The organism is Pseudomonas sp. BSw22131 (genome assembly GCF_026810445.1).
Lineage (GTDB): Bacteria > Pseudomonadota > Gammaproteobacteria > Pseudomonadales > Pseudomonadaceae > Aquipseudomonas > Aquipseudomonas huanghezhanensis.
Genome location: NZ_CP113949.1, coordinates 1,260,882 through 1,722,254, shown reverse-complemented (window position 1 = coordinate 1,722,254; position 461,373 = coordinate 1,260,882). Strand labels below are relative to the sequence as shown.

General features: G+C 58.0%; 397 protein-coding genes, 7 tRNA genes and 11 pseudogenes (2 of these 415 running past the window's edge). 158 read left to right on the top strand and 257 right to left on the bottom strand.

The window, feature by feature from the left end; all coding sequences use genetic code 11:
* Positions 1 to 1,921, top strand: the 3' portion of a protein-coding gene (locus OYW20_RS07660; RefSeq protein WP_268800100.1) for a mechanosensitive ion channel family protein. 269 nt of this gene lie to the left of the window's left edge; 1,921 of the gene's 2,190 nt are visible here — the last part of the coding sequence; the start codon falls outside the window, past its left edge; the stop codon is at positions 1,919 to 1,921.
* A gap of 116 nt (positions 1,922 to 2,037) precedes the next feature.
* On the opposite strand, the gene OYW20_RS07655 is transcribed toward OYW20_RS07660, so the two are convergent.
* Entirely contained in the window at positions 2,038 to 2,757 is a 720-nt protein-coding gene (locus OYW20_RS07655; protein ID WP_268800099.1) for a UTRA domain-containing protein, read from the bottom strand.
* 360 nt (positions 2,758 to 3,117) lie between these two features.
* Between OYW20_RS07655 and OYW20_RS07650 the strand changes: the two genes are divergently transcribed.
* The 8 genes from OYW20_RS07650 to OYW20_RS07615 all read left to right on the top strand — a co-directional run bounded on the left by OYW20_RS07650 (position 3,118) and on the right by OYW20_RS07615 (position 17,998).
* Positions 3,118 to 4,185 carry an ABC transporter substrate-binding protein gene (locus tag OYW20_RS07650; protein ID WP_268800098.1) on the top strand — a complete coding sequence of 356 codons (1,068 nt, stop codon included), beginning with the start codon at positions 3,118 to 3,120 and terminating at the stop codon, positions 4,183 to 4,185.
* 281 nt (positions 4,186 to 4,466) lie between these two features.
* Positions 4,467 to 5,273, top strand: coding sequence for an alkaline phosphatase family protein (locus OYW20_RS07645; RefSeq protein ID WP_268800097.1), 807 nt, complete (start codon positions 4,467 to 4,469; stop codon positions 5,271 to 5,273).
* A complete protein-coding gene (locus tag OYW20_RS07640; protein WP_268800096.1) occupies positions 5,270 to 6,112 on the top strand; it encodes an ABC transporter permease in 843 nt (280 codons plus the stop codon). Before OYW20_RS07645 ends, OYW20_RS07640 begins: the two co-directional genes overlap by 4 nt.
* Positions 6,099 to 6,896 (top strand): ABC transporter permease, encoded by a 798-nt coding sequence (locus OYW20_RS07635; protein WP_268800095.1) that lies wholly within the window; start codon positions 6,099 to 6,101, stop codon positions 6,894 to 6,896. Before OYW20_RS07640 ends, OYW20_RS07635 begins: the two co-directional genes overlap by 14 nt.
* Position 6,897: 1 nt before the next feature.
* Positions 6,898 to 7,887 (top strand): ABC transporter ATP-binding protein, encoded by a 990-nt coding sequence (locus tag OYW20_RS07630; protein WP_268800094.1) that lies wholly within the window; start codon positions 6,898 to 6,900, stop codon positions 7,885 to 7,887.
* A gap of 140 nt (positions 7,888 to 8,027) precedes the next feature.
* Entirely contained in the window at positions 8,028 to 8,681 is a 654-nt protein-coding gene (locus tag OYW20_RS07625) for an HAD family hydrolase (protein WP_268800093.1), read from the top strand.
* A 180-nt stretch (positions 8,682 to 8,861) separates the two neighbouring features.
* On the top strand, positions 8,862 to 12,869 hold the full coding sequence (locus OYW20_RS07620; protein ID WP_268800092.1) for an RCC1 domain-containing protein: 4,008 nt from the start codon (positions 8,862 to 8,864) through the stop codon (positions 12,867 to 12,869).
* A 626-nt stretch (positions 12,870 to 13,495) separates the two neighbouring features.
* Entirely contained in the window at positions 13,496 to 17,998 is a 4,503-nt protein-coding gene (locus tag OYW20_RS07615) for a hypothetical protein (protein WP_268800091.1), read from the top strand.
* A gap of 44 nt (positions 17,999 to 18,042) precedes the next feature.
* On the opposite strand, the gene OYW20_RS07610 is transcribed toward OYW20_RS07615, so the two are convergent.
* The 4 genes from OYW20_RS07610 to OYW20_RS07595 form a co-directional block, all read right to left on the bottom strand.
* Positions 18,043 to 20,604: an autotransporter outer membrane beta-barrel domain-containing protein gene (locus OYW20_RS07610; RefSeq protein WP_268800090.1), complete on the bottom strand. Its 2,562-nt coding sequence runs from the start codon at positions 20,602 to 20,604 to the stop codon at positions 18,043 to 18,045.
* A 395-nt stretch (positions 20,605 to 20,999) separates the two neighbouring features.
* The gene (locus tag OYW20_RS07605; protein ID WP_268800089.1) at positions 21,000 to 22,973 is read right to left on the bottom strand and encodes a hypothetical protein; all 1,974 of its coding nucleotides are present in this window, start codon (positions 22,971 to 22,973) and stop codon (positions 21,000 to 21,002) included.
* 87 nt (positions 22,974 to 23,060) lie between these two features.
* Positions 23,061 to 25,100, bottom strand: a complete 2,040-nt coding sequence (locus tag OYW20_RS07600) for a hypothetical protein (RefSeq protein WP_268800088.1) — start codon at positions 25,098 to 25,100, stop codon at positions 23,061 to 23,063.
* Between the two features lie 245 nt (positions 25,101 to 25,345).
* Entirely contained in the window at positions 25,346 to 26,308 is a 963-nt protein-coding gene (locus OYW20_RS07595) for an NAD(P)H-quinone oxidoreductase (RefSeq protein WP_268800087.1), read from the bottom strand.
* A 148-nt stretch (positions 26,309 to 26,456) separates the two neighbouring features.
* Between OYW20_RS07595 and OYW20_RS07590 the strand changes: the two genes are divergently transcribed.
* Entirely contained in the window at positions 26,457 to 28,535 is a 2,079-nt protein-coding gene (locus OYW20_RS07590) for a carboxy terminal-processing peptidase (protein WP_268800086.1), read from the top strand.
* A gap of 145 nt (positions 28,536 to 28,680) precedes the next feature.
* A complete protein-coding gene (locus tag OYW20_RS07585) occupies positions 28,681 to 30,465 on the top strand; it encodes a bifunctional diguanylate cyclase/phosphodiesterase (RefSeq protein ID WP_268800085.1) in 1,785 nt (594 codons plus the stop codon).
* 112 nt (positions 30,466 to 30,577) lie between these two features.
* Here the strand turns inward: OYW20_RS07585 and OYW20_RS07580 are convergent, their stop codons facing one another.
* From OYW20_RS07580 to OYW20_RS07560, 5 genes are all read right to left on the bottom strand, one after another.
* Complete coding sequence (locus tag OYW20_RS07580) at positions 30,578 to 30,943, bottom strand: hypothetical protein (RefSeq protein ID WP_268800084.1); 366 nt, start codon at positions 30,941 to 30,943, stop codon at positions 30,578 to 30,580.
* The gene (locus OYW20_RS07575; protein ID WP_268800083.1) at positions 30,940 to 31,290 is read right to left on the bottom strand and encodes a helix-turn-helix domain-containing protein; all 351 of its coding nucleotides are present in this window, start codon (positions 31,288 to 31,290) and stop codon (positions 30,940 to 30,942) included. The genes OYW20_RS07580 and OYW20_RS07575 overlap by 4 nt, the downstream gene beginning before the upstream one ends.
* A gap of 133 nt (positions 31,291 to 31,423) precedes the next feature.
* Positions 31,424 to 31,876 carry a YkvA family protein gene (locus tag OYW20_RS07570; protein ID WP_268800082.1) on the bottom strand — a complete coding sequence of 151 codons (453 nt, stop codon included), beginning with the start codon at positions 31,874 to 31,876 and terminating at the stop codon, positions 31,424 to 31,426.
* 411 nt (positions 31,877 to 32,287) lie between these two features.
* Entirely contained in the window at positions 32,288 to 33,073 is a 786-nt protein-coding gene (locus tag OYW20_RS07565; protein ID WP_268800081.1) for an FKBP-type peptidyl-prolyl cis-trans isomerase, read from the bottom strand.
* Between the two features lie 291 nt (positions 33,074 to 33,364).
* Positions 33,365 to 37,168 carry a bifunctional nitrate reductase/sulfite reductase flavoprotein subunit alpha gene (locus OYW20_RS07560; RefSeq protein WP_268800080.1) on the bottom strand — a complete coding sequence of 1,268 codons (3,804 nt, stop codon included), beginning with the start codon at positions 37,166 to 37,168 and terminating at the stop codon, positions 33,365 to 33,367.
* A 643-nt stretch (positions 37,169 to 37,811) separates the two neighbouring features.
* Between OYW20_RS07560 and nirB the strand changes: the two genes are divergently transcribed.
* Positions 37,812 to 40,373 carry a nitrite reductase large subunit NirB gene (gene nirB, locus OYW20_RS07555; RefSeq protein WP_268800079.1) on the top strand — a complete coding sequence of 854 codons (2,562 nt, stop codon included), beginning with the start codon at positions 37,812 to 37,814 and terminating at the stop codon, positions 40,371 to 40,373.
* Complete coding sequence (gene nirD / locus OYW20_RS07550; RefSeq protein ID WP_268800078.1) at positions 40,370 to 40,747, top strand: nitrite reductase small subunit NirD; 378 nt, start codon at positions 40,370 to 40,372, stop codon at positions 40,745 to 40,747. Before nirB ends, nirD begins: the two co-directional genes overlap by 4 nt.
* Before the next feature lie 106 nt (positions 40,748 to 40,853).
* Here the strand turns inward: nirD and OYW20_RS07545 are convergent, their stop codons facing one another.
* The 4 genes from OYW20_RS07545 to OYW20_RS07530 form a co-directional block, all read right to left on the bottom strand.
* Positions 40,854 to 41,900, bottom strand: coding sequence for an L-idonate 5-dehydrogenase (locus tag OYW20_RS07545; protein WP_268800077.1), 1,047 nt, complete (start codon positions 41,898 to 41,900; stop codon positions 40,854 to 40,856).
* 14 nt (positions 41,901 to 41,914) lie between these two features.
* Positions 41,915 to 42,688: an SDR family oxidoreductase gene (locus OYW20_RS07540; protein WP_268800076.1), complete on the bottom strand. Its 774-nt coding sequence runs from the start codon at positions 42,686 to 42,688 to the stop codon at positions 41,915 to 41,917.
* A gap of 231 nt (positions 42,689 to 42,919) precedes the next feature.
* A tRNA-Asp gene (locus tag OYW20_RS07535) sits at positions 42,920 to 42,996 on the bottom strand.
* 19 nt (positions 42,997 to 43,015) lie between these two features.
* A tRNA-Val gene (locus tag OYW20_RS07530) sits at positions 43,016 to 43,091 on the bottom strand.
* Between the two features lie 160 nt (positions 43,092 to 43,251).
* Between OYW20_RS07530 and rdgC the strand changes: the two genes are divergently transcribed.
* On the top strand, positions 43,252 to 44,172 hold the full coding sequence (gene rdgC, locus OYW20_RS07525) for a recombination-associated protein RdgC (RefSeq protein ID WP_268800075.1): 921 nt from the start codon (positions 43,252 to 43,254) through the stop codon (positions 44,170 to 44,172).
* 145 nt (positions 44,173 to 44,317) lie between these two features.
* The gene (locus tag OYW20_RS07520) at positions 44,318 to 45,280 is read left to right on the top strand and encodes a bile acid:sodium symporter family protein (protein WP_268800074.1); all 963 of its coding nucleotides are present in this window, start codon (positions 44,318 to 44,320) and stop codon (positions 45,278 to 45,280) included.
* A 104-nt stretch (positions 45,281 to 45,384) separates the two neighbouring features.
* On the opposite strand, the gene OYW20_RS07515 is transcribed toward OYW20_RS07520, so the two are convergent.
* Together OYW20_RS07515 and OYW20_RS07510 are read right to left on the bottom strand one after the other, a co-directional pair.
* Entirely contained in the window at positions 45,385 to 47,259 is a 1,875-nt protein-coding gene (locus tag OYW20_RS07515; protein WP_268800073.1) for an MFS transporter, read from the bottom strand.
* 158 nt (positions 47,260 to 47,417) lie between these two features.
* A complete protein-coding gene (locus OYW20_RS07510) occupies positions 47,418 to 48,572 on the bottom strand; it encodes a TDT family transporter (protein ID WP_268800072.1) in 1,155 nt (384 codons plus the stop codon).
* A 550-nt stretch (positions 48,573 to 49,122) separates the two neighbouring features.
* Between OYW20_RS07510 and OYW20_RS07505 the strand changes: the two genes are divergently transcribed.
* A complete protein-coding gene (locus OYW20_RS07505) occupies positions 49,123 to 52,602 on the top strand; it encodes a hybrid sensor histidine kinase/response regulator (RefSeq protein ID WP_268800071.1) in 3,480 nt (1,159 codons plus the stop codon).
* Between the two features lie 10 nt (positions 52,603 to 52,612).
* Positions 52,613 to 52,714 (top strand): annotated as a pseudogene (locus OYW20_RS26125) (hypothetical protein); the annotation flags it as partial.
* Between the two features lie 19 nt (positions 52,715 to 52,733).
* Here the strand turns inward: OYW20_RS26125 and OYW20_RS07500 are convergent.
* Together OYW20_RS07500 and cysK are read right to left on the bottom strand one after the other, a co-directional pair.
* Complete coding sequence (locus OYW20_RS07500) at positions 52,734 to 53,672, bottom strand: aspartyl/asparaginyl beta-hydroxylase domain-containing protein (RefSeq protein ID WP_268800070.1); 939 nt, start codon at positions 53,670 to 53,672, stop codon at positions 52,734 to 52,736.
* Between the two features lie 205 nt (positions 53,673 to 53,877).
* Entirely contained in the window at positions 53,878 to 54,852 is a 975-nt protein-coding gene (gene cysK, locus OYW20_RS07495) for a cysteine synthase A (protein ID WP_268800069.1), read from the bottom strand.
* A gap of 124 nt (positions 54,853 to 54,976) precedes the next feature.
* On the opposite strand from cysK, the gene OYW20_RS07490 reads away from it, so the two are divergent.
* The 3 genes from OYW20_RS07490 (at position 54,977) to OYW20_RS07480 (ending at position 58,489) form a co-directional block, all read left to right on the top strand.
* Positions 54,977 to 56,047, top strand: a complete 1,071-nt coding sequence (locus OYW20_RS07490) for a DUF748 domain-containing protein (protein ID WP_268800068.1) — start codon at positions 54,977 to 54,979, stop codon at positions 56,045 to 56,047.
* Between the two features lie 384 nt (positions 56,048 to 56,431).
* Positions 56,432 to 57,277, top strand: a complete 846-nt coding sequence (locus OYW20_RS07485; protein ID WP_268800067.1) for an AAA family ATPase — start codon at positions 56,432 to 56,434, stop codon at positions 57,275 to 57,277.
* 33 nt (positions 57,278 to 57,310) lie between these two features.
* On the top strand, positions 57,311 to 58,489 hold the full coding sequence (locus OYW20_RS07480; RefSeq protein ID WP_268800066.1) for a vWA domain-containing protein: 1,179 nt from the start codon (positions 57,311 to 57,313) through the stop codon (positions 58,487 to 58,489).
* Positions 58,490 to 58,612: 123 nt separating this feature from the next.
* Here the strand turns inward: OYW20_RS07480 and OYW20_RS07475 are convergent, their stop codons facing one another.
* The 4 genes from OYW20_RS07475 to OYW20_RS07460 form a co-directional block, all read right to left on the bottom strand.
* The gene (locus tag OYW20_RS07475; protein ID WP_268800065.1) at positions 58,613 to 59,350 is read right to left on the bottom strand and encodes a 5-oxoprolinase subunit PxpA; all 738 of its coding nucleotides are present in this window, start codon (positions 59,348 to 59,350) and stop codon (positions 58,613 to 58,615) included.
* Positions 59,351 to 59,479: 129 nt separating this feature from the next.
* Positions 59,480 to 60,004 carry a DUF2937 family protein gene (locus OYW20_RS07470; RefSeq protein ID WP_268800064.1) on the bottom strand — a complete coding sequence of 175 codons (525 nt, stop codon included), beginning with the start codon at positions 60,002 to 60,004 and terminating at the stop codon, positions 59,480 to 59,482.
* Positions 60,005 to 60,017: 13 nt separating this feature from the next.
* A complete protein-coding gene (locus OYW20_RS07465; protein WP_268800063.1) occupies positions 60,018 to 60,791 on the bottom strand; it encodes a class II glutamine amidotransferase in 774 nt (257 codons plus the stop codon).
* 36 nt (positions 60,792 to 60,827) lie between these two features.
* Complete coding sequence (locus tag OYW20_RS07460) at positions 60,828 to 61,355, bottom strand: MFS transporter (RefSeq protein ID WP_268800062.1); 528 nt, start codon at positions 61,353 to 61,355, stop codon at positions 60,828 to 60,830.
* Between the two features lie 139 nt (positions 61,356 to 61,494).
* Between OYW20_RS07460 and OYW20_RS07455 the strand changes: the two genes are divergently transcribed.
* Complete coding sequence (locus OYW20_RS07455; RefSeq protein ID WP_268800061.1) at positions 61,495 to 63,552, top strand: S9 family peptidase; 2,058 nt, start codon at positions 61,495 to 61,497, stop codon at positions 63,550 to 63,552.
* A 107-nt stretch (positions 63,553 to 63,659) separates the two neighbouring features.
* Entirely contained in the window at positions 63,660 to 64,133 is a 474-nt protein-coding gene (locus tag OYW20_RS07450; RefSeq protein ID WP_268800060.1) for a cyclic nucleotide-binding domain-containing protein, read from the top strand.
* Positions 64,134 to 64,237: 104 nt separating this feature from the next.
* On the opposite strand, the gene OYW20_RS07445 is transcribed toward OYW20_RS07450, so the two are convergent.
* The gene (locus OYW20_RS07445; protein ID WP_268800059.1) at positions 64,238 to 64,528 is read right to left on the bottom strand and encodes a hypothetical protein; all 291 of its coding nucleotides are present in this window, start codon (positions 64,526 to 64,528) and stop codon (positions 64,238 to 64,240) included.
* 105 nt (positions 64,529 to 64,633) lie between these two features.
* Between OYW20_RS07445 and OYW20_RS07440 the strand changes: the two genes are divergently transcribed.
* The 4 genes from OYW20_RS07440 to OYW20_RS07425 all read left to right on the top strand — a co-directional run bounded on the left by OYW20_RS07440 (position 64,634) and on the right by OYW20_RS07425 (position 66,865).
* Positions 64,634 to 65,320: a spermidine synthase gene (locus tag OYW20_RS07440; protein ID WP_268800057.1), complete on the top strand. Its 687-nt coding sequence runs from the start codon at positions 64,634 to 64,636 to the stop codon at positions 65,318 to 65,320.
* Between the two features lie 63 nt (positions 65,321 to 65,383).
* Positions 65,384 to 65,755 (top strand): YajD family HNH nuclease, encoded by a 372-nt coding sequence (locus OYW20_RS07435; protein ID WP_268800056.1) that lies wholly within the window; start codon positions 65,384 to 65,386, stop codon positions 65,753 to 65,755.
* A 162-nt stretch (positions 65,756 to 65,917) separates the two neighbouring features.
* A complete protein-coding gene (locus OYW20_RS07430; RefSeq protein WP_268800055.1) occupies positions 65,918 to 66,406 on the top strand; it encodes an RNA methyltransferase in 489 nt (162 codons plus the stop codon).
* Between the two features lie 84 nt (positions 66,407 to 66,490).
* Positions 66,491 to 66,865: a YgaP family membrane protein gene (locus OYW20_RS07425; RefSeq protein WP_268800054.1), complete on the top strand. Its 375-nt coding sequence runs from the start codon at positions 66,491 to 66,493 to the stop codon at positions 66,863 to 66,865.
* 87 nt (positions 66,866 to 66,952) lie between these two features.
* Here the strand turns inward: OYW20_RS07425 and OYW20_RS07420 are convergent, their stop codons facing one another.
* The 8 genes from OYW20_RS07420 to OYW20_RS07385 all read right to left on the bottom strand — a co-directional run bounded on the left by OYW20_RS07420 (position 66,953) and on the right by OYW20_RS07385 (position 76,187).
* Complete coding sequence (locus tag OYW20_RS07420; RefSeq protein ID WP_268800053.1) at positions 66,953 to 67,402, bottom strand: YcgN family cysteine cluster protein; 450 nt, start codon at positions 67,400 to 67,402, stop codon at positions 66,953 to 66,955.
* Between the two features lie 93 nt (positions 67,403 to 67,495).
* Positions 67,496 to 68,428, bottom strand: a complete 933-nt coding sequence (locus OYW20_RS07415; protein ID WP_268800052.1) for a D-2-hydroxyacid dehydrogenase — start codon at positions 68,426 to 68,428, stop codon at positions 67,496 to 67,498.
* A 130-nt stretch (positions 68,429 to 68,558) separates the two neighbouring features.
* Entirely contained in the window at positions 68,559 to 68,852 is a 294-nt protein-coding gene (locus OYW20_RS07410; RefSeq protein ID WP_268800051.1) for a YcgL domain-containing protein, read from the bottom strand.
* Positions 68,849 to 69,982 carry a ribonuclease D gene (gene rnd, locus OYW20_RS07405; protein WP_268800049.1) on the bottom strand — a complete coding sequence of 378 codons (1,134 nt, stop codon included), beginning with the start codon at positions 69,980 to 69,982 and terminating at the stop codon, positions 68,849 to 68,851. The genes OYW20_RS07410 and rnd overlap by 4 nt, the downstream gene beginning before the upstream one ends.
* Positions 69,983 to 70,114: 132 nt before the next feature.
* Positions 70,115 to 70,780, bottom strand: coding sequence for a class I SAM-dependent methyltransferase (locus tag OYW20_RS07400; RefSeq protein WP_268800048.1), 666 nt, complete (start codon positions 70,778 to 70,780; stop codon positions 70,115 to 70,117).
* The gene (locus tag OYW20_RS07395; RefSeq protein WP_268800047.1) at positions 70,773 to 72,422 is read right to left on the bottom strand and encodes a phosphoethanolamine transferase; all 1,650 of its coding nucleotides are present in this window, start codon (positions 72,420 to 72,422) and stop codon (positions 70,773 to 70,775) included. Before OYW20_RS07395 ends, OYW20_RS07400 begins: the two co-directional genes overlap by 8 nt.
* Positions 72,423 to 72,618: 196 nt before the next feature.
* Positions 72,619 to 74,280, bottom strand: coding sequence for a GMC family oxidoreductase (locus tag OYW20_RS07390; protein ID WP_408005478.1), 1,662 nt, complete (start codon positions 74,278 to 74,280; stop codon positions 72,619 to 72,621).
* A 218-nt stretch (positions 74,281 to 74,498) separates the two neighbouring features.
* Entirely contained in the window at positions 74,499 to 76,187 is a 1,689-nt protein-coding gene (locus OYW20_RS07385; protein ID WP_268800046.1) for an NAD-dependent malic enzyme, read from the bottom strand.
* 318 nt (positions 76,188 to 76,505) lie between these two features.
* Between OYW20_RS07385 and OYW20_RS07380 the strand changes: the two genes are divergently transcribed.
* Positions 76,506 to 76,736 (top strand): DUF6555 family protein, encoded by a 231-nt coding sequence (locus OYW20_RS07380; protein WP_268800045.1) that lies wholly within the window; start codon positions 76,506 to 76,508, stop codon positions 76,734 to 76,736.
* 516 nt (positions 76,737 to 77,252) lie between these two features.
* Entirely contained in the window at positions 77,253 to 80,081 is a 2,829-nt protein-coding gene (locus OYW20_RS07375; protein WP_268800044.1) for an ATP-binding protein, read from the top strand.
* Positions 80,082 to 80,312: 231 nt separating this feature from the next.
* On the opposite strand, the gene OYW20_RS07370 is transcribed toward OYW20_RS07375, so the two are convergent.
* The 13 genes from OYW20_RS07370 to OYW20_RS07310 form a co-directional block, all read right to left on the bottom strand.
* Positions 80,313 to 81,359, bottom strand: a complete 1,047-nt coding sequence (locus OYW20_RS07370) for an EscU/YscU/HrcU family type III secretion system export apparatus switch protein (protein ID WP_268800043.1) — start codon at positions 81,357 to 81,359, stop codon at positions 80,313 to 80,315.
* Positions 81,360 to 81,383: 24 nt separating this feature from the next.
* Positions 81,384 to 82,196 (bottom strand): type III secretion system export apparatus subunit SctT, encoded by an 813-nt coding sequence (gene sctT, locus OYW20_RS07365; protein ID WP_268800042.1) that lies wholly within the window; start codon positions 82,194 to 82,196, stop codon positions 81,384 to 81,386.
* Positions 82,197 to 82,202: 6 nt separating this feature from the next.
* Positions 82,203 to 82,472, bottom strand: coding sequence for an EscS/YscS/HrcS family type III secretion system export apparatus protein (locus OYW20_RS07360; RefSeq protein WP_037010118.1), 270 nt, complete (start codon positions 82,470 to 82,472; stop codon positions 82,203 to 82,205).
* Positions 82,473 to 82,476: 4 nt separating this feature from the next.
* Positions 82,477 to 83,130: a type III secretion system export apparatus subunit SctR gene (gene sctR, locus OYW20_RS07355; protein WP_268800041.1), complete on the bottom strand. Its 654-nt coding sequence runs from the start codon at positions 83,128 to 83,130 to the stop codon at positions 82,477 to 82,479.
* Entirely contained in the window at positions 83,127 to 84,158 is a 1,032-nt protein-coding gene (sctQ, locus tag OYW20_RS07350; RefSeq protein WP_268800040.1) for a type III secretion system cytoplasmic ring protein SctQ, read from the bottom strand. Before sctQ ends, sctR begins: the two co-directional genes overlap by 4 nt.
* Positions 84,155 to 84,628, bottom strand: a complete 474-nt coding sequence (locus OYW20_RS07345; protein WP_268800039.1) for a hypothetical protein — start codon at positions 84,626 to 84,628, stop codon at positions 84,155 to 84,157. Before OYW20_RS07345 ends, sctQ begins: the two co-directional genes overlap by 4 nt.
* Positions 84,629 to 84,644: 16 nt before the next feature.
* Positions 84,645 to 85,904 (bottom strand): FliI/YscN family ATPase, encoded by a 1,260-nt coding sequence (locus OYW20_RS07340; RefSeq protein ID WP_268801075.1) that lies wholly within the window; start codon positions 85,902 to 85,904, stop codon positions 84,645 to 84,647.
* A 65-nt stretch (positions 85,905 to 85,969) separates the two neighbouring features.
* Positions 85,970 to 86,563, bottom strand: a complete 594-nt coding sequence (sctL, locus tag OYW20_RS07335; RefSeq protein ID WP_268800038.1) for a type III secretion system stator protein SctL — start codon at positions 86,561 to 86,563, stop codon at positions 85,970 to 85,972.
* Positions 86,560 to 87,210 (bottom strand): type III secretion protein, encoded by a 651-nt coding sequence (locus OYW20_RS07330; protein ID WP_268800037.1) that lies wholly within the window; start codon positions 87,208 to 87,210, stop codon positions 86,560 to 86,562. Before OYW20_RS07330 ends, sctL begins: the two co-directional genes overlap by 4 nt.
* Positions 87,207 to 87,989, bottom strand: coding sequence for a type III secretion system inner membrane ring lipoprotein SctJ (gene sctJ, locus OYW20_RS07325; RefSeq protein WP_268800036.1), 783 nt, complete (start codon positions 87,987 to 87,989; stop codon positions 87,207 to 87,209). The genes OYW20_RS07330 and sctJ overlap by 4 nt, the downstream gene beginning before the upstream one ends.
* Positions 87,990 to 87,992: 3 nt before the next feature.
* Positions 87,993 to 88,463 carry a hypothetical protein gene (locus OYW20_RS07320; protein ID WP_268800035.1) on the bottom strand — a complete coding sequence of 157 codons (471 nt, stop codon included), beginning with the start codon at positions 88,461 to 88,463 and terminating at the stop codon, positions 87,993 to 87,995.
* Positions 88,464 to 88,472: 9 nt separating this feature from the next.
* Complete coding sequence (locus OYW20_RS07315; RefSeq protein ID WP_268800034.1) at positions 88,473 to 88,691, bottom strand: hypothetical protein; 219 nt, start codon at positions 88,689 to 88,691, stop codon at positions 88,473 to 88,475.
* A gap of 51 nt (positions 88,692 to 88,742) precedes the next feature.
* Positions 88,743 to 89,330 carry a type III secretion protein gene (locus tag OYW20_RS07310; RefSeq protein ID WP_268800033.1) on the bottom strand — a complete coding sequence of 196 codons (588 nt, stop codon included), beginning with the start codon at positions 89,328 to 89,330 and terminating at the stop codon, positions 88,743 to 88,745.
* Between the two features lie 211 nt (positions 89,331 to 89,541).
* On the opposite strand from OYW20_RS07310, the gene OYW20_RS07305 reads away from it, so the two are divergent.
* Complete coding sequence (locus tag OYW20_RS07305; protein ID WP_268800032.1) at positions 89,542 to 90,324, top strand: tetratricopeptide repeat protein; 783 nt, start codon at positions 89,542 to 89,544, stop codon at positions 90,322 to 90,324.
* Positions 90,325 to 90,335: 11 nt separating this feature from the next.
* Here the strand turns inward: OYW20_RS07305 and OYW20_RS07300 are convergent, their stop codons facing one another.
* The 7 genes from OYW20_RS07300 to OYW20_RS07270 form a co-directional block, all read right to left on the bottom strand.
* Positions 90,336 to 90,752 (bottom strand): hypothetical protein, encoded by a 417-nt coding sequence (locus OYW20_RS07300; protein ID WP_268800031.1) that lies wholly within the window; start codon positions 90,750 to 90,752, stop codon positions 90,336 to 90,338.
* A gap of 14 nt (positions 90,753 to 90,766) precedes the next feature.
* A complete protein-coding gene (locus tag OYW20_RS07295; protein WP_268801074.1) occupies positions 90,767 to 92,053 on the bottom strand; it encodes a type II and III secretion system protein family protein in 1,287 nt (428 codons plus the stop codon).
* A gap of 44 nt (positions 92,054 to 92,097) precedes the next feature.
* A complete protein-coding gene (gene sctV / locus OYW20_RS07290) occupies positions 92,098 to 94,239 on the bottom strand; it encodes a type III secretion system export apparatus subunit SctV (RefSeq protein ID WP_268801073.1) in 2,142 nt (713 codons plus the stop codon).
* The gene (gene sctY / locus OYW20_RS07285; protein ID WP_268800030.1) at positions 94,239 to 94,589 is read right to left on the bottom strand and encodes a type III secretion apparatus assembly chaperone SctY; all 351 of its coding nucleotides are present in this window, start codon (positions 94,587 to 94,589) and stop codon (positions 94,239 to 94,241) included. Before sctY ends, sctV begins: the two co-directional genes overlap by 1 nt.
* Positions 94,589 to 94,948, bottom strand: coding sequence for a hypothetical protein (locus OYW20_RS07280; RefSeq protein WP_268800029.1), 360 nt, complete (start codon positions 94,946 to 94,948; stop codon positions 94,589 to 94,591). The genes sctY and OYW20_RS07280 overlap by 1 nt, the downstream gene beginning before the upstream one ends.
* Positions 94,945 to 95,889 carry a SctD/MshK family protein gene (locus OYW20_RS07275; protein ID WP_268800028.1) on the bottom strand — a complete coding sequence of 315 codons (945 nt, stop codon included), beginning with the start codon at positions 95,887 to 95,889 and terminating at the stop codon, positions 94,945 to 94,947. Before OYW20_RS07275 ends, OYW20_RS07280 begins: the two co-directional genes overlap by 4 nt.
* Before the next feature lie 120 nt (positions 95,890 to 96,009).
* Positions 96,010 to 96,174 carry a hypothetical protein gene (locus OYW20_RS07270; RefSeq protein ID WP_268800027.1) on the bottom strand — a complete coding sequence of 55 codons (165 nt, stop codon included), beginning with the start codon at positions 96,172 to 96,174 and terminating at the stop codon, positions 96,010 to 96,012.
* Positions 96,175 to 96,982: 808 nt separating this feature from the next.
* On the opposite strand from OYW20_RS07270, the gene OYW20_RS07265 reads away from it, so the two are divergent.
* The 4 genes from OYW20_RS07265 (at position 96,983) to OYW20_RS07250 (ending at position 106,230) form a co-directional block, all read left to right on the top strand.
* Positions 96,983 to 100,405, top strand: coding sequence for a hypothetical protein (locus OYW20_RS07265; RefSeq protein WP_268800026.1), 3,423 nt, complete (start codon positions 96,983 to 96,985; stop codon positions 100,403 to 100,405).
* 182 nt (positions 100,406 to 100,587) lie between these two features.
* The gene (locus tag OYW20_RS07260) at positions 100,588 to 103,596 is read left to right on the top strand and encodes a type III effector HrpK domain-containing protein (RefSeq protein ID WP_268800025.1); all 3,009 of its coding nucleotides are present in this window, start codon (positions 100,588 to 100,590) and stop codon (positions 103,594 to 103,596) included.
* 274 nt (positions 103,597 to 103,870) lie between these two features.
* Entirely contained in the window at positions 103,871 to 104,968 is a 1,098-nt protein-coding gene (locus OYW20_RS07255; protein ID WP_268800024.1) for a carboxynorspermidine decarboxylase, read from the top strand.
* Positions 104,969 to 104,994: 26 nt separating this feature from the next.
* Positions 104,995 to 106,230: a saccharopine dehydrogenase family protein gene (locus OYW20_RS07250; RefSeq protein WP_268800023.1), complete on the top strand. Its 1,236-nt coding sequence runs from the start codon at positions 104,995 to 104,997 to the stop codon at positions 106,228 to 106,230.
* A 175-nt stretch (positions 106,231 to 106,405) separates the two neighbouring features.
* Here the strand turns inward: OYW20_RS07250 and hepT are convergent, their stop codons facing one another.
* Positions 106,406 to 106,834, bottom strand: coding sequence for a type VII toxin-antitoxin system HepT family RNase toxin (gene hepT / locus OYW20_RS07245; RefSeq protein ID WP_268800022.1), 429 nt, complete (start codon positions 106,832 to 106,834; stop codon positions 106,406 to 106,408).
* Between the two features lie 294 nt (positions 106,835 to 107,128).
* Between hepT and OYW20_RS07240 the strand changes: the two are divergent.
* Positions 107,129 to 107,409: pseudogene (locus OYW20_RS07240) on the top strand (IS630 family transposase); the annotation flags it as partial.
* Positions 107,410 to 107,537: 128 nt separating this feature from the next.
* On the opposite strand, the gene OYW20_RS07235 reads toward OYW20_RS07240, so the two are convergent.
* The 3 genes from OYW20_RS07235 to OYW20_RS07225 are packed head-to-tail and all read right to left on the bottom strand — an operon-like array spanning position 107,538 to position 109,010.
* On the bottom strand, positions 107,538 to 107,966 hold the full coding sequence (locus OYW20_RS07235) for a type VI secretion system amidase immunity protein Tai4 (protein ID WP_268800021.1): 429 nt from the start codon (positions 107,964 to 107,966) through the stop codon (positions 107,538 to 107,540).
* A complete protein-coding gene (locus OYW20_RS07230) occupies positions 107,966 to 108,466 on the bottom strand; it encodes a type VI secretion system amidase effector protein Tae4 (protein ID WP_268800020.1) in 501 nt (166 codons plus the stop codon). The genes OYW20_RS07235 and OYW20_RS07230 overlap by 1 nt, the downstream gene beginning before the upstream one ends.
* A gap of 55 nt (positions 108,467 to 108,521) precedes the next feature.
* Positions 108,522 to 109,010: an Hcp family type VI secretion system effector gene (locus tag OYW20_RS07225; protein ID WP_268800019.1), complete on the bottom strand. Its 489-nt coding sequence runs from the start codon at positions 109,008 to 109,010 to the stop codon at positions 108,522 to 108,524.
* A gap of 162 nt (positions 109,011 to 109,172) precedes the next feature.
* Here OYW20_RS07225 and OYW20_RS07220 point away from each other — a divergent pair.
* Together OYW20_RS07220 and OYW20_RS07215 are read left to right on the top strand one after the other, a co-directional pair.
* A pseudogene (locus OYW20_RS07220) lies at positions 109,173 to 109,383 on the top strand (DDE-type integrase/transposase/recombinase); the annotation flags it as partial.
* A gap of 173 nt (positions 109,384 to 109,556) precedes the next feature.
* Positions 109,557 to 109,837, top strand: a pseudogene (locus OYW20_RS07215) (hypothetical protein); the annotation flags it as partial.
* 10 nt (positions 109,838 to 109,847) lie between these two features.
* Here the strand turns inward: OYW20_RS07215 and OYW20_RS07210 are convergent.
* The 11 genes from OYW20_RS07210 to dapA form a co-directional block, all read right to left on the bottom strand.
* Positions 109,848 to 110,366 carry a hypothetical protein gene (locus OYW20_RS07210; RefSeq protein ID WP_268800018.1) on the bottom strand — a complete coding sequence of 173 codons (519 nt, stop codon included), beginning with the start codon at positions 110,364 to 110,366 and terminating at the stop codon, positions 109,848 to 109,850.
* A gap of 319 nt (positions 110,367 to 110,685) precedes the next feature.
* Positions 110,686 to 112,692 (bottom strand): DUF3732 domain-containing protein, encoded by a 2,007-nt coding sequence (locus tag OYW20_RS07205; RefSeq protein ID WP_268800017.1) that lies wholly within the window; start codon positions 112,690 to 112,692, stop codon positions 110,686 to 110,688.
* Positions 112,689 to 113,150, bottom strand: coding sequence for a three component ABC system middle component (locus OYW20_RS07200; RefSeq protein ID WP_268800016.1), 462 nt, complete (start codon positions 113,148 to 113,150; stop codon positions 112,689 to 112,691). Before OYW20_RS07200 ends, OYW20_RS07205 begins: the two co-directional genes overlap by 4 nt.
* Positions 113,143 to 114,369 carry a hypothetical protein gene (locus tag OYW20_RS07195; RefSeq protein WP_268800015.1) on the bottom strand — a complete coding sequence of 409 codons (1,227 nt, stop codon included), beginning with the start codon at positions 114,367 to 114,369 and terminating at the stop codon, positions 113,143 to 113,145. The genes OYW20_RS07200 and OYW20_RS07195 overlap by 8 nt, the downstream gene beginning before the upstream one ends.
* Before the next feature lie 272 nt (positions 114,370 to 114,641).
* Positions 114,642 to 115,436 carry a retron system putative HNH endonuclease gene (locus OYW20_RS07190; protein WP_268801072.1) on the bottom strand — a complete coding sequence of 265 codons (795 nt, stop codon included), beginning with the start codon at positions 115,434 to 115,436 and terminating at the stop codon, positions 114,642 to 114,644.
* Between the two features lie 5 nt (positions 115,437 to 115,441).
* Positions 115,442 to 116,809 (bottom strand): AAA family ATPase, encoded by a 1,368-nt coding sequence (locus OYW20_RS07185; protein ID WP_268800014.1) that lies wholly within the window; start codon positions 116,807 to 116,809, stop codon positions 115,442 to 115,444.
* Between the two features lie 270 nt (positions 116,810 to 117,079).
* A tRNA-Ser gene (locus OYW20_RS07180) sits at positions 117,080 to 117,169 on the bottom strand.
* Positions 117,170 to 117,261: 92 nt separating this feature from the next.
* The gene (gene purC, locus OYW20_RS07175; RefSeq protein WP_268800013.1) at positions 117,262 to 117,972 is read right to left on the bottom strand and encodes a phosphoribosylaminoimidazolesuccinocarboxamide synthase; all 711 of its coding nucleotides are present in this window, start codon (positions 117,970 to 117,972) and stop codon (positions 117,262 to 117,264) included.
* A 49-nt stretch (positions 117,973 to 118,021) separates the two neighbouring features.
* Entirely contained in the window at positions 118,022 to 118,780 is a 759-nt protein-coding gene (locus OYW20_RS07170) for an MBL fold metallo-hydrolase (RefSeq protein WP_268800012.1), read from the bottom strand.
* Positions 118,781 to 119,899 (bottom strand): outer membrane protein assembly factor BamC, encoded by a 1,119-nt coding sequence (bamC, locus tag OYW20_RS07165; RefSeq protein ID WP_268800011.1) that lies wholly within the window; start codon positions 119,897 to 119,899, stop codon positions 118,781 to 118,783.
* Positions 119,900 to 119,916: 17 nt separating this feature from the next.
* Positions 119,917 to 120,795, bottom strand: a complete 879-nt coding sequence (gene dapA, locus OYW20_RS07160; protein WP_268800010.1) for a 4-hydroxy-tetrahydrodipicolinate synthase — start codon at positions 120,793 to 120,795, stop codon at positions 119,917 to 119,919.
* A 326-nt stretch (positions 120,796 to 121,121) separates the two neighbouring features.
* Here dapA and OYW20_RS07155 point away from each other — a divergent pair, with 326 nt between their 5' ends.
* Both OYW20_RS07155 and OYW20_RS07150 read left to right on the top strand, forming a co-directional pair.
* Entirely contained in the window at positions 121,122 to 121,685 is a 564-nt protein-coding gene (locus OYW20_RS07155; RefSeq protein ID WP_268800009.1) for a glycine cleavage system protein R, read from the top strand.
* 9 nt (positions 121,686 to 121,694) lie between these two features.
* Positions 121,695 to 122,168, top strand: coding sequence for a peroxiredoxin (locus OYW20_RS07150; protein WP_268800008.1), 474 nt, complete (start codon positions 121,695 to 121,697; stop codon positions 122,166 to 122,168).
* Between the two features lie 103 nt (positions 122,169 to 122,271).
* On the opposite strand, the gene OYW20_RS07145 is transcribed toward OYW20_RS07150, so the two are convergent.
* Together OYW20_RS07145 and OYW20_RS07140 are read right to left on the bottom strand one after the other, a co-directional pair.
* On the bottom strand, positions 122,272 to 123,342 hold the full coding sequence (locus tag OYW20_RS07145) for an AI-2E family transporter (protein WP_268800007.1): 1,071 nt from the start codon (positions 123,340 to 123,342) through the stop codon (positions 122,272 to 122,274).
* Positions 123,343 to 123,372: 30 nt separating this feature from the next.
* Complete coding sequence (locus tag OYW20_RS07140; protein WP_268800006.1) at positions 123,373 to 123,624, bottom strand: sulfurtransferase TusA family protein; 252 nt, start codon at positions 123,622 to 123,624, stop codon at positions 123,373 to 123,375.
* A 150-nt stretch (positions 123,625 to 123,774) separates the two neighbouring features.
* On the opposite strand from OYW20_RS07140, the gene OYW20_RS07135 reads away from it, so the two are divergent.
* A complete protein-coding gene (locus OYW20_RS07135) occupies positions 123,775 to 125,208 on the top strand; it encodes a M48 family metalloprotease (protein WP_268800005.1) in 1,434 nt (477 codons plus the stop codon).
* 114 nt (positions 125,209 to 125,322) lie between these two features.
* Here OYW20_RS07135 and nadA read toward each other — a convergent pair whose 3' ends face one another.
* On the bottom strand, positions 125,323 to 126,381 hold the full coding sequence (gene nadA, locus OYW20_RS07130) for a quinolinate synthase NadA (protein WP_268800004.1): 1,059 nt from the start codon (positions 126,379 to 126,381) through the stop codon (positions 125,323 to 125,325).
* 280 nt (positions 126,382 to 126,661) lie between these two features.
* Between nadA and OYW20_RS07125 the strand changes: the two genes are divergently transcribed.
* The 4 genes from OYW20_RS07125 (at position 126,662) to OYW20_RS07110 (ending at position 128,766) form a co-directional block, all read left to right on the top strand.
* Positions 126,662 to 127,090 (top strand): DUF2628 domain-containing protein, encoded by a 429-nt coding sequence (locus tag OYW20_RS07125; protein WP_268800003.1) that lies wholly within the window; start codon positions 126,662 to 126,664, stop codon positions 127,088 to 127,090.
* Positions 127,091 to 127,124: 34 nt separating this feature from the next.
* Positions 127,125 to 127,826, top strand: coding sequence for a hypothetical protein (locus OYW20_RS07120; protein WP_268800002.1), 702 nt, complete (start codon positions 127,125 to 127,127; stop codon positions 127,824 to 127,826).
* Between the two features lie 73 nt (positions 127,827 to 127,899).
* Positions 127,900 to 128,169, top strand: a complete 270-nt coding sequence (locus OYW20_RS07115; RefSeq protein WP_268800001.1) for a hypothetical protein — start codon at positions 127,900 to 127,902, stop codon at positions 128,167 to 128,169.
* 99 nt (positions 128,170 to 128,268) lie between these two features.
* A complete protein-coding gene (locus OYW20_RS07110; protein ID WP_268800000.1) occupies positions 128,269 to 128,766 on the top strand; it encodes an NADAR family protein in 498 nt (165 codons plus the stop codon).
* Between the two features lie 106 nt (positions 128,767 to 128,872).
* Here OYW20_RS07110 and OYW20_RS07105 read toward each other — a convergent pair whose 3' ends face one another.
* Positions 128,873 to 131,413: an HWE histidine kinase domain-containing protein gene (locus tag OYW20_RS07105; RefSeq protein WP_268799999.1), complete on the bottom strand. Its 2,541-nt coding sequence runs from the start codon at positions 131,411 to 131,413 to the stop codon at positions 128,873 to 128,875.
* A 387-nt stretch (positions 131,414 to 131,800) separates the two neighbouring features.
* On the opposite strand from OYW20_RS07105, the pseudogene OYW20_RS07100 reads away from it, so the two are divergent.
* From OYW20_RS07100 to OYW20_RS07085, 4 genes and pseudogenes are all read left to right on the top strand, one after another.
* Positions 131,801 to 132,133 (top strand): annotated as a pseudogene (locus tag OYW20_RS07100) (aminotransferase class III-fold pyridoxal phosphate-dependent enzyme); the annotation flags it as partial.
* Positions 132,123 to 132,698, top strand: a complete 576-nt coding sequence (locus OYW20_RS07095) for an aminotransferase class III-fold pyridoxal phosphate-dependent enzyme (RefSeq protein ID WP_268799998.1) — start codon at positions 132,123 to 132,125, stop codon at positions 132,696 to 132,698. The pseudogene OYW20_RS07100 and the gene OYW20_RS07095, both read left to right, overlap by 11 nt.
* Before the next feature lie 28 nt (positions 132,699 to 132,726).
* Positions 132,727 to 132,996, top strand: coding sequence for a hypothetical protein (locus OYW20_RS07090; RefSeq protein ID WP_268799997.1), 270 nt, complete (start codon positions 132,727 to 132,729; stop codon positions 132,994 to 132,996).
* Positions 132,997 to 133,220: 224 nt separating this feature from the next.
* Positions 133,221 to 133,662, top strand: a pseudogene (locus OYW20_RS07085) (adenylate kinase); the annotation flags it as partial.
* A 174-nt stretch (positions 133,663 to 133,836) separates the two neighbouring features.
* Here the strand turns inward: OYW20_RS07085 and OYW20_RS07080 are convergent.
* Positions 133,837 to 134,727, bottom strand: a complete 891-nt coding sequence (locus OYW20_RS07080) for a LysR family transcriptional regulator (protein WP_268799996.1) — start codon at positions 134,725 to 134,727, stop codon at positions 133,837 to 133,839.
* Between the two features lie 250 nt (positions 134,728 to 134,977).
* Between OYW20_RS07080 and OYW20_RS07075 the strand changes: the two genes are divergently transcribed.
* Both OYW20_RS07075 and OYW20_RS07070 read left to right on the top strand, forming a co-directional pair.
* The gene (locus OYW20_RS07075) at positions 134,978 to 136,276 is read left to right on the top strand and encodes a CitMHS family transporter (RefSeq protein WP_268799995.1); all 1,299 of its coding nucleotides are present in this window, start codon (positions 134,978 to 134,980) and stop codon (positions 136,274 to 136,276) included.
* A 176-nt stretch (positions 136,277 to 136,452) separates the two neighbouring features.
* Positions 136,453 to 137,754, top strand: a complete 1,302-nt coding sequence (locus OYW20_RS07070; protein ID WP_268799994.1) for an MmgE/PrpD family protein — start codon at positions 136,453 to 136,455, stop codon at positions 137,752 to 137,754.
* Positions 137,755 to 137,889: 135 nt separating this feature from the next.
* Here the strand turns inward: OYW20_RS07070 and OYW20_RS07065 are convergent.
* Positions 137,890 to 138,507 (bottom strand): annotated as a pseudogene (locus tag OYW20_RS07065) (tyrosine-type recombinase/integrase).
* 456 nt (positions 138,508 to 138,963) lie between these two features.
* Here OYW20_RS07065 and OYW20_RS07060 point away from each other — a divergent pair.
* The 3 genes and pseudogenes from OYW20_RS07060 to OYW20_RS26435 form a co-directional block, all read left to right on the top strand.
* Positions 138,964 to 141,090, top strand: coding sequence for a TonB-dependent siderophore receptor (locus OYW20_RS07060; protein WP_268799993.1), 2,127 nt, complete (start codon positions 138,964 to 138,966; stop codon positions 141,088 to 141,090).
* 146 nt (positions 141,091 to 141,236) lie between these two features.
* Complete coding sequence (locus OYW20_RS26440; protein WP_456239192.1) at positions 141,237 to 141,560, top strand: hypothetical protein; 324 nt, start codon at positions 141,237 to 141,239, stop codon at positions 141,558 to 141,560.
* Positions 141,535 to 141,816 (top strand): annotated as a pseudogene (locus OYW20_RS26435) (transposase); the annotation flags it as partial. The gene OYW20_RS26440 and the pseudogene OYW20_RS26435, both read left to right, overlap by 26 nt.
* 660 nt (positions 141,817 to 142,476) lie before the next feature.
* On the opposite strand, the gene OYW20_RS07050 reads toward OYW20_RS26435, so the two are convergent.
* From OYW20_RS07050 to OYW20_RS07035, 4 genes are all read right to left on the bottom strand, one after another.
* Positions 142,477 to 143,838 (bottom strand): MFS transporter, encoded by a 1,362-nt coding sequence (locus tag OYW20_RS07050; RefSeq protein ID WP_268799992.1) that lies wholly within the window; start codon positions 143,836 to 143,838, stop codon positions 142,477 to 142,479.
* A 102-nt stretch (positions 143,839 to 143,940) separates the two neighbouring features.
* Positions 143,941 to 144,909 (bottom strand): D-erythronate dehydrogenase, encoded by a 969-nt coding sequence (gene denD / locus OYW20_RS07045; protein WP_268799991.1) that lies wholly within the window; start codon positions 144,907 to 144,909, stop codon positions 143,941 to 143,943.
* 25 nt (positions 144,910 to 144,934) lie between these two features.
* Positions 144,935 to 145,768, bottom strand: a complete 834-nt coding sequence (locus OYW20_RS07040; protein WP_268799990.1) for a shikimate dehydrogenase family protein — start codon at positions 145,766 to 145,768, stop codon at positions 144,935 to 144,937.
* Positions 145,765 to 147,381 (bottom strand): acyl CoA:acetate/3-ketoacid CoA transferase, encoded by a 1,617-nt coding sequence (locus tag OYW20_RS07035; RefSeq protein WP_268799989.1) that lies wholly within the window; start codon positions 147,379 to 147,381, stop codon positions 145,765 to 145,767. The genes OYW20_RS07040 and OYW20_RS07035 overlap by 4 nt, the downstream gene beginning before the upstream one ends.
* Positions 147,382 to 147,635: 254 nt before the next feature.
* On the opposite strand from OYW20_RS07035, the gene OYW20_RS07030 reads away from it, so the two are divergent.
* From OYW20_RS07030 to OYW20_RS07010, 5 genes are all read left to right on the top strand, one after another.
* Positions 147,636 to 148,094, top strand: coding sequence for a MaoC family dehydratase (locus tag OYW20_RS07030; RefSeq protein ID WP_268799988.1), 459 nt, complete (start codon positions 147,636 to 147,638; stop codon positions 148,092 to 148,094).
* Positions 148,095 to 148,218: 124 nt separating this feature from the next.
* Positions 148,219 to 149,286, top strand: a complete 1,068-nt coding sequence (locus OYW20_RS07025) for a LacI family DNA-binding transcriptional regulator (RefSeq protein WP_268799987.1) — start codon at positions 148,219 to 148,221, stop codon at positions 149,284 to 149,286.
* A 151-nt stretch (positions 149,287 to 149,437) separates the two neighbouring features.
* Complete coding sequence (locus tag OYW20_RS07020) at positions 149,438 to 150,376, top strand: dihydrodipicolinate synthase family protein (protein ID WP_268799986.1); 939 nt, start codon at positions 149,438 to 149,440, stop codon at positions 150,374 to 150,376.
* Between the two features lie 344 nt (positions 150,377 to 150,720).
* Positions 150,721 to 151,083 (top strand): hypothetical protein, encoded by a 363-nt coding sequence (locus tag OYW20_RS26120; RefSeq protein ID WP_408005477.1) that lies wholly within the window; start codon positions 150,721 to 150,723, stop codon positions 151,081 to 151,083.
* 638 nt (positions 151,084 to 151,721) lie between these two features.
* Positions 151,722 to 152,663: a cupin domain-containing protein gene (locus OYW20_RS07010; RefSeq protein ID WP_268799985.1), complete on the top strand. Its 942-nt coding sequence runs from the start codon at positions 151,722 to 151,724 to the stop codon at positions 152,661 to 152,663.
* Positions 152,664 to 152,697: 34 nt separating this feature from the next.
* Here the strand turns inward: OYW20_RS07010 and OYW20_RS07005 are convergent, their stop codons facing one another.
* On the bottom strand, positions 152,698 to 153,606 hold the full coding sequence (locus OYW20_RS07005) for a LysR family transcriptional regulator (RefSeq protein WP_268799984.1): 909 nt from the start codon (positions 153,604 to 153,606) through the stop codon (positions 152,698 to 152,700).
* Positions 153,607 to 153,837: 231 nt separating this feature from the next.
* Between OYW20_RS07005 and OYW20_RS07000 the strand changes: the two genes are divergently transcribed.
* Complete coding sequence (locus OYW20_RS07000; protein WP_268799983.1) at positions 153,838 to 154,353, top strand: DUF3158 family protein; 516 nt, start codon at positions 153,838 to 153,840, stop codon at positions 154,351 to 154,353.
* 331 nt (positions 154,354 to 154,684) lie between these two features.
* On the opposite strand, the gene OYW20_RS06995 is transcribed toward OYW20_RS07000, so the two are convergent.
* The 17 genes from OYW20_RS06995 to OYW20_RS06915 form a co-directional block, all read right to left on the bottom strand.
* Positions 154,685 to 154,760, bottom strand: a tRNA-Lys gene (locus OYW20_RS06995).
* Positions 154,761 to 154,823: 63 nt separating this feature from the next.
* Positions 154,824 to 155,498, bottom strand: a complete 675-nt coding sequence (gene queC, locus OYW20_RS06990) for a 7-cyano-7-deazaguanine synthase QueC (RefSeq protein ID WP_268799982.1) — start codon at positions 155,496 to 155,498, stop codon at positions 154,824 to 154,826.
* Positions 155,499 to 155,519: 21 nt separating this feature from the next.
* Positions 155,520 to 156,167 (bottom strand): 7-carboxy-7-deazaguanine synthase QueE, encoded by a 648-nt coding sequence (queE, locus tag OYW20_RS06985; RefSeq protein WP_268799981.1) that lies wholly within the window; start codon positions 156,165 to 156,167, stop codon positions 155,520 to 155,522.
* Between the two features lie 175 nt (positions 156,168 to 156,342).
* On the bottom strand, positions 156,343 to 157,167 hold the full coding sequence (gene ybgF / locus OYW20_RS06980) for a tol-pal system protein YbgF (RefSeq protein WP_268799980.1): 825 nt from the start codon (positions 157,165 to 157,167) through the stop codon (positions 156,343 to 156,345).
* 6 nt (positions 157,168 to 157,173) lie between these two features.
* On the bottom strand, positions 157,174 to 157,674 hold the full coding sequence (gene pal / locus OYW20_RS06975) for a peptidoglycan-associated lipoprotein Pal (protein ID WP_268799979.1): 501 nt from the start codon (positions 157,672 to 157,674) through the stop codon (positions 157,174 to 157,176).
* Between the two features lie 52 nt (positions 157,675 to 157,726).
* A complete protein-coding gene (gene tolB / locus OYW20_RS06970) occupies positions 157,727 to 158,977 on the bottom strand; it encodes a Tol-Pal system beta propeller repeat protein TolB (protein WP_268799978.1) in 1,251 nt (416 codons plus the stop codon).
* 47 nt (positions 158,978 to 159,024) lie between these two features.
* Positions 159,025 to 160,104 (bottom strand): cell envelope integrity protein TolA, encoded by a 1,080-nt coding sequence (gene tolA / locus OYW20_RS06965; protein WP_268799977.1) that lies wholly within the window; start codon positions 160,102 to 160,104, stop codon positions 159,025 to 159,027.
* Positions 160,104 to 160,568 carry a protein TolR gene (gene tolR / locus OYW20_RS06960; protein ID WP_408005476.1) on the bottom strand — a complete coding sequence of 155 codons (465 nt, stop codon included), beginning with the start codon at positions 160,566 to 160,568 and terminating at the stop codon, positions 160,104 to 160,106. Before tolR ends, tolA begins: the two co-directional genes overlap by 1 nt.
* A 14-nt stretch (positions 160,569 to 160,582) precedes the next feature.
* Positions 160,583 to 161,278 carry a protein TolQ gene (gene tolQ, locus OYW20_RS06955; RefSeq protein WP_268799976.1) on the bottom strand — a complete coding sequence of 232 codons (696 nt, stop codon included), beginning with the start codon at positions 161,276 to 161,278 and terminating at the stop codon, positions 160,583 to 160,585.
* Positions 161,268 to 161,735, bottom strand: a complete 468-nt coding sequence (ybgC, locus tag OYW20_RS06950; RefSeq protein WP_268799975.1) for a tol-pal system-associated acyl-CoA thioesterase — start codon at positions 161,733 to 161,735, stop codon at positions 161,268 to 161,270. The genes tolQ and ybgC overlap by 11 nt, the downstream gene beginning before the upstream one ends.
* A 138-nt stretch (positions 161,736 to 161,873) precedes the next feature.
* Entirely contained in the window at positions 161,874 to 162,932 is a 1,059-nt protein-coding gene (ruvB, locus tag OYW20_RS06945; RefSeq protein ID WP_268799974.1) for a Holliday junction branch migration DNA helicase RuvB, read from the bottom strand.
* A complete protein-coding gene (ruvA, locus tag OYW20_RS06940) occupies positions 162,933 to 163,541 on the bottom strand; it encodes a Holliday junction branch migration protein RuvA (RefSeq protein WP_268799972.1) in 609 nt (202 codons plus the stop codon). It lies immediately after the preceding gene.
* Between the two features lie 111 nt (positions 163,542 to 163,652).
* Positions 163,653 to 164,177 carry a crossover junction endodeoxyribonuclease RuvC gene (ruvC, locus tag OYW20_RS06935; RefSeq protein WP_268799971.1) on the bottom strand — a complete coding sequence of 175 codons (525 nt, stop codon included), beginning with the start codon at positions 164,175 to 164,177 and terminating at the stop codon, positions 163,653 to 163,655.
* A 124-nt stretch (positions 164,178 to 164,301) separates the two neighbouring features.
* Positions 164,302 to 165,048 (bottom strand): YebC/PmpR family DNA-binding transcriptional regulator, encoded by a 747-nt coding sequence (locus OYW20_RS06930; RefSeq protein ID WP_268799970.1) that lies wholly within the window; start codon positions 165,046 to 165,048, stop codon positions 164,302 to 164,304.
* A gap of 128 nt (positions 165,049 to 165,176) precedes the next feature.
* On the bottom strand, positions 165,177 to 166,952 hold the full coding sequence (aspS, locus tag OYW20_RS06925) for an aspartate--tRNA ligase (protein WP_268799969.1): 1,776 nt from the start codon (positions 166,950 to 166,952) through the stop codon (positions 165,177 to 165,179).
* 282 nt (positions 166,953 to 167,234) lie between these two features.
* On the bottom strand, positions 167,235 to 167,576 hold the full coding sequence (locus OYW20_RS06920) for a ribbon-helix-helix domain-containing protein (protein ID WP_268799968.1): 342 nt from the start codon (positions 167,574 to 167,576) through the stop codon (positions 167,235 to 167,237).
* Positions 167,577 to 167,941: 365 nt separating this feature from the next.
* Positions 167,942 to 168,415 carry a Dps family protein gene (locus OYW20_RS06915; protein WP_268799967.1) on the bottom strand — a complete coding sequence of 158 codons (474 nt, stop codon included), beginning with the start codon at positions 168,413 to 168,415 and terminating at the stop codon, positions 167,942 to 167,944.
* 454 nt (positions 168,416 to 168,869) lie between these two features.
* Here OYW20_RS06915 and OYW20_RS26115 point away from each other — a divergent pair.
* Together OYW20_RS26115 and OYW20_RS26110 are read left to right on the top strand one after the other, a co-directional pair.
* Positions 168,870 to 169,145, top strand: a pseudogene (locus tag OYW20_RS26115) (cold shock domain-containing protein membrane protein); the annotation flags it as partial.
* A gap of 108 nt (positions 169,146 to 169,253) precedes the next feature.
* Positions 169,254 to 169,475, top strand: coding sequence for a cold shock domain-containing protein (locus OYW20_RS26110; protein WP_004667445.1), 222 nt, complete (start codon positions 169,254 to 169,256; stop codon positions 169,473 to 169,475).
* A 104-nt stretch (positions 169,476 to 169,579) separates the two neighbouring features.
* Here OYW20_RS26110 and OYW20_RS06905 read toward each other — a convergent pair whose 3' ends face one another.
* The 3 genes from OYW20_RS06905 to OYW20_RS06895 are packed head-to-tail and all read right to left on the bottom strand — an operon-like array spanning position 169,580 to position 170,442.
* A complete protein-coding gene (locus tag OYW20_RS06905; protein ID WP_268799966.1) occupies positions 169,580 to 169,786 on the bottom strand; it encodes a SlyX family protein in 207 nt (68 codons plus the stop codon).
* Positions 169,783 to 170,214, bottom strand: a complete 432-nt coding sequence (locus tag OYW20_RS06900; RefSeq protein WP_268801070.1) for an HIT domain-containing protein — start codon at positions 170,212 to 170,214, stop codon at positions 169,783 to 169,785. The genes OYW20_RS06905 and OYW20_RS06900 overlap by 4 nt, the downstream gene beginning before the upstream one ends.
* A gap of 21 nt (positions 170,215 to 170,235) precedes the next feature.
* The gene (locus tag OYW20_RS06895) at positions 170,236 to 170,442 is read right to left on the bottom strand and encodes a hypothetical protein (RefSeq protein ID WP_268799965.1); all 207 of its coding nucleotides are present in this window, start codon (positions 170,440 to 170,442) and stop codon (positions 170,236 to 170,238) included.
* 788 nt (positions 170,443 to 171,230) lie between these two features.
* Between OYW20_RS06895 and OYW20_RS06890 the strand changes: the two genes are divergently transcribed.
* From OYW20_RS06890 to OYW20_RS06880, 3 genes are all read left to right on the top strand, one after another.
* On the top strand, positions 171,231 to 172,568 hold the full coding sequence (locus OYW20_RS06890; protein WP_268799964.1) for an OprD family porin: 1,338 nt from the start codon (positions 171,231 to 171,233) through the stop codon (positions 172,566 to 172,568).
* A gap of 171 nt (positions 172,569 to 172,739) precedes the next feature.
* Entirely contained in the window at positions 172,740 to 174,455 is a 1,716-nt protein-coding gene (locus OYW20_RS06885) for a proline--tRNA ligase (RefSeq protein ID WP_268799963.1), read from the top strand.
* A gap of 90 nt (positions 174,456 to 174,545) precedes the next feature.
* Entirely contained in the window at positions 174,546 to 175,502 is a 957-nt protein-coding gene (locus OYW20_RS06880; RefSeq protein WP_268799962.1) for a hypothetical protein, read from the top strand.
* 50 nt (positions 175,503 to 175,552) lie between these two features.
* Here OYW20_RS06880 and dinB read toward each other — a convergent pair whose 3' ends face one another.
* The gene (dinB, locus tag OYW20_RS06875; RefSeq protein WP_268799961.1) at positions 175,553 to 176,614 is read right to left on the bottom strand and encodes a DNA polymerase IV; all 1,062 of its coding nucleotides are present in this window, start codon (positions 176,612 to 176,614) and stop codon (positions 175,553 to 175,555) included.
* Positions 176,615 to 176,884: 270 nt separating this feature from the next.
* Here dinB and OYW20_RS06870 point away from each other — a divergent pair.
* The 4 genes from OYW20_RS06870 (at position 176,885) to OYW20_RS06855 (ending at position 181,558) form a co-directional block, all read left to right on the top strand.
* Positions 176,885 to 176,961: transfer RNA gene (locus OYW20_RS06870), tRNA-Met, on the top strand.
* Positions 176,962 to 177,221: 260 nt separating this feature from the next.
* Positions 177,222 to 177,298 (top strand) — tRNA-Met (locus OYW20_RS06865).
* A gap of 328 nt (positions 177,299 to 177,626) precedes the next feature.
* Positions 177,627 to 180,272, top strand: a complete 2,646-nt coding sequence (gene mprF / locus OYW20_RS06860; protein ID WP_268799959.1) for a bifunctional lysylphosphatidylglycerol flippase/synthetase MprF — start codon at positions 177,627 to 177,629, stop codon at positions 180,270 to 180,272.
* A complete protein-coding gene (locus OYW20_RS06855; protein WP_268799958.1) occupies positions 180,272 to 181,558 on the top strand; it encodes a virulence factor family protein in 1,287 nt (428 codons plus the stop codon). The genes mprF and OYW20_RS06855 overlap by 1 nt, the downstream gene beginning before the upstream one ends.
* A 107-nt stretch (positions 181,559 to 181,665) precedes the next feature.
* Here OYW20_RS06855 and OYW20_RS06850 read toward each other — a convergent pair whose 3' ends face one another.
* Positions 181,666 to 183,564, bottom strand: coding sequence for a potassium transporter Kup (locus OYW20_RS06850; RefSeq protein ID WP_268799957.1), 1,899 nt, complete (start codon positions 183,562 to 183,564; stop codon positions 181,666 to 181,668).
* A 268-nt stretch (positions 183,565 to 183,832) separates the two neighbouring features.
* On the opposite strand from OYW20_RS06850, the gene rimO reads away from it, so the two are divergent.
* Both rimO and OYW20_RS06840 read left to right on the top strand, forming a co-directional pair.
* Complete coding sequence (gene rimO / locus OYW20_RS06845; RefSeq protein ID WP_268799956.1) at positions 183,833 to 185,170, top strand: 30S ribosomal protein S12 methylthiotransferase RimO; 1,338 nt, start codon at positions 183,833 to 183,835, stop codon at positions 185,168 to 185,170.
* A gap of 124 nt (positions 185,171 to 185,294) precedes the next feature.
* Positions 185,295 to 185,756: a GNAT family N-acetyltransferase gene (locus OYW20_RS06840; RefSeq protein WP_268799955.1), complete on the top strand. Its 462-nt coding sequence runs from the start codon at positions 185,295 to 185,297 to the stop codon at positions 185,754 to 185,756.
* Between the two features lie 25 nt (positions 185,757 to 185,781).
* On the opposite strand, the gene OYW20_RS06835 is transcribed toward OYW20_RS06840, so the two are convergent.
* Positions 185,782 to 186,777, bottom strand: coding sequence for an alpha/beta fold hydrolase (locus tag OYW20_RS06835; RefSeq protein WP_268799954.1), 996 nt, complete (start codon positions 186,775 to 186,777; stop codon positions 185,782 to 185,784).
* A 179-nt stretch (positions 186,778 to 186,956) separates the two neighbouring features.
* Between OYW20_RS06835 and OYW20_RS06830 the strand changes: the two genes are divergently transcribed.
* The 3 genes from OYW20_RS06830 (at position 186,957) to tsaA (ending at position 188,922) form a co-directional block, all read left to right on the top strand.
* On the top strand, positions 186,957 to 187,667 hold the full coding sequence (locus OYW20_RS06830; RefSeq protein WP_268799953.1) for an rRNA pseudouridine synthase: 711 nt from the start codon (positions 186,957 to 186,959) through the stop codon (positions 187,665 to 187,667).
* Positions 187,668 to 187,739: 72 nt separating this feature from the next.
* Entirely contained in the window at positions 187,740 to 188,201 is a 462-nt protein-coding gene (locus OYW20_RS06825) for a YehS family protein (protein WP_268799952.1), read from the top strand.
* A 16-nt stretch (positions 188,202 to 188,217) separates the two neighbouring features.
* Complete coding sequence (tsaA, locus tag OYW20_RS06820; RefSeq protein ID WP_268799951.1) at positions 188,218 to 188,922, top strand: tRNA (N6-threonylcarbamoyladenosine(37)-N6)-methyltransferase TrmO; 705 nt, start codon at positions 188,218 to 188,220, stop codon at positions 188,920 to 188,922.
* 208 nt (positions 188,923 to 189,130) lie between these two features.
* Here the strand turns inward: tsaA and fpr are convergent, their stop codons facing one another.
* Positions 189,131 to 189,910, bottom strand: a complete 780-nt coding sequence (gene fpr / locus OYW20_RS06815) for a ferredoxin-NADP reductase (RefSeq protein ID WP_268799950.1) — start codon at positions 189,908 to 189,910, stop codon at positions 189,131 to 189,133.
* 122 nt (positions 189,911 to 190,032) lie between these two features.
* On the opposite strand from fpr, the gene OYW20_RS06810 reads away from it, so the two are divergent.
* The gene (locus OYW20_RS06810) at positions 190,033 to 190,959 is read left to right on the top strand and encodes a LysR family transcriptional regulator (RefSeq protein WP_268799949.1); all 927 of its coding nucleotides are present in this window, start codon (positions 190,033 to 190,035) and stop codon (positions 190,957 to 190,959) included.
* Here the strand turns inward: OYW20_RS06810 and OYW20_RS06805 are convergent, their stop codons facing one another.
* The gene (locus OYW20_RS06805) at positions 190,960 to 191,328 is read right to left on the bottom strand and encodes a diacylglycerol kinase (protein ID WP_268799948.1); all 369 of its coding nucleotides are present in this window, start codon (positions 191,326 to 191,328) and stop codon (positions 190,960 to 190,962) included.
* A gap of 106 nt (positions 191,329 to 191,434) precedes the next feature.
* Complete coding sequence (gene erdR, locus OYW20_RS06800) at positions 191,435 to 192,082, bottom strand: response regulator transcription factor ErdR (RefSeq protein ID WP_268799947.1); 648 nt, start codon at positions 192,080 to 192,082, stop codon at positions 191,435 to 191,437.
* Between the two features lie 228 nt (positions 192,083 to 192,310).
* Here erdR and OYW20_RS06795 point away from each other — a divergent pair, with 228 nt between their 5' ends.
* Entirely contained in the window at positions 192,311 to 193,231 is a 921-nt protein-coding gene (locus tag OYW20_RS06795; RefSeq protein ID WP_268799946.1) for a DMT family transporter, read from the top strand.
* Here the strand turns inward: OYW20_RS06795 and OYW20_RS06790 are convergent.
* Positions 193,215 to 193,925: a tRNA-uridine aminocarboxypropyltransferase gene (locus tag OYW20_RS06790; protein ID WP_268799945.1), complete on the bottom strand. Its 711-nt coding sequence runs from the start codon at positions 193,923 to 193,925 to the stop codon at positions 193,215 to 193,217. The genes OYW20_RS06795 and OYW20_RS06790 overlap by 17 nt on opposite strands.
* Before the next feature lie 219 nt (positions 193,926 to 194,144).
* On the opposite strand from OYW20_RS06790, the gene OYW20_RS06785 reads away from it, so the two are divergent.
* Together OYW20_RS06785 and OYW20_RS06780 are read left to right on the top strand one after the other, a co-directional pair.
* Positions 194,145 to 194,564 carry a quorum-sensing-regulated virulence factor family protein gene (locus tag OYW20_RS06785; protein ID WP_268799944.1) on the top strand — a complete coding sequence of 140 codons (420 nt, stop codon included), beginning with the start codon at positions 194,145 to 194,147 and terminating at the stop codon, positions 194,562 to 194,564.
* A gap of 390 nt (positions 194,565 to 194,954) precedes the next feature.
* A complete protein-coding gene (locus OYW20_RS06780; protein WP_268799943.1) occupies positions 194,955 to 196,073 on the top strand; it encodes an LOG family protein in 1,119 nt (372 codons plus the stop codon).
* Positions 196,074 to 196,106: 33 nt separating this feature from the next.
* On the opposite strand, the gene recX is transcribed toward OYW20_RS06780, so the two are convergent.
* The 3 genes from recX to OYW20_RS06765 form a co-directional block, all read right to left on the bottom strand.
* The gene (gene recX, locus OYW20_RS06775) at positions 196,107 to 196,574 is read right to left on the bottom strand and encodes a recombination regulator RecX (RefSeq protein WP_268799942.1); all 468 of its coding nucleotides are present in this window, start codon (positions 196,572 to 196,574) and stop codon (positions 196,107 to 196,109) included.
* Between the two features lie 7 nt (positions 196,575 to 196,581).
* Positions 196,582 to 197,643 carry a recombinase RecA gene (recA, locus tag OYW20_RS06770; protein ID WP_268799941.1) on the bottom strand — a complete coding sequence of 354 codons (1,062 nt, stop codon included), beginning with the start codon at positions 197,641 to 197,643 and terminating at the stop codon, positions 196,582 to 196,584.
* An 86-nt stretch (positions 197,644 to 197,729) separates the two neighbouring features.
* Positions 197,730 to 198,230, bottom strand: coding sequence for a CinA family protein (locus OYW20_RS06765; protein ID WP_268799940.1), 501 nt, complete (start codon positions 198,228 to 198,230; stop codon positions 197,730 to 197,732).
* A 522-nt stretch (positions 198,231 to 198,752) separates the two neighbouring features.
* Between OYW20_RS06765 and mutS the strand changes: the two genes are divergently transcribed.
* The 3 genes from mutS to OYW20_RS06750 all read left to right on the top strand — a co-directional run bounded on the left by mutS (position 198,753) and on the right by OYW20_RS06750 (position 202,459).
* Positions 198,753 to 201,320 carry a DNA mismatch repair protein MutS gene (mutS, locus tag OYW20_RS06760; RefSeq protein ID WP_268801069.1) on the top strand — a complete coding sequence of 856 codons (2,568 nt, stop codon included), beginning with the start codon at positions 198,753 to 198,755 and terminating at the stop codon, positions 201,318 to 201,320.
* A gap of 241 nt (positions 201,321 to 201,561) precedes the next feature.
* Positions 201,562 to 201,885 carry a ferredoxin FdxA gene (gene fdxA / locus OYW20_RS06755; protein WP_268799939.1) on the top strand — a complete coding sequence of 108 codons (324 nt, stop codon included), beginning with the start codon at positions 201,562 to 201,564 and terminating at the stop codon, positions 201,883 to 201,885.
* Positions 201,886 to 202,270: 385 nt separating this feature from the next.
* Positions 202,271 to 202,459 (top strand): hypothetical protein, encoded by a 189-nt coding sequence (locus OYW20_RS06750; protein WP_268799938.1) that lies wholly within the window; start codon positions 202,271 to 202,273, stop codon positions 202,457 to 202,459.
* On the opposite strand, the gene rpoS is transcribed toward OYW20_RS06750, so the two are convergent.
* From rpoS to OYW20_RS06710, 8 genes are all read right to left on the bottom strand, one after another.
* Entirely contained in the window at positions 202,445 to 203,449 is a 1,005-nt protein-coding gene (gene rpoS, locus OYW20_RS06745) for an RNA polymerase sigma factor RpoS (protein WP_268799937.1), read from the bottom strand. The two genes, OYW20_RS06750 and rpoS, sit on opposite strands and share 15 nt — an antisense overlap.
* Positions 203,450 to 203,553: 104 nt before the next feature.
* Positions 203,554 to 204,432, bottom strand: a complete 879-nt coding sequence (locus OYW20_RS06740; protein WP_268799936.1) for a peptidoglycan DD-metalloendopeptidase family protein — start codon at positions 204,430 to 204,432, stop codon at positions 203,554 to 203,556.
* Positions 204,433 to 204,622: 190 nt separating this feature from the next.
* Complete coding sequence (locus OYW20_RS06735; protein ID WP_268801068.1) at positions 204,623 to 205,258, bottom strand: protein-L-isoaspartate(D-aspartate) O-methyltransferase; 636 nt, start codon at positions 205,256 to 205,258, stop codon at positions 204,623 to 204,625.
* Between the two features lie 41 nt (positions 205,259 to 205,299).
* Positions 205,300 to 206,049 carry a 5'/3'-nucleotidase SurE gene (surE, locus tag OYW20_RS06730; RefSeq protein WP_268799935.1) on the bottom strand — a complete coding sequence of 250 codons (750 nt, stop codon included), beginning with the start codon at positions 206,047 to 206,049 and terminating at the stop codon, positions 205,300 to 205,302.
* The gene (gene truD, locus OYW20_RS06725) at positions 206,037 to 207,095 is read right to left on the bottom strand and encodes a tRNA pseudouridine(13) synthase TruD (protein WP_268799934.1); all 1,059 of its coding nucleotides are present in this window, start codon (positions 207,093 to 207,095) and stop codon (positions 206,037 to 206,039) included. The genes surE and truD overlap by 13 nt, the downstream gene beginning before the upstream one ends.
* A complete protein-coding gene (gene ispF, locus OYW20_RS06720) occupies positions 207,092 to 207,565 on the bottom strand; it encodes a 2-C-methyl-D-erythritol 2,4-cyclodiphosphate synthase (RefSeq protein WP_268799933.1) in 474 nt (157 codons plus the stop codon). The genes truD and ispF overlap by 4 nt, the downstream gene beginning before the upstream one ends.
* Before the next feature lie 52 nt (positions 207,566 to 207,617).
* Complete coding sequence (fghA, locus tag OYW20_RS06715; protein WP_268799932.1) at positions 207,618 to 208,463, bottom strand: S-formylglutathione hydrolase; 846 nt, start codon at positions 208,461 to 208,463, stop codon at positions 207,618 to 207,620.
* 119 nt (positions 208,464 to 208,582) lie between these two features.
* A complete protein-coding gene (locus tag OYW20_RS06710; RefSeq protein WP_268799931.1) occupies positions 208,583 to 209,695 on the bottom strand; it encodes an S-(hydroxymethyl)glutathione dehydrogenase/class III alcohol dehydrogenase in 1,113 nt (370 codons plus the stop codon).
* A 105-nt stretch (positions 209,696 to 209,800) separates the two neighbouring features.
* Between OYW20_RS06710 and OYW20_RS06705 the strand changes: the two genes are divergently transcribed.
* A complete protein-coding gene (locus tag OYW20_RS06705; protein ID WP_268799930.1) occupies positions 209,801 to 210,700 on the top strand; it encodes a LysR substrate-binding domain-containing protein in 900 nt (299 codons plus the stop codon).
* Between the two features lie 122 nt (positions 210,701 to 210,822).
* Here the strand turns inward: OYW20_RS06705 and ispD are convergent, their stop codons facing one another.
* From ispD to rpsB, 23 genes are all read right to left on the bottom strand, one after another.
* Positions 210,823 to 211,533, bottom strand: coding sequence for a 2-C-methyl-D-erythritol 4-phosphate cytidylyltransferase (gene ispD / locus OYW20_RS06700; protein ID WP_268799929.1), 711 nt, complete (start codon positions 211,531 to 211,533; stop codon positions 210,823 to 210,825).
* 10 nt (positions 211,534 to 211,543) lie between these two features.
* Positions 211,544 to 211,822, bottom strand: coding sequence for a cell division protein FtsB (gene ftsB / locus OYW20_RS06695; RefSeq protein WP_219061254.1), 279 nt, complete (start codon positions 211,820 to 211,822; stop codon positions 211,544 to 211,546).
* Positions 211,823 to 211,983: 161 nt separating this feature from the next.
* Positions 211,984 to 213,270, bottom strand: coding sequence for a phosphopyruvate hydratase (gene eno, locus OYW20_RS06690; RefSeq protein ID WP_268799928.1), 1,287 nt, complete (start codon positions 213,268 to 213,270; stop codon positions 211,984 to 211,986).
* 168 nt (positions 213,271 to 213,438) lie between these two features.
* A complete protein-coding gene (gene kdsA, locus OYW20_RS06685) occupies positions 213,439 to 214,284 on the bottom strand; it encodes a 3-deoxy-8-phosphooctulonate synthase (protein WP_268799927.1) in 846 nt (281 codons plus the stop codon).
* A 15-nt stretch (positions 214,285 to 214,299) separates the two neighbouring features.
* Complete coding sequence (locus OYW20_RS06680) at positions 214,300 to 215,931, bottom strand: CTP synthase (protein ID WP_268799926.1); 1,632 nt, start codon at positions 215,929 to 215,931, stop codon at positions 214,300 to 214,302.
* 267 nt (positions 215,932 to 216,198) lie between these two features.
* The gene (tilS, locus tag OYW20_RS06675; RefSeq protein ID WP_268799925.1) at positions 216,199 to 217,536 is read right to left on the bottom strand and encodes a tRNA lysidine(34) synthetase TilS; all 1,338 of its coding nucleotides are present in this window, start codon (positions 217,534 to 217,536) and stop codon (positions 216,199 to 216,201) included.
* Positions 217,537 to 217,589: 53 nt separating this feature from the next.
* Positions 217,590 to 218,537 (bottom strand): acetyl-CoA carboxylase carboxyltransferase subunit alpha, encoded by a 948-nt coding sequence (locus OYW20_RS06670; protein ID WP_268799924.1) that lies wholly within the window; start codon positions 218,535 to 218,537, stop codon positions 217,590 to 217,592.
* Between the two features lie 165 nt (positions 218,538 to 218,702).
* Positions 218,703 to 222,224 (bottom strand): DNA polymerase III subunit alpha, encoded by a 3,522-nt coding sequence (gene dnaE, locus OYW20_RS06665; RefSeq protein WP_268799923.1) that lies wholly within the window; start codon positions 222,222 to 222,224, stop codon positions 218,703 to 218,705.
* A 69-nt stretch (positions 222,225 to 222,293) separates the two neighbouring features.
* Complete coding sequence (gene rnhB, locus OYW20_RS06660) at positions 222,294 to 222,935, bottom strand: ribonuclease HII (protein WP_268799922.1); 642 nt, start codon at positions 222,933 to 222,935, stop codon at positions 222,294 to 222,296.
* Between the two features lie 11 nt (positions 222,936 to 222,946).
* A complete protein-coding gene (lpxB, locus tag OYW20_RS06655) occupies positions 222,947 to 224,083 on the bottom strand; it encodes a lipid-A-disaccharide synthase (protein ID WP_408005475.1) in 1,137 nt (378 codons plus the stop codon).
* Between the two features lie 2 nt (positions 224,084 to 224,085).
* On the bottom strand, positions 224,086 to 224,862 hold the full coding sequence (lpxA, locus tag OYW20_RS06650; protein ID WP_268799921.1) for an acyl-ACP--UDP-N-acetylglucosamine O-acyltransferase: 777 nt from the start codon (positions 224,860 to 224,862) through the stop codon (positions 224,086 to 224,088).
* Positions 224,859 to 225,299, bottom strand: a complete 441-nt coding sequence (gene fabZ / locus OYW20_RS06645) for a 3-hydroxyacyl-ACP dehydratase FabZ (protein WP_268799920.1) — start codon at positions 225,297 to 225,299, stop codon at positions 224,859 to 224,861. The genes lpxA and fabZ overlap by 4 nt, the downstream gene beginning before the upstream one ends.
* A gap of 112 nt (positions 225,300 to 225,411) precedes the next feature.
* On the bottom strand, positions 225,412 to 226,467 hold the full coding sequence (gene lpxD / locus OYW20_RS06640) for a UDP-3-O-(3-hydroxymyristoyl)glucosamine N-acyltransferase (protein ID WP_268799919.1): 1,056 nt from the start codon (positions 226,465 to 226,467) through the stop codon (positions 225,412 to 225,414).
* Between the two features lie 4 nt (positions 226,468 to 226,471).
* Positions 226,472 to 226,975, bottom strand: coding sequence for an OmpH family outer membrane protein (locus tag OYW20_RS06635; RefSeq protein ID WP_268799918.1), 504 nt, complete (start codon positions 226,973 to 226,975; stop codon positions 226,472 to 226,474).
* Between the two features lie 45 nt (positions 226,976 to 227,020).
* Entirely contained in the window at positions 227,021 to 229,408 is a 2,388-nt protein-coding gene (bamA, locus tag OYW20_RS06630; protein ID WP_268799917.1) for an outer membrane protein assembly factor BamA, read from the bottom strand.
* 76 nt (positions 229,409 to 229,484) lie between these two features.
* Complete coding sequence (gene rseP, locus OYW20_RS06625; RefSeq protein ID WP_268799916.1) at positions 229,485 to 230,837, bottom strand: sigma E protease regulator RseP; 1,353 nt, start codon at positions 230,835 to 230,837, stop codon at positions 229,485 to 229,487.
* A 108-nt stretch (positions 230,838 to 230,945) separates the two neighbouring features.
* The gene (gene ispC / locus OYW20_RS06620) at positions 230,946 to 232,136 is read right to left on the bottom strand and encodes a 1-deoxy-D-xylulose-5-phosphate reductoisomerase (RefSeq protein ID WP_268799915.1); all 1,191 of its coding nucleotides are present in this window, start codon (positions 232,134 to 232,136) and stop codon (positions 230,946 to 230,948) included.
* On the bottom strand, positions 232,133 to 232,948 hold the full coding sequence (locus tag OYW20_RS06615; RefSeq protein WP_268799914.1) for a phosphatidate cytidylyltransferase: 816 nt from the start codon (positions 232,946 to 232,948) through the stop codon (positions 232,133 to 232,135). The genes ispC and OYW20_RS06615 overlap by 4 nt, the downstream gene beginning before the upstream one ends.
* Positions 232,948 to 233,703, bottom strand: a complete 756-nt coding sequence (uppS, locus tag OYW20_RS06610) for a polyprenyl diphosphate synthase (protein WP_268799913.1) — start codon at positions 233,701 to 233,703, stop codon at positions 232,948 to 232,950. The genes OYW20_RS06615 and uppS overlap by 1 nt, the downstream gene beginning before the upstream one ends.
* A 16-nt stretch (positions 233,704 to 233,719) precedes the next feature.
* Positions 233,720 to 234,277 carry a ribosome recycling factor gene (gene frr, locus OYW20_RS06605; protein ID WP_268799912.1) on the bottom strand — a complete coding sequence of 186 codons (558 nt, stop codon included), beginning with the start codon at positions 234,275 to 234,277 and terminating at the stop codon, positions 233,720 to 233,722.
* On the bottom strand, positions 234,274 to 235,017 hold the full coding sequence (pyrH, locus tag OYW20_RS06600; protein WP_003172271.1) for a UMP kinase: 744 nt from the start codon (positions 235,015 to 235,017) through the stop codon (positions 234,274 to 234,276). Before pyrH ends, frr begins: the two co-directional genes overlap by 4 nt.
* A 198-nt stretch (positions 235,018 to 235,215) precedes the next feature.
* Positions 235,216 to 236,085 (bottom strand): translation elongation factor Ts, encoded by an 870-nt coding sequence (gene tsf / locus OYW20_RS06595; RefSeq protein ID WP_268799911.1) that lies wholly within the window; start codon positions 236,083 to 236,085, stop codon positions 235,216 to 235,218.
* 189 nt (positions 236,086 to 236,274) lie between these two features.
* Entirely contained in the window at positions 236,275 to 237,015 is a 741-nt protein-coding gene (rpsB, locus tag OYW20_RS06590; RefSeq protein ID WP_268799910.1) for a 30S ribosomal protein S2, read from the bottom strand.
* Positions 237,016 to 237,353: 338 nt separating this feature from the next.
* Here rpsB and map point away from each other — a divergent pair, with 338 nt between their 5' ends.
* The 3 genes from map to dapC all read left to right on the top strand — a co-directional run bounded on the left by map (position 237,354) and on the right by dapC (position 242,186).
* Entirely contained in the window at positions 237,354 to 238,136 is a 783-nt protein-coding gene (map, locus tag OYW20_RS06585; RefSeq protein WP_268799909.1) for a type I methionyl aminopeptidase, read from the top strand.
* Between the two features lie 69 nt (positions 238,137 to 238,205).
* The gene (locus tag OYW20_RS06580; protein ID WP_268799908.1) at positions 238,206 to 240,905 is read left to right on the top strand and encodes a [protein-PII] uridylyltransferase; all 2,700 of its coding nucleotides are present in this window, start codon (positions 238,206 to 238,208) and stop codon (positions 240,903 to 240,905) included.
* Between the two features lie 84 nt (positions 240,906 to 240,989).
* Positions 240,990 to 242,186, top strand: coding sequence for a succinyldiaminopimelate transaminase (gene dapC, locus OYW20_RS06575; RefSeq protein WP_268799907.1), 1,197 nt, complete (start codon positions 240,990 to 240,992; stop codon positions 242,184 to 242,186).
* A 152-nt stretch (positions 242,187 to 242,338) separates the two neighbouring features.
* Here dapC and OYW20_RS06570 read toward each other — a convergent pair whose 3' ends face one another.
* Entirely contained in the window at positions 242,339 to 243,985 is a 1,647-nt protein-coding gene (locus tag OYW20_RS06570) for a Na+/H+ antiporter (RefSeq protein WP_268799906.1), read from the bottom strand.
* 242 nt (positions 243,986 to 244,227) lie between these two features.
* Here OYW20_RS06570 and OYW20_RS06565 point away from each other — a divergent pair, with 242 nt between their 5' ends.
* From OYW20_RS06565 to OYW20_RS06550, 4 genes are all read left to right on the top strand, one after another.
* Positions 244,228 to 244,590 (top strand): ArsC family reductase, encoded by a 363-nt coding sequence (locus OYW20_RS06565; RefSeq protein ID WP_268801066.1) that lies wholly within the window; start codon positions 244,228 to 244,230, stop codon positions 244,588 to 244,590.
* A 34-nt stretch (positions 244,591 to 244,624) separates the two neighbouring features.
* The gene (dapD, locus tag OYW20_RS06560; protein ID WP_268799905.1) at positions 244,625 to 245,659 is read left to right on the top strand and encodes a 2,3,4,5-tetrahydropyridine-2,6-dicarboxylate N-succinyltransferase; all 1,035 of its coding nucleotides are present in this window, start codon (positions 244,625 to 244,627) and stop codon (positions 245,657 to 245,659) included.
* Between the two features lie 63 nt (positions 245,660 to 245,722).
* Positions 245,723 to 246,928, top strand: coding sequence for an aminotransferase class V-fold PLP-dependent enzyme (locus OYW20_RS06555; RefSeq protein ID WP_268799904.1), 1,206 nt, complete (start codon positions 245,723 to 245,725; stop codon positions 246,926 to 246,928).
* Entirely contained in the window at positions 246,925 to 247,329 is a 405-nt protein-coding gene (locus tag OYW20_RS06550) for a SufE family protein (RefSeq protein ID WP_268799903.1), read from the top strand. Before OYW20_RS06555 ends, OYW20_RS06550 begins: the two co-directional genes overlap by 4 nt.
* On the opposite strand, the gene tcdA is transcribed toward OYW20_RS06550, so the two are convergent.
* Entirely contained in the window at positions 247,314 to 248,147 is an 834-nt protein-coding gene (gene tcdA / locus OYW20_RS06545; protein WP_408005474.1) for a tRNA cyclic N6-threonylcarbamoyladenosine(37) synthase TcdA, read from the bottom strand. The genes OYW20_RS06550 and tcdA overlap by 16 nt on opposite strands.
* Before the next feature lie 268 nt (positions 248,148 to 248,415).
* On the opposite strand from tcdA, the gene OYW20_RS06540 reads away from it, so the two are divergent.
* The 8 genes from OYW20_RS06540 (at position 248,416) to OYW20_RS06505 (ending at position 260,160) form a co-directional block, all read left to right on the top strand.
* On the top strand, positions 248,416 to 251,004 hold the full coding sequence (locus OYW20_RS06540; RefSeq protein ID WP_268799901.1) for a glycosyltransferase family 2 protein: 2,589 nt from the start codon (positions 248,416 to 248,418) through the stop codon (positions 251,002 to 251,004).
* A gap of 215 nt (positions 251,005 to 251,219) precedes the next feature.
* The gene (locus OYW20_RS06535) at positions 251,220 to 253,766 is read left to right on the top strand and encodes a glycosyltransferase (RefSeq protein ID WP_268799900.1); all 2,547 of its coding nucleotides are present in this window, start codon (positions 251,220 to 251,222) and stop codon (positions 253,764 to 253,766) included.
* A gap of 103 nt (positions 253,767 to 253,869) precedes the next feature.
* Positions 253,870 to 255,021 carry a succinyl-diaminopimelate desuccinylase gene (dapE, locus tag OYW20_RS06530; protein ID WP_268799899.1) on the top strand — a complete coding sequence of 384 codons (1,152 nt, stop codon included), beginning with the start codon at positions 253,870 to 253,872 and terminating at the stop codon, positions 255,019 to 255,021.
* Entirely contained in the window at positions 255,021 to 255,830 is an 810-nt protein-coding gene (locus OYW20_RS06525) for a putative RNA methyltransferase (RefSeq protein WP_268801065.1), read from the top strand. The genes dapE and OYW20_RS06525 overlap by 1 nt, the downstream gene beginning before the upstream one ends.
* A 78-nt stretch (positions 255,831 to 255,908) precedes the next feature.
* Positions 255,909 to 256,286 carry a hypothetical protein gene (locus OYW20_RS06520; RefSeq protein WP_268799898.1) on the top strand — a complete coding sequence of 126 codons (378 nt, stop codon included), beginning with the start codon at positions 255,909 to 255,911 and terminating at the stop codon, positions 256,284 to 256,286.
* Positions 256,287 to 256,470: 184 nt separating this feature from the next.
* Complete coding sequence (gene plsB / locus OYW20_RS06515) at positions 256,471 to 258,963, top strand: glycerol-3-phosphate 1-O-acyltransferase PlsB (RefSeq protein WP_268799897.1); 2,493 nt, start codon at positions 256,471 to 256,473, stop codon at positions 258,961 to 258,963.
* A gap of 64 nt (positions 258,964 to 259,027) precedes the next feature.
* Complete coding sequence (locus tag OYW20_RS06510) at positions 259,028 to 259,426, top strand: YbaY family lipoprotein (RefSeq protein WP_268799896.1); 399 nt, start codon at positions 259,028 to 259,030, stop codon at positions 259,424 to 259,426.
* 44 nt (positions 259,427 to 259,470) lie between these two features.
* Positions 259,471 to 260,160: a DUF4197 domain-containing protein gene (locus OYW20_RS06505; protein ID WP_268799895.1), complete on the top strand. Its 690-nt coding sequence runs from the start codon at positions 259,471 to 259,473 to the stop codon at positions 260,158 to 260,160.
* Between the two features lie 104 nt (positions 260,161 to 260,264).
* On the opposite strand, the gene OYW20_RS06500 is transcribed toward OYW20_RS06505, so the two are convergent.
* Together OYW20_RS06500 and OYW20_RS06495 are read right to left on the bottom strand one after the other, a co-directional pair.
* On the bottom strand, positions 260,265 to 263,330 hold the full coding sequence (locus tag OYW20_RS06500; RefSeq protein WP_268799894.1) for an efflux RND transporter permease subunit: 3,066 nt from the start codon (positions 263,328 to 263,330) through the stop codon (positions 260,265 to 260,267).
* A gap of 6 nt (positions 263,331 to 263,336) precedes the next feature.
* Complete coding sequence (locus tag OYW20_RS06495) at positions 263,337 to 264,437, bottom strand: efflux RND transporter periplasmic adaptor subunit (protein WP_268799893.1); 1,101 nt, start codon at positions 264,435 to 264,437, stop codon at positions 263,337 to 263,339.
* A gap of 93 nt (positions 264,438 to 264,530) precedes the next feature.
* Between OYW20_RS06495 and OYW20_RS06490 the strand changes: the two genes are divergently transcribed.
* The gene (locus OYW20_RS06490; protein WP_268799892.1) at positions 264,531 to 265,181 is read left to right on the top strand and encodes a TetR/AcrR family transcriptional regulator; all 651 of its coding nucleotides are present in this window, start codon (positions 264,531 to 264,533) and stop codon (positions 265,179 to 265,181) included.
* A gap of 102 nt (positions 265,182 to 265,283) precedes the next feature.
* Here the strand turns inward: OYW20_RS06490 and OYW20_RS06485 are convergent, their stop codons facing one another.
* Positions 265,284 to 266,066 (bottom strand): class I SAM-dependent methyltransferase, encoded by a 783-nt coding sequence (locus OYW20_RS06485; RefSeq protein WP_268799891.1) that lies wholly within the window; start codon positions 266,064 to 266,066, stop codon positions 265,284 to 265,286.
* A gap of 98 nt (positions 266,067 to 266,164) precedes the next feature.
* Between OYW20_RS06485 and OYW20_RS06480 the strand changes: the two genes are divergently transcribed.
* Entirely contained in the window at positions 266,165 to 266,794 is a 630-nt protein-coding gene (locus OYW20_RS06480; RefSeq protein WP_268799890.1) for an energy transducer TonB, read from the top strand.
* A gap of 39 nt (positions 266,795 to 266,833) precedes the next feature.
* Here the strand turns inward: OYW20_RS06480 and OYW20_RS06475 are convergent, their stop codons facing one another.
* From OYW20_RS06475 to ppc, 7 genes are all read right to left on the bottom strand, one after another.
* A complete protein-coding gene (locus OYW20_RS06475; RefSeq protein ID WP_268799889.1) occupies positions 266,834 to 267,532 on the bottom strand; it encodes an extensin-like domain-containing protein in 699 nt (232 codons plus the stop codon).
* A 2-nt stretch (positions 267,533 to 267,534) separates the two neighbouring features.
* Positions 267,535 to 268,368 (bottom strand): isocitrate lyase/PEP mutase family protein, encoded by an 834-nt coding sequence (locus tag OYW20_RS06470; protein ID WP_268799888.1) that lies wholly within the window; start codon positions 268,366 to 268,368, stop codon positions 267,535 to 267,537.
* Positions 268,369 to 268,465: 97 nt separating this feature from the next.
* Positions 268,466 to 269,329, bottom strand: coding sequence for a DUF72 domain-containing protein (locus OYW20_RS06465; protein WP_268801064.1), 864 nt, complete (start codon positions 269,327 to 269,329; stop codon positions 268,466 to 268,468).
* A 2-nt stretch (positions 269,330 to 269,331) separates the two neighbouring features.
* Positions 269,332 to 269,622, bottom strand: coding sequence for a hypothetical protein (locus tag OYW20_RS06460; RefSeq protein WP_268799887.1), 291 nt, complete (start codon positions 269,620 to 269,622; stop codon positions 269,332 to 269,334).
* A gap of 287 nt (positions 269,623 to 269,909) precedes the next feature.
* Positions 269,910 to 270,584: a tRNA (adenosine(37)-N6)-threonylcarbamoyltransferase complex dimerization subunit type 1 TsaB gene (gene tsaB / locus OYW20_RS06455; RefSeq protein WP_268799886.1), complete on the bottom strand. Its 675-nt coding sequence runs from the start codon at positions 270,582 to 270,584 to the stop codon at positions 269,910 to 269,912.
* A gap of 92 nt (positions 270,585 to 270,676) precedes the next feature.
* Complete coding sequence (adk, locus tag OYW20_RS06450; protein ID WP_268799885.1) at positions 270,677 to 271,324, bottom strand: adenylate kinase; 648 nt, start codon at positions 271,322 to 271,324, stop codon at positions 270,677 to 270,679.
* A gap of 284 nt (positions 271,325 to 271,608) precedes the next feature.
* Entirely contained in the window at positions 271,609 to 274,245 is a 2,637-nt protein-coding gene (ppc, locus tag OYW20_RS06445) for a phosphoenolpyruvate carboxylase (protein ID WP_268799884.1), read from the bottom strand.
* A gap of 232 nt (positions 274,246 to 274,477) precedes the next feature.
* Here ppc and OYW20_RS06440 point away from each other — a divergent pair, with 232 nt between their 5' ends.
* From OYW20_RS06440 to OYW20_RS06430, 3 genes are all read left to right on the top strand, one after another.
* Complete coding sequence (locus OYW20_RS06440; RefSeq protein WP_268799883.1) at positions 274,478 to 274,822, top strand: pilin assembly protein; 345 nt, start codon at positions 274,478 to 274,480, stop codon at positions 274,820 to 274,822.
* Between the two features lie 283 nt (positions 274,823 to 275,105).
* On the top strand, positions 275,106 to 275,531 hold the full coding sequence (locus tag OYW20_RS06435; protein ID WP_268799882.1) for a DUF4398 domain-containing protein: 426 nt from the start codon (positions 275,106 to 275,108) through the stop codon (positions 275,529 to 275,531).
* 48 nt (positions 275,532 to 275,579) lie between these two features.
* Positions 275,580 to 276,362: an OmpA family protein gene (locus tag OYW20_RS06430; protein ID WP_268799881.1), complete on the top strand. Its 783-nt coding sequence runs from the start codon at positions 275,580 to 275,582 to the stop codon at positions 276,360 to 276,362.
* Positions 276,363 to 276,938: 576 nt separating this feature from the next.
* On the opposite strand, the gene OYW20_RS06425 is transcribed toward OYW20_RS06430, so the two are convergent.
* The 7 genes from OYW20_RS06425 to prfB form a co-directional block, all read right to left on the bottom strand.
* A complete protein-coding gene (locus OYW20_RS06425) occupies positions 276,939 to 277,268 on the bottom strand; it encodes a hypothetical protein (RefSeq protein ID WP_268799880.1) in 330 nt (109 codons plus the stop codon).
* Complete coding sequence (locus OYW20_RS06420) at positions 277,265 to 278,182, bottom strand: alpha/beta hydrolase (protein ID WP_268799879.1); 918 nt, start codon at positions 278,180 to 278,182, stop codon at positions 277,265 to 277,267. The genes OYW20_RS06425 and OYW20_RS06420 overlap by 4 nt, the downstream gene beginning before the upstream one ends.
* A gap of 149 nt (positions 278,183 to 278,331) precedes the next feature.
* A complete protein-coding gene (locus OYW20_RS06415; RefSeq protein WP_268799878.1) occupies positions 278,332 to 279,609 on the bottom strand; it encodes a flavohemoglobin expression-modulating QEGLA motif protein in 1,278 nt (425 codons plus the stop codon).
* 25 nt (positions 279,610 to 279,634) lie between these two features.
* Positions 279,635 to 280,195 (bottom strand): hypothetical protein, encoded by a 561-nt coding sequence (locus tag OYW20_RS06410; protein WP_268799877.1) that lies wholly within the window; start codon positions 280,193 to 280,195, stop codon positions 279,635 to 279,637.
* A gap of 25 nt (positions 280,196 to 280,220) precedes the next feature.
* Positions 280,221 to 280,961, bottom strand: coding sequence for a TetR/AcrR family transcriptional regulator (locus tag OYW20_RS06405; RefSeq protein ID WP_268799876.1), 741 nt, complete (start codon positions 280,959 to 280,961; stop codon positions 280,221 to 280,223).
* Positions 280,962 to 281,292: 331 nt separating this feature from the next.
* The gene (lysS, locus tag OYW20_RS06400) at positions 281,293 to 282,795 is read right to left on the bottom strand and encodes a lysine--tRNA ligase (RefSeq protein ID WP_268799875.1); all 1,503 of its coding nucleotides are present in this window, start codon (positions 282,793 to 282,795) and stop codon (positions 281,293 to 281,295) included.
* A 107-nt stretch (positions 282,796 to 282,902) separates the two neighbouring features.
* A protein-coding gene (gene prfB, locus OYW20_RS06395) for a peptide chain release factor 2 (protein WP_268799874.1) occupies positions 282,903 to 283,998 on the bottom strand; the annotation gives its coding sequence in 2 pieces (ribosomal slippage) (positions 282,903 to 283,925 and positions 283,927 to 283,998; 1,095 coding nt in all).
* Positions 283,999 to 284,328: 330 nt separating this feature from the next.
* Here prfB and OYW20_RS06390 point away from each other — a divergent pair.
* Both OYW20_RS06390 and OYW20_RS06385 read left to right on the top strand, forming a co-directional pair.
* Complete coding sequence (locus tag OYW20_RS06390) at positions 284,329 to 285,957, top strand: hypothetical protein (RefSeq protein ID WP_268799873.1); 1,629 nt, start codon at positions 284,329 to 284,331, stop codon at positions 285,955 to 285,957.
* A 125-nt stretch (positions 285,958 to 286,082) separates the two neighbouring features.
* Positions 286,083 to 286,574 carry a hypothetical protein gene (locus OYW20_RS06385; RefSeq protein ID WP_268799872.1) on the top strand — a complete coding sequence of 164 codons (492 nt, stop codon included), beginning with the start codon at positions 286,083 to 286,085 and terminating at the stop codon, positions 286,572 to 286,574.
* Positions 286,575 to 286,640: 66 nt separating this feature from the next.
* Here the strand turns inward: OYW20_RS06385 and OYW20_RS06380 are convergent, their stop codons facing one another.
* From OYW20_RS06380 to OYW20_RS06345, 8 genes are all read right to left on the bottom strand, one after another.
* Positions 286,641 to 287,645: a response regulator gene (locus OYW20_RS06380; RefSeq protein ID WP_268799871.1), complete on the bottom strand. Its 1,005-nt coding sequence runs from the start codon at positions 287,643 to 287,645 to the stop codon at positions 286,641 to 286,643.
* 45 nt (positions 287,646 to 287,690) lie between these two features.
* On the bottom strand, positions 287,691 to 288,701 hold the full coding sequence (cheB, locus tag OYW20_RS06375) for a chemotaxis response regulator protein-glutamate methylesterase (protein ID WP_268799870.1): 1,011 nt from the start codon (positions 288,699 to 288,701) through the stop codon (positions 287,691 to 287,693).
* The gene (locus OYW20_RS06370; RefSeq protein WP_268799869.1) at positions 288,698 to 291,094 is read right to left on the bottom strand and encodes a hybrid sensor histidine kinase/response regulator; all 2,397 of its coding nucleotides are present in this window, start codon (positions 291,092 to 291,094) and stop codon (positions 288,698 to 288,700) included. The genes cheB and OYW20_RS06370 overlap by 4 nt, the downstream gene beginning before the upstream one ends.
* Positions 291,091 to 291,774 (bottom strand): chemotaxis protein CheW, encoded by a 684-nt coding sequence (locus OYW20_RS06365; protein WP_268799868.1) that lies wholly within the window; start codon positions 291,772 to 291,774, stop codon positions 291,091 to 291,093. The genes OYW20_RS06370 and OYW20_RS06365 overlap by 4 nt, the downstream gene beginning before the upstream one ends.
* Entirely contained in the window at positions 291,771 to 293,066 is a 1,296-nt protein-coding gene (locus OYW20_RS06360; RefSeq protein WP_268799867.1) for a CheR family methyltransferase, read from the bottom strand. The genes OYW20_RS06365 and OYW20_RS06360 overlap by 4 nt, the downstream gene beginning before the upstream one ends.
* Positions 293,063 to 293,599 carry a chemotaxis protein CheW gene (locus OYW20_RS06355; protein WP_268799866.1) on the bottom strand — a complete coding sequence of 179 codons (537 nt, stop codon included), beginning with the start codon at positions 293,597 to 293,599 and terminating at the stop codon, positions 293,063 to 293,065. Before OYW20_RS06355 ends, OYW20_RS06360 begins: the two co-directional genes overlap by 4 nt.
* A 9-nt stretch (positions 293,600 to 293,608) precedes the next feature.
* Entirely contained in the window at positions 293,609 to 295,231 is a 1,623-nt protein-coding gene (locus tag OYW20_RS06350; protein WP_268799865.1) for a methyl-accepting chemotaxis protein, read from the bottom strand.
* Positions 295,232 to 295,653: 422 nt separating this feature from the next.
* Positions 295,654 to 296,382, bottom strand: coding sequence for a tellurite resistance TerB family protein (locus OYW20_RS06345; RefSeq protein WP_268799864.1), 729 nt, complete (start codon positions 296,380 to 296,382; stop codon positions 295,654 to 295,656).
* 377 nt (positions 296,383 to 296,759) lie between these two features.
* On the opposite strand from OYW20_RS06345, the gene ydcS reads away from it, so the two are divergent.
* A complete protein-coding gene (gene ydcS, locus OYW20_RS06340; RefSeq protein ID WP_268799863.1) occupies positions 296,760 to 297,911 on the top strand; it encodes a putative ABC transporter substrate-binding protein YdcS in 1,152 nt (383 codons plus the stop codon).
* Between the two features lie 53 nt (positions 297,912 to 297,964).
* Here the strand turns inward: ydcS and OYW20_RS06335 are convergent, their stop codons facing one another.
* From OYW20_RS06335 to OYW20_RS06325, 3 genes are all read right to left on the bottom strand, one after another.
* Positions 297,965 to 299,071 carry an NADH:flavin oxidoreductase/NADH oxidase gene (locus OYW20_RS06335; protein ID WP_268799862.1) on the bottom strand — a complete coding sequence of 369 codons (1,107 nt, stop codon included), beginning with the start codon at positions 299,069 to 299,071 and terminating at the stop codon, positions 297,965 to 297,967.
* Positions 299,072 to 299,184: 113 nt separating this feature from the next.
* Complete coding sequence (gene recJ / locus OYW20_RS06330) at positions 299,185 to 300,900, bottom strand: single-stranded-DNA-specific exonuclease RecJ (RefSeq protein WP_268799861.1); 1,716 nt, start codon at positions 300,898 to 300,900, stop codon at positions 299,185 to 299,187.
* Positions 300,901 to 300,963: 63 nt separating this feature from the next.
* Positions 300,964 to 301,506, bottom strand: a complete 543-nt coding sequence (locus OYW20_RS06325) for a YaeQ family protein (protein ID WP_268799860.1) — start codon at positions 301,504 to 301,506, stop codon at positions 300,964 to 300,966.
* Between the two features lie 304 nt (positions 301,507 to 301,810).
* Here OYW20_RS06325 and OYW20_RS06320 point away from each other — a divergent pair, with 304 nt between their 5' ends.
* Entirely contained in the window at positions 301,811 to 302,698 is an 888-nt protein-coding gene (locus tag OYW20_RS06320) for a TIGR02285 family protein (RefSeq protein ID WP_268799859.1), read from the top strand.
* 192 nt (positions 302,699 to 302,890) lie between these two features.
* Here OYW20_RS06320 and OYW20_RS06315 read toward each other — a convergent pair whose 3' ends face one another.
* Positions 302,891 to 303,187 carry a DUF3509 domain-containing protein gene (locus tag OYW20_RS06315; RefSeq protein WP_268799858.1) on the bottom strand — a complete coding sequence of 99 codons (297 nt, stop codon included), beginning with the start codon at positions 303,185 to 303,187 and terminating at the stop codon, positions 302,891 to 302,893.
* Between the two features lie 168 nt (positions 303,188 to 303,355).
* On the opposite strand from OYW20_RS06315, the gene OYW20_RS06310 reads away from it, so the two are divergent.
* Positions 303,356 to 304,015 carry a response regulator transcription factor gene (locus OYW20_RS06310; RefSeq protein WP_268799857.1) on the top strand — a complete coding sequence of 220 codons (660 nt, stop codon included), beginning with the start codon at positions 303,356 to 303,358 and terminating at the stop codon, positions 304,013 to 304,015.
* On the opposite strand, the gene OYW20_RS06305 is transcribed toward OYW20_RS06310, so the two are convergent.
* The 11 genes from OYW20_RS06305 to ffh all read right to left on the bottom strand — a co-directional run bounded on the left by OYW20_RS06305 (position 304,008) and on the right by ffh (position 317,557).
* Positions 304,008 to 305,261 (bottom strand): EAL domain-containing response regulator, encoded by a 1,254-nt coding sequence (locus OYW20_RS06305; RefSeq protein WP_268799856.1) that lies wholly within the window; start codon positions 305,259 to 305,261, stop codon positions 304,008 to 304,010. The genes OYW20_RS06310 and OYW20_RS06305 overlap by 8 nt on opposite strands.
* A gap of 84 nt (positions 305,262 to 305,345) precedes the next feature.
* Positions 305,346 to 308,900: a transporter substrate-binding domain-containing protein gene (locus OYW20_RS06300; RefSeq protein WP_268799855.1), complete on the bottom strand. Its 3,555-nt coding sequence runs from the start codon at positions 308,898 to 308,900 to the stop codon at positions 305,346 to 305,348.
* 187 nt (positions 308,901 to 309,087) lie between these two features.
* Positions 309,088 to 310,512 (bottom strand): threonine synthase, encoded by a 1,425-nt coding sequence (gene thrC, locus OYW20_RS06295; RefSeq protein WP_268799854.1) that lies wholly within the window; start codon positions 310,510 to 310,512, stop codon positions 309,088 to 309,090.
* 105 nt (positions 310,513 to 310,617) lie between these two features.
* Positions 310,618 to 311,922 (bottom strand): homoserine dehydrogenase, encoded by a 1,305-nt coding sequence (locus OYW20_RS06290; protein WP_268799853.1) that lies wholly within the window; start codon positions 311,920 to 311,922, stop codon positions 310,618 to 310,620.
* A 135-nt stretch (positions 311,923 to 312,057) separates the two neighbouring features.
* Positions 312,058 to 312,798: a thioredoxin fold domain-containing protein gene (locus OYW20_RS06285; protein WP_268799852.1), complete on the bottom strand. Its 741-nt coding sequence runs from the start codon at positions 312,796 to 312,798 to the stop codon at positions 312,058 to 312,060.
* A 167-nt stretch (positions 312,799 to 312,965) separates the two neighbouring features.
* Entirely contained in the window at positions 312,966 to 313,862 is an 897-nt protein-coding gene (xerD, locus tag OYW20_RS06280; protein ID WP_268799851.1) for a site-specific tyrosine recombinase XerD, read from the bottom strand.
* 125 nt (positions 313,863 to 313,987) lie between these two features.
* Positions 313,988 to 314,338, bottom strand: a complete 351-nt coding sequence (gene rplS, locus OYW20_RS06275; protein ID WP_268799850.1) for a 50S ribosomal protein L19 — start codon at positions 314,336 to 314,338, stop codon at positions 313,988 to 313,990.
* Between the two features lie 43 nt (positions 314,339 to 314,381).
* Entirely contained in the window at positions 314,382 to 315,134 is a 753-nt protein-coding gene (trmD, locus tag OYW20_RS06270) for a tRNA (guanosine(37)-N1)-methyltransferase TrmD (protein WP_268799849.1), read from the bottom strand.
* 3 nt (positions 315,135 to 315,137) lie between these two features.
* Positions 315,138 to 315,674 carry a ribosome maturation factor RimM gene (gene rimM, locus OYW20_RS06265; protein ID WP_268799848.1) on the bottom strand — a complete coding sequence of 179 codons (537 nt, stop codon included), beginning with the start codon at positions 315,672 to 315,674 and terminating at the stop codon, positions 315,138 to 315,140.
* 5 nt (positions 315,675 to 315,679) lie between these two features.
* Entirely contained in the window at positions 315,680 to 315,931 is a 252-nt protein-coding gene (gene rpsP / locus OYW20_RS06260) for a 30S ribosomal protein S16 (protein ID WP_268799847.1), read from the bottom strand.
* Between the two features lie 249 nt (positions 315,932 to 316,180).
* On the bottom strand, positions 316,181 to 317,557 hold the full coding sequence (ffh, locus tag OYW20_RS06255; protein ID WP_268799846.1) for a signal recognition particle protein: 1,377 nt from the start codon (positions 317,555 to 317,557) through the stop codon (positions 316,181 to 316,183).
* A gap of 262 nt (positions 317,558 to 317,819) precedes the next feature.
* Here ffh and OYW20_RS06250 point away from each other — a divergent pair, with 262 nt between their 5' ends.
* The 3 genes from OYW20_RS06250 to OYW20_RS06240 all read left to right on the top strand — a co-directional run bounded on the left by OYW20_RS06250 (position 317,820) and on the right by OYW20_RS06240 (position 321,686).
* A complete protein-coding gene (locus tag OYW20_RS06250; RefSeq protein WP_268799845.1) occupies positions 317,820 to 318,632 on the top strand; it encodes a cytochrome C assembly family protein in 813 nt (270 codons plus the stop codon).
* Between the two features lie 12 nt (positions 318,633 to 318,644).
* A complete protein-coding gene (locus tag OYW20_RS06245; protein WP_268799844.1) occupies positions 318,645 to 319,889 on the top strand; it encodes a transporter associated domain-containing protein in 1,245 nt (414 codons plus the stop codon).
* A gap of 474 nt (positions 319,890 to 320,363) precedes the next feature.
* Positions 320,364 to 321,686 (top strand): MFS transporter, encoded by a 1,323-nt coding sequence (locus OYW20_RS06240; protein WP_268799843.1) that lies wholly within the window; start codon positions 320,364 to 320,366, stop codon positions 321,684 to 321,686.
* Positions 321,687 to 321,861: 175 nt separating this feature from the next.
* On the opposite strand, the gene purT is transcribed toward OYW20_RS06240, so the two are convergent.
* From purT to OYW20_RS06220, 4 genes are all read right to left on the bottom strand, one after another.
* Positions 321,862 to 323,043 carry a formate-dependent phosphoribosylglycinamide formyltransferase gene (purT, locus tag OYW20_RS06235; protein ID WP_268799842.1) on the bottom strand — a complete coding sequence of 394 codons (1,182 nt, stop codon included), beginning with the start codon at positions 323,041 to 323,043 and terminating at the stop codon, positions 321,862 to 321,864.
* A 232-nt stretch (positions 323,044 to 323,275) separates the two neighbouring features.
* Positions 323,276 to 323,494, bottom strand: coding sequence for a DUF1289 domain-containing protein (locus OYW20_RS06230; protein WP_408005473.1), 219 nt, complete (start codon positions 323,492 to 323,494; stop codon positions 323,276 to 323,278).
* Positions 323,494 to 324,018 carry a gamma carbonic anhydrase family protein gene (locus tag OYW20_RS06225; protein ID WP_268799841.1) on the bottom strand — a complete coding sequence of 175 codons (525 nt, stop codon included), beginning with the start codon at positions 324,016 to 324,018 and terminating at the stop codon, positions 323,494 to 323,496. Before OYW20_RS06225 ends, OYW20_RS06230 begins: the two co-directional genes overlap by 1 nt.
* A gap of 88 nt (positions 324,019 to 324,106) precedes the next feature.
* A complete protein-coding gene (locus OYW20_RS06220; RefSeq protein WP_268799840.1) occupies positions 324,107 to 324,718 on the bottom strand; it encodes a CoA pyrophosphatase in 612 nt (203 codons plus the stop codon).
* 158 nt (positions 324,719 to 324,876) lie between these two features.
* On the opposite strand from OYW20_RS06220, the gene OYW20_RS06215 reads away from it, so the two are divergent.
* Both OYW20_RS06215 and OYW20_RS06210 read left to right on the top strand, forming a co-directional pair.
* Positions 324,877 to 325,428 carry an NUDIX hydrolase gene (locus OYW20_RS06215; protein ID WP_268799838.1) on the top strand — a complete coding sequence of 184 codons (552 nt, stop codon included), beginning with the start codon at positions 324,877 to 324,879 and terminating at the stop codon, positions 325,426 to 325,428.
* 190 nt (positions 325,429 to 325,618) lie between these two features.
* A pseudogene (locus OYW20_RS06210) lies at positions 325,619 to 326,041 on the top strand (L,D-transpeptidase family protein); the annotation flags it as partial.
* Between the two features lie 122 nt (positions 326,042 to 326,163).
* On the opposite strand, the gene OYW20_RS06205 reads toward OYW20_RS06210, so the two are convergent.
* Together OYW20_RS06205 and purL are read right to left on the bottom strand one after the other, a co-directional pair.
* Positions 326,164 to 326,475 carry a Nif3-like dinuclear metal center hexameric protein gene (locus tag OYW20_RS06205; RefSeq protein WP_268799836.1) on the bottom strand — a complete coding sequence of 104 codons (312 nt, stop codon included), beginning with the start codon at positions 326,473 to 326,475 and terminating at the stop codon, positions 326,164 to 326,166.
* 6 nt (positions 326,476 to 326,481) lie between these two features.
* Positions 326,482 to 330,381, bottom strand: coding sequence for a phosphoribosylformylglycinamidine synthase (purL, locus tag OYW20_RS06200; protein ID WP_268801062.1), 3,900 nt, complete (start codon positions 330,379 to 330,381; stop codon positions 326,482 to 326,484).
* Positions 330,382 to 330,594: 213 nt separating this feature from the next.
* Here purL and mltF point away from each other — a divergent pair, with 213 nt between their 5' ends.
* Positions 330,595 to 332,055 (top strand): membrane-bound lytic murein transglycosylase MltF, encoded by a 1,461-nt coding sequence (mltF, locus tag OYW20_RS06195; protein WP_268799835.1) that lies wholly within the window; start codon positions 330,595 to 330,597, stop codon positions 332,053 to 332,055.
* A gap of 8 nt (positions 332,056 to 332,063) precedes the next feature.
* On the opposite strand, the gene tadA is transcribed toward mltF, so the two are convergent.
* Both tadA and OYW20_RS06185 read right to left on the bottom strand, forming a co-directional pair.
* Positions 332,064 to 332,567 (bottom strand): tRNA adenosine(34) deaminase TadA, encoded by a 504-nt coding sequence (gene tadA / locus OYW20_RS06190; RefSeq protein WP_268799834.1) that lies wholly within the window; start codon positions 332,565 to 332,567, stop codon positions 332,064 to 332,066.
* The gene (locus tag OYW20_RS06185) at positions 332,567 to 333,940 is read right to left on the bottom strand and encodes a multicopper oxidase family protein (RefSeq protein WP_268799833.1); all 1,374 of its coding nucleotides are present in this window, start codon (positions 333,938 to 333,940) and stop codon (positions 332,567 to 332,569) included. The genes tadA and OYW20_RS06185 overlap by 1 nt, the downstream gene beginning before the upstream one ends.
* A 577-nt stretch (positions 333,941 to 334,517) precedes the next feature.
* Between OYW20_RS06185 and OYW20_RS06180 the strand changes: the two genes are divergently transcribed.
* From OYW20_RS06180 to OYW20_RS06165, 4 genes and pseudogenes are all read left to right on the top strand, one after another.
* Positions 334,518 to 337,079, top strand: a complete 2,562-nt coding sequence (locus OYW20_RS06180; RefSeq protein ID WP_268799832.1) for a type VI secretion system Vgr family protein — start codon at positions 334,518 to 334,520, stop codon at positions 337,077 to 337,079.
* Positions 337,076 to 339,094 carry a T6SS effector phospholipase Tle3 domain-containing protein gene (locus OYW20_RS06175; RefSeq protein ID WP_268799831.1) on the top strand — a complete coding sequence of 673 codons (2,019 nt, stop codon included), beginning with the start codon at positions 337,076 to 337,078 and terminating at the stop codon, positions 339,092 to 339,094. The genes OYW20_RS06180 and OYW20_RS06175 overlap by 4 nt, the downstream gene beginning before the upstream one ends.
* Positions 339,091 to 340,764, top strand: coding sequence for a type VI lipase adapter Tla3 domain-containing protein (locus OYW20_RS06170; RefSeq protein WP_268799830.1), 1,674 nt, complete (start codon positions 339,091 to 339,093; stop codon positions 340,762 to 340,764). Before OYW20_RS06175 ends, OYW20_RS06170 begins: the two co-directional genes overlap by 4 nt.
* A gap of 45 nt (positions 340,765 to 340,809) precedes the next feature.
* Positions 340,810 to 340,983, top strand: a pseudogene (locus tag OYW20_RS06165) (PAAR domain-containing protein); the annotation flags it as partial.
* A 286-nt stretch (positions 340,984 to 341,269) separates the two neighbouring features.
* Here OYW20_RS06165 and guaA read toward each other — a convergent pair.
* From guaA to OYW20_RS06150, 3 genes are all read right to left on the bottom strand, one after another.
* The gene (guaA, locus tag OYW20_RS06160; protein ID WP_268799829.1) at positions 341,270 to 342,847 is read right to left on the bottom strand and encodes a glutamine-hydrolyzing GMP synthase; all 1,578 of its coding nucleotides are present in this window, start codon (positions 342,845 to 342,847) and stop codon (positions 341,270 to 341,272) included.
* 147 nt (positions 342,848 to 342,994) lie between these two features.
* Positions 342,995 to 344,464: an IMP dehydrogenase gene (gene guaB, locus OYW20_RS06155; protein WP_268799828.1), complete on the bottom strand. Its 1,470-nt coding sequence runs from the start codon at positions 344,462 to 344,464 to the stop codon at positions 342,995 to 342,997.
* A gap of 137 nt (positions 344,465 to 344,601) precedes the next feature.
* Positions 344,602 to 345,150, bottom strand: a complete 549-nt coding sequence (locus tag OYW20_RS06150) for a sugar ABC transporter ATPase (protein WP_268799827.1) — start codon at positions 345,148 to 345,150, stop codon at positions 344,602 to 344,604.
* Between the two features lie 308 nt (positions 345,151 to 345,458).
* On the opposite strand from OYW20_RS06150, the gene xseA reads away from it, so the two are divergent.
* The 3 genes from xseA (at position 345,459) to leuA (ending at position 349,703) form a co-directional block, all read left to right on the top strand.
* Positions 345,459 to 346,838: an exodeoxyribonuclease VII large subunit gene (xseA, locus tag OYW20_RS06145; RefSeq protein WP_268801061.1), complete on the top strand. Its 1,380-nt coding sequence runs from the start codon at positions 345,459 to 345,461 to the stop codon at positions 346,836 to 346,838.
* 58 nt (positions 346,839 to 346,896) lie between these two features.
* Complete coding sequence (locus tag OYW20_RS06140) at positions 346,897 to 347,709, top strand: peptidoglycan DD-metalloendopeptidase family protein (RefSeq protein ID WP_268801060.1); 813 nt, start codon at positions 346,897 to 346,899, stop codon at positions 347,707 to 347,709.
* Between the two features lie 314 nt (positions 347,710 to 348,023).
* Positions 348,024 to 349,703: a 2-isopropylmalate synthase gene (gene leuA / locus OYW20_RS06135; protein ID WP_268799826.1), complete on the top strand. Its 1,680-nt coding sequence runs from the start codon at positions 348,024 to 348,026 to the stop codon at positions 349,701 to 349,703.
* A gap of 67 nt (positions 349,704 to 349,770) precedes the next feature.
* Here the strand turns inward: leuA and OYW20_RS06130 are convergent, their stop codons facing one another.
* The 22 genes from OYW20_RS06130 to trmJ all read right to left on the bottom strand — a co-directional run bounded on the left by OYW20_RS06130 (position 349,771) and on the right by trmJ (position 369,268).
* Positions 349,771 to 350,157, bottom strand: coding sequence for a hypothetical protein (locus tag OYW20_RS06130; protein WP_268799825.1), 387 nt, complete (start codon positions 350,155 to 350,157; stop codon positions 349,771 to 349,773).
* Between the two features lie 367 nt (positions 350,158 to 350,524).
* Positions 350,525 to 351,316, bottom strand: coding sequence for an amidohydrolase (locus OYW20_RS06125; RefSeq protein WP_268799824.1), 792 nt, complete (start codon positions 351,314 to 351,316; stop codon positions 350,525 to 350,527).
* Positions 351,304 to 352,452, bottom strand: a complete 1,149-nt coding sequence (locus OYW20_RS06120; RefSeq protein WP_268799823.1) for a pyridoxal phosphate-dependent aminotransferase — start codon at positions 352,450 to 352,452, stop codon at positions 351,304 to 351,306. Before OYW20_RS06120 ends, OYW20_RS06125 begins: the two co-directional genes overlap by 13 nt.
* 117 nt (positions 352,453 to 352,569) lie before the next feature.
* Positions 352,570 to 354,036, bottom strand: a complete 1,467-nt coding sequence (gene der, locus OYW20_RS06115; RefSeq protein WP_268799822.1) for a ribosome biogenesis GTPase Der — start codon at positions 354,034 to 354,036, stop codon at positions 352,570 to 352,572.
* 150 nt (positions 354,037 to 354,186) lie between these two features.
* Positions 354,187 to 355,338: an outer membrane protein assembly factor BamB gene (bamB, locus tag OYW20_RS06110; RefSeq protein ID WP_268799821.1), complete on the bottom strand. Its 1,152-nt coding sequence runs from the start codon at positions 355,336 to 355,338 to the stop codon at positions 354,187 to 354,189.
* The gene (locus OYW20_RS06105) at positions 355,331 to 355,972 is read right to left on the bottom strand and encodes a YfgM family protein (protein ID WP_268799820.1); all 642 of its coding nucleotides are present in this window, start codon (positions 355,970 to 355,972) and stop codon (positions 355,331 to 355,333) included. The genes bamB and OYW20_RS06105 overlap by 8 nt, the downstream gene beginning before the upstream one ends.
* A gap of 39 nt (positions 355,973 to 356,011) precedes the next feature.
* On the bottom strand, positions 356,012 to 357,301 hold the full coding sequence (hisS, locus tag OYW20_RS06100; RefSeq protein WP_268799819.1) for a histidine--tRNA ligase: 1,290 nt from the start codon (positions 357,299 to 357,301) through the stop codon (positions 356,012 to 356,014).
* A gap of 33 nt (positions 357,302 to 357,334) precedes the next feature.
* Positions 357,335 to 358,444, bottom strand: a complete 1,110-nt coding sequence (ispG, locus tag OYW20_RS06095; RefSeq protein WP_268799818.1) for a flavodoxin-dependent (E)-4-hydroxy-3-methylbut-2-enyl-diphosphate synthase — start codon at positions 358,442 to 358,444, stop codon at positions 357,335 to 357,337.
* Positions 358,445 to 358,447: 3 nt separating this feature from the next.
* The gene (locus tag OYW20_RS06090; RefSeq protein ID WP_268799817.1) at positions 358,448 to 359,464 is read right to left on the bottom strand and encodes a RodZ domain-containing protein; all 1,017 of its coding nucleotides are present in this window, start codon (positions 359,462 to 359,464) and stop codon (positions 358,448 to 358,450) included.
* A complete protein-coding gene (gene pilW, locus OYW20_RS06085; protein ID WP_268799816.1) occupies positions 359,464 to 360,222 on the bottom strand; it encodes a type IV pilus biogenesis/stability protein PilW in 759 nt (252 codons plus the stop codon). Before pilW ends, OYW20_RS06090 begins: the two co-directional genes overlap by 1 nt.
* 27 nt (positions 360,223 to 360,249) lie before the next feature.
* Positions 360,250 to 361,398 (bottom strand): 23S rRNA (adenine(2503)-C(2))-methyltransferase RlmN, encoded by a 1,149-nt coding sequence (gene rlmN / locus OYW20_RS06080; RefSeq protein WP_268799814.1) that lies wholly within the window; start codon positions 361,396 to 361,398, stop codon positions 360,250 to 360,252.
* Positions 361,399 to 361,428: 30 nt separating this feature from the next.
* The gene (gene ndk, locus OYW20_RS06075) at positions 361,429 to 361,854 is read right to left on the bottom strand and encodes a nucleoside-diphosphate kinase (RefSeq protein WP_002552482.1); all 426 of its coding nucleotides are present in this window, start codon (positions 361,852 to 361,854) and stop codon (positions 361,429 to 361,431) included.
* A 90-nt stretch (positions 361,855 to 361,944) separates the two neighbouring features.
* Positions 361,945 to 362,145: a Fe-S cluster assembly protein IscX gene (gene iscX / locus OYW20_RS06070; RefSeq protein ID WP_268799813.1), complete on the bottom strand. Its 201-nt coding sequence runs from the start codon at positions 362,143 to 362,145 to the stop codon at positions 361,945 to 361,947.
* A 15-nt stretch (positions 362,146 to 362,160) separates the two neighbouring features.
* Entirely contained in the window at positions 362,161 to 362,502 is a 342-nt protein-coding gene (gene fdx / locus OYW20_RS06065; RefSeq protein ID WP_268799812.1) for an ISC system 2Fe-2S type ferredoxin, read from the bottom strand.
* 3 nt (positions 362,503 to 362,505) lie between these two features.
* Complete coding sequence (gene hscA, locus OYW20_RS06060) at positions 362,506 to 364,368, bottom strand: Fe-S protein assembly chaperone HscA (protein WP_268799811.1); 1,863 nt, start codon at positions 364,366 to 364,368, stop codon at positions 362,506 to 362,508.
* Positions 364,369 to 364,412: 44 nt separating this feature from the next.
* Positions 364,413 to 364,934, bottom strand: a complete 522-nt coding sequence (hscB, locus tag OYW20_RS06055; protein ID WP_268799810.1) for a co-chaperone HscB — start codon at positions 364,932 to 364,934, stop codon at positions 364,413 to 364,415.
* A gap of 8 nt (positions 364,935 to 364,942) precedes the next feature.
* Positions 364,943 to 365,266 (bottom strand): iron-sulfur cluster assembly protein IscA, encoded by a 324-nt coding sequence (gene iscA, locus OYW20_RS06050; RefSeq protein WP_268799809.1) that lies wholly within the window; start codon positions 365,264 to 365,266, stop codon positions 364,943 to 364,945.
* 51 nt (positions 365,267 to 365,317) lie between these two features.
* The gene (gene iscU / locus OYW20_RS06045) at positions 365,318 to 365,704 is read right to left on the bottom strand and encodes a Fe-S cluster assembly scaffold IscU (RefSeq protein ID WP_062383507.1); all 387 of its coding nucleotides are present in this window, start codon (positions 365,702 to 365,704) and stop codon (positions 365,318 to 365,320) included.
* Between the two features lie 86 nt (positions 365,705 to 365,790).
* Positions 365,791 to 367,005 (bottom strand): IscS subfamily cysteine desulfurase, encoded by a 1,215-nt coding sequence (locus tag OYW20_RS06040; protein WP_268799808.1) that lies wholly within the window; start codon positions 367,003 to 367,005, stop codon positions 365,791 to 365,793.
* Positions 367,006 to 367,049: 44 nt separating this feature from the next.
* A complete protein-coding gene (iscR, locus tag OYW20_RS06035) occupies positions 367,050 to 367,541 on the bottom strand; it encodes a Fe-S cluster assembly transcriptional regulator IscR (RefSeq protein WP_268799807.1) in 492 nt (163 codons plus the stop codon).
* Between the two features lie 177 nt (positions 367,542 to 367,718).
* Complete coding sequence (cysE, locus tag OYW20_RS06030) at positions 367,719 to 368,495, bottom strand: serine O-acetyltransferase (RefSeq protein WP_268799806.1); 777 nt, start codon at positions 368,493 to 368,495, stop codon at positions 367,719 to 367,721.
* On the bottom strand, positions 368,495 to 369,268 hold the full coding sequence (gene trmJ, locus OYW20_RS06025) for a tRNA (cytosine(32)/uridine(32)-2'-O)-methyltransferase TrmJ (protein WP_268799805.1): 774 nt from the start codon (positions 369,266 to 369,268) through the stop codon (positions 368,495 to 368,497). Before trmJ ends, cysE begins: the two co-directional genes overlap by 1 nt.
* Before the next feature lie 236 nt (positions 369,269 to 369,504).
* Here trmJ and suhB point away from each other — a divergent pair, with 236 nt between their 5' ends.
* Positions 369,505 to 370,320, top strand: a complete 816-nt coding sequence (gene suhB, locus OYW20_RS06020) for a type III secretion system regulator SuhB (RefSeq protein ID WP_268799804.1) — start codon at positions 369,505 to 369,507, stop codon at positions 370,318 to 370,320.
* 121 nt (positions 370,321 to 370,441) lie between these two features.
* Here suhB and OYW20_RS06015 read toward each other — a convergent pair whose 3' ends face one another.
* The 6 genes from OYW20_RS06015 to queA all read right to left on the bottom strand — a co-directional run bounded on the left by OYW20_RS06015 (position 370,442) and on the right by queA (position 376,554).
* A complete protein-coding gene (locus OYW20_RS06015; RefSeq protein WP_268799803.1) occupies positions 370,442 to 370,987 on the bottom strand; it encodes a glycine zipper 2TM domain-containing protein in 546 nt (181 codons plus the stop codon).
* A gap of 117 nt (positions 370,988 to 371,104) precedes the next feature.
* The gene (gene secF, locus OYW20_RS06010; RefSeq protein ID WP_268799802.1) at positions 371,105 to 372,016 is read right to left on the bottom strand and encodes a protein translocase subunit SecF; all 912 of its coding nucleotides are present in this window, start codon (positions 372,014 to 372,016) and stop codon (positions 371,105 to 371,107) included.
* Positions 372,017 to 372,025: 9 nt separating this feature from the next.
* Positions 372,026 to 373,894, bottom strand: a complete 1,869-nt coding sequence (gene secD, locus OYW20_RS06005; protein ID WP_268799801.1) for a protein translocase subunit SecD — start codon at positions 373,892 to 373,894, stop codon at positions 372,026 to 372,028.
* A gap of 62 nt (positions 373,895 to 373,956) precedes the next feature.
* Positions 373,957 to 374,292, bottom strand: a complete 336-nt coding sequence (gene yajC, locus OYW20_RS06000; RefSeq protein WP_020292183.1) for a preprotein translocase subunit YajC — start codon at positions 374,290 to 374,292, stop codon at positions 373,957 to 373,959.
* 52 nt (positions 374,293 to 374,344) lie between these two features.
* Positions 374,345 to 375,460, bottom strand: coding sequence for a tRNA guanosine(34) transglycosylase Tgt (gene tgt, locus OYW20_RS05995; protein WP_268801059.1), 1,116 nt, complete (start codon positions 375,458 to 375,460; stop codon positions 374,345 to 374,347).
* Positions 375,461 to 375,474: 14 nt separating this feature from the next.
* Positions 375,475 to 376,554 (bottom strand): tRNA preQ1(34) S-adenosylmethionine ribosyltransferase-isomerase QueA, encoded by a 1,080-nt coding sequence (queA, locus tag OYW20_RS05990; protein ID WP_268799800.1) that lies wholly within the window; start codon positions 376,552 to 376,554, stop codon positions 375,475 to 375,477.
* A 108-nt stretch (positions 376,555 to 376,662) separates the two neighbouring features.
* Between queA and OYW20_RS05985 the strand changes: the two genes are divergently transcribed.
* Positions 376,663 to 376,747 (top strand) — tRNA-Leu (locus OYW20_RS05985).
* 665 nt (positions 376,748 to 377,412) lie between these two features.
* On the opposite strand, the gene OYW20_RS05980 is transcribed toward OYW20_RS05985, so the two are convergent.
* Positions 377,413 to 377,784: a hypothetical protein gene (locus OYW20_RS05980; RefSeq protein ID WP_268799799.1), complete on the bottom strand. Its 372-nt coding sequence runs from the start codon at positions 377,782 to 377,784 to the stop codon at positions 377,413 to 377,415.
* 9 nt (positions 377,785 to 377,793) lie between these two features.
* A complete protein-coding gene (locus OYW20_RS05975) occupies positions 377,794 to 378,639 on the bottom strand; it encodes an RNase A-like domain-containing protein (RefSeq protein ID WP_268799798.1) in 846 nt (281 codons plus the stop codon).
* A 489-nt stretch (positions 378,640 to 379,128) separates the two neighbouring features.
* Here OYW20_RS05975 and OYW20_RS05970 point away from each other — a divergent pair, with 489 nt between their 5' ends.
* The 3 genes from OYW20_RS05970 to OYW20_RS05960 all read left to right on the top strand — a co-directional run bounded on the left by OYW20_RS05970 (position 379,129) and on the right by OYW20_RS05960 (position 381,664).
* A complete protein-coding gene (locus tag OYW20_RS05970) occupies positions 379,129 to 379,740 on the top strand; it encodes a DedA family protein (RefSeq protein ID WP_268799797.1) in 612 nt (203 codons plus the stop codon).
* Positions 379,741 to 379,804: 64 nt separating this feature from the next.
* Entirely contained in the window at positions 379,805 to 380,587 is a 783-nt protein-coding gene (locus OYW20_RS05965; RefSeq protein WP_268799796.1) for a transporter substrate-binding domain-containing protein, read from the top strand.
* Positions 380,588 to 380,671: 84 nt separating this feature from the next.
* Positions 380,672 to 381,664 (top strand): ATPase, encoded by a 993-nt coding sequence (locus OYW20_RS05960; RefSeq protein ID WP_268799795.1) that lies wholly within the window; start codon positions 380,672 to 380,674, stop codon positions 381,662 to 381,664.
* Positions 381,665 to 381,680: 16 nt separating this feature from the next.
* Here OYW20_RS05960 and OYW20_RS05955 read toward each other — a convergent pair whose 3' ends face one another.
* The 9 genes from OYW20_RS05955 to hmpA form a co-directional block, all read right to left on the bottom strand.
* Positions 381,681 to 382,340, bottom strand: coding sequence for a CatB-related O-acetyltransferase (locus tag OYW20_RS05955; protein WP_268799794.1), 660 nt, complete (start codon positions 382,338 to 382,340; stop codon positions 381,681 to 381,683).
* 42 nt (positions 382,341 to 382,382) lie between these two features.
* Positions 382,383 to 383,285 carry a glycosyltransferase family 2 protein gene (locus tag OYW20_RS05950; protein ID WP_268799793.1) on the bottom strand — a complete coding sequence of 301 codons (903 nt, stop codon included), beginning with the start codon at positions 383,283 to 383,285 and terminating at the stop codon, positions 382,383 to 382,385.
* A 222-nt stretch (positions 383,286 to 383,507) separates the two neighbouring features.
* Complete coding sequence (gene cyoE / locus OYW20_RS05945; RefSeq protein ID WP_268799792.1) at positions 383,508 to 384,398, bottom strand: heme o synthase; 891 nt, start codon at positions 384,396 to 384,398, stop codon at positions 383,508 to 383,510.
* Positions 384,399 to 384,409: 11 nt separating this feature from the next.
* Positions 384,410 to 384,748 carry a cytochrome o ubiquinol oxidase subunit IV gene (gene cyoD / locus OYW20_RS05940; protein WP_268799791.1) on the bottom strand — a complete coding sequence of 113 codons (339 nt, stop codon included), beginning with the start codon at positions 384,746 to 384,748 and terminating at the stop codon, positions 384,410 to 384,412.
* Complete coding sequence (locus OYW20_RS05935; RefSeq protein ID WP_268799790.1) at positions 384,749 to 385,375, bottom strand: cytochrome o ubiquinol oxidase subunit III; 627 nt, start codon at positions 385,373 to 385,375, stop codon at positions 384,749 to 384,751.
* A 3-nt stretch (positions 385,376 to 385,378) separates the two neighbouring features.
* Positions 385,379 to 387,397 (bottom strand): cytochrome o ubiquinol oxidase subunit I, encoded by a 2,019-nt coding sequence (gene cyoB / locus OYW20_RS05930; RefSeq protein WP_268799789.1) that lies wholly within the window; start codon positions 387,395 to 387,397, stop codon positions 385,379 to 385,381.
* A 3-nt stretch (positions 387,398 to 387,400) separates the two neighbouring features.
* Positions 387,401 to 388,336, bottom strand: a complete 936-nt coding sequence (gene cyoA, locus OYW20_RS05925; protein ID WP_268799788.1) for a ubiquinol oxidase subunit II — start codon at positions 388,334 to 388,336, stop codon at positions 387,401 to 387,403.
* 468 nt (positions 388,337 to 388,804) lie between these two features.
* Positions 388,805 to 389,314 (bottom strand): disulfide bond formation protein B, encoded by a 510-nt coding sequence (locus OYW20_RS05920; RefSeq protein WP_268799787.1) that lies wholly within the window; start codon positions 389,312 to 389,314, stop codon positions 388,805 to 388,807.
* A 348-nt stretch (positions 389,315 to 389,662) separates the two neighbouring features.
* Positions 389,663 to 390,838: an NO-inducible flavohemoprotein gene (gene hmpA / locus OYW20_RS05915; RefSeq protein WP_268799786.1), complete on the bottom strand. Its 1,176-nt coding sequence runs from the start codon at positions 390,836 to 390,838 to the stop codon at positions 389,663 to 389,665.
* Between the two features lie 292 nt (positions 390,839 to 391,130).
* Between hmpA and OYW20_RS05910 the strand changes: the two genes are divergently transcribed.
* The 4 genes from OYW20_RS05910 to OYW20_RS05895 all read left to right on the top strand — a co-directional run bounded on the left by OYW20_RS05910 (position 391,131) and on the right by OYW20_RS05895 (position 393,814).
* Positions 391,131 to 392,027, top strand: coding sequence for a chemotaxis protein (locus OYW20_RS05910; RefSeq protein WP_268799785.1), 897 nt, complete (start codon positions 391,131 to 391,133; stop codon positions 392,025 to 392,027).
* Between the two features lie 41 nt (positions 392,028 to 392,068).
* Positions 392,069 to 392,530: a GNAT family N-acetyltransferase gene (locus tag OYW20_RS05905; protein WP_268799784.1), complete on the top strand. Its 462-nt coding sequence runs from the start codon at positions 392,069 to 392,071 to the stop codon at positions 392,528 to 392,530.
* Positions 392,531 to 392,584: 54 nt separating this feature from the next.
* The gene (locus OYW20_RS05900; RefSeq protein ID WP_268799783.1) at positions 392,585 to 392,908 is read left to right on the top strand and encodes a hypothetical protein; all 324 of its coding nucleotides are present in this window, start codon (positions 392,585 to 392,587) and stop codon (positions 392,906 to 392,908) included.
* A 159-nt stretch (positions 392,909 to 393,067) separates the two neighbouring features.
* The gene (locus OYW20_RS05895; RefSeq protein WP_268799782.1) at positions 393,068 to 393,814 is read left to right on the top strand and encodes a YkgJ family cysteine cluster protein; all 747 of its coding nucleotides are present in this window, start codon (positions 393,068 to 393,070) and stop codon (positions 393,812 to 393,814) included.
* Between the two features lie 136 nt (positions 393,815 to 393,950).
* On the opposite strand, the gene OYW20_RS05885 is transcribed toward OYW20_RS05895, so the two are convergent.
* From OYW20_RS05885 to OYW20_RS05855, 7 genes are all read right to left on the bottom strand, one after another.
* Positions 393,951 to 394,175: a hypothetical protein gene (locus OYW20_RS05885; protein ID WP_268799781.1), complete on the bottom strand. Its 225-nt coding sequence runs from the start codon at positions 394,173 to 394,175 to the stop codon at positions 393,951 to 393,953.
* 126 nt (positions 394,176 to 394,301) lie between these two features.
* Positions 394,302 to 395,297: a fimbrial protein gene (locus OYW20_RS05880; RefSeq protein ID WP_268799780.1), complete on the bottom strand. Its 996-nt coding sequence runs from the start codon at positions 395,295 to 395,297 to the stop codon at positions 394,302 to 394,304.
* Between the two features lie 13 nt (positions 395,298 to 395,310).
* Positions 395,311 to 396,066, bottom strand: coding sequence for a fimbrial biogenesis chaperone (locus OYW20_RS05875; protein WP_408005472.1), 756 nt, complete (start codon positions 396,064 to 396,066; stop codon positions 395,311 to 395,313).
* On the bottom strand, positions 396,057 to 398,540 hold the full coding sequence (locus tag OYW20_RS05870) for a fimbria/pilus outer membrane usher protein (protein WP_408005471.1): 2,484 nt from the start codon (positions 398,538 to 398,540) through the stop codon (positions 396,057 to 396,059). The genes OYW20_RS05875 and OYW20_RS05870 overlap by 10 nt, the downstream gene beginning before the upstream one ends.
* Positions 398,541 to 398,793: 253 nt before the next feature.
* On the bottom strand, positions 398,794 to 399,540 hold the full coding sequence (locus OYW20_RS05865; RefSeq protein WP_268799778.1) for a fimbrial biogenesis chaperone: 747 nt from the start codon (positions 399,538 to 399,540) through the stop codon (positions 398,794 to 398,796).
* A 63-nt stretch (positions 399,541 to 399,603) separates the two neighbouring features.
* Positions 399,604 to 400,194, bottom strand: a complete 591-nt coding sequence (locus OYW20_RS05860) for a fimbrial protein (RefSeq protein WP_268799777.1) — start codon at positions 400,192 to 400,194, stop codon at positions 399,604 to 399,606.
* Between the two features lie 564 nt (positions 400,195 to 400,758).
* Positions 400,759 to 401,082, bottom strand: coding sequence for a hypothetical protein (locus OYW20_RS05855; RefSeq protein WP_268799776.1), 324 nt, complete (start codon positions 401,080 to 401,082; stop codon positions 400,759 to 400,761).
* A 228-nt stretch (positions 401,083 to 401,310) separates the two neighbouring features.
* On the opposite strand from OYW20_RS05855, the gene OYW20_RS05850 reads away from it, so the two are divergent.
* From OYW20_RS05850 to OYW20_RS05830, 5 genes are all read left to right on the top strand, one after another.
* Positions 401,311 to 402,471: an efflux RND transporter periplasmic adaptor subunit gene (locus tag OYW20_RS05850; RefSeq protein WP_268799775.1), complete on the top strand. Its 1,161-nt coding sequence runs from the start codon at positions 401,311 to 401,313 to the stop codon at positions 402,469 to 402,471.
* On the top strand, positions 402,468 to 405,599 hold the full coding sequence (locus OYW20_RS05845) for a multidrug efflux RND transporter permease subunit (RefSeq protein WP_268799774.1): 3,132 nt from the start codon (positions 402,468 to 402,470) through the stop codon (positions 405,597 to 405,599). Before OYW20_RS05850 ends, OYW20_RS05845 begins: the two co-directional genes overlap by 4 nt.
* Before the next feature lie 10 nt (positions 405,600 to 405,609).
* The gene (locus OYW20_RS05840) at positions 405,610 to 406,287 is read left to right on the top strand and encodes a heavy metal response regulator transcription factor (RefSeq protein WP_268799773.1); all 678 of its coding nucleotides are present in this window, start codon (positions 405,610 to 405,612) and stop codon (positions 406,285 to 406,287) included.
* Entirely contained in the window at positions 406,277 to 407,641 is a 1,365-nt protein-coding gene (locus OYW20_RS05835; protein ID WP_268799772.1) for a heavy metal sensor histidine kinase, read from the top strand. Before OYW20_RS05840 ends, OYW20_RS05835 begins: the two co-directional genes overlap by 11 nt.
* Before the next feature lie 264 nt (positions 407,642 to 407,905).
* Positions 407,906 to 409,354, top strand: coding sequence for a sensor domain-containing diguanylate cyclase (locus OYW20_RS05830; RefSeq protein ID WP_268799771.1), 1,449 nt, complete (start codon positions 407,906 to 407,908; stop codon positions 409,352 to 409,354).
* Positions 409,355 to 409,465: 111 nt separating this feature from the next.
* On the opposite strand, the gene OYW20_RS05825 is transcribed toward OYW20_RS05830, so the two are convergent.
* Positions 409,466 to 409,942 (bottom strand): PA2169 family four-helix-bundle protein, encoded by a 477-nt coding sequence (locus OYW20_RS05825; protein WP_268799770.1) that lies wholly within the window; start codon positions 409,940 to 409,942, stop codon positions 409,466 to 409,468.
* A gap of 278 nt (positions 409,943 to 410,220) precedes the next feature.
* Here OYW20_RS05825 and OYW20_RS05820 point away from each other — a divergent pair, with 278 nt between their 5' ends.
* Together OYW20_RS05820 and OYW20_RS05815 are read left to right on the top strand one after the other, a co-directional pair.
* Positions 410,221 to 410,496 (top strand): DUF3820 family protein, encoded by a 276-nt coding sequence (locus OYW20_RS05820; RefSeq protein WP_268799769.1) that lies wholly within the window; start codon positions 410,221 to 410,223, stop codon positions 410,494 to 410,496.
* A gap of 3 nt (positions 410,497 to 410,499) precedes the next feature.
* On the top strand, positions 410,500 to 411,708 hold the full coding sequence (locus tag OYW20_RS05815) for an aminotransferase class V-fold PLP-dependent enzyme (RefSeq protein WP_268799768.1): 1,209 nt from the start codon (positions 410,500 to 410,502) through the stop codon (positions 411,706 to 411,708).
* 125 nt (positions 411,709 to 411,833) lie between these two features.
* Here the strand turns inward: OYW20_RS05815 and OYW20_RS05810 are convergent, their stop codons facing one another.
* Genes OYW20_RS05810 through zwf form a run of 3 tightly spaced genes read right to left on the bottom strand, consistent with a single transcriptional unit; the run spans position 411,834 to position 414,704 of the window.
* On the bottom strand, positions 411,834 to 412,508 hold the full coding sequence (locus OYW20_RS05810) for a bifunctional 4-hydroxy-2-oxoglutarate aldolase/2-dehydro-3-deoxy-phosphogluconate aldolase (protein WP_268799767.1): 675 nt from the start codon (positions 412,506 to 412,508) through the stop codon (positions 411,834 to 411,836).
* Between the two features lie 17 nt (positions 412,509 to 412,525).
* On the bottom strand, positions 412,526 to 413,248 hold the full coding sequence (gene pgl, locus OYW20_RS05805) for a 6-phosphogluconolactonase (RefSeq protein WP_268799766.1): 723 nt from the start codon (positions 413,246 to 413,248) through the stop codon (positions 412,526 to 412,528).
* On the bottom strand, positions 413,235 to 414,704 hold the full coding sequence (zwf, locus tag OYW20_RS05800; protein ID WP_268799765.1) for a glucose-6-phosphate dehydrogenase: 1,470 nt from the start codon (positions 414,702 to 414,704) through the stop codon (positions 413,235 to 413,237). Before zwf ends, pgl begins: the two co-directional genes overlap by 14 nt.
* A gap of 220 nt (positions 414,705 to 414,924) precedes the next feature.
* Between zwf and OYW20_RS05795 the strand changes: the two genes are divergently transcribed.
* Entirely contained in the window at positions 414,925 to 415,794 is an 870-nt protein-coding gene (locus OYW20_RS05795) for a MurR/RpiR family transcriptional regulator (protein ID WP_268799764.1), read from the top strand.
* A gap of 182 nt (positions 415,795 to 415,976) precedes the next feature.
* Here the strand turns inward: OYW20_RS05795 and OYW20_RS05790 are convergent, their stop codons facing one another.
* The 10 genes from OYW20_RS05790 to edd form a co-directional block, all read right to left on the bottom strand.
* Positions 415,977 to 416,852 (bottom strand): D-hexose-6-phosphate mutarotase, encoded by an 876-nt coding sequence (locus OYW20_RS05790; RefSeq protein WP_268799763.1) that lies wholly within the window; start codon positions 416,850 to 416,852, stop codon positions 415,977 to 415,979.
* Positions 416,853 to 416,988: 136 nt separating this feature from the next.
* Positions 416,989 to 418,344 carry a carbohydrate porin gene (locus OYW20_RS05785; RefSeq protein WP_268799762.1) on the bottom strand — a complete coding sequence of 452 codons (1,356 nt, stop codon included), beginning with the start codon at positions 418,342 to 418,344 and terminating at the stop codon, positions 416,989 to 416,991.
* A 126-nt stretch (positions 418,345 to 418,470) separates the two neighbouring features.
* Entirely contained in the window at positions 418,471 to 419,631 is a 1,161-nt protein-coding gene (locus tag OYW20_RS05780; RefSeq protein WP_268799761.1) for an ABC transporter ATP-binding protein, read from the bottom strand.
* Positions 419,632 to 419,633: 2 nt separating this feature from the next.
* Entirely contained in the window at positions 419,634 to 420,479 is an 846-nt protein-coding gene (locus tag OYW20_RS05775) for a carbohydrate ABC transporter permease (RefSeq protein WP_268799760.1), read from the bottom strand.
* Entirely contained in the window at positions 420,472 to 421,380 is a 909-nt protein-coding gene (locus tag OYW20_RS05770; protein ID WP_268799759.1) for a carbohydrate ABC transporter permease, read from the bottom strand. The genes OYW20_RS05775 and OYW20_RS05770 overlap by 8 nt, the downstream gene beginning before the upstream one ends.
* Before the next feature lie 128 nt (positions 421,381 to 421,508).
* On the bottom strand, positions 421,509 to 422,795 hold the full coding sequence (locus OYW20_RS05765; RefSeq protein ID WP_268799758.1) for an ABC transporter substrate-binding protein: 1,287 nt from the start codon (positions 422,793 to 422,795) through the stop codon (positions 421,509 to 421,511).
* 274 nt (positions 422,796 to 423,069) lie between these two features.
* The gene (locus OYW20_RS05760; protein WP_328284808.1) at positions 423,070 to 424,515 is read right to left on the bottom strand and encodes an ATP-binding protein; all 1,446 of its coding nucleotides are present in this window, start codon (positions 424,513 to 424,515) and stop codon (positions 423,070 to 423,072) included.
* 21 nt (positions 424,516 to 424,536) lie between these two features.
* A complete protein-coding gene (locus OYW20_RS05755; protein WP_408005470.1) occupies positions 424,537 to 425,283 on the bottom strand; it encodes a response regulator in 747 nt (248 codons plus the stop codon).
* Positions 425,284 to 425,343: 60 nt separating this feature from the next.
* Positions 425,344 to 426,306 (bottom strand): glucokinase, encoded by a 963-nt coding sequence (locus OYW20_RS05750; RefSeq protein ID WP_268799756.1) that lies wholly within the window; start codon positions 426,304 to 426,306, stop codon positions 425,344 to 425,346.
* Positions 426,303 to 428,129 (bottom strand): phosphogluconate dehydratase, encoded by a 1,827-nt coding sequence (gene edd, locus OYW20_RS05745; protein ID WP_268799755.1) that lies wholly within the window; start codon positions 428,127 to 428,129, stop codon positions 426,303 to 426,305. Before edd ends, OYW20_RS05750 begins: the two co-directional genes overlap by 4 nt.
* A 224-nt stretch (positions 428,130 to 428,353) precedes the next feature.
* On the opposite strand from edd, the gene gap reads away from it, so the two are divergent.
* The 14 genes from gap (at position 428,354) to OYW20_RS05675 (ending at position 443,861) form a co-directional block, all read left to right on the top strand.
* Positions 428,354 to 429,355 (top strand): type I glyceraldehyde-3-phosphate dehydrogenase, encoded by a 1,002-nt coding sequence (gap, locus tag OYW20_RS05740; protein ID WP_268799754.1) that lies wholly within the window; start codon positions 428,354 to 428,356, stop codon positions 429,353 to 429,355.
* A 214-nt stretch (positions 429,356 to 429,569) separates the two neighbouring features.
* Entirely contained in the window at positions 429,570 to 430,085 is a 516-nt protein-coding gene (locus tag OYW20_RS05735) for an RNA polymerase sigma factor (RefSeq protein WP_268801056.1), read from the top strand.
* A 103-nt stretch (positions 430,086 to 430,188) separates the two neighbouring features.
* Entirely contained in the window at positions 430,189 to 430,443 is a 255-nt protein-coding gene (locus tag OYW20_RS05730) for a FecR/PupR family sigma factor regulator (RefSeq protein WP_268799753.1), read from the top strand.
* 133 nt (positions 430,444 to 430,576) lie between these two features.
* Positions 430,577 to 433,177, top strand: a complete 2,601-nt coding sequence (locus OYW20_RS05725) for a TonB-dependent hemoglobin/transferrin/lactoferrin family receptor (protein WP_328284807.1) — start codon at positions 430,577 to 430,579, stop codon at positions 433,175 to 433,177.
* Between the two features lie 116 nt (positions 433,178 to 433,293).
* Positions 433,294 to 433,902, top strand: coding sequence for a biliverdin-producing heme oxygenase (locus OYW20_RS05720; protein ID WP_268799752.1), 609 nt, complete (start codon positions 433,294 to 433,296; stop codon positions 433,900 to 433,902).
* Positions 433,850 to 434,419: a YbaN family protein gene (locus OYW20_RS05715; protein WP_268799751.1), complete on the top strand. Its 570-nt coding sequence runs from the start codon at positions 433,850 to 433,852 to the stop codon at positions 434,417 to 434,419. The genes OYW20_RS05720 and OYW20_RS05715 overlap by 53 nt, the downstream gene beginning before the upstream one ends.
* Positions 434,420 to 434,481: 62 nt before the next feature.
* Positions 434,482 to 434,835 carry a DUF5064 family protein gene (locus OYW20_RS05710; RefSeq protein WP_268799750.1) on the top strand — a complete coding sequence of 118 codons (354 nt, stop codon included), beginning with the start codon at positions 434,482 to 434,484 and terminating at the stop codon, positions 434,833 to 434,835.
* 93 nt (positions 434,836 to 434,928) lie between these two features.
* Positions 434,929 to 436,437 (top strand): sigma-54-dependent transcriptional regulator, encoded by a 1,509-nt coding sequence (locus OYW20_RS05705; RefSeq protein WP_268799749.1) that lies wholly within the window; start codon positions 434,929 to 434,931, stop codon positions 436,435 to 436,437.
* Positions 436,438 to 436,704: 267 nt separating this feature from the next.
* Positions 436,705 to 437,088: a glycine cleavage system protein GcvH gene (gene gcvH / locus OYW20_RS05700; protein WP_268799748.1), complete on the top strand. Its 384-nt coding sequence runs from the start codon at positions 436,705 to 436,707 to the stop codon at positions 437,086 to 437,088.
* Between the two features lie 10 nt (positions 437,089 to 437,098).
* Positions 437,099 to 439,954, top strand: coding sequence for an aminomethyl-transferring glycine dehydrogenase (gene gcvP, locus OYW20_RS05695; RefSeq protein ID WP_268799747.1), 2,856 nt, complete (start codon positions 437,099 to 437,101; stop codon positions 439,952 to 439,954).
* Positions 439,955 to 440,097: 143 nt separating this feature from the next.
* Entirely contained in the window at positions 440,098 to 441,474 is a 1,377-nt protein-coding gene (locus tag OYW20_RS05690; protein WP_268799746.1) for an L-serine ammonia-lyase, read from the top strand.
* Positions 441,475 to 441,551: 77 nt separating this feature from the next.
* Positions 441,552 to 442,673, top strand: coding sequence for a glycine cleavage system aminomethyltransferase GcvT (gcvT, locus tag OYW20_RS05685; protein ID WP_268801054.1), 1,122 nt, complete (start codon positions 441,552 to 441,554; stop codon positions 442,671 to 442,673).
* Between the two features lie 392 nt (positions 442,674 to 443,065).
* Positions 443,066 to 443,278, top strand: coding sequence for a cold-shock protein (locus OYW20_RS05680; RefSeq protein ID WP_003227496.1), 213 nt, complete (start codon positions 443,066 to 443,068; stop codon positions 443,276 to 443,278).
* Between the two features lie 94 nt (positions 443,279 to 443,372).
* Positions 443,373 to 443,861 (top strand): RDD family protein, encoded by a 489-nt coding sequence (locus OYW20_RS05675; RefSeq protein WP_268799745.1) that lies wholly within the window; start codon positions 443,373 to 443,375, stop codon positions 443,859 to 443,861.
* Between the two features lie 154 nt (positions 443,862 to 444,015).
* Here OYW20_RS05675 and lptG read toward each other — a convergent pair whose 3' ends face one another.
* Positions 444,016 to 445,077 (bottom strand): LPS export ABC transporter permease LptG, encoded by a 1,062-nt coding sequence (gene lptG / locus OYW20_RS05670; RefSeq protein ID WP_268799744.1) that lies wholly within the window; start codon positions 445,075 to 445,077, stop codon positions 444,016 to 444,018.
* Entirely contained in the window at positions 445,070 to 446,194 is a 1,125-nt protein-coding gene (gene lptF, locus OYW20_RS05665) for an LPS export ABC transporter permease LptF (RefSeq protein ID WP_268799743.1), read from the bottom strand. Before lptF ends, lptG begins: the two co-directional genes overlap by 8 nt.
* A 306-nt stretch (positions 446,195 to 446,500) precedes the next feature.
* On the opposite strand from lptF, the gene OYW20_RS05660 reads away from it, so the two are divergent.
* The 5 genes from OYW20_RS05660 to rlmF all read left to right on the top strand — a co-directional run bounded on the left by OYW20_RS05660 (position 446,501) and on the right by rlmF (position 453,157).
* The gene (locus OYW20_RS05660; protein ID WP_268799742.1) at positions 446,501 to 447,991 is read left to right on the top strand and encodes a leucyl aminopeptidase; all 1,491 of its coding nucleotides are present in this window, start codon (positions 446,501 to 446,503) and stop codon (positions 447,989 to 447,991) included.
* 56 nt (positions 447,992 to 448,047) lie between these two features.
* Positions 448,048 to 448,476, top strand: a complete 429-nt coding sequence (locus tag OYW20_RS05655; RefSeq protein WP_268799741.1) for a DNA polymerase III subunit chi — start codon at positions 448,048 to 448,050, stop codon at positions 448,474 to 448,476.
* A 7-nt stretch (positions 448,477 to 448,483) separates the two neighbouring features.
* The gene (locus OYW20_RS05650) at positions 448,484 to 448,900 is read left to right on the top strand and encodes a DNA polymerase III subunit chi (protein WP_268799740.1); all 417 of its coding nucleotides are present in this window, start codon (positions 448,484 to 448,486) and stop codon (positions 448,898 to 448,900) included.
* Between the two features lie 224 nt (positions 448,901 to 449,124).
* Positions 449,125 to 451,971 carry a valine--tRNA ligase gene (locus tag OYW20_RS05645; protein ID WP_268799739.1) on the top strand — a complete coding sequence of 949 codons (2,847 nt, stop codon included), beginning with the start codon at positions 449,125 to 449,127 and terminating at the stop codon, positions 451,969 to 451,971.
* 175 nt (positions 451,972 to 452,146) lie between these two features.
* Positions 452,147 to 453,157 (top strand): 23S rRNA (adenine(1618)-N(6))-methyltransferase RlmF, encoded by a 1,011-nt coding sequence (gene rlmF, locus OYW20_RS05640; protein ID WP_268799738.1) that lies wholly within the window; start codon positions 452,147 to 452,149, stop codon positions 453,155 to 453,157.
* Positions 453,158 to 453,398: 241 nt separating this feature from the next.
* Here rlmF and OYW20_RS05635 read toward each other — a convergent pair whose 3' ends face one another.
* Positions 453,399 to 453,680, bottom strand: coding sequence for an HU family DNA-binding protein (locus OYW20_RS05635; protein ID WP_226503026.1), 282 nt, complete (start codon positions 453,678 to 453,680; stop codon positions 453,399 to 453,401).
* A gap of 353 nt (positions 453,681 to 454,033) precedes the next feature.
* Here OYW20_RS05635 and yejK point away from each other — a divergent pair, with 353 nt between their 5' ends.
* From yejK to OYW20_RS05615, 4 genes are all read left to right on the top strand, one after another.
* Positions 454,034 to 455,035 carry a nucleoid-associated protein YejK gene (yejK, locus tag OYW20_RS05630; RefSeq protein WP_268799737.1) on the top strand — a complete coding sequence of 334 codons (1,002 nt, stop codon included), beginning with the start codon at positions 454,034 to 454,036 and terminating at the stop codon, positions 455,033 to 455,035.
* A gap of 38 nt (positions 455,036 to 455,073) precedes the next feature.
* A complete protein-coding gene (locus tag OYW20_RS05625; protein ID WP_268799736.1) occupies positions 455,074 to 455,424 on the top strand; it encodes a glutaredoxin family protein in 351 nt (116 codons plus the stop codon).
* Positions 455,425 to 456,433: 1,009 nt separating this feature from the next.
* Positions 456,434 to 457,075, top strand: coding sequence for a hypothetical protein (locus tag OYW20_RS05620; protein WP_268799735.1), 642 nt, complete (start codon positions 456,434 to 456,436; stop codon positions 457,073 to 457,075).
* 50 nt (positions 457,076 to 457,125) lie between these two features.
* Positions 457,126 to 457,338, top strand: coding sequence for a hypothetical protein (locus OYW20_RS05615; protein ID WP_268799734.1), 213 nt, complete (start codon positions 457,126 to 457,128; stop codon positions 457,336 to 457,338).
* A gap of 265 nt (positions 457,339 to 457,603) precedes the next feature.
* Here the strand turns inward: OYW20_RS05615 and OYW20_RS05610 are convergent, their stop codons facing one another.
* From OYW20_RS05610 to OYW20_RS05600, 3 genes are all read right to left on the bottom strand, one after another.
* Positions 457,604 to 458,536 carry a glutathione S-transferase family protein gene (locus OYW20_RS05610; protein ID WP_268799733.1) on the bottom strand — a complete coding sequence of 311 codons (933 nt, stop codon included), beginning with the start codon at positions 458,534 to 458,536 and terminating at the stop codon, positions 457,604 to 457,606.
* Between the two features lie 65 nt (positions 458,537 to 458,601).
* Positions 458,602 to 458,946: a GIY-YIG nuclease family protein gene (locus OYW20_RS05605; protein ID WP_268799732.1), complete on the bottom strand. Its 345-nt coding sequence runs from the start codon at positions 458,944 to 458,946 to the stop codon at positions 458,602 to 458,604.
* A 129-nt stretch (positions 458,947 to 459,075) separates the two neighbouring features.
* A protein-coding gene (locus tag OYW20_RS05600) for an NEL-type E3 ubiquitin ligase domain-containing protein (protein WP_408005469.1) crosses the window boundary here: on the bottom strand, positions 459,076 to 461,373 show its end. The gene runs 3,264 nt beyond the window's last position; 2,298 of the gene's 5,562 nt are visible here — the last part of the coding sequence; the start codon falls outside the window, past its right edge; it ends in the stop codon at positions 459,076 to 459,078.

Sequence of the window (461,373 nt, the reverse complement as noted above, 5' to 3'; positions counted from 1 at the left end):
AGGCGTGCTGGGCTTGATCGGGAGTTCGTTCGCCGAGCTGGAAAGCCAATTCACCGGCGAAGACAGCCCGCTCAGTCGTTGGTCGTATGAGGTCGGTATGGCGCAGGACGAGCTGATGGCTCTGATGCTGCCTGCCAATCAATGGTGGCCCATCATCTTCAGCTTTGCCGTGGTATTGGCGCTCTGGAGCCTGTCGGCCGCCGCGTTGATCTGGCTCGGGCATAAAGTGCGATTGCGCTTCGGGCTGTCCGAAGAGCTTCCCCAACACCCGCGCCCCTGGGACATGCTGCGTTTTGCACTGCGTAAATTGGGCCCATGGCTCGTGGCGCTTATCTTCACCATTTACCTGAGTTACTCGCTGCCACCGTCGCTGGGCCGGGACCTGGCCATGGTGCTGGCCTATGCGCTGGTGGTCGGCACACTGTTTTCAGCCATCTGCGTGATTGCGTTCTCATTGCTCGATGGCCCGCATCGGCATCAGGCGCTGTACATCCTGCGCCATCAGGCCTTTCGACCGCTGTGGTGGATTGGCAGTTTTGCAGCGTTCGGTGAAGCGCTCAGCGATCCGCGGCTGGTGGCCAGCCTCGGCGTCCATCTGGCGCACACCGCGGCGACCCTGGCCAACGTCATGGCCGCCGCATCTAGCGGGTTGTTCGTCATCCGCTTCCGCCGCCCCATCGCCCACCTCATCCGCAATCAGCCGCTGTCCCGCCGCCTGAAGCGCCATGCGCTGAGTGACAGCATCGACGTTATCGGCAACTTCTGGTACTTGCCTGCTCTGGTGCTGGTGGCGGTGTCGTTGTTCGCGACATTCTTCTCTGCCGGCGACACCAGCACCGCGTTGCGCCAGGCTCTGATCTGCACCGTGCTGCTGATTTTGTGCATGGTGATCAACGGGCTGGTGCGGCGGCATTCGCAAAAACCTGCCCACGGTCACAAACGTCACGCTCTGTATTCGGACCGTTTGAAGCACTTTTTCTACACCGTGGCGCACCTCTTGGTATGGCTGGTGTTCATCGAGCTGGGGCTGCGGGTCTGGGGATTGTCGTTGATCCGCTTTGCCGATGGCGAAGGCCACGACATCAGCATCCGGCTGATCGGTCTGGCCGCCACGCTGATGTTTGCCTGGCTGATCTGGATCATCAGCGACACCGCCATCCATCACGCCCTCACCCGCTCGCGCAAAGGTTTAGCCAACGCCCGTGCGCAGACGATGATGCCGTTGATTCGCAACGTGCTGTTCGTGACGATTTTCATCATTGCGCTGATCGTCGCGCTGGCCAACATGGGCATGAACGTGACGCCGCTGCTGGCGGGCGCCGGCGTGATCGGTCTGGCGATTGGCTTTGGTGCGCAATCGCTGGTGGCGGACCTGATCACCGGGCTGTTCATCATCATCGAAGACTCGCTGGCCATCGACGATTACGTGGACGTTGGCGGGCATCTGGGTACCGTCGAAGGGCTGACGATTCGCACAGTCCGGCTACGCGACATCGACGGCATCGTGCACACCATTCCGTTCAGCGAGATCAAGAGCATTCAGAATTATTCACGGGAGTTCGGCTACGCTATTTTCCGTATCGCCATCCCATCGAGCATGACCATCGATGATGCGCTGAAGATGATTCGCGATGTCGGTCAAAAGATGCGTGCCGACCCGCTACAGCGCCGCAATATCTGGTCGCCGCTGGAGATTCAAGGGGTGGAAAGCTTCGAGTCAGGCAACGCCATTTTGCGTGCCCGCTTCAAGACGGCGCCGATCAAGCAGTGGGAAGTGTCACGGGCGTTCAATATGTCCCTAAAACGCTATCTGGATGAATCGGGCATGGACCTGGCAACGCCACGACTGAACGTGCAGGTCAGCACCAGTGGCGGAAGCGTGACCGGGGTTCGCTCAAACAAGAACGATTCGGCGGGCTGAACACACTCTCATTGTAGGAGCGCGCTTGCCCGCGATGGCGGTGGGTCAGTATCGAATGCGTAAACTGACACACAGCGATCGCGGGCAAGCGCGCTCCTATAGCGATGTCAGCGACTTTAAATCTCCCCCACCACCGCACTTACATGAATCGCATCATGCCGCCAATACTCCAGATCGCAATCGATCAAACGGCCCTGCTGGTCGTGATTGACCCGGGCGATGCGCAAACCGGGGCTACCAATCGACACCTTCAGCGCAGCAGCTGCATCAATGGGTAACGACGTCGGCACCATCTCGAAACGCACCTGACCGTAACGAATGCCATAACGGCCTGCATAAAGCTCTGTCAGTGACTGGTTGAGGTCGAATTCGAGGATCTGCGGGAAGTATTCGGGGTTGAGGTAGTGCTCCACATACAGCACCAGACGCTGATCAATGCGTCGCGCGCGGCAAATCTGGATCACGCTGGACAGCGCCGACAGTTGCAGCAGCCCGCAGATGACCGCCGAGGCCGGTTGCAGCCGCGCGGAAATCACCTGGGTCGCGGGCACTCGGCCTTGAGCCTGAACCATCGCGTGAAAGTGGCTGCGGCGCATCAGGTCATAGGCCAGTCGCGGCGGCGAGATGAACCAGCCACGGCGCTCCTCGCGGTAGATCAGGCCCTGAGCCTCGAGCTGCACCAGCGCCTCGCGCAAAGTAATGCGTGTCGTATCGAAGACCTCGCTCAACTTGCGCTCAGCCGGCAACTTGCTGCCCGGCGGCAACAGGCCGTGTTCGATCTGCTCTTGCAGCGCGTTGCAGATGGTCGTCACCGCTCGGGGCATTTCTTCGCGCATTGCGTTACCTATCTGGACTAGACCAGCGCTATTTAAGGGCAGTGTCGCTTGCTGAATGGCCCGTTTCAGTGCTCCAGAGCCTAGGCAGCGTAGATGACCGTTGCGTGACATTCCACGCCGAGGCCGCTGCTGCGCCGGCGCTAAGCAAATCGTCAGACCCTTGCAGATCAAGCGGTTGAGCATGGTCTACGCTCATTTCACAGCGATCTGCGGAGCTATGGCTTGCTCCAGCAAGAGTCGGTCCAGACACGAAAATGTCATCCAACAGGCCTAACTTGGCTCAGGTATTGCTGACCTAGACCAACCTACCCGCAACGATCACTTCTAAGAATTCGTCGAGAAGTGCACAAGGAGCTTCGAATGAAACACCTTTTGCTGGCATCACTCCTGGGTTCGGCCATTGCGCTGAGCACATCGGCCATGGCCGCGGACGCTGACCTGAAAACTCTGGAAGCCGCAGCCAAGACCGAAGGCGCGGTCAACAGTGTCGGGATGCCCGATGACTGGGCCAACTGGAAAGGCACCTGGTCTGACCTGACCGCCAAATACGGCATCAAGCACATGGACACCGACATGAGCTCGGCCCAGGAAGTGGCCAAGTTCGATGCGGAAAAAGACAACGCCAGCGCCGATATTGGTGACGTCGGTGCAGCGTTTGGCCCGATTGCCACTGCAAAAGGCGTGACTCAACCGTACAAGCCAAGCACTTGGGACCAGGTCCCGGATTGGGCGAAGGACAAAGACGGTCACTGGGCACTGGCCTATACCGGCACCATCGCGTTTATCGTCAACAAGAAGCTGCTGCACGGCTCTGAAGTCCCAACCAAATGGGCCGACCTCAAGTCTGGCAAATACAAAGTCACCATCGGTGACGTGAGCACCGCAGCCCAGGCAGCCAACGGCGTCCTGGCCGCTGCGATTGCCATGAAAGGCGACGAAACCAATATCGCGCCCGGCCTGCAGCTGTTCACGGAACTGGCTAAACAGAAACGCCTGGGCATCAACAACCCGACCATCCAGACCATGGAAAAAGGTGAAGTGGAAGTCGGGATCGTCTGGGACTTCAACGGCCTGAGCTACAAGGCCAAGATGGCCAACCCCGATGATTACGTGGTGCTGATCCCGTCCGACGGCTCCGTGATCTCCGGTTACACCACCATCATCAACAAATACGCCAAGCACCCGAACGCGGCCAAGCTGACGCGCGAATACATCTTCAGTGATGCCGGCCAGACCAATCTGGCGCGTGGCAACGCTCGTCCGATTCGTGCCGAGCACTTGAAGCTGCCGGAAGACGTTCAAAAACAACTGCTGCCTAACGAGCAGTACAAAGGCGTGACCCCGATCAAAGACCCGGCCGCATGGGAAAAGACCTCCAAAGCCCTGCCTCAGCAATGGAACGAGCAAGTCATCGTCGAAATGCAGTGATGCCCGGCTGGCGCTTCAAGGATGAAGCGCCAACTCTTGCGAAACACCGAAGTTCCGCTTCTGCCCGGAGGGCGCAGGAGTTCAGCTTGCTGACGATCTGCCGGGAACCGGCAGCCTAACCTGAACATGCAAAACACCTGACACTGCCAGGGTGTCTGGCTTACTAACGCTTCGCGGCAGATCGTCAGCAAGCTGGACTCCCACGGCCTGCGGCCAGAATCAAAAGCAGATCACTGCCAGGCCTCGCTTGCACATCGAATTCAAGTACCCCGGAGCGGCACATGAAACACAACGTCATCCTGATCCTGCTGGACGGCTTGAGCTACAGCGTTGCCCAGCATGCGATGGGGCATCTGCTGGCCTACAGCAATGCTGGCCGCGCTGCGCTGTACAGAATCGAGTGCGAGCTGCCTTCGTTGTCCCGCCCACTGTACGAATGCATTCTGACCGGCGTTGCGCCCATCGACAGCGGCATCGTGCACAACCAGGTGTCACGCCTGTCCACCCAGCGCAGCGTGTTTCACTACGCCAAAGACGCAGGCCTGACCACCGCCGCTGCGGCCTATCACTGGGTCAGCGAGTTGTATAACCGTTCGCCGTTCATCGCAGCGCGAGATCGCCACACCGACGCCCCGGAACTGCCGATTCAGCACGGGCACTTCTATTACGTCGATCACTACCCCGACTCCCACCTGTTCGATGACGCCGAGCATCTGCGCGTGCGCCATGAACCAAACTTTCTGTTCGTTCACCCCATGAACATCGACGACGCCGGGCACAAGCACGGCCTCGACACCCCGCAATACCGCAACAGTGCGCGCACGGCCGACATCATCCTGGCCCAATACCTGCAACGCTGGCTCGACGCCGGTTATCAAGTGCTGGTGACCGCCGATCACGGCATGAACAACGACCGCTCCCACAACGGCATCCTGCCGGAAGAACGCGAGGTGCCGCTGTTCGTGATGGGCGACGCGTTCACCCTCAATCCCGACGCTCAACCCAAACAAACCGATCTGTGCGGCACCGTCTGCGAACTGCTCGGTGTGCCCCACGACAAGCCCGTCTGCAGGGAGATGCTCAAGTGAACTCACAAAGTCGGGGCAAGTGGCTGGGGCTGCTGTGCCTGCTGCCGTTCGCCATATTCTTCATTATTTTCCAGATCGCACCGCTGGCCTGGGTCGCGATCAACAGCCTGCATTCCGACGCCGGCTGGGGCCTGGAAAACTTCATCAAAGCGTTCGACTCGCGCTTCTATCGTCAGGCGATCCAGTACAGCCTGGAGATCAGTTTCTGGTCGAGCGTGATCGGTATCTTCATCGCTATTCTGGGCAGCTACTCGCTGCGCAAAGTGCCTTCGCGGCTGCGCGACTTCGTCAGCGCGTTCGCCAACATGACCAGTAACTTCTCCGGCGTGCCGCTGGCCTTTGCTTTCATCATTCTGCTGGGCTTCAACGGCACGCTGACGCTGATTCTCAAACAGGCCGGGATCATCGATGACTTCAACCTGTACTCCAAGACCGGCCTGATCATTCTCTACACCTATTTCCAGATCCCGCTCGGCGTGCTGCTGCTGTACCCGGCGTTTGACGCACTGCGTGAAGACTGGCGCGAATCGGCGTCGCTGCTGGGCGCCAGCACCTGGGATTTCTGGCGTCACATCGGCCTGCCGGTGCTGACACCTGCCCTGCTCGGCACGTTCGTGATCCTGCTGGCCAACGCCCTTGGCGCCTACGCCACGGTCTACGCGCTGACCACCGGCAACTTCAACGTGTTGCCCATCCGGATCGCGGCAATGGTGGCCGGCGACATCACGCTGGACCCGAACATGGCCAGTGCACTGGCGATGATTCTGGTTGGCCTGATGACGCTGGTGACTGTCGTCCATCAATGGCTGTTGAAGAGGAGCTACCATGTCTCGCGCTGAACAAGGCCCGGCCGGGCTCTACCACCGCATCGTGGTGTACATCCTGTTTCTGATTCTGCTGGCGCCGCTGCTCGGGACGTTCGTCTATTCCCTCGCCACCAGTTGGTCGGCGACGATCCTGCCCAGCGGTCTCACGTTCAAATGGTACGTGGCTCTGTGGAGTGATCCGCGTTTTCTCATCGCTTTTGGTCAATCACTGCTGGTCTGCGTGGGCGCACTGATTCTGTCGGTGGTGCTGGTACTGCCGCTGCTGTTCGTTGTGCATTACCACTTTCCGAAACTCGACAGCGTGATGAACATCCTGATCCTGCTGCCCTTCGCCGTGCCGCCCGTGGTGTCTTCGGTCGGGCTGTTGCAGCTCTATGGCTCGGGGCCGATGGCGATGGTCGGGACGCCGTGGATTCTGATCGGCTGTTACTTCACCGTCGCGTTGCCGTTCATGTACCGGGCGATCACCAACAACCTGCAGGCGATCAATTTGGTGGACCTGATGGACGCGGCTCAATTGCTTGGCGCCAATACCTTTCAGGCCGCGTTTCTGGTGGTGCTGCCGAACCTGCGCAAGGGCCTGATGATCGCCCTGCTGCTGTCGTTCTCGTTCCTGTTCGGCGAGTTCGTGTTCGCCAATCTGCTGGTCGGCACCCGTTACGAGACCTTGCAGGTTTACCTGAACAACATGCGCAACAGCAGCGGCCACTTCAACAGCGCGCTGGTGATCTCCTATTTCCTCTTCGTGCTGCTGCTGACCTGGGCCGCCAACCGACTGAACAAGGACAACGACTGATATGAGCTTCGTCAGTGTTGAAAACCTGCAAAAGAACTACGCCAGCACAGCCGTCTTCAGCGATATCAACTGCGTGATCCACAAAGGCGAATTCGTCACCCTGCTCGGCCCGTCCGGCTGCGGCAAATCCACCCTGCTGCGCTGCATCGCCGGCCTGACATCGGTCACCAGCGGACGCATCTTTCTGGATGGCAAGGACCTGGTTCCCGTGTCGCCACAGAAGCGCGGCATCGGCATGGTGTTCCAGAGTTACGCGCTGTTCCCGAACATGAACGTGGAGCAGAACGTTGCCTTCGGCCTGCGCATGCAGAAGGTCAACGCCGATGAAAGCCAGCAACGCGTGGCCGAGGTCTTGAAGCTGGTGGAACTGGGCGACTACGCCAAGCGCTATCCGCATCAGTTGTCCGGCGGCCAGTGCCAGCGTGTGGCACTGGCGCGCTCGCTGGTGACGCGCCCTCGCCTGTTGTTGCTCGACGAGCCGCTGTCGGCACTCGATGCGCGCATCCGCAAGCACCTGCGCGAGCAGATCCGCGCGATTCAGCAGGAGCTGGGTCTGACGACGATTTTCGTGACCCACGATCAGGAAGAAGCGCTGACCATGTCTGACCGGATTTTCCTGATGAATCAGGGCCGGATCGTGCAAAGCGGCGACGCTGAAACCCTCTACACCGCGCCGGTCGATGCGTTCGCCGCCGGCTTCATCGGCAACTACAACCTGCTGGAGGCGGACGCCGCCAGCCGCCTGATGCAGCGCCCGATCAACAGCCGCGTGGCGATTCGCCCGGAAGCCATTCAACTGAGCCTGACCGGCTCGCTGGAAGGTGAAGTGCGCAGCCACAGCCTGCTGGGCAACGTGATCCGCTATCGCGTCGAAGCCCGAGGCGTGGAACTGGTGGTGGACGTGCTCAACCGCTCGGCCAGCGACTTGCACCCGAAGGGCCAGCGCGTCACCCTGCACATTGAAGCGTCGGCGTTGTGTGAAGTGGCATGAACTCGACGCCAACCCTGTAGGAGCGCGCTTGCCCGCGAATGGGGTGGGTCAGCGCCTTAGATGCCGCTTGATCCAACGCATTCGCGGGCAAGCGCTCCTACAAGGGCACTGCGTAAGTATCAAAAAAGAGGACAGCTTTAATGGCTTTAGCAATTTTCGATCTGGACGAAACCCTGATACACGGCGACTGTTCCAGTCTGTGGAGCGAGCAGATGGGGCGGCTGGGCTGGGTCGATCCCGAGTGGTTCATGAAGAAGGACCACGACCTGATGGACGCCTACGGCAAGGGCGAGCTGGCCATGGAAGATTACATGGCGTTCAGCCTAGACCCGATGGTCGGGCGCACGCCGGAGGAAGTGGATTTTCTGGTGGGGCCCTGGGTTGAGGATTACATCGAGCCGATCATTTTCAGTGACGCCACCAAGGCCATCGCCGAGCACCGCGCGGCCGGTGATCGCATTCTGATCATCTCCGCATCGGGCGTGCACCTGGTCAAGCCGATTGCCGAGCGCATCGGCGTTGATGAAGTGCTGGCCATCGACCTGGAAGTCGCCCACGGCGTTTACACCGGCAAGACCACCGGCGTGCTCACCTACCGCGAAGGCAAGATCACCCGCTTGATGGCATGGCTGGATCAGGAAGGCGAGAACCTGGAGGGTGCGAGTTTCTATTCGGACTCACGCAATGATCTGCCGCTGCTGCAGAAGGTGGATTTCCCCCACGCGGTGAACCCTGACCCCATGCTGCGCGAGGCGGCACAAGCAGCTGGCTGGCCCATTCACAGCTGGAAATAGCCCCCTGCTGAGCGGCGAAACAGACGGCTATTTAAAGCCGACTTTGTCGGCGCGCGAGGCCATGCTCCACCTCAGTTTAAAGCCGACCAAAGGCAGCAAAACCTGTCATTTGTGACAGTAGTCAATTCTCCCGATCCGGCGCTCAATGACTCCTGGAACCCATCGACAGGAGTCACCGCCATGACCTCATCCCCGCAAGACTCGTCTCACCGCTCCATTGGCCCCAACTCACTCCTCGACCTGGAAATACCCGGTGCCGTGGGCCCTCTCCCCGAGCCACCGGCTGAGCCAGGCAAGACGTTATGGGGCATCAACCACGGCGCCGCACTGGACAACTTTCCGCAGAATGGCTTGCAGCTGTACATTCCGGCATGGTCAGCCATGGGCCAGGGCGACAGTGTAGTGGTGTTGCTCGATAACAAGGTGGTCACGACAGAGTTCATCGAGGCGGCGGAGGTCGGACTGCGGGTGACCGCCTTTATCGAGTCCGAGCGCCTCACCTCCGGCAATCACACCCTGCAGTACCGCGTGACGCGTTTGAGCCAGAGCGCCGAAATCTCCGCTGGAACCGATGTACTGGTCAAACTCGATCGCCCCGGCGGGCAGGATCAGAACGGTGAAGCCCCTGGTCATTCAGCGCTGAAACTGACGCTGCCTCAGCAGATTATCAACGATGGTGTAGATGACACGGACGCCGAGGCAGGCGTGCCGGTCACCATTGAGCCTTATCCTTACATGGCCGCAGGGGACGATATCAAGCTCTCCTGGGGCGGGGAGTTTGTGCACCACAAAGTGACCGCTGGGGAAGTGGACCAATCGGTCGAGATCACGGTCGATAAAGCGGTGATTCTTGCGGGAGGAGACTCAGGCGCAAACGGCCTGGCCGTGACGTTTGAGGTCTACGACATGGTGGATAACCGGTCCGAAGACTGGGCCGCCGAGATCCGTATTGTGGTTGACACCGGCAACTCGCGGCTGGGCTCTCCGTTCGTCAAGGAAGCACTCAGCAACGTCCTGGACCTGGACACGCTGGCGGGCGGCCCAGTGACGGTACAGATCGTAGCGGCCACGACTCGCGCGATGCTGGAGCAACTCAGTCAGTCGTTGACGCCGGAACAGGCTGCACGATTGCAAGCGTCGATGGGCAAAGAGACGTTCTCGCGCCTTGGGGCGCTCAGGGCCGACTTTGTCATGGGCGACAAGATCCTGGTGAAGTTGACGGGCACTACAGCCGAAGGCGATCCGGTCAGCTATGAAGCGGCGGAGATTACGATCGACCGCCTGCCGCATGTCTTCGAGGCGGAAATACCTAACGCCGTCGTCCGGCAACTGGCTCAAACCCAGGCGGTGTTCTCCTATCGCTTGATCCATCTGGACAGCACCGAGTCGAAGTCCAGAGGGGCCTTCATCAGTGTGGTCGGTGAGGCCGTGCGTATGGCCGCGCCAGTTGCGCTTGATGCCGCGCAAGGCGCGATCGATCCAGCCCTCCCAAGCACCGTTGTGCAGATCCCGTGGGATGACAGCATGGCGGCGGGGGACCAACTGATTCTGAAATGGGTCGGCACCCGGCCTGACCTCACCATCTACGACCCGGAATTGAACCCGCATAACATCACCAGCCGGGAGGCCACCGCCAAGGCTCCGATCAATTTCACCGTACCGGGTACGCACCTCAAAGCCATCGAGGGCGGCACACTCGGGTTGTATTTCATATTGGCCAAAGACGTAGACGGCACGATCGTCAACCGCGAATCCGCCCGCGCCACGCTGCTGAAAGTGGGCGAGGCCCGTGCCGAGCTGCCAGCCCCAGTAGTTGCAGGCGTGGTGAATGAGGCGATAGATCCCGCCTACGGCGCAACAACCCTTACCGTGCGGATTTATCCTGACATGGCCATAGGCGATGACGTGCATTACCTGTGGCGTGGCAGCGTCAACGGCGATGTGGAGGACTCGCTGAAAATCACCTCGTTTACCCTGAACAAACCCGTCGTGTTCGACCTGTATCCAGATGACATTTCGGCCAACGACGGCGGCACCGTTGAGGCCTCGTACTGGGTGATTCGTGCGAGCGGACGCCGCAGCGACTCCGAGGTGATGGGGTTCACGGTGGGTGCCGGGCAACAGCCTCTGCTGGTCGCTCCCTCTGTGCCAGGCAGTGAGGACGGCATCCTTGAGATTGAGGAAGTCCCCTCCGGAGCGCAGATCGTCGTCCCGCACTGGGAGGGCATGGAATCGGGTGACGTCGTCACGATTAACTGGAAAGACGATAAGGGCACACCGGCCTATACAGCCAACAAGAACATCACGGGCGCTGCGGTCGGGAAAGATGTGAGCTTTTCTGTGACGCTCGCAGAGGTTCGCAAAAGCGTGGATGGCAACGTCACGGTGAGTTACACCGTGATCCCAATGCAAGGCGACGAAAAACCTTCACTGCTCCTGACGTTCAGCGTGCAGGGCTCCACCGCTCTGCCGTTGTCTGCGCCGAGCATCGTGGAAGCGGTCGGCTCGAAGCTGGACCCCAATAACGTGCTCAACGGCGCTCATGTGACCATCGGCATTGGCGCGCAGCTTGCCGTGAGGGATGAAGTCACCCTCACCTGGATGGGCCAATCGGGTAACAGCAGCGTATCGTTTGTCCAGCAGGCCACCGCTGCCGGCGTGATGACATTCGACGTCGCCTATGCAACGGTTGCGGCCAACGCTGGATACAGCGTGACCTTGAATTACACGGTGAAGCGGGCAAGCGGGGCCACTGAAGGCCCATCACCCGACGCTGTCTATGACGTCAAGATTGATATCGGCGCAGGCAAGCTGAACATCATGGGCGCGCGATTCAATCGCGCCAGTTACCGGGCCTCGGCGACACCGCGGCGTATCAGTGCCTTCAACGCCACGACCGGCGCTGCGCTCTCGCCACAATGGCAATACGAAGGCGATGGCGCGAGCTGGACTCAGGGCACCAGCTTCCGTGACAAACACCCGGACCGGGTCTTGCGTATTCGCACCAGCGATGACATGGCAGCCCTTAACCCGAACAATGTTGTCGGAAGCGGTGATAGCGTCACCAATCAAGGGGCCCTGGTTGCCCATCTAGACACCGGTGACGTGATCGGCTGGGGCAACGCTGCATATGGAGCACAGATTCCTTCATCGATCATCGCCATGGACGACATCGTCGAAGTCAGCTGCACCCGCAGCGCTTACGCCGCTCGACGCCTGAACGGTTATGTCGTGGTCTGGGGCAATGCCGCTGAGGGCGGCAGCCTCGCTGTACCTAAGCCCGGCACTTCTGCTGCGGACTTCATTCATATTGCCAGCAACAGTGTGGCATTTGCCGGGATAAAAACGGCCGGAAATCTGGTCGCGTGGGGCCTTGCTGGTGCGGGCGGGACCGTACCTGCGGAGATATCCGCGCTGACCGACATCTCCCAAATTGTCGGGGGTCGTCTCGCATTTGCCGCGATCCGAAACAACGGTCAGGTCGTAGCGTGGGGAGTCGCTACAGAGGGCGGCACTGTGCCTGATGATATTGCGAGCCTGACCGACATCATCGAGGTTTCCGGTAATTCCGCAGCCTTCGCTGCCATGCGCAGCAACGGCCGCGTCGTTGCCTGGGGCACCGCTGCAAACGGTGGGACAGTGCCTCCCGTCATCGCCGCGTTGACCAATATTGCCGAACTGGGATGCAGCACCACATTTGCGTTTTCCTTGATCACGAAAAACGGGCAAGTGAGGGCGTGGGGTGACGCGACGTATGGCGGCGTTGTGCCTGAAGACATCAAGTCGCTGACCGATATCATCGAGGTCAGTTCCACCTGGCTAGCATTCGCGGCCCGTCGCGGTAATGGTCACGTAGTTGCGTGGGGGCTGGCCACTCATGGCGGGATCATCCCTCAGGACATCGCCTCGCTTGACGATATCGTTCAGGTTGTCGGCAGCGGCATGGCTTTCGCCGCGCTGCGTCGCAACGGGACTGTGGTTGCCTGGGGCGATGCGAAACTCGGCGGCGATACCAGCACCGTGGTTACCGAGCTGCGCGATGTGCAGGCGGTCTATGCCAATAGCCAATGCTTTGTGGCACTCACGTCCGACGGCAGGGTGGTGACGTGGCCCAGTACCTCGGGCGGTGGCGATAGCAGCGCCATACAAAGCCTTGTACGCGGGAAGCTCTCCTACCAGGCCACATAGGCTTCGAGAGGCCGCGCGCTGAGTGCCAGCCGCACCATCGAAAAAAAACAACGCAGCCGAGCGATAGCTAGCTGGGGCAAACCCGAGGTCGAGGAGGCGCAGGACGGCTTCCTCGACCCCGGCACCGACCCGAACGTCCCGTCATCATTTCCACAGACAGCTCGTGGGCCACCCGCCGTTACTCGCTGACGGTGAGCGGCATCAGAGTGGTTCACCTTCTCACTGCCAATACCGGCTTCGCAGCCCTCACACTGGCGCAATTCAAAGCGTCGTGGACGCGCTACGCCGGCGACGTTCCGGTGATCAACAGCCCTACGAGCATCCGATAAGCGGTGACCCAAACCGATCGCTTTTTGACCAGACCTGTCATTTCTGACAGTAGCCAGAATCCCCGATACAGCGCCCAATAACGCTGGCATTCATCGACAGCAGTCAACCCACCAGGGCCACGTCGCCGAACTATCCTTCTCCAAACGACAGGGCGCCCAAAGCCCTTGGTAACCCGGAATACCCTGCAGCATGGTGGTTGCGTCGGTTCAAGTAGCCCACTCCGCAGCCATGACCTCCGACATGCAGCAGCGCAGCTGGCAGTTGACTCAGGACACAACCCGACAAGGAAGCTCACCATGAAACGCTACTCACGCACGCTCTTCCCCCCACTGAATCGCGACTACTCAACGCTCGCGTTGCGTCCTGTGTTGATCGCCGGCCTGGTCACCCCCGTCGTAGACGGCGACGGTGGGGTCAACATCAGCATGGTCGAAGACAACCTGAGCGGTTTGCTCACTGTCCTCGACCCCTGGCTGCGCATGCAGGTGGGCGACCGTGTCGACATCTATTGGGACGGCCTGTCCGTGGGCGGGCGCGACGTCACTGACGTCGACATCGACAAACGCATGTTTTTCTATCTGCCAACTGATTCGATCCACCCCGACTGGGCTGAAAAAGTCTTCTACAGCCTGACCCACGCCAGCTCGGGCAAGACAGACGAATCCGTACCGTTGCGCCTGCGGGTCAAACTCGACCGGCCGGCAGGCAAGGACAAAGATCCGCACCTGCCTGGCCACTCGGAACTCGCGGCGCCGCAACTGCCCCAGGACGTTATTGACAACGGCGTTGATGCCCAGTGGGCCAAGGATGGCATCCCAGTGACCATCGCCACCTACCCGGGGCGCGCCGCGCGCGACACCGTCGAGTTGCGCTGGGGCGTGGTGTCGATCAGTCGGCCGATCACTGAACAGGAGGCAGCAGGCAATGATCCTGTAGTTATCACGGTTGACCAGGCCGCCATACTCGCGGCAGGCGATGCCGACGACCTGCTCGTTCATTATCAGGTGTACGACGAGGTCTGGAATTTCTCCGAAGAATGGTCGCTGCAGACCTTCGTGCCGGTAGACGCCGGCGGCTGGAAGCTGCCGGCACCGATCATTCAGGAGGCTATCAACGGCGAGATCGACCTGGGCAATCTGGGCAGCGCGAACGTCACGGTGAAAATCTCTGTCGCCGCAGACCCGTTCGAGCTCGGCGACACGGTTACCATGACCTGGCTCGGCACCACGGCGGCAGACGCCCCGCTGGAGCACCGCCAATCGGTCACCATAACGAATATCCCGGCAATCTATGACACTACCGTGCCAAATGCACTCGTGCGTCAGATGATCAACGGAACCGCTCAGGCCTCTTATGTCCTGACCAAAGCCAACGGTGCCCCGCCACAGTCGTCGAAACGGGCAGCCGTGCGGATTACCGGAGTGGCACCGCTGGAGATTCCGCGCATTCTGGAACTGATCGGCGATGTACTCGACCCGCTTGAAGAACGCGCCCATGTAGAGATCCCGGTTTACGCCGGCATGGCCAACGGCGATCTGATTAATCTGGACTGGCTGGGCACCCGAGTTGATGGCGCGCCCTATCTGTATGAAACCCAGCACATCGTGACGGCGAACGAAGTAGACAACGTCGTGTATATCCCTGTGATGGGCGAACACATCGCGTTGCTTGAAAACGGCACACTCGACGTCAGCTATCGGGTCTCCAATGACGCCTGGCAGGTGTTTGATGTGCGGGTATCGGAGCACTTGCTCGTCAGAGTCGGCCAGCACGTGGCGGAACTGCCCGCGCCGATCATCGTTGAAGCAGTGAACGGCGTGCTCGACCCCGAGGTGAACCGCGGTGATGTCACGCTACGGGTCAATTACCCCGGTACGGTTGCCGGCGATACGCTGACCTGGTATTGGCTCGGCCATCCGCTGGAGGGCAGCGGCAGCGACTGGATCCCCATCACCACTGCCATTGCCGGCAAACCGCTCGACTTCACCATTCCCCGGTCGTTGGTCGAGCCCAACATCAATGATGAAGTAAGGGTGCTGTACACCCTTGAGCGCGGCGCCACCGGCACGTTTCAGTACTCGGCAACGCTGGATCTGGTAATCGGCAAACTCATCGGCGAACTGCCCGCCCCTACCGTGGTGCAGGCCAGCGCCGGGGTACTTGACCCCATGAATGCGCTGGCGGGCGCGACCGTACGGGTGAGCTACGCCAGCATGGAGGCACAAGATCTCGTCACGTTGGTCTGGCTGGGCAGCACGGGCATCGGCACGCCCGCTGATCAGGAAAAACCCGGCAGCGCCAACGGGCAAGTCGAGTTCACGGTGCCCGCCACCGTGATCGGCGCCAACATCGGGCGCGAGGTGAGCGTGTACTATCGCGTCAAACGCTACACCGCAGGAAAGCAGTCCGAGATGTTGCGCCTGCCAGTGCTGCCGTTCGGTGACCCCGACAAGGACCTGCCGCACCCCGTCATCACCCAGGCCAACAGCCAGACGATGACCCTTAACCTGGCAACCTTCACCGGCAACGGCACGGCAACCGTTGCCAAATGGCCCTTCATCCTCGAGGGCCAGCGTGTATGGCTGCGGCTTGAGGGGGAAACCAGTGGCGGCGGCGTCTACTCGATTACGCTGCTGGACGGTGCTCCGCTGACCAGCGGCCAGGCGAGTGCCGGCCTGTCTGAAAGCGCTTTGCGCACTGAACTGGAGAAGCTCGGGCAGGACACTCGCCTTGTGGTGATCTGCAACGTCGCCTTCGACGGCACTGCCAGCGAAAGCGCCGCCGTCCAGTTTCCGCGTACGGTGTACACCTTCAAGCTGCATCAAGACTGGGTCAATCCGCAAATCGTCAGTATCAAGGACAGCAAGGGTGAGGTGGCTGACGGCGGCACCACGTTCGATACCGCTTTGAGCATCAGCGGCACCTCCACCGTTGAAGCCGAGCTGGAAATCCTTGATGGCAGCACGCGCCTGGCGACGGTGATAGCCAACAGCAGCGGCACCTGGAGCGGTTCCCTGACGGGATTGACCGTTAAAAACTATAGTCTGAAGGCCAACGCCCTTGATGGAAGCGGAATGGTTTCACCGCCCCGTGGCTTTGAGGTGGTCGCCAACCTGACGCCGACCATCACTCAGGTGCTGGGCTCCAACGGGCCGATCAGCAACGGCGGATCGACCGTCGAGACCAGCGTCACGGTGTCCGGCCAAGGCAGTCCCGATCAGCAGATCGAACTGTTCGACGACAAGACCTCCAAAGGTACGGCGCGGACAAACAGCGCGGGCACCTGGTCGTTGACCCTTTCCGGCCTCGCGGTGGCCTCGCATCCACTCAAAGCTAAAGCGTTGTATGGAACGCTGCCTGAATCAGCGATCTGGACAGTGATCGTCGCGGCTGCCGTTACCCCAAAAATCACCAGCATCAAAGACTCGAAAAACGTCGAGATTCCGCCCGACGGATTTACCGTGGCCACCGATGTAGTGCTGACGGGAAGTGCCAGTGCGAACCTGCAGGTCGAGATCTTCGACGGTATGGCGAGCCTCGGCAAAGTCAGCGCCAATGCGGCCGGACAATGGACATTGCCCCTGACCGGCCTGAACGTCGCCGCCCATAAGATGAAAGCCAAAGCCGACTACGCAAACTACCCGGAATCACCGGTGCGTAACTTCACCATCACAGCCTTGGTGACCCCGACCATCACTAAGGTTGCAGAACCCGATGGAACGCCGGTGATCAATGGCGGTTCAACCTACGCCAATACGGTCACCGCGTCGGGCATGGCCTCGATCGGTCAATCCGTGGAGGTGTTCGACGGTGCCTCGTCCAGAGGTACTGCCAGCGTGAGCAACAGCGGCAACTGGTCACGGTCTGTCAGCGGCCTGTCGGTCGGCGCCCATCGCCTGACCGCAAAAGCGTTGTACGCGAGCAATCCAGTGTCGTCGGCATGGACATTCAATGTTCAGGCTGCAACGGCGCCAACATTAAGCGTGCGGGATTCCAAGGGAGAGATCGCTCAGGGAGGCACCACCGCCGAAACCACAGTGACGGCGTCGGGTACGGCAGCGGCGAACGCGCAGGTTGAGGTCTTCGACTACTTCGCTTCCAGGGGGACGACGGTGGTAGGGGGTACGGGAAGCTGGAGCTTGTCGGTGAGCGTGGCACTGGGTATCCACGGCATCAATGCCGTGGGTAGATATGCCGACAATCCTTCGTCGGATACTCGCAACTTCACCGTGGTATCACCGGTACCGGATTTTGTGCTGGATTCGACGCCCGTGTCGCTGAATGGCGCGCTTTGGGGTATGGCAGGTTATCCAGGCCATGAACCTTTGAGGTGGCCGGCAGGCACTACTCTGGTCAGGATTCCCAGCAGCGGTGTGCCACCTTACACTTACTCATCCAGCAATGACACAAAGGTACAAGTTAATAAAGATGGCCGTATCAATTCGGTATCGAACGGCGTCGCAACTATCACTGTGCAGGATGGGCAAGGTCGCACAGGCAGCTACAACGTGACAGTTTCAAATGTAACCATGGTTTATGGCTTGGGGAACGACACCTTCAAAGGGGGGCAGAAAACCGCTGCATCACGGGGACTCGGAATACCTCCCCTTGATGTGCTGAACAGTATTTGGAGCCAGTATGGAAATAGGTTTCCCATGGGCAACGGATCCTATTGGTCGAGTACCAGCGCCCCCGGGTTCTATATGAACTACACCAAAAACCTGGTAACAGGGGCACAAGGTACCGGGTCGATAAAGTATGAAAACGTGGGCAGTTTCTGTAACATCGTAGCGATCTAGAGCCTCTACTCGCCCCGTCAACAAGACGGGGCGAGCCCTTTTCATTACCAGCTATACCGCAACCCCACATTCGCCCCGAATGGCTGTTCAATCTGCTCGCCATTGGCGTAATCGAAGTCAGCATGCAGCTGCAGGCTGTCGGAAAACGCCACGGCAATCCCCGCACCCAACTCACCCCGCGAGCCGGACAAGTCGTTGTTGAACACGTTGTTGTTGACCTGAACTTCGTTGTTCTTCGCGAACTCATGCACGCCCGCCACCCGCACATACGGTTGCAACACTTTGCCGTCGCTCATTACGAAGTTGCGGCCTGCCGTCATCCCCACCTTGCCCAGCAGCGAGCGGGTGCGATCGCCTTCGGCACGCATGTCGTTGTTCAGCTCGTAATCCTTGCCTTGAATCACCACCGCAGACAACTGGCTGTACGGTTCGATGAAATAGCCGTCGTTCAGCTTGATGTGTCGACCAAACTCCACCGAGCCACCTGCGCCTGAGTTGTCGTAATCGCCCTTGGCACGGGTGCCATCGCTGATGCTGACCTTCGAGTCGTTGCGGAAGCGGTTGAACTTCAAGACACCGTCGAAATAGTAACCGCTGGCCTGATCCATCCAGGTGGTGTAAATCCCGGCGTAATAACTGTTGACCGTGCCCGAGGTACCGCGGCTGAGGTCAAGGTCGGATTTACTGTGCCCGGCCAGCACACCCACCAGCCACTGCCCGTCGCCCACCGGCAACGGGGCATCGGCACCCAGCGACACGCCCTGCTGCGTCTGCTGATAACCGACACCCGAGGCTTCATCGACGTTGTATTTATTGCCATAGGTGCGCACCCAGCCGCCCGCCTTGCCGCCGTTGAATCGCAACTCGCCCATGCGACTGCGCAGCGACGTCAGCTCGCCGTACCAGACCGTCGGCGCGGTATTGAACAGCGCCAGTACAGAGCGCGTGCCAGGGCTGATCGTCGCCGTGCCCGGGTCGAGAAACCAGTCGGTTCCACCCGCGCCGTTGCTGGCCGACGCCAACTGATAGGAATAGGTCCCCACGTCCACCGCACCATCGCCCGCCAGCGAGAACGTCGCGTTACCGCCCCCGGTCTGCACGACGGTCAAGGGCTGCGGTGAAGTCGGATCGACGCCCGAACCTGCGATCAGCAAGGTATGGCTGCCCGTTGCAGAACCGGTAACGTTGAGCAGGTCGTGCTCGTTGGTGAGGTAATCGGCATCCATGATGAAGGTGCCGTTACCCGACAGCGTGCCAACGTTGAGCTGATAGAACGCGTTGGTCGCGCCAAACCGCACCGTACTGTCATTCACTGCAAGTGAGTTGAGGGTATTAGAACCCACCATATCCCAGGTGGAAGACCCTGCGAGGGTGGTGCTGTCGACGTTGATCAAGTTGCCGGTGAACACCGAGTTGTTGGTCAGCGAAACAACGCCGGCACTGGAGGTGATATCGCCGGACATCGAACTGGCATCAAGGCTGACGTTATCGCTGCTGATATTACCTTCAAGCGCCGAACTGCCGACGAGCGACACGACGCCTGCACTGCCGATCGAAGTGATGTCGCCCTTCATCTGACTGGCATTCAGGCTGACGTTGTCACTGGTTACGTTACCTTCAAGCAGTGAGCCGTTAGCCAGCGAAACCACACCGGCGTTGCTGGCCGAGGTCACGCTCCCGGTAATGGAACTCGCATTCAGATTGACCGTATCAATTCCAGTGACATCACCCGTGAGCGCCGAGCCATTGTTCAGCACCAAGTTACCGCTGCTGGTGGCGTCCGCCGTAACGTTACCGATCAGCCGGCCATTATCAAAGGTCAGGTTGGCAATGCTGCCGTTGGAGATAGCGAAGTTACCGGTCACTTCACTGTTCTGCAGCAGCACGTTCGCCGTCGCCGTGTTCGCAATTTCCAGGGCGTTGCCGTTGCCACCCGTGAGGGTTGTGCCATTAAGCAGACTCAGGTTGGCGACCAGACCGCTGCCCAGGCCATCGACCAGAATGGCGGCACCATTGGTGCCCTCGGCAGAAGCGTTATCGAGTACCAGAACGCTATCACCCACCCCTTGAGCGTCGCTTATCATGTACACGCCGTGCTCGGCGCCCTTGATGGTCGTACCATTGTTCGCCACTACGTCGCCACCGAAGATGTTCAGCCCGACACTGCCTGAGTTTGTACCTGTTACCTGAACCCCGCTCAGCTGCAAGCGGCTGGCTCCCGTGACTTGCGCCCCCACCTCGCCGCCCTGCAGCGCGCCGCCGGTCACTTGCACTTGCGACCCGACCGTTGTGCCAATCGGTCTGTTCACCGACAAGCCCACATAATCGCCAACGATCGTACTGTTGGTGATGGTTGCAGTGCTTGCGGTAACCACGACACCGTCATCCGGCGATTGCACGCTGCTGTTGACAAAGTTGAGCGTCGCGCCGTCGCTCAGTGAAATCGAACGGGCCAACGCGTTCGAAGCATTCAAGGTACTGCCGGCATCTCTCACTGCGTAATCATCGACAGGCGTGGATGCATTAATGTTCAGCACTGCGCCATTCTCCACCAGCGCTGCAAATGAGACAGGTGCGAACAGCAAGGCCGGAAACGCACTCAGCATGGCGGCCCAAGATGTACGCCCGGCGGGGGAACCGTTAAAAAAAGGAGGGTTGAAGAACTTTGACTTACGGAGTTGCTTTTTAGCGTTCATGAGCTCGCGTCCACTGAATGGAGATGCAAAGACTGGCGTATTCGCCGGGAGCGGGACTGTATAGAGCATGTTCGGAATACTATGCAGGACGCATCCGACCAACGTGTAGGGCGATTCCTACGGCGACTTAAGGTGTACAACTTTGATAGTGAGCTGACAGTTAGAAGTACTGTCAATCAAACCTGCCAAGTTGGATTGATTCGAAATAACGGCGCGCAGAATAGGCCCCTTGGACTATGAGAATGCTGGAACCAGACCCTCGATAAAGGAGAGGCGTCTGAGACGCCCCCCTTTAAGTTATGCCCTCAGCGACGGACGGTTCTGGCTGACAACTCGCACGTCGGAGCACCCGCCCCGGCCGTCGCCATGAACACAATCACGCTGTGGGGATCTGAGGTGACAGGAAACCCGTCGACATTCGCGGTGTACGTAATACTGCCCGGCCCGTCGCGGGTTTCGATCAGGGGTGGATCGTAAGGCAAGTACACCAGGAAGCCGTTGGTGGCCTGTTCAATGGTTGGGGTAAACGTGAACGCGAACGTTACGTTGGCCTGCGTTGCATCGTTGAGCCCGGCGTAGTTGAACGTCAGTTGCTGATCCGCCAGACGTGGCTCCCCTCCCGCGACACTTATCTCCACAACCCAGCCTTGAGGGCTGACACTTCTCAATGAACCGCAGTTGAGGTAACCGAAGTCCTGGTCGAGGTTTAGAAACAATACGGCGGGCAGTTTCACTGTCTGCACGGACACTTCAACCGGCTGATCTTCAGAGTAGACAACGGCATCGTTGACGGCCGGGTGTGCGATCGAATAGCGCACCGGCAGCGCACTGCCATTGCCTTGTGCCTCGATGGTCGCCCATGGAATGGCAAACTCCATGATGAAACCCACAGCCTCCTGCCCAGTCACCACGTATGTCCCGCCAGGAATGGTAGAGTCTCCGGAATCAGGCACTGCCACGTTATTCCAGTACAGCTGCACCACGTCATCCGCCTTAGAGTTTTCATAAATCACCACGGAAGCTGTCGCCGGCTGCCCCGCGTCTGCGGGCTTCACCGTATTGGCCTCAGCAGTGACGGCCGCCTGCACCGTAATCAGCGCCAGATCGGGATTCACCGGGTCAGGTTCGTCCGGGTTCGTCGGCCCGGGTGTGCGCAGATCCACGTCGACATCAACAGAAGAAGGCTCGGGATATTCTTTCTGCCCCCGTTTAATCAGGTAAGTCACAGCGACCGTTTTCGGCCCCCGGTTGCCGTCCAGCAATACTGCAAAAGGGACGGTTACGAATGTCGGCCCCGACTGCGTGACGGGCACCGCGCCCAGTAATTTGCCGCCCCAGGTGACAACCGCTTGATCGCCAGCGACAAAGTTGGTGTACGCCTCAATCTGCACCTGTACCCCCACGTTGGCGTCAGCGATGTCGACGTCGCCGTCAGCGGCCAAAGGCACCGTCAGCGGTTTGAGCCCTATCGGCGCGGCACTCAATGTGACGAGGACGGGCTTGTATGACGATTCAGGGCCAAGGTTGCCGACTCTGTCCCGCAGACGGTAGAACAGCAATTTGTCGCCTTCCGACGTTCCGATCTGCGCGGTGGTCAAATCCACTGTCACCGGCGTCGTGGTGTCGGGCCTTGTGAAGGTGCCTACCAACAATGCGGTCTGAGGGTTGCTTCCGTAATACACGGATATCTCGTCGCCGATTTTTTTGTCGTTGTACTCGGGCACCGTCACGGTGACCTTACCATTGGCATCAAGGTATTCCTTGGTAATGCCGTCGGCTTCGACCTCTGGGGGCAATGTGACCCGTGCAGCCTCTTGTCCGAAGTTGGGTGCGACCTGATCGATATAGATCGGCAGTGGCGTCGATCCCACTGGATTTCCGCCAATACTGACTTCATAAGTAAGCGTGTGGCGTCCAGCCGAAAGTGTGGCCTCTGCGGGCAAGGTGAGCTGAATAGGGAACACACGCGTGTCCAGCGGCGTCGTGAACGGGTACTGGCTGAGGCGCTGCCGTATGCCATCCCACTTGAGATAAACCATGCCTGGTCGGTTCGGATCAGATACCACGTCAAACGCCGGGATTTCGACTTTCAGCACCGTACCTTGAAACTGGTGCGGCAACTGGTTCTCGGTATCGTCAGCAGTGGGCGGCAGCAACGGGTTATCCGCATGAAGCGTCGGCCCAGGTACCGCCAGTTGTAGACTTCTGCGAAACAACTGAAAGTCGTCGCGTGCCTGCTGGCCCTTTTTGACTTTCGGGAGCGTGTTCGGGGTATTCATGCTACTTCCTCCTTGAGTGGCCTTCAGTCCATTGGCTACGTACTGCACCAGCCGACGTTCATCTGCCACGTGTCGTTGACATCGGGGTTACTTGCGAAAACGGCGCACTGCCGCGTTGATCATCCTTGCCCAAATCGTTTCCACAACGGGCCCTTCAGCTTGAGACTGCGACGTCTCTGCACACAGATCGTTGCCGGGACCGCATAACTTCCCATCCGGCATCAGTCGCGTGATCTTGACAAAATCCATGTATGAGCGCCCCACCGTCCCGCTGGCTTTATGAAGCGTGTACTGGGCCGTGGCAGATCCGTTGTCTTCCATTGGCGCGATGAGTGTCTCGAACGGCAGCACGATCTGGTCATATCCGTTGCTCGCATCAACAGCGCTCAATGTTCTGGAAAACGTCGCGGTAACACCCGTGATCGGATCGGTGCCGTTGAGGTTCTTGCATCCTTGCCAGCTGAGCTCGATACGGTCGCCCGCTGCAAACCGGGCATCGCCGGGAACCCTCACCGTCACGCCCTCCCACAACCTGGGTACGGCACAGCAATTGAGATAGCCGTAAATATCGGCATGGGGGAAAGAAGGCTCCAGCAGATCCTCGATGACCTCAATGTTCACGTTGACGTCAGTTGTCCTGGACAACTGTTGGTTGACGCCGTTATCGGTCACATAGAAGAGTCCCAGCGCGGGGTTGATCAGCTCCGGTTCTATGGCTGACCAAGGAATGACGAAGGCTATCGATTGACCGACCAGGTCCCCGGCTTTAACGGTGTACTCGGCGACCGGTGCGGCCGCACTCCCCCAAAACAGCGCCAGTCGCTCGCCGGGATGGGGGTTTTGATAAAGGGCCAAAGTCGCCGTGGCATCCAGACCGACGTCCGCCCCCGTTAGCGTGTTGGACGTATCGGAGTTTTGGCCACGCACCTCGGGTTTCTCCAGGGTGACGTTCAATAATGCCGGAGCATTGGCGTGATCCTGCCCGGCCAGGGTGAAGTCAACCGGCACAGAGACAGGTCCCGGAGAAGGCGTGACCAAGGTTCCACGACGCACCTCATAATCGACCTGGACGCTCAGTGGGCCAAGCCCTCTGGCGGTCAATACGGTCCACGGCACGAACGCGCGCAGCGGGAATCCGGACGGATCGACAGGCACTTCGGCAAGCTCGGTGCCGTCCCAGTTGATAATTACCCGGTGCTCTGGGGCCGCATTGTCGTATTGATCGATCTCTACCGTGACGCCGCCTTCGTTGGTCGCACCTTCGCGTGCATGCTGGCGATCGATCAGACAGCGGGTCGACAGTGGTACTCGCACCGGCTGGAGGTTTTCCGGCGGCGGCGTCAGGTCCACCGTGATGGGTGAAAGCTCCGAGCGCGCGCTGATGTTTCCCGCCAGATCCCGCAAGAGGTAGTACACGTACCGGGAGCCCTGACCTGACGCCCTGATCACCTGCTCGGGAACGGATATGAACAACAGGCCGTCGTCAATCTCATCCTGACTGAAAATCACCTCACCCTGGTCGATTTCCCCGTCCGGCGGTGGATTGGTGTCGCTCCAGAACCAGATCGCCACGTCTTTGGCCTTGGCGCCGAAGTAAGAGGGTACCGAACACTCGACCGCGCCTTCGCTGGTCAAGTACTCGTCGGAGATCACACCGGCCAGCTCACTCGGAAAGACCACCGGCAGCGGTTTCTGACCGGCACCGGGCGGCGATAGATCCACCGTGACGACTTTCTTCAGTGACTCCGGCGACGGGTTATTCACCACCGAAATCTTGTAGGAGAGCTCGTAGGTACCTTCCATCAGCAACGCCTGACGTACCTGGACGGTTTTATCCCCGGGAGCGATCGGGGGCTGGAAGGTGAAGCGGTCTACTTCAACAAATGGAGCACCGGCGACCCGCCACGACAGCACCACGACGTTGGGAAAATTGGGTGTGAATGGCCAGGCGGGAATAGTCACCTGCAGGTCTCGTTCCAGCGCAGTTCGAGGCAGCAACCCGCCGACCTCTTCCTGTCCCAGCTCATCCTCGAGGATGGCCGGCACGACGGGCAGCGGAAACTCATCATCAATGCGCCAACTGCCACCGTTGAGGGCGCCGCTGTCTGCTCTGAATGTGCTATTCATCGACATCATCCTTGAGTCTGAAATCAGGCCGGCGGAACCCGCTCGAAGCCACTCTTCAAGTGCACAGCGCAATGGCTGTTCGGTGCGTATCTGCGATTGATTAAGCGCCTGTTTGTGAGCGCTGGATACTGTCACTTATGACAGGTTCTTCGACCGTTCGTCGGTAATGCCGACGAAGGTTATTGGATAGGACAGGCAAGGCCGGGGGGTCGCTCAGAGGCAGCGATACCCGGCCTGTGGGCAGATCAGTGCAGCGCGGGGTCAATGACTAGGATGACTTTGCCCGACACCTGATTGGTCGCCAGCTCCGCGTACGCAGCTTCCGCTTCCCTGATCGGAAAGCTGCGCGCCAGCTGCGGCTTCAGGCGGCCTTCGGTGAACAGCGGCATGACGTGCTGCCCCAGATCGCTGAGCAGGTCGGCCTTGAACTGGTCGTCGCGGCTGCGCAGGGTCGAACCCAGAATATGGATGCGCTTGCCCAGCACCTTTGCGAAATCCAGCTCGGACTTGCTTCCGCCCATCAGCCCGATCAGCACCAGACGACCGTCCACCCCGAGCACCTTCAGGTTCAGCGCGGCGTAGTTGGCGCCCACCGGGTCAAGGATGACGTTAAAAGGCGCGAAGTCATTCAGCGCATCGAGGTTTTCGTTGCGCAGCACACCGCCCTGGGCGCCGAGCGCTTCGCAGTACGCCAGCCGCTCCGCCGAGCCCACGGTGACCCAGACCGGGTTGCCAAATGCCTTGCACAGCTGAATGGCAGCTGAACCAACTCCACTTGCCCCGGCATGCAGCAACACTTTTTCGCCGGGCTTGAGGCCGGCCAGCTGGAACAGATTCAGCCAGGCGGTGGCGTACACCTCGGGAATGGCCGCCGCTTCGTGCAGCGAAATGCCCTCGGGCACCGGCAGCACATGCCGGGCGTCGACCACCACTTCTTCGGCCATCGCCCCGCCGGCCAGCAGCGCACAGACACGATCTCCGACCTGCCAGGCAGTGCCCGGCCCCACTTCGGCGATGATGCCGGAACACTCCAGCCCCAGGGTTTCAGTCACCCCTGGGGGCGGCGGGTACTTGCCGGCTCGCTGAAGCAAATCGGCCCGGTTGAGCCCCGCTGCCGCCACCTTGATGCGAACCTGACCGACGTCAAGCGTCGGCGATGGCTGTTCGACCCATTCCACTTGACCTTCAACGCCTTGCAATGCTTTCACGGTGCCTCCATAGTGAGTTCTCGACTGAGTCCGATGTGCTCTTTATAGGCATTCGGGCTTTTTGCATTATGCGACCGGGTTCCGCTGGAACCGGCGACTTCCAAGACGGCCTAATATGCGTTATCAATTGTCCCCGCGTCGAATCAGCATGAAGCAATTTTTGCCCAGCACACTTGCATTGCTCATTGGCCTCAGTGTTTTGCCAATGTCCGCCAACACCTTTGCTGCCAACAGCTGGGATAATCTTCAACCCGACCGCGACGAGGTGATAGCCAGCCTCAATGTGGTGGAACTGCTCAAGCGCCACCACTACAGCAAGCCGCCTCTGGACGACAAACGCTCTGAAATCATTTACCAGAGCTACCTGAAACTGCTCGACCCTGCACGAAGCTACTTCCTCGCCAGCGACATCGCCGAGTTCGACAAGTGGCGCTTCCAGTTCGACGACTTCCTCAAGAGCGGCGACCTGGCTCCGGGCTTTACCATCTACAAGCGTTATCTGGACCGCATCAAGTCGCGTCTGGATTTCGCCTTGGCGCAGCTGAGCAAGGGCGTCGACAAAATCGACCTGAACACTCAGGAAACCTTGCTGGTTGATCGCAAGGACGCACCGTGGGCCAAAAACGAAGCCGAACTCGACGACCTGTGGCGCAAGCGCGTCAAGGACGAAGTCCTGCGCTTGAAGATCGCCGGCAAAGACCCGGCGAAGATTCAGGAAACCCTGACCAAGCGCTACAAGAACCAACTCGCGCGTCTGGGCCAGACCCGCAGCGAGGACGTGTTCCAGGCTTACCTGAACACCTTCGCGATGTCCTACGATCCGCACACCAACTACCTGTCGCCTGACAGCGCGGAAAACTTCGACATCAACATGAGCCTTTCCCTTGAAGGGATCGGCGCTGTCCTGCAAAGCGACAACGATAACGTCAAGATCGTCCGTCTGGTTCCGGCCGGCCCCGCCGCCAAGACCAAGCAAGTGGCGACCGCCGACAAGATCATCGGCGTCGCCCAGGGCGACAAAGAGATGGTCGACGTGATCGGCTGGCGTCTGGATGAAGTGGTCAAACTGATTCGCGGTCCGAAGGGCTCGGTCGTGCGTCTGGAAATCGTCCCGGCCAGCAATGCGCCGAGCGACCAGACCACCAAGATCGTGTCGATCACCCGCGAAGCCGTGAAGCTTGAAGAGCAAGCGGCGAAGAAGTCGATCCTGCACCTCAAGCAGGATGGCAAAGACTACAAGCTGGGCGTCATCGAGATCCCTGCTTTCTACCTGGACTTCAAGGCCTACCGCGCCGGCGATCCCGAGTACAAGAGCACGACCCGCGACGTCAAGAAGCTGCTGACCGAATTGCAGTCCGAGAAAGTCGACGGCGTGGTCATCGACCTGCGTAACAACGGCGGTGGTTCGTTGCAGGAAGCCACCGAGCTGACCAGTCTGTTCATCGACAAAGGCCCGACCGTTCTGGTGCGTAACGCCGACGGCAAGGTCGATGTGCTGGAAGACGAAAACAGCGGTGCGTTCTACAAAGGCCCGATGGCGTTGTTGGTGAACCGTCTTTCAGCTTCGGCTTCGGAGATTTTTGCCGGCGCCATGCAGGACTACCACCGCGCGTTGATCATCGGCGGCCAGACCTTCGGCAAAGGCACCGTGCAGACCATTCAGCCGCTGAACCACGGCGAACTGAAACTGACGCTCGCCAAGTTCTACCGCGTCTCCGGCCAGAGCACTCAGCATCAGGGCGTGCTGCCTGATATCGCCTATCCGTCCATTATCGACACCAAGGAAATCGGTGAAAGCGCCCTGCCGGAAGCGATGACCTACGACACCATCAAGCCTGCGATCAAACCTGCGGCCGATCCGTTCAAACCGTTCCTGGCGCAGTTGCAGTCGCGCCACGACGTGCGATCCGCCAAAGACGCCGAGTTCGTGTTCATCGAAAACAAACTCGCCCTGGCCAAGAAGCTGATGGCCGAAAAGACCGTCAGCCTCAATGAAAGCGAACGTCGCAGCGAGCACGCTGACATCGAGAGTCAGCAGTTGAGCATGGAAAACATCCGCCGCAAGGCCAAGGGTGAAGAGCCGCTCAAAGAGTTGAAGAAAGAAGACGAAGACGCATTGCCGGCTGAAGACGATAAGACCAAACCCGAGGACGACGCTTATCTGTCAGAAACCGGGCGTATTCTCATCGACTATCTGGGCATGAGCGGCAGCGTCGCGAAGAAGTAAGACCGTGAGGCCTGTGTCGTCAGATGAAACTTGATGACACAGGTGGCCAACCACTGGCAACGGTCATCAAACAGTCATGAATCTGTCGTGAAATATGGGGCTTGGTGCCGTACGCCGAGCCCCTTTTTCTTGCCTCGAGATTGCCATGACCGTCACTGAACAGCTGAGCGCACTGAGTTCGATCCTGGCTCAAGGCGAATTGCACAGCTTGTTTCAACCGATTGTGTCGCTGTCCGAGCGCCGCATTCTGGGCTACGAAGCCCTCACGCGCGGCCCCTCCAACAGTTCGCTGCACTCGCCGGTCAGCCTGTTCGCGGTCGCACGTCAGGCCGGGAAATTGAGTGAACTGGAGCTGGCCTGTCGCGACTCGGCCTGTCGCCGTTTCAGTCAACAACAGCTCGACGGCAAGCTGTTCCTGAACATCTCGCCCGAATCACTGCTTGAGCCTTCACACCCGCCAGGCCGTACCCTTCAATTGCTGGACAGTTATGGCATCCCGCCCAGCCGCGTGGTGATCGAGCTGACCGAGCAAACCCCAACCGACGACTTTGGTCTTCTCTATAACGCGTTGCACCATTATCGCGACATGGGGTTTTCCATCGCGCTCGACGACCTTGGCGCCGGTTATTCGAGCCTGCGGTTGTGGTCTGAACTGCGCCCGGATTACGTGAAGATTGACCGGCACTTCATCGACGGCATTCATCAGGACGCCGTCAAACGCGAGTTCGTCGGCTCCATGCTGCAAATGGCGAAAGCCTCTCGGGCCAAGGTAATCGCTGAAGGCATTGAACTGGGCGAAGAGCTGGAAGTGCTGATCGACATGGGTGTCGACCTGGTGCAGGGCTATCTGTTGTGTCGCCCGCAGGAGCACCCGCCGCGTGACGCCCGCGCCATGCTGCCCAAGTCCGATGCCAGTAGCGCAAGCCTCACTGACGAAGGCTCCGACCTGAGCGCTCTGCTCAATGAACAATGCTCTGTGCTGCAAAGCACCCCCACGGCCAGCGTACTGGAGGCCTTTCGCAAACAGGCTAACCTGAACTCACTGGCGGTACTGGATGAGGAGCAACGTCCCATCGGCATCGTGCACCGGCATTCGCTGTCGGATGTCCTGCTACAACCGTTCGCCACCGAGATTTATGCGCGCAAACCTATAAGCCGACTGATGAGCGATGACTTTCTGGCCGTCGAACTGACCCAGTCGCTGCAGCAAGTCAGCCGCCTGATCACCAGCCGCGCGAGGCAGCGGATCGAGGAGGATTTCATCATCACGCAGAGCGGCGCCTACTTGGGTCTGGGCCGTGTGATCGATGTGCTGAAACTGATCACCGAGCTGAAGATTCAGCAGGCACGCCATGCCAACCCGTTGACCCTGCTCCCCGGCAACGTGCCGATCCAGCAATGCCTGACGCGGCTATTGCAGCAGGGTCGCGAATCGATGATTTGCTACGTTGATATCGACAGCTTCAAGCCGTTCAACGATATCTATGGCTACGGTCGCGGTGATGAAGTGTTGCTGTGTCTGGCCCAGTGTCTGAGCGACCGGATTGACCCCAGCCGTGATTTCGTCGGCCACATTGGCGGCGATGATTTTCTGATGGTGTTGGGTTCGGAGGATTGGAGAAAACGCCTGAATACGTTGCTGGAGGACTTCCAGAATCAATGCCGGCGTTTTTATCGTGCGGAGCATCTGGCGGCGGGCTGCTTCGTGGCGCTTAACCGCCAGGGACAACGGCAGGAGTTTGCGCTGTTGTCGCTGTCTATCGGGGTCGTGCACCTGCACCCACAGGCCTGCACGGTGCTCGATGCAAGTCAGTTGGCAGAATTGGCGTCACAGGCCAAGCATCACGCCAAAGACATCCTCGGCGCGAGTATTCATGTGATTGATACGCTGGAGATAGCTGCAAGCTCTAAGCTGCAAGCCTCAAGCTGAACGCATGCACCTGTAGGAGCGCGCTTGCCCGCGATTACGGTGTGTCAGAGGCGGAGTTCCTGCCACACAAACCGTGATCGCGGGCAAGCGCGCTCTTACCTGTCTGAGGCGCTCACGCCTGCGGCAAATACTCGTACTCAAACACCCGCACCACTTCCGAGGCATGCCACGAGGCTGCGGCAACACCATCGGAAGGGCCGGAAAAACGACCCAGACGCTCGGCGCACTCGAAGAAGCCGGTGCGCGGCAGACGGCTTGCCCCTTGGCTGATCACCAGCGAGCTGCGCAAGGGCTGTTCGGATTTTGCATCGATGGCAGCGAGATGTTCCAGGGCTGCGGTCAGGGTCAGCATCGCGGGGGTGGGGAGCTGGAGGCGTTCGAGCAACGCCCGGTAGGTCAACAAATGTCGCTGGCGTCGCGCCACGTCCAGTTCACCTACCAGTGCTTCCCACTGCTGACGGCTGATTCTGACACTCATGACTCACCTCGCCAGCCCGCGACACCCAGTTCCCAGGCCAGGCTGCGAAGAATGGCAGCGTCGGGCAGCCGAGTGCCGCTTTCGATCAGCTCAAGGTAAGACGGGCTGATGCCGACAGTCCTGGCCAGTTGCGCCACTTCCAGGCCTTTGCCTTGACGCAAGGGCCCCAACTGATCGAGCCCTGGCAAATCGTCAGCAACCGTCGCTGTGGCAGCGGCTGGCTGCGCCGTACGTTCAGTGTCGTGTCCTGAAGAAATACCGGCAGCGCGTATCAGCGCCTGGTATTGAGCCCACGGTAATACCGCATATTCTGGCTCTCCATCACGAGAAATGACCTGAAGATCCATGCAACCCCCTGTAAGACGGCAAATTATCGCGTGTAGGCTTTTTCTATCGCCGCATCTTAGCAGTGGATTGACGCAAGTTGGTTCACCCATCTCTGTAGGAGCGAATTCATTCGCGCCTACAGAAGGTAACGGCTCAATCCGTGGATTTTTCCTGTTCAAGCAGCTTTGGACTGGCAGGCAGACGCTCAACCACGGCCAGTTTTTCAGGGCTTTGCTTTTCTCGCCATACACGGAACGCACTGAGTTCGACTTCAAGGCTTTTCATCACCCAGGCCAGCACGGCGATGTCATCCAGCATGCCGAGCCCTGGAATCCAGTCCGGGATCGCATCCAGAGGGCTGAGGAAATACATCAGCCCCGCGACGACCGACAAGATCGCCTTCGGGCTGATCGCACGGTACTGACCGCGCCAGTACGCCAGGCACAACGCCTGCAGGAGTTTCAAGTCATCCTTGAGCTTGCCTAGCCGATTGCCTTCACCGGCGCCTTTGCGCGCCACGGCGAAGAGTAAGGCCGGTAAACGACCGGCCGCCATCAAGCGACTCGCCATTGGCAGGTAACGCAGAAAATTCCAGGGTGCTTTCATGCTTACTCCAAGCGGCTAGAAAAATAAGCCGTCAACAAACCCAAGTACATAAACATGTACCACGCACACACAGAATGTTATCCACACAAGTTGTGGATAACCTTGTGAACAGAGCCGGTATTTGGCCCTGAAACGCCCGTTCTACCGGGGCTTGGCTCAAATCGCACGTTTTTTACTCACATAAAAAAACGCAAAAAAGCGTTGACTTGGCCCCCTGCCGGAACTAGCCAAACGTCAAATCAGCGAGGCTTGTCGAATCGTCGAACAATCCAACAGAGCCGATACGGAGTCGATCACGCCCCGGACGGTATTGGGACTCTGCTCGTCTGACTCCGTTCGGTTTGATTACGGCAGACACAAAAATGCCCCGAAAAACGGGGCATTTTTTTCAAGTGCTAATCGACGTGTCGATTATTTCTTGGCGGCTGGTTTGGCCGGTGCAGTCTCTTCTTCTTCGTCGTCCGTTGCTGCAGCACCTGCTGCGGCTTCGTTGGCGGCGGCGGCAGGGTCTTTGATGCCCAGCAGCTCCAGGTCGAATACCAGCACCGAGTTGGCCGGGATCATCGGGCTTGGGCTTTGCGCGCCGTAAGCCAGATCGCTAGGAATGTAGAGTTTGACCTTCTCGCCTACGTGCATCAGTTGCAGGCCTTCGACCCAACCCGGAATCACACCGCTGACGGGCAGATCAATCGGGCTACCGCGCTCAACCGAGCTGTCGAACACTTTGCCGTCAGTCAGCTTGCCTTCGTAGTGAACGGTCACAACGTCGGTTGGCTTAGGCTGAGGGCCATCAGCTTTCTTGATGATTTCGTATTGCAGACCGGAAGCCGTGGTGGTGACTTCCTTACGCTTGCCGTTTTCTTCGAGGAACTTCTTGCCAGCAGTTGCCGACTCTTCGCTCATCTTGGCCATGCGCTCTTCAGCACGCTTTTGCAGATCGCCGAACGCTGCTACCAGTTCGTCGTCTTTGAGTTTCTGTTCTTTCTTGCCAACGGCGTCTTCGATACCCAGCGCTACCGCTTTGGAATCCAGATCGTCCATACCTTCCTGAGCCAGGCTTTTGCCCATGTTCAGACCGATACCGTAGGAGGCTTTTTGCGCCGGAGTTTTCAGCTCGACGGTGCTGGCTTGCTTGTCGCAACCTGCGAGTACCAGACCGACCAGGGCTATCGCCGCTGCCAACCGATGCTGTTTCATGCTAATTCCTTGTTCATGCGCCAATAGGGCAAACGAGTAAAGCCGCGAGCTTATCAGGCCGCCGCGATCAATGGCTACCGGCATGAGAGGGAGAAAAGGTAGATAAGTTCAGGTATCCAAAGGTTTTCTTGTTTGATCGAGAAAGTCGTTCAGTCGGGGTTCAGACAGTGGCGGTAACGGTGAAGCCCTGAAAACTCTGTGGAGCCAACTTGTTGGCGAGACGATCTGCACTCCAGACGCGAGAATTGCCTCGCGAACAAGTTCGCTCCTGGAGGTCATTACGCGCTCGCATTAATAAACATCCCGCAGATAACGCTTCTGCTCAGTCAGAAGGCGCAAATGGCCTGCCGCGGCCTCTTCGCTCAATCCGCCATGCTGCGCAATGACCTGCCGTAACGCCAGATCCACGTCCTTGGCCATGTGCACCGCGTCGCCGCAGACATACACCTGCGCGCCTTCCTGCAACCAGCGCCACAGTTCGGCGCCCTGCTGCTCGATACGATGCTGCACGTAAATCTTTTCACCCTGATCCCGTGAGAACGCCAGGCTCAGATGGGTCAACAGGCCGTCTTGCTGCATGGCCTGTAACTCATCGCGGTAATAAAAATCGGTCGCCGCATGTTGCTCGCCGAAGAACAGCCAGTTCTTGCCGCCATCGCCACGCGCCCTGCGCTCCTGAAGAAACCCGCGAAACGGCGCCACGCCGGTGCCCGGTCCGATCATGATCATCGGCACATCGCCGTCGCCGGGTACGCGAAAATGTTTGGACGGCTGAAGGAAAATCGGCACCTCGCACTGCTCGGCGCGGTCAGCGAGGAACGTCGAAGACACACCTTTGCGCTTGCCATAGCGCACCGTTGAGACGGTCAAATGAACCTCATGCGGATGCGCTTTGGAACTCGAAGCGATGGAGTACGAGCGTGGCTGCAGGGGCTTGAGTGAGGCCAGCAGATCTTCAGCGCTGCAACGCATCGGAAATGCCTGGAGCACGTCCGCCAACTGCCGCCCCCACAACCAGTCTTTCAGCTCACCTTTATAAGTGTCGCCCAACAGTATTTTCAGCTCAGGACTGCCGCCGCGTTCGGCGATGAACTGCAACGTGTCGAAATGCGGCCTGGCGATCTCGAAATGCCCAGCCAAGGCTTCGCCCAGCGGCACGTCGCCGTATTTTTCAATCGTTACCAGGTGCTCGGGGTCAAGACCTGTCAGGTCGAGCAACTCGTTGACCAGTTCCGGACAGTTACGCGGCCACACGCCAAGGGCATCGCCAGCCTCGTAGTGCAAGCCCGAATCACCCAGCGCCAGCGCGAACTGCCGGGTGTCCTTTTGCGTGCCCTCGGTGTTCAGGCGTCGATTGATCGACAAGCCAGATGAAAATGGAAGCGAACGGGTGTGCAGCCTCACCGCCGACACACCCTCAACTCCAACCACATCAGGCACATCAAGGGCCAGCGCCTGTTGCAGCGCCTTGAACCAGGCATCCGCGGGCTCCTCGAATTCCGGATCGCAATCGACACGAGGCAACAAAGCGCAAGCGCCGAGGCTTTCGAGGCGCTGATCAAGGTTTTTACCGTGCTGGCAAAAGCGGTCGTAACTCGGGTCGCCCAACGCCAACACCGCGTAGCGAAGGTTTTCGAGCGGGGCGTCGTGTTGGCTCAGCGACTGCCAAAAACTCTGCCCGTTGTCCGGCGACTCCCCATCACCGAAGGTGCTGCTGATGAGCGCCAAATTATCCACTTGCGCCAGTTGCGCAGCCGGGAAGCTGTCCATCGCGCGCACATCAATGGCAATGCCGGCGTTCCGCAAACGGCTGCCGAAACGTTCGGCCAGGGATTGGGCGTTGCCGGTTTGCGAAGCCCAGAGCAACGTCAGCCCCGGTTTACCCTCGGGCGGTAACGCTACCTCGGCAGCGGACGTGGTTTCAAAGAAGCGATGGGCTATCAGCTCGACCCGTTGCAACGCCACTGCGCAAAACTTGAACTCCGGCTGAAACGACACAGGATCCACCGCATCGCTGGTGACCGCGTTAATCGCCAGGTTGTCGCCGAACACATCGTTCCAGTGAAACGGCGCGAAGCAATTTCCGGGGCGTACCCGATCTGTCACCACAGCAGGCAACACCGCACGGCCGCGCACCGAACGTACTTCTACGGCGTCCTTGTCCTTGATGCCAAGCGCTGCCGCATCTTTGGGATGCAGCTCGATGAAAGGCCCGGGATTGAGCTTGTTGAGTGTCGGAACCTTCCCGGTCTTGGTCAGCGTATGCCACTGGTGCTGCACCCGACCGGTATTGAGCACGAACGGGAAGTCTTCGCTGGGCATTTCTGCCGGGGACAAATGCGGGCGCGGCAAGAACACCGCCTTACCGCTGGCGGTTGGAAATACTACGGCAGGACGACTTCCGTCTGACGCAACTGTCAGCGCTTGGCTGACTCCATCATTGAGGTAACGAATCGGATTGCGTTCGTCTGAATCGTCAGCGGCAATCGGCCATTGCAGCGGTCGTTCGCGAAGCCGCGCATGGCTGGCGCCGCGAATGTCATAGCCGGTCCTGGGGTTCCAGGCGCGCTTGATCTCCTCGAACACCTCGCTGGCCGACGCATACGTGAACGCGTCGGCGTAACCCATTTCGCAGGCGACCCGAGCAATCAACTGCCAGTCCGGCAGGCTTTCACCGGGCGCGTCCACCGCTTTTTGCGTGAGCGTCAGGGTGCGCTCGGAGTTGATCATCACGCCGTCGCCCTCCGCCCACAGTGCGCCGGGCAACAGAATATCGGCGTAGCGGTTGGTTTCGGTGTCGAGAAACGCATCCTGCGTGATCACCAGCTCGGCTGCCTGCAAGCCTTCGATTACGGTTTGTCGGTTGGGGACCGACGCCACCGGGTTGGTGCAGATGATCCAGCACGCTTTGATGTCGCCATCGCGCATCTGCTCGAACATCGCCACGGTGCCATTGCCGGACTCGGTTCGCAGGGTGCCCGCCGGCACGCCCCACATCGCTTCTATAAAGGATCGATCCTCGGCCACCAGCGTGGAGCGCTGTCCGGGAAGTCCTGGGCCCATGTAGCCCATTTCCCTTCCGCCCATGGCATTCGGTTGCCCGGTGAGTGAAAACGGGCCGCTGCCGGGGCGACAAATGGCGCCTGTCGCCAAATGCAGATTGCATAACGCGTTGGTGTTCCAGGTGCCGTGGGTGCTCTGGTTCAGGCCCATGGTCCAGCAGCTCATCCAGTCGCGGGCCTGACCGATCATCTTGGCGGCCTGACGAATATCGGCTTCGGCCAGCCCGGTTATCTGCGCGACTTTGTCGGGAGTGTAGTCGCCCAGAAACGCCGGCATCGCGTCCCAGCCTTCTGTAAACGAGGCTATAAATGCAGGGTCGGTATGGCCGTTCTCCATCAGCAGATAAAGCAGGCCGTTGAGCAGGGCCAGGTCTGTACCGGGTTTGATCTGCATGAACAGACTGGCCTTGTCGGCCGTGGTGTTGCGCCTTGGGTCGACGACGATCAACTGCGCGTCGGCCTTGACCCGATCCATCATGCGCAGGAAGAGAATCGGGTGACAGTCGGCCATGTTCGCGCCGATCACGAAGAACACGTCGGCCTTGTCGAAATCTTCGTAGGAGCCTGGCGGTCCGTCAGCGCCAAGCGACAGTTTGTAGCCGCTGCCAGCGCTTGCCATGCACAGTCGCGAATTGGATTCGACATGCGCCGTGCGCACGAAGCCCTTGGCAAGCTTGCTGGCGAGGTACTGCGCTTCCAGCGACATTTGCCCCGACACATAAAACGCCAAAGCATCCGGGCCGTGGGTGTCGATGATCGCGCGCAAACGGCGAGCGGTTTCGCTGATGGCGTGATCGATCCCCGCCCGCACCGGCTCCTGATGACGCGCATCGCGCACGTACGCTGACTCCATCCGCCCGGACTCGGTCAGCGGTTGGGCGCACGTGCTGCCCTTGGTGCACAGACGCCCGCGATTGGTGGGGTGCGTCTTGTCACCGCTCACTTTAATGACGCGGTTGTTTTCCACCTGCATGACAATCCCGCAGCCCACACCGCAATAAGGACACACGCTTGAAACGCTTCGACTCGCCATATCCATTTCCCGAAACCAAAAAAAAGGCGCCCTGTTCTCCTCCGTCCGAAAACGGGGAGCACACGGCGCCTTTGTCGTGAAGAGGGTAATCGGCGTTGATCACCTATGGCTGAGGTGTTGCAAGGGATGGGCCAGAGGGGCTGCGTTAGGCGGCAAGCTTCAAGCTTTAAGCTACAAGCGGAGCTGATGAACCTGTTGGAGCGAGGTTTGGTCTGGGCCGACGGCAATAGATTTGGCCTCACAATGAAGCGCCGATGACCATTCACGCACTTTTTTCGCGCCTTGCTTATCAAGGGATGGCCAGTCTCTTTAGTGGTCAATCAGAGCCGATTGGCGCCTGCCAACCCGCCTCGCACCCAGCATTTATCGAGCAGCCAACCTCGAAAAACCTCCCTCCATACGCACCCAACCACCCGCTGGCACACCCCTTGCTTTGATCCACACAAGTCCAGCCTGAATGCACGGTTGGCAGCCAAGACGGTCAACGACGATCGCCAGGCTCAGCAGGTTGCGCCGACACCTCCGCACTCCGGCGGGGTCGCAGCAACCACAAAGAACAGGCAAAGGCGCCTGGAACCGAAAGGTTCCGGGCGCCTTTTTTTTGCTTTCAAAAAACCTGAATTGGCTTTGGCCGGGACTTGCTATGAACACCACAGTCGCCCCTCTTGAAGATATGCCCACCCTGATAGTCATCGGTAACGGCATGGTCGGCCACCAATGCGTCGCGCAATTGATTGCCGACGGCGCACTGGATCGCTATCGCATTCATGTGTTCGGCGAAGAGCGCCAGCGCGCCTACGACCGGGTGCATCTGTCCGAGTATTTCGGTGGCCGCGACGCCGAGTCCCTGGCCATGTGTGACGCCGATCTCTATCAACAGAGCGGGCTGACGGTGCATTTGGGCGTCCCGGTGCTGGAGATCAACCGCGCACGACGTGAAGTGATCACTGCCAACGGCTGCTTTGCGTTCGACAAACTGGTGCTGGCGACCGGCTCTTACCCGTTCGTGCCGCCGATTGAAGGCGCATCCGGGGATTCACGCCTGGTCTATCGCACTCTCGACGACCTCGACACCATCCAGGCGGCAGCCAAAAACGCCAGGCGCGGCGTGGTCGTCGGCGGCGGCCTGCTCGGTCTGGAAGCGGCCAACGCGCTGAAGTCGCTGGGCCTGGAAGCGCATGTGGTGGAATTTGCGCCCCGCTTGATGCCGGTGCAGCTGGACGATTTCGGCGGTGCAGCCTTGAAGTCACGCATCGAAGCGCTGGGCGTGGGCGTTCATTTGTCACGCGCCACGCAGTCGATCACGCCGGGCGAGGAGTACCGCTATCGCATGAATTTTGCCGGTGACGAGTTTCTTGAAACCGACCTGGTGCTGTTCTCAGCCGGTATTCGTCCGCAAGACGCCCTCGCCCGCCAATGCGAGCTGGAACTGGGGCCTCGGGGCGGCATCGCGATTGACGAACACTGCCGCACCAGCGACTCCGATATTTTCGCTATTGGCGAATGCGCAGCCTGGAATGGCAGCGTGTTCGGTCTGGTTGCGCCCGGTTACCAAATGGCCCGTAACGTGGCCGCGCAACTGTGCGAACTGGAGGCCGAACCGTTCTTCGGCGCCGACATGTCGACCAAGCTCAAACTGCTGGGCGTTGACGTCGGGTCCATCGGCGATGCCCACGGCGCGCTGACGGGCTCTCGCAGCTACCGCTTCATTGATGAAGCCAGCGGCAGCTATCGCCGCCTGGTGGTGTCGGCCGACGGCAAGCACGTGCTCGGCGCGGTGCTGGTGGGCGACAACAGCTACTACGACACGCTGCTGCAATACGTGCAAAACGGCATCAAGCTGCCAGCCGATCCGTCGAGCCTGATCATGCCGCTCAGCGAAGGCGCGCCAACGCTGGGCGCTGACGCGTTGCCTGACACGGCAACCATTTGCTCCTGCCATAACGTCAGCAAAGGCGCGATTTGCTCGGCCATCGATGGCGGCTGCACTGACCTTGGCGGGTTGAAAGCCAAGACCAAAGCCTGCACCGGTTGCGGCGGTTGCGCCGGGTTACTCAAACAAGTCTTCGAACATGAGCTAATTGCACGCGGCGTCGCGGTCGATAAAAGTCTGTGCGAACACTTCAGCTACACGCGGCAAGAGCTGTACGCGATGGTGCGCGTAGAAGGCATCGAAACCTTCGACGATATGCTCGCTCGCCACGGCAAAGGGCATGTGGGCTGCGACATCTGCAAACCAGCGATTGGCTCGATCCTCGCGTCGTGCTGGAACCGGCCGATCATGGACTCTAAGCTGGTGCCGTTGCAGGACACCAACGACACGTTCATGGCCAACATGCAGAAGAACGGCACCTACTCGGTGGTGCCGCGTATTCCGGCGGGCGAAATCACGCCTGACGGCTTGATCGCCATTGGCGCGGTAGCGAAAAAATACGACCTCTACACCAAGATCACCGGCGGCCAGCGCATCGACCTGTTCGGCGCGCAATTGCATGAGCTGCCGGATATCTGGAGCGAGCTGATTGCCGCCGGTTTCGAGACCGGCCATGCGTACGGTAAATCGACGCGCACCGTGAAGTCCTGCGTTGGCAGCACCTGGTGCCGTTACGGCGTGCAGGACAGCGTGCAAATGGCGCTGAGCATCGAGGATCGCTACAAGGGCCTGCGCTCGCCGCACAAACTCAAGTTCGCAGTCTCCGGCTGCACCCGCGAATGCGCTGAAGCGCAGAGCAAGGACATCGGCGTGATTGCCACCGAGAACGGCTGGAATCTTTACGTGTGCGGCAACGGCGGCATGCGTCCGCGCCACGCCGAACTGTTTGCCACCGATCTGGACGACGAGACGCTGATTCGCTACATCGACCGCGTGCTGATGTTCTACATACGCACCGCCGACAAGTTGCAGCGCACCTCAGTCTGGCGCGAAGGCCTGGAAGGCGGGCTGGACTACCTGAAAGCGGTGGTGATCGACGACAGCCTGGGCCTGGCAGGAGAACTCGAAGCGCAGATGCAACTGGTGGTCGAGCGCTACGAATGTGAATGGGCAAATGCCCTGCAAGACCCTGAAAAACTCAAGCGCTTCCGCACCTTCGTCAACGACAAGCGCGGTGACCCGGACATCCAGTTCGTCAAGGAACGCAGCCAGCGTCGTCCTGCACGCGCCAACGAACTCAACCTGATTGCCGTCGAGGAGATTGCACAATGAACCACGCCAACGCTGTGATGATTGACAACGTTCAGGCACCGGCCTGGCGCGCGGTGTGCGCCCGCCAGGATCTGGTGCCCAATTCCGGTGTGGTGGCGCTGGTGGGCACGACTCAGGTGGCGCTGTTTCAGGTGATCGACGCGGGCGGGACCGCTCAGTTGTTTGCCGTGGACAACCGCGATCCGGTGTCGGGCGCCAACGTTATCGGCCGCGGGATCATCGGCAGTCTGTCGGGGGATCTGGTCATCGCCTCCCCGCTGTATAAACAGCATTACCGACTGCAAGACGGCATTTGCCTGGAAGACGCTGCCCTGCGCCTTCGTACCTGGGCGGTTCGGTTGGCAGGGAATGTGGTGGAGATTGATTTGACCTGACCCAGACAAAAGGCTGCGATGCGGTAAGTCTGACAGACCGCATCGCGGCCTCACTCTGGCTCGTCAACGCCCACAAAAGCGGGCGTTGGGTGAAGAACTGCGCGACTCAGTCTGGCACGCCGAAGTCGAGCACCACCTTCATCGCCTGGGTTTTGTCCCCGGCCAGATCGAACGCCTGCACCGCGTCTTTGAACGGCACTGTGTGGGAGATCACCGGCAAAACGTCGATCACCCGACGATTGAGCAAATCCACAGCCTGGGCGAACTCGGGGTGGAAGCGGAACGTGCCGCGCAGGTCGATTTCCTTGCTCACCAACACGTTCAGCGGGATCGACACATCGCCGCCCAGCCCCACCGTGACCACTACGCCGCGCGGTGCAACGCAGGCCAGGCCATCGCGCAACGCCTGGGCACTGCCCGAGACTTCAAACATCACGTCGAAATAGCCTTTTTCAGCGCTGTATTGCTGTAGTGCATCCGGCGTTTGCCGAGTGTTGTGAGTCACGCTGGCGCCCATTTTTCGGGCGCACTCCAGCGCATTGTCAGCCAGGTCCACGGCGACGATCTGCGCGGCGCCCGCTGCACGCAAACTGCCAATCAACAGATTGCCGATAGGCCCGCAACCGGTCACCAGCACACGCTTGCCGAACACCGGCCCCGCCCGCTGAATGGCGTGCAAGCCCACCGATAACGGCTCAGCCAACGCGCCTTCGGCCAGACTGACGTGGTCGGCCAATACGTGGGCCTGACTGGCGTCGATCACCAATGATTCGCGAAACGCACCCTGCACATGCGGAAACGGCATCGCGCTGCCGTAGAAGCGCATGTTCAGGCAATGGTTGGGTTGGCCTTTGTGGCAGAACTTGCAGCCACCGCAAGGGCGTGATGGCGAAACGGAGATGCGCTGGCCTATCCTGAAATCACCCGTCGGGTCGCCAACCGCTTCGATTACCGCCGAAATCTCGTGCCCCAGCACCATAGGCTCTTTGAGACGCACCGCCCCGAATCCGCCGTGCTGGTAATAATGAAGGTCCGACCCGCAGATCCCGCCGCGAGCAACACGCACCCGCATCTGGCCGGGCGACAGTTCAGCGGGTTCTTCCTGTGGATCAACGCGCAGGTCTTTGGACGCGTGGCAAACAATGGCTTGCATGAAGGTCTCCGCAATCACAACGAGGCAGTGATGCCGCCGTCGACATAAAGGATATGGCCGTTGACGAAACTCGCGGCGTCAGACGCCAGGAACACCGCCGCGCCCGCGAGTTCTGCCACCTCGCCCCAGCGTCGGCTTGGGGTGCGCTTTTCCAGCCACTCACTGAATTCAGTGTTGGCCACCAGCGCTGCATTAAGCTCAGTCTTGAAATAGCCAGGGCCGATACCGTTGACGTTCAAACCGTACGGGCCCCAATCAATGGCCATGCCCTTGGTCAGCATCTTCAACGCGCCTTTGCTTGCCGCATAGGGTGCGATGCCGGGGCGGCCCAACTCACTTTGCACTGAACAGATATTGATGATTTTGCCGCGTTTGCGGTCGATCATGCCCCGCGCAACGGCTTGGCCAACGAGAAAAGCGCTGTCGAGGTTGGTCCGCATCAGCTCATGCCAATGCGCTTCTGCGTAATCTTCGAGCGGGCCCCGGCGCTGCATGCCGGCATTGTTGACCAGAATATCGAGGGGCCCGATGCGCGATTCGATCTGCTCTACGCCTGCCCTGATCGCCGCGCCATCGGTGACATCGAACGCCTGAGTGTGAACATCCAGGCCCTCCTCTTTGAGCAGATCGGCGGCGGCTTGAAGCGTGTCTCGATTGCGACCGTTCAACACCACACGGGCGCCGGCTTGACCCAGACCCCGCGCAAGCGCCAGTCCGATGCCGCCGCTGGAGCCGGTGATCAGCGCCAGACGCCCATCGAGGCGCAAGGTGTCAGAGACGTTTTGCATGGCTGGAGGTGCTCCCGACGTGAAATGACGATGAGCCACTTCAACCTGAATAAGGAGGTGCGTCCAATTTTGATTTTTGATGGGGTGATCACCGATTGTGATCACGGCACGCTGGAATACCGATAAAGCTCGGTCCCGGTGCGGACAGTCCGAATGACAGGCATAAAAAAAGCGACCCTAAGGTCGCTTTCTTCGTTGCTTCAAGGAGTTCAAGGGCCTTGAAGCTAAATATGGCGCAGCGGACGGGACTCGAACCCGCGACCCCCGGCGTGACAGGCCGGTATTCTAACCGACTGAACTACCGCTGCGCGTAACACTGAGAAGGATTGGTGGGTGATGACGGGATCGAACCGCCGACCCGCTGCTTGTAAGGCAGCTGCTCTCCCAGCTGAGCTAATCACCCTTCACTCTCGGTGTGGCGCGCATTCTACGGAGCGACCCTACCTCTGGCAAGCACTTTTTTAAATAATTTTTATAATCGTTCCAAAGGGTTAGAGCAGGGTTGGCCGCAGGGTTTTAGCAGCGAATAATGCCCCACTTTGTATAAAGGAGAGATTCACCCCATGTGGTTCAAAAACCTGCTTGTGTATCGCCTGACCCAAGACTTGCCATTTGACGCCCAAGCGCTGGAAACCGCACTGGCGACCAAACCCGCCCGCGCTTGTGCCAGCCAGGAGTTGACCACTTACGGTTTCGTTGCCCCGTTTGGCAAAGGCGAAGACGCCCCACTGGTTCATGTCAGCGGCGACTTCATGCTGATCGCAGCGCGTAAAGAGGAACGCATTTTGCCGGGCAGCGTTGTCAACGACGCGCTAAAAGAGAAGATCGAAGAGATCGAAGCCGAGCAAATGCGCAAGGTCTACAAGAAGGAACGCGATCAGCTCAAGGATGAAATCATCCAGGCGTTCCTGCCTCGTGCGTTCATTCGCCGCTCCGTAGCCTTCGCTGCCATCGCGCCGAAACAAGGCCTGGTGCTGGTCAACTCGGCCAGCCCTAAACGTGCCGAAGACCTGCTCTCCACCCTGCGTGAAGTAGTAGGCTCGCTGCCGGTGCGCCCGATCACCGTGAAGACCGCGCCGACTGCGGTCATGACCGACTGGGTCAAGACCGGGCAAACCGCCGAGCATTTCTTCGTACTCGACGAGTGCGAGCTACGCGACACCCACGAAGACGGCGGCATTGTGAAGTGCAAGCGTCAGGACCTGACCAGTGAAGAAATCCAGCTGCACCTGAGCACCGGCAAGGTCGTGACTCAACTGTCGCTGGCGTGGCAGGACAAGCTGTCCTTCGTGCTGGACGACAAACTGACAGTCAAGCGCCTGAAGTTCGAAGACCTGCTGCAGGATGAAGCCGAGCAAAACGGCGGCGACGACGCACTGGGCCAGCAAGACGCGAGCTTCACGCTGATGATGTTGACCTTCGGCGAATTCCTGCCGCAGTTGATGGAAGCGTTGGGCGGCGAAGAGATTCCTCAGGGGATCTAACCCAAGCCGCTATTTGTAGGAGCGCGCTTGCCCGCGATTGCATATCGCCAGACACGGATGCAATGCCTGACACACCGCAATCGCGGGCAAGCGCGCTCCTACACAAACGTGCATCCACCCCAGCCTAATAAGAGAGGAGCAAGCCATGCGTGCGATGGCTGCATTGAGTCGTTTTGTCGGTAACACCTTCGCGTACTGGGTGCTGCTGTTCGCCGTTCTGGCCTTCTTGTTCCCGACCTGGTTCATCGGTCTCAAACCCCTGATCGTGCCGCTGCTCGGGCTGGTCATGTTCGGCATGGGGTTGACCCTCAAGCTCGACGATTTTTCCGAGGTCGCGCGCCACCCATGGCGTGTGGCCCTTGGTGTGATCGCGCATTTCGTGATCATGCCTGGCGTGGCATGGTTGCTGTGCCAGTTGTTTCAACTGCCACCCGAAATTGCCGTCGGCGTGATTCTGGTCGGCTGCTGCCCGAGCGGTACCTCGTCCAACGTCATGACCTGGCTGGCCAAAGGCGACCTTGCGCTGTCCGTCGCCATCGCGGCTGTCACCACCCTCCTCGCGCCGTTGCTGACCCCGGCCTTGATCTGGCTGCTGGCGTCGGCGTGGTTGCCGGTGTCTTTCATGGAGATGTTCTGGTCGATCCTGCAACTGGTGATGTTGCCCATTGTCCTGGGCGTCATCGCACAACGTTTGCTGGGCAAGCGGGTGAGCATAGCGGTGGACGTGCTGCCACTGATCTCGGTGGTCAGTATCGTGATGATTGTCTGCGCAGTGGTCGCTGCCAGTCAGGCAAAAATCGCCGAATCCGGCCTGCTGATCATGGCCGTGGTGATCCTGCACAACAGCTTCGGCTTTTTGCTTGGCTACTTCACCGGCAAGGTGTTCAAGCTGCCGCTGGCCCAGCGCAAATCGTTGTCGCTGGAAGTCGGCATGCAGAACTCAGGCCTGGGCGCTGCATTGGCCAGCGCGCATTTTTCGCCACTTGCCGCCGTGCCCAGCGCGCTCTTTAGCGTGTGGCACAACATCTCGGGGGCGCTACTCTCGACGTACTTCAGAAAGATGGAGCCAGAAGTCGTGGTAACTGAAGACAAACCGGTCGTGAGCTGATGACCGAAACCCTGTAGGAGCGAACGTGTTCGCGAGGCAGCGTAATAGGCACGACGCAGCGCACGCCTCGCCAACACGTTGGCTCCTACAGAGCCGCTAGTCGGTCATCGCACGGCGCCGCGCAATGCCATCACTCGCTCGCGCACCAATGCTGGTGCCGAGTCTTCGCCTGAGATCGGCGCACCCGCGACCAACGTCACGTGGGACCACAATCGTCGAAACACGCCTTTGTTCGGATCACGGCTGAAGAAGCTGCCCCACAACCCTTGCAGCGCCAGCGGGATCACCGGGACGCTGGTCTCTTGGAGGATGCGCGCCATGCCGCCTTTGAACTCGTCGATCTCGCCGCTGGTGGTGAGTTTTCCCTCAGGGAAAATGCACACCAGCTCTCCGTCTTTCAGGTAATCGGCGATGCGCTTGAACGCTTTGTCGTACGTCGCAAGGTCTTCATTCCTTCCGGCAATCGGGATCGCGCCCGCAGTGCGGAAGACGAAGTTGAGGACCGGCAGGTTGTAGATCTTGTAGTACATGACGAAGCGGATTGGACGGCGCACCGACCCTGCGATCAATAACGCGTCAACGAACGACACATGATTGCACACCAGCAAGGCAGCCCCTTCGTCCGGGATTTGCTGCAGATCCCGGTGCTCGACGCGGTACATGGAATGGCTCAGCAGCCAGATCATGAAGCGCATGGTGAACTCGGGGACGATCTTGAAGATGTATGCATTGACCGCGATGTTCATCAGCGACACCACGAGGAACAGCTGCGGAATCGACAGCTTGGCTACGCTGAGGAAGATGATCGAGACGATCGCCGACACCACCATGAACAGCGCATTGAGGATGTTGTTCGACGCGATCACCCGCGAGCGCTCTTTTTCTGCGGTTCGGGACTGGATCAGTGCGTACAGCGGCACGATATAGAAACCACCGAAAATACCGATCCCGAGGATGTCGAACAGTACCCACCACGCTTGCCCCATAGACAGGATGGCAAGCCAGTCGTTGGCCTGAACGTTCTGCGGGAACCCGCCCGAATGCCACCAGAGCAACAATCCGAACACCGTCAGACCCATCGAGCCAAACGGCACCAGACCGATCTCGACCTTGTGCCCGGACAGGCGCTCGCACAGCATCGAGCCCGCTGCAATGCCAATGGAAAATACCGTGAGGATCAGCGTGACCACGGTTTCGTCGCCGTACATCCAGTCTTTGGCGTAGGCCGGGATTTGCGTCAGGTAAATCGCCCCGACAAACCAGAACCATGAGTTGCCGACGATTGAGCGCGACACGGCTTTGGTCTGGCCCAGACCAAGTTTGAGGGTGGCCCAGGACTGGCTGAAGATGTTCCAGTTGACGCGGATGTCCGGCGAGGCAGCCGCCGCCGGTGGAATGCTGCGACTGGCGAGATACCCCAGACAGGCGATCAGCACCATGGCAGCGGCGACGATAGGTGCGTAATGGGTGGCGGACATCATGATCCCGGCGCCGATGGTGCCCGCAAGAATGGCCAGGAAAGTGCCCATCTCGACCAGGCCGTTCCCGCCCACTAGTTCGTTCTCGTGCAGGTGCTGCGGCAGGATTGAGTATTTGACCGGTCCGAACAGCGCCGAATGCGTACCCATGGCGAACAGCGCCACCAGCATCAGCGACAGATGACTGGACAGAAAACCAACGGCGCCGACCACCATGATGACGATTTCAAGCAACTTGATCAGGCGGATCAGTTTGTCCTTGGGGTACTTCTCACCGAACTGACCGGCCAGCGCCGAGAACAAAAAGAACGGAAGGATGAACAGCATCGCGCAGAGGTTGACGTAGATCGAGCGGTCACCGTCGATGGCGAGCTTGTAAAGAATGGCGAGGATCAGCGATTGCTTGAAGATGTTGTCGTTGAACGCACCGAGGGACTGCGTCACGAAAAACGGCAGAAAGCGCCGCTTGCTTAACAAACTGAATTGCGACTGACTCATCAAGCTTGATCCTTAAGGGCGCCAGGGCTGGCGGGAGAATGCATCGATTGAAATCCTTTTCGACGCATATTGAAGACGCTGACGACGAGGTTGTCGATAGGCAGACGCACTCACTGCCAACTTCGTCCGAACTGCCCTGCGCGAATCCCGTGGATTGGCCTCTAAAGCGTCGCGCAGTGCAATTTCGCGATGCAGGGCGACACGAACAACGTGCCCCGGTACGCACCGGCCAGCGTACGGCTCATGATCAGTGACCACAAACCTGCCAGGCACCCCACCAGCACCGTGCCCATGACGACGAAGAAACCCAGATTCAGCACGACGCCGAGTTTCAGGGTAGTCAACGCAAATACGCCAAGCGGAAAGGTGAAACCCCACCAGCCCAGGTTGAACGGGATGCCGTCGCGCAGATAACGCAGAGTGATCAGCACGGCCATCAGCAGCCACCAGACGCCGACACCCCACAAGATGATGCCGCCGATCAGGCCCAACCCGGCTGCAATCTCGCCCACGCCAGGCAATCCGTTTGCGGCCAAAACGCTCGAGGAGTCGGCGCCCAGCACCATCAACCCCAGCGCTCCGGTGCTGATCGGGCCCAATGCCAGCCAACTCGACGCCGCCATGCTTTCATGTGGCAATTTGTGCAATGCCATGCGCAGCAACAGGATGGTCAGGATGCTGAAGGCCACCGGCACTGAAAACCCCCACAGCACGTAACTGGCAATCAGCACGCTGAACTGCGCGTGAGTCTGAGCCAGATGCGGCACCAGCAGGCCGCCGCTGACCGCTGCGACTTCCGCGGCGACCACTGGTAACAACCAGACGGCGGTCATCTGGTCGATGCTGTGCTGCTGGCGGGTAAACATCATGAATGGAATCAACACACCACAGGCCACCGACATCACCACGTCGATCCACCACAATGTCTCGGCAATCGGGATCACCCCATCGCCCCATCGCGGGAGCCCGAAGAGCAGCAAACCGTTGATGATGGTCGCAAGCCCCATAGGGATCGTGCCGAAAAACATGGACACGGTGGAGTGTCCGAACACCCGCCGCGCCTCGTCGAAAAACAGCACCCAACGTGCGATGTACAAGAAACTGAAGGTTATGAACAGGCCGATATTTAGCACCCAAAGCGCCTCGGCCAACCGATAAAGACCGGGTATTGGCACAGGTAACTGCGCCAGCAGCAACGATAAAATACCGGTACCCATGGTGACGGCAAACCAGTTGGGGGTGAACTGGCGGATAACTTCTCGCGGGGCGCTCAGTTGGCTGAACGGTTTGCGCGGGATAAAAACGGTGCTGGTCATGAAAGTCTCCTGTCCTCGGGCGAGGTGGCATTCATGTTACGTCCAGCGCTGTTATCGACTAAGCGGGTAGTTTCGCTATAGGTCATCTATTTGGCAGATATAGATTTTTCCGGCGTAGGTAAGTAGCCGCGTTTTTGTAGCTGACGAGCCAAAGCGAGGCCCCGACGCAACGTGTCTGACACACCGCGATCGCCGCCTCGCGCTGGCTCGTCAGCTACAGGGGTAGGCGTGATGTTGGCGGCTGTACTCAACATTGGCTCTAGAACCAACTTGGTGGCGAGACGGCGTCATGGGTTGAAGCAATCCAGACGCCTCGCGAATGAATTCGCGCCTACAGCGAGAGGGCGTCACGTGTTGAATCAACCAAGACGCTGCGCGAATGAGTTCGCGCCTGCAGATTGAAACCGAGTCCGCTTGGGAGTCAGGGGGCAGATTCATCCCCCCCCGCGACCTTGGTCGAAACAGACGAAGCCGATCCGGCGTGCGAGACTGTCTGCCCGGCGATAGAAGGTCCGGTTCGAGTTGGGTTGATTTGAGTTCTGGAGTTCACATGTCGCTGTCCAGCGGACTGATCGCTGCCGTCGCCCTGGCCTATATGGCCATCATGTTCGCTATCGCGTTTTACGGCGACCGTCGCAGCGGCGCCCTGCCCCCTCGGCTGCGGGCATGGGTGTACAGCCTGTCGCTGGCGGTCTACTGCACCAGCTGGACCTTCTTCGGTGCCGTGGGCCAGGCTGCTGAACAACTCTGGTCGTTCCTGCCGATTTACCTGGGCCCCGTGCTGATGATGGTGCTGGCGCCTTGGGTGCTGCAAAAGATGGTGCTCATCAGCAAGCAGGAAAACATCACTTCCATCGCCGACTTTATCGCGGCGCGATACGGCAAATCCCAGTCGCTCGCGGTGGTGGTGGCCTTGATCTGCCTGGTCGGCGTACTGCCCTACATCGCGCTGCAACTCAAAGGCATCGTGCTGGGTGTCAACATTCTGATCGGTGCCGGCGCGGATGCATCCGGCACCCGTGCGCAGGACACAGCGCTGATCGTCTCGCTGGTGTTGGCGTTATTCACCATCGTCTTCGGCACGCGCAACCTCGACGCCACTGAGCACCACCGCGGCATGGTCCTGGCGATTGCCTTTGAGGCCATCGTCAAATTGTTCGCCTTTATGGCCGTTGGCGCGTTCGTCACCTATGGGCTTTACGACGGTTTCGACGATCTGTTCAGCCAGGCCATGCTCGCGCCGCGCCTGGAGGAATACTGGAAAGAGACCGTCAACTGGCCGTCGATGGTGGTGCAGACCGGCGTCGCGATGATGGCGATCATCTGCCTGCCGAGGCAGTTTCACGTGACGGTGGTGGAGAACATCGAGCCTCAGGATTTACGTCTGGCGCGCTGGGTGTTTCCGGCTTACCTGATCCTCGCTGCATTGTTCGTCGTACCGATTGCGCTGGCGGGCCAGATGATGCTGCCAAGCTCGGTGCTGCCGGATTCATTCGTGATCAGCGTGCCGTTGGCCCACGCGCACCCGGCGTTGGCGATGCTGGCCTTCATCGGTGGCGCTTCGGCGGCCACCGGCATGGTGATCGTTGCCAGCGTGGCGCTGTCGACCATGGTGTCCAACGACATGCTGCTGCCCTGGCTGCTGCGCCGCAAAACCGCCGAACGACCGTTCGAGGTGTTCCGCCACTGGATGCTCTCGGTGCGTCGGGTCAGCATCGTGGTCATTCTGCTGCTGGCCTACGTCAGCTATCGGCTGCTGGGTTCGACGGCCAGTCTGGCGACCATCGGCCAGATCGCTTTCGCGGCCATTACTCAACTGGCACCCGCCATGCTCGGCGCGCTGTACTGGAAACAGGCCAACCGACGCGGGGTGTTCGCCGGGCTGGCCGCGGGTATTTTCCTGTGGTTTTACACGCTGGTCCTGCCCATTGCCGCGCACAGCATGGGGTGGGCGCTGAGCACCTTCCCGCTGCTGGCATGGCTGCACGGCAACCCACTGAACCTGCCAATCAGCCCGCTGACCCAAGGTGTCGTGCTGTCAACGGCGGGCAACTTCATCCTGTTCGCATGGGTCTCGGTGCTGTCGCGCACACGGGTGTCGGAGCACTGGCAAGCGGGCCGTTTCATTGGCCAGGAATTGCAGGCGCGGCCTAATAACCGGTCGTTGCTGGCGGTGCAGATCGAAGACTTGCTCAAGCTCTCGGCGCGCTTCGTAGGCGAGGAACGCGCCCAGCAGAGCTTCAATCGTTTTGCCTACCGTCAGGGCAAGGGCTTCAACCCCAACCAGAACGCCACCGGAGAATGGATCGCCCACACCGAGCGGTTGCTGGCGGGTGTACTCGGTACCTCGTCGACCCGCGCTGTGGTAAAGGCCGCCATCGAAGGCCGCGACATGCAGCTTGAAGACGTGGTGCGCATCGCCGATGAAGCGTCCGAGGTGTTGCAGTTCAACCGCGCGCTGCTGCAAGGCGCTATTGAAAACATCACGCAGGGCATCAGCGTGGTCGACCAGTCCCTGAAGCTGGTGGCGTGGAATCACCGCTATCTGGAGCTGTTCAACTACCCCGAGGGCTTGATCAGCGTGGGCCGCCCGATTGCCGACATCATTCGCTACAACGCTGAACGCGGGTTGCTCGGCGTGGGCGAAGCCGAGGTTCACGTGGCACGCCGGCTGCACTGGATGCGCCAGGGCCGCGCCCACACGTCCGAGCGGTTATTCCCCAACGGCCAGGTGATCGAGCTGATCGGCAACCCGATGCCCGGTGGCGGGTTCGTCATGAGTTTTTCTGACATCACCGCGTTCCGCGAGGCCGAGCAGGCGCTCAAAGGCGTCAACGAACGCCTCGAACAGCGTGTGGCCGAACGTACCCACGAACTGTCGCAACTGAACGTGGCGTTGACCGAAGCCAAAGGCAATGCAGAGGCCGCCAACCAATCGAAGACCCGTTTCCTGGCGGCCGTCAGTCACGACTTGATGCAACCGTTGAACGCGGCACGCCTGTTCTCTGCCGCCCTCTCCCACGCGGGCGACAACATCCCGGACGAGGCGCAGCAACTGATTCATCATCTGGACAGTTCACTGCGTTCAGCCGAAGACCTGATCAGCGACCTGCTGGACATCTCGCGGCTGGAGAATGGCAAGTTCACCCCCAATCGTCAGCCTTTTTCGCTCAACACGCTGTTCGACACGCTGGGCGCCGAATTCAAGGCGCTGGCGCAGGAGCAAGGTCTGGATTTCCGTGTACGCGGCAGCGCGTTGCGCATCGACAGTGACGTGAAGCTGCTGCGACGGGTGTTGCAGAACTTCCTGACCAACGCTTTCCGCTACGCCAAAGGGCCGGTGTTGCTGGGCGTGCGTCGTCAGGATGGGCAATTGAGCCTTGAGGTCTGGGACCGTGGACCGGGCATCCCTGAGGACAAACGCCAAGTGATTTTCGAGGAGTTCAAACGTCTGGACAGCCATCAGACGCGCGCTGAAAAAGGCCTCGGGTTGGGACTGGCCATCGCCGATGGACTGTGCCGTGTGCTGGGCCATAGCTTGCAAGTGCGTTCTTGGCCGGGGCGTGGCAGCGTGTTCAGCGTCGCCGTCCCTCTGGCGCAGCAGCAGACACAATTGCCAGTCGTTGCTGCGATTGGCGAGCCGACGCGTACGCCACTCAATGGCACGCAGGTCCTGTGCGTGGATAACGAAGACAGCATCCTGATTGGCATGAACAGCCTGCTCAGCCGTTGGGGCTGTCAGGTCTGGACGGCACGCGATCGGGCGCAATGCCAGGCGTTGCTGGATCAGGGCGTTCGCCCGCAATTGGCGCTGGTGGACTATCACCTGGACAATGGCGAAACCGGCACGCAACTGATGGCCTGGTTGCGAACCCAAATGGGCGAGCCCGTGCCGGGCGTATTGATCAGCGCCGACGTGCGCCCGGAATTAATCGCGCAAGTGCACGCGGCAGGCCTTGATTACTTGGCTAAACCGGTCAAGCCCGCGGCGTTGCGGGCACTGCTCAGTCGCCACGTGAGCCTACGTTAAACCGGGCGTGACACGGACCGCGGCGGGCGCTACTCAGACTTCAGCGGCCAGCCAGGAATTGTCCCGGTTGGCGGTTGATTTGAATGGACTGGTGACGCGGTTCGTGTTGTAAGCCCGACAGAACCGCCCTGTTAACCGAACAGCCAATAACCCAGCAGCGTCAGCACCATCACGGCCAGCACCGGACGCAGGATGCGATAGGCCTTGGGGTTGGCGCGCTTGAACTGCTTGACCTTGCCGCTGAAGCTGTTGCTGAAGCGCTTGCTGAAGGCGTAAGCCTGATTGATGCCGCCGACGCGTTCGTCGTCGGTGTTCTGCGGCGCAGTAGCGCGGCCCAGAAAGTCGCTGACCTTGCGGTTGACTGCCCGCATAAAGCCGTTGCTCAACGGACGCTCGACGTCGCAGAACAGAATCACCCGGGTCACGTCGGTTTCGTTCTTGACCCAATGCACATAGGTCTCGTCGAACATTACGTCTTCCCCGTCGCGCCAGGCGTAGACGTTGCCGTCCACGAAAATACGGCAATCGTCGGAGTTGGGCGTCGACAGACCCAAGTGATAGCGCAGTGAGCCGGCAAACGGATCACGATGAGGGTTCAGGTGACTACCGCCCGGCAGCAGGGCGAACATGGCGCCTTTGACGTTGGGGATACGGCTGAGCAGTTCAACCGTCTTGGGACACAGCGTCTCTGCCGAAGGCAAGGGTTTGTCGTACCACTTGAGGTAAAAGCGCTTCCAGCCCTTCTTGAAAAACGAACCGAAACCGGCGTCGTTGTCCTTGGCGGCAGCACGGATGTAACCCTCGTCGAACAGGTGCATCGCTTCGTCGCGAATGGTCTCCCAGTTGTCCTTGAGCACATCCAGCTCAGGAAACTTGCTGCGGTCCAGGTACGGCCTGGACGGGACGCTGGAGAACAGATACATCAGCGCGTTGTAGGGGGCGAACAGCGCAGAGTGGTTCACGAATTGACGCAGTAGCGGCAAACGGGCCTTGCCACGTAAATGCACGTACAGCGTGCTGCCGACAAACAGCAGCAATATTGCCGCCTTGGCAGCGAAAGAAAGGCTCATGAAACTCTCCTCGAACAGGCAAAAAGCTAACAGTGACGCAGCGCTGTGGTTGACTTTATTAGATTGGAAAGCAGGCTGACGACCGCCCGGCGACTCAACGCGACAATCGCGTGGGTCTGAATGGCGGCCATCATAAGCTCAGTTCGCCTCTGTAAAAAGCCGCGTCTTGTAAAGCCGCGCCTTGTAACTTGCAAAGCCCACCCGCTTACTGCGTCAGCTCCTGATCGGTGAACATGTCGCTGAACAGCATGCTCGACAGGTAGCGCTCCCCCGAGTCCGGCAGGATAACCACGATGGTCTTGCCCAGCATTTCCGGCTTTTCAGCCAGTTGCACGGCGGCCGCCATCGCAGCGCCACAGGAAATCCCGCACAGAATCCCCTCCTCCTGCATCAGCCTCAAGGCCATGGCCTTGGCTTCTTCATCGCTGACCAGGGAAACCCGATCAACCATCGACAGGTCGAGGTTTTTGGGGATGAAACCGGCGCCGATGCCCTGGATCTTGTGCGGCGCCGGGGTGATTTCTTCGCCTGCCAACTGCTGGGTGATGATCGGCGAGCCCATCGGTTCTACGGCCACCGACAGAATCGGCTTGCCCATGGTCTTTTTGATATAACGCGACACGCCGGTGATCGTGCCGCCGGTGCCGACGCCCGCCACCAGTACATCAATCGCGCCATCGGTGTCGTTCCAGATTTCCGGGCCCGTGGTCTTTTCATGAATGGCGGGGTTTGCCGGGTTCTCGAACTGCGCGGGCATGAAGTGAATTTCGGGGTTCAGCGCGACCAGTTCTTCAGCTTTGGCGATCGAGCCCTTCATGCCCTTGGCCGCTTCGGTCAGCACAATTTCGGCACCCAGTGCTTTAAGTACCTTGCGACGTTCTATGCTCATGGATGCGGGCATCGTCAGCATCAATTTATAGCCACGTGCTGCTGCCACAAAGGCCAGGCCGATGCCGGTATTGCCGGAGGTCGGTTCGACGATGGTCATGCCGGGCTTGAGTTTGCCGCTGCTTTCCGCGTCCCAGATCATGTTTGCGCCAATGCGGCATTTGACCGAGTAACCGGGATTGCGCCCTTCGATCTTGGCCAGAATAGTCACGCCCCGGGGCGCGATACGGTTGATCTGCACCAGTGGCGTGTTGCCAATGGAGTGGGCGTTGTCAGCGTAGATACGGCTCATGACGGGGTCCTTTGTGCAGGGTGTTGAATGGATCAAAGCCTATGCCGCCAGCCTATAAGCGTCCAGTGCTTGCGAACGGACGCCGAACGCGACAGTCAACACGTGTACAACCTGAGGTAACGCCATGAAACGTCGCTACAGCTGGCCACTCTGGACAGTACTCGGCATCGTCGTGCTGCTGGTCGCGGTGCATATCGCATTGCCCTACGTCGTTCGCAACTACTTGAACGACAAACTGGCGGACATGGGTGAATATCGGGGTCAGATCACCGATGTCGAGCTCGCGCTGTGGCGCGGCGCCTACAAGATCAACGGCCTGAACATTGTGAAGGCGGACAGCAAGGTGCCTGTGCCGTTCGTCAACATCCCCGTGATCGACCTGGCGGTGAGCTGGCATGCGTTGTGGTACGACCATGCGGTCGTGGCCGAGGTTGCATTTATCGGCCCGCAGCTCAACTTCGTGGACGGCGGCAACAAGCAGGCATCGCAGACCGGTCAAGGCACGGACTGGCGCGCCCAGTTGAACAAGCTGCTGCCGATCACGGTGAACGAAGTGCGGGTGGTGGACGGGAAAATAAGCTTCAACAACTTTACCTCCACGCCCAAGGTGAAAATCGAAGCTGACAAGGTCAACGCCAGCCTGTTCAACCTGACCAACGTCGTCGACACCGCGGGAAATCGGGATGCACGCTTCGAAGGCAAAGCCTTACTGCTGGGCAACGCGCCGCTTGAAAGCACGGCGACCTTCGACCCGTTCAGCAATTTTGAAGACTTCGACTTCAAGCTGCGTGCGACCAATATCCAGCTCACGCAGATGAACGACTTCGCGGCCGCCTATGGCAAATTCGATTTCAAGGCGGGTAACGGCGACATCGTCATTGAGGCGCAGGCCAACAATGGGCAACTGACGGGCTACGTGAAACCGTTGCTCAAGGACGTCGATATCTTCAACTGGCAGCAGGACGTCGAAAACCAGAACAAGGGCTTCTTCCGCTCCGTCTGGGAAGCGGTCGTTGGCGCCAGCGAAACGGTGCTGAAGAATCAGAGCAAAAACCAGTTCGCAACCCGGGTTGACCTCAGCGGCAGTGTGCACAAACAGGACATCAGCGCATTCCAGGCGTTTTTGCAGATCCTGCGCAATGCGTTCGTGCAGGCCTTCAATACGCGTTATGACAGCAGCAAGACTGCGCCTTGAAGGACGCCGATCGTGCGGCACCGCTGTGGAGCGCATCAACGCTTTGGGCGGGTAACGAATGCACAGCGCAGATCAGCTTCTGCCGAAGGCGTGGGAGTTAGCTTGCTGACGATCTGTCGCGTAGCCGCAGCAAACCTGCCAACGGAGCGGACCACACTGGCAGCATTTCCTGCCAAATTAGCGATACATCAACAGCGTTACAATTTCTCCAAGTCAAAACGCGACTCTTCATTCAGCTACTGAATAAAGGGTCTGCGTTCACAGTGCCCCGGCCTGCGCGTTATAGTCCGTCCATTGTTGCCGTCTACCTGTTCCCGTCTACTTGCTCAGTCTATTTGAGCTGTCCAGGGTTTTCGCCCGGACCCTACGTTCGAGGATTTTCCGATGAAATTCGAAGGCACTCAGGCCTACGTCGCCACCGACGACCTGAAGCTTGCGGTCAACGCTGCCATCACGCTTGAGCGCCCGCTGCTGGTCAAGGGCGAGCCCGGCACCGGCAAGACCATGCTCGCCGAGCAACTGGCTGAATCCTTTGGCGCCAAGCTGATCACCTGGCACATCAAATCCACCACCAAAGCCCACCAGGGTCTTTATGAATACGATGCGGTCAGCCGCCTGCGGGATTCACAACTGGGCGTCGACAAAGTCCACGACGTGCGCAATTACCTGAAGAAGGGCAAGCTCTGGGAAGCCTTTGAGGCCAACGAGCGTGTGATCCTGCTGATCGATGAAATCGACAAGGCAGACATCGAGTTCCCCAACGACTTGCTTCAAGAACTCGACAAGATGGAGTTCTACGTTTACGAGATCGACGAGACGATCAAGGCGAAAATCCGTCCGATCATCATCATTACCTCCAACAACGAGAAAGAGCTGCCGGACGCGTTTCTGCGCCGTTGCTTCTTTCACTACATCGCCTTCCCTGATCGCGCGACGCTGCAGAAGATCGTCGATGTGCATTATCCCAATATCAAAAAGGACCTTGTCAGCGAAGCGCTTGACGTGTTTTTCGACGTGCGCAAAGTGCCAGGCCTGAAGAAAAAACCCTCGACCTCAGAGCTGGTCGACTGGCTCAAACTGCTGATGGCCGACAACATCGGCGAAGCGGTGCTGCGCGAGCGTAATCCCACCAAAGCCATCCCGCCGCTGGCCGGCGCGCTGGTCAAGAACGAACAGGATGTGCAGTTGCTTGAGCGGCTGGCGTTCATGAGCCGTCGCGGCAATCGTTGATCCCTCTGTTTAACTGGATAGCGGACCGTCGTCATGCTGCTCAATCTGTTTAACGAAATGCGCGCCGCCAAGGTCCCGGTCTCGGTTCGCGAGCTGCTGGACCTGATCAACGCGCTCAAACAGCGCGTCACTTTTGCCGACATGGATGAGTTTTATTTCCTGTCCCGGGCGATTCTGGTGAAGGACGAGCGCCATTACGACAAGTTTGACCGGGCGTTTGGCGCCTACTTCAATGGGCTCGAAAAGCTCGATGATCACTTGCAGGCGTTGATCCCCGAAGAGTGGCTGCGCAAGGAGTTCGAGCGTTCGCTCAGCGATGAGGAGCGTGCGCAGATTCAGTCGCTTGGCGGGCTGGACAAGTTGATCGAGGAATTCAAGAAGCGCCTTGAAGAACAGAAAGAACGCCACGCCGGCGGCAACAAATGGATCGGCACAGGTGGCACCAGTCCGTTTGGGTCGGGCGGTTACAACCCCGAGGGGATTCGCGTTGGCGATGCCGGCAAGCGCCAGGGCAAAGCGGCGAAAGTCTGGGAGCAGCGTGAGTACAAAAACCTCGACGATCAGGTCGAGCTCGGCACGCGCAATATCAAGGTCGCCCTGCGGCGGCTGCGCAAGTTCGCGCGTCAGGGCGCGGCGGATGAGCTGGACATCGACGGCACCATTGATCACACCGCCCGCGACGCCGGGCTGCTGAACATCCAGATGCGGCCCGAGCGACGCAACACCATCAAGCTGCTGTTGCTGTTTGATATCGGCGGTTCGATGGACGCGCATGTGAAGATCTGCGAAGAGCTGTTCTCGGCCTGCAAGACCGAGTTCAAGCACATGGAGTATTTCTATTTCCATAACTTCATTTACGAGTCGGTCTGGAAAAACAACCAGCGCCGCACCTCAGAACGCACGTCCACCCAAGACTTGCTGCACAAATACGGCGCCGACTACAAAGTGATTTTCATCGGTGACGCCGCCATGGCGCCCTACGAAATCACGCAGCCGGGCGGCAGCGTCGAACACTGGAACGAAGAAGCCGGCTATGCCTGGATGCAGCGCTTCAAGGCCAAGTTCAAGAAGATCATCTGGATCAATCCGTACCCCAAAGACGCCTGGGCCTACACCACCTCTACCCATATCGTGCAGGACCTGATCGATAATCAGATGTATCCGCTGACGCTCCGGGGGCTGGAGGAAGGGATGCGGTATCTGGCGAAGTAATGCTGAGATTGCAGGAGCGCGCTTGCACGCGATAGCGGTTTAAATACGCCTGATGGATTCACCGGCCTACCTAAATCGCGGGCAAGCGCGCTCCTACAGACGCTGCCGTCCGTTACGGGGCATTTAAGCCAACGCCTGACGAATCCGCTGCACCGCCGCAATGGAACTGGCGTTGTCGCCGTGAACACACAGGGTGTTGGCAGCCAGCAACAGTTCACTGCCATCGCTGGCAATCAGCGCTTCGCCACGGGACAGCGTCAGGGCCTGGGCGATGATGAGTTCCGGATTGTGATGGACGGCGCCCGGCAGGTTGCGCGACACCAGGCGCCCGACACTGTCGTAAGCCCGATCGGCAAATGCCTCGAACCAGAGCGTTACACCGTATTCATCGGCAATGGCCTGTGCCGCGCTGTTGTCGCGCATGGCCAGCACCATCAGCGGCAGCTCGGCGTTATAGCGGGCGATTGCTTCGATCACGGCCCGTAACTGCGCCGGGTTGGCCATCATGTCGTTGTACATCGCGCCGTGCGGTTTGACGTATTGCACACGGCCGCCCTGCCCCCGACACACGCCATCCAGCGCGCCAATCTGGTAGTGCAGCATGTCCTGGATTTCCTGCGCCGAGCACGCCATCGAGCGCCGACCGAAACCCACCAGATCCGGATAAGCCGGGTGCGCGCCAATCATGACGTTGTGCGACAAGGCCAGCGCCACCGTTCTGCGCATCACGCCGGGGTCGCCCGCATGGAAACCGCAGGCGATGTTGGCGCAGTCAATGAACGGCATGACCTCTGCGTCCAGACCCATGGTCCAGGGGCCGAAGCTTTCACCGATGTCGCAGTTCAGTAGCAGGCGGCCCATGGGCATCTCCTGTGTGAGTGTTCGCCAACGTCTGCAGGAGCGCGCTTGCCCGCGATTGCGTTGGGTCAGCGATCAATAACCGTCTGGCACGGTGGGCTCGCGGGCAAGCGCGCTCCTGCAAAGTCGGATTTATCGCCAGTCCGGGTTGACCGCACGCTTGTGCCGACGACCCACCGCCAGCCAGTCGATGAACACCACAATGCTTTCGATCACCAACGACAGCAACAGCGCGCCGAGCAGTCCCCAGCCGATCACTTCCGGCGTCAACAGTACCTGCCAGCTATAGCCGTTCCAGGCTTCCTTGAGAATGTCGGAATTGGCGGCGGTGAAGACATGCCAGGCTTTGGCGTACCAGGGCCCTTGCAACGCCTGCCATTCACGGTCGAGGATTTGCACGCGCGTCATCAGGTTGCTGACGCTGTCTGCATCGCTGCGAAACACCGGATCATCGCTGCTGCGGTAATGCTGGATCAGCGCCTGTACATCCCCATTGAAAAAACGTTGGGCCGTGTCGCTGTAGCCTTTCATGCCCTGTTGCGCTTCGATCAGATGCGCTTCGACGCGCTTGCTGTAATCGCTGATAAAGCCGGGGACTTGCACGCCAAACAGCAGGCCTGCTGTGAACAACACCAGTCGCAGATAACTTCGCAGCATAGGTCCCTCTCTGTCAGGTCGCGCCTTGGGCAACGCATTCGCCGCGACGCCACAGGCTCCATTGGCCGGGCTCGTAGCGATGCCAGGTTTCGTTTTCGGTAAGGGGTTCGGTGGCGATCACGGTCACAACGTCGTTGGGCGTGGTTTCGGCCTGGAAGTCGACGATGACGTCTACATCCTTAAGCCGCGCTGGCCCGAACGGCGCTCGCCGGGTGATCTGCACCAGCTTGGTGGAGCAAAAGCAGAACAGCCAGTCGCCGTCGCTGAGCAGGCAGTTGAACACGCCCTTGCGGCGGTATTCAGCACAGGCCTCGACCAGCGACGGCAAGAATTGTTCGATATCGACAGGCTCGGGCTCGGCCTCACGCACGCGATTGAGCAGGTCGCAGAAAGCCGCTTCGCTGTCGGTGTCGCCCACCGGGCGGTAAAACGTCGCACGCGGATTGAAATCAGCCAGTTGGCCGTTGTGCGCAAAGCACCAGTTACGGCCCCACAACTCGCGGACGAAAGGATGGGTATTGGACAGGCAGACCTTGCCGACATTGGCCTGACGGATGTGGCCGATGACCACTTCGCTCTTGATCGGATAGCGCTGCACCAGTTGCGCGACTTCCGACTCGCTGCTGGCGGCAGGGTCTTGAAACAGGCGCAGGCCACGGCCTTCATAGAAGCCGATGCCCCAGCCATCACGGTGCGGCCCGGTACGACCACCTCGTTGCATCAGCCCGGTAAAGCTGAAAACGATGTCGGTGGGGACATTGGCACTCATGCCCAGTAATTCACACATGCTCAGGCCTCGATACGTTCTGCAGCGTTGGACCTGTTACAACTTGGGTTCGACCCGATGACGCCCACCCGTCATGCCCGGACCGGTTTGCGGACCACCATTGGCAGGCTTCGAGGCTATCGGTTGAGCGGAGAACCGGCCTGACGTCTGAGGAGCGAACGGCTCGTCATCGTCTTGCGGCTGAGCGGCGGCCTGGGCCGCGGCGGCCTGGGCATGGGCCTCGCGCGCCTTGCGGGCATTGAGGATGGGCAAGCGAATCAGCGCGAACACCACGTACACACCGAGCGCCACAGCGCCATAGGTGGCCAGATCAAGCACTGCACGCCAGACGTTGCTGCCCACCTTGAAAGCCAGGTCCAGCACGCTGATGGCCAGCGCGGGTGCGTACTTTTCCTTGACCGGGTCGACGATGGTCGGCGTGAACAACAGCACCGCGCCGACCAGCCAAAGCGGCTCGCGCAAGTAGCGCCACATCCAGCCGGTGAGCTTGATCCACACCAACAGACAACCCAACGCCGCGAATGCGTAGAGGCCCCAGCCAATCATATAGTCGTTGTCAGTCATGACGTCCGTGGTAAGGCAGGTAAAGAGGCGCTTATGATAACGACTTTTCGCCAGCCCGGCTTCCCCGGCTTCAGTATCGGTGTGCACAGCCCCTCGAACACGGGGTGCCACCGGTCATTTCACGATCAGAGAGCCCAGCATGCCTTTATCCGATTCGTCCATCCGCGCCCCCATTGCCCGCAAGGCCGAGGGCGCCGACCCTTACGCCTGGCTGCAAAACCGCGACACCGACGAAGTGCTCGATTACCTCAAGGCCGAAAATGCCTGGCAGGAACAGCAATTGGGCGATCAGCAAGCGCTGCGTGAATCGCTGTTTCAGGAAATCAAAGGCCGCATTCTCGAAACCGACCTCTCGCTACCCTCGCCATGGGGCCCATACCTGTACTACACGCGCACCACCGAGGGCGACGAGTACGGTCGGCATTACCGTTGCGCCCGTCCCGCCGATGACTCACAAACGGTTGATCAACGTTCCGAGGAATTGCTTCTGGACCCCAACGCGCTTGCCAACGGCGGTTTTTTCTCGCTGGGCGCTTTCAGCATCAGCCCCGATCACCAACGCCTGGCCTACAGCCTCGACACCACCGGTGAGGAGGTCTACCAGTTGTTTGTCAAAGAACTGAGCAGCGGCGAAGTCACCAGCCTGCCGTTCGAGGACTGCGATGGCAGCATGACGTGGGCCAACGACAGTCAGACCCTGTTTTTCGGCGAACTGGACGATACCCACCGCCCACACACGCTTTATCGCTACCGGCTCGGCAATGCTGCTGCCGATCTGGTCTTCAACGAGCCGGACGGGCGGTTTTTCCTGCACTGCTACCGCACCAGTTCCGAACGTCAACTGGTGATGTCGCTGGACAGCAAGACCACCAGCGAAGCCTGGGTGCTGGACGCCGCTACGCCGGAACAAGCCTTCGTCTGCATCGCGCCCCGCGCCGAAGGCCATGAGTACTCGGTAGACCACGGCCTGGTGGATGGCACCTGGAGCTGGCTGATCCGCAGCAACCAGCACGGCATCAATTTCGCCTTGTATCACGCAGCAGAAAAAACCAGCGGCGTGCCGGACAGGACTGACTGGCAAACCCTGATCCCGCACAGCGACACGGTCATGCTCGACGGCTTCAGCCTCAACACCACCGCGCTGACCTTGAGCCTGCGCGAGGGCGGACTGCCAATTGTCGAAGTTCACCCACAGGGCAAAGCGCCGTATCGGGTGCAGTTGCCCGATGCGGCTTACAACTTGTATGTGCAGGACACGCTTGAATTCGACAGCGACAAGATCCGTCTGCGCTACCAATCTCTGAACCGCCCCGCACAGGTCAGGCAACTGGCGCTGGCGACGGGAGATCAGTTGGTGCTCAAGGAAACCCCGGTCCTCGGGGATTTCGACGCCGACGCTTATGTCAGTCAGCGGCTATGGGCGACCTCGCCAGACGGTACTCAAGTGCCGATCAGCCTGGTGGTCAAGCGCGAGCTGGTCGGGCAATCGGTGCCGCTGTATCTCTACGGTTACGGCGCTTACGGTGATAGCCTTGATCCGTGGTTCTCCCATGCACGGCTGAGCCTGCTGGACCGCGGCGTCGCGTTTGCCATCGCCCATGTGCGTGGCGGCGGCGAATTGGGCGAGGCCTGGTACCGCAACGGCAAGCAGGCGTACAAAACCAATACGTTCACCGACTTCATTGCCTGTGCCGAGCATCTGATTGCGCAGCAACTGACGACGGCTCAACAACTGGTGATCAGTGGCGGCAGCGCGGGCGGTCTGTTGATTGGCGCGGTGGTCAACCAGCGTCCTGATTTGTTCAAAGCGGCGATTGCCGAAGTGCCGTTCGTTGATGTGCTCAACACCATGCTCGATCCTGAGCTACCGCTGACCGTCACCGAATACGATGAGTGGGGCAACCCGCAAGAACCCGAGGTCTATGCGCGCATCAAGGCCTACGCCCCGTACGAAAACGTTACGGCGCAGGATTACCCCGCCATGCTGGTGATCGCAGGCTATAACGACAGCCGCGTGCAGTATTGGGAAGCGGCTAAATGGGTGGCAAAATTGCGCGACCACAAGACCGACGACAATCTGTTGCTGCTCAAGACCGAACTGGGCGCTGGCCACGGCGGTATGAGCGGCCGTTACCAGGGATTGCGCGACGTGGCGCTCGAATACGGATTTATTTTCAAAGTGCTGCAGCTGGCCTGAGGAAACTCGGTGGGCGCCGCGGGTCATATCACACAGGATCCGGACGTTGTGTCGTCCGGGTCCGGTATTGAGTCGGCCCTTTTCTGAAACCTGCACAAGACCAGACCATGTCCACACCGTCATCACTGAACAACGAAATCCGCGAAATGCTGATGGACTGCGGTCTGTTCGACCCGCTCACGCCAGCGGATTTTTCAACCGCCGCCGGCTATTTCAGCATCAGCAGCATCGAGAAAGGGCAAGCGATCTTCAACGAAGGCGATGCGGGCACGTTCATGTGCATCATTCATTCGGGCTCGGTGTCGGTGCAGAAACTCAACAACGACGGCAAGCCGGTGGAGCTTGCGGTATTGCGCAGCGGGCGTGCGTTCGGGGAGATGGCGGTGCTGGACGGCGAGCGCCGGTCGGCCAGTTGCATTGCGGCGACGCCGTGTTACCTGTTGAACCTGGGCCGCGATTCACTGGACAAGATGATCACCGATGCCCCGAAGATTGCCGCCAAGATCATTCGCGCGATTGCCGTGGCGCTGTCGAAACGCCTGCGCATGATGGACGGGCAACTGGCGTCGCAGCAGGTGTGAACTCTCGCGATTCGCGATCCCTCTGGAGCCAACTTGTTGGCGAAGGGGTTTCGCGTCGTGTGAGTTGAATCGCTTCGCGAACAAGTTCGCGCCTACAAGTAATGTCAGGGCTTAACGCTGGGGATGGCGGTGTCGTCTAATCCGGGCAATGCCTCGTCCTTGGGCGGCCCGGGTTGTGGAATCTTTGGCAACAACTGCGGGCTGTCCACGCTGCTGTCATGCGGGATGCCCGGTGCTGAGACTTGCGGGTACGGCGTCGGTGTCGCGGTGCCGGGTGTTCCCGGTGAGGACGACATAGGGCCTGGCGTGTTGAGAGTCGGCTGAAGGGCTTCAGCCTGCGCTGCACATACCGAGAGCGCCGCACAGGTAATCGCCGTTAGAATGTAGCGCTTCATCAATGGCCTCCACGCCTGTGATTATTGTCCGGCACAGGCTACTCCTCGATCACGGGTTGCGCGCTGCAAACCGTCACTGTTTTTCATTTCATCATTGAGTGCTCCATGAAACGTTTCGTTCTGCTCGACACCACTCCGATCCCCGACAACGGCGGCGCTCTGTGCCTGTTCGAATACGGCGAAGACTTCGTGATCAAGATTCAGGGCGGCGACGGCGGCCAGTTGATGAACACCCGCATGCACGGCTCCGAAGACGCGCTGGCCGAAATCCCCTGCAAAAAGGTCGCGCCGCGCACTCAACCCCGAGTGTTGATTGGCGGGCTGGGCATGGGCTTTACCCTCGCCTCTGCGCTCAAGCACCTGGGCAAGAATGCAGAGGTGGTCGTGGCTGAACTGGTGCCCGGTGTGGTGGAGTGGAATCGCGGCCCGCTGGGCGAAAAGTCCGGTAATCCGTTGCAAGACCCCAGAGCCAAGGTGGTGATTCAGGACGTGGCGCAAGTGCTCAAAAGCGAACCGCAGGGGTTCGACGCAATCATGCTCGACGTCGACAACGGCCCCGAAGGCCTGACGCAAAAATCCAATAGCTGGCTGTACTCGTCCGGTGGTCTCAGCGCGTGCGCCCAGGCATTGCGGCCCAAAGGCGTGCTGGCGATCTGGTCGGCCAGCGCTGATGCGGCGTTTTCAGACAAACTGCGCAAGGCCGGCTTCAAGGCCGAAGAGGTCAAGGTCTACGCCCACGGTAACAAAGGCACGCGGCACACGATCTGGATCGCTGAAAAACTCAAGGGCTGACAGGCTTTCAAAGCGCTAGACTGGCAAGCATTCACGACAACAGAACCCGAATCAGGTGACACCATGAGCACGGCCAACCCACCCACCAATACCTCCAAACTGGATCGCATCCTTGCCGACGCCCAGCGCGACCGCGAGATGGGTTATCGCGACAAGGCATTGCGCATGTACCCGCACGTGTGCGGGCGCTGCGCCCGGGAATTTGCCGGCAAGCGCCTGAGCGAGCTGACCGTCCATCACCGTGACCACAACCACGACAACAACCCGCAGGACGGCTCCAACTGGGAGCTGTTGTGCCTGTATTGCCACGACAACGAACACTCGCGCTACACCGATCAGCAGTATTTCTCCGAAAGCTCCACCAGCAGCCCGAAAACCGCCAAGGCGATGCACAACCCGTTTGCGGCGCTGGCCGGACTGATGAAGAAGGAGTAGCAGCGGTAAGGGGCAAGCTCTAAGCCGCAAGCTGCAAGCGTGAAGCCGCAAGCATAAGAAAGACTTGGCTCTTAGCTTGTAGCTTGTAGCTTGTAGCTTGTAGCTTGCCGCTGCCCCTCCGCTATAATCCCGCGCCTTCCCCTTCAGCGAGCACCCTCCCCCGTGGCAAACAAACGCTATGCCTGCATCGGCCTGTACAACCCGAAATCTCCGGAAAACGTTGGCTCGGTGATGCGTGCTGCAGGGTGCTATGGCGTAGCCTCGGTGTTTTACACCGGCACTCGATACGAACGCGCACGGGACTTTGTGACCGACACCAAGAAGATCCATCAAGACATCCCGCTGATTGGCATCGATGACCTGAAGAAGATCATTCCGCTGGGCTGCATTCCTGTGGCAGTGGAATTGGTGGAAGGCGCGCGGGCATTGCCCGAGTACACCCACCCGGACCGGGCGATCTACATCTTCGGCCCTGAGGATGGCTCGCTCGACAAGGACATACGCGACTGGTGCGAGGACGTGGTTTACATCCCGACCACAGGCTGCATGAATCTGGCAGCCACCGTGAATGTGGTGCTCTACGACCGTATGGCCAAGGGCAACAACACGCGCTCCGGCCCTCAGTTCGGTCGAGACACGCAAGGCTCTTGAGCGATCTTCCTGCTCAAACGCATTGAACAGATCGGGAAGCGGGCAGTCAGCTTTAAGGACCCCAACTCATCATGGAGATACATCATGAGCGACACCCCGATCGTTGAACGCATTGACACCCTTTCTCAACCCGTTCCAGAACAAAACGTACAGGGATGGGAGCGCATCGGCTCGTTGGCAGGTGGCGTATTGATGATGGGCAAAGGCCTGCGCCGCGGCGGCATCTTCGGCCTGATTCAGCTGGCCATCGGCGGCGCCGTGCTGGCACGCGGGATCACTGGCCATTGCTCCGCTAAAGCGATGGTCGAAAAAGGCCGCAGCGATCTGGATCAAGCCAAGACCCGCATTCAACGGGCTGGCGCCGAGTTGAGCAGGCTCAAGACCAAGGCTGAAGTGGCCGTTGAGGACGCTGTGGTCGAGACCGTCGATGCGGTGAAAACGCCTAAATCCGGTATCTAAGCGTTTCGAGCATTCTGTAGAAGCAAGCGTGTTTGCGAGCGGCTAAACCCCTCGCCAACACGTTGTCCCCTGCAGATCATGCCTCGCCTATCCCGCCCGAAAGATCAGGTAATCTTCCCAGTCGTCTTCGGCCACGCTGTTCTCGCTGAGCATGCGCCCTGACTGCGAAATCCGCGCCTGGTGCACCGCGTCGCGATCCCCACACACCAGATGATGCCAAAGCGGCAACTCCTTGCCTTCGCTGACAAGCCTGTAACCGCACGTGGGCGGCAGCCATTTGAATTCATCGGCCTGGCCCGGCGTCAGCTGGATGCAATCCGGCACCGACGCGCGACGGTTTGGGTAATCAGTGCATTGGCAGGTCTTGAGGTCCAGCAGCTTGCAGGCGATGCGCGTGTAGTAAACGCTGTTATCGTCTTCGTCTTCGAGCTTTTGCAGGCAACACAGGCCGCAACCGTCGCACAACGACTCCCACTCGACCGAATCCAGCTGATCAAGTGTTTTGCGTATCCAGAAGGGTTCGACTTTGGCGGCCATTTATCTGCAATCGGTTTCGAAACGTGAGAAGGCCGACAGTCTAGAACCCTCAGTGATGGGGGCCAAGCGCATGCGACTGCCGGTAAGCGAGGCTTAATATCCGCGTGAGAAATCCACTTCGCCACGCAACGGCTCACCCGCTGCATAGGCCTGTAAATTCTCAGCGAAGAGTTGCGTCATCATCGACGGAGATGTTGGCGCGGAACTGTGGCCCGTCAGCAACAGACCCCAGGCCGTCCAGAAAGGATGGCGTTGCGGCAGCGGCTCCTGACGACACACGTCGATGACAGCACCTGCAAGATGACCTTCCTTGAGTGCTTCGACCAGATCGGCATCGACCACCGACGTTCCGCGGCCTACGTTGATGAACAGCGCGGTAGGCTTGAACTGAGCAAACAGCTTGGCGTCGTACACATCCTGAGTGTGTGGCGTGTTGGGCAGCAGGTTGATGACGAAATCCACTTCGCCCACCAGACGGCCCAGATCACTCGTGGCGCCCACTTCTACAAACGGCGCCTGAGTCCGCGCCGTCGAGGCGATGCCATACACCTCAACGCCGAATGGCTGCAGAAACCGGGCAACGGTGACGCCAATGTCGCCGGTGCCGACGATTAACGCCTTTCGCCCAGACAGACTGTGACCCAGGCGGTTGTCCCACTTGCGCTCGACCTGGCTCACCAGTCGCGCCAGCACTTCACGCTCGTGCACAAGCATGTAGGTCAACACGAATTCGGCCATGACCTGGCCGAAGATGCCCACGGCGCGCGTCAGACGGTAATCACGGTTCAGGCCATCGGCCAAGAGCGGCGTAATGCCCGCCCAGGTCGATTGCAGCCATTGCGGTTTGTGGCCTTGACGCAGCAGGTTTGCCAGCAGATCCGGCTGGCCCAGCCAGACCGGCGCATCGGCAGCCATGCGTGCCAGTTCGGCGGAATCGCCACTGCTCAGGACTTCGATATCGGGAGCAGCGTTGCGCAGTAATTGGGTGTAAACGGGGTAATCGTGTTCGGCGATCAGAACGCGCATGATTCAAAACTCAAAAAAACGGGACATGCGACCGGTGCCGCGCCGAGGCAGTATTCGCCCAGGTGCGCATCGGTCCGGTAAACCCCTGCGATGGTTTGCAGGGTCTGCTACGAGAACCTGTGAACGTGACTTACATCGGGTCGTTGCGGCGCAGCAGTTCTTCGGGCAAGTGCTCGATGTAATCGTCCTCGGCCGGTGGCATTTGCAGGTGATATCCCTGCTTTTCCAGGTTGGCGAGCACGGTATGAATGTCTTCACGCGCCAGGGCACGCTCAGGGCTCAACACCAGATTGAAGGCATGTTGAGGTTTGCCAAACGCCACCAGCAACTCGTCCGGTACGCGCTCCAGAGCATCGCTCTTGAGCACATAAAGGTACATTTCGTTGCGGCGTGGGCTGCGGTAAATGGAGCAGATACGTTTCAATGCTGTTCTCCGGGGGTGGCCAGGCTGTCGAGCAGCTCCTGACCCATCAATTCGCGGCGCCAGCCACGCAGCGAATCGGGCAAATGATAAGGACCGTCTGGATAACCGGTCTTGAGAAGCGCTTCGAGGGTCTTTTTGCGCAGCATCAGCTCGGGCGCCATGTTCAGGCGTTCTGCGTGATGCTGGCCGATGACGCGCAAGGATTTCAGAACATTCGAAGCATCGATCGGCAACGGCTCGGGCAATGCTGGCGGCCACTGATCCTGAGAGACGCTGCCCGCCCGCTTGATCAGGTCGAGCAGAAACTCGCCGTCCTGACGCACTGTCTTGGGGTGCATGTCTTCGATCTTCGCCAATGCAGCGAGGTTGTCCGGCTGGGTCTTGGCCAACGGCCACAAGGCGTGTTCGCGTAGTACACGGTTGCGCGGTTGATTGCGCACGCGTGCTTCTTTCTCGCGCCAGGCGCACAGCTCACGCAGCACCGCCAACTGGGCTCGGGAGAGTTTCCACGCCAGCTTGGCATCGCGATAAACCTCATAGGGGTCGGTTTCGCGGCGCAGGTTGGCGACCAGTTCGGCACCGTCTTCAACCACCCAGGTGTACTTTTCATCGCTCAGACGCGGGCGCAGCAAGCTATAGACTTCGGCCAGATGCACGGCGTCCTCGGCGGCGTAACTGATCTGGGTGTCGGACAACGGCCGTTGCAACCAGTCGGAACGTGTCTCGCCTTTGGGCAGGTCGATATTGAGCACTTCCTGCACCAGCCGCGAGTAACCCATGGAGAAACCGAGATTGAGGTAGGCAGCCGCCAATTGCGTGTCGAACAACGGCGCGGGAAGGCTGCCGGTCAGACGTAGCAGCACTTCGAGGTCTTCGCTGCACGCATGCACGACTTTGATGACGCCAGGGTTTTCCAGCAACGATGCCAGGGGACGCCAGTCGCTGATGAGCAGCGGGTCGATCAGATAGGCGCGAGAGCCGTCCCCGATTTGTAGCAAGGCGGCGATGGGATAGAAGGTGTCGACCCGCATGAATTCGGTATCGAGGGCGACAAAAGGCAGAGCCTGCCACTGTGCGCAATGTTGGGCGAGGCTGTCGTCGTCGCGAATCCAGTGAATATCGATGGCCACACGGCTCTCCCTTGAAGAATGGCGCGCAGTATATATCGCTATCGGCGATTACCGGGCATCCGTGCTGCAAGTCTTGAGCATCTTCATGGGTAGCGCACTCGATGCTGCAGGAAAAACCGCCCGCTCATCGGGTCAGCCAGCGATTTTGCGCAATACGTACACCCGCCACATAGCGTAGCCGGGTAAAAAATCGTGATGACCGACAATCGCGAAACCGGCCTGGGCAAATTCCGACTCGATGATCGCGCGACTGACCACAAACCGGTTACGCCCAAGTTCCAGATGGCCCTGCGCAATTCGGCTGCGCTGCTGACGCATTCGCCACCATGACTTGATGTTGCCGTCGACCCACAGCGCGACAATGGCAGTGTCCCGCGTGACCCGGTGGAATTCCTGAAGGATGTCCATCCGGCGGTCACTATCAGCCACATGGTGAAACTGGCGCATGCAGAAAATGCAGTCCACCGCGTTGGCTGACAGACCGATGGAAAACACTGAACTCTGGAAGGTGCGGATGCGCGCACGCACATGCGCTGAGGACTGGGACTCGGCCACCGCAAGCATGTCGGTGGACGGATCGGCCGCCAGGATCACCCGATTGGCGTGCTCGGCCAGTACCGGCCAGAAGCGCCCTGACCCGGATGGCAGATCCAGCACCAGGCCGGGCTCACCGGCATCACGCAGGGCATGCCGCACCAGTTGTGCATCGCGCCAGAGGCTCAGTCGGCGAACGAGCCCGAGTTCATGGTGCTGCCCATAGTCGTGCACCCGGCCGTGTTCAAACTGTTGATCACTCATTGGCCAATACCCCGTCCGTATAAATCCCCCGGCAGTTGGCGAACATATCCAGCGCAGGGTTGTAGACCTTGGTGTCGACCTTGAGTAAACCCAGCATTGAGTGGAACAGGTTGTCCTGGCTCAAAGGCGCGTTACGCTCGCCCTGAAGGCAGTGGGTATTAACGGCAAACGACTGCTGATAGTTGTCGGAGAACCAAGCCACCATTGGCACATGCTTTTGCTGGTCCGGCGCGAGCATGTAAGGCGTGCCATGCAGAAACAGGTTGTACTCGCCCAGCGATTCGCCGTGATCGGACAAATACATCATTGCCGTATCAACGTTGTCCTGATTGCTGCGCAGGATATCGATCAGGCTGGCCAATACATGGTCGGTGTACAGCAGCGTATTGTCATAACCGTTAACGATACTTTCCCGGCTGCAGTTATTGAGGGCGTTGCTCTCACACACCGGGGTAAACTTTTCAAACTCTTTGGGATAACGCTTGAAGTATTCCGGCCCATGGCTGCCCATTTGATGCAGTACCAGCACGGTGTCCTTGTCGAGGTTGTCGATAAAGCTCTGCAGCCCCTGCAGTAATATTTCGTCGCGACACTCGTGATTCGCGCACAACACAGGATCTTTCAGATTGCTGACATCTTGCAGCGTGACACGGTCACACGTGCCTTTGCAGCCTGACTGGTTGTCGCGCCAGATCACGTTCAGACCGGCGCGCTTGAGCACGTCGAGCATGCCTTCCTGATTTCTGGCGGTAGACGCGCTGTAATCCTTGCGCCCCATATTGGAAAACATGCAGGGCACTGACACGGCAGTTTCAGTACCGCAGGAATGCACATCAGTGAACGCAATCACACCGCGCTCTTTTTTCAATTGCGGGGTGGTGTCGCGGTTATAACCCAGGATGCCAAAGTTCTCGGCCCGTGCGCTTTCACCGACCACTAGTACCGTGAGCGACTTGCGCTTGTGTTGCGACCATTCGCTGTCCAGTTTTGCATCTTCGCCCAAGGTCACGAACGGCTTGCGCGCCGACACTACTTGTTCGCTGATATAGCCGATGGACGCGCCAATGTAGTTGCTCGGCACCACCATCAAACGCAGTTCATGGTGATTGCGAAACAATGAGGCCAGCCCTTGGTAGTTAAGCAGCGCGATACCGCCAATCACTGCCGCGCAGCCCACACTGACCAATGTCTTGCTGATCAGCTCGCGAGGCCAGCGCCGGTAATTGACCGGTATTTTCCAAACGATCAGCGATGGCACCACACCCAGCAGCACAATGTAGGCCAGCAGTTTCAGTGACAGTAAATCCTGAACTTCTGTCGCGTTAGTTTCAGCAAAGTTGCGAAACATGCCGGCGTCGATCATGACGCCGTATTGATTCATGAAGTACGAAACGCCTGCACTGATCATGAACAATGCGATCAGCAGCGGTTTCATCACGCGCCTGAATGCGAGCAGCGTCAGCACGATGTTGAATACGCAAAAAAGCATCACGCCAAACGCCACGCGCAGCATCACGCCATTACTGTTGAAGTCGGTAATGGCGAACAAGTGCTGCCATAGGGTTAGATTAAACCCGAGCAGTAAAAAACCGCTGGCGAGCAAGGTCACAAGCTCGGGACGAACTGCTTTAACGTTCAGCATGAGGATCTGCTTGACTCTGATTGGGAGGCGCGAAAGGAGCAATGGACACTCACTCCTCCGACGTAGCGAACTTTAGGCAGAGGGCCATCAATTTTTTGTGAAAAGGATGCGAACAAAAGGTCTTATCAGGCGTGTTATCCCGTAGGAAAAATCCTGAGAATTCGAAGGCAACCGACCGGAGCCGACTGCCCTGGATTCAGAGCGCGGTTTCGCCAGTCATTGTGCCCACGCTATCGACCGGTCGCTGCGCCCGCTGTGCATCGGCGATGATCATCTGGGCTGCTTTCTCGGCGATCATCAACGTCGGCGAACACGTGTTACCTGAGGTAATGGTCGGCATGATCGAAGCATCGACCACGCGCAACCCGTCTACGCCACGGACCCTCAGCCGCTGGTCGACGACCGCATCCGGGCCCTGCCCCATCTTGCAGGTGCCCACGGGATGGAAGATGGTGGTGCCGATGGCACTGGCCGCCTCACGCAATTGCTGCTCGCTTTGCAAGCTTTCGCCTGGCAAATACTCCACTGGATTGAACGCGGCCAGCGCCGGCGCCGAGACAATTTTGCGCGTCAGACGAATGGCATCGGCCGCGACTTTAAGGTCAGTTTCGTGGCTCAGGTAATTAGGCTGGATGATCGGCGGCGCATTGAGTTCTGCCGAGCGGATATGGACCGTGCCACGGCTTTGCGGCCGCAGATCACACACCGAAGCGGTGAAAGCCGCAAAGGCATGCAGCGGTTCGCCAAAGCGCTCCAGAGAAAGCGGCTGGACATGGTATTCGAGGTTCGCGCTGGGCTGCTCCGGACCTGACCGGGCAAAAGCACCGAGCTGGCTGGGCGCCATCGCCAGCGGGCCGCTGCGATTGATCGCGTAACGCAGGCCCATGTTCATTTTGCCCCAGAGACTGCCAGCCATCTGGTTGAGGGTCAGGCCGTTGCTGACTTTGTAGATCAGCCGCAATTGCAGATGATCCTGAAGATTGCTGCCCACCCCAGGCAGTTCGTGGCGCACGCCGATGCCGAGCTTTTCCAGCAATGGACGCGGCCCGATGCCCGAGCGCTGCAGCAGTGTGGGCGAACCTATCGCGCCGCAGCACAGAATGATTTCGCGGCTCGCGGCCAGGCGCTGCTCGCCCTGACCGACGCGCGCAATCACGGCAACGGCGCGACCGTTTTCCAGTTCGATTCGGGAGGCTTCAACGCCCGTCATCACAGTCAGATTGGTGCGCTTGGCGATGGGTCTCAAAAAGGCTTTGGAGGCATTCCAGCGCACGCCACGGCGCTGATTGACCTGAAAATAGCTGCAGCCTTCGTTATCACCCGCATTGAAGTCCGGGATGGAGGCAATGCCTGTCTGCTCCGCCGCCTGGCGAAATGCATCCAGGATTGGCCAAGACAAGCGCTGCTGTTCGACGCGCCACTCGCCTTTTGCCCCATGAATATCGGAGTCGCCTGCGTAGTGATTTTCCGAACGTCTGAACAGCGGGAGCACATCTTGCCAGCCCCAACCTTCGTTACCCTGCGCCGCCCACTGGTCATAGTCACGCGATTGCCCGCGCATGTAGATCATGCCGTTAATGGATGAACAGCCGCCAAGCACTCTGCCACGAGGGTAATTGAGGGATCGCCCGTTCAGGCCGGGCTCGGCTTCGGTCTTGAAACACCAGTCGGTGCGCGGGTTGCCGATGCAGTAGAGGTAACCGACCGGCACGTGAATCCAGGGGTAGTTGTCCTGCCCGCCCGCTTCTAACAACAGCACGCGGTGTGCAGGGTTTTGCGACAGCCGATTGGCCAGCAAGCAGCCCGCAGGGCCTGCGCCAACGATCACATAGTCATAGAGCACACTGGCGATTTGCATGTGTCCCTCGTCGATATTTGTTGTTGTTCTTGGGGTTCATCCTGAAGTTTTTTTGCGCAAAACAAAAGGCCGCCGCATATTTGCATGCGGCGGCCTTTCGAAAGATCAAAAACCCTGTAGGAGCGAATTCATTCGCGAGAAGGCGGACAGTTGGCCCAGAGGCATTGTCTGGCCCAGCCCTTCGCGAACAAGTTCGCTCCTAGGGGTTCAGCGCTACCTTACATCGCGCTGCGACGGTAGCTGCGGTAGTTGGGCATCCAGAAATTGCGTTCGATCGCTTCTGCCAATACTTCCTCGGTGGTCTCAAGCGCTACGTCGTCGGCCTGCGCCTGCTTGGCGACGGCCAGGGCGATCTTCCTGCTGACCTCCTGGATCTCCTTCAATGGTGGCAGAACTGCATCGCCCTTGCCGGTGACCATTGGCGAGCACTCCGCCAGCGCATTGGAGGCTGCCATCAACATCTTGTCGGTGATACGCGTGGCTTTTGCCGCGATCACACCAAGGCCGATGCCCGGGAAGATGTAGGAGTTGTTGCACTGGGCGATGTGGAACGTGCGATCGCCAATCGTGACCGGCGCAAACGGGCTACCGGTTGCGACCAGTGCGTCGCCGTTGGTCCAGGTCAGGACTTCCTGCGGCGTGACTTCGACTTTCGAGGTCGGGTTCGACAGCGGCATCACCAGCGGCTTGGCGCAGTGCGAGTGCATTTCGCGGATGATTTCTTCGGTGAACAGCCCGCGCTGACCTGACACGCCGATCAACACGGTCGGCTTGCCGTTGCGTACCACGTCGAGCAGCGCAGGATAGCCTTCGGCGCTTGCCCAGCCCGTCACGTCAGCGGCTTTTTGCGCGAGATTTTTCTGGAAGTCCAGCAGGTTGTCCATGCTGTCGGTCAGCAGGCCGAAGCGGTCGACCATCATCACGCGTTTGCGCGCGTCAGCTTCGCTCAGGCCTTCGATCACCATGGCGGCGATGATGTGCTCGGCGATACCGCAGCCCGCAGAACCTGCGCCCAGGAATACCACGCGTTGCTGACCGAGGGTTTCGTTCTTGGCCTTGCACGCCGCTAGCAGCGTGCCGACCGCTACCGAAGCGGTGCCCTGGATGTCGTCGTTGAAGCAGCACAGCTCGTCGCGGTACTTCTCCAGCAACGGCATGGCGTTGGTCTGCGCGAAGTCTTCGAACTGCAACAGCACGTCCGGCCAACGGCGTTGTACGGCCTCTATAAAGAGCGCAATGAAGTCTTCGTATTCCTTGCCGGTGACACGCTTGTGCCGCCAGCCCATGTACATCGGGTCGTCGAGCAGCTCTTGGTTGTTGGTGCCGACATCAAGCACGATGGGCAGCGTGTAGGCCGGGCTGATGCCGCCGCACGCGGTGTACAGCGACAACTTGCCGATAGGAATGCCCATGCCGCCAATGCCCTGGTCGCCCAGACCGAGGATGCGCTCGCTGTCGGTGACGACGATGATCTTGATGCGGTCTTTGGTCGCGCTGCGCAGGATGTCGTCGATACGGTCGCGCTCAGGGTAGGAGATGAACAGCCCGCGGTGCGTGCGGTAAATCTTAGAGAACTCCTGGCAGGCCTGCCCCACAGTCGGGGTGTAAATGATCGGTAGCATCTCGTCCAGATGCGAATCGAGCAGGCGGAAAAACAAGGTTTCGTTGTTGTCTTGAATCGAACGCAGATAGATGTGTTTGTCCAGATCGCTGGCGCACTGCTTGTACTGACTGAAGACGCGGGCTACTTGCTCTTCGATCGTTTCAACGTTCTGTGGCAGCAAGCCGACCAGGTTGAAATCGATGCGCTCTTGCGGCGTGAAGGCGCTGCCCTTGTTGAGCAGCGGCATCTCCAGCAAGGAAGGGCCTGCGTAGGAAATATATAAAGGTCGCGAAGTCTTGGTCATTTCAGTAATCGCCTTTTCTCTGTTTGCTCATATCAATAAGTGTTCGAAAACGTGCTCCCCGAGGTCGATGCCTGACGACAACTCAGCACCGGCAACTCTGCGCAGGATCCGTCCGAAAAATTGGGAGATGAAAATCAGGGGGCCTATCTTACTCGCGTCAGCTCGATTGCGACATTTTGTCGCTCGGTTGATTGCGAAATGATGGCTGGGGCGAAGGCGCAAGACCGCAGGCCTGGAAGCTCGGGCGTAAATCAACGCAAGGAGAGGTGAACTGGCGCAACGCCACTGATGTCATACCGACACCACCTGGAGACGGTAATGGCAGTGCAGCGCTTCTTTCAGATCACGTACCGCCTCGGGGAGGAGCGGAAGATATTCATCCAGCCCGACCAAACGATGACCGACGCGGACGCTTGGTTCTACGCCTGCCTGCACGCCCGGATCGGTGTGCAGCACGACATGCTGGCCGCCCCCGATGAGCTTGGGGTAATGATCCAGCATGCAAAGCGCTTTGAGTTGAGTGAAGTTCGGTGGGAGGAGTTGCCTTGAAGCTTGGACGCCAAACACAAGAAGGCAGAGTGCGCGAGCACGCTTGAAGCATTCTGCAGCCCCGCCTGTACCGGCTTTATTTCAGATAAATGGTCCACAAGATCATTGTTACCACTGAAATCCAACCCGCCGCCAGTAACGCCGCAACGGCAATGAAACGCTTGTCCATGGGAGCCCTCGTTGATTTGCAGCGGATCATAATCCTGTGTCCAGGACGCTTGCAGGCTCATTTGCACTACTGACAAGCATGCGTTTGCACTATTGCCGAATTGAATTTCAGCGCTTTCCTCAAACTTGTGCGCCACGCCACAAAACAGGCGGGTGATTCAAATCAGTCACGCAGAGGTTTTCACGTAAAGTACGTGCAGGCACAGAACTTGCGTGAACACTAAAAAGAGGCCATCGAATGGCTCAAAGAACCTAAACAGTAACCATCAGGCTGGATACTGCCGCACCCAGGAAACAAACAGGCGCGCTTGCCGGGCGCTTACAAGACCTCATTCCTAAAGGTACGCGATGAATTTCGACAGCCACATGTCCGAAAATGCACTCACCGAGGGCGGCCGTCCCGGTGTGGGCTTCGAGGACGCCATCTGTTTCGGCCCTTTTGTCCTATTGCCCCAGCAGCATCTGCTGTTCAAGCACGGGGAACCCGTCCCTTTGGGCAGCCGAGCGATGCTTTTGTTGATCGGCATGGCAACCCGCGCAGGGGAATTGCTCGACAAGTCCGAACTGCTTGCCCTGGCCTGGCCCAGGTTGGTCGTCGAGGAATGCAACCTGCGGGCGCAAATCCTGACATTGCGTCGGGCACTGGGTGACAACGCAGAGTTCGGCTGCATCGTGACCGTTCCGGGGCGAGGCTATCGTTTCGTCGCGCCGATCAGCGCGCCCCCAATGGCCGCCCAGCCGCCGCTGATTGGCCGAGAGCCGCCCGTACGGCAACCGGGCACCGAACAACAAAACACGATAATGCGACCTGTTTTTGGTCGGGATTCTCTGCTGGGGTTTCTCGAAACCCAGCTTGAGCTGCGTCGCTTCGTCACCATCACCGGGCATGCCGGCACCGGCAAAACCACTGTAGCCCGGGCACTGGCCGAGCGCATGTTGCCGCAGTTTCCTGACGGGATCAGCTTCATCGATCTTGCGCCGGTGAGTCGTGGTCAGCTGGTGCACGTGGTGATCGCCGCCGCCTTGGGCATCGACTGCACCACCGAAGATCCGTTACAGGTCATTGCCGGGAGTCTGGTGGGCAGCAAGACGTTGTTGATTCTGGACAACTGCGAACACGTTCTGGAAGACACCGCCGATGCGATAGAAACAATCCTGCGTAACGCCGCTTACTGCTCAGTGTTGGTGACCAGCCGCGAACCGCTGCGTGCCGAGGGCGAGTTCGTGCATGACCTTGCCCCGCTGGCTTTTCCTGCGCAGCAGACCGAACTCAGTGCAACACAAGCATTGGGCTTTGCGGCGATCGAGTTGTTGGTCGAGCGCATTGCTGCCCATGACCTGAGTTACGTTTTCAGCGATCAGGACGCTCAGGCCGCAGCTGCCATTTGTCGCAAGCTGGACGGCAATGCGCTGGCCATCGAAATCGCAGCGGCGCGGGTCAGGGCCTTCGGCATCAGTGAGCTGGTGGAAATGCTCGATGGCAGCTTCCGCCTGCAAATGACGGGACGGCGTACGGCGCTGCCCCGCCACCGCACGCTGAGTGCAGCACTGGACTGGACTTACGCGATGCTGTCGCCCCAGGAACAGGCGATGCTTCGGCAGCTGTCAGTGTTCAACGGACCTTTTACTTTGCGGGCTGTACAGGCTGTCATCGACATCGATGCTCAGGATTCGGCGCAACGGGTGGAAAGCCTGATGGACAAGTCGCTGGTCATTGCACTCGATCAGGGATCGGCAAAACGTTACCGGCTGCTGGAAACCACTCGCCTCTATGCAGCGCAAAAACTCAGCGATCATGTTGAAACCGATGTCACCGCGCTGCGCCACGCCAACTGGACGCTGAATGAACTCAAGACGTCGGTGCAGAACCTCGTCAAAACCACCCCGCAAGCGTGGCTGGCCCATTACGCCACGCAAGTGGACAGCGTTCGGGCAGCGCTGGAGTGGGCGTACTCCCCACGTGGCGACCGAGGACTGGCGGTGGAATTGACGCTGGTCAGCGTCCCGCTCTGGCTGCGTCTTACGTTGACTGGCGAATGCTATGACTGGGTCAGCCGCGGGCTGCAATCAAGCTCTGAGATAGCGCCCATCGAACAGCGCCAGCGCATGATGTTGCTGACCGTCTCCGCCAGCGTCATGGTGCTGACCTTCGGCGGTGGCGCAAAAATTCGTGAGGCGTGGTTGCAGGTCAGCGCCGATGCCAGGGCATTGGGGGACACCGAACATCAACTGCGCGCCTTGTGGGGCCAGTGGAATGACCGCAGTTGCGGTAACCAGTACGTCGCCGCGCTCGACCTCGCGGAGCAGTACGTGAATTTGAGCCGACGTTCCGAGCACGGCGAGCGTCAGTTGCTGGGCCTGCGGATGCGGGCCAACGCGCTGTTCCACATGGGCCGACTCGATGAGGCGCGGCATACGGTGATCGAAGCGCTGAGCTCACCGCTGTCGGCCAACACGCACCTGATAGACCTGCATTTCGATCAACGCATCGCCGCGCAGTCGCTCAAGGCACAAATTCATCTGTTACAGGGAGACGTCGGCCCTGCCCTGCTGACGCTTGAAAAGAATGTCAGTCAGGCCATCAGTCTCAATCATCCGGCCACGCTTTGGTACACGCTATGCCTCAGCGCGATCCCGACGACATTGCTGGTCGGGCAATTGCAAAAAACCCGCTATTACCTGGCGGTCCTGCAAGACAGCATGGCAGGCCATGAACTGTATCTATGGCGCCAGTTCACCCGGTGCTTCGAATATATTTTGCTGATTCGCCAAGGCGCCTACGAAGACGGCGTGCCCCGTTTGGGCGAAGTGCTGGAGCAATTGCAGGATCAGGGTGGCAGCCCGCTCTACAGCCTGATTCGCAGCGAATATGCCCAGGGGCTGGTAATGCTTGGGTTAGAGAAGCGGGGGCTGGAGATCATCGACCAAACCCTGCAGACCGCTCGCAACCGTGAAGAGCGGTGGTTCGTTCCGGAGCTGCTGCGCATCAAGGCGCAGTTGCTCCTCAAACAAGGACGAGCCCAACTGCCGCTGGCGCACCGCGTGCTGCGAGACGCGCAGCAAGAGGCGCACACACAGGGTGCGAGTTTCTGGTCGGCCCGCATCGCCGCAGACCTGGCGCGTTTGCAGGCGGCCGATTCACGGGAGTCGGATCTGGCATGTTCGAGCGGAAGCTGAACTGTGGAAGCGCAGGATTTGCTGCCGCTGCGCGGTCGGCCTCGACCCCGGCAGATCGTCCGAGTGCGGCCCAGACACAAGCCACGCTCCCACGCCTCCGGCAGAGTCGACATCCGGTGGCGCCGCATTTGGCCAAAATCAAACTCCCCAAGTACGCCGCAAAATCCTGTAGGAGCGCACGAGCAATGCGAGGCCGCGATGGGCTGCGCAGCGGCCCCAACACCAGACGCCTCAAATCAAACGCGCCGCCACCAGCATGTCGGCCACGGCCTGGAAGGTGTGGTCCGGCACGGGATCGCCGGGGACGGCGCGGCGCGCGATTTCGGCGGCCAGCTTGGGGTCCATGCCGTGGGCAATACCCAGCGCAGCGGCCTGCGCCAACAGCGCCGGGGCTTCCTGAGGTTCTGCGCGGCAAACGACAACCGGCACCGGCGTTTCGCCCCGCACATAGCGCACACCCACCACCCAACTGTCGGCCGTGCCGATCATCAAGGAGGCGCGCCCCAAACCCAGCTTGGTGGCCAGCGCTTGCATCTCTCGCCTTTGACGCTGGCGTTCGCTCTTGATCAACGGGTCGCCGTCCACGTCCTTGCGCTCGCGCTTCTGCTCGCTGAGGGTCATTTTCATGTCGCGTCCAAACAGCCAGCGCTGCATCAGCACATCAACGCCACCGACCAGCAGAAACGCCGCGAGTACGGTCAACATCAGCGGTTTGAGCACCAGATAAAACGTCGATTCGATGCACCCGGCACCACACCGCGATGACTCCATCAACGCCTGCAACGCATGGCGCCCGACCACATAAAACGCCAGCGCCAGCAACAGCAGCTTGACCAACCCCTTGAGGAACTCGACGAAGCTGCGCATCGAGAAAATTCGCTTGAAGCCTTCCGCCGGGTTGATGCGCTTGAAGTCGGGCTTGATCGGTTCTACGGAAAACACCACGCCACGCATGGTGACGATGTTGGTCAGGATCACCACCCCCACCGTGACCGACACCACCGGTAATGTGATGGTCAGCACCAGCTGTTCAGCGGTGTCCAGAACCCTTGGCCAGACCGTGTGAAACGGCTCGATATAGATCAGCGCGACCATGTCCAGCAGCGCCACAACCTGCGCCTGAGCCTTGGGCAACAGGATCGAAATGCATAACGTACAGAACAGGATGACCATCCCGGACACCAGATCCTGGCTCTTGGCGACCTGTCCTTTTTGCCGGGCATCACGCAGCTTCTTGTCCGTGGCCGGCTGGGATTTCTCTTCGCTGCTATCGCCCATGCAGGGCCTGCACTGATTGAAGGTTCACAGGGAACCAGCCAGAGTTTTTAGGAATTCCACAGTACCCCGAAATTCGCCCAACTGATCGAGCATCACCGGGATGAGGAAGCCGATGTAGATCACCATCAGCACAGTGAAGAACAGGTTTTTCACTGGCAGCGACATGTCGAAAATGTGCAGGCTGGGCGCCATCCGCGAGAGGTACGCCAGCATCAGGTCTGTGACCAGCAGGCAGATGATCAGCGGGGAGACCATGATCACGCCCACGCGCATCACCTGGTCGAGGATCGACAACACAGCCATGAGTGCCGAACTGGCAAACAGCGGCGTGAAGGCCGTGACCGGCCATAGCTGATAGCTGTGGTAATAGCCGTCGACCATCATGATGAAACCGCCGGACATGAAGAACAGCGCAATCAGCATCACCGTAAGCAGCGTCGCCATGACGCTGGACTCCCCCGAGGACAAGGGGTCGACTAACTGCGCCATGGTCGAGCCGCGTTGCAGATCGACCAGTTCCCCCGCCACCTCCGCCGCCCAGAACGGGATGCCGAACAACAGGCCGATGAGCACGCCGATCAACATTTCCTTGATCATCAAACCGGCGAGAAAAAAGCTGCCGTGCTCAGGCAGCGCCGTAAAAGACGCGAACACCGGAACAAACATCGGGATCGCGATCGCCACCGCGACACAGCCACGGATCATGCCCGTCAGCCCCAGTCGATTGAACGCCGGGGTGATGACCACCACACCCATGGCACGGCTGGCCGCCAGCGCCGCCGAACTGATGACCGGATACGCCACTTCAAGAAAGGCGTTGGCGACATTGGCATCCATACCGGGTCAGCGCGTCCACAACGGGAAGTTATCCAGCACTTCGCTGCCCAACTCCGCCACCTGGCTGGCGAGCAGCGGGCCGACGAATACGATCACCAGCAGCACAGCGACCAGCTTCACCACTTGCGGCAAGGTCTGGTCCTGAATCTGCGTGAGGGCCTGCAACAGGCCGACGCTCAAGCCCACAACAATTGCCACCCCCAATGCGGGTGCCGACAGCAACAACACCGTCATCAGCGCTTTGTTCATCAGCGATAGAAAAACGTCCTGCCCCATGAGATCACCCGTAGCTAAGAATCAGGCCGTGCATCAAGCGCGACCAACCGCTCAACGCGACGAAGAGGAATATCTTGAGCGGTATCGAAATGAGCGTCGGTGAGACCATCGACATGCCCATGGCCATCAACACGTTGGCCACCAGCAAGTCCACCACCAGAAACGGGATGTACAGCAGAAAGCCGATTTCAAAAGCGCGGGTCAGCTCCGAACTGACGAAGGCCGGCACCAGCACCACGAGGTCGTCATCGCGCAGGTCAGCGCGGGCTTCCGGGGACCAGATGGTTTCGGTGGCCTGAACGAAGAAGCCGCGCTCGCTCTCATTGGCAAACCGCGCCAGGTGCGCCTGCAGCGGCGGCCTGAGCGCATCACCGAATTCCCTGAGTTGCTCGACGTTTTCGATGTTCAGGTCGCGGCCTTCCACCTGCCGGTACATGTCCCCCATCAGCGGCGTGGTCACGTACACCGACAGAATCAGCGCGATGCCGTACAAGACCAGATTGGGCGGCGTCTGTTGCACGCCCAAGGCGTTACGTATCAGAAACAGCACCACGGAAATCTTCATGAAACCGGTCAGCGTCACCACCGCCAGCGGGATAAGCCCGATGGTGGCAACGACCAGAATGATTTCAATCAGGTTGGGCTGATAGCCATTCATGCGCTGGCAAAGCTCAGCAGACGCACACCCAGGCCGTCGCCGATTTTGACCAGTTGCCCCTGGCCGACGCGACGGCCATTGACCATCAAGTCAACGCCATCGTGCAGCCGTGGCGCCAGCGGCAGCAGACTCCCGGCCCCCAGTTCACGCAATTGCGCCAACGACATTTCCACACTGCCGACCTGACACACCACGGTCAGTGGCAACTCGTCCAGCGTGGCATCCGGGCTGGGCGCGACAGCAGTTTCAGTCATAGGGGCTTCCTTTAAAAAGTTCACGGCGGTCAAGGATTCAAGGAGGATCAGGGTGTCGCCCTTGCGGTCGGCTCGGGCTTGCAGTCGATGCGCCAGCACCAGCCGAACCTGGGCGGCAGGCCAGTCGTCGAGCATCAGCACATCGCCGGGGCGCAGACTGCGCAGCTCCGCCAGGCTCAACTGCGCCTCGCCGCTGTCAACCGTCAGCGGTACGCGAACCGCTGCCACAGGTTGAGGTGTCGGCGTGACGTATTGATCGATCAGTCCGGCGATCAAGCTCGCTGACTCGGCGTTCATGCGCAGCGGGAGCGTCCAGGGCGAGCCCTGAGCGAGCTGCACGCGCAGCATCAACGTCAACGGAAAGGCGGCAGAAATAGTTGCAGCATCAGCGCTGCCGGACTGATCAAGCACCCTGATCGAATGCCCGCTCAGTTGCTCCAGTGGCTCGATCAGGCTGAGCAACGCCAACTCCAACAGCATCGAGCCAGCCAACCCTTCGAGGGCTTCAGGCTCATGACCGGCCAGCCCTGGGGCTTCCAGCGCCTGAGCTGGCATTTGCAGCACCACGGTGGTCTCACCCAGCGCAAGATGAATATCGAACACCGGTTCGGCGGCCTGTATGGCCGTGCTCCATTGCACGCTGATGGGCTGGTCGAGGAACTGCCCCTGCCAAGGCTGGCGATGTTGATGAAGCCGGTTATGCAGGTCGGTCCACTGCGGGTCGTATGTCTGCAGCCAGTCCAGCGCCGAGGGCTCAGCCTCGCGACAGGTCATGCGACGCCCCCCGGCGCAGCCACAGGTATATCGTCGGCATCGTCCCGATGCTCTCCGGCCCGACGCTCACTTCGCAGCCGGTCATCGAGCAGGGACTCGCACGCCTCGGCCTGCCGCTGACGGGCCAGGCGCGCTGCACGAAACACCTCGCGCTCGCGCTCCTGGGCATCAAGGGTGTGCGCCGTCTGCTCGACGGACCCCTCCAGTTGTCGCTGACTGTCGGCCAGGTCATTCAACTGTTCCTGCGCCGCGTGCCAGGCATTGATCGACAACCCCTGGCTGAACGTGCCGTAGATTTTCTCGGCTTTGAGCGCGACGGATTCACGATGCAGGCGCAATTTCTCTTTAGCGTCATCAAGGGCATCGTGGGTGTCGCGGCAGCGCTGTTGCTGGGCGGCCAACTGGCTGGACGCGCGCTGTTCGCGCAACTGCCGCAACGCTTGCAGACTGCGTAAATCGTCGGTTTTCATTGAGCTTCCAACCTGTTCATGCCAATACCTTGCGCATCAGATTAAGCGTTTGCGCCGCGCTGCTCGGCTCGTTGGCTGCTTGACGCAAAAACCCTTCAATCGCGTCATGCCTCGCAATCGCCTCGTCGGCCAAGGGATCGCTGCCGGCCGCGTACTCACCCACGCGGATGAGCATTTCGATTTCAGTGCGCCGCGCCATGAGTTCGCGAATACGCATGGCCAGGCGCCTTTGTTCCTCACTGGACACCTGGTCCATCAAGCGACTGCGGCTGCGCAGCACGTCCACCGCCGGGAAATAGTTGCGCTGAGCCAGTTCGGCGCTGAGCACAATGTGCCCGTCGAGAATCGAGCGCGCTTCTTCTGCCACCGGGTCCATGGACGCATCGCCTTCGGTCAGCACGGTATAGAGCGCGGTGATGCTGCCGACCGGGCCGGGGCCCGCCCGCTCCAGCAAGCGCGGCAACGCGGAAAAAAACGACGGCGGGTAACCGCGCCGGGTCGGCGGCTCGCCAACGGCCAGTCCGATTTCCCGTTGCGCACGGGCAAAGCGCGTGAGGCTGTCCATCAACAGCAGCACATTGCGGCCTTGATCCCGGTGGTACTCCGCCAGCGCGGTGGCAACGAACGCCGCGCGTACTCGTTCGGCCGCCGGACGATCAGACGTGGCGACCACCGCGACCGTGCGCGCACGCGCCTGGGCATCCAGCTGCACATCCAGCAGCTCGCGCACCTCCCGGCCGCGCTCGCCGATCAGGCCAATGACGATCACGTCGGCATCGGTGTGGCGCACAATGCTCGCCAACAGCGACGATTTGCCCACGCCCGGCTCACCGAAAATACCCATGCGTTGCCCTTGGGCCAGGGTTAACAAGCCGTCGATGGAACGCACGCCGAGGGACATCGGTTTGACGATCAGTTGTCGGGAAAACGGCGCGGGGGGTTCTGCGTGCAGTGGGTAGCGGCGCATCACGGCCACAGGCGCAATGCCGTCGCCGTCGAGAAAGTCGCCCATGGGGCTGATCACCCGGCCCAACTGTGCATCCCCCACGCTGACGCCCAGGGTTTCGCCAGTGGCGATGATTTCGGTGCGGGTCGAAAGGCCCTGCATCGAGCCGATTGGCGACAGAATCGCTTCATCCTGCTCAAAGCCGATGACCTCTGCGGCGAGGTTGCGGCCGCTGCTCGGATCGCGCAATTGGCACAGCTCACCGATACGCACACCGGCAACGCTGGCGCGCAACAGCACGCCGCGAATACTGCGCACGGTGCCTTTCATCGGTCGCAGCCGGGCCTCACTCAGGCGTTCGGTCAGACGCGGCAGGATGGCGTGCAGATCAGTGCTCAAGTCGAGGGCTCCTCGGCAAACGGCAACAGGCTGCGGCGCAGATTGCTCAATTGCGCCTCCAGTCCCAATTCCACCGAACCGACCGGGCTGCTCAAGCGCGCCTGACCCGGCTGCAATTGATCGTCGGACTCGACCGTCAACACAGGCAAGCTATCGAGTTCTGATTTGAGGCGCCGCCGCACGGCATCAACCTCCAGCCGAGGCACGAACAGAGTCAAGGCCTGGTCCTGACGAAACGCAGTCAGCGCCTTGCGGGTGCAAGACACGACGCGCTCGGCATTGTCCATGTCATCGAGCACCTCGCGCACGATGTTCAAGGCCAGATCGGCCAGCGACGCCTCAAGGCCCGCCAGCCAGGTCTCGACTTTCAATGAGGTCTCGACCAGCAAGGCACTGACTTCCTCGGCACCCTGTTGGCGGGCTTTTTCGAAACCCTCCTGACGCGCCTGTTCCAGCCACTGCGTGCTGTCGTCACGGATGCTTTGCGCCTCTGAACGGGCAGCGCGCACGAAGGCATAGCCATCGATCCAGAGGTCTGCCTGCTCGGCGCGAAGAATGCGCGATGCAGGACGGGCGGGTAATTCACTCATCCGGGGATCTCCTCGGCGACGGGTTCAAACGCCGCAGCGGCGCGACGTACGAGGGTCAGGTCGGTGACCGCCTGCCCGCCGCTGACCGGAGGGCTGTCGAGGTGGGGAAGCTCAAGCCGCAGGCGCAGCCAGTCACGCAGGCCCTCGGGCTGATGTTGCAACCAGGCCGACACGCAGCGGGCGCCGTCGCGGTCGATGGCTTCGATCAAGTCGGCGGGTTGGCGCAACAGATCGGCAGCGCCCGCCAGCGAGCGGTGCGCCAAGGCCAGCGCAAACACATCGCTGCCCAGTGCCGTGCGCAACTGACCCACGACTTCGCTACGGATTTCACCGCTCAGGGTGGCTGCGTGCCAGATCGCGCCGCACGCACGCGGCAAGCGCTTGAACGCCTGCGCAGACAAAAGCAGCACGGGCAAATCCTGGTCATCAGGCGGTTGCACCTGACCCAGTGGCTGCAACTGAAAATGCGCCATCAACAGCTGCAACACGCGATCTTCAAAACGCACCGTCGTGCACAGCGCCCAGTGTTGTTGATCGGTCAGCGTCTGCGGCCAGCACTCACGCAGGTGTCGCGGCGCGACAAAGGCCAACGGCTGCTTGAGCAATGCCTGCCAGGCGTGTTGCTGATGACTCAACTCTGCCGTCATGCCGCATCATCCAGCACATACACCGCGTGAGCCCGGCGCCGCTGCCATTGCTGCCAGCCAAGCACGCCACCCAGACCCAGGGTGCAGAGCAGCAAAAGACCGAACATCAAGCGCGCCTGAGGGACGTTGTCTTCCAGCATCCATAACCCCAGGAAGCTCGCCAGACGGGGCTGAGCGCTGGCGCGGCTTTTGGCAACCGCAGCCTTGACCGCAGTCACCGAAACACCTTCGTAGCTCAGGCCGGAAATACCGTTGGCAACCAGGGTCTTGATTTGCGGGATCAACTGGTTGATGTCAGTGGCCGGGTCGTAACGCACCAGCACCGACGCCGAGGAAGGTGAAATCACTCGCTTGAGCAGGTCGTTGTCCGGCAGTACCACATGCACCCGGGCCGAGATGATGCCGTCGATTTCCGAGACGCTGTGCGACAGCTCCTCGCTCAGGGCATAGACCATTTGCGCCCGCTCCTGAACCGGTGAAGACACCAGACCATTGCTCTTGAAAACCTGACCCATGTTGGAAAACGACTGGCCCGGCAGGCCGGCGTCATCGAGCAGCGACATGGCTTGAGCAAAGCGTTTCTCGTCCACCACTACAGTCAGCTGGCCGTTGTCCTGAACCTTGCGCGAAGCCGGGACGCCATCGCGCAACAACACGGCAACCATGGCGTTGGCCTCGCGCTCGTCCAGGTTGGTGTACAGGTCAATGTCGCAGGCCTGCAATAACCCGGCGAGGGCGACGACGATCATCAAACGCACGGCTCGACAACGGTTGGGCATGGATTATTGACCTTTCAAAAGCGTGTTGGCTGAGCCGGAAATCTGCGTCGCGCCGCGTACCACCATCTGCGTTTCGATGGAGTAATCGAACATCTTGCCCAGCGAATGGACGATCTGATCGACCTGCTGCTCGCCGACTTTTTTAGCGGGCGCGCCATTGCTCGCCAGGTTCTGCGCAGACGCAGGTTTCTCTGCGCCGGCCGTCGCGGGTGTACTGCCCGGGCCCGAAGCAGCGCCGGGGGCAGAGCCGTTGGTCAGTACATCAGCGCGTTCGGAAAAACTTCTAGAACGGTCGATGAAGCCGTTCAGGCGCTCCATCAACCCATCGCCGATCTGATGGGGGCTGGCGCCTTCAGGCATGCCTTTGGCATTACCGGCCATGTGCTCGAAGAGGTTCTGAGAGCCCTGTAAACCACCGGGCCCTCCTGACGGCGGCAATGCCGCCGTGGCAGGTGCTGCGAGACTTGCAGTCATGGCGCTGGCCTATTCTTCGTCGTCTTCGGACGACTGGGCTTCGTTCAACATTTCCTGCGCCTTGGGCATGATGATGAACTGCCCGCCAATGGTCACAGCCTGAGTAATCAGGGCCTCGGTGAGCTCGTCATCGCTCATCTCGGTCTTGGACTTATCCACCGCCGCATTGAACTGCGCTTCCGGGGTGGTGGTGACGCTGGTGGTGCTGTCGATAGGGCTGACTGACATCGTATTGCTCCTTACCAGTGGTTTTAAGGTGCTGTTGTTTTTGCCGCAGGTTCAGTTGCTCGCTTCAGTGGTGACCACGCCGCCACGGAACACCCGCACGCCGCGCTCTCGCGCAACAGGCGTAGCGACGGGGCGTTGCTGGTGATCGACATGCTGTTGAACCATGTTCAGATAAGCCGGGGGGCCTGAGACGAACAGCTCGTCGCCATCGGGACTAGCCCGGGTGGACATCTGCTTGCCGTACACGTCCAGACTGGCCAGATAGTCTTCAAGCTGTTCGAGGTTTTGCGCTTGAGCCTTGAACAACCGCGTACCGGTTTCCGCGTCGGCGCTCAGGTACAAAATGTTGCCGTCGAAATACCAGCTCAGGCCGTTGGTATCACACAGCTGCGTGAGGAAATCCCCCGCCGATTCGCCCCGGACACTGCTGCGGGATTTGCCGCGCACCTTGTCCGACATGACCACGATCAGGCCCAGGTTGTGACCGAACTCTTCCAGTGCTGCGCGCACGTCCTGTTCGACCAGCACGTAAGCGTAGGGCTCGGCGAACCAGTTCGGATCGTCGCTGGCCGGCCCGTCTTCAGCCCGCACCCCCGTCGACGTCAGCACGGTCAGCAGCAGCCATAAGGTCAGTTTCATGAGGCTGCGTTCACCCATGGCGGCGGCCCCCCAACGTCGATTCAAGCCCGGTAACTGCAGGCGAAATCCCGCGCACATAAGGGTCGCTATTAGGCTTCAAGTGGATAAAATGGCGGGCCAGTCGGGCGGGCCGTTTCGAGCCAACAACCGCTGGAGCTTGTGCCACTGACTGATGAAATGCCCCGCCGTCCTCGACCAAAGAGCCTTGTCTATGCCCAGCCGTTTTGCCTCCACGTTGATGTTGCTCGCCGGTGTCACGATGGCGTCCTGCGCCACTCAGCCCGCCTCCGACAGCAGCTATGAACGCTTCATGCACCTGGCGGCTGATCTGGAAAGCCGTGGCGATACCGTGACCGCTGCCGGGCTTTACGAGAAGGCCACCCAGCAGCCGCAAGCGCAACTGGACGCCTGGCTGAAACTGGGCGAAATGCGACTGGCCAGCGGTGATGCGCGAGGTAGCGAGCGCGCCTATCAGCAAGCGCTGGAGCTTGCGCCCGACAGCGCCGCCGCGTTGCTGGGTCTGGGCACGGCGCAACTGCGTCAGGGCAAGCTGGACCGAGCAGTGACCGTGCTGACCCAGGCCAGTGCACAACCCAACCAACCCCAAGCCTTCAACCGGCTGGGCATTGCCCAGATATTGCGTGGCCAGGCCGACGCTGCGCAGGCCGCCTTCAGCAAGAGCCTCGCGCTGGCGCCCAACGATCTGGACACCCGATGCAACCTTGCGCTGGCCTACGCCCTGGGCGACAAGCCGCAACTGGCGCTGGACAGTATTCGTACGGTGAGCGAATCGGCGCGGGCGCTGCCCCGGCACCAACGCAACGAGCTGTTGATCACCGTGCTCGCCGGACGCGAAAAAGACATCCGGGCGCTGACGCTGGATGACATTCCCGACGCCGAGCGCAAAACGCTGCTCACCGAGGCCCGCCGCATCAAGGCGATCAAAGACCCGCAGGCCCAGGCCCGCGAACTGGGCCTGATCGATACCCACTGATTGCACGCCGGTCATTGCCCCTCCTGCTTGTCGGCTTTGGCCTGCTGCTCGGTCAGTCTGCGGCGCAGTTCCTCGCGGTCGTAGCCGTCGATGTACACCTGCGCCGCACGCCCAACTGGCGCGGCCATCGTCGCCCCACTCGCCCTGCCCTGCATCAGATCCCCACGCTGTTCAACCATCTGCAGCAGCGTGAGGTTGTTGGCGCAGCCGGGGGGCAGCAAAGGCACGTATTCTTCTTCGTCGACGCCAAACTGGTCCTCGGGGGACGGTTTCAGGCATTCCACGGGAATCAGTTCGACCCGGCCGTCAGCACGTTTCAGCGCCTGGTAATCCGGCGAATACGACGCAGGGTCCAGGTGAGTCTTGCAGCCAGTCAGCGTCACCAGAAAGACCCCGGCCAGCAGCAGCGATGACAATGCACGATTCATGGTTGCTCCTTGGGTCAATTCATGTAGAAGCCGAACATGCCGCCGTTGCGCGGCCCCGCCGAAGCTGTGGTGGCGGCTTCGGGGCGGGCGTCCAGTGGCGTGGCGAGTGTTCGGGACCGGACCGGCTGCACCAGGTAAGGCGTGATGAGAATCACCAGCTCGGTTTCGTTGCGCTGGAAGCGTTTGGAGCGGAACAGATTGCCGAGGATCGGCATGTCACCCAGCATCGGCACCTTCTCGACGTCCTGGCTGCTTTCACGCTGGAACAGTCCGGCGATGGCGAAGGTCTGGCCGCTGCCGACTTCGACGCGGGTGTCAGCACGGCGTACCCGGAACGAAGGCACCTGATAGCCACCCACACTGACGGTGCTGGAGCCCATCAGGCTGCTGACTTCGGGACGCACTTGCAGGGCGATGCGGTCATTGGGGAGTACGGTCGGACTGAACAACAGCGACACGCCGTATTGCTTGTATTCGATGCCCACCAGATCGCTGTTGACCGGGACCGGCACGGCCACTTCACCGCCGGCCAGAAAGCTTGCCGTCTGGCCAGTCATGGCGGTGATATTGGGCTCGGCGAGGATCTCGAGAATGCCGTTGCTTTGCAGCGCCTCAAGCATCGCGTCGATATTGACGTTGCCTGATGCGAGGCCGGCGCTCACCACGTTAGACGCTCCGCTGGCCGCGTCCGCCGCCAGTGCGCCGCCGGTCAGCAGGCCGAATGAAAAGGTGCCGTTGTTGAACAGCGCATTCCAGTTCACGCCATAGCGCAGCAGCTCTGACCGCGACACTTCGGCAAACCGCACGCGGATATTGACCTGTGCCGAACCTTCGTAGGACGCACCGTTGATCGCGGTTTTGAATTCCTGCCCTTCGGTACCGAGCAGGGCGTTCAGGTCGGTCGCCTCACCCACGCTCTTGGCACTGCCTTTGGCCATGACCCGATTGCCGGCACCGCTGATCTGCACGCTGCTGCCGGGGTTCATCGTCTTCAACGGACGACTGACCGCCTGCGTGCCGCTGCTGACCGCAAGGCTCAAGGCCGCCAGTTGCTCGCCATCGGGGCCAAGGGCAATCAGGCTAGTCTGCCCTGGCGCTTTACCGAACACGTAAATCACCCCCGGGGAGACCACCTGCAAATCGGCAATGCCAGGTTCAGCGACCAGCACTGAATCCACCGGCGCCTTGAAGTTGAGGATGCGCCCCTCGCCCGATGCCAGGTCGATGGTGCCGGTGCTGCCTTTGGCGATGTTCTGGGCGCAGGCAATCACGGGCAGCATCAGCGCTGCAACGGCAGCCATCCACAAACCGAAGACGGCGTGCGAGCGAAACAGCGGAGTACACGTCATGAGGCAGTCGCCATGGAAGTAATGGGAACGCCGCTGGCTGAGCGGCGGTTGGTGATCTCGGTCAGGCTGATGGTGCCGACGGCCTGCAAGTTGTATTCACCGGCCAGGTCGCGGAACGACAGCACAGCCAGCTCCAGTTCTCCGCGCACCACAAGACGGCGCATACCGCGACGCAATTCGGGGTGCACCAGCAACACCGTCTGGTCCTCGTCCGGCAGGCGTTCACTGGCCTGCCGCAATTGCGTCAGCAGTGCACGATTACTGCTCTCGGGCAGCGAGTCACGATTGTTTTCCTGACGGCGCAAACCGGACCGCAGCTGTTCTTCCAGCGCAGGCGCCAGCACGAATGCACTGATAACCCGGTTGCGGTCAGCAAACTGGTGGCTGATCTGGCGGGCGAGCGCCGCCCGCAGTTGCTCGGCCAGACGTGCTGCATCGGCTTCGCGAGCGCCCCACTCGACCATCGCTTCGAGCAGCGCACGCTGATTGCGTATCGAGACACCTTCGGCGACGAGCAACCGCAGCGCCTCGGCGATGCGCTGCAAAGGCACGATGCGCAGCACTTCCCTGACCAGCTCGCCGTAGGTCCCTTCCATGCGCTCCAGAATCGCGCGGGTTTCCTGAATGCCGAGAAAGTCGGCGGCATAACGGCGCAGGGTGCGGTCGACCACGGCGCGCAGCACTTCGTCAGTCTGAAGAAAGCCGACACCCGCCTCCTGCAAGCTGTCCTGATGATGCCGCTCGATCCAGTGCGCAGGCCGACGACTCAACGGGGAGTCGGCTTCCAGCGTCGGGATGTCGAGCAGTTGCACATGCACCGGATCGTCTTTGAGCAGCAGGCAATCGGCAGGCAACTCCCCCTCACTGACCGGCACGCCTTCCAGCTCAATGACAAACCGGTTGCCCGTCATGGCAGGGTCAAGGTAGAGATCGGGAAGCGGAACTTCGATGCCCAGATCGCTGCGAATCTCATGACACAGCGATTCGATTCGCTGCTGCAGCGGATGCTCGGGCGCGGCCCGGGCCAGTGCGGACCCCAGGCTCAGCAGCAGGCGGCTGTCCAGCGGTTTGGCCAGCAGTTGCGGTTGCTCGGGCACCGGCAAATCAGACTCCGATGCCTGGACCATGTCCTGAGTCGGCACGACCTCGGCAATCTGGCCACGTCGATACATCGTCAACGCCGCCACCCCGAAAACCGCCGCAAGCGCGATGAAAACCAGCGCCGGAAAACCTGGCAGCCATGCGACGCCCAGCAGAATCAACGCCGTCAAACCCAACGCCATGTGGCTGGCACCCAGCTGTTGAAGGATCTCGGTGCCCAGGTTGCCTTCAACGTTATCGCTGTTGACGCGGGTGACCACCGTTCCGGCTGCCACTGAAATCAACAGCGCCGGGATCTGCGCGATCAGTCCATCGCCCACTGTCAGCAGCGAGTAGGTGTGCACTGCATCGCCGAAGGACATACCGCGTTCGAGCATGCCGATCAGCATGCCGCCCAACAGGTTCACCGACAGAATCACCAGCCCGGCAATCGCATCGCCTTTGACGAACTTCATCGCACCGTCCATGGCGCCGAACATTTGGCTTTCACGCTCAAGGCGCGAGCGGCGGCGACGGGCTTCAGGCTGATCGATGTCACCATTGCGCAGGTCGTTATCGATGCTCATCTGTTTGCCGGGCATCGCGTCGAGGGTGAAGCGCGCCGCCACTTCAGCCACCCGCTCGGCGCCTTTGGTGATCACCACAAACTGCGCAACCGTGATGATCAGAAACACCACCAGTCCGACCACCACTTGCCCTGCGATGACAAAGTCCCCGAACGCTTTGACGATGTGCCCGGCGTTGCCGTCCAGCAGGATCAGGCGCGTGGTGGTGATCGACAGCGACAGGCGAAACAGTGTGCTCAGCAGGATCAGCGGCGGCAGTGCCGAGAACTCCACCGAGTGGGAAATGTAAAAAGCGACGATCAGGATCAGGATGCTCAGCGAGATGTTCAGGCCGATCAGCGCATCAACCAGCCAGGTCGGCAACGGGATGATCATCATCACGATGGCCATCAGCATGAACGCGACAATGATCACGTCACTGCGCTTGGCGGCCATACGGGCCAGGGCGTTGAGGCGGTTCATGATCGGCATCATTGCGCGGCTCTCCGGGCGGCCAGGTAATGTTTGAAGCACTGCCGCGCCTCTTCCCTTCGGGCCGCTGCCCACAATGCACGACTGCGCAACAGCAGCACGCCGGGGGTTTCACCCTCCTCGTCCACCAACCGGTCCAGCGCGCTCAAGGCTCGGTCCGGCTGGCCGCTGTCGGTAAATGCCATTGCCAGGTTGCGCAACAGCAGCGGATCACGGGGCGAGAGGTGCGCCGCAATCAGCAGCATGACCAGCCCGCGCCGGGATTGACCGCCACGGCGGTACAGTTCGCCCATGCCCTTGAGCAACTCGACGGCGTCCTGGTCTTCGCGATGAAGGCGTTGCCCCGGCATCAGGCCTGCACCTCGGCGCGCTGTTGCTCAAGTGTGCGGCGCATGTCGATTTCCTCGCTGATCAGTTCGTGGGCCAGCGCCTTTATCTCGGGCTCGGCGTCCAGGGCGGGCAACACGCTGTCCAGTACGTACTCCAGAATTTCCAGCGAACGGGTGCTGCCGAACAGCTCGGCGCTGATGCCAGCGGCGTTCGATGACTGCTCGACATCGCTGCGCAATGAGCGACGGGCCGCGACCTCGCGCTTACTCAGGACGGCTTCGAAACGAGCGCCCTGGCGATGAGCTGCCGGCTGGAGCGCCTGCACCCCTGCCGTTTTGTCGGCCGTGACCGGTAACGCAGGACGCGGGTCGATTCTCATAGGGTGAACGTGAACCTGTCTTCACCCCGGGCGAGAATCACCTGGTTGTTTTCGATGCGCTCCAGCATCCAGTCATCGGCCAGCGCCGCGCCGGGGTACAAACGCTTGCCGCTTTCATTCACGACGTAGGGATTAGCGCCGAACCACACCGCCTGAAAGCGCACGCGGGGTTTGGCGATTTCGGTACGCGGGGCCACGCTTTGATGCAACACCACTTGCTGCCCGAAGCGCGCGTCATAGGCTTGCTGCACGCTCACCCACTGACCTTTTTTCGCTGGGTCGTAGCTGCCTTGGGCGCTCAGTTGGCCGTCGATTTCACTGACCTTGATCTGGTTCAGGCTGGACGCTGTCAGTTGTTGTTCAAGCCACACTCTGGCTTCTTCAGAAGTGGCAGCCGGAGGGTTTGGTACAGGGGATGAAGTCGCCATGTCTTCGCGAAGGACGCTGCCCGCTGGCGATGCGGGCTGGCCGCGAAACGCAAACGCGCCCACGCACAAAAACATCAACAACAGCGCCAGTATCCACTGTGGCTTGCGCCGCCATACCGGCACGCCGCCTTCGACAGGGACCTGCGGTTGAGCGGGATCGGTCAGGGTCAGACGGGCATCTCCCAGGCGAATATCCAAGGGAAGGCGCGCGCGATGACCGCTGCCAACGGGGATGTTTATGGCCTGGCCGTTACGTGCAATGACGGTCACATCGCCGCCCAGTGCCTCGACCGCCACCTGGCCGGAAGAGAACCGCAGCGCCATGTGCCGTTCGGCAATACCGGGGTCGCTGATCAGCAGGTCCGCGTGCTCGGCACTGCCGATGACGTAGGCGGCTTTGTCCAGAGGCAGAGTGACCCCTTGATGCAAGCCGCGGGTCACGCTAAGCAGTGGAATGCTTTTTCCTGGTGCCGATGAGCCCGGCGCCGAGGTGAGGAAAATCAGGGCTGTCATATCGAGTTACCCGAGTGGTGTGCGCAGGCAAGGGCGAGTTAGACGCCGGAAAAATAAAGGTGCGTTGAAGCGAAATAAACAGGTAGTGCGGGCAGCCTTTGAACTGCCCGCACAGCAACGTCAGTTCTGAGGACGTTGCTTGGTCGCGTCGAGCTCAGCTTTTTTGGCTGTGGTCAGTTCGGTGATCTTTGCCGACTTCTCGATAGCCATGTTGAAGGTGGCTTCCATTTTAGCGATCGCTGCATCTGCGCCGCCGCCTGAGCTTGCTGGAGGGACTTCAGCCATTTTGAATCTCCTTACTTAGGATGGGGATGTCTTCAGCCGCAAAGCGGCACATGGGTACTTCATGCATCACAGTAAACTGACTTCATGACAAACTAATTTCGCTGCCACCGTGCTGCACGAAACAATAGTACGCAGATGAATTTAGCCACGGCTGTGAAAACTTGTGAAACGCGGCATGGCAAGTAATAAACCCCGCACAAGAAGCAATGACATCATTTAGCCTCCACCTACAAACACTGGGCGAAGGCAACTTTATAAATATATTTCCTCTCATTTCTGAACTTTATTCTTATAGGTTGTCATCGCAGTTATGCGCATCCAACTCACCGTAAACGCGCCGGCACGCCCAACGAGAAACTCGCTGCAAGCCACAGCCCGCTAGGCTCTCTGGTTGTGAAACGTTGTGAAAACGCCCGCGTGATCCGCCACGAGTCGTGACACTCTGATAGTGTTTCGGCCTGAGCGACAGAGCAGGTACTGCAATAAAAATTGCACGGGCAAAACAACCCGCTGATCAACAGTGAAGTTCTAACCCCGTCGTTGCATGACGTATCAACCGCCTGCGCCGCGAACCCAGCCCCCTTATCGGGTCACACTTTTGCAGTCATAACGCCGCCGCATCGACGGCTGATAAAACAATAAGACGCCGCTATTCATTGGCTATCTGCTGCACGAGGCTCGGCGAGGATAAAAGTTATCCGCACGCTTTACAGGCTCGTATTCCGCCCCAGTCGGGGTCATGACTTGATGATGCTTCGGCGCGCCCCTGGCGTCTTCGGCCGAACGGTTCAAACAGGAGTTCAATCCCATGTCGACCCGCCCCTTGAGCAGCACGCCCGATTCGAAACCCGTCTCACCGAGCGCCGTCGCGCTGAAGACCGTGTTCACCGCTGTGCTCAAAAGCAGCGTGAAAAACGCCGATCAATATCGCCCGGCCACACCGGATGAAAAAGCCCCGGCACTCAAGGACTACAAGACCATCGAAGAGCCGGGAACGGTGGCGGCGGACACCGTGCGTTATGTCACGCAGGACGGCGAGCAGGTGCTGGTCAGCAAGTCTTCGAATCCCAAAATGTTCAAACAGGTGGTCGATGACCGCCCCACTCTCCAGGCCATCAAGGAAAGTGTCTCCGAGGGCTACGAATTGGCAGCCACGGACGCAGCCACTCCCGGGACTTTGGGCGAGTACGCGTTCATCGGCCCGCCCGATGAAAAAGGTCCGGGGCTGATCCGCTACGTCACTCAGGACGGCAAGAAAGTGATCCTGGCCGAGCAGGACAACCCTGAGCTGTTCAAGCAGATCTCTGCAGACTTCAAAGCCTTGTCCGGTATCAATGCCAGCGAAGCGGACGGCTATCAGCGTGTGGGCGCCGATCAGCCACCGCCGAAATTCGGCGAATATCTGGTCATTGGTCCAGCCGAAGAAGTGGGCCCTGGCGTGGTGCGCTACGTCACCCAGGACGGGGCCAAGCATGTGGTTTCCGAACGCGACAACCCCGAGCTGTTCAAAGCAGTCAACGACGCCTACGCAGGGCTGGTCGGGATGCGTGAAAGCGAAGCCGGGGGTTACCGTCGTGCCACCGACAACGAGGTCTGGCCGCCTGCCACCGGCACCACAGTCGGTGCCAAAGACGAGGTCGGCCCGGACTTGATTCGTTACGACAACGGCACTGACAAAGTCATCGTTGCCCGCGACGACAACCCCAAGCTGTTCGACTACCTGACTTCGCTGCGCGAGATCATCGACGACCCGGCCAAGTCCGCTGACGTCAACACCGCCGTCTCGGGTGGAGCAACGCTGGCCGACCAGAACACCCCCATCCCCGAGCTCAACGACTACAAGAACTTCGCCTGGACAGTGGGCCAGGAAGGCGAAACCCTGACCTACGAAAAACAGGACGGCAGCAAGGTGGTGGTCTCCAAAGACCTGACGCCTGAGCTGTTCAAAAGCGCCAGCACCGCCAGTGAAACCTGGAGCCAGATCCACACCTCTGAGGCCGGGGGCTACAAGCTCGCCGGTCCCAATGACTTTCTCAAGAACACCGACATAACCTTCGGCTCACCCGATGAGCTGGGCAACGGTCTGATTCGCTACGAGACCAGCGAAGGCAAGGTCATCGTTTCCAAGGAGCTGAGTCCGCAGCTGTACGACGACGTCGTCGCCAAGTGGGAAGCCTGGACCAAGACCGAGGTTGATAACACCCGCAGCGGTTCCGATCTGCCGCCCAAAGACGAACTGGACGTGCTCAACCTCAACACCGGCGTGAAAGCCGATCCGAAAGATGACAAATCCCCCGAACTGACCGTCAGTGAACTGGCGACCAAAGAGCTGCTGGACACTTACCGTGCGGGTGTCAAGGACGGCTCGATCCCCAAAGATGACAACCGCGCGAAGCTGGTCCGCGCACTTGAAGCGCAGGCGGCTTATCAGAACGGACGGGGCCTGACCGGGTACGAAGAGGAACCGGGGGCGTTTGGGGGCACCTGGCGCGTGTTCGATGACAAGCAGACCGAGCTGTCGTCGGCTGACATGCACGACATCATCGACGGCGGCGCATTGCAGGAGCAGATCAGCACGCTGTTCTCCGACCCCACTGTCACGGCCGATTACAAGGCGCAGATGGACAGCGCCATCGGTCACATTCCGAACAAGGATGAGATCAAGCAAAAGCTGCTGGACCTGACCAATAATCCTGACTACGTGACGTACCTCAAGGACCTGCAGAAACAGGGCAAGGCCCATGAAGCGCAGCAGGACTTGAGCGATACCCTGACGTCGTTGTCGCTGTTCGACCCGGATGCCGCTACCAAGGCAGCGCAGAATATTCAGGCCGATGGCTTGACCAGCGATCTCAACGACCTGATCAGCGACCCGAGCAAGATCTCGGAAGAAAACACCGAGCTGGCGACCAAGGACATGTTTGGTCTGCTCAAAAGCGTACTCAAGGGCGAATTGCTCGACCTGCCCCGCCGTACGCAGGAGACCATCGAAAAGTTTCTCGAAGAAGGCATGCAGGGCAAGGAGAAGTCTTCCGCTGTCAGCAAGGCCTTGCAAGAGCTGGGTGAGGCCTACAAAACCAAGGGCAGCATTTCCGAAGCCGATATCAAAACCGCGCTTTCCAAGTCCTACGTCCCTATTGCCGAGCGCGGCAAGCTGGGGGAAGTCTTCAGTGCGCTGAACACCAAAGGCATTCTCGGCTCAATGGGTGCGGGCGTGTCGCTGTTCTCCGGGATTTACCAACTGGCGGGCAATGGCGGAAAACTCGCCGAAACGCCGCTGCAAAGGCTGGCGATTGCCAAGGACTTCCTGAGCTTTGCCGGTGCAGGCAGCCACTTCATCAAGCTCGGCGATGCCGTGGCGGACCTTGTGGGCAAAGGCGGCATGGTCGATTTCCTGGGGCTGGACAAAACCCTGCCCGAAATCTGGGGCAAGGAAGGCGTTCAGTCGCCGATGGTTGAAGTGCGTGACCCCAATCTCTCCGAGGCAATGAAAAACAAGATCAGCAGCGCACTGGACATCACCCCGGATATCTCCGACATCCTGGGCGATGGCAAGGGCACGTTCGCCGACGCCGAGAAAGTCCAGGGCGGCATCACTGCGCGGCTTGATGATGCCGTGACAGGCGCAGGCGCTGCCAAACTCGGAGCGGGCAAAGCCGGCAAGATCGCAGGTTCGGTGATCAAGGTGCTCGGGCCTGCAACCGACGTGGTCGGCGGTTTTGCCGATATCGTGTTGGGCGCATTCACGATCAAGAGCGGTATCGAGACCGGCGACCCCTTGGCCAAGGCTGCGGGCGGGCTGCAAATCGCGGCCGGCGCGTTTGGCGCATCCGCCGGGGTGCTGGGTGCGGCGGCGCTGGTCGGGGCGGGTTCGGCGGCGGCACTCACAGGGCCGTTTTTCCTGGTGGGTGTGGTGCTTGCGGTCATCGGCGGGATCATTGGTTATTTCGTCGATCACAACAAAAAACAGAAGGCCAGCGAGAAGGAGAACGACTGGTATCGCGACCTTGCCGCCGACGGGCTGCTACAGGACAACTGGGGCGACAAAGTCGAATACCTGCATTACTCGATTCACGAATACGGCGAACGCGAAGCACCACCGGACGACAGCCTGTTCCGCTTCCAGAGCGCCGAATGGCAGCACTTCGACGCAACGCCGCAGGAAGGCGGCTCTTCCAGCAATCGACTGGATGAGGAGTTGCACGTCGAATATGGAGAAGATAAACGCTAGCAACGGCCTTCCAGCCGTCGCTTTTCTGCCCCTTGGCGGCTCGTTCCGCCAGGGGGTTTCCTGCTTGGAAAATGTTGATCCAGGCCTTGTAAAACAAGGCTTTCAGACTGTTCGCGCTGTCATCTGTTCTTCACACATTGCGGTCTACCTTGGGGCACATTTTTCATTCAAGGAGCCCCGCGATGTCTCTTACGATCACCAACCTGCCCAAGGTTCTCGCTGATACCGTCAGCAACGCCACTAAAGGCCTGTGGGGCGATTCGGTCGAGCGCGCCAAAGCCAAGGACGCGGGGATCGAATGGCAACTCCCCGACGGCGACAATCGCTCGGCGCAACAGATTATCGATGACAGTCCACTGCTCAAGAACCTGGGCAACCAGAGCGACGTGAAAGAGAAACTCAAGGACCGCGTAGGCGATTTCGATACCGACCGCGATGCGGCCTATCGCGCGACGCAGGTGCTGGAACACATCGAGCAACTGGATGAAGGCGGCAACCGTGTCGCGAGTAAGGATGTGAACAACGGAAGGGTCGACGGTTTCACCAGCCGCCAGGAGGCCCGTCACGGCACCGAGGCCGGTCGTCTTCAGGACTTCGGCAAATATGGCTTCGAGAATCTGAAGGGCGAGCTCAAGCACGTGGGCTCGGCTGGCGATGACCCGGTTGCTCGCGAGAAAGCCGAGGCAACAGGTATCGTGTGGCAGCGACCGGAAGGTGACGAACGCTCGGCGCAGGACATCATCGAAGCCAACCCTCTGCTTAAAAACCTGGGCAACCAGAGTGGCGTGAAAGACATGCTCAAAGAGCAGGTCGGCGATTTCGACACCGACCCTGATGCTGCCTTTCGCGCAGGCCAGGTGCTGGATCGCATCGTCGGCTACGACGAAAGCGGCAAGGTGCTCAGCGGCAAAGACGTGAGCAACAGCAGCGTCGACGGCTTCACAAAGAGCGGCGAAGCACGACACGGGACCGAAGCCGGTCGCTTGCAGGATTTCGGCAAGTCGGGGTTTGACGCGCTACCCAAGGCCCAGGCAAGTGAGGATATCGCCAGCTACAAAGATTTCCTCAAGGCCAAACCCGACGCCGACGCAGGCTCACAACAAATCGCCCGGTACGCGGCCATCCTTGAGCAGAAATATGACTCGATCAGCGGCAAGACCGGCGCCGACGGCGCGCTGACCGAGCAGAACATCAAGGACTACAAGGACGCCAACCCACAGCTCAGCGGCCAAGAGAAAGAGGCGCTGGCGTTCTGGTCTCAGCCGGGCGCCTTCAAAGTCCTCGACACCGCCAGCAACCCACTGGCCAACAACGCCGACGGCAAGGTCGGCAAGAGCGACATCAAGAACTGGTTGAAGACCACTGCGCCGGCCGACGCCACCGCGTTGACCGGCCTGTTATCGAGCGTTGTATCGGGTAACGCGACTCACAACGTCGACACCAGCAAGCTGGGCGCGGATGTGTTCGAACACCCGGAAAACTACACAGCCGAACAAAAGGCGGCCGTGTTGCTGGACCTGCAGAATGCGCAAAAGCTGGTGGTCGATGGCGCCAAAGCAGGCATGTGGGGCGACGATTACGGCAAGGTAGCCATTGCCAATGGTTCCGGCGCCCTGTGGGAACCGGAAAAGGTTCTGAAGGACATTACCGATCACATCACCCTCCTGCAGAACGACAAGCCCACGGCCGAATTCCTCAAGACCAGCAGCGATGACGCGATTAAGGCGATGTTCGAGTCCAGCCCCGAACTCAAAGACGCGATCACCAAAACCTACGAGGACCAGATAAAATCCGGCAAAGCGCTGGATAAGGCGTGGGACGCAGCGACCAAGGATGGCAAGACTGACCAGCCGGAAGCCCTGACCAACTTCTACGCCACGGCGCAGACAATGCAGTCGATGCTCGGTATCAACAACGCCGCCGAAATCCAGTCGGCAGTGGGCAAGTCTTCCCACAGTGAAGCGTTCAACACCTATTACAAAGACTCACTGGCCTCGGGCGAGCGCTTGCGCGAGTTGCTCAAGACCCAGACGCCGGAAGCAGCGGCCGGTGCCTTCAGCATGGAAGTGGCGCTTTACAACGCCACGCTGGACCCAGAGTTCACCGGGGCGCTGGACAAACAACTCAATGACAACTTCTCCAGCATCGTTCAGGAAAACGCCTTCAACGGCGCGACCTTCGACGACCTGAAACTCGCCTACGGCAAGGACGGCGGCGAAGAGCTGGATGAAGACAAAGTGCGCAAGCAGATCGAGCAGGTGCGCAAGGAGTCCCCGGAACTGCTGATGAACGCCGACGGCACCGCCGCCACAACCGATCAGATTCTGGCGGGCGTGCGCGGCAACTGGGACGTGTTCCGTCAAGGCATCAAGGGGTTGGACCAGATGGGCTCGCTGAGCAGCTTTGATGTCAGCGGCGATGGCAAGGCTGCCTACAACAGCGGCACGCTGCATGTGGTGAGCGGCATCTTCCTGGCTGGCGTGACCATTGCCCGCGGCGCACAAAGCGGCGGCAAGCTGACCGAGCGCAACATCGTCGACATCACCACCGGATCGATTCAGACCGCCACCGTGCTCACCGAAGGCGGCACCAAGGCCTACAAGGAATATCTGGATACCGCGATCAAAAACAGCGAGCAGACCGTCGAGGATATGCGCACCGGAAAGCTGCCCAGCGATTTGCTCGATAAGGCCAAGGAAAACGTCAAAGACGGCGAGCACGCCAAGGTCATCGCAGGCAAGTTCGAGGAAGCCGCCAAAGGTCTGGGCGGTCTCGCAGGCATCGCGGCAGGCGCCTACGGTATTTTCGACGGCGTGAAGGCGATTCGCCGCGGAGACAATCTGACCGGTGGGTTCGGGATCACCGCCGGTTCGCTGGGTGTCCTGGCGGGCGCGGCCTCAACTGTCGAGGGCAGCCTGGGGCTGGTGGGTGCCAATTTGCCGCGCTTCATTCCTTTCATGGCCGGTGCAGCAGGCGTGCTTGGCGTCTTGGGCGCGGGCGTGGCGGTGCTTGGGGCGATCATCCCGGCGCTGGTCAAGGAAGGTCAGCAGCAGGCCAAGGTTGATGACTTCGCCCAAGTGCTGGGTGGCTCGATCGAGCGATACGGCATCGACGGTGTCAAAGACGGCACCATCAGCGACATTCCGACCAAGGACTGGCCGGGCGGCGAAGATTCGACTATCGCGTCCTGATCGGGCTGTGTCTTCAGCTCCGCGTGATGTCTCTGCCGTGACCCATTTGCAGGGTTTCGATGTGTAGGAGCGCGCTTGCCCGCGAAGGCGGTGGATCAGGCAACATACCGTTGCCGGATGTACCGACCTCTTCGCGGGCAAGCGCGCTCCTACCTGAGTTGGGATCGACGCACGTCGATAAATTCACGAAAACACCCCCCTCACCCTTTCGATCCCTATCAAGTGAAGGCACAATCCGCATCCTTTTTCGGCTGGCAACGCTGGAGGCCTCGAAATGATCAAAACGCCGTATTACCTCATCGACAAACAAAAGCTTGTGCGCAACATGGAAAAGATCGCGTACATGCGCGAGCATTCCGGTGCGAAGGCACTGCTGGCACTCAAGTGTTTCGCGACCTGGTCTGTGTTCGATTTGATGCAGCAGTACATGGACGGGACCACCTCTTCGTCGCTCTACGAACTGAAGCTGGGCCGTCAGAAGTTTGCCGGTGAAACCCACGCCTACAGCGTGGCGTGGGCGGACGATGAAATCGAAGACATGCTCGCTAACTGCGACAAGATCATTTTCAATTCCATCGGTCAGCTGCAGCGTTTCTCCGAAGCCTGCGCGGGCACGGTGCGCGGGCTGCGCGTCAATCCGCAGGTGAGCAGTTCCGATTATCTGCTGGCTGACCCGGCACGCCCGTTCAGCCGACTGGGCGAGTGGGACCCTGAGAAGATCGAGCAGGTCATCGATCAGGTTTCCGGTTTCATGTTCCACAACAATTGTGAGAACAGCGACTTCAGCCTGTTCGAGCAGATGCTGACGACCATTGAAGAACGGTTCGGCCATTTGCTGCACAAGGTCGAATGGGTCAGCCTCGGCGGCGGTATCCATTTCACCGGCGAGGACTACCCGCTGGACGCCTTCTGCGCCCGTCTCAAGGCCTTCTCGCAAAAATACGACGTTCAGGTGTATCTGGAGCCCGGCGAAGCCGCGATCACCCAGAGCGCATCGCTGGAAGTCACCGTGCTCGACACGCTCTACAACGGCAAGCATCTGGCCGTGGTGGACAGCTCGATCGAAGCGCACATGCTCGATCTGCTGATCTATCGCCTGAACGCCAAGCTGGCGCCAAGCGACGGCGACCACACGTACATGGTGTGCGGCAAATCCTGCCTGGCCGGGGATATCTTCGGCGAGTATCAATTCGAGCGTCCGCTGGCCATCGGCGACCGGCTGTCTTTCGTTGATGCGGCGGGCTACACCATGGTCAAGAAAAACTGGTTCAACGGCCTTAAAATGCCATCCATCGTAGTGAAACAACTCGACGGTACAGTCGATGTGGTTCGTGAATTTGGCTTTGACGATTACCTGTCCAGCCTCTCGTAAGCTGGCGGAAAGGAGAGAGAAATAAATTGAAGAAGAACGTTCTTATCATTGGTGCAGGAGGTGTCGCCAAGGTGGTGGCCCACAAGTGCGCGCAGCACAACGACGAACTCGGTCGTATTGCTATCGCGTCGCGCAACATCTCCAAGTGCCAGGCCATCATCGACAGCGTCAAGGCCAAGGGCAGCCTCAAACAGCCTGCTGAGATCAAAGCCTTCTCGTTGAACGCTTTGGATATCGAAGCGACCAAGGCCCTGATCATCGAGACCGAATCGCAGATCGTGATCAACGTCGGCTCCTCGTTCCTCAACATGTCAGTCCTGCGCGCCTGCATCGACACCGGCGTAGCTTATCTGGATACCGCTATCCACGAAGAGCCAGGCAAGGTCTGCGAGACGCCGCCCTGGTATGGCAATTACGAGTGGAAACACCTTGAGGAGTGTAAGCAAAAGAACGTCACGGCGATCCTCGGCATCGGCTTTGACCCAGGAGTGGTCAACGCGTACGCCGCACTCGCGCAACAGGAGTATTTCGACCGCATCGAATCGATCGACATCCTCGACGTCAATGCCGGTTCACACGGCAAATACTTCGCGACCAACTTCGATCCGGAAATCAATTTCCGTGAATTCACCGGGCAGGTCTGGAGCTGGCAGAACAGCGAGTGGACCAGCAACGCCATGTTCGAAGTCAAGCGCACCGATGACTTGCCAGTCGTCGGCAGCCAGAGCCTGTACCTGACAGGCCATGATGAAGTGCACTCGTTGTCGAAAAACCTCGACGTACCCAATGTGCGCTTCTGGATGAGCTTTGGTGAGCACTACATCAATGTGTTCACGGTGCTCAACAGCCTCGGCCTACTGTCCGAAAAACCGGTGAAAACCGCCGAAGGCCTGGAAGTCGTGCCATTGAAGGTGGTCAAGGCCGTGCTGCCCGACCCTGCCTCGCTGGCGCCGGGCTACACCGGCAAGACCTGCATCGGCGATCTGGTCAAAGGCACCAAGGACGGCCAGCCGCGCGAGATGTTCATCTATAACGTCGCCGACCACGAGCAGGCGTTCGCCGAGACCGACAGCCAGGGTATCTCCTACACCGCAGGCGTGCCGCCAGTCGCCGCCGCGTTGCTGGTTGCCCGTGGTGACTGGGACGTCGCGCGCATGGTCAACGTCGAGGAACTCCCCGCCGAGCCATTCCTCAGAGCGCTGGACCTGATGGGTCTGCCGACGCGCATCAAGGATGAGCACGGCGATCGCGCCTGGAAGTAAAACGCTGAAAAAGGTGCGCCCATGCTGGCGCACCTTGTTTTACTCTCCTTTCCCGAATATCCCCTGTGAGCGCGCTTGCCCGCGATCGCATCTGTCGTGCCTATGGTTCAGCCACAGAACCACCGCAATCGCGGGCAGCCGCGCTGCTACAGGGCAATAAAATAAGGGACTTGGATCAGCTACCGCTCAAAGCTGCATCTTTGCGAATGATCGCCGAACTAAACTCAACAAAATCGCCAAGATGCTCGGTGATGATTGCGACGGTGATGGGTAACTGAAGCGTTTGATACTCATGAACTGGAATATTGCGAAATCCGACCCTGTTCTTCATCGTCGCGAGCGGAGACGTTTCCAACCATCCGCCACGGCTTAACAGCTCGAAAACATCACGTGCGCTTTGAGGAACACGCAGCTTTTCACGACGAATAAGGTGTTGGCCCATATCCAACGCAGCCTCACACGCTCGCCGGATGTTCAGGATCGCCGCATCCTGACGAGTCAAGTCAGTTGCAAATGTGGAAGCGTCCTTCTGGTACTCCTCCTTTGCTCGGGCGACACCCCGCTCAATGGAAGCGGCTTTGTTGATCAGCACATCATCGGCCAAGAATAAAACCTTCCTTCTGAATGTCCATTAACAGGCCTGCCCTGGCAGTCGTTACACTCCTGTGCGATTCGCTGGCAAACCTCAGCACAACCTGCAGGATGGCTAGTACACGACCGCAGCAGCATCCTCTTTACTGTTAAGCAGACAGAGTTGGGCGAAGCACAGACCTGATTTTCGATTGAATCAACGTTTTTTTAAACCCTGAAGCAAAGGGGGGGTTAAAAACGCTTGCCTACTTCAGACCTTCCCTAAAACCCCTTGAACAGAGGCACGCGAGGGAAGCTGTTGAACTTAGAAGTGAAAGCCTGGCTGGCTAAACATCCTCGCTTTCATATTTATTTCACGCCGACCTCCAGCTCATTAATGAACACAATTGAACGCTATGTCGAAACATCACAGTCTACCTGCGCGAAGGCAGTTTTGCATCAGTTAGGTAACTGGAACGCTCCATTACAGCGCCAATGGTGTTATGCAATGTCAAGCGGACTCAATAAGTTTGGAACGCCAAGGGAGAGGGGACTTTGAATAAAATCCGACGGGCACGTGAAGTACTTGATACCGAATACAACAAGTAAATACTTCGAAAACAATACACTAGTACGTAAATTTACCCATTGAAATCTTAGCTGACTGGCATTAAGGCTTGGCCTATGACGCCAGAGTGTCATAGCGCCAACCTTCGAGAGCATGATTAATCCACGAATTATGGGTTATCTTGCTTGTACGTGTGACCGGGATTTATCACTACTTTTTTTGCGAGGGAGTCTAGTTCTTTACTGTGATACAGATCCAAGCATTTCAAAAAGTCGAACCTGACACCTTTAATCTCAGCCTCAACTAATGGGTTTTTATAATTCCTGTTCAGATAGCTGTTTACCAAGGCTTTGACTTCGTCCGGACTTTTTTCCAAGTCATAATACGTCCAGTCGCGCAACGCGCTAACACTACTACCGGCATCTGTCGCTGCGTCCTTGTCACCCTTATAGGCGTTCGCCACACACGTCGCGAGCACCATATCCTTGTAGTTTTGCCCGTAGCTTTGCTCGATGCTTTGTGGAGAGGAGGGACGATCAGTTGCGAAGGCTAGAGACGCTGTAAGCATAAAAGCTAAGAAACCCAGGAAACGTCTCATCAACTTAAGCTCCAAAAATTTGCCTGATCTGTATGATAATTAACACCTGGCTCATTAAAATAACAGTGATCATAGCAAGTATTACCATCAAACAAAGTCGCATGACCTTGCGCATCATCCCAGCCGGAAACCTCAAAAAGTATAACGCCCTTTTTTCCAGCCAGTGCGCCGCCGCCAGAGGGAGGATATTTAACTACATCCGGCTTACCCCACTTAGCCTCCAAGAAGGTGATCAAGTTCTTTACCCGAAAAAAATATTGCCGCTGATCTCCACCAGATACGGTCTGCCCTGGGATTTTCGGAATAACAAACCCTGCATGATTTAAAATGTAGCTCATACGCACAGCGCAGGTGTTAGTCCATTTCTGGGAAGGTTCTGAATTATTAATATTTTTTTCAACATATCCCCCTACCAATGTCGCAACCCTTTGTCCCGAGTTGATAGGATCATAGATTTGTTGAGACGCAGCCCAAGCAGCTGCAAAGAAAGGCCTAGCCATTATTCATCCTTAATAATATAAGCTACCGATGGAATATACATTAAAAACATTAATATCAAGAATAGATCTTGTTGCTGATTCGATCCCATCCACCTGAGACATTGCCTGCTCCACCACCATCGGCACGGCTTTGCTGTGTATAAGTAGTTTTTATCCTTCCGTAGTTCAGACTAATAGTTTCACTCGGAACACCATCATTAGCATTTTGCGAGTAATTAGAAATAATTACCTCCTCCAATGTGATTTCAAAATATTTGAGCTTATCACCTCCTGCCCGATGCAAAGTCAGAACGACTTGACTCAAGTGTTTTCCTGCGCATATGGCTTCAATTATCTTGCAGCTAGCCTTATCTAAAGACTTTGTAAATGTAAAATCGCTTAGTGAAGTCCGCCCCGAGGGTGCGCCTCCAGCAGAACTGGCAGTAGCTGAAGTGCTTTGGTGCATCCCAAAGCCATATCCAGTTATCTCTATGCAGTCTTTGTACTTGTCGTCTAGTGATTCACCTGGGATACCTTCGATTTTTACATATGCGTCAAATGCCATTACAGAATTCCTTTTGCCATTAATAAAATTAAGTCAGAGCGCCTTAACGTTGATAAATTGCTTTTAGCAAAAAGCAGCTATCTCATTCATCAATGTATCATCTTGCCCGACGTACCGGCAAGCAGTGAGAAAATCATAGATGTGAGTAGTTCCTTACCCAACAAGGCCAGTGAGCCGAACAAGGCCTGGGTGACAGATATCATTTACATCCGCACTTATGAAAAATCCCTCTACGTGGCGGTAGTTCAGGATCTCTTCTCACTCCGAGTAATTGGTTGGTCAATGAAGCCAAGGATGTGAAGAAACCTGGCTATCGACGCGATGTTGATGGCCGTGTGGCGACTCAAGCCACAGCAGCAAGTGATGATTCATCAGACCAAGGCAGTTAGTTCAGTAGTCTTTGACTACCTCGCCTTGGTTTTTAGAGGTTTCCTTTACGGACGTAATGTAGAAAATTGCGATGATAAATGCATACCTCCATGGACGCTAGCCTCAACCTAAGTTTGGTAGGTGGCTTGGCTTACCTGCGTGTCCATGGACCAACACCTGCCCGAGGTGGAGAGCAGTGTGTTCCTGATCCCGTCAGACTTCGGGGGGGCGCAACGAGCGATCGGGCCTAAAAACGGCGACGAGAGACCGGTTGTGCTTAACACGATCGCGAAATCGGTCATCGTGAGGAGGAAGGAAAGGCGCTGCTCGGACACAAGAACGGCAGTATCACCAGCCACTATTCCGGAGCGGAGCTTGAAAAGCTGATTGAGACTGCGAACATGTTCTCAGCAACCGATTCACGCGAACCGGTACCGAAAAGCGGTGGTGTCCCCTGAAACGGGAAACTTATGGTGATGTCATTTGCTTCCGCTGTGCGCTGAGAACCTCGGCCATAGTTTTTCTAACTTTCTTAGTTTGGCCAGGGTACCGACCGGTCAATAACCGACACGCCAGAGCGAAAAGGACACTGGTAACAAAAAAGAACACCCCTATTGCGATGATCCACCAAGCATATATGGCATTGCTTAATGACTCTGCGAAAGTAAACCAAACTACGGCAATGAAAGTAGCTATCTGAAGTAACCATCCAAACCAACCCCAAGCAGTCTGTACGGTACCGCAGAGGTCAGATAGTCGATTGCTAATACGATCGTTACTAAAACGCTCAGAAGTCGAAGCGATAATTCTGGAAAACAGCCTTTTATCGGCTAAGTCGTCTACAGCTACCCCGAGTGTTATCGCAAGTTTATGCTGTACGACTTTTTTACTCCTCTCGTTCTCCCAAGAGGAAATAAATAGCACGATCACGCCAAACGCCATTGTAGCTACGACAGCACCCAATGTATGCAGTATTGCAATGAGCATCGATAATCTCCTTTCGCCTACCGATGCATTGAAGCACTGATTTGCTATCTGCACAGCTTGGTACAATGGCGCACAGCAGCCTGATGCGGCCTCAGGGATTCATTTTCCGCCCTAAAAATGCCCTAAAAAAAACGTCGGAAACGAAAAAGCCCCAGTAATCTTCAACGATTACGGGGGCTTAGTCTTATTCAATAATGGCGGAGAGATAGGGACGCTCTGCGAAATGCTCTGCAGCACCCGAAACACGAGCACTACGGGGACTACCGCTGAGTTTTGGTACAAAATACTGGTACAAAAAGTACTATTTCCGCTGGGTAGGTCAATCGGCGATCAGGCCTCTAGTCCTCCAGCGTGCGCGAACAAATCTCTCAAACACATACCCATTATCAAGAGTCAGCCTGTCGGCGTGGTCGCAGACAATGACCTGTGGCATCACACCGGTTTCCTTAAGCGTCTCATCACAGAACCGAGCAAGCTCGGTGAACATTTCCGAGACCGCGCTCACATCGTCGTCGAGCGTCTTTCCGGTCTTTCTGTCCCCACGAAGGTCAGCAGCCTTGAAATCTTCGGCATCATCGGTTGACGGGAAATACACCTGCGTGGGCTGATCCAGAAACAGAATGGGCGGAATCTTGCACTTTGCGTCATGAGCTGCGAATTGATAATGCAATGCCATGAACAGTGTCAAATGGGAATACAACCAGTTTGCGCCGCTCCCCATTGAGCGCAGGAATATTTTCTTGGGGAACCCACCGTCACTAGGCTTCTCATGCCAAAGATCAAATGTATCAACATCAAATTTTAAAGATCCTGTCCTATACGTTTCTTCAAAATCAAATCTGCTCCCAAACAACTTCATTTTCTTGTTGATATCATTTGTGAGGGCCCACAATTTTGATTCGACATCAAACTTGGCCATCAGCCCTTCGAGTTCCTCAACCCGCTTCTGCCAGTGTTCAACCATACCTGCCATCTGGGAAGGCGGCCGCTCGATACAACGTTCAATCGCCAGCTCCAACTTGAGCTTGGCCTTTTGAGCCGAGGCGTCAACGGATTTGGATTTATCCAGCCGTTCGGCCTCCTCATCCAGCGGTTTCAGGGCCTTCTGAACGACATCCAACTGCTGACGCAGCTCCTTGATTTCACCGTCCACCACCCGGCGCTCTTCACCAAACCCTTCGCGCGCGTATGTGGAAAGCTTCAGTTCCTCATTAAGCCAGTGGATGGCAGCAGAAAGCTTATTTGCCTCATCTTCGGCAACATCGGATTGTGAGGCACAGACTGGGCATACCGTCTCCTCTAGACTGGCAGACTTAGGGATAGCAAGTGAGGTCAAGGACTCCCCAAATCCCGATGCCTGCTCCGTGGACACCTTCAATAGATAACGTTTGTTCAAGGCTTTCTGGATGCAGGCCATCAGATCGGCTTTCTTGACCTGCAGCTCTGCCCGTTTGGTTTCAAACGCATTTGACAGGCCATCAACCCTAACAGCTATACCAGTCAGATGAGTAAGCGCCGCTTTGGGTTTACGCCAGATATCATCAGGAGTCAGATCCGTTAGTTTCTGGCCAGCCAGTGCCTCGTATTCTGCGAGGTAACGGGCGAATTCTGCGAGGAAATCTGCCTCGATCTTTTCCTGCTTGGGTACCTGGGCGAGCGCCCTTTTCAACTCGTAGTAGGCCTCCGTATGCTCCTTGGCAAGGTCAAAATAGTCCTCACCGACGATCCCCATGAATATCTTGAAATGCTCGATCGCTTGGTCGCGCTTTCGCTTTTCCTCGAATCGATAGAAGATCGCATGCTTGTTTGCGACCAGGTTTTGATGCTGCAGCATGAAGGACGAAAAGCTACGAACCGAAGGTGTGGCGCTTTTTTTGCCCGTGATGTCTTTGAGCAATGGGTCAACGTCGATGTTTTCGAGCGTCACCTGAAAATACCGACCCAGGCTCTTGAGAAACTCATCCCGGTGCTGGAAAAACGACGGGGCGAAAAACGCGCTTGCGTCCTCTATAAGCGTATGTACATCGTCAATGGCTGGCCCATAAACCTCGCGAATGAAGCAACGCTTCGTCCCTAGTAGCCGTCCAATGACCACCACAACGGTCTGGAACCGCAGGGCTGTAAAAAACAGCTTGGCCCGCTCGGTGATGACGCCTTCTGGTATCGTATCTTCGGAGCTGCCCATGCAGAAATCGAAAATATCAAGAATGGCGCTCTTACCCTTGGATGACTTTCCGGTAATGATATTCAGTCCCGGCTCAAAAGGCACAGAATGAACCACGTCATCTTGGTCAACCACCCCGATGTATCTTACATAGCACTTCATAACGACTTGAGCCCCAACATCCTGTAAATAGAGACGACGCTTTCGTCAGAAAACACCATTGCCAATTTCTTGCTGTATCTAAGCAAATTTTTATCAGCGTTCCCCGACCGAAGCTTGTTGATGGAAAGCACCGACATCTCTGGTGTGACTTCCAGACTCTTTTCGGCTGTCAATATCAGCAACGCAGCATTGGTGATGGGTTTGAGCTCTTTAACGCGTAGTGCTAACCCGAGCAGCCTGCCAGTGTCGGAAGTCATCGTCCTGACGGAGCTACTACGTTTGGCAAGGTGCAGAAATGACTGCATCGGTTTGTAAGTCACTAATGGGAGGACCAAGTAGCTCAGTAGTATGTCTTTTTCTCTCGACTCCCACTCATCGTAAAAGCTCTGAATTACTGGCGCCAAAGCGTACGGCGTCCTATGCAATGTGTAGAGGTGATCCGAGGCCAAATTACTCATTCCATAGCCTCCAGTGAAACTCCTCGTCCTCATCGCCAGGCACATCGTCGGCTAGCATATGGTAAATACCATTGCGAAACTCGGTCATCGTGCTTTCCAAGCCACAGAACTGTTCAACATCAGTGGCATGCTGATCCAGATAAAATTTCATGGACTGGGTCTTGAGTTGCGTCGCGCAAGAGATCCCGAAGCACTCAAGCATCGCACTTTCCCGGCCATATAAATGACGCTCCAGATGATTATTGATGTATCGATCAACATCGCTCTTGAATAGCTCGCCGTCCGCATAGAGGTCAGAAATCGTCGTCTCAGCAACAAGACGATGCAAAGCTGCCCTCTTAAGGAAATGTTCCCCACCAATCCCAACTATTTTTCTAGCAAACAACTTAGGCTTGATCTGCTCAATATCGATCGATTTCTTGAGCGCAGCCACATCCACCGGTGGAAAGGTGGTCGGGTGCTTCATGTGGAGCTTGGTGAGCTCGGTCAACTTGTTGGTAAAAGCTTCATGGGTGATTTTCCACCCCTTCTGCACGAGCTCGGTGCTGCTCATGAAGCCAAGGAGGTCATCGATAAACCTTTGGTGCTTAGAAAGGCGAATGATCTTGAGGTTGGTTGTCACGAATTTTTCGAGACGGTGTGCGAGTGAATCTGCGCCCGTTGTTATCCGCATCCGCTCAAGGATATCCATCAGATCAGCGCGACGCTCGGCGGCCATCACATACTGCTGCAGAGATTGAACCTTGGAGAGTTTCACAGCATCAGGATCATGATTTTTTGCAGTCGGCGTCGCCACTTTCTTCCCCGGCTGCGAGGCTGCGAAAATTGTCTCCAAGACCTCAAGCCTCGCAGTTGGAGATATCTCATTCCATCCCTTCAGCAGAGTCTGATCACCAAATTCCTGGGTAGTGAGCAATACCAAGCTCTGGTAGGAAGTGCGGTCAAAGTTCTCATGCAGCCAGTTCTTAAGGGTGTTCCAGAGGTTGGTGTGGCTATCGGTCAACTTGCCCGTGTACAGCTTGACCTCTGTCTGATTGACACCTGGGACGGTCACATCACCAAAGACCTCAAGCCAAAGACACTGCCCAGGTTGCAAGGCGTAGCAGTAGTCAACCGCAACTAATAGCTGATATTGGAGTGCTTTGAAGAGAAGTGTGGCATCGAAAGGCAGCTGAGAATCACTAGTTGCAGCTGACGGGACAGGTTGCGTCGTATCCATACATTTTCCACATTATGGCTTCTTCCTTGACCACCGATCCGTCTGACATAAAGGGCGCAGCCATAGATTGGGCTGAGCCTCAAGGTCCCCTAGGAACCTGTGAGCCGGTGGGATAAGGCATGGAGCCCGCTATGCTATAACTGTATAAAAATACAGCACTAATCACTCGATCAGATATATAGTATCAGCTTGGAAAACATGCGGTATCAAAAAGCCATTCCGGCTGGTTGACACTGATACTCAGCGAAGCGTTAGCGGGACGGTTATCGCCATCACCCACGATACTCGTTGTTTTGTAGATATCGCTCCGCTGCGGCCCCTAGACAGAAACGGATAGTAGTAAAAAAGCCTGGCCACCGCTGCTGTAAAAAACGGCCCGCCAACTCATCCATACCTTGCTGTGGTGTTTTCGCAGCATCACGCAGTCGCTTTTTGTTACGCTCGATATTCCAAAGTACGCTCTTCCGAGCCTCACACAAACGGTCGCAGTTTAGATTCAGCATGTTGATCGTGTGCTCTACCAGCGCCTGAGTAGTAGGATGTTTGTTTCCCTCCACGCTGACTTCCGAGCAACATTGCCCATCTGGCAACAATTCCCCAGTGCTTTTTTCTAGGAAAAATAGCCTGGGGAAAGCGGGCAAAGCCACCGGATTGATAATCCACCCCTCGCAGCATTCCTCCAGCCGATGGATCTGAATCATTTTATCCTTGTGCGCATCGCAACTAAGGTTTTCAGGTAAAGGCTCTTTCGTATAAGGCAAGACGTGATGTCGTTGTGAACCGCCCATGCAGACAGCAATCATGTTCTGCCAGTCCAGTGCCCAGTTGTAAGGTGTTGCCCTGTCTGACTTGGGATGAAAGTGCTCGACGCGGCAGTGCGTCGGATCGAGACTTATGATCTCAATTTCACAGAATGCGCAGATGCCGCCTTGACCTTCAATCAGGCGTGGGCGAATAACGTCATAGACCGCACGCCCTTCTGCATCCTGGCGCATCTCGTCCCAGCCAAACGTCGGATTGGCTTCTCGATAGGCTTTCAATTCATCAGGCTCGGCAGTCCTTGCCACCCGCTTCAATCGCCCAACTCCCATTTACGATTGTCGATTTGCAAGTCAGCATCCAACAAAGCAGGTTCCTGCCCTTGATAGCGCCGATCCAATCGCTCGCGAAGCGTTTTTGCACGCTCACTGCTCCATTGGTCTCGATCAACTAACGCTAGGTACTCTTTTAATTCTTGTGTGGCTGGATTACCAGGCGGACGCACCTCTTCCAGCCCCAACACCTGCTTCAGCATTCGCTCCGGTTCCGAACCCTCCGTACCGGGCGGCGCCGAATAAACCTTATTACCCCGGAGAATACGAATCGACTCCGAAGGTACAGTCGTCAATACCTGTGGGCTGTGAGTGGTCACGATGAATTGAAGTCTGGGAAATGCATCTCTAAGCTGCGAAAGAATCGTCTGCTGCCATCGAGGGTGAAGATGCATATCCACCTCATCAATGAGCACGATTCCTGGCGTAGACTTCGCGGCGTGGGCCCCTAGTTGGCCATTGAGCTTAGTTGCTCGAAATCCGATATCCGCAACCATGCCAATCATATTGCGAATACCATCACTCAATAACTCAACAGGAAGCTCACCGAAATCATCGTGATGGGCAACCAAAGCATCCCGCGAGAACGAGTACTCGATATTCTTCCAACCGGCGGGTTCGAGGCATGCATTGACGGCAGCACTGACTGATTCGATATACCCGTCAAATTCGCTTACGACAGCCGTTTCTCTCAGCTCCAAGGCCTTGATACGCAGCTCTTTGGCATTAAAGTTCCAGTACCGAAACCACTCCACGAACGCTTTGTACTTGGATGCAGGGTCCAAGCAGTCGGTATACCCGACAGTGCGAGACGTCCGAACAATTTTCTCGGACCATGACTGCCTTTTCTGATTTTTCTGTTGCCACAATCGACCAGTGCCATAATAAGCGAGCAGAGGTAAGACCACATCGCTGCCTGGCGTACGAACAGCTTCCTGCATACGCTTGCCGTAATCTCTCAACTCCTTTGCGTCCTTGACCGACGTCTTGGTTTTAGTCGGGCCAGTGAGGCTCCGTCGCCATATTGATGGCAAATCATCTAGTCGCTCTGCGACGCTACCAGGGATCATACCTCTCGCTTCGAGTCTTACTCCCTTGGCGGAATACTCCATCTCATGGGTAACCGTGGTTCGCGCTCGGACCTGACGAATGTCACTAGGCTCAAAATGCTTGCCAACAGCCTCATCGAAGGCCCCAACATAAGGCCCAAATGCTATTGCGATAGCGTCGAGAATCGATGTTTTACCTGCACCATTGCTCGCAACCAAAACGGTAAGTTCCGGATGAAAATCAATTTCGAGCGCATCAAAACAGCGGTAATCCCGCAAAGATAGCTGATTGAGTTTCACGGATTCTCCTGCAAAGTTAGGGCGTTGAGCACGTGCAGTCTAAGAGTTTACTCCGTTGGAGTGGGCATGGGGTGCCTGACGCTTATTAAACAAACGAAACGGATACCTCGAGGGATTTGGCCAAGACTTCATACTAGATTCGTCAGATCAAAATTAAGCAAAAAAAAACCCCGATCCAAAAGATCAGGGCAATTTTCTTGGTACAAAGCGCTGGTACAAGATCGCCTTACCAAACCCTCATAACTTATTGATATATAAGGATTTTTAATATGGCGGAGAGATAGGGATTCGAACCCTAGGTACTGTCGCCAGTACAACGGATTTCGAATCCGTCCCGTTCGGCCACTCCGGCATCTCTCCAACGGCGCGAATCATAACAGCTCAATCGCAGAACGCGAACACCTTTTTAAGGATTTTTCGCGTGCTATCAGATGCTTGCGTGACTTTCCGGTTTAGAGCGGTACGCCCAGACGCTGCGCGACTTCTTCGTAGGCTTCGATGACGTCACCGAGGCCCTGGCGGAAGCGGTCCTTGTCCATCTTCTTGCGGGTCTCTTTGTCCCACAGGCGGCAACCGTCCGGGCTGAACTCATCGCCGAGGACGATTTCGCCGTGGAACACGCCAAATTCAAGCTTGAAGTCGACCAGCAGCAGACCTGCGTCGTCGAACAGCTTGGTCAGGACTTCGTTGACCTTCAGCGACAGCTCTTTCATGCGCACGAGTTGTTCAGCGGTGCCCCAGCCGAATGCCACAACATGGGATTCGTTGATGAACGGGTCGCCCTTGGCATCGTCCTTCAGGAACAGTTCGAAGGTGTAAGGATCAAGTTTCTGACCTTCTTCGATGCCCAGACGCTTGACCAGGCTACCGGCTGCGTAGTTACGCACAACGCACTCGACGGGGATCATGTCGAGCTTCTTCACCAGGCATTCGTTATCGCCCAGCAGCGCGTCGAATTGGGTTGGAACGCCCGCTTCTTCGAGCTTTTGCATGATGAACGCGTTGAACTTGTTGTTCACCATGCCTTTGCGGTCGAGCTGTTCGATGCGCTTGCCGTCGAACGCCGAGGTGTCGTTGCGAAACAACAGGATCAAACGGTCAGCGCCGTCAGTGGTGTACACCGACTTGGCTTTGCCGCGGTAGAGTTCTTCACGTTTTTCCATGATGGGCTCCGCTTGCTAAATAGTTGGGCTAGGCGCCCCTTGTGGGACGCTAGGCGATTTCGCGCCAGTCGAGCCCTGAATCTTGATCGGCCAATTGTAGCCAGTCCGGATCGCACCCGAGGGTGTCGACGAAACATTGCCTGGCCAGATGCGGCAGGTTGTTCTTGCTGCTCAGATGGGCCAGCACAAGGTGCTGCAAACCTTGCCATCCCAGCTCGCTCACCAGGTTTGCGGCCTGGTGGTTATTCAGATGCCCTCTCTCGCCGCCCACCCGTTGCTTCAGGAAGTACGGGTAATGGCCACGCGCGAGCATGTCGCGGCAATGGTTGGACTCGACCATGAGTGCATCGAGCCCTGTGTAGCTTTGCAGCACAGCGGGGCAGTACGAACCGAGGTCTGTCAGCAAGCCGAATCGACGTCGTCCGTCATTGAACACAAACTGCGTCGGCTCCAGTGCATCGTGCGCCACCGACACCACGTCGATCTCAAGACCACCGACTTGGAGCCCCTGCCCGCCCGCCAGCACGCCAGCGACATCGACAGGCTTGCGCAGACCGCGAAACGTACCGTCACTGAGGTAGACCGGCACGTCGTAGCGCCGGGACAACAAACCCACCCCATGCACATGATCGGCATGTTCGTGGGTCACCAGAATCGCGCTCAATTGCTTGCCACTGACGCCGAGTCGGTCGAGCCTGCGCTCGGTTTCCCGTAGAGAGAAACCGCAATCGACCAGCACGTACGTGTCGTTGCTGGCAATCAGCGTGGCGTTACCCCGGCTGCCACTGCCCAGAACCGCGAAGCGCACTTAGCCGAGGTTGTCTTGAATCACACCCAGTACGCGACGGGCAATTTCAGCCGGAGCGACGGTGTTGATGTTCTTCTCGACGGTGACTTGAACGTTGTCACCCACCTTGCTCAGACGGACCTGATAACGGTCTGCGCGGGCTTCGATCTGCTCTTTGGACTCGTCACTGCCGAACATGCGTCCGAAGAAACCGGGCTTGTTCTCGGGACGGTCGGCTTTTTCAGCCAGGTTGATGTAATAAAGGCCCAGGCTACGGTTGATGTCCTCAACGCGCCAGTCGCCCTGCCCCAGCGCACGCCCGACACTCGACCAGGCGCGATCAAGGTCGGCGCCCAGGTTCAGAACCGGGTTGCCGCTGCCGTCTTCGCTCAGCGAAACGCGGCTTGGCGTGTCGTAGTCGCGCGCAGCGACCAGAGACACGGAACCACCTTTCTCGGCATTACGGCTCAGGCTTGCGAGCATGTCATCGGTGAGCACCGAGTCGAGGCCGACATTGGTGCTGTTGGATGGGAAATCGGCCTCAGCGGTGCTGCCGGCGGGACGCTGAACGCTCACCACGTAGATTTCGCTGGTGTTGCGCTGAACGCCTGGCTCGATACGAACCCGTACGCGGGTTTCCGTGTCAGCAGCCGAACCGCCCGTGCTCATACGCTTGGAAACAGCGGCCGAGAGTTCGTCCATACGCTGCCAGGTGGTGTTGAATTCACCGGTCGCAGGACGATCTTCGGCAATGCGGAAACCGTTGTCTTCAAAGTACTGATGCGCCACAGGCCAGACTTCAGCCGGGGAACGCTGGGCCAGAATCCAGCGATTGCTGCCGCTTTTCTGCAGGCTGAAATCGGTGGAATCCTGAGCGGCGGCCAACGGCTGCGGACGCGGCACCTTGAATTCGCCCCCCTTTTGCGCATCGTCAGCGACGTTGCGCGGAATCGGCAACAGCGGATCCAGACGCTTGGATTCCTGAACGCCGGCAGGCAACTGCATCGGTGGTTTCTGGGTTGCTTCCAGATAATCGCTGCTGCGATCACGGAAATAACCGTCTTGTCCAAACAACCAGCTGCAACCGCTGGTGCTGGAGATAATCAGGGCTAGTGCGGAAAGTCCGGCCAGTCGCTTCATTGCGTATTGCTTCCTCATTAAACCAGTACGCCGGACTGGCGCAGGGCCTGACGCAGCGGTTCTTGACAGGCTTCGCTGAGCCGGGTGAGCGGCAGACGGATACCGTCCGGCATCAAACCCATTTCATGCAGGGCCCATTTCACGGGGATAGGGTTCGATTCGATGAACAATGTCTTGTTCAGGGGCATCAGTTTTTCGTGGATAGCGCGAGCGGTGGCTGCGTCTCCAGCCATCGCCGCCTTGCACAGGTCACTCATGGCGCGTGGGGCAACGTTGGCGGTGACCGAAATATTGCCTTTGCCACCCAGCAACATCAGCTCGACGGCCGTAGCGTCATCGCCGGAGTACACCAGGAAATCACTGCTGACGCCCGCCAGGATGTCCCTGGCGCGCTGCAGGTCGCCGGTGGCTTCCTTGATGGCGACGATATTTTTGATGCTCGAAAGACGGATAACGGTCTCGGCCTTCATGTCGCATGCGGTCCGGCCCGGCACGTTATAAAGAATCTGCGGAATGTCGACGGCTTCGGCGATGAACTTGAAATGCTCGTACAGGCCTTCCTGAGTTGGCTTGTTGTAGTACGGCGTGACCAACAGGCAGGCATCAGCCCCGGCATTCTTGGCGTTGGTGGTCAGCTCGACCGCCTCGCGGGTGGAGTTGGCGCCCGTTCCGGCAATCACCGGGATACGGCCGTTTACCTGCTGAACGACGCGCCGGATGACTTCGATGTGCTCGTTGACGTCCAGAGTAGCGGATTCACCCGTGGTGCCGACGGCAACAATGGCGTTGGTGCCCTCTTGCAGGTGAAAGTCCACCAGTTTGCTCAGGCTGTCCCAGTCCAGACGACCTTGTGCATCCATAGGTGTGACCAGTGCCACCATACTGCCCGCAATCATGCAAACCGCTCCTGCCGGAAAAAGAGAGCGGTAATGGTACTGGCGCCATCATCCTTGCACAAGCGAAGTACCGCGCTACTGGCATTCCCCTGAGCGACGGTTTTCGCTACCCTTCGATCTTTGATCGGTACTGGTCACCTGTTCAGCTCGTTCGATCACCTGTTTTCGTCGTCGCAAACCCCGCCCAGGCGTGGTCACGGCTAGCCGTGGCCGGCTCACACGAGCCCGAATCGCTAGCAACGCAGGGCTTTTTGCAACGACGTCGCTCGTCGGATCCGCTGCACAAGCCAATAATGTACCGACCGCTCATCGCTTAGGAATGCTGCATGTCGTCAATCCCCACAGTTCGCGAACAATTCCTTGTCATCAGTGCCCTTGGCGCCAACCCAATGGAGCTGACCAACGTCCTGTGCCGCGCCAGTCACGAAAACCGCTGTTCGGTGGTCAGTTCCCGGTTGACCCGTCATGGCGAAACCAGCGCGCTGATCCTTCAGATAACCGGCAGTTGGGACGCCCTGGCGCGTCTGGAAACCGGCCTGCCGAATCTGTCGAAGAAACACGCCTTCACCGTTAGCGTCGTGCGCAGCGCGTCGCTGGAAAGCCGTCCGGAAGCGCTGCCTTATGTGGCTTACGTGAGTTCGGCGTATCGCCCGGACATCATCAATGAGCTGTGCCAGTTCTTCATCGACCACAACGTCGAACTGGAGAATCTGATCTGTGACACCTATCAGGCGCCACAAACCGGCGGCACGATGCTCAACGCGACGTTCACCGTGACACTGCCCGCCGGCACGCAGATCAGTTGGCTGCGCGATCAGTTTCTGGACTTCGCCGACGCACTGAACCTCGATGCGCTGATAGAACCATGGCGCCCACAAGCACCCATGTAAGGAAGACTCATGGCCGTTGAACTGGATAAACCCGTCGCTGATTTTCAAGTGCAGGCCACCAGCGAACAGGCGGTCAGCCTGTCTGCGCTGAAAGGCCAGCAAGTAGTGATCTACTTTTACCCCAAAGACAGCACGCCTGGCTGCACGACCGAAGGCCAGGGCTTTCGTGATCAGCACGACGCGTTCAAAGCCGCCAATACAGTGGTTTTTGGAGTTTCGCGAGACAGTCTTAAATCTCACGAGAACTTCAAGGCCAAGCAGGCGTTTCCATTTGAGCTGATCTCGGACAAAGACGAATCGCTGTGCCAGCTGTTTGATGTGATCAAACTCAAGAAGCTCTACGGCAAGGAATACCTGGGCGTTGACCGCAGCACGTTCCTGATCGACAAGGAAGGTGTGCTGCGCAAGGAATGGCGAGGCGTGAAAGTGCCAGGCCATGTTGATGCGGTACTTGAAGAGGCTCAGGCACTTTCCAAAGCCTGAATCTGCAGGATCGCGCTTGCCCGCGATTGCGGTGTCAGTCGCTACATCGAAATTTGACGTAGCGCATTCGCGGGCAAACCTCGCTCCAACAAAATGCTTACGCCTACAACAACGGCGCCACCATCGGCTCATTGCGTGGCCAGGCATCCAGCACGGCCTTGAACAAGGTCGCCAGCGGGATCGCGAAGAAGATCCCCCAGAAACCCCATAACCCGCCGAACAGCAACACCGCGCAGATGATCGCCACCGGGTGCAGGCTCACCGCTTCGGAGAACAGCAACGGCACCAGAACGTTGCCGTCCAGTGTCTGGATGATTCCGTAGACCGCCATCAGATAGATGAACTGATCGCTCCAGCCCCACTGGAACAGCGCGATGAATGCCACCGGCACGGTCACCACGACCGCACCGACATACGGCACCACCACCGAAATCCCCACCAGCATCGCCAGCAACGCTGAGTAGTTGAGGCCCATTGCCCAGAACGCGACGTAGGTCACGGCGCCGCATATGAGGATCTCGATGACCTTGCCACGGATGTAATTGGCGATCTGACGGTTCATTTCTTCAGCGACGCGGGTGATCAGCGTGCGCTCGCGCGGCAGGTAGCCGCGCACCCAGCGGCCAATCATGCGGCGGTCCTTCAAGAAGAAGAACACCAGAATCGGCACCAGCACCAGGTAGATCATCATGTTGACCAGCAACGGCAGGCTCGACAGCGAAAAAGTCAGCGCCCACTGGCCGAACTTGCCTATCTCACCACGCGCAACCTCAATGGCCTGAAGCACCTGCTCGTCGGACACCAGATGCGGGTAGCGCTCGGGCAGCAACAGCAACAGCGATTGCCACTTTGCGAGCATGCCGGGCAGCTCGTTGAACAGGGTGATCATCTGATGCCAGAGCAACGGCACCAGAACCAGCAAAAACACCCCCAGTGCGCCCATGAACAACGCAAAGACCACCCCGACCGCGGCTCCTTCCGGCATGCGCAGCCGTTCCAGATGAATCACCAGCCCCTGCATCAGGAAGGCCAGGACCAGCCCCGCCAGAACGGGAGCCAGCATGCCCCCCAATGTCAAAACGATCGTGAACGCCAAGACCAGCAATACGGCCAACACCACTGCTTCCTCATCGGAGAAGTAGCGTTGCATCCAGTCACGAAGCACCTTGAACATCAAAAATCCTTTGGGCGGGAGGTAGCAAAATCAGGCTTTGCGCAGCCAATAGCGATAAACGCCTTCAACCGCCTCCTCATGCAGCAACGCATGGCCAGACAGTTTGGCGAAGGTTCTGAAGTCGCGTTGGGAGCCAGCATCGGTAGCGGTCACTTTAAGAACCCCCCCGACGCTCAGTCGATTGAGTTCCATTTTGGCCTTGAGCAGCGGCAGCGGGCAGTTAAGACCACTGGCATCGAGTTCGGCATCGCAGGTCTCGGGGCGCACTACAGCGTCAGACATCGTTTCTCTCCGGGCAGACACATTCAATTGCATAAAAAAGGCCCACAAAACAGGCCGGAACATTCCCACAGGAGCGCCAGAATACCCCACTCTGGTCAGCAAGCCATTGAGCCAGCTACAGTAAGGTCTTTCTGCCTCAGAGTTTCGTGCATGAATTTTTTGCGCCCCACCCTGCTGACGATTGCATGCTTGCTCGCCATGCCGAGTTCGGCCGATGACTTGCCGTCACTCGGAGACGCCAGCTCTGCCATCGTCTCGCCGCAACAAGAACACGATCTGGGACGGGCCTGGTTGAGCTTGTTGCGCTCCCAGGTTGCCCAACTGAACGACCCGCAGCTGAAGGATTACGTCGAAACCACGGTCTACCGCCTCGCCGAAACCAGCCAGGTTCAGGACCATCGTCTTGAATTCATTCTGATCAACACGCCTGAGATCAACGCTTTTGCAGCGCCCGGCGGGATCATTGGTGTCAACGGTGGCTTGTTCCTGCACGCCGAAACCGAAGGTGAATACGCAGCGGTCCTGGCGCACGAGCTGGCTCACTTGTCACAACGACACTTCGCCCGTGGCGTCCAGGCGCAGCAGCGCATGCAGGTGCCGGTGATGGCCGCTATGCTCGCTGGCATCGTCATGGCGGTTGCTGGGGCCGGGGACGCGGGGATCGCCACCATCGCGGGTACTCAGGCAGCGGCGATTCAAGAGCAGGCGCGTTTCTCTCGCCAGAATGAATCGGAAGCAGATCGCATCGGCATTCTCAATCTTGAAAAAGCCGGCTACGACCCGCGCAACATGCCCACGATGTTCGAGCGCCTCGCGCGTCAGTATCGCTATGACGCCAAACCGCCCGAATTCCTGATGAGTCACCCCGTTACTGAATCGCGAATTGCCGACACCCGCAACCGCGCCGAGCAGGCCAAACCGGGAGGCAAGGAAGACAGCCTGCAATATCAACTCATGCGAGCTCGCGTGGCGCTGTTCTATGAAGAGACGCCCGGCATGGCCGCCAAACGTTTCCGCGCCCAACTGACAGAAAACCCGAAATCCGATGCAGCTCGCTACGGACTGGCATTGGCGCAAATCAAGGCCGGCCAACTGAACGAAGCACGTGAAGGCCTCAAGCCGTTGCTGGACAAAGCCCCGACAGACATTACCTACAATCTGGCGCAGATCGAGCTGGACATCACCAATAACCGTTTGCCCGATGCGCAACAGCGCGTTGAGCGCATGTTGTCGATGTTTCCAGACAACTACCCGCTCAATCAGGAACGCGTGGACGTGCTGCTGAAACAGAACCGAGCACCGGAAGCTGGAAAAGTGCTGGAGAAAATTCTGAAAAGCCGTCCAGAAGACCCGGACGTCTGGTACATGGTTGCCGAAACACGCGGTTTGGCCGGCGACACCATCGGTCTGCATCAGGCCCGCGCCGAATACTTCGCTCTGGTGGGGGACTTCAAGCAGGCCATTCAGCAACTGGAGTTTGCCAAACGCCGCGCAAACAATAACTTCCAGCTGGCTTCACGTATCGATGCACGACAGCAGGAAATCATCGCTCAGGAGCGGGCGGTGAAAGAGATGATGAATTAGCAGCAGCTTTAAGCCTCAAGCCTCAAGCCAAGTTAGCGTTCAGCCTCACGCTTGTAGCTTGTAGCTTGTAGCTTGTAGCTTGTAGCTTGTAGCTAAAAAGCTTACAGCTGCCCCTCAAGCATTCCCTGCGAGCCTCAACCGCGCAGCCTGGGTGAAATCCAGCATGCGCTGCAGCGGCCTGACTGCGCGGGGTATGATTGCTGGATCAACGAATATCTCGTTGGTGCCTTTGCGCAGACACTCCAGCGTACGCTCCAGCGTATTCATCGCCATCCATGGGCAATGCGCGCAACTGCGGCAGGCCGCACCGTTGCCCGCCGTAGGCGCCTCGATGAACACCTTGTCCGGACACAACTGCTGCATTTTGTAGAAAATGCCGCGATCCGTTGCGACGATGAACGTTGTGTTGGGCAGTCTTTGCGCTGCGGCAATCAACTGGCTGGTGGACCCCACCGCGTCGGCCAGGTCGATCACCGACTCAGGCGACTCCGGGTGCACCAGAATCGCGGCGTCCGGGTACAGCGCTTTCATGTCTTCGAGTTGCCTGGATTTGAACTCTTCATGAACGATGCACGCACCGTCCCATAGCAGCATGTCCGCACCGGTTTCGCGCTGGATGTAACGCCCCAGGTGCTTGTCGGGTGCCCAGATGATTTTCTCACCATTGTCCATCAGGCTCTCGACGATTTCCAGTGCACAGCTGGACGTCACCACCCAGTCGGCACGCGCCTTCACCGCTGCCGAAGTGTTGGCATACACCACAACGGTACGCTCGGGGTGCTGATCACAGAATGCTGAAAACTCATCGACGCCGCAGCCCAGATCGAGCGAGCACGTGGCTTCGAGCGTGGGCATCAGAATGCGTTTTTCGGGGGTGAGAATTTTCGCGGTTTCGCCCATGAAGCGCACGCCCGCGACCAATACGGTGCTGGCAGAGTGGTCCCTGCCGAAGCGCGCCATCTCAAGCGAGTCGGACACACAACCGCCGGTCTCTTCAGCCAATGCCTGAATCACCGGATCACAATAATAGTGAGCCACAAGCACAGCATCCTGCGCTTTGAGCTCATCCGCGATGGCGCGGCGGTAATGCGCCTCCTCGTCGGGAGTCAGTGGTTTGGGTTGTTTGGCATCGAGATGAGCCTGAACCAGAAAGCGTTCTGAAATCTGTGTCATGTTCGCTGGACCTGAGTGCGCCTGCGCGCGAGCGCGAAGTTTACACCTGACGTCAGCCAGAAAAAACTGCCTGAACGCGCCAGGCGCTTTTGTTATCCGGCCGCTCTCTTACCGAACAATCGGATTTGCCCTACGAGGCTGGACAGCACCCGCGCAACAACTATCGCCCCACACTCCTACATACTCGCCCGCCTTGTAACGAAGTGTTTTCTGAAGTATCTGACGATGCTTTTTCGAATAACACGTTGCTCATATTCAATACCTGCCACGCGAGATCAATGTGAACACCACAGAAACAGAGCAGCAGCAATCCACCCGCACCTACAGCGATAAATGGCAGGAACGATTCGATTTCTTCGCAAGCCTTGAACAGCTTGACCGCAAAGAGCAAAAAGCCGCTGCCAAAGCGCTGCCGTTCACTAAAAAAATAGGCATGAGCATTAATTTCACCAGCCTTTTCTTCGGCGCTATCCATATGACCGTGCTGGGGATGTGGAGGATCAATCTGACACTGATCGCCATGTCAATAATTGCTTTTATCCTGCTGTTACTTGTTTTGATAGGGCTTAACCTCCCGCCACCGCGATCGCTCACAACTCAATTTATCTCCGTAGTTTCCCTCTGTTATGGAAGCACCACCAACTACGCTTATTACCTGAAAGAGGTCAAAGGCTACAACGGCTGGAACCCGTTCAAAAGAACCCTGTAACACGTAAGCTTTGATTAAAACGGGTGTCGTATAAATGACCACAACAATCTACTGGCACGATATTGAAGACAGCCTGGGTCATTGGGAAGGACTCGACTTAACGGTCGCGTCCTCCTCTACTCGACGACCGCCCTTGCACCTGCTGACCGGCAACAACGGCCGAATGAAGCTTATGCTTAACGATCTGCCACTCTTCTGGGCAACTTCGGAGCACGGGTACGACGGTGCCTGGGTGGTGCGAAACTGCCTGAGCGCGAGCATGGATATGAGCGTCATCCCTATGATTCGCTCGGCTGAAGTAGAGCGGCATGCTTCGCTGGCTCCGGTTGAAAGAATCAAGGCTTGGAGCCGCTTCTTTGTGTCGCGATTGGGTGAGAGCGCTTCCAGCTTCCTGTGCCCAGGGCATTGGCTGGCACAGGGGATGTTGCCAGCCGCAATCAGGTCGAGGGGCGAGGCAGAACGTGGTCCTGCCGCGTGGCACTTCAGCGGCGGCAAGCGAGACGATGTTCGCTTCCCCAGGTGGTCACTTTATGGTGAAGACATCTTGCAAAGCGGTATCCCGCAGCCCGTCAAATGGCATGACTGGAATGACACTCTGATAACGCTTCGCGCGGTTGATCCGTTATCCGGTCGGTTGAAGTGGTGGCGCAAGAAAGCCCGTGACGGCAGCCTGCCGCCGATTTTGCTTTGGCGCATCTCCGGACTGTCGTCTTACGTGCTAGTCGCACGGTCATGACCGCCTGCAGGCTGCGATAGCTGAAAATACTCCGCCGGCATTCATCGTCATCACCTCCGTCAACACCCAGGATATGGGGCTGTGTCCGGACCATCAGCAACACATCATTGAGCGTCTCGCGATACAAAAAGCATGCAATCCGGGCTTCGGCACTGACGCCTTCAACAAGCTACTGATCCAGACGTTCGACGACCGCCCCAACCTCTATCCATCCACCCGCAGCTGGGTCGGCATCTACTCAGAACTGGAATGGATCAGCGAGATCTCTCAGCGCCTGTGCCAGCTGGGCCGCATCGATTATCTCCCGAGCATTGTGGGATATCGTGAGTTCAATGCCCCGTAGTCATCCGAGGAAATCATCTCTTGAAGCGCCACCCATCTTCGGTCGACCTACCGGGAACCGTTTATCAAGACAATGAGCGTGAACCGTGCAGGAGTAACAATGCTCTCCAAAAAGAACATGACGCTTTTCTTTTCCGAAAAGGATGAGTTTTCGAACTGGTATATCTCAGCCTTCGAGGTAGAAGGCATTCGATTCAACTGCGTTGAGCAGTTCATGATGTACCGCAAAGCCGTACTCTTCGGTAACCCTATCACCGCAGCCAAAATCATGAACACTTCCAACCCCAAGGCACAAAAAGCCTTGGGCCGAGGTGTTGTCGGTTTCAAAGATGAAGTCTGGCTTCAGTGCAGAAGCGAGATTGTTGTGACGGGCTGCTACGCCAAGTTCTCACAGGACTTGCGCCTGCGCCGGGTATTATTGGCGACCCGCAAATCGACGCTGGTCGAGGCAAGTCCATACGACCGGATTTGGGGTGTAGGCCTTTCGGGAAGCGACCCGCGCATATTTGATCCTCGGAAGTGGAGAGGAAAAAATCTACTAGGAAACGCACTTATGCAAGTTCGCGAAAGATTGATGAATGACAGATCGTCGAACTGAATCAGGTTCAATTTTCCAGTTTCGACTTCGCTACCCGCCAGCACCGCATCAATTGTGTCGAACAGGATCGGTGTCAGCGCTGTAGGTAATCGGCATCGCTGAAAACCTACGACTGAATCAAGCTCCTTAGACTCACCAGAATCGACGTGCTGTCGTAGGGCTTTCGAACGATGGGGGTGCCCTTTAGATGAACGGGCATGACGATACTGTCGCCATAGCCGGTTGCAAACAGAAAGGGAATCTTGAGCTTCATCAGCTCTTCGGCAACGTCGAGGGAAGTCCCAGTGCCCAGGTTGATATCCAATATCGCCAGATCCGGTTTGCGACGACCCAGTAGCATCATCGCTTCGCTTTCGGAGCTGGCGGTGATCACTTCCTTGACCCCTGCGGTGGACAGTATTTGTTCGAGACCGACTGCAATCACCAACTGGTCTTCGAGTATCAGGACGCAGGCATTGGCCAGATCCGTGAACTCTCCGTCAAGATGGACGGGCGTCAAAACAACGGAAGCACTCTCTGCGGTTAGCGCCAGAGTGAGGTGCTTCGCCGGAATTCTGAAGTAACCCTGAAGACCTTCCGGGACGTACTCAACGGTGCTGGTTCCGCCCAGGTCAAAGGGAATACTGCGGTCGATCAGTACAGAGCCGAAGCCGCGACGGCCAGGAGGACTGACCCGCGGCCCCTGCCGCTCAATCCACGCGATGTCGCAAGCACCGCCTTCATCAATCGTCCAGTTGACATTAAGCCTGCCGACCGCTCGGGAAAGTGCGCCGTACTTTGCGGCGTTCGTCGCTAATTCATGGAGAACCAGCGCCATCACAGAATAAGCACGGGCATCGAGAACGATATGCGGGCCGTTTAAAACAATGGCATCAGCTGACGTACGGTAAGGCGAAAGCTCGGCATCGAGTAGCGCCGAGAGACTGCCACCGCCGTCACCGCGTACGACCTGATCATGGGCCAGCGATAAAGCCTGAATTCGGCCCTTGAGCGTGGTCACGTAGGCATTGAGCGTCTGACCTTCGGCCGTGGGGTGACCGACGAGCGCCCCGATAAGCGCCAGAATATTCTTCACCCGATGGTTAAGCTCTTCATTGAGCATCCGAAGGCGGACATCCGTTTTTGAGCGCTCGTCGGCAAGAAGCTCACTGTTATGGAGAACGACCTCCACAATAGAAGTGCGGATGGCCTCGCCGAACTGGCGATCCTGCTCGGTCCAAGGCAATGACTGCTGATGAACGGTCTCTTTCCAGACCGCAAAACTCTTGCGCGGGGTCAGCCGCTCGTCAGGTGAACCGGTGCCATAGGTCTTGTTAGGGTCACCGGCCCAGTTGAGGGTTTCCACCACCTCCTTACGGAACAGCAGGAGGTAATCCTTCGGATGCTGAGACATGGGAATTACCAGAACGCCTGACACGTCTGCGGCGTATTCCCGTGCCAGCGGATGCGCCATTGAAAGCCGGTTGGAGGCCCAGGTCCGGCCTTCAGCAACCCCTTCTACAAACCGCAGCAGGCTGGGAACGGCATCGTCAGCCGGCGTTAGCCCTTCCACAGACCAGCGGCCCCGTAGGGACATTCCGATGCCGTCACACGGAATCAACACCCGGAAGTCAGCGATCCGGGAAATGAGAAACTCATCAATGTCCGTTGCGCGGTTTGCATCCGTCAACAGCGTATCGAGCACTTGCCTGGCATGAGCGGCAGCTTCCAGCTTTTTCCTGGCCCGAAGGGTCTCGATGTGCATCGAGAGGAACTCACCGAACATTTCGGCAGCCACCCTCTGCCCCATGGTCAACGTCCGTTGCGAGTAATGATGGCAGGCGATCAGCCCCCAAAGCGTTCCATCGACAATGATCGAGATCGACATTGAGGCGCCCACGCCCATGTTGGTCAGGTATTCGCAGTGGATCGGCGAGACGCTTCGCAGATGCGCGTAGGACAGGTCGAGAGGCTCGCCCGACATGTCCAGCACTGGAAGGATTGGAACGGATTTGAATCGAGCATCCGAGATGATCCGAATCGGATTGCGCAGGTAAAGTTCACGCGCCTGCCGGGGGATGTCCGTCGCGGGAAAATATTGGCCCATGAAGCTTTCGAGATCGCCGCGCTTGGCCTGAGCAATCACCTTGCCGGCGCCGTCCTCGCCCAACTGATAAACCATGACGCGGTCATAGCCAAGCATGGCGCGGGCAAGGCGTACGGCATCGAGGAAGAGTTTGTCAGTCCGGTCGATCTCCCGGACCTGGGCAATGATCGTGCGCGCAAGCTCGATGGGCTCGGCGACACTCGCGCCACAAGGCTCAAGCTCGATGATGGCTGAGCCCTTGAACAGATGAGCGGCGACGTCAAAACGCTTGCCTGACGGAAGGCTCAGGCCAAACGTCAGCGCTAACCGAGATGCCTCCTTGGTGCGAGCAAGCGAGTTGCGAATAGTGTGAGCTGACTCTGCCCCAAAAATCGACTCCAGTGACGAACCGTTCAAATCGCTTTTGGTGCCCAGCATGTCAGGTGCGTTTGCCGAATGGCGGAGCACGACACCGGCTGACGCGTCGCAGGCCAGCAGGCAGCCATGCGGCTGGATGCTGCCTGGTATTTGAATCTGCTCCCGATCACAGTTGGTCAGGTTAACGCGAGTTTCAGGAGTCATTGGCCCTGCCGGTTTACAAGAGACCGGCTGCCCTGAGGACTGCCGAGGGGGGTTCAGATTACATGAGCAATATAGCGATGCAGTTTATCTCGGCCAGCCAAGTCTCGTCACCTTGGCGAAGCATACGGGGTGTAGACGACTTCAGGCGCGATGCAGTTCCAAACACAGGTGCGCAGGAGGCAATAAGTGCTCATGAGCGGCAATGAGCACCTGGGCATCATAAGTGCGCCTATTTCAATAATTCGCAGTAAAGAGGCGGAGTATCGTCTTTCTTCGCCGTAATGCTGCTCAAAATACCTCGTAACATGGTGTCACTCACAACGGTCTCTACCCGCACCCGGCCTCTGCAGGAGTGACACTGTGAATTATTTTGACAAGATCGCCGAGATGGACCGCGACAGCGTCCTGCACCCTTTTACTTATTTAAAGGACTACGCCTCTGGTGAGTCCGGCGGGCCGCCGGTGATTGTCGAGAGTGGCAAAGGCGTGTGGATTGTCGACTCAACGGTCCGGGAATACATCGACGGCTTCGCAGGGCTCTACTGCTTCAACGTGGGTTACGGCCGCACGGAAGTGGCCGAGGCCATTGCTCGACAAGCGTACAAGTTGGCGTATTACCATTCCTATGCATCCCACACCGCCGACGTGCTGGCCACACTCTCCGACCGCTTGGTGAAAATGGCGCCTGGCAAGATGTCCAAAGTGTTCTATGGCTTGTCAGGCTCTGACGCCAACGAAACCCAAGCCAAGATCGTGTGGCACTGCAACAATCTGCGCGATTGCCGAAAAAGAAAAAATCATCGCCCGGGAGCGTGGTTACCACGGTTGCTCAGTGGTATCGGGCTCGATGACCGGCCTCAGTTTCTATCACGATCACATGGATTTGCCGATTGCCGGCATCCTGCGCACTGGTGTACCGCACTTTTACTGGGGCGGTGTGCCCGGAGAAACCGAAGATCAATTCAGCGAGCGCCGAGCGGTCGAGCTTGAGGCCATGATTCTTGCCGAAGACCCTGAAACCATTGGCGCCTTCATTGCCGAGCCGGTACTGGGTACTGGCGGCATCATCCCGGTACCGAGCGGCTACTGGGCACGCATTCAGGCCGTGCTGCGCAAATACGACATTCTGCTGATCGCCGACGAAGTCATCACCGGCTTCAGTCGCACCGGCGCGCTGTTCGGATCGTACCTGTATGACATCGAACCAGACCTGATAACCGTGGCCAAGGGTCTGACCTCCGCCTACGTGCCGCTGTCAGCCTGCATGGTCAGTGAAAAAGTGTAAAAAGTGATGGAAGAGGCCACTGACCGCGTTGGCAGTTTCTCTCACGGTTACAGGTATTCGGGTCACCCTCTGGGCGCAGCCGCCGCGAACGCCGTGCTCGACATCGTTGAAGGAAGGCCTCACCGGCCAGGCCGCGCGCCACGGAGCCTACCTGCAGCAGCGTATGCAAGCGTCGTTTGCCGACCTGCCGATCGTGGGCGAAGTGCGCGGCGTCGGCATGATGGCGGCCATTGAGTTCGTCGCCGACCCGACCACCCAAAGACGCTTTGATCCGCACTGGTGCCAGGACGTGAACTGACCGGCAGTAATGGGTCGATTCTGTTGAAAAAGTCAGCTTTTAAAAACGTCGTAGGATGGAACGACGAAAGCTTCTTTATCAGCACGTTGCTGCGTGAAATCTCAGCCTGACACGCTCCGTTGACATTCAAGATTTCAATGTCCGACGCGTACTTTTTAGCTCAAAAATCAAGGCCGATTTTTTCAACAGAATCGACCCATAGAAGACGCTCAAACAATAGATGTACCAAACGGCAGGTCTGCGAGCGCGTGAAGTTGATCCAGCAGGCATCTGGCGAGAATGATTGGGTACTAACTGGTAGCTGCATGGTCTGGGGAGATGCACTACTGGCTGAAGCTGAGTTGATAGTGTTTCGTGGTGACGCCAACACCTGTACGCCTTGATCGGCTGGCGGCTCGTGAGAAGTCCCGCTTTGGGGATCGTATAGCGCCAGGTGGGGACATGCATGAAATACATGTGGGTTTCAAAGAATGGGCTTCACAGTACGATAATCCAGACTTTTCGGGGCACAACCGGGCTTGGCACGAGCGATGGTTGTCACGGCAACCACCCCCGGTTATACAAATTGACGGGACGTCAATCGCTGAAACTATGACAGCAGGAGTCCTCTTGACGGTGTTGCAAACATCGCATTCACGCCCAACACAGAGATCGGCAGGTCTCTGAAAAATCACCGCATTGGCCGATAGCGATTAGTCGGTTACAGCAGTCTTCCGCCAAAAGGGAGCGATCAGCTGAACTGAAGTTTGATCTTACTCGTTGAAATCTGACTACGTCCGGTACTGAACCAGCGCTAGCTCGCTAGTCTGATGCTAGACTTTGCGATGCCGTCGTCGGCGTCTAATCGCTTAATAAACTGCATAGTAACTCGATCATTGGTTGAACCGCCGGGCTGCTTCGATTAGATGGCTGGACTAAGTGAAGTTGCCGTGAAGGCATGGAATCATCCATGTCTCGCACAACAATGTCTGCCCGGCAGGTGGTGGTGGATAGCTTAGGCGCCAGGGCAACGCCCAACCCGGCGGCCACCATCGCTTGTGTCTCCTGATAGTCGTTTGCGAGCATGGCGATACGCGGGGTGAAATTGCAGTGGGCAGATGCGCGGTGCAATAACTCTGTGATTTCGTGCCCGTCTGATCTGCATATCCAGGCTTCCTCATCAAGACGCTGGAGGCTCACAGGCCCTGGTTCCTTCTCGAGGGGGTGTCCGACAGGCAGCAAGACCACCGTAGGATCGGTCCTTAATTGAATCGCTGGTGAAGATTCAGTCAGCCACGGATAGGTCCAGGTAACCGCGAGGTCGAGCTCACCAGACACAACGAGGCTGCGCAACGCAGCCAATCTTGTGCTGCGCACATTCAAGGTGATGTCCGGGTGATGGGCCCGAAAGTCTGTGACGATGCGCGGTAACAGCGACGAGGCAAGCGTCGGGAAAACCCCCAGCGACAAATGCCCGGAGCGACCCTGCGCCACACTGTGCAACTCGTTTTCAAGCTGCGCCAACTGGGCTTCCATCAGACTGACCCGACGCACGACCCGCTCTCCTGCATCGGTGAGCACCATCCCGTGTGGCCGGCGTTCGAACAGCGCGAGCCCGATCATGGCTTCAACCCGTTGGACGGTCTGAGAAATCGCCGATGGCGTCAAATGCAGGCTTCGCGCTGCCGCAGTCATGGATCCTACTCGGCCCACCTGAGCTACCACCCGCAGTTTCTCGATATCAAGCTTCATTCAGGGGTCCTTTTTAGGTTTAAGCGCAGCTACATTCAGTGTTTAGCATTTGTCGTTATGCTTAACAATCGAGCATTGATATATTTTTTTCGTCGGCCCTGGCTTCTTTTCTAGGGCTCACCCCAAGACATAACAAAAACAAGAGGTTCACTTCATGACTCGCCAACTTAACCGCCTGGGTTGCTCACCGCTCAATACCCGGTCTTCGGTTGTTTCTCGCCCCACATACGCCAATTGAGGAGGAACCGAAATGCTGGCCTTCCTCGGTTTCGCCACACTGGCGATGTTTATGCTGTGCGTTATCCGCAAATGGATGACCGCGTTCGTCGCAATCATCGTGATTCCGGCGCTGGTTCTTTTGGTTCTGGGGCAAGGAGCACAACTGGGCGAAATGATCGCGGCAGGAATCAAGACGGTGGCGCCCACCGCTGTACTCTTGCTATTCGCGGTGTTGTATTTCGGCTTGATGATGGACGCCCGTTTGTTCGATCCCTTGTCGCGCTTGATCATTCGCGTTTCAAAGGGCGACCCGGTAAACATTTGCGTGGGTACGGCGGTGCTGGCCTGCCTGGTGGCGCTGGATGGCGATGGAACGACGAGCTACATGATCATCTGTTCAGCCTTCCTGCCCATTTATAAAAGGCTGCACATCAATCCCTTGATCATTGCCACCGTCGCTACCATGGCGCTGGGAACTGTGTCGGGCACCACGCCATGGGGGGGCGCCGCCACCCGAGCAATCAGCATCCTGCATCTGGACGCCAGCGAGTACTTCACGGCCATGATTGGCCCAATGGTGTTGTCATGCGCTTTTGTCTGCCTGATTGCCTACGTGCTGGGCCGCAAAGCGCGCAAGGCCATCGACCCAAAACACATTGCAGAGGTTTCAGCACAGATCATGGCCGAGAGTTGCCATGTCGAGCACGCCACCAATTGGCGAACGGTATTCAATGCGGCGCTCACTGTTCTGCTTTTGGTCTGCCTGGTGCTGGGCATCGCAAACCTGATGGTTTTGTTTATTGCAGGTTTCGTTATCGCGCTGTTAGTCAACGTTCCCCGTGCTTCTGAACAGGGAGCGGTCATACAAAGGCACGCCGCGAGTGCGGTTCCTGTGGTGATGCTGGTGTTGGGTGCTGGGGTTTTCACCGGCATCCTGACCCAAACTGGAATGACCACGGCCATGGCCGAGGCCTTTGTGGGTGGACTACCGGAGCACTTGGGTTCGCTGATTCCGTTGGCGACCGCCCTGATAAGCATCCCCTTGAGTTTCTTCATGGCTAACGATGCCTATTTCTTCGGCATCGTGCCGGTGCTGGCAGAAATGGCCGGGCGTTATGGCATCCCTCCAATGGACATTGCCCGTGCAGCCGTCATCGGGCAAATGGCCCACTCGATCGGACCGGCATCTGCACCGCTTTGGGCATTGCTCGGGATCATCAAAGCAGACCTTGGCGACTTCCAGAAATTTGCCTGGAAATGGGTATTGCTCGCCTCGCTTGCTTATCTGGGGTTCGCCGTACTCTCGGGAGCGATCTCAGTCATGGCGTAGCAGGACAGCCGACAACGCCACTCGGCCATCTCCGCGACCTGACCCTCTGTGGTCACCTTACTGGCGCACGCCGTCAGTGTTCCATCCTCAAAACTGGACTGATCATGAATCTGACATCAGCGCTAGCGGCGCGCATCTGTGAAATAGCGTTTGAACAGCTGGAACCTCAAGCCCTGTTGAATGCAAAGATCTCCATTCTCGACACGTTGGGCTGTGCCTTGGCGGGCGCACGCGAGCCGGTGGTGCAAACGCTCCTGCGGACCCCAGGCTTGAACACCATTGGCGCCGTGCCGGTATGGGGCAGAAGTGAAAAACTGGAGCCGTTATGCGCCGCCCTTGTCAATGGTGCTGCGGCACATGCTCTGGACTTCGATGATGTGAACATCGCCATGGGTGGCCATCCCACGGCGCCTTTAATTCCGGCATTGCTGGCACTGGCTGCCAGTCGCGAGTGCACGGGCCAGCAGCTTTTGCTGGCCTATATTGCAGGCTTTGAAACGCAAACGCGGCTGGCGCGTAGCGTAAACTTCCATCATTACGATAAAGGCTGGCATCCCACGGCGACGCTGGGGGTGTTCGGTGCGGCGGCGGCCAGCGCCAAACTGCTCGGGCTGGACGAGGCGAGGACAGCATCAGCCTTGGCACTTTGCGTGTCCCTGGCCTCGGGTGTGAAAGCTAATTTTGGCACTATGACCAAACCCTATCATGTGGGGCACGCCGCCAGAAACGGCCTGATGGCAGCCCTCCTGGCCGAGGGCGGCTTTACTGCAAGCCTGGATGCTTTGGAGCATCGCCAAGGCTTCTTCGAGGTTTTCAACGGCGCGGGAACCTACAGGCCCCATCTTGCACTGGAGCATTGGGCAAGCCCCTTGGATATCGTCGAGCCAGGCATCGGTATCAAGCTGTATCCCTGCTGCGACAGTACCCATGCCGCCCTGGATGCACTGTTCACCCTTCGCAATGAGCACGGTTTCGCCCCACAGGACGTTTCCAGCATTGAAGTGCTCATACATCCTCTGCGCTTGACCCATGTCAACCGGCCGCAGCTGCGAAATGGCCTGGACGCCAAGTTCAGCGTCCAATATTGCCTCGCGCGCGCGCTGCTCGACGGCCATATCGTGCTGGACAGCTTCGGCCAGAGCGCCGTTAACGACAGTGCAGCGTTCGCTCTGATGCAGCTAATCCACGCAGCACCCCATCCGACGCCATCGATAGCCGAACCGGGTAATTATCTGACGCACCTGCGCATCGAGCTGCGTGACGGACAATGCTTTTCGTTGCAGTTGCACAGCCCCTATGGCAGGACTTCCGATAAACCCGCGCCACTGGAAAGCATCATGACCAAGTTCCAGCACAATGCGGCCAAGGCAATGGGTAGCGATGCCGCTGCAAAGTTGAGTAAGACCGTCATGGCTATGGATCTGCTAAGTGACGCCAGATTAATCAGTCAGATGTGCGTGGGTAAGGAGGTCGATTAATGCATGCGTTCTGACGAAGCAGAAGGGCAACTGTGACGAGGTCTTCACACTGCCGCTTTCGACAATTGAGCTCAGTACCGAGCGGCTGCTTTTCGCCGACAGCGACGGGGAAACTGTCCCATCGCCGTTGAGTAGTCAAACCTCAGTCTGCTCGGCCATCTCGCGTGCGTCGTCCACTTCGATGCCAAGATGCCTGACCGTGCTTTCCAGCTTGGTGTGGCCAAGAAGGATCTGTACGGCTCTGAGGTTTTTTTTCTGCGATAGATCAGCGAAGCTTTTGTACGGCGCATCGTATGGGGGCCATACGGCACTGGGTTGAGACCGATGGAAGAAACCCAAGCTTTGACGATACGTAAGTATTGGCGCGTGGAAAGGTGCTCCGAAGTTTTTAACCGACTTGGAAACAGGTAGTCCTCATTTCTAAGTCGAGCCTGTTGTACCCATACTTCCACGGCGAGTCGCGTTTGCGCAGTGATCTCGAATTGGACGGGCCGTTGTGTCTTTCGCTGCATTACCATCGCCCTGGCAGCAACATTATTTCCGTGCGCGACATCACGGACACGTAGCTTCTTCAAATCGCATGCACGGAGCTTGCTGTCGATTGCTAAATCGAAAAGGGCGAGACCCCTTACGTTGGGCAAGCTCAAGTCTGATCCTGATGCCCCAGATGTCACGCAGGCGGAGCGGTGATTTCTGACCGACCAGTTTGCCTTTATTCCAAGGCTGATATGGGGAAGTGGTTTTTGCCTTCATGTCATTGCCTCCGCTGGTGGAGGTCTGGCATGCCCTTCGTGGAAGAAGGACAGCAGTCGACCCAGAGCGGTCAGTCAACCTGAGGACATGAATTGGATGGCGTCTAGCAGCGGGCTGCTGATTCGATATGAACGTGCGTCTGCGTTTGAGGCAGGAAAGGTGTATCAAGCGTGCCCAGCGCTATCGACATTCAGTTGGCAGACTCGCCTTGTGATCGACGAGAACACAGTCGAACCACACTGGGCGCAGAACTCGCCTGTTGCCGGCTCGGAGGAAGCGTAGATTCCGATGCATGTAGCGCCGCGCAGGATTTCGAGCGCGCTAAGCGGCACCTGCCGTACGAATCGGAAGCTGACGAATAGCAATACATATCATTACCGAGGCTTATCAAATATCATTCGCACTAATTTGGCATGGACGCCAACATGTCTTTCTCCTAGCTAAGGCTTCCCGTCGATGCGCCGTACGTTGCTCTCCCTTTGTGTGCTCCAGGCTTGCTCTCCTTCTTCATGGGCTGAAGAGATTCCCGTCTTAACCCACAGTGTGGAGTTGGAGGCGACAGACATTGTGGGTACCCCAGATTATGAGTCGGCCCTCGGCCCGGTGAATGGATATCACGCCATTCGCTCGGCCAGTGCCACCCGTACCGACACCTCAATCCATGAAACGCCGCAATCGATCAGTGTCGTGTCTAAGGATGTAGTTGAAGATCTGGGTGCGACGCGGCTGCAGGATGCGCTGGACTACGCAGGTGGTGTTGGCAGGGCCAACAATTTTGGAGGACAAGGCCTCACAACCTTTACTGTACGTGGCTTCACCACGGGAGAGTTCTATCGCAACGGGTTCCCGATCAATCGAGGCTACCCCAATATGCCCGACGCTAACTCCATCGAACGTCTTGAGGTCATCCGTGGCCCGGCCACGACCTTGTATGGCCGCGGCGATCCAGGCGGCACTTTCAACGTAGTATCCAAGCAGCCCACTGCCGAGCGCACCGTGACCCTGGGCAGTCAGCTCGATGATCAGGGGATGAACCGTGGCACCCTGGATGCGTCTGGCCCGCTAGACGATGAAGGTCGGTTGGCGTACCGGCTGAACCTGATAGGAGAGGAAGGTGATACGTTCAGGGATCACGTCGAAACCGAGCGGTACGGCGTCACGCCAGTCCTGAGCTGGCAAGCATCCGATGACACCAAGATCGTTTTCGAGGGCGATTTCATGCGTAACAATCACCCGCTGGATCGCGGCGTTACGCGTTACGCCAACCAGATCGGCACAGCTTCTCGGGACACCTTTTTTGGCGAGAAAGATGCCGGCAAGCTGCACAACGACAACAACGTGGCGCAATTACGTTTCGAGCACCTGCTCAACGAAAACTGGACACTGGCCGGCGGCTTCCAGTGGTTGGACGGTACCTTGGAAGGTAACGCGATTGAAGCCAATGGCGTGGCTGCGGACGGTCGCACCCTTGGTCGCAACTTCAACTACCGCAAGCTTGAGTGGACAGACAAGGACACGCAGCTGAACCTGACCGGCCACTTCTCGACGATGGGCTTCGACCATACCTTGCTGACCGGGGTGGAGGTCGAGGACTACGATTACAAATCAATCATTCAACGTTCCAGTGGCGCGGTGAGCGCGTATCCGATCGACATCTTCAATCCGGTTTACGGTCAGCCGCGACCTGCGTTGACCCGCACACCCACCCACGACCAGGAAAATCTCAAAACCTATGCGGCCTTCGTGCAAGATCAAGTGGCCCTTACCGAGCGCTTGAGGTTGTTGGGGGGAGCGCGGTTCGAGCGTTTCGAGCATGACTACGACACTTACGTGGCAGGTGCGAAAAGCTGGGAGGCGAGCGACAACGCGGTGACACCTCGCGTGGGCCTGATCTACGACCTGACGAACACCATCGCGGTCTACGCCGACACTGCTCGCTCGTTCAAGCCCAACACCGGTGCGAGTCGTCAAGGCGGCGGCTTTGAACCGGAAAAGGGCAAGTCCTATGAGATTGGCGTCAAATGGGAAGCGCTGGATCGCCAGCTCAGCGTCGATGCCGCGATCTATCAGATCGAGAAGCGTAACGTGCTGACTACAGACCCGGTCGACTCAACCTTCAGCGTTGCGGCAGGCCAAGTGCGCAGTCGGGGGCTGGACATCAACGTCGCGGGAAACGTTACGCCTGAATGGCGTGTTATCGGCGGTTACGCCTACGTCGACGCTGAAGTGACCAAAGACAACATGCTTGAATCGGGCACAAGGCTGTTGAACATTCCGAAGAACAGTTTCAGCCTGCTCAACATGTACGAGTTTCAGGATGGCGCAATGAAGGGGCTGGGTCTGGGTGTCGGTGGAAAATACGTCGGTGAGCGTGCCGGGCAGACGGCTAACACGGCATTCACCATGGGCAGCTACGCCGTCGTCGATCTGCTGACCTACTACAAGGTCAATGACAAGATCAGGCTTAATCTTGATGTGAGGAATCTTTTTGATCGAGACTACGAAGAGGGCGCGTTCGGAAATGTGTATGCCTACCCTGGAGAGCCTCGTACTGTTCAGGTTGGTGTGTCCTACACGCTATGAGCCGGCGCGCGGATAGGGTCACTGACCTCTTTTGACCGTCAGTAACCCTTCTCGAAGGGCGGCTTTGGTTCGATTCCGTTGCAAAGTAGCTCTCCTGCTTGGCCTGAGGCAAAATCTGCTCATCGGCCAGCGGGAGAGTACGCAGCATGGTGGGACAGTTATCGAGTGGGCAGGATCGACTGTTTTACTCGTTAAACCTTGAAGACCACATCCCAACAAATCACCGGCTGCGCAGCATTGATCGGTGTCTCGATCTGAGCGACGGCGAAGGCTTTGCCGTGGACGCCAGCATTATCAAGGCGGACGCGAGTCGGCAACACGGCGTGCCTGGCGATGAAGAGATCAACTGGCGCGATCCGTCTCTGAGCACTCGTGCTGTCCGTGAATACCTCGAAGCACTCGATGAGGAGGCGCTCGCTGAAGCGCTTCCCAAGCGCTTATCGCTGCCCGAACAACACTGCGGTTCGTGAGATCGCCCGCAGTGTTCATGAAGCGGCTCGCGATGTGGCTCGGCGAATCGCGAAGACGCCGGAATATGTGCGCTCTCGTCACGAACGCAAGAAGGTCGAAATGTTATTCGCCCACCTCAAGCGCATCTTGAAACTGGATCGCTTGCGACTACGAGGGATGAGTGGCGCGACCGATGAGTTCACGTTAGAGGCTGCGGTACAGAACCTGCACCGACTGGCCAAACTTACATCTCAAGGGCCACCCCCCACAGGATAGGTACGCCTGTTTCAAGCAAAAACCCTCAAATTAACCCACTGACACAGCAGCAACGGTCAACGAAGGATCGAAAAGCCACTTAACAGTGGTGAATAGGTTCTTTGATGAGGCCAAGCTCAGCGTCACGTTTCCTGAAAAATCGACTTTTTCAACAGAATCGGCCAAAAGCGGTCCGTGAAGCATGGCGTCGACCCCTATAACAACCATTGGAGACAGGCGGCACAGGCGTGCAAAATTCTACAAAATCGCTTCTCGTTTTGCATCATCCGCATGCTCCTACTGGCATCGAGTTGTGGCCAGGAACCACCCGCATTCTTTGCGTTTCACGCTTTCCACTGCACTTCTTTTGCGAAACGAAACGAAACGAAACGAAAATCAGGCAAAACTTCAATATTTTGTCTGCGCAGCGCTCGTTATCTTCTTAAGTACGTGATTTTCGCGGGCTCGTGCTGTTGCACTCGGCTGTAGCCGAGGCGAAGCGATCCAGAAACCCATGTTCGGGGTGGAGCATGCTGAGACTGGAAGCGAAACGAAGCATGGCAAGGACGAAATGAGGACCCTGCAGATCGGCAGGGTCATACCAAACATAATGTGTCGACCAAGCTGGCCGTAGCCATCGGCAATGCAGCCCGACACACGATATTTCGGCGTTTCGCAAGGTTACAAAGGAGCGCCGGGGCTCTGCGCAGCGTGAGAGGATGAAGGAACAACCTGCGGCTCATCTGCGGCGTTTTTTTCTCCCGACACGTCGTGCAGAGAGACGCCGCGCGTTTCTTTGACGAACTTGAGAATCACGAAGGCAAGCAGCGCGGCGAGTAGGGTGAATCCTGCAATGCCTTCAGCGATATCAAAATGAAGTTTGTCGATGGTCGACAACACAATGAAGGGAGCGACCCCGCCACCAATCACCCCGACGTTGTAAAGAAACCCCACCCCGGAAGCCCTGACCTGAGTCGGCAGGTTTTCGGTGAGGATAGTGCCCCAGATACCGGACGATCCCACTAGGAAAAACCCGCTGAAGAACGCACAGACCAATGCCACAGGCAAATGATCGACAGCGTAGACCAGCGCCACGACGAACAACGATCCGACCCCCAGCATCGCGCCCAACCCGAGCCGCCTGCCCAGCCGCTCGGCAATGAAACCTGATGCGAAGAACCCGAAAACCTGCCCAACAGCTGAAGTCATAGTCAGCCAGGTGATGACGTGTGCCGCGGTCCCCAGCGATTTCAGGTAGGTCGGAAACAGCCCCTGAAACGGCCAGGACCCAAAGCACAGCACCAGCATCATGATTGCCAGATAACCCACACGGCCTGGGTGCAGCCTGAAAAGCATAATGGCGGGGAAGTCCTTAAATGCAACTTTCTCTTTAGCTTTGCTTCTGAGTGCGTCACGGTTGCGAAGCCAGACTTCCGACTCAGGCACCATGAAGGCAATGAACAGCCCCAGAATGATGCCGGGCACAAGCCCGACGAAGAACATCCCACGCCAACCGAACTCCGGGTAAACGAAGTTATACGCGAGCGCTGCGCCAATCGCCCCGATGCCCCAACCTGTATCAAGAATACCGATGCCAATTGCCCGATGCTTTTCCGGCCAGGATTCGGCTACCATGGTAGCGCCCAACGAAAAGCCAGGCGCCATGCCGATACCCAGGATCAATCGAAACAGCACCAAGGCGACGAAGCTCCACGCCAGCCCGGTCGCGACGGCGCCGGCGGTGAACCACAGCAACGTGATCAACAGCGGTATCTTGCGACCGATGCGGTCACTCCAGCCACCGAACATCAGTCCACCGAACCACCGCACGCCATAAGTGGCCAGTAGCAGCAATGAAGTGGACTGGAGGCTGACATCGAACTCATTGGCGATGTCCGATAACACGAATGTAATCGCCAGGAAATCCAGCGCGTCCATGACCCAGACGCCCCAAGCGGCGGCCAGCACTTTCCATTGCGAGCGGCTGATATCTTTGTACCAAGGCTGCTGGCCCGGCCTAGTCGAAGCAGAATTGTTTTCCATGGGGAATCTCCCTCAGAATTGAAAAACCTTTTCAACCGAAAAGGTTGTTTTTTGTTTTTATGGATATTGCTGCGATGCTGTCCGGTCCAATTAAGGTATTGCTCACCGCACTGTCTGTTGATGAGCGCGGACGATTGACTCGACATCCAGATCAGCCTTGAAGCCAAGTACGGATGCCTGCTCGGCACTGAAGTGCCCTGGCCAGGAATTCACGATGGCCTGGATCCGCACATCCGGCTTTTCTGACACCCGTGCCGCTACTTCTGGGCCTGCCAGCTTGCCCAACGCAGCCAGCATCTGCGCGACCGTCACACTCAGGCCAGGCATATTGAGCACCGGTTGACCGCCAAGCGAATCCTGGTCAAGACCCATACCGTGGAGAATGTTCTCGACTGCGAGTTGCGGGGACATCAGCCACAACAGCGTCTTCGGATCCACCGGGCAAACGGCGTCCTGACCGGCCAGTGGCTCGCGAATGATGCTGCTGGCAAAACTGGAAGCCGCCAGGTTTGGTTTGCCCGGTCGCACGGCGATCGTCGGCATGCGCAGGCTACGACCATGGATGAACCCTCGTCGGGTGTAGTCGGCGAGCAGAAGATCAACCAACGCTTTTTGCGTACCGTAGGAACTCTGCGGCTGCCAGACATGCTTGTCAGGCACCGACGCCGGGAGAGCACCACCGAAGACCGCCACCGAACTAGTTGTTAGGAAAACAGGGACGCTACCCAATTTGCGCAGACGTTCCAGAAGCGACCGTGTGGCATCGAAGTTCACCGCCATGCCCAACTCGAAATCCGCTTCTGCCTGTCCGGAAACAACGGCGGCGAAATGCAGCACGACATCCGTATCGGCATCGACAAGATCAGCTACCTGAGCGGCGTCGGTCAGGTTGCCTGAGCGTATCTGGACTCGACTGTCGCCAAAATCAGGCGGCTCCACGACATCGAATGCAATGAGTCGCTTGAGCTGCGCTTGCCTTCCATTGACCCTAAGCCCATCCTTTTTCGCGAGTATCGCTTCGATGACCCGACTGCCAAGGAAACCTGCCGCGCCTGATACGAACAATTGCATGGCCTAAGCCCTCTATTATTGTTGTTTAAAGCCGATCCGGGATGGCCTGGTAACCAAAAAAGCTCATCAGCGCCTGCATTTGCCCGGAGTGCATTTCAATGCCATCGACTGTGGCGCAGCCACTACGCTGGGCATATCTGAGCAACGGCGTAGGTTCCGCACCGATTATCACATCGCCAACGATGACTGACGGATCAAGATCGCCCATCGGACCAGGCAAACCATCTCCCGCGTACATACCCACTGGCGATGCATTTATGATCACCTGCACCGGTGCAACGGAATCGACATCGGCTTCGATATAACAATCGGGACACGCCTGCTGTAGCTGGTGGGCAATGTCCGTTGCTTTTTGGCGATCGGGGTCGATCAGACCGATGCGTCTCGCACCAGCGTCAGCCAGAGCAACCGCGATGGCCATGCCCGCGCCCCCGGCGCCATAAAGTCGTATCGTCTTGCCCTCAACAGAAAGCCCTTTGGCCAGCAGCGCCGTCAGGAATCCCTGACCGTCGAACATGTCGGCCGTCCAGGTCCCATCCGTCTCCCGTCTGAGCGCATTGATCGCGCCGACCCGTCGGGCACTGGGCAGCAGCACGTCCGCGTGTTGCAACATGCTTATTTTATGAGGGATGGTCACCAGAAGGCCGTGCACGTTGTCCATCGCCTTGAGGCCAGTGACGACGGCACGCAGACTCTGCGCACTGGCCTGGGCCGCGAAGAGCAATGCATCGATGCCGGCGGCACGGAATCGAGCGTTCATGACGGTGGGAGAACGCACTTGCGCCACCGGGTTCCCCAACATGGCATAGAGCCGAGTGCGTCCGCTGACAGGGGCAGAAGTCAAGACAGGCGCGGTCATGCTAAATGTTCCTGTTGCTCAATCCACGCCCTGAGTCTTGCTGATCGATGAATGGCCGGACGTGAGTCGATGTCTTGGCGAATTTCCATCTTGTTCGGCGCAAAAATCCGCGGGTCCATTTCCTTCAGGTCAGGGGCAACCGGTACTCGGAAGTCCATATGGGCAAAAATGTCGCGCTCGACGTCGACACCGGGCGCGATTTCGATCAGTTCCAGTCCCTCGGCGCCAATTTTGAAAACCGCGCGCTCAGTCACGAACAGAACTTTCTGCCCTCTTTCCCGGGATAAACGCGCGCTAAAGCAGACTTGTTCCAAGCGATCGACGAATTTGCGATGACGCCCCTCTTGGCGGATTTCTGTCCTGCCCTGCGGCCACTGAACATCCAGACCGCCCGCCGTCAGCGTGCCGTTGAAAATCACCGTTCGAGCGTTCTGGCTGATGTTGATGAAACCGCCAACGCCGACGATGACGTCGCCGAAGCGGCTAATGTTGACGTTGCCCTGAAGGTCGACTTCGGCGAAAGAAAGAAAGGCTAAGTCGAGGCCACCACCGTCATAAAAGTCGAACTGACTGGGCTGCTCGACCATCGCCTGATAGTTCTGACCGCCCCCGGAATCGGGTCCAGTAATCGGAGCGCCGCCGATTACACCCTGCTCGTTGGTCAGGACGATGGAGTCGAGCAGGTTTTCCTCGGCAGCCACTGCCGACAAGCCGGTGGAAATACCCGCGCCAAGGTTACACACGGCCCCGGCATACAGCTCCATGGCGGCTCTGCGAACGATGACTTTACGAGGGGAAAACGGTAATGCCCGTATACCCTCCAACGGGATGCGCAACTGACCAGAATAGCTGGGATCATAGGCCGTCGCATACGTCTGGCGCTGCTCGGGCTCAACCACGACGAAATCAACCAGAATGCCCGGAATCTTGACCTCTTTGGGCGGAAGCGTGCCACGCTTGGCAAGACGCTTGACCTGCACCATGACCGTTCCACCTGCGCGCCGGGTCGCTTGTGCCATCGCCAACATCTCCCCCAAAACCGCTTCCTCTTCCATGGTCACGTTGCCGTCTTCATCGGCCGTCGTGCCGCGCAGGAAGGCCACATTGACCGGTAGTGGTCGATAGAACAGCCATTCGTCCCCATCGATTGTTTTGACTTCGACAAAGTCCGCTGGGGTCGAGGGGCTTTGACGCCCCCCCAATTGGCGTGGGTCAATGAAGCTATGCAGCCCGGTCTTGCTCAGTAAACCTGGCCGCCCTCCCGCCATGTCTCGCATCAGTTGGGATAGGACACCCTGGGGAAAAGTGTAGGAATGGATCTGATCCTCCACGGCCATCCGCATGAGCGCTGGCGAATCGATAAGTGCGCTGGTGATTGATCGGGAAACAAGTCCTGGCTTGGCGAGGTGATCGGCTCCCAATGACTTGCGGTCGCCGACGCCGACGATGCTGATCGCAGTGAGACCACGCGGAAGGCGTTCTTTGGCAAAGCGCCTCCCTGTTGCAGACAGCAATGCCTCGGGCACGCAATGACCGCCACCGGAGCCACTTATGAGAATGGCATCGCGATCCTGAATAAGTCCGGCCGCCTGGTCGGCAGTGATGATGCGCATTAGAGCCTCCTAATTGTTTTTATCTTGAGTGGCAAGGTCACTCCTCAATAAAATGTAAGCGCCTATCATCTACAAAGCAATACAGATCACTCACTTTTCTCATAAATCTAGGAAATGGAAAAAACAACTCCATTTAGGCCTAAAAACCTCCAAAAAAGCCCATAAAAAATAGCCATAGGGGGTAGACAAGAAAAAACGCTTGGCCCAGAGTAAATGGAAGCGCTTGTCATAAAAACAATCAGCGAGGAAAAGATATGGGTATCAAAGGTGTGGAAGTCGGCCAGAGCTACAAATTCGCGAAGACGGTCGGCGAGGCAGACGTCGTGCTGTTCGCAGGGCTGACGGGGGATTTCAGCGACACTCACATCAACGAACAGTACATGCAGGAAACGTCGAGCCTGGGGACTCGAATCGCCCACGGCGCGCTGATCATCGGTTACATGTCGACCGCGTCGACGATAAGCATCGCTCACATCATTCACCGGGATGACATCACTGAGTTTCCGGTGACGCTGGGTTACGACCGCATACGCTTCCTGCAACCGGTGCTGCTCGGTGACACCGTGACGGTCAGCTACACGGTCGCCCGTATAGATGAGGAAAAACGTCGCAGTACCGCGCAAGTGAAGGTCATCAATCAGCGCGGGGAGCTGGTCGCGGTAGCCGAGCACATTATGAAATGGTCCACCAAGCTGTCGAACCGCGCCGCATGATGCTTTAAGACCCAATGGCGGCGAGTCGATTGATCGCAAGGGGTATTTTGTGGATAGTGCGGTGGCCACTTCGGGCCATAAATCATCAGGAATATGCATCCCTATGCCTTCACGACAGGGAGCCATGCCGCCGCCCTCGACTGGCGCGCGTCAGCGCGCCAAATCATCACAAGCCACGCTGGACGATGTTGCACGCCACGCAGGAGTATCCTCGGCGAGTGTTTCGCGAATGATGAAAGAACCGTCATCGGTATCGGCAAAGATGCGCGCACGTATCGAGGCGTCGATCAATGAGTTGGCGTGGGTTCCGCATGCGGCAGCCCGAGCACTGGCCACACATAGCACTCGAACCATCGGCGCGGTCTTCCCCACGTTGGCCAATGAACACTTTTCAACGGCCATCCAGGTGTTACAGGAAGAGCTTGAACGGTCCGATTACACCCTGCTTCTGGCCTGCTCTGAATACGACGCACAAAGAGAGTTGCGCCAAGCGCGCAAGATGATCGAACGAGGCGTAGATGCCATGGTGCTGGTGGGCGACGCTCATCACCAGGAGCTATACCCACTGCTAAGGGCGAGAGGCATTCCATTCGTCAGCACATTCACCTATCGGACCGGCGCAGACCCGATCTGCATCGGCTCGGATAATTTCTCGATGTTTTACGGGACGACCCGCTATCTGCTCGCACAGGGCCACACGCATTTCGGCATGCTGGCCCAGAGTACGGTGATGAATGATCGCGCTGCGGCACGTCGCGAAGGCGTGTACAGGGCGCTTGCAGAAGACGGCCTGACCATCAGACCGACGCATTTTGCCGAGGGACATTCCGGCGTTAATCAGGGAAGGTGCCTGTTCCGCCAGGTGATGGAGTCCAAGCCTTGGCCAACCGCATTGATTTGCGGCAACGGCTCGTTCGCCATGGGCGCGGTGCTGGAGGCCCAGGCGATGGGTATCAAGGTTCCTGATCAATTGACTATCTTCGGCTTCGATGATTTCGAATTGATGAAAGAGCTGCCTGTGGCAATCAGTACGGTCAGAGTTCCGAGCAAGGAAATAGGCCGTAAAGCAGCTCAGTATCTCATCGCAGCGCTGAATCCCGGCACCGGCGAAGACGAATGGGAACAGATGGCGGAATGCGTCGCTGAAATGGTTTTACGTGCCTCTTCAGGTCCGCCTAGAACACCTGATTGACCCCGATATCGGCGCTTCTGCGCAAACCGATTTCGACCTACTCATTATGCTCACGGAGCCACTCTGCTGGCTCCATAGGAGATGTTCGTCCCGATTTTCTGAAAAACGCGTTTTCGATTCACACACCAACAACAAAATCAGGAGTCAACTCATGAAGTTCGATAACGGTGTATTGATAGCCAATCTGCTCCCGTTCAATCAGGATTTGTCGGTCAACTGGGAAGCCCTCAGTCGCCACACCCGACAGCTGAAGGACATCGATAGCGTGAGAGGCTTCGTTGTCAACGCCTACGCGGGCGAAGGTCCGACCCTCACACAATCGGAACGCTCGCGCTCGATCGAACTGCATCGAGAGTTGGCCAACGACGACCAGCCCATAGTCGCTTGCATCCTGGACATGTCGACCGCAGGCGCAATAGCACAAGCCAAGACAGCCAAGACCAGTGGGGCGAATGCACTGTTGATTTGCCCGCCCGTGGTTTCTGGATGGAATGCCAGCGCAAGCCCACACATTGCCCTTGATTATCATCGTGCAATCGCAGATGCGGTCGATCTTCCAATCATTCTGTTCCAGTTGTCGATCGGAGACCCGGTCGCCTATTCACACGATCTACTGATGAGCCTGGTGAGGGAGATCGACAGCGTAATCGGGGTAAAAATGGCGCAGGCCAATGATGCAGTCCGTTACGATCAGGATTACTTGGGATTGCAAAAGGCAGGGCGCCCGATCGCTGCGCTGCCGGCTGTTGGCAGCAGCATGTTCCACGGACTAACCACAGGCGCTCAAGGCATATTGACTGGCTTGGCAACATTTGCGCCTTACGAGATTACCGAGCTTTGGCGGGCCAGCATCAGTGGCGATCTGGCTCGTGCGCGCGAGATACATCTGCAGCTTGCAGAGATCAATCACCTGATTTATGGCTCGCCATATGTGGACCTGCACACTAGGTACAAAGAATTTGCCTATCTGGCCGGGGCGATCCCCACACCTTACGTACGAGGCCCTCAGGTAAGGGTCAGCGCTCAAGAGCAATCAACACTCAAGGACGCCTTCTTGCGAGCGAAATTGAAAGCACTCCCAGATGTATAAAAGATAGATGTGACGGCGAACCGAAAAATCCACTTGGTTGATTCGGCAGGACGCAAATCGCGCAGCATCGCCTGCGCGATTCGCGTCCATCTGCACCGGCTTATGATTGAGGCATCGGAAAGATCGCATCTGGTCGACACTGTTGAAAATAGCCGGCTCTCCCAAGCTAACGGAACGATGATCAGTGAACGCCCCGTCTGGAATGCGACTGCAGCAGTTATTTTCTAGGCGAAAAGCCTCGCGAAAAACTGTCTAGCAAGACCAACCCTGCGGTGCGATGTGCCTTTTGACAATCCAAGCTTGAGCATCGAAGCATCATCAGTGGCTGCGATATGAGCAGCGCAATGGACCTGACCCACGACTACATCTTCACTCACGGCTTGAGAGATTCGACGGCAAAAATCTATCTGGCCGCGACGCGAGCTTTGCTCAGGCATTTTGGAGAGGCAAGCCCGGTAGAGTCGATTGATCACCGATCAGTACTCGGATGGCGAAGGCAAGAGCTGGAGCGTGATCTGGCGAAACAGAGCTGGAACACGTACGCAAATCATCTCCGCACCGTGTGGGGATATGCGATCGAGCATGGGACGCTGGTTCACACGGCCATCAACCCCTTTAGAAAGACCGCAGTCATTCCTCCGAAACGTCCCAGCAAGACCGTCGCACGGGACGGCATCAAACGTGCGCGCGCTGGCTCAGATCGATGATGGTCGAGGGGAGATGCACGAAACAGAGGAGTAAGGTCACTCCGGCCTTGTTCTGGCTCGGCGTCTTCGAAATGTTTTACTACACAGGCATCCGACTGAACGCTTTGCTGACGCTCCGCTACAAAGACGTGGACTGGTTGAACAAGATCATCACCGTTCGAGCCGATACGGAGAAAACACACCGAGAGTTTTCCATCCCAATAATGCCCGGCTTGGAGCCGCATATTTTGCGTCTGCTTGAGGCAGCGCGTGAGGTGGGATTCGCCCCGGACGACCAACTCTTCAACGTGAACCGCTTCTCGCTGCATTATCGCTCAGTGCTTATAAGCATTGATCAGATTGAGGGTACCTGCAGCTGCTTAGCCCGTCGATGCAGCATCCAAACAAAGCGATCCGCGAAGTGGCAGAGATCGCCTGGAATGAGTTTGCTGCGGATCCTGACGTCGGGAATCGCCTGCCGACTCGAATGGATAAATTCGTCGAGGAGCTCAACTCGCTGGGATCAACACCCCTTTACACACAAGTGATGTGCTGGTGCGGTTCTTCATAGCGCCGTACCAGACTCGTATATTGAATCCACCGCGGCATGCTGGCTCCCGCAGCGTGCTGATGATGAGACCCCAAAACGAGACTTCATTATGAACAGTGCAATTCAACCGCATTCAAACCTGGAAGTATCTCCACATGAGATCGATGCCGAATACTTCGAGTACAGCAAAGCGGCAAACCCGATCAGCGCAAACTTGATCACCCGCATCCCGTATCAGAGCTTCCCTGCTTCGCTCTATGATTCAGGCCCATCTCGAACAGTTGCTCTCGATTTGAGCGAAAAACTAGAGTGTGAAGGCCCAGCAACCGGCCCAGGTCTTTGCGCTAGTTTTATTCGACTGAACGCTGGCGATGACGTCACATTAGCGCCCAACGCGACCTCACAGGTTCTGTATGTAATCGATGGTAGCGGCAGCCTTGCGTACGGTGAAAAGGCATTTGAATGGACGAAAGGTTGTTTTATCGCCCTGCCAGGGATGAACAGCACAATCCTCAAGGCGTCGACGGACGCACGACTCTACTGGGTACATGATGAGCCTCTTCTTCGCTACTTAGGCGTGAGCAGAAGTGAAGACCGCTTCACCCCGACTCTGTACCCTGCGGATGTCGCATCTGCAAAGCTTCGTGAAGCCGCTGATGATCCACGTGCACAGGATCGCAGCCGCATCAGCATTCTGCTTGGTAACAGCAAATTCCCTCAGACACGCACAGTGACCCATGTGCTGTGGGCTATGTACGGCATCCTCCCAGCCGGCTCGACCCAAAAACCCCACCGGCACCAATCCATCGCCCTGGACTTCATCATTGACTGCCCAACCGGATGCTATTCGCTTGTAGGCACTGAACTGGACGAATATGGCCATATTCGCAATCCAAAACGCGTAGATTGGACACCAGGGCTTGCGTTCGTCACACCACCTGGCTATTGGCATGCTCACTTCAACGAGTCGGATCGCGAAGCATTTCTGATCCCGATTCAGGACGCAGGTTTACAGACATATCTGCGATCACTGGATATTCGGTTCAGCTAAATGGACTCCCGGTATGACTAGTTCATACCGGGAATTATCGCTGCCACACGGGCGGGTGAACCACGCGATCAGCAATGAAATCAATGAAGCATCGCACCTTCGAAGAAACGATTCGCTTCGGCGGATATACAAACCAGATGGCGCCAGATTCCTGTGAGACCTTGACCTCCCAATCAGGCAGCCAACGCACCAGTCGACCATCGCGCAAACTGGCGCTGGCAAGCCAATCTGGGAGCAATGCCATTCCCAACCCGCTCCTCACCGCGATTAGCTGAGCGTCAAGGTCATTTATCCAAAGTACAGCTCCAACGGACAACGAAACCTGCTCGCTGTCGTTGGCCCATATCAACCCCTCGGGGCACTCACGCCCGATGATCATCATGTCGACGGGCAGTTGATCAGGGCAATCCGGCTGAGGATAACGAGTGGCAAACTCTGGACTCACACATAGGAGAGTCTTTACCTCAGCCAGCTTTCTCGCCTTGAGATTGGAGTTGGCCAACCTGCCAATTCGAATCGCAAGATCGATTCCAGTGGCGATCAGATCGACTTGTGACTCCTCAAAACTGAGATCTAGTGTGATGTCTGGGTAACGCTCGATAAACTCGCCTACTAGAGGGAGTATATGATGACGTGCAAAAGCAGGCGGAAGACTAACCTTCAATCTCCCTCGGGGATTTTGATTGAGAGCGGACGTTGCCGCCTTGGCTTCTGACAATTCAAAGAGAACTTTTTGGGCATGGTACAAGAACGTTTGCCCACCCTCCGTCAATGCAAGTTTTCGTGTTGATCGATTGAAAAGTGCAATGCCGAGATCTTGCTCTAAATCTTTGATGTAACGCGAAACTGTAGAAGCTTTTATCCCCAGACGCCCTGCTGCTTTGGAGAAGCTATTCCCATTGGCAGACTCTACGAAAGCGGTCAGTGCTGCTAGGTAGTCCAAGTGCGCCTCTCTGGTTTTTGGTGTCGCTAGCCCGGCTGTTCGGGCACTTGAGCCTTAAGATCAATTGGAAAAACTCGGTTGCTTCTGAGACCACAGCCTTGGTCATCTCGGAAGGGTATTCCATCGCAAGAGTTCAGTGAAGTGTTTGCAGCCGGTGACCACACCTGTGCGCAGCCCGCAGAGCAACGGCATGGCATGGCATGGCAGATAGCTTCGTGAAGACGATCAAGCATGACTACGTGGCGCACATGCCTGTTGCCGCTGACCCAATTTGCGGATCAATGCCAGACGTTGAAGGCAGGTTTGAAGAACCTCGCACACGGTGTGCTGAACCAGGCCAAGCGACATCGGTTTTCTCTGCTGCCGTTTCGGCTGATTGAACAGAACACTACCGTCGGCACGATGTTCCTGCTTTGGCAGCACATTTCGAATCGGCGGATGGGCGTTGCGGTCTGGGCAGAAATGATCCGCGCTTCCAAAACACCAGAGTCGATGCTGCAGGATCTTTACGAGATGGAACTGCAGCGGATCCTCCTCAATATGCAAATGAGCTTGATGCACTCGATCGCCAAACAGGCCGCCGAGTGCGCCGAGAAGATGGCTACCAGCAATCCAAGCTCCGAATCAAAGCACCTCACACACGCCGCCAGACTTGCGTCAGATCGGTTTAGCATGGAACAGGCAATGCTCCCGGTTGGAACAGGGCTAAGCCATGAACTTACGTGGGATGGTCCTGGGACTTGGTAGGAGGATCTTGGGATACCGAAGGCGACGGCAGAGAGCGAGGGAGCTGAGCATTCGCTGCTGCTGACACTCATGCTCAATAGAGTTGGAATCAGTTCGTTTAGCTGGTGACCGAGATAGCCGCCGGAGGAAATGACTCTTCTGCCAGGGCTTGAAACTGGCAAGCTGCGCAAACCCGCTCGAATGGCCATCCGATGCGTCGATTTCACCGACAACCCATTACCACTTATTCGGCGAAAGCTTGATCCGCTGCTCAGACCCACGTCCCCACTGCGCTACAGGCAAAAAAAAACCTGGAAATCCTCACTTTCGTGGGCCTTCCAGATTTTCAAAATGGTGGGTCGTGTGGGATTCGAACCTACGACCAATTGGTTAAAAGCCAACTGCTCTACCAACTGAGCTAACGACCCGCTTTGTGGTGGCGCGTATATTACTGATTTTTCTCAGTAATTCAACACCTGATTTGAAATAATTTAAAAATAACGCGTTGGGTCGCTCACGCCCGCCGTGGAAAAGCCTTCCGCACGCAGACGGCAGCTGTCGCATTTGCCGCAAGCACGCCCTTGATCATCTGCCTGATAGCAAGAGACGGTCAGCCCGTAATCGACGCCCAGGCGTACCCCAGCTTTGACGATATCGGCCTTGCTCATATTCTGCAGCGGGGCCTGAATGGTGAAGCCCTGCCCTTCTACGCCAGCCTTGGTGGCAAGGTTAGCCATCCGCTCGAACGACTCGATGAATTCTGGACGGCAATCAGGATAGCCGGAGTAATCCACAGCGTTCACACCGATAAAGATGTCACGCGCGCCCAGCACCTCGGCCCAGCCCAGCGCCAGTGAAAGGAAAACCGTATTACGCGCCGGGACGTAAGTCACCGGGATTCCTTCACTCGGAGTTTCTGGCACGTCGATGCTGCTGTCAGTCAATGCAGAGCCACCAATGCCATTGAGGTTAAGACCGATAACCTTGTGCTCTACAACGTCAAGATCACTCGCTACGCGCGCTGCCGCGTCCAGCTCTGCGCGATGACGCTGCCCGTAATCGAAGCTCATCGTGTAGCAGGCGTAACCATCGGCACGCGCCATGGCAACGACGGTGGCCGAATCCAGTCCACCCGACAACAGGATAACTGCTTTTTTCTCGTTCATTGTTTGCTCACTCATTTCAGCTCAACGCCCCGGCTCGTCGTTCCAGAGAATCTTGTGCAGCTGCAATTGCAGCCTTACTGGCAAATTATCAGCCACAATCCAGTCGGCCAGATCTCTGACATTCAGGTCGCGGTGTACAGGGGAGAACAGCACTTCGCCAGCGCGCCGGTCTAGACCGTACTGAATGATTTTGGATACAGCCCAGTCGTAATCTTCTCTCGAACAGATAACGAACTTGATCTGATCGTTGGCATTCAGCAGCTCGATATTTTCGTACCGATTGCGGGCGACTTCTTTCGATCCGGGTGTTTTAAGATCAACCACGCGGCTGACGCGAGGATCCACCTTCGAAATATCAAGCGCGCCGCTGGTTTCAAGCGAAACTTCGTAACCCGCATCGCACAGACGCTTGAGCAAAGGAATCGCATTGGGCTGCGCAAGTGGCTCGCCGCCCGTAACGCAGACATAACGAGGTCGAAAGCTGGCAACCTGCTCAACAAGCGAATCCAGTGTCTGGATTGTGCCGCCGGTAAAGGCGTATTCACTGTCGCAATAGCCGCAACGTAAAGGGCAACCCGTCAGGCGCACAAACACGGTGGGCAAGCCAGCGGTTCGTGTTTCACCCTGCAACGAGTAAAAGACTTCGGTGATGCGTAATGTATCTTGCATAGGGGGCCACGGGCGTAACGGCTAAACAGGCCATCCGCCTCCGTCAGGCACTTCAGGGCGTCCTGCGCATGCAGAATACAAAGAAGCGAAATCAATACCGGAATTTCGGGGGTGGAATTCTAACGAAAAAAGCCGCGCAAAGCGCGGCTTTCTTGAATCGGAGGTCAGACTCTGATCAAAGACGCTGCAGATCTCTCTGAGCCAACTGGGCTGCTGAAGTGCCTGGGTATTGAGCAACAACCTGCTGCAGAATGCCCTTCACCTTGTCTGTATGGCCAAGACGGCGCTCTACATCAGCCAGCTTGTACAGAGAATCAGGCACCTTGGCGTGCTTCGGGTAGTTTTGACTAACCTTGGCAAATGCTTGCCCTGCACCTTGAAGATCGCCTTTGGCAAGGTTCACTTCGCCCAGCCAATATTGGGCATTACCTGCGTATTGGCTGTTGGGATATTTGCGAAGAAACGCGGTAAAAGCCTGACTGGCCTTATCGAAATCCTTGGCTTTGATCAGATCGAAAGCGGCTTCGTAGTAGAGCTTTTCTTTAGCCGGATCAGGCGGCTCGGTGCCCGCCTGAGGTGCCTGCGCTCCAGCGGGAGCTGCGGGCGTTCCGCCGGCATTGACGCCGCCGTCGGAAGAAGAATTATTGGCAGCCGGTGCAGCAGCGGGTGCGCCGCCAGCGCCTATACGCGAATCCAGATCCTGATAGCGCTCGAGCGCTTGTTGCTTCATTTGCTGGATATCGTTCTGCTGGACTTCGACAATTCCGCGCAAGCGCGAAATCTCATCCTGCATTTGTTGCAACTGCATGAACAGCTGACCTTGCGCCGAGGGCTGAGCCGTAGCCCCGCCCCCGGCGTAGGCGCCGGACGTACCATAACCCGATGGCGGATAACTGCTGCCAGCAGAGCCAGAGTTGTTATCGACCACAGGAACCGCACCCCACGCAGCAAGCGGGAGGGTGAGAGCCAAAACGGTTAGAGCACGGCGGCACGTTCGCATGTCAAATTACTTACGCAGTTCGACGCGACGGTTTTGAGCCCAGGATTGCTCGTCGTTGCCGGTAGCAACTGGACGCTCTTCACCGTAGGACACAACTTCCAGCTGAGCTGGCGAAACGCCTTGCAGAACAAGGTAGCGTTGAACGGCTTTCGCACGACGCTCGCCCAGAGCCATGTTGTACTCACGAGTACCACGTTCGTCGGTGTTGCCTTCCAGAACTACGCGAGCGCCATTGCCTTTCAGGTCTTTGGCGTGAACGTCCAGAGCGCGCATGGCTTCTGGTTTCAGGTCCGAACTGTCGTATTCGAAATAGAAGGTGGTGATTGCGCGCAGAGCAGCTTCTTCGCTCAGGCTGCCATCAACAGCACCAGAGTTAGCGCCGTAACCAGCGTTTGGATCTACAGCAGCGCCTTCACCGGCGTTATCGCCGCCTTTGGACGAGCAACCTACAGCTACAGCCATGGCCAGAGCCAGCGCAGCAAATTTACCAAACTTCAGCATTTCCATCGTGAAACTCCTAATGAACCCCAGTGTGTTAAGTAAAACGTATAGCGCCGCGTCAGTTCAGGTAAGGGGACCAGGAAGGTTCTCTGACTTCGCCTTGTGCGGTAGGAAGCGGGAGCCTTACGCGTCCATTAATGGACACGAGCATCAAGACTCCCCGGCCCTGCTGGCGGGTGGCGTAGATTACCATGGTGCCGTTGGGCGCAACAGTAGGCGACTCATCAAGGTTGCTGTCTGTGAGGATTTTAACGCTACCGCGCTGCAAATCCTGGGCTGCAACCTTGAAGTTTGTGAACCCATCTTGACGATGAATCATCACAAGCGTTTTTTCATCAGCCGATAACTTAGGGTTAGCGTTGTAATTACCGATAAAAGTCACACGCTCTGCACCACCACCATTGATGCTGGTTTTGTAGATTTGTGGTTTGCCACCACGGTCAGACGTGAAATAAATGGTTGAACCGTCTTTACCGAAGAAGGGTTCGGTATCGATAGCAGAATCATTGGTCACGCGGCTGATTTGACGGGATGCTACGTTCATCACGTAGATTTCCGGGTTGCCGTCTTTGGACAATACGAATGCCAGCTTGGTGCCATCCGGAGACCACGCTGGAGCGCCGTTCAGGCCTTCAAAGTTGGTCACTTGCTCACGACGGCCGGTGTCGATGTGCTGGATGAAGATACGCGGACGCTTTTGCTCGAACGAGACATAGGCGATGCGCTTCCCATCAGGCGCGAAACGCGGAGACAGGATCGGCTCACGTGATTGCAGCAATGTCACCGCACGTGCACCGTCATAGTCGGAACGCTGCAACGTATAACGCGTGTTCATCCCGCCAAAACGCTCGGCAGTGACATACAGAATGCGAGTCGAAAACGCACCTTTGATACCGGTCAGTTTTTCGAACGACTGGTCAGCAATGTAGTGCGACATGTCGCGCAACTGGTCCGCTGTGCCCGATACGTTACCGGTCAATACTTGCTGTTCAGTGGCAACGTTGAACAATGCGTACTGCACCTGCAAACGGCCGCCAGCAGGCGTGATGTTGCCCACCATCACGTATTGCGCGCCGAGCGCTTTCCAGTCACGGAAAATGACTTCGCTTGCCTGGGTAGGCAGGCTGATCATGTTCTGCTTGGGAATAGGCGTGTAGTAGCCGGAGTTCAGCATGTCGTTGCTGATGATCGACGACATGTCTTCCGGCAACACGCTGCCGCCCTGCCACCCGAAGGGTACAACAGCAATCGGCGTAGCACGGTCACTGCCGCTTGTAACCAGAATGTTCTTTTCGTCGGCAGCGGCCATACCCGCGGCGCAACAAAGAACGACAAGCAATCCTCGAAGAATGTTAATCACAAGGCTAGATCCTCAGGTGTGAATGTCATCTTGAATGACCGGTAAGGTGCGAAATCAGAAGGTTTCAGACCCTGCATTTCTGTCAAACGACCAATGTTCTTGACTGCTGCGACCGCCGAACTGTCGAAAGGTCCGTCGCCGCTTGCCTTGGCAACCGTAACCGACGTGATCGTACCATCCGGCAACATGCCAATTTGCAAGACTACCGTCATGCCCTTGCGCGCTGAAGGAGGACGAGCCCAGCCTTCTGCGGCACGCGAACGAATCAGATCGTCGAAACTGCCCGCTGTCTCATCGCCCCGCTCATCGGCCAACGCCTGTTGACGCTCAGGCTTATCGGAAAGCAAATCAGCCAAAGCCTGCGCCTTCTTGTCTTCCGCCGATTTACGCGCTGCTTCCTGAGCCTTCTTGGCAGAGTCTGCGGCGGCCTTCTTCTTACTGTCTTCAGCCGCTTTTTTCTTCGCGTCATCGGCAGCTTGTTTCTTGGCATCTTCAGCGGCTTTTTTCTTCGCGTCGTCGGCAGCCTGCTTTTTGGCTTCTTCAGCGGCGGCGCGCTTGGCGTCTTCTTCGGCCTTTTTCTTGGCGTCGTCTTCAGCTTTCTTTTTGGCTATATCAGCGATTTGCTTCTCTTCAACCGCTTTTTTGGCGTCGTCCGCTTTCTTGGCCTCGGCCTTCTTGGCGTCATCCGCCTTTTTAGCCTCGTCAGCCTTCTTGGTTTCCTCGGTCTTCTGTTCCTGGGCTTTTTGAGCAGCGTCCTCTTTCTTTTGTTCCGCCGCTTTCACCGCTTCCTGCTTCTCCTGCTCAACTTTTTTCTGCTCCATCTGCTCGACTTCGGTCTGTCGCGCAGCGGATTTTTTTGCCTCACCGGCAAGCTTCTGGTTGGTCTGGATCGTTGCCTGGCTTTTAGACTTCAACTGGTACAACGTCGCCTGGACTATCGGCTTTGCTTCAGGCAACTCCGGCGTCATGGCGAAGCTGACGAAGAGCAGGCCGAAAATCAGCACATGCAGTGCCCCAGCCCAGACTGCTGGCCAGAAATAGCTTTCCGAGGCTGTCGGCTCTCGAATTGGCTGCATCAGGGGGCCTCAGTAATCAAACCAACGTTCCCGACCCCGGCTTTCTGCAATCCACCCATCGTGCCCATGACTGCGCCGTAGTCGACCGTCTTGTCGCCACGGATGAAAACCTGAGTCTGTTTGCCAGCTTCACGGCCGGCAGCGATGATCTTGGTGACAGCGCTGGTGAGCTGAGGCAAGGTCATTGCCTTGTCCATCTGCTTGTCGGCATCGACTTCTGTACCCACGTTCCAGTAGTACGTCTTGTCAGCCTTGATCGAAATAGTCAGGACCTGATTGTTGTTGTCCTGCGGCAAGGCCTCACTGGATACCTTGGGCAAATCAACCTTTACACCCTGGTTGATCATCGGCGCGGTCACCATGAAAATGACCAGCAGTACCAACATCACATCGATGTACGGCACCACGTTCATTTCGGCGACCGGCTTGCGTTTTTTTCGTCGATCGCGAGCGATTAAAGCCATTTGGAAATACCTGCTTATTCTTCGCTGGTGTGCACTTTACGGTGCAGGATCGCCTGAAACTCGTCGGCGAATGTGTAGTAACGACCGATCAGGTTTTCACCGCGTGCAGCGAAGCGGTTGTAAGCGATGACTGCCGGGATCGCTGCAAACAGGCCGATAGCAGTAGCGATAAGTGCCTCGGCGATACCCGGTGCAACGGTAGCCAGCGTGGCCTGTTGCGCGGTGGCCAGACCACGGAAGGAGTTCATGATCCCCCAGACGGTACCGAACAAACCGACATACGGACTGGTGGAGCCAACGGTTGCGAGGAACGGCAGGCTTTGCTCGAGCTTTTCTTCTTCGCGGGAGATGGCGACGCGCATGGCACGGGCAACACCCTCCATGACTGCATCAGGATCGACGCCTGGCTGTTGGCGCAAACGCGAGAACTCTTTGAAACCGGCACGGAAGATTTGCTCAACGCCCGAATCCGGGTCCGGGTTGCTGCCTGCCTGGCGATAAAGCTTCGACAGGTCTATGCCAGACCAGAAACGCTCTTCGAAGCTTTCCAGCGCGCGGCGCCCTGCACGCAACATACTGCTGCGCTGAAAAATCATGACCCATGAAGTGACTGAGGCAGCCACCAGGATCAGCATCACCAACTGAACAACCACGCTGGCATTGCTGACCAAACTCCACATGGAGGAATGATCGACGACGTTAGCTTCCACGCTGTATCTCCTGCTCTGATTGTGTACCCGCGCCGCCCTGGTCGGCAAAGGCCGCACGCAGAGCTTCGGGAATGGCCCGGGGTTTCAAACTGTCGGCGCGCACACACGCCACTAAAAACTGCCCTTCACAGAGCAGTACATCATCCGCTGCCCGCCTGACTTGCTGAAGAAAGCGCAGACTGACGCGGTTCAATTCGGTTACTTCGGCGCTGACCAGCAGTTCGTCGTCCAGCCGTGCAGGCTTGTGATAACGGGCCTCACTGGAATGCACGACGAACAACAGGTTCTCACCGGCCAGCGCAGATTGGGCAAACCCCAGTGTCCGCAGCCGCTCGGTACGAGCCCGCTCCATGAATTTCAAGTAATTTACGTAATAGACGATGCCGCCCGCATCGGTGTCCTCGTAATAAACGCGACAGCGATGCGCAAACGACTGACACCCGTTTTGCGCGCGCATACTCTAGTGCTTACTCCTCAGGTTGCCAATCAGGCCAGGCAACTGTTTTTCATAGATTTTGCAGTCAGCCGCGTCAGCGAATCCTCGCGACTGCCCGTCAGACCATGAAACGCGCGAATAAATCGCCCGATGTGACGTTTAATCATCGACCTCATCAACGGGCGTATTCACGGTGGGTAACTCGCCCATGCGTGACGGGATATTGAGGCCGAAATGCAGGTAGGCATGACGTGTCACGACACGCCCACGAGGCGTGCGCATGATATAGCCTTGCTGGATCAAATAGGGTTCGAGCACGTCTTCAATCGTGTGACGCTCTTCACTGATTGCCGCGGCCAGGTTGTCTACCCCCACCGGACCACCGTCGAACTTCTCGATCATGGTCAACAGCAGGCGTCTGTCCTGATGATCAAAACCCCGTTCGTCGACATCCAGCAGGTTCAGCGCAAGATCGGCAATCTCTTTCGTGATCTGGCCCTTGGCTCGTACCTCCGCGAAATCGCGGACGCGACGTAACAGGCGGTTGGCAATACGCGGCGTACCGCGCGCACGACGGGCAATTTCGAACGCACCCGCATCTTCAATGTGCAGCCCGAGGATGCCAGCAGAGCGCGACACAATGATGGCAAGGTCGGCAACGTTATAAAACTCGAGCCGCTGGACGATGCCGAATCGGTCACGTAGCGGATTGGTCAGCATACCGGCGCGAGTCGTTGCGCCGACCAACGTAAAAGGCGGCAGATCAAGCTTGATGGAGCGTGCGGCCGGGCCTTCGCCAATCATGATATCGAGCTGAAAGTCTTCCATTGCCGGATAAAGCACTTCCTCGACGATGGGGGACAAACGATGGATCTCGTCAATGAAGAGCACGTCGTGCGGCTCAAGATTGGTCAGAATCGCAGCAAGATCGCCTGGGCGCTCGAGTACAGGCCCCGAAGTGCTTTTGATCGAGACAGACATCTCCTGAGCGATGATGTTGGCCAGAGTGGTCTTCCCAAGACCCGGCGGACCAAAAATCAGCGTGTGGTCCAGCGCTTCATTACGCCCACGGGCGGCCTGAATAAACAGCTCCATCTGCTCGCGAACGGTGGGCTGGCCGATATAGTCGGCGAGACTCAGCGGCCGGATCGCACGATCCAGTTGCTCGTCGCGGTCACGCCCCCCCGTGGCGGCTATCAGGCGGTCGGCTTCAATCACTTAAACCATCCCCTTCAACGCGCGGCGGATCAAATCTTCACTGCTCAAATTCTTGTCCTTGATGGCGGAAACGGCCTTGCTTGCTTCCTGCGGCTTGTAGCCCAACGAAATAAGCGCGCTGACCGCATCGGATTCGGCGGTCGCTACGGGCACGGCCGCCCCCGGCCCTTCGGACACCAGCCTGAACGATCCCGGCAGAGAATCCCATGCTTTGAAACGATCCTTGAGCTCGACCAGTAATCGCTCTGCGGTCTTTTTACCCACCCCCGGCACGCGGGTCAGGGCCGAGGTGTCCTGAGCCTGCACGCAGCGCACCAGTTCATCGACTTCCAGCGTCGACATCAGCGCCAGCGCCAGTTTCGGACCTACACCGTTAAGACGAATCAGCTCACGGAACATTTCGCGGTCGCGTTTCTCGTAGAAACCGAAAAGCAGGTGAGCGTCTTCACGGACTACAAGATGAGTATGCAGGGTCACCTGCTCGCCCAGATGCGGCAGCCTGTAGAGCGTGGTCATGGGGACCTCGATCTCATAGCCCACGCCTCCGACGTCCAGCACCAGATGAGGCGGTTGTTTCTCGACCAGCGAACCGCGTAAACGTCCAATCACCTATCAGATCCTTATCGATAACCGGGAAGACAACTGCCCGGCTTGACCGTGCTCGCCATGTTTGCAGGACGCGTATGACCTGCAAGTGAAATTTTATGTGCGGATGATGCGTTACAGACGCAAACGCCCACCCCGGCTGCGCGCCGTTGTCAAACCATGGGGAATCAGGCTTGATCGGGTATGCGCATGGCACAGAGCAATCGCCAGCGCATCGGAAGCATCTATCTGGGGCTTTTGCGTCAGCTTCAGCAAGTGCATGACCATCATCATGACCTGCTCTTTGCTAGCACCGCCCGTTCCGGCGACGGCCTGTTTGACTTGGGTCGCCGTGTATTCCGCAATCTCCAGGCCTTCCTCAGCCCCCGCAACGATAGCCGCGCCTCGCGCCTGCCCAAGCTTGAGCGCCGAGTCGGCATTCTTGGCCATGAACACTTTTTCGATGCCCATCGTCACTGGCTCGTAGGTCTGAATAACCTCCCTGACACTTCGAAAAACGATCTGCAGACGCTCGTGCAGCAGACCGCTTCCCGTACGAATACAGCCTGAGGCGACATATTCACAGCCGCGACCGGTATCACGCACAACGCCATAACCGGTAATTCGCGAACCGGGGTCGATACCTAGAATAAGAGTCATAACGCCTGCAGCATGAGAAGTGATGCGCACAATGAAACGCAGCATAAAGGCAGAAGCCGGAGGCCGATAGCGATGAGATGATCATCGCTTCGTTTCTCCGGCTTCAATATCCTGACAAAAACTGTCAGCCAAGCTGCTCCAGCACGTCGTCTGAAATTTCAGCGTTGGAATACACGTTCTGGACGTCGTCCAGGTCCTCGAGCATATCAATCAGCTTGAGAACCTTTTCCGCCATCTCAAGATCAAGCACGGCACTGGTGGTGGGCTGCATCACGATTTCAGCATCGACCGCATTGAAACCAGCAGCTTCAATCGCATTGCGTACTGCGTAGAAACCCGAAAACGAGGTAAACACGTCAATCGAGCCGTCTTCGTTGGTCGCGATATCGTCGGCATCTGCCTCCATCGCAGCTTCGGTGAGAGAGTCCTCATCGACGCCAGCGGCAAACGATATCTGCCCCTTGCGCTCGAACAGGTAAGCCACCGATCCATCCGTCCCGAGATTGCCGCCGCACTTGCTGAACGCGTGACGAACAGCTGCAGCCGTACGATTACGGTTGTCGGTCATTGTTTCGACCATGATCGCTACACCGCCAGGGCCATAGCCTTCATAACCGAGCTCTTCGACATCATTGCCATCGTCAGCGCCGACACCCCGCGCGACCGCACGATCAATCGTGTCACGGGTCATGTTTGCGCCCAACGCCTTGTCCAGCGCCAGACGCAGACGAGGGTTGGAGCCTGGATCTGCGCCACCCTGACGGGCAGCAACGGTCAACTCACGGATCCACTTGGTGAAAATCTTGCCCTTCTTGGCATCCTGACGCTCTTTGCGGTGCTTTATGTTCGCCCACTTGGAATGACCAGCCATAACACGCTCCAAACCCTGAAACACGAACGCCAGCGACCTGATGAATCAAGCGCCGACGCTTTACTCAACACGGACCTTTACAAGCCAAGGATCAGGACGCACCGCCATCGCGCCGCGCCCTCCCCCGCTTATTCTGCTTTTGGCTGTTCGCGCAGACGGATGTGCAACTCGCGCAACGCCTTTGCATCGACTACACCCGGCGCCTGGGTCATGACATCTGCAGCGCTCTGGGTTTTCGGGAACGCGATGACTTCGCGGATGGACTGCGCGCCGGTCATCAGCATGACCAGACGATCCAGACCAAATGCCAGACCGCCGTGCGGCGGTGCACCGTATTTCAATGCATCGAGCAGGAAGCCGAACTTCTCTTGTTGCTCGTCTTCAGCGATACCCAGCAGACGGAACACTGCTTGCTGCATCTCTTTGCGGTGGATACGAATCGAACCACCTCCCAGCTCGGTGCCGTTCAGCACCATGTCGTAGGCGCGAGACAAGGCTGTAGCCGGGTTGGCTTCCAGCTCTTCTGGCGAGCACTTGGGTGCAGTAAACGGGTGGTGTAACGCAGAGAAGCTGCCGTCTTCGTTTTCTTCGAACATCGGGAAGTCGATAACCCACATTGGGGCCCATTCGCACGTATGCAGGTTCAGATCGTTACCGACCTTGATGCGCAATGCACCGAGGGCTTCACTGACAACTTTGAACTTGTCTGCACCGAAGAACACGATGTCGCCGTCCACTGCACCGACGCGATCAAGGATCACGTTCAGGCTGGCTTCAGGGATGTTCTTGACGATTGGCGATTGCAGACCTTCAACGCCTTTGGCGCGCTCGTTGACCTTGATGTACGCAAGGCCCTTGGCGCCGTAGATGCCGACGAACTTGGTGTAATCGTCAATCTTGCTGCGTGGCATGGTAGCCCCGCCCGGAACACGCAATGCGGTGACCCGGCATTTCGGATCGTTGGCCGGGCCACTGAACACCTTGAACTCAACGTCCTTGAGCTGATCGGCAACGTCTACGAGCTCAAGCGGGTTACGCAGGTCTGGCTTGTCGGAACCGAAACGACGCATCGCTTCTTCGAAAGTCATGTGCGGGAAGTCACCGAACTCCAGATCCAGGACTTCTTTGAACAGTTTGCGAATCATGGTTTCGGTGACGCCCATGATTTCGGTTTCGTTCATGAAGCTGGTTTCGATGTCGATCTGGGTGAATTCAGGCTGACGATCCGCGCGCAAGTCTTCATCACGGAAGCATTTGGCAATCTGGTAGTAACGATCGAACCCGGCGACCATCAGCAGTTGTTTGAATAGCTGAGGCGACTGCGGCAAGGCGAAGAAACTGCCGGCGTGAGTACGGCTCGGCACCAGATAGTCACGTGCGCCTTCTGGGGTAGCACGGGTAAGAATCGGCGTTTCGACGTCGAGGAAACCGTTGCCGTCGAGGAATCCGCGGATGCTGGAGGTAATGCGTGAACGCAGACGCAGCTTCTCGGCCATTTCCGGGCGACGCAAGTCGATGAAGCGGTAACGCAGGCGGGTTTCTTCGCCGACGTCTGAATATTCGTTCAAAGGGAAGGGAGGAGTCTCGGACTCGTTCAGTACTTCCAGTTCATATCCCAGCACTTCAATGGCACCGGATGCCATGTTTGCGTTACCGGCGCCAGCAGGACGGGCACGGACCTTGCCGGTGACCTTGACTACGTATTCGCTGCGAACACGGTCAGCCGCAGCAAAAGTGTCTGCACGATCAGGGTCGAAAACCACTTGAGCCAGACCTTCACGATCGCGAATGTCGAGGAAGATCACACCTCCATGGTCGCGACGGCGATGGACCCATCCGCACAGGGTGACTTCTTGACCTTCCAGGCTCTCGTTGAGTTGGCCGCAATAATGGCTGCGCATCATGATCGTGTTTTCACTTCTCGTAATTCGAATTCAGTGGAACTCTCGTCAGCACGCGTGGCATGGCGCGAGAGCCTTGGCTGCAGTTAAAACCCGACTAAACCCGACGGTTTGTACCTGCGTTCCAGAGTAGGCGGAGGATTATATAGGGTTAATCAAGGCTGTGCAGCCGCGCAGATGGATCGTCGCGTGGACGATCACTGCGCGACCGGACGTGAGCGCAGGTCGGCCCACACGATTCAGGCTCGCCGACCTGTGTCCAGACAAATTAGCGATCAGCAAATTTCAGGCTTTCGACAACTGCAACTCTTCAGTCTTCAGGACATGCGCTACACAGACGACGCGTATCAGCCCGCTGAAGTTTTTGACGCCTCCGTGCCTTAAATGCACTTCCCGGTCTACGTACGAAAGAACGGAATTGACGGAGCACCGGTTAAGCCGGGCGATCTCGGACAAGATATTCCAGTAAACCTCTTCAAGGCGCAAACATGTAGCCAAACCGTTCAGCCGCACGGAACGCGCGTGAGGCTGGGCGAGTTCCATATCGAACCCTTCGACGAACGGGTCACTCCTGATGCTGATACTTCCACCTAAATCTCCAACCTCTCGGTTTGATCCTCTAACCATAACACCTCCAATATCTCGATAATTGACCCATATTCAAGTTAACACCACACATACTGAACAGATCGCTATCAAGCCTTATTCAGAAATAGTTATCCAGCAGGCATAGCGCATGGACGTTGTAGGAGAAAACCGTTTCTACCAGCGGAATAGTGTGTAAAGAACAGCGGGGATTATCAAAATCGAGCAACGACGGTAAATATTTATATTCAAGACAAATAATGACCATATAACTTGCAGAAAATTAAGAACCTTATTTAATTAATGCACGCAATCGAAGTCATGGACCAGCCGACCTGAGAGTGGCAGGTCGGCATGGCTCTGTTACGTTGGCGAGCGGCGACCGGCGCTACCCGCCGACAGCGGTATTACTTGGTTTCCAGCATGGAGCGCAGCATCCACGCGGTTTTCTCGTGCACTTGCATACGCTGAGTCAACAGGTCGGCAGTGGGCTCGTCGCTGACTTTGTCCAGCAAAGGGAATATTCCGCGAGCTGTACGTGTAACTGCTTCCTGGCCATGTACCAGCGAGCGAATCATGTCCTCTGCGCTCGGCACACCCTCTTCTTCCTTGATGGTCGAAAGACGGGCGTAAGTTGAATAAGTGCCCGGAGCAGGGAAACCCAGCGCGCGAATACGCTCGGCGATAGAATCCACAGCCAGGGCAAGTTCGTTGTATTGCTCTTCAAACATCAGATGCAGGGTACGGAACATCGGACCGCTGACATTCCAGTGAAAGTTGTGAGTCTTAAGATAAAGCACATAGGTATCAGCCAACAGGCACGAAAGACCGTCTACGATCGACTTGCGATCTTCTTCGCTGATACCGATATCGATTGCCATGTTTCTTCCCCTTTGGATGGTGATGTTTTACAACCAGTTCCCGGTCACTCTACCAAGAGCGCAGCGCAAACGCAGCCATCCATCGGTAATGCTTAGCGCTTGCCGCACTGATCAAAACGGATCGAGCCAAGACTGCCAGCGCCGTAGTCCCGCCAACGGCGCCACGTCCGGCATGCCTGAACACTCGGCAACCGCTCTGGGATACCCTCCCGGAGCAAGCTCGCCAAATTCAAGTCAACAGACCAGCAACCCGCTACCTCAGCGGCGCTAAGCGCTTGATTTGAGTAGCTCTCGGCTTTGCTGTTAAATACACCGCGTGTCGCTATCGATTTGCCTACCGGCGATAGCGCATAGGCTGGCCAGACCCTAGTGCATCACGCCTTCCATATTTCAGAAGCGTACCGAAGGTCACCCGCTATTTCCTTGTGATCCGTCTTAATGTGAGTTAGTCAAAATGTTGAAAATTGTTCACCTGCTAACCGGTGCAGCGGCTTTGCTGCTGTCGTTCATACCCGGCCTTCGTAGCGAAGCGCTGGCTTCTTACCTGTCCCAACCTGATGCGCTGTACCTGGCGTTTTTTGGTTTGCTTAATCTTGTGCTCGCCCCAGTGATCCCCTATTGGAACAGAGGACCACGCCACCAATTGCAAAATCTTGTCAGCGCCCTGCTTATCCTGGCCGTCGTACTTCAAACCATGATCCTGCTCATCCCACTTGAAACGATTGCTGGCCAACCCGCTATTCTGGTCAGCCTGACAGCCGTTGTCATCGCTGTAGCCTTGCATCTTGCGGTCAGTTTTTACCGGTCCTCACCTGCCCCTGCTTCTCAGGGCCAGGACTTGGGCAACCGCGATACCGGTACCGTGAAGTGGTTCAACACATCCAAAGGGTTTGGCTTTATCTCACGCGACTCTGGCGACGATATTTTTGTGCATTTCCGCGCCATTCGCGGAGAAGGCCACCGCGTCCTGGTCGAAGGCCAACGCGTCGAGTTTTCTGTGATGAACCGCGACAAAGGACTTCAGGCCGAAGACGTCATCGCTGCACTGCCTCGCCGCTAACGGCGAGACGCTTTAAAAAAACCGCGCTCCTTTAAAGGGCGCGGTTTTTTTTGGTGAGCCGGGCTGCTCGCTCCAGTGAGACGTGTGATCGAGCCGCTTAATGCTTAATAATGAGGAGGCGGTGCTTCCTCTTCTGACTCTTCGAACTGCCCACCCATTTCATCCTGACGCTTGATCAACGCAGCGACCTGCCTCTGCAACCTGTCAAGCATGCGTTGCTGAACCACCAGAACGTCGTTCAGTGCCTGAATGGTGTCGTCCTGAAACGCCAGCCGGGTTTCAAGCTCGGTCACCCGAGCATCAACATTCATACTGGCTCCGGTGCGAAGCTGAAGTCTTCTGTCAGCACTTCTTTCAGTTGTTGAATGAGGGCAGCCGCCTGATCACCCGAATACGGTTTGGCAGGATGACGGCCCCAGACCGGCGCAGGCCATGCAACATCGGTGCGATAACGCACGATGACATGCATGTGTAGCTGACTCACAACATTGCCAAGTGCCGCGACATTGAGTTTGTCGGCCTTGAACGCCGCCTTGAGCACACTGGAGAGCATGGTCGTCTCTTTCAAGAGTTGCAGCTGATCTGCTTCGGACAATTCGAATACTTCGGTGACGGCCGCACGGCGAGGCACCAAAATAAACCACGGATAATTCGAATCATTGGACAACAGCAACCTGCACAGTGGGAAATCTCCCACAGCCAATGTGTCTTGCATCAACCGCGAATCTAAGACAAACACATGCAACTCCTGATCAATGATTCAACGTGAGCGGATGACTTGCAGCGCCACCTGCTCAATATTCGGCAGGATACGCGGGAACAGACGTCGAATCACCTCTGGAACCGCCTTGAACAACACTTTGCGCAATGGATGTTGCTGTGGAGTCAGTGCAAAAGGGCAGCCTACCGATTGTCCGGACGCACCACCGCCGAACATATGCACGGCTAACGCACTGATATGACCCAATGCACCCACCCGGTAACGGCGCTTGCGCCCTCCCCGGAATAGCTCCCTATTCCCTCTAAAGCAAGCGTAATCAAGCGTTAAGCGTTTCACCGTTCCGCACTTGCAATGCTGTCACAAGCGAGCGACGGGATGCAGCGTCGGCGCAGTACCAAGATCAGGCATTTTCGGGTGCTAGCGCACCAAAACGACTCACTCCCTATCCCCCATCTACCCGATTCATCCAAGAATTACTCACACTGGGGGTAACAGGTAACGCCAGTGACATCTTTCGGCCGTAGCCTGCTGACGAGCGAGAAAAGAACCGGAAATATTCCGAAATTTTTAATCGTTATAAATCATAGGCTTGCATTAATGACCTGAGACATTGCCTGTCCAATTCACTTTTTTTTCATGTGATCAGGAACTTTGTGCACGGTTGTTGCTTTATCACTCACAGGAGCAACAACGGCCCGGAGTCAAAAGGCTTCGGTGGCGTTCGAAAAGGTGACAATGGACAGGGTGCCCAAGGGAAACGATGGCTGAATCCAAACCACTGCGGAGTGGGATTTCAGCCCTCGACAACGCTGTAGTACTTGCACATTTTCAAACGATGAATGCTGTTTAAGAGCGACACACACAGCGTTCATTTGCGACAGGGCCGTAAAGAATTTGAAAGGATAGAGTAGTAACTATCGCCAATAATGTCGGCATGCTATACGTTTCGCCGACACAAAAAAGAAAGAGCCGCCCAGATAAAAAAACAGGTGGGACGGCAGTACTCTTCTTAAAACTAAAGGAGCAAAGTCACGATGAGAGTGATGAAGTGGAGCGCAATCGCACTGGCAGTTACAGCAGCCAGCACACAATTGGCATCGGCCGCTGCTTTCGTAAGCGACCAAGCTGAAGCCAAGGGTTTTGTAGAAGACAGCCATCTGGATCTGAAGGCTCGTAACTACTACTTTAACCGCGACAAGAAAGACACCTCTGTTGACGACAAAGATTGGACCCAAGGTTTCTGGGGCAACTATAGCTCTGGTTACACTCAAGGTCTGATCGGTGTTGGTATTGACGCCTTCGGCTATGCTGGTTTCAAACTCGATGGTCAGAATCACTACTCGGGCTCTGGCAACCTGACCACCGACTCTCAGGGCGATAACCACGACAGCTTCGGCAAAGCGGGTGGCGATGTTAAGTTCCGCATTTCGAAAACAGAGCTGAAGATCGGTGATATGCAGCCCCAATCGCCAGTATTCGCGGTCGGCGGCTCTCGTCTATTGCCACAAACGGCAAGTGGTATCAGCCTGCAAAGCAGTGAGATCAAAGGCTTGGACGTTGAAGGTGGTCACTTCTACTCTGGCTCCTCGCAAGACAGCATGAACCGCGATGGTCGCCTTGGTACCGCTTACGGGCCAGAGACCCTCGACATCGGCAACGCAGATTACGCCGGTGGCAAGTACGCTGTAAGCGACAGTCTGGGCGTTGCGTTTTATGCAGCCAAACTGGAAGACGTGTTTAACCAGTACTACGGTAACGTTAACTACGCATTGCCGCTGACTACTGACCAAGCGCTGGCATTCGACTTCAACATCTATAACACCCGTGATACGGGTAGCAAGAAGATGGGCGACATTAGCAACACCGCCTATTCGATGTCTGCCGCCTACTCGTTCTTGGCTGCACACACCCTGACGCTGGCCTTCCAGAAGGTCAACGGTGACACGCCATTCGACTACATCTCACTTAACGACGGTGGCAAAAACCGTGGTGGCGACTCGATCTTCCTCGCGAACTCGATTCAATATTCCGACTTCAACGGACCTGGGGAGAAATCCTGGCAGACTCGTTACGATCTCAACATGGCATCCTACGGCGTTCCAGGCCTGAGCTTTATGACTCGTTATGTCCGCGGTACAGGTATCGACGGCGATAAAATGGCCCTTGATAGCCCTTATCGCCAGTACGGCTACGGCGCAGATGGCAAACACCATGAGACTAACTTGGAGGCCAAGTATGTTGTTCAAAATGGTCCAGCCAAAGATCTGTCGTTCCGTATTCGTCAGGCCTGGCACCGCGCCAATGCCGACCAAGCTGAAGGCGATATCAACGAGTTCCGTCTGATCGTCGACTACCCGATTTCGGTTCTGTAATCGCACAGTCTGACACTCGTTATAGAAAAGCCCGGCCATGTGCCGGGCTTTTTCATTTATGGCTAAAGCCCCTTCCCCCTCCTCGCAACGCCCACCCGCCCTGTACTCGCCTCTATCGCCACCGTACAATGCCGGGTCATTTCTAGTCTCAGCAACCGACAACGGCCTACCATGCGCACCAGTCAATATTTGCTCGCCACACAGAAAGAAACGCCATCCGATGCCGTCGTCATCAGCCACCAGCTGATGCTGCGCGCCGGTATGATTCGCAAACTCGCTTCCGGCCTTTACACCTGGCTCCCCATGGGCCTGCGCGTGCTGCGCAAGGTCGAGGCAGTCGTTCGCGAAGAGATGAACGCTGCAGGCGCGCTGGAAGTGTTGATGCCGGGTATTCAGCCGGCAGAACTGTGGCAGGAGTCAGGTCGCTGGGAACAATACGGCCCTGAATTGCTGCGCCTCAAGGATCGGCATGATCGTGATTTCTGCGCAGGCCCGACCCATGAAGAAGTCATCACCGATCTGGCCCGCAACGAGCTGAACAGCTACAAGCAGTTGCCGATCAACATGTACCAGATCCAGACCAAGTTTCGTGATGAAATCCGCCCGCGCTTTGGCTTGATGCGCGGACGTGAATTCATCATGAAAGACGCCTACTCCTTTCATACGACTCAGGATTCCCTGCAGGAAACCTACGAACGCATGCATCAGGCGTACTGCAATGTCTTCACCCGCCTCGGCTTGAATTATCGCCCGGTCGAAGCCGACAACGGCTCCATCGGCGGCGCCGGCTCTCATGAGTTTCATGTGCTGGCCGAATCAGGCGAGGACGACATCGTTTTCAGCGACACCTCGAACTACGCTGCGAATATCGAAAAAGCCGAAGCCATTCCCGCTGAAAACAGCCGTGGCGCCGCGACCGAAGTATTACGCCTGGTCGACACCCCCAACGCCAAGACCATCGCGTCGCTGGTGGAAGAGTTCGGCCTGCCAATCGAGAAAACCGTCAAGACGCTGGTTGTTCATGCGGCAGAAGAAGGCAAGCTGATTGCGCTGATCATTCGTGGCGACCACGAACTCAACGAAATCAAGGCCGCTAATCTGGAGCAGGTGGCCAGTCCTCTGGTGATGGCGACCGAATCCGAACTGCGCGACGCGATCGGCGCTGGCGCAGGTTCGCTGGGTCCGCTGAATCTGCCGCTGCCCTGCATCATCGACCGCTCGGTCGAGCTGATGAGCGACTTTGGTATCGGCGCGAATATCGACGACAAACACTACTTTGGCGTGAACTGGGAACGTGATCTGCCCGTGCCTCAGGTTGCCGATCTGCGCAACGTCGTTGCGGGCGATCCGAGCCCGGACGGTCAAGGGACGCTGGTGATCAAGCGCGGCATTGAAGTGGGTCATATCTTCCAGCTGGGCACCAAATACAGCGAAGCAATGAAGTGCCAGGTGCTGGGTGAAAATGGCAAGCCGGTCACGCTGACAATGGGCTGTTACGGCATCGGCGTCTCCCGTGTAGTGGCTGCCGCTATCGAGCAAAACAACGATGCCAACGGCATCATCTGGAACGATGCACTGGCGCCCTTCCAGATTGCCCTGGTCCCGTTGCGTTACGAGACCGAAGCCGTGCGCGAAGCCACCGACAAGCTGTACGCCGAACTGACTGCCGCAGGCTTTGATGTATTGCTTGATGACCGCGACAAGAAGGTCAGCCCTGGCATCAAGTTCGCCGACATGGAGTTGATCGGCATTCCGCATCGCATCGTGGTCAGCGACCGCGGCTTGGCCGAAGGCAATCTTGAGTACAAGAGCCGTACCGAGCCAGAAGCGCAAGCGTTGCCAGTTGCCGACGTATTGTCCTTTATCAAGGGCCGTATCCACCGCTAAGAAGAGGGCGCGCTCGCCTCAATCGAGCGCGCCCTTTTCCGTCGTGACGCCTGTGCGCAAGCATCCGCCTCACCTGCTTCAAGAGATCTCATGTTCAAGCCACGTTCACTAAGCCTTGCAAGCGCCACGCTCTGCAGCACATTGGTCATCAGCGGATGCGCCAACCATCTGTCTCAGCGCAGCGAGCACGAAGAGCGCGTAGAGCGCAAATTGCTCGAACACAGCCTGCAAGTTGACGTCGGCGAGCCCGCCACGCTGGAGCTCCCGCAACGTCGTGTGCGCATCCACGAACTGAAGACGTTCGATGTCACCGAATTCGAGGTGACGCGTCATTACGATCGCTACACCCCCTATCAGCCCTGGCGGGAGATTTACGAGATTCCGCTGGGCGCCGTTACGCTTGTCGCCGGCGTTGGCGCCAATATCGTCAATGTGATTACGTTCGGAAGCCTCCCTGACAGCGTCACCAAAGACTGGATCAGCTACGGGGTTGCCGGGCTCAATCCATTCATGAACGTGCCGTCACATGGGAGAGCGCAGCAAAACCTGGCAGGGATCGACGAAGTCCAGAATGATCACCACGTAGAACACTCGAGCCTGCCCTGGAGCGAGAGCCCGGTTGAAGTCAAAGCAGGCAACCAGTCTCACGAGCTGACAACCGACCGCAACGGCGTACTGCGCATCAACCTGCTGGACAGCCCTTTCGCCGAACAGGATCTCAGCCGTATCACACGACTGAACCTGAGAGTGGAAGATGATCAGGCGACCATCCACACCACTGCGTCGTTACCGCTGAGCAGATCGTTGCGCGGCAAACTGATCGAGGCCCACGGGCTGATCTACGATGATCTGGAAGACGACGAAGTCAGCCAGTGGGTTCACCGGGTCAAGCGCTTGTCCGACCTGGGGCTTGAAGAAGAGGCCAGTGATCTGGAACAGACGCTGATAGAAATGACCCGCAACGACCCTCAACTGCAGCATGAATTTCTGAGGTCGCTGGCAAAGGATGCCGGTCGCCTCGTCGCCGTGCCAGCGAGCGCGGAGTAAGCTGTCAACGCGGGCTCAGGCGCAAGACCTGAGCTTTGCTGTTGAAGGGCTCAATACGAAAACAGCTCCAGCTGTTCATGAGCACTGCGCAAATCATGCAAACGTACGCCCACCCCTAATAAACGCACTGGTTTGCTGCCGCGTGCGAATGCCTGAGTCAGCAGTTGCGTATAGCTTTCCAGATCCCACCTCGCCCCCGCCTGTTCCAGCGTAGTTTGTGTGAAGTCATGAAACTTCACCTTCACGAACGGTTTGCCGGGCCGATATTGGGTGTCGATTCGCTCGATACGGCCAGATAGCGTCTCGATCAATGCTGGAAGCTTGTCCACACAACTGGCCAGGTCCGGCAGATCGGTGTCGTAGGTATTTTCAACACTGACCGATTGTCGACGGCTGTCGTTTTGCACTGGACGATCATCAACGCCGTGCGCAAGGTTCCACAATCGTTCGCCAAATGAACCAAACTCACGCACCAGCGCCAACTTGTTCCACTGACGCAAATCTGCGCACGTGAGTATCCCTTGCTTGCCCAGCTTGTCGGCCGTGACCTTTCCCACACCGTGCAGCTTCGACACAGGCAGGTCCGCGACGAAGGCTTCCACTTGATCTGGCGTTATCACGAACAGCCCATTGGGCTTTTTCCAGTCACTGGCGATTTTCGCCAGAAACTTGTTCGGCGCCACACCAGCCGAGACAGTGATGTGCAGCTGATTGGACACGCGTCGGCGGATGTCTTGGGCTATCCGCGTGGCACTGCCTGCGAAGTGCTCGCTGTCGGAAACATCCAGATAGGCCTCGTCCAGCGACAGGGGCTCAATCAAGTCCGTGTATTCACGGAAAATCACATGGATCTCCTTCGATGCTTCTTTATAAGCATCGAAGCGGGGCTTGACGATAGTCAGATCTGGGCACAGCGTCAGCGCATGGCGCGAGGACATGGCGGAGCGAACGCCGTAGGCGCGGGCTTCATAGTTGCAGGTCGCAATTACCCCACGCCGGTCCGCTGATCCACCGACTGCCAGCGGCTTGCCCGCAAGCCTGGGGTCGTCGCGCATCTCGATGGCGGCGTAGAAGCAATCACAGTCGACGTGGATGATTTTGCGCTGCGGCATAACGTGCAGTCGTACAAAGAAAGATGGCGCAGTATCTCATTCACACCAGGATGTCGCACTCCTCGTGCAGAGCTCCTGTAGGAAATGCCTGAAATGCTATTACCCAAACGCTAGGCTCAGTGAGCGAAATGTGGTGCATACGCCCGCGTAACAGGGCTCGCACCGCGTGTCAGACCTCAGGCAGCGCGCTAACCAATTGAACAAAAAGCACTTTTCTCATACACAACGGTTGACAGCCCTGCGTTCCTCTGTAGAATGCCGCCACACAGACGCGGGATGGAGCAGTCTGGTAGCTCGTCGGGCTCATAACCCGAAGGTCGTCGGTTCAAATCCGGCTCCCGCAACCAAACATCAAAAAAGGCTACTCGAAAGAGTGGCCTTTTTTGTGCGCGACTGTTTTTCTCTCCTCGCTCGGACCGGCGCTGCGCTTTCTATATACCAGCCAATGCAGCAAAGTCGCCGATGTCCGCTCATGAGCACCTCCGAGAGAAAGCCTTTGCGAGGCCAGCACTTAGCTGAGCCAATACCTCGAAAGCGGCTAATTTGTCGAGATTCCGCTTTAAAGGTTGACACACTCGCGTTCGGCTGTAGAATGCCGCCACACAGACGCGGGATGGAGCAGTCTGGTAGCTCGTCGGGCTCATAACCCGAAGGTCGTCGGTTCAAATCCGGCTCCCGCAACCAACGCAAAAAAAGAAAGGCTACTCGAAAGAGTGGCCTTTTTTTTGCCCAAGCGAAAAGCCCGAACAGCTTACGGATTGGGCTGTCTCACGACGACAGACGATTGATTTCTCATCACTTGCAGGTGTATTCACCGCAATGCGATAGTTTTTGCTCTTTGTGCCGATAGGGTAATCATCAGCTGAACCTAGACTGAATGGCTACCGAAACGTGCCTGCCTTAGTCGCCCGTTAGCCGCTGAAGCGCTAACATCCCGAATTAATTTTTGCGAAGGGATTGGTAACTTGGCTGTATACCTCCATCCTGTCGCGCACGATCCAAGGAGTGATTGATGCGCGCCAACTCGTCCGATAACAACGCTGAAGCAGTAACGGCTCACCCAACGCCGCCCCCTGCCCGCTCGCGCCTGCTCGATCTACTGAGCAAAAATCGTCAGTCCATCGGGCTGGTCGTCACCATCTTCCTGTTTGCCGTGGCGTTGATTGCCTGTCGACACATGCTCACCGAGCTGGACATTTACGCTTTGCAGGATTCTTTGCTCAGCGTGCCTGCGCCTTCCCTGATCGGTGCTGTCGCCGCAACCGTCGTTGGCTTCATTATTTTGCTTGGCTATGAATGGTCAGCAAGCCGCTACGCCAATGTGGATTTACCCAAGAAGACGCTGATCATGGGCGGATTCTGTGCGTTTGCCATCGGTAACGCAGTGGGCCTGTCGATGCTGTCTGGCGGTTCTGTGCGCTACCGGCTGTACTCCCGGCATGGCCTGGGCGCTGGAGAAGTTGCGCGCATGACGCTCTTTGCCAGCCTGTCGCTGGGTTGCGCGTTGCCGCCACTCGCTGCACTGGCGACGCTGAGCGATCTGCCTTCTGCTTCGCTTGCACTGCATTTATCAGTGCCGGTACTGGCGACCGTTTCCGTGATCATTCTGGCGCTGAGCGCGTTGCTGGGCTTTGCGGTTTACCGCCGCCGCCTGCCCGAGCAAACCCTGCCACATAATTTGCTGGTGCGCGCGGGTCGTAGAACCCTCCGCCTGCCAGGCCTTCGCCTGACCCTGATGCAGCTGGTGATCACCGCACTCGACGTGGCAGCCGCTGCCGTAGTGCTTTATATGCTGCTGCCGTCCGCCCCACCGTTCGGCGCCTTCCTGCTGGTCTACTTGCTCGCACTGGCGGCGGGTGTCCTCAGCCACGTCCCTGGCGGTGTCGGCGTCTTCGAAGCCATTCTGCTGGCCGCATTCGCCGACGAGCTTGGCGCTGCTCCGCTGGCGGCAGCCCTATTGCTGTATCGATTAATCTACGTGGTGCTGCCGCTGCTGGTGGCATGCCTCGTGCTGTTGTACAGCGAGGCCAAACGGCTGATCTTCGCCCAGCAGGCCATTCGCGTGGCCTCGGGCCTGGGCGCACCGGTTCTCGCTTTGCTGGTATTTCTATCGGGTGTTGTCCTGCTGTTTTCCGGCGCGACGCCTGAAATCGATACACGCCTGGAAAGCCTGGGCTTCCTGATCCCCCATCGCCTTATCGACGCTTCGCACTTTGGCGCAAGCCTGATTGGTGTGCTGTGCCTGTTGTTGGCGCAAGGGCTGCGTCGACGTCTTTCTGCGGCGTGGATGCTGACGACGATCTTGCTTTTCGTCGGTTCGGTACTGTCGATTCTCAAGGGTTTCGACTGGGAAGAAGCCAGCATGCTCTTACTGACAGCATGCCTGTTGGCGATCTTTCGCCGCTCTTTCTACCGCCCTAGCCGCCTGCTTGAGCTGCCGTTTTCGCCGCTGTATCTGGTCGCCACGTTATGCGTGCTGGGGGCTTCTCTCTGGTTGCTGCTGTTCGCCTACCAGGACGTCCCTTACAGCCATCAACTCTGGTGGCAGTTCACGCTGGACGCAGACGCTCCGCGCGGCCTGCGATCGGCGCTGGGCAGTGCAGTGCTGTTGGTAATCGTGTCGTTGACCTGGCTGCTGCGCACTGCGCGCCCGGTCATTCACCTGCCTGACGCGGCTGAGCTGTCGAAAGCAGCCGAGATCATCAACGCCTCCAACCAGCCCGACGGGGGCTTGGTGCTCACCGGCGACAAAGCAGTGTTGATGCACCCCGATGGCAACGCATTCCTGATGTATGCACACCGTGGCCGCAGTCTGGTTGCACTGTATGACCCTATCGGTCCGACGCAACAGCGCGCCGAGCTGATCTGGCAATTCCGCGACCTCTGCGACGTCCACCACGCACGCCCTGTGTTCTACCAGGTGCGCGCCGAGAACCTGCCGTTCTACATGGACATCGGCCTGACCGCGATAAAACTGGGCGAAGAGGCCCGGGTCGACTTGCACAAGTTCGACATCGAGGCCAAGGGCAAAGAGATGAAAGACCTGCGCTACACCTGGAATCGCGGGGGTCGAGACGGTCTGTCACTGGAGATCTATGAGGTTGGGCAAGCGCCGCTCGATGAGCTCAAGATCATTTCCGATGCCTGGCTGACTGGCAAGAACGTGCGTGAAAAAGGCTTTTCTCTGGGCCGGTTCAGCACCGAGTATCTGAAACACTTTCGCATCGCGATCATTCATTTCGAAGGCAAGCCGGTGGCGTTTTCGAACCTGCTGGAAACCTCAAGGCACGATCTGGCAAGCCTCGATCTGATGCGAGCGCACCCCGAAGCGCCAAAGCTGACCATGGAATTCATGATGGTTGGCTTGATCCTGCACTACAAAAAAGAAGGTTACGGGCGTTTCAGCCTCGGCATGGTGCCGTTGTCCGGTTTGCAGCCACGACGCGGCGCGCCTTTAACGCAGCGTCTGGGCTCTATGGTGTTCAGCCGCGGCGAGCAGCTCTACAACTTCCAGGGCCTGCGCCGCTTCAAAGACAAGTTCCAGCCTGACTGGGAACCTCGCTACATGGCCGTGCCCGCCGGACTTGATCCGCTGGTTGCACTGGCTGACACCGCTGCCCTGATTGCAGGCGGCCTGACTGGATTGGTGAAACGCTGATGATTCGACGCTACTGGCGGTTTTGGCTTGCCGGCCTGATTATTCTGGCCGTTGCACTGGCAGCCTGGATGTGGAATCGCCCTGTCCCGCAAGCCACGCTGGAAAACCTCAAACTGGACAACGGCGTGGCATTGATCCGCGCCACACCGCCCTCGAGCCCCAAGACTCAAGTTGCGCTGGCGGTGACCGCTGACGATGCTCTGAGCGAGAAGCAAATCCTGGCATTGAGCCGCGACGCTTCGGCTCAGATCATTCAGGTGGTGCTGCCCAAGGAAGACTGCGCTTTGCAGGAACAGACGTTCAGGCAAGCCCTTGGCAAACTCGACAAACCCGCCACCCTCGTGGCGGGGATAGGTCCAGGCTCGATCCTGGCCTGGCGCTGGCTCACAGAACAGACTGATGACAAGGCCAGTGCCATCTCGGTCGGCTTCAACATTGAAGATCCGGGCTGCCACGACAATCTGCCGCAATCGGCTGCCCACGGCCACTGGCTGGCTGCCTGGAACGACGCGCCTGACGATACCAGCGCCAAGTTCGTACGGGATCAACCCAATGCCGAGACCAGCATCAGCGACTACGACATCAAATTGCCGCAAGTCCTGAACACCGAACTGCGCCACCAGTTAGTCGGTGGCAGCGATGACGATGGTGGCCTGCGCATTCCGGTAGTTGAAGTGCCTGCCGGCCAGACTTCCGACACCGTAACGTTGTTTCTGTCCGGCGACGGCGGTTGGCGCGACCTTGATAAGGACGTTGCAGGCGAAATGGCGAAAGTCGGCTATCCGACCGTGGGCATCGATACGCTGCGCTACTACTGGGAACACAAATCGCCGGAACAGACCGCGACCGACCTTGCTGACCTCATGGGGCATTACCGGCAGAAGTGGGGCACCAAGCGGTTCATTCTGATGGGTTACTCGTTTGGGGCCGACGTTTTGCCGGCTATCTACAACCGTCTCGATGCCGACGATCAGAACCGCGTGGATGCAATCGTCCTGCTGGCGTTCGCACGCACTGGCAGCTTCGAAATCGCAGTAGAGGGATGGCTGGGGGCTGCGGGCAAGGAAGCGGCTACTGGTCCTGAGATGGCCAAGCTGCCCGCCGAGAAAGTACTGTGCGTCTACGGCATCGAGGAGAAGGACGAAAGCGGATGCACCGAAGCCACCGCGCCCGGTGAGAAACTGCAATTGCCTGGCGGCCACCACTTTGATGAGAACTACCCTGCTTTGGCCAAGCGTCTGATCGACGCCATCAACAAGCGTCAAGGCAAGACGGCCGCTCAGTAGGCGGTAATCGTCCAGCCATAAAAAATCCCCGCACTCGTCAGACTGCGGGGATTTTTTTATGGGCTATCAGGGAACGACAAGCACTTGTGCAGGCCGCTCGGCTGCCGCTACATCTCGACCTGCGTGCCCAGCTCGATCACCCGGTTGAACGGCAACTTGAAGAACCGCAGGTTGCCGTTGGCGTTCTTCAACATGAACGCAAACAACCCTTCTCGCCAGCGCGCCATGCCTTCCAGCTTGGACGACACCACCGTTTCGCGGCTGAGGAAATAGGTGGTACGCATCGGACTGAAATCAAGCTCAGGCAAATGGCACAGCTTAAGGGCAGCCGGCACGTCCGGCTCGTCGATGAAGCCAAAGTGCAAGATGACGCGGAAAAACCCTTCGCCGTAGGCCTCGACCTCAAAGCGCTCAGACGCGGGCACTCTTGGAGAGTCCTCGTACACCACTGTCAACAGCACCACCTGCTCATGCAACACTTGGTTATGCAGCAGGTTATGCAACAACGCGTGAGGCACAGCATCAGGCCGGGCCGTCAGAAACACTGCAGTACCCTGCACTCGATGGGGAGGCTGCACACGAATACTGCTGATGAAAATCGGCAAGGGCAGACCGCCTTCATCGATACGCTCCACCAGCAACTGCTTGCCGCGCTTCCAGGTCGTCATCAGGATAAACAACACGATACCGGCGATAAACGGAAACGCCCCGCCCTGTAATATCTTCGGCACGTTAGCCGCGAAGAACAGACCGTCCACCAACAGGCACACCACCAGAATCGGCACCGCCAGCAAAGGCGGCCACTTCCACAGCAGCAACATGACGGCCGACACCAGAATCGTCGTGCAAAGCATGGTGCCTGTCACGGCTACCCCGTAAGCAGACGCCAGGGCGCCGGAGGACTCAAAACCGAGGACCAGCAGAATCACGCCGACCATCAGCGCCCAGTTCACCGCGCCGATGTAGATCTGGCCCTGCTCAGCACTGGACGTGTGCTGAATGAACATACGCGGGATGTAACCCAACTGGATGGCTTGCAGGGTCATCGAGAACGCACCGGAAATGACCGCCTGCGAGGCGATCACGGTGGCCAGCGTGGAGAGCGCGATCAGCGGCAGCAGCGCCCAACTCGGCGCCAGCAGGTAGAACGGGTTGCGCACTGCCTCAGGGTCTTGCAATACCAGCGCGCCCTGGCCGAAGTAGTTCAGCACCAGCGCGGGCAGCACCAGTGCAAACCATGCGCGGGAAATCGGCTTGCGGCCGAAATGGCCCATGTCCGCATACAACGCTTCGGCACCTGTCAGCGCGAGCACCACAGCGCCGAGAATCGCCACACCGATCCCCGGATGCACGATAAAGAAACGCACCGCCCACATCGGGTTGACCGAGTGCATCACCTCGGGCTGCTGAAGAATCCCATAGACGCCCAACACGCCCAGCACCAGGAACCAGGTCACCATGACAGGCCCGAACAGGATGCCTATACGCGCGGTGCCGTGGCGCTGAATGAGGAACAGCCCGACCAGGACCACCAGCGCGATAGGCACCACCCAGTGTTCAATGCCGTCGAACGCCAGCTCCATGCCTTCTATCGCCGACAACACCGAAATCGCCGGAGTGATCATGCTGTCGCCGTAAAACAACGCAGCGCCAAACAGACCGAATACGATCATCACCGCTTGCAGCCTGGGATACTTGGCCGTTGCGCGGCGGGCCAGCGCTGTCAGGGCCATGATGCCGCCCTCGCCCTGGTTATCGGCACGCAGCACGAACGCCATGTACTTGATCGAAACCACCCAGATCAAAGACCAGAAGATCAGCGACAGGATACCCAGCACGCCGTCATGACTGACCTGCACACCGTAGTTGCCGTTGAACACCTCTTTGAGCGTATAGAGTGGACTGGTGCCGATGTCGCCGTACACCACACCGACAGCTGCCACCAACAAACCCAATGGCTTGGCTGACTGATGCCCGGCTTCTGCCGAACTGCTTGCATGACCCATTTACCACTCCTGAAACTGTGACTCGAGCGCTGCGATAGCACGTTGTGAGATTGACCAGCGCCCTATCTTAAAATTCAGATGCCGCCCACAGCCTGCGCGGTAGGTGCAACACGCCGAAGCATAGCGCAGCACTCGTCTTAATTCTCCGTATAACGCTGGTCAATCTCACGACTCATCGCTAGAATTGCGCACTTTTTGATCAGAGGCGCAGCAAGCGCCCAGTCAGTGTCTCGGCCAATAGCCTGGGCACACAACGCCGAGGTTAGTCATGTCCATCGTTACCACTCCCGCCGCCCCCAAGGTTGGCTTCGTCAGCCTGGGCTGCCCGAAGGCTTTGGTCGATTCAGAGCGCATCCTCACGCAACTGCGTATGGAAGGCTACCAAGTGGTACCGACCTACGAAGACGCGGATGTCGTAGTCGTCAATACATGCGGCTTCATTGACAGCGCCAAGGCTGAATCGCTGGAAGTGATCGGCGAAGCGCTGGCGGAAAACGGCAAGGTCATCGTGACCGGCTGCATGGGCGTCGATGAAAGCGTTATCCGTAAGGTTCACCCCAGCGTGCTGGCCGTCACCGGGCCGCAGCAATACGAGCAAGTGGTCAACGCCGTGCATGACGCCGCGCCACCGAATCTCAACCACAACCCGTTGATCGATCTGGTACCGCCCCAAGGTGTCAAGCTGACCCCACGCCATTACGCGTACCTGAAGATTTCCGAAGGCTGCAACCACAGTTGCAGCTTCTGCATCATCCCGTCCATGCGCGGCAAGCTCGTCAGCCGTCCGGTGGGCGATGTGCTCGACGAAGCACAGCGTTTGGTCAAAGCCGGCGTGAAAGAGCTGCTGGTGATCTCTCAGGACACCAGCGCTTACGGCGTCGACATCAAATACCGCACCGGCTTCTGGAACGGCGCCCCTGTGCGCACGCGCATGACCGAGCTGTGTCAGGCGCTTAGCTCACTGGGTGTCTGGGTGCGTTTGCACTACGTGTATCCGTATCCGCACGTGGACGAAATCATCCCGTTGATGGCCGCCGGGAAAATCCTCCCGTATCTGGACATCCCCTTCCAGCACGCGAGCCCGAAGATCCTCAAGCTGATGAAGCGCCCGGCTTTCGAAGACAAGACCCTGGCACGCATCAAGAACTGGCGCGAACAGTGTCCCGATCTGGTCATCCGCTCGACGTTCATCGTCGGCTTCCCGGGCGAAACCGAAGAAGACTTCCAATACCTGCTGGACTGGCTGACAGAAGCGCAACTCGACCGTGTCGGCTGCTTCCAGTACTCCCCGGTCGAGGGCGCGCCCGCCAATCTGCTGGACGCAGCCATCGTCCCGGACGATGTGAAGCAAGACCGCTGGGACCGCTTCATGGCGCACCAGCAGGCCATCAGTGCTGCACGCCTGCAAATGAAGATCGGCAAGGAAATCGAAGTCCTGATCGATGAAGTCGACGAACAGGGCTTTGTCGGCCGCTGCTTCTTCGATGCGCCGGAAATCGACGGCAGCGTGTTTGTTGAAAGCGACAAGGACCTCAAGCCGGGCGACAAGGTCATGTGCCGCGTGATCGATGCCGATGAATACGATCTGTGGGCTGAAACGATCTGATCGCCTGATCAGGACGCCTCGCAGCAACGGCATCATCAACAAGCCCCGCCCGTCAAACGGCGGGGTTTGCGGTTTTTGGCTATCGTGATATGAAGGCCGTCGCTGCGATGGGAGGACAGGCACCATGCCTCACGATTCGGTCATTTATCTGCCCAAAACGTATGACTACGCAGAGCTCGCACGGCTGTGGGAAGAATCAGTCCGCGCCACCCACGACTTCCTTCCCGATGACTACATTGCACTGCTGAAAAGACTGCTGCTGACCCAGTACCTTGATGCCGTCAATCTGTTCTGCCTGCGCGACACCCACCTCAACATAAAAGGCTTTGCGGGCACGACGCCGGGCAAGCTGGAAATGCTGTTCATTGCCCCGCAGTGCCGTGGGCAAGGATTAGGTAAAAGGTTGCTGAACTACGCCATTGAGCAATTCGATATCACTGAACTGGACGTCAACGAGCAAAACCTGCAAGCCCTGGGCTTTTATATCAGCCAGGGATTTGAAGTCGCGGGACGTGCAGAACTCGATGGGCTGGGGCGTCCATATCCGATGCTGCAAATGAAACTACGGATGCGAACGCCCCACTGAAGTCACGCGCGACTGAGCATCGGGTTCAGCGCTTCAGGCTACCGAGCAAAACCCGATTGAACTGCTCCGGATCTTGAATCTGTGGCGCATGGCCAAGCCCTGCAAACTCCACCAACGTGGCGTCAGGGATGCGCCTGGCGACAGCCTTGCCCAATTCCGGGTAATTGCCGAGCTCTTTGCGCAATGCTTGCGGCGCAGCGTCTTTGGCAATCGCAGTGTTGTCCTTCTGACCGATAAACAACACGGTCGGCACTTTCAGCTTTTCAAAGTCATAGAACACCGGCTGATTGAAGATCATGCCGTACGTCAGCGCTGACGCCCTGGCGACCTCCTCCTTGCCTTTGCCGTTGAACATACCGGCCTGCATGTCGACCCAATGATCAAACTCCGGCCGCCATTGGTTGGCGTAGTAGGTCGATTGCTGATACTTGCGGATGCTTTCGGCATTGGTCTTCAGCTCACGTGCGTACCAGTCATCGAAACTGCGATCAGGCACACCTTTGGCCTTCCAGTCTTCCAGGCCAATCGGGTTGACCAGCAACAACTGATCGACCTGATCCGGGTACATCAGGGCATAACGCGTCGCGAGCATGCCGCCCATGGAATGCCCGACTACCGCAACATGTTCGATGCCCAGGTTTGCCAGCAGCGCATGAGTGTTTTGCGCCAGTTGCTCGAAGCTGTATTGATAATCGGCAGGCTTGCTTGAACGGCAAAACCCGATCTGATCCGGCGCTACCACGCGATACCCGGCGGCGCTCAGTGCCTTGATGCTGCCTTCCCAAGTCGCGCCGCAGAAGTTCTTGCCGTGCAACATCACCACGCTGCGACCATTGGCTTCACCGGTCGGTTTGATGTCCATGTAGCCCATCTGCACCTGTTTGCCTTGGGATTCAAAGCTGAAGTTCTGCGCCGGGTAAGGGTACTGAAAGCCCCCGAGTTGCGGGCCGTAAGTGGGTGTCTGAGCCGCCATCAACGGCAAGCTGACAGCAAAAAGCATCGCGGGAAGCCACGTGGTCATGTCCGGACTCCGGGGTCTGAAGTGTCTGAGATGAGCATCAGAGCACAGTTGTCCGCCCTGCTCCCATGAAAAAAGCCCCCGAATGGACGCCCATCTGCAGTGCATTTTCAATGTTGCCGCGATTAACGGTGCTTGCACGGGTACAATGGCCGCCTTTCCTCTTTGTAACGGCTTTTCTCATGACTGACCCCATTCGCCTTTCCAAACGCCTGATTGAACTGGTGGGCTGCTCCCGTCGGGAGGCTGAACTGTTCATCGAAGGCGGCTGGGTCACCGTTGATGGCCAGGTCATTGAAGAGCCGCAGTTCAAGGTCGACAACCAGAAAGTCGAGCTGAGCCCTGAAGTCAAGGCCGATGCGCCGGAGCCGGTGACGATCTTGCTGAACAAGCCTGCGGGCATGGCCGACGACGTCGCACTGAACCTGATCGCGCCGGGCACCCTGTCGGCGGATCACAGCTTCAGCAAGCGCCCGCTCAAAGGGCACTTTTTGCGACTGGAGCCGATCTCGACCATGCAGGCCAACGCCAGCGGCCTGATGATCTTCAGCCAGGACTGGAAAATCCTGCGCAAGCTGACCGATGACCGCAGCAAGATCGAGCAGGAATACGTGGTCGAAGTGTCTGGCGATATGGTCGCCCATGGCCTCAACCGCCTCAATCACGGCATGACCTATAAAGGCAAAGAGCTGGCGAAGGTCAAGGCCAGCTGGCAGAACGAAACCCGTTTGCGCTTCGCCCTGAAAAACCCGCAGCCCGGCGTTGTCGCGCAACTGTGCGAAGCAGTCGGCCTGAAAGTGGTCTCGGTGCGCAGGATTCGCGTGGGCGGCGTGTCGATTGGCAAGGTGCCTGAAGGCCAGTGGCGCTACATGACCGACAAAGAAAAGTTCTAGGCTTCTGCCTCCCCTTCAGCGCCGCGCGGACTCACCGCGCCGCTCCATCCGATTGATCAGGACCCCAGCACCATGATGAACAACGATGTACTGCGTAGCGTTCGCTACATGCTTGATATCAGCGACGCCAAAGTGGTGGACATCATCAAGCTCGGCGGTTACGAGGTGAGCAAGGCGGACGTCATCGCCTTCACCAAAAAAGACGAAGAAGAAGGCTACGAGCCGTGCAGCGATGAAATCATGGCGCACTTCCTCGACGGCCTGGTTTACTTCAAGCGTGGCAAGGACGAAAGCCGTCCTGCGGTGCCGACCGAGCTGCCGATGACCAACAATACTGTCCTGAAAAAGTTGCGTGTCGCCTTCGAACTCAAGGAAGAAGACATGCACGCCATTCTCAAGGCCTCTGAATTTCCGGTCTCCAAGCCTGAACTGAGCGCGCTGTTTCGCAAGTTCGGTCATAACAACTACCGCGCCTGTGGCGATCAACTGCTGCGCAACTTCCTCAAGGGCCTGACCCTGCGCGTACGCGGCTGACCGATCCGAGCCCGAGATGACTGACACCTTCAACGTCTCCCCCGTCGGCTACGTTCGCTCCTGTTTCAAGGAAAAGTTCGCCATCCCCCGTCAGCCCCAATTGGCTCCGGCCGCCCGGGGCGTGCTTGAGCTGGTCGCACCGTTCGACAATGGCGATGCCGTTCAGGGGCTCGAACAAGTCAGTCATGTCTGGCTGCTGTTTTTGTTTCATCAGGCGCTGGAAGAAAAACCGCGATTGAAAGTCCGCCCGCCACGTCTGGGCGGCAATCAATCCATGGGCGTATTTTCGACGCGTGCAACACACCGACCCAATGGCATCGGTCAATCCGTGGTCAAGCTGGACAAGGTCGAAGCCGGGCGACTGTGGTTGTCAGGCATCGACCTGCTGGATGGCACGCCGGTGCTGGATATCAAGCCATACGTGCCTTACGCGGACATCATCCCGGAGGCGAGAAACACCATGGCCAGCGCTGCACCGATGTTGATTGCGGTGCAGTGGGACGAAGAAGCCCTTGTGCAGGCCCGTGACCACGGCCTGCGCCTGGCTGAGCCGCTGATTGAGCTGATCGAGCAATGTCTCGCGCAGGACCCGCGTCCGGCCTATCAGAGACCTACGCCCGAGCGTCGCTACGGCGCGCAGTTCTGGGACGTGGATGTGCGCTGGCACTATCCCCAAGCCGGGCTGATTCAGGTGCTTGAAGTCCTGATGGCAACCGACTGAGCGGATAACCCAAGACACCGTCGCCCACAAAAAAACCGCCTGGTCCGTGACCTCCAGGCGGTTTTCTTCAGACCCTGAAATGACCAGTGCCTGTACTGACTTATTCGCGGACAAGTCGCTGCCAAAGGGATTTCAGTTCCCGAGGCAGCAGACTTGCCCGCGAAAGGGCCGTAGCCAATGGCCGCTGTCACAGCCGGTCAGTCTTCAGTTACTTCTCTACGAACGCTCGCTCGATCAGGTAATCACCTGGCTCGCGCATCCGCGGCGAAACGGTCAGGCCGAAGCTGTTGAGCACTTCGCTGGTCTCATCGAGCATGCTTGGACTGCCGCACAACATGGCGCGGTCATCCTGCGGATTAATGGGCGGCAGACCAATGTCGCTGAACAGCTTGCCGCTGCGCATCAGGTCGGTCAGGCGGCCTACGTTTTCGAACGGCTCACGCGTCACGGTCGGGTAGTAAATCAGCTTGTCGCGCAGGGACTCGCCGAAGAATTCGTTTTGCGGCAGATGTTCGGTGATGAACTCGCGGTAAGCGACCTCGTTCACGTAACGCACACCGTGGCACAGGATGACTTTCTCGAAACGCTCGTACGTTTCAGGGTCTTGAATCACGCTCATGAACGGCGCAAGGCCTGTACCGGTGCTGAGCAGGTAAAGATGTTTGCCCGGCTTGAGGTCATCCAGAACCAGCGTGCCCGTAGGCTTTTTGCTGATGATGATCTCGTCGCCTTCCTTCAGGTGCTGGAGTTGCGAAGTCAGCGGGCCATCCGGCACCTTGATGCTGAAGAACTCCAGATGCTCTTCCCAGTTAGGGCTGGCGATCGAGTAGGCACGCATGAGCGGGCGCCCGTTAGGCTGCTGCAGACCGATCATCACGAACTGACCGTTCTCGAAGCGCAGACCTGGATCACGGGTGCACTTGAAACTGAAGAGCGTGTCGTTCCAGTGGTGGACGCTGAGGACACGCTCGTGATTCATGTTGCTCATGGTACGTGGGAACTCCTGAAATATTGCCTGCGCCGGTGAATGCGCCGTTGCACGACATTCTAGTGGCAGACACAATATCTGTTAACTGAATTATTAAGATATGGGTTATCGGTTATATAGATATGCGATTTACTCTTCGTCAACTTCAAGTCTTCGTCGCCGTCGCGCAGCAGGAAAGCGTTTCCCGTGCTGCCGTACTGCTTTCACTTTCGCAATCGGCAGCCAGTACGTCGATCACCGAGCTGGAGCGTCAGTCTAGCTGCCAGCTATTTGACCGGGCAGGCAAACGGCTGAGCCTCAATGCGACCGGTCGCCAGCTGCTGCCACAAGCCGTCGCCCTGCTCGATCAAGCCAAAGAGATCGAGGACTTGCTCAATGGCAAGTCAGGCTTCGGCTCGCTGGCGGTCGGCGCCACCCTGACCATCGGTAATTACCTCGCCACGCTGCTGATCGGCAGCTTCATGCAGCGTCACCCCGAAAGCCAAGTGAAACTGCACGTGCAGAACACCGCCAACATTGTTCAGCAGGTAGCACATTACGAAATTGACCTCGGGTTAATCGAAGGCGACTGCAGCCATCCAGACATCGAGGTGCAAACCTGGGTTGAAGACGAACTGGTGGTGTTCTGCGCGCCCCAGCACCCGCTGGCCAAACGCGGCCAGGCGACCCTCGAAGAGCTGACCCGAGAAGCGTGGATCCTGCGTGAGCAAGGTTCTGGCACCCGGCTGACGTTTGATCAAGCCATGCGCCATCACTTGAACAGACTGAACGTGCGTCTGGAACTGGAGCACACCGAAGCCATAAAGCATGCCGTCGAGTCAGGGCTGGGAATTGGCTGTATTTCACGCCTGGCTTTGCGCGATGCGTTCCGACGCGGAAGTCTGGTGGCGGTCGAAACGCCGGATATTGATCTGGTGCGGCAGTTCTACTTCATCTGGCACAAGCAGAAGTACCAGACGTCAGCGATTCGTGAGTTTCTCGATTTGTGCCGCTCATTCACTGCGGGTGTGCGCCGCAGTGATGAGATCGTGCTGCCCAGCATTGCCTGATCAACCCAGCAGGATCAGCGCCCACACCACGGCGATCATGGTCAGCGCCACAAACTGAGCCGCGCTGCCCATATCTTTGGCGTTCTTCGACAGCGGGTGGCGGTCCAGCGAGATGCGATCAATCGCCGCTTCGATGGCCGAGTTAAGCAATTCGACGATCAACGCAAGCAGACACACGGCTATCAACAGGGCCCGTTCGACACGGCTGACATGAAACAGAAACGACAAGGGGATCAAAATGACGTTGAGCAGGACCAATTGACGGAACGCTGCCTCACCCTTGAAAGCAGCAGTCAGGCCATCGAGCGAGTAGCCCGATGCATTGAGGATACGTTTGAGACCGGTTTGGCCTTTGAAGGGCGACGACATAGATAAGGCTACTGATAATTAGGACGGGGGAGGCTAGTCCGACGGCAGTCAAAAAAGTGTGAAGACTGAACGCTGAAGACCCTGAAAACGTTCGATTTCGAGCACGTCAGTTGGGGGAAATCGATTCCAATTGTTGCAGCAACAACGCGGCCTGGGTGCGCGTACGCACGTTCAACTTGCGGAAGATCGCCGTGACGTGGGCCTTGATGGTCGCTTCCGACACGCTCAACTCATAAGCAATCTGCTTATTCAGCAAGCCTTCGCAGACCATGGTCAGAACGCGAAACTGCTGAGGCGTCAGACTGGCCAGACCTTCGCTGGCTGCCTTGGCCTCGGCTGAAACGCTGATCGTTTCATTCACTTGCGGCGGCCACCAGACGTCGCCGTCCAGCACCAGCCGTACCGCTTGCTGAATGGTCTCCAGCGAACTGGACTTGGGAATGAAACCGCTGGCGCCGAACTCCCTGGAGCGCACCACCACTGAAGCCTCTTCCTGCGCCGAAACCATCACCACGGGAACCTGTGGATATTGGCCGCGCAGCAGCACCAATCCTGAAAATCCATAGGCGCCAGGCATGTTCAAATCGAGCAACACCAGGTCCCAGTCAGACTTTTCGCTCAGGCGAGCCTCCAGCTGGGCGATGCTTTCGGCCTCAACCAGACGTGCATCCGGACCCAGCCCCAACGTCAAGGCCTGGTGCAAGGCACTTCGGAAAAGAGGATGGTCATCGGCGATCAGGATTTCGTAGGTCATTTCATGATCCTGTTTTTTTTAGCGAGCGCTGACGGATTCGGCCCCCGCGGTGACATCCTAAAATGCCAACACATACACAGTGCGCCAACCAGGCGCATTTAACGCCAAAGCACACAGAACAAGGCGTTCAAGCATTCATGCGGCGCCAAGGATGCCCAGCGAATCCGGGGTGGTCAAGTTCGGCCGTTTGCGGCAAAGTCTGCGCCCCGTTACTCGCCGAGCTGTCTGATGAGAAAACACGCCTTGCGCGCCGATTTACTGATGCTTCTCACGGCGATCATCTGGGGTTCCGGCTTCGTCGCACAGACCGCCGGCATGAATCACATCGGGCCTTATCTGTTTTCCGGACTTCGCTTTGCCTTGGGGTCCCTATGCCTTTTGCCGCTGGTGCTGCGTCGTCCTGCCCAAGGCCAGGCGCCGGAATCCTTGTTCTCCCCAGGCCTGTTGCGGGGCGGGATCATCATGGGAGTCGTGCTGGCGCTGGGCATCAATCTTCAACAGGTTGGCCTGCTGTTTACCAGCGTCACCAACTCCGGCTTCATCACCGGGCTGTATGTGATTGTAGTCCCGCTTCTGGGATTGATGCTGGGGCACAAAACCGGGGCCGGCATCTGGATCGGTTGCGTGCTGGCAGTGATCGGGATGTTTCTGCTCAGCGTGGGCGACAATTTCCAAGTGGCATCAGGGGACTGGCTGCAACTGATCGGTGCTTTTGTGTGGGGCGGGCATGTCGTGTTGGTAGGCGTGTTTGCCAGTCGTCATGACCCTATCCGTCTCGCATTTCTGCAGTTCGTCACTTGCTCGGTGGTCAGCATGGTGCTGGCGCTCTGCCTCGAACCCATTGACCTGCCCTCTATCACAGACGCCCTGCCCGCCCTGCTTTATGGCGGCATCGTGGCGGTCGGCATCGGCTACACCCTGCAAGTGGTGGCGCAGAAAGACGCCATTGCCTCCCACGCCGCCATTATCTTTTCAATGGAAGCGGTGTTTGCGGCAATCGCGGGCGCTTGGCTGCTGGGTGAGTCGCTGCAATTACGCGGTTATCTGGGCTGTGCGTTAATGCTGGCGGGCATGTTGCTGGCGCAGCTGTGGCCGCGCAAACACGGTGAGCTGGTCGCGACTCCCGCCGCGCTTACAGAAAAGCCTTGAGATGGGTGTGTGATGCGTCATCCGGATTGACCGGCCGCTGGTACTTTGCACCAAGATAATGTGCGCTGAACACGTCCAGATAGGCATCGAGAACACCCGCAGCGACCTGATCGTCCGCCAATTCAAGACACAGCGCTGCGACCTCCGCAGTACAGAAATGGTCATCGCGCCTGGAGCGACGCAGCCGATAGCGTGAAATCTGCTCCGGCTCCAGACTCAACACTGGCAGATGGTTGAGGTACGGGCTCTTGCGAAACATCTTTCGCGCTTCGGTCCAGGTGGCGTCCAGCAAGATGAACAGCGGGCGCTTTCCAGGCTCGACCTTCACTTCTGTGACTACGCGCTCCGGCACCACGAACTCCCCCGGAAACACAATATAAGGCTGCCACTGCGGGTCTGCGAGCGATGCCAGCAGTTGCGGGTCAACGTCCGTACGCGACCAGCCAAACGCTTGGGTGTCTTCGATCACGTCCGCAATCAACCAGCCCGTATTGGTAGGTTTCAGCGGCTCGGTGTCGTACATCAGCAGGCACACTGCGGAGGCGGCATCGACCTTGGGTTTCCAGGCGCACAGACAATAACTGTCGATCACACGACAACCAGCACAGCGAGGCGCGCGCGATCCTCTGGCAACAAATGGCTTGGTGCTGCGAGCCAGACGCTCGTCACGGAGGCGGGAAACGGCGTGGCTCATTGCGGCAGGCTCAGCGGGTTGTTCATCAAGAAAAGGAGGTGCATCGACGCGTGAAAACCCAAGGGGAAAAGTCGCCGGATTCTATCAGAACCTTCGCACCGGCTGGTGTGTGGCGCAGCGACTCACCTATACTGGCGCGCCTCAAAAGCACAATTGCCGCCAGTGAACGCATGCACCTATGGTGGGTCCAACGCCCATTCACTGAACCAGGAGAATTTAATGCTGCGCCTCATCGCCCCTACCCTCACGCTTTTACTCGTCGCTCCGCTGTGCGCCCAAGCGGCGTCCAAGCAGGATTTCGAACTGAGCAAAATGCTGGAAAAAGTTGCGAAGGAAAGCAGCGTCGGTACGCCACGCGCGATCAACGAAGACATTCTTGACCAAGGCTACACCGTTAACGGTAAAGAGCTGATCAACCACCTGAGCGTGCAAGCAGGCCAGGCGCAGCAAATGCGCTCTGATCCGGACTCAGTGCGCAGCCAGCTCGGTAACAGCGTTTGCCACAACACGGGGTATCGTCAATTGATGGCTAAAGGCGCAACGCTCAAGTATCAATTCTCCGAGTACAAGACCAACCGTCCGATCACCAGTCAGGTCTTCACCGCTGCCGACTGCGCCGCGAAGCCTGCCAAGAAGTAATACGTTCTATTGGCTGAGCTGCCCGATCCCCGTCAGGCTTTCGTTTGACCCATCGTGCAGTTCGCCAAGAGCTTCAGCCGAAGCATCCGCACCTTCCCCGCCTCATCGCCTCTGCTCAGCAAAGACCTGTCTCCTCCTTTCAAGCGCCTGCCGCGCCCTGAAACCTGACAACACATGATTCATGCTTCGGCCAGTTGCCAGCGCTCACCGGATGAGCACATCATCGACCACGTTTTTCTTAAACCCAGGACAGAGGCAGAATCAATGTGGATGAATGAATCAGTTCATCCGAACCAGCCTTGCTCATAGGACTGTCCGCAGCGATGCATGATGCGTCGCGACCCTCTCGAAGAGGAAGGGTCGATGATTCTGCACAAGGAGATCGCTTTAATGCCTTATGAACCTAACGATGTTTTATCTCGCCACTTCCAGCGAGACGCCGCTGACCTCTTGAGTCAGGTCGAGGAACAAATCGGCGTCGTGGCGCCAGACAGCCCGAATGCCGCACTGTATCGCGACATGGTGCTGACCGTTTTGCGCATGGCCCAAGACGACCGCAATCGCTGGAACGCCAAGATCACACTGCAAGCGCTGCGAGAACTCGAAAACGCGTTCCGGGTGCTCGACTCATTCAAAGGTCGGCGCAAGGTGACGGTCTTCGGTTCAGCCCGTACCCCGCGCGAACACCCGGTATACGCACTGGCGCGTGAGCTTGGCGCCAAGCTTGCTGCTTCGGAACTGATGGTAATCACTGGCGGTGGTGGCGGCATCATGGCAGCCGCTCACGAAGGCGCAGGGCTGGACTACAGTCTGGGCTTCAACATCACATTGCCGTTTGAACAGCACGCAAACGCAACCGTTGATGGCACCGAAAACCTGCTGCCTTTCCACTTTTTCTTTACCCGCAAACTGTTCTTCGTCAAGGAAGCGGACGCACTCGTCCTGTGTCCTGGCGGCTTCGGCACGCTGGATGAAGCCCTTGAAGTGCTTACGCTGATCCAGACCGGTAAGAGCCCACTGGTGCCCATCGTTTTACTGGACGCACCCGGCGGTACATTCTGGCAAGGCGCGCTGAACTTCATTCGGGAGGAGCTGGAGGGTAATCACTACATCCTCGCGGCTGACATGAATCTGCTGAAGCTGGTCTATAGCGCGGATGAAGCGGTCGATGAGATCAATCAGTTTTATCGTAACTTCCACTCAACCCGGTGGCTGAAGAAAAAGTTTGTCATCCGCATGCGCCACGCGTTGAACGAGAATGCATTGGCTTATATGCAAGACGCTTTTGCCGACCTGCGCTTGAACGATGACTTTCATCAGCACGTGTATTCGGGTGAGGAGCATGACGATGCACAATTCAGCCACCTCACGCGTCTCGCCTTCAGCTTCAACGGCCGCAATCAGGGCCGAATCAGAGAGTTGGTGAATTACATCAACCTGAGTGAAAACTGGGTAACTGCTTCTAAGACTGCCAGCGTTCAAACACGCCAGCCGCTGCAGGAAACGTAAGCCGTTGATAGAGGGCAAGCGTGCACGCTTGCCTCAATCATCCAGGCTACGGCCGCTTAGCAAGCGGCCGACCATTTCCGGAGAATAACCTCGATACATCAGAAAACGTCCTTGCTTGGCACGCTCACGGGCATCAATGGGTAATTGTCCGGAAAACTTGCGCTGCCAGGTCTCTTCCAGCTTCTCTCGCCAGTCGATGCCGCATTCTTTCAATGCAAGCTCGATGTCGGCCCGCTGCAAGCCGCGCTGGCCTAGCTCTTCACGTATGCGCGAAGGGCCGTAGCCTGAACGAGCACGGTAGGAGACGAAGCTTTCGAGATAACGCGATTCAGAAAGCAAACCCTCTTCCGTTAAACGGTCGAGGGCGGCTTCGATAAGTTCAGGGGGGGCGCCTCGCTGACGCAGCTTGCGCGTCAGCTCGACTCGACCATGCTCGCGACGTGCGAGCAGGTCCATTGCAGTGCGCCTTATGGCGACAGGCGTATCGAGTAGTACCGACATAATCTGATCAGATGTCGGCGTCTTCTACTTCAGCCAGATTGTCCTGAGGGAGACGGGTCGATTGAGCTTTTACATCAGGCGCTGCAGTCAGCAGTTTTTCGCGGATTTGTTTCTCGACTGTGGCGCCGATTTCCGGATTGTCCTGAAGGAACTTGGCGGAGTTCGCCTTGCCCTGACCGATCTTGCTGCCCTGATAGCTGTACCAGGCGCCTGATTTCTCCAGGAAACCGTGCAGAACACCCAGGTCGATGATTTCGCCGTTACGGTAAATGCCCTTGCCGTAGAGGATCTGGAACTCTGCCTGACGGAACGGCGGAGCAACCTTATTCTTCACGACTTTGACGCGGGTCTCGCTGCCGACGACTTCATCACCCTCTTTAACCGCGCCAGTGCGACGGATATCCAGACGGACCGAGGCGTAGAACTTCAGCGCGTTACCACCGGTGGTGGTTTCCGGGCTGCCGAACATTACACCGATCTTCATACGGATCTGGTTGATGAAAATAACCAGGCAGTTGGCGTTTTTGATATTACCGGTGATTTTGCGCAAGGCCTGGGACATCAGTCGGGCTTGCAGGCCGACGTGCATGTCGCCCATTTCGCCTTCGATTTCAGCCTTCGGCACCAGCGCAGCCACGGAGTCGACAACGATGACGTCGATCGCGTTTGAGCGCACCAGCATATCGGTGATTTCAAGCGCTTGCTCGCCTGTGTCTGGTTGCGACACCAGCAGGTCGTCAACGTTGACGCCCAGCTTGAGTGCGTACTCAGGATCAAGTGCGTGTTCCGCATCGACGAACGCGCAGGTTGCGCCCATTTTCTGGGCCTCGGCGATCACCGACAGGGTCAGCGTGGTTTTACCGGAAGACTCTGGACCGTAGATTTCAACGATCCGGCCCTTTGGCAGGCCGCCGATACCCAGTGCGATATCGAGACCCAGCGAACCGGTGGAGATAGAAGGAATAGCCTGGCGGTCATGGTCACCCATGCGCATTACGGCACCTTTGCCGAACTGACGCTCGATCTGACCCAAGGCCGCAGCCAAGGCTTTCTTCTTGTTGTCGTCCATTGAAGTCCTCACGTAATCAATTGGGGCCTGACGGCCGATATAACTGTATAAGTAGCCAGTATTATTCCACAGGGTTTCACGCTCGCCTACCCCCGATCTGCTATTTTTCCGGAGGCCAGCTTTATGAGCCCCTCCAGTGCAGCCTTCACTGTCTGGTGACGGACTGCATCCCGGTTACCGTCAAACTGACAGCGACTGGACACCCGTTGTTCGCCTGAACCCCAGCAAATCCATACAGTGCCTACCGGTTTGTCTTGCGAGCCACCGCCCGGTCCGGCAATGCCGCTCACGGCAACGGCGAATCGAGCGCCGCTTTTTTCCAGCGCACCAAGGACCATGGTTTCTACCACTTCCCGACTGACGGCACCCACGGACTGAAACAAATCACTCGGTACGTTTAGCTGACGAGTCTTTTGAGCGTTGGAGTAGGTCACATAGCCCGCCTCGAACCATGCCGAGCTTCCGGCAATGCGGGTGATTGCCTCAGCAATCCCACCGCCAGTGCAGGACTCGGCAGTCGCGACCTGAGCGTCACTACGCTGCAATGCCCTGCCCAGGTCAGTTGCCAATTGCGTAATCTCATCCACGAGGTTGCTCCTGTATGAGCCTGTATGTGTGCGTAAGCCCGATACCGTACACCAGGCAGAGCCTGGTGTACGGCTCGGATTGACAGTCGCCCTTGTCCATTGCGAGGAGCGCACTTATGCAGGCTCTTCTTCTTGGGTGCGAAGTTTTTGAGGGCAGGGTTTTCTGACAGATTCAACGACAGTTTCGTTAGGGCGACGCTTGGCCTCTTCCAGAGGAATGAAACGGCCGTTAGCCGAATCACGTGCACGTTTTCTTTTCATACAAAGTCCTTTTGATATGAGCCATACGGTATTCGATGGCGGTGTCGACAGCCTAGACAGGTTCACCCGGGAAATATCGATTTGAAATGAAGGGTGACGATTGACCGGACTCTGCGGCCCGCAAGCGTGCGTGGTAACCTTGCCCCCATCGCAAAAGCAATCGGACATGTCGACGGCCCACGTAGGTGGTATTCCCGTCGGGCGCCGCGTCTTTGCCCCAATCTCCTAACGAATTTGCCTAAGCCACTGATGAATAAAGCAATTTCCGATCTCTCCGCACACACGCCCATGATGCAACAGTACTGGAAGCTGAAAAATCAGCATCCTGACCAGTTGATGTTTTATCGCATGGGCGACTTCTACGAAATCTTCTACGAAGACGCAAAAAAAGCCGCCAAGCTGCTGGATATCACCCTGACGGCCCGCGGTCAGTCAGCGGGTCAGAGCATCCCGATGTGTGGCATTCCTTATCACGCGGCGGAAGGCTACCTGGCGAAACTGGTCAAGCTCGGCGAGTCGGTTGTGATCTGCGAGCAGATCGGCGATCCGGCTACCAGCAAAGGCCCGGTGGACCGACAGGTCGTACGGATCATCACGCCAGGAACGGTGAGCGACGAGGCGCTACTCGACGAGCGCCGTGACAATCTCATCGCTGCCGTGCTCGGCGATGAGCGCCTTTTCGGGCTGGCAGTCCTGGACATCACCAGCGGTAATTTCAGCGTGCTTGAGATCAAGGGCTGGGAGAATCTGCTGGCAGAGCTGGAGCGGATCAATCCGGTCGAGTTGCTGATACCTGATGACTGGCCGCAGGGTCTGCCTGCCGAGAAACGTCGTGGTTCGCGCCGCCGAGCTCCCTGGGACTTTGAGCGCGACTCCGCACACAAAAGCCTGTGTCAGCAGTTTTCGACCCAAGACCTCAAAGGCTTCGGTTGCGAAAACCTGACGCTGGCTATCGGCGCAGCGGGCTGCCTGCTGGGTTACGCCAAGGAAACCCAGCGCACGGCCCTGCCCCACCTGCGCAGCCTGCGACACGAGCGTCTGGACGACACCGTTGTGCTGGATGGCGCAAGCCGACGTAACCTTGAGCTGGACACCAACCTGTCTGGCGGTCGCGACAATACCTTGCAATCGGTGGTGGACCGCTGTCAGACCGCGATGGGTACACGTCTTCTTACACGCTGGCTCAATCGCCCATTGCGCGACCTGAGCGTACTTCAGGCCCGCCAGCAATCGATCACCTGCCTGCTGGAGCGTTACCGCTTCGAGCACTTGCAGCCGCAGCTGAAAGAGATCGGCGACATCGAGCGGATTCTTGCTCGGATCGGCTTGCGCAACGCCCGTCCCCGCGACCTCGCACGGCTGCGTGATGCACTGGGCGCTCTGCCTGAGCTGCAACTGGCGATGACAGAGCTGGATACACCGCACTTACAGCAGCTGGCACTCACCGCGAGCACCTACCCGGAACTCGCGGATCTGTTGCAACGCGCAATCAACGATAATCCACCCGCCGTTATCCGAGATGGCGGTGTGCTTAAAACCGGTTACGACGCCGAACTGGACGAACTGCAATCGCTGAGCGAAAACGCAGGCCAGTTCCTGATCGACCTTGAAGCCAGAGAGAAGGCGCGCACTGGCCTGTCGCATCTGAAAGTGGGCTACAACCGTGTGCATGGCTACTTCATCGAACTGCCAAGCAAACAAGCCGAACAGGCGCCGGCCGATTACATCCGGCGCCAGACGCTCAAGGGCGCCGAGCGCTTTATCACCCCGGAACTGAAAGCGTTCGAAGACAAGGCGTTGTCAGCCAAGAGCCGGGCTTTGGCGCGCGAGAAGATGCTCTATGAAGCGCTGCTGGAAGACCTGATTGGCCACCTTGCACCGCTGCAAGACACCGCTTCGGCTCTCGCCGAGCTGGATGTGCTGAGCAATCTCGCCGAGCGCGCGCTGAATCTGGACCTGAACTGCCCACGGTTCGTCGATGAACCGTGTCTGCGCATCGAGCAAGGCCGCCATCCGGTGGTTGAGCAAGTGCTTGCGTCGCCCTTCGTTGCCAACGATCTGGCCCTGGACGACAACACGCGCATGCTGGTCATCACCGGTCCGAACATGGGCGGTAAATCGACCTACATGCGCCAGACCGCATTGATCGTACTGCTGGCGCATATCGGCAGCTATGTGCCGGCTGCCAGCTGCGAGCTGTCGCTGGTCGACCGGATCTTTACCCGCATCGGCTCCAGCGATGACCTTGCTGGCGGGCGGTCGACGTTCATGGTGGAAATGAGCGAAACCGCCAACATTCTGCACAACGCCACCGACAAAAGCCTGGTGCTGATGGACGAAGTGGGACGCGGCACCAGCACCTTTGACGGCCTGTCGCTGGCGTGGGCAGCAGCGGAGTGTCTGGCGCAACTGCGCGCTTACACCCTGTTCGCGACCCACTACTTCGAGCTCACTGTATTGCCTGAAAGTGAGCCACTGGTCGCCAACGTTCACCTCAATGCAACTGAGCACAACGAGCGGATCGTGTTTCTTCACCGCGTCTTGCCGGGGCCGGCGAGCCAGAGTTACGGGCTTGCCGTCGCGCAATTGGCGGGCGTCCCTGCCAAAGTCATCGGGCGTGCGAAAGAGCATCTGCAACGGCTGGAGACCACCAGCCTGCCGCATGAACAGCCCAAAGCCAAACCAGGCAAGCCGCCGATTCCCATGCAAAGCGATCTATTTGCAAGTTTGCCGCACCCGGTCCTTGAAGAGCTGTCGAAGGTCAAAGTCGACGACATGACGCCCCGCCAGGCGCTGGAGTTGTTGTACGCCTTGCAAACGCGGCTCTAACGGGAATCGTAACAAGCTGCTAGAATCCCGCGCGGTTTGAGATGCTGTGGGCTTTTAGCCTGGGCTCACAGAACAACCGAGCCGCGTTCAGACGCAGCGAACCAGGGCCTAGGGACGTGCAGCAGGGCAAATGCCCGCGGCGCCCTTGGCAAAAGCTGAGTGTTGAACGGCCGGGGGACTTCCCGAACCTAGCAGCCCGTGTCCAGGGTTTCGCTACCGCCGCCTGAGGAGAGAATTAGAAATGACCTTCGTCGTCACCGACAACTGCATCAAGTGCAAGTACACCGACTGCGTAGAAGTGTGTCCGGTGGACTGCTTTTACGAAGGCCCGAACTTCCTGGTGATTCACCCGGACGAGTGCATCGACTGCGCGCTGTGTGAGCCTGAGTGCCCGGCCAACGCGATTTTCTCTGAAGACGAAGTGCCCGCTGGCATGGAGAACTTCATCGCCCTTAACACAGAGCTGGCCGACATCTGGCCGAACATCACCGAGCGCAAAGACCCGCTGGAAGATGCAAAGGAATGGGATGGCAAAACCGGCAAGATCGCCGACCTGGAGCGCTGATCCCGAGCCGACACCGCAAAGGGCACATAAAGTGCCCTTTGTGCCGCCTGCGGGACTACTTTTCTGCAGACGAAAAAAAGGGGCGGTATGACCCGCCCACATTTTTTCCTTAATCCCTTTAATCCTTCTCATCATCCTGATGAATCGCATCCTGCGATGTCCTTGAGCAGTCTTCCTTGACCGCTTGCGTCGATCCCTCGACACAGTCCTGATATTAGTGATTTGAGCGCTGCAAGCAACTTCCCAAACCTTTCAAAAAAATACCTGACCCACCGAAAGCCTTCTTTAAATAGCCTTTATAATCATTGAGTTAGGTATATTCCTACGCAATTATAGACTTACATCCGCGCAATAATATCGCCATGACTTACACGACGAGTAAGCGATGACTTACATGCTGTGTAACTTTATGCGGGACCGATTGCTCGACGTAAAAGAGCTCTGTCGTGTCGACGTACAAACCCGCTATGGAAAAATCGTGACACCTGAACGTCAGGCGAAAAAAAGCCCCGACGGATCGGGGCTTTCAGCTGCTTCGATGAGTAAAGCGTTCAGCGGTTCACTGGAACAGTGACTCGCTCGACAAGCCATTCTTTTCAAGAATCTCCCGCAGCCGCTTGAGACCCTCAACCTGGATCTGCCGAACGCGCTCACGCGTCAGACCGATCTCCAGGCCTACGTCCTCCAGCGTACTGCTCTCGTGCCCGCGCAGACCAAAACGACGCACCACGACTTCTCTCTGCTTTTCGGTCAGCTCGGAGAGCCACTGATCGATGCTTTGCGAAAGATCGTCATCCTGTAGCAGCTCGCACGGATCCGTAGGACGATCATCGGTCAGCGTATCCAGTAGGGTTTTGTCGGAGTCCGGCCCAAGGGACACATCGACCGACGAAACACGCTCGTTCAGGCCCAGCATGCGCTTGACCTCACCGACCGGTTTTTCGAGCAGATTGGCGATCTCTTCGGGGGATGGTTCGTGATCGAGTTTTTGCGTCAACTCCCGCGCGGCGCGCAGGTAGACGTTGAGTTCTTTGACCACATGAATCGGCAACCGGATCGTCCGGGTCTGGTTCATGATGGCGCGTTCGATGGTCTGACGTATCCACCACGTCGCGTAGGTGGAGAAGCGGAAACCGCGTTCAGGGTCGAATTTTTCGACCGCGCGGATCAGGCCAAGATTGCCCTCTTCAATCAGGTCAAGCAGCGAAAGGCCGCGATTGACATAGCGCCTGGCGATTTTCACCACCAGTCGCAAGTTACTCTCGATCATGCGTTTGCGCCCGGCAGGGCATCCGCTCTGCGACAAGCGCGCAAAGTGAACTTCCTCTTCCGGGGACAGCAAGGGGGAGAAACCGATTTCGTTGAGGTACAGCTGAGTGGCGTCGAGCGCCCTTGTGTAGTCGATGTACTTATGTTGCTTGAGCGCTGTGGAGTTTTTGGTCTTTGCACGAACAGAAGGTGTAGCTGGTTTCTCGTCCGATGCAGAATCCAGGACGATTGCGTGCTCCATAAGGAGAACTTCATCGTCTATGTCAAACTCCGGCGCTTCTTTGCTGAGAGCCATTGTTATAGTCCTTTGGTGAGTTCGACCTCAAGCTCTAGCGACGCCTGTTTCCCTGGCAACGCTTGAGCCTGTTCCCTCTACGGCAGGAACAGGCTGACAACTGATCAACGACGCGGCAAAAATTCCAGAGGATCTACAGGTTTACCCTGTCGGCGAATCTCAAAATGCAGTTTCACCCGGTCAGTACCCGTCGACCCCATCTCGGCAATTGTTTGCCCGACCTTGACCTGCTGCCCCTCCCGAACCAACAACCTACGGTTATGACCGTAAGCACTGACGTAGGTATCGCTGTGTTTGATGATGATCAGCTCGCCATAGCCCCGCAAGCCACTCCCGGCGTACACCACCGAGCCATCAGACGCAGCCAAAACAGGCTGTCCCAAATCCCCGGCGATATCAATTCCTTTATTCAAACTCCCGTTTGAAGAAAATTTTCCGATCAAAACTCCATTAGTTGGCCACGCCCAGCCACTGGATGACTTCACGCCAGCAGCGACCGGCGTCACCGTAGGCGTGGATGCAACAGAAGGCGCAACCACTGGGGTCACACCGATTGGTCGCGAAATAACGGTGGTCTTGAGCGAGCCGGACGGCGAGTTAGACGTCGAGGTGCTGGTTGTAGTCTGTCTGGTAGCCGTCGGGGCCGAGGCCACGCTACCCGACGAGCGACCATCGAAGCGAATCGTCTGGCCTACATGAATCGTGTACGGATCAGGAATGTTGTTGCGTGCAGCCAGTGCTTTCCAGTCCCAGCCGTAACGAAACGCAATGGAAAACAGGGTATCACTACGCTTGACCACATATTGGCCGGTAGTGACGGGCTGGCGCTGCGGCGCGACCGGCTTACCGTTGCGATCAACGACGCGAACACCGCCTGACGGGGAACTGGAACAGCCGACCAACATGACACTGAGGGCAATGCCAGTCACCAGCCGCTGAAAACTTGTTGAAGACATACGCTGCCGAATGACTGTGAGACTCACCCGCCACTCCCTTTACTGGTGACTGAATTTAAGCTGCCTATTGTGCCGTACTAACGACTGGCAGCTAAACGATAACTGGAGCAGATACTCGATGTTGCGAATTCACGCGTCCTGACCTTATGAAGAGTCAAAATGACAGCCTGTAGACAGACGGCGTCAGCAAGAATTCAGTGCGCGGGGCAAACCAGCGCTAGGCCAGCGGGCCGTTGAGTAACGGAACGAAGCGCACGGCACCCAGAACGTGCCGGGAGAAGCCGTTTTCTTCGCGAATGATCAGCATCAACTGCTGCACTTCACCCGAACCCACCGGAATCACCAGACGGCCGCCCGGTGCCAGCTGGTCAAGCAACGCCTGGGGCACATCGGTAGCGACGGCGGTCACGATGATGCCGTTGTAGGGCGCCAACGCGGGCCACCCTTCCCAGCCGTCGCCCCAGCGAAAGACCATGTTACGAAGATTCAGCTCGACCAAACGCTCTTTAGCACGGTCCTGAAGCACTTTAATGCGCTCGACGGAAAACACGCGCTCTACCAGTTGGGCGAGTACGGCCGTCTGATAGCCTGAGCCGGTGCCTATCTCCAGAACCTTGTCCAGCGGACCTGCCGCCAGCAGCAGCTCGCTCATGCGCGCCACCATGTAAGGCTGGGAAATCGTCTGGTTATGACCGATAGGCAAAGCGGTGTCTTCATAGGCGCGATGCGCAAGCGCTTCATCTACGAACAAATGCCGAGGTGTTTTACGGATGACATCCAGCACACTTGCGTTCGACACCCCCTCTTCGTACAGACGCTGGATCAGTCGCTCACGCGTGCGCTGGGAGGTCATCCCGACGCCACGACGCAACAGGTCATCTTGTTCACGCGACATCAGGCGATTCCCTCCAGCCAGGCGTTCAGGCTGTTGAAACCGTCCTGATAGGTGCGATCCAGTTGCAACGGGGTGATGGACACGTAGCCCTGCATCACCGCGTGGAAATCCGTGCCCGGACCACCATCCTCGGCATCGCCGGCAGCAGCAATCCAGTAGCCAGCCCTGCCCCGAGGATCGACCACGCGAATCGGCGATGCCGCGCGCGTGCGGTGCCCGAGACGAGTCAGCTGGATGCCACGAATATGTTCAAGCGGTAGATTGGGAATATTCACGTTCACTACGGTGCGCGGTGGCAGATCGAGTCGCTCATGCGCCTCGACCAACAGGCGGGCGTAATGAGCAGCGGTTGCAAGGTTATCGACCTGACGTGACAAAAATGAAAAAGCAAATGAAGGCCGCTGTAGAAATCGCCCTTCAAGCGCCGCTGCAACCGTCCCCGAGTACAGCACATCATCCCCCAGATTGGCGCCCAGGTTGATCCCGGAAACAACCATGTCCGGCTCTACGTCCAGCAGACCGTGGAGCGCGAGATGCACACAATCTGTGGGCGTGCCGTTGACGCTGATAAAGCCATTATCGAGGGTGTGAGGATGCAATGGCCGATCAAGCGTCAGCGAACTGCTTGCACCGCTCTTGTCTTGATCGGGCGCCACGACCACGCACTCGGCATAATCGGCCAACGCACCGTAGAGCGCGGCGATACCGGGTGCAGTGACCCCGTCGTCATTTGAAATCAGAATACGCATGAGCTGTCCGTCTGCCCCACCGGCGCCAGATCAATGAGTTCGCGCACAAAAACAGTGGCGAAGCATCCGGGCGGCAGGACGAATTCCAGTTGCAGAATGTCAGGCTCGGGATAATGCCACGTCAACTGCGCAATGGGCAGCCGAAGGATGCGCCGTTCGTGCTCCATCCCGGCTCTTATCAACCAGTCACGAAGCGCCGGCTCCTGGCCCACGACCCGGTTTTCAAGGGCTGCGGTGGCGCCTGACGCGGGCGAATCGCCTGCGCCCCATTGTGGTCCGGTGGGATGCAGGTCAAGGATCGCCAGACGTGGATCGCTGCATTCCGCTTCGCCCGCCGGAAAAAAACTACGGCTATCGGTAAAGGCCAGTAGATCGCCCACCTGAGCACGCTGCCAACTGCCATCGCTTACCCGCGCCGCAAGAACCTGATTAAACAGATAACTGCGCGCAGTCGACAGCAATCGCGAACGCACATGGCGTTGCTCGGGCAAGGCTTTACGTTCGGCGTATTGACGCGCTTCACCTACGTTACCGCCTTCATATCCGAAACGCTGGCCACCGAAGTAATTGGGAATGCCGTGTTGCCTGATCAACTCAAGGCGCGCATCCAGTGCAGCGTGGTCGGCGTGCAACTGGGTCAGGCGCAACGTGAAGCCATTGGCCGCGTGAGCGCCACGTTGCAATTTGCGCTTATGGCGAGTGCTCTTGAGGATGTTCAGTGTGTCATTTTCAGCGGCGGACAAATCTGGATCGGCTTTGCCCGGCAACTGAATACTGAACCATTGGCGGGTCAGCGCCTGACGGTCTTTCAAACCCGCATAACTGACGGTACGCAGTTGCACACCGGCAGCTTTGGCAAGGCGACGCGCAGCTTCTTCGGTATTGAGACCGCGCTTTTCTACCCACAGCCACAAGTGTTCGCCGTCACCGGACAACGGGATGTCCAGCACCTCATCGACTTGAAAATCTTCAGCACTGGCTTTCAGGACCGCACTGCCCAAAGCATCGCCATAGGCACACGGGCCTAACAATTCGAGTTCGGTCATGCGGCAATCAACAGCGCAACGGCATGCACCGCAATACCTTCTTCACGACCAGTAAAACCCAGTTTTTCAGTAGTGGTGGCTTTGACGTTGACCTGATCGGCATCGACCTGCAGATCAGCGGCAATCAGGGCACGCATCGCCTCGATGTGCGGGGCCATCTTCGGCGCCTGGGCCACAATGGTGGCGTCGACATTGCCGACCTTCCAGCCTTTGGCCTGGACCTGCTTGAGGACATGGCGCAACAGGACACGGCTGTCTGCGCCCTTGAACTGCGGGTCGGTGTCAGGGAAATGCTTGCCGATATCGCCCAAAGCGGCGGCGCCCAGCAAGGCATCGCTCAACGCATGCAAAAGCACATCACCATCAGAATGAGCAAGCAGACCGTACGTGTGGGCAATCCGCACCCCGCCCAAGGTAATGAAGTCGCCTCCAGCGAAACGGTGCACATCGTAGCCGTGGCCAATACGCATAAAAAAACGCCCTGAAAAAGTCAGGGCGTGATTCTACCTACTTTGTCCGACATTAGCCCAACAAGGCACGCGCGTGATGTCGCAGGTGGTCTTCGATGAAACTGGCGATGAAGAAGTAGCTATGGTCGTAGCCCGGCTGCAATCGCAGTTCAAGAGGATGATCGGCAGCTTTCGCGGCCTGAATCAGCGCCTCGGGCTTAAGCTGAGTCGCCAGAAAGTCATCCCGGTCACCTTGATCCACCAGAATAGGCAGTTTCTCGGTGGCGCCAGCAATCAAAGCGCAGCTGTCCCATTCTCGCCAGCGTGCACGGTCCTCACCCAGATAGTGCGAGAACGCTTTCTGCCCCCAGTGACAATCCATTGGATTGGTAATCGGAGAGAACGCAGAAACCGCGAGGTAACGCCCTGGATTGCGTAACGCACACACCAATGCCCCGTGACCGCCCATCGAATGACCGCTCACGCTGCGGGCCTCGGATGCCGGGAAATGCGCCTCAACCAGCGCGGGCAATTCGCTAACCACATAATCGTGCATGCGGTAATGCCGCGCCCACGGCTGTTGAGTGGCGTTCAGGTAAAACCCGGCGCCTAGCCCGAAGTCCCAGGCTTTGTCGGCGTCGTCTGGTACCTCGGGGCCACGCGGACTGGTGTCGGGCGCCACGATGATCAAACCCAGCTCAGCGGCGATGCGGTGGGCACCGGCTTTTTGCATGAAGTTTTCATCGGTACATGTCAGTCCGGACAACCAATACACGACCGGGAGCTTGCCGCCCTGCTCCGCTTGTGGCGGCAGGTAAACAGCAAAGCTCATGTCGCAGCCGAGCACGTCTGAGTGATGCTTGTAACGCTTGTGCCAGCCGCCGAAGCTTTTCTGGCACGAAAGATTTTCGAGGGTCATGGTCGCGGGCTCCCAGCAATAAGCTTCAAGCCACAAGCTCCAAGCTGTAGGCAAAAGCAAGTCGTTCGCTCCTACTCTTGCAGCTTGAAACTTACAGCTTGTAGCTTCTAGCTGCTGTTTTAGAAATGAATGACCGTACGGATGCTTTTGCCTTCGTGCATCAAGTCGAACGCTTCGTTAATGCTTTCAAGCCCCATGGTGTGGGTGATGAAGGTGTCCAGCGGAATTTCGCCCGTTTGTGATTTCTCGACATAGCTTGGCAACTCGGTGCGGCCTTTGACGCCACCGAACGCCGAGCCGCGCCAGACGCGCCCGGTCACCAGCTGGAATGGACGAGTGGTAATTTCCTGGCCCGCGCCGGCGACACCGATGATCACCGACTCGCCCCAGCCTTTGTGGCAGCACTCCAGCGCCGCACGCATCAGTTGCACGTTGCCGACGCATTCGAAGCTGTAATCCACGCCGCCATCGGTCATTTCGACGATCACTTCCTGCACGGGTTTGTCGTGATCCTTCGGGTTGACGAAGTCAGTGGCACCCAGTTCGCGAGCGACGTCGAACTTGGCCGGATTGATGTCGACGGCAATGATGCGCGAGGCCTTGGCCATTTTCGCGCCGATGATCGCTGCCAGACCAATACCGCCCAGGCCAAAAACGGCAACGGTCGCGCCTTCTTCGACTTTGGCGGTGTTCAGCACTGCGCCGATTCCGGTGGTAACACCGCAGCCCAGCAGACAGACCTTCTCCAGCGGTGCTTCTTTGGGGATTTTGGCGAGGGATATTTCAGGCAGGACGGTGTACTCGGAGAACGTCGAGCAACCCATGTAATGGTAAATCGGCTGGCCTTTGTAGCTGAAACGGCTGGTGCCATCGGGCATTAGACCTTTGCCTTGGGTGGCGCGCACTTTCTGGCAGAGGTTGGTCTTGCCGGAAAGGCAGAATTTGCACTCGCGGCATTCGGCCGTGTAGAGCGGAATCACATGGTCGCCGACAGCGAGCGAGGTCACGCCTTCTCCTATGGCTTCGACGATACCGCCACCTTCATGCCCCAGGATGCACGGAAAAACGCCTTCGGAATCCGAGCCGGACAAGGTGTAGGCATCGGTATGACAAACGCCGGTGGCGACGATACGCACCAGCACCTCGCCCGCCTTGGGTGCCTCGACGTCCACTTCCACGATTTGCAACGGCTGGTTGGGCTCGAACGCTACGGCGGCACGTGACTTGATCATCAATCTTCTCCAGCGAATTAGGTACAGGCCGAAGAGTGTAATACATAGCGCAATGATGAATAATCCGGACAAAAGCAAAACATTAATGCTGTACAGGGACAATCGATGTACACAAATCGCTGGGAAGGGCTGGACGAATTCGTTGCTGTGGCGGAATGCGGGCAGTTCACTGCGGCCGCCGAACGACTGGGCGTCTCTTCGTCCCACATCAGCCGACAGATCGCACGGCTGGAAGAACGCCTGCAAACCAAATTGCTTTACCGCAGCACCCGACGCGTCGCTCTGACCGAGGCAGGTCAGACGTTTCTTCATCATTGCCAGCGCTTGCAGGACGGCCGCGAGGAAGCAGTGCGCGCCGTGGGCGATTTGACGAGCGAGCCCAAAGGCTTGTTGCGCATGACCTGCGCGGTGGCGTACGGCGAACGCTTCATCGCGCCGCTGGTAACGCGTTTCATGGATGAATACCCGCAGCTGCGTGTGGACATCGAGCTGACCAACAACACGCTGGACCTGGTACACGAAGGCATGGACCTGGCGATCAGGCTCGGTCGATTGCAAGAGTCGCGGCTGGTGGCGACCCGCCTGGCGCCCCGCCGGATGTACCTCTGCGCCTCCCCTTCTTACGTCGAGCGTTACGGACGGCCTCACAGCGTGTCGGAGCTGAGTCGGCACAATTGCCTGACAGGCAGTTCGGATACGTGGCTGCTACAACAAAATGGTAAGGAGTTTTCCCAGAGGATCCACGGCAACTGGCGCTGCAACAGCGGACAAGCTGTGCTGGACGCAGCGTTGCACGGCGTCGGCTTGTGTCAGTTGCCGGATTATTACGTATTGAGCCATTTGAAAAGTGGGGCATTGATCTCACTGCTTGAAACGCATCAGCCGCCCAATACGGCTGTCTGGGGGCTGTATCCGCAGCAACGGCATTTGTCGCCAAAAGTGCGCAAGCTGGTGGATTACCTGAAGGAAGGGTTGGCGAAACGCGATGAGTATCAGGCACGATGAATTCAAACCTGTTGCAAACGTTGTGTGGGAGCGAGCTTGCTCGCGAGAGGCCCTCCCATCCGATACATCTTGATCCTCAAGATGACCGAATCGCGAGCAAGCTCCCTCCCACAAAAGCCAAGTCAGCGGTTGAAGTCACCTCGACGCTGACGCAACCACTCGAGGTCCTCAGGCCGGGTGACTTTGATGTTGTCGGCACGCCCTTCAATCAGGCGCGGCGACTGTCCGGCCCACTCCATGGCTGAGGCTTCGTCAGTGATCGCAACGTTCGAGACCAGGCTATCAGCCAAAGCACGGTGCAAAGCGCCAAGGCGGAACATCTGCGGGGTATAGGCCTGCCATATAAGGCGTCGATCTACCGTCTCTGCCACCCGCCCGTTGCTGTCAGCGCGTTTGAGCGTGTCTTTGGCGGGCACCGCGAGCAACCCGCCAACCGGATCGTCAGCCAGTTCGCTCAGCAAATTATCCAGATCGCCTCGGGCCAGATTAGGCCGCGCCGCGTCATGCACAAGCACCCAGTCGTTGTCGTCCGCGCCTTGGGCATGCAAGTGCAGCAACGCATTAAGCACCGAATCAGCGCGTTCCTTGCCGCCTGTCACACGCTGAATCCGTGAGTCCAGAGCGCAGGGCAAGCCTGGCCAGTACGGATCGTCCACAGCCAGGCTGATCACCAGGCCCTTTAGCCGGGGATGATCGAGAAAACAGAGAAGGCTATGTTCCAGAATTGTCATACCGCCCAGTTGCAGGTACTGCTTGGGACGGTCTGCCGCCATGCGCGCACCAACGCCCGCTGCGGGAATCACTGCCCAGAAGGCAGGAATGGAAAGATTCATTGCACCAACGTCATTGCGCCAACTGGTAGAGGGTCTCGCCGTCCTTGACCATGCCGAGTTCGTGACGGGCACGCTCTTCGACGGTCTCCAGGCCCTTCTTCAACTCCAGCACTTCAGCATCAAGCACCCGATTACGTTCCAGCAACGTATCGTTTTCGGCATGCTGATCGGCGATTTGCTGAGTCAGACTGGCCACTTGCGCCAAGCTGCCATTACCGACCCACAGACGATACTGCAAGCCCGCGAGCAGCAAGAGCAGAATGAGGAACAACCAGTTAGGACTGCGCATTGGAAATATCAGTTATCCGGTGAAGAAAAAGACAGCAGAACCGACCATGTTTAACAACCAAAAGCCCGGTGGTCACCGGGCTCATGGATCAGGGCGCTCAAGGAATCTCCAACAAAAGCGGATTCCCTTACAACGCCTGCTGCCTTTTTACCATCTCCGACTCAGCCGCGAAACTCACCGCGACCATTGTATGGCGCCTTGCTGCCCAACTGCTCTTCGATGCGCAGCAGCTGGTTGTACTTGGCGACCCGATCAGAACGGCTCAACGAACCGGTTTTGATCTGACCGGCGGAGGTACCCACTGCCAGATCGGCAATGGTGGAGTCTTCGGTTTCACCAGAGCGGTGAGAGATAATGGCAGTGTAACCCGCTGCCTTGGCCATCTGGATGGCTTCCAGGGTTTCGGTCAGCGTGCCGATCTGGTTGAACTTGATCAGGATAGAGTTGGCGATCTTCTTGTCGATGCCTTCTTTCAGGATCTTGGTGTTAGTGACGAACAGGTCGTCGCCGACCAGCTGGATCTTGTCGCCGATCTTGTCGGTCAGGACTTTCCAGCCCGCCCAGTCAGACTCGTCCAGGCCATCCTCGATGGAGATGATCGGGTGCTTGCTGACCAGATCCGCCAGGTAGTCCGCGAAACCCGCAGAGTCGTACTCGCCTTCTTCGGTCAACGTGTACTTGCCGTCTTTGTAGAACTCGCTTGCCGCGCAGTCCAGCGCCAGGGTCACGTCGGTGCCCAGCTTGTAACCGGCGTTGGCTACGGCTTCGGCAATGGCGTCCAGCGCAGCGGCGTTGGAGTTCAGGTTAGGTGCGAAACCACCTTCGTCACCCACAGCGGTGTTGAGGCCACGGGCCTTGAGCACTGCCTTGAGATGGTGAAAGATTTCTGTGCCCCAGCGCAGGCCTTCGGAGAAGGTCTTGGCGCCCACAGGCTGAATCATGAATTCTTGAATGTCGATGTTGTTATCGGCGTGCTCGCCACCGTTGATGATGTTCATCATCGGAACCGGCATCGAATACACACCTGGCGTGCCGTTCAGGTTGGCGATGTGCGCGTAAAGCGGCAAATCCTGGTCCTGGGCCGCTGCTTTGGCAGCCGCCAGCGACACAGCGAGGATTGCATTCGCGCCCAGGCTGGCTTTGTTCTCAGTGGCGTCCAGCGCGATCATGGCGTGGTCCAGCGCTTTCTGATCAACCGGGTCTTTGCCCAGCAGCAGATCGCGAATCGGGCCATTGATGTTTGCAACTGCTTTCAGAACGCCCTTGCCCATGTAACGGCTCTTGTCGCCATCACGCAGCTCAAGTGCTTCACGCGAGCCGGTGGAAGCACCGGACGGCGCGCATGCACTGCCGATGATGCCGTTGTCGAGGAGCACGTCTGCTTCCACGGTGGGATTGCCACGGGAGTCGAGAACTTCACGACCTTTGATGTCGACGATTTTTGCCATTGTTGTAAACACTCCAAGATTGACGAAAACGACGCAGCTGGGAAACGAACATGCGTCTCAAGGATCCAGACAACGGGCAGACCTTGAAACGACAAAATTCCCGACCCACGGGTCGGGAATAGAACGAGCGGCACTTTACCGGAGGGTAAGGTGCCAGAGAAGCACGACTTACGCGGTTTCTACAGGCGGGAAGCTTTTGATCAGGTCATCCAGAGTCTTGAGCTGAGTCAGGAACGGCTCAAGTTTTTCCAGGCGCAATGCACATGGACCGTCGCACTTGGCGTTGTCAGGGTCCGGGTGGGCCTCAAGAAACAGACCTGCAAGCCCTTGGCTGATACCGGCTTTTGCAAGGTCGGTGACCTGCGCGCGACGGCCGCCTGCTGAATCGGAACGACCGCCTGGCATCTGCAACGCATGGGTCACGTCGAAAAACACCGGATACTCGAACGACTTCATGATGCCGAAGCCGAGCATGTCCACGACGAGGTTGTTATAACCGAAGCTCGAACCCCGCTCGCACAGTATCAACTGATCATTACCCGCCTCTTCGCACTTGGACAGGATGTGTTTCATTTCCTGAGGCGCGAGAAACTGGGCTTTCTTGATGTTGATCACAGCGCCGGTTTTCGCCATTGCCACCACCAGATCGGTCTGGCGGGACAAAAACGCCGGCAACTGAATGATGTCGCAGACTTCCGCCACGGTCGCCGCTTGATCCGGCTCATGCACATCCGTGATCACCGGCACGTTGAAGGTGCGCTTGATCTCCTCGAAAATGCGCATGCCCGCTTCCAGGCCCGGACCACGATACGACGTGACCGACGAACGGTTAGCCTTGTCGAAACTGGCCTTGAACACGTAAGGGATACCGAGCTTTTCGGTGACCCGTACGTATTCTTCGCAGACCTGCATGGCCATGTCCCGCGACTCCAGCACATTCATGCCACCGAACAAAACCATTGGCTTGTCGTTGGCAATCTCGATAGAACCGACGCGGATGATTTTCTGTGCCATGTAATGAGTTCCCTATCAGGCTTTCTTCTGGTGTTGAACAAGCGCTGCCTTGACGAAGCCGCTGAACAGCGGGTGACCGTCGCGTGGCGTCGAAGTGAACTCAGGGTGGAACTGGCAAGCGACGAACCATGGATGATCTGGCGCTTCGACCACTTCAACCAGTGCGCCATCGCCGGAACGACCGGAGATTTTGAGCCCGGCGTCAATCAGTTGAGGCAGCAGGTTGTTGTTCACTTCATAACGATGACGGTGACGTTCAACGATCACCTCCTTGGCGTAGCAGTCATGCACCAGAGAACCGCCTTCCAGTTGGCATTCCTGTGCACCCAGACGCATGGTGCCACCCAGATCGGAGGTTTCGGTACGGGTTTCGACAGCGCCAGTGGCGTCTTCCCATTCGGTGATCAGGCCGACGACCGGATGCGGGCTGCTGCGATCAAACTCGGTGGAGTTGGCGTCTTTCCAGCCCAGCACGTTACGCGCGAACTCGATGACCGCCACTTGCATGCCCAGGCAGATACCCAGGTACGGCACCTTGTTTTCGCGCGCAAACTGGACGGCAATGATCTTGCCTTCGACGCCTCGCAGACCGAATCCGCCAGGTACCAGAATCGCATCCACACCTTCAAGCAGGCCGGTGCCCTGGTTTTCGATATCTTCGGAGTCGATGTAGCGCAGGTTGACCTTGGTGCGGTTGGTGATACCGGCGTGACTCATCGCTTCAATCAGCGATTTGTAAGCGTCCAGCAGCTCCATGTACTTGCCGACCATGGCGATGGTGACTTCATGCTCAGGATTGAGCTTGGCGTCAACAACCGCTTCCCACTCGGACAGATCCGCGCTGGAGCATTGCAGGCCGAAGCGCTCGACAACGAAATCGTCCAGACCCTGCGAGTGCAGGATGCCTGGAATCTTGTAGATGGTGTCGGCGTCTTCCAGGGCGATAACGGCACGCTCTTCGACGTTGGTGAACTGCGCAATCTTGCGACGCGACGACATGTCGATCGGATGATCGGAACGGCAGACCAGGATGTCAGGTTGCAGGCCGATGGAGCGCAGTTCCTTGACCGAGTGCTGCGTTGGCTTGGTTTTGGTTTCACCGGCTGTAGCGATGTAAGGCACCAGTGTCAGGTGCATCAGCATCGCGCGGCGGGCGCCGACTTCGAAGCGCAACTGACGAATCGCTTCAAGGAACGGTTGCGACTCGATGTCGCCGACGGTGCCGCCGATTTCGACCAGCGCGACGTCAGCGTCGCCAGCACCTTTGATGATGCGGCGCTTGATCTCGTCGGTGATGTGCGGAATGACCTGAATGGTCGCGCCCAGATAATCACCACGGCGCTCTTTGCGCAGGACGTGTTCGTACACACGGCCAGTGGTGAAGTTGTTGTTTTGGGTCATGGTGGTGCGAATGAAGCGCTCATAGTGACCCAGGTCCAGATCGGTTTCGGCGCCGTCATGTGTGACGAACACTTCACCGTGCTGGAAAGGGCTCATGGTGCCCGGATCGACGTTGATGTACGGATCCAGCTTGAGCATGGTGACCTTAAGTCCCCTCGCCTCCAGGATGGCCGCCAATGAAGCCGAAGCAATGCCTTTCCCCAATGAAGAAACAACACCGCCCGTGACGAAGATGTAGCGCGTCATGAAAAACCCTAGAAGTCTGCGTTAAAGCGGTCAGAGCCGCCGGGGAAAGCGAAGGAAGGCCGAAGCCCCCGACGACCTGCGTGTTTTACAGTGCATTCCTGAATGTATTGCGCTGAATATTACTTACCGGTAAAGGTCTGTCGGCAGCTCGCTACATGGTTGGAATCGCCCAGTAAAGACTGGCTGGTAATCGGCAACTTTCGTCGATCCAAAAGCATCGACAGAAGCTGTATCAAGAAGGGAGCGTAGTCTACCGGAAAGGCCCTTTCAGCTCAAACTTTGGTCATTCGTCGGTGGTGTCCAGTGCAATCGCCAGTCGCCACGGGGGTCGGCGTCCAAACCAGGGAGGCTGGCGACGGCCAATAACGTCTCCCCGCGGTACAACAGCGGCAATCTGCCGCGCAGGAAAACCGGCACCCCGCCTTCGTTGAGCAGCCGTTTGAGATCCCGCCGCCCCCGCTCGGGCAGATTCATCATCTCTCCGCCTTGGCGATAGTGCACATGCAGGCCGCCACGGGGCGGCTCACCGACGAACGACAGTTGACCATTACCTGGTAACGCCAATGGGTCTTCGGCGATATCCCAGGTCTGAGTGCCACTGACATTGCGCATCCAGACACCGGACAACCACCAGATACGTCCTTGCGCGCGGTGCAACTGTCCATCCGCCAAACGCCAGATGGGACGACCATCAGGGCCTGCATCACGCAAGCTGTCCCATCCGGCCCAATGATCAGTGTCTGGCAGACGCGTTCGCCCGCCGAGCCAGTGGCGCAATGCATTGCGTTGACGCGCAGCCGACAACGCCTCAAGGGGCGCCAGCGCCAGCGAAGGGATGTTCAGCCAGTCAAATGGCGACTCCGTAGATGCATGTGCCAGATCCTCCTCAGCCAACTCCGTCAGCAACGTTTGCGCTTCGGCAAGATGGCTGGCCGTACGCGACATACTGGCCGACGCCTGGGGCCAACGCGAGATCAGCAATGGCATGACCCGATGACGCAGATAATTACGCGAAAACCGACTGTTCTCGTTGCTCGGGTCCTCCACCCAGCTCAGACCCTGCTCTCGTGCGTACGCCTCAAGACGCTCGCGCGATTCATCCAGCAAGGGTCGCAGCAGCCGACCCAGGCCCAGCTCACGCTCGAAAGGCATCGCCGCCAGCCCGCGCACCCCCGCGCCGCGCAGTAACCGAAACAACAGCGTTTCGGCCTGATCATCACGGTGCTGTGCAGTCAGTAACACCTCATCCTCCAACAAGACCTCACTGAACGCGGCGTATCGGGCTTCGCGTGCGGCTTGTTCCAGGCTGGGCCCGCTTTGCACTTCAACGGAAATGACTTGCAGCGGCACGTCCAGAATCTGACAGACACGACGACAATGCGCGGGCCAGGATTGGGCGCCAGCCTGCAAACCGTGATGAATATGGAGGGCGTGAAGCGCTGGAAGTGACTCGTGTCTGGAGAGATCAGCGAGCAGGTGCAGAAGCACGGTGGAGTCGAGACCGCCTGAGAAAGCGATTCGCCATCCGGCCGCCTCGCGCCAAGGGGACAGGCGCGAGAGCAGTCGGGCAGAGAGTTCTTTTTTAATGGAGTCCGGCTTGCTCATGCTGGAAAGACCCTGCTTAACGCTGGCCGGACGACAAAAAAGACGATTTAGGCTTAGAGGCCGTAGCTCATGAGGCGATCGTAGCGGCGAGCCAGAAGCTCATCGGCGTCGAAGCCCTTGAGCATCGCAAGCTGGCTGCTTAGCTCTTCGCGAATGGAAGCAGCGGCTTTGGCTGGGTCACGGTGCGCGCCGCCGAGCGGCTCTCCGATCACCTTGTCAACAATCCCCAGGCCCTTCAGGCGATCCGCTGTGATACCCATGGCTTCGGCGGCATCCGGCGCTTTCTCAGCGGTTTTCCAGAGAATGGAAGCGCAGCCTTCCGGCGAGATCACGGCGTACGTCGAGTACTGCAGCATGTTCAGTTGATCGCAGACACCGATGGCCAGTGCGCCACCCGAACCACCTTCACCGATCACGGTAGCGATGATTGGCGTTTTCAGGCGTGCCATCACGCGAAGGTTCCAGGCGATGGCTTCGCTCTGGTTACGCTCTTCGGCGTCGATACCGGGGTATGCGCCGGGCGTGTCGATGAACGTCAGGATCGGCATCTTGAAACGCTCGGCCATTTCCATCAGTCGGCAAGCCTTGCGGTAGCCTTCGGGGCGCGGCATACCGAAGTTGCGACGAACTTTTTCGCGCACTTCACGGCCTTTCTGATGACCGATCACCATCACTGGCTGGTCTTCCAGGCGGGCAATACCACCGACAATCGCGGCGTCGTCGGAGAAATGCCGATCGCCGTGCAATTCATCGAACTCAGTGAAGATGTGTTCGATGTAATCGAGCGTGTAAGGACGACGAGGGTGACGCGCCATGCGCGCAATCTGCCAACTGGTCAGGTTGCCGAAAATGCTTTCGGTGAGCGTGCTGCTCTTCTCTTGCAGTCGAGAGATTTCGTCGCCGATGTTCAGCGAGTTGTCATTACCAACCAGACGCAGCTCTTCGATTTTGGCTTGCAGGTCAGCGATCGGCTGTTCGAAATCCAGAAAATTCGGGTTCATAGGCATCCGTCTTGGGTCGACGGCCAAGAGGCCGGCCGGTTGATCCGTAAGCGCCATACCATAAGGGAGATGGCGCATTCAGGTCGAGATTAAAAATTCAGGGCTGAGAACAGGCGCCTTATGAACGCAGCCTTCGCGGCGGGCATTCACAGAGCACCTGTGCATTCAACGATACTGCAGGAAGACGTTCTCTCGTCCGAACTGGTCACGCAGCGCTTGAATCAAGCTGTCTGCGGGATCGATTCGCCACGCTTCGCCAAACTGCAACAACGCCTTGGCATCCAGCCCGGTGTAATCGAGCGTAATAGGGCATGCGCCACGATGCTTTTTGCACAGATCGCCCAGCCAGCGTAGCCGATCGCCCTTGAGCGACTCGCTACGAACCGTCAGGCGCAGGCTTTCGGCCAGACCTGTACGGGCTTCTTCCAGGCTCATCACGCGCTTGGCACGCAAACGCAGCCCACCGGAGAAGTCGTCCGAACTGACCTCCCCTTCCACCACCACCATCGCGTCAGTCTGCAATAACGACTGAGCGGAGTGAAAGGCCTCGGCAAACAGCGATGCTTCTATACGTCCGGAGCGGTCATCGAGGGTGATGAAACCCATCTTGTCGCCCTTTTTGTTCTTCATGACCCGCAGATTGATGATCAGACCGGCAACCGTCTGAGTATCGCGCGCAGGCTTCAAATCGACGATGCGTTGGCGGGCAAACCGCCTGATCTCGCCTTCATATTCATCAATTGGGTGACCGGTCAGGTAGAGCCCGAGTGTTTCTTTCTCACCACGCAGCCGCTCTTTGAGCGTGACTTCCTTGGCAGCGCGATGGTTTGCATACACATCGGTATCTTCTTCAACGAACAAACCGCCAAACAGGTCAGCATGGCCACTGTCATGGCTGCGTGCGGTTTGTTCGGCGGCCTGGATCGCTTCTCCCAGCGCAGCCAGCAATACCGCGCGGTTGCGATCGATGTTGGCTTGATACGGTTTTGGCTCATCGAAAAAGTACGGACCCAGACGGTCCAGTGCACCACTGCGGATCAAGCCATCAAGGGTGCGCTTGTTAACGCGCTTGAGGTCGACCCGGGCGCAGAAGTCGAACAGGTCGGTAAACGGGCCGTCCATGCGCGCTTCGGTGATCGCCTCGACCGGGCTTTCGCCCACGCCCTTGATCGCCCCGAGGCCGTACAGAATGCGACCGTCGTCGTCCACGGTGAACTTGAAGTCGGAGGTGTTCACGTCCGGAGCATCGAGGCGCAGCTTCATCGTGCGCACTTCTTCGATCAGCGTGACCACTTTGTCAGTGTTGTGCATGTCCGCCGACAACACCGCCGCCATGAACGGCGCAGGGTAATGCTTCTTTAGCCAAGCGGTCTGGTAAGACACCAGCCCGTAAGCCGCCGAGTGAGACTTGTTGAAGCCGTAACCGGCGAATTTTTCCACCAGGTCGAAAATGTTACCGGCCAGGTCAGGCTCGATATTGTTGCTCTTGCAACCATCGATGAAGCCGCCGCGCTGCTTGGCCATTTCCTCGGGTTTTTTCTTACCCATCGCACGACGAAGCATGTCCGCCTCGCCGAGGGTATAACCGGCCATCACCTGAGCGATCTGCATCACCTGTTCCTGATACAGGATGATGCCGTAGGTTGGCAGCAGTACGGGTTTGAGGCCTTCGTATTGGTAGTCGATGTGCGGGTACGACAGCTCGGCACGACCGTGTTTGCGGTTGATGAAGTCATCCACCATGCCCGACTGCAACGGCCCGGGACGAAACAGCGCCACCAGTGCGATCAAGTCTTCCAGGCAGTCGGGCTTGAGCTTTTTGATCAGCTCCTTCATGCCTCGCGACTCAAGCTGGAACACCGCAGTGGTTTCTGCTCTTTGCAGCAGTTCGTAGGTCGGCGCGTCATCCAGCGGGATGAATGCGATGTCCAGCGGCGGCTCGTTGACCTTGGCGCGGTCGCGGTTGATGGTCTTCAGCGCCCAGTCGATGATGGTCAGCGTCCGCAGGCCGAGGAAGTCGAACTTCACCAGACCTGCCGCTTCAACGTCATCCTTGTCGAACTGGGTAACGAGGCCGCCGCCCTCTTCATCGCAGTAAATGGCCGAGAAATCCGTCAGCTTGGTCGGTGCAATCACCACACCACCGGCATGCTTGCCGACGTTGCGCACAACGCCCTCAAGCTTGCGCGCCATCTCCCAGATTTCTGCCGCTTCTTCGTCAACTTTCAAAAAGTCGCGCAGGATTTCTTCCTGCTCATAAGCCTTTTCGAGGGTCATGCCCACTTCAAACGGAATCATCTTCGACAGGCGATCAGCCAGTCCGTAAGACTTGCCCTGCACACGCGCCACATCACGTACCACAGCCTTGGCGGCCATGGAGCCGAAGGTGATGATCTGACTGACCGCGTTGCGACCGTACTTTTCGGCCACGTAATCGATTACCCGATCCCGACCGTCCATGCAGAAGTCGACGTCGAAGTCGGGCATCGACACCCGCTCGGGGTTCAGGAAGCGCTCGAACAGCAGGTCATATTGCAGCGGGTCAAGGTCGGTAATCTTCTGTACGTACGCCACCAGCGAACCGGCGCCTGAGCCCCGGCCGGGCCCGACGGGCACGCCATTACTTTTGGCCCACTGGATGAAGTCCATCACGATCAGGAAGTAACCCGGGAACCCCATCTGGATGATGATATCCAGTTCGAAATTCAACCGGTCGACATACAGCTGGCGCTTTTCTTCGTAGTTGGGCGTGGTGTCTCTGGGCCACAATACCGCCAGCCGCTCTTCAAGGCCTTCAAACGAAACCTTGCGGAAATATTCATCGATGGTCATGCCATCAGGGATCGGAAAGTTAGGCAGGAACGCGGTGCCCAGCTTCACGTCGATGTTGCAGCGCTTGGCAATCTCGACGGTGTTTTCCAGTGCGTCGGGCAGGTCGCTGAACAGCTCCGTCATTTCGGCCGCGCTTTTCAGGTATTGCTGGTCACTGTAATTGTGCGAACGACGCGGATCATCAAGGGCGCGGCCCTCACCAATGCACACGCGTGTTTCGTGGGCCTCGAAATCTTCCTGCTTGATAAACCGCACATCGTTGGTGGCCACCAGCGGCGCGCCATGGCGCTCGGCCAGGGCGACCGCAGCGTGCAGGTGTTCTTCATCGTTGACGCGGGCAGTGCGCTGAACTTCGATGTAGAAGCGATCAGGAAAAACGCTCATCCACTCTTTGAGCAGCAGGTCGGCTTCAGCCGGATTACCGCCCAGCAATGCCATGCCGATCTCGCCTTCTTTGGCGGCGGAGAGCGCGATCAGGCCTTCGTTGGCCTCGGCGATCCACTGACGTTCGATCACCACCAGGCCATTGCGCTGACCATCAATGAAGCCGCGCGAGATCAGCTCGGTGAGATTGCGGTAGCCCTTGGGATTCATCACCAATAGGCTGATCCGGCTGAGCGCTGCGTCTTTGTCCCTGCCGGCAAGCCACAGATCGGCGCCGCAGATGGGCTTGATGCCGGCGCCCATCGCGGCCTTGTAGAACTTGACCAGCGAGCACATGTTGTTCTGATCGGTCACCGCCACCGCGGGCATATTCATACCGGCCAAGGCCTTGACCAGCGGTTTGACCCGGACCAGACCGTCGACCAGCGAATATTCGGTGTGCAGGCGTAGATGAACGAAAGAAGCCGGCATGGGTGATCCTATAAAGCACAGAAAACGAAGGCCGGATTGTACCGGCCTCTTACAAAAACATCAGCACGATCAATTGAACGCAAGCGGCGTGAACGAGCTAGCGATCATCACCTCACGGGCCTGATAAGCGGCTCGCACGGGTGCAAAGGAACGCCGATGAATAGGCGTGGGCCCCAGCCGCGCCAAGGCTTCCAGATGGACGGGCGTCGGATAGCCCTTGTGTCCGCCAATACCGTAGCCGGGATAAATCAGCTCCATCGCCGCCATTTCACGATCACGACTGACCTTGGCCAGAATCGACGCCGCCGCTATGGCCGGGACCTGGGCATCGCCCTGTATGACGGGCGCGCTTGGCACCGAAAGTTGCGGACAACGATTACCGTCGATCAGTGCCAGTTTAGGGGTGATGAGCAAACCTTCTACCGCTCGCTTCATCGCAAGCATCGTGGCGTGAAGGATGTTGAGCTCATCGATCTCCTCCACTTCGGCGCGTGCGATATGCCAGCACAAAGCCTTTTCGCAGATCTCGTCGAACAGCTTCTCGCGCTTGGCTTGGGTGAGCTTTTTTGAATCGTTGAGACCCAGGATGGGACGCTTGGGATCAAGAATAACGGCAGCGGTCACAACCGCGCCGCAAAGCGGGCCACGGCCCACCTCATCGACACCCGCGACCAGATCCTCGACCAGATTGAAGTCCAAACCCATTTGCATGTGACGCGTACTCATTGTGAAGGGGATGCGCCGATCAGGCTCAGTACCGCTTCGGCGGCCTGATTGGATGCATCGCGACGCAAGGTCCGGTGAATGGCGTCGAAGCCGGCCGTCTGTGCTAAGCCGTTGTCGAGCAACGGCAGCAACGTCTGGGCCAGCGAATAGGCTGTCGCCGCATCCTGCAGTAACTCGGGCACCAGCAAACGCTGCGCCAGCAAATTCGGCAGGGATACGTACGGACTTTTCACCATACGCTTGAGTACCCAGAAGGTCAGCGGTGCCAGGCGATAGGCAACCACCATCGGTCGTTTGTAAAGAAGCGCTTCGAGGGTCGCGGTGCCAGAAGCGATCAGCACAGCGTCGCAGGCGGCCAGCGCCAGATGGGACTGACCGTCGAGCAGCGTCAGCGGCAGGCTGCGACCTTCAAGCAATAGTTCAATTTGTGCGCGCCTCTGTGGACTGGCACACGGCAGGACGAAGCGAATGCCCGGGCGGGCCGTCTGCAACCGCTCGGCCGCATCGAAGAACAGCGCGCCGAGCCGGCCCACTTCGCCACCGCGACTGCCAGGCATCAGTGCAACCACGGGGCCATCGCCCAGTGCCAACTGCGCACGAGCGGCTGAACGATCGGCCTCCAGCGGAATGGTATCTGCCAAGGGATGCCCGACAAAACGCACCGGCACGCCCTTCTCTTCATAGAAGCGCGCTTCGAAGGGCAGCAACGTGAGCATCAGGTCACAGCCTTCGCGTATCTTCAGCACCCGTTTTTGCCGCCATGCCCATACCGAGGGACTTACGTAATGCACGGTTTTGATACCGGCCTGACGCAGTTTGAGCTCGATATTGAGGGTGAAGTCAGGCGCGTCGATGCCGATGAAGACGTCCGGCTTTTGATTGATGAGCGTTTCAATGAGTGCTTTACGGCGCGCGAGCAACTCTTTCAGCCGCCCCAGAACCTCCACCAGCCCCATGACGGACAAACGCTCCATCGGGAAGTATGAGGTCATCCCTTGCGCTTCCATGAGCGGACCACCGACGCCAATGAATTGCGCATCAGGATGGCGAACCTTGATCGCGCGCATCAACCCCGAGCCGAGAATGTCACCCGAGGCCTCACCGGCAACCAGCGCTATACGCAAGGCACCCATGATTAACGGGTGATGCCGCGAGTCGATGTCTTGATGGACTCGAGGAACACAGCGACTTCGGGGAATTGTGCAGCAGGACCAACAAGCTCGGCGATGGCCTGATCAACCGTCAGCCCTTTGCGATAGACGACCTTGTAGGCGCTGCGCAACGCGAGGATGGACTCTTCCGAGAAACCACGCCGGCGCATGCCTTCGAAGTTCATGCTGCGCGCCTCGGCCGGGTTGCCGAACACAGTGACGAATGCCGGTACGTCTTTACCGATAGCCGTGCCCATGCCAGAAAAGCTGTGGGCGCCGATGCGGCAATACTGATGCACCAGCGTAAAGCCCGACAGTATCGCCCAGTCGTCTACGTGGACATGCCCGGCCAATGCGGTGTTGTTAACGAGGATGCAGTTGTTGCCAATCACACTGTCATGACCGATGTGGGCATAGGCCATGATCAGGTTGTGATCGCCGAGGGTGGTTTCAGCGCGGTCTTGAATGGTGCCACGATGAATCGTCACGCCTTCGCGAATCACATTGTGATCGCCGATGACCAAACGGGTCGCCTCGCCCTTGTACTTCAAATCAGGCGTGTCCTCACCTACCGACGAAAACTGGTAAATGTGGTTGTGCTTACCGATTTTGGTAGGCCCGCGAAGGATCACATGCGGACCGATCACGGTACCCTCGCCAATTTCCACACCGGCTCCGACGATCGACCAAGGGCCGACCTCAACGTTGTCAGCCAGAATGGCTGTCGGATCGATGATTGCGCGAGGGTCAATCAAACTCATAGTTTACGTTCCGCACAGATGATTTCTGCGGAGCACACCGGCTTGCCGTCTACCGAAGCCTGGCACTCGAACTTCCAGATCTGACGCTTGCAGCTAAGGAACTTCGCTTCAAGAATCAGTTGATCGCCAGGCAGAACAGGCTGACGGAAGCGCAGCTTGTCAGAGCCCACGAAGTAGTAAAGCGTACCGTCCGCCGGCTTCACGTCGAGCATCTTGAAACCAAGAATGCCAGCCGCTTGAGCCATCGCTTCAATAATCAGAACGCCCGGCATGATTGGATGCTGAGGAAAATGGCCGTTGAAGAACGGCTCATTGATGCTGACGTTTTTGTAGGCCCGAATCCTTTTGCTCTCAACATCCAGCTCCACCACCCGGTCCACCAACAGGAACGGGTAACGGTGAGGCAGATATTCGCGAATTTCGTTGATGTCCATCATTTCGAGGGGAAGCCTGTAGTAAAGATTGGGAGTGCGCGACGGTTGCGCAGCACTCCTCTAGCAAATCAAGGAGGCAGTTTATCGGCTGTGCACGCTTGATAAGAAATAGGTATCAGCCATCAGATGAAGCTTTACCGCCTGAGGTCACTGCCTCGACAATCTTTTCTAGCTGTTGCAGACGGCGGGCCATGTCATCGAGATGCCGCATCCGCGCTGCACTCTTGCGCCATTCGGCAGCCGGCTGCATCGCCGTACCCGACGAATAGGCGCCAGGTTCGGTAATCGAACGGGTCACCATTGTCATGCCCGTAATGAAAACCCCATCACAGATCTCGATGTGCCCAACCAGACCCACACCGCCTGCCAGCATGCAGTTCTTGCCGATTTTGGAGCTGCCGGAGATGCCGACGCATGCCGCCATCGCGGTGTGGTCACCAATCTGAACGTTGTGAGCGATCTGAATCTGGTTATCCAGTTTCACGCCGTTACCGATTCGGGTGTCGTCCATGGCGCCTCGGTCGATGGCAGTGTTCACGCCAATCTCCACGTCGTCACCGATGGTTACGCCACCAATCTGGGCAATCTTGTTCCAGACGCCTTTTTCGTTGGCAAAGCCGAAGCCTTCACCTCCCAACACTGCACCGGACTGAATCACCACGCGCTGCCCTATGCGGACATCGTGATAAAGCGTCACTCGCGGGGCGAGCCAGCCACCGTCGCCGATGCAACTACGGGCGCCAATGAAGCAATGCGCGCCGATGGTCACACCCGCACCAATACGTGCAGCACTCTCAATCACGGCGAAAGCACCGACGCTCGCAGTAGGATCAACCTGGGCATCTTCAGCAACTACTGCCGTCGGATGTATTCCGGCACTGGCTTTAGGCTTTGGATCGAACAGGTGTGAAATTCGGGCATACGCCAGATACGGGTCGGCGACCAACAATGCATCGCCGGAAAAACCTTCGGCGTCAGCAGGCTTGAGCAGCACGGCTGAGGCGTGGGTCGTGGCGAGGAATTTACGGTATTGAGGATTGGCCAGAAAGCTGACCTGACCGGGGCCGGCCTCCTGCAAAGTGGCCAGCCCTGTAATGTCCTTATCCTCGGCGCCACGCAAGGTGGCTCCGAGGAACCCGGCCAACTCGCCGAGTTTGATAGTCGCGGTCATGAAGTTACTTCAGCTGGTTCATGCGCTCGATGACTTGGCGAGTGACGTCGTACTGAGGCTTGACATCAATCACAGCGCCGCGCTCGAACACCAGGTCAAATGCACCTTTCTTGATCACTTCTTCAACAGCCTGATCCAGCTTAGGCTTGAGTTGCTTGAGCATTTCGCGGTCGGCAACTGCCTTGGCTTCGTTCAGCTCCTTGGACTGGAACTGGAAATCACGGGCTTTTTGCTTGAACTCAAGCTCTAGACGCTCGCGCTCAGGCTGAGCCATCTTGTCACCGCCAGCGACCAAACGGTCCTGAATACCTTTCGCGCTGCTTTCCAGCGTTTTGAGCTTGGCCAGCTGTGGGCCGAATTTCTTCTCTGCATCAACGGCATATTTCTTCGCTGCATCAGACTCCAGCAGTGCCATTTGATAGTTCAGTACTGCGATTTTCATGTCGGCAAAGACAGGTGTGGAAATCAAAACCGCTGCCAGCAATGCCAATTGGGTCAACTTACGCACGATGTACTCCTACAGAATCCGTTGTCGTTATCGAGGGTCAGACGATTAAAAGGTCTGACCGAGAGAGAATTGGAACACCTGCGTTTCGGTATCGTTGTCCGGTTTTTTGACCGGCATCGCGAGCGCAAAACTCAGCGGACCGAGAGCAGTAATCCAGGTGACGCCAACACCGACGGAGCTCGCCATACCGGAGAGGTCCACGTTGTTGCATTTAACTTTTTCACCCGTAGAGGTGACTGTGCTCGAGCTGCAATTACTGTCGAAGACGTTACCCACGTCCCAGAACAACGAGGTACGCAGCGAGCGCTGATCTTTGATGAAGGGCAGCGGGAACAGCAACTCGACACCGCCGGTGACCAGAACGTTACCACCAAACGGCAGTGGATCTTGATCCGGGTCAGCAAGCGTCCCTTGGTTGCCGGTGACAGCGGCACCACGGCTCGGCGTACTGCGTGGACCCAGTGTGCTGTCCTTAAAACCACGTACCGAGTTGAAGCCACCGGCGTAGTAGTTTTCATAGAACGGCAGACCCGTAGTCGACCCGTAACCGTCGCCATAACCCAGCTCGGAGTGCAGCCGCAGCGTGTAGTTTGTGCTGATCGGGTGGAACAGCTGGCCACGATAATCAAGCTTATAGAACGAAAGGTCGCTGCCAGGAATCGTGGTTTCCAGCGTCAGACTCTGGGACGAACCACGGGTGGGCAAGGTGCCTTTGTTTAGGGTCGACTCAGACCAGCCTACCGATGCCTTGTAGTTCAGGTAGTTATCGCCTTCCTTGTTTACAAAGTCGAAAATCTCGTCAACGGTGTACCGACCGGTGCTGATCTCATCGTTTTGTATCGACAGGCCGAAGTTCAGACGCGACGTTTCGTTGATCGGGTAGCCCATGTTGACGCCAGCGCCCAGGCTGTTGACCGAGTAGCTTGCCACGTCGACGTCGAGGTCGTCGTAGTTGGTCTTGCGGTAGAACGCGCTGTAGCCAAGGCTCACGCCGTCTGGCGTGAAGTACGGATCGACATAGCTGAAGTTGTAGCGGGTCTGGTATTCGCTGCGGGTCAAACCAATGCTGACCTTGTTACCGGTACCCAGAAAGTTGTTCTGACTGATCGAGCCACCCAGAATCAGGCCGGCGCTCTGCGCAAAACCAACGCTGGCGGTAATCGAGCCGGACGCTTGCTCTTCTACGGCGTAGTTCACGTCAACCTGGTCATCGGTGCCCGGCACCGGTGGGGTTTCTACGTTCACTTCCTTGAAGAAGCCAAGGCGATCAAGACGGGTCTTGGACTGGTCGATGAGGTAAGTAGAAGCCCAGCCGCCTTCCATCTGGCGCATTTCGCGACGCAGGACTTCGTCAGCAGTCTTGGTGTTGCCACGGAAATTGATTCGGTTTACATACGCGCGCTTGCCTGGGTCGACAACGAACGTGATATCGACGGTGTGATCTTCATCATGGGCAGTCGGCACGCCATTGACGTTGGCGAAGGTGTAGCCTTCGTTGCCAAGACGACGGGTGATCAGCTCGGACGTGGTGGTCATGACCTTGCGAGAGAAAACCTGACCCGGCTTGACCAGCAGCAACGATTTGACCTGATCTTCAGGCACCTTGAGGTCACCGCTCAGCTTCACCGACTTGACGCTGTACTTCTCGCCTTCGTTGATATTGACGGTGATGAAGACGCTTTTCTTGTCTGGCGTGATGGACACCTGAGTCGAGGCGATATCCATATTGATATAGCCGCGATCAAGGTAGTACGAACGCAGACGCTCAAGGTCACCCGAAAGCTTCTCGCGGGCATACTTGTCATCGTTCTTGAAGAATGAGAGCCAGTTAGTGGTTTTCAGCTCGAACAGGTCGATCAGGTCCTCATCAGGGAAGACGTTGTTACCCACCACGTTGATGTGCTGGATCGCCGCTACGGCGCCTTCATTGATGTTGATCTTGAGGCCAACGCGGTTACGTGGCTGGGGAACGACCTCGGTCGCCACCTCCGCAGAATAACGACCCTGCGCGACATACTGGCGCTGGAGTTCGTTACGCACGCCCTCCAGGGTCGCACGCTGGAAGATTTCGCCTTCTGCCAAGCCCGACTGCTTGAGTCCCTTCATCAGGTCCTCAGTGGTAATTGCCTTGTTCCCGTCGATTTCGATACTCGCAACGGAAGGACGCTCGACCACAGTGATGACCAGGACGTTACCGTCACGGCCTAACTGGATGTCCTGGAAGAATCCGGTTTTGAACAGCGCACGAGTAGCGTCAACCAGACGCGAATCGTCCGCCTGTTCGCCCACGTTCAACGGCAACGCACCGAAGACACTGCCAGCGGAAACCCGCTGCAGGCCGTTGACACGGATATCGGAGATAGTGAAGGACTCGGCGTGAACTTCGGCGATCATCAGTACGGCAAGAACCGCAGTTAGCAGCAGACGTTTCATGAAGTCCTTTCTTATTCCAACTGGCAATAAACAAACTGCCGCAAAATGCGGCAGATTCACAATTCGGTGTAGCGTTTTACAGTCGTCCCAGATCGTTGACCAGTGCGAGTAGCATCACTCCCACCACAAGGCTGATACCGATCTGAATGCCCCAGCCCTGCACTTTCTCCGAGAGGGGGCGACCACGTACCCACTCGACCAGATAGAACAACAGATGGCCCCCGTCCAGCACCGGAATGGGCAGCAAATTGAGAACCCCCAGGCTTATGCTCAGATAAGCAAGGAAATTCAAGAAGTCACCAATACCCGACTGGGCCGAAGCGCCCGCCACTTTAGCAATGGTTATCGGTCCGCTCAAGTTTTTTACGGACAGCTCGCCGAACAACATTTTTCTGAGCGAATCGAGCGTCAGAACACTCATGGTCCAGGTACGGCGCGCGCCCTCTGCAACGGCGGCTACCGGACCATAACTGACCTCACGGAGCATTTCCGGCGGCCAGTCTACACCTTTGACGCCTGCACCCAGATAACCTGTCGCGGCCTCGCCCTCGCCATGCGCGGCGAGAGTCACAGGTATGTCGATTTGCGCACCGTCACGCTCTACACGCAACGAAATTTTGGTTTCAGGACGAACACGAACCTGATCAACCAGTTGCTGCCACTCGTCGACCGGCTGGCCATCCAGTGCCAGCAAACGATCGCCGGTCCTCAGGCCGGCCGCCTGCGCCGGACCTTTGGCATCCAGCTCAGCCAGCACGGGCGGCAATGCTGGCCGCCAGGGACGAATCCCCAGCGAGCGAATCGGATCAGGCTCCTCGGCGCCTTTGAGCCAATCATTCAATACCAACTGATGAGAAGACTGTGCCGTGGAGTTCTGGTCAATCACCTTCAGCGCAATAGAGCCGGTCTCGCCAAGGCGCCTTACCAGCTGCAAGTTGACCGCAGCCCAGCCAGAGGTCGCTTCGCCGTCGACCGAGACAATTTCCTGCCCCTCCGTCAACCCGGCCTTCTGCGCGATGCTGCCAGCTTCGACTGCTCCAATGATTGGCCGCACTTGCTGGCTGCCCATCATGGCGAGTACCCAAAAAAATACAATCGCCAGCAGAAAATTGGCGACCGGACCTGCAATCACAATGGCGATGCGCTGATAAACCGACTTTCGGTTAAACGACTGATCTGCTAGTTCAGGGGGCACGTCACCCTCACGCTCGTCGAGCATCTTGACGTAGCCGCCTAACGGGATAGCCGCAACGACAAACTCTGTTCCCTTGCGATCATGCCAGCGAATCAGCGGCATTCCGAAGCCGACCGAAAACCGCAAGACTTTGACGCCACACCGCCGAGCCACCCAAAAATGGCCAAACTCGTGAAAGGTCACCAGCACGCCCAATGCAACCAGGGTACCGACAATCATGTAGAGCGCGCTCATTGCTGTTCTCCAGTTACCGGTTTATCGAAGCGTCCGAACGCTATACTCACCAGGGCGTCGAGCATGTTTATGCTCACCAATTGGGCCAGGTCTGGCCGCGCGCTCTGCTTAGCGCCCATGCTTAACGAGCCATTGCTCAGCGAGCGAACGGGCTTTGGCATCGACGGCAAATACGGCTTCCAGCCCATCCATGGCAACCACAGGCTCTTGATTCAGCACTTCGCCGATCATACTCGCGATTTCTGGATAGCCAATCCGCCTGTCCAGAAATGCCGCCACTGCGATTTCGTTGACCGCATTAAGCATCGCAGGCGCACTGTCGCCCGTTTCTGCAGCTTGCCGCGCCAAGCGCAGGCATGGGAAGCGCAGTTCGTCAGGCGCATGAAAATCCAGACGCGCGATCGAGAACAAATCCAGCGGAGCAACACCCGAATCGATACGCTCCGGCCACGCCAGGGCATGGGCAATTGGTGTGCGCATGTCAGGGTTGCCAAGTTGAGCCAGCACCGATCCATCCACGTAATCCACCAAGGAGTGGATAACACTTTGCGGATGAATGACCACTTCTACTTGCGACGGCCTCGCATCAAACAACCAGCAGGCTTCGATCAACTCGAGGCCTTTGTTCATCATGCTTGCCGAATCGACAGAAATTTTGCGACCCATTGACCAGTTCGGGTGCGCGCAGGCTTGCTCTGGCGATACGCCGGCCAGTTCGGCGAGGGGCGTTTCGCGAAACGGACCACCCGAAGCCGTCAACAGAATGCGACGCACGCCAACAGCACCCAAGCCGTCGGCATAGTGGCCGGGGAGGCATTGAAAAATAGCATTGTGTTCGCTGTCGATTGGCAACAGCACCGCGCCGCTGCGGCGCACCGCCTGCATGAACAGCGCACCAGACATCACCAACGCTTCCTTGTTGGCCAAGAGCACCTTTTTACCAGCCTCGACCGCCGCAAGTGTCGGCCGTAAGCCGGCGGCCCCGACGATGGCGGCCATCACTGTATCAACCTGGGAATGAGCCGAAACCTCGCTCAGACCGCCCTCCCCCACCAATACGCGAGTGGCCAGCCCCGCAGCTGACAAGTCCGCCTGTAACGTCCGGGCAGCCCCATCGGTGGGTACAACCGCAAACTGCGGGTTGTGACGCACACACAGCGCGAGCAATTCGGCGAGACGACTGAAACCGGTCAGCGCGAAGACCTGATAACGCGAGGGATGCCGCGCGATGACATCCAGCGTGCTCAAACCTATCGACCCTGTTGCACCCAGAACAGTGATCTGTTGAGGCGTAGTCACATCACGCCCCAATCAGCAGCCCAGAGCAGCAAGGCAAAGATCGGAATGGCGGCCGTAAGACTGTCGATACGATCAAGCACGCCACCATGCCCGGGGAGCAGGTTGCTGCTGTCCTTGATACCGGATTTGCGCTTGAACATGCTCTCCGTCAAATCGCCGACCACGGAAATCAGCACAACGATGGCTGCAGCGATCATCGAAAAAAAGAATTGGGAGAAAGACCAGTCTCGGAAGACACCCACCGCGGCAGTGATCAAAAGGCTGGCAACCAGCCCGCCGTACAACCCTTCCCAACTCTTCCCTGGGCTCACCTTGGGCGCAAGCTTGCGTTTGCCAAAGGCTTTTCCAGAGAAATAGGCACCAATGTCGGCACCCCAGACCAGCACCATGACTGAAAGGATCAACCAGTTACCCAGCGGCCATTGCTTGATCAGGATCAAACCCTGCCATGCGGGCAAGAGAATCAGCAGGCCAATCACCAGCTTGCAGACGGCGCTGGACCAATGTTCACTGGAGTCGGGGTAAGTAAGCACGAGCCAGGTTGCGACCAGCCACCAGAGCAACGCCGCCACAAGGATCCAGGGCGCCAGGCCTGGCACCAGATAAAGAATAAAAAGCAGAACAGCGACTACCACCGAGTATAGAACCCGGGATGACTGGGCCTCGAAACCGGCCAGACGCGCCCATTCCCATGCGCCCAGCGTCACCACCACGCCGATGAACAAAGCAAAACTGCCGCCCGACAGCAGGAAAAACCCGCAAAGGGCAATTGGCAGCAAAATCAGCGCTGTGATGATCCGTTGTTTCAGCATTAAGCTCGCGCTCCAGCTTCTACCTGCTCGCTGGTTTTCCCAAAGCGGCGTTGGCGCAAAGCAAAATCAGCCAGCGCTTTGCGCATGGCGTCGTGTTTGAAGTCCGGCCAGAAGAGGTCGGAGAAGTAAAGCTCGGCGTAGGCCAGCTGCCATAGCAGGAAGTTGCTGATGCGGTGTTCGCCACCCGTACGAATGCAGAGGTCCGGGAGGGGCAGGTCACCGGTCGCCAGACATGTCTGCAACAACTCTGGCGTGATGTCTTCGGGACGCAGGTGCCCCGCCTGAACTTCACGCGCCAGCCGCTGCGCCGCTTGAGCGATATCCCACTGTCCACCGTAGTTGGCGGCGATCTGCAACACAAACCGGCTATTGCCCGCCGTACGCGCTTCCGCCTCCCGGATTGCGGACTGCAATTCAGGATGGAAACGCGAGCGGTCGCCAATGATGCGCAAACTGATGCCGTTGTCGTTCAGCCGCTTGGTCTCCCGACGCAATGCGGTGAAAAACAGCTCCATCAACGCACCGACCTCTTCGGCCGGGCGCTGCCAGTTTTCACTGGAAAAGGCGAACAACGTCAACACCTCGACCTTGGCCTCGGCACATACCTCGATAACAGCCCTGACGGCATCCACGCCTGCCTTGTGACCGGCAACACCCGGCAGCAGGCGCTTCTTCGCCCAACGATTATTTCCGTCCATGATGATCGCAACGTGGCGTGGCACCGCAGACGGTTCAGACAGCTTTGTCTTTTGCATGAAAGCTTCCGGACCTTTATACGGCCATCAGGTCTGCTTCTTTCGTTTTGGTAGCCGAATCGATGTCAGCCTCGGCCTTGTCGGTCAGCTTCTGGATATCGGCAGCGCCACGACGCTCTTCGTCTTCACTGATTTCCTTGTCCTTGACCAGCTTTTTCAGGTCACCCAACGCATCGCGACGGATGTTGCGCACAGCAACCCGTGCATCTTCTGCTGCGCTTCGGGCCTGCTTGGTGAAGCCCTTACGGGTTTCTTCGGTCAGTGCTGGCATGGAGATCAGTAACAACTCGCCGAGATTGGTCGGGTTGAGGTTCAGGCCGGCGCTCTGGATCGCCTTGTCAACAGCGCCGAGCATGTTGCGCTCGAAGGCCACGACTTGCAGCGTGCGCGAGTCTTTTACGGTGATGTTGGCCACCTGGGTGATCGACGTGTCTGTGCCGTAGTACGGCACCATCACACTGCCCAGGATGCTTGGGTGCGCCTTGCCGGTACGGATTTGACCAAATGCATGGTTCAGGGATTCGAGGGATTTCTGCATGCGCTCTTGAGCGTCTTTTTTGATGTCATTGATCATTGTTGGCCTTCCTCGATCAGGGTGCCTTCAGCGCCGCCATGCACGATGTTCAGCAGTGCGCCGGGCTTGTTCATATTAAATACACGCAACGGCATCTTGTGGTCGCGGCACAGGCAAATCGCCGTCAAATCCATTACACCCAGTTTGCGATCCAGCACTTCATCGTAAGTCAGATGATCGAACTTCTCGGCGTGGGGGTCTTTGAACGGGTCAGCAGTGTACACGCCATCCACCTTGGTCGCTTTGAGCACGACATCGGCGTCGATTTCGATTGCGCGCAGACATGCCGCAGAATCGGTCGTGAAAAAAGGATTGCCAGTGCCAGCGGCGAAAATTACCACTTCTTTGGCATTCAGATGACGCATGGCTTTGCGGCGATCGTAGTGATCGGTCACGCCCACCATGGAGATAGCCGACATGACGATTGCCGAAATATTTGCACGCTCAAGCGCGTCGCGCATCGCGAGCGCATTCATGACCGTTGCCAGCATCCCCATGTGATCACCGGTGACGCGGTCCATCCCGGCAGCACTGAGCGCTGCGCCGCGAAACAGATTACCGCCCCCGATCACCAGACCGACCTGGACGCCTATTCCAACCAACTGACCGACTTCAAGCGCCATGCGATCCAGCACTTTAGGATCGATACCGAACTCTTCGGACCCCATCAGGGCCTCGCCGCTAAGCTTGAGTAGAATGCGTTTATAGCGAGCTTGATAACCACTGCCCTGCTGAGCCATTGCGAATCTCTCCTGCGGCGTTTAAAAAAAATCTATGTTTGCGAGCTGATTTTCAGTCTGCGCTAACTCTAGGCTACAACGTCAGGAAAATGCAGCCTTGCAAGCCACTACCTGAAAAACAAAGTCTTCATGCCGCTTTGACAAAGAGGCTGCGCGCGTGAGCGGGCAGCCTCTTAGGGGCGACAGTTGGAAACCGTCTTACTTCTTGCTTGCAGCTACTTGAGCAGCGACTTCTTCAGCGAAGTTGTCGACTGGCTTCTCGATGCCATCACCTACTTTGAAGTAAGTGAAGGAAACGATTTCGGCGCCAGCTTTCTTGGCCAGCTCACCGACCTTGACTTCAGGATTTTTGACGAATGCCTGCTCAACAAGGCTGGCTTCAGCCAGGAACTTGGTGATACGACCGGCAACCATCTTCTCGACGATTTCGGCTGGCTTGCCTTTGATCTTGTCTTCGTTCAGCTGCATGAAGACACCCTTCTCGCGCTCGATCGCTTCGGCCGAAACTTCCGAAGCCAACAGGAACTCAGGGTTGCTGGCTGCAACGTGCATCGCGATGTCTTTGGCCAGATCAGCGTCGCCGCCTTTGAGAACTACAACCACGCCGATCTTGTTGCCATGCAGGTAAGCGTTGACCACGTCACCTTCGATGCTCGCCAGGCGACGAATGTTGACGTTTTCACCCACCTTTGCAATCAGAGCAGTACGCTCGTTTTCTTGCGCTTCGATCAACGGAGCAGCATCAGCCATGTTTTCAGCGAAGGCTTTTTCCAGGCTGTTGTTGACGAAGGTTTTAAAGTCTTCCTGCAAAGCCAGGAAGTCAGTCTGCGAGTTGACTTCGATAATGGTAGCGCGCTTGCCATCTTCGCCAACCTTGACGCCGATAGCGCCTTCAGCAGCAACGTTACCTGCTTTTTTAGCTGCCTTGATTGCGCCCGAAGCACGCATGTCATCAATGGCTTTCTCGATGTCGCCGTCAGCCTTGGTCAAGGCTTTCTTGCAATCCATCATGCCTTCGCCGGTACGCTCGCGCAGTTCTTTGACCAACGCTGCAGTAATCTCTGCCATTTCAAAATCCTCTTTGGATAGGTCTTCAACCATTCCACTCGCCAGAGCGAGCGTTCAAATTCTTGAAAATCCATGCTGACAGCTGCACATGACTGTTAGGCCGATGGCACCACCAGAAGGTTTTCGAGGTGGCAAAAAGGGGGCAGAGCCCCCTTTTTGCGTGCCAAGTAGACGCTAGGCGTCAGCTACTCAGCCTTCAACTGCCACTGCTGGAGCTTCTTCGACGAATACGTCGGTGCCGCCAGCAACGTTGTTGCGACCACGGATAACAGCGTCAGCCATCGAACCCATGTACAACTGGATAGCGCGGATTGCGTCATCGTTGCCGGGGATGATGTAGTCAACGCCTTCAGGGCTGCTGTTGGTGTCGACTACGCCGATGACCGGGATACCCAGCTTGTTGGCTTCGGTGATCGCGATGCGCTCGTGATCAACGTCGATAACGAACAGTGCGTCTGGCAGACCGCCCATGTCCTTGATACCACCCAGACTACGATCCAGCTTTTCCAGATCGCGAGTGCGCATCAGCGCCTCTTTCTTGGTCAGCTTGGCGAAAGTACCGTCTTCCGACTGAATTTCAAGATCACGCAGACGCTTGATGGAAGCGCGGATGGTCTTGAAGTTGGTCAGCATGCCACCCAACCAGCGATGATCGACGTACGGCGAGTTGCAGCGTGCTGCTTCTTCCGCAACGATCTTGCCGGCGGAACGCTTGGTGCCGACGAACAGAATCTTGTTTTTGCCCTGAGCAAGGCGCTCAACGAAAGTCAGAGCTTCGTTGAACATAGGCAGGGTTTTTTCAAGGTTGATGATGTGAATCTTGTTACGCGCGCCGAAAATGTACTTACCCATTTTCGGATTCCAGTAACGGGTTTGGTGACCGAAGTGCACACCGGCCTTCAGCATATCGCGCATATTGACTTGGGACATGATAGTTCCTTGATAAGTCGGGTTAGGCCTCCACGTATCCCAATGACCAACCAACGGCTCGAGCCGAGGGCACCCAGGTCATCGTGTCGACACGTGTGTGGGTTTAGGCTTCCGGAGACGGACCCCGGAAAGCGGCGCATTTTATATCATAAAAGCCCTGATAACAAAACCCGAAATAAGCGCCTGTTTCTACGGCCGTTTTTGCCATTGCGCGGCGCCGAATCGGAAGGCTCGTGCATCTTCTATATAGAGCCGGATGATAACCGCCCCTCCGTCGGTCTGATAGAATCGCGTTTTTCCGTATCAAGTTGCGCCATTTTGCGCCCAGAGAGCCTTGTATGACTGTCACCATCAAAACCCCTGAAGACATCGAGAAGATGCGTATCGCCGGCCGTCTGGCCGCCGACGTACTGGAAATGATCGGTGCGCATGTCAAGCCCGGTGTCACCACGGACGAACTGGACCGTCTCTGCCACGATTTCATCGTCAACGAGCAGAAAGCCATTCCCGCTCCCCTGAATTACAAGGGTTTCCCGAAGTCGATCTGCACCTCGATCAATCAGGTGGTGTGCCACGGCATTCCTAATGAAAAGCCGCTCAAAGAAGGTGACGTCTTGAACATCGACGTGACCGTCATCAAGGACGGCTACCACGGCGACACCAGCAAGATGTTCCACGTGGGCAAGGTGCCCGAGTGGGCAGAACGCCTGTCGCAGATCACTCAGGAATGCCTGTACAAAGGCATCGAGTTGGTCAAGCCGGGCGCTCATCTGGGTGACATCGGTGAAGTTATCCAGAAGCACGCCGAGAAGAACGGCTTTTCCGTGGTTCGCGAATACTGCGGCCATGGCATCGGAAAGGTGTTCCATGAGGAGCCACAAGTCCTGCACTACGGCAAAGCCGGCACGGGCCTGGAACTCAAGGAAGGCATGACCTTTACGATTGAGCCAATGATCAACCAGGGCAAGGCTGAAACCCGCTTGCTCGGTGATGGCTGGACAGCGATCACCAAGGACCGCAAGCTGTCAGCGCAGTGGGAGCACACCATTCTTGTCACTGCCAGCGGCTACGAAATCTTCACGCTTCGCAGTGATGACACCATTTCGCGCACGTCGGCCTGATGCGCGGCCTGCACTGACATAATGATGTTCGGCCCGATATCACCTTTTATATAGAAGGAAAGCAATTCGATGCCGCAGGTGGATCCAGATTTGTTTGATCGCGGCCAGTTTCAGGCCGAGCTGGCGCTGAAGGCGAGCCCCATCGCTGCCTTCAAGAAAGCCATCCGTCAGGCGCGCGAAGTGCTTGATGGTCGCTTCAAATCAGGACGCGACATACGCCGGCTGATCGAGGATCGCGCCTGGTTTGTCGACAACATCCTGCAAAAGGCCTGGGATCATTTCGACTGGAGTGAAGACGCCGATATCGCACTGCTGGCGGTCGGGGGGTATGGCCGTGGCGAACTGCACCCGTACTCCGACATCGACCTGCTGATCCTGCTGGACAGCGCGGATCACGAAGTTTTCCGTGAGCCCATCGAGCGTTTTCTGACACTGCTGTGGGACATCGGGCTGGAGGTTGGCCAAAGCGTTCGCTCAGTTGATGAATGCGCCATTGAAGCGCGCGCCGACCTCACCGTAATTACCAACCTGATGGAAAGCCGGACCATCGCGGGCCCCGAGCGACTGCGCCAGCGCATGCTGGAAGTCACCAGCCCGAGCAAGATGTGGCCGAGCAAAGAATTTTTTCTGGCCAAACGCGCCGAGCAGAAAAACCGTCATCACAAATACAACGATACCGAATACAACCTCGAACCCAATGTGAAGGGCTCGCCGGGCGGTCTTCGCGATATCCAGACCATCCTGTGGGTGGCGCGTCGTCAATACGGCACGTTGAACCTGCACGCTCTGGCCGGCGAAGGCTTTTTGCTGGAGAGCGAAAACAACCTGCTGGCCTCTTCCCAGGAGTTTCTGTGGAAGGTGCGTTACGCCCTGCATATGCTCGCGGGCCGCTCTGAAGACAGGTTGCTGTTCGACCACCAGAGCACTATCGCGCGCTTGCTGGGCTATCAGGACAGCGACGCGAAGCTGGCCATCGAACGCTTCATGCAGAAATATTACCGGGTGGTCATGAGCATTGCCCAGGTAAGCGACCTGATCATCCAGCACTTCGAGGAAGTTATTTTCTCGGACGACGAAAACACCCTCACCGAATCGATCAATTCGCGCTTCCAGCTCCACGACGGTTACATCGAAGCCACTCACCCGGATGTCTTCAAACGTACGCCGTTCGCAATGCTGGAGATTTTCGTGCTGATGGCTCAGCGTCCGGAAATCAAAGGGGTTCGCGCCGACACCATTCGCCTGCTGCGCGAACACCGTCATTTGATCAACGACGATTTTCGCAACGACATTCGCAATACCAGCCTGTTTATCGAGCTGTTCAAATGCGAAATCGGCATCCACCGCAACCTGCGCCGGATGAACCGCTACGGCATTCTCGGCCTGTACCTGCCTGAGTTCGGCCATATCGTGGGGCAGATGCAACACGACCTGTTCCACATCTATACGGTCGACGCCCACACGCTGAACCTCATCAAACACCTGCGCAAACTGCAGTACACGCAAGTGTCGGAAAAATTTCCGCTGGCCAGCAAGATCATGGGCAAGCTGCCCAAGCCTGAGCTGATTTACCTCGCCGGGCTTTATCACGACATCGGCAAAGGCCGTGGTGGTGATCACTCGGAATTGGGCGCCATCGACGCCGAAGCATTCGGCGCGCGCCATCAACTGCCCAAATGGGACACCCACCTGATTGTCTGGCTGGTGCAGAACCACTTGGTGATGTCCACCACGGCCCAGCGAAAAGACTTGTCCGACCCGCAAGTGATCCATGATTTCGCGCAGTTCGTGGGGGACGAAGTGCATCTGGACTACCTCTATGTGCTGACAGTCGCCGACATCAACGCGACCAATCCCACGCTATGGAATTCATGGCGCGCCAGCCTTTTGCGCCAGCTATATACCGAAACCAAGCGTGCGTTGCGCCGCGGCCTGGAGAATCCAGTTGATCGCGAAGAACAGATCCGTCGCACGCAAACGGCCGCGCTGGATATTCTGGTGCGCAACGGCACTGACCCGGACGACGTCGAGCAACTCTGGTCGCAGTTGGGCGATGACTACTTTTTGCGCCATACCGCAGGCGACGTGGCGTGGCACAGCGACGCGATCCTGCAGCAGCCTGCCGATGGCGGGCCGCTGGTATTGATCAAGGAAACCACCTATCGCGAATTCGAGGGCGGCACGCAGATCTTCATCTACGCGCCGGACCAACACGATTTCTTTGCGGTAACCGTAGCTGCGATGGATCAGTTGAACCTGAACATTCACGACGCGCGAGTTATCACGTCAAGTAGCCAGTTCACCCTCGATACGTACATCGTGCTCGACAGTGAAGGCGGTTCCATTGGCGATAATCCTCAGCGCATCAAGGACATTCGCGAAGGTTTGACGGACGCACTGCGCAACCCCGACGACTACCCGACGATCATCAAACGCCGCGTGCCGCGCCAGCTCAAACATTTCGCTTTCGCACCCCAGGTGACGATTTCCAACGACGCGCAGCGTCCTGTCACGCTGCTAGAGCTCAGCGCTCCGGACCGTCCGGGGTTGCTGGCACGGATTGGCAAGATATTCCTGGAGTTCGACCTGTCGCTGCAAAACGCCAAGATCGCCACGTTGGGCGAGCGCGTCGAGGACGTGTTCTTCATTACCGACGAGAACAATCAGCCGCTGTCCGACCCTCAGTTGTGCATGCGATTGCAGGCTGCCATCGTGGAGCAGCTCAGCGTCAATCAAGAGCCCGTGAGCGAGCTGCATATCAGCATTTAACCACCTGAAAAATTCGATTCAATGGCGCCCGCCGTGCGTGTGCAACCACCCTTCGAGCGCCCCGACCATTGAGATAGACACCTGATGAACGACGCCCTGCAACAGCTTCAGCCTTACCCCTTCGAAAAACTCCGCGCTTTGCTTGGCAGCGTTAAACCCAATCCCGACAAGCGTCCTATCGCCCTGTCGATTGGCGAGCCTAAGCACACGTCCCCCGCCTTCGTTGCCCAGGCGATGACGGCGAATCTGGACCAGATGGCCGTCTACCCGACCACTGCCGGTATTCCAGCCGTACGTGAAGCCATCGCAAGCTGGTGCGAGCGACGCTTCGGTGTGCCGAGCGGCTGGCTTGATCCGGCCCAACACGTGCTGCCGGTCAACGGCACACGCGAGGCGTTGTTCGCATTCACCCAAACCGTGGTCAATCGTAGCGACAATGGTCTGGTGGTCAGTCCGAATCCGTTCTACCAGATCTACGAAGGCGCAGCGCTGCTGGCCGGTGCCCACCCGCACTACCTTCCATGCCTCGAAGAGCACGGCTTCAATCCGGATTTTGACGCGGTGTCTGATGAGATCTGGAACCGCTGCCAGATTCTGTTCCTGTGCTCTCCAGGCAACCCGACGGGCGCATTGATCCCGATCGAAACGCTGCAAAAGCTCATCGCATTGGCCGACAAACACGATTTCGTGATTGCTGCGGATGAGTGTTACAGCGAACTGTACTTCGACGAGTCAACACCGCCTGCCGGCCTGCTCAGCGCCTGTGTGGCCTCGGGCCGCAATGATTTCAAGCGCTGCGTGGTGTTTCACAGTCTCTCCAAACGCTCCAACCTGCCGGGGCTGCGGTCAGGCTTTGTGGCCGGCGATGCACAGATTCTCAAGGCCTTCCTGCTCTATCGCACTTACCACGGCTGCGCGATGCCGATACAGACTCAACTGGCGAGCATCGCTGCCTGGAATAATGAAGAGCACGTGCGTGCCAACCGCACGCTGTATCGCGAGAAATTCAATGCTGTGCTTGAGATTCTCTCGCCGGTCATGGATGTAAAACACCCGGACGGCGGCTTCTATCTGTGGCCAAACGTGGGGGGCGACGACGCAGCGTTCTGCCGCGATCTGTTCGTTACAGAACACGTGACAGTGGTGCCCGGCTCTTACCTGTCCAGAGAAGTGGACGGCTTCAACCCAGGCGCAGGTCGAGTTCGCCTTGCTCTCGTCGCACCGTTGGCGGAGTGCGTTGAGGCAGCTGAGCGGATCAGGCACTTCGTTCAGAGCCGCTGACATTCAACGGTGACAGGCGGGCTCGCCCGAATGTGTGAGTGAGGTACATCTTTATTGCCTCACCACAACTTGCCTGACCGATAATCGAGCTTCCTTTGCAGAACCCAAGAACAAGGAATTCATGCGCAAGGCCTATCCTGAAATCTGACGCTTTACCTCGTCATCCCGAGATTGGCCTCGTTCAGATCCAGTTCAGCCAATACTTGTCTCAGGACGTCATCGCCGATCTGGCGATGACGGTGGAGCCGATAAAGCTCAAGTCGCTGGGCCCGCAGTGCACTGATGCGCATTTTGCGTTCCAGCACATCCATCTGAAACGCCAGCGCCTGAGCCTCGGCAGTGTCATCGAACATCTCTAGCCGATGGCGATACTCCGACATGATCCTGGCCTTTACTTCGGTCGCCAACACCGCTTGCGCGGCGTCCTGAGACAGAGTGGCGTCGCTCATTTCTTCGTTTTCAAGCGCATGAATCGCGGCTTCGGCTGTGTGTTTCCACGCTTCACGGACTTCGCGTTTCATCTGTAGATCCGGTTGCGTCTCCATCCCGCGCAACAACAGCGGCAGCGCAACGCTGGCGACCACCAGCGACAGCAGAATGACTCCTGCAGCGATGAAGATCAGCAAGTCGCGCTCCGGAAAAGTCACGCCAGCAGAGATCATCATCGGCACCGAGAGAATCCCCGCCAGGGTCACTGCACCTCGCACGCCGCCAACCGACAACAGCAGCGAGGCCCGTGTGGTGGGTTGAAGGGATTCATCGCCCCGCCCGCGCCAGCGTCGCAGCGTAATCATCATTCGCCAGGTGCTCTGTACCCAGACATAGCGCAGCGCCACCAACACCAGAAAAATCGCCAGCACATCCAGACAACGCCCTAACAGGGTGGGCCACAACGTCGCCTCGTCTTGAGTGACAGCGCTAATGATGTCCGGCAGTTGCAGCCCCAGCAGGAGAAATATCAGGCCATTGAAAGCGAACTCAAGCAACGTCCAGACACTGCGATTAAGCAGCCGGGTGCTGGTCTGACGGGGCAGCAAGTCAACCCAGCTCTGCATCATGCCAGCGGCAACTGCCGATAAAATCCCCGACGCCCCCAAACGCTCGGCGAGCACATACGCGGCAAACGGTAGCAACAACATGAACACCACATGCGTCGCCGGATCGTCCCACCCACGCCCGATCATCCAACTGCGCAACCGTCCCACCAGCCAGCTCAACGCTACGCCCACCGCCAGGCCGCCCAAGGCCACCAGCACGAAAGTCAGACTGGCATCGGCCAGTGAAAACACCCCCGTAACCGCTGCGGCCAACGCGAACTTGAACGTCACCAAGCCGGAGGCATCGTTCATCAGCGCTTCGCCTTGAAGCATGCGCATGACGGGGACAGGCAATCGATTTTGGGCAATGGCAGAAACCGCGACGGCGTCTGTAGGGGAAAGCACTGCCGCCAGTGCGAAAGCAACGGGTAAAGGAATGGAAGGCAAGACCCAGTGAATAAAGTAGCCAGCACCGACCACAGTGAAGATCGCCAGGCCGACAGCGAGCGTAAGAATCGGCCCACGGTATCGCCAGAGATCGCGCTTGGGCATCCGCCAACCATCTGAAAAGAGCAACGGCGGCAGAAACAAAAACAGGAAAAGTTCGGGATCAAGGGCTACGTGCAAACCCAGGGTCGGCCACGCCAGCAACGCGCCGGCGGCGATTTGCACCAGTGGCAACGGCAGCGGGATAACCCGCGCAACCAATCGGGAGAGACCTACCAGCGTCAACAAAATAAGGACGGTATAGGCTGTTTGCATGGTTGGGCTTCCTGATCGAACACATCTGCATGACGCCCCGAAACTCACTCTGGCGCACGTTGGAAGTGCCATCTTAGCGGGTTAAGCTGTCCCGTCGCCGTGACGGCCCCGGACAGCACAGACGCTGCTAAAGGATGTGCTTACATTGGCCGACAAACAGATTCAGCCGGTCGAGCCCTGTCGGCGTGTACGTGGCATAATCCGTGACCGTTTTTTCCATCAATCCCACCGGCGGCACGTTCATGGCTGATCAAAACAACACTGTGCACCTGTTCGGCATCAAGGCTTGCGACACAATGAAGAAGGCTCGCACCTGGCTCGACGAAAAATCGGTGAACTACGATTTCCACGACTACAAAGTGGCAGGCATTGATCGTGAGCATCTCACGCAGTGGTGCAACGAGCACGGTTGGCAGGTTGTTCTGAACCGCGCTGGCACGACCTTTCGCAAACTCGACGATGCCCAGAAAGCCGATCTCGACCAAGAGAAGGCTATCGAACTGATGCTCGCGCAACCGTCGATGATCAAGCGCCCGGTGCTTGATCTCGGCGACAAGACCCTGATTGGCTTTAAACCCGAACTGTACGCAGCGGCTATCGCCTGATTGAGATAGCCCTTAATCGCTAAGAGGTATTTTCATGTCCACTTCCCTGTTCAGCCTGGCCTTCGGTGTCGGCACACAAAACCGTCAAGGCGCATGGCTGGAAGTGTTTTACGCTCAGCCGCTGATTAATCCGTCGGCCGAGCTGGTCGCCGCCATTGCACCTGTCATTGGCTACACCGGTGGCAACCAGGCCATCACGTTCACCACCGACGTGGCCTCAAAAATGGCCGACGCGCTGAAATCCATCGACACGGTGCAAGCAGCCTTGCTGACCCGTCTGGCTGAAAGCCACAAGCCTCTGGTTGCCACGCTGCTGGCCGAAGACGCTGCGCTGACGTCCACCCCCGAGGCGTACCTCAAGCTGCACCTGTTGTCGCATCGTCTGGCCAAGCCACACGGCCTGAGCCTGGCAGGCATTTTCCCGCTGCTGCCGAATGTGGCGTGGACCAGCCAAGGCGCCGTTGACCTGGTAGAACTGCCACAACGTCAACTGGAAGCACGCTTGAAAGGCGAGCTGCTCGAAGTGTTCTCCATCGATAAATTCCCGAAAATGACCGACTACGTGGTGCCAAGCGGCGTGCGTATCGCGGACAGCGCGCGCGTACGTCTGGGCGCCTACATCGGCGAAGGCACCACCGTGATGCATGAAGGTTTCGTCAACTTCAACGCGGGCACCGAAGGTCCGGGCATGATCGAAGGCCGTGTATCGGCAGGCGTATTCGTCGGCAAGGGTTCTGACCTTGGCGGCGGCTGCTCGACCATGGGCACGCTGTCTGGCGGTGGCAACATCGTGATCAAGGTCGGCGAAGGCTGCCTGATCGGCGCGAACGCTGGTATCGGCATTCCGTTGGGTGATCGCAACACCGTCGAATCCGGTCTCTACGTCACCGCAGGCACCAAAGTTGCCCTGCTGGACGAAAACAACGAGCTGGTTAAAGTCCTGAAAGCCCGTGATCTGGCTGGTCAACCTGACCTGCTGTTCCGTCGCAACTCGCAAACCGGCGCCGTGGAATGCAAATCCCACAAGTCGGCCATCGAGCTGAACGAAGCGCTGCACGCTCACAACTGATCGATGCTGCGTGCGAGTTCGGTGCCTTTCGGGCATCGGACTCGACTCACCGAGCCCCCGAACATGCTGCTTCCCTCTCCCTGGCGCGCTGACTTTCCGGCCATTGACGCCCTGCAACAGCAAGGCCAGACCTACCTGGACAGCGCCGCTACCGCACAGAAACCCCAAGGTCTGATTCATGCCTTGAGCTATTACTACGCCACCGGTGCAGCCAACGTGCATCGTGCGCAGCACGTACCCGGCGCGCTGGCGACGCAAGCCTTCGAAGCCACCCGCGAAAAAGTCAGCCAATGGCTGAATGCGGGCGCGACGGGGCAGATCGTGTTTACCCATGGCGCGACGTCGGCGTTCAACCTGCTGGCGTATGGCCTGGAACACCTGATCGAACGCGATGATGAGATCGTCATCAGCGCCCTGGAGCATCACGCCAATCTGTTGCCGTGGCAGCAACTCGCACTGCGACGGGGTGCGAAGCTGGTGGTATTGCCGCTGACCGAAAACGGCCTGATCGATCTGCAAGCCGCCAGCCATCTGATCGGCACACGAACTCGCGTGCTGGCTGTCAGTCAGTTGTCCAACGTGCTCGGCGCCTGGCAGCCGCTGCCTGAGTTACTCGCCCTCGCCAAAGCGCAAAACGCGATTACCGTGGTCGACGGTGCTCAAGGCGTGGTTCATGGGCGACAGGATGTGGAGATGCTGGGTTGTGATTTCTACGTATTTTCCAGCCACAAACTGTATGGGCCGGACGGCGTCGGTGTGCTGTATGGACGTCATCAGGCACTGACGATGTTGCGTCACTGGCAGTTTGGCGGCGAGATGGTCCTGCAAACCAGCTATCAGGAAGCGACGTTTCGCCCTGCCCCGCTGGGCTTTGAAGCAGGGACGCCGCCCATTGCCGGGGTTATCGGTTTGGGCGCGACGCTGGATTACCTGAATGGCCTGGACGCATCGGCCATTGCAGAACATGAAGCGAATCTTCACCGACTGCTGCGCGAAGGCCTGAGTCAGCGCGACGGCATTCAGTTGCTGGGCGACCCACAACTGGCACTCGCAAGCTTTGTGGTGGACGGTGTACACACTGCCGACCTCGCACACCTGCTCACGGAACAAGGCATTGCTGTACGCGCTGGCCACCATTGTGCGATCCCGCTGGTAAAAAGCCTGGGTCTCAATGGCGCGGTTCGGGTATCGCTGGGGATGTACAACGACTCTGACGATATTGGGCGGTTCTTCGCCGCACTGGATCAGGCGCTGGAGTTGCTGCGATGACCCTGCCAATGGATGCCCGGACTGCGCTGGATACCTTCACCGTGCCAGCGAGCTGGGAGCAACGTGCCCGCCTGTTGATGCAATGGGGCGACCGTTTGCCGCCCTTGGCGGACGACGAAAAAACCGATGAGCATCTGGTCGACGGCTGCGAGAGCAAGGTCTGGTTGCTGGCCGAGGCCGCAGACGGGGTTTGGCAGTTTCGCGCGGCAAGTGATGCTCGCCTTATTCGTGGGCTTGTCGCGCTGCTGCTGGCGCGCGTCAACGGCCTTCCGACCACTGAACTGCAAGGCGTTGACCTGAACGAGTGGTTCAATCAGCTAGGCCTGAGCCGCCAGCTGTCGCCGTCTCGCAGCAATGGACTTAACGCGGTGCTGCAAAGGATGCGTCAACTGGCGGTTTGATCGGGTGCCTGGTCCGCTTTGATACGGTCCGAAGGGCGCCGAACGCCCGCAACAATCTTATCCACAGCCTTGGTCGCAGCGACCATGCCGAAGGTCGCGGTCACCATCATCACGGCGCCAAATCCGCCAGCGCAATCGAGCTTGACGCCGTCACCGACAAAGCTTTTCTGCAGGCAGATACTGCCGTCCGGTTTCGGGTAACGAAGCTGCTCGGTAGAGAACACACACGGCACGCTGTAATGGCGAGTGACGGTGCGGGAGAAACCGTAATCGCGGCGCAACGTTGAACGCACTTTCGACGCCAGCGGGTCGTTGAACGTGCGGTTGAGGTCACATACCTGAATCAGCGTCGGGTCAATCTGCCCGCCCGCGCCTCCGGTGGTAATGATCTGGATCTTGCGGCGCTTGCACCAGGCAATCAGCGCGGCCTTGGCGTTTACGCTGTCGATGCAGTCGAGCACGCAGTCGATGTTCGGCGTGATGTATTCAGCCATGGTGTCGCGGGTCACGAAATCAGCCACCGCATGCACGACGCATTCAGGGTTGATTTCACGCAGGCGGTCGGCCATGACCTCGACCTTTGATCGGCCAACTGTGCTCGTGAGGGCGTGTAATTGACGGTTGCTGTTACTGACGCACACGTCGTCCATGTCGAACAGGGAAATCTCCCCCACGCCACATCGCGCCATCGCTTCGGCAGCCCAGGAGCCCACGCCGCCGATGCCAACCACCGCAACGTGAGCCGCGCGCAGACGCGCCAGCCCCTCAATGCCATACAAACGGGCGACGCCGGCGAAACGTGGATCTTCTGTGCTCATGACCAATACCCCAAAAACCGGCGCGCATTATAGGTCTTGAGCGCGACCTGTAGGAGCGAATTCATTCGCGAGCTGTAGATCCAACCGATAAAGCGGCGTTGAGCCGAAAACCCCTCGCGAATAAATTCGCTCCTACAGAAGAAGCACCCGGTAGAATCTTCCTCCGCCAAAAGCCGGTCGAACTTAAGGCCGTGTTAAAAGCCAAACATGTGGCCTACCGAAACTCTTCGGTTTTGTCCCGTTCCCCCTTTCGGAACCCGAAACACCTATGTCATCGCGTAAATTTGGACTCAACCTTGTCGTAGTCGTGGCAATTGCCGCGCTATTCACTGGTTTCTGGGCGCTGATCAATCGCCCGGTATCGGCCCCGAACTGGCCTGAACAAATCTCTGGCTTCTCTTATTCGCCCTTCCGTCTGGGACAGAACCCGCAGAAGGACGTCTATCCGTCTGACGATGAAATGCGCCAGGACCTGGAGTTGATCAGCAAACAAACTGACAGCATTCGGATCTATTCCGTCGACGGGCCGTTGGGGAACATCCCCAAGCTGGCCGAAGAGTTCGGCCTGCGCGTGACGCTGGGCATCTGGATCAGCCCGGACGAGGAACGCAACGAACGTGAAATCACCCGCGCCATCGAGCTGGCCAACACCACCCGCAGCGTCGTGCGGGTAACGGTAGGCAACGAGGCCTTGTTTCGGAAAGAGATCACGGTCGACAAACTCATCGCCATCATCGACCGCGTGCGCGCAGCGGTGAAAGTGCCGGTGACAACGTCCGAGCAGTGGCACATCTGGAAGGACAATCCCGAGTTGGGCAAGCACGTCGACCTGATCGCCGCGCATATTCTGCCGTACTGGGAATTCGTGCCGATGAGTGAAGCCGGGCAGTTCGTCTTCGACCGCGCGCGTGAACTCAAGCGCATGTTTCCGAAGAAGCCGCTGCTGCTTTCGGAGGTTGGCTGGCCAAGCAATGGACACATGCGCGGCGGCGCTGATGCCACGCCTGCCGATCAGGCCGTTTACCTGCGCACGCTGGTCAACAAGCTCAACCGCCAGGGCTTCAACTACTTCGTGATCGAGGCATTCGATCAGCCCTGGAAAGCCAGCGACGAGGGTTCTGTCGGCGCGTATTGGGGCGTGTACAACGCCAATCGCCAACAGAAATTCAACTTCGAAGGCCCTGTTGTCGCGATCCCGCAATGGCGCGTGCTGGCCGTGGGTTCTGCGGTTTTGGCGATGCTCTCCCTGGCACTGATGCTGATTGACGGCTCGGCGCTGCGCCAACGCGGCCGGACCTTTCTGACCTTCATCGCCTTTTTGTGCGGTTCGGTGCTGGTGTGGATCGGCTACGACTATAGCCAGCAATACAGCACGTGGTTCAGCCTGTTGGTTGGGTTCTTGTTGGCACTCGGTGCGCTCGGCGTATTCATCGTGCTGCTCACCGAAGCCCATGAACTGGCAGAAGCGGTCTGGACCCACAAGCGGCGCCGGGAATTCCTGCCAGTTGATACGGATACCGCCTACAGACCAAAAGTCTCGGTCCATGTGCCTTGCTACAACGAACCTCCCGAGATGGTCAAACAGACCCTCAACGCCCTCGCCGCACTGGACTATCCAGACTTTGAAGTGCTGGTGATCGACAACAACACCAAAGACCCTGCGGTCTGGGAGCCGGTCAAGGCTCACTGCGAAATGCTCGGCCCACGCTTCAAGTTCTTCCACGTCGCACCGCTGGCCGGCTTCAAAGGCGGCGCGCTCAATTACCTGATTCCGCATACGGCAAAGGACGCTGAAGTCATCGCCGTTATCGACTCCGATTACTGCGTTGACCGCAATTGGCTCAAGTACATGGTGCCGCACTTTGCGGACCCGAAAATCGCCGTGGTGCAGTCTCCGCAGGATTACCGCGACCAGAACGAAAGCACGTTCAAAAAGCTGTGCTACTCCGAATACAAAGGCTTTTTCTACATCGGCATGGTCACCCGTAACGACCGCGACGCGATCATTCAGCACGGCACCATGACCATGACCCGCCGCTCAGTGCTTGAAGAGCTGGGCTGGGCCGACTGGTGCATCTGCGAGGATGCGGAACTGGGGCTGCGCGTGTTCGAAAAGGGTTACTCGGCCGCTTATGCGCACAACAGTTTCGGTAAAGGGCTGATGCCGGACACCTTCATCGACTTCAAGAAGCAACGCTTCCGTTGGGCATACGGTGCGATTCAGATCATCAAGCGCCATACCGCCAGCCTGCTGCGCGGCAAAGACACTCAATTGACACGCGGCCAGCGCTATCACTTTCTGGCGGGCTGGTTGCCGTGGGTGGCAGACGGCATGAACATCTTCTTCACCGTCGGTGCCTTGATGTGGTCGTCGGCGATGATCATCGTGCCAAAACGCGTGGATCCGCCGTTGTTGATTTTCGCGATCCCGCCGTTGGCGCTGTTTTTCTTCAAGGTCGGCAAGATCATCTTCCTCTATCGTCGCGCCGTGGGTGTGAACCTCAAAGACGCATTCTTCGCCGCGCTCGCCGGCCTTGCACTTTCACACACCATCGCCAAGGCGGTGCTGTACGGCTTCTTCACCACCAGCATTCCGTTCTTCCGCACCCCGAAAAACGCAGCCAGCCACGGCCTGTTGGTGGCTATTTCCGAGGCGCGCGAGGAGCTGTTCATCATGCTGCTGCTGTGGGGCGCGGCGCTGGGGATCTGCCTGGTTCAGGGCCTGCCGAGCAATGACATGCGCTTCTGGGTCGCGATGCTGCTGGTGCAATCACTGCCGTATCTGGCCGCATTGATCATGGCATTCCTGTCCTCGCTGCCAAAACCTGCACCCGCGGTTGCCCCCGCGACGGTTTGAGGCCCCTCATAATCCTTCGTATTTTCTGTCTCGCTGGCTGGTTAACCACCGGTTAGCGAGACAGAACACTGAATCGCGATAAGAACACTCGCGTTTGCTTCCAATGATTATTCACGCTCGGACATTCGCCAAGAATAAGCCGCTATTATCAAGTTCAGGAAAAAACCCGGAAACTGCCAGTTTCGTGGGATTCATCTTGAGACGGAACTCTAATAATGGACTTAAGCTTTCAGTGGCTTGTCATGGCAGCGATGCTGACCGCCATCGGTTACATGAGCTATATAATATTTCGACACTTTATAAACAGTGATAACAATCATCCAGCGATGCCCGCCGAAAAGATCGCAGGGCTCTGTTACAGCCCATTCCGCGAAGGGCAGTCACCGGAATCAACGCTTTATCCTTCCGAAGCCGAAATACGTGAAGACCTGGCACTGCTATCCCAGTACACAGACAATATAAGAATCTATTCTGCCCAAGGAATTCTTGGCACCATCCCGGCACTGGCGCAGGAATTCAATCTGAACGTCATGCTTGGGATCTGGATAGGGCCTGACCATTCACTTAACTCGATAGAAATCGAGCGGGCTATCCACATTGCCAACCATGCTATTAATGTAAGCGCCTTGATTGTAGGAAATGAATCGATTTTCCGAAACGATGTCTCCGCAGATCAACTCATCAACTATATAAACCAGGTCAAATCGGCAACGTCGGTGCCCGTGTCATGCTCTGAGCAATGGCATATCTGGGAGCTATACCCTGTCCTCGGCGATCACGTGGATTTCGTCGCAGCTCACGTGCTGCCTTTTTGGGAGGCTGTACCGCAACGCGATGTCGCAGAGGCCGGGTTTACCAGGCTTGACCTGCTCGAAGAACTATTTCCCGATCTACCTATTGTTCTCACAGAGGTGGGCTGGCCGAGTAACGGAAGGCGAAGCAATACTGTCAGAACTCATCAGCGTCAGCAGTCCGACTATCTGCGTATTCTCGTCCAGCGAATGAAAGAGCGTCGCTACCCGTACTACGTCATAGAAGCCTTTGACCAACCTTGGAAAACTGAAGAAGGCGCAGTCGGGGCACACTGGGGACTGTTTTCGTCGGACAGGAAACTCAAGGTCAACCTCCAGACACCAACGCCCCGAAGCGAAATACTCAACCGGTATGCACGTGACCTTATCCACAGCCCGCTCATTCGTGGCAGAGGCAAAGTAGCGCTACCTCTCATGCTATTGCTCTACGCCGCCGTCATATTTTGGGCAGCCATGGCATCAAGCAGGCAACTTCCTTCAAGCATTGCGTACAGTGTTTCGCTATTCGTGCTCATCAGTACATCCTTGAATATTTTCACAGAACTTCACGAGTGGCTGGAAGCAAAATGGGCCCCGGCTTGCCGGCGACTTTTCCTGCCTGTGCTGGCACACGATGCAACTCGGTTGAAGGTCTCCATCCATGTACCGTGCTACAACGAGCCACCGGCCATGGTCATCGCGACACTCAATGCACTCGCCGCGCTGAAGTATTCAAACTTCGAAGTACTGGTTATCGATAACAACACGAAAGATCCGAACATTTGGCAGCCCGTTGCACGGCACTGTCAACTCCTCGGATCAACATTCAAATTCTTTCACCTGCCTAAACTTGACGGTTACAAAAGCGGCGCATTGAACTTTGCACTGCAACATACTGCGACTGACGCAGCGATTATCGGAGTCATTGATTCAGACTACCGAGTCGACAGCAATTGGTTGAAGACGATGACGCCGCACTTCATCAATCCCGCAATGGCCATTGTGCAATGTCCACAAGATTACAGTGATCGACGCGATAACCCGTTCAAGCGATTTTGCTTTTCTGAATACAGGGGGTTTTTCAACATAGGCATGGTCATTCGCAATGACCACAACTCGATTATCCAGCACGGCACGATGACGCTTATCCGACGCGATGTGCTGGATAAGCTTGGATGGGCAGATTGGTGTATCTGTGAGGACGCCGAGTTGGGGTTGCGCGTCATTCAAGCGGGTTATTTGACGGCGTATACGCTGCAGAGTTGTGGTCAAGGCTTGGTCCCCGACAACTTTACCGACTTCAAGAAACAACGGTTTCGTTGGGCTTATGGTGCAGTCCAGATCCTCAAGCGTCACAAGGCAGCATTCTGGTCAGATAAAAAAGGGCTCACACCCGAGCAACGCTATTACTTCATCGCCGGATGGCTGCCGTGGATCAATGAAGGGATCAATCTACTATTCACCTTTGCGGCGTTAGTGTGGACCTTGCTGATGATCACGCTGCCTGAAGTGCGGCCAGCGCCACCGGCCATACTGCCGCTCTCTGTAATGGTGATGTTTGCCCTGAAAGCAGCCAAGACGCTGGATCTGTATCGTCGGTTGGTGGACGTTGACTTCAAGGACGCTCTTGCGGCTGTCACCGCCGGAGCCGCTTTATATCCGACGATTGGAAAGGCAGTGCTGTGGGGGTTGTTTACCCACGATCTACCGTTCTTCCGCACCCCGAAAAACGCAGCCAGCCACGGCCTGTTGGTGGCTATTTCCGAGGCGCGCGAGGAGCTGTTCATCATGCTGCTGCTGTGGGGCGCGGCGCTGGGGATCTGCCTGGTTCAGGGCCTGCCGAGCAATGACATGCGCTTCTGGGTCGCGATGCTGCTGGTGCAATCACTGCCGTATCTGGCCGCATTGATCATGGCATTCCTGTCCTCGCTGCCAAAACCTGCACCCGCGGTTGCCCCCGCGACGGGTTGAGGCAGGTAGATGCGTCGTTAAACGGCGGCCTTCGGGTCGCCGTTTTGCTTTAAGATGTCCCCCTTTTTTGCAGCGTTCCAACTTCATTTTCATCGGACTCTTCATGACGACCCCAGCCGACCTCTCGCCCACTCTCCAACTCGCCTGCGACCTGATCCGTCGTCCATCGGTTACACCGCTGGATGCAGATTGCCAGGCGGTGATGATGAAACGCCTGGGCGATGCCGGGTTTGCGCTGGAGCCCATGCGCATCGAGGACGTGGATAACTTCTGGGCCACACACGGCACGCAGGATGGTCCTGTGCTGTGTTTTGCCGGCCACACCGATGTGGTGCCAACCGGGCCGGTACAGGCTTGGCAGAACGATCCGTTCAACGCATTGATCGACGAAGACGGCATGTTGTGCGGCCGCGGCGCTGCCGACATGAAGGGCAGCCTGGCGTCGATGATCATCGCCACCGAGCGTTTCGTGGCCGATCATCCTGATCACAAAGGCAAGATTGCCTACCTCATCACCAGCGACGAAGAAGGCCCGGCGCACCACGGCACCAAAGCCGTGATCGAGCGTCTGGCGGCGCGCAAAGAGCGTCTGGACTGGTGCATCGTCGGCGAGCCTTCCAGCACCACGCTGGTGGGCGACGTGGTCAAAAACGGTCGTCGCGGCTCGTTGGGCGCAACTCTCACGGTTCGCGGTATCCAAGGGCACGTCGCATATCCGCACCTGGCGAAAAACCCGATTCATCTCGTCGCCCCCGCGCTGGCTGAACTCGCCGCCGAGCATTGGGATGAAGGCAATGCCTTCTTCCCGCCGACCAGCTTTCAAATATCCAACCTCAATTCCGGTACCGGAGCGACCAACGTCATTCCGGGCGATCTGGTGGCAGTGTTCAATTTCCGCTTTTCCACAGAATCAACCGTCGAGGGTTTGCAGAAGCGCGTTGGCGACATCTTCGACAAGCATCAGTTGGACTGGCACGTCGAATGGGCATTGTCGGGCCTGCCCTTCCTGACTGAACCCGGCGCGCTGCTGAATGCGGTAGCCGCGAGTATCAAGCACGTCACCGGTCGTGAGACCAAAGCGTCTACCAGCGGGGGCACCTCAGACGGGCGCTTCATCGCGACCCTTGGCACGCAAGTGGTTGAATTGGGGCCCGTCAATGCGACGATTCATCAGGTCAACGAACGCATTCTGGCCAGCGATCTGGACGTGCTGACCGAGATCTACTACCAGACTATGGTCAAGTTGCTCGCGTGATGCTGACCTGCCCGATTTGCTCAGCCGCGCTCGATGACGCGGACAACGGCGTGGTCTGCCCGCTCGGCCACCGCTTTGACCGCGCGCGGCAGGGTTATCTGAACCTGCTGCCCGTCCAGCACAAAAACAGCCGAGACCCCGGCGACAACCAGGCCATGGTCGAGGCGCGCCGGGATTTTCTCAACGCCGGGCATTACGCGCCAGTCGCTAAACGGCTTGCAGAACTGGCCGCGCACTACGCGCCGCAGCGCTGGCTCGACATCGGTTGTGGCGAGGGTTATTACACCGCGCAGATCGCTGCCGCCCTGCCCGCCTGCGACGGCTACGCGCTGGACATCTCGCGTGAGGCGGTCAAGCGCGCCTGCCGCCGTGATCCGGGATTGACGTGGTTGATCGCCAGCATGGCCCGCGTGCCATTGCCCGACGCCAGTTGCCAATTCATTGCCAGCGTGTTCAGCCCGCTGGACTGGCAAGAGGCCAAACGCCTGCTGAGCCCGGGCGGAGGCCTGATGCGTGTAGGCCCCACCAACGAACACCTGATGGAACTGCGCGAACGGCTATACGACGAAGTGCGCGACTACGCGGATGACAAGCACTTGGCCCTGGTGCCAGAAGGCATGCTGCTTGCGCACAGCGAAACCCTGCGCTTCACGCTGAACCTGGTAGACGGCCAGGCCCGCGCCAACCTCCTCGCAATGACGCCCCATGGCTGGCGGGCCAGTGCCGAACGGCGTGCGAGCGTCGTCGATCAACCCGAGCCTTTCGAGGTGACGGTGTCGATGCGCTACGATTATTTTATCCTCCAATGACAGGCCGCTCCCTGCCTGAAGCTGCTGCTAGAACCCTGAATCCGCGAATGGATTTTCAAGATCACCGACGAGGCATCCATGCGCCAACCTGACATCGAGATTTACCTGAAAGACAGCGACGTTGACCATAAGGCCATTACGGCCTGGCTGACCGCGGCAATTGGGCCGTGCAGTGACTGGTCTCAACAAGGCCAGACCTGGAAGTGCAATGCTGCCGGTATCCCGGTGACCTGGTTTCCCAAAGCCGTCGGCAAATGGAACAGCCTGCTGCTGGAAAGCGATAACACACCGTGGGAAGACGACATCGCCTGCGGCCGTGCAGCGTTCGCTGCGCTGAACGTCGAAGTCCGTTGCGCACCAGGCACCTGGGTCGAGGAAGAAGAAGACGAAGCGGCCGACCGCTGGATCCGCATCAGTGCCGATGGCGAAGAAGAGATCACCTGGCGTACCGCATAACCCTGTAGGAGCGAGCCTGCCCGCGATGGCGGTGTGTCAGCCATAACAATGTTGACTGACAGAAAGCTATCGCGGGCAAGCGCGCGCTTACAATAAGTGGCGTCCGCAGCTGACTTTGCCCATCCCCCCCAGATACGGCAAACTGGCGCCCTCTCGGGCCTCGTCCCCTTTCAGCAGATTTCGTATGACCCGCTCCCCGTTTCGCCGTCTTGTGTTCGGCACCGTGCGTCGATTGCTGTACCTCTGGGTCCGCTCGGAGACGATCAATCAGTCCTCGTTCACGCTCAATCTCGACCGCAGCAGGCCTGTCTTCTACTGCCTGCAAAACCCCTCTATCAGCGATCTGGCGGTGCTGGACACCGAATGCCGTAAAGCCGGTCTGCCAAGGCCGGTGCTTTCGGTTGCGGTGGGCAGCCTGACCGAACCTTCGGCGTTCCTTTATCTGACGCCCGCGCCTGACTGGCTGGGACGCCAGGACAAGCGCGGTGCGCCTCCGACGCTGGAGCGGCTGGTGGGCGCGGTCACGCAAAACGCCACCGAAGACGCGCAGATCATTCCGGTCAGCGTGTTCTGGGGTCAGTCGCCGGACAAGGAAGACAGTCCCTGGAAACTGCTGTTCGCCGACAGTTGGGCTGTGACGGGTCGCCTGCGTAAGTTCATCACCATTCTGATTCTGGGTCGCAAAACCCGCGTGCAGTTCTCGGCACCGATCCATCTGCGTGAGCTGGTCGACGAAAACAAGGGCTACGAACGCACTGTGCGCATGGCTCAACGCCTGCTCCGCGTGCATTTTCGCAATCTGAAAACCGCTGTCATCGGCCCGGATTTGTCGCACCGACGCAATCTGGTGAAAGGCTTGCTGGCTGATCCATTGGTCAAGCAAGCGATTCTCGACGAGGCTGAGCGCGAGAAAATCCCCGAAGCCAAAGCGCGGGACAAAGCCCTGCATTACGGCAACGAAATTGCCTCGGACTACACCTACACCGCGATCCGGTTTCTGGAAGTGGTGTTGAGCTGGTTCTGGAACAAGATCTACGACGGCATCAAGGTCAGTCATATCGAGGGCGTGCAAAACGTCGCGCAAGGGCACGAGGTGATTTACGTCCCTTGCCACCGCAGCCACATCGACTACTTGCTGCTTTCTTATCTGCTGTTCCGCAATGGTCTGACGCCTCCGCACATCGCTGCGGGCATCAACCTGAACATGCCGGTGATCGGCAGTTTGCTGCGGCGCGGCGGCGCGTTTTTCATGCGTCGTACGTTCAAGGGCAATCCGCTCTACACCGCCGTGTTCAACGAATATCTGCACACGCTGTTCACCAAAGGCTTTCCGGTGGAGTACTTCGTCGAAGGCGGCCGCTCGCGCACCGGGCGCATGCTGCAACCGAAAACCGGGATGCTGGCGATCACCCTGCGCAGTTTTCTGCGTAATTCGCGCATGCCGATCGTATTCGTGCCGGTGTACATCGGCTACGAGCGCGTGCTCGAAGGCCGCACCTACCTGGGCGAGCTGCGGGGTGCGGCGAAGAAGAAAGAATCAATCTTCGACATATTTAAAGTCATCGGCGCGCTCAAGCAGCGGTTCGGGCAGGTGTCTGTCAATTTCGGTGAGCCGATCAAGCTGGCAGAATTTCTCGACCATGAGCAACCGGACTGGCGCACTCAGCAACTCGGCCCGCAGTTCAAACCGGACTGGCTGCATGAAACCACTGCCCGCCTGGGCGAGCGCGTCGCGCAGCACTTGAACGAAGCGGCGGCGATCAATCCCGTCAATCTGGTTGCCTTGGCACTGCTCTCGACGCACAAGCATGCGCTGGACGATCAAGCGCTGGGACGAGTGCTGGACTTGTACCTGACACTGCTGCGACGTGTGCCGTACTCGCCGCACACCACGTTGCCGGAAGGCAATGGCGCCGCGCTGATCGAGCACGTCAAAGGCATGGACCTGCTGTCCGAACAGAAAGACGCCTTGGGCAAGATTCTGTATCTGGACGAGCAGAACGCCGTCCTGATGACGTATTACCGCAACAACGTGCTGCACATCTTTGCGCTGCCATCGTTGCTGGCGAGTTTCTTCCAAAGCTCATCACGCATGAGCCGTGAACAAATCTTGCGGTACACCCACGCCTTGTACCCCTATCTGCAATCAGAACTGTTCATCCGCTGGCCGTTGGATCAGCTCGACGCGGTGGTGGATCAATGGCTGGAAGCGTTCGTCGAGCAGGGTTTGTTGCGTTTCGAGAACAACGTTTACCTGCGACCTGCGCCTAGTTCGCGCCACTTCGTGTTGCTGACGCTTTTGTCCCGGGCTATCGCGCAAACGTTGCAGCGCTTCTACATGGCCATCGCGCTGCTGCTCAACAGCGGTCAACACACCTTGAGCGCGGAAGAGCTGGAAGACTTGTGTACGGTCATGGCTCAACGCCTGTCGATCCTGCATGGCCTGAACGCTCCCGAGTTCTTCGACAAAAGCCTGTTCCGCCACTTCATTCAATCGCTGCAGGACCAAGGCGTGCTGCGCAAGGATGCCTCCGGCAAGCTGGGCTATCACGAACTGTTGGGCGAGTTGGCGGAAGGGGCTGCCAAGCGTGTGCTGCCTGCGGAGATTCGGCTTTCAATTCGTCAGGTGGCGCTGCATCGCAATGAAGACGCGATGCCTGCGCCCGAGATGCCTTGAACTGGCTACATTTACCCAGAGGCAAGCGCGCCTTGCGAGTGCCTGATGATAAGGAGATCTTTGCATGAAACCCATTTTCCTGACGCTGATGGCCACCCTTCTGGCGGCCTGCGCAAGTACGCCCGATAACGTCGGCGGCCGCCTGGACGGCGAGGTGTTCTACCTGCAACGCATCGCGCTGCCGCCGACTGCGACACTGACCGTCAGCCTCCAGGACGTGTCCCTGGCAGACGCCCCGGCGCAAACGTTGGCCAGGCAAAGTGGTCCGATCAAGGGCCAGGTCCCGCTGCCGTTCCATCTGACGTACGATCAGAAACAAGTCGTGGAAGGCCACACCTATGCGGTCAGCGCACGCATTGAAGTGGACGGCAAACTGTTGATGATCAGCACCGAACGCTACAGCGTTGACCTGAGCCGGGAAGAAAAACCGCCTGTTCGCATCCGGTTGAATCCGGCACGCTAAGCTTCACTACCTCGATCCCTATTGCTTAGAAAAGGACGCCGCTCATGCTGCCTCGCTCCCTTACGTTAACCGGCCTGTGCGCCGGCCTGCTGTTGTCAGCCAATGTCTTTGCGCTGTCGTTGAGCGATCTGTCGCAATCGGATGCTACGGGCGGCCTCAAAGACGCACTGACACAAGGCGCACAAGTGGCGGTCAAGCAACTGGGTGTGCCGGGTGGCTTCAGCAATAACCAGGACGTGCGCATCGAGCTGCCGGGCAGCCTGGGCAAAGTGGCCAAGAAAATGAAACAGTTCGGCATGGGCGCGCAGGTCGACCAGCTGGAAAACAGCATGAATCAGGCCGCCGAGGCGGCGGTGCCACAGGCTCAGGCCTTGTTGGTAGACGCTGTGAAAAAGATGAGCGTTGCGGACGCCAAAGGGATTCTCAGCGGCGGCAAGGACTCGGCCACTCAGTACTTGAGCTCGTCCAGCCGCGAACAGATCCGCGCCAAATTCCTGCCCATCGTCAAGCAGTCCACCGACAAAGTCGGGCTGGCGCAAAAGTACAACGCCTTTGCCAGTCAGGCCGCTACCCTGGGCGTGCTGGACGCCAAGAGCGCCAACATCGAAGGCTACGTGACCGAACAGGCACTCAACGGCTTGTTCGAGATGATTGCCAAACAGGAAGAAAGCATCCGCGCAAATCCGGCCGGCGCTGCGACCAGTCTGGCGAAAAAAGTGTTCGGCTCGCTATAACACCTGACACCTTACCTACAAGGAGCCAACTTGTTGGCGAGGCGTCTTTCGTGTCGAAACAGGAATGACGCTTCGCGAACAAGTTCGCGCCTACAGAATTGTTATCACTCTGCCTTCTTCACGCGAAACCATGCCGCATACAGCGCAGGCAAAAACAGCAAGGTCAGCGCTGTCGCCACAATCAGCCCCCCCATGATCGCCACAGCCATCGGGCCGAAGAACACGCTGCGTGACAGCGGAATCATCGCCAGCACAGCGGCAAGCGCGGTCAGAACGATCGGCCGGAAACGCCGCACCGTCGCCTCGATGATCGCCTGCCATTGGTCCAGCCCACTGGCGATGTCCTGCTCGATCTGGTCCACCAGAATCACCGAGTTGCGCATGATCATCCCTGACAACGCGATGGTCCCGAGCATTGCCACGAAACCGAATGGCTGTCCGAAGATGAGCAGGAAAAACGTCACCCCGATCAAGCCCAGCGGCGCGGTCAAAAACACCATCACCGTGCGTGAAAAACTGCGCAGTTGAATCATCAGTAACGTTAGCACCACCACAATGAACAGCGGCACACCGGCATTTACCGAATTCTGTCCGCGAGCAGAGTCTTCCACAGTCCCGCCAACGTCCAGCAGATAGCCGTCAGGCAGCTCAGCGCGCACCCCTTCCAGCGTCGGCAGGATTTGCTTGACCAAGGTTGCGGGCTGTTCTTTGCCGTAGATATCGGCGCGTACAGTCACGTTGGGCAGGCGGTTGCGGTGCCAGATGACGCCCTCCTCAAAGCCGTATTCCAGCGTCGCCACCTGGGACAACGCAACGCTGCTGCCGTTGGCAGTCGGAATCGACAGGCTCGACAACGCGCCCAACTCTTGCCTCTCGTGTTCGGTGCCGCGCATCAGTATTTCAATCAGCTCGTCGTCCTCGCGGTATTGGCTGACGCTTGACCCGGTGAGCTGGCTCTGCAGGAAGCGCGACAAGTCAGCGGTGGTTACGCCCAGCGCCCGCGCGCGATCTTGATCGATGTTGAGATAAACGACCTTGCTCGGTTCCTCCCAGTCCAGATGCACGTTCGCGACATGGGGATTTTCACGCACCTTGGCCGCCACTTTGCGAGCCAGTGCCCGAACCTCATCGATATGCTCGCCGGTCACCCGAAACTGCACGGGATAGCCCACAGGCGGGCCGTTTTCCAGGCGCGTTACGCGAGGGCGCAGCATCGGAAACTGCTCATCCAGCGTACCGATCAGCCAGGTTCGCAGGGCTTCGCGGTCTTCGATGGTTTTGGCCAGCACCACAAATTGCGCGAAGCTTGCTGCGGGCAATTGCTGATCCAGCGGCAGATAGAACCGCGGCGAGCCGGTGCCCACGTAAGCGACGTAATTCTCCACGCCCTCATGGCCTTTGATCATGGCTTCCAGCCGCTTGACCTGCTCGGTGGTGCTGTTCAACGAGGCACCTTCTGCCAGCTTCAGATCGACCATCAACTCAAGTCGTCCCGAGGCCGGGAAGAACTGCTGCGGCACGAATCGAAACAGCGCTATCGATGCCACGAACAGCAGCAGCGTCAGGATGATCACCGTTTTGCGCCGGCGTACACACCAGCCCACCAATCCTCGTACACGCCGGTAAAACGGTGTGCCATAGGGATCGGGCGCATTTGCGGAGCCATGCCGGGCAGCGTGGATTTTGGTCAGATCGGGCAGCAGTCGCTCACCCAGGTACGGCACGAACACCACCGCTGCGACCCATGACGCGAGCAGCGCGATGGTCACCACCTGAAAGATCGAGCGCGTGTACTCGCCAGTGCTGGATTGGGCGGTGGCAATCGGCAGAAACCCTGCCGCCGTAATCAGCGTGCCGGTCAGCATCGGAAAGGCAGTGCTGGTCCAGGCGAAACTCGCGGCCTTCATCCGGTCGTAACCTTGCTCCATTTTGATAGCCATCATTTCCACGGCGATGATCGCGTCATCCACCAGCAGCCCCAGCGCCAGCACCAGCGCGCCGAGGGAAATCTTGTGCAGTCCGATGCCGAAGTAGTACATGCACGCAAACGTCATCGCCAGCACCACAGGGATCGACAGCGCAACCACCAGGCCGGTACGCACGCCAAGCGAGAAAAAGCTCACCAGCAGCACGATGCCCAACGCTTCGGCCAGTACTTGCACAAACTCGCCGACGCCGGTTTTCACCGCAGCCGGCTGATCGGACACCTTGCGCAGTTGCATCCCGGCCGGCAGGTTATTTTGCAGGCGTGAAAATTCGTGTTCCAGCGCCTTGCCAAGGACCAGAATGTCGCCGCCGTCTTTCATCGCCACCGCCAGACCGATGGCGTCCTCATCCATGAATCGCATGCGCGGCGCCGGTGGATCATTGAACCCACGATGCACTTCGGCCAGATCGCTGATGCGCAGCGTGCGATCCCCCACCCGGATCGGGAAGTCGCGGATTTCGTCCACGGTCTGAAAACGCCCGGTCACACGCAGTTGCACGCGCTCACTCGGGGTCTCGAAGAAGCTCGCCGCGGTGACGGCATTCTGGTCCTCAAGCGCCTGCTGAACAGCCCGCATCGGCAACCCGAGGGTCGCGAGTTTGACGTTCGACAACTCGATCCAGATTTTCTCGTCTTGCAGCCCGATCAGCTCAACCTTGCCAACGTCCTTGACCCGCTGCAGCTGAATCTGGATCCGGTCGGCGTAATCCTTGAGGACGGCATAATCAAACCCCTGCCCTGTCAGCGCATAAATATTGCCGAATGTGGTGCCGAACTCGTCGTTGAAGAACGGCCCCTGCACACCCACGGGAAGCGCCTGGCGGATGTCGCCGATCTTTTTCCGGATCTGATAAAAGAGCTCCGGCAGTTTCGCCGAGACCAGACTGTCGCGCGCCACAAACGTGACCTGCGATTCACCGGGCCGCGAAAACGAGACAATGCGCTCGTAGTCGCCAGTTTCCATCAGCTTTTTTTCGACGCGATCAGTGACTTGGCGCGCGACTTCTTCGGCGCTGGCACCCGGCCAGAGGGTGCGTATCACCATGGCTTTGAACGTGAACGGCGGATCTTCGCTCTGGCCCAGCTTGGTGTAAGACAACGCGCCCACTACAGCCAGAAGGATCATCAGATACAGGACCATCTGACGGTTGCGAAGCGCCCACTCGGAGAGATTGAAACGCATCCGGGCCTACTCCTTCGCCGCCAGTTTGACCGCTCGATTGCTGCGATCCACCGGCCGTATCGTCTCCCCGTCATGCAGTACATGGACGCCCGCCGCGACCACCCAGTCGGTCGCCGAAAGACCGCTCAGCACCGGCACGGAGTCCTGTCCATAGGCGCCGACCTGAACCTCGGTGCGCTTGAGTGTGTTGTCGCTTTGCACACGCCAGACGTAGGTGAGACCGTTTTCCGCGCTCAGCGCCGACAACGGCACAGACAACGACACGCTCTGCCCGGACTGGATAAACACCCTCGCGCTTTGCCCCAGCTCGGCCGGCACCGCGCCGCCTGCGAAGGCCACCCGTGCGGCGAACGTGCGCGAACGTGGATCGGCAGCAGGAGACAACTCGCGGATGCGCCCCGGGAAACGCTGATCGCGCTGGGTCCACAGTTCGACAGACACCGGTTCGCCTATCTTGAAGCGCCCGTAATTCTGCTCCGGCAGGCTGATCAGCACTTCTCGCTCACCGTCTGCGGCGAGAGTAAACACCGTCTGCCCGGCAGCGACGACCTGGCCGACCTCCACCAGGCGCTTGGCGACCACCCCATCCTGAGACGCACGAAGCACGGCATAACCGGTCTGATTATCGGCAACGGTAAGTTCGGCCTTCAACTGACGCAGGCGCGCATCACCGGCGCGGTAAAGATTCTCGGCGTTGTCGTATTGGGATTTGCTGACCATCTGCCTATCCACAAGCGTTTTGTAGCGATCACGATCCGAGCGGACCATTTGCAGATTGGCTTCGGCGGCGGCGACCTGAGCCCGCGTGGCATCGAGTTGCAGACGGACGTCCTGGGCGTCGAGCTCGGCAAGCGGCTGATTGGCTTTGACGCGCTGGCCCTCCTCGACCAGCCGCTTGCTGACTTTGCCGGCGATACGAAATGCCAGCTCCGGCTCGAACCGGGCGCGTACTTCACCGGGATAGCTGTCCATCGATTGGGAGGAAGGCAGCGGTTGCACTACCATGGCCGGGCGTACCTTGGCCGGAACGGAAACGTCCTGACCGCAGGCAGCCAGCAACGCCACCAGGCTGACGGGAATGGCGAGGGACAGAGCATCGCGAAACATGGTGTGAGACCTGCGCAAAGGAGGGCTTGGAATAATTGTACTGCCGAGTATATTTAAAATTACCGAACTGACCAGTCCACTATTGAAATGAATATGCCTGACCCATCCTCAATCGATTCAATGCCCCCTTCCGGCCCTGGTCGTCCCAAAGATCTGGTCAAGCGCCAGGCCATTCTCGATGCTGCAAAAAACCTGTTTGTGCGCAACGGCTACGCGGGCACCAGCATGGATGCGGTAGCGTCGGAAGCCGGGGTTTCAAAGCTCACCGTTTACAGTCACTTCACTGACAAAGAGACGCTGTTTTCGGCAGCGGTCGTAGCGCGCTGCGAAGAGCAGATGCCCGAGCTGTTCATCGATCTGCCGCACCATGGGTCGGCTGAGAAAGTGTTGCTGGATATTGCCCGTGGCTTTCAGACGCTGATCAACAGCCCGGAATCGCTGGAGCTTCACCGCTTGATGATTGCGCTCGGGAGTCAGGATCCGACGCTGTCGCGGGTGTTTTTCGAGGCAGGTCCGCAGCGGATTCTTCAGGAGATGGAGCGGTTTCTGACGCGCATCAACAACACTAACGGCCTTCATTTTGATTCACCCGCCAGAGCGAGCGAGCACTTCCTCAGTCTGGTGAAGGGCGCGTGCAATTTCCGTCTGCTGATTGGTTGCGGCGAACTGCCGGACGTCAACAGCGCCGAGCGTCACGTGCAGGAAGTAGTGGCGCTGTTTTTGCGGGCTTATCGAAAGGCGTGATAAACCCTGTAGGAGCGAACTTGTTCGCGAGACGTCAGGCCTGACACACCGCGGTGGCGGATCTCGCCAACACGTTGCTCCCACAGACCGATTAGGGCCTGACTACGACTTCAGCGCTTTCTTTGGATAAATGTCGTAGCGGCTGGATTTACCGTCCAGCGCATAACCGGGTTTTGGCCCATCGATACAAGGCGCTTTGCGCGGACGTTTGACGACCACGCGGTGCGTCGCCAATGCCAGGGCGGCTTCCAGCAATGCCGGGGCGTCCATGTCATCGCCGACCAATGGCCGGAACAGACGCATTTCCTTCTTCACCAGCGCGGTTTTCTCGCGATGGGGAAACATCGGGTCCAGGTAAATCACCTGCGGCGGCTCACCTTCCCAGTTGCGGATCAGCTCGATGGAATTGCCGGTCAACAGGCGCATCTGGCTGATAATCGCGCCAACTTCCCGGTCCTGCCGTCCACGCGCCAACCCGTCCTCAAGCAGCGCCGCAATGATGGGCTGACGCTCGATCAGGCTCATTTCGCAGCCCAGGCTCGCCAGCACGAATGCGTCCTTGCCCAGGCCGGCCGTGGCATCCAGCACCTTGGGCCGAACGCCAGGTTGAATGCCGACCGCCTTGGCGATCATCTGCCCACTGCCGCCGCCGAACAGGCGCCGGTGCGCCACGGCACCCTCGACGAAATCCACTCGAACGGCGCCTGGCGCGTCATTGCCCAACTGCTGCAACTGCAGCCCTTCGTCGGCCACTTGCAGGGCAAAGTCGGCGTCGGCGTCTTCCAATGGCAAACCAAGGCGCTGCGCCCATTGCTGGGCCTGCGCCTGTCCTCCAGCACTCAGCGCCTGCACGCGAATGCGGCTGCCCGTTTGTTGCTCACTCATCGTGTCCACACGCTCAAATTTTCTTAATGATTGGCAACAACTGCCGATAACAAAAGTATCCGGCATTTTGCCAGAACCCACGGTATGTACTGAGCGCTATGTCAGACATTCAGCAATCATCCTCCATAGGTTACTTGACGTACGTAGGCGACTACAGCGTACGCAATACCCAGACCCTGAGCGGCGTGACGCAGCTCTGGCAGGATGCATTCGCGCGGGCGATGGCGCAGCAGATCGACGACACCTCAGGCGGTACCCCTGAATTCAGCGTCGAAGCAGCGACGCAAAGCATCACTGGCGAGCCTTTAGCTGGCACGAACACCCTGGGCAAAATCGTCGATCAACGCGCGCTTCCTGTTCAGGATACAGAGCGCAACCCGCCCGAGCCGCTGTTCTTGCCAATTGCCGAATTTGAATGGGATCTCGCCGACAAACCTGCCAAACCGTTCAGCGCAAGCGAGCTGATCGAGCAGCAGCGCAATCTGGAATTTGACAGCAGTTGGGTGCGCCCTACCGTGTTGACGCCCTATGACGACAGCGCCAAACCAGGGCCCGGCCCTGAACCGCGCGCATTGTTCCTGCCGATTGCCGAGCTTGAATGGGACCTGGCAGACAAACCTGCCGAGCCGCTCAGTCTCCATGAAATGATTGAGCAACAGCGCAATCTTGATTTCGATAACGGCTGGGCACGCCCGATTGTTTTACAGAACCTGCGTCAGGCGGCTTGAATACCAACCGAAACCGACGACCAACTTGCGATCAGCCCGTTAACGACACACCCGCCAGCGCCCCATGTCCAGATGAAAGTGATTACGGTGCGCGGCGTTATAGTCCGGGCTGAGCACGGTATTGAACTGCTTGCACGCTCCGTCGCGTACCTGCTTCAAGAAACGGCTGTTATCGCCCTCCTTTTCCCAGTCCCTCAGAATCGAAATACGTCGACCGTCTGCCAGTCGAAACCCGGCGATGTCGAGTGCATTGGCGCTGGCATGCTGGCTGAGTCGGCCCTCGGTTCGGTTGTAAACGTTGCGGCAGGCAAAACTCCCCAGATGATCGACCTGCGTCACCTTTTGACCGAATACCTCGCGGGCCGCTGGTTGCAGCGCATGGATGTCGAACAGCGCGTAGGCAACCGCCAGCGGGCAACTGGCGAGAAAACTGCTGCTCAGGGCGACGTCGCCGCCCTGAATACGCAGGGTGTTGCTGAGCGGGCATTTGGCATCAGCGGGACTGTCGGCCTGATGGCTAAAGCGCAGGGAAGAGGTACGAAGCGCCTGATCGCACAGCTCGGGATTGTCCTGCAGACGCGACAGTTTGTAGGCAGTCAGCAGATTGGGTTCATCACGCACGTCCAGCGGCGCCCAGGGATCCCACTGTGCAGGCACATCCAGCCAACCGCGCCAGACCGAAAACACAGCGCAGGCACCGATCAACAACAGCCCGAAAAATACCGTCGAGCCGCGCATGCTCAGCCTTTGAACAACGTGTTGAGCTGATCGAAGGGCAGTGCATCCTGCGCATAATTGAACGTACCAGCGGTACGGATTTCCTCGGCAGCGCGATAAAAGCCACCCCACGCCGCACGCGACAGCGACGACCCGACACTGATGCGCTTGACCCCGCACGCACTGAGCTCGGCCACATTGAGCGCGACGCCACCGAGCCCCATCAACACGTTCACAGGCTTGGGTGCCACGGCGCGCACTACCGCGATGATCTCTTCTCGAGTACGCAAACCCGGCGCATAAAGCACATCGGCGCCCGCATCGGCGTAGGCTTGAAGCCGCTTAATGGTGTCAGAAAGATCCATTCGACCATTCAGAAGATTCTCGGCGCGCGCGGTGAGCATGAACGGAAACGGCAAACCACGGACCGCTGCAACGGCGGCCTTCACACGCGCAACCGCCTCGTCGAATTCGTATATGGGGTGGTCCGGATGCCCGCTGGCGTCCTCGATGGAGCCACCGACGATGCCGGTCGCTGCGGCCTTGAGCAGTGTGTCGGCACAGCCCTCGGGTGAGTCGGCAAAGCAATTTTCAAGGTCTGCCGCAACCGGCAGTGCAGTGGCCGCCACGATAGTGGTGATGTTGGCGAGGGACTCATCGCGGCTGATGGCGTTTTCGGCGTCCGCTCGGCCCAATACGAACGCAAGCCCTGCGCTGGTGGTTGCCAGCGCTTCGAAGCCCATTGACGCAAGCATCTTTGCCGAGCCGGCGTCCCAAGGATTGGGAATCACAAACGCCTCTTCGCGCTCATGCAGGGCCTTGAACACGTTGGCGCGAAGAAGCTGTGAAGAATCCATTTGGAGTGCTCTCTGGGGTCGGGATGCCAGAGATTAGTGCAAATTGCTGCTCAGCAGTTCAGGCCATTGTCACGACGCAACAGTTGCCAATCATTACTCAAAGCAGACCCAGTTGTTCGACCTGTGGCCCGCGATCGAGCACCGGCAACGCTGGCAGCCCCGGCAGGAGCGTCATCAACTGCTGGTGAAAACGCTGCGCCAGTTCAGGCGCCTGGAGGTTATCCGGGGTGTGCAGGAACACGTAAGGCGTGCGCCCTTCCTCAATCCAGCCCGCCACTTTTTCCGCCCATTGCACGACATAGATATCGTTGGCCTCAAGCTCGGGGCCACCTATGAACCGAACTTGCGGAAACTGCGTCAGCGCCGCAGGCCGTGGCGGCACCTTGGGCTTCTTGGATTGGGCGTGAAGCACCGCAGGCTCGGTTGACACGCAACTGAACAGCGGACGGGAATCCAGGCAGATTCGCTCAACGCCCCGATCGAGCAACAGACGGTTGAGGTATTTCTCGTCTTCACCCTTCTGGAAAAACGCGAGGTTTCGCACCTCCACCGCCAACGGACGGTCCAGTGAATCAATGAACGCTGCCAGTTCACCGAGACGGGACGGCGTAAAACTTGCCGAAAGCTGCAGCCAGAACGGGGTCACACGCCGACCGAGCGGGGCCATGAGCTGAACGAAATCCTCAGCGGCCACCAGGTGATCGCGCAGGTCGCCGCCGTGGCTGATGTCACGCGGGAATTTGGCGGTGAAGCGAAAATGCTCGGGCAGCACGTCCGCCCAGCGCTGCACGGTGGTCGGCGCAGGACGTGCATAGAACGTGGTGTTGCCTTCGACGGCATTGAATACGCTGGCGTAAAGTTCAAGCAAGTCGCTTGGGCGGGCGTCTTCGGGGTACAGCGTCTGACGCCAGGCGCTTTCGCTCCAGGACGGACAACCGAGGTAATAAGGCGGGCTGGGGATATTCAAACGTGGAGATCGAGCCCGGCGACCTCAAGGTCCCAATCGACGAACGTGGATGTCATCAGGTAGCTGCTCAAAGCGTAGGCAACGCGAGCGCTCATGGCACGGGGGAAGATGATGTCTTGCTGCCGGGCGGGCACATTGGCTGTGCTGCCGGCTTGACGACGCGGCTGATGGGCAACCACTTCGATGTCGCTGTCCACATCTTCAAAGCTGTCGTCGACCTGCGCAGAGCCCTTACGCGGCTTGCGTTTGATCGGGTACGACTGTTGTGAGGGACCAGTGATGCGCATCGATGCTTACTCAGCGTCTTGTAGTGGCAATTTAATCTCGCCAGCAGCTTTAAAGCAAACTCGCTAATGTTAACTAGACCACAGTTATTACAGAACGTTTAAAGCCACCGGGCGGAAATAAGGCCTTTGGCGCCGAACGGTAGTGTTTTGTGTGACGTGGGTTGCAATAACAGCGTGCAGCGCTCACTTGTAGGAGCGCCCTTGCCCGAGATTACGGTGGGTCAGACAGATCAATACTAGCTGGACGGACGCTATCGCGGCCAAGCGCGCGCCTACAATCGGCGGGCTCAGCGAGCTTTGGGGGTAGCGACCTTGTCACGCAGGTAAACGGGCTGTGCGCTATCAGCAACAATAGCTTCACCGCGCGACCACGCAAATGTAGCCAGCGTCAGCAAATCCTGTGCATGGGGCAACATTGTGGCATCCGAGCCGGCCAGACTGACGGCGATGCGCTCGGCATAACCCCAGCCAGTGCCCGCACCAAACCAGTCGCCGCTGGCGTCAGCCGGTAATGCGGCACGCTCTGGCGGCAATACGGCTTCGTGGCCTAGCAAACGCATCTCACCGGATGCCTGCTGGTAGCAACCCCAATACACCTCGTCCATGCGCGCATCGATTGCGGCTGCCACTTGATGGGCACCGTGCTCGCGATAAGCACGCTGCGCCAGAACTGCCAGATTGGAAACCGGCAACACCGGACGGTCCAGGCCGAAGGCCAGCCCCTGCACCACGCCAATTGCGATCCTGACACCGGTAAATGCGCCGGGCCCACGCCCGAAAGCAATGGCATCCAGCGCCGACAGGCCAATACCCGCCTCAGCCAGCAGGTCTTTGATCATTGGCAGCAGGCGCTGGGCGTGCAGACGCGGGATGACCTCGTAGTGAGTCAGTACTTTGCCGTCGTGCAGCAGCGCGACCGAACAGGCTTCAGTGGCGGTATCCAGGGCCAGCAAGGTGCTCATCGGGGTATCCAGAGTGGGTGCAAAAAAAGTGGCGGCATTATAAACAACTACGGCCCGCAAGCGGGCCGTTGTTCATTGCGCTGCAGAATCGATCAGCTCAACGCGTCCAGCACCTTGGCAGTGATTGCTTCTACCGAGCCTAAGCCTTCGATGTGGCTGCACTTGGGCTTGCCATTCTTGGTTTCGAGTTTCTCGTAGAAATCAACCAGCGGCTTGGTCTGCGAGTGGTAGACCGACAGGCGATGGCGCACGGTCGCTTCAACATCGTCCTTGCGCTGCACCAGCGGCTCGCCGGTCACATCGTCAACGCCTTCGGTTTTAGGCGGGTTGTAGATCAGGTGGTAAACCCGGCCCGAACCTTCATGGACACGACGACCGGAAATGCGCTGCACGATCTCTTCATCATCGACCTTGATCTCGACCACGTTGTCGATGGTCAGGCCGGCAGCCAGCAGTGCTTCTGCCTGAGGAATGGTGCGTGGGAAGCCATCGAACAGAACGCCATTGGCACAATCGGGTTGCGACAGACGATCCTTGATCAGGCCGATGATCAGGTCATCGGAGACCAGGCCGCCGCTGTCCATGACAGTCTTGGCCTTCAGGCCCAGTTCGGTGCCCGCCTTGACCGCTGCGCGCAGCATGTCTCCCGTTGAAATTTGCGGGATACCGAATTTTTCGGTGATGAACTTTGCCTGAGTACCTTTACCGGCCCCGGGAGCTCCCAGCAGAATCACGCGCATTGTTGTGCTCCTCAATTTTTATAAAGATGTCGTCGGATTCGCCTCGCGGGGCCAATCTAGAAAAAAAGAAATACTGACCCAACGGCCAAAGGCTGATCAAGATACACAGCCGACACAGGCGGCACAAGCCGCCAAAAGTCGCAGTAACCCGAGATAAATCGGTAGCTTGCTGGCCTTCAGCGAGCCAGTGTGACGCGGTGCAACCCTGAGCGGTTGCACCACTTGAGATCCCCTGCGCGCCTGACACGCGAGCGCCATAACACGACGCCCGCCAGGCAACGGGCTCAGCCGGTGTTACGCAAACCGGCAGCAATCCCTGCGACAGACACCAGCAGCGCTTGTGCAAGCGGCCCATCGAGCGTGGCGTCCTGTGCACGTGAACGCGCCAACAGTTCTGCCTGCAATAGATGAAGAGGATCGAGATAGGTGTTGCGCAGACTGATGAATTCCAGGGTTTCAGGACTGTGCGCCAGCAATTTGTCCTGCCGAGTCAGACCCAATACCACCTGGCACGCCTGCGACAATAGGTCGCGCAAATGCGTACCCAAATGCTGCAGCCCGGGTTCTACCAGACGTTCGTCGTAGAGCTGGGCAATGTCGCTGTCCGCTTTGGCCAGGACCATTTCCAGCATGTCGATACGGGTTCTGAAAAACGGCCACTGCTCGCGCATCTGCGCCAGCACTTCACCGTCACCGCGCTCCAGCGCCTTGCTCAAGGCCGCTTCCCAACCCAGCCAGGCCGGAAGCATCAGCCGGGTTTGGGTCCAGGCGAAAATCCACGGGATCGCGCGCAGACTTTCCACGCCTCCTTCGCGACGCTTGGCGGGACGGCTGCCCAGCGGTAAACGGCCGAGCTCCTGTTCGGGCGTGGCCTGACGGAAATACTCAACGAACTCGGGATTCTCTCGCACCACGGCGCGGTAGGCATTGACGCCATCGGCAGCCAGTTGATCCATCATCGTGCGCCACGCAGGTTCGGGCATCGGCGGCGGTTGGAGCGTCGCTTCCAGCACGGCCGCCAGGTAGAGATTAAGGTTCTGCTCGGCGATGTCCGGCAGGCCGAACTTGAAGCGAATCATTTCCCCTTGCTCAGTGGTGCGGAAACGCCCGGCGACCGAGCCAGGTGGTTGCGACAGGATCGCCGCATGTGCCGGGCCGCCCCCACGGCCAACGGTGCCGCCCCGGCCATGAAACAGCAGCAGTTCGATTTGCTGGGCGCGGCAGATTTCCACCAGTTTTTCCTGCGCACGGTACTGCGCCCAGGCCGCCGCAGTGGTACCTGCATCCTTGGCCGAATCGGAGTAACCGATCATCACTTCCTGCGGCCCATGCAAACGCAAACGGTAGCCGGGCAGACTCAGCAACTGCTCAATCACAGGCCCTGCGTTATCGAGGTCAGCCAGCGTTTCGAACAGCGGCACGACACGCATCGGTCGTTGCAGACCCGCTTCTTTGAGCAGCAATTGCACCGCCAGCACATCAGAGGCGGCCCCCGCCATGGAGATCACGTAAGAACCCAGCGATGCCGCCGGTGCAGCAGCGACCTCGCGACAGGTCGCCAAGACTTCTGCGGTGTCGGCAGCCGGTTTGAAATGGCTCGGCAGAAGGGGTCGGCGGTTGCCCAGCTCACGCAGCAAAAAGTCGATGCGCTTGTCTTCATCCCAGTCCTCGTAACGGCCCAGGCCCAGGTAATCGGTAATCTCGGTCATGGCCGAGCAATGGCGTGTCGAGTCCTGACGCACATCGAGCTTCACCAGAAACAGGCCGAACGTGACCGCGCGGCGCAGGCAGTCGAGCAAGGGGCCATCGGCTATCACGCCCATGCCGCATTCATGCAGAGATTGATAGCAGAGTTGCAACGGGTCCAGCAGCTCGCGGTTGTTGTGTAAAACACCCACGGGCGCGGGCTGGGTCACGGCAAGCGAGGCGTGCGCCCAATTGCGCGTAGCCCGCAGGCGCTCGCGCAGTTGCTTGAGTACGGCCCGATACGGCTCAGCACTGTCGCCGGCCAGCGCGTGCAATGCCTCTGTGGCCTGCTGCATCGACAGCTCGGCGGCCAGTTGATCGACGTCGCGCAGGTAAAGGTCGGCGGCCATCCAGCGCGCCAGCAGCAATACTTCGCGGGTGACGGCAGCGGTGACGTTCGGATTGCCGTCGCGATCACCGCCCATCCAGGACGCAAACCGGATGGGTGCCGCCTCTAATGGCAAATGCAGACCTGTCGCGGCATGCAGCACCTTGTCGGCCTTGCGCAGGTAGTTCGGAATGGCGTGCCACAAGGAGTTTTCGATGACAGCGAAACCCCATTTCGCCTCATCAACCGGGGTGGGCCGCGTGCGACGGATTTCTTCAGTGTGCCAGGCCTCGGCGATCAGCAGCTGTAAACGCTCTGTGATCTGGGCACGCTCCTGACGGTTGAGGTCACGATGGTCGAGGGCAGCCAGTTGCGCTGCGATAGCGTCGTATTTCTGGATCAATGTCCGCCGCGCAACCTCGGTCGGGTGGGCGGTCAAAACCAGCTCGATTTCCAGCTTGCCCAGTTGCCGCGCGAGCGCTTCTGGCGCATGCCCCGACTGCTTGAGGCGCTCGAGCAGTTCCGGTAGCACCCTGGACTCGAACGGCAGAGGCTTGCTGTCGTCACGTCGGTGGATGAGCTGGTATTGCTCGGCAATGTTGGCCAGGTTGAGGAACTGGTTAAACGCCCGCGCCACCGGCAGTAACTCGTCTTCGCCCAAACTCTCCAGACTGGAGCTCAACTGCTCGGTGCTTTGTGTCGATGCTCGCCGCCCTGCCTTTGCACTCTTGCGAATGCGCTCGATCTTCTCGAGGAAATCAGGCCCGCGCTGGTCGCGAATGGTATTGCCCAGCAACTCACCCAGCAGGTGAACATCCTCGCGCAAACGTGCATCAATATCAGCCATCCCGCCCTTCTCCTTAGCGTTATTGTTCGAGGTTGGCTCAGTCCGACAGGGTCGAAACTGAACGCGTGCGCAAAAATCTCATCTATCTACTGTGTATAAAGCGACAAATTGATACCCGCACGCAACCCTTCGACTGGCTATCAGTGGGATGCAGCCAGCCCCATTCTTGACTGTCACAAGGGTTCAACCCGCGCCAGCACCCGCCCGTACGCGGGTCTTTGAAGAGGTCAGCATGAAAATTCGTGAACTCGCAAATCACTGGGAACAGACCGCCAAGGGTCGCCTGACCAAGACCGGGTATGAGGTCCACCTGGACGTCGAAGCCGCTGCACGCCTGGCCGCGATTGCCGAGATGTACCCCAAGCGCGTGCCTGAGGAGCTTCTGGGTGAGCTGATCGGCGCAGCGCTTGAGGAGCTGGAGGCAAGCTTTCCGTACGTCAAAGGGCAGCACGTGGTTGCCACAGACGAAGAGGGCGATCCACTGTACGAAGACGTCGGCCTAACGCCTCGTTTTCTGGAGTTGGCCAAGCGACATTTGCATGATTTGTCGGAAAGCCAAGACATCCCGCAGTCCTGATAACGAAGTCATTTTCAAACCGACGCAAGACGCGTCCAGCCCATATAAACCCGCTCGGCGCGTCTTTTTTTGCGTCAATTTTTTAGCGTCAGACATTAGACACAGGACGACCATCTCGCAATTTTGTGACCAGACCGTCTGAACTATTCAAAAAGCGCGAAGGTCCGAACCGTTAGCCATTACAGAAAAAGCCGTCCGATGGCAGCGGATCGCGCCCTTTGGGAACGACCTCTCACGGCGCATTGACTGTCATGGAAAAAACCAAGCTTTCAGGAGTAAAACAATGGAGTTGACCACCATGAACACCAGCACTGCCAAGACAAAATTCAATGGCCTGCGCGGGCTGAAATTGGCCGCGCTGGCTCTCGGTACCAGCTTCATCCTGGCCGGTTGCGCGGGCAAACCACCTTCGGAGCAATATGCTGTCACCCAGTCGGCCGTTAACGCCGCAGTGACCGCAGGCGGCACTGAATACGCACCCGTCGAGATGAAATCGGCGCAGGACAAGTTCAAGCAATCCGAACTGGCCATGCAGGAAAAGAAATACGAAGAAGCCAAGAAGTTTGCTGAGCAAGCTGAGTGGGACGCACGCGTAGCCGAGCGTAAAGCTCAGGCCGCCAAGGCTCAAAAAGCTGTGCAAGACGCGCGTCAGGGTGTGAACGAGCTGCGTGAAGACGGCATGCGTCAGATCCAGCCTGTCACCCAGTAATTCTGCGCAACTCAAGCATTGGCCATTGATTTAAAGGACGAACCTATTATGCGTAAACAAGTACTTATTCCTGCCCTGCTGGCCCTGAGCGTTGGTCTGGCTGCCTGCTCCACTCCACCGAACGTGAACCTGGAACAGGCTCGTACCAACTACTCGGCTCTGCAGAGCAATCCAAAAGCCAGCCAGATGGCAGCTCTGGAAACCAAAGATGCGAGCGAGTGGCTGGACAAGGCAGACGCCGCATACCGTAACGATGATGACCAGAAGAAGGTCGATCAGCTGGCTTACCTGACCAACCAACGGGTTGAGCTGGCCAAGCAGACGATCAACCTGAAGACCGCTGAAGGCGATCTGAAAAATGCTGCCGCCCAACGTGCTCAGGCCCGTCTGGACGCTCGCGATGCTCAGATCAAAGCCCTGCAGAACAGCCTGAACGCCAAGCAAACCGAACGCGGTACGCTGGTGACCTTCGGTGACGTGCTGTTTGATCTGAACAAGGCTGAGCTGAAATCCAGCGGCCTGGTCAACGTCAACAAGCTCGCCCAGTTCCTGCAAGAAAACCCTGACCGTAAAGTAATCGTCGAAGGCTACACCGACAGCAGCGGCTCGGCGTCTTACAACCAGTCCCTGTCAGAGCGCCGCGCGGACTCCGTGCGCATGGCTCTGGTAAAAATGGGTGTAGGTCCTGAGCGCATCGTGTCGCAGGGTTACGGCAAGGAATACCCGGTTGCTGACAACACCAGCAACTCCGGCCGTGCCATGAACCGTCGTGTGGAAGTGACCATTTCCAACGACAACCAGCCGGTTGCACCGCGCGCGTCGATGCATTAATCGACTGACGCTGTAACCCCAAGCCCCGCCTGTGGAAGCACAGGCGGGGTTTTTTTATGTCCGGAATTGCTCAACCTGTAGGCGAGAATTCATTCGCGTGGCGGCGCAACTGGTTCAACTCTGAAGACGCCTCGCCAACAAGTTGGCTCCTGCAGAATCGGCGTACGCCCTGTAGGCGCGGATTCATTCGCGTGGGAGCGCAACTGGTTCAACCCTGAAGACGCCTCGCCAACAAGTTGGCTCATACAGAATCGGCGTACGCCCTGTAGGCGCGAATTCATTCGCGTGGCGGCGTAACTGGTTCAACCCTGAAGACGTATCGCCAACAAGTTGGCTCCTACAGAATCGGTGTACGCCCTGTAGGCGAGAATTCATTCGCGTGGCGGCGCAACTGGTTCAACTCTGAAGACGTCTCGCCAACAAGTTGGCTGCTACAGAATCGGCGTACACCCTGCAGGCGCGAATTCATTCGCGCGTGGCGGCGCAACTGGTTCAACCCTGAAGAAGTATCGCCAACAACTTGGCTCCTACAGAATCGGCGTACACCCTGTAGGCGAGAATTCATTCGCGTGGCGTCTATGGCAGCAATTGCTGTGGCGTGTCTTGCCCCATGCAGCGCACGGCTTGCTGCTTGCTATTGAGCAGCACACCGGTCAGGCCTTTTTGCTCGGTGTCGAACAGCACCAGCACCCCGTCGATGCATTGCGCCACTTGGGCGGCCGGCGCTATCGAGACTTTGTAGTCTTCACCTGGCACCGTCTTGAGCATCGTGAACTGGTCAAGCAGCAGCGCGTCTTCGGGCTTGGCAAAATGCAGATAACCGTAGTACCACAACGCGCCCACCGTGCCGAGAATGCAGCACACGCCGGTGATAATCAGCGGGATGGCATTGCGTTCCGTCGTCATTGCGCAGGCTCGGTCAATGGCGCAGCCGACTGCGGCCTTGCTTCAGGGTAGTTCGGCACTTCTGCCAGGCGACGCAAACCGTTGAAGTGCTGCGGATCTTCCAGATAACGAATCATCACTTGTTGCCACGTCGGATCGGAAAACGTCTGTACATGCGCCCCGCGCGTCAATTGCAGTACCCTCGGCGGCGGCGCGGCCTGGTAAAGGCCAATGCCGTTGTAAAGCGGCACTTGCGTATCGTCCAGGCTCTGAAACAGCAACATCGGTGTGCCTGCCAGTTTCGGGATGCCATTGATGGCGCTGTCTGCGTCGGGGATCACCCAGGACAGCGGGCGCTTGAAAGCCCACGTCAGCCAGGACGTGCCCAGCGTGTAACGCGCCACCTCACGATAGCTGGCCGGCACGCCATCAAGCACCAACGCTTTGACGCGTGCGCGCTGCTGCGGATGCCCGGCAAGATAATGAACCGCCAACGCGCCACCGATGCTTTGCCCCAAGACCACCAACGGTTTGCCCTGCACCTCGGGCGCTTTGTCTAGCCAGTCGAATGCGGCATCGATGTCTTGATAAATCGCGGGCAAACCCGGCTCGCCTTTCGACACACCGTAGCCGCGATAGTCCAGCAGTAGCACCTGATAACCCTGCTCAGGCAACCACCACGTCCCGCCCAGGTGCCACGACATGTTGCCGCCGTTGCCATGCAAATGAAGCACCGTGCCCTTCACCGCTACCCCCGGTTTGGCCGGCAGAAACCAGCCACGTAACTGAGTGCCATCAGCGGCAGTCAGGTTGACGTCGCGGTATTGCAGATGGGCCTTGTCAGGCGTCAGCGGCAGACCGGGTTCGGGGTAGAACAGCAGACTGCTGCAACCAGACAGCAGCAGCGCGATTACAACAGTCAGAAGTGGCTTCAAGCGGGTTCCTTTTTGTTATGAACGTCGCCACCCCACGCGGGGGAAACGGACGCTGTAGGCGCGTATTGGCCGAGCGGCTTGTGGGTTGAATCAACCTGAAGGCTTCGCGAATAAATTCGCTCCTACAGAGGATCTCGATCCGCGTCCGGTTACAAAATATTCGAGTAATCCGCTTCGATCCGATCGAGGCTCAAGTGGTTCAGGAAGTTGGAGAAGCACATCCACGCCGACAATGCGTTCATGTCGCGGAACTGATCGGGCAGGTATTTGGGTGCCACCACCAGGCCTTCGTCCACCAGTTGGCGCAGGGTGCGCATATCTTCCAGCGTGGTCTTGCCACAAAACAGCAGCGGCACCTGCTCCAGCTTGCCTTTACGCACGGCCAGCTGGATGTAGTTGTAGACCATGATGAAACCCTTCAGGTAGGACAAGTCCTTGGTAAACGGCAGACCGTTTGGCACAGAACCACGGAATACACGACTGGCATTGCCATAGCTTTCCGACATGCCAAAGCCCTGCTCGCGGTAGAAGTCGAACACCTGTAGAAAATCCGCCCCCTCCTCGGCCATGTGAATGGCGCGGGTGCGATTGGTGAGCTTGCGCAGACGGCTTGGGTAAGACGCGAACGCAATCACTTCCATCAGGATCGCCAGACCTTCCTGCGTCACCGTGGACGAAGGCGGGCCCTTGGCCAGGAAGGTGCAGATCGGTTGATTCTGCCCGTTCAACGTAGTGCCCACGTGCACCAGCCCCTCGTGGACCTCAAGCGCCCTGACGTCTCGCTCATTGAACATCGCATCGCTGCGGATCTTGATGTAGTCGGCGCCGGCTGCTGCATCAGCGACGATGCCATCAGATTCGAACACCCGAATCGTCCCCTCCGCTTCACCAAACACCCGGTTCAAGCGGCTTTGAAGCAGCGCCACCGCATCCTTCGCCGTCAGGGTTTTCGGCTCGTCCTTCAAGTCCCCACGGCCAGCGATGTTGTTCAGGTAATCCGACAGCATCAGCCCCAGATCGGCCAGCGTGGGGTCGCCTGCGTGAAACGCATCGGACGCCGAGCCGTAAAGCTCTTGGGAAATAAGACCGAAGTCCGGTGTGCCGCGTGCTTCGAGCATGCGGATCACCATGCGGTATTCCTTGCACATGCGCCGCATGATTTGGCCGACCGGGTTGAACTGCCCCAGTTGCCGTGTGATGTCGCGTTCGATGTTCTGGAATTCAAGTTTCACCGCTCCGGAATCGAATCCCAGCGGACGGCTTTCATAGTAAGCGCGATCAACTTCGGGCAGCTGTTTGCCTTTGGCCGCGAGGAAATTGCGCTTGACCGTGTCGTCCCATTTCACCGCATCGAGTATGCGAATGGGCGTCTGCGCAACGACGATACGGTCGGATAACGCGCGAATGGTTTGCTGGTATTCGTCCACTCAACCTTCCTTTTCGATAGCAGAACTACGGCTTGACCAGGCGCTGGTATTCGGCCGTTTTGAGAAAAACGTCCGAATTGGCGGGGTCATCCAGGTAGTCGAACACTTTAGCCAGGGGTGTGGTAATCAACACCCCGGCGCCCTTCTCTGTCTCGGTCGGCTGACCGGCGAAGACCTTCTGGTCGACCCATTGCTGGAAGCGATCCACGTCCAGGTCATAGACCACCAGTTCGTCTGCGGATGCCGCGTTATCGATCAACTCAAAACCGGCCATGGCGTAATGGGCGCCATATTTTTCAGGAAGTGCCGCCGACAAGTACCAGCGGCTGCCATGGCGAGATACGGTAAACACGTACTCATCGCGCTGCTTGCGATCACCTTTGCGATAACTGACGGCCTTGTATTGATTGACACCGGCCCGGCTGATTTCAAGCTCCAGCGGCTCGCCCCAGGCGTTCTTGCTGGTCCATGTACCCAACAATCGGGGCGGGGCAGCATCTTGAGCGGGCAAGGGATCCTTGAACGTCACCAGGCATCCGCTCAACAACGCGAACGACACGGCGAGCAACACGCGCCAGGCTTTCATCGGGTTCTCCTGAAAATGAGCAGCCTCACGCGCCAATCGGCTGTGCAGTGCCCAATACCAGATGCATCTGGCGACTGAGCACCGCGAGCATCTCTTCATCGGCATGGGGTTGGGGTCCGTTGAGCAGACCCTGATACTCCATCCGACAGATAATGCCCGTCAACACTTGAGCGTCCAGCTGAGGCTGTTTAGAGCCAATGACCTCCAGAAACTGGCTACTGCCTTGCAGCAGGATCTGTTGGTGAGCACTGACCAGCGCACCCAGACGTGGATTGATCAACGCTTCCTGGCGGAACGCGTGTTCGGCGATCAATTGATCACGACGGGTCAGCAACTGGTGACGAATGTAGTCCATGGCCATGCGCGCAATTTCATCGGCCAACCGTGCTCGGGCTGCGTGGCTGCCATCGTTGCCATCGTTGCCACCCAGCATTTCGCGCAAGACGAGTTCGGTGTTCGCCCACAATTTGGCCATATACGCCGCGCTACGCTCGACGTATTGGGCGAAGGCATCGGTGAGCAGGTCGTCAATGTCCTTGAAGTAATAGGTGGTCGCCGAGAGCGGTACGCTGGCTTGCGCAGCCACCGCCCGGTGACGCACTGCGCGCACGCCGTCGCGGATGACGATGCGCATGGCGGCATCGAGAATCAGCTGTCGACGCTGCTCGCTGCCCTGTCGACTCGCCTTGCGGCCTTGATACTGAACACTCTCTGCCACAGCCGTTGCAAGGCCTGCGGCTCCCTTTTGAGAGATCGTACGGTTCACGAAAGGTTTTCCTCTTTGGTGCGTTGTGTTGGATTGGGCAGGAAATCTTTATCGCCTGGACCGACGCCTTCGCGGGCAAGCACGCTCCTACTTTGGAACGCGATCCACTGTAGAAGCATGGTTTGTCCCGCGATCTGCCGGGAACCGGCAGTGGACTGGGCATAATTCGCTGATTGCGATGACGACTGCTGCGCAGCCGATCGCGGGACAAGCCACGCTCCTACAATATTACGGTCTTCTGTGCCCGCGATAGCATTCGTGCAGGCGCCTGAACACTCACTGAACAGCCAAAAAAAAGCCGCCCAATCAAGGCGGCTTCTTTTTACATCATTTACGCCTGCGGCCGCATGTGCGGGAACAGGATGACGTCGCGAATCGATGGTGAGTTGGTCAGCAGCATGACCAGACGATCAATACCGATGCCCTCGCCCGCTGTTGGCGGCATGCCGTATTCCAGCGCGCGCACGAAGTCGGCGTCGTAGTGCATGGCTTCGTCGTCGCCCGCGTCCTTGTCGGCCACCTGCGCCATGAAGCGCTCGGCCTGATCTTCCGCGTCGTTCAACTCGGAATAGGCGTTGGCGATTTCACGACCACCGATGAACAGCTCGAAACGGTCGGTGACGTTCGGGTTGTCGTCGTTGCGACGGGCCAGCGGCGAGACTTCAAACGGGTACTGGGTAATGAAGTGCGGCTGCTCCAGCTTGTGCTCGACCAGCTCTTCGAAAATCATCACCTGCAACTTGCCCAGGCCTTCGAAACCCAGCACCTTGGCGCCGGCTTTCTTGGCGATGGCGCGCGCCTTGTCGATGTCGTTCAGGTCATCGGCTGTCAGCTCAGGGTTGTACTTGAGGATCGAATCGAACACCGACAAGCGCACGAACGGTTCGCCAAAGTGGAACACCTTGTCGCCGTACGGCACGTCGGTGCTGCCCAATACCAGCTGCGCCAGTTCACGGAACAACTCTTCGGTCAGGTCCATGTTGTCTTCGTAGTCCGCGTACGCCTGATAGAACTCAAGCATCGTGAACTCGGGGTTGTGACGGGTCGAGACGCCTTCGTTACGGAAGTTGCGGTTGATCTCGAACACCTTCTCGAAACCACCCACAACCAGGCGCTTGAGGTAAAGCTCTGGCGCGATACGCAGGAACATTTCCAGATCCAGCGCGTTGTGATGCGTCTCGAACGGCTTGGCAGCGGCGCCGCCCGGGATCGTCTGCAGCATCGGCGTTTCGACTTCGAGGAAGTCGCGCTTCATCAAAAAGCTGCGAATGTGGGCGATGACCTGGGAGCGAACGCGGAACGTTTCGCGCACTTCTTCGTTGACGATCAGGTCAACGTAGCGCTGGCGATACCGCTGCTCGGTGTCGGTCAGGCCGTGGTGTTTGTCGGGCAGCGGACGCAGGGATTTGGTCAGCAGGCGCACGGTGGTCATTTCGACGTACAAATCGCCCTTGCCGGAGCGAGCCAGCGTGCCTTCGGCAGCGATGATGTCGCCCATGTCCCAGGTTTTGACCGAGGCCAGGGTTTCTTCCGACAGGGTCTTGCGGTTGACGTAGACCTGAATGCGACCGGTCATGTCCTGGATCACCATGAACGAGCCACGGTTGAGCATGATGCGACCGGCAACCTTGACCGGGATAGCGGCCTCTGCCAGCTCTTCCTTGGTCTTGTCCACGTACTGTTTCTGCAGGTCATTGCAGTAGCTGTCGCGGCGGAAGTCGTTGGGGAAGGCCTGACCCTTGGCGCGCTCGGCGGCAAGCTTTTCCTTGCGCAGGGCGATCAGGGAGTTTTCTTCCTGTTGCAGGGCTTGCGGGTCGAGTTGTTGGTCGCTCATGTCTTTAGATTTTCCATCACAGGTTCGTTGCCCCCGTGCCTTCGGCAGGGGATCGCGGGCGGCGCGCTCTGTCCGACAGATAGCGCCAGCACCGCAGTGCCAGGTATTTAAAGCCCTTGCTTGAGGCTCGCGATCAGGTATTCGTCGATGTCGCCGTCGAGCACTTTGTCGCAGTCGCTGCGTTCAACGCTGGTGCGCAGGTCTTTGATGCGCGAGGCATCCAGCACGTACGAGCGAATCTGATGACCCCAGCCGATGTCCGACTTGGTGTCTTCGACCGCTTGCGAGGCCGCATTGCGCTTCTGGATTTCCTGCTCGTACAAACGCGCCCGCAGCATTTTCATGGCAGTGTCTTTGTTGGCGTGCTGGGAGCGTTCGTTCTGGCAACTGACCACGGTGTTGGTCGGAACGTGGGTGATCCGGACCGCCGAGTCAGTGGTGTTTACGTGCTGACCACCGGCGCCCGATGAGCGATAGGTGTCGATACGCAGGTCGGACGGGTTGATGTCGATTTCGATGTTGTCATCGATCTCCGGCGACACGAACACCGCAGAGAACGAGGTGTGACGACGGTTGCCGGAGTCAAACGGGCTCTTGCGCACCAAGCGGTGTACGCCGATCTCGGTCCGCAACCAGCCAAAGGCGTATTCACCCTTGATGTGCACGGTGGCGCCTTTGATCCCGGCGACTTCACCGGCAGACAATTCCATGATGATGGCTTCGAAACCGCGTTTGTCGGCCCAGCGCAGGTACATGCGCAACAGGATGTTGGCCCAGTCCTGTGCTTCGGTCCCGCCAGAACCCGCCTGAATGTCGAGGTAGGCGTTGTTGGGGTCCATTTCGCCGCTGAACATGCGACGGAATTCGAGCTTTTCCAGCGACTCGCGCAGGCGCTCGACTTCGGCGGCAACGTCATCGACGGCAGCCTGATCTTCTTCTTCGGCCGACATCAGCAGCAGGTCTTTGGCATCGACCAGCCCGGTGGACATTTCGTCCAGGGTGTCGACGATCTGTGCAAGCAAGGCACGCTCGCGGCCCAGACTCTGTGCGTATTCGGGTTTGTTCCAGACGTTTGGATCTTCGAGCTCGCGGTTAACTTCGGTCAGACGATCATGTTTGTGATCGTAGTCAAAGATACCCCCGAATGGTTTCGGAACGCTCGGACAGGTCCTTGATGCTGTTTAGGATCGGGTTGATTTCCATGGTAGGCAGCACTCGCAGGCGAAATTTTCAAAGCCGGCGAGTATACCCTAGCCGGCCTTGGGATGGCAGGCCGTTGGGCAGAGTGGACTGCTCAAAAAGATTGATCGTCCCAGCCACCCTATTTCACCGTCAGTGCCACTGAAAAACCAACAACCCTGGAGAACAATCCATGATGCATGGCTAAGAATCACGCCTAGAACAATTCGCTATCCACTTAACTTCTAATCAATATAAAACGCCCCGCGCACTCATCTACATAAATAACTGATCTGCTGGATACACAGAAGGAGACAGAGCCGCCTCATTATTTTCCTATCTGAGAAACTCATCATGAAATGGAATTCTTATAATGTGCTTTTTATGGCAGTGGTTTTTTCCGGCTGCATCCATTCCACCGTTATGGTCGAGACATCCATCACTGCCAACGACGCTCAGTTGACATCCAACGTTTCGCCGCAACTTGTGGCCCCGCCCCCAGTGCTGAAAGGAACCACGGCAGCGGGCGAATTTTACTTGGGCGGACTCACCACGGATGGGACGGTCGAAGTGACGTACCCCGGCATGAACAACGGCGATACGGTTGGACTGCGCTATATAGGATTGTCGACTTATAACTTGGCTGTTCAAACAGTCGGCGCCACGCGTCCATTAATATTCAAGGTACCGCAAGCAATGATCACACAAAGCGTAGGCAGGTCGGCGACCGTGACTGCCAGCGTTGGCGTTGGTGACAACGCACTGGTGATCTCCGCACCACTGACAGTCAAAGTAATAAACGGATTTCCCCCAGTAACCCCGCCGCCTGGGTCTCCTGGCGCTGTCATCGCTGAAAATATGAATAACCGATATAAAGACACGCGTGCGGCATGTGGCGCTAACCAACCGGCCTATTACTGCAACGGAGTCGTTATACGGGCTACCCAAGACGGTAACTTCTTCCCTTGGGATCCAAGCCCGACCGCTGTAAAGTTAGGCGCAGTGTCGTTCGCTTACATGAGACTTGATGCCAAAGTTGAAAACCTCTACCACGACAGCGGCTTCACATTTTTGCCCCAGCAAGCGGCCATCGCGCAGGGAAAGGCGGTCGACTATCTGTGCATCTACGCCTATGACGCAAGTACGATTGTTGGTGTCCGCGGCGCCCAGGGTTGTGGCCTCAAACCTCGGGGAGTCGCTGCGGCGGATATCAGTACGTGCAGCTCTGTCAACGCGACAACGCTAACGGGGTGGTACCCATATACAAAGACGATTCCTAATCGCGACTATCAGTGCTCACTGAGTACTCAAAATGCGTCGCAGTTTAGTGTGAGCTTGCAAGTGCGGGCAAACCGCCCGCCTAACATGGAGGCGCTCTGGAACGAGCTAACGGTTGGATTGTGGGCGCAAAATATCCCGACAAAACTGCCACTTGAGGCGTTCTTTTACAAAAACACCACAGGGCTAACAGAAGCCCGACACTATCAAACCAAATACAAAACCAGCACCGGAGACTGGTTGCCAATCATCAAACTTGATTTGAACCAGTTGAACGGAACTCCCTTCAGCTACAACACAGGGGACCAAGCTGTTCAGCCAATGGTTCAGCCAACAACAGGGGAACAGATAGCAGTGATCTCAATGCTCGCTTTGACGACACACGCACCGCCTGCGACAACAATCTGCCTTCCTACTACTGCAACGGCATCACGATACGTGGAACAACAGATGGCAACTTCGATCCTTGGGATCCCACATCCCAGGTACGCAAAGGCTCGATATCATTCGAGCACATCCGCAAGGACTCGAAAGTCACGAGGCTGTATGAAAGCAGCGGGTATATGCTGTTCTCTCAGAATGAAGCGAACAGTAAAGGCAAGCAGAGGGAATATCTGTGCGTCTACCCGCACAACGCGCAGACTGACATGTTTGGCAGACCGGGATTTGGATGCGGATTGCAGCCACGAGCCAACCGGGCTTTGATTGATTTGCTTGCAAGCAACCCTGAGTTAGTCACCCTGCTCAGGAGCAATGAGGCTGTCGTCGAGCGGTTGAGAAGCAATCAAGACCCGGTGGGCCCGTTCACAACTGACTCAAGGCTGGCGCAGATGCTTGAGGCAACTCCGAATCTGGGGCGTCTGCTCAGAGAAAACGAAAGAATGGTTGAGCAGTGGAGCGCTGCCCCAAACCTGGCCGACGAGAGTACCTGCGCAGGAGTGAACGCAGCAACGCTGTCAACCTGGTACACCTATTTCAGCAAACTTACGAACACCTCCTATCAATGCTCACTGAGCACGCAGAACGCCGCGCAGTTCGATGTCAGCCTTAAAGCTCGACAGTACACCGGGCTCTCAGGTTATTACCAATGGAACGAACTCTTGGTCAAACTCTGGCCCAGCGGAATTCCCGAGCAACTCCCGTTGCAGGCATTCTATTACCTGGATCCAAAGGGGTTGGCAGAGGCCAAGACCTACCAGCAAAAGTATGCAACCCGGACCGGGGGACTTTGGCTACCCGTTATCAAGCTCGATGCAACCAAAATGGCCGCCGGCACTGCACCCTTCAGCTACAGCACGGCGGATCAGGCCGTAAAACCCTGACCCGGCAGTCTGGTGGATAGCGTAACGACTTGAACCTCAGGGGTAGGACCTGATCCCGATCAGATCCTACCCCACCACCACCTGATTACGCCCATTGTGCTTGGCGGCATACAGGCCTTGATCCGCACTTTGAATCAACTGCCGACTGTGACTGCCAGCTTGCGGCACGACCGTGGCCAGACCGATGCTGACTGTCAGCACCGAACCCTCGGTCGGTGCGTTGTGGGGGATGCTCATGCCGGCGATGGTCTGACGCAGCTTCTCGGCCAGCAGGCGCGCGCCTCCGGGGGAAGTATTGGGGAGTACCAGTGCGAATTCTTCGCCGCCGTAACGGGCCGGCAAGTCCGAGGGACGGCTGCAGCTGCCGCGAATGGCTTTGGCCACCTGACGCAGCGCCTCGTCGCCTTCCAGATGGCCGAAGCTGTCGTTGTAGGCCTTGAAGTAATCGACATCGATCATCATCAGCGACAACTGACCTTGCTCACGCATCGCGCGGCGCCACTCCAGCTCAAGGTATTCATCGAAGTGGCGGCGATTGGACAGCCCGGTCAGGCCGTCGGAGTTCATCAACCGCTGCAACACCAGATTGGTGTCCAGCAGCTGTTGCTGACTGACCCGCAGCGCACGATAAGCCTCATCTCGCTGTAACAGGGTCATGTAGGACCTCGAGTGATAGCGAATGCGCGCCACCAGCTCGATATTGTCCGGCAGTTTGACCAGATAATCGTTGGCACCGGCAGCAAAGGCTGCGCTTTTGATCAGCGGGTCTTCTTTGGTCGACAGCACGATGATCGGGATGTCCCGGGTCATGGGGTTGTTGCGGTATTCGCGCACCAGCGTCAGGCCGTCCAGACCCGGCATCACCAGATCCTGGAGGATGACCGTGGGCTTGATCTGCATCGCCTGCTTGATGGCCTGATGCGGATCGGCGCAGAAATGGAAGTCGATGTTGTCTTCATTGGCCAGCCCGCGCCGGACTGCCTCACCGATCATTGCCTGATCGTCGACCAGCAACACCATGGCGGCGTTTTCGTCGGTCGTCTTCACGTCGTCCAACTGCAAGTCATGCATTAACAGTCTCCTGGTCACAGGCTGCCTGTGAAATCACCTGGAAAATCATTGGCCGAATGCCTCTTTCAAGCGAGACGCTATCGCATCGAGCGGGCGAATCTCCCTGGCGGCGTCAATCGCAGCGGCCGCTTTGGGCATGCCATACACCGCACAACTTTGCTGATCCTGGGCGATGGTCAAAAACCCTCGCTGACGCATCAGCTTGAGCCCTTGAGCGCCATCACGACCCATACCTGTCAGCAAAACGCCCACCGCATCACCGTTCCAGTAACTGGCCACGCTCTCGAAAAACACATCGATCGACGGCCGATAAATTTCGTTGACCGGCTCCGCCGTGTAAGCCAGCGTGCCGTTTTTCAAAAGGCGAATGTGGTGATTAGTCCCTGCCAACAACACCGCGCCGGGCTGCGGTGCCTCGCCATCGCGCGCCAGTCGCACCTGCAAACCGGACGATGAACTCAACCACTCCGCCATGCCAGTGGCAGACACCTGATCGACATGCTGCACCAACACAATGGCCGCCGGAAAATTCACCGGCAAACCTTTGAGCAGCACTTCCAGGGCGGCAGGCCCACCCGCCGAAGAGCCAATCGCTACCAGCTTCTGCCGTTGCGAAGCGTCGCGAATCGGCGTCGACGCTTTACGCACAGGGCTGTCACGCTGGCCAATCAGCCAGCCTATATTCAGGATCTTGCGCAATAAAGGCGCCGCCGCTTCCTTGGGATTACCACCGCCAATGGCCGGCGTGTCGACCACGTCAAGCGCGCCATGCCCCATGGCTTCGAAGACCCGATGCACGTTCTGCTCGCGGTCCACGGTCACAATCACGATGGCGCACGGTGTAGCCGCCATGATGCGCCGTGTGGCCTCGACCCCGTCCATCACCGGCATGATCAAATCCATGAGGATCACGTCAGGCGTCAGCTCAGCGCAACGCGCCACGGCTTCGGCACCGTCACGAGCGATCCAGACCACTTCGTGCGCCGGTTCGAACGCAATGGCACGGCGCAGCGCCTCGATGGCCATTGGCATGTCGTTGACGATCGCAATCTTCATCCCTGCGCATCTCCTATGAGTTCCACAACGGCATCGAGCAGAGCGTCATCGTGGAAGCTGGCCTTGGCCAAGTAGTAATCCGCGCCCGCGTCCAGTCCTCGACGACGATCTTCTTCCCTGTCCTTATACGAAACCACCATCACTGGCAACGACTGCAAACGGCTGTCGCGTCGCAGCAAGGTCACCAGTTCGATACCGTCCATGCGCGGCATGTCGATGTCAGTGATGAGCAAATCGAAATCTTCGGCGCGCAACGCATTCCAGCCGTCCATGCCATCCACCGCTACCCCCACTTCATAGCCGCGGCTGAGCAGCAACTTGCGCTCCAGCTCTCGCACGGTCAACGAGTCGTCGACCACCAACACGCGCTTGCGAGGTGTGGCATCCATCTGACGGTTGCGTCGGTCGATGCGCTCGACGCGACCGGTATTGAGCAGTTTTTCCACCGACCGCAGCATGTCTTCGACATCAATGATCAACACGGCGGAGCCATCGTCGAGCAACGCACCCGCCGAGATGTCCTGAACCTTGCCCAGCCGCGGATCAAGCGGCAACACCACCAACGTGCGCTCGCCGATGAAACGCTCCACCGCGACGCCGTACACCGCATCACGCTCGCGAATGACCACCACCTTGAGCACCTCTTCGGCGCTCTGGCTCTGCGGACGGTTGAGCAACTGACTGGCGGCCACCAGCCCCACATGGCGCTCCTCGTGCCAGAAATGCTGGCGCCCTTCCAGTTGCACGATCTCATCGGCCTGCACGTCGCGCATGCGTTCGATGTGCGCCAGCGGGAATGCGTAGGCTTCGCCGCCCACCTCCACCACCAGACTGCGTACCACTGACAGGGTCAGCGGCACCTCAATATGAAAATGGCTGCCCTCACCCGCGCGCTGTTCCAGTTCCACGCCGCCGCGCAGTTGGCGAACCATGTGCAACACGGCGTCCAGCCCGACGCCCCGGCCCGACACTTCGGTGACCTTGTCGCGCATGCTGAAACCAGGCAGGAACAAGAAGCTCAACAACTCCTCTTCGCTCAGTTGCGCAGCGGTTTCGGCGGGGGACAGTTTGCGGGCCACGATGCTGGTGCGAAGCTTGTCCAGATCGACCCCCCCGCCATCATCGATCAACTCGACCACCAGCAGACCCGCCTGATGCGACGCCTTGAGCTGGATCAGCCCCTCCGCAGACTTGCCCAGGGCCAGGCGCTGCTCCGGGAATTCGATGCCGTGATCTACCGCATTGCGCAGCAAGTGAGTCAACGGTGCTTCGAGCTTTTCCAGCACGTCACGGTCGACCTGGGTTTTCTCGCCGTCGATCTCAAGACGCACCTGTTTACCCAGTGAGCGGCCCAGGTCGCGCACCATCCTGGCCTGCCCCACCAGCACATCGGCAAACGGCCGCATCCGGCACGCGAGGGCCGTGTCGTAAAGCAGTTGCGCGCGCTGCCCGGCCTGCCAGCCAAACTCGTCGAGGTCAGCCGTTTGTTGAATCAATAAATGCTGAGCTTCACTGAGCAGACGCCGCGCTTCTTCCAGCGCCTTTTGCGCATCCGGGTCAACATTGGCATCGAGCAGTGCTTCCAGGCTGTCGAGCGCACGGCTCGCCCCGCTCTGCGAGCGTTTGACGCGCTGCATGGCGCTCAGATAGGGCTTCAAGCGTTGGGTTTCGACCAGCGACTTACTGGACAGATCAAGCAGGCTGTTCAAGCGTTCAGCCGTAACCCGCAGCACCCGCTCGCTACCCTGAACCGGGCGCTGTTCGCCACGGGCCAGGTTGTTTTTAACGGCCGGTTCCGGGTCCGCTTCGGTGTCTGGCAGCGGCGCGGATTCGGGCTCCAGCTCAGACATCAGAAACGCGGGAAGAGGCTCGACGGGCAGCGGCGCGTAGTATTCGGGTGGCCTGGCGGGCGCCGGTGAGACAGCGCCCAGCAGTAACTGCGCATTGGCCAGCAGCATCTCATCAGCGGAAAGCGGCTCACCCAGTGGCGTCGCAGTCACCAACGGGGTGAGCAAATCGTTCATCAGCGCTACGTAACCGTTGACGTCCGAGGGGCCGACATCGCTCGCACCCGGCGTGGCGATGCGCATCAACAAATCAGTGCCCATCAACAGGGCATCAATATGCTCCGGCTTCAGGGACAGGCGGCCCTCCTGGGCGCTGACCAGGCAATCCTCCATGACATGGGAAACACTCACGCCAGCATCTACCCCGACAATACGCGCAGCTCCTTTGAGCGAGTGGGCTGCGCGCATGCAGGCCTCAAGCTGATCGGCCTGGGTAGGATTGCGTTCGAGCGCCAGCAGCCCGGCGCTGAGCACTTGGGTCTGCGCCTCGGCTTCGAGGGTGAAGAGTTCGAACAACGAAGCGTCACGCATCCAGTCGGGGGTCATGTGAGGCTCCGGTTCACGGCAGACAACACCTGATGTTCATCCAGCAGACGCAGGCTGCGACTTTTCCACTGCAAAACGCCTTGGGTGAACCTGGCGGTTGCATGCTGACCAGGGACAGAAGCGGCCTCCAGCAATTGTTCTTCCATGGCGTGAATACCATCGACCTCATCCACCGGCACCACCACGGGGCCGCCATCAGCGGCGACGATCAGCATCCGCGGCATGATTCGCGCTGACGTCGGCGCAGTGCTCGACGTGTCGAGGCCCAACAATTCGACCAGAGAGATACAGGCCACCAGCGCGCCACGTACGTTGGCGACGCCCAGCAACGCCCGCGAGCGCTGGTGTGGCAACGAGTGGATGGTCTGAACGTTGGCCACTTCTATCAGGCAACGCGTCGGCAACCCCAGCCACTCGTCTCCCAGCCGAAACACCACCACGGAACGGGTCTTGATCTCGCCGGCCAAGAGGGTTGAATGCACTGCGTCGCGGTCCTGCACCTCCAGCGCATAGCGGTCCAGCAACCGCGTTGCGGCCGCCGAGTACACCGCGCAATTGCGGCAGTGGATGTGCTCCACGAGCAAAGGGCAAGAACGATCGCCGTGGATACCGATCCGGTTCCAGCAATCATCAATGGTCTGCGCCTCGTCGGTGACCAGTTGGCTGTGTGAGGCGCTCATCGACTGCGTCCTTCTTTATTCACGCCGCGCGCGGCGCGTTCCTGCAAGCGCCTGGCACCTGCGAGGTCTCCCTGGCTTGCGAGTAAAGCCGCCAGTTGTGCCAGTGATTCAGGGTGCTGGGGTTGCAAGTACAGCGCCTTGCGATAAAAACCTTGGGCCAGGGCTGCGTCGCCCGCGACTTCGCTGAGCAGGCCCAGCCAGTAAAAAACTGCCGCCACCGGCCCATACACCTTGAGGTAGCGTTCGCACGCCGCCTTGGCATCGGCGGTTTTGCCCTCATTGGCCAGGCTCGCCATGCTTTGCAGCAACGCGTCGGCGTCGCTGCCCTGCGCATTGGCCAAAGGCGAGGCAGCGACCGGCGTTGGACTCGCGAAAGGCCTGGCTGCCGGACGCACCGGGCTGCGCGCAGGTGCTGCAACAATCGGTTTAATCGGGGCTTTGGAGGGTTCGGCATTGGGCCAGATGAACGGCGCCGCCGGCAATTCGGCTGGCGTGTCGTCACGTCGGCGGAAGGCGAACGACTGCGCGATGCCGATGGAACTCATGCCCATGCGCCCGAGCAGACTGCCTTCGGCCGGCCCGATGAACAGCACGCCTTCGTCCCGGGTCATGCGCTTGAGCGCTTCGAATCCGAGCTGCTGGGTGGGCACATCGAAATAGATCAGCAGGTTGCGACAGAACACAAAGTCGTAGGCTGACTGTGCCAGCGGCATGTGCGGGTCGAGCAGATTGCCAGACTGGAAATCCACCCGCTCACGCACGCGCTCATCCAGCAAATAGCCGTCCTCGACCGGTTGAAAATAACGCTCACGAAACCCGAACTGATCGCCACGAAACGAGTTTTTTCCGTACACGCCACGCCGCGCGCGCTGGATCGACAACGGACTGATGTCCATCGCATCGACCTTGAACTGCGCGGGCGCAATACCGGCATCGAACAGTGCCATGGCAATCGAATAAGGCTCTTCGCCGGTGGAGCAAGGCAAGCTGAGAATGCGCAACGGCCTTACGCCACTCAGCTCGGCCAGACGCGCCAAGGCCAGTCTGCCCAGGGTGGCGAAGGATTCGGGGTAACGAAAAAACCAGGTCTCGGGGACGATAACGGCTTCGATCAGCGCTTGTTGTTCGTCCGCCGAGCCATTGAGCAACTGCCAGTAGGCATCACTGTCCTGGGCATGGGATGCGTTGCAGCGTTGACGCACGGCACGCTCGATAATCGCCTCGCCCACTGACGCGACGTCCAGGCCAATGCGGTCTTTGAGAAACGCAAAGAAACGCGCGTCTTCACTCATGGCATCGCCTCGAACGCGTCAACGGTCAATGGCTGCGCGGGGAAGAGCAGTTCGCGCACCGAAGGGCCGAGCAAATCCTGAACGCGGATCCATTGCACCAGCCCGGAAGCGTCCTCGCGTACCGGCCCCAGATACGGCGCCTGGCGGTTGTCGACACCGTATTCCTTGAAGTCGGCAGGCGCGCAACGCAGCGTGTCGGTCGCCTGCTCCAGCACCAGGCCCAGCAGTTGCGCAGGCGCGTCGGCCTCGGCCCGGTAATGGACCAGCACCAGCCGCGTGCTGGTGCGCGACTGCGCCGGTTGCCCGAACGTCAGTGCACTCAGGTCGATCACCGGGACAACCCTGCCGCGATGGGCAAACACACCGGCCACCCAGTGCGGCGCATGGGCGATGGCTTTGAGCGTCAGACGCGGCAGCACTTCAGCCACTTCAACGGCTTCCAGCGCATAGCGTTCGGTGCCGATGCGAAACAGCAGAAACAGCTTGTGCTTGGGCAACACGGGCGACCCGCGTCTGGCTGAGTGCTCGATCATCGACCTGGCTCAGACCTTGAAGCGCGACACGCCGCCGCGCAGACCGACAGCCACCTGACTCAGCTCGTCGATGGCGAAACTGGCCTGACGCAAGGACTCCACGGTCTGACTGCTGGCATCGCCCAGTTGCACCAGCGCCTGATTGATTTGCTCGGCGCCAGTGGCCTGGGCCTGCATGCCTTCGTTGACCATCAGTACGCGGGGCGCGAGCGCCTGAACCTGATGAATGATCTGCGAAAGCTGCTCGCCAACCTGAGTCACTTCGAACATGCCACGGCGCACTTCTTCAGAGAATTTGTCCATGCCCATCACGCCGGCAGACACGGCCGACTGAATTTCACGCACCATTTGTTCGATGTCGTAAGTGGCCACTGCGGTCTGATCGGCCAGGCGCCGGACCTCGGTCGCGACCACGGCAAAACCACGGCCATACTCACCGGCTTTCTCGGCTTCGATGGCCGCGTTGAGCGACAGCAGGTTGGTCTGGTCGGCGACCTTGACGATGGTCACGACCACTTGGTTGATGTTGCCGGCCTTCTCGTTGAGGATCGCCAGCTTTGAGTTCACAAGGTCGGCAGCGCCCATGACCGAGTGCATGGTTTCTTCCATGCGGGCCAGGCCTTGCTGGCCGGAGCCTGCGAGGGTCGACGCCTGGTCGGCGGCTGAGGTGACTTCGGTCATGGTGCGCACCAGATCACGCGAGGTGGCGGCGATTTCACGCGAGGTCGCGCCAATTTCAGTGGTGGTCGCGGCGGTTTCCGTGGCAGTGGCCTGTTGCTGTTTGGAGGTGGCAGCGATTTCAGTGACAGAGGTCGTCACCTGAACCGAAGAGCGTTGCGCCTGGGACACCAGCGCGGCCAGCTCGGTCACCATGTCGTTGAAGCCGGTCTGCACGGCGCCGAACTCGTCATTGCGGTCCAGGTTCAGTCGGCCGCTCAAATCGCCGGTGCGCATGGTTTCAAGTATTCGCACGATGCGGTTCATCGGCGCCAGAATCGTGCGCATCAGCAACAGACCGCAGGCGCCCGCCGCCAGTACGGCGATCAATAGCGAAATACCCATGCTGATCTTGGCGCTCGTGACCGAGGATGAAATGGCGGACGAGGCGTCGTCAGCCATTTTCTTGTTTTGCAAAATGATGTCGTTGAGCTGGCGGCGACCGTCGACCCACGTCGGGGTCACTCGCCCTTTGAAAATCTGCCGGGCAGTGGTGAAATCGTTGGTTTCATAGGCGTGGAGCGTGTCGTTCAAGGCCTTGTTGAAGACTTGACGCATCCGCTGGAAGCTATCGAAACCTGCCTGATCGGCCGCATCGAAAATGGTTTCCCGATAGTTATTGAGCTGGGTTTCAAGGCGCACCTCGAACTCTTTGTATTGCTCTTTTTCTTCCTGGGTCAAAGGTCGACCTTCGCCCTCGCCCAGCAGTTCCAGCGTACGCAGGTAGCTCTCGACCCAGGCACTGCGAGTCAGGGTGCTGTAATAAACCCCTGGCAGGGCCTCATTGCTGACGGCCTCTGAATTTGACTGAATCGACAATAGCCGTGTGTATGACACCACTACCATCAACAGCATGATCGCGATAATCACGGCAAAGCTCGCCAAAATCCGTTTACGCAACGTCCAGTTCTTCACAGTCAGCCCTCAAGAGTTCAACGCCAGCGGCCACGCCGGGTTCAAGAAGCGGACCGATGGACGATCCAAAACGAGCCGGAGTATAGCCCAGCGGACTACGCCGTTACTGGACTCTTTCCGAGTTGGCTCGCTTAATTCCCGACGTAAATATCGGACGCTTCTTACACGTTGTCGGCATCAAGGCGAGCTGCTTGATGGAGACTTGCTGGGGATTGCTTTGGATTGCAGGTGAAGGTGTTGGCGGAAGAGAACGCCGGCGGGCGCAAATTTCGGGACGGCGGCCAAGAGACCCGTTGGAGCGGGGTTTGCGCGCGAAGTTGCCGACGCGTTCAGCACAGGCTGAAACCGAATCACGACCTTCGGGCGCACGCCTCGTTCCGACGGGAATGGTGTCGGGCAGTCAACCCGTCACTCAGCAGGGATCACTGCGCCTGACGAACCTGGGTCTCCAGCTCTGTCTTGAGCGCCGGGTCCAGCTTGAGCTGCTTGGCCAGCTCATCCAGATACGCGCGCTCCATGAAGTGCTCTTCGTCCACCATCATCACGCTGGCGATGTACATTTCTGCAGCAATTTCCGGGGTCTTTGCAGCGCGGGCCACGTCGGACGGGTCGAGCGGTTTGTTCAGCTCGGCGTGCAGCCAGTGCTGCAACTCTTGATCGCCGGTCAGGCGGGTGAATTCGCCTTCGATCAACTCGCGCTCACGATCATCGACATGCCCATCAGCTTTGGCAGCGGCCACCAGTGCGCGAAGGATCGCTTCACTGTGCTGCTCAACCTGCGCGGGTGGCACGCGGTCGATGGTCTGGGGCTCGGTTTGTGGCGCGTTGCCCTGATTAGCCTGCCAATTGCCATAAGCCTTGTAGGCAATCACACCCAGCGCGGCCAGCCCGCCGTAGGTCAACACTTTGCCGCCCATTTTGCGGGCACCTTTATTGCCCAGCAGCAGACCCATCGCGCCTGCAGCTGCCGCGCCGCCGCCTGCACCGGACAACAAGCTGCCCAGATTGCCGCCGCCCACTTTGCCCAGCAAATCACTCAGCCCGCCCTGGCTACCACTTTTGCCGGGAGCGCGAGCAGCGCCGCCGGTTTTGCTCTGCAGCATCTCTTGGCCGGATTTAAGCAACTGATCGAGCAAACCACGGGTGTTCATAGGAGTTCTCCTGAGTTGTCGTCGGAAAATTCAACGGCTGGCAGATTAAAACGAACTGTAATCACGCTGTTCCCGGGAGTGCTTCCAGATGTTACGGATACCGCTGGCCGATCGAATCAAGCGCTGTGGATCGATTTGATCAGGCACGGCGGCCAGCATTAAGCATTTGTCGTGCACTTGGCCCACCGCTAGTCTCTGATGCGACCGCAGCGCTGCTTGCGAGTGAAATTGCACCTGGAGCGCTGGCGCGAAGATGTCAACTGAACCCACACTGCCGCGTCACGGGCCTAAAGAACGATGACCGTTGGGGCCTTGAGCGAAAAACCTTTGATCCACTGAATTCCTGCCAAAACACTTGAATGAAGAGAACACCCACGATGTCAGTGCACAAAACCGCTCTTTTGAGCGCAGTAATCACCGCGTTGTTTGCCAGTGGCACGTTGCAGGCAGCCGAAGCGGTCAAGGCTGTTGGCGAGGGCGAGGGCCAGCTCGATATCGTGGCGTGGCCGGGTTACATCGAACGTGGCGACAACGACAAGGCTTATGACTGGGTCAGCGGTTTCGAGGAAGAGACCGGCTGCAAGATCAACGTCAAGACCGCCGCAACGTCGGATGAAATGGTCAGTTTGATGACCACAGGCGGTTATGACCTTGTGACCGCATCAGGCGATGCATCGCGTCGATTGATCGCCGGCAAGCGAGTGCAGCCTATCGACCCGTCGCTGATCCCTAACTGGAAAAACCTAGATCCGCGTCTGGTGGGCGGCCAATGGTATGTGGTCGATAAGAAAATCTACGGCACGCCCTATCAGTGGGGGCCGAACGTGCTGCTGTACAACACCGACATATTCAAGACTCCGCCCGTGAGCTGGAGCGTGGTGTTCGAGGCTCAGGACCTGCCGGACGGCAAACCGAACAAGGGCCGCGTACAGGCCTATGACGGGCCTATCTACATCGCCGATGCCGCGCTGTACCTGAAGACAGAACAACCGGATCTGGAAATCGAAGACCCTTATCAGTTGACCGAAACCCAGTACTCGGCGGTGCTTGAGCTGTTGCGAAAACAGCAGCCGCTGATTCACCGGTACTGGCACGACCCGACGGTGCAGATGAGTGACGTGAAAAACGAAGGCGTCGCGGCCTCCGGTTCCTGGGGTTACATGGTCAATGGGCTGCGAGCGGACAAACAGCCCATTGCATCGACCATCCCTCAAGAAGGCACCACCGGCTGGGCAGACACCACCATGCTGCACGCCGATGCAAAACACCCCAACTGCGCCTACAAATGGATGGACTGGTCGCTGCAACCCAAGGTTCAGGGCGACATAGCGGCCTGGTTTGGGTCGTTGCCCGTCGTACCGCAAGCCTGCAATGCCAGCGATTTGCTGGGTGCACAGGGCTGCACCACAAACGGTACCGACCTGTTCGAGAAGATCGCCTTCTGGAAAACCCCACAAGCCGAAGGCGGCAGGTATGTGCCCTACAGCCGATGGGCTGAGGACTACATCACGATAATGGGCGGGCGTTGAGCGCCAAAAGGCGCCGGGAAAGCAACACCGCGGCGCCTACAGGTGCGACAGGATCAGTCGCGCAGGTCGGACTCGTGGATCGGCTGATCACGGTGAGTCGCGCGCTGGTACTGTGCGGGCCAGACTGCTTTCTTTGCGCCAAACTGCTCGTCAGCGTGCAGCGGCCAGTACGGATCGCGCAGCAGCTCACGCGCCAACAGGACCATATCCGCCTGACCGGTGCGCAGGATGTGTTCGGCCTGGGCAGGCTCGGTGATCATGCCCACCGTGCCCGTCGCGATGCCTGCTTCCTGTTTCACGCGTTCGGCGAATCGGGTCTGGTAACCCGGCCCCACCGGAATCTCTGCCTTGGCGGCCGAGCCACCCGATGACACATCGATCAAGTCCACGCCCAAGGCTTTCAAGCGCCGTGAGAGCTCAACGGTCTCGTCGACAGTCCAGCCCCCCTCTACCCAATCGGTCGCGGAAACCCGCACGAACACAGGCAGATCTTCCGGCCATACAGCACGCACCGCCTCAGTAACTTCCAGCGTCAGGCGGATACGGTTTTCGAACGAACCACCGTATTGATCGCTGCGCTGATTGCTCAGCGGGGAGAGAAACTGGTGCAGCAGGTAGCCATGCGCCGCATGTAATTCAACCACTTTGAAACCGGCAGTCAGCGCACGTTTGGCAGAGGCGACAAAGGCGTCGATCACTTCTTTGATCTGAGCCTCATCCAGCGGCGTCGGCGCTTTGTGATGGGAATCGAACGCGATGTCCGATGCACCCCACGGCTGCCAGCCGCCCTGCTCGGTCGGGATCGTGCCCTGCTCGCTCACCCATGGCCGCCAAGTGCTGCCCTTGCGTCCGGCGTGCGCCAGCTGGATGCCCGCGACGGCACCTTGGGCCGCAATGAAACGCGTGATGCGTTGCAACGGTTCGATCTGCTCATCGTTCCAGAGGCCGAGGTCTTCGGGGGTGATGCGTCCGTCCTTAGTGACCGCAGTGGCCTCCGTGAAAATCAGACCCGCGCCACCCACTGCGCGGCTGCCGAGGTGGACCAGATGCCAGTCATTGGCCAGGCCATCAACGCAGCTGTATTGGCACATGGGAGACACCGCGATGCGGTTCAGCAGCGTCAGTTGACGAAGGGTGTAGGGTTCAAGCAGCAGGCTCATGGGGACCTCTCAAGTCGAAAAATAGGGTTCCAGGCACAGTGCCTTTTCAGAACATTGAGCCTAATCGACAACGTGAGAGAAGCGAGGGTTCAGCCAAGATAGTGCCGCCGTGATCAGCGTGGCGAAAGGTGAGCGACCATCAGCTGAACCGTTTCATTGCCCCTGAATTCGTTCAGGTCCAGCTTGTACGCCAGCTCGACCCAGCGAATGGTGGGGTTGGGCCACACGTCGCGGTCAACACTGAATGCAATGCCGTCGAGCTTGACGCTGCCACATTCGGTCTTGAGCACCATCTTCAAGTGCCGCTCGCCAACGATGCGCTGCTCCACCAGCTGGAACACCCCGTGAAACAGAGGCTCCGGAAAATGCTGACCCCAAGGCCCTGCATTGCGCAAAGCCCGCGCCAGTTCAAGGTGAAACTCTTCGACCGCCAGGGTGCCGTCTGACAACAGTCGCCCGGTCAGGTCTTCTTCGTTGAGTTGACGCCGGACTTCGGCATCGAACGCTTCGGCAAACGCCGGGAAATGCTCCGCCGGCAGCGACAGCCCCGCCGCCATCGCATGGCCGCCAAACTTGCTGATCAGCTGAGGATGCCTGGCCGCCACTGCGTCCAGCGCATCGCGAATATGAAAGCCCGGCACCGAACGCGCCGACCCTTTGAGTACGCCTTCCCCAGCGCTGGCAAAGGCGATGACCGGGCGGTGATAGCGCTCTTTCATACGGGACGCGAGGATGCCTATCACGCCTTGATGCCATTCGGCTTCGTACAGGCACAAACCAAACGGCATGGATTCAAGCGGCAGATCCTTGAGCTGCGCCAACGCCTCGCGCTGCATACCCTGCTCGATGGATTTGCGGTCCTGGTTCAGCTCGTCCAGTTTGACCGCCATCTCGCGCGCCTGGATCTCGTCTTCGCACAGCAGGCATTCGATGCCCAGGCTCATGTCGTCCAGACGCCCGGCGGCATTCAAGCGTGGCCCCAGAATGAATCCCAGATCGGTCGACGTGATGCGCGACGGCTCACGCTTGGCGACTTCGAGAATCGCCCGCAGCCCCGGACGCGCTCGCCCGGCCCGAATACGCATCAGGCCCTGGTGCACCAGAATCCGGTTGTTGGCGTCCAGCGGCACCACGTCGGCAACACTGCCCAGCGCGACCAGATCCAGAAGCTCACCCAGATTGGGTTGGGCGCGGCCATTGGCCTCAAACCAGCCTGTGTCCCGCAGCCGCGCTCGCAGCGCCATCAGCACGTAGAAAATCACGCCCACACCTGCCAGCGACTTACTCGGAAACGTGCAGCCGGGCTGGTTAGGGTTGACGATGGCATCGGCCGCCGGCAGTTCGTGACCGGGCAAATGGTGATCGGTGACCAGTACCTGCAAACCCGCCGCTTTGGCCGCCGCCACGCCTTCGACACTGGAGATGCCGTTGTCCACGGTCATCAGCAGGTCCGGCGTACGCTCAAGCGCCACCTTGACGATCTCCGGCGTCAGGCCGTAGCCGAACTCAAAGCGATTGGGCACCAGATAATCCACGTGGGCTGCGCCGAGCAAACGTAATCCGAGCACACCCACGGTGCTTGCGGTGGCGCCATCGGCATCGAAGTCGCCGACGATAAGAATGCGCTGGCGCTGCTGCAGCGCGGTCACCAGCAAATCCACGGCCGCGTCGATTCCCTTGAGCTGCTGATACGGAATCAGCCTTGCCAGGCCCTTGTCCAGTTCGTCTTGAGAGAGCACGCCGCGCGCCGCATACAGGCGGGTCAGCAAGGGTGGCAAGTCGCCGAGAAACGGCAGGGTGTCAGGCAACAGACGAGGTTCGATGCGCATGCAGGTTCCGCTAGGATTTTTTTCTGAAACAGGTTCGGGTGTGACACCGTTGCACAGCGAGGATCAGCCTCGCTCGCCTGCCAGCCACTGCAGCTGAACTTCGTGCTGACCGCGATCATCGGTTACGAAAATCGTGCCTTCGCTGATCATCACATCCCACTTGATCACCCGCGGCATGTCCTTGGCCAAGGTCTCCAGCACCTCTTGCGGAACGGCAGCGATATTGACGTTTTTCAGGTTTTTGATCGCAGGGATGACTTTGCCTTCCCACACCCGAAGGCTGCCGTACGCGAGCAGGCTGGTGCGTTCGGTACGACGCGAACACCACGTGAGGCGGTCAGCATCGGGCTGACCGACTTCGATCCAGTGCAGCACCCGATCATCCAGGCTTTTTTCCCACAGGGCTGGTTCGTCTACATCTGACAGACCACGCCCGAATGACAGTTGCTCGTTGTACCAGAAGGCGTAGGCCAGAAGGCGCACGGTCATGCGCTCTTCGGTTTCCGAAGGGTGGCGCGCGATGGTTTGCTTGACGCTCTCGTAAACCGAGCGATCAAGGTCGGTGAGATTGAGTTCGAACTTGTAAGTCGTGGACGGCTGGGCCATGAACGGGCTTCTGAAGACGGGAAAGGCCGCAAGTCTAACCGATGCACGTCGCCTTGAACGACCGAACTGGGAGATCGGGCGACGGGGTGACGAAAATCGACTCATCGGATCGGCCCGCAACAGCTGACTCATCTTCGTGTACAACTGTTAAACAATTGATACACAACGCCGATACCCTGAGCAGAGACCCTCTGCCCTGCAACTTCGGGATTGGACTTCCCGCACTGTCAGCCTCGATCGCCTGGGAGTGGCGGCTGGTTTATCTGAACTGACGTCGGACTTTTTTCAAGGATTACTGCAACGGATGGTCATTGGATACTGGCGGCCTGCCCGACCCGGCCTACTCGCTCTGTCGATCCTGATGGCGCTGCTCGCGGCGCTGCCGGGGCAAAGTCAGGCGAAAGAGACATTGATCTGGCTGGTGCGTGACTTTCCACCGCTGAACATTTTTTACGGGCCACTCCGGGGCCAGGGTGCGATCGACAGGCTGATACCGGAACTGATCGCGCAGATGCCCGAATACAACCACCAGATCATGCATGTCAACCGGGCTCGTGGCACGCAGATGCTTCAGGACCCCGAGGTATTCGCTTGCGACCCGACACTGCTTTGGACAGAGGAGCGGGCAAAACACATTCTGTTTTCGATCCCTACGTACGCAACCCCCTCCAATGGCGTGACCATCAATCAAAAAGACCACGCGCTGTTCGCGCCTTTCGTCTCCGAAGACGGGCGCCTTGATCTGGCGCAGGTGTTGAACAGCAGGAAGATTAAGATCGGGATCGTTGCCGAACGCAGCTACGGGCCAGTGATCGACAACGTGCTGCATCAGTACCCGCAAGACAATCTGGTGCTGCATTACGGCAATGCTGCGGTGGGCAGCATGCTGCAGATGGAACGTGCCGGGCGGTTTGAGGCGTTCATCAGCTACTGGCCGGAAGCTCGATTCCACGCCCAGCAACAAAGCGTGCCGCTGAACGAGCTGGAGTTTTACCCGGTCAAGGACGTGCCCAAATATCAGTTCGCGCATATCGGTTGCTCGAACTCTGAGCAAGGACAGCGAGCCATGGACATGATCAACCGAGAAATGCGCGTGCTGCGCAGCACCCGGTTGATCGGCTTCTATGCGCAATGGATGGCCAAACGAGAAGAATACCTACAGGACGCAAAGACGTTCTTTGCTGATCAGTAAGTCGGGAAAGCGCACCTGACGGCACGTACCGGCAAATCGCATGCAAAAAGAAACCCCGAGCAGCGGGGAGACTGCTCGGGGTAAACCGCGACCCATCTTGGGCCCGTACGACAGGTATCAATCATCGGAGCACAATGGCTGAACCTGGCGTATTCAATAGGAGCCTTGTTCCTGCACAAGGTTCCCGCAGACTTAAACAAATGCCCGAGTGGTGGCGAAAGCTGCGACTTGTGTCGCATTTCGCATGGCCGCGATGACGCACGGTTCGATACGTCCTTCGGCTACCATCAAGTCGCGGTGCAGACCGTCGACAACATCGGTCAGTTGGCGACGGTCGCACAACTGAGCGGCAAAAAAGACATGTTCAATCACAGTTGCACCGGCGGTGTTGCGCACAGTCACCAGACGCTCGCCGTGCGTGCCGACAGGTCCGAGACTTGCTTGATAAGGTGCCAGTGCTTCACTAAGTAACAAGCTGATATTTTCCATCTGGATCACCACTCAAGAGTTTGAATGCAAAGGCGCTTATCAATGACCATCGACTTCACCGGAAAGTTCTGACGCCATCAACGCAGGTGACTGCCGCACCCTGGCACTCGAGCATGCCTGTCGAATGTGACAGATAAGATTCCCTGAAAAACAGAATCAGGAGTCGCGATGGCGGCTGAACCTCAAGCTTTGCGGGTCATACTTGCGGATGACCATCCGATCTTTCTCATCGGTCTCAAGGTCGTGATCGAGCAGGACAACCGTGCGCAAGTGGTCGCTCAGGCGAGCTCGCCACACGAGTTGCTGAAAGGCCTGAAGACTAACCCCTGTGATCTGCTGGTGACCGATTTCATGATGCCGGTCGAGGACCAGAACGACGGCCTGCGCTTGCTTGAACGCATTCGCCGCGAGCATCCGTCCTTACCCGTCATTGTAGTGACCATGCTCAACAACGCCGGGCTTTTCAACGCCATGCTCGCCCTCGGCGTCCACGGTTTACTGAGCAAGGGCAGCGTCGCTGGCGAGCTGCCAACAGCCATCGACCGCGTCCGTGCCGGCGGTGCATTCGTTGCGGACTCGGTAAAGCGCATTTTGCTGGAAGCTGGGGACTACGGTTCGTACATGCTCGTCGCGCCAGAGCAGCTATCGCCCAGGGAACTGGAAGTCATTCGCCTGCTCGCGGCGGGACACTCAGTGGGCGCCATCGCTTTGCAGCTCAGCCGCAGTAAACAGACCGTCAGTGCGCAGAAGGTCAACGCCATGCGCAAACTCGGCCTGGCCAATGATGCGGCGCTGTTCATTTATCTTCAGGAACATGGGCTCACGTGACTAACGGCAAGGTCTCAAGCCAGGGTGCCTGCTCCCTGCATTGCTCGATCCACAGCAACAACTGCGCTTCACTCATGGGTCTTGCAATGAAATAGCCCTGGATCGTGGGCCGGCCCAATCCGAGCAGCGCATCAAAGTCATCCACCGTTTCCACGCCTTCGACCACCACATCCAGCGCCATTTTTTGCGCCATATACATGGCCCCGGCGACCACTGCCGACTTGCGCCGGTCGTCGGCCATTCCGCGCACGAACTCGGCAGGAATCTTCAACTCATTGAACGGCATTTCCAGCAGACGCTGGATGTTGGAAGCGCCGGTGCCGAAGTCATCAATGGACAAACGACACCCGGCCATGCGCAGCCGCAGGAGATTTTCGAATTGCACGACAGCCATTTGCCGCGCCGACTGTTCGACGATTTCAAGGGTGAGCATTTGCGCACGAACGGGGAAACGCTCCAGCATTGCCTGCAGCTTCGGGACGAAATCGGGCTGATCGAGCATGGCAGGCGGCACGTTCACCGCAACCGGCAATGCCCGGCCGGTACTGTGAAGCCGCTCGGTTGAAAGGGTCAGCCCTAGCTCCAGCATTCTCCATGTCAGTGCACCGCAAAGGCCTGCCTGTTCAAGCGCCGGAAGGAATTGGCCCGGCGCCAGTAGCCCTCGCGTCGGATGCTGCCAGCGGGCCAATAGTTCAACGCCGGTCAATTGTCCATCCAGCGAGACTTTGGGTTGATAGTGGGCAATCCATTGCGGGTAACGAGGTTGATCGTCCTCAGGCTGACCCATTTGCCACTGATGCAATTCGTGCGCGGTAAAGGGTTGTGAATCCGCTGAGGGGCCGGCCGCAACGGCCTCCTCTGAAGGACGCTGCCAGAGGCTTAGCAAATCCCCAAGAGTCGCAACCGATGCTGGTTTTTGCAGGCAGCCCAACACATCTATGCCCTGCTGACGCGCCAGCTGCGCCACGGCATCCAGCACCGATTGCTCGGCGCTGCTGAGAATGATCACCGCGCTGGCCTGTCCCGTTTCAGCCAAGTGCCGAATCAGCGTCAAACCGTCCGGCCCGTCCATTTGCAGGTCGCATATCGCGATGTCCACGCCGCCGCGATTGCTTAATGAACGCTGCGCGGCTTCCACGCTGCCCGCCGTCAGTACGTCGAACACCTGATTGGCATTGAGCATCTGATGCAGGGCCATCAATTGAAAAGGGTTGTCTTCCAGAATCAGAACTTTGAGCGAGCGCACTCGTAAACCTCTCGGGTCGGGCAGTCTTCAGCCAGTGGACCTGTACTTTAAAACGGCTGAAAACTGCACCGAATAGGACACGTCCTAAAGTGTGGGGTGCTTGAGGTGCGGCGCGATGCTGCTGCGCAACGATTGAATGCTGTCATCGAGTTGCGAACAGGCCTGCATCAGGGACTCGTTCGACTGTTGACGCACGCTGTTATCGAGCTGACTGCAGGCCTTTGCCAGTGGTACGGCATCGATAAGGCAAGCGACGCCTTTGAGCCGATGCACGCTGGCGCCGAGGGCCTTCCAGTCCGGCGCGACGATTGCCGCGCTGACGGCCTTCTGCTCGGTCAGAAGGTTGTCGTTGAGGGCGGCGAGCATTCGCTGAAGTTGCACTTCGTCGGCCTGGGTCATGCGGTGCAATGTGCGGATGTCGAAATCCGCCTCGTTGCGTGGACCGGCGACAAGGCTCTCAAGGGTCTGCGCCAATTGCGCAATCGATACCGGCTTGACCAATAGACCGTCCATACCCGCGCGCTCGCATCGAGCGCCCTCCTCCAGCATGGCGTTAGCGGTGCAGCCGATGATCAGAATGGGCTCACGTTGCTCTTGATGTTCAGTGTCGCGGACAGCCCTGGCCAGCTCATAGCCGGTCACGTCAGGCATGTTGCAGTCCGTGAACACTGCATCGAAAAGCCCTTCTCTCCACAAAGCCAGTGCCAGGTCCCCGGCGTGGGTTGCAACGACCTCATGCCCGAGAAACTCCAATTGCTGAGTCAACACCAGACGGTTAGCGGCGACATCGTCAACCACCAGCACCCGCAAGGGCAGCGCCGCCATGCCTATCGGCGAATGCTCTGGCTCGGCGGCGAGGGGTGGCGTGGCGCAGACCAGCGTCATTTCGACCGAGACCTTAGTCCCCTGCCCTGCCTCGCTGTCCAGGCTGATCTGCCCTCCCATCAACGTCACCAGTTCGCGACAGATACTCAACCCCAGGCCGCTTCCGCTGTGAGCAGCGGCCGAGTGCACGTGCGCCTGAGCGAACGGTTGAAACAGTCCGCGTTGCTGCTCTTGCGTCATGCCGATTCCGGTGTCTTCTACGCAGAATTTCAACCGCACCTGGTTCGTTTCGATTGCGCTCAATCTCACGTGGACAGTCACTGCTCCATCCGCTGTGAATTTCAGCGCATTGCCAATCAGGTTTTGCAGCACCTGGCGCAGCCGCTGAGGATCGAAATGGTAGTGGCCCTGAACCTGCTCTTCGAGATCAAGGATCAGGCGGGACCCTGCCACAACCGCCTGCGCCTCGAACAGCTCACACGTGTGCTGGAAAAAAGTGCGAAGTGGCGTTGGTACGGGGGCTAATTGCAGACTGCCGGACTCGATTTTCGCAAGGTCCAGGCTCTCGCCGATCAGCGTCACCAGTTCATTGGCCGCGCGCAATGCCGTGCCCAAACCGTCCGACGGGGCCTGACCCCGACGTATGGCGTGCTCACGCTCTAGCTCAAGCAGGCCGATGATCGCGCTCATGGGCGTGCGGATGTCGTGGCTCATGGTGGACAGAAAGGTGGTCTTCGCCTGATTGGCGCTTTCAGCGTGCTGGTGAGCCTCCTTGATTTCGGCCTCAAGCCGTTTGCGTTCGGTGATATCAATCCATCCCCCGAGCAACCCTTGCAACTGGCCGTCAGCCCGGTAAAACGGGACCGTCCATTGATAGGCTTCAATAGGCTTGCCAAACAACTCCATGCTTCGATCAGCGAACACCGGACGTTGGGTTTGCAGCAGCTTCAGGTAATCACCGTGCAGTTGCTCGGCGCTTGATTTGGGGATCAGGTCCACATCGATCAGCCGCCGGCCGTTCATCTGCTCGAAGCTGACGCCAAAGCTTTCTTCGTAACTGCGGTTGCAGGAGATCAGGCGGCCCTGAAGATCGCGAACGTAAATCGGGTTAGGAATACCGTCCAGCAACGCGCGCTTGAACGCCAGTTGATCGTTGAGTTTTACCTCGGCCCTGACGCGCTGCCGGATCTGCGCCTTCAAGCGACTGCTCCAGCCCAGCGATACAACGATCAACAGCAGCGCCACGGCGGCAGCCCAATAAAACCAAGGAGGAATCCGCTGCCAGAGTGTCGGCTGCGCGATGGTCGCGCCCAGCCATTTCATTCGCAGAGCACGCATTTCCGCCACCGGAAACTCCTCAAGCGCCTTGTTCAGAATGCTAGCCAGCTCAGGCTGGGTTTTGACCACCGAGAAACGGTCCGGGGACCACCGCCCCTCGACACTGCGCGCAACCCGCAACTTGCCGGGCGGATACAGCCACGCGGAGGCCTCACTCTGAATGGTCGCGTCCGCCTGACCGGTCTCGACCAGCGCTCTGGCCTCGTCGTATGTGGCGACCGAACTCAGCCTGATATCGGGATATTCGTTGCGGATGGTGTCTTCGAGGGCATGCCTGGCGGGCAGGGCCAGGACTTTGCCGGCAAGCGAAGACAGCGAGATCTTGCGGGAGTGGTCTTCGCGCACCACGAACACCCAGCTATTGCCGCCATACGAGTAGGTAAAATCAAGCAGCAACTTGCGTTCGGCATTCTCAGCGAGGCTGGTGTTCATGTCCGCCTCGCCCTTGCGCAAGATGTCGAGGGTTTCCTGGGTGGACCCCATTGCCTTGTGAACGAATTGCAGACCGGTCATGCGGGTGATTCGGTTGAGAATGTCGACGTTCAGCCCAACCCACTGGCCATTGGTGTCTTTGTAGATGTAGGGCGGAAACTCGCCCGACGCGACGATGACCCGTGAATGTCGGCGTACCCAGCGCTGTTCGGCTTTGTTGAACGGAATGCTGTGACGCACTACGTCGGCGCCAAGGCCCACTGTCCAGCGGCTCAGAACTTCACGCCCGACAGACTCGTCGAGACTTGCCAGCGCTCGGTCTGTCAGGCTAAGCAGGCGCTGATCGCTTTCACGGGTAGCGAATGAAAAACCCACCGCAGGCAGCGAGCTTTCGAACTTGATCTGTAGCCCCAGGTAAGGACGCAAAGCGTTATAAGAGCGGACGATGACCTCGTTGCCAATGAATGCATCGACATCGCCCTGGCCCAGGGCTTCAAGCGCGCTGTAGAGGTTGGGCGCCAGAATGACTTCGCTTTGCGGGTAAGCCGCTTTCAAGACGCCTGCATCGGCGTAACCGTCCAGCACCACGATGCGTTTGCCCTTGAGCGATGGCAGCAGGCTTGCGTCATCGCCACGCCCGACCACCACCGCCCTGTCGGGCATGTATTCGCGGGTGAATGCGAGCTTTTTGATGCCTTTCTCAAACCCGTTGGCGCTGGTGAGAATATCGATTGAGCCTTCGAGTAACGCCGCCACTGCCTGCTCACGTTTGGCAAACCCAACCACCTGAACCGGTGTTGAAAGCTTGGCGCTGACCAGACTCAGGTAGTCAGCGCTGACACCCTGGTAACGGTTGCGGTCACTGGTGATGTCGACAGGTTCGTAGTCGGCAATCGCAATTCCCACCCGCAACGTCCCGCGCTCGGCAAGCCAGCGGCGATCGGTTCCGTCGAGCATCAACGGCTGCAACGTGAGAAACGGTGCCACGAGCTTGAACGGCAGGCTTTGCGCCGCCGTAATGGTCTGACTTATAGAACACGACATCAGCAACACGATAAGGGCTGATGCGCACCTGATCGATTCGCTGGTCATGAACGCCTTGAAGGCGCACATCCTTGATTGCTTCACTGCCAATGGCTCATCCGTAAGATTGCTAGTCCTTGAAGTTTGGCACGCACAAACGACAAGGCCCGCCGAATGGCGGGCCCTAAGTTGTTACACGGCTATACCGTCACAGTGGTTTGCCACGATTGCCGTGCTGACTGACGAAGGCCTGCATAGCCTTTAGGTCATTTGGCAGGACAGTGCAGCGTTCATCGCGCTCAAACAAATCAGACAAATGTGCAGGCAGTTCAAGCGCTTTTCCTACACCGGCTTTCAGCACAGCGTCAGGGAATTTGACCGGGTGCGCTGTGCCCAGGATGACCATCGGCGTGTCGAGACTGCGACGGCAGTCCCGTGCAGCTTTTACACCGATCGCCGTGTGCGGATCAAGCAGCTCACCGGTGCTGGCAAATACCTGAGCGATGGTTTCGCAGGTCTGTTCGTCGGTGACCGCCAGAGAGTCAAACAGCTTGCGGGTTTCAGTCCAGCGCTCTTCGTCGACGCTGAAACCGGCGCCCTGCCTGAAGTTATCCATAAGCCCGGCAATTGCAGCGCCGTTGCGCCCGTGCATGTCGAACAGCAGTCGCTCGAAGTTCGACGACACCATGATGTCCATGGAAGGCGTCAGCGTGGCGTGAAGGGTTTCCTTGACGTACTGATTGCCGCTCATGAAGCGATGCAGGATGTCATTGCGGTTGGTCGCGACGATCAGTTGGCTGATCGGCAGGCCCATGTTGCGCGCCAGATACCCGGCGAAGATGTCGCCGAAGTTGCCTGTAGGCACCGAGAACGCCACCGAGCGCGCAGGGCCGCCCAGTTGAAGGGCTGCGTGAAAGTAGTAAACGATCTGGGCCATGATCCGTGCCCAGTTGATCGAGTTGACCGCCACCAGCCGCGTACCTTTCAGGAAGCTCTGGTCGGCGAAGCTGTTCTTGACCATTTCCTGGCAGTCGTCGAAGTTACCTTCGATGGCGACGTTGTGAATATTGTCGCCGAAGATGGTGGTCATCTGACGACGCTGCACGTCCGACACCCGGTTGTTCGGGTGCAGGATGAAAATGTCGACGTTGTCGCAGCGACGGCAGCCTTCGATGGCAGCTGAGCCGGTGTCGCCCGAGGTAGCGCCAATGATCACTACACGCTCATTGCGCTTGGCCAGAAAGTAATCCAGCAAACGACCGAGCAGTTGCAGGGCGAAATCCTTGAACGCCAGGGTTGGGCCGTGAAACAACTCCAGGACCCACTCGTTGCCCTCAAGCTGACGCAACGGCGCAATGGCGCTGTGTGCAAACACGCCGTTTTCAGACGAAGAATAGGTCTCTTCGAGAATCTTCTTGAAATCCGCATCCGGGATGCTGCCGGTGACGAACGGGCGCATCACCCGAAACGCCAGCTCGTGATATGGCAGGCCTGCCCAGGATGCGATTTCTTCCTGGGTGAAGCGCGGCAGGTTTTCCGGAACATACAGGCCGCCATCGGTGGCAAGCCCTGCAAGCAGCACGTCTTCGAAATTCAGGGCCGGTGCCTGGCCACGAGTACTGATGTAGCGCATAAAATCAAACCTTCGGTTTGGGCTTCAAGCTGTAAGCCTCAAGCTACAAGCCTGGCGTCTGGCGCTTCTGGCTTGCAGCTTTCCACTTGCAGCTTGCAGCTGCTCTTAGTTGAGATGTTCGACGCGGATGCGAACCACCGGCCCGACTACGTCCTGCACCGCTTCAAGGGCCTGGATGGCATCGTTCATGCGTTGTTCGACCACACGGTGAGTCAGCAGAATCATCGGCACAAGACCGTCCTGCTCTTCGACTTCTTTCTGCATGATCGATTCGATGTTGATGCCGCGCTCCGACAGGATGCTCGCCACTTGTGCCAACACCCCGGGGTGATCCTTGGCCTGGATGCGCAGGTAGTAGGCGCTCTCGCAGGCTTCGATCGGCAGGATCGGATGAGCGGACAGCGAGTCTGGCTGGAACGCCAGATGCGGGACACGGTTCTCGGGGTCGGTCGTCAACGCACGCACCACGTCCACCAGATCGGCGACGACGGATGAAGCAGTTGGCTCCATGCCTGCGCCTGCGCCGTAGAACAACGTGGAACCGGCCGCATCGCCATTGACCATGACAGCGTTCATCACACCGTTCACGTTGGCGATCAGGCGATCAGCAGGAATCAACGTCGGATGGACGCGCAACTCGATACCCGCCGGCGTGCTGCGAGCGACTCCAAGGTGCTTGATGCGATAACCCAGAGCTTCGGCGTAGTTGACGTCCGCGGTGGTGAGCCTGGTAATGCCTTCGGTGTAAGCCTTGTCGAATTGCAGCGGGATGCCGAATGCGATGGACGCGAGAATCGTCAGTTTGTGGGCGGCATCGATACCCTCTACGTCGAAGGTAGGATCAGCTTCTGCATAACCCAGCGCTTGCGCCTCGGCCAGTACATCCGGGAACGTGCGACCTTTTTCACGCATCTCGGTGAGGATGAAGTTGCCCGTGCCGTTGATGATGCCCGCAACCCAGTTGATACGGTTTGCAGACAGACCTTCACGGATGGCCTTGATCACCGGAATACCGCCTGCAACGGCGGCTTCGAATGCAACAATCACACCCTTTTCGCGGGCCTTGGCGAAGATCTCATTGCCATGCACGGCAATCAGCGCCTTGTTGGCTGTGACCACGTGTTTGCCATTTTCGATGGCTTTGAGCACCAGGTCTCGCGCAATGGTGTAGCCGCCAATCAGCTCGATGACGATTTCGATCTCAGGATTGGTTGCAACGGCGAACACATCGGTCGTGGTGGGTGTACCGGTAATCTGGCAATTGGGGTTTGGCGTACGCATGGCAATTTGTGCCACTTCAATTCCACGCCCTGCACGGCGGGCGATTTCCTCGGCGTTACGCTTTAGTACGTTGAAGGTACCGCCACCGACAGTACCTAGCCCACAGATGCCTACTTTGACCGGTTTCACTATGAACTCCCCATAAAACGGCCGACGCGAGGGCCGGCCGTGGAAACAGCCGCACTGAGCAGCGGCTTACTGTTGATGAAGCGACGGCAGGTCCGGCGCTTCAATGCAGGTCGCCGCGCAAGGCGACCCGCAGGATTACTTGACGCTGAGTGCCAGTTTGGCCACTTGTGGCGCTGGCTGATAGCCCGGAATGACCTGCCCGTCGGCCAGGACAATGGCTGGCGTACCGTTCACGCCGATCGACTGACCGATCTCGTATTGCTTGCTGACCGGGTTGGCGCACTTGGCGGCCTGAATATTCTTGCCATCGACCATCCGGTCCATGGCAGCACGACGATCCTTGGAGCACCAGACCGCTTGCAGCTGTTCGTCGCCCGGAGAGCCAAGACCCTGGCGCGGGAAGGCCACGTAGCGCACCTCGATGCCCATCTTGTTCAGCGCGGGGACTTCGGCGTGGAGTTTATGGCAATACGGACAGGTCGTATCAGTGAAAACAGTGATGTGGGACTTGGTTTCACCAATCGCGGGGTAAACCACCATCTCGCCGGCCGGAATGCCATTGATGGTCTTCGAAATAGCCAGACGTTCGGTCTTTTCGGTCAGATTGACTGGCTTCCCGTCCTGGATCTGAAACAGGTAACCCTGCATCACGAACTGGCCATCAGGGCTTGCGTAGAGAACGCGGCCACCTTTGAGTTTGACCTCGTACAGACCATTGAGCGGACTGCTGCCGATGCTTTCGACAGGCAATTCGAGATTGAGTGACTCCAGCGTCTTGCGAATGGCTTTGTCGGCGGCCTCATCGGCTTGAACCGAAAGGCTGAAAGTACTTGCCAGCACGACTGCGGCGGCGGCAATAAAACGAGTCACGCGCATGAAAACTCCTCGGGCGGTGGGCAGACGGACGGGTCGAAAACGGCGGGTGAAAACACTAGGGCCTGTTTTCTGATGCTCATGTCTGCGAAACCGGCAAAGCCTATCACATAAGCCCCGTTTGGCCGACGCGGAGTGACGTAAGACTCGTCGTAAAATCAAACGGTCTTTCACCCTCGCGGGTGGTGTTTGGCATGCATTTCCTGCAAACGCGCACGGGCGACATGGGTGTAGATCTGCGTCGTGGACAGATCGCTGTGGCCCAGCAGCATTTGCACCACCCGCAAGTCGGCGCCGTGATTGAGCAGATGCGTCGCGAACGCGTGGCGCAAGGTATGCGGCGACAAGGTCTTGCCGATCCCGGCAACCTTGGCCTGATGTTTGATCCGGTGCCAAAAGGTCTGCCGGGTCATCTGCTCACCTCGCAGGCTGGGAAACATGACATCGCTGGGACGCCCGTTCAGCAACTCATGACGCGCATCGCGCATGTAGCGCTCGACCCAGACGATAGCCTCCTCCCCCATTGGCACCAGTCGCTCCTTGCTGCCCTTGCCCATCACCCGCAGGACGCCCTGACGAAGATTGACTTGCTCAAGAGTCAGGCTGATCAGTTCGGTAACCCTCAAACCGCAGGCGTATAACACCTCCAGCATCGCGCGGTCGCGTTGACCAATGGCTTCACTCAGGTCCGGGGCGGCTAGCAGCGCCTCTACGTCGCTTTCCGACAGAGACTTGGGCAACGGCTTGCCAAGCTGCGGCATGTCGATCTGCAAAGTAGGGTCAACGGCGATCAACTTTTCCCGCAGCAGATAGCGGTAAAAACCACGAGCTCCGGACAAAAATCGCGCAGTGGAGCGAGGCTTGTAGGCGTTATCCACTCGCCAGGCCAAGTGATCAAGAATGGCGTCACGACTGACACCCAACAATTCGATCCCCTTTTCCTGCAACCAGCCATGGAACAACGTTAGGTCACTTCTGTAAGCGTCGCGGGTGTTGTCGGAGAGACCTTTCTCCAGCCAGAGGGCATCGAGAAATCTGTCGATCATGGGGTGGTCGATTGCGGACATTAAAACCCAGGCTTGAGCGAGGAAAACGAAGGGCAGTCTTTCATATCCTTGCTCTGGATACAAAAAACGACAGGCAACAAAAAAGCAGCCCTGAGGCTGCTTTCTTTTGCATCGGAACGCTGGACTTAACCCAGTTTTTCCTTGATGCGAGCTGCTTTGCCGGACAGGTCACGCAGGTAGTACAGTTTGGCTTTGCGAACGTCACCGCGACGTTTCACAGCCATGCTGTCGATTTGCGGGCTGTAGGTCTGGAAAGTACGCTCAACGCCAACACCGTTGGAGATTTTACGAACAGTGAAAGCACTGTTCACACCACGGTTACGCTTGGCAATTACAACGCCTTCGAACGCTTGCAGACGCGAACGCTCACCTTCCTTTACTTTCACCTGAACGACAATAGTGTCGCCCGGGGCAAAGGTAGGGATCTCTTTGGTCATCTGCTCTGCTTCGAGTGCAAGAATGATTTTGTTAGTCATGCTGTGCTCCTAAGGTAAATCATCTGGATTTACCATCGATACGTTAACTATCGTTCCGCTCGCGGAGGTAGTCCGCCAGCAGCTTCTTCTCTTCTCCAGAAAGCGAGCGGCTTTCCAGAAGATCGGCGCGTCGTTCATAGGTCCGCCCGAGGGACTGCTGTAAACGCCAACGCCGGATATGTGCGTGATTGCCACTTAGCAACACGTCGGGAACACGCTGATCCGCATACACCTCCGGTCGGGTGTAGTGCGGGCAATCAAGCAGACCAGCCGTGAAGGAGTCTTCCTCCGCAGAGTCCGCATGCCCTAAAGCTCCAGGCAGCAGCCGCGTAACCGCATCTATCAGGACCATCGCCGGCAGCTCACCACCAGACAACACATAGTCACCAATCGACCACTCTTCATCGACATGAGCATCAATAAAACGCTCGTCAATGCCTTCGTAACGACCTGCGATCAGGATAAGTGCTTGTTCCTTCGCCAGTTCGCGTACCGCAGACTGATCCAGCTTGCGGCCTTGTGGCGACAGGTAAATCACCTTCGCCGCATCCCCTGCCGCCTGCCTGGCCTGAACCAGAGCATCTTCCAGAGGCTTGATCTTCATCACCATGCCAGGGCCACCGCCGAATGGGCGATCGTCCACAGTGTGATGTCGATCTGTGGTGTAGTCCCGCGGATTCCAACAAGTGAGCTGCAACAGCCCTTGTTTCACCGCTCGGCTGGTTATGCCGTATTCGCTGATGGCGGAAAACATCTCCGGGAACAGACTGATCACTTCTACGCGCAGGCTAGCCATTGCTTAGAAGTCCGCGTCCCAATCCACCTTCATCTCGCCCGCATTCAGGTCGACGGCCAACACACACTGCGCCGTGTAGGGCAGCAAGCGTTCACGATCATCCAGACTGCCAGCGCAGGGCTTGACCACTATTACGTCGTTCGAGCCAGTTTCGAGGAGGTGATCGATCTTCCCGAGCAATTGCCCGAGGTGGTCGATGACCTTCAGACCAACAAGCTGGTACCAGTAGTACTCGCCGTCAGTCAGATCAGGGAACAGGTTACGTGGCACGCAGATTTCAAAACCGGCCAGAAGACGAGCTTCTTCACGGTCATCGAGACCTTTGAGCTTTGTGACCAGAAACTTGTTTTGCAAGCGTCCGCTGACCAGCTCTACCTGCTTGACGCTGCCTTCGCGCCGAAGCGTCCAGGTTTTGTAATCCAGCAGATTTCCTATCGGATCAGTGAAAGAGTAAACCTTCACTTCGCCGCGAACGCCATGTACCGAATAAATCTTGCCGATGACGATCAAATCGTCGGCCGAAGCTGGCGTCGCGTTCATAAGGCTCAGGCCGCAGCCTTACCAGCATCCTTCAACAACTGAGCAACACGCTCAGAAGGTTGTGCACCAACGCTCAGCCAGTAGGCTACGCGCTCTTGGTTCACGGACAGACGGATTTCCTGACCACGGGCAACCGGGTTGAAGAAACCTACTTGTTCCTTGTGCGAACCGTCGCGTGGGTTACGGCTATCGGTCACAGTCAGGTGGTAAAACGGGCGCTTTTTGGAGCCGCCAAGGGCAAGACGGATTGTTAGCATGTGAACATCGTTCCTGTAGTCGGTGCTGCAAATCTAAGATGCACAGCGGGCATAGGTGCCCGAAAGGCCGCATATTCTAAGGAATATCCCGACTTTTGCAAATGACTTTTTCCGTCGCCTGCAACCGTGTCATATGGATTTGCCATGAGCCTGCCTTACAGGAAGGCCGGCAAGTCCCCGCAAGTGCGGGTCAGTGGGAGTGACCTCCCAAAGAAAGGATGCGCGGGAAGCAGCTCCCGCGCAGCGAAATTACATTTTTGGCATGCCACCGCGGGGCAGCATCCCGCCCATGCCGCGCATCATTTTGGCCATTCCACCCTTGGTGGAGAACTTTTTCATCATCTTCTGCATCTGCTTGTGCTGCTTGATCAGACGCCCGATGTCTTGCACTTGCGTGCCGGAACCCATGGCGATGCGTCGCTTGCGCGAGCCGCTGATCAGATCCGGATCACGACGCTCAAGCGGGGTCATCGAATTGATGATGGCTTCCATCTGCTTGAACTGTTTCTCTGCAGCACCCTGGGCATTGCCCATTTGCGCCACATTCATGCCACCGATATTGGGCAGCTTGTCCATGAGCCCGCCGAGGCCGCCCATGTTCTTCATTTGCTGCAGCTGATCACGGAAGTCTTCGAGGTCGAAGCCCTTGCCCTTCTTCAGCTTCTTGGCGAGTTTGTCGGCCTTGTCTTTATCGAGGGTCTGTTCGGCCTGCTCGATCAGGCTGAGCACGTCGCCCATGCCCAGGATGCGTGAAGCGATACGGTCCGGGTGGAACGGCTCGAGCGCGTCGCTCTTCTCACCCATACCGATGAACTTGATCGGCTTGCCAGTAATGGCACGCACCGACAGCGCTGCACCGCCACGGGCATCGCCATCGACTTTGGTCAGGATCACGCCGGTCAGTGGCAGCGCATCGCCGAACGCCTTGGCCGTATTGGCCGCGTCCTGACCAGTCATGGCGTCAACCACGAAAAGGGTTTCAGCCGGTTTGACCGCAGCGTGCAGCGCCTTGATCTCGCCCATCATTTCGGCGTCGATGTGCAGACGGCCGGCGGTGTCGAGGATCACGACATCGATGAACTTCAGCCTGGCTTCTTTAATAGCCGCTTCGGCAATGTCGACAGGCTTCTGGCTGAGGTCCGACGGAAAGAACGTCACGCCGATATCGTTGGCAAGGGTTTCCAGCTGCTTGATCGCCGCGGGACGATACACGTCAGCCGAGACCAGCATCACCGTTTTCTTTTTGCGCTCTTTCAGGAATTTCGCCAGCTTGCCGGCCGTGGTGGTCTTACCCGCCCCCTGCAAACCCGCCATCAAAATCACTGCAGGCGGCGTGACATTGAGGGTCAGCTCTTCGTTGGCGGCCCCCATCATCTCTTCCAGTTCGGCCTGGACGATCTTCACGAATGCCTGGCCCGGGGTCAGGCTGCGCGACACCTCGGTGCCGACTGCACGATCCTTGATCCTGGCCACGAAGTCTTTGACCACCGGCAACGCGACGTCGGCTTCGAGCAAAGCCATACGCACTTCACGCAAGGTGTCTTTGATGTTGTCTTCAGTCAGCTTTGCCTTGCCAGTGACCTGGCGCAGCGTCTGGGAGAGACGGTCTGTCAGATTTTCAAACATGCGCGATCCTTTGGATTCATGGCGAACCCCGGTTGTGCGGCCCGGCCCGTAAGGGCCCTGTCATGTGAAGCACCGGATGAACACAGTGCGAATTGACAGCGCCCGGCGAGCCTGTGGCTTGAGCAGGCCGCGGATTATAGCGAAGAGTCTGCGTCACGGACACCACAGGCAGTCTGCTTATATGGTCTTTCTTACGCGGTCTTTTGTGACGGGTAGGTTCTATGCCAAACTCAGCGCCTTTCGGGCACGCCCAACAGGATCTATGTTCCCCTTGTCACCCAGCTTGCTACCCAGCCTCGCCGCCGCCGTCCTTTACGCCGCTGCGACTCTCTATCAGGGCCTGCGCCTGCGCCAGGGCATAAAGGTCGACAAATGGCTGCTGTGCCTTATCGGCACGCTCGCCGTCGCATGCCAGGCATCCGCGCTGTTCGGTCAACTGGTGCGCCCTATCGGCCTGGGGCTGGACTTCTTCAGCGCCGCCAGCCTGATTGCGGTCGCCGTCATCGTGGTAACGCTCCTCGCCTGCATCCGCATTCCGGTCGAAAACCTGCTGATCCTGCTGTTCCCGCTGGGCCTTCTGACTACGCTGATGGCCCAGTTCGCTCCGGTCGGTACATTGCAGCCTATCGTGGCGGAGCAAGGCCTCATCGGCCATATCCTGCTGTCCATCCTGGCTTATGGGATGTTCACCATCGCGATGTTCCAGGCCTTGTTGCTGCTGGTTCAAGACCACCAGCTGAAAAACAAGCATCCCTCCGGGCTGATAAAAAACTTCCCCCCTCTGCAGACCATGGAAAGCCTGCTGTTTGGCTTCCTGTGGGCTGGCTGGACGCTGTTGTCGATGTCGCTGATCTCCGGCTGGCTGTTTGTGGAGAACCTGTTTGCGCAACACCTGGTGCACAAGACGTTGCTTTCGATTCTGGCGTGGATCGTTTTCAGCGTTTTGCTTTGGGGCCGTAACCGCCTGGGCTGGCGCGGGCACAAAGCGATCCGCTGGACCCTGGGCGGATTCTGCCTGCTAATGCTGGCCTACTTTGGCAGCAAGCTGGTACGCGAATACATTCTGCACATCTGACGGGCGCTGATAATGGATAACCTGCACCTGAGCACGATGCTCGCCGTTCTTGGTCTGTTGACGCTGTGGTCTGGACTGCTCACGGCGGTAGAAGCCGCCTATCACCAACTCAGGGCAATACGTGCGAGCAGCCGCCCTGGCGATCCGCCCAAGCCTGCATTGGCGTTCAACCTCAATAGCCTGATCCTGGCGAACACGCTAATCAGGGTGCTGATTACCGTCGTCGCCACCCTCATCGCCCTCAACAACTTCTACTTCAACGGTCCGACGCTGGCCTGGGTTCTGGTCACTAGCGTGCTGCTGATTGTCGCTGAGTTCATCCCGCGCAAACTGGCGGCGCGTCGTCCGGAAGCCATAGTGCTGCTCGGCAACACGCTTTTGCGCGCACCGATGACCCTGCTTACACCACTGACCTGGCTCTACAAGAACATTGCGAAACTGCTGTTGCGGCCATTTCTGTCCAGGCGTCGTACCGCATCCCAGTCTGATGATGACGATGACCTAGGCCCAACCACTCATCAGGAACACTCCACGCCACAGTCCGGCAGGGCGCACGTCATTTCCGGTATCTACGCGCTGGACAGCATGACCGTGAACGACATCCTGGTCCCGCGCAGTGAGGTCGACGGGGTGAATCTGGACGACAGCATCGAGCACATCATCGAGCGGCTGATCATCTCGCGGCATACCCGATTGCCGGTGTATCACAACGACATCAACCAGGTTGAGGGCGTGCTCAATACCCGAGTGATCAGCCACCTGTTGCCCCGCGGCCAGCTCACCAAAGAAGAGCTGATAGCTGCGTGTTACGAGCCTTACTTCGTCCCGGAAAGCACGCCGCTGCAATTGCAGCTGCTGAACTTCCACAAGCAACAGCGCCGCATGGGCGTGGTGGTGGATGAATATGGCGAGGTACTCGGCATCGTCAGCCTGGAAGACATTCTGGAAGAGATTGTCGGCGAGTTCGAAAGCGAGCAGTCCATGACCAATCCGCACGTCCAGCCGCAGGCGGATGGTCGCTTGCTGGTGGACGGTGCTGCGTCGATTCGTGATCTGAATAAAAGCCTGGGTTGGCATTTACCGTCCGATGGGCCCAAGACCGTCAACGGACTGATCACCGAAGCACTGGAAAGCATCCCCGCAAGCGCTGTGTGCCTGAAGATCGGTCCTTATCGACTCGAAATTCTGGAGACGGAAGACAACCGGGTTACGCGTGTGATGATGTGGCAGAACACCGCCACCAAGGCCGTGCACTGAACACCCACAGCAGCCTCCCTGCAGGTGCCAACTTGTCGGCGAGACGTTTTCTCGGTCGAATCAATTTCGCCGCCACGCGAATGCATTCGTTCTGCGGGAGCTAACTTGTTGGCGAGTCGACATCATGAATTGAATCACTTCTGACCCCGCGCGAATGAATCCACGACTACAGAAATGCATTGTTTCGCACGATTGAGGCACTTGTTTCCCGGTCAACCCCCTTCCTATAATCGACCTCGCTTACCCAGCCCCGCCGATCCGCGTGCTACCCGCACACCGTGCGATCCGGCCTGTCACCCAGCCTGACTTTAACGTAACCGTTGGCGCCCGCTCCCATCCCGAGCATTGCCACGCCCCGCCCCGATCAGGGCGAGTCTGTTCAGCGCTGCACCCACAATAATTAACGTTTGCCTCAGCGCGCGCAGATTTTGCGACAGCGCCTGACAGGCAACATGACAGTCCAGGGATAACTGCATGACCACAACATCCGCCTACCCTCCAAGCGAAAACACCGAGGCTCGACCTGCCAACTCAGCCACACGGGTTGCAACGGCAAGCTTCATCGGCACCGCCATCGAGTTCTATGACTTTTATGTATATGCCACCGCAGCAGCGTTGGTGATCGGGCCAGTATTCTTCCCGCAGACCTCCAGCACCGCGCAAATGCTGTCGGCTTTTCTTACCTTCGGCATCGCCTTTCTCGCACGCCCATTAGGGTCGCTGCTGTTCGGGAACTTCGGTGATCGTATTGGCCGGAAATCGACATTGGTCGCCTCATTGCTGCTAATGGGCGTTTGCACCACGCTGATTGGTGTGTTGCCGGGCTACGACGCCATTGGAGCATGGGCCCCGATCCTGTTGTGCGTGCTGCGATTTGGCCAGGGTCTCGGGCTGGGCGGGGAATGGGGCGGCGCGGCGTTGCTCGCCACCGAAAATGCGCCGAAGGGCAAGCGCGCCTGGTATGGGATGTTCCCGCAACTGGGCCCGTCGATTGGTTTCCTCGCCGCCAACGGACTGTTTCTGACGCTGGCCATGACCCTGGATGACGAACAGTTTCGCTCCTGGGGCTGGCGCGTACCGTTCCTGCTCAGCGCAGTACTGGTGATCATCGGCCTGTATGTGCGCTTGAAGCTTGAAGAAACGCCGGTCTTTGCCAATGCCATCGCGCGTCATGAGCGCGTGAAAATGCCGATCACCGAACTCTTTTCCCAATACTGGGTGCCGATGCTGCTGGGCGCAGCATCGATGGTGGTGTGTTATGCACTTTTTTACATCTCGACGGTTTTCTCACTGAGTTATGGAGTGAAAACGCTGGGTTACACGCGTGAAACCTTCCTCGCCCTGCTGTGCTTCGCAGTGCTGTTCATGGCGCTGGCGACACCCCTTTCGGCGTGGGCCAGCGATCGTTTCGGACGTAAGCCGGTATTGATCATCGGTGGCGTACTGGCGATTTTGTCAGGCTTCCTGATGGAGCCTTTGCTGACACATGGCACCACCTGGGCGGTGGCGTTGTTCTTGTCGATAGAACTGTTTTTGATGGGCGTGACGTTTGCTCCGATGGGCGCGATGCTGCCCGAGCTGTTTCCGACACGCGTGCGCTACAGCGGCGCCTCGGCGGCCTACAACATTGGGGGCATTGTCGGTGCTTCCGTCGCACCGTTTTTCGCACAGAAGCTGGTGGAAATGGGCGGTTTGAGCTGGGTCGGCGGATACGTCTCGGCGGCAGCGCTGATCAGCCTGATTGCCGTGCTGTGCCTGAAGGAAACCCGGGATCGGGATCTGCACACGATTGCATGACGCAACCCCTGACTGTAGGAGCGCGCTTGCCCGCGAAAGAGTTGGGTCAGCTTCGATGGTGATAAATGACACTCCACAATCGCGGGCAAGCGCGCGCCTACAGGGGCCGATCCAATTTTCCGAACAAAAAAAACGGCGCCTCGATGGGCGCCGTTTGTTTGGCTACGCAGATCGCTTACAACTGCACTTTCACCGCTCTTGAAGCACGGGTAGCCTTGGCGCGAGCGGATTCGACTGACTCGTCACGCGCCAGCGCCACGCCCATGCGACGCTGACCGTTGACTTCCGGCTTGCCGAACAAGCGCAGTGCCGTGTCTGGCTCACTCAACGCCTGCTCAAGGTTAGCGAAGGCGGTCTGGGTCGATGTGCCATCAACCAGAATCACCGCCGATGCCGAGGGCCCGAACTGACGAATCAACGGAATCGGCAGGCCGAGGATAGCGCGGGCATGCAACGCGAATTGCGACAGGTCCTGAGAAATCAGCGTGACCAGCCCGGTGTCATGCGGGCGCGGCGACACTTCGCTGAACCACACCTGATCACCCTTGATGAACAGCTCGACGCCGAACAGCCCGCGACCACCCAGCGCTTCGGTGACTGCCTTGGCAACACGCTCAGACTCAGCCAGCGCAACCGGGCTCATCGCTTGTGGCTGCCATGACTCTTGATAGTCGCCCTTCTCCTGCCGGTGACCGACTGGCGCGCAGAAGGTGGTGCCGCCCACATGACGAACGGTCAGCAGGGTAATTTCGTAATCGAAATCGATGAAGCCTTCGATGATCACGCGGCCTTTGCCCGCACGACCGCCTTCTTGCGCGTAATCCCACGCTTTCTGAATGTCGGCGTCAGTCTTGAGCAGGCTTTGGCCCTTGCCCGAAGAACTCATCACTGGCTTGACCACACATGGGAAACCCAAGTCTTCGACAGCGCGCTTGTAGGCCTCGAAGGTGTCGGCGAAGTGATAAGGAGAGGTGGGCAGGTCCAGCTCTTCAGCGGCCAGACGACGAATGCCTTCTCGGTTCATGGTCAGTTGCGCAGCGCGGGCGGTCGGGATCACCGTGAATCCTTCGGCCTCGAGTTCTACCAGCGTCGCCGTGGCGATGGCTTCGATTTCCGGGACGATGTAATGGGGTCTCTCCGCCTCGATGACTGCACGCAGCGCAGCACCATCGAGCATGTTGATCACATGACTGCGGTGCGCGACCTGCATGGCCGGCGCGTTGGCGTAGCGGTCGACAGCGATCACTTCAACGCCCAGGCGTTGCAGTTCGATGACCACTTCCTTACCAAGCTCTCCGCAACCGCAGAGCAATACACGGGTCGCGGTCGGCGACAGTGGAGTTCCGATTTGAGTCATCTCAGGGCCTCGTGGAGCAGATATCAAGGGCAACCCGCCTTGGGCGAGCAACCCCAGGGGAGAAAGGCGCGCAATTTACCACGAAGCCCGAGGAGATGGGGGGTGGAGGCGGACGGGCGTTCGACGCGGTTAACTACAAGGTCACGCTTGTCCACGATATCAGCGTATCAGTCGACATCTATATGCCTGACCCACTGCAATCGCGTGCAAGCGCGGTCCTGCATGAGCTGCATCAGCCAGCGGGTACCGAAAACATCATCCCGCTTGCCACCGCACGCTCGTGACACAAGCCCAGCACAACCCGACGCGCCGCATTGTCCATGCGGCTCCAGCCGGTGATCTCCGCGACAGTGCGCTGGCAGCCCACGCACACGTCTCGCTCATCCAGCGCACACACGTTAACGCACGGTGAACGCACAGGCTTTTCAGGACGCGGCAAATCCATACTCATCAATCCTCCTGCGGCGCCAGATCCCGCGCATAGCGCTGGGCATTTAGCACGTAATGGGCAGCACTCGCTTCAAGCATCTTCTTCTGCACCTCGGTCAGCTCGCGCACGACCTTGCCGGGTGAGCCTATGACCAGCGAGCCATCGGGTATGACCTTGCCTTCGCCGATCAGGGAATTGGCGCCGATGATGCAGTATTTGCCGATCTTCGCGCCGTTGAGGATGACTGAATTGATGCCGATCAGCGTGTTGTCGTCCACGTCGCAGCCGTGGAGCATCACGTTGTGGCCGATGGTCACGTTTTTGCCGATGTTCAGCGGTGAGCCCATGTCGGTGTGCATCACCGTGCCGTCCTGAACGTTGCTGTTTTCCCCGATGTGAATCAGCTCGTTGTCGCCGCGCAACACGGCGCCAAACCAAACGCTGGCGTTGGCTTCAAGCCTGACGTTGCCAATCAGCGTGGCGGTGGGCGCAATCCAGCTTTGCGGGTGCGCGTCGACACGGGAATCTCCCAGGCGGTATTTCATTTTATTGTCCTCATGGTCTGACGATGGCTGACAAATGGGGCGCAGGCTTTCGATGCGCTGGCAGCGCGCATGGGCAAACGGGGTGACATCAGGATTTCAGGAATTCGATGGCAGAGCGTTTCGGCGGATGGCTCAGGCTGATGTCGCTGTCGTAAAGGACGTTCATCAGCTCGACGATCATGATCGCGGTCAGCCCCCAAATCTTGTATTCGCCAAACCGGTAGCTCGGCACGTACCAACTGCGCCCCTGATAATCGATGCGATGCGTGTGCTCTCGGACGTCCTCACGAAAAAATGCCAGTGGCACGCTGAAAACCGCAGCAATCTCGCCATCATTTGGGGTGTATTCGACGAAATCAGGAATGAGACCGACGTACGGGGTCACTTTGATTCCGTGTTTGGAAATTAAGGGACTCAACGGTCCGACAATCTCCACCAACCCTGGCGGCAGGCCGATTTCTTCTTCGGCTTCACGCAATGCGGTATAGATCAGGTCCGGGTCTTCCGGATCGCGGCGACCGCCCGGAAAGGCAACTTCACCACCATGCGTCGACAACCCGCTCGCTCGCAGCGTGAGCACAAGTTCCGGTTCGTCGCTGCGGGTAATGGGCAACAGCACCGCAGCCTCGGGAAAGCGAGCGTCGGTCTCCAGCGTGCCCGGCGTATGACTGCCAATTCGGCGAAGTAGCTCGTCCAGCATGGGATATCTCGATCTGTTACCTACCCGGCATCATGCACCAAAGTAGGTGACCACCCCAAGTCCTTGTAGGACAAATTACCGACGCGATGAAACGGCTGCTTGCCGATCACCCACAGGGCACGCCAAGATAGCCGCTGACTCAATCATCCGGTTCGAACATGAATTTCTGCAGCCACTGTGGCGAACAGGTCATCCAGCGCATCCCCGAAGGCGACAGCCGACTGCGCTATGTGTGTGAGCACTGCCACACCATTCATTACCAGAACCCCAATATCGTCGCTGGCAGCGTGCCGGTGTGGGAAGGCAAAGTGCTGCTGTGTCGCCGCGCTATCGAGCCAAGACTGGGGTTCTGGACGCTGCCGGCAGGCTTCATGGAAAACGGCGAAAGCGTTGAGCAGGCTGCCCGCCGCGAGACCGTCGAAGAGGCCTGCGCCACGCTTAACAATATGCAGCTGTACACGCTGATCGACGTGCCACACATCAGTCAGGTGCATGTGTTCTATCGCGCCGAACTGACGAGCGAAGACTTCGCCGCAGGTGTTGAAAGCCTTGAGGTCCAGTTGTTCGACGAAGCGGATATTCCGTGGGACGAGCTGGCTTTTCACACGGTCAGACGTACCCTAGAATGGTTCTTCGCTGACCGGCAAAAAGGTGTTTTCCCGGTCCATAGCGATTGCCTGCCTGTGTCACGCCCTCCTACACCCACTTGATCAGTTAACCGACGCGCGAGCTCGCGCTGTCTTCAGGGATACCGTTTCGATGCGTTGGTTGCTTGCTGTGTTTTGTCTGTCGTTCGTTTCGCTGTCGCAGGCGTCGTTCACCCAGACCATCGTGCCCAAAGGCAGTGAGCAGAAGTTCATTGGCAACAAGGTCATCAATACTGAAAACATCGCCGATCGCACCATCGACAAAATCCTGGTGCTTAAATCAGAGCGTCAGTTGCAGCTGATCAGCAATGGAGAGGCGCTGAAGACGTATCGCGTTTCACTCGGCAAGTCGCCAAAAGGCACGAAACTGCAGGAAGGCGATCAACGCACGCCAGAGGGCTTTTACTGGCTGGATTGGCGCAAGACCAGCAACAACTACAACCTGTCACTGCACATCTCCTACCCCAACATCAGCGACTCCGCACGGGCGCGCCGTGAAGGCGTGAATCCGGGCAGCATGATCATGATCCATGGCACGCCCGTGGATGAGGAATACCCGGAATGGTATTTCCAGACGCTGGACTGGACCAACGGTTGCATCGCCATGAGAAACAGCGATATCCGTGAAGTCTGGGATTTGGTGAAGGACGGGACGATGATTGAGATTCGGCCGTGATCGAACATTGCGTACGGCCCGTGATCCTGTAGGAGCGAACTTGTTCGCGAAGCGATGTGCCTGAATACGCCGGGTAAGTCTCTCGCTAACAAGTCGGCTCGCTCAGGGATTTGCGGCGCGCTTTAGAAATCCGCCAGCTTCCAGACCTCGTATGCGGGCGTTTCATATGGATGGCTTTGCTTAAGCGCGGCCACCGCTTGCTTGATCAGCTCATCGGCGACAACCAGCTCAACCTTCCACTCTTCCACATGCTCAATCTGGCCGGTCTGCCCGATGAACGGCTGACTGCCGTCCAGCGGGCGAAACTGGCCTTGACCGAGCACCTGCCAGGCGCAGCAATCGTAAGCCCCTATTCGCCCCGCACCGACGGCGAATAAGGCGCTTTTGACCTGCTCTACGTGGCTCTGTGGCACGAAGAAGGCGAGCTTGTACATCCGCTATCAGTTCACCCAGACGCGAGCGTTACGGAACATGCGCATCCACGCGCCGTCTTCGGTCCACTCTTCCGGGTGCCAAGAGTTGTTCACTGCACGGAACACGCGCTCAGGGTGCGGCATCATGATAGTGACGCGACCGTCGCGGGTGGTAAGACCCGTAATGCCGCGCGCCGAACCGTTCGGGTTGGCCGGGTAAGTCTCGGTGACTTTGCCGTGGTTATCGACGAAGCGCATCGCCACAGTGCCAGACAGATCGGTTTCCAGCAGCGATTCAGGGCTCTTGAATTCAGCGTGACCTTCACCGTGAGCGATAGCGATTGGCATACGCGAACCGGCCATGCCTTGCAGGAAGATCGACGCCGATTCCTGAATCTGGACCATCGCTACCCGCGCCTCGAACTGCTCGGAGCGGTTGCGCACAAAGTGCGGCCAGAACTCGCTGCCCGGAATCAGCTCGCTGAGGTTGGACATCATCTGGCAACCGTTGCAAACACCCAGCGCAAAACTGTCCTGACGCTCGAAGAACGCCTGGAACGCATCGCGGGCACGAGTGTTGAACAGTGCTGATTTCGCCCAGCCTTCGCCCGCACCGAGCACGTCGCCATAGGAGAAACCGCCGCAGGCCACAAGACCCTTGAACTCGTTCAGGTCCACACGGCCCGCGAGGATGTCGCTCATGTGCACATCGACAGAGGCAAAGCCTGCGCGATCGAACGCTGCAGCCATCTCGACCTGACCGTTGACGCCCTGCTCACGCAGTACCGCCACTTGCGGGCGAACGCCCTTCTTGATGTAAGGCGCGGCAATGTTGTCGTTGACGTCATAACCGAGCTTGACGCTCAGGCCTGGGTTGTCTTCTTCCAACAGCGCGTCGAACTCCTGATCCGCGCATTCGGCGTTATCGCGCAGACGCTGGATCTGGTAGCTGGTTTCAGCCCACTGACGCTGCAACAGACGACGCTGACCGGTGAAAACAGGCGCACCGTCGTAGCTGATGTGCACATCGTCGTTATTGACCGGCTGGCCGATGACCGCGACGCAATCGCCCGCCAAGCCTGCTGCGCTGAACTGTGCCAGCACGTCCGGGGTGGCGTCCTGACGCACCTGAATTACAGCACCCAGCTCTTCGTTGAAAAGGATCGCTGCAATGGCGGCTTTGTTTTCTGCCAGACCGTCGAGTTGCAGGTTCAGGCCGCAGTGACCGGCGAAGGCCATTTCCAGCACGGACACCAACAGACCACCGTCGGAGCGGTCATGGTAAGCCAGCAGGTGGCCATCGGCGTTGAGGCCCTGAATAACGGCGAAGAACGCTTTGAGATCTTCGGCGTCATCGACGTCCGGCGCGACTTTGCCCAGCTTGCCGTGGGTTTGCGCGAGGATCGATGCACCCATGCGGTTCTGGCCGCGACCCAGATCAATGAGGATCAGGTCGGTGACGCCTTTGTCCATGCGCAGTTGCGGGGTCAGCGTGCCACGGATGTCGGTTACCGGTGCAAAGCCGGTCACGATCAGCGACAGCGGCGACGTCACGGTTTTCTCGGTGCCTTCATCGCTCCAGCGGGTTTTCATGGACATGGAGTCCTTGCCCACCGGAATGGTAATGCCCAGCTCCGGGCACAGCTCCATACCGACCGCTTTCACGGTGTCGTACAGGCGCGCGTCTTCGCCTGGGTGCCCGGCTGCGGACATCCAGTTGGCGGAGAGTTTGATGTCGGAAATCTTGCCGATGCGCGAGGCCGCGATGTTGGTCAGCGTCTCGCCAATCGCCATGCGTCCTGAGGCCGGCGCGTCCAGCAAGGCCAGCGGCGTCCGCTCACCCATGGCCATCGCTTCACCGGTGTAGACGTCGAAGCTAGTGGCAGTGACGGCAACGTCAGCCACCGGCACTTGCCATGGACCGACCATTTGATCGCGATTGACCAGACCGGTGATGCTGCGGTCGCCAATGGTGATGAGGAAGCTTTTGCTGGCAACTGCCGGGTGACGCAGCACGCGCTGTACGCTTTCTTCGATGTCGAGCGTGCTCGGATCAAAGTCATCGCCCAACTCGGTTTCGCGAGTGGCCGAACGGTGCATGCGCGGGGCTTTGCCCAGCAACACTTCGAGCGGCATGTCTACAGGGCTGTTGCCAAAATGGCTGTCGGTGACGGTCAGTTGCGGCTCTTCGGTGGCCTCGCCGACCACTGCAAACGGGCAACGCTCACGTTCGCAAATGGCTTTGAAACGCTCGAAGTTCTCGGCGCTGACCGCCATGACGTAGCGTTCTTGGGATTCGTTGCTCCAGATTTCCAGCGGGGCCATGCCCGGCTCGTCATTAGGCACGTTGCGCAGTTCAAAGCGACCGCCGCGACCGCCATCGTTGACCAGTTCCGGGAAAGCGTTGGATAGGCCGCCCGCGCCCACGTCGTGGATAAAGGCAATCGGGTTTTGATCACCCAGCTGCCAGCAACGGTCGATGACTTCTTGGCAACGGCGCTCCATCTCAGGGTTTTCACGCTGAACGGACGCAAAGTCCAGGTCTGCCGAACTGGTGCCGGTGGCCATCGAAGACGCCGCCCCGCCGCCCAGACCAATCAACATCGCCGGGCCACCCAGCACGATCAGCTTGGCGCCGACCTTGATCTCGCCTTTCTGGACGTGGTCTTCGCGGATGTTGCCCATGCCGCCGGCCAACATGATCGGCTTGTGGTAGCCGCGCACTTCGTCGCCGTGCGGGGTAGTGATCGATTGCTCGAACGTACGGAAGTAGCCGGTCAGTGCCGGACGCCCGAATTCGTTGTTGAACGCCGCGCCACCCAGCGGGCCTTCAATCATGATGTCGAGCGGGGTCACGATGCGCTCGGGTTTGCCGTACGGCTTCTCCCAAGGCTGAACGAAACCTGGAATATTCAGGTTTGAAACAGTGAAACCGGTAAGGCCGGCTTTAGGCTTGGCACCGCGTCCGGTTGCACCTTCGTCACGGATCTCGCCGCCAGAACCGGTCGCTGCACCCGGGAATGGCGCAATCGCCGTCGGGTGGTTGTGAGTCTCGACCTTCATCAGGATGTGCACCGGCTCCTGAACAGCACCGTATTCACGGGTATCAGGGTTCGGGAAGAAACGACCGGCGACGCTGCCCACGATGACCGATGCGTTGTCTTTATAAGCCGACAACACGCCTTCGCTGTGCATCACGTAGGTGTTCTTGATCATGCCGAACAGGCTTTTCTCCTGGCTCTGACCGTCGATATCCCAACTGGCGTTGAAGATCTTGTGACGGCAGTGCTCGGAGTTCGCCTGGGCGAACATCATCAGTTCGATGTCGTGCGGGTTACGTTTGAGGCCGATGAAGCTGGTGACCAGATAGTCGATTTCGTCATCGGCGAGGGCCAGGCCCAACTCGACGTTGGCTTTTTCAAGCGCGGCACGACCGCCGCCCAACACGTCAACAGCGGTCAGCGGCTTGGGTTCGGCGTGGCTGAAAAGCCCGGCAGCCTGCTCCAGCGCGCTCAACACCAACTGCGTCATGCGGTCATGCAGGCTGTCGGCAATCAATTGCGCATCAGCGTCGCTGAACTGCCCTTCTACATAAAAAGCGATGCCGCGCTCAAGACGCTGGATCTTGGTCAGGCTGCAGTTACGGGCAATATCGGTGGCCTTGCTCGACCATGGCGAGATCGTGCCGAAGCGCGGAAGCACCAGAAACAGGCGACCGCGCGGCTCCTGGACCGGCACGCTCGGGCCGTATTTCAGGAGTCGGGCAAGAACCTGCTGCTCTTCGTCGGTCAGAACACCGGCGACCTCAGCGAAGTGGGCGAATTCAGCGTACAGGCCACTGACAGCTGGAACTTTAGCGTTCAGCTGCTCAAGTAATTTCTTGTGGCGGAAAGCAGAAAGGGCGGGAGCACCACGCAGGATCAACATCGTCGGGACAGCCTCGGGGAAGGGGGTGTGCTTTGAGGCCATGCATTCTAGCGTAAACCTCCACTTTCGGCACCCAGAACGACCGCATCGAATACATCCGAACGTCGGCGTGGCAACCTGCGCTTTGTCGACGGGTCACAAAGTCGCTCCCTATCAGACGCAACCTTTACTGTCGAGATATGGCGGTCAGGCTGCTTTGCGTATACTGCACCGATGTTTTCCCAATCAGACTTCCGCCCACGCTGCGCCAAGTGGCTCATCGCAACCGGAATCTTCCTGCTGCTCGGCGCGTGTGTTGAGAAACCCAACACGCTTGAACGAGTCAAGGAGGATGGCGTTCTGCGCGTCGTCACCCGTAACAGCCCGGCGACGTATTTTCAGGATCGCAACGGTGAAACCGGTTTCGAGTACGAACTGGTGAAGCGTTTCGCCGACGATCTGGGCGTCGAGCTGAAAATCGAAACTGCCGATAACATCGATGATCTGTTCGATCAGATGAACAAACCGGGCGGTCCTGTTCTCGCTGCCGCCGGGCTGGTCAGCACCGACGAGCGTGCCAGGCAGGTCCGTTTTTCCCATCAGTACCTTGAAGTCACCCCCCAGGTTATTTATCGCAACGGCCAGAATCGCCCGACTGAACCCGGCGATCTGGTCGGCAAACGCATTCTTGTCTTGAAGGGCAGCAGTCACGCCGAGCAACTGGCGGCGCTCAAAGTCAAATATCCGCAATTGCAGTACGAAGAATCCGATCAGGTTGAAGTCGTTGATCTGCTGCGCATGGTGGACGAAGGGCAGATTGACCTGACGCTGGTCGATTCCAACGAGCTGGCAATGAATCAGGTGTATTTCCCGAACGTGCGGGTAGCTTTCGATCTGGGTGAAGGCCGGGATCAGCGTTGGGCCGTGGCACTGGGCGATGACAATAGCCTGCTGAACGAGATCAACGCCTTTCTCGACAAAGTGCAGAAAAACGGCATGTTGCAGCGGTTGAAGGATCGCTACTACGGCCATGTGGACGTGCTCGGTTACGTTGGCGCCTACACCTTCGCCCAGCATTTGCAGGAGCGCCTGCCCAAGTACGAAAAGACGTTTCAGGCATCTGCCAAAGAAGAACAGGTCGACTGGCGGCTGCTGGCCGCTATCGGCTACCAGGAGTCGCTGTGGCAGCCGGGGGTAACGTCCAAAACCGGCGTTCGCGGGCTGATGATGCTGACCCAGAGCACGGCTCAAGCCATGGGCGTATCCAACCGGCTGGACGCCAAGCAGAGCATCAAGGGCGGGGCAAAGTACTTTGCCTACGTGAAGGACCAGCTCGATGAAAAGATTCAGGAGCCTGATCGCACATGGTTAGCGCTGGCGTCCTACAACATAGGCGGCGGTCACCTGGATGACGCCCGCAAGCTGGCAGAAAACGAGGGCCTGAATCCTAACAAGTGGCTCGACGTCAAAAAGATGCTGCCTCGCCTCGCGCAGAAGCAGTGGTACAGCAAGACCCGTTACGGTTACGCCCGCGGTGGCGAGCCCGTGAGTTTTGTCGCCAACATCCGCCGCTATTACGACATCCTCACGTGGGTGACCCAGCCGCAGCTTGAAGGCAGTCAGGTGGCGGAAAGCAATCTGCACGTGCCGGGCGTGGACAAGACCAAGCCTCCCGAAGAAAAAACGCCGCTGTAAATCACGCCTCAACTCTTTGAAACAGCCTCCTGGCTTTTCGCCCTTCTCATCCTGAAAAACTCGCTCAGCATCGTTCCGCACTCCTCGCCCAGCACGCCGCCTTCAAACAGCACGCGGTGATTTAGAAACGGCTGGGTGAAAAATTGCCCTTGGCTTTGCACGATCCCGGCCTTGGGCTCAAGAGCGCCGTAGACCACACGACTGACTCGCGAATGGACGATCAGCCCGGCGCACATGCTGCACGGCTCAAGCGTGACGTACAGCGTACTGCCCGGCAGCCGGTAATTGCTGACGGCCTGCGAGGCATTGCGAATGGCGACCATTTCGGCGTGGGCACTGGGGTCGCTGCCGCTGATAGGGCAGTTAAAGCCACGACCAATGATCACGCCATCCTGTACCAGCACCGCGCCCACCGGGACTTCACCCAGCAATGCGCCTTGGGACGCCAGCGCCAGAGCTTCGCGCATGAAATGTTGATCGCGGCTGCGATCGATGATTTGCGGCTGGCGCATTACGAAACCTCGACAGCTGCCATGAGACCGGTTTCCATGTGATCGATCACGTGGCAGTGAAACATCCATACGCCGGGATTATCGGCCACCAGCGCAACCCGCGCACGCTCGTTGCGACCCAGCAGGAAGGTGTCGGTGAAATACGGGATGATCTTCCGGCGATCAGAAGCAAGCACCTTGAAGCTCATGCCGTGCAGGTGGATCGGGTGCTGATACTGGGTCATGTTTTTCAGTTCGAAAATGTAGCTCTTGCCTTTCTCAAGCTTCGCAATCGGGCGGTCTGCGCAGGTCTTGTCGGTGATGTCCCACGCCTGACCATTGATTTGCCAAAGGCTCGGTGGCTTGCCGTTGTCGACATTGACCGACACCGCGCCCGCCCATTCGATATTGAAATTGAGCTTTTCGGCCGTTTCCAGATCGGGTTCGGCAATCGGATTGGGTGGCAGCGCGGGCGGCCAGTCACCCGGCGTCTCCGTGCTGGCGACCGACCGGAACGTGCCCAACCGTACCGGCCCATTGCGCAGAGGAATTTCCTCTCCCGCCGCTGGTGCCTTGATCGCCAGGCAAATGCGCATGCCGGGGCCTAACCAGTAATCCTTGCCGAACGGGCGCGGCGTGATCGGATTGCCGTCCAGCGCATAGATTTGCGCGTCAGCGCCCGGCAGGTTCAAACGGTAGGTCACGGTATTGTCGAGGTTGAGGATGCGCACCCGCACAATCTGCCCGGCTGGCAAATCCACGACGCCCTGAGGAATGCCGTTGATGCTCGACAAGCGCCCGGCCGTGCCTTCACGCGCGGCCTCGCGGGTAATACTGAAAGGGGTGAACGCGCCCTCCTCGTCCACATGCCAGCTCTTGAGGCTGACGATGCGCTCATGCGCAAAACCCGTAGGCTCGCGCTCTTCAACGATGAGCGGCCCGACCAGCCCCCGCCCAAGCTCTTCGCTGCTGCTGACGTGCGGGTGATACCAGTAGCTGCCGGCATCCGGGACGCGGAACTTGTAATCGAAATACTCTCCCGGCTTGACCGGGAGCTGTGAGACATAAGGCACGCCGTCCATTTCCAGCGGCAACCGAATGCCGTGCCAATGAATGGTGGTCTCGACAGGCAGGTGATTGATGAACCGCAGCCGCAGCCACTCTCCCTGCCTTACCCGTAACTCGGTGCCTGGCACCGAGCCACCGAACGCCCAGGCCGGCGTCTGATGGCCCGCAACCAACTCAACATCAAGCGGCGCGGCAATCAACTCGAAATCATGACCGTCACCAGGCCCCTTGCGGCCAAGCCAGTAACGCGAGGCGCCACCTGCGCCCAATCCAACCACGGCAAGACCGGCCAGACCTCCGAGAATTTGTCGACGGGTGAAAGACATGAATGAGCAGTACCTTGGTGAAAGACGGGGATGGACAATCGCGAGCGAGCACGCGTCCGAGGGGCGAATAAGATACACCCGCATTTGAAATAAGATAAGGGCAGCCTTGGCTGCCCTTATCGGTCAAGACGTTTCAGCGCCGGGTTGGGGTTGGCGCTGATGGGTTATTCCCACTCGTTTACAAATCACAGGAAGCAATCCCTGTCAGACGGTGATGCCCACACCCGTTGCCCGATAAAGCGTCGTCGTGCCTTCCAGCGCTCCAGCCGGGCAACGCTGGTGAGCCTGCAAATTTCCTTCAACAACGAGGACTTTCCACTGAAGTGGCAAACATTGGCGTGGAATCCAGTCGTCAAGCACAGGTGATTGGTGCCTGCTGGCTTGGCATTAAGTGTGGTCATGGTGATCATAGAGAATGACTAACTTAGATTAGAAACAGTTGTGCTGCTTATCGGTAAAAGATCGTGAAACACCGTAACCTTCTTTATTTCTGGATGTGAGCACGGCACGAAGCCTATACACTGCGACCTGCTCTCAACGCCCGGAATAGAGCTGTCGTTTTAATGTCGGAGTGACAATGTTAAAGGATCTAACAAGCATATTTGCGCCACAAAACCGTCGTTTGATGAGATTGACCACCGTCGCCCGCGATGACCAAGAACTTCTACTGGAGCATTTTTCCGGCACAGAAGGCTTGTCCGAACTGTTCACCTTCGAACTGGCGATGCTCAGTCGCGATGCAGGCCTTGAGCTGAAGTCGCAGATAGGCCAACCGGCGCTAATTGAAATAGAGCTGCCTTCCGGGGACTCACGCTACATCCACGGCTACATAAGCCATTTCAGCTTGCAAGGCAGCGACGGCAGCCTAGCGCGTTACAGCGCGACACTCAGCCCTTGGATATGGATGCTGTCGCGTCGCATCGACTCGCGGATTTTTCAAGAGCAGACAATCGAAGACGTCATCCGCAGCGTGTTTGCTGCGTACGGCGCACTGCCCGCATTCGAATTCCGCCTGAGTCAGCCACTGCTGTCGCACAGTTACATCACGCAGTACCGTGAAAGCGATCTGACTTTTGTGCTGAGACTGCTTGAACACGAGGGGCTGTTCTTCTACTTCGATCACAGCAAAGACGGACACACCTTGATCATCACGGATAACTCCCGTGACCTCTCGGACCTCCCGCAGCAGCCGCAAATCCGTTACCACAGCGCATCCGTGACCGAGACAGCAGACTCGATCACCGAATGGAGCAGTCACCGGACCCTGCAATCAGGGCGCATGTCGATACAGACATTCGATTACAAGCAACCGCGTAATCAGCTACCCGTCAGCATGCGCAGCCTTAATACACAGGGCAACGTCGACAACTACGAGGTTTACGACTTCCTCGACCATTACAGCCATGGCAATGGCGAGAACGGCGAGCGCCTGGTGCGTCAGCGTCTGGAAGCCATCGAAGTACAAGGCAAGACATTCACCGGCAGCAGTAATTGCCGCGCGATGTACCCGGGTTACACGTTTGAACTGACTCAACATTTTGATCACGATCGCGGCGCTGCCGAAGACCGCCGTTTTCTGCTGTTATCGGTTAAACATCAGGGCGCTAATAACTACCTGTCCGAAGAAACGGCAGGCTACAGCAACGAGTTCGTGTGCGTTCGCCGCAAGATCCCCTATCGCCACCCGATTACGATCCCTCGCCCGACCGTTCCCGGACCGCTCAGCGCCATCGTGGTTGGGCCGCAAGGCGAGGAAGTGTTCACTGATGAACTGGCACGCATACAGGTCAGGTTTCACTGGCAGCGCGGCGATAGCCTGCCGCAAGGCACAACCTGGCTAAGGGTCGCAATGCCCAGCGCAGGTAGTGGCTTCGGTCATCAGTTTCTGCCACGCATCGGCCAGGAAGTACTGGTGACGTTTCTTGGCGGAGACATTGACCGGCCCCTTGTCACCTCCGTGCTTTATAACGCCGACAACCTCCCGCCTCGCTTCAGCAAGGCCACAGGGCTGCCGGGCAATCGGACTCTGTCGGGCATCAGGACGCAGGAACACAAAGGCAACGGTTTCAATGAGCTGCTGTTCGATGACACCCCCGGTTCCCTGCGCGCGCGCATGGGCACCACTCATCAAGCGACCGCGCTCAACCTCGGCAAACTGACCGAACCGCGCACCGATGGCACCGCCCAGCCACGCGGTAACGGCGCAGAACTGCGCACCGATGCCGCCATTGCATTACGTGCAGCCCAAGGCATGTTGTTGACCACCTATGCGCGTCTGGACGCCAAAGGCTCACAACTGGATCGCGAAGAGTTGCTCAAGCTGCTGGCCGAGTGTGGCGAGCTGTTCAAATCCCTGGGCGAAACTGCCGCCGCACGCGGCGGTCAGGCAGTCGATAGCAAAGGCATTGAGGCGTTGCGCCAGTCGCTGAGTCAGTGGCCCGCGCCGGACAGCAACAGCGTGGGCGAACCGGTCATGGCCGTGACCGCGGAAGCCGGAATCGCCAGCGCCACACCCCGCTCGCAAGCCCACTACGCAGGTGAAAACCACGACACCACGGCGCAGGATCACCTGCAATTGACCAGCGGTGCGGTGATGCGCCTGCAGGCGGGAAAAGGGCTGTCGGCCTTCGCTCAGGATGGCGGCATTAGCGCCATCGCCAATCGGGGCAAAGTGCTGGTCCAGGCACAGGAGGACGACATCGCCCTCAACGCCCAGAAAAACCTGCACCTGTCAGCGGTTGAAGGCGAAGTGGTCATCACCGCGCCGACCATTCGCCTGGTGGCCGACGATGGCAGCTACATCAAGATTGGCGGCGGCATTGAGATAGGTACGCAGGCCAAGGTCACTGTGCATGCCAGCGAGCACGACTGGGTCGGCCCCAAAACCGACAGTGCCTCGATCCCCGCCTTTGGCCGCGATCCAGCGGCTCAGCGCCTCGAGTTCCACTACCCCGGCCATAGCGAAGACAGCGTGCGGACAGCGGTAGACCATGCCTATGAAATCAAACTGGAAGATGGCAGCACGGTGAAGGGATTGACCGACTCAAGCGGCCTGACCGAACGGGTGGAACGCGACATGATGCATCAAGCGCAAGTATCCGCTTTACGCAGCGGCACTCCAAAAGGAGGCGCCCAATGAGCGGTTCCGATCAATACACTGTGGCGCAAGGCAACACACGCCTGATCCCGAACCTCAATACCACCAGCAAAATGGAAGTGCCCGCCGACCTGCCCGGCGTGGTGATTTTCCTGCATGGCGTGAATGATCCGGGGGCTTCGTATGAGTCGGTGGAGACCGGGTTGTGTCAGGGCGTTAATGAGCGGCTGGATAGGCCGGATTTGAAGGCCGGGCGGTATGGGGTTGATTACGCTCAGGCTAAAAAAGTCCCGTTTGACGACCGAGGTGACGATGAAAGGGCAACACTCGATGACCCTGACACGAATCTCTATAAACGCGACACGGACGATCCAAAAACCCGCAGCCTGTTGATTCCCTTTTACTGGGGCTACCGAGCCGACCCAAGCGAGATCAGTCGAGACAAGAACAACGACCCCACCAAACTGCGCGACCAGTATCAGGACACCTTGGGTAATCGTCTGGACCGACACTTTGGCAAAGGCGGCGGTTTTTTTGCCAACGCCACCAACAATCTGTTGGAGATGTACGGCAAGGGCCTCGTTAAAACTAAACGCCTTGAGGCGGCATCGCGCATGCTGCCCAACACAAGCTATATGGGCAACAACCCACATCGGCGTTATTTCGTGCTGGCGGCTCACCGGCTCGCGATGATGGTCCGCGAGATCCGTCAGGTATCTCCCGACGAAACCATCACCATCATGGCGCACAGCCAAGGCACATTGATCACCCTGCTGGCTCAAGCGCTGCTGGTGGATGGCGGACAACGCTGCGCAGACACCCTGATCATGGTGGATTCGCCCTATAGCCTGTTTCCCAAAAATACACCCAAGGGGCACGACACACTCTCCACCCTGACCCGCATCGTCACGCAAGTTACCCAATCCCCTCATGCTCAGCCACCGCTGTCTGACCTTCGCAGCCCAGCGACTTATTGCGGACGAAGCGGCCCGCAATGGACGCCGGCACAAGGCATGCGCAAGGATAAAGTAGGCAACGTGACGGTTTTTCCTGAGCGTGACAATCGCGGCAAGGTTTACCTGTATTTCTGCCCGGACGACACCACTGTGGCGCTGGATGATGTCAGGGGTATTGGCACCTACGGCGTATGGGATACGCAGGAAGATGAAAACGGTCGCCAGCCGATGACCGAATTAAAGGCTTTGCGCTTTTATCAGCGTATGTGGACCAAGCGTGAGCGACATGGATTACCTGTACTGGTTGGGAAACCTCCCGCCGATGAGTTGTTGCGTGCCGACAACGAACCTCGTTATCCCGGCGGATGGACAGTCGCAGGGCTTCTTTCGCAAGCGCCTGTAAGTACAGGACAGATGTGCTTGATCAACGCAGAACAACTCACTCCACCCCATGCACCGCAAATGTTTGGCGGGGAGGTGAAACGAGGGTGGGACAGACCTGACGATGTGAGCAAAGCCTCCGCACTGGGCAACCCGATAGCCAAGTTTCAGAGGCACTTTGTCCGCAGCCATACAGGTTCGATAGATCTGGAGAAAGAACGCGCCAAGTACAACGCGGGTAAATTGCCTGATGAGCAAACCGGTGCCATGTATAAACAACGAATATACGGGGACGGCGCCCCCAAGCCTCAGGATCAGTACGACATAGAGCGCGAAGAAACGCCCAGAGAAATTCGTGAACGCATGGGTCGTTCCGAGGATGTGCTGGACAAAAACAGTTACCACTCGGGTGTACTGCGCAGCCCGGAAAACCATCGCTGGGTTACTGCCATGGACATTTCCATTGGCCAGGCAAAAAGCCTGGACGATCCGGATATGCGTGAGGTGCTGTTGGCGATTGCTGATTGGAAGATGGATACGAACCAATATCTTACAACCACTGAATCTCCAGGCTGGATACGACTTAGCTCTGACGCACAGGCGTTGGTAAAAGCCAGTCATGAGTACTACCAAAAAGGTATATTTCCACCTCTTAACTTAGTACCAATGACACCGCCACCTCTCGTGACTAGCGCTTTGAATAAAGGATATGCCCAGTGAGAGATCGGCAACCTAAAACAGCATTGCGACCGAACCTCAAGCCATATCTTTGGACATCAGTAACACTAGTCACCCTTTGGGCTGGTTTCGTTCTACTTGTCTATGTAAAAGCACAGGAAAACAATATGGAACTTCGCGACATAAACCCGGTGCTGCGCTGGAGTATTGCAGGCATTTTAGGCGCCGCGCTGCTGGTTTACAGCGGTCACTGGTGGGGCAAAGCGCTTGCTAATGAAAAAGCTGAGCTAACCGCCTATAAAGCTCAAGTGACGGCCCAGATGTCCGCGCAGGAGACCACGCAAAAACGGACATATGCGCTAGAGATGCGAGGTGTAGGGATTGGAATTTACAAAGACCATCAGTCAACGATTTGGGAATCCATCAAGAAAAAAAATAACAACTTTGAATCCATATATTCGCGAAACCCCAATGACTATCCTGCGTCATTATCATCTAGAGAAAACTCTCGCTCCATCAAGGTACGTGTTGCATTCCAGCACTCTGCTGGAGAATCAGTGGCCTACTGGCCTCTGCCAACCTTCGCGTTGGGGCCACCAAATCCTTATGACAAACCTTACCGGGCTGCAAATCTGATCAATTCCGGCCGTAATGGGGCAACTCTCGGCGTAACCCTGCTTCTCTGGCAGAGCGACGAAAGCACCAGCCACGCGCAAGCCATGATCGAGCGACTGTTTAAGTTTTTCGATGACAACCCTAAAGTTCCGCAAGCGCTGATCGCAAGCGAGGACGGTGATGTTACGCGAGATATTTATCGAAAGCGCGGCACCCCCGGACTGCCAAAAAACGCTCAGGTCGTACCCACTGTGTTTGAAAGTATGACCGGGCTGCTGGTCACTCGCTCGGATCGTGTAGACCGCTACATTCGTCCCTATGCGGTTCAAGAGGCTGAGGATAACCAAAACAAAAACACCGATCTGGGCAAACTTTGGGCTTTTTACTGGGATCGTGACAAAGCGTTTATCGATTGGTACGAAACTGCCGAAAAAGCGAAAGGCATTGAAACCCCCTACGCTCCCGGCACTATGTCCACCGCCTACTGGCAAGCCCAACTGCCCACCCTCTGGAAAACCATAAGCAACCGCGGCCCCGGTAATTTCGAGCCCTCCCCTTGGCTGCCGATCCGCTGGGGTCAGCACCAGGTCAAGGAGTTCGATGCCGCACCGGTTCTGGGCTATTTGCACCGCCCGATCAAGGCCTCAATGCAGGATGAAAACGGTAAACGCCTGAAACCCGCCTTGCAGGCCAAAGCCCTTCAAGCTGCCTGGATGCAAGCGCTGGACACTTTGCCCGAAGGCCAGAAACCGGTCCGGGTGTTCTATGACAGCACTGGCAATCCAGAAGCGGAAATCGCCCTGAACAATGCCCTTCACGACTTGAACAAAGACGGTCATGGCCTTGAGCTGGGCAACGTCGAAGAGGGTTACGACATCGGTCGCCGTATCGGCAATACCGGCGTCAGCGGTGCGCTGGTCGAAATCAATATCGCAACAATGGCGAGCTACAAGGACGGCGGCACCAGTGCGGTGGTCTACGCCGGCAGCGACGGCAGTCTGACTGTACAAATGGTCCGACCGCCAGACGATGCGCGCAAGGCAAAAAACAGCCAGAACCGTGGCGCTGATCCCTTCAAGTTTGGCTCTCCGGGCTGAGGTTTATTTACACCATGAGCTATCTGGCAGGCACCCACACCATCACCGGCAGTGCTGGGCGACAAAGCCAAATGCCCGCTTCACGCTGGTGAGTTTGCTTTTATTGAGGGCCATCCGACGCGTCGGCTGAACAGCATTTCGGAGGTGCTGCACGGCCATCGACTGGCGTATGGCTGCCAAGGTGTGGTCAGCCACCCCTTGAAGGTAAGCGTGGTTTAGATACTTGATCGCTGATCGTGCCCATGCTCTAAGAAGGATCCTAACGGCTCAATCAATCGTAAGGACGGGCGGGACAAAGTATTTCGACTGGCAGGTCAGTTTCTGCGGACATCTGCAGGATTAGCACTCTCGATACCATGCCGACATTACTCAGCCGAACATGGTATCGAGGCACTTCTCTGTTGATGCCTACAATGCGAACCATGAAAAAAGCCACTGATGACGCAGTAGAAAATCACTATCTATTCTTACTTTCACAATAAAGTCAGATAGTTGTGGAAACCCTCTACTCCCACTCAATCGTCGCAGGCGGCTTGCTCGACACGTCATATGTCACACGGGAGATGCCTTCGATCTCGTTGATGATGCGACCGCTGACCGTTTCCAACAGTTCGTAAGGCAGGTGAGCCCAACGCGCAGTCATGAAGTCGATGGTTTCGACGGCACGCAGTGCGACGACCCAGGCGTAACGACGACCGTCGCCAACCACGCCTACCGATTTAACGGGCTGGAACACCACGAATGCCTGGCTGACCTTGTGGTACCAATCGGCTTTGCGCAGCTCTTCGATGAAGATGTGGTCCGCGCGACGCAACAGGTCGGCGTATTCCTTTTTCACTTCGCCGAGGATGCGAACGCCAAGGCCCGGGCCCGGGAATGGGTGGCGGTAGACCATGTCGTACGGCAGGCCGAGTTCGAGGCCCAGACGGCGGACTTCGTCCTTGAACAGCTCGCGCAAGGGCTCGACCAGTTTCAGGTTCATTTCTTCCGGCAAACCGCCCACGTTATGGTGCGACTTGATCACATGGGCCTTGCCGCTTTTAGCGCCAGCCGACTCGATAACGTCCGGATAAATAGTGCCCTGAGCCAGGAACTTGATGTTGTCCAGCTTGCAGGATTCGGCGTCGAATACGTCGATGAAGGTACGGCCGATGATCTTGCGCTTCTTCTCCGGGTCGCTCTCGCCAGCCAGATTATTCAGGAACTGGTCCTGAGCATTGGCGCGGATCACTTTGACGCCCATGTTTTCGGCGAACATGGCCATCACTTGCTCGCCTTCGTGCAAGCGCAGCAGACCGTTGTCGACGAATACGCAGGTGAGCTGATCGCCAATGGCCTTGTGCAGCAGAGCAGCGACCACCGAAGAATCGACACCGCCAGACAGGCCCAGCAGAACGTTGTCGGTGCCGACCTGCGCGCGCACTTGAGCGATGGCGTCTTCGGCGATCTTCGACGGTGTCCACAATGCTTCACAGCCGCAGATATCGAGGATGAAGCGCGAGAGGATGCGACCGCCCTGCTTGGTGTGTGTCACTTCGGGGTGGAACTGCACGCCGTAATAGCCACGGGTGTCATCAGCCATGCCGGCGATTGGGCAGCTAGGAGTGCTGGCCAGCAGGTGAAAGCCTTTAGGGATTTGAGTGACTTTGTCGCCGTGGCTCATCCACACGTCAAGGCCGAAAACGCCGTCTGCGTCGACGTGGTCTTCGATGCCGTCCAGCACGCGGCTCTTGCCGACAACGTCGACGCGGGCGTAGCCGAACTCACGCATTTCGGAGCCTTCAACCCGGCCACCCAACTGCTCGGCCATCGTCTGCATGCCGTAGCAGATGCCAAACACGGGAACGCCGAGGTCGAACACCGCCTGAGGCGCGCGCGGGCTGTTTGCTTCGTGCACGGACTCCGGGCCGCCTGCGAGGATGATCCCGCGGGGCGCGAATTGACGAATCGCTTCATCGTCCATGTCGAACGGATGCAGTTCGCAGTACACGCCGATCTCACGCACGCGGCGGGCAATCAGCTGGGTGTACTGGGAACCGAAGTCGAGGATAAGGATACGGTGGGCGTGAATGTCGAGGGCCATGGGAGGACTCTGATGTAGCAGCTTCAAGCCTTAAGCTTCAAGCTGCAAGGGTATTGAGGGAGCTGCAGATCCGTGGCGGCTACGCTGAGAGGCGCTACCGCTACGAATCGCTTGTAGCTTGTGGCTTATAACTTTCCGCTGAAGGCGTTAGCCGACCCGGTAGTTCGGCGCTTCCTTGGTGATCTGCACGTCGTGGACGTGGGACTCAGCCATGCCGGCACCGGTGATGCGCACAAATTCAGGTTTGGTGCGCATCTCGTCGATGTCTGCACTGCCGGTGTAGCCCATGGAAGAACGCAGGCCGCCCATCAACTGGTGAACGATGGCAGTCAGCGAACCCTTGTAGGCCACACGACCTTCGATACCTTCGGGCACCAGCTTTTCGGCGCCGTCGGACGAGTCCTGGAAGTAACGATCCGAGGACCCTTGAGTCTGAGACATCGCACCGAGGGAACCCATACCGCGATAAGCCTTGTACGAACGCCCCTGAAACAATTCGATCTCGCCAGGTGCCTCTTCAGTACCGGCGAACATCGAACCCATCATCACGCAGTTCGCGCCGGCAACGATGGCCTTGGACAGGTCGCCGGAGAAGCGGATGCCGCCGTCAGCGATCAACGTCACATCAGTGCCCTTGAGCGCTTCTGCCACGTTGGCGATTGCGCTGATTTGCGGCACCCCTACACCGGCAACGATGCGGGTGGTGCAAATGGAGCCAGGACCGATGCCGACCTTGACGCCGTCAGCGCCGGCTTCAACCAGTGCGATGGCCGCAGCAGCGGTGGCGATGTTGCCGCCAATCACCTGGACGTCAGGGAAGTTCTGCTTAACCCAGCGAACGCGGTCGATCACGCCTTTGGAGTGACCATGCGCGGTGTCGACCACAACGACGTCAACCCCGGCAGCAAAGAGTGCGGTGACGCGCTCGCCTGTGTCTTTACCAGTGCCGACCGCAGCGCCAACACGCAGACGACCTTGATCGTCCTTGCTGGCGAGTGGGTAGGCTTTGGATTTTTCGATGTCCTTGACGGTCATCATGCCCTTGAGCGCGAACTTGTCGTCGACGATCAGGACTTTTTCCAGACGGTGCTTGTGCAGCAGATCGCGCACTTCGTACTTGTCGGCGCCTTCACGCACAGTGACGAGACGCTCTTTAGGCGTCATCACTTCACGGACGGTGGCTTCCAGACGCGTCTCGAAACGCACGTCGCGCGAGGTCACGATGCCGACGAGTTCGCCGTCATGCAGGACCGGTACGCCGGAAATGTTGTGTAGGCGGGTGAGTTCGAACAGATCGCGGACGGTAGCGTCGGCCTCGATGGTGATCGGGTCCTTGACTACGCCGGCTTCGAACTTCTTGACCTTGCGGACTTCGGCAGCTTGCTGCTCGATGGTCATGTTCTTGTGAATGATCCCGATGCCGCCTTCCTGAGCCATGGCAATTGCCAGACGGGCTTCAGTGACAGTGTCCATTGCAGCAGAAACGAGGGGGATATTCAGTTCGATGCCACGGGTCAAACGGGTTTTCAGACTGACTTCGTTAGGAAGCACCTCGGAATAACCGGGCACTAGGAGAATGTCGTCGAATGTAAGAGCTTCTTGGCTGATACGCAGCATCGCGGGGGCTCCCGAGCGGGAAAATGGAAGCGCGCCATTATACCCAGACACCTGGCTGTTCTCAATGTAAAGATCAGCCTATTTATCCGCGCGCTTGATCGACGCCATCTATCAAGACTGGTCAGCTTTGGGCCGAGTCATAGCCGAACTTTGACGAAGGAGACGGGCCGATCAAGACGTTCGGCGAACTCGTCGACAAAGCTTTGCTTGAACCCTGCTTCCAGCCAGTCATTGAAAATGAAACCCAGGTTGGAGAAGCCGCATGCGTCCAGAAACAGAAAGCCGTTGATGTCGTCTTCGTGGCGGCATTCCGGGCAGATGAAGTTATCAGTGTGGCCCGGCATCCAGTCCTCCAGGCTGTCGAACAGCGCTTCACCGATTTCCCGACGGCATTGCGGGCAGCCCGCCTCTTCGACGAAGTCCTGCTGCGGCGTATAGATGCAGCGTTTGAGCACAATCTCCAGACCGTTGACCGGTCTGCCGTAAGGCAGCGCGTCCGGATTGTCGACAAAGCGTCGAGCGCCGGGCGCAATCGCGTAGGCCATTTTGTTATAGCTGCGCCCGCAGGTGCTCAGGGCTTCTTCCACCACGTCCAGCTTGACCAGCCAGCGCAGGATGGCGCGCGCCTTCGCCTGGCGCGCCGGAAAGCTGGAAATCTGCGGGACGATGATGCTTTGGGTGTTCATGACAGGACCTGTCGCTGGCGATCATTTGAAGTGCGGCAGCTTAATGCCGTCGCCGCTCAGGTCAAGTTTAGCCACCAAGCTGCAATATATCGGTCGATGAGCGTGATGCCGCCAAAAGCTTCGCGGGCAAGCCTCGTTCCAACAGACTTTGCGTCTGACGCAGATCCAGTGGGAGGGAGCTTGCTCGCGATAGCTTACCGCCGGGCGCTGGGGTTTAACGGTCGTGGTGAATGCTTCGCAGCCAAGCCCCTCGCGCCAACATCAACAATGATCGTCATCCGTACCCCATTGCCTTTATCATGCGCGGCATGATCAAAGACCCTTTCGCAAGACTCGGCCTCGACCGGGAAGTCCTCACCGTCAGCCAACTCAACGGCCGCGCGCGCGTGCTGTTGGAGGATGTGTTTTCCAACATATGGGTCGAGGGCGAAATTTCCAACCTTTCGCGTCCGGCCTCCGGTCACGTGTACTTCACGCTCAAGGACAGCGGCGCGCAAGTGCGTTGCGCACTGTTCCGGCAGAGCGCAGCGCGAGTGCGTCAGGCATTGAAAGACGGCCTGGCGGTCAAGGTGCGCGGCAAGGTCTCGCTGTTTGAGGGACGTGGCGATTACCAGCTGATTCTCGACACCGTGGAGCCCGCCGGCGACGGCGCATTGCGACTGGCATTCGATGCCCTTAAAGAGAAGCTCAGCGCAGAAGGTCTGTTCAGCGCTGAACGCAAAGTGACCCTGCCGCTGCACCCAAGACGCATCGGCATTATAAGTTCGCCGACCGGCGCGGTCATTCGCGACATCATCAGCGTCTTCCGTCGTCGCGCACCACAGGTCGAACTCACCCTGATCCCCACCGCCGTACAAGGCCGCGAAGCCATCGGGCAAATTGTTCGGGCCTTGAAGCTGGCAGATAGCAGGGGCTTCGATGCGTTGATTCTGGCGCGGGGCGGCGGTTCGCTGGAGGATTTGTGGTGCTTCAACGAGGAAGCTGTGGCACGTGCCATTGATGCCTGCGTGACACCGATCGTCAGCGCAGTAGGCCATGAGACGGACGTGTCGATCAGTGATTTTGTGGCGGACGTCCGTGCCCCCACGCCCTCCGCCGCCGCCGAACTGCTGGCCCCGGACTCCAGCGACTTGCACCGTCGCGTCGACAGCTTGCAGCGGCGCCTGATCAGTCGCATGCAGGACCGACTGATGCGCGAGCAGTTGCGTCTTGACGGTATTTCCCGACGCCTGCGCCATCCCGGCGAACGCCTGCGTCAGCGCGCCCAACGCCTGGACGATCTCGACATGCGCATGCGGCGCGCCTTCGAGCAACAGATGCACAAGCGCCAGGTGCGCATGGCTCACCTGCAAAGCCGTCTGGCCGCGCAGCATCCGGGCCGAACGCTGGCCTTCCTTCGCCAGCGCCTGGATGTGTTGGCCGAGCGCTTGCCAAAGGCCATTCGCGACAACCTGAAAACCCGCCGCCTGCAGCTACAGAATCAGGTGCAGACACTGAACGTGGTCAGCCCGCTCGCCACGCTGGGTCGCGGCTACAGTATTTTGCTCGACGAAAAAGGCCATGCAGTGCGCAGTGCCGAACAGACCAAAACGGGCCAGCGCCTGACTGCCAGGCTGGCTGAGGGCGAACTGCTGGTGCGCGTTGAAGACAATCACCTGACGCCCGTCACTCTTTCTTTACTGGATTGACCTATTGATGCTCGGCTTTATCGTTCGACCTTTCTGCGCTGCGGCTCTCACTTTTTGCATGATGGTGCCTGCGCTGGCTGCCGCACCTTCTGACAGCTTCATCAGCCGAGCGCTGAACAAACCAGTACCCGGCGGCGTTGCCGTGGTGGATCTGGGTAACGGCGTCGAGCCGCCCAAAGCTACTTATCAGGGCAAACCGGTGCTGGTGGTCAAGGAACAAGGCAATCGCTGGCTGGCGATTGTCGGCGTTTCACTGACAGTAAAACCGGGCAGCCAGCAATTGGCCGTCCGCGACGCCAGCGGCAGCCGTAACCTGAGCTTTGTCGTAGGCGACAAGAAGTACCCGGAGCAGCGCATCACCCTGAAGAACCAGCGTCAGGTGAACCCCGATCCAAACGACCTGAAGCGCATTGAAAGTGAGCTGGCGTTGCAGATTCAGGCATACCGCAGCTTCAGCCCCGGTACGCCCAGCAACCTGATACTGGACAAACCGGTGAATGGTCCGTTGTCGAGCAAGTTCGGGGTGCGCAGGTTCTTCAATGGCGAGGAGCGCAATCCTCACTCGGGCCTCGATTTTGCGGTGCCAGCGGGAACGCCGATCAAATCCCCGGCGGCCGGCAAGGTCATCCTGATCGGTAACTATTTCTTCAACGGCAACACGGTGTTTGTCGATCACGGCCAAGGCTTCATCAGCATGTTCTGCCACATGTCGAAAATTGATGTGAAAGTGGGTGATGCCGTGCCGCGTGGCGGTGTGGTGGGACGTGTAGGCTCAACCGGGCGAGCCACCGGGCCGCACATGCACTGGAACGTCAGCCTGAATGATGCGCGGGTAGATCCGGCCATTTTCATCGGGGCGTTCCAACCCTGAGAGAGTTTGTATAAGCACCTGAGCAAGCCGGCAATAAACCATTACCATGCCGGCTTTTAGCGCCATAAAATCGCGCCATTCAACGAGCTAGAAGAACTTATCGCGATTTTTTCCAACTGCTTGCCAGCTTTCACCCTATTGGTTACGGTTGCCCTCATGAAAAACTCTCACACCCTCATTTTGCTGCGTCAGCACCGCTGCCTCAGCCTTGTCAGTGCACGACTGCCAGGCTGAATCGCGATGCCTCGCCCCTGTCTTTCGCTTCAGCGGCTGGCCGCCTTTATTCGGCCCTCAGTACCTAAAGGATTGCTCACATGACCATGCTCAAAGACCCATCGACCAAGTACCGCGCGTTCCCGGTGATTGATCTGCCCGACCGCACCTGGCCTTCCAAGACCATTACCGAGGTGCCGATCTGGTGCAGTTCCGACCTGCGTGACGGCAACCAGTCGCTGATCGAGCCCATGGATGCTGTCAAAAAACTGCGCTTCTGGAAAACTCTGGTTCAGGTGGGCGTCAAGGAAATCGAAGCATCGTTTCCAGCCGCATCGCAAACCGACTTCGACTTTGTACGCACGCTGATTGAAGACGGACACATCCCGGACGACACCACTATTCAGGTGCTTACCCAAGGCCGTGAAGACCTGATTGCACGAACCTTCGAATCGCTGCGTGGCGCGAAAAAAGCCATCGTGCACCTGTACAACGCCACCTCCCCTTCTTTCCGCCGCATCGTGTTCAATCAAGACAAGGCCGGGGTCAAGGAAATCGCCGTCAGCGCTGCCAGGCTTTTCGTCAAATACGCTGCCCAGCAGCCAGAAACGCAATGGCAGTTCGAATATTCGCCAGAGACGTTCAGCGCAACCGAACTCGAGTTTGCCAAGGAAGTGTGCGATGCGGTCATTGAAGTCTGGAACGCCACGCCGCAGAACAAAGTGATCCTCAACCTGCCTGCCACAGTTGAAGTCGCAACACCCAATATTTATGCCGACCAGATCGAGTGGTTCAGCCGCAACATCAACCGTCGTGACAGCGTGATCATCAGCCTGCACACCCACAACGACCGCGGCACTGGCGTTGCGGCCACCGAACTGGGCCTGATGGCAGGCGCTGATCGCGTCGAGGGCTGCCTGTTCGGCAACGGCGAGCGCACCGGTAACGTAGATCTGGTGACCGTTGCGCTGAACATGTACACCCAAGGCCTGAACCCGCAACTGGATTTATCGGACATCGACGGCGTGCGCAAAGTGGTTGAAGAGTGCAACCAGATTCCGGTCCACCCTCGTCATCCGTACGTGGGTGATCTGGTACACACCGCGTTCTCCGGCTCGCATCAGGACGCCATTCGCAAAGGCTTCTCCCAACAGAAACCCGACGCCGTGTGGGAAGTGCCCTATCTGCCGATTGATCCGGCCGACATCGGTCGCAGCTACGAGGCGGTGATTCGCGTCAATAGCCAGTCGGGCAAAGGCGGGATCGCGTATTTGCTGGAGCAGGAGTACGGCATCTCGCTGCCGCGTCGCATGCAGATCGAGTTCAGCCAGGTGGTCCAGGGTGAAACCGACCGTTTGGGACTGGAAATGAGTGCGCAGCAGATTTATGCCTTGTTCAAGCATGAATACTTGCAGGCGAATAAGCCCTACGCCCTTGTCAGCCACCGCCTTCAGGAAGAAAACGGCCACAGCGCCGTTGAGGTCGAGGTGTCTGCCAAAGGCGACGGCGAAACCAACCTGCACTGGAAAGGCAAAGGTAACGGCGCACTTGAAGCGCTGGTGTCCAGCTTGCCGGTGGGCGTCGAGATCATGGATTACAACGAACACGCCATCGGCGCAGGTACGACCGCAAAAGCAGCGGCGTACATTGAGCTGCGCGTGAATGGTGATCGTGCGGTGCATGGCGTCGGAATCGATGAGAACATCACCACTGCCAGTTTTCGTGCACTGTTCAGCGCACTGAACCGCTCATTGATGCAGGCAGAAGCCAAAGCTGCGTAAGCGCCCGCGACCAGAAACACGAAAGGCCCTGAAGTGAATGCTTCAGGGCCTTTCTTTTGGTGATTGATCAGGCTTTCGTGCTGACATTTCCTTTCATCAACTCAAGCAACGCACCTTGCAGTGCCGACAGTTGTGCGATGGTCGCTGATACCTGCTGCTGCATGGCCATGACTTGCTGACTCTTCTCGGCGTCAGGCAGTTTGCTGTTCTGCGCGGTAGCCAATTGCTTTTGCTGCTCAAGAAGGCGCTTCTGCGCCTCTTTAATCTGGTCCTGCAACTGCTGGATAGCCTGTTGCGAAGGCGTCAATGCTTCTTGAGCGGCGGCCTTGTCGGTTTTGATGTTTAGATTGACGCTGATCGACGTCGCATCGCTGGCCTTCGAATCATCAGTCTTTACGCCTGCAGCAAACACGCTGGAATACGAACCCAGCGAACTGGTGTTGATGGTGGTCATGGCCGAACTCCTGTTTTATTACAAGCGATATCGGCCACGGCGCGCAAAACTGAAGCACACCCGTCAGGTCATTACAGCGATTGCCAAAGAAGCGCCAGACAAAGCAAGCGCCCCTCACTCGCTCTGGGAATTCAGGCGGTGGTGTTGATGCTGCCCGACTTCTGCAACTGCACCAGCGACGCTTCCTGAGTCGCCAGCGAGGCGGAAGTGGCGTCGGTGTCTGTCGCCGCAGTGGTGGTGTCTTTCTTCACGGCGACGGTGAAGGAGCGGGTGTATGCGCTAAGGGAGGAGGCGTTGATAGTGGTAATGACTGAACGCCGGTTTTGGTATGACCGCTATCAACCGTGAGTCCATCAACTCCATTGGATTACTGTATCTCGAATGTATCAGCGTCGAGACATGCGGGAAATTTGCTCCGGTAGTCTGCAAGACTGCCTGCCGACAAGCTGACTTCAAACACGCCGTCCGCCGCGCCGACATTCAGTACACTCTCGCCCTGAAAATCCAGCACCTGGCTGTCGCCGGTGTAGGCGAAGCCTTTGCCGTCAGTGCCGATTCGATTAACCGCTGCCACGTAGCACAGGTTTTCGATGGCACGCGCGGGCAGCAGCCGATTCCAGTGCTGACGCCTTGCCCCCGGCCAATTGGCCGTGTAAAGCAGCAGATCGGTACTGTGTGCATCACGGCTCCAGACCGGAAATCGCAGGTCGTAGCAGATCAACGGACGAATCCGCCAACCCTTGAGTTCAAACTGCACCTGACGGTCGCCAGGGCTGTAGTGCTCATGCTCCCCCGCCATACGGAACAAATGGCGCTTGTCGTAGTGCAACAGCTCACCGTCGGGGCGCGCCCAGAGCAATCGGTTGCGGTGACTGCCGTCCTGAGCGCGCACGATGACGCTGCCCGTGACCACAGCATTCAGACGCTTGGCGTGCGCCAGCATCCACGCGGAGGTCACCCCCCGCTCCGGCTCTGCGAGCGCTTCGGATTCCATCGAGAAACCAGTGGTGAACATTTCCGGCAGGATCACCAGATCGACATTCTGCACCTGCGCCAGCAGCTCATCGAAATGCGCGTGGTTGCCCGCGCAGTCGTGCCATGCCAGGGTGGTCTGCACCAAGGCCAGATTAAGATCGGGCAGCGAACTTATATCGCGCATAACTTCTCCGCTGCCTGGCTCAAGGTTTCTTCTCGCTTGGGAAAGCACAGACGAATCAACCGCTGCCCCTCAGGTGGATTCTGATAAAACACGGAAATAGGAATGCTGGCGACGCCGTGCTCGCGGGTCATCCACAACGACATGTCGACATCGTTGAGGTCCGGCCGGATACGCGAGTAATCCACGACCTGAAAATAAGTGCCGCGAGCGCGCGTGAAGGTAAAACGCGACGACGCCAACTGATCACAGAAAAAATCGCGTTTGGCCTGATAGAAAGCAGGGAGTTCCTCCACATGCTCGGGGCACGCAGCCATGAAATCGGCCAACGCCCATTGCAGCGGCGTCACCCCGCAGAACCCGACAAACTGATGGACCTTGCGCATCTCGGCGGTCAGCGCTGGAGGCGCCACCAGATACCCGGTTTTCCAGCCAGTGACGTGATAGGTCTTGCCAAAAGAGCTCACCACAAAGGCTCTCTGATACAGCTCGTCATGGGCCAGGACACTCGCGTGTTTCACGCCGTCGAACACTAGGTGTTCGTAGACTTCATCGCTGATCAGATAGATATCGCGATCACGGATAAGCGCTGCCAACTGATCGAGTTCGTCACGGGTGATCAACGCACCGCTTGGGTTGTGCGGGCTGTTGATGATGATCATACGGGTGCGCGGACTGAGCGCTGCAGCCAGCTGTTCCCAATCAATCGCGAAGTCGCCGTCCGTGAGCTGAACATGGACGCAGCGGCCACCTGCCAACTGCACCGACGGCTCGTAACTGTCATAACTCGGGTCGAAGACGATGACTTCATCGCCTGCACGCACCACGGTCTGGATCGCGCAGAAAATCGCGTGGGTGGCGCCGGGTGTGATCGTAACTTCGGTATCGACGTTGATCTGGCGACCGTAATATCTGGAGATTTTCGCTACGACTTGCTCACGCAGCGCGGGCAGACCGGTCATCGGTGCATATTGATTGTGGCCGCCCATGGTGTGACGACAAAGGGCCTCGCGTAACGCATCGGGACCATCGAAATCGGGAAAGCCCTGGGACAGATTGATCGCGCCGGTTTCGGCTGCAAGCTGGGACATCACTGTAAAAATGGTGGTGCCAACGTTCGGCAATTTGCTGATGATCATAGGGTTTTCGTGCTCCACACCCGGCTCTGAGCGGCACGGGAACAAGCAGAATAGCCCAGAAAAGCAGCACAAAAAAAGGCGCCATTAGCGCCTTTTCAGAGAAAGTCCGTTACACGATCAACGCTTGTCTCTGCGCTTCTTGTCGGCCTTCTTGTGGTGCGACATCATTCGACGCTTCTTGTTGACCTGACGGTCTGTGAGCGTGTTCTTGTTGCCTTCGTACGGGTTCTCGCCGCCCTTGAACTCGATGCGAATCGGCGTACCGACCAGCTTCAAGACACGGCGGTAGGTGTTTTCAAGATAGCGGACGTAGGACTTCGGCACCTTGTCGACCTGGTTACCGTGAATCACGATCAGCGGCGGGTTGGCACCGCCCAAGTGCGCGTAACGCAGCTTGATACGACGGCTGCCCACCATCGGTGGCGCATGTTCGCCGACGGCATCTTCGAGGATCTGCGTCAGGCGGCTGGTTGGCCAGCGGGTCACGGCGGACTTGAAGGAGTTCTGCACCGACTGATACAGATTACCCACGCCCGTGCCATGCAGCGCGGAAATGAAGTGGATGTCGGCGAAGTCGACGAAGAACAACCGACGTTCAAGCTCGGTCTTCACGTAGTCGCGTTCGCTCGGCACCATGCCGTCCCACTTGTTCAACGCGATGACCAGCGCGCGACCGGCTTCCAGCGCAAAGCCCAGCAAGTTCAGGTCATGGTCAACAACGCCTTCGCGGGCGTCCATCACGAAGATCACCACGTTGGCGTCTTTAATCGCCTGCAGGGTTTTAACCACCGAGAACTTTTCGACTTCCTCGTGGATCTTGCCGCGCTTGCGCACACCAGCGGTGTCGATCAGCGTGTACTTCTCGTCGTTGCGCGTAAACGGGATGTAGATGCTGTCACGGGTTGTGCCAGGCTCGTCATAGACGATAACGCGGTCTTCACCCAGCATGCGGTTGACCAGCGTCGACTTGCCGACGTTAGGGCGACCGATGATGGCGATCTTGATGCCGTCTTTTTCGCTAGGGCCAGGAATACGCTTGGCTTCCTCGCCTTCAGCGACTACTTCCGGCTCGCCTTCTTCTTCGTCATCGTCTTTTGGGAACGAGCTCAGAGCGATTTCGAGCATCTGGGTGATGCCACGGCCGTGAGCGCCGGCCACCGGGATCGCATCGCCCATGCCCAAGGGGCTGAACTCGGCACGCGCCATCTCAGGGTCAATGTTATCGACCTTGTTGGCGACCACGTAGGAGGTCTTGCCACGTTTGCGCAGGTGCTCGCCGATCATTTGGTCAGCGGCGGTAAAACCGGCTTTCGCATCGACCAGGAACAGCACGACATCGGCTTCTTCAATCGCCATCAGCGACTGCTCGGCCATCTTTTCGTCCATGCCGTGCTCATCGCCGGAGATACCGCCGGTGTCGATCAGAATGTAGCTGCGCCCTTGCCACTTGGCCTCACCGTATTGGCGATCACGGGTCAGACCGGACAAGTCGCCGACGATGGCGTCGCGAGTCCTGGTCAGGCGGTTGAACAAGGTGGACTTGCCGACGTTCGGTCGACCCACCAGGGCGATTACGGGAACCATGCGGCTCTCCACTTCGTTATTTCAGAAAATACAAAAGCCGCTGCAAGGCAGCGGCCGGAGTTCGGAGCGGCACTCAAAGTGCCGCGAGCCTTGCAAATGCAAGGCTGCCAGCGGAGCACCAACTAAAGGCTCCACTGGCATGGACAGCCATTACTTGATCGTCAGGGCTTCCAGCTTGCCGCTGTTGCCGAAGACGTAAATGGTATTGCCGGAAACCAGCGGACGCGCACGCAGACCATCGCTGTCAATCTTCTCGCGACCGACGAAACGACCGTCGACCTGGCTCAGCAGATGCAGATAGCCTTCCATGTCACCGACCGCGACGTAGCTGGAGAACACTTCCGGGGCACCCAACTGACGGCGGGCCAACGAGTCGTTGCTCCACAGCGCAGTCGAGGAGCGCTCATCAATGCCTTCAACGGTTCCGTTGGCAAGGCTCACGTAAACGCTGCCGAAACCTTGTGCCACGCCTGCATAGCTCGACGCATCACGCTGCCAGAGTACACGGCCGCTTTCCAATTCAAGGCCGGCAACCCGTCCCTGATAAGTTGCGACATACAACGTGCCGCCAGACAGCAGCAGCCCGCCGTCGATATCGACCACGCGATCCAGTTCCGAGCGACCTTGTGGAATCGCAACGCGTTGCTCCCACACTGGTACGCCGTTAGTGGTGTCAAGCGCCACGACTTTACCTGTCGACAGACCGGCAATCGCCAGGCGATTGGTGACGATTGGAGCGCCGGTGCCGCGCAGGGTCAGCACCGCTGGCGTGCTTTCGTAGATCCAGCGCTGGGTGCCGGTGGCGGCATCAAAGCCAACTACACGGTCATCCTGAGTCTGAACCACGACTACATCGCCGTTGGTAGCCGGTGCAGCCAGGACTTCACTGGTCACACGGGCGTGCCATTTTTCCTCGCCGGTCGACTCGTCAAGCACGATCACTTCGCCTTTCAGCGTCCCGACCATGACCATCCCGAATCCAACACCAACGGCACCGGAAACGGGCTTCTCGAGTTCCTTCTTCCAGACCACATCGCCGCTTGAGCGGTTGACCGACATGACAATACCGGTGGTATCAGCGGCGTAGATGTTCTCGCCGTCAATGGCCGGGATCAGCATGTTGTAGGTTTTGCCCTGGCCATCACCGACCGAGCGGCTCCACTGCTTCTGCAAAACGACTTCTTCTTTGAAGTCGGTCAGCTCGGCCGGCGGCAATTCCTTTTTGCTGTTGCTGCTGCAACCCGCGGCCAGAACGGCCAGAGCCAGCAATGCTGCATGTTTCCAACGAATCACGTCACGCATCCCCTTTCGCCAGATCGTCGAGCTTCATTTGTAGACCACCAACCGCTGCTTCTTCAGACAGCGCGGCTTTGGCTTTTTGATAGGCAGCATGCGCATCGTCGGTACGACCCAACTGAACCAGCAGGTCACCGCGCAGCTCTTCACGACTGGCCATGAAGGCTTTGTCGGCTTGACCGTCGAGCAGTTTCAAAGCGTCTTCTGCCTTGTTTTGCGAAGCCAGCACCCGCGCCAGACGCTGACGGGCGATTTCGCCCAGCGTAACGCTGGCAGGCTTGTCGCTCACACTTTTCAGCTCGGCGACCGCGTCGTCCAGCTTACCGGTATCGACGGCCACTTTGGCAACGAAAAGGCTGCCGTACTGAGCGTAGGGAGTGCCGCCGAAATCGCTTTTGAGCTTGCCGGCGATTTCAGCTACACGACCGGCATCTGCCTGACCGCTCGGCGTGAGAGCAGTTTCAAGCAGTTGCTGATAGAGGGCTGAAGCGCCTTGCGACTGATTGGTCTGATACTTCTGCCAGCCTTGCCAGCCCAACACCACGATCAGCGCGAGGAGACCGCCAGTTACCAGAGGCTTGCCGTTGCGCTGCCACCAGTCCTTGACCGCCACCATCTGTTCATCATCGGTACTCGACACCCCAATACTCCTATTCGCTAAATCGGCTATTTGTCAGCTTCAACCCTGCACGACGCAGGTGGCCAGGTGCTCGGATAGAGCATCCCACGCAATATTTTGTTGTTCGCCCTGACCGCGCAGTGGCTTGACGCCGACTTCCTTGCGCGACAGTTCTTCATCGCCAAGAATCAGCGCATACAGTGCGCCACTCTTGTCGGCCTTCTTGAACTGGCTCTTGAAGCTGCCGGCGCCTGCGTTCACTTGCAGTCTCAGGTTTGGCGCCTGGTCACGCAGTCGCTCGGAGAGCGTCAGGGCAGCCAGCTCGGCGGCTTCGCCGAACGCACACACATAAACGTCGACAGTGCGCGAGATTTCCTCAGGCACCTGCTCAAGGGTTTCGAGCAGCAGGACCAGACGTTCGATGCCCATGGCGAAACCGACGCCAGTGGTAGGCTTGCCGCCCATCTGTTCGACCAGGCCGTCGTAACGACCGCCTGCGCAGACAGTGCCCTGAGCGCCCAGTTGGTCGGTGACCCATTCGAAAACGGTCTTGCTGTAGTAGTCCAGGCCGCGAACCAGCTTCGGATTGATCACGTAGGGGATGCCGGCAGCGTCCAGACGCGCCCTCAAACCCTCGAAGTGGATACGTGACTCATCGTCAAGGTAGTCGGCCAGCTTCGGCGCATCGACCAGCACGGCCTGGGTTTCAGGGTGTTTGGTGTCCAGTACCCGCAGAGGGTTGGTCTTCAGACGGCGTTGACTGTCTTCGTCCAGTTGCTCCAGACGCGCCGACAGAAACTCGACCAGCGCATCGCGGTAACGCGCACGCGCCTCGCTGGTGCCCAGGCTGTTGAGCTCGAGTTTGACTGCGTTGCGGATGCCTAACAGGCCCCAGAGGCGCCAAGTGAGCACGATCAATTCTGCATCGATGTCCGGACCTTCGAGGTTGAAGACCTCGCAACCGATTTGGTGGAACTGACGATAACGGCCTTTCTGCGGACGTTCGTGACGGAACATCGGACCGATGTACCAGAGCTTCTGAACCTGACCGCCACCGGTGATGCCGTGTTCAAGCACGGCCCGCACACACGCGGCGGTGCCTTCCGGACGCAGGGTCAGAGAATCGCCATTGCGGTCGGCGAAGGTATACATCTCTTTTTCGACGATGTCGGTCACTTCGCCGATAGAGCGTTTGAAAAGGTCGGTGAACTCGACGATGGGCATGCGAATCTGCCGATAACCGTAGTTATCGAGCAAACGCGAGACAGTGCCTTCGAAATAGCGCCACAGCGGCGTCTGGTCCGGCAGGATGTCGTTCATGCCACGAATGGCTTGCAGAGACTTACTCACAAAAAATCCTTAGAAACGGGGTTGGCGGCGCTGTCAGCTACGCAAGATCAAGGCAGCTTCAGCCTCAACCTTCTCGGCCGCTCTCTGACGGATCAAACGTTCCAGTTCATCCACCAGATTGTCATTGGTCAATTTTTTTGCAGGCTTGCCATCTATGTAGATAAGATTCGGCGTGCCACCGGTCAAACCGATGTGGGCTTCCTTGGCTTCGCCAGGACCGTTCACTACGCATCCGATCACCGCCACGTCCAGCGGAACCAGCAAGTCTTCGAGCCGGTCTTCCAGTTCATTCATGGTTTTGACAACATCGAAGTTCTGCCGCGAGCAGCTCGGACAGGCGATGAAGTTGATACCACGGGAACGCAGACGCAGGGACTTGAGGATGTCGTAGCCGACCTTGACCTCTTCCACCGGATCGGCAGCCAGCGAGATACGGATGGTATCGCCAATGCCGTCGGCGAGCAGCATACCTAGGCCGACGGCCGATTTCACTGTGCCTGAACGCAAACCACCCGCTTCGGTGATCCCCAGGTGCAATGGTTGAACGATTTGCTTGGCCAGCAAGCGATAGGCATCGACGGCCATGAACACATCGGACGCCTTGACGCTGACCTTGAAGTCCTGAAAATCCAGACGATCCAGGTGGTCTACGTGCCGCAACGCGGACTCAACAAGCGCAGCAGGCGTGGGCTCGCCGTACTTTTTTTGCAGATCCTTCTCCAGCGAACCCGCGTTCACGCCAATGCGGATCGGGATACCACGATCACGCGCGGCACTGACGACAGCTCGCACACGGTCTTCACGGCCGATGTTGCCCGGGTTGATGCGCAGGCAGTCAACGCCCAGCTCGGCAACACGCAGGGCAATCTTGTAATCGAAATGAATATCGGCAACGAGCGGGACTTTAACCAATTGCTTGATGCGGCCGAATGCTTCGGCGGCGTCCATGTCAGGTACCGATACGCGGACGATGTCCACGCCAGCGGCTTCCAGGCGGTTGATCTGTGCAACGGTCGCTGCCACATCATTGGTGTCACTGTTAGTCATGCTCTGCACTGCGATCGGCGCGTCTCCGCCGACCGGCACAGAGCCGACCCAGATTTTACGAGATTCGCGACGCTTGATTGGTGATTCGCCGTGCATGACTTATTGCCCTAGCTTCAGGCGAGCGGTTTCGCCACTGGTAAAAGGTGCGATGTCTACAGGCTGGCCGTTGTAGCTCACCTGCGCTGCACGGGCGAAGCCCAGGCGCAAGGTCAAGGGAGGCTTGCCGTTGACATCGATGCTGTCGCCTTTGCGCTTGAGACCACTGGTCAGCACTTTGCCGTTGCCATCAGTGACCTGGGTCCAGCAATCGGCAGAGAACTGAACCTGGACCTGTCCGGCACCGGCGGGAACTGCAGCCGCTTGTGCTGGCGCAACAGGCATTGCTGGAGTGGTTGCAGGAGCTGGCACGCTGTGCGCGGGAACAACTGGTGCGGTCGCGCTATGAGCAGACGCCGCGGCGGTAGTTGTGTTTGGAGTCGAAGGCGCCGCAGCGGTCGCTGTGGACGAAACAGCAGGCGTCTGCTCGGTGGCCTGAGAGGCAGGCTCGCTGTTGTTCAAAGGCAACGGAGCGGAGTTGCCCTTCTGCGCATCTGCGACAGCCTGGTCTTCGGGCTCGTCCAGCGGATGAATTTGTGTGGTGCCGTCGGCGCTCTCGACTTCAACGTGTTCCATGCCGATGCTGGTTTGTTCTTTACCGCGCATTGCAGCCTGATCCTGCCACCAGAAGAAACCACCGCCGACCAGCGCGATCAACAGCAGTAGGCTGACGATACGCAAAATGTTGTGGGACAAGCGCACAGGCTCTTCGATGCGGCCCAATGCATGCACATTGCTGCCTTTGCCGTCGGTGCCTGTGTACTGGTCGAACTGGCTGACGAGCGCCGCCTGATCCAGATCAAGCAACTTGGCATAGGCGCGTACATAGCCTCGGGCGAAGGTGTGCCCGGGAAGCTTGTCAAAACTGCCCGTTTCCAGATTGCCCAGGGAAGTCACGGTCAGATTCAACCTCAGAGCCACATCTGGCAGCGACCAGTTTTTATTCTCGCGGGCCTGGCGCAGGGTTTCTCCAGGGTTGGTGCGAGTGGCTGCTACAAATTCGGGATGCGCCGCTTTCATCATTGCTCCGACAGGTATTGCTGATATTCCGGCGTACCGGGATAGAGTCTTTTTAGTTGCAAGCCATAACTGGCTGACTTGTTGCGGTCATCGTAGATTTTCGCCAACCGCGTGCCGAGCAACAGACTACGTGCATTTTGCTCGCTGAGCTGGCTAAACCGGTCGTAAAAGTCACGCGCTGGTACATAATGCCTGTCTTCGTAAGACAACTCAGCCATTTCCAGCAACGCACGCGGTTGCTGTCGATCAAGCCGTAACGCTTTGGTGAAATGCTCGCGGGCTCCTTCGCGGTCGCCCAGCATCATCGCTGTCATCCCGAGGTTTTCAAATACCCGGGCGCGCTCTGCGTAAAGATTGTCATTGGAAGCTTGCTGGAATCGCTCATATGCGTCTTTGTAGCGTTTCTGTTCATACAGAAAGCTGCCGTAGTTATTGAGGATTCTGGCGTCCTTGGGGCGAGCGGACAGTGCCTTGGCATAGTACTTGTCGGTCAGCTCAGGCTCTTGCTCTGCCTGAAACACCAGAGCAAGTGCCGCATTGGCGTCCGCATCGGAGCTGTCCAGCTCCAGCGCACTTTTAAGCGGAGCCTTCGCACGCTCTACCTGACCTTGCTGAAGGTAGCCCAAGCCCAGTTGCACATACGCCTGACGCGCTTCGTCACGCCCCTTGCTGGTACTCAGCGGATCAACGTTACCGGACGACACGCAGCCAGCCAGCAACATGGCAAGACACAGCAATAGCGCAGCGCGCGGCGACATAGAGATCCTCTCAGTCAATTCTTGCGGTCAAGTACGGGACGCGGTGACCTGAGCCCCTTCGGCCTCGGCACTGAGTTCGCGCACAGCGATGTAACGCTCGCTGCGACGAGTGCGATCCATGACCTGCCCGACCAATTGGCCACAGGCGGCATCGATGTCTTCACCGCGCGTGGTACGCACGGTGACGTTATAACCCGCTTGATGCAACTGATCCTGAAAACGACGAATCGCGTTGTTGCTCGGACGCTCGTAACCAGAATGCGGAAAAGGGTTGAACGGGATCAGGTTGATCTTGCAAGGCGTGTCCTTGAGCAACTCGATCATCTCGATCGCGTGCTCGACCTTGTCGTTGATGTCCTTGAGCATGGTGTACTCGATGGTCAGCACACGCTTCTCGCCCAACGACGACATGTAGCGGCGGCAGGACTCGAGTAGCATCTTCAGGGGGTATTTCTTGTTGATCGGCACCAACTGGTTGCGCAGTGCATCATTGGGAGCATGCAGCGACAGAGCCAGCGAAACGTCGATGTGCTTGGAAAGCTCATCGATCATTGGCACCACGCCAGAGGTAGACAGCGTCACCCGGCGCTTGGAAATGCCGTAACCCAGGTCATCCATCATCAGATGCATGGCGGCCACGACATTATCGAAGTTCAGCAATGGCTCGCCCATGCCCATCATCACCACGTTGGTGATGGCACGGTCGACGGTAGCCGGGACACTGCCGAAAGATTTGTTGGCAATCCACACCTGACCGATCACTTCGGCGGCGGTGAGGTTGCTGTTGAAGCCTTGTTTGCCGGTAGAGCAGAAACTGCAATCCAGCGCACAGCCCGCCTGGGACGAAACACACAAGGTGCCGCGCTTGCCCTGAGGAATATAAACGGTCTCGACGCAGCTGCCGGACTCGACGCGAACGACCCACTTGCGGGTGCCGTCGGTTGATATGTCCTCGCTGACGACTTCAGGGCCACGTATCTCGGCCTGACCTTTGAGCTTTTCACGCAGCGGCTTGCTGACGTTGGTCATGGCGTCGAAATCATCGACGCCAAAATGGTGAATCCACTTCATTACCTGACCGGCGCGGAAGCGTTTTTCCCCGATTGACTCGAAGAATTTTTCCATTTCCTGCTGGGTAAGCCCCAAAAGGTTTGTTTTGCCAGTCGATACTGTCATGAATTCACCCTCGCTCATTCGCTCGCAAGCTTATCGAGCGGTTACTTCTGTAGCTGCGAAGAAGTACGAAATTTCACGCGCAGCAGCGGCTTCGGAATCGGAGCCGTGAACAGCGTTGGCGTCGATGGAGTCAGCGAAGTCAGCGCGGATCGTACCGGCAGCAGCTTCTTTAGGGTTGGTAGCGCCCATCAGTTCGCGGTTCAAAGCGATGGCGTTTTCGCCTTCCAGAACCTGAACCACAACCGGACCGGAGATCATGAAAGCAACCAGGTCGCCGAAGAAGCCACGAGCGCTGTGCTCAGCGTAGAAGCCTTCTGCTTCAGCTTTGGACAGCTGCTTGAGCTTGGAAGCTACAACGCGCAGACCGGCTTTTTCGAAGCGGGTGGTGATCTCGCCGATTACGTTTTTAGCAACAGCGTCAGGCTTGATGATCGAGAAAGTACGTTGAACAGCCATGGTGTAACTCCAGAAACAGTGATTAATGCGAAAAATTAAACCCGCGAATTATACGCGGGTTCTGGTGTATTGCATAACGCGCAGCAAGGATCAGGCTAATTCATCAGCCCAAAGGGTCTGGACAGCTTCCAGCACCTTCTCGCCGACGCGGCCTGAGGCGGCGTCGAAACCCGGCAGATCTTTGATCATCTGTTGCAGTTTGACGAAACCTATAGTGTAAGGATCTATGCCTGGATGGTTCTCGGCCATCTCCTCTGCAATGCGCTGTACGTCATTCCAACCATAACTCATGACAGACTCCCGAAATCAGTGCGGCGCTTCGGCGGCATGGTTGAGCGAATACTTCGGAATCTCAACCGTGAGATCTTCGGCTCCGACCTTGGCCTGGCACGAAAGGCGCGAATGTGCTTCCAGCCCCCAAGCGCGATCAAGGAAATCCTCTTCAAGCTCATCCGCCTCTTCCAGCGTGTTGAAGCCTTCGCGGATGATGCAGTGACAGGTGGTGCAGGCGCATACGCCCCCGCAAGCACTTTCGATCTCGATGTGATGCTCATGGGCAAGTTCGAGAATCGATTGACCGACCTCCGCCTCTACAACCATGCCATCCGGGCAATGCTCGGCGTGTGGCAGAAATATGACCTGCGGCATCAGTTATTCCTCAATCTCATTCAGGTTGCGACCTGACAGGGCGGCCTTGACCGTCGAGTCCAGGCGACGGGCAGCGAATGCATCGGTCACTTGCGACAGACGCTTGGTCTGCTGCTCAATGGCCGGTCCGTCGGTGCCCTTCATCAATTCACGAAGCTCCGTCATTTGTAGATCGATGACCATGCGCTCTTCGGCATCCAGCAGACGCTCACCGTCCGCATCAAGCGCGCCTTGAACGGCCTCAAGCAAACGCTCGGCATCCACTTGCTGTTCACGCAGCACGCGTGCAACTTTGTCGTCGCCTGCGTACTGGAACGAATCCTTGAGCATGCGGGTGATTTCACCGTCAGTCAGGCCGTACGACGGCTTGACCTGAATGCTCGACTCCACGCCCGACGCCAGCTCACGAGCGGCAACGCTCAGCAAACCGTCAGCATCAACCTGGAAGGTGACACGAATTTTCGCGGATCCCGCCACCATCGCCGGAATGCCGCGCAGCTCGAAACGCGCCAGCGACCTGCAGTCGCTAATCAACTCGCGCTCACCCTGCAGTACATGAATCATCATGGCCGACTGGCCGTCTTTATAAGTGGTGAAATCCTGAGCACGGGCAACGGGGATGGTGGTATTGCGAGGGATCACCTTCTCCATCAGTCCGCCCATGGTTTCGAGCCCCAACGACAGCGGGATCACATCCAGCAGGAGTAACTCACCACCGTCGCGCTTGTTGCCCGCAAGCGTATCGGCCTGAATTGCGGCGCCAATAGCCACTACCTGATCGGGGTCGATCTCGGTCAACGGCTGCCGGCCGAACATCTCTGCAACGGCGTCACGCACCCGAGGCACCCGCGTCGAACCACCCACCATCACCACAGCTGCGACTTCGTCCAGCTCGATGGACGAATCGCGCACTGCCCGGCGACACGCCTTCAGGCTGCGAGAAACCATTGGCTCGATCAAAGCGTTGAACGCGTCCCGGGTGAGCGTAGCGCTCCAGTTACCGTACACAACGTCGACCGAATCGGTGTCAGTCAGCGCTTCCTTCGCTGCACAAGCCGCCTGCAGCAGGCTACGTTGCGCGGAAGGATCGAGGTCGCCGGAAAGACCCGCTTCGCTGATCATCCAGCTTGCAATCGCGTGGTCGAAATCATCACCGCCCAACGCGCTGTCGCCGCCAGTGGCCATGACCTCGAACACACCGCCCGTCAGGCGCAGAATCGAGATATCGAAAGTGCCGCCACCCAGATCGTAGATAGCAACAATGCCTTCGGCGTTCTGGTCCAGACCATATGCAACGGCTGCGGCGGTAGGCTCATTGAGCAACCGCAATACGTTGAGACCGGCCAGCCTGGCTGCGTCCTTGGTCGCCTGACGCTGCGCATCATCAAAGTAAGCCGGCACGGTGATCACCGCGCCCACAAGGTCGCCGCCCAACGTCGCTTCTGCGCGCTGACGCAGCACCTTGAGAATGTCGGCCGATACTTCAACCGGGCTTTTTGGGCCTTGCACCGTATCAATGAACGGCATGTGCGACTCACCGCCGATAAAGCGGTAAGGCAGCTGATCACCCAGATGCTTGACGTCAGCAATGCCGCGTCCCATCAGGCGCTTGATCGAAATGATCGTGTTAAGCGGATCGGTAGCGGCAGCGTCCTTGGCGGACTGCCCTACTTCAACGCGATCAGCGTGGTAGCGAACCGCGGACGGCAGGATGACTTCTCCGTCGGCATCGGCCAACGGTTCGGACACGCCGCTACGCAACGCGGCAACCAGCGAGTTGGTGGTGCCGAGATCAATCCCGACGGCCAAACGGCGCTGGTGAGGTTTTGGACTTTGGCCTGGTTCGGCGATCTGCAGTAGAGCCATTGCTTTTCTGATATCACTTGCGTGCAACCATGAGCTGCACGGGGTTAATCGTCGAGGCGCTCTTCCAGCTGGCGCACTTCGTAAGAGAGCTTGTCGAGGAATTGCATGCGTCGCATCAGCCTTTCGGCCTGCTCACGCTGCGCAGCATCGTCCCAACAGGCCGCGAAGCTTTCGTTCAGCTCGTCCTGTGCCGCCTTCAATCGACGCTTGAACGCTGCCACACCGTCGAGATCAGCCTCGTCTTGCAGATCCTCAAGTTCTTCGCGCCATTGCATCTGCTGGAGAAGAAAATCAGGGTCATGCACGGTGACTTCCAGCGGCACCTCGCCGCCATTCATCGCCAACAAATAACGCGCACGCTTTGGCGCATTCTTGAGGGTCTGATAAGCGTCGTTGAGGCTTGCTGAACGCTCCAGCGCGACGCGTTGCTCACGCTCAGGAGCGTCGGCAAAGCGATCTGGATGCACGCCACGGGCAAGCTCGCGGTAGCGCACAGCAAGCATGTCGAGATCCACGAGGAATCCAGGCTGAAGGTCGAATAGAGCAAAATGACAAGGAGTACCCACGATAAGCCTCAGATATTGAAGCTTTCGCCGCAGCCGCATTCGCCGCGCGAGTTGGGATTGTTGAACTTGAAGCCTTCGTTCAACCCTTCCTTGACGAAATCAAGCTCTGTGCCGTCCAGGTAGACCAGACTCTTCGGGTCGATGATCACCTTGACGCCGTGCAGCTCGAAGACGGTATCTTCGCTCTGGGCCTCATCGACGAACTCAAGCACGTAGGCAAGACCTGAACATCCCGTGGTGCGAACACCCAGGCGCACGCCGCCGCCTTTGCCGCGACCCGAGAGGGAACGCTGCACATGCTTAGCTGCAGCTTCTGTCATGCTGATAGCCATCTGAACTCCTTACTTCGCAGCAATTACTTTAGGCAAGCCTTGGAAGGCTGCTTACAGCAGACCTTTCTTCTGCTTGTAATCGCGAACGGCCGCCTTGATGGCGTCTTCTGCGAGTACCGAACAGTGAATCTTGACTGGAGGCAGTGCCAGCTCTTCAGCGAGCTGAGTGTTTTTGATGGTTTCTGCCTCGTCCAGAGTCTTGCCCTTCATCCACTCGGTAGCGAGTGAGCTGGACGCAATGGCCGAACCGCAACCATAGGTCTTGAACTTGGCATCTTCGATGATGCCTTGTTCGTTGACTTTGATCTGCAGACGCATGACGTCGCCGCAAGCCGGCGCGCCGACCATGCCAGTGCCGACATCAGGGTCTTCCGCGTTCATCTTGCCGACGTTGCGCGGGTTCTCGTAGTGGTCGATGACCTTTTCGCTGTAAGCCATGATACTTATCCTCTCAACAGGTGAGCCGCTCTTCGGGCTACGCTGACCATTGGTCAAGCGTGGCCCGCATGGATGGCGACTTTAAATTAGTGCGCCGCCCACTCGATCTTGGAGATATCGACGCCGTCTTTGTACATGTCCCACAGCGGCGACAGAGCGCGCAGCTTGGTAACGGCCTCACAGACTTTCTGCGCTGCGTAATCAATCTCTTCTTCCGTGGTGAAACGGCCGAAGGTGAAACGAATGGAGCTGTGTGCCAGCTCGTCGTTCCGGCCCAGGGCGCGCAGCACGTACGAAGGCTCAAGCGATGCAGACGTGCAGGCAGAACCCGACGAAACCGCCAGATCCTTGAGTGCCATGATCAGCGACTCGCCTTCGACATAGTTGAAACTCAAATTCAGGTTGTGCGGTACACGCGCAGCCATGCTGCCGTTGATGTACAGCTCTTCAAGATTTTCAACTTGCTTGTAGAAACGATCGCTCAAGGCCTGGACACGGGCGTTTTCTACGGCCATGTCTTCTTTTGCCACGCGGAACGCTTCACCCATACCCACAATCTGGTGCGTCGCCAGCGTCCCGGAACGCATACCACGTTCGTGACCGCCACCGTGCATGGCCGCTTCAATGCGAACACGCGGCTTGCGGCTTACATAAAGTGCGCCGATGCCTTTAGGGCCGTAGGTTTTGTGGGCGGAAAATGACATCAGATCGACCTTGAGAGCGGCCAGATCAATGTCTACTTTGCCGGTGGACTGAGCGGCATCGACGTGAAGCAGCACGCCACGCGAACGGGTCATCTCACCAATGGCTGCGATGTCGTTGACTGTGCCGATCTCATTGTTCACGTGCATGATCGAAACCAGAATGGTGTCGTCACGCATGACTGCTTCAATCATTGACGGAGTGATAAGGCCGTCTTCTTGCGGGTCGAGGTAAGTCACCTCAAAACCCTCACGCTCCAGCTGGCGCATGGTATCGAGAACGGCTTTATGCTCGATTTTGCTGGTGATCAGGTGCTTGCCTTTGGTCGCGTAAAAGTGCGCGGCACCCTTGATCGCCAGGTTGTTGGACTCGGTGGCACCGGAGGTCCAGACAATTTCGCGAGGGTCGGCATTGACCAGGTCAGCGACCTGACGGCGGGCGTTTTCAACGGACTCTTCAGCTTTCCAGCCGAAGACGTGGGAACGCGATGCCGGGTTGCCGAAGTTTCCGTCAACCAGAAGGCAGTCGCTCATTTTCTGCGCTACACGCGGATCGACCGGGGTCGTCGCGGAATAATCGAGGTAAATCGGCAATTTCATTGAATATCTCCTATCGGGCAGGCGCGCCGCGCGTTCATCTTCGTTCACTCAACGGCGGATGTTTCAATCTTGTCCATCTGGGTCGTCCGGGGGTTGCAACGACGCTGATCCTGACGCTGAGCGACTTCTTGTACCTCACGGCGAGTGACAAGGTCGGCCAGACTGATACCGCTTAGAAATTCGTGAATCTGCTGGCTGAGGTCGCACCACAAATGGTGGGTCAGGCAGGTATCGCCAGCATGACAATCACCCAGACCCTGACAGCGAGTCGCGTCGACAGACTCGTTAACAGCGTCTATGACCTGAGCAACCTGAATGCCTTGCATGTTGCGGGACAGCTGGTATCCACCGCCCGGCCCACGCACGCTGGACACCAGATTGCTACGGCGCAGCTTGGCGAACAGTTGCTCAAGATAGGAAAGGGAAATGCCTTGCCGCTCGGAAATGTCGGCCAGAGACACTGGCCCATGCTGCGCGTGCAACGCCAGGTCAAGCATGGCAGTTACGGCGTATCGGCCCTTTGTAGTCAGTCGCATGGCATATACCGCGGAGGTTCTGAATGGGGGCGAGTATGCTATTCCCGACTGTTTAAGTCAACTATAAGACCTAGCGCAGCAGTCGGGATTACCTGCAAAAGAGCGGCAGGATCATAGCAAATGCGAGCTGTGATTGGCACACCTGCATTCGCCACGCCTGCCCCGCCTCAAGCCTGCTCAGCCAACCTTGGTCTGATCGCGATCATTCACGCAGTCGAAGACATCTTTACGCAATTCCGGGAGAGCCTTCTCCTGATATTCGCAGCCCATTTTCTTGAGGGCATCGCCCATGTCTTCCAATCGCACATCAACTGCCTGCAGATGATCGAGCAATTGACCGATGGCTCTCGCCACCGGATCAGGCATGTCCTCACCCACCCCGTAAGCGTCGAAACCAAGCCTCTCCGCCATGGCCTTACGCTTCGCTTCAAGGGCATCATCGGACTTTACGATGATACGACCCGGTATCCCTACAACCGTGGCGCCCGCTGGCACAGCCTTTGTGACCACGGCGTTCGAACCGACCTTCGCGCCTGCTCCGACGGTAAACGGACCCAGCACCTTCGCGCCTGCCCCTACCACGACACCAGACTCAAGTGTGGGATGACGCTTCCCTTTGTTCCAGCTTGTGCCACCCAGGGTCACACCCTGATACAGCGTTACGTCGTCGCCAATTTCAGCCGTTTCGCCGATCACGATACCCATACCGTGGTCAATGAAGAATCTGCGGCCCACCTTGGCACCTGGATGGATTTCAATCCCGGTCAACCAGCGACCAAAGTTCGATACCATCCGCGCAGGCCATTTAAAACCACTCAGCCAAAGCCATCGTGATAAACGATGCAACCAGATCGCGTGCATACCGGGGTAACAGGTCAGCACCTCAAACGCATTGCGGGCTGCAGGGTCTCGGTGAAACACACTCTGAATATCTTCTCGCAGACGCTCGAACATCACTGATCCTTACGCTTGTAGGGCTCACCATTGGCCGACTTCTGGGTTTCGGTGAGGATGCCACGCAAAATACTCATTTCAGATCGGTTAACGGCGGAGCGACCATACAGACGACGCAGGCGCGCCATCAGATGACGCGGCTGCTCGGGATTAAGAAAGCCAATGGTGACGAGTGTCGATTCGAGATGCCCATAGAATTTTTCCATCTCATCCATCGTTGCCAACTCGGCGCTACGCACTGAGCCCACTTCGACTTTTTCGGCTTTGCTGGCCTGGCCCTCAGCCGCGAGCCAGGACATGCGCGTCTCGTAGCTGAGCACCTGAACTGCCGCCGCCAGATTCAGCGAGCTGAACTCGGGATCGGACGGAATATGGACGTGATAATGACAGCGCTGCAGCTCTTCGTTCGTCAGGCCTGCGTACTCACGACCGAATACCAGCGCGATTTCTTCGCCCAAGGCCGCGTGCTCCACACTCTTGACGCCCGCCTCGCGAGGATCCAGCAGGGGCCATGGAATACGACGATCGCGCGCACTCGTCCCCAGCACGAGATTGCAGCCCACCAACGCATCTTCAAGCGTGGCAACCACCTGCGCACCTTCAAGAATGTCGCCGGCACCAGACGCTCGCGCGTCTGCTTCGTGATGAGGGAACATCGCCGGATCGACCAGCACCAGACGCGAAAGCCCCATGTTTTTCATGGCACGGGCAGCGCCACCGATATTTCCCGGATGGCTGGTACCGACCAGGACAACACGAATATTTTGCAGCAAAGGTGAGGTCTCACTAGCAGGAGAAATGGGCAGAGAATATTACAGAAGCACCCCGGCTAACGCCACGAACGCGTGATGTTCAGACGCTCGCAAACGAAACCAGCAACTGCATTAACGCAGCAATCGAGGCCACTGAACACATCCCTCGTTAGCTTGGGCGAGGAACTCACGCTGGAAATCGTCCGGGATAACCCATAGAATGTTCGGCTCTCTTTAACGACCTAGGTGATACATCCATGCAGCCCATGCTGAATATCGCGCTGCGCGCCGCCCGCAGCGCCAGCGAATTGATTTTCCGCTCCATCGAGCGCCTGGATACCATCAAGGTCGACGAAAAAGACGCGAAAGACTACGTAACCGAGATTGATCGCGCAGCCGAGCAGAGCATCATCACCGCCCTGCGCAAGGCCTATCCTACTCACGGCATCCTCGGCGAAGAAAGCGGCCTGCACGAAGGCAGCGGCGAAGGTACAGACTATCTGTGGATCATCGATCCTCTGGACGGTACCACCAACTTCGTACGCGGCGTACCGCACTTTGCTGTCAGCATCGCCTGTAAATACCGTGGCCGCCTTGAGCACGCCGTTGTTCTGGACCCGGTTCGCCAGGAAGAGTTTACTGCCAGCCGTGGCCGTGGCGCCGCTCTCAATGGTCGCCGCCTGCGTGTGAGCAACCGCAAGAGCCTGGAAGGCGCCCTTCTCGGCACCGGCTTCCCGTTCCGCGAAAACCAGATGGACAACCTCGAAAACTATCTGGGCATGTTCCGCAGCCTGGTCGGCCAGACCGCTGGCATTCGTCGCGCAGGCGCCGCGAGCCTGGACCTGGCCTACGTCGCTGCTGGCCGCTTCGATGCATTCTGGGAATCAGGCTTGTCTGAGTGGGACATGGCTGCGGGCGCCCTCTTGATCCAGGAAGCAGGCGGACTGGTCAGCGACTTCAACGGCGGCCACGACTTCCTTGAGAAAGGCCACATCGTTGCTGGCAACACCAAGTGCTTCAAAGCGGTCCTGACTTCAATCGCACCGCACGTTCCAGCCTCTCTGAAACGCTGATCCTTAGACGCCCCAGAAAAACCGGCCTCACAGCCGGTTTTTTATTGCCCGCTAAAAGTGCCTGCACTAAAACGACAAAAGCACCCGAAGGTGCTTTTGTCAGCGCAGCGCATCAGCAAGGTTATTGACCTGCCTGACTCAGCTCCAGCTGCCCATCTTTATTGACGGGGATCTTACTGCCCGGATCACGATCCATGCGGACCTGACCGACCTTGTCATTGAGCTTGTACTTGACGTTGTAACCAACAACCTTGTCGCTGATGTCGTTAACCGTGTTGCAGCGGGTTTCTGTGGTGGTGTAGGTGTCGCGGTTCTGCATGCCTTCCTGAACCTTGTTACCGGCATAACCGCCGCCGACCGCACCCGCGACAGTGGCAATCTTTTTGCCATTACCGCCGCCCACCTGATTACCAAGCAAACCGCCCGCTACCGCACCCAGTACGCTGCCGACGATCTGATGCTCATCCTTGACGGCAGCCCTATGGGTCACCGCGACATCCTTGCAGACCTCACGCGGAGTTTTGATCTGTTCATTAACGGGCTCAACCGCGAGCACGTCCGCGTATTCCGGACCACTGCTTTTAACGAGGCTATAGGTGGCAACAGCACCCCCGGCGGTCACGCCGACAGCGCCCAATACCGCACCAACTAGCAACGATTTGTTCACTTGAACCTCCTGAGGATATTCAACGCAATTTCTCGCGCTACTCCCAGCCTTGGAGTACAAAAAAAGGCGCGAGTTCAATGCTCGCGCCTTTTGGATGACAACCGGTGGGAATAAGTCCTACGGAAGATCGTCCACTTTTTCAGTCGTAACTGGAGGCAGCAAATCCTCACTGCGCAGGTTCAGCCAGATCAACACCACGTTCGCGATGTAGATCGAGGAGTAAGTACCCGCCAGAACGCCGATGAACAGCGCCACAGAGAAGCCATGCAGGCTATCGCCACCGAAAACCCACAACGCCACGATCGCCAGCAAGGTGGAGATCGAGGTTGCCATGGTCCGTAACAGCGTCTGCGTCGTGGAGATGTTGATGTTCTCGATCAGCGACGCCTTGCGCAGCAACCGGAAGTTCTCACGAACCCGGTCGAACACAACAATGGTGTCGTTCAGTGAGTAACCAATGATCGCCAATACTGCCGCGAGTACCGTCAGGTCGAATGTCACCTGGAAGAACGACAGGATACCCATCGTCACAACCACATCGTGAATCAGCGAAATGATCGCACCCACCGCAAACTTCCACTGGAAGCGAAACGCCAGGTAGATCAGAACACCGCCGAGGGCGAGCAACATGCCGATGCCGCCTTGATCTCGCAGCTCCTCACCGACCTGAGGGCCGACGAACTCTACGCGCTTCACGGTTGCCGGGTTATCCGCGCCGTTTTTGCGCAGCGCTTCAGCAACCTGAGTACCCAGTTGCGGATCTTCGCCAGGCATACGCACCAGCAGATCAGTCGTCGCGCCGAAACTCTGCACGACCGCTTCGTGATAACCGGCTGAAGCCAGTTCTTCACGCACCTTGCCCAGATCGGCAGGACGCTCGTAGGTCAACTCGATCAGCGTACCGCCGGTAAAGTCCAGACCAAAGTTAAGCCCTTTATGGAACCAGCTAAACAGCGCCAGCGCGGTAAGGAGCATGGTGACGGCGAACGCAACGTTGCGAACGCCCATGAAGTTGATGGTACGTTTCATGGCAGCCCCTTAAATCCACAACTTCTTGAAGTCACGACCGCCATAGATCAGGTTGACCATTGCGCGGGTCACCATGATGGCTGTGAACATCGAGGTAAATATCCCGAGCGACATGGTCACGGCGAAACCTTTGACCGGGCCAGTGCCCATCGCAAAGAGAATACCGCCGACCAGCAGCGTCGTCAGGTTGGCGTCGAGGATCGCCGTGTAGGCGCGGTCGAAACCTTCGTTGATTGCTCGCTGTACGGTCATGCCATTGGCGAGCTCCTCACGAATCCGGGAGAAGATCAGCACGTTGGCGTCGACCGCCATCCCCATCGTCAACACGATACCGGCGATACCCGGCAAGGTCAGCGTGGCCCCCAGCAAGGACATCAACGCCAGCAGCATGACCATGTTCAGCGCCAGTGCCACCGTCGCAATCACACCGAAGAAACGGTAGATGGCAATGATGAAAATCGACACGAACAGCATGCCCCACAGCGACGCATCGACACCTTTGGTGATGTTGTCGGCACCCAGGCTCGGACCGATGGTGCGTTCTTCAGCAAAGTACATCGGCGCCGCCAGACCACCTGCGCGCAACAGCAGAGCCAGCTCGGAAGCTTCGCCCTGACCGTTCAGGCCAGTGATACGGAATTGCGCACCGAGCGGCGACTGAATGGTCGCCAGGCTGATGATTTTTTTCTCTTCCTTGAAGGTCTGGACCGGAACGTCTTTCTCGACGCCGTTAACCATTTGTTTGGTGTACGTGGTGAGCGGCTTCTGCTCGATGAAGATCACCGCCATGCTACGACCGACGTTGGCGCGAGTAGCGCGACTCATCAGATCGCCACCGTGACCATCAAGATTGATGTTCACCTGTGGACGGCCATGCTCGTCGAAGCTCGCCTTGGCATCGGTGACCTGGTCACCCGTGATGATCAGGTTACGCTCGACCGGAGCAGCAGGACGACCGCCTTCACGGAACTCGAACATCTCGGTCGTGGCCTTGCTGTCGTCTGGACCAGCGCCCAGACGGAACTCAAGGTTGGCGGTTTTGCCGAGAATACGTTTGGCTTCTGCGGTGTCCTGCACGCCCGGAAGTTCGACCACGATGCGGTTGGCGCCCTGGCGCTGAACCAGTGGCTCGGCAACACCCAGCTCGTTGACCCGGTTACGTACAGTCGTCAGGTTTTGCTTGATTGAGTATTCGCGAATTTCAGCAATCTTGGCCGGCGTCATCGCCAGGCGCAGGATCGGCATTTCGCCGCGATCCGATGGGGTAATTTCAAAATCGGTGAAGTTCTTGCGGATCAAGGCACGGGCTTGTTCGCGGGCGTCAGCATCGCTGAAACCCAGCTGAATGCCGCCATCGATTTGCGGCAGACTGCGATAACGCAGCTTCTCTTTGCGCAGCAGGCTTTTCACTTCGCCTTCATAGACATTCAGACGTGCGCTGAGCGCTTTGTCCATGTCCACTTCGAGCAGAAAGTGCACACCGCCGGACAAGTCCAGACCAAGCTTCATCGGGCTGGCGCCAATACCACGCAGCCACTTGGGCGTCGTCTGGGCGAGGTTGAGCGCTACGACATAGTCGTCACCCAATGCCTTGCGAGCGACGTCTTTGGCTGGCAGTTGGTCTTCCTGTTTGGTCAGACGCAACAAACCGCCCTTGCCATTCTCGGCCAGAGACACGCCCTTGACCGCGATGCCAGCATCGGTAAGCGCCTTGCTTACGCGATCCAGATCAGCCTGATTGACTTGCAGCGCAGTGCTAGCGCCGGTGACCTGAATGGCCGCGTCATCAGGGTAGAGATTGGGTGCGGAATATATAAAGCCAACCACCAGCACAGCCAGGATCAGGATGTATTTCCACAGAGGGTATTTGTTCAACATCACGCCGCCTGCTTATAACGCGGGGCGCCTTGCGCGCCCCGTCGATTGGTAAAAGACTGGAATCAGATGGCTTTCAGAGTGCCCTTGGGCAGAGTTGCAGCGATGGCGCCCTTCTGGATCTTCAATTCGACAGTGTCGGATACTTCAATAACAACGAAGTCGTCGGTCACTTTGTTGATCTTGCCGGCGATGCCGCCGGAAGTTACAACTTCATCGCCTTTCTGCAAGTTGCCGAGCAGGTTTTTTTGCTCTTTGGCACGCTTGGCCTGTGGACGCCAGATCATCAGATAGAAGATGACCAGGAAGCCGACCAGGAAGATCCACTCAAAGCCACCACCCATAGGGCCTGCGGCAGGTGCAGCAGCGTCCGCGAAAGCGGAAGAGATGAAAAAGCTCATTTAGCACTCCAGTTGCATAATTTTAATAAGAAGCAGAAAGACCCGCTGTCATTCAGTCCAGAGGCGGCGTTGCAAGCCCGCGCTTGGCATAGAAGGCGTCGACAAAGGCGGCCAATGTACCCTGTTGAATAGCCTCGCGCAAACCAGCCATAAGCAGCTGGTAATGGCGCAAATTGTGGATCGTATTAAGCATGCTTCCCAGCATTTCGCCGCACTTGTCCAGATGATGGAGATAGGCGCGGGAGAAGTTCTGGCAGGTGTAGCAATCGCACGTTGGATCCAGCGGCGAATCATCGTGGCGGTGGAACGCGTTACGGATTTTCAGAACACCGGTATCGATGAACAGATGGCCGTTGCGAGCATTGCGGGTCGGCATCACGCAGTCGAACATATCGACTCCGCGGCGCACACCTTCGACCAGGTCCTCAGGCTTGCCTACCCCCATAAGGTAACGAGGTTTGTCAGCCGGCATACGGCCTGGCAGGTAGTCCAGCACCTTGAGCATTTCATGCTTGGGCTCACCCACCGACAGGCCGCCAATCGCCAGGCCGTCAAAGCCGATTTCGTCAAGGCCTTCGAGCGAGCGCATGCGCAAGTCTTCGTGCATACCGCCCTGAACGATGCCGAACAGCGCGGCAGTGTTCTCACCATGCGCAACCTTCGAGCGTCTGGCCCAGCGCAACGACAACTCCATGGAGATGCGCGCGACGTCTTCGTCGGCGGGGTACGGGGTGCATTCGTCGAAGATCATCACGATGTCAGAACCCAGATCGCGCTGGACCTGCATCGACTCCTCAGGCCCCATGAATACCTTCGCGCCATCGACGGGCGAGGCGAACGTGACGCCCTCTTCCTTGATTTTGCGCATCGCGCCGAGGCTGAATACCTGAAAGCCGCCGGAGTCAGTGAGAATCGGGCCGCTCCACTGCATGAAGTCGTGCAGGTCGCCGTGACGCTTGATCACTTCGGTGCCCGGACGCAGCCAAAGGTGAAAGGTGTTGCCCAGGATCATCTGCGCGCCCGTCGCCACGATATCCCGGGGCAGCATGCCTTTGACCGTGCCATAGGTGCCCACTGGCATGAATGCCGGGGTTTCGACCACGCCACGCGGAAAGGTCAGGCGACCACGACGAGCCTTGCCATCGGTGGCTAACAGCTCGAAAGACATACGACAGGTGCGACTCATGCTTGATCCTCTGGGGCCGAGCGCTCGGGATCTGATCCCTCGGGAGCAGTCGGCGCAGGATTGCGGGTGATGAACATCGCATCACCGTAACTGAAGAAGCGGTAGCCGTTTTCCACCGCTGCCGCGTAGGCCGCCATGGTTTCCGGGTAACCGGCGAACGCCGAAACCAGCATCAGCAGCGTGGATTCGGGCAAATGAAAATTGGTCACCAGCGCGTCGACCACATGAAACGGCCGGCCCGGGAAAATAAAAATATCGGTGTCGCCGCTGAAAGGCTTGAGCACGCCATCGCGGGCAGCACTTTCAAGGGAGCGCACGCTGGTGGTCCCGACGGCAATCACCCGACCGCCGCGCACACGGCAGGCAGCCACGGCATCCACCACTTCCTGGCTCACTTCGAGCCATTCGTTGTGCATGTGGTGGTCTTCAAGACGCTCCACACGTACCGGCTGAAAGGTACCGGCGCCGACATGCAGTGTGACGAACGCCGTCTCGACGCCCTTCTGTGCGATGGCGTCCATCATCGCCTGATCGAAATGCAGCCCTGCCGTAGGCGCCGCCACAGCACCGGCCCGCTGCGCATAAACGGTCTGATAGCGCTCGCGATCCGCGTCATCATCCGGACGGTCTATATAAGGAGGCAGTGGCATGTGCCCGACACGCTCAAGCAGCGGCAGGACTTCTTCGGCGAAACGCAGCTCGAACAGCGCGTCATGGCGCGCCAGCATCTCGGCCTCACCGCCGCCATCGATAGTGATCGACGAACCAGGCTTGGGGGATTTGCTCGAGCGCACATGCGCCAGCACACGATGGCTGTCCAGCACGCGTTCGATGAGGATTTCCAGCTTGCCGCCCGACGCCTTCTGGCCGAACAGGCGTGCAGGAATCACGCGGGTATTGTTGAATACCATCAAGTCGCCGGGGCGAAGATGCTCCAGCAAATCAGTGAATTGACGGTGTGCCAGCGCGCCGCTCAGCCCGTCAAGGGTCAGCAAACGGCTACTGCGTCGCTCGGCCAAAGGGTGGCGAGCGATCAGGGAATCAGGGAGCTCGAAGGTAAAGTCAGCAACGCGCATGATGGGGTTCGTCTAGCAGGGGCCGAAAGTTTAGCGGAAATAGTGAAAATTGACTATGAAACATGATTGACCAACGGTAGGACCCTCTCTATACTTCGCCGCCATTGAGCCCTGATGGCGGAATTGGTAGACGCGGCGGATTCAAAATCCGTTTTCGAAAGGAGTGGGAGTTCGAGTCTCCCTCGGGGCACCAAACAGCAGCAAATTCAAGTCCTTACCAGACTTGAACAACAAAGAAACCGGCCACGTTTGTGCCGGTTTTTTTGTGCCTGCAATTCAGGTAAGCGCTCCACCCATCACCGGCAGAGTGCCGTATAGAGAGAGCCGATCAGCGTTTAGGACGCTGACAGATCTGCTGGGCGATAGCGTCAAACTCCCTGTCGTAACTGGCACGCTCTGCAGCGCTGAGAAAACCCTGCTGCTTAACGAAGCCCGCTATATCGGCGCGCACCTTTTCAATTCGCTCAAACAGATGATCAGCCGTCGGTTGCGTGAGGCGTCGGGCCTTTCTCGCAGTTCCGATGTCAGACTGGAGCACGTTTGCCCGCATCGAAATATGCGCTCGCCAGGCATCAGATATTTGCCCACCGACCTCACCTTTCAGCCCTCGCTGAACGGCAAGGTCGCAACTCGGCAAATCCAGCACAGGCTCTGATGCTAAGGCATTGAGACTGAGCGTTGCCAGGAGAACAGCGAATAGAACCCTCATACATCCCTCTTGATACGCCAATAGGCGTGGGCAATAAAAGTGCGTATTTGTAATGGCCCCGGCGCTTTTTTGCCAGCACCGTTTTGACTAAATCGCCCCCAGTTGTCTGGCTCCTCGCAGGGAGGCCTAGCAAGAAGGATTTAGCCCCACTACCAAGATCGCAGCCACCGTTGAATATCAGTCAAAACAGACAACCGTCTTTCCTCAACGCGCAACTTCAGCATTTCGAGTACTTTGGTCAGCAGCACTGCTTCCTCGCAGCCGAACATTTCTTCTGTGAAAACCAAATCAGAAATAAAGAAGAGTTCATCGACCGAGAAATCACCGGCATTAGATTTCTTTACGTAAGATGCAATGTCTTTTTGCAACGAGCGAATAGCCAGATAAGATTTTCCAGTGATCCATTGGTCGACTATTTCATTCAGAGAAAGCTGCGCAGTCCTGAGTTCTTCAGGTAAGTACTCCTGAACCCCATCACTCAGATCGCGCATAAAATCCAAAAGCTCGCCATATCCGCGCATCTTCATACCTCAGAGAATTGGATAAGAAGTCAGAATATATGCAGGCATATAGTTATATTCAGTGAACTCTATCACAACGACTATTTTTTTCATCCCAACAGGAGTATCGGGTGCTCGTCGAGCAATTCCCCAGCCCACATCTTTTTTCAGATCCATTTTTAACGTCAATCTATTGTTGACGCGTAAAAACTTCGCCCGAGAATACATCGCTATTCTGGTTCTATTCGAATTGAGCGCCTGCCGAACTGCCCACTCTGCGATTTCGATATTATCGAAGGTCGACATCACTTCGACGTTCCGGAATTTTTTCAATCGTTTTGCCAGACCCGCTATATCTTTATCAAGATGGTCCCGCATCGTATGCCCTCCGTGGCTTTTTTTCGGCGCATTCTTGAGCTTCTCACCGGTCCTGAGCACCATTTTCCCGCCTTGAACGGACGAGACTCTGAACGCGTTGAATAGAGATGCCGTAGCAAGCGGAATCGCAAACTCTGTGGATAGCCCAGCGAACTGTCTGACCCCATCCGAAGCCCCCATTGACCTTGCAATAGAAGAGCCAGTCTTGAAGGCAAACGAGTCAGTTGGCGATCCGGTTATTATCTGTGTCAGACCCGCAGAGGATTGGTCAGCCCCGTGAACCCCCATCGCCACGCACCCTACTTTAGTTAGCAGGGTGGGGTCAGGAGTTACGCAGAGAGCGCTGGCTCCAGCAAGTTCGACTATCCCCCCTACCAAACGAATACTTCCAAAAATCCGATTGGAACTTATTTCAGCAGCTGAAAGTGACTCTTTTTCCAAAATCGCTGCCATCTGAGCCACGCTCAGAATGATGCGAAACTCTTCCTTATCAACCACAGAACAGATCCTCATAATTGTTATGGTGTTTTTTACATTAGAAAATCGTCATATTTAAAGTCAATCTAATCTGAAAATATGGCTTGAAGGCGGATTATCTGAAGCGGCGCAGAAGCTAGCGTAATCTCGTTTAACGAACAAGCTGGTCATCCATGTAATGAGGCCCAGCATGCCCCCCCCCCCTACAATACTTTACGAAAAATCCTACAGCACAACGTTCGACCGCCTTACTTTGGGCAAGCAGTTTGCCGAAATCCACGACCTAAATGTATGACATTAAAATAACACTCCCTAAAACTAGGCAAAGGTCTAAAACCAATGAGCTTAGAGCAGCCAAGTTAGCCTTAAGGGTGACGAGGACTGTTAAAAGATTAATAGAACTGTTTTCAGGGGCTTCCGGTCGAAAGGCTTGCGCAGACCAAAATCGGGCGCGCGGCTCCGCAGCGATTGCGGCTCCCCTTCTCTCTCACTCAAGGCCACGCACCCCGAATGTTTGAGCACATCGATTTCAACTATCTGCTCGCCACGTACGGCTACTGGGCGGTGTTCATCGGCTGTCTGCTGGAGGGTGAAACCATCCTCATCCTGGGCGGGATGGCTGCGCATCAACACATCCTCAATATCTGGCCAGTGATTGCGTACGCCAGCATCGCGGGGATGATCGGGGACCAGATCCTGTTTTGGACCGGCCGCTATTTCGGCGCGAAGCTGTTGCCGCGCCTGCATCGTCATGAGGCGACCATCAAGCGCGTATCAGGGTTGATCGAGCGCTACCCGACGGCGTCCATTTTTTCGGTGCGGTTCCTCTATGGCATGCGGCTGGTGGGGCCGATGGTGATTGGCGCGAGCCGTCTTTCGCCGATCCGGTTTTCGGTGGTGAATCTGTTCGGTGCAGTGGTGTGGGCGACGATCTTCGCGAGCGCAGGCTACTGGGCTGGCGAGTTTCTGGAGCAGTTTTTCGGCGATCTCAAGCCGTACCGTTTGCCGATCGCGGTAGGCGTTTTGGTTCTAGGGGTGGCAACAGCGATGTTCCGCCACTACAGAACCAAGGCCAAAAGCCAGGCCGCGAACGCCAAGAATCAGTCAGGCCCTAAAGACTGACTTCCTTTCTCCCCGTTTTCCCCTTAAAAGAACGGGCAAGGTCAATCAAACAGGGATCGCCACTATGAACCACCGCCTTACCGCTTGCTTGCTATTGGGGATATCGAGCACTGCCCTCGCCCAGGAATCGGCTTCGCACCTGGACAAGATTATTGAGCAAGGGCAAATCGCGGTATGTACGACCGGCGACTACAAGCCTTACACGCTTCTGAAGCCTGACGGGCAATACGAAGGCATTGACATAGAGCTCGCACAATCATTGGCGCAAAGCCTGGGCGTGAAGGTGCAATGGGTGCCCACCACCTGGAAAACCCTGATGCCGGACATGGTTGCCGGAAAATGTGACATCGGCGTCGGCGGTATCTCGGTAACGCTGGAGCGCCAGAAGAAGGCGTTTTTCAGCAGTACGCTGGACATCGACGGCAAGGTGCCGCTGGTGCGATGTGAAGACCAGGCGCGCTATCAAACCGTTGAGCAGATCAACCAGCCCACGGTGCGCGTGATTGAGCCTCAGGGTGGGACGAATGAGGCCTTCGTGCACGCCTATCTGCCCAATGCAAAACTCGAGTTCCACGACAACAAGACCATCTTTCAAACGCTGCTCGACAAGCAAGCCGACGTGATGATCACCGACGCCTCCGAGGCGCTTTATCAGCAAAAGCGAATGCCGGGGCTGTGTACGGTCAACCCTACCAAGTACATGCAGTACGGCGAAAAAGCCTATCTGCTGCCCCGCGATGACATCGCCTGGAAAAGCTACGTGGATCAGTGGCTGAAGTTGAGCAAAGCAACCGGCGCCTACCAGAAAGTCGTTGGCGAATGGCTCGCAGTACCGGGCCAGTTGTAACTACAAAGCGAGGCTATCTGGCGGATGCATCCGATGATCCGCCGACGATCCACGCCCCTCCTCGGCCGAGGTCCGACCGCCGTCATGAAAACCAGCAAAAGCATCACCCGCGCTTTCTGTGTCGAGCTACAGACCGAACTGTCGGTTGTGGCCGCACGCCGGGAATATTTCTCGATGGAGGCGCCGCGTGCCCGCTTTCACTTCTTGTGCTCAACCGAGGCATGTCGTGAGCGCGGCGTGAAGATAACTGGCGTGCGTTACAACGTAAGGCCGCAGGAAAACCCTACCTTTGTGGCGGCGCATTTTCGGGCGAACCCCAATTACGAGCATGAGGCCGGCTGCGAGTGGGTCGACGAAAACGCTGTCGAGGCCCCGCCAACAGCGGACGAGTCGCCACACGACAGTGCTTTGCGCAAGGCCAGGCGCAAGCTGGATGACTACATCGACGTGTTCGATCCATCGATCAAGGTTAAGGCCAAGTCCGAGCCGGCGCCGATACTCGTCGAGCCAGCGCGTACGAACGCTCCACAGCAGACTCCAGACGTTTCCGAAGCGCCACGCGTATCAAAACCCGGCGAAACGCGTACCAACAACTTCGAGCGGCTGGTCGACAGCTTTCGCCAGGCACAGGCCACGCTGACGAAGGAGGAGTTCAACCTGCTGACACTGCGTGTGCCGGGGGAAGGCGAAACCACCCTGCGCGCCTACTTTCGGCATATCAGGTTTGCGCAACCGGGGGATGAACGCCGCGTGCTTTATGGCGGCGGTCTGGTTGAGCGTTACGGGGCGGGCTTCAAATTCAAATTCTTTGATCGGCTACAGGGCAAGCTGGTCACGTTGTACGTGTCGCCGGCGCAGATGCAGGCCTATCGGTCGAGCCGTTATATCAGCGAACTGCTCAGCCACGCCGACGAGGTGCGATTTTTCACGGTGTTCGCGCTGGGGACTCTGGCAGCGAGCCCTTCGGGCAAGAGCCTGAGCGTGATTATTGAAGACTTGCGGCACCTGGCTATCGTTCTCGGCCCGGCAAAGGCGGTTGTCGACGAAAAGACCGGTCCACAGCCCGACACGCAATGACGATTGGGCCCTTGGCTTACGCCTGCACCTGAGCGGTTGAGGAAGTGCCTGTGCGAACAGCCGGGCGAGACTCTATGTATCGCAAGAAGGCGTCGATGTCTGCCCCGGACAACATCCGGGCGACGGACTTCACTTCTTCCATTGGCCAATCCCACCACGCCGCGCTGAGCAGCCGCTGACGGACGTCTTCATCGAAGCGCCAACGGATGAACTTGCCTGGGTTGCCGCCGACAACCGCAAACGGCGCGACGTCGCGTGTGATCACTGCACCAGCAGCAACAATTGCACCGTGGCCAATGGTCACGCCGGACAGAATCATCGCATCGGCGCAAATCCAGCAGTCGCTGCCGATTACCACATCGCCCTTGCTCGGCGCGTAATCCTTGATGTCTTCCAGGCCTTTCATCATTGCAGGGAATGGGTAAGTGGTGAGCCAGTCCGTGCGATGTTCACCGCCGAGCAGGATGCGCACACCCGATGCTATGGAGGTGTAGGAGCCTACCCGCAGGATCGTATCGTCGCCAAACTCGAAAACCTCCGGAATGCCATACGTGCCGGTTCCGACCTCGTAGTCGGGATACCGCAGGCGAATCTTTTCGGGCGCCCGCTCCAGCTTATCCAGCTTGCGCAGGCGCTTTCTGGTTTTACGAGTTTTGAGGAGTTCGAGGAATTTCATGTGTAGATCCAGAGGGAAGAACGAGACGCTGTGGACCCACCATCAACTGCTTTGACGGTGCAACAGCAAACGCTTGAATCGACGAAATGTCGTCTTGTTGAACTGACGAAACGGAATAGAGCGCAGCAGGCTCCAAGCGTATTTCTTGTCGGTCACAACCGCGTACTTCAAAGCTTTGTTGATGATCGCGGTGAGCCCTCGGCTGTAGGCCGGGTGCGCTTGATACGGCGCGATAGTGCGCAGGTCCGCATCGAGCAAGACCTTGTAACGGCGTGACAGGTTGTTGGGATGGCGACGGTAGCGCGTGACACTCACCGGCAGAACATGAACCCCAAATCCCTTGTGGGCGATTCTGAGGGTCATCTGGAAATCCTGAACCTTGATCTCCGGGTCGTAGAAGTTGGCCGCTTTGAGCGCATCCATCCGATACAACGATACCGGGGCACCGACCACCAGCGCGTCACCCAGAATTTCGTCGAAACTAAGCGCTTTGATGCCATCGAGCTTTTGGGTTTTTGTGTCGCGCCCGTCGCTGTCCATGTAAATGATCAGCGCGCCTACACAGCCGACGTCAGGGTGCTCATCAAGGTACTCGGCACGAATCCTCACTGAAGAGGGCAGCATGATGTCATCCAGATCAGGCGTGGAGACGTATACGCCCTTGGCGTATTTCAGGCCATGGTTGAGCGTAGCGCTGACACCCTGATTGGGATGGGAGTAGAGCTGGAAATCGTACTTGGCTTGCAACGCTTGAAGCATCGCTACGCTGTTATCGGTCGAACCATCGTCAACGATGATGACTTCAAAGTTACCGTAGTCCTGAGCGAAGATACTTTCGAGGGCAACTTCCAGGTACTTTTCCGCGTTGTAGCAGGGCGCAATGATCGACACGAGAGGAGTCGAATCCGTTGCTTGCGAAGATTCCGAAATATTATCGTCAGTCATAATTCGTTTTTGTGCTGCGAGGCGACTGGATGGCGCAACCCTGGCGACGATCCTTGTACAAAGCGGATACATGATGATGCAAACAGGCAGGTTTTGTCATGGGCAGATTCGCACCCCGATCTCGAATGATCCGCATATTCTCTGATTCGACCCATACAACAGGCAAAAAGAAGCCCCGCGGCTCTTGCGAGCGACGGGGCTGCGGTGTTTCAAATCAAGCGATCAAGGCGCTGCGTAGGTCACCAGCAGCTCTTTGGTTACTTGAAAGTCCAGCGACATCGCCACGCTCAGCGCGGTGATGGTGAAGATGGAAAACACGAACAACTTGCGTGCCCACACTACATCATCTTTCGCCTTGTAGCCGGTCCAGGCCATGTACAACCAGTACATGCCCATGGCAGCCGCGACGGCGAGATAGCTGAGGCCAGCGTAACCGCCGAAGGTCAACATCAACGTCGCCAGCACAAACGCCAGGATGTAGATCAAGATGTGCAGCTTGGCTACCCGAATGCCACGCTTGACCGGCAGAACCGGGATCGAGGCAGCCAGGTAATCGTTAAAGCGGAAGATCGCGATGGCATAGGAATGCGGCATCTGCCACAGGCTGAACATCACCAGAAGGGTCAGCGCAGCCAGGTCAAACGAGTTGCTCACCGCCACGTAGCCGATCACCGGAGGCATTGCCCCCGACAAACTGCCAACCAGCGTGCCATGAACCGATTTGCGCTTGAGGTACAGGCTGTAGAAGCCCACGTAAATCACAAACCCGATCACAGCGAACAACGCTGCCAGCGGGTTGGCCTTGGTGTACAACAGGCCAACACCGACAACCCCCAGCACGGTCGCAAAGAGCAGCGCCATGTTCAGAGACACCAGCCCCTGAACCAGGACGCGGTTCTTGGTGCGCTCCATCTTCACATCGATATCACGGTCGATGCAGTTGTTGAAAACGCAACCAGACGCCACGACCAACGAAGTACCGATAATTGCGGCCAGAAACAGACCGAAGTCGACATGCCCTTTGGAAGCCAGAAAAAAGCCACCTGCCACCGAAAGCACGTTACCGAAAATGATCCCCGGTTTGGTGATTTGGATAAAGTGCTTCAGTGACATCAGGGGTTCCCTCAGTGCGCCATCATGGCGGTGTGGATGCTGAACATGATCCAGACCGACAAGCCGACCAGCATGAAGATAACCATGCCGGCGAATGCAAAGGCTATGACGTTCGAGCGTTGTGCCGCCGAGCGATCCAGGTGCAGGAAGTACACCAGGTGAACAATTACCTGCACGATTGCGAAGATCAGTACGACCCACACAGTTGCGATTTTCGAGATCGTCGGGAACATCACCAGACCAAATGGAATCGCGGTCAGGATGATCGACAGTACGAAACCGATCATGTAGGACTTCATGCTGCCGTGGCCAGCGTGGGCGTCGTCAGCGTGTTGATGTGAATTTGCCATTTAAATGGTCCCCATCAGATAGACAACGGTGAACACACAGATCCAGACCACGTCCAGGAAGTGCCAGAACAGGCTGAGCATGCTCAGGCGAGTGGCGTTGGTCGACGTCAGGCCGTTTTTCTGGACCTGATACATCATGACCGCCATCCAGATCAGACCGCTGGTCACGTGCAGACCGTGGGTACCGACCAGCGTGAAGAACGCCGACAGGAAGCCGCTGCGGTTAGGACCGTAGCCTTCGGAGATCAGGACGTGGAACTCGTTGATTTCCATGCCGATAAAGCCTAGGCCGAACAGGAAGGTCACGAACAACCAACCCAGAACACCTGACTTGTTACCTTTGTGCATCGCCAGCATGGCGAAACCGTAGGTGATCGAGCTGAGCAACAGACAAGCTGTTTCAACCAGCACGTAAGGCAGTTCGAAAATATCGTGGCCCGATGGACCGCCTGCGACGTTGTTAACCAGCACTGCGTAAGCGGCGAAGATCGACGCGAACAGAATGCAGTCCGTCATCAGGTAGATCCAGAAGCCGAAGATTTTCATCTCGCCGGCATCATGATGATCGTGGGCATGGTCATGACCGTGGTCATGACCTTTTGCACCTTCAAATACTAAGTTGGACATTGTTTATGCCTGCTCCAGCTTGTTGACAGGAGTATTTGCCTGGGCATTGCGGACCGAGGCGAGGATCTTGTGGTGCTCGCCTTCGATGCGTGCCACCTCGGATGCAGGAACCATGTAGCCCTGATCGTCACGTGCAGCATGAATGACGAAGTAAACGACAGTGCCAACCAGACCAAAGATCGCCATCCACCAGATGTGCCAGATCATTGCGAAACCGAACACAGTCAACAGGCCGCCCATGACCATACCGGTCGCGGTGTTGTTGGGCATGTGAATGTCCGAGTAGTGAGCAGGCACTTTGTAAGCTTCACCGTCACGCTTGGCCGCGTAGAACGGGTCGATTTCTTCAGCCTTCGGCATTTCAGCGAAGTTGTAGAAAGGCGGTGGCGACGAAGTGGACCATTCCAGCGTATGTGCATTCCATGGGTCGCCGGTCAGATCGCGGTTCTGCTCGCGGTCACGGATACTCACGTAGATCTGGATCAGCTGGCAGGCAATACCGACAGCGATCAGCAAGGCACCGTAGAACGCGACATGCAGGTAAGGCGTCCAGTCCGGGTTGTCAGTGGCGTTCAGACGACGGGTCATGCCCATGAAGCCCAGTGCGTAAAGCGGCATGAATGCGACGTAGAAACCGGAGATCCAGAACCAGAACGCTGCCTTGCCCCACTTCTCGTTCAGCGTGAAGCCGAACGCTTTCGGGAACCAGAACGCGAAGCCTGCGATGTAACCGAATACAGCACCGCCGATGATCACGTTATGGAAGTGAGCAATAACGAACAGGCTGTTGTGCAGTACGAAGTCAGCACCTGGGATTGCCAACAGAACGCCGGTCATGCCGCCGATCGAGAAGGTAATCATGAAGCCCAGGGTCCAGAGCACTGGTGCGGTAAACCGCAGACGGCCTTGGTAGATCGTGAACAGCCAGTTAAACAGCTTCACACCCGTCGGGATCGCAATCAGCATCGTCGCCAGCCCGAAGAAAGCGTTGACGCTTGCCCCCGAGCCCATGGTGAAGAAGTGGTGCAGCCAGACCATGAAGCCCAATACGGTGATCGCGCCACTGGCGTAGATCATCGAGTGGTGACCGAACAGGCGCTTGCCGGTAAACGTCGAGATGACTTCGGAGAAGACCCCGAACGCCGGCAGAACCAGGATGTAAACCTCAGGGTGACCCCACGCCCAGAACAGGTTCACGTACATCATCGGGTTACCACCCAATTCGTTCGTGAAAATGTGGAAGTCCATGTAACGGTCAAGGGTCAGCAGTGCCAAGGTCGCGGTCAGGATCGGGAACGAAGCCACGATCAGAACGTTTGCCCAAGTGCAGGTCCAGGTGAAGATCGGCATGTCCATCAGTTTCATGCCAGGCGCACGCATCTTCAGCACGGTAACAAGGAAGTTGACCCCGGTTAGCGTTGTCCCTAGCCCTGATAGCTGGAGTGCCCAGATATAGTAGTCAACCCCCACGCCCGGGCTATAGCCCAATTCCGACAGCGGCGGATAAGCAACCCAACCAGTACGCGCGAATTCGCCGACACCCAGAGACACGTTGACCAGAATCACGCCGGAGAGCAGCAGATAAAAGCTCAAGGAGTTCAGGAACGGGAACGCAACGTCACGCGCGCCGATCTGCAGCGGCACAACGATATTCATCAGGCCGGTGAAGAATGGCATCGCCATGAAGATGATCATGATCACACCGTGAGCGGTGAAGATCTGGTCATAGTGCTCAGGCGGCAGGTAGCCCGGTGAGCCTTCAGTGGAGAGCGCCAGTTGCGAACGCATGAGCACGGCGTCGGCAAAGCCGCGCATGAGCATGACCATCGCGATGACGATGTACATGACACCGATTTTCTTGTGGTCGACTGAGGTCAGCCACTCGGTGTACAGGTAGGTCCATTTCTTGAAATACGTGAGCAGACCAACTACAGCCACGCCGCCAATGGCGATCATGGCAAGTGTGATCATGACTATCGGTTCGTGGAACGGAACCGCGTCTAGCGTTAATTTACCAAACATTGTTTACTCCTCTGCCTCAGCAGCTGAATGCTTACCCATGTCCATCCCTTCCATACCGGCCACTTCTTTCTTCTCGTGGACAACCTTGCCCGGTTTCATACCTTCATACTTATCGATGATGATCTGGAACAGGTTAGGGGTGACCGTGGAAAAGAGTTCAACGGGGTTCCGTTCGCTCGGTTTGGCCAATGCAGTGTATTCAGCCGTTGCCAGCTGTTTAGGTGAATTCTTGACGTCAGCGACCCAGGCGTCGAAATCAGCCTGCGAAGTAGCGGTTGCCTTGAACTTCATACCGGTGAAACCTGCACCGCTGTAGTTGGCGGAGATACCGTCGAACTCGCCGTTTTCATTGGCGATCAAGTGCAACTTGGTCTGCATGCCGGCCATCGCGTAGATCTGGCCACCCAGTGCAGGGATAAAGAACGAGTTCATGACCGAATCAGAGGTGATGCGGAAATTGATCGGCGTATTGGCCGGGAACACGATTTTGTTGACCGTGGCGATACCCTGTTCCGGGTAAATGAACAGCCACTTCCAGTCCAGCGCAACGACTTCGATGGTCACAGGCTTGACATCAGACTCGAGCGGACGGTAAGGGTCCAGCGCGTGGGTCGACTTGTAGGTGATGTAACCCAGCACGATGATGATCGCCAAGGGTACGAGCCATACAACCAGTTCGATTTTGGTCGAATGCGCCCAGTCAGGCGTGTAGGTCGCGGACTTGTTCGACGCGCGGTATTTCCAGGCGAAGATGATGGTCATGAAAATAACCGGAACGACCACCAGCAGCATCAGCAGGGTAGCGGTGACAATCAGGTCACGTTCCTGGATGCCGACATGACCCTTGGGATCCAGCAAGGTGTAATCGCACCCGCTAAGCAGGAGCATGCTGAAAAGGGCCAAGAAGCCAAAAAACCTGGGGTACCTTTTTTTACTCATCTCACGACCTCTAAAAGCAGTTCGCATCGCAGTTGGGTTTCGACCGCCAACACTTCACCATGCCAGGTGCTGGCAATTTTTTGGATTGAACAGGAGCCTGTCATGAAGCTGGAGCGCTTCGTAACAAATCCGGGGTAGCTGTGGATTCTTATTCGAATGGAGGCATCGGCCCTCACAGACCAATTCCCTTACGGTGCAGACATTCTGAAAGTGACGCATGGGGCCGTCCAAAATGGCATCTACATCAGCGTTTACACGCTTTGTGACCTCATTTTCCGCCGGCAGTCAAGCTAGCTGGCGTTAAGTGGGGGCGATTGTAGATACGTAAAGTTTTAATGACTATGACTTATTGCGCAACAGTTAATTTCTGATTCTGTAACAGTTGAGCAACTCATCGGCCGTCTAAATCCTCAAAAAACACCGTATTTCTGAACGAATTCGGAGCATTCCTGACGCAACGCTTTGTAATCATCGTGCTTTTCGGCGATTCCGGATAATTCCGACCGGAACGAGGATTACTGTCAAAACGAATGCAATCAGCGCCCACTGAGCCAGTGATAGTCCGAGGACTGGCGGATATGGCGTCTCACAGAAACCACTGACCTGAAATCCCAGTGGAAACATTGATGCGAGCGGCAATCCGTCAACAATCGGTTGCAAGACATCAATGCCACAGCTCTCGGATGGATGCGTCTGTATGTAAACGTGACGCCCTGCGGCAATGATTCCGCCTACCGCGCTGAGAGTGGCCAATACCTCGCAAATCGTGACGCCGGTTTTTCTCGGCATCACTACACCGACAAACGCAAACACCGCGATGAAGAGCAATGCGTAACGTTGCAGGATGCACAACGGGCACGGCGCTTCACCCAGTACCAACTGCATGTAAAGCGCACCGCCAATCAGCGCGAGGCAGATGATGCCCAGCAACGCCAGGAACTGTTTTTCCCGACGCAGGTAAATCATGTTGTCGCTCATTCACACACCCTTAGAAATGATGTCTACGCGTACCGGGGCCTCAGTGCCCAAGAGGGTAGAGAGCTTAACACTGCCCCACCACTCCACGCCGGGCGCGATGATCAGGCCTTGCGTCAGGCAACTCAACCCTGGGATTGCCATACGGGAGGTTTCACCACCCGATGGCTATCGCCTTCCCGGACAGACCCGATGACAATCGGGGCATTGCCCGGATCGGGCCGTCTGTTTGGAGCAGTACGCTAATCAGTTTCCAAGTGTTTCTGCATTTCGTTTCTACACCTGCAGAATACGCTTCTATATATATAGCAGCATGCGGTGTATTGCCGCAGGTGCGGCAACGCTATCGGATCACGCCAGCGAGGACGCCGGACCGAAAAACTCGAAGCGGCTTTGCGCCTCCGGGACGCCCGCCTCCCTGAGCTGGCGCTTGACGGCCGACATGAACCCCTTGGGCCCGAGGAAGTACGCGTCGAGGTCCCGATCCTCCGGCAACCAGCGCTCAAGCTGCGCTTGATCCATCAGACCAGTGGCATGGGCGCGAGGGCTTTCGCCGTCGCTATAGCAATAGAAACGCTTCAATTGCGGACGATTGGCCGCCAGCGCGTCAACCCAGTCTCGAAACGCATGTACCCCGCCATTGCGCGCGCAGTGGATGAAATGGATCGGACGCTCGGTGCGCAGTGCCGCCTCGAGCATCGCCAGCGTTGGCGTGATACCCACACCACCACTGATCAGCACCAGCGGTTTCGTGCTGTCGGCAAGGACGAACTCTCCCGACGGCGGAAAAAGGTTAATGCTGTCCCCGATCTGCAACTTGTCGTGCAAGTGGTTCGAGGCCACACCCCCCGGCTCGCGCTTGACGCTGATGCGATAGCGGTTGTTGCCAGGCAAGGCAGACAGGGAGTAATTGCGACGAATCTCAACCCCATTCACGAACAACTGCAGGCCGATGTACTGCCCGGGCAAGAAGTCCAGAAGCGGCTTGTCGTCTGCTGGCGCGAAGTAAAACGACGTAATTTCCACGCTTTCAGCAACCTTCTCAGCAAGCGTGAAGTCACGTGCACCTCGCCATCCGCCAGGCGACTGAGCCTTCTGGTCGTACAGGTTTTTTTCGGCGCCAATCAGGATGTCTGCCAGTTGCTGGTAAGCCCGGCCCCAAGCCTCAAGGACTTGCGGCGTGGCAATCTCACTGCCCAGCACTTCGAAAATGGCCCGCAAGAGGCAAGCCCCGACAATCGGGTAATGCTCCGGAAGAATCTGCAACGCAACATGCTTGTTGATAATCGTGGCGACCAGATCGCCCAGTTGCTCTAGCTGATCGATGTGACGGGCATACATCAGCACGCCATTGGCCAACGCACGTGGCTGGTCACCATTACTCTGGTGCGCCTGATTGAACATCGGCCGCACCTGCGGGTGTTCGGCGAGCAGTATGTTGTAGAAATGGGTGGTCAGTGCTTCGCCGCCGCTTTCGAGCAATGGCACGGTAGCTTTGACGATGGCGCGATCCTGAGCATTCAGCATGATTGACTCCTGAAGAAATAGTGAAAACTGCTATTCACTCTTCAGAAATCGTGCCAGCCAATTACCCTTTTAAAATCAGTAAATTAGATTTTTAAAGGTCAAAATGACTCGATAAAAAAGGAGTCATCAGGACCAAACAAGGTCTTTTTGACTCAGCCAAAACGTACCCAACCTTCTAAAAAAACACAGGCTGCTTTAAAAGCGTTAAAGCCTGAACTGCTCAAGTCGATAACCCGGCATCGAAAGATGTTTGCCGCCGTGTGCAGCCGACAACTCATGCCAGAAGGTTCATATGTCCAAAAACGTTCGCGCAGATTCACTCTCGCTGCTTCTTTTCACCTTGCGCAGCGGCAAATTGATGGCGATCAACCTGCTCAAGGTCAGCGAAATCATTCCCTGCCCTTCCCTCACGCGACTTCCCGAATCGCATCCGCACGTCAAAGGCGTTGCGACGCTGCGCGGTACGTCCTTGTCAGTGATCGACCTGAGCCGGGCGATTGGTGAGCATCCACTCGAAGATCCGAATGGCGGCTGCCTGATCGTCACCGATGTCAGCCGTTCCAAGCAGGGTCTGCATGTGCAGGCCGTGAGTAAAATCGTCCACTGTCTGACGACCGACATCCGCCCACCGCCGTTTGGCGCAGGCAATCGCTCGTTCATTACCGGCGTCACGCAGGTGGACGGCGTACTGGTTCAAGTGCTGGACATCGAAAAGGTCATCCACGGCATTGCCCCGGCACGCCTCAGCGCCGAACCTTCCGAGCTCAGCGCAGGAGACGCAAAAGTGCTGGCGAAAGCCCGGATTCTGGTGGTGGACGATAGCCAGGTTGCTCTCCAACAGTCGGTCATTACCCTGCGTAATCTGGGGCTCGAATGCCATACGGCTCGCAGTGCCAGGGAAGCCATCGACCAATTGCTCGACCTTCAGGGCACGGACGCGCAGATCAATGTGGTGGTCTCTGATATCGAAATGTCTGAGATGGACGGTTACGCTCTCACACGAACGCTGCGTGAAACACCTGACTTTCAGGAACTCTACGTTCTGTTGCACACTTCGCTGGACAGTGCGATGAACGCCGAAAAAGCCAAAACGGCGGGGGCGAACGCTGTACTGACCAAGTTTTCCTCACCAGAGCTGACACGATGCTTGATCGAAGCCGCGCGTACGGTAGAAGCACAGGGCATCTGACGCCCAACCCACTCGACTCATCAGCCAGGCATTACTGGCTGATGCGCCGAGACATTACGCACTCGCCTGCACGAATCGAATGGCCAGCCTCGCTGCAATCGGTGGCATTTACACCGGATATCGCTTTCGAAACCCATCAGTTGCTCATGCTTGGCCGGCAGTACGGCGGCGGCCGGGTCGCGGACCTTCGTACGTGGCTCAATGCCTTCGATACTGACCCGGAGTTCGACCGAGAGCTGGTATTGGTCGTCCGCGATACGCTGGGTGTGGTGGGTGTCGCGCAGTGCTGGACCAGTGCGTTCATCCGCAATCTGGTAGTGCATCCTCGGGCTCAAGGACAAGGCGTCGGCCGTTGCCTGCTTGAACAGGCTTTCATGGCTTTTCACCAGAGACGCGAAGGGCAGGTCGATCTCAAGGTGATGGAAAGCAACCTAACAGCCAGGCGGCTTTATGAAAGGGCCGGCATGCAGTACGTGCGGCGTGCCGAACTGGATTCGGCTTGAGGTAGTCTAAGCGTTTGTCACCTTCGAGGTGGCATCGCACCCATGGAGATGCACATGAAACCTACCCCTCTTCTGTTGCTCGCTCTGGCCGGATTCGCAAGCCAGGCAAATGCTTCCAGCACCGAAGCATGGAACGCCCTGGACAAGGCCGTCATCGACAGTTGCGTCAAGGTCAGCCAACTGAAAAACCCCAAGCCTGCCGGCGCCGCGGCGCTGTTCGATGATACCGTCGGCTTCAACGCGCTATTAATCAAAGGTCAGTACAAGCAGGCGTTCATGAAGAACAAGACAGGCACCGAGCTTTGCCTTTATGACCGAAAGACCAAAAAAGCCGTCAGCACCGAGTGGGACAACCTGACCACGCGGCCAAAGCAGTAACCTCTAGCGCTCTATCCCTCCACACAGTCACAGCGTCCCCGTTGTGACTTGCGCATAACTTGCTATACCTTCTGATACATATCGGAAAACCCTTTGCCCCGATAGATTACCAGCGTTTATTCGAGCTCATTGATCAGGTGCAGTAGGGTTATTCACCTCATGGATACTCAGTTTTCCTGCGTAGGGTGCGGCAAGTGCTGCACCGATCACCACGTCCCTCTAACACTCAGCGAGGCCATGCAGTGGGCGGCTGACGGCGGTTCGCTGATTGTCCTGACCGAAGCGTTCATGGCTGATGGCTACGGGATCTCGACAGAACAACTCACTCATGCAACGCGCCGTTCGCAAAGAGTGAAAAGCGGTTCGGCTGATGTGTATGTCGCCATCACGTTTGCGGCCTTCAATGCTGGACGTTGCCGACATCTCGACGCCCAAGACCTCTGTCGCATCTACGAACGTCGCCCTCTGGTGTGTCGAATTTATCCGATGGAAATCAATCCACACATTCCGTTGCGCCCTCAAGCCAAGGATTGCCCGCCTGAAGCCTGGACCCAAGGACCCGAGTTGATCGTGGGCAACGCGCTGGTCGATCATCAGTTGATGACGCTCATTGAGCAGTCGCGGCAGGCGGACCGTGATGACATTGCGCGCAAGGAGACAATCTGCGCCGCACTGGGGATTCAAACCACGGCCCTCAAAGGCAACGGGTTTGTGGCTTATCTGCCGGACATGCAAGCTTTCATCGCCGCGACCGAGCAAAGCACAAGCGCCACTGCTTCGACGCACCACGAATGGCGTTTTCGCATACTCGGTGACGAGGTTGAAAACACCCTGCGCGATGCTGGCGCACTGCTAGAGACTGGCGAGCCGTCGGGCTATACGTTTATCCCTCTGCAAAGTGCCTGAGGCATATCGATGAAAAGCGTCGCAATCTTGCTGTTTACCAACGTGCAGTCGCTGGACGTTGCCGGGCTGCTGGATGTGTTCGCCGAAGCCCATCGATTCGTGCCTGCCGAGGATGGCTACCTTATAGCGCTGAATCTCAGCGCTTCCCCATCGACCGGCGGGTGCCGGCAGGCGCAGCGCCGGGGCGTTTTTCGTGACTGGATTTGCCACCCTTCTGGTACCAGCCCTGATCCTTTTTAGCCTGTAGCAGCTCACCCGGTTTGAAGGGAAAGCTGAACGCTGGAATCTCGGCCTTGGTTTCAGTTTCCGTTACCGCGTTATCGACAGTCTCGGGAGCAGGCGTATGTTCAGAAGTGGTCATGAAAGCTCCAAAATTCAGGAAACGGTCGACAATAAACGGGGTAAAACCCAAAAGGTCGCGCAGCATACCTGAATCGATCTGCCTGCGCCCGCCACTGTGTGCCCTCTCATCGGGCCGCGCGTTTTGTCATTTATAGAACAAATCCACCATCACCTCAGCATCGAACGGCCCCGCCTCCGGCGATGTGGTTTGCCACAGCAGCTCAGCGTTGAAGTCCGCCGTCGCGGAATAGTTTTCGCCCAGCAGATCATTCAAATGAAACGGTTCGTTGTAACGCAACGGCGTGCCGCTGCCGGCATGGGTAATACGGATGCCGATACTGCTGTTGTTCGCCGGAACCAGAACATCACCCGACAACACGCCGGAGATCGGGGTAAATCGTGCATCCAGACTAAACGGCGAATCACACACCCGGCTGGTCGCCAATGCAAAGCGACGAAAGTCAGCCACTTTGCCCACTTGAACATTGCGAATCGGCACCTGCCCAAACTCCACCACATCGGGCATCACGCGCAATTCGGCATCACAGGCGACAAAGCGCAAGCCGGTCAGGTTGTTGATGACGTAACTGAGGTTGTTGTCCGGGAGAGGGTTCATGCCCAGGGCGCTGTCGAGCTGGAACATTCGGTAGTCCAGTAAATCACTGGCCACACCCGACGGGGGGACGGGGCCGGACTTTTGAATGAATACCGAAAACGGCAGATTGAAACTCACCGTAGGGCACGCGCCCACATTGGACTCGTCCTCCCCACAAGCAGGTAGAAACTGCTGCGTGCCGATGCGGCCCTGACTTTGCAAATGATCCACCCCGTTGAGGGTCAAGCCGGCGATGACGCCCTGCCCCACTAAGAGGTTATCCGGGTTCAGATAAATAGAGACCTCCTCAGTCAGACCCGGCTGGCCGTCTTTGGCACACACGACCGAGAGGTTCAGCCGCTCGGATCGCCACACTGCCGTGCCATCGGGCAACGAAGCCGGGATCGCCACCGAACTGCCGAGATCGGCGCGAATAATCGACTCTCCCTGCCGGGTCTTGCAGGTCATGGCCATCACGGCGGCAGGCGCAAGCAGCAATGCGAGCCCGAGGCACGCGCTCCGGCAGGTCAATAACAACGTTTTCATGCTGAGCACTTCCCTATGGATGGATACACATTCCGGTTGTCAGTTGCGCAGTCGACGACATGCCGCTACTCACCTGCGCGCAGTAGTCGCGCTGGCCGCCGTAATCGGTCAGCGCCTTGAAGGACAGAAGTGCGGCAACTGCTTTGAAGCCCAAGGCGAACTCGAGTGTTTCACCTGGCTTGATCAGCCAGTCCTCCCGAGCGGTCTTGCCATCGAGTTGCACCGCCAGCAGCGAGACATGGAACGGCGTGGGATTGCGCACCTGCAGACAAGAACGACCGTCAGCAGCCTGCCTCAATTGCCAGGACAAAGACTGCGCCGCCAACGCCGGATCGCCACCCAGCCCCGCGGGCCGATAGAACACGTTGATGCGCTGCCGCACGGCGATGGTCAGTTGCTGCTGCGCGTCACTGCGACGCGGTATTTCCATGACATAAAGATGCAACAGGGACTCACGCTCGCTCGGCATGCCAAGGCCTTCGTACAGCAGCCGCAGCGATTGCTTACCCTGCGGCGGCAAATGCACCAGAGGCGGCGTGACCACAAACGGCAGCCCTTCGGGATGGCGCGAAGGCGCTTCGATATCGCTTAGCCAGGCTTGAAGCAGTACCTCCAGCTGGCCGCGATTGCTGGCCTCGATGCTGACCTCACGAAACTTGCCATCGAAAATCAACCGAGTCCCTGACAGCGAAACCACCGCGTGAGCACTCACGCTGAACCAGACCGCAGCGCACAGAAGTGAAAGCCTTGCCAAACCAATCAATTGCACACCGCCTTTAGCCGTTCATAGGTGCGTTGCGGGTCTTTGGGCGGCAGATGAAACGCCGCCTGGCATCGCTGATCCGCCCACGTGACGGTGAGCACGCCGTGGTCTTCCTCACTCAACACCAGCGCGCGACCTGTCGGGTCGACGGCTGCCAGGACCTTGCCGCGTTGATCTTCGACCCTGGCACCCAGCGGCAAATGGCTGCCATCGGCACGCACCAACTCAAACTGCACGCGTCGTCCAACCGAAGCCTTGAACGTCACCAGCGGCATCGCGCCGCGCCTGGGCACAATCTGCGTCACGGCATTTTCCAGCTCGACATCGGCCCCCAGTTGTCGCGTGTCGAGACTGATCCAGTTGGTCCGATAAGGCTGCGCATAGGGCAAGACCGCGTAGCCATTGCCCGATGTCTGGACGTTGCTGTAATTGTTCAATCTGGCGCCGCCGACATCCTTTACCTGCACGAGCGCGAAGGTTTCTCCGAGGGTCTGCCCCAGATTGATCCCCCCTGCATGCGCCACCACCGAACCTGCCGCCCCGACCGAAAAAGCACGGTATTGGGTGCCCTGTCCGTAGCCCGCTTCAAATCGGCCGAACGGTGTGGTGGTATTGAGCTTGCCGAAGCCAGAAGCGCCCGAGCGGTTGTCTTGTCCGGCCTGGACTGAGTAAAACGTGTCGCGATCATCCAATACCTGCCCATTGAGACCGACTTGCTGGTTGTAGTCCCCAGCACTGTCGCGCACCGCATTGAAAGACAGTCGCGAAGCGCCAGGATTGCCGCCCAAAGGAAGGCTCAAGGTTAAGGCGACTCGATTGTCGGTCTGACGCTGCCCGCCCCGCTCAAACGTCTGGTTGCTCTGCACCGACAGGTTGTAACTGAGCGAGCGCCAGTTCGCGTTGTAGGACAGGTAAAACTGCCGCGTCTTGCCGGTCACGCCCCAGTAACGCTGCTCGGAGCCAGTCAGCGTCAGCGAGCCCGAGGTCTGCGGCAATGCCTGGGTGATGTTGACTTCGACGCGGTCCTTGGCGCGGCCGAAACCGGATCGCTCCGCGCGCGCGTCCAGCTCCTCGACATGCTCATTCAGGGTTCGATACTGATCATCGGAATACCGGTAACCCGCGACAGCAAAGGTGGTGCCAGTCATCGCCAGCGTATTTGCATAACGCAAACGCACGCTCTGTCCGCTCAAGGTTTGCTCAGGTTGCTGGCTGACCGAGTGGGTTAAATCAGCGGAGATTGCGCCGAACCCGCTATTGATGCCGGCCCCCACGTTGGCCGCGCGATAGGCCTCGGCCAACTGCAACCCGCCGAAGCCCGTGACACGGTCATTCAAGCCGTATACCAACGTACCGCTGGCAAAGTGTGGCGTTGCGCCGTTGTCCTGATTGCTGTCGTACTCGCCCCCCACAAGGCTGTAGCGCAGCGCGCCACTGGGCACCATGATCGGCAGCGATGCGTAGGCCTGAACGAACACGCGTCTGCGGCCATCTGCCTCGATCACGGTGACCTCCAGATCCCCGTTCGAGCCGCTTGGGTAGATGTCCGTTATCTCGAATGGACCGGGTGATACGTTGCCGCTGTAGAGCATGAAACCGTTTTGCCGCACCTCCACCGTCGCGTTGGTATCGGCAATCCCGCGAATGGTTGGGGCGTAGCTGCGTTCGCTGTCTGGCAGCATGCCTTCGTCGGACGCCAGCGCGGCGCCTACAAATCTCACGCTGTCGAAAATCTGTGAATCGGTAAAGGTTTCGCCCAGTGTCAGCTGGCTGTTGAGCGCAGTGACATCGCGCTGGGCGAAGGTGCGGTTGCTGCGAAAGCGAAAAGGCTGGGCGTCGCCGTACGTCAGCGATGACTCATTGCGCAGTCGCCATGCACCCAGATTCACACCGTTGCGCAGGCCCAGATAATACTGATCTGCACGTTGCCCACGGTTGCTGCGTCGCGACCCACTGAAGTTGTAGTTGATGAAGCCTGCGGTAATGCCTCGATCCCATAGCTCCGGGGCGACATAACCTTTGGCGCTGCGGGACATCGACGCCTGCGGAACACTGATGTTCAGTCTCAGGTTATTGGGCTGGTAATCGACGCGAGCAAACTCGACACGGGCCGGCAAGTCGAAGCAAGCCTGGGAATCGGACTGCCGATCATCAGTGCCCGGTTTGCCGAGGCGCCCGGCGTCCAGCCCAAAGTGCAGCAGCATGTCCAGCGTCAGGCAGGGCTCGATGGCACCCGTTACAGGGTTTGGGCCGAAGCGGATGTCCCGCCGCCCACTCAGGCCGCGATTGACGAAAACGTCCACGCGGTAAGTCCCCGGTACGACGCTATTGCCCTCCAGAAACGCCTTTAAATCAGGGGGCTGATCGCTGCCCTGAATGAACGCGGTATTGAAGCGAGTGTGGGAGCGAGTGCCGGTTTTTTCGGCGACTGGCGCATTGCCTTGATCGGCGGCCACGGCGCTGGAACACGTCGTCGTCACGCTGATCACCGCCGCCACGAATGCGGGCAGGGCGATGAACCTGACCCTGCAAAACGGGCCGCTGTCTGAAGATGGCACTCCTGAAAGCAGGCAGTTGCGGCTTGGCCTCTTCAATTTCTCTCGTCGTTCCATTGACAGGTATTACTCCGTTCGGAATCTCGTGCGCAGCCGATTCCTTTCGTCCAGAACCGGACGCAGGGTCGGATCGACCCGACTTGAAAAACAGGAAAAGAAAGCCGATTTACCGGGGCGGTTAATCGGACTTGACGACAACCTTTGCCGGCAAGCTGGTCCGGTCGCCGGAAAGCGCGGCGCGAAACGGCACTTGGGCACCGAAATCGTTAATGCTGATAAAGCTCAACGCCGCCGGCCCTTTCCCGACAGATTGCTCAAGCGGGAATCGAACACGCTGCAATGGGGCCAGCATTCGGCTGCTCTCCAGAAGCAGGCTGGCGGTGTCTCGCGTCAGGCCTATCTGAATCATCGAAACGTGGTAAGGGGTCGGATTGCTGACTTCCAGAATGGCCCCGTCAATCAGACGCCATTCGAGCTTTTCGGCCGCTTCCAGCGGATTACCCTGAAGGCCGTGCGGACGGAAAAACACTTTGATCCGCTGTCGAACCGCGATCTGCAGGACGTTTTCGTCAGCGGTCTGCGGGATTTCCTGAACGTTGAGCCAGAACACTGATTCGCGATGCTGCGGCAGCCCGCTGCCCGCATAAATAATCCGCACTAATTGCCGGGCATTGCCTGACATGCGAGCAAGCGCCGGCGTAAGCACGAACGGCAGGTTGCTGGTATCGGGGCCTTCGGCGTCGGTTTCCAGCCACGACTGCGCGAGAATCTCTCCCGTGCCGCTGTTCTGGATACCCAGGCTGACCTCTTTGTCTTGGGCCGTGTAGATGACCCGCGTTGTGTTGAGTACGACGCCCGCCTGGGCGCAGACGGCCAGCGTCATACCCAGCAATAAGGTGCCGCATCGAGTGAAAATAGAGCGCATGAGGACGTGCCTTTTATCCCTGAGAGGATGGCAGAGCGAGCGACGCCCGCTCTGCCTGTCGCCTTATTCGTAATCCAGTACGAAAGGCAGGAAACCGTCTGCGTTGCCGGGATTGGTAGCAGCGGATGAGCCGTTGAGCGCGTAGACCGCGGCGAAGTTGAGTTCGGCGGTGGCGCCGTCGGTGCCTTGGCGCACCAGCGCAGCGTCGATGGTTTCGTTGCCGCTCAGGTCCATGAACTCGTTTGAAGCATTCAGCAATGCGATGCCAACTCCGTCTGCTGCACCGGTCGTACGCAGCAATGTTTGGTCGCTGTTGTCCAGACCGCTGCCCTGACGTGCCACGAAACGCATTTTGACGGCGTTGTATTTAGCCGCGCCGGCGGTGCAGTTGACCAGGAGTTGGATAGGCGAAGCAGTTTCGATCTTGTTAGCTGCCGGGCGACCGATGTCGGAAAAGGACACGTTGCCCAGATCGACGTTGATTTCACCCGGATTGTTACCGGCGCTTGCGCCAGAGCCTGCGCCTACGTCGCAGGAAATGTCAGTCAGTGTGCCGGTAAGTACCAGCTTTCCGTTATTGGTGGCGCTCGCATTGCCCACTGCGCCCAGGCCCATTGCAGCCAGAATGGCGAGAGAAATAGAGATCTTTTTCATGCTAACGACGATCCTTGTGTTAATTCGTGTAAGCCCTCATTGGGCGACGAGGACTATAAGCGGATGTTTTTTTAGCGGCTGTCAGGATTAGTACGAAAAGGGTTCGGAAATGACAGTGGCGAGTGCCGGACATTTCTGTAGGAATAAGTGCGACGCCTCTGCAGCCCTTGTAGACCGGGGCGCCTGAAGTGCAACGCGCCACAACCTGATGCAAAGGTTGCATCAGGCACCGTCACAGCACGGGTTGCTGCGAGGGTGCAGAAACAACGGAAAGAGAGATCAGTCAGGCAAGGCGGGCGCGATTGGAGATCGTCCGGGAAAGCGCATCGCGGTCTCGAGCCGACTCGTCAGCGCTTATAAAGAATTGATGTTTAGGGGATTGGGATTGAGTGTGTGTGCCTGGCGAAGGGCGCCCACTCTATAGCCGCGAATTCAGTCGCGAGGCGGCCCATGAAGCGCGCTCTCGCAGGAGTTGACGAGCCTGCGCGAGGCCGCGTTGGGCTGCGCAGGGGGCATGAAATCAGACACCGGGTTCAAACCGACGCGTCGATGTCCAGCTTCAGATCACTCATAGGTGATCATCACGATCGCTGCATGGGGGAGCGTGGCAGTGGAGGACTTTTCGACGTACTTCACGCGCACTGGAAGATTTTCTTGAGAGCACTCTTTGTCGCGGCTGTCAGGCTTCAGATAGATCTCTGTGCCGGTCTTCAGTGGCGTGTCCGCATGTCGCACAAGCTCAGACCACGGCTGCCCATCGCATCCGCCCTGCACCACCGCCCCCTTGAAGTAAAGCGCTCCTGCACTGGCAACGGTTGGCCCGGCCAGCAGGCAGGCGATAACCGCTGCCAGCGTAAGCACCCTAGAAACTGTTTTTCCGACATTCATCGCCACGCTCCGTACTATGAGAACGGGGCTGCTTTGTCCCAACAGATACCAGAGCCCTCTCTCTTGCTATCGCCCCACCACCTGTTTTCTTGAAGCCCTTAATCGTGTCCCTCTGGCTGGCTGACAGGATTGACAGGTAGCAGTCATTTTGCTGACCGGGTCAAAAGGCTATAAAGGAGGCGTTCATGCTCCGTTCCTCCTTCATTCATTCGCTGGCGTTAACCCTGTATGCAAAAAAAGACCCGCATGTTTGCTACCGCTGCAGGTGTCCTGGCGCTCGTCGCGATTGGCGTCTGGACCTACACCCGGCCTGCCCACGTCAAAGTCAGCGCCCCGGTTGCGGTCCCGGTGCGAGTGGTGAATGTGGTGCAAGAAGATGTGCCACGTTTCGTCACCGGTATCGGTTCTGTGTTGTCGTTGCAGAGCGTGACGATTCGCCCCCAGGTGGACGGCATTCTCACGAAGCTTCTGGTCAAGGAGGGGCAGCAGGTCAAAGCCGGTGATCTGCTCGCAACGCTGGATGATCGCTCGATCCGCGCAGCACTCGAACAAGCCAAAGCGCAACTGGCACAAAGTCAGGCGCAACTGGATGTCGCGCAGCTGGACCTCAAACGCTACAAATTGCTGAGCGTCGACAACGGCATCTCCAAACAGCAATACGATCAGCAACAAGCGCTGGTCAATCAGTTGAAAGCCACGGCGGCAGGCAACCAGGCCTCGATCAACGCCTCACAAGTGCAGCTCTCCTACACACAGGTCCGCTCTCCGGTGACAGGTCGGGTCGGCATTCGCAATGTCGATCAGGGCAATTTCCTGCGAGTGACCGACACCCTGGGCTTGTTCTCTGTCACCCAGATCGATCCAGTGTCAGTCAGTTTCGCGTTGCCTCAGCAAATGCTGCCCACGCTGCAAGGCCTGATTGCAGCACCCTCGCCAGCGCCCGTGCAGGCCTATCTGGGCGAGGGCGCAACCGGTACGTTGCTCGGCGAAGGCACGTTGACGCTGATCGACAATCAGGTAGTCGCCGCGACCGGCACCATTCGCGCCAAGGCAGAATTCGCCAATCCCGCCGAGAAGCTCTGGCCCGGCCAATTGGTGACCGTGAAGATCCAGACCGCCATCGACCGCAACGCGCTGAACGTTCCGCCACAAGTGGTGCAGCGTGGCGCCGAGCATCATTATGTTTACCGGGTCAAAGGTGACAGCGTCGAAATCGTGCCGGTCAAAGTGCTTTATCAAGACAGCGACCGGGTACTGATCAGCGGCGTCAACGCCAATGACGTGTTGGTGAGCGACGGTCAATCGCGACTCAAGGCCGGCTCGCGCATCGAAGTCGTCAAGACACCGACTGACGATGCCTTGGCCGATGCCGCGGGGCAGGCGAAATGAAAGGCCGGGGATCGATTTCAGCCTGGTGCGTCAATCACCCTGTCGCGACGGTATTGCTGACTTTTGCGTTGGTGTTGCTGGGGGTGATCGCGTTCCCACGGTTGCCGGTAGCTCCCCTCCCGGAAGCGGAATTCCCGACCATTCAGGTCTCTGCACAATTGCCCGGCGCCAGCCCGGAAACCATGGCATCTTCGGTGGCCACGCCTCTGGAAGTGCAATTCAGCGCCATCCCCGGCATGACCCAGATGACCTCAAGCAGCGCCTTGGGCTCAACCAACCTGACCCTTCAATTTACCCTCGACAAGAGCATCGACACCGCCGCTCAGGAAGTGCAGGCCGCGATCAACACCGCCGCTGGACGCCTGCCCGCCGACCTGCCGAACCTGCCCACCTGGCGCAAAGTGAACCCCGCCGACAGCCCGGTGCTGATCCTCAGCGTCAGCTCCGATCTGATGCCGGGTACCGAACTCAGCGACGTCACCGAGTCGTTGCTCGCCCGCCAGTTAAGCCAGATCGACGGAGTAGGCCAAGTCAATATCGTCGGGCAGCAACGCCCGGCCATTCGAGTGCAGGCCGCGGCGGACAAACTCGCGGCCATCGGCCTGACTCTCGCAGACCTGCGTCTGTCGTTGCAGCAGACCAGCCTCAACCTGGCCAAAGGCGCCTTGTACGGTCAGGACAGCATTTCCACTCTGGCGTCCAATGACCAGCTGTTCGAGGCCAAGGACTACCAGCAACTGATCGTGTCCTACAAAGATGGCGCGCCCGTGCACCTGCAAGACGTCGCGAACGTCATCAATGGTTCGGAAAACGCCTACGTCACAGCTTGGTCCGGGGACCGGCAGGGCGTGAACATCGTGGTGTTCCGCCAGCCTGGAGCCAACATCGTCGAAACCGTAGACCGCGTTTTGTCAGAGCTTCCGCGCTTGCAGCAAATGCTTCCGGCGTCCGTGGATGTGTCGGTGCTCAGCGACCGGACCAAAACCATTCGCGCATCCCTGCATGAAGTAGAAATGACCCTGCTGATCGCCGTGCTGCTGGTGGTCGCAGTGATGGCGTTGTTCCTGCGCCAGCTCTCGGCAACGCTGATCGTGACGGCAGTCCTTGCGGTTTCACTGATCGCCAGTTTCGCCCTGATGTACATCATGGGTTTCAGTTTGAACAACCTGACGCTGGTGGCAATTGTAGTCGCAGTGGGGTTTGTCGTGGACGACGCCATTGTGGTGGTCGAGAACATCCACCGGCACCTCGAAGCTGGCGAAAGCATGCGCGACGCTGCTATCAAGGGCGCGGGGGAAATCGGCTTTACGGTGGTCTCGATCAGCTTCTCGCTGGTTGCCGCATTCATTCCGCTGCTGTTCATGGGCGGCGTGGTCGGCCGGCTGTTCAAGGAGTTTGCGCTCACCGCGACCTCCACCATTCTGATCTCGGTAGTGGTGTCACTGACCCTTGCGCCGACACTGGCCGCGCTGTTCATGCGGGCGCCCAAACATGATCCTCATGCGAAGCCTGGATTCAGTGAGCGCCTGTTGGCGCGCTACGCCCGTGGCGTACGCTTTGCCTTGGCGCATCAACGGCTGATGGTGGGGGTGTTCGGCCTGACGCTGGTGCTGGCGGTGGTGGGTTACGTGCTCATTCCCAAAGGATTTTTCCCCGTGCAGGACACCGGAATGGTGCTGGGTACGAGTGAAGCGGCGGCGGATATCTCCTACCCGGACATGGTCGAGAAGCACAAGGCAATCGCCAAGATCATCGGCGCCGATCCGGCTGTGAAGGCTTACTCGCATTCGGTCGGAGTCAGCGGCAGCAACCAGACCATTGCCAACGGCCGATTCTGGATTGCCCTGAAAGATCGCGGCGACCGCGACGTTTCCGCCAGCGAGTTCATTGACCGGGTGCGACCAAAACTGGCGAAAATTCCCGGCATCGTCCTGTACCTGCGTGCAGGCCAGGACATCAACCTCAGCTCAGGCCCAAGCCGTGCGCAGTATCAATATGTGCTCAAGAGCAACGACGGCCCGCTGCTCAACCTCTGGACGCAGAAACTGACCGAAAAACTGCGCACGATTCCGGCCTTCCGTGACCTGTCCAACGACCTGCAACTGGGCGGCAGCGTCACCCATCTGGACATCGACCGCAGCGCCGCAGCGCGTTTCGGCCTGACCACCAGCGACGTCGATCAGGCGCTATACGATGCATTCGGTCAACGGCAGATCAACGAATACCAAACCGAAATCAACCAGTACAAAGTCATTCTGGAGCTCGACCCCCAACAGCGCGGCAAGGCCGAAAGCCTGAACTACTTCTACCTGCGCTCGCCATTGACCGGGGAAATGGTGCCGCTGTCGGCGCTGGCGAAAGTGGGCGCACCGGTCATGGGACCGCTGTCGATTGCCCACGATGGGATGTTTCCGGCAGCCAATCTGTCGTTCAACCTTTCGCCGGGCGTTGCGCTGGGCGATGCCGTGATTTTGCTCGATCAGGCGAAGAACGAGATCGGCATGCCAGCCTCGATCAACGGAAATTTCCAGGGCGCCGCCCAGGCATTCCAGAGTTCGCTGGCCAATCAGCCGTGGCTCATCCTCGCTGCGCTTGTGGCGGTCTACATCATCCTGGGCGTGCTATACGAAAGCTTCGTGCACCCGCTGACGATCATTTCCACACTGCCCTCCGCGGGTATCGGCGCGCTGTTGTTGCTGTGGTTGATGGGGCAGGACTTCTCGATCATGGGGCTTATCGGGATTGTGTTGCTGATCGGCATCGTCAAAAAGAACGGCATCCTTTTGGTCGATTTTGCGCTGGATGCTCAACGGCACCGGGGCTTGAGCCCGCAGGATGCGATCTACGAGGCGTGCCTGACGCGGTTCCGGCCCATCATCATGACCACGCTGGCCGCATTGCTCGGTGCCTTGCCGCTGATGCTCGGTTATGGTGTCGGCGCAGAACTACGCCAGCCGCTTGGCATCGCCGTGGTGGGCGGGCTACTGGTGAGCCAGGCGCTGACGCTGTTCACCACGCCAGTGATATATCTGCAACTGGAGCGCCTGTTCCATCGCGCTCGGCATGCCGAACCGACCTCGCCTCCCACGACAACAAGACCTGCGGCTACGCTGATAAGCGAAAAGTGAGAGTGGACCCATGCGCGTCCTGATTATCGAAGACGAAGAGAAAACCGCTGATTACCTGCACCGCGGCCTGACTGAGCAGGGCTACACCGTCGATGTCGCACGCGAAGGTATCGAGGGCCTGCACATGGCGCTGGAGAGCGAGTACGCGGTGATCATTCTTGACGTCATGCTGCCCGGACTGGACGGCTTCGGTGTGCTGCGGGCGTTGCGGGCCCGCAAGCAAACGCCGGTCATCATGCTCACCGCCCGGGAGAACGTCGATGATCGCATTCGTGGCCTGCGCGAAGGCGCAGACGACTATCTCGGCAAGCCGTTTTCGTTTCTCGAACTGGTGGCCCGCCTGCAAGCGCTCACCCGCCGCAGCGGTGGCCACGAGCCGGTGCAAATCAGCATTGCCGACTTGTGGATCGACCTGATCAGCCGCAAGGCCACGCGCGCCGGATCACGTCTTGACCTGACCGCCAAAGAGTTTTCGCTGCTCAGTGTGCTCGCGCGGCGTCACGGAGAAATCCTCTCCAAGACCTCGATTGCCGAGATGGTCTGGGACATCAATTTCGACAGCGATGCGAACGTCGTCGAAGTCGCCATAAAACGCCTGCGCGCCAAGCTCGACGGGCCGTTCGAGCAAAAACTGCTGCACACCATTCGCGGCATGGGTTATGTGCTGGAGAGCCGTTGTGTCGACTAACTCCATCGCATTGCGCCTGAGCGGTCTGTTCGCGCTGGTGGCGATGCTGGTGTTCGTGTTGATCGGCTCAGCGCTGTACATGCAGGTCGACAAAGGCCTGGGCCTGTTGCCGGAGGCCGAAGTGGACGCCCGCTACAGCGTGCTCGAATCAGCCGTCATGCGGTATGGCACGCCTGAGCACTGGGTGAAGATCAACGCCAAGCTGCGGTTGCTCAGCGAAGAGGACAAACGCCTGCGATTCTGGGTAGTCAGCGATAACCCGAATTACGAGTTCGGCAATCCTGACGCCTCTATCCGCGCATTCGCCAACGGCCCGCTGGGCATGCGTGACCTGAAGTTGTCCGACCACGACTATCCGTTCAAAGTGCTGGTCAGCCAGTTTCCGGCCAAGGACCAACGTCCGCCGTTACGGTTTCTGACCGCCATCGATACCGAGACGTTTTGGCAGACTCAGCACTCGCTGCTGATTGCTTTGATCAGCCTGGCGGCTATCGGTATAGCGCTCGCATCTGCGCTGGGCTACTGGGTGGCGCGCATTGGCTTGAAACCGCTGCGCGATCTGTCTCAGGAGGCCCGCAAGCTGGCACCGCCGAGACTGTCTGGACGCTTGCACATCACACCCCTCCCACCCGAACTGGACGAATTTGTCAGCTCGTTCAACTCAACGCTGGAGCGGGTCGAGCAGGCATATTCGCGCCTGGAGTCGTTCAATGCCGACGTCGCCCATGAGCTGCGCTCACCGCTGACCAACCTCATCGGCCAGACTCAAGTGGCGCTGACACGTGGCCGGTCTGCCGAGCATTATTTCGAAGTGCTGCAATCGAATCTGGAGGAGCTGGAACGGCTGCGGTCGATTGTCAACGACATGCTGTTTCTGGCGAGCGCCGACCAAGGCAGCAAGGCAACGAAGTTGACCCGCGTATCGCTGGCCGAGGAAGTGGCCACCACTCTGGATTACCTGGACTTCATCCTTGAAGACGCTCAGGTGCAAGTGCAGGTCAATGGCGACGCCAACGTCCCGATTGAAAAAGCGCACCTGCGCAGGGCCCTGATCAATCTGCTGCACAACGCGGTTCAGCACACCCAACCGGGGCACGTCATACAGGTCGACATTCGGGCAAACGGCAAGCAAGTCAGCATCGGTGTCGCCAATCCAGGCAGCCCTATTGCCAGCGAACATCTGCCCAAACTGTTCGAGCGCTTTTACCGGGTCGATGCCTCACGCAGCAACAGCGGCGCCAATCACGGGTTGGGGCTGGCAATCGTCAAAGCCATCGCCTTGATGCACGGCGGCACGGTGTTTGTGCAAAGCGAGGGTGGCATCAATACATTCGGCATCAATCTGCCCGCTTGACCTGAATCTCATCCTATTGGGGCATTTCGCACAGTCATCGCGGAAATGCCGGGGTTGAATAACTCACTCAAAGTATTTCTAATCCCCCCCTCGAACTACAGAGTTATAAACGGGCCCACAACGCAAGTGAGCATTCAAATGGGAGCCGCAAGAGCTTTCTACACCTCAGCTCAGAGGGCCCCTCTCCTGCAACGGCATGGTTTATCAATGACATCGTTAGAGCCAACGAAGGCCAGTCGCAGCGTTTGGTCTCGGTCAGAAATCATGCTGATGTCGGGCAGCGTGTTCGCTGTCATCTCGATTCTGACGATCGTCACTTCGCTGCTGATTCGCGAGTACGGGAACGCCCGTGACACCGCCGTGCGCTCGGCCAACAACGTGGTGCAGTTGATCGAGGCTGACGTGCAGCGCAACGCCGAGCTGTACGACACGTCCCTCCAGGGAATGATCGAGGCTTCACGACGCCCGGACCTGCAGAATATTTCCCCGGTATTGCGTCAGCTGATCCTGTTTGACCGGGCCACGTCTGCGCCTTTCAAAGGTGATCTTTTGCTGCTGGACCGAAAAGGCGGCATCGTCGCGGACTCCACTTCGGTCACGCCAAGGCTCGACAACTTCTCCGACGGCTCCAACTTTCAACACCACCGCGACGATCCTTCCCTGAACCTGCTGGTCAGCGGCCCTTTCAAGTCGCGATGGGGGTTCAAGGACTGGTGCATCAGTTTCAGCCGGCGCATTCCATCTGAAGATGGTGAATTCGTCGGCATCGCGACGGCAGCGATGCGCCTTGCGTACTTCAGCCAGTTGTTCAGGACGCTGGACGTGGGCAGCAACAGTTTCGCCACGCTGATCAGCACCAACGGCGTGGTGCTTGCACGTCAACCCCATACGTCAGGCAAAGATTATGTCGGTGAGGATTTCAGCAAGACGCCGAATTTCCAGCGCATCCTGAGCGAAGGTACAGGTACGTTCGGTGCCGTGGCAGCGCTGGACAATGTTCAGCGGATTTATACCTTTTCACGCGTGGCGGATCTGCCGCTGATCGTGGTCGTGGCGCAGGCGCGCGACGAGGTCTATGGCGTCTGGCAGCGCAACGCCATCCTGGTGGGAACCGCGACGAGCATTCTCTGTGTGGGCATTCTCTGGCTCTCGCATCTGCTGGGCAAACAACTGCGATTGCGTATGCGTGCCGAACGCGAACTCGCAGAACTGGCGTCAACTGACGGTTTGACAGGCCTGGCAAACCGTCGCCGGCTGGATCAGGTGCTTAAGCAAGAGTGGTCACGCGGGTCACGTTCGGGCCTTCCGCTGTCGCTGCTGATGATCGATGTCGATCACTTCAAAGCGTTCAATGACCGTCATGGCCACCACGGCGGCGATGAAGCACTGCGCCAGGTGGCCGAGACCATTGGCGGTACTGTTCGCCGTCCAGGAGACCTGGCCGCTCGTTACGGGGGAGAAGAGTTTTCGGTCGTATTACCCGAAACCGGCCTGGAGGGCGCAAAAGTCATTGCGCAACGCATCCGTGAAGCGGTGGAAGCACTGCCTCGTTTTGCCAATGATCCCGACTCGATCACGGTGAGCATCGGCTTGGCTTCCTACACGCCAACGGCCAGCGAAAGCCATGCCCTTCTGTTCGTTGCCGCCGACAAAGCGCTGTATCAGGCGAAGAAGAATGGACGCAATCGGGTCGAGGTCCAAGCCGACCGATAACGCCCGGCCCCCATAAACCAGGGCCCATAAAAAAACGCCGAACGAGTCGGCGTTTCTTGAAGCTGCAACTTATGGAGTCGCAGCTGGCGTCTTCAACAGCAGCTTCGCGACTTAGTGAGCGTTAGCCTGGCGAACGCTGTTACGCAGTGCCTTCACTTTGTCGTGATTGGCCTGGGTACCCTGCAGCTGACGCTGGATCAGTGAGGTAACGCTGACTGGGAGATTTTTCTCGACAGCCTTCTGGCTGGCCTCTTTGTAAGCTTTCAGCGCGTGGTCTTCACCCCTTTCAACTTCGTTCAGCACAGCTTCATCGGTTTTGCCCGAGAGAGCGGATTTCAGCTCGACCCACAGACGGTGTGCGCCACCGGCAACGCTTGAGGAGTCTTCCGGATCACCGCCCAGAGCACGCACTTCAGATTGCAGCTCAGCTACTGCAGTCTTGCACTCAGCAGAGCGCGACACGAAGTAAGCTTTGATTTCAGGGTTCTTTGCGTCTTCGGCAGCAGTGTGAAAACCTTTCTCGCCGTCGATGCTGGTCTCGATCAGGTCATTGAGTACGGAGATCGCTTCTTTATTGATGTCGGTCATTTTCATTTCCTTACTGGCAGGTTGATCGAATTAAGAAACTTTAGAAAAACTCTGGTTTTAGCCTTTCTGTGCAGCTTTCATCTCGATGCAGTAGATCTCGATGCAGTAGATATTGCAGCTGCCGTGCCAGCTTCTTTAAAAAAATAAATCCTTTTATTTTCAATAGCTTGAAATTATCAAGATACAGCCCCACCAAGCTTTCTGCATGATCTGTCATTTGGCAGCGTTGCAGAATGCACGTATCTTTTCCGTTCACTTCAATTGACCAACGGCGCCACATGGATCCTGAGAAACTTAAACTCCTGGTGACCCGAGAAATGCCCTTCGGCAAATACAAGGGCCGCCTGATCGCCGACTTACCGGGCCAGTACCTGAACTGGTTTGCGCGCGAAGGTTTTCCGAAAAGTGAGCTGGGCGGGCTGCTGTCTTTGATGCAAGAGATCGACCACAACGGTTTGTCCAGTCTGCTCGATCCTCTGCGTACGCGCCCTCGCCAGCCTTTGAATGAGCGCACTACGCCCACCACCATCCGCTTTTCTCACAAGGACGACTGACCGATGGCTCAAGCAGCGCAAACCCCTGAAGCACCCAGCGTTACCGAACGCGCCCAGGATGAGGCGTTCTGGCAACAGGTGGCCGCTCAGTACGATGTAGAGCCAGGCCCGATAAATCTGGAATACGGCTATTTCGGCCGCATGACCCGCAAGGCGTTGCGCAACTACGAAGAGAATCTGGCCTACGTCAATCGGAGTAATTCGGTGTATGTGCGCCAGCAATTTGACAGCGTCGACAGTGAGGTGATTCGGGCTCAACTGGCCAGTCTTGTTGGCGCGGCGACGCATGAAATCGCCATTACCCGATGCGCCTCCGAAGGTTTGCAGTCGCTGATCCGTAACTACAATGAACTGCGTCCCGGCGATCAACTGCTGATCAGCGATCTGGACTACATGAGCGTGCAGACCGCCATGCGCTGGCTGGCAAAAGCTCGCGGCATCGAGTTGATCGAAATTCAGCATGCACACCCCGCGAGTTACGACGCAGTGCTGGACGCTTATCGTCAGGCGTTCGAAAATAATCCCCGGTTGAAGCTGATGGCGCTGACTCATGTCACCCACCGCACCGGGCTGGTGATGCCGGTTCAAGCCATCGCCGCGCTGGCCAGAGAGCACGGTGTGGATGTGATCCTGGATGGCGCACACGCGCTCGGGCAGATGGATTTCAAGGTGAGCGAACTCGGCGTGGCGTTTGCGGGCTACAACCTGCAGAAATGGATCGGCGCACCGCTCAGCCTTGGTTTCATCTTCGTGGCAGAAGATCGGTTACTGTCAGTGGACCCAGACATGGGGGATGGCCGTTATCCGCTTGATGAACTGCTGTCGCGTGTGCCTTATGGCACGCCCAACATCCCGGCACTGATGACCCTGCCGACGGTGTTCGAAGAGCACTTGGCGGTCGGTGGCTCGGCGGTCAAGGGCGCAAGGCTCAACTACCTGCGAGAGCTGTGGGTAAAGCCTGCGCGTGAAATCCCCGGCATTGAGGTGCTGACACCCGACGACCCACGGTTGTGCTGCGGAATCAGCGCGTTCAGGTTCACGCTTCATGCCGATCAGGACGTCATGATCGAACGCCTGCTGCGTGAGCACGGCCTTTTCACCGTGGCGCGAGACGGATCGGCGTGCGGCCCTTGCATTCGGGTGACGCCTGGGTTCACGACCTCAGCGGCGGACGTCGCGCAATTGGTCACGGCGCTGCGGGCACTGGCCTGAGCTCCGGTCTACACGCAAAAAAACGGTGTTCCGGACCAGGGAACACCGCTAAATAGCCAATCTTTCACGCAACCAACGTGTGTGGAAGCGAACACGTCCGCCGCCACACTCATGTTCAAACGCCTTCAGTCAAACAGCGCGATCGCCTCGGCAGTCGCGTCGGTGATACGGCCCCAATCGCCGTTCTTCACCCATGCGTTGTCGATCATCCAGGTGCCGCCCACGCACATCACGTTCGGCAATGCCATGTAGCTCTTCAGGTTGGCCGCGCTCACGCCGCCGGTTGGGCAGAAACGCACTTCCGGAAACGGGCCGCCCAGCGCTTTGATCGCACCCACGCCGCCACTGACTTCCGCTGGGAACAGCTTGAAACGACGGTAGCCCAATGCGTAACCGATCATGATTTCCGAGGCACTGCTGATGCCCGGGATCAATGGCAGTTCGCTTTGCACAGCGGCCTCGAGCAAATCTTGCGTGCTGCCCGGGGTGACGATGAACTGCGAGCCCGCCTCTTCCGCAGCTTTGAGCATGCGGCGATCCAGAATAGTCCCAGCGCCCGTGCACAGCTCCGGGCGCTGATCGCGCAAGATGCGGATGGCCTTGAGACCGAATTCGGAACGCAGGGTCACTTCCAGCGCCGTCAGCCCACCTGCCGCCAGCGCATCGGCGAGCGGCAGCACGTCCTGTTCGCGCGCGATGGTGATGACCGGCAAAATCTTCGCCTTCGCGCAGAGTTCGTCAATCTGGGCAATCTTGCTCGCCATGTCATTGAACGGCTGTTTCAGTTGGGTATTTTCCATGGCGGCTGATCCTTTGCTTATGGGCACCAGTAAATCTCTAGAGACGGATTAAGAAACGCACGGATCGGCATGTGTGCGAGGTCATCGCCCGCCAGTGCCGTGCGCAGGGTATCGAGCTTGGCCTGTCCGGAAATCGACAGAATCGGCGACTTCGCCGAGGCCAGAAGTTTGCGTGTCATGGTCAGACGCTGATGCGGCGTGCTCGGGGCGAGCATCGGCAGGCACAGATGCTCGCTATTGAGGTCAAGGGCGTCCGCCAGGTTGGGGCTGTCCGGAAAGAGCGATGCGGTGTGACCGTCGTCGCCCATGCCCAGCACCAGCACGTCGATTGACGGCATTTCTTCTTTGAGCGCGCTGTCGGTAGCGGCAGCCGCTTCGTCCACGGTGCGAGTGGCGCGATACAGGCTGAAAAAGCCCGCCTCTGCTGCTGGCCCCTGAAACAGATAGCGCTTGACCAGACCGGCGTTGCTGTCGGCGTGTTCGGTGGGCACCCAGCGTTCGTCCGCCAGGCTGATCACCACGCGGGACCATTGAATCGGTTTTTGCGACAACGCTTCAAAAAAGGCCACCGGGCTCTTGCCGCCCGAGACCACCAGCGTCGCAACGCCATGGGGATTGCTGTTGATCGCAGCCGTCAGAAGCTCGGCCACATGGTCAGCCAAGGCCTCCGCCAAAAGCGGAGGAGTGTCGTATTCGACGGCCTTCAGGCCAGCCGGAAATTCAAGTTCACATATCGCCATACCAGGATCTCCCGTCACGCGTAATAAGGGCAATGGAGCTCATCGGTCCCCAGGAACCGGCCGGATAAGGCTTGGGCGCGTCGCCCGCTTTTTTCCAGCCGGCAATCAACTGGTCACACCATTGCCACGCTGATTCAATTTCGTCTTTGCGCACAAACAGGTTCTGGTTACCGCGCATGACTTCGAGCAGCAACCGCTCGTAGGCATCTGGAATCCGGGCGCTGCGGTACGCGTCGGAAAAACTCAGTTGCAGGGGGGTGCTGCGCAATTGCATGCCTTTGTCCAGGCCCTGGTCCTTGGTCATCACTTGCAGCGAGATGCCTTCATCGGGCTGCAGGCGGATGATCAAGCGGTTGCTGATTTGCAGCCGTTGCTCTGGGGCAAAGATGTAGTGCGGTGGTTCTTTGAAGTGAATAACGATCTGCGAAAGCTTCTGCGGCATGCGCTTGCCGGTGCGCAGATAGAACGGCACACCCGACCAGCGCCAGTTGCGGATATCGGCACGGATGGCTACGAAAGTTTCTGTGTCGCTCTGGGTGTTGGAGTTCTCTTCTTCCAGATAACCCGGCACCGGTTTGCCTTCGCTGTAGCCGGCAATGTACTGCCCACGCACCACTTGCGTGGCAAGGCGCTCCGGTGTGAAGGGCGCCAGCGCCTTGAGCACTTTTACCTTTTCATCGCGGATGCTGTCGGCGGACAGGTCGCTGGGCGGGTCCATGGCAATCAGGCACAGCAGCTGCAACAGGTGGTTCTGGATCATGTCGCGCAGTTGGCCGGCCTGATCGAAGTAGCCCCAACGGCCCTCGATCCCGACCTTTTCGGCCACCGTGATTTCAACGTGGGAAATGAAGTTCTGGTTCCACTGGGTTTCGAAAAGGCTGTTGGCAAAACGCAACGCGATGAGGTTCTGGACAGTGTCTTTGCCCAGATAATGGTCAATCCGATAGACGCGGTTTTCTGGCAGAAACTGGGCAACGGCGTCGTTGACCCGGCGCGACGATGTCAGGTCGTGGCCAATGGGTTTTTCGAGCACGGCGCGTGTACGGTCGGTCAGGTTGACCGAGGCGAGGTTTTCACAGATGGCACCGTAGACCGATGCCGGGGTGGCGAAATAGGCGATGAGGGTTTCAGCGTTGCCCACTTTCTCGGCCAGTGCGACATAGTCTTCGGCCTTGAGAAAATCCACGTGCAGGTAGCTCAGGCGGGCCTGAAAACGCTCAACGTGTTCGGATTCGAGTTGGGCCTCCGGGACAAAGCGATGCAGGCTTTTGTCGATATAAGCCAGATGCTCCTCTGGTGTTCCGGATTCGCGAGCCAAAGCTAAAATTCGGGTGTCGGCATGCAGCAGTCCGGCTCGGTCGAGCTGGTATAACGCTGGAAACAGTTTGCGAACTGCCAGGTCACCCAAGGCGCCAAACAGGGCAAAAGTGCACGGTTCAACCGTAATCGAGAGCATAATGTTGGTTCTTTTATCAAGTTAGGCTACAAATACCTTTTTTAAAGGCGTTACTCAAGGCCATATGTAGTAATAACCACAACATTCCGTCAAAAAGCACATTCCAGTGGTGATCAACACAGGCCCTCAGTACGATAGGCCACCTTTGCGACAGGCTAAAGGCCCCTTTGCATAAAGGCTGGCTGATCCACCTGCCGCAGCATTAAGAGAAGGATTTTTAATGGACCGCGTACGCAATCTTCTGGAACAGATCCAGGGCCGGCTTGAAGACTTGAACAAGGCCGAGCGCAAGGTCGCCGAAGCCATCCTGCTTAATCCTCAGCAAGCCACCCGTTTCAGTATCGCTGCCCTTGCACAGGCAGCTAAAGTCAGCGAGCCGACAGTCAATCGGTTCTGCCGATCCTTCGACGTCAGCGGCTACCCGGAACTCAAACTGCAGCTGGCGCAGAGCCTGGCCAGCGGTGCGGCGTACGTCAGCCGTGCGGTGGAGGCCGACGACAACCCTGAGGCCTACACTCAGAAAATCTTCGGCAGCGCCATTGCCTCGCTCGATAGCGCACTTCAGGCGCTTGACCCTAATCTGGTCAGCAAGGCCGTGGACCTGTTGATTCAGGCGCGGCAAATTCACTTTTTCGGTCTGGGTGCTTCGGCGCCGGTGGCATTGGACGCGCAGCACAAGTTCTTTCGCTTCAACCTGGCGGTCACCGCCCACGCCGACGTACTCATGCAGCGCATGCTGGCGTCAGTCGCGCACACCGGTGAGCTGTTCGTGATCATTTCCTACACTGGCCGCACGCGCGAGTTGGTGGAAGTGGCGCGAATCGCTCGAGAGAACGGCGCTTCGGTACTGGGGCTGACGGCGGCTGACTCGCCGTTGGCTAAGGCCAGTTCACTGAGCCTCAATATCCCGCTGCCCGAAGACACCGACATTTATATGCCGATGACGTCGCGGATCATTCAGCTGACCGTACTCGACGTGCTGGCGACGGGCATGACCCTGCGTCGAGGCGTGGATTTCCAGCCCCATCTGCGCAAGATCAAGGAAAGCCTCAACGCCAGCCGATATCCGGCAGACGACGAGTTGAATTGACCGGGCGCCTGCGCATCACTGCTTACAGCGCACCGGTGCCTTGGCATTTTTGTTGGGGTCAGGCTTGCCGGCGAAGCTGTTTCGCAGCTGCAAAAAATGGGGGGGCAATGCCGGTCTCATCGTGAGCAAGCTGCCTCCCACAAATCTCACATGCGCCTGCTTTTGAGGGCTCACCAATGCCGTCAATGCACCAAGTGCGCTTGCAGGCTGAGGCTGGCTTGTTGACCCGGTGCGAGGCTGAAGCTGTCGGCGGCGCCTGAAGCGGCCTCAACGCGCACGAACCCGCAGGCCTCCTCGCCACCGACACCCAGCAACGGACGACTTCCCGGATGCCAGACCACGGTGCTCGGGCTGTCGCCTGTGTCGATGCTCAGACGGCGATGCCAGGCTTCGTCTTGCAGCTCCAGCGCACCGGCATGTTCGAATACCCGCTGACAACCGCCAGCCACACGCAACTCGCCTTTCTGCTCGCAGGCGCTTCGGCTCAGTTCGTCGTAGCCCTGGGCGCCGTCAAGTCCGTCCAGCGCCACGTCGGCCACGTCACTGATGCGCCAATAAGCGTGCAAGGCATGGCTGAACTGACACGGCTGGCTGTCTTCGTGCTGAGTCTGCAGGCGCAACTCCATGCCCTGCCCCAATTCGGCGTACAGATCGGCCTGCCAGTCCCAGAGTTTCAGGCGCCAGTGCAGGCTGACGCCGATATCGCTTTCAGTGCTGTCGATGAGTTTCCAGTCGAGCAGCCTCGCCCAGCCATGGGCGGGCCACACCCCTTCGCTGGGATGACGGCCGACCCAGGGCCAGCACACCGGCACGCCGCCCCGAATGGCGCCCACTTGCGGCCATTGCGCGGCGCACCAAAGCCAGGGCTTTTGATCGTGGGGCTGAAAGTGCAGCAACTGACCACCTTGCCGACTGAAAACCGCCTGGCACTGAGGATGGTCGATGACCAGCACGTCACGCTGTTGATAGCGCTCCCACTGAAAAGTCGGCTGCGGACGAGCCGACGTGAAGAACCGCTGCAGAGGATGCTCAAGCGATCCTGATTCCCTGATGGCCATTGCTTTCCTGAAAACCATAAAAAAAGATCCGAGAAACAGCCCGGAGCAGACTTCACAAAAAAAACGGGCAGCTAAGCTGCCCGTAAAGCACACACGACCCTTGATCGTTCGTGGAGCGGAGGAGCGTCCGCCTGAATCAGAACTTCGTTTGCAGCTTGATACCGGCAACCAGCGCGTTATCGACGTGGTCAGTACCGCCTGGATGCATGACGTATTGCACGTTAGGACGCACAGTCAGCCAATCGGTCACGTGCACGCCGTAGTAGATCTCCGAGTTGTACTCGGTGGTCTGGATCGGCAGGTAGTTAGGGTTATCGTAGTCGTCCGTATTGTTGAGCTCGTTCAGCAGGCGAGCACGGTCACGTACGTTTTCGTTCACGTGAATCCGGGAAACACCGACGCCGATATCATCCTTTGGACGCGCATCGAACGGTCCTTTGAACACGAGGCCAACGTTCTGGAAGTTGTCGACGAAGTTGGTGGCCTTGTCATGCACGGTGGCGTTGAAGAACACGCTCATGCCGCGCGATGCATCGCCGCCCACGGTAGTGACCTGCTGCTGAGCCACAAACCACCAGCCGTGCTTGCTGCTGTGAGACTTGAAGTCGGCACCGGTAATCGCTTGAGGCTGACCGTTGACATCGTCTTTGAGGTCGTTGGCGCTTGGGCTGCTGTAGTACCAACCCAGACGGTATTCACCCGGCAACGAGTTGACGGTAGGCGACCAAACCAGTTCAACAGGAACCAGCGTGCCTTTGGCGCCGCTGCCGCTCAGCTTGAAGCCGTTACCGGTTTCGAGATAAGAAGGGTTCTGCTCATACACACCCACTTGAGCGAAGACTTCCGGCGTGATGTTGTATTTCACGCGGACAGCCCACTGGCTCACCGGCCAGTTGTACCAGGTGCTCACGTAGTTGGCTGCTTGAGTACCGCAGAACGTCAAGTTCTGGAAGTCGCAAGGAAAGCTGCCGAAGTCTTCGCCTTCGCCCATACGACCGGCTTTGATGTCCAGTGCGCCGTCGAAGTACTTCTGCTTGACCCACATTTGCGTCAGACGCCAGGTCTGGCCGCGACCCCATACTTCTTGCGAGGAACTGAGCGTACCAACGCGTGGATCGCCGAGGCGGTCGTTGGAAATATTTTTGCCGCTACGCTCAGTGACCGTCAGTTTGAATTCGGCGTCTTTGAGGCCGAAGACTTTTTCGAGGTCGATCTGAGTGCCGATAGCGAACTGGTCGGCGTAGCGTGCTGTTTTGTCCGTGTCGTAACCGCCTTTGACGTTGGCGCCTACTTCGCCAACGTACTCGAGGTTGAAATCGTAGCCCTTGTCGTGCAGCTCTTTGCGCAAGCCACCCCAATCGCCGGTCATGTGCTCGCTGGCATTGAAGGGTTCAAGCGCAGAAGCAGACCCCGACATTGTCAAAGCACCCAACACCGACAAACCACCGATAAGCTGAAAAGGCTTGATCGATTTGCCTTGTACCTTCTTCATCCCTTCAATCCTCGTTTTATTGTTATTAGCTATAAACAGCGTTGTAACTACTTTGCTTCGTGTGCCCGGCCAGCCTTTTACGGCAGAACCCGGCCAGATGTGCCCGGCTGCAATCAACTTTCGCGATCAGCTGCGGCTCAGTTGCGTGACGTTGTTGACGCGCTCAGTCGCCTGCGGCGCGCCCAACACACCAAGACGCTCTCCCGTCTTGGCATCGAACAACAGAACTTTGGCTGGATCGAACTGCAAATTCAACGATTCACCCACCTGCGGCGCGATATCAGGCGCCAACCGGCAGCAAACCTTGCTCTCGTTCAAGGTAACGAATACCAGCGTATCCGGCCCTGTCGGCTCCGTCACCTGAACTTCAGCGCGAATAGCTGGCAGCGTACCTTTATCGCCGGACGCTAGCACGATCTGTTCAGGGCGAAGGCCCAAAATCACCTCACGGTCCTCAAGACCCGCATCATTCATGCTCAACGGCAGCTCGCAACGTGCCTGACCGCTGTCCAGCAGCGCAATCAGACGGCCCTCTTTACGTTGCAGGCGCAGGGGGATGAAGTTCATTGGAGGTGAACCGATAAAGCTCGCCACGAAGAGATTAGCCGGATCGTTGTAAATTTGCTTGGGCGTTCCGAACTGCTGAATGATCCCGTCCTTCATGACGGCCACTTTATCGCCCAGTGTCATCGCCTCGATCTGATCGTGGGTAACGTAGACAGTCGTGGTCTTGAGGCGCTGGTGCATCAGTTTCATTTCAGTACGCATCTCGACGCGCAGCTTGGCGTCGAGGTTGGACAGTGGCTCGTCGAACAGGTAGATCTTCGGTCGACGCGCCAGTGCGCGGCCCATCGCCACACGCTGCTGCTGTCCACCCGACAATTGGCCGGGCTTGCGATTGAGCAAGTGTTCGATTTGCAAAAGCTTGGCCACGCGCGCGACTTCTTCATCGATGGCTGACTGGCTCATCTTGCGAATCTTCAGGCCGAATTCGATGTTCTCGCGCACACTCATGGTCGGGTACAACGCGTAGGACTGGAACACCATGGCGATGTCGCGATCCTTGGGGCTCATGCCGCTGACGTCTTGGTTGTCGATCAATATCTCGCCGCCGGTGATGTTCTCCAGGCCGGCGATGCAGTTCATCAGGGTGGACTTGCCGCAGCCGGAAGGACCGACCAGGATCAGAAACTCACCGTCGTTGATCTGCAGTTCGATGTTCTTCAGGGTGTCGGGCAGGCCGGCGCCATAAGTCTTGTTTACATTGCGTAGTTCGAGCGTAGCCATGATTACCCCTTGACTGCGCCGGCCGTGAGCCCGCGCACGAAATACTTGCCTGCGACGATGTACACCAGCAGGGTCGGCAGACCGGCGATCATCGCCGCCGCCATATCAACGTTGTATTCCTTGGCGCCGGTGCTGGTATTGACCAGGTTGTTCAGCGCCACGGTAATGGGCTGCGAGTCCCCGCTCGAGAACACCACACCGAACAGGAAGTCGTTCCAGATCTGCGTGAATTGCCAGATCAGGCAGACCATCACAATCGGTGTCGACATCGGCAGGATAATGCGCCGGAAGATGGTGAAAAAACCGGCGCCATCAAGCCGTGCAGCCTTGACCAGAGCGTCCGGAATGCTCACGTAGTAGTTCCGGAAAAACAGCGTGGTGAATGCCAGGCCGTAGACCACATGCACGAACACCAGCCCGGTGGTGGTATTGGCCAGGCCCATTTTGCCGAGCGTGAAGGACGCCGGCAGCAACACGGTCTGGAACGGCAGGAAGCAACCGAACAGCAACAGGCCAAAGAACAGTTGTGAACCGCGGAAACGCCACATCGACAGCACGTAGCCGTTGAGCGCGCCAATGGCGGTGGAGATCAACACAGCCGGAACGGTGATCTTGATCGAGTTCCAGAAGTAGCCGTCAACGGTTGCCCAGGCCTTGACCCAGCCAATGCCGGTGACCACGCTCGGCCAGCTCAGCAGGTTGCCCGTGCCGATGTCTTCGGGGGTCTTGAAACTGGTGAGCAGCATCACCACCAGCGGCACCAGATAAAGCACACAGGCGAGAATCAGCACCGCATAAATCGCAATACGGCTGATGCTCAGCGACGGTTTGCCAACGAAACTAGTCATTGCGCTTGGTCCTCAGCTCGGAATACAGATAAGGCACGAGGATGGCGAGAATCGCCCCGAGCATCAGGATTGCACTGGCCGAGCCCATGCCCATCTGGCCACGACTGAAGGTGAACGAATACATGAACATCGCAGGCAAATCGGAGGAATAACCCGGCCCGCCGGCAGTCATCGCCGCCACCAGGTCAAAGCTCTTGATCGCGATGTGAGCAAGGATCATCACCGCACTGAAAAACACTGGACGCAGGCTTGGCAGCACCACTTTCCAGTAGATCTTCGGCATGCTCGCGCCATCGATCTGCGCCGCACGAATGATCGACTGATCAACGCCGCGCAGCCCGGCGAGAAACATCGCCATGATGAACCCTGATGCCTGCCACACGGCCGCGATGACCAAGCAGTAAACAACGCGGTCCGGGTCGATCAGCCAGTCGAGACGGAAGCCTTCCCATCCCCAGTCACGCAGTAATTTGTCCAGGCCCATGCCCGGGTTGAGCAACCATTTCCAGGCGGTACCGGTGACGATCATCGAGAGCGCCATCGGGTAGAGGTAAATGGTGCGGATGAAACCTTCACGGCGAATGCGCTGATCGAGAAAAACCGCCAGCAACACGCCAATAACCAGACTGATGCCGATGAACATGCCACCGAAAACAGCCAGGTTTTTACTCGCCACCCACCAACGGTCGTTCTCGAACAGGCGTTGGTATTGCGCCAGTCCGGCCCACTTGTAGGTCGGTAGAAACGTCGAATTGGTGAACGAAAGAACAAACGTCCACAGGATGTAGCCGTAAAAGCCCACCAACACGATGAACATGCTCGGCGCCAGCACCAGTTTGGGTAGCCAGCGCTGCAGTGCATCGAACGGCGAGGCTTTGCTGAACACAGCAACAGAACTCATGTTGAAAATCCAATAGAGAGGGGATACAGCTGCAAGCCTTAAGCTACAAGCTACAAGTGCAGCGCCTTACAACGCGTGACTTGCAGCTTGAAGCTTGCAACTTCTAGCCTCTAGCTTGTTGCTAACGCTTACTTGGCAGACTTGATCGCTACGCCAAGTTTCTTGGCGGCATCGGCCGGATCGGCTTTCGGATCATTGATGTAGTTGGTCACGACATCAAAGAACGCGCCCTGCACGGCAAGCGTGGTTGCCATGTTGTGCGCCATGCTTGGTTGCAGGCCGCCGGTCTTGGCGTCTTCCAGGAAATCCTTGGCAGCGGTCTGGGCGCAGGAGTCGAATCCGAGTTTTTCCATGTCGTTCAACATGTCGTTCCGGACCGGAATCGAGCCTTTGTTGATGCTGAAGACTTTCTGGAAGTTTTCACCCAGAACGACTTTGGCAATATCCTGCTGTGCAGCAGCGGTGCCAGCGTCTTTCTGCTTGAAGACAGCGAGGGAGTCGATGTTGTAAGTGAACGCTTTCTCGGTACCCGGGAAGGCTACGCACTGGTAATCCTTGCCAGCGATCTTCTTGGCAGCGGTCCATTCACTTTTGGCCCAGTCACCCATGATCTGCATGCCGGCCTTGCCATTGATGACTTTGGCCGCTTCCAGGTTCCAGTCCTGGCCTTTGCCGTCCGGGTCCATGTAGGTCGCGACTTTTTTCAGCTCGGTGAGCGCTTTCACCATTTCAGGACCGGTCAAGGCACCGTTGTCGAGATCGACCAGGGCCTTCTTGTAACCGTCAGCACCCATTACCGAAAGCACGACGGCTTCGAAAACGGTGCTGTCCTGCCAAGGCTGACCGCCGTGGGCCAGAGGGATAAAGCCTGCTGCCTTGAGCTTGTCGCCTGCGGCGTAGAATTCTTCGAGGGTTGTAGGGGCTTTTTCGATGCCGGCTTTCTTGAAGACTTCCGGGTTGATCCACAGCCAGTTCACGCGGTGAATGTTCACCGGTACGGCCACGTAATTACCTTCGTACTTCACAGTATCGGAGACTTTCTTGTCGAGCAGGCTGTCCCACTTCTCTTGCTTGGCGACGTCTTTCAGAACCTCGGTGTCCAGCAGGCCGGTGGACGCCCACTCTTGAATATCCGGACCTTTGATCTGGGCAACGCCTGGCGGGTTGCCGGCGACAGCACGGCTTTTCAGAACGGTCATGGCCGTCGCACCACCACCACCGGCTACGGCACCGTCTTTCCAGACGAAACCATCTTTTTCAACCTGGGCCTTAAGCACATCGACAGCGGCTTTTTCACCACCGGAGGTCCACCAGTGGACAACTTCGACAGTGCCTTTGGAATCGGCAGCCAGGGCGCTCAGAGGAAACAACGAGGCGAGGGAAACGAGTGCAGCGAGACGGGTAATCGAATTCATCTATTTGACCTTTCTTGTTGTTATGCCTGAGCAAGTCTTGGCGCTTGCGCTGCATGGATTCTAACCAAGGTGCTAGAGCGGACGGTAACGAAGGGACGTGCAAGTGTCACAGAGTTGTGACATTGAAATAACAGTAATATTTACTACAACGAGCATGGCTGAAGTTTGCTTGAGCGAGGCTTGCCCGCGAAGAGTTACAGGCGCAGGCAAGCGTATTTCGCTGATGGAGGAAAAGCTTTGTGGGCAAGCCTCGCTTCACCCGTTGTGAGCTCGCCTACTCCAGGCCGCGCGGCAGATACAGCGTTACCCTCAACCCGCCGTCGCGCAGGTTTTGCAGCGTCACCTCACCGCCATGACTGTGGGCGATATTGCGAGCAATCCCTAACCCCAGGCCATAACCCTGCTGTTGTTTGCCGGCCAATCGAAAATGCGGCTCGAATACCTGCTCAAGGCGCTGCTCGGGGACGCCGGGGCCTTCGTCGTCGACATGCAGAATGAACGCCTCGGCATCGTCTTCCACCTGCAAATGCGCCTTGTCGCCGTACTTGATCGCGTTGTCGATCAGGTTGCCCATGCAGCGCCTGAGCGCCAGCGGCTTGCCTTGAAACATCGACATCGCACGACCATTGAGCGTCACGCGGCCATCACCTGAGGGTGACAGGTAAGGCTCGATGAGGCAGTCGAGCGCGTGATTGAGATCCACCGGCTCGATGTTTTCATGAATATCGGTGTCTTTGACGCACTGCAGCGCACCCTTGACCAGCAGTTCAAGTTCGTCCAGATCACGGGTGAATTTGGCCTGCACCACTTCATCTTCAAGCAGTTCCACACGCAGCCGAAGACGGGTGATCGGCGTGCGCAGGTCGTGGGAAATGGCGCTGAACAATTGCCCGCGTTCACTCAGGTAACGGCTGATGCGCTCGCGCATGGTATTGAACGCGCGGGTCACTTCGACCACTTCGCTACCGCCGCCCTCGACCACCGGCTGCACTTCTGCACCCAGCGACATGTCCCGCGCCGACCGCGCCAGACGCTTGAGCGGGCCGCTTTGCCAGTGCACCAGCAAGCCAATGAACAACAGCAGAAAACCGCTGGTGAGTACGATGAACAGCACTTGCTGAGTCGGCAGGTCCTGCTCCTCAAGGCTGGTGTAGGGCTCTGGGAGCAGCGAAGCGATGTACAGCCATTCCCCCTGAGAAAGCTGGATCTGTGTGACCAGAACGGGCGGGTTTACCGGTTCAAGGCTCAACGCGTAATGCGCCCAGGAGCGTGGCAGCTCGTCGAGTTTCAGGCCCCCGTTGAAGATGCGCAGGTCTTCCGGACGCACAAACCAGATGGCGATATCAGGGTCATTGCCCAAGTGTTGGCGCAGTACTTCATCGACTGCCGTCAGCACGGCTTCTTTACGCGGCGTGGGTTGGAGAATCGCCATGTCCAGCGGGTGATCATTGAGGGAGACCACAAACCGCGTACCGCCCATGTTGCGCAACTGGTCCAGTACCAGTGGACGATAGGCAACCGGCAGCGAGCGAAAATAACTGGCGCTGGCCGCCATCGAATGCGCCAGGCTGCGCGCGCTGGTGATCAGGCCTTCCATTTGCGTGGCGCGCAATTGCGACAGCCAAATCACGCTGGACAAAGCCTGCGCCAGCAACACGGCCAACAGGGTCAGCAATAGCATCCGGCTTAACAGCGAACGCGGCACCGGTAACTTGCGCATGCTCGCGCCCACGTTCAAGCGTCAGTAGCCATTGCTGGCTTGCGGCAGCACATTGGCTGCCAGCAAATAACCGCTGCCTCGTACCGTTCGGATCAGCCTTGGCGCTTTGCCGGTATCACGCAGACGTTGACGCAGGCGGCTCACGGCCATGTCGACGATACGCTCCAACGGCATCAGCTCGCGGCCCCGCGTGGCATTGCCGATGGTGTCGCGATCAAGAATCTGTTGAGGGTTATCGAGAAACAGCTTGAGCAAAGCGAAGTCCGCACCAGACAGAATCACTTCTTCACCGTCGCTGTGAAACAGCCGGTGGCTGACCATGTCCAGACGCCATTCATCGAACACCAGCACTTCGCCGCCAGAACGCTCCTGGCCAAACTGCGCGCGCCGCAGTAATGCCTTGATGCGCGCCTGAAGCTCACGCGGACTGAAGGGTTTGGCCATGTAGTCGTCGGCCCCCAACTCCAGACCGATGACGCGGTCGGCTTCGTCCGAACTGGCGGTCAGCATGATGATAGGGACGTGTGGCTGACGCGGATGTTGCCTGACCCAGCGGCATAGACTGAAACCGTCTTCGTCAGGAAGCATGACATCGAGGATCAGCAGATCGCTGGATTCCTCGTTGAACGCCTGGCGAAACTGCGCGCCGTTGCCGACCGTTCTGACCTGAAAGCCCGAACGGCTGAGGTAGGCTTGCAGCAGTTCACAGATCTCATGGTCATCATCGACCACCAGAATCGATTTGCTGGCAGAGTTCACGTTTGCCATCCTTGTTGATGCCCGATTTGTTGTTATGGGTAACGCGGCCAATTCCTTACAAGCACAGGGTCACGCTGTTGCGAGCGCCTGATCCAGCGCGACGCCCGCGCCCGTCAGACCAGGGTATTCGGCCGTGACGAGCCAGACCGGCACGCCTTTGAAATAGTCCTTCATCAAGCCCTTTTCAGCCAGTGCGCGTTTGAATCCACTGTTCTTGAAGAACTCGACGAACCGTGGGACCACGCCACCCGCGATGAATACGCCTCCACGACCACCCACTGTCAGCACGTTATTACCGGCCACACGTCCCAGAAACACGCAGAACTGCTCCAGCACCGCAGCTGCGACCGGGTCGCCCTGCAAAGCGGCCGAGGTGATGGCAGCCGGCGACTTGAGCGTCGGTTCGATATCATCCAGCGCGCAGCTGACCTTATACAACAACAGTAGCCCGGCACCACTCAGTACAGTTTCGGCGCTGACATGCTCGTGCTCGGCCATCAAACGCAGCCACAACATCGCTTCCCGGGGGGTGCCGATCGGCAAATCAACATGCCCGCCCTCGCCCGGCACCGCCATCCAGTGCTTGTCGCCATTGCGCACCAGGGTTCCAACGCCAAGGCCCGTCCCAGGGCCAATCACCACTTTGGCCGCCTCAGGATCACCCTTGCCATGGCAGATGGTGAGGTATTCGTCGTCTTTCAGACGCGTCATGCCTAAAGCCATAGCGGTGAAGTCATTGACCATGATCAGCGTGTCGATTTTCAACGCGGCACAGAACGACGGCCGGTTGATCTTCCAGTCGCTGTTGGTGAAGTGGAAATCGTCCCCGACAACAGGGCCTGCAACGGCCAGACAGAGCGCGCCGATATCGCCCGGTTGCAACTCCAGGTCCTGAAGATAGATGCGCAGGGCCTTTTCCGGACTTGCGTAATCGATGGTTGGAAACACCCGAATGGAATGAAGCTTGTCGTCCTCCCAAATGGCAAAACGCGCATTCGTCCCGCCGATATCACCCACCATCGCCAATTTCACTTAAGCGTCTCCAGATTCGAAGTAAAGGCGCTGGCACCCTTCTCCGCGGAGCTGAAGGCCATACGCATGAAACCGAACAGTTCGCGACCGCAGCCAACATTGTTGGACAGGCGACCGATTGCCGGTTCTCTGGCGGCCAATTCTGCCGGTTCGACCAAAACTTGCAACGTCCCTTTCACGCCATCGACACGAATGAGATCCCCGTCACGCACCAAAGCCAACGGACCACCGTCTGCCGCCTCCGGGCAAACATGGATGGCTGCCGGGATTTTCCCGGAGGCACCGGACATGCGACCGTCCGTGATCAAAGCGACCTTGAAGCCCCGATCCTGAAGCACGCCAAGGAACGGAGTCATCTTGTGCAACTCGGGCATGCCATTGGAACGCGGCCCTTGAAAACGCATCACCGCCACGAAATCGCATTCCAGCTCGCCCGCCTTGAACGCGTCGGCCAGGTCCTGCTGGTCCTCGAAGACCTTGGCTGGCGCTTCGACAATTTGATGCTCCAGCGCGACCGCCGACACTTTCATCACGCCGCGGCCAAGATTGCCCTCCATCACTCGCAAGCCGCCCTCCGCCGAAAACGGCCGTGCGACCGGGCGCAGGATGTTTTCGTCCAGGCTTTCTGCCGGGCCATCGCGCCATACCAGCTTGCCGTCCTCCAGGAACGGTTCCTGGGTGTAACGACGCAGGCCACGACCCATGACAGTGTTGACGTCTTCGTGCATCAACCCGGCATCCAGCAGCTCACGAATCAGGAACGCCATGCCGCCCGCCGCCTGAAAGTGGTTGATGTCGGCTTTGCCGTTTGGATAAACGTGAGTCAGCGTCGGCACGACTTCGGACAAGTCGGCCATGTCCTGCCAGGTCAACTGGATACCGGCAGACTGCGCAATGGCCGGCATGTGCAGCGTGTGGTTGGTAGAACCGCCCGTCGCGTGCAAGGCAACAATCGAGTTGACCAGCGCACGCTCGTCCACAATCTCACCGAGCGGGATGAATTCGCCGCTCTGCTTTGTAAGACGCGTCACCTGAAATGCAGCTTCGCGCGTCAGAGCGTCGCGTAACGGCGTGTAGGGATTAACGAAGGAAGCGCCTGGCAAATGCAGACCCATGACTTCCATCAGCAACTGGTTGGTGTTGGCGGTGCCGTAGAAGGTGCAGGTGCCCGGGCCGTGATAGGACTTCATCTCCGAGTCCAGCAGCTCCTCGCGCGTCGCCTTGCCCTCGGCATAACGCTGGCGAACGTCGGCTTTTTCCTTGTTGGAAATCCCCGACACCATAGGACCGCCCGGCACGAAAATGATCGGCAAGTGACCGAAACGCAGCGAACCCATCATCAAGCCCGGTACGATTTTGTCGCAGATGCCGAGCATCAATGCGCCGTCGAACATGTTGTGGGACAACGCAACCGCCGCGGCCATGGCGATGACCTCACGGCTGGCGATGCTCAGCTCCATGCCAGGCTCGCCTTGGGTCACGCCATCGCACATGGCCGGCACGCCGCCGGCAAACTGACCGACGGAGCCGATTTCGCGCAGGGCTTTTTTGATCTGTTCAGGGAAATGTTCGTAGGGTTGGTGCGCGGAGAGCATGTCGTTGTAGGAAGACACGATGGCGATGTTGGCGGCGTTCATCATCCGCAGGCTGTTTTTGTCTTCCGGACCACAGGCAGCAACGCCATGCGCAAAGTTGGCACATTGCAGTTTGCCGCGCATCGGGCCATCGCTCGCGGCGTCACGGATCAATTGCAGATAGCGCTGACGGGTTTCACGGCTGCGGGCGATCAGCCGTTCGGTTACCTCAAGGACGCGGGGATGCATTGTCATGAACTCCAGGCTAACTGATGTGGTCACCCGTTCACGCTCTGCAAATTATCGACACACAAACCAGACCACAGGCAACGGCTTGATTTTCGGACATTTGCGCTGGCGCTACGGGTTTCTATTTGTAGATAAAACAAAATACTGCCACTAAAAAGGCTTGTTTTCTATTTTTATGAGAATAATCTTGTAATTCCAACAACAAATTCAGTGAGGACGGGTGTATGACACTTCGCATCGCAATCAATGGTTTTGGCCGTATAGGCCGAAACGTCCTACGTGCACTCTATACCCAAGGCTACCGTCAGGACCTGCAAGTCGTCGCCATCAACGATCTGGGCGATAGCGAGATCAACGCCCACTTGCTCAAGTACGACACAGTTCATGGTCAGTTTGATGGCACAGTCGAGTTCGACAAGGAAGGTCTGACCGTCAACGGCGACCGTATTTCGGTCAGCGCCATTCGCAATCCGGCAGACTTGCCGTGGAAAGCGGAGAACATCGACGTGGTGTTCGAATGCACCGGCCTGTTCACCGACCGTAGCAAAGCCGCTGCCCACATTACGGCCGGCGCTAAAAAAGTCATCATTTCTGCACCCGCCAAGGGCGCCGATGCCACCGTGGTCTATGGCGTCAACCACGACGTGCTGCGTCAGTCGCATCAGGTGATTTCAAACGCCTCCTGCACCACCAACTGCCTCGCCCCGGTGGCGCAAGTGCTGCACCGCGAGCTGGGTATCGAAAGCGGCTTGATGACCACAATCCACGCCTACACCAACGACCAGAACCTGATCGACGTTTACCACACCGACCCCTACCGTGCGCGCTCTGCCACGCAGTCGATGATCCCGAGCAAAACCGGGGCTGCCGAAGCTGTGGGCCTGGTATTGCCGGAACTGGCGGGCAAGCTCACCGGTATGGCCGTGCGTGTCCCCGTGATCAACGTGTCGCTGGTTGACCTGACGATTCACCTCAAGCGTGACGCGACGGCCGAAGAGGTCAACGCGATCATGAAAGAAGCCAGCCAGCACTCAAAAGTCCTCGGCTACAACACCCTGCCGCTGGTGTCCCACGACTTCAACCACAACCCGCTGTCGTCCATCTTCGACGCCAACCACACCAAAGTCAGCGGCAAACTGCTGAAGGTTCTGGCCTGGTATGACAACGAGTGGGGCTTCTCCAACCGCATGCTCGATAACTGCCTGGCGTTGATGAACGCCGAGTAACGCAGCCCTAGTTGGGGCGAGGCTTGCCCGCGAAAGTCCGGTACAGGCGAAGAATTTCGAGCCTGGACCGGCGTCGCGGACAAACCTTGGCCTTGGAATCGGGCTGCAAATTCTCGTGTGATCGCCTCCGAAAAACCCCGATACTTACAATTTATTGATCGACGCGCAGGTGATAAGCATTATCATCCGCATCCTTTTTTGGCAGGGTGCTTTTGTGAGTCAGTCGTCGCTCAATGACCTGTTCATCGTCCAGCGCACCACTCTGCTGCGCACCCTGCAGCGGATCGTAGACCACCCCGCCACGGCTGAAGATTTGCTCCATGACACATGGCTGCGAGTTGACCGCGTACTCAGGGATCGGCCCATCGATTATCTTGAGCCCTTCGTTTTCAAGACCGCGCGCAATCTGGCGCTGGATCATTTGCGAACACGCCACAATCACGCACGCACGGTCGTCAACGATATGCCCGTTGCCGAGCTGCACAACATCCGCAGTTGCGCCACGCCAGTGGAGGACGAAACCCACGCGACCAGGTTGCTCTGTGTACTGAGCCAGCACATCGCCCATCTTTCTCCCAGACAACAGCGAATTTTCAGCCTCAATCGGCTACAAGGCTGCAGTTATCTCGACATCGCTGAGCAGCTCGGCATCTCTGCGAGCACGGTGCAAAAAGAGCTCAAGCTGATTATGGCGGTTTGCGTGGGAGTGGCCGCACGGCTCGATGGCTGATAAGCCCATCCCGAAGACGGAACAGTCGTCGTAGGAATCGTCCTGGCTTTTGTGAGATTTTGTCTCGTTTCACGCGATACACTCGCCGCCTGATTCGAACGACATGACTGACAATCCGGAGGCCGCGGTGAGCGAAAACACTAAACAGGATCCTGTTGCACTGGCTAACGCCGTGCTGAGTGAACCGGCTATGGATCAGGCATTAACGTGGCTGATCGAGCTCGAGGCCGCGACACCTGAACAGCATGAGGCCTTCAACGCATGGATCGAGGCAGACCCGACAAACCGCGACGCTTTCAACAGAGCCCAAGCCATCTGGAACTCCCAGTCAGTGCGTGACGCCGCCTCCTCGCTCTAACGCCCCCCAACACCCTGACGCATTTATTTTTACGCGATAGCTGCTTGTGAATCGTTAAGTCATAGCCATGCAATTGATCCCCATCGAAGGGCAATTGCGCTAACACGATCCGCAAGAGAAAGAGCGCTATCCCATGCCGTCAAGGTTCAAATCCGTCACGCCCCTCTCCTCCTCGTACCGCCTGCGCGCCAAAGGCCAACCGTTGCACGCTTTGTCTATCCTGACAGCGTCTATCCTTTCGGCAGGCGTATTGGCCTCGCCTTCGGTGCTCGCAGAGCCGAGTGATCCAGGCAGCCGCCCCGCGATCCCGCTTGAGCCCACGACCATCAGCGCCACACGACAAGCGCGGGCGATCGACTCTGTACCCAATGCTGTCAGCGTGCAGCAGCGTGAGGAAATGGATCGCCAGAACGCCAACACCATCCGCGATCTGGTGCGCTACGAACCCGGCGTATCCGTCGGTGGGGCAGGTCAGCGGGCAGGCACTACTGGCTACAACATTCGGGGGATCGATGGGGATCGAATCCTGACTCAAGTTGATGGCGTCGAAACCCCGGCCAGCTTCTTCTTCGGACCCTTTGCCGAATCGCACCGCAATTACGTCGACCCGGAAATCATCCAGCGCGTGGAAATCCTTCGCGGTCCCGCGTCCTCGCTTTATGGGAGCAGCGCAATTGGCGGGGCTGTCAGCTACTTCACGCTGAACCCGGACAACATCATCAAGGAAGGCCAATCGGCGGGCGCCCGGCTCAAGACCGGTTACAGCTCAGCGGATCGCAGCTGGCTGAAGTCTGCGACCGTTGCCGGACGTGAAGGTGAGTTCGATGCCTTGCTGCACGCAAGCGAGCGTAACGGTCGAGAAACCAGCTCTTATGGCGAAACCGGCGGATCAGGTGTGTCCCGCACCCGAGCGAACCCTGAAAATAACGACGCCACCAATCTGCTGGCAAAGCTGGGCTGGAATTACGCGCAGGATTCCCGGTTCGGGCTGACCTATGAAAAGTACGAGAATGACCGCGACACCCACCAACGCAGCGCTATCGGCGGTCCATTCGGCGACGGCATTGGGCAAGGCATGTACAAGTGGCGCGACAGCTCCGACCTGGTGACCCGTGAACGCTTTGGCCTGGAACACACGTTCAAGGTCGACAGCTTGCTGGCGGATAACGTCAAGTGGAGCCTCAACCATCAGATCGCTAAAACCGAGCAACACACTTACGACCTTTACAATGTTCCAGCCCGCACTGGACAACGACCTACGCATGGCCCAGGCGCAAAAGTGAATACAGCAGGCGGGCATGCAGGTTCTGCAATCGGCAAGCAGTCCCCTTCGGCCAGACCCGCCGCAAGCCGCCCTGACAACAGCCACGGCGCACACGGTCAGCCCACCACCGCGCAGACACATGGCGGCGGCCCGGCATCGAGTCACGGACCAAAGGCGGCTGCGGCGGTGATGCCGGGGCGTCTTATCCATCGTGAACGCGATACGGTCTACCGGGAAAGCCAGTGGGTACTCGACACCCAACTGGACAAGGCGTTTTCCGTCGCGCAGACCGATCATGTGCTGACTTATGGAGCGACACTCAAGCAACAAAAGACCACGGGCGAGCGCTCTGGCAACGGTAGATGCGCACTGGCCTTGGGCAGTTGCAAGGCGATGGGCGACGACAGCCCTGCCGAAGGCCTCAAGCCTACGAGCGATTTCCCAGATCCGACGGTCACCCGTTACGGGCTTTTCGCCCAAGACGAAATTCGCTGGAATGACTGGACCTTCACGCCAGGCCTGCGCTACGACCACACCCGGCTAGATCCGAAAATCACACAGAAATTTCTCGCGGGCCTGGCTGCCGAAAAATCCTCCACCGGTACGCCCTCCAAAGTCGGCAATGGCGATCAGGCCTGGCACAGGTTTTCGCCCAAACTGGGCGTGACGTACGCGCTCAGCGATCAATACACCTGGTATGGGCAGTACGCAGAGGGTTTCCGCACGCCCACTGCCAAAGCGCTTTATGGCCGCTTCGAAAGTGCTCAGGGCGACTACGTCATCGAGCCTAACCCGGCGCTCAAACCGGAAAAGAGCAAAAGCTATGAAACCGGGCTGCGTGGGCACTTCGACGCTGGCTGGTTTGACGTAGCGGTGTTTCACAACAAGTACCAGGACTTCATCAATGAAGATGCATTGGCCCCTGGTTACGACCAAACCAAATTCCAGAGTGCCAACATCAAGCACGCCACCATCAACGGGCTTGAAATCAAGAGCCGCCTGGGTCTCGACGTACTCGGCGCGCCAGAGGGGCTCTATTCACTTGGCTCGGTTGCCTATGCGCGGGGTCGCAACGATGACACCGGCAAACCCATCAACAGCATCAATCCGCTGACAGGCGTGTTAGGGCTGGGGTACGACCAATCCAGTTACGGCGCACTGCTGAGCTGGACATTGATCAAGCGCAAGACCCGCGTCGACGACAGCACGTTTAAAGCTCCCGACGGCACGTCCAGCCAGTTCAAGACGCCGGGCGCCGGCGTTCTGGACCTGACTGCGCACTACAAAGTGACCGACGACCTCACGATCAACAGCGGCATCTACAACCTCGCCGATAAAAAATACTGGCGCTGGGACGATGTGCGCGGGTTTAGCGGATCAGGCGAAGGGGCTGTTATCAGCCCTGCCAACCTGGATCGCTTGACACAACCGGGCCGCAACTTCGGCGTCAACTTCGTCTGGAATATCTAGCACCGATGGATGCGCCGCTGAAGTCAGCGGCGCATTTTAGATATCTGGCAACGCTCGTTCGCCTAACCATCGCACGTTTCCCGATTTTTTCAGGCTCTCACTCCAAGGAAGACCCCATGACTCAAGAAGCCTCACGCCCTGCCCTTCGCTCGCAACGCCTGAACCAGATTACTCACGCCCCTCATGAACGGCTGGATAAAGCCGTCAAAGCCAACGCGCCGTTTGAAACTCTGGCCAGTTACACACGGTTTTTGACCGCTCAGTATCTGTTTCAGCAAGAGCTCAAAGCGCTGTACACCGATCCACAGCTGATTCAGATCGTGCCGGATCTTGCTGACCGCTGCCGTGCGGAGCAAGCCAAGGCAGATCTGATCGATTTGCAAACATCGATCCCGGAACCGGTGAACGGCGCAGTGCAAAACCCGCCCGTCGCAGAAGCCTTTGGCTGGCTGTTCGTGTCAGAGGGCTCGAAACTGGGCGCAGCCTTCCTGATCAAGCGCGCCGCGGCGCTGGACCTGAGCGACAGCTTTGGCGCCCGGCATTTGGGCGAACCGGCAGGAGGCCGCGCTGACGGTTGGAAACGCTTTATTCGTATCCTCGACGATCTACCATTGAGCCCCGAGCAAGAGCAGCAAATCAATAAAGGCGCGCTCGATGCGTTCCAGCGTTTCAATGAACTGCTTGAACACGCCTACGCAGCATCGGCAGAACAGGCCACAGCCTGAATGCTTAAAGTTGCGCCCAGCGCTGTTAAGCTGGGCGCCTTCCGTGGACACCTGCCGTGGAATATATTTTGAATTGTCGTATCCCGAGACCATGACCAGCCAACCACCCGGTAGCAAACTGTCCCGCATCCTCTTTGGCATCCTGGCTTACGTCAGCCTGGCCATCGGCATAGTCGCGATTTTTATTCCGGGGCTGCCAACCACTGAATTCATCTTGCTCGCCGCGTGGGCCGCCACCCGAAGCTCACCGCGCCTGAGCGCGTGGCTGGAAAATCATCGGCTGTTCGGGCCGATGCTCTACAACTGGCGCAACGGCAAGATGATTGCGCGCCGGGCCAAAGTCAGTGCCACCGTCACCATGCTGCTATGCGCGATCATGATGTTGGTTGTACTCAACCATAACTGGTGGATCTACTTTGCAGTGACGGGCATGGTGCTGGTCAATCTGTGGATATGGTCGAGGCCCGAACCTGTTTCCTCGCCCCGCGATTGCGTGCAGGGCCCCAGACGCAGATGAACCCCACCGGCGGCGCACGGTCAGTCCTTGTACGTTCCATCACTGATACGGGAGCAACCTCCATGTTTGAGCCAGGTCATCTGCACATCACGCACCCTGCCGTGCAACCAGAAGAGCTGGGCTACGACATCCATATCCGCTACGAGGTCAGTCAGACAGCCGAGTCTGGTGAGGGCATGCATTTTTCCCTCGAAGGGGAAATAAACGGCAAGCCTTTCAGCGACGAGTTCGAACTCCCCAAAGACAAGGCCTACAACTTCGCCAGCGAAGCCTCGCGCATCACCGAAAAGCACGGCTTGCCCAGAAACATCGACCTGCACGCCATGCAGGGGCAGTACGACGCGATGTTCGAAGATATCCGCAACAAACTGAACATGCAGTCAGGCGATCCGGTGAAGCCGGAGCATCTGGAGTAACCACCGAGCGCCGGCTGGAAAGAGAGTTCAGCGCTTGGAGGGGCGGTTTGCTGGCATAATCGCCCCCTTCTTAACAGCCTGACCTCTCCATCCATGCGCATCCACGTCAGTTTCATCGACCGAGTCGGTATCACTCAGGAAGTGTTGGGGATTCTGGGCGGACGCAATCTGAACCTCGATGCCGTGGAGATGGTGCCACCCAACGTCTACATTGACGCCCCGACGCTAAGCCATGAGGTGCTTGAAGAGCTCAAAGACCGGCTGTTTCGCGTGCGCGGTGTCGAAGCGATTACGGTGGTCGATATCCTGCCCGGCCAGCGTCGGCATTTGCAGCTGGATGCATTGCTTGCGGCCATGACCGATCCGGTACTGGCGCTGGACAGCGAGGGCCATGTGCTCTTGGCAAACCCGGCGTTGATCGCGCTGTGCGGACGCGAACCTGCGGGCGAGTCGGTCGGTGCATTGTTTTCCGACCCGGCCCTGCAAACCGCACTGCTGGAGAATGGCTTCCGGCTGCCCTTGCGCGAAGTCACGCTCAATGGCGAAGCGCTACTGCTCGACGCCACGCCGATCACTGACGCTGGGGCGCTGCTGACCTTGTACCTGCCCAGCCGCATTGGCGAGCGTTTGTCGGCTCTGCATCACGATCACGCTGAAGGGTTCGACGCGCTGCTCGGCGACTCCGCCCCGATCCGTACGCTAAAGGCCCGCGCGCAACGGGTGGCAGCGCTGGATGCACCGCTATTGATTCAGGGTGAAACCGGCACTGGCAAGGAGCTTGTGGCTCGCGCCTGTCATGCGGTCAGTGCCCGTTACAGTGCGCCGTTTCTAGCCTTGAACTGTGCGGCACTTCCGGAGAATCTCGCCGAAAGCGAGCTATTTGGCTACGCGCCCGGCGCGTTCACTGGCGCGCAGCGTGGGGGCAAACCGGGGCTGATGGAGATGGCCAACCACGGCACTGTCTTTCTGGATGAAATCGGTGAGATGTCCCCTTACCTGCAAGCCAAACTCCTGCGCTTTTTGAACGACGGCAGCTTTCGTCGCGTCGGCGGCGATAAAGAGGTGCAGGTCAACGTCCGCATCCTCAGCGCCACGCACCGTAATCTGGAAAAAATGGTCAGCGAAGGGACGTTTCGCGAGGACCTGTTCTATCGCCTCAACGTGCTGAACCTGGAAGTGCCGCCGCTGCGTGAACGCGGTCAGGATATTTTGCTCCTGGCGCGGTACTTCATGGAGCAGGCCTGCGCGCAGATCCAGCGACCGGTGTGTCGTCTCGCACCCGGCACATACCCTGCCCTGCTCGGCAACCGTTGGCCGGGTAATGTGCGGCAGTTACAGAACGTGATCTTTCGCGCGGCCGCCATCTGCGAGCACACGCTAGTGGACATCGGCGATCTTGACATCGCCGGCACGTCCGTAGCACGTCAGGGCGACGTGGAAATCGGCAGCCTGGAAGCCGCTGTGGAAGATTTCGAAAAATCCCTACTGGAAAAGCTCTACAGCCATTACCCCTCGACCCGGCAATTGGCAGCACGTCTGCAGACCTCACATACCGCCATCGCGCACCGGTTGCGCAAATACGGTATATCCGGAAAACCCTGAGCCACCCGTAACGCTTCCATTCCACTGGAACGATATCGCTACAAATGAGGGTTGAGCCCGCCACACAAGGCGTTGATCCCGCGAACATTTTTCCCCCGCCCAAATCCGTATCGATTTCGCTACAGCCCGCCGTCGGTCTACATTCGATGAACCGCTCAAACCCCTGCTCCGACTGGTCCGCGCCAAACTGGCCGCAAACTTGCTATGCACTTGCCCCATTCGTGCTCGCGCCTTTTGCCGAGCCTGTTGTCCATCCGGGGAATATTCATGAGTCAGCTGCGTTTTACTGAAGATCACGAGTGGCTTCGCGCCGAAACCGACGGCAGTGTGACCGTTGGCATCACCGCTTTCGCGCAGAACGCACTGGGTGACGTGGTGTTCGTACAACTTCCTGACCTACAGTCCTACGAAAAAGGCGCAGAAGCCGCTACGGTTGAATCGGTCAAAGCAGCCAGCGGCGTATACATGCCGCTCAACGGCGAAGTCATCGAGACCAACCCGGCGCTGGACAGCAACCCCGAGCTTGTCAACGAAGACCCATTGGGCCAAGGCTGGTTCTTCCGCTTCATTCCTACCGATGCAAACGCTGTCGGCCAACTGCTGGATCAAGACGCTTACGACCGTCTGATCAAAGCCAACGCCGAAGCCTGAGGAGTCCGACATGACTGACCGTATCGAATTGAGCACTGCCAACGAATTCATCGCCCGTCACATCGGCCCCCGCGCTGACGATGAAAAAATCATGCTCGCCACCTTGGGTTTGACCACCCTGGAAGAGCTGAGCGCAAGCGTTATCCCCGAATCCATCAAAGGCACCAGCGTTCTGGGCCTGTCCGATGGCCAGAGCGAGGCCGACGCACTGGCAGCAATCAAAGCCATCGCCGGTAAAAACCAACTGTTCAAGACCTTCATCGGTCAGGGCTATTACGGCACGCACACGCCGGCGCCGATCCTGCGCAACCTGCTCGAAAACCCGGCCTGGTACACCGCGTACACCCCTTACCAACCCGAGATTTCCCAGGGCCGTCTGGAGTCTCTGCTCAATTTCCAGACTCTGATCAGCGACCTCACCGGCCTGCCGATCGCCAACGCTTCGCTGCTCGATGAAGCCACCGCTGCCGCCGAAGCAATGACCTTTTGCAAACGCCTGAGCAAGAACAAAAGCAGTCAGCAATTTTTCGCCTCCAGCCATTGCCACCCACAAACTCTCGACGTACTGCGCACCCGTGCGGAGCCGTTGGGCATTGAGATCGTGGTAGCTGACGAAAGCGAACTGACCGACGTCAACGCGTTCTTCGGCGCACTGCTGCAATACCCGGCGAGCCATGGCGACCTGTTCGATTACCGTGAATTGGTTGAGCGCTTCCACGCCGCCAACGCATTGGTGGCCGTTGCCGCAGATCTGCTCGCCCTCACGCTGCTGACGCCGCCGGGCGAGTTCGGCGCGGACGTGGCCATCGGCAGCGCCCAACGGTTCGGCGTGCCACTGGGTTTTGGTGGCCCGCACGCCGCGTACTTCTCGACCCGCGATGCCTACAAGCGCGACATGCCAGGCCGTCTGGTCGGCGTGTCGATTGACCGCTTCGGCAAGACTGCGTTGCGCTTGGCCATGCAAACCCGCGAACAACATATCCGTCGCGAGAAGGCCACGAGCAACATCTGCACCGCGCAAGTGCTGTTGGCCAACATCGCCAGCATGTATGCCGTTTACCACGGCCCACGCGGCCTGACGCGTATCGCTAACCGTGTGCACCACCTGACCGCGATCTTCGCCAAAGGCCTGAGCCAACTGGGTCTGAACGTCGAGCAAGCGTTCTTCTTCGACAGCGTGACCCTGGCCACCGGCGCGAAGACGGCTGCGCTGCATGACAAAGCCCGCGCTCAGCAGATCAATCTGCGCGAAGTCGATGCCGAGCGTCTGGGCGTCTCACTGGACGAAACCACTCAGCAAGCAGACGTCGAGGTGCTGTGGGCCCTGTTCGCTGATGGCGAGCCGCTGCCTGATTTCGCGGCATTGGCCAGCGCCGTCGAATCGAAACTGCCGGGCGCACTGCTGCGCCAATCGCCGATTCTCAGCCACCCGGTCTTCAACCGCTACCACTCCGAAACCGAGCTGATGCGCTACCTGCGCAAGCTGGCGGACAAGGACCTGGCGCTGGATCGCACCATGATCCCGCTGGGCTCTTGCACCATGAAGCTCAACGCTGCCAGCGAAATGATCCCTGTGACATGGGCCGAGTTCGGCAATCTGCACCCGTTCGCGCCTGCCGATCAGAGCGCCGGTTACCAGCAGTTGACCGACGAACTGGAAGAGATGCTCTGCGCCGCGACCGGCTACGACGCGATCTCCCTGCAACCCAACGCCGGTTCGCAGGGCGAGTACGCGGGCCTGTTGGCGATCCGTGCGTACCACCAGAGCCGTGGCGATGAGCGTCGCGATATCTGCCTGATCCCGTCTTCGGCCCATGGCACCAACCCGGCAACCGCCAACATGGCAGGCATGCGTGTGGTGGTGACCGCGTGCGATTCACGTGGCAACGTCGACATCGAAGACCTGCGCGCCAAAGCCACTGAGCACCGCGACCACCTCGCGGCACTGATGATCACCTACCCGTCCACCCACGGCGTGTTCGAAGAAGGCATTCGCGAAATTTGCGCCATCGTTCATGACAACGGCGGTCAGGTGTACATCGACGGCGCCAACATGAACGCCATGGTTGGCCTCTGCGCACCGGGCAAGTTCGGCGGCGACGTGTCACACCTGAACCTGCACAAAACTTTCTGCATCCCTCACGGCGGTGGCGGCCCGGGCGTTGGCCCGATTGGTGTGAAATCGCATCTGGCGCCATTCCTGCCAGGTCACGGCAAGATGCAACGCAAGGAAGGCGCGGTCTGCGCAGCGCCGTTCGGCAGCGCCAGCATCCTGCCGATCACCTGGATGTACATCCGCATGATGGGCGGACAAGGCCTCAAACGCGCCTCGCAACTGGCGATTCTCAATGCCAATTACATTTCCCGTCGCCTCGAAGAGCACTACCCCGTGCTGTATTCGGGCACCAACGGGCTAGTTGCGCACGAGTGCATTCTGGATCTGCGCCCGATCAAAGACAGTAGCGGCATCAGCGTCGATGACGTGGCCAAGCGCCTGATCGACTTCGGCTTCCACGCCCCGACCATGTCGTTCCCGGTGGCTGGCACGTTGATGATCGAGCCGACCGAAAGTGAATCCAAAGAAGAACTGGATCGCTTCTGTGACGCGATGATCAAGATTCGCGAAGAGATTCGTGCAGTGGAAAGCGGCGCGCTGGACAAAGAAGACAACCCGCTGAAAAACGCGCCACACACCGCAGCAGAACTGGTCGGCGAATGGAGCCATCCGTATAGCCGCGAGCAGGCGGTGTACCCGGTGGCATCGTTGATCGACGGCAAATACTGGCCACCGGTTGGCCGCGTCGACAACGTGTTTGGCGACCGTAATCTGGTGTGTGCCTGCCCGTCGATCGAGAGCTATGCCTGAAGCTGAAAGCTGAAAGCTGAAAGCTGAAAGCTGCGAGTTAAAGCCAATCGGCTCTTTCTTGCAGCTCTTTCTTGCAGCTTGAGGCTTGAGGCTTGTAGCTAGTAGCTGGCTGTTGCACCCATAACAATAACCGGAGCCCAACCATGTCCCTGAGCGTGTTCGACCTGTTCAAGATTGGTATCGGCCCCTCAAGCTCCCACACCGTTGGCCCTATGCGGGCAGCGGCGCGGTTTGCCGAAGGCTTGCGCCGCGATGAGCTGCTCGGATCCGTTACCTGCGTCAGAATCGAACTCTACGGTTCTCTTGGCGCGACCGGCAAAGGTCATGGTAGCGACAAGGCCGTGCTGCTCGGTCTGGAAGGTGAGCATCCGGATACGGTGGACACAGAAACCGTCGCCGCCCGCTTACAACAGATTCGCAGCAGTGAGCGCTTGAATCTGCTCGGCGAACACAGCATCGAGTTCATCGAGAAGCAACACTTGGCGATGATCCGCAAACCCTTGGCCTACCACCCCAATGGCATGATTTTCCGTGCCTTCGACGCCTCTGGATTACAGGTGCGCTGCCGCGAGTATTACTCGGTCGGCGGCGGATTTGTGGTCGATGAAGACGCCGCAGGTGCGGACCGCATCGTCGAGGACAATACGCCGCTGCTGTATCCATTCAAGACCGCCAAAGCGCTGATGGCGCATTGCACCGCCAGCGGGCTGTCGATCAGTCAAGTGATGCTGGCCAACGAGTCGGCGTGGCGCCCGGAGGCCGAGACCCGCCAGGGGTTGCTGCACATCTGGCAGGTCATGCAGGATTGCGTCGAGGCCGGGTGCCGCAACGAAGGCATTTTGCCAGGCGGGCTGAAGGTCAAACGTCGCGCGGCGGCGCTGCACCGACAATTGTGCAACAACCCCGAAGCCGCATTGCGCGACGCGCTGTCAGTGCTGGACTGGGTCAACCTCTACGCGCTGGCGGTCAACGAAGAAAACGCCAACGGCGGCCGGGTGGTCACCGCACCCACCAACGGCGCGGCAGGGATCATCCCGGCCGTGCTGCATTACTACATGCGTTTTATCAGCGGCGCCAATGAAGACGGTGTCGTGCGATTTCTGCTGACCGCCGCTGCCATTGGCATTTTGTACAAGGAAAACGCTTCCATATCCGGCGCTGAAGTTGGCTGTCAGGGCGAGGTCGGCGTAGCGTGCTCAATGGCGGCCGGTGCGCTGTGTGAAGTCTTGGGCGGAAACGTGAACCAGGTCGAAAACGCCGCCGAAATCGGGATGGAGCATAACCTCGGGCTGACCTGCGACCCCATCGGCGGGCTGGTTCAAGTGCCGTGTATCGAGCGCAACGCCATGGGTTCGGTGAAGGCGATCAATGCGGTGCGTATGGCGCTGCGTGGCGATGGCCAGCACTTTGTCTCGCTGGACAAGGTGATCCGCACGATGCGCCAGACCGGCGCCGACATGAAAAGCAAGTACAAGGAAACCGCCCGTGGCGGGCTGGCCGTGAACATCATCGAATGCTGACACGACATTTTTTCGCGCGCCGACTTCGGTCAGCGCCTGACTCCCATTTAAAGAGCCCTCTTATGTCTACCGAAGCCATCTCTGCTGAACTGCTGCAAACCCCGCTCCACGCCTTGCATCGGGAGCTCGGCGCCAAGATGGTGCCTTTCGCCGGCTACGACATGCCGGTGCAATACGCCGCTGGCGTGATGAAGGAACATCTACACACCCGCGAGCACGCAGGGTTGTTCGACGTGTCGCACATGGGCCAGATCCTGCTGACTGGCGCCAATGCCGCCAAAGCGCTGGAAACCTTGGTGCCGGTGGACATCATCGACCTGCCGGCGGGCATGCAGCGCTATGCAATGTTCACCAACGCAAACGGCGGCATCCTGGACGACTTGATGGTCGCCAATCTGGGCGACGATCAACTGATGCTGGTGGTCAACGCGGCGTGCAAACATCAGGATCTGGCGCACCTTCAGCAGCACATCGGCAGCCAGTGCGAGATCAAGCCACTGTTTGAAGAGCGTGCCCTGCTCGCCTTGCAAGGGCCGCAAGCTGTCACCGTTCTTGCCCGCCTGGCGCCGGACGTGGCGAAGATGACGTTCATGCAGTTCGCTCGCGTCAGCATCGACGGTATCGACTGCTACGTCAGCCGCTCCGGTTATACCGGCGAGGACGGTTACGAAATATCGGTGCCGAGCGACCATGCCGAATCGCTTGCGCGGCGTCTGCTGGCCGAGCCTGAAGTCGCACCGATTGGCCTTGGAGCCCGTGACTCACTGCGCCTCGAAGCAGGCTTGTGCCTGTATGGCCATGACATGAACACCGACACATCGCCAATCGAGGCCAGTCTGTTGTGGGCGATATCCAAGGTGCGGCGCGCTGATGGCGCTCGTGCAGGCGGTTTCCCCGGTGCCGAGCAGATATTCGCTCAACAGACGTCCGGCGTGGCGCGCAAACGTGTCGGCCTGCTGCCACAGGAGCGCACGCCTGTCCGTGAAGGGGCGGAGATCGTTGACGCAGATGGCACCGTGATTGGCGTGGTTTGCAGCGGCGGCTTTGGTCCAACACTCGGCGCACCGCTGGCAATGGGCAGTCTTGACGCCCGGTTCGCAGCACTCGATACATCCGTTTGGGCAATTGTGCGCGGCAAACAAGTTCCGATGCGTGTTAGCAAAATGCCTTTCGTGGCTCAACGTTACTTCCGCGGTTGATACACGCGTCAAAAAAACATGCAGCCAAAACAGTGCACACGCTGTCTGGCTGCTGCATCGCAGTGCAATATCAAACAGCAATCAAAGTGTCAAAAAACCGCACGTTCCCGAGCATCGAAATTGTAAAAACTATCGATCATTCAGTACCGGTAAAAGTTTTCAAAAAGGGCACCAAACCGCCTGAAACCGGGGGTGAGCGGGGCTTGTTTTTTCTGCAACAGTTAGCGTAGAGTTTCTCGACTGTGTTTGCATAGGTCGCTTGGGCCGTGACTTGGGCAGTAGCGCGAAGCAATGCTACAACCCGCTCTACGATTCTTACTTCCTGCAACCAGCCCAGTGCTTCTTCGCGTGAAGGAGGCTGTCATTAATTCAAGTTTCAAGGAAATAAGAAAATGTCTACACGTCAGAGCGGTACCGTTAAGTGGTTTAACGACGAGAAGGGTTTCGGTTTTATCACGCCAGAGAGCGGTCCGGATCTGTTCGTTCACTTCCGCGCTATTCAGGGCAACGGTTTCAAGAGCCTGAAAGAAGGCCAGAAAGTGACCTTCGTCGCTGTGCAGGGCCAAAAAGGCATGCAGGCTGATGAAGTACAAGCTGAAGCCTAAATAGCTGCAACGAAAAGCCCTTGTTCTCATGAACAGGGGCTTTTTTGTACCCGCAATTTTGTACCATGCGGGCTCCCAGCTCACGAGCGCCCCCATGCCTAAATACCTGCTTCGTCCTCAAGGCGACTTTCCGGCTGCTGGATTGGGCCGTCGCATGGCTGCAATATTCTATGACTGCCTGCTGTGCGTAGCGCTGCTGATGGTCACGACCTTCCTCTATAAGCTGGTCTGGATGGCGTTTGTCGGCGAAACAAAACTGCGGGCAATGTCCGACGCTGGCACGCTGGATGGCGATCCGCTTTTGTCGACGATCCTGATGTTTGTGCTGTTCGGCTTTTTCGCCACATTCTGGACCCGCGCCGGGCAGACGCTGGGCATGCAGGTATGGGCTATCCGCGTGCAGAACCGTGATGGCTCGGGAATCAGTCTATGGCAAGCGCTGCTGCGCTTCGTGGTGGCAATAGCATCGTGGCTGTGCGTTGCAATGGGTTTCTTCTGGACACTGATCGATAAGCAAAAGCGCAGCTGGCACGATATCTATTCGGACACCCAACTGGTGCGGATCCCGCGGAAGAAGAAATGACAATCGCGACTCTGTAGGAGTCAACTTGTTGGCGAGGCGACTGAATACTTCATTCTGCACTGGCCCCTCGCGAATAAATCCGCTCCTACAGATGACGAGGTGTCACGCACAAAAAAGCCGACCCTGAGGTCGGCTTTTTCATGACGGTTGAACGTCATCCCGCCCGGCGCAGGAGCCAGATACCTGCCAGCGTACAGATACTCGCAGGTACCAGCACTGCGAACAGCGGCGAGAACCCAAACACCAGGCTCGACGGACCGAGCAGATCCTGGGCGATGCGGAAGGTAAAGCCCACCAGCACCCCCGTGAACACCCGCTGGCCCAGCGTCACCGAACGCAATGGCCCGAAGATGAATGAGATGGCCATCAGTACCAGCGCGACGGTCACCAGCGGCTGCAGAATCTTGGTCCAGAACGCCAGCCAGTAGCGACCATTGCTCAAGCCCTGATCGGCCAGATAGTGCGCGTAGCCCCAAAGACCGGTCATCGACAGAGACTCAGGCGGCAACACCACGGTGCTCAGCAGTTGCGGGCTGAGGGCCACGTCCCAGCGCTCTTCCGGCGTGCTAACGACCTCGGTCCGGTCGCCATGGAATACAGTGGTGGTGACCTCTTTGAGCAGCCAGTGATCGGTCATGAAGTTCGCCTGTTTGGCGAAGCTGGCGGTCTGCATGTGGCGCTGATCGTCAAACCGATAGCGGGTCACGCCATACAACAAGCCATCAGGTTGAACGGTGTTGATGTGGATGAACTCTTCACCCTGACGATGCCACAGGCCATGACGCGCACTTTGCGCATCGCCGCTGCCTTGTGCCAGCGAACGAGCCGCCTGAGCCTGGCTTTCGGTAACGGGCGCGACATACTCGCCAACCAACAAGCCAGCGACCATCAGCACCAGCATCGGCTTCATGACGGCCCAGACGATACGGCCAATGGACACACCGGCTGCACGCATGATCGTCAATTCGCTGCTGCTGGCCAGACCACCCAGGCCAATCAGGCAACCGATCAGTGCGGCCATTGGAAGCATGTCGTAGAGGCGTCGCGGTGCGGTCATCAGCACAAAGCTGCCGGCATCCCAAAAGGTGTAGGTGTCGCTGATATCGGCGATTTCATCAATGAACGCAAACAGCGAAGCCAGCCCAAGGATGATGCCCAGCACGGCAAGAATCGCGACAAACACGCTCTTGCCGATGTACCGATCGAGCTTAACCATGAGTCACCCCCGACGCATCCCGGCGACTCGCCATCTTCAGACGCAGAGGTTCCCAATACAAAAGCCCGAGGCCAATCGCGAGGAAGATGCCGTGCACCCACCAAAGGCCCAGCGCTGCCGGAATCTTGCCGCGCTCAAGGGCACCGCGGGCAGCGATCAGAATGGTGAGGTAAGCCATATAAAGCAGTATGGCCGGAAGCAACTTGAGGAAACGCCCCTGTCGCGGGTTAACGCGCGCGAGTGGGACCGCCATCAAGGTCACGATGAATACCAGGATCGGCAGTGAAATGCGCCATTGCAACTCAGCCTTGTTACGCGGCGAATCCTCGCCCAGGAGCAGTTCACGGGTAGGGATTGCATCACGGTCGGTCACTTCATCGCTGATGTCCGGCTTGGGCAGCAACGCACCATAAGTGTCGTACTTGATCGCGCGATAGTTGGCTTCGCCCGGATTACCGTCATAACGGTAGCCGTTCTCAAGGATCAGATAGCGGCTGCCGTCGTCCTTGATTTCCTGGTGGCCCTTTTCGGCGACCAGCACGGTGATCCCGCGATCCTTGGCATTGTCCGACGACATGCGCTTCTCGGAAATGAACACGCCGCCCAGATTCACGCGGTCCTCAGACAACTGCTCGGTGTACGTCACTCGCGTGCCATCGCGCAACGCCTGAAAACGACCTGGGACCAGCGTGTCGAACTCGGTCATGGCATCTTGCTTGTTGATCAGCAGGGAAAACTGCGTGGCACCCTGCGGCGCGAGGCTGAAGCTCAACCAGGCAACCAGCAATGACACCAGCGCAGCCGGCGCAAGGGTGATCAATAGCAGGCGTTGCTGGCTCATGCCGGTCGCGGCCAGCACGGTCATCTCGCTTTCAAGGTACAAGCGGCCATACGCTAGCAGAATCCCGAGAAACAGCCCGAGCGGGAGGATTAGCTGCATGAAGCCCGGCAGACGGAACCCCATGATCAAAAACAGCACACCGGGGTCAAGCGCCCCGGATGCAGCTTGAGCCAGATACTTGATAAAGCGTCCGCTCATGATGATCACAAGCAGTACAGCGCTCACAGCGCTCAAGGTAACCAGCACTTCTCGGGACAGGTAACGGAAGACAATCAAACCAGACACTCCAGGGTTGTCACGCTCAGGCAGCGTGACAAGGAAATGGATCAGCCAGGGCGCTCGCCAATGCGGACGACCAAAAAAATATGCGGCATTATCCTGTGATTGGGCGTGTCTGTCACTGCGCGAGCCGGATACTTCTCATATAGCGGCAATACGAGCGAATTAACGGGGTTGTCATCCATCGTCCAGCAGGGTCAAACTGCGGGCCTTACCGCTGGCATGTCGATTCGAGGCACCTCTGACCATGCCGCGCTGCGCAGTCATTTTGCGATAACCCACAGTTTATTCGGGGACCCCGACATGGAATTGGTTGTTAAAAGCGTCAGCCCAGAAACCTTGAAAACCGCCACGCTGGTGGTTGCCGTTGGCGAAGGCCGCGCGCTGAGCGATGCCGCAAAAAATGTCGATACCCTCAGTGGCGGTGCAATCAGCGCCGTTCTCAAACGTGGCGATCTGGCAGGCAAAGTGGGCCAGAGCTTGCTGCTGCATAGCCTGCCCAACCTTAAAGCCGAACGCGTTCTGCTGGTTGGCACCGGCAAAGAAGCCGAGCTGACCGACCGCCAACTGCGCAAGATCATCAGCGGTGTGCTCTCGACCCTCAAAGGGCTTGGCGGCACTGATGCAACCTTCGCACTGGACCACCTGATCGTCAAAAACCGTGACGTCTATGGCAAGAACCGTCTGCTGGTCGAAACCCTGGCCGACGGCGAATACGTCTTCGACCGCTTCAAGAGCCAGAAAGCCGACCCCCGCGCGCTGAAAAAAATCACCCTGCTGACTAACAAGGTCAACGTCGCTGACGTCGAGCGCGCTGCCACGCATGCTCAGGCGATTGCCAAAGGCATGGCGTTCACCCGCGATTTGGGCAACATGCCACCCAACCTGTGCCACCCGGTCTATCTGGGTGAAGAAGCCAAGGCACTGGGCAAAGAATTCAAGCACCTGAAAGTTGAAGTGCTGGACGAGAAGAAAATCGCCGATCTGGGCATGGGTTCATTCCTGGCCGTAGCTCAGGGCAGCGCACAGCCACCACGCCTGATCGTGATGAACTACAGCGGCGGCAAAAAAGCCGACAAGCCGTTCGTCCTGGTTGGCAAGGGCATCACCTTCGACACCGGTGGTATCAGCATCAAGCCAGCGTCCGGCATGGACGAAATGAAATTCGACATGTGCGGCGCCGCCAGCGTGTTCGGCACCCTGCGCGCCGTGCTTGAGCTGCAACTGCCGATCAATCTGGTTTGCATCCTGGCCTGCGCCGAGAACATGCCAAGCGGCACCGCGACGCGTCCGGGTGACATCGTCAAGACCATGAGCGGCCAGACCGTCGAAATCCTCAACACCGACGCCGAAGGCCGTCTGGTGCTGTGCGATGCGCTGACTTATGCCGAGCGCTTCAAGCCACAGGCCGTGATCGATATCGCGACTTTGACGGGCGCCTGTGTCGTGGCGCTTGGCGGCCACACGTCGGGGCTGCTGGGCAACAACGACGACCTGATCAATCAACTGCTGGACGCCGGCAAGCGTGCAGACGACCGTGCCTGGCAACTGCCGTTGTTCGACGAGTATCAAGAACAACTGGACAGCCCGTTTGCCGACATCGCCAACATCGGCGGGCCTAAAGGCGGCACCATCACGGCCGCCTGCTTCCTGTCTCGCTTCGCCAAAGCCTACGAGTGGGCCCATCTGGACATTGCCGGCACCGCGTGGCTGAGCGGCGGCAAGGAAAAAGGCGCCACTGGCCGTCCGGTACCCCTGCTGACCCAATACCTGCTCGACCGCGCAGGCGTCTAAAGCACCGAGAAGCGTACCTGCGCCAATGCAGGTACGCTTCACGCACTGGAGCTTTCATGACCCAAGTCGACTTTTACATCCTTCCCAGTGACGATCCCGCAGCGCGTCTGGATTTTGCCTGCAAGCTGACTGACAAGGCCTGGCGGCTTGGTCATCGGGTTTATCTGCACTGCAGCGACGCACAACAACGTGAAGACCTCGACGCGCGCCTGTGGCGATTCAAAGGCGAAACGTTCGTCCCCCATGGCGATGCCGAGGATGATCAAGACGCCCCGGTTGCGCTTGGACTGGGTGACGATCCCGGCCAGCATCAGGATTTGCTGGTCAATCTGGACCTTCGCATCCCAGAGTTCTTCAAGCGTTTCGCCCGCGTGGCGGAAATAGTGGTGGAAAACCCCGCCATCAAACTGGCCGCACGGACGAGCTTTCGCTTCTACCGTGAACAGGGCTATCCTCTTCAAGATCACCGACTGCAACGTCTTTGAGCACATGATGGACAATCCAAAACACTTTAAAGATTCCGCGCACTTGCTGGACGACCTTGAGTCGATCCGCCAGTTGCTGGGCGAAGATAACGCACAGCCGCCGTTGCTGACCGATACGGTCACCCATGATGGCCAGATCCCGCTGCTGTTCGACGTGGTGAGCGGCAAAGTCATATCCGTCGAAGAACACGACGTGAATGAAGCCGACATCCCGACCTTGATTGCGGAACCGGCGCAGTCCCACGCAGAGACAACCGCAACCCTCAACCCTGACGCCCTCCTGCACCTGGACAACGAATTGCGCGCCGCCGCGCGGTTGATCATGCAAGACGTCATCGACGATTTCGCGCCGCACATAGAGAACGAAATCAAGCGGCGTCTGGATGCACGGATGGAGCGGCTGTTAAGCCAGTATCAAAACTGATCTGACTGCTTCTGTAGGAGCGCGCTTGCCCGCGAAGGCGGTGTGTCAGCCACAAATAAGGCGCCTGGCATATCGCAATCGCGGGCAAGCGCGCTCCTACAGGGCTTCAGCCACATCACACCGTTTTTTATACGCCCGCCATCGCCTCGCTCTACGCCCAGCCGTTCATCCCCGCTATACTTGCCGGCTTTCCCGAATTAATGCCAATTAGGTTCCCGCCCCGCATGGACAAGACCTACCAGCCGCACGCCATCGAAACTTCCTGGTACCAGACCTGGGAGTCCGAAAACTACTTCGCTCCGCAAGGCGCGGGCGACTCGTACACCATCATGATTCCGCCGCCGAACGTCACCGGCAGCCTGCACATGGGCCACGGTTTCAACAATGCGATCATGGATGCCTTGATCCGTTTCCGCCGCATGCAGGGTCGAAACACCTTGTGGCAGCCGGGCACCGACCACGCAGGTATCGCCACGCAGATGCTGGTAGAGCGTCAGATCGAGGCACAAGGCCTTAGCCGTCACGACCTGGGGCGCGACAAATTCCTCGAAAAAATCTGGGAGTGGAAGGATCAGTCGGGCGGCAACATCAGCCGCCAGATCCGTCGCCTGGGTTCGTCGGTGGACTGGAGCCGCGAGCGCTTCACCATGGACGACGGTCTGTCCGAAGCCGTAAAAGAAGCCTTCGTGCGCCTGCATGAAGACGGCCTTATTTACCGCGGCAAGCGCCTGGTGAACTGGGACACCAAACTGCACACCGCGATTTCCGACCTCGAAGTCGAAAACCACGACGAAAAAGGCCACCTGTGGAACCTGCGTTATCCACTGGCTGACGGCGCCAAAACCGCCGACGGCCTGGATTACCTGATCGTTGCCACCACTCGCCCTGAAACCATGCTCGGCGATGCCGCCGTCGCCGTGAACCCAACCGACGAGCGCTACCAAGCGCTGATCGGCTCCTTCGTCGAGCTGCCGCTGGTTGGCCGTCGTATCCCGATCATCGCCGACGATTACTGCGATCCTGAATTCGGCACCGGCTGCGTGAAAATCACCCCGGCCCATGATTTCAACGACTACGAAGTCGGCAAGCGCCACAATCTGCCGCTGCTCAACATCTTCGACAAAAACGCCCATGTGCTGGCCGCCGCTCAGGTTTTCAATCTGGATGGCACGCTCAACGACAGCGTCGATGGCACCCTGCCCGCTCAGTACGCAGGCCTTGATCGCTTTGAAGCACGCAAGCAGATCGTCGCTGCGTTCGATGAGCTGGGCCTGCTGGTCAGTGTTGACGATCATGCCCTGAAAGTCCCGAAAGGCGACCGCTCCGGCACGATCATCGAGCCATGGCTGACCGACCAATGGTACGTGTCGACCAAGCCATTGGCCGAGCCAGCCATTGCCGCCGTTGAAGACGGCCGCATCGCCTTCGTGCCCAAGCAGTACGAAAACATGTACTTCTCGTGGATGCGCGATATCCAGGACTGGTGCATCAGCCGTCAGCTCTGGTGGGGCCACCGCATTCCGGCCTGGTACGACGAGTCCGGCAAAGTGTATGTCGGTCGCGACGAAGCGGAAGTCCGCGCTAAACACAACCTCGGTCCCGACGTTGCGCTGCAACAGGACAACGACGTGCTCGACACCTGGTTCAGCGCGGGCCTGTGGACGTTCTCCACGCTTGGCTGGCCAGAAAAAACCAAAGCCCTGGAAACCTTCCACTCCACTGACGTACTGGTCACAGGCTTCGACATCATTTTCTTCTGGGTCGCCCGGATGATCATGCTGACCATGCACCTGGTGAAGAATGAAGACGGCACGCCGCAGGTGCCGTTCAAGACGGTGTACGTGCACGGCCTGGTCCGCGATGGCCAGGGCCAGAAGATGTCCAAATCCAAGGGCAACGTCCTGGACCCGCTGGATATCATCGACGGCATCGAGCTAGAAGACCTGGTGCAAAAGCGCACCTCGGGCATGATGCAGCCCAAGCTTGCGAAGAAGATCGAAAAGCAGACCCGCGACGAATTCGCCGACGGTATCGCCAGCTACGGCACCGATGCGCTGCGTTTCACCTTTTGCTCGCTGGCGTCCACCGGCCGCGACATCAAGTTCGACATGGGTCGCATCGAGGGCTATCGCAACTTCTGCAACAAGATCTGGAACGCCGCGCGCTACGTGCTGGACAAGGGCGAGGACTGCGGCCAGAACGGCGAAGCCGTTGAACTGACGCTGCCTGATCGCTGGATCATTTCCCAGCTGCAACGCACAGAAGCCGAAGTGACTCGTCAACTGGATCAATTCCGTTTCGACCTCGCGGCACAAGCGCTGTACGAGTTCATCTGGAACCAGTATTGCGACTGGTATCTGGAGCTTTCGAAGCCTGTGCTGTGGGACGAAAACGCGCCGGTCGAACGTCAGCGCGGCACCCGTCGCACGCTGGTTCGAGTGCTGGAAGTGGCGCTGCGTCTGGCCCACCCGTTCATGCCGTTCATCACCGAAGAAATCTGGCAGCGCCTCGCGCCACTGGCGGGCGTGACCGGTAAGACCATCATGTTGCAAACCTGGCCGGTGGCGAACGAATCGCGCATCGATCAGGGCGCCGAAGAAGACATCGAATGGCTCAAGGGCCTGATGCTGGGCGTGCGTAACATTCGGGGCGAGATGAACATCGGCCCGGGCAAACCGCTGACCCTGTTCCTCAAAAACGTCAGCGCCGAAGACCAGCGTCGCCTGACCGAAAACGATGCGCTGCTGAAGAAGCTGGCCAAGCTCGAGTCGATCACGATTCTGGCGGATGGCGCAGAAGCCCCACTGTCCGCCACTGCGTTGGTGGGCGAGATGGAAGTGCTGGTGCCGATGGCTGGCCTGATCGACAAAGATGCCGAGCTGGCGCGCCTGGACAAGGAAATCCTGCGCCTGCAAGGCGAAGTGCAGCGTGTGGGCGGCAAGCTGTCCAACGCAGCGTTCGTCGACAAGGCGCCGCCTGAAGTGATCGCCAAAGAGCGCGCCAAATTGACCGAGGCCGAACAGGCATTGGGCAAACTGGCCGAGCAACACGCGCGGATTGCCAGTTTGTAAGACAAGCCTGCAAAGCCCTGTGGGAGGGAGCTTGCTCGCGATAACCTCTTCAGACGATAAAGGTCTATCGTCTGAACCGGCCAATCGCGAGCAAGCTCCCTCCCACATTTTTTTTGCGCAGGCCACGCTATCTGTACCCACTCCGGGCATTGCGCCTGCTCATGAATTCATTCTGATGACCCATACCCCAAAACCGCCCCGCAAAAAGCCCACGCGCCCTCAATCGGCTAAACCCGCCGAGCCGCGTGAGAAAGCCAGTCTGCACCCGCGCAATCGCCATCAAGGCCATTACGACTTCCCCAAGCTGATCAAGGCCAGCCCCGAACTGGGCAAGTTTGTGATCCTCAATCCTTATGGCAAGGAAAGCATCGACTTCGCCAACCCGGCTGCGGTACGGGTGTTCAACCGTGCGCTGCTCAAGTCCTTCTACGGCATCGCGCATTGGGACATTCCGGCTCATTACCTGTGCCCACCCATTCCGGGACGTGCCGATTACCTGCATTTTCTTGCTGACCTGCTGGCCAGCGGCAACGAGGGCGAAATTCCCCGTGGCGCCGCAGTGACGGCACTGGACATTGGCACGGGCGCTAACTGCGTGTACCCGCTGATTGGCCACAGCGAATATGGCTGGCGCTTTCTGGGTACCGATATCGACAGCATCGCTGTCGCGGCCGCCACAGCGATCATCAAATCCAACAACCTGGGCAAGGCAATCACCCTGCGCCAGCAAAGCAATCGAAAGCTGATTTTGCTGGACGTATTGAACGCCGATGAACGTTTCGATCTCAGCCTGTGCAATCCGCCCTTTCATGCCAGCGCCGACGAAGCGCTGCGCGGCAGTCAGCGAAAATGGCGGGCACTGGGTAAAGCCGACCCCAAGCGCAAGCTGCCTGTGCTGAACTTTGGCGGCCAGGCGTCCGAACTGTGGTGTGAGGGCGGCGAGTCGCGCTTTGTCACGCAACTGATCAACGAGAGCGCTCAGGTGCAGCAGCAGGTGTTGTGGTTCAGCACGCTGGTGTCAAAAGCGTCGAATCTGCCGCTGATTCAAAGCACCCTGAAAAAAGCCGGTGTGTTCGAAAGCCGTATCATCGAGATGGGGCAAGGCCAGAAACAAAGCAGGTTCGTGGCGTGGACCTTCCATGACGCCGCGCAACAAGCCGCATGGCGTGCAGAGCGGTGGATGTAAACAAACCGCTTCTGCCGAAGGCGTAGGAGCGCAGCTTGCTCGCGATCTGTTGCGAAGCGACAGCAAAACCTGACACTGCGATATTCCTGATCCACCTCAATGGCTAGATTTACTGGCGGTGCCCGGCAGATCGCGAGCAAGCTACGCTCCTACGCCCTACGGGCAGAAGCCAAATCGCACCCACAAAAAAGCCGTGCCCGGATCACTCCGTTGCACGGCTTTTTGCTGCAAGCGTTTTCGCTTACTTGTTGACCGAGTCAGTCAGCACTTTAGCTGGAACGAACTTGACCACTTTCTTGGCAGCGATTTCGATGGCAGCGCCAGTCGAAGGGTTGCGGCCAGTGCGAGCTGGACGCTCGGTGATCTTCAGTTTGCCGATACCTGGCAGAGTGATTTCGCTACCGTTTTCCAGTTGGTCAGCAACGATTTGGCCCAATTGCTCAAGAGCATTACGCGCGGTAGTTTTAGGCGCGTCGATAGCTTCTGCGATATCGGCGATCAATTGGTCTTTAGTCAGAGCCATGGTGGTGTTCCTTCCCTATCAAATTCAGATGGTTTGCAGAGTGTGTTCAGGCGCGAAATGTAGATGCCGAAATTGACCTTTGGTTCGCCCAAAAGCCCCACAAACTGCGTGCTTGGCGCGATTCAGTGCGCAAGACGGGGCAAAACTAGCACAGAGCCACGTAAATATCCGCACCTGACTGCCCAATTGGTCAGCTTTTCACGCTGGAAGTCGCAAATATGCCTCAACTCCCGCCTACGCCAAGGTTTGCGGCGGCGTTCGGGCGTTCCCGGGGACAGGTGCGGTACACTTGCGCTCTTTCGACTGAGACGTGGGCCCACCCGTTCAGTTTCATTTCAGTAGCCGAGAAATCCATGCCGATCCGTCATGCCATCGTTCACCTGATCGACAAGAAACCTGACGGTACGCCCGCAGTTCTTCATGCCCGCGACTCCGAACTCGCCGAGTCTCAGGCCATCGAGAACATGCTGGCGGACCTCAATGAAAGCTATAACGCCAAACAAGGCAAAGCGTGGGGCTTCTTCCATGCCGAATCCGGCGCGCATCCGTTCAGCGGCTGGCTGAAGGAATACCTCGACGCCGGGAAAGATTTTACCGTCTTCAGCCGTACCGCCGTCGAACACCTGCAAAAGCTCATGGAGGAATCGAACCTGTCCGTCGGCGGCCATGTTCTGTTCGCCCACTACCAACAGGGCATGACCGAGTATCTGGCCATTGCCCTGCTGCACCACAGCGAAGGCGTTGCGGTCAACGAAGCGCTGGACGTCACCCCGTCGCGCCATCTGGACCTCGGTCAACTGCACCTGGCTGCGCGGATCAACATTTCCGAGTGGCAGAACAACAAAACCTCCAAACAATACATCTCGTTCATCAAGGGCAAGAACGGCAAGAAGGTCTCCGAGTACTTCCGTGATTTCATCGGTTGCCAGGAAGGCGTCGATGGGCCCGGCGAGACTCGCACGCTGCTCAAGGCTTTCAGCGATTTCGTCGAAAGCGAAGACCTGCCGGAAGATTCTGCCCGCGAGAAAACCAAGACCTTGGTCGATTACGCCAGCAGCCAAAGCAAAATGGGCGAACCCATGGGCCTGGAAGAACTGTCCGGTTTGATCGACGAAGAAAGGCCTCGCGCGTTCTACGACCACATCCGTAACAAGGATTACGGTCTATCCCCGGAAATCCCTGCGGATAAGCGCACCCTCAATCAATTCCGACGTTTCACAGGCCGCGCCGAGGGATTGTCCATCAGTTTTGAAGCGCATCTGCTGGGCGACAAGATTGAGTACGACGAAGAGAAAGGCACATTGATCATCAAGGGGCTGCCAACGCAGTTGACCGACCAGCTCAAGCGCCGCTGATACCCGCCATGCCCATTACCGGGGGAGTAACGCAGGACATGTTCGTACGAACGCTAAAGAAGTTTCTGCTGATCATGCTGGTGGTGGTCGTGTACCAGAACTGGGGCAAGATCGAGAACTTCATCCACCCCTCATCCGCTGTTTCGGCGCAGGTTCAGGCCAATGCGAAGGTCACGCTCTACGCCACCGACTGGTGTGGCTACTGCAAGCAGACGCGGCGGTTTCTGGACAGCAAAGGTATCCCGTACACCGAGTTCGACATTGAGAAAGATGCCGCAGGGCGTAAAGCGTATGAAGCGCTGGGCGGACGCGGCATTCCCCTGATCGACGTGAATGGCACGTTGATCAGGGGGTTCAGTGAAGAGCAGATATTAGCGGCGTTGAAGTAGGCAGTCCGGGTTCTACTACGGATAGAAGGCGGCCAGCTGATCGGCTATCTGAAATGAAAAGCGCTGTGCGGTAGGCGCTGCGAAATCGATTCTGAGTACGGGGACGCGCTTTCCGGTAGATGCCATTTTTTGTTGAAACGCTTGCGCATCGGAAAGTGAGCCGCCCTTTGCAGCATTGTAGAAAAAGGCCACCGTCCATAGGCGCATGCCCTCATTCACAAAGGCGGTGTCCGGTGTGTCTCCCCAGTTTTGAGCATGATCCCATTCCAGTAGCTTTGGGCTGGAAAGTTATGATGTGAGGTTATTGAATTGCGCCAGCCTTGAGCATTATCAGCACCCCACGAACACTGATTGTAGAGAACTTGGCCCTGCGCACGAAAGTTAGCGTCCCACTGAGCAGATGTCATTAACCGAGCTTATTTTCACAACTAACCTTTGGTTTACCTGAACAATCAGCTCCACTCGCTTCAAAATCGCACCCACTGTACCGTCTGTTCATAGTCCTTACGGTATACGCATCGAATGGATAAACGCAGACGACGACAGGGTCTCCAGCGGCCCCTGCTAAAATTACGAAGCTTATCCCGGGTACCGCCTTGGCAATAGCATCCGCTGGACTCAACAGTATGAATCCGGCTCGTTCGTAAAAGCCAGAGGTGTTGAGACCGTACCTTATCCATGAAAAAAATGTCCCATCCAATACCTGCGCGGCCGGACTGGACTTCCACGGATCGAAGCTAACAAGTCATTAAATTTCAAGCACTGTGCCCCCCGCACGTTAGATTTATCGGCGATGGTGCTCGTTGCAACTCGCTATATATCGAGCTGGGCATTGGCCCACCTGCCATTTCACTCCCGGCACGTTCAAGACTCATTCGAGATACAAATCATCGGGTTATTTCTATTGCGCTTCACACATCAACAAAACGAAGCAAACCTGATTCTGCTTACTTCCAAATATAATTAAAAACCCCAAAATCAAGCTCACCACCCTTATAACGTCCATGGGTTGCTCACGGCGCAGCCAACTCAATTTTTGACAATCACCGATCACGTGCCTTCATTACATGAACACATCAAAATGGATTTTGGCCATGCACAAGTTATCGTTAGCCTTTCAACCCTTCTGCTGGGAATCGTATTAACTTCTTGTTCAACCCTGGAACAGACCGATGCTCAAGTGCCCGCGCGAGGCAATACCGAGAGCCCGCCGACAAGTGCTGCACCGCAGTCTCAATTACAGAAACCCGCCGAAGTGCTGGCTGACGTAATGAAAAACTATCTGGAGACAACCACGGACTGCCGTGAGTACGGCACCAACAGGCCCCGCGGTCACTACTACTGCAGTGGTGTCCTTGCACGCACGGTAAATGATGGCAACTTCAACCCCTGGATATATGGCCCGACAGCGTTTGCCATAGGAGCTAGCTCCTACTCATGGTCAAGACAAGATGTCACACAAACGCAACTCTACCACCCGGCAGGATTCATTTTGCGCAACCGCATTGACGCTGCTGCACATGGTTTACCGGGCTTGAAAGCGGATTCATATGTCTCTATCCCTTTGATGCGGCCACCTCTACCGTCAATGGTCACCAAGGGTGCGGTTATCGAGCAGGACGGCTGGAAGACACTCCGCCGGTTACGGTAAAGGACGACAATACCAAGTTTGCCTGGGGGTCATGCGACGCACTGGACGTTGTGACCGCCACACAATGGAACAATCTCTTTCAAAGCAATGGCAACAACCGTGCCCGGCAATGCTCATGGAACATCGACAGCCAACAGGGCTGGAACAATATGATCGCCTCACGGGATAATTTCCCGGCGCTGAGTAATATATGGAACGAGATTCTACTTAATAACTACGGCGACGGCGGGCAGATGCCCAAATACATCGCCGCTTATTTTTGATGTCAACAAAGCGAACAGCCTCACCATTGCACGCAACTTCCAGGTCAAAATGAACAACGCTGGCTACAACGTGCCCATCTTACGTCTGAACTTCCTGACGCCCCCTGAAACTCGCTTTACTTACAACGCAGCAGACCAAGCGGTTGGACAGAAAGAGGCTGCCGGCCAAACCGCTAGCAGCACACTGTATTCGCACACCGCCTTTTCTGTAGTGGTGAAAATATATCTCCTGCGCCAGCCCTCGTAATGACTGGTTGCAGGAGAGTTACAGCGCCTTGATATCAAACCCATACCGAGGGAAGTGCACATGAACGATCCCGGCCCGTTCATCGTCGCGACGCACGATGATTTCCTCACGTCCACTGAAGACCAACTCGCCCTGAACCGGGTCTACACCGTAGTCGACCGCTGAAACGCTGACGTGCTGACCGATCTCGAATCCGTTCGGGTCAACGAACACTTCGTTCGGGACGGCAGCGGGAGTGGCGTCTCGAGCGATTTCAACCGCTTGGGCAGAATCCAGCTCGCTGGGTGCGCCGTGACCAAAACCCACCACTCGCTCATACCACGCCAACACCGCCGGGTACGCGTCCACCAAAGGCGCAGTCACTGGCGTCTGTTTCAGGAACCACAAGGTGTGGGCCACAGAGAAGTCGGCGATTGACGGCGCGCCCAGCAGAAAATCGCCATTGCGCTCCAGCTGGGTTTCAAGACGGCTCATCAGCGTAGGCCACTGATGCTGCGCCAACTCCAATGGAATGCGCGTCGAGCTGCCGCCGTCGAACAGGGTCGTGCGATCGGCAACGAAGGCCTTGACGGCTTCAGGTGGTGCTTTGGCGAAACGCAACGCCAGCGAAGCGGACTGGAACACCAGGCTCACTGCATGCAGAAACAGAACAGAGTCAGCCCAGGCGGCAAGGCTCGCCGAGGTGAACTCCTGACCTTGCGGATAGAACGCGGGCGATGATTTTTCCTGCTCCAGCCGACGAGCAATCATCGCCGTATCGCAATAAATGTCCGCACCGATTTGCAGCACGGGGGTTTTTCGATAGCCGCCGGTCAGTGCGGTCAAGTCGGGCTTTGGCATGATTGGCGGGATGGTCACCGAACGCCAGGAAAGCCCCTTGAAACCCAGCATCAGTCGGGCTTTTTCGGCAAACAGCGATGTCGGGTAATGGTGAAGGATCAGCTCTGACATGCATGACTCCGGCTATTGGCTCAAAACCAAGAGCTTAACCGGGACTCACAGCAAGGCCTACCCGCTCAGACTGATGACAGGCCATCACGACCGTGGATGAGCGCAGCGTCAGGGGTGCTCGCCGCGAGTGCTTCCTTGGCGCTCTTTCGCAGCTTCTTGATCAGGCGTTCCTGTCGCAGCGCGTCGCTTCTGTCGCGGCAGGCTTCGACGTACACCAGTGCCACCGCCGGGCTTGAGTAGAAAAACCGCGCGCCCTTACCCCGTTGATGGGCCGCGAAGCGTCGAACCGGGTCGTCGCTGATGCCACAGTACAAAGAGCCGTTGGCAGCGCGCACCAGGTACACAAACCAGCTCTTTGGCACGCTCGGCAAGCAAGCGTCATCGAGAATCGTGAGCGGAGTTTCGGACATGGCGGGCGACACGTAAAAAGAGGCGAATTCTAGCAGACACAGTTACGATTTTTCCGCAACACACCAAAACGCCAGCCCTTGATCAGGACTGGCGTCGGGTGGGTGACTATCACCAATCCGTATAACGGATCAGTCGCTGTACTTCATGCCTTCCTGGTAAGTCAGCTGCTTCATAAGCTCGTGCTCACGCATCTTCTGCTCCTCATCAAGGCTTTTTATGCGCGCCAGATACGCGTCGTCCAGTTCGGGAAACTCATCTTCGACCCTTATCCTTTCGCCTTCGAAGGTGGCTTTGAGCTCAGCAAAATCTGCCGCGTAGGTTTCCCGCAACCACGAGGCCCAGAAATCCCGATTGACTGCGTTGGCGAAAAATTCCGGGCCGTCCTGACGGGTCAGCACCTGAGCTTCGACCGTCTGCAATTCAACGGCCGTCACAGCGGCGGCCGTTCGGTAAAGCATGCGGGCAGGCGGCAGTGGAAGATCCAGTCGCTCAGCCAGTTGCAAGCGATAAGCCAGACGAACCTCAGCCTGGTCCCTACCCATGGCATTGGTGCGCGCGAGGCGATCGACCTCATCCAGACGGTAGAACCTGCGCATGAGTCGATACAGCGTCGGCCCGCGCTCGGCGTTCGGAATGTCACGCAGTGAGTCGAGTGCGAATACCTGAACCTCCATCTGATTGAACTCCAGCCGCACGCCATCGCCGCAGGTGCGGCTGGCAATCGCTTCTCCGGCCATCGCGTTGAGCAGTTGGCGCAGTTGTGAGTCGTTCGCGGCAGCCCCCAGTACATGCCAGACGCGTTGAACCAGCGCCTCGCGAGCCCTGAGGTAATCCGCGGTTTCTCGCAAGCGGCCGATTAGAGCCATGAGCATCGGCGCATCGCCCGCCGCTGCAATCTGATCCCAGACCGCCTGATGGCCGATATTTTCCTGTGCCGTGTCTTGAAGCCATTGTTCGACGTTCGCAGCTTGCGCAGAGTCAGCCCCGGTCGACCCATGGCGATGGACGCTGGTGTCAGCGTCAGAGTCCGGATCAAAGTCCGAGTCGGACTGGTTCAGTGATTCGGTTGATGACCATGCCCGCTCCGGTGCAAGCGCTCGAATATCGTCGGGCAGGTCCATGTAAAAACTGAATGACCGGGAATTGCCGTATTCACTGACGTGAGCGCCGATCATGGTTTCGCGAGACAGCGGATTGCCTTCCAGGGATATTTCGGTGTGCGCTGAGATATTGCGACGGTTTCGGACGATCTCGTCTGGCAATTCCCTCAACTCATTGCGAGCCAAAGACAACGCGTCGATTCCGCCGGGCAGGAATTCATTCAACCAGTTCGGCCATGTGCTGATCCCGACCTTGTCCAGCGTCAGGGACTCCCAATGCCGTATAAGCCCAGGCGAGGCGACGATAGGTGCCAGATGGTTACCGCTCAGGTCCAGATTCCTCAGGTTATCCAGGCTGCTGAGGTACTCCATGACGGCTTGATCAATCACCATGCCCTGATCCATCAACGCCAGGCTTCGCAGGTTTGGCAGTGCGCTGAGAGTCCGCGGCGGCGAGACCATCGGCATGACGTGCCCCATGATTTCCAGCGTTTCGAGATCAGGAAAGCTGGTTAAAAACTGACTCAACTCCTCGGGATCGGTCGCGACATTTCGCAGCATCAGGCCGTTGATATTCTGATAGAACGTCTGAGGCAGACCCTGCGGAAACTCGGCCAACGCCATCGACTCGATCATGATCGGTAGAGAAGCACGCCCCGCCACAGTCCCGCGCCAGTGATCACGCAATGCTGCGCCCATCTCGCGACGTGTGATCAAACTTTGATCGCTAAAAGGCGCGTGGGAAGTTGACGCTTCTGCCCAATCACGAAGGGCTGCCTCAAGCACTGCCTGCTCACCCAGCAGCACGTTAATGCGCGGTTGAAGTTCGACGGGCGCACCCGGATCGATCCTGACCGCGCGAAGCTGTCCGGCCAGAGGCTGTTCGCCCGCACGCAGGCAAGCTTCGATCATATCCGTGCGTGACAGCCGATTGCCCTGTAGATGGATCAGCGTTGTGCGCGCGGACTGCCCAGTCTGCAGCAACCCGTCGGGTAAGTAGAGAATTTGATTGTCGGCCAACGAGACTTCCTCGATATGGCCCGGCAGCAACTCCGTCAACCATTCAGGCCATTGCTCCAGGCCGATACGATCAAGCCCTAGTCTGCGCAGGTTCAGATTGACTGACCCCGGCAGCGGTGCGTCCAGGCTGAAGTTGCCGCTCAGGTCGAGGCTTTCCAGGTGCGGCATCTGACCGAAGAGGTTGAGGGTTTCGGCGGTGATGTCCACGCCCTGGTTGATCAGGCTCAAGGCCCTCAAGCCTGGAAGCTGGGTGGTCACGATACGCGGCAGCTCATGAAACTGCGTGAAGCTGAAGCCTGACGAGGG

What these genes read in the sequence shown, in the direction of transcription:
- OYW20_RS07655 (WP_268800099.1), bottom strand. Translation starts at nt 2,757, where the DNA reads ATGCGCGAAGAAATGCCCCGAGCGGTGACGACCATCTGCAACGCGCTG.
- OYW20_RS07650 (WP_268800098.1), top strand. Translation starts at nt 3,118, where the DNA reads ATGAAACACCTTTTGCTGGCATCACTCCTGGGTTCGGCCATTGCGCTG.
- OYW20_RS07645 (WP_268800097.1), top strand. Translation starts at nt 4,467, where the DNA reads ATGAAACACAACGTCATCCTGATCCTGCTGGACGGCTTGAGCTACAGC.
- OYW20_RS07635 (WP_268800095.1), top strand. Translation starts at nt 6,099, where the DNA reads ATGTCTCGCGCTGAACAAGGCCCGGCCGGGCTCTACCACCGCATCGTG.
- OYW20_RS07630 (WP_268800094.1), top strand. Translation starts at nt 6,898, where the DNA reads ATGAGCTTCGTCAGTGTTGAAAACCTGCAAAAGAACTACGCCAGCACA.
- OYW20_RS07625 (WP_268800093.1), top strand. Translation starts at nt 8,028, where the DNA reads ATGGCTTTAGCAATTTTCGATCTGGACGAAACCCTGATACACGGCGAC.
- OYW20_RS07620 (WP_268800092.1), top strand. Translation starts at nt 8,862, where the DNA reads ATGACCTCATCCCCGCAAGACTCGTCTCACCGCTCCATTGGCCCCAAC.
- OYW20_RS07615 (WP_268800091.1), top strand. Translation starts at nt 13,496, where the DNA reads ATGAAACGCTACTCACGCACGCTCTTCCCCCCACTGAATCGCGACTAC.
- OYW20_RS07610 (WP_268800090.1), bottom strand. Translation starts at nt 20,604, where the DNA reads ATGCTGAGTGCGTTTCCGGCCTTGCTGTTCGCACCTGTCTCATTTGCA.
- OYW20_RS07605 (WP_268800089.1), bottom strand. Translation starts at nt 22,973, where the DNA reads ATGAATACCCCGAACACGCTCCCGAAAGTCAAAAAGGGCCAGCAGGCA.
- OYW20_RS07600 (WP_268800088.1), bottom strand. Translation starts at nt 25,100, where the DNA reads ATGAATAGCACATTCAGAGCAGACAGCGGCGCCCTCAACGGTGGCAGT.
- OYW20_RS07590 (WP_268800086.1), top strand. Translation starts at nt 26,457, where the DNA reads ATGAAGCAATTTTTGCCCAGCACACTTGCATTGCTCATTGGCCTCAGT.
- OYW20_RS07585 (WP_268800085.1), top strand. Translation starts at nt 28,681, where the DNA reads ATGACCGTCACTGAACAGCTGAGCGCACTGAGTTCGATCCTGGCTCAA.
- OYW20_RS07580 (WP_268800084.1), bottom strand. Translation starts at nt 30,943, where the DNA reads ATGAGTGTCAGAATCAGCCGTCAGCAGTGGGAAGCACTGGTAGGTGAA.
- OYW20_RS07575 (WP_268800083.1), bottom strand. Translation starts at nt 31,290, where the DNA reads ATGGATCTTCAGGTCATTTCTCGTGATGGAGAGCCAGAATATGCGGTA.
- OYW20_RS07570 (WP_268800082.1), bottom strand. Translation starts at nt 31,876, where the DNA reads ATGAAAGCACCCTGGAATTTTCTGCGTTACCTGCCAATGGCGAGTCGC.
- OYW20_RS07565 (WP_268800081.1), bottom strand. Translation starts at nt 33,073, where the DNA reads ATGAAACAGCATCGGTTGGCAGCGGCGATAGCCCTGGTCGGTCTGGTA.
- OYW20_RS07560 (WP_268800080.1), bottom strand. Translation starts at nt 37,168, where the DNA reads ATGGCGAGTCGAAGCGTTTCAAGCGTGTGTCCTTATTGCGGTGTGGGC.
- nirB (WP_268800079.1), top strand. Translation starts at nt 37,812, where the DNA reads ATGAACACCACAGTCGCCCCTCTTGAAGATATGCCCACCCTGATAGTC.
- nirD (WP_268800078.1), top strand. Translation starts at nt 40,370, where the DNA reads ATGAACCACGCCAACGCTGTGATGATTGACAACGTTCAGGCACCGGCC.
- OYW20_RS07545 (WP_268800077.1), bottom strand. Translation starts at nt 41,900, where the DNA reads ATGCAAGCCATTGTTTGCCACGCGTCCAAAGACCTGCGCGTTGATCCA.
- OYW20_RS07540 (WP_268800076.1), bottom strand. Translation starts at nt 42,688, where the DNA reads ATGCAAAACGTCTCTGACACCTTGCGCCTCGATGGGCGTCTGGCGCTG.
- rdgC (WP_268800075.1), top strand. Translation starts at nt 43,252, where the DNA reads ATGTGGTTCAAAAACCTGCTTGTGTATCGCCTGACCCAAGACTTGCCA.
- OYW20_RS07520 (WP_268800074.1), top strand. Translation starts at nt 44,318, where the DNA reads ATGCGTGCGATGGCTGCATTGAGTCGTTTTGTCGGTAACACCTTCGCG.
- OYW20_RS07510 (WP_268800072.1), bottom strand. Translation starts at nt 48,572, where the DNA reads ATGACCAGCACCGTTTTTATCCCGCGCAAACCGTTCAGCCAACTGAGC.
- OYW20_RS07505 (WP_268800071.1), top strand. Translation starts at nt 49,123, where the DNA reads ATGTCGCTGTCCAGCGGACTGATCGCTGCCGTCGCCCTGGCCTATATG.
- OYW20_RS07500 (WP_268800070.1), bottom strand. Translation starts at nt 53,672, where the DNA reads ATGAGCCTTTCTTTCGCTGCCAAGGCGGCAATATTGCTGCTGTTTGTC.
- cysK (WP_268800069.1), bottom strand. Translation starts at nt 54,852, where the DNA reads ATGAGCCGTATCTACGCTGACAACGCCCACTCCATTGGCAACACGCCA.
- OYW20_RS07490 (WP_268800068.1), top strand. Translation starts at nt 54,977, where the DNA reads ATGAAACGTCGCTACAGCTGGCCACTCTGGACAGTACTCGGCATCGTC.
- OYW20_RS07485 (WP_268800067.1), top strand. Translation starts at nt 56,432, where the DNA reads ATGAAATTCGAAGGCACTCAGGCCTACGTCGCCACCGACGACCTGAAG.
- OYW20_RS07480 (WP_268800066.1), top strand. Translation starts at nt 57,311, where the DNA reads ATGCTGCTCAATCTGTTTAACGAAATGCGCGCCGCCAAGGTCCCGGTC.
- OYW20_RS07475 (WP_268800065.1), bottom strand. Translation starts at nt 59,350, where the DNA reads ATGGGCCGCCTGCTACTGAACTGCGACATCGGTGAAAGCTTCGGCCCC.
- OYW20_RS07470 (WP_268800064.1), bottom strand. Translation starts at nt 60,004, where the DNA reads ATGCTGCGAAGTTATCTGCGACTGGTGTTGTTCACAGCAGGCCTGCTG.
- OYW20_RS07465 (WP_268800063.1), bottom strand. Translation starts at nt 60,791, where the DNA reads ATGTGTGAATTACTGGGCATGAGTGCCAATGTCCCCACCGACATCGTT.
- OYW20_RS07460 (WP_268800062.1), bottom strand. Translation starts at nt 61,355, where the DNA reads ATGACTGACAACGACTATATGATTGGCTGGGGCCTCTACGCATTCGCG.
- OYW20_RS07455 (WP_268800061.1), top strand. Translation starts at nt 61,495, where the DNA reads ATGCCTTTATCCGATTCGTCCATCCGCGCCCCCATTGCCCGCAAGGCC.
- OYW20_RS07450 (WP_268800060.1), top strand. Translation starts at nt 63,660, where the DNA reads ATGTCCACACCGTCATCACTGAACAACGAAATCCGCGAAATGCTGATG.
- OYW20_RS07445 (WP_268800059.1), bottom strand. Translation starts at nt 64,528, where the DNA reads ATGAAGCGCTACATTCTAACGGCGATTACCTGTGCGGCGCTCTCGGTA.
- OYW20_RS07440 (WP_268800057.1), top strand. Translation starts at nt 64,634, where the DNA reads ATGAAACGTTTCGTTCTGCTCGACACCACTCCGATCCCCGACAACGGC.
- OYW20_RS07435 (WP_268800056.1), top strand. Translation starts at nt 65,384, where the DNA reads ATGAGCACGGCCAACCCACCCACCAATACCTCCAAACTGGATCGCATC.
- OYW20_RS07425 (WP_268800054.1), top strand. Translation starts at nt 66,491, where the DNA reads ATGAGCGACACCCCGATCGTTGAACGCATTGACACCCTTTCTCAACCC.
- OYW20_RS07420 (WP_268800053.1), bottom strand. Translation starts at nt 67,402, where the DNA reads ATGGCCGCCAAAGTCGAACCCTTCTGGATACGCAAAACACTTGATCAG.
- OYW20_RS07415 (WP_268800052.1), bottom strand. Translation starts at nt 68,428, where the DNA reads ATGCGCGTTCTGATCGCCGAACACGATTACCCCGTTTACACCCAATTA.
- OYW20_RS07400 (WP_268800048.1), bottom strand. Translation starts at nt 70,780, where the DNA reads ATGAGTGATCAACAGTTTGAACACGGCCGGGTGCACGACTATGGGCAG.
- OYW20_RS07395 (WP_268800047.1), bottom strand. Translation starts at nt 72,422, where the DNA reads ATGCTGAACGTTAAAGCAGTTCGTCCCGAGCTTGTGACCTTGCTCGCC.
- OYW20_RS07390 (WP_408005478.1), bottom strand. Translation starts at nt 74,280, where the DNA reads ATGCAAATCGCCAGTGTGCTCTATGACTATGTGATCGTTGGCGCAGGC.
- OYW20_RS07385 (WP_268800046.1), bottom strand. Translation starts at nt 76,187, where the DNA reads ATGACCAAGACTTCGCGACCTTTATATATTTCCTACGCAGGCCCTTCC.
- OYW20_RS07380 (WP_268800045.1), top strand. Translation starts at nt 76,506, where the DNA reads ATGGCAGTGCAGCGCTTCTTTCAGATCACGTACCGCCTCGGGGAGGAG.
- OYW20_RS07375 (WP_268800044.1), top strand. Translation starts at nt 77,253, where the DNA reads ATGAATTTCGACAGCCACATGTCCGAAAATGCACTCACCGAGGGCGGC.
- OYW20_RS07370 (WP_268800043.1), bottom strand. Translation starts at nt 81,359, where the DNA reads ATGGGCGATAGCAGCGAAGAGAAATCCCAGCCGGCCACGGACAAGAAG.
- sctT (WP_268800042.1), bottom strand. Translation starts at nt 82,196, where the DNA reads ATGGATGCCAATGTCGCCAACGCCTTTCTTGAAGTGGCGTATCCGGTC.
- OYW20_RS07360 (WP_037010118.1), bottom strand. Translation starts at nt 82,472, where the DNA reads ATGGGGCAGGACGTTTTTCTATCGCTGATGAACAAAGCGCTGATGACG.
- sctR (WP_268800041.1), bottom strand. Translation starts at nt 83,130, where the DNA reads ATGAATGGCTATCAGCCCAACCTGATTGAAATCATTCTGGTCGTTGCC.
- sctQ (WP_268800040.1), bottom strand. Translation starts at nt 84,158, where the DNA reads ATGACCTGTCGCGAGGCTGAGCCCTCGGCGCTGGACTGGCTGCAGACA.
- OYW20_RS07345 (WP_268800039.1), bottom strand. Translation starts at nt 84,628, where the DNA reads ATGAAAACCGACGATTTACGCAGTCTGCAAGCGTTGCGGCAGTTGCGC.
- OYW20_RS07340 (WP_268801075.1), bottom strand. Translation starts at nt 85,904, where the DNA reads ATGAAAGGCACCGTGCGCAGTATTCGCGGCGTGCTGTTGCGCGCCAGC.
- sctL (WP_268800038.1), bottom strand. Translation starts at nt 86,563, where the DNA reads ATGAGTGAATTACCCGCCCGTCCTGCATCGCGCATTCTTCGCGCCGAG.
- OYW20_RS07330 (WP_268800037.1), bottom strand. Translation starts at nt 87,210, where the DNA reads ATGACGGCAGAGTTGAGTCATCAGCAACACGCCTGGCAGGCATTGCTC.
- sctJ (WP_268800036.1), bottom strand. Translation starts at nt 87,989, where the DNA reads ATGCCCAACCGTTGTCGAGCCGTGCGTTTGATGATCGTCGTCGCCCTC.
- OYW20_RS07320 (WP_268800035.1), bottom strand. Translation starts at nt 88,463, where the DNA reads ATGACTGCAAGTCTCGCAGCACCTGCCACGGCGGCATTGCCGCCGTCA.
- OYW20_RS07315 (WP_268800034.1), bottom strand. Translation starts at nt 88,691, where the DNA reads ATGTCAGTCAGCCCTATCGACAGCACCACCAGCGTCACCACCACCCCG.
- OYW20_RS07310 (WP_268800033.1), bottom strand. Translation starts at nt 89,330, where the DNA reads ATGAAACTGACCTTATGGCTGCTGCTGACCGTGCTGACGTCGACGGGG.
- OYW20_RS07305 (WP_268800032.1), top strand. Translation starts at nt 89,542, where the DNA reads ATGCCCAGCCGTTTTGCCTCCACGTTGATGTTGCTCGCCGGTGTCACG.
- OYW20_RS07300 (WP_268800031.1), bottom strand. Translation starts at nt 90,752, where the DNA reads ATGAATCGTGCATTGTCATCGCTGCTGCTGGCCGGGGTCTTTCTGGTG.
- OYW20_RS07295 (WP_268801074.1), bottom strand. Translation starts at nt 92,053, where the DNA reads ATGGCTGCCGTTGCAGCGCTGATGCTGCCCGTGATTGCCTGCGCCCAG.
- sctV (WP_268801073.1), bottom strand. Translation starts at nt 94,239, where the DNA reads ATGCCGATCATGAACCGCCTCAACGCCCTGGCCCGTATGGCCGCCAAG.
- sctY (WP_268800030.1), bottom strand. Translation starts at nt 94,589, where the DNA reads ATGCCGGGGCAACGCCTTCATCGCGAAGACCAGGACGCCGTCGAGTTG.
- OYW20_RS07280 (WP_268800029.1), bottom strand. Translation starts at nt 94,948, where the DNA reads ATGAGAATCGACCCGCGTCCTGCGTTACCGGTCACGGCCGACAAAACG.
- OYW20_RS07275 (WP_268800028.1), bottom strand. Translation starts at nt 95,889, where the DNA reads ATGACAGCCCTGATTTTCCTCACCTCGGCGCCGGGCTCATCGGCACCA.
- OYW20_RS07270 (WP_268800027.1), bottom strand. Translation starts at nt 96,174, where the DNA reads ATGGCTGAAGTCCCTCCAGCAAGCTCAGGCGGCGGCGCAGATGCAGCG.
- OYW20_RS07265 (WP_268800026.1), top strand. Translation starts at nt 96,983, where the DNA reads ATGTCGACCCGCCCCTTGAGCAGCACGCCCGATTCGAAACCCGTCTCA.
- OYW20_RS07260 (WP_268800025.1), top strand. Translation starts at nt 100,588, where the DNA reads ATGTCTCTTACGATCACCAACCTGCCCAAGGTTCTCGCTGATACCGTC.
- OYW20_RS07255 (WP_268800024.1), top strand. Translation starts at nt 103,871, where the DNA reads ATGATCAAAACGCCGTATTACCTCATCGACAAACAAAAGCTTGTGCGC.
- OYW20_RS07235 (WP_268800021.1), bottom strand. Translation starts at nt 107,966, where the DNA reads ATGAGACGTTTCCTGGGTTTCTTAGCTTTTATGCTTACAGCGTCTCTA.
- OYW20_RS07230 (WP_268800020.1), bottom strand. Translation starts at nt 108,466, where the DNA reads ATGGCTAGGCCTTTCTTTGCAGCTGCTTGGGCTGCGTCTCAACAAATC.
- OYW20_RS07225 (WP_268800019.1), bottom strand. Translation starts at nt 109,010, where the DNA reads ATGGCATTTGACGCATATGTAAAAATCGAAGGTATCCCAGGTGAATCA.
- OYW20_RS07210 (WP_268800018.1), bottom strand. Translation starts at nt 110,366, where the DNA reads ATGCTCATTGCAATACTGCATACATTGGGTGCTGTCGTAGCTACAATG.
- OYW20_RS07205 (WP_268800017.1), bottom strand. Translation starts at nt 112,692, where the DNA reads ATGAAGTGCTATGTAAGATACATCGGGGTGGTTGACCAAGATGACGTG.
- OYW20_RS07200 (WP_268800016.1), bottom strand. Translation starts at nt 113,150, where the DNA reads ATGAGTAATTTGGCCTCGGATCACCTCTACACATTGCATAGGACGCCG.
- OYW20_RS07195 (WP_268800015.1), bottom strand. Translation starts at nt 114,369, where the DNA reads ATGGATACGACGCAACCTGTCCCGTCAGCTGCAACTAGTGATTCTCAG.
- purC (WP_268800013.1), bottom strand. Translation starts at nt 117,972, where the DNA reads ATGGAAAAACGTGAAGAACTCTACCGCGGCAAAGCCAAGTCGGTGTAC.
- bamC (WP_268800011.1), bottom strand. Translation starts at nt 119,899, where the DNA reads ATGAAGCGACTGGCCGGACTTTCCGCACTAGCCCTGATTATCTCCAGC.
- dapA (WP_268800010.1), bottom strand. Translation starts at nt 120,795, where the DNA reads ATGATTGCGGGCAGTATGGTGGCACTGGTCACACCTATGGATGCACAA.
- OYW20_RS07155 (WP_268800009.1), top strand. Translation starts at nt 121,122, where the DNA reads ATGTCGTCAATCCCCACAGTTCGCGAACAATTCCTTGTCATCAGTGCC.
- OYW20_RS07150 (WP_268800008.1), top strand. Translation starts at nt 121,695, where the DNA reads ATGGCCGTTGAACTGGATAAACCCGTCGCTGATTTTCAAGTGCAGGCC.
- OYW20_RS07145 (WP_268800007.1), bottom strand. Translation starts at nt 123,342, where the DNA reads ATGTTCAAGGTGCTTCGTGACTGGATGCAACGCTACTTCTCCGATGAG.
- OYW20_RS07140 (WP_268800006.1), bottom strand. Translation starts at nt 123,624, where the DNA reads ATGTCTGACGCTGTAGTGCGCCCCGAGACCTGCGATGCCGAACTCGAT.
- OYW20_RS07135 (WP_268800005.1), top strand. Translation starts at nt 123,775, where the DNA reads ATGAATTTTTTGCGCCCCACCCTGCTGACGATTGCATGCTTGCTCGCC.
- nadA (WP_268800004.1), bottom strand. Translation starts at nt 126,381, where the DNA reads ATGACACAGATTTCAGAACGCTTTCTGGTTCAGGCTCATCTCGATGCC.
- OYW20_RS07120 (WP_268800002.1), top strand. Translation starts at nt 127,125, where the DNA reads ATGACCACAACAATCTACTGGCACGATATTGAAGACAGCCTGGGTCAT.
- OYW20_RS07115 (WP_268800001.1), top strand. Translation starts at nt 127,900, where the DNA reads ATGGGGCTGTGTCCGGACCATCAGCAACACATCATTGAGCGTCTCGCG.
- OYW20_RS07110 (WP_268800000.1), top strand. Translation starts at nt 128,269, where the DNA reads ATGCTCTCCAAAAAGAACATGACGCTTTTCTTTTCCGAAAAGGATGAG.
- OYW20_RS07105 (WP_268799999.1), bottom strand. Translation starts at nt 131,413, where the DNA reads ATGACTCCTGAAACTCGCGTTAACCTGACCAACTGTGATCGGGAGCAG.
- OYW20_RS07095 (WP_268799998.1), top strand. Translation starts at nt 132,123, where the DNA reads ATGGCTTGTCAGGCTCTGACGCCAACGAAACCCAAGCCAAGATCGTGT.
- OYW20_RS07080 (WP_268799996.1), bottom strand. Translation starts at nt 134,727, where the DNA reads ATGAAGCTTGATATCGAGAAACTGCGGGTGGTAGCTCAGGTGGGCCGA.
- OYW20_RS07075 (WP_268799995.1), top strand. Translation starts at nt 134,978, where the DNA reads ATGCTGGCCTTCCTCGGTTTCGCCACACTGGCGATGTTTATGCTGTGC.
- OYW20_RS07060 (WP_268799993.1), top strand. Translation starts at nt 138,964, where the DNA reads ATGCGCCGTACGTTGCTCTCCCTTTGTGTGCTCCAGGCTTGCTCTCCT.
- OYW20_RS26440 (WP_456239192.1), top strand. Translation starts at nt 141,237, where the DNA reads ATGGTGGGACAGTTATCGAGTGGGCAGGATCGACTGTTTTACTCGTTA.
- OYW20_RS07050 (WP_268799992.1), bottom strand. Translation starts at nt 143,838, where the DNA reads ATGGAAAACAATTCTGCTTCGACTAGGCCGGGCCAGCAGCCTTGGTAC.
- denD (WP_268799991.1), bottom strand. Translation starts at nt 144,909, where the DNA reads ATGCAATTGTTCGTATCAGGCGCGGCAGGTTTCCTTGGCAGTCGGGTC.
- OYW20_RS07040 (WP_268799990.1), bottom strand. Translation starts at nt 145,768, where the DNA reads ATGACCGCGCCTGTCTTGACTTCTGCCCCTGTCAGCGGACGCACTCGG.
- OYW20_RS07035 (WP_268799989.1), bottom strand. Translation starts at nt 147,381, where the DNA reads ATGCGCATCATCACTGCCGACCAGGCGGCCGGACTTATTCAGGATCGC.
- OYW20_RS07030 (WP_268799988.1), top strand. Translation starts at nt 147,636, where the DNA reads ATGGGTATCAAAGGTGTGGAAGTCGGCCAGAGCTACAAATTCGCGAAG.
- OYW20_RS07025 (WP_268799987.1), top strand. Translation starts at nt 148,219, where the DNA reads ATGCCGCCGCCCTCGACTGGCGCGCGTCAGCGCGCCAAATCATCACAA.
- OYW20_RS07020 (WP_268799986.1), top strand. Translation starts at nt 149,438, where the DNA reads ATGAAGTTCGATAACGGTGTATTGATAGCCAATCTGCTCCCGTTCAAT.
- OYW20_RS26120 (WP_408005477.1), top strand. Translation starts at nt 150,721, where the DNA reads ATGGACCTGACCCACGACTACATCTTCACTCACGGCTTGAGAGATTCG.
- OYW20_RS07010 (WP_268799985.1), top strand. Translation starts at nt 151,722, where the DNA reads ATGAACAGTGCAATTCAACCGCATTCAAACCTGGAAGTATCTCCACAT.
- OYW20_RS07000 (WP_268799983.1), top strand. Translation starts at nt 153,838, where the DNA reads ATGACTACGTGGCGCACATGCCTGTTGCCGCTGACCCAATTTGCGGAT.
- queC (WP_268799982.1), bottom strand. Translation starts at nt 155,498, where the DNA reads ATGAACGAGAAAAAAGCAGTTATCCTGTTGTCGGGTGGACTGGATTCG.
- queE (WP_268799981.1), bottom strand. Translation starts at nt 156,167, where the DNA reads ATGCAAGATACATTACGCATCACCGAAGTCTTTTACTCGTTGCAGGGT.
- ybgF (WP_268799980.1), bottom strand. Translation starts at nt 157,167, where the DNA reads ATGCGAACGTGCCGCCGTGCTCTAACCGTTTTGGCTCTCACCCTCCCG.
- pal (WP_268799979.1), bottom strand. Translation starts at nt 157,674, where the DNA reads ATGGAAATGCTGAAGTTTGGTAAATTTGCTGCGCTGGCTCTGGCCATG.
- tolB (WP_268799978.1), bottom strand. Translation starts at nt 158,977, where the DNA reads ATGGCCGCTGCCGACGAAAAGAACATTCTGGTTACAAGCGGCAGTGAC.
- tolA (WP_268799977.1), bottom strand. Translation starts at nt 160,104, where the DNA reads ATGCAGCCAATTCGAGAGCCGACAGCCTCGGAAAGCTATTTCTGGCCA.
- tolR (WP_408005476.1), bottom strand. Translation starts at nt 160,568, where the DNA reads ATGGCTTTAATCGCTCGCGATCGACGAAAAAAACGCAAGCCGGTCGCC.
- ybgC (WP_268799975.1), bottom strand. Translation starts at nt 161,735, where the DNA reads ATGCGCGCGCAAAACGGGTGTCAGTCGTTTGCGCATCGCTGTCGCGTT.
- ruvC (WP_268799971.1), bottom strand. Translation starts at nt 164,177, where the DNA reads ATGACTCTTATTCTAGGTATCGACCCCGGTTCGCGAATTACCGGTTAT.
- OYW20_RS06930 (WP_268799970.1), bottom strand. Translation starts at nt 165,048, where the DNA reads ATGGCTGGTCATTCCAAGTGGGCGAACATAAAGCACCGCAAAGAGCGT.
- aspS (WP_268799969.1), bottom strand. Translation starts at nt 166,952, where the DNA reads ATGATGCGCAGCCATTATTGCGGCCAACTCAACGAGAGCCTGGAAGGT.
- OYW20_RS06920 (WP_268799968.1), bottom strand. Translation starts at nt 167,576, where the DNA reads ATGGTTAGAGGATCAAACCGAGAGGTTGGAGATTTAGGTGGAAGTATC.
- OYW20_RS06915 (WP_268799967.1), bottom strand. Translation starts at nt 168,415, where the DNA reads ATGGCAATCGATATCGGTATCAGCGAAGAAGATCGCAAGTCGATCGTA.
- OYW20_RS06905 (WP_268799966.1), bottom strand. Translation starts at nt 169,786, where the DNA reads ATGAATGTTGATGCTCGGGTGACCGAGCTTGAAACCCGGCTGGCGTTT.
- OYW20_RS06890 (WP_268799964.1), top strand. Translation starts at nt 171,231, where the DNA reads ATGAGAGTGATGAAGTGGAGCGCAATCGCACTGGCAGTTACAGCAGCC.
- OYW20_RS06885 (WP_268799963.1), top strand. Translation starts at nt 172,740, where the DNA reads ATGCGCACCAGTCAATATTTGCTCGCCACACAGAAAGAAACGCCATCC.
- OYW20_RS06880 (WP_268799962.1), top strand. Translation starts at nt 174,546, where the DNA reads ATGTTCAAGCCACGTTCACTAAGCCTTGCAAGCGCCACGCTCTGCAGC.
- dinB (WP_268799961.1), bottom strand. Translation starts at nt 176,614, where the DNA reads ATGCCGCAGCGCAAAATCATCCACGTCGACTGTGATTGCTTCTACGCC.
- mprF (WP_268799959.1), top strand. Translation starts at nt 177,627, where the DNA reads ATGCGCGCCAACTCGTCCGATAACAACGCTGAAGCAGTAACGGCTCAC.
- OYW20_RS06855 (WP_268799958.1), top strand. Translation starts at nt 180,272, where the DNA reads ATGATTCGACGCTACTGGCGGTTTTGGCTTGCCGGCCTGATTATTCTG.
- OYW20_RS06850 (WP_268799957.1), bottom strand. Translation starts at nt 183,564, where the DNA reads ATGGGTCATGCAAGCAGTTCGGCAGAAGCCGGGCATCAGTCAGCCAAG.
- rimO (WP_268799956.1), top strand. Translation starts at nt 183,833, where the DNA reads ATGTCCATCGTTACCACTCCCGCCGCCCCCAAGGTTGGCTTCGTCAGC.
- OYW20_RS06840 (WP_268799955.1), top strand. Translation starts at nt 185,295, where the DNA reads ATGCCTCACGATTCGGTCATTTATCTGCCCAAAACGTATGACTACGCA.
- OYW20_RS06835 (WP_268799954.1), bottom strand. Translation starts at nt 186,777, where the DNA reads ATGACCACGTGGCTTCCCGCGATGCTTTTTGCTGTCAGCTTGCCGTTG.
- OYW20_RS06830 (WP_268799953.1), top strand. Translation starts at nt 186,957, where the DNA reads ATGACTGACCCCATTCGCCTTTCCAAACGCCTGATTGAACTGGTGGGC.
- OYW20_RS06825 (WP_268799952.1), top strand. Translation starts at nt 187,740, where the DNA reads ATGATGAACAACGATGTACTGCGTAGCGTTCGCTACATGCTTGATATC.
- tsaA (WP_268799951.1), top strand. Translation starts at nt 188,218, where the DNA reads ATGACTGACACCTTCAACGTCTCCCCCGTCGGCTACGTTCGCTCCTGT.
- fpr (WP_268799950.1), bottom strand. Translation starts at nt 189,910, where the DNA reads ATGAGCAACATGAATCACGAGCGTGTCCTCAGCGTCCACCACTGGAAC.
- OYW20_RS06810 (WP_268799949.1), top strand. Translation starts at nt 190,033, where the DNA reads ATGCGATTTACTCTTCGTCAACTTCAAGTCTTCGTCGCCGTCGCGCAG.
- OYW20_RS06805 (WP_268799948.1), bottom strand. Translation starts at nt 191,328, where the DNA reads ATGTCGTCGCCCTTCAAAGGCCAAACCGGTCTCAAACGTATCCTCAAT.
- erdR (WP_268799947.1), bottom strand. Translation starts at nt 192,082, where the DNA reads ATGACCTACGAAATCCTGATCGCCGATGACCATCCTCTTTTCCGAAGT.
- OYW20_RS06795 (WP_268799946.1), top strand. Translation starts at nt 192,311, where the DNA reads ATGAGAAAACACGCCTTGCGCGCCGATTTACTGATGCTTCTCACGGCG.
- OYW20_RS06790 (WP_268799945.1), bottom strand. Translation starts at nt 193,925, where the DNA reads ATGAGCCACGCCGTTTCCCGCCTCCGTGACGAGCGTCTGGCTCGCAGC.
- OYW20_RS06785 (WP_268799944.1), top strand. Translation starts at nt 194,145, where the DNA reads ATGCTGCGCCTCATCGCCCCTACCCTCACGCTTTTACTCGTCGCTCCG.
- OYW20_RS06780 (WP_268799943.1), top strand. Translation starts at nt 194,955, where the DNA reads ATGCCTTATGAACCTAACGATGTTTTATCTCGCCACTTCCAGCGAGAC.
- recX (WP_268799942.1), bottom strand. Translation starts at nt 196,574, where the DNA reads ATGTCGGTACTACTCGATACGCCTGTCGCCATAAGGCGCACTGCAATG.
- recA (WP_268799941.1), bottom strand. Translation starts at nt 197,643, where the DNA reads ATGGACGACAACAAGAAGAAAGCCTTGGCTGCGGCCTTGGGTCAGATC.
- fdxA (WP_268799939.1), top strand. Translation starts at nt 201,562, where the DNA reads ATGACCTTCGTCGTCACCGACAACTGCATCAAGTGCAAGTACACCGAC.
- OYW20_RS06750 (WP_268799938.1), top strand. Translation starts at nt 202,271, where the DNA reads ATGACTTACATGCTGTGTAACTTTATGCGGGACCGATTGCTCGACGTA.
- rpoS (WP_268799937.1), bottom strand. Translation starts at nt 203,449, where the DNA reads ATGGCTCTCAGCAAAGAAGCGCCGGAGTTTGACATAGACGATGAAGTT.
- OYW20_RS06735 (WP_268801068.1), bottom strand. Translation starts at nt 205,258, where the DNA reads ATGACCTCCCAGCGCACGCGTGAGCGACTGATCCAGCGTCTGTACGAA.
- surE (WP_268799935.1), bottom strand. Translation starts at nt 206,049, where the DNA reads ATGCGTATTCTGATTTCAAATGACGACGGGGTCACTGCACCCGGTATC.
- truD (WP_268799934.1), bottom strand. Translation starts at nt 207,095, where the DNA reads ATGACCGAACTCGAATTGTTAGGCCCGTGTGCCTATGGCGATGCTTTG.
- ispF (WP_268799933.1), bottom strand. Translation starts at nt 207,565, where the DNA reads ATGCGTATTGGCCACGGCTACGATGTGCACCGTTTCGCTGGAGGCGAC.
- fghA (WP_268799932.1), bottom strand. Translation starts at nt 208,463, where the DNA reads ATGACCCTCGAAAATCTTTCGTGCCAGAAAAGCTTCGGCGGCTGGCAC.
- OYW20_RS06710 (WP_268799931.1), bottom strand. Translation starts at nt 209,695, where the DNA reads ATGATCAAGTCACGTGCCGCCGTAGCGTTCGAGCCCAACCAGCCGTTG.
- OYW20_RS06705 (WP_268799930.1), top strand. Translation starts at nt 209,801, where the DNA reads ATGTACACAAATCGCTGGGAAGGGCTGGACGAATTCGTTGCTGTGGCG.
- ispD (WP_268799929.1), bottom strand. Translation starts at nt 211,533, where the DNA reads ATGAATCTTTCCATTCCTGCCTTCTGGGCAGTGATTCCCGCAGCGGGC.
- ftsB (WP_219061254.1), bottom strand. Translation starts at nt 211,822, where the DNA reads ATGCGCAGTCCTAACTGGTTGTTCCTCATTCTGCTCTTGCTGCTCGCG.
- eno (WP_268799928.1), bottom strand. Translation starts at nt 213,270, where the DNA reads ATGGCAAAAATCGTCGACATCAAAGGTCGTGAAGTTCTCGACTCCCGT.
- kdsA (WP_268799927.1), bottom strand. Translation starts at nt 214,284, where the DNA reads ATGGCACAGAAAATCATCCGCGTCGGTTCTATCGAGATTGCCAACGAC.
- OYW20_RS06680 (WP_268799926.1), bottom strand. Translation starts at nt 215,931, where the DNA reads ATGACGCGCTACATCTTCGTCACGGGCGGTGTTGTTTCTTCATTGGGG.
- tilS (WP_268799925.1), bottom strand. Translation starts at nt 217,536, where the DNA reads ATGAGCAAGCCGGACTCCATTAAAAAAGAACTCTCTGCCCGACTGCTC.
- OYW20_RS06670 (WP_268799924.1), bottom strand. Translation starts at nt 218,537, where the DNA reads ATGAACCCGAATTTTCTGGATTTCGAACAGCCGATCGCTGACCTGCAA.
- dnaE (WP_268799923.1), bottom strand. Translation starts at nt 222,224, where the DNA reads ATGCCGGCTTCTTTCGTTCATCTACGCCTGCACACCGAATATTCGCTG.
- rnhB (WP_268799922.1), bottom strand. Translation starts at nt 222,935, where the DNA reads ATGCAAATGGGTTTGGACTTCAATCTGGTCGAGGATCTGGTCGCGGGT.
- lpxB (WP_408005475.1), bottom strand. Translation starts at nt 224,083, where the DNA reads ATGGGTGCCTTGCGTATAGCGCTGGTTGCCGGTGAGGCCTCGGGTGAC.
- lpxA (WP_268799921.1), bottom strand. Translation starts at nt 224,862, where the DNA reads ATGAGTTTGATTGACCCTCGCGCAATCATCGATCCGACAGCCATTCTG.
- fabZ (WP_268799920.1), bottom strand. Translation starts at nt 225,299, where the DNA reads ATGATGGACATCAACGAAATTCGCGAATATCTGCCTCACCGTTACCCG.
- lpxD (WP_268799919.1), bottom strand. Translation starts at nt 226,467, where the DNA reads ATGACCGCGACTATCAAACTCGGCGAGTTGGCCGGGTTCCTCGGAGCC.
- bamA (WP_268799917.1), bottom strand. Translation starts at nt 229,408, where the DNA reads ATGAAACGTCTGCTGCTAACTGCGGTTCTTGCCGTACTGATGATCGCC.
- rseP (WP_268799916.1), bottom strand. Translation starts at nt 230,837, where the DNA reads ATGAGCGCGCTCTACATGATTGTCGGTACCCTGGTTGCATTGGGCGTG.
- OYW20_RS06615 (WP_268799914.1), bottom strand. Translation starts at nt 232,948, where the DNA reads ATGCTGAAACAACGGATCATCACAGCGCTGATTTTGCTGCCAATTGCC.
- uppS (WP_268799913.1), bottom strand. Translation starts at nt 233,703, where the DNA reads ATGCAAAAGACAAAGCTGTCTGAACCGTCTGCGGTGCCACGCCACGTT.
- frr (WP_268799912.1), bottom strand. Translation starts at nt 234,277, where the DNA reads ATGATCAATGACATCAAAAAAGACGCTCAAGAGCGCATGCAGAAATCC.
- pyrH (WP_003172271.1), bottom strand. Translation starts at nt 235,017, where the DNA reads ATGGCTCAGCAGGGCAGTGGTTATCAAGCTCGCTATAAACGCATTCTA.
- tsf (WP_268799911.1), bottom strand. Translation starts at nt 236,085, where the DNA reads ATGGCAGAGATTACTGCAGCGTTGGTCAAAGAACTGCGCGAGCGTACC.
- rpsB (WP_268799910.1), bottom strand. Translation starts at nt 237,015, where the DNA reads ATGTCCCAAGTCAATATGCGCGATATGCTGAAGGCCGGTGTGCACTTC.
- map (WP_268799909.1), top strand. Translation starts at nt 237,354, where the DNA reads ATGACTGTCACCATCAAAACCCCTGAAGACATCGAGAAGATGCGTATC.
- OYW20_RS06580 (WP_268799908.1), top strand. Translation starts at nt 238,206, where the DNA reads ATGCCGCAGGTGGATCCAGATTTGTTTGATCGCGGCCAGTTTCAGGCC.
- dapC (WP_268799907.1), top strand. Translation starts at nt 240,990, where the DNA reads ATGAACGACGCCCTGCAACAGCTTCAGCCTTACCCCTTCGAAAAACTC.
- OYW20_RS06570 (WP_268799906.1), bottom strand. Translation starts at nt 243,985, where the DNA reads ATGCAAACAGCCTATACCGTCCTTATTTTGTTGACGCTGGTAGGTCTC.
- OYW20_RS06565 (WP_268801066.1), top strand. Translation starts at nt 244,228, where the DNA reads ATGGCTGATCAAAACAACACTGTGCACCTGTTCGGCATCAAGGCTTGC.
- dapD (WP_268799905.1), top strand. Translation starts at nt 244,625, where the DNA reads ATGTCCACTTCCCTGTTCAGCCTGGCCTTCGGTGTCGGCACACAAAAC.
- OYW20_RS06555 (WP_268799904.1), top strand. Translation starts at nt 245,723, where the DNA reads ATGCTGCTTCCCTCTCCCTGGCGCGCTGACTTTCCGGCCATTGACGCC.
- OYW20_RS06550 (WP_268799903.1), top strand. Translation starts at nt 246,925, where the DNA reads ATGACCCTGCCAATGGATGCCCGGACTGCGCTGGATACCTTCACCGTG.
- tcdA (WP_408005474.1), bottom strand. Translation starts at nt 248,147, where the DNA reads ATGAGCACAGAAGATCCACGTTTCGCCGGCGTCGCCCGTTTGTATGGC.
- OYW20_RS06540 (WP_268799901.1), top strand. Translation starts at nt 248,416, where the DNA reads ATGTCATCGCGTAAATTTGGACTCAACCTTGTCGTAGTCGTGGCAATT.
- OYW20_RS06535 (WP_268799900.1), top strand. Translation starts at nt 251,220, where the DNA reads ATGGACTTAAGCTTTCAGTGGCTTGTCATGGCAGCGATGCTGACCGCC.
- dapE (WP_268799899.1), top strand. Translation starts at nt 253,870, where the DNA reads ATGACGACCCCAGCCGACCTCTCGCCCACTCTCCAACTCGCCTGCGAC.
- OYW20_RS06525 (WP_268801065.1), top strand. Translation starts at nt 255,021, where the DNA reads ATGCTGACCTGCCCGATTTGCTCAGCCGCGCTCGATGACGCGGACAAC.
- OYW20_RS06520 (WP_268799898.1), top strand. Translation starts at nt 255,909, where the DNA reads ATGCGCCAACCTGACATCGAGATTTACCTGAAAGACAGCGACGTTGAC.
- plsB (WP_268799897.1), top strand. Translation starts at nt 256,471, where the DNA reads ATGACCCGCTCCCCGTTTCGCCGTCTTGTGTTCGGCACCGTGCGTCGA.
- OYW20_RS06510 (WP_268799896.1), top strand. Translation starts at nt 259,028, where the DNA reads ATGAAACCCATTTTCCTGACGCTGATGGCCACCCTTCTGGCGGCCTGC.
- OYW20_RS06505 (WP_268799895.1), top strand. Translation starts at nt 259,471, where the DNA reads ATGCTGCCTCGCTCCCTTACGTTAACCGGCCTGTGCGCCGGCCTGCTG.
- OYW20_RS06500 (WP_268799894.1), bottom strand. Translation starts at nt 263,330, where the DNA reads ATGCGTTTCAATCTCTCCGAGTGGGCGCTTCGCAACCGTCAGATGGTC.
- OYW20_RS06495 (WP_268799893.1), bottom strand. Translation starts at nt 264,437, where the DNA reads ATGTTTCGCGATGCTCTGTCCCTCGCCATTCCCGTCAGCCTGGTGGCG.
- OYW20_RS06490 (WP_268799892.1), top strand. Translation starts at nt 264,531, where the DNA reads ATGCCTGACCCATCCTCAATCGATTCAATGCCCCCTTCCGGCCCTGGT.
- OYW20_RS06485 (WP_268799891.1), bottom strand. Translation starts at nt 266,066, where the DNA reads ATGAGTGAGCAACAAACGGGCAGCCGCATTCGCGTGCAGGCGCTGAGT.
- OYW20_RS06480 (WP_268799890.1), top strand. Translation starts at nt 266,165, where the DNA reads ATGTCAGACATTCAGCAATCATCCTCCATAGGTTACTTGACGTACGTA.
- OYW20_RS06475 (WP_268799889.1), bottom strand. Translation starts at nt 267,532, where the DNA reads ATGCGCGGCTCGACGGTATTTTTCGGGCTGTTGTTGATCGGTGCCTGC.
- OYW20_RS06470 (WP_268799888.1), bottom strand. Translation starts at nt 268,368, where the DNA reads ATGGATTCTTCACAGCTTCTTCGCGCCAACGTGTTCAAGGCCCTGCAT.
- OYW20_RS06460 (WP_268799887.1), bottom strand. Translation starts at nt 269,622, where the DNA reads ATGCGCATCACTGGTCCCTCACAACAGTCGTACCCGATCAAACGCAAG.
- tsaB (WP_268799886.1), bottom strand. Translation starts at nt 270,584, where the DNA reads ATGAGCACCTTGCTGGCCCTGGATACCGCCACTGAAGCCTGTTCGGTC.
- adk (WP_268799885.1), bottom strand. Translation starts at nt 271,324, where the DNA reads ATGCGCGTGATTCTGCTGGGAGCTCCCGGGGCCGGTAAAGGTACTCAG.
- ppc (WP_268799884.1), bottom strand. Translation starts at nt 274,245, where the DNA reads ATGGCTGATATTGATGCACGTTTGCGCGAGGATGTTCACCTGCTGGGT.
- OYW20_RS06440 (WP_268799883.1), top strand. Translation starts at nt 274,478, where the DNA reads ATGAAAATTCGTGAACTCGCAAATCACTGGGAACAGACCGCCAAGGGT.
- OYW20_RS06435 (WP_268799882.1), top strand. Translation starts at nt 275,106, where the DNA reads ATGGAGTTGACCACCATGAACACCAGCACTGCCAAGACAAAATTCAAT.
- OYW20_RS06430 (WP_268799881.1), top strand. Translation starts at nt 275,580, where the DNA reads ATGCGTAAACAAGTACTTATTCCTGCCCTGCTGGCCCTGAGCGTTGGT.
- OYW20_RS06425 (WP_268799880.1), bottom strand. Translation starts at nt 277,268, where the DNA reads ATGACGACGGAACGCAATGCCATCCCGCTGATTATCACCGGCGTGTGC.
- OYW20_RS06410 (WP_268799877.1), bottom strand. Translation starts at nt 280,195, where the DNA reads ATGAAAGCCTGGCGCGTGTTGCTCGCCGTGTCGTTCGCGTTGTTGAGC.
- lysS (WP_268799875.1), bottom strand. Translation starts at nt 282,795, where the DNA reads ATGAGCGACCAACAACTCGACCCGCAAGCCCTGCAACAGGAAGAAAAC.
- OYW20_RS06390 (WP_268799873.1), top strand. Translation starts at nt 284,329, where the DNA reads ATGAAATGGAATTCTTATAATGTGCTTTTTATGGCAGTGGTTTTTTCC.
- OYW20_RS06385 (WP_268799872.1), top strand. Translation starts at nt 286,083, where the DNA reads ATGCTTGAGGCAACTCCGAATCTGGGGCGTCTGCTCAGAGAAAACGAA.
- OYW20_RS06380 (WP_268799871.1), bottom strand. Translation starts at nt 287,645, where the DNA reads ATGCATGACTTGCAGTTGGACGACGTGAAGACGACCGACGAAAACGCC.
- cheB (WP_268799870.1), bottom strand. Translation starts at nt 288,701, where the DNA reads ATGAAGATTGCGATCGTCAACGACATGCCAATGGCCATCGAGGCGCTG.
- OYW20_RS06370 (WP_268799869.1), bottom strand. Translation starts at nt 291,094, where the DNA reads ATGACCCCCGACTGGATGCGTGACGCTTCGTTGTTCGAACTCTTCACC.
- OYW20_RS06365 (WP_268799868.1), bottom strand. Translation starts at nt 291,774, where the DNA reads ATGAGCGCCTCACACAGCCAACTGGTCACCGACGAGGCGCAGACCATT.
- OYW20_RS06360 (WP_268799867.1), bottom strand. Translation starts at nt 293,066, where the DNA reads ATGAGTGAAGACGCGCGTTTCTTTGCGTTTCTCAAAGACCGCATTGGC.
- OYW20_RS06355 (WP_268799866.1), bottom strand. Translation starts at nt 293,599, where the DNA reads ATGATCGAGCACTCAGCCAGACGCGGGTCGCCCGTGTTGCCCAAGCAC.
- OYW20_RS06345 (WP_268799864.1), bottom strand. Translation starts at nt 296,382, where the DNA reads ATGAACACCCGTGGTTTGCTCGATCAGTTGCTTAAATCCGGCCAAGAG.
- ydcS (WP_268799863.1), top strand. Translation starts at nt 296,760, where the DNA reads ATGTCAGTGCACAAAACCGCTCTTTTGAGCGCAGTAATCACCGCGTTG.
- OYW20_RS06335 (WP_268799862.1), bottom strand. Translation starts at nt 299,071, where the DNA reads ATGAGCCTGCTGCTTGAACCCTACACCCTTCGTCAACTGACGCTGCTG.
- recJ (WP_268799861.1), bottom strand. Translation starts at nt 300,900, where the DNA reads ATGCGCATCGAACCTCGTCTGTTGCCTGACACCCTGCCGTTTCTCGGC.
- OYW20_RS06325 (WP_268799860.1), bottom strand. Translation starts at nt 301,506, where the DNA reads ATGGCCCAGCCGTCCACGACTTACAAGTTCGAACTCAATCTCACCGAC.
- OYW20_RS06320 (WP_268799859.1), top strand. Translation starts at nt 301,811, where the DNA reads ATGGTCATTGGATACTGGCGGCCTGCCCGACCCGGCCTACTCGCTCTG.
- OYW20_RS06315 (WP_268799858.1), bottom strand. Translation starts at nt 303,187, where the DNA reads ATGGAAAATATCAGCTTGTTACTTAGTGAAGCACTGGCACCTTATCAA.
- OYW20_RS06310 (WP_268799857.1), top strand. Translation starts at nt 303,356, where the DNA reads ATGGCGGCTGAACCTCAAGCTTTGCGGGTCATACTTGCGGATGACCAT.
- OYW20_RS06300 (WP_268799855.1), bottom strand. Translation starts at nt 308,900, where the DNA reads ATGTCGTGTTCTATAAGTCAGACCATTACGGCGGCGCAAAGCCTGCCG.
- thrC (WP_268799854.1), bottom strand. Translation starts at nt 310,512, where the DNA reads ATGCGCTACATCAGTACTCGTGGCCAGGCACCGGCCCTGAATTTCGAA.
- OYW20_RS06285 (WP_268799852.1), bottom strand. Translation starts at nt 312,798, where the DNA reads ATGCGCGTGACTCGTTTTATTGCCGCCGCCGCAGTCGTGCTGGCAAGT.
- xerD (WP_268799851.1), bottom strand. Translation starts at nt 313,862, where the DNA reads ATGTCCGCAATCGACCACCCCATGATCGACAGATTTCTCGATGCCCTC.
- rplS (WP_268799850.1), bottom strand. Translation starts at nt 314,338, where the DNA reads ATGACTAACAAAATCATTCTTGCACTCGAAGCAGAGCAGATGACCAAA.
- trmD (WP_268799849.1), bottom strand. Translation starts at nt 315,134, where the DNA reads ATGGCTAGCCTGCGCGTAGAAGTGATCAGTCTGTTCCCGGAGATGTTT.
- rimM (WP_268799848.1), bottom strand. Translation starts at nt 315,674, where the DNA reads ATGAACGCGACGCCAGCTTCGGCCGACGATTTGATCGTCATCGGCAAG.
- rpsP (WP_268799847.1), bottom strand. Translation starts at nt 315,931, where the DNA reads ATGCTAACAATCCGTCTTGCCCTTGGCGGCTCCAAAAAGCGCCCGTTT.
- ffh (WP_268799846.1), bottom strand. Translation starts at nt 317,557, where the DNA reads ATGTTTGAAAATCTGACAGACCGTCTCTCCCAGACGCTGCGCCAGGTC.
- OYW20_RS06250 (WP_268799845.1), top strand. Translation starts at nt 317,820, where the DNA reads ATGTTCCCCTTGTCACCCAGCTTGCTACCCAGCCTCGCCGCCGCCGTC.
- OYW20_RS06245 (WP_268799844.1), top strand. Translation starts at nt 318,645, where the DNA reads ATGGATAACCTGCACCTGAGCACGATGCTCGCCGTTCTTGGTCTGTTG.
- OYW20_RS06240 (WP_268799843.1), top strand. Translation starts at nt 320,364, where the DNA reads ATGACCACAACATCCGCCTACCCTCCAAGCGAAAACACCGAGGCTCGA.
- purT (WP_268799842.1), bottom strand. Translation starts at nt 323,043, where the DNA reads ATGACTCAAATCGGAACTCCACTGTCGCCGACCGCGACCCGTGTATTG.
- OYW20_RS06230 (WP_408005473.1), bottom strand. Translation starts at nt 323,494, where the DNA reads ATGAGTATGGATTTGCCGCGTCCTGAAAAGCCTGTGCGTTCACCGTGC.
- OYW20_RS06225 (WP_268799841.1), bottom strand. Translation starts at nt 324,018, where the DNA reads ATGAAATACCGCCTGGGAGATTCCCGTGTCGACGCGCACCCGCAAAGC.
- OYW20_RS06220 (WP_268799840.1), bottom strand. Translation starts at nt 324,718, where the DNA reads ATGCTGGACGAGCTACTTCGCCGAATTGGCAGTCATACGCCGGGCACG.
- OYW20_RS06215 (WP_268799838.1), top strand. Translation starts at nt 324,877, where the DNA reads ATGAATTTCTGCAGCCACTGTGGCGAACAGGTCATCCAGCGCATCCCC.
- OYW20_RS06205 (WP_268799836.1), bottom strand. Translation starts at nt 326,475, where the DNA reads ATGTACAAGCTCGCCTTCTTCGTGCCACAGAGCCACGTAGAGCAGGTC.
- purL (WP_268801062.1), bottom strand. Translation starts at nt 330,381, where the DNA reads ATGTTGATCCTGCGTGGTGCTCCCGCCCTTTCTGCTTTCCGCCACAAG.
- mltF (WP_268799835.1), top strand. Translation starts at nt 330,595, where the DNA reads ATGTTTTCCCAATCAGACTTCCGCCCACGCTGCGCCAAGTGGCTCATC.
- tadA (WP_268799834.1), bottom strand. Translation starts at nt 332,567, where the DNA reads ATGCGCCAGCCGCAAATCATCGATCGCAGCCGCGATCAACATTTCATG.
- OYW20_RS06185 (WP_268799833.1), bottom strand. Translation starts at nt 333,940, where the DNA reads ATGTCTTTCACCCGTCGACAAATTCTCGGAGGTCTGGCCGGTCTTGCC.
- OYW20_RS06180 (WP_268799832.1), top strand. Translation starts at nt 334,518, where the DNA reads ATGTTAAAGGATCTAACAAGCATATTTGCGCCACAAAACCGTCGTTTG.
- OYW20_RS06175 (WP_268799831.1), top strand. Translation starts at nt 337,076, where the DNA reads ATGAGCGGTTCCGATCAATACACTGTGGCGCAAGGCAACACACGCCTG.
- guaA (WP_268799829.1), bottom strand. Translation starts at nt 342,847, where the DNA reads ATGGCCCTCGACATTCACGCCCACCGTATCCTTATCCTCGACTTCGGT.
- guaB (WP_268799828.1), bottom strand. Translation starts at nt 344,464, where the DNA reads ATGCTGCGTATCAGCCAAGAAGCTCTTACATTCGACGACATTCTCCTA.
- OYW20_RS06150 (WP_268799827.1), bottom strand. Translation starts at nt 345,150, where the DNA reads ATGAACACCCAAAGCATCATCGTCCCGCAGATTTCCAGCTTTCCGGCG.
- xseA (WP_268801061.1), top strand. Translation starts at nt 345,459, where the DNA reads ATGATCAAAGACCCTTTCGCAAGACTCGGCCTCGACCGGGAAGTCCTC.
- OYW20_RS06140 (WP_268801060.1), top strand. Translation starts at nt 346,897, where the DNA reads ATGATGGTGCCTGCGCTGGCTGCCGCACCTTCTGACAGCTTCATCAGC.
- leuA (WP_268799826.1), top strand. Translation starts at nt 348,024, where the DNA reads ATGACCATGCTCAAAGACCCATCGACCAAGTACCGCGCGTTCCCGGTG.
- OYW20_RS06130 (WP_268799825.1), bottom strand. Translation starts at nt 350,157, where the DNA reads ATGACCACCATCAACACCAGTTCGCTGGGTTCGTATTCCAGCGTGTTT.
- OYW20_RS06125 (WP_268799824.1), bottom strand. Translation starts at nt 351,316, where the DNA reads ATGCGCGATATAAGTTCGCTGCCCGATCTTAATCTGGCCTTGGTGCAG.
- OYW20_RS06120 (WP_268799823.1), bottom strand. Translation starts at nt 352,452, where the DNA reads ATGATCATCAGCAAATTGCCGAACGTTGGCACCACCATTTTTACAGTG.
- der (WP_268799822.1), bottom strand. Translation starts at nt 354,036, where the DNA reads ATGGTTCCCGTAATCGCCCTGGTGGGTCGACCGAACGTCGGCAAGTCC.
- bamB (WP_268799821.1), bottom strand. Translation starts at nt 355,338, where the DNA reads ATGCGTGACGTGATTCGTTGGAAACATGCAGCATTGCTGGCTCTGGCC.
- ispG (WP_268799818.1), bottom strand. Translation starts at nt 358,444, where the DNA reads ATGCACGGCGAATCACCAATCAAGCGTCGCGAATCTCGTAAAATCTGG.
- OYW20_RS06090 (WP_268799817.1), bottom strand. Translation starts at nt 359,464, where the DNA reads ATGAAAGCGGCGCATCCCGAATTTGTAGCAGCCACTCGCACCAACCCT.
- pilW (WP_268799816.1), bottom strand. Translation starts at nt 360,222, where the DNA reads ATGTCGCCGCGCGCTGCGCTATTGCTGTGTCTTGCCATGTTGCTGGCT.
- rlmN (WP_268799814.1), bottom strand. Translation starts at nt 361,398, where the DNA reads ATGACAGTATCGACTGGCAAAACAAACCTTTTGGGGCTTACCCAGCAG.
- ndk (WP_002552482.1), bottom strand. Translation starts at nt 361,854, where the DNA reads ATGGCTGTTCAACGTACTTTCTCGATCATCAAGCCTGACGCTGTTGCT.
- iscX (WP_268799813.1), bottom strand. Translation starts at nt 362,145, where the DNA reads ATGAGTTATGGTTGGAATGACGTACAGCGCATTGCAGAGGAGATGGCC.
- fdx (WP_268799812.1), bottom strand. Translation starts at nt 362,502, where the DNA reads ATGCCGCAGGTCATATTTCTGCCACACGCCGAGCATTGCCCGGATGGC.
- hscA (WP_268799811.1), bottom strand. Translation starts at nt 364,368, where the DNA reads ATGGCTCTACTGCAGATCGCCGAACCAGGCCAAAGTCCAAAACCTCAC.
- iscA (WP_268799809.1), bottom strand. Translation starts at nt 365,266, where the DNA reads ATGGCTATCAGCATGACAGAAGCTGCAGCTAAGCATGTGCAGCGTTCC.
- iscU (WP_062383507.1), bottom strand. Translation starts at nt 365,704, where the DNA reads ATGGCTTACAGCGAAAAGGTCATCGACCACTACGAGAACCCGCGCAAC.
- OYW20_RS06040 (WP_268799808.1), bottom strand. Translation starts at nt 367,005, where the DNA reads ATGAAATTGCCGATTTACCTCGATTATTCCGCGACGACCCCGGTCGAT.
- iscR (WP_268799807.1), bottom strand. Translation starts at nt 367,541, where the DNA reads ATGCGACTGACTACAAAGGGCCGATACGCCGTAACTGCCATGCTTGAC.
- cysE (WP_268799806.1), bottom strand. Translation starts at nt 368,495, where the DNA reads ATGTTCGAGCGTCTGCGAGAAGATATTCAGAGTGTGTTTCACCGAGAC.
- suhB (WP_268799804.1), top strand. Translation starts at nt 369,505, where the DNA reads ATGCAGCCCATGCTGAATATCGCGCTGCGCGCCGCCCGCAGCGCCAGC.
- secF (WP_268799802.1), bottom strand. Translation starts at nt 372,016, where the DNA reads ATGAAACGTACCATCAACTTCATGGGCGTTCGCAACGTTGCGTTCGCC.
- secD (WP_268799801.1), bottom strand. Translation starts at nt 373,894, where the DNA reads ATGTTGAACAAATACCCTCTGTGGAAATACATCCTGATCCTGGCTGTG.
- yajC (WP_020292183.1), bottom strand. Translation starts at nt 374,292, where the DNA reads ATGAGCTTTTTCATCTCTTCCGCTTTCGCGGACGCTGCTGCACCTGCC.
- tgt (WP_268801059.1), bottom strand. Translation starts at nt 375,460, where the DNA reads ATGTCTTTCGAGCTGTTAGCCACCGATGGCAAGGCTCGTCGTGGTCGC.
- queA (WP_268799800.1), bottom strand. Translation starts at nt 376,554, where the DNA reads ATGCGCGTTGCTGACTTTACCTTCGAGCTCCCTGATTCCCTGATCGCT.
- OYW20_RS05980 (WP_268799799.1), bottom strand. Translation starts at nt 377,784, where the DNA reads ATGCGCGGATATGGCGAGCTTTTGGATTTTATGCGCGATCTGAGTGAT.
- OYW20_RS05970 (WP_268799797.1), top strand. Translation starts at nt 379,129, where the DNA reads ATGTTTGAGCACATCGATTTCAACTATCTGCTCGCCACGTACGGCTAC.
- OYW20_RS05965 (WP_268799796.1), top strand. Translation starts at nt 379,805, where the DNA reads ATGAACCACCGCCTTACCGCTTGCTTGCTATTGGGGATATCGAGCACT.
- OYW20_RS05960 (WP_268799795.1), top strand. Translation starts at nt 380,672, where the DNA reads ATGAAAACCAGCAAAAGCATCACCCGCGCTTTCTGTGTCGAGCTACAG.
- OYW20_RS05955 (WP_268799794.1), bottom strand. Translation starts at nt 382,340, where the DNA reads ATGAAATTCCTCGAACTCCTCAAAACTCGTAAAACCAGAAAGCGCCTG.
- OYW20_RS05950 (WP_268799793.1), bottom strand. Translation starts at nt 383,285, where the DNA reads ATGACTGACGATAATATTTCGGAATCTTCGCAAGCAACGGATTCGACT.
- cyoE (WP_268799792.1), bottom strand. Translation starts at nt 384,398, where the DNA reads ATGTCACTGAAGCACTTTATCCAAATCACCAAACCGGGGATCATTTTC.
- cyoD (WP_268799791.1), bottom strand. Translation starts at nt 384,748, where the DNA reads ATGGCAAATTCACATCAACACGCTGACGACGCCCACGCTGGCCACGGC.
- OYW20_RS05935 (WP_268799790.1), bottom strand. Translation starts at nt 385,375, where the DNA reads ATGTCCAACTTAGTATTTGAAGGTGCAAAAGGTCATGACCACGGTCAT.
- cyoB (WP_268799789.1), bottom strand. Translation starts at nt 387,397, where the DNA reads ATGTTTGGTAAATTAACGCTAGACGCGGTTCCGTTCCACGAACCGATA.
- cyoA (WP_268799788.1), bottom strand. Translation starts at nt 388,336, where the DNA reads ATGAGTAAAAAAAGGTACCCCAGGTTTTTTGGCTTCTTGGCCCTTTTC.
- OYW20_RS05920 (WP_268799787.1), bottom strand. Translation starts at nt 389,314, where the DNA reads ATGAGCGACAACATGATTTACCTGCGTCGGGAAAAACAGTTCCTGGCG.
- hmpA (WP_268799786.1), bottom strand. Translation starts at nt 390,838, where the DNA reads ATGCTGAATGCTCAGGATCGCGCCATCGTCAAAGCTACCGTGCCATTG.
- OYW20_RS05910 (WP_268799785.1), top strand. Translation starts at nt 391,131, where the DNA reads ATGTCCAAAAACGTTCGCGCAGATTCACTCTCGCTGCTTCTTTTCACC.
- OYW20_RS05905 (WP_268799784.1), top strand. Translation starts at nt 392,069, where the DNA reads ATGCGCCGAGACATTACGCACTCGCCTGCACGAATCGAATGGCCAGCC.
- OYW20_RS05900 (WP_268799783.1), top strand. Translation starts at nt 392,585, where the DNA reads ATGAAACCTACCCCTCTTCTGTTGCTCGCTCTGGCCGGATTCGCAAGC.
- OYW20_RS05895 (WP_268799782.1), top strand. Translation starts at nt 393,068, where the DNA reads ATGGATACTCAGTTTTCCTGCGTAGGGTGCGGCAAGTGCTGCACCGAT.
- OYW20_RS05885 (WP_268799781.1), bottom strand. Translation starts at nt 394,175, where the DNA reads ATGACCACTTCTGAACATACGCCTGCTCCCGAGACTGTCGATAACGCG.
- OYW20_RS05880 (WP_268799780.1), bottom strand. Translation starts at nt 395,297, where the DNA reads ATGAAAACGTTGTTATTGACCTGCCGGAGCGCGTGCCTCGGGCTCGCA.
- OYW20_RS05865 (WP_268799778.1), bottom strand. Translation starts at nt 399,540, where the DNA reads ATGCGCTCTATTTTCACTCGATGCGGCACCTTATTGCTGGGTATGACG.
- OYW20_RS05860 (WP_268799777.1), bottom strand. Translation starts at nt 400,194, where the DNA reads ATGAAAAAGATCTCTATTTCTCTCGCCATTCTGGCTGCAATGGGCCTG.
- OYW20_RS05855 (WP_268799776.1), bottom strand. Translation starts at nt 401,082, where the DNA reads ATGAATGTCGGAAAAACAGTTTCTAGGGTGCTTACGCTGGCAGCGGTT.
- OYW20_RS05850 (WP_268799775.1), top strand. Translation starts at nt 401,311, where the DNA reads ATGCAAAAAAAGACCCGCATGTTTGCTACCGCTGCAGGTGTCCTGGCG.
- OYW20_RS05845 (WP_268799774.1), top strand. Translation starts at nt 402,468, where the DNA reads ATGAAAGGCCGGGGATCGATTTCAGCCTGGTGCGTCAATCACCCTGTC.
- OYW20_RS05840 (WP_268799773.1), top strand. Translation starts at nt 405,610, where the DNA reads ATGCGCGTCCTGATTATCGAAGACGAAGAGAAAACCGCTGATTACCTG.
- OYW20_RS05830 (WP_268799771.1), top strand. Translation starts at nt 407,906, where the DNA reads ATGCTGATGTCGGGCAGCGTGTTCGCTGTCATCTCGATTCTGACGATC.
- OYW20_RS05825 (WP_268799770.1), bottom strand. Translation starts at nt 409,942, where the DNA reads ATGACCGACATCAATAAAGAAGCGATCTCCGTACTCAATGACCTGATC.
- OYW20_RS05820 (WP_268799769.1), top strand. Translation starts at nt 410,221, where the DNA reads ATGGATCCTGAGAAACTTAAACTCCTGGTGACCCGAGAAATGCCCTTC.
- OYW20_RS05815 (WP_268799768.1), top strand. Translation starts at nt 410,500, where the DNA reads ATGGCTCAAGCAGCGCAAACCCCTGAAGCACCCAGCGTTACCGAACGC.
- OYW20_RS05810 (WP_268799767.1), bottom strand. Translation starts at nt 412,508, where the DNA reads ATGGAAAATACCCAACTGAAACAGCCGTTCAATGACATGGCGAGCAAG.
- pgl (WP_268799766.1), bottom strand. Translation starts at nt 413,248, where the DNA reads ATGGCGATATGTGAACTTGAATTTCCGGCTGGCCTGAAGGCCGTCGAA.
- zwf (WP_268799765.1), bottom strand. Translation starts at nt 414,704, where the DNA reads ATGCTCTCGATTACGGTTGAACCGTGCACTTTTGCCCTGTTTGGCGCC.
- OYW20_RS05795 (WP_268799764.1), top strand. Translation starts at nt 414,925, where the DNA reads ATGGACCGCGTACGCAATCTTCTGGAACAGATCCAGGGCCGGCTTGAA.
- OYW20_RS05790 (WP_268799763.1), bottom strand. Translation starts at nt 416,852, where the DNA reads ATGGCCATCAGGGAATCAGGATCGCTTGAGCATCCTCTGCAGCGGTTC.
- OYW20_RS05785 (WP_268799762.1), bottom strand. Translation starts at nt 418,344, where the DNA reads ATGAAGAAGGTACAAGGCAAATCGATCAAGCCTTTTCAGCTTATCGGT.
- OYW20_RS05780 (WP_268799761.1), bottom strand. Translation starts at nt 419,631, where the DNA reads ATGGCTACGCTCGAACTACGCAATGTAAACAAGACTTATGGCGCCGGC.
- OYW20_RS05775 (WP_268799760.1), bottom strand. Translation starts at nt 420,479, where the DNA reads ATGACTAGTTTCGTTGGCAAACCGTCGCTGAGCATCAGCCGTATTGCG.
- OYW20_RS05770 (WP_268799759.1), bottom strand. Translation starts at nt 421,380, where the DNA reads ATGAGTTCTGTTGCTGTGTTCAGCAAAGCCTCGCCGTTCGATGCACTG.
- OYW20_RS05765 (WP_268799758.1), bottom strand. Translation starts at nt 422,795, where the DNA reads ATGAATTCGATTACCCGTCTCGCTGCACTCGTTTCCCTCGCCTCGTTG.
- OYW20_RS05760 (WP_328284808.1), bottom strand. Translation starts at nt 424,515, where the DNA reads ATGCGCAAGTTACCGGTGCCGCGTTCGCTGTTAAGCCGGATGCTATTG.
- OYW20_RS05755 (WP_408005470.1), bottom strand. Translation starts at nt 425,283, where the DNA reads ATGGCAAACGTGAACTCTGCCAGCAAATCGATTCTGGTGGTCGATGAT.
- edd (WP_268799755.1), bottom strand. Translation starts at nt 428,129, where the DNA reads ATGCATCCCCGCGTCCTTGAGGTAACCGAACGGCTGATCGCCCGCAGC.
- gap (WP_268799754.1), top strand. Translation starts at nt 428,354, where the DNA reads ATGACACTTCGCATCGCAATCAATGGTTTTGGCCGTATAGGCCGAAAC.
- OYW20_RS05730 (WP_268799753.1), top strand. Translation starts at nt 430,189, where the DNA reads ATGACTGACAATCCGGAGGCCGCGGTGAGCGAAAACACTAAACAGGAT.
- OYW20_RS05725 (WP_328284807.1), top strand. Translation starts at nt 430,577, where the DNA reads ATGCCGTCAAGGTTCAAATCCGTCACGCCCCTCTCCTCCTCGTACCGC.
- OYW20_RS05720 (WP_268799752.1), top strand. Translation starts at nt 433,294, where the DNA reads ATGACTCAAGAAGCCTCACGCCCTGCCCTTCGCTCGCAACGCCTGAAC.
- OYW20_RS05715 (WP_268799751.1), top strand. Translation starts at nt 433,850, where the DNA reads ATGAACTGCTTGAACACGCCTACGCAGCATCGGCAGAACAGGCCACAG.
- OYW20_RS05710 (WP_268799750.1), top strand. Translation starts at nt 434,482, where the DNA reads ATGTTTGAGCCAGGTCATCTGCACATCACGCACCCTGCCGTGCAACCA.
- OYW20_RS05705 (WP_268799749.1), top strand. Translation starts at nt 434,929, where the DNA reads ATGCGCATCCACGTCAGTTTCATCGACCGAGTCGGTATCACTCAGGAA.
- gcvH (WP_268799748.1), top strand. Translation starts at nt 436,705, where the DNA reads ATGAGTCAGCTGCGTTTTACTGAAGATCACGAGTGGCTTCGCGCCGAA.
- gcvP (WP_268799747.1), top strand. Translation starts at nt 437,099, where the DNA reads ATGACTGACCGTATCGAATTGAGCACTGCCAACGAATTCATCGCCCGT.
- OYW20_RS05690 (WP_268799746.1), top strand. Translation starts at nt 440,098, where the DNA reads ATGTCCCTGAGCGTGTTCGACCTGTTCAAGATTGGTATCGGCCCCTCA.
- OYW20_RS05680 (WP_003227496.1), top strand. Translation starts at nt 443,066, where the DNA reads ATGTCTACACGTCAGAGCGGTACCGTTAAGTGGTTTAACGACGAGAAG.
- OYW20_RS05675 (WP_268799745.1), top strand. Translation starts at nt 443,373, where the DNA reads ATGCCTAAATACCTGCTTCGTCCTCAAGGCGACTTTCCGGCTGCTGGA.
- lptG (WP_268799744.1), bottom strand. Translation starts at nt 445,077, where the DNA reads ATGGTTAAGCTCGATCGGTACATCGGCAAGAGCGTGTTTGTCGCGATT.
- OYW20_RS05660 (WP_268799742.1), top strand. Translation starts at nt 446,501, where the DNA reads ATGGAATTGGTTGTTAAAAGCGTCAGCCCAGAAACCTTGAAAACCGCC.
- OYW20_RS05655 (WP_268799741.1), top strand. Translation starts at nt 448,048, where the DNA reads ATGACCCAAGTCGACTTTTACATCCTTCCCAGTGACGATCCCGCAGCG.
- OYW20_RS05650 (WP_268799740.1), top strand. Translation starts at nt 448,484, where the DNA reads ATGGACAATCCAAAACACTTTAAAGATTCCGCGCACTTGCTGGACGAC.
- OYW20_RS05645 (WP_268799739.1), top strand. Translation starts at nt 449,125, where the DNA reads ATGGACAAGACCTACCAGCCGCACGCCATCGAAACTTCCTGGTACCAG.
- rlmF (WP_268799738.1), top strand. Translation starts at nt 452,147, where the DNA reads ATGACCCATACCCCAAAACCGCCCCGCAAAAAGCCCACGCGCCCTCAA.
- OYW20_RS05635 (WP_226503026.1), bottom strand. Translation starts at nt 453,680, where the DNA reads ATGGCTCTGACTAAAGACCAATTGATCGCCGATATCGCAGAAGCTATC.
- yejK (WP_268799737.1), top strand. Translation starts at nt 454,034, where the DNA reads ATGCCGATCCGTCATGCCATCGTTCACCTGATCGACAAGAAACCTGAC.
- OYW20_RS05625 (WP_268799736.1), top strand. Translation starts at nt 455,074, where the DNA reads ATGTTCGTACGAACGCTAAAGAAGTTTCTGCTGATCATGCTGGTGGTG.
- OYW20_RS05610 (WP_268799733.1), bottom strand. Translation starts at nt 458,536, where the DNA reads ATGTCAGAGCTGATCCTTCACCATTACCCGACATCGCTGTTTGCCGAA.
- OYW20_RS05605 (WP_268799732.1), bottom strand. Translation starts at nt 458,946, where the DNA reads ATGTCCGAAACTCCGCTCACGATTCTCGATGACGCTTGCTTGCCGAGC.